General features: G+C 60.0%; 412 protein-coding genes, 2 tRNA genes and 12 pseudogenes (2 of these 426 only partly in view). 207 read left to right on the plus strand and 219 right to left on the minus strand.

Annotation, left to right across the window (positions count from 1 at the left end):
• A protein-coding gene (locus FXO12_RS03205; protein WP_057974826.1) for a DUF1853 family protein crosses the window boundary here: on the minus strand, positions 1-707 show its 5' portion. 241 nt of this gene lie to the left of the window's left edge; only the first 707 of its 948 coding nucleotides appear in the window; it begins with the start codon at positions 705-707; its stop codon lies beyond the left edge, outside the window.
• A 144-nt stretch (positions 708-851) separates the two neighbouring features.
• Between FXO12_RS03205 and FXO12_RS03210 the strand changes: the two genes are divergently transcribed.
• From FXO12_RS03210 to pepN, 6 genes are read left to right on the plus strand one after another with little or no spacing between them, the layout of a single operon-like run.
• On the plus strand, positions 852-1,742 hold the full coding sequence (locus FXO12_RS03210; protein ID WP_003217892.1) for an NAD(+) kinase: 891 nt from the start codon (positions 852-854) through the stop codon (positions 1,740-1,742).
• Positions 1,739-2,713, plus strand: coding sequence for a metallophosphoesterase (locus FXO12_RS03215; RefSeq protein ID WP_161793215.1), 975 nt, complete (start codon positions 1,739-1,741; stop codon positions 2,711-2,713). The genes FXO12_RS03210 and FXO12_RS03215 overlap by 4 nt, the downstream gene beginning before the upstream one ends.
• The gene (locus tag FXO12_RS03220; protein WP_057974825.1) at positions 2,710-3,579 is read left to right on the plus strand and encodes a rhomboid family intramembrane serine protease; all 870 of its coding nucleotides are present in this window, start codon (positions 2,710-2,712) and stop codon (positions 3,577-3,579) included. Before FXO12_RS03215 ends, FXO12_RS03220 begins: the two co-directional genes overlap by 4 nt.
• A 14-nt stretch (positions 3,580-3,593) precedes the next feature.
• Entirely contained in the window at positions 3,594-3,854 is a 261-nt protein-coding gene (locus FXO12_RS03225; protein ID WP_003190750.1) for a YeaC family protein, read from the plus strand.
• Complete coding sequence (locus FXO12_RS03230) at positions 3,851-4,681, plus strand: DUF2797 domain-containing protein (RefSeq protein WP_057974824.1); 831 nt, start codon at positions 3,851-3,853, stop codon at positions 4,679-4,681. Before FXO12_RS03225 ends, FXO12_RS03230 begins: the two co-directional genes overlap by 4 nt.
• 13 nt (positions 4,682-4,694) lie before the next feature.
• A complete protein-coding gene (gene pepN / locus FXO12_RS03235) occupies positions 4,695-7,352 on the plus strand; it encodes an aminopeptidase N (RefSeq protein ID WP_054920807.1) in 2,658 nt (885 codons plus the stop codon).
• A gap of 137 nt (positions 7,353-7,489) precedes the next feature.
• Here the strand turns inward: pepN and FXO12_RS03240 are convergent, their stop codons facing one another.
• Genes FXO12_RS03240 through FXO12_RS03250 form a run of 3 tightly spaced genes read right to left on the minus strand, consistent with a single transcriptional unit; the run spans position 7,490 to position 10,773 of the window.
• Positions 7,490-8,332: a metal-dependent hydrolase gene (locus FXO12_RS03240; RefSeq protein ID WP_034126050.1), complete on the minus strand. Its 843-nt coding sequence runs from the start codon at positions 8,330-8,332 to the stop codon at positions 7,490-7,492.
• Between the two features lie 15 nt (positions 8,333-8,347).
• Positions 8,348-9,238 (minus strand): SDR family oxidoreductase, encoded by an 891-nt coding sequence (locus tag FXO12_RS03245; RefSeq protein ID WP_057974823.1) that lies wholly within the window; start codon positions 9,236-9,238, stop codon positions 8,348-8,350.
• Entirely contained in the window at positions 9,235-10,773 is a 1,539-nt protein-coding gene (locus FXO12_RS03250; RefSeq protein WP_057974822.1) for an NAD(P)/FAD-dependent oxidoreductase, read from the minus strand. The genes FXO12_RS03245 and FXO12_RS03250 overlap by 4 nt, the downstream gene beginning before the upstream one ends.
• A gap of 287 nt (positions 10,774-11,060) precedes the next feature.
• Here FXO12_RS03250 and FXO12_RS03255 point away from each other — a divergent pair, with 287 nt between their 5' ends.
• The 10 genes from FXO12_RS03255 (at position 11,061) to FXO12_RS03300 (ending at position 24,679) form a co-directional block, all read left to right on the plus strand.
• Positions 11,061-12,059 carry an alpha/beta fold hydrolase gene (locus FXO12_RS03255; RefSeq protein WP_057974821.1) on the plus strand — a complete coding sequence of 333 codons (999 nt, stop codon included), beginning with the start codon at positions 11,061-11,063 and terminating at the stop codon, positions 12,057-12,059.
• A 307-nt stretch (positions 12,060-12,366) separates the two neighbouring features.
• The gene (locus FXO12_RS03260) at positions 12,367-13,647 is read left to right on the plus strand and encodes an alkane 1-monooxygenase (protein WP_057974820.1); all 1,281 of its coding nucleotides are present in this window, start codon (positions 12,367-12,369) and stop codon (positions 13,645-13,647) included.
• A gap of 125 nt (positions 13,648-13,772) precedes the next feature.
• Complete coding sequence (gene praA / locus FXO12_RS03265; RefSeq protein ID WP_057974819.1) at positions 13,773-14,267, plus strand: alkane oxidation protein activator PraA; 495 nt, start codon at positions 13,773-13,775, stop codon at positions 14,265-14,267.
• Positions 14,268-14,401: 134 nt separating this feature from the next.
• A complete protein-coding gene (gene praB / locus FXO12_RS03270) occupies positions 14,402-14,896 on the plus strand; it encodes an alkane oxidation protein activator PraB (protein WP_003190764.1) in 495 nt (164 codons plus the stop codon).
• A 132-nt stretch (positions 14,897-15,028) separates the two neighbouring features.
• The gene (locus FXO12_RS03275; RefSeq protein WP_003190765.1) at positions 15,029-16,486 is read left to right on the plus strand and encodes an outer membrane protein transport protein; all 1,458 of its coding nucleotides are present in this window, start codon (positions 15,029-15,031) and stop codon (positions 16,484-16,486) included.
• A 262-nt stretch (positions 16,487-16,748) separates the two neighbouring features.
• Positions 16,749-19,259 (plus strand): acyl-CoA dehydrogenase, encoded by a 2,511-nt coding sequence (locus FXO12_RS03280; RefSeq protein WP_057974818.1) that lies wholly within the window; start codon positions 16,749-16,751, stop codon positions 19,257-19,259.
• Positions 19,260-19,411: 152 nt separating this feature from the next.
• Positions 19,412-20,755: a 3-oxoacyl-ACP reductase gene (locus FXO12_RS03285; protein WP_057974817.1), complete on the plus strand. Its 1,344-nt coding sequence runs from the start codon at positions 19,412-19,414 to the stop codon at positions 20,753-20,755.
• A gap of 3 nt (positions 20,756-20,758) precedes the next feature.
• Complete coding sequence (locus FXO12_RS03290; protein WP_057974816.1) at positions 20,759-21,649, plus strand: MaoC/PaaZ C-terminal domain-containing protein; 891 nt, start codon at positions 20,759-20,761, stop codon at positions 21,647-21,649.
• Positions 21,646-22,944 carry an acetyl-CoA C-acetyltransferase gene (locus FXO12_RS03295; RefSeq protein ID WP_057974815.1) on the plus strand — a complete coding sequence of 433 codons (1,299 nt, stop codon included), beginning with the start codon at positions 21,646-21,648 and terminating at the stop codon, positions 22,942-22,944. The genes FXO12_RS03290 and FXO12_RS03295 overlap by 4 nt, the downstream gene beginning before the upstream one ends.
• A 31-nt stretch (positions 22,945-22,975) precedes the next feature.
• Entirely contained in the window at positions 22,976-24,679 is a 1,704-nt protein-coding gene (locus FXO12_RS03300; protein ID WP_054920791.1) for an AMP-binding protein, read from the plus strand.
• A 114-nt stretch (positions 24,680-24,793) separates the two neighbouring features.
• Here FXO12_RS03300 and FXO12_RS03305 read toward each other — a convergent pair whose 3' ends face one another.
• Positions 24,794-25,909, minus strand: a complete 1,116-nt coding sequence (locus FXO12_RS03305) for a Gfo/Idh/MocA family protein (protein ID WP_057974814.1) — start codon at positions 25,907-25,909, stop codon at positions 24,794-24,796.
• Between the two features lie 440 nt (positions 25,910-26,349).
• On the opposite strand from FXO12_RS03305, the gene FXO12_RS03310 reads away from it, so the two are divergent.
• The 5 genes from FXO12_RS03310 to FXO12_RS03330 all read left to right on the plus strand — a co-directional run bounded on the left by FXO12_RS03310 (position 26,350) and on the right by FXO12_RS03330 (position 32,058).
• Entirely contained in the window at positions 26,350-27,387 is a 1,038-nt protein-coding gene (locus tag FXO12_RS03310; protein WP_082430472.1) for a YCF48-related protein, read from the plus strand.
• Positions 27,388-27,405: 18 nt separating this feature from the next.
• Complete coding sequence (locus FXO12_RS03315) at positions 27,406-29,781, plus strand: RND family transporter (RefSeq protein ID WP_057974813.1); 2,376 nt, start codon at positions 27,406-27,408, stop codon at positions 29,779-29,781.
• Positions 29,782-30,272: 491 nt separating this feature from the next.
• Positions 30,273-30,560, plus strand: coding sequence for a DUF5629 family protein (locus tag FXO12_RS03320; protein ID WP_057974812.1), 288 nt, complete (start codon positions 30,273-30,275; stop codon positions 30,558-30,560).
• Entirely contained in the window at positions 30,550-31,722 is a 1,173-nt protein-coding gene (locus FXO12_RS03325; protein ID WP_057974811.1) for a lactonase family protein, read from the plus strand. Before FXO12_RS03320 ends, FXO12_RS03325 begins: the two co-directional genes overlap by 11 nt.
• A gap of 156 nt (positions 31,723-31,878) precedes the next feature.
• On the plus strand, positions 31,879-32,058 hold the full coding sequence (locus tag FXO12_RS03330; protein WP_034126032.1) for a hypothetical protein: 180 nt from the start codon (positions 31,879-31,881) through the stop codon (positions 32,056-32,058).
• Positions 32,059-32,115: 57 nt separating this feature from the next.
• On the opposite strand, the gene FXO12_RS03335 is transcribed toward FXO12_RS03330, so the two are convergent.
• Positions 32,116-33,675, minus strand: coding sequence for a hypothetical protein (locus FXO12_RS03335; protein WP_057974810.1), 1,560 nt, complete (start codon positions 33,673-33,675; stop codon positions 32,116-32,118).
• A 197-nt stretch (positions 33,676-33,872) separates the two neighbouring features.
• On the opposite strand from FXO12_RS03335, the gene FXO12_RS03340 reads away from it, so the two are divergent.
• Positions 33,873-38,396, plus strand: coding sequence for a hypothetical protein (locus FXO12_RS03340; RefSeq protein ID WP_060772648.1), 4,524 nt, complete (start codon positions 33,873-33,875; stop codon positions 38,394-38,396).
• Between the two features lie 181 nt (positions 38,397-38,577).
• On the opposite strand, the pseudogene FXO12_RS03345 reads toward FXO12_RS03340, so the two are convergent.
• The 13 genes and pseudogenes from FXO12_RS03345 to FXO12_RS03395 all read right to left on the minus strand — a co-directional run.
• Positions 38,578-38,913 (minus strand): annotated as a pseudogene (locus FXO12_RS03345) (alpha-E domain-containing protein); the annotation flags it as partial.
• Between the two features lie 184 nt (positions 38,914-39,097).
• Positions 39,098-39,691 (minus strand): glutathione S-transferase, encoded by a 594-nt coding sequence (locus FXO12_RS03350; protein ID WP_057975737.1) that lies wholly within the window; start codon positions 39,689-39,691, stop codon positions 39,098-39,100.
• The gene (locus FXO12_RS03355; RefSeq protein ID WP_057975738.1) at positions 39,688-43,326 is read right to left on the minus strand and encodes an AAA family ATPase; all 3,639 of its coding nucleotides are present in this window, start codon (positions 43,324-43,326) and stop codon (positions 39,688-39,690) included. Before FXO12_RS03355 ends, FXO12_RS03350 begins: the two co-directional genes overlap by 4 nt.
• Positions 43,323-44,564, minus strand: a complete 1,242-nt coding sequence (locus FXO12_RS03360) for an exonuclease SbcCD subunit D C-terminal domain-containing protein (protein ID WP_057975739.1) — start codon at positions 44,562-44,564, stop codon at positions 43,323-43,325. The genes FXO12_RS03355 and FXO12_RS03360 overlap by 4 nt, the downstream gene beginning before the upstream one ends.
• A gap of 1,006 nt (positions 44,565-45,570) precedes the next feature.
• Positions 45,571-45,693, minus strand: coding sequence for a hypothetical protein (locus FXO12_RS28875; protein ID WP_254914303.1), 123 nt, complete (start codon positions 45,691-45,693; stop codon positions 45,571-45,573).
• A 336-nt stretch (positions 45,694-46,029) separates the two neighbouring features.
• Positions 46,030-46,152, minus strand: coding sequence for a hypothetical protein (locus FXO12_RS28880; protein WP_254914303.1), 123 nt, complete (start codon positions 46,150-46,152; stop codon positions 46,030-46,032).
• Positions 46,153-46,485: 333 nt separating this feature from the next.
• Complete coding sequence (locus FXO12_RS03365) at positions 46,486-48,126, minus strand: BatD family protein (RefSeq protein WP_057975740.1); 1,641 nt, start codon at positions 48,124-48,126, stop codon at positions 46,486-46,488.
• On the minus strand, positions 48,123-49,862 hold the full coding sequence (locus FXO12_RS03370; RefSeq protein ID WP_057975741.1) for a tetratricopeptide repeat protein: 1,740 nt from the start codon (positions 49,860-49,862) through the stop codon (positions 48,123-48,125). The genes FXO12_RS03365 and FXO12_RS03370 overlap by 4 nt, the downstream gene beginning before the upstream one ends.
• Positions 49,859-50,947, minus strand: a complete 1,089-nt coding sequence (locus FXO12_RS03375) for a VWA domain-containing protein (RefSeq protein WP_054897968.1) — start codon at positions 50,945-50,947, stop codon at positions 49,859-49,861. Before FXO12_RS03375 ends, FXO12_RS03370 begins: the two co-directional genes overlap by 4 nt.
• Positions 50,940-51,434: a DUF4381 domain-containing protein gene (locus FXO12_RS03380; RefSeq protein WP_003190798.1), complete on the minus strand. Its 495-nt coding sequence runs from the start codon at positions 51,432-51,434 to the stop codon at positions 50,940-50,942. Before FXO12_RS03380 ends, FXO12_RS03375 begins: the two co-directional genes overlap by 8 nt.
• Positions 51,431-52,363: a DUF58 domain-containing protein gene (locus tag FXO12_RS03385; RefSeq protein WP_044273431.1), complete on the minus strand. Its 933-nt coding sequence runs from the start codon at positions 52,361-52,363 to the stop codon at positions 51,431-51,433. Before FXO12_RS03385 ends, FXO12_RS03380 begins: the two co-directional genes overlap by 4 nt.
• Positions 52,364-52,368: 5 nt before the next feature.
• A complete protein-coding gene (locus FXO12_RS03390) occupies positions 52,369-53,328 on the minus strand; it encodes a MoxR family ATPase (protein WP_020301524.1) in 960 nt (319 codons plus the stop codon).
• Between the two features lie 371 nt (positions 53,329-53,699).
• Entirely contained in the window at positions 53,700-54,053 is a 354-nt protein-coding gene (locus FXO12_RS03395; RefSeq protein ID WP_054897966.1) for a hypothetical protein, read from the minus strand.
• Positions 54,054-54,535: 482 nt separating this feature from the next.
• On the opposite strand from FXO12_RS03395, the gene FXO12_RS03400 reads away from it, so the two are divergent.
• Positions 54,536-59,404, plus strand: coding sequence for an NAD-glutamate dehydrogenase (locus tag FXO12_RS03400; RefSeq protein ID WP_054897965.1), 4,869 nt, complete (start codon positions 54,536-54,538; stop codon positions 59,402-59,404).
• Between the two features lie 247 nt (positions 59,405-59,651).
• Here FXO12_RS03400 and FXO12_RS03405 read toward each other — a convergent pair whose 3' ends face one another.
• The 3 genes from FXO12_RS03405 to FXO12_RS03415 form a co-directional block, all read right to left on the minus strand.
• Positions 59,652-60,338: a GntR family transcriptional regulator gene (locus FXO12_RS03405; RefSeq protein WP_034126017.1), complete on the minus strand. Its 687-nt coding sequence runs from the start codon at positions 60,336-60,338 to the stop codon at positions 59,652-59,654.
• A 16-nt stretch (positions 60,339-60,354) separates the two neighbouring features.
• Entirely contained in the window at positions 60,355-61,056 is a 702-nt protein-coding gene (locus FXO12_RS03410) for a FadR/GntR family transcriptional regulator (RefSeq protein WP_057975742.1), read from the minus strand.
• Positions 61,057-61,214: 158 nt separating this feature from the next.
• Positions 61,215-62,540, minus strand: coding sequence for a C4-dicarboxylate transporter DctA (locus FXO12_RS03415; protein WP_169855370.1), 1,326 nt, complete (start codon positions 62,538-62,540; stop codon positions 61,215-61,217).
• A 215-nt stretch (positions 62,541-62,755) separates the two neighbouring features.
• On the opposite strand from FXO12_RS03415, the gene FXO12_RS03420 reads away from it, so the two are divergent.
• Positions 62,756-63,385: a DNA-3-methyladenine glycosylase I gene (locus FXO12_RS03420; RefSeq protein WP_057975743.1), complete on the plus strand. Its 630-nt coding sequence runs from the start codon at positions 62,756-62,758 to the stop codon at positions 63,383-63,385.
• 66 nt (positions 63,386-63,451) lie between these two features.
• On the opposite strand, the gene FXO12_RS03425 is transcribed toward FXO12_RS03420, so the two are convergent.
• Both FXO12_RS03425 and FXO12_RS03430 read right to left on the minus strand, forming a co-directional pair.
• Positions 63,452-63,853 carry a cupin domain-containing protein gene (locus tag FXO12_RS03425; protein ID WP_019820196.1) on the minus strand — a complete coding sequence of 134 codons (402 nt, stop codon included), beginning with the start codon at positions 63,851-63,853 and terminating at the stop codon, positions 63,452-63,454.
• An 84-nt stretch (positions 63,854-63,937) separates the two neighbouring features.
• Complete coding sequence (locus FXO12_RS03430) at positions 63,938-65,371, minus strand: PLP-dependent aminotransferase family protein (protein WP_057975744.1); 1,434 nt, start codon at positions 65,369-65,371, stop codon at positions 63,938-63,940.
• A gap of 197 nt (positions 65,372-65,568) precedes the next feature.
• Between FXO12_RS03430 and FXO12_RS03435 the strand changes: the two genes are divergently transcribed.
• Together FXO12_RS03435 and FXO12_RS03440 are read left to right on the plus strand one after the other, a co-directional pair.
• Positions 65,569-68,937 (plus strand): calcium-binding protein, encoded by a 3,369-nt coding sequence (locus tag FXO12_RS03435; protein ID WP_160049520.1) that lies wholly within the window; start codon positions 65,569-65,571, stop codon positions 68,935-68,937.
• Positions 68,938-68,964: 27 nt separating this feature from the next.
• Positions 68,965-70,710, plus strand: coding sequence for a hypothetical protein (locus FXO12_RS03440; protein WP_173647469.1), 1,746 nt, complete (start codon positions 68,965-68,967; stop codon positions 70,708-70,710).
• A gap of 41 nt (positions 70,711-70,751) precedes the next feature.
• On the opposite strand, the gene FXO12_RS03445 is transcribed toward FXO12_RS03440, so the two are convergent.
• The 5 genes from FXO12_RS03445 to FXO12_RS03465 form a co-directional block, all read right to left on the minus strand.
• On the minus strand, positions 70,752-71,519 hold the full coding sequence (locus FXO12_RS03445) for an SDR family oxidoreductase (protein WP_034126013.1): 768 nt from the start codon (positions 71,517-71,519) through the stop codon (positions 70,752-70,754).
• A 21-nt stretch (positions 71,520-71,540) separates the two neighbouring features.
• The gene (locus FXO12_RS03450) at positions 71,541-72,608 is read right to left on the minus strand and encodes a phosphotransferase family protein (RefSeq protein ID WP_057975746.1); all 1,068 of its coding nucleotides are present in this window, start codon (positions 72,606-72,608) and stop codon (positions 71,541-71,543) included.
• Positions 72,609-72,737: 129 nt separating this feature from the next.
• Positions 72,738-73,691, minus strand: coding sequence for a 2-hydroxyacid dehydrogenase (locus FXO12_RS03455; RefSeq protein WP_057975747.1), 954 nt, complete (start codon positions 73,689-73,691; stop codon positions 72,738-72,740).
• Between the two features lie 144 nt (positions 73,692-73,835).
• A complete protein-coding gene (locus FXO12_RS03460; RefSeq protein ID WP_054921314.1) occupies positions 73,836-74,270 on the minus strand; it encodes a hypothetical protein in 435 nt (144 codons plus the stop codon).
• A gap of 54 nt (positions 74,271-74,324) precedes the next feature.
• Positions 74,325-74,825, minus strand: coding sequence for a DUF4822 domain-containing protein (locus FXO12_RS03465; protein WP_034126009.1), 501 nt, complete (start codon positions 74,823-74,825; stop codon positions 74,325-74,327).
• Between the two features lie 551 nt (positions 74,826-75,376).
• Between FXO12_RS03465 and FXO12_RS03470 the strand changes: the two genes are divergently transcribed.
• Positions 75,377-76,654: a serine/threonine transporter gene (locus FXO12_RS03470; RefSeq protein ID WP_057975748.1), complete on the plus strand. Its 1,278-nt coding sequence runs from the start codon at positions 75,377-75,379 to the stop codon at positions 76,652-76,654.
• A gap of 218 nt (positions 76,655-76,872) precedes the next feature.
• Here FXO12_RS03470 and acnB read toward each other — a convergent pair whose 3' ends face one another.
• Positions 76,873-79,482, minus strand: a complete 2,610-nt coding sequence (acnB, locus tag FXO12_RS03475) for a bifunctional aconitate hydratase 2/2-methylisocitrate dehydratase (protein WP_003190828.1) — start codon at positions 79,480-79,482, stop codon at positions 76,873-76,875.
• Positions 79,483-79,877: 395 nt separating this feature from the next.
• On the opposite strand from acnB, the gene FXO12_RS03480 reads away from it, so the two are divergent.
• Positions 79,878-80,348, plus strand: a complete 471-nt coding sequence (locus tag FXO12_RS03480) for a DUF1289 domain-containing protein (protein ID WP_032892118.1) — start codon at positions 79,878-79,880, stop codon at positions 80,346-80,348.
• 130 nt (positions 80,349-80,478) lie between these two features.
• Here the strand turns inward: FXO12_RS03480 and FXO12_RS03485 are convergent, their stop codons facing one another.
• The gene (locus FXO12_RS03485) at positions 80,479-81,342 is read right to left on the minus strand and encodes a universal stress protein (protein WP_034126007.1); all 864 of its coding nucleotides are present in this window, start codon (positions 81,340-81,342) and stop codon (positions 80,479-80,481) included.
• Positions 81,343-81,491: 149 nt separating this feature from the next.
• Between FXO12_RS03485 and FXO12_RS03490 the strand changes: the two genes are divergently transcribed.
• Positions 81,492-82,094, plus strand: a complete 603-nt coding sequence (locus FXO12_RS03490) for a tRNA-(ms[2]io[6]A)-hydroxylase (RefSeq protein ID WP_032892116.1) — start codon at positions 81,492-81,494, stop codon at positions 82,092-82,094.
• Here the strand turns inward: FXO12_RS03490 and FXO12_RS03495 are convergent.
• Positions 82,050-83,249 carry an MFS transporter gene (locus FXO12_RS03495; RefSeq protein ID WP_057975749.1) on the minus strand — a complete coding sequence of 400 codons (1,200 nt, stop codon included), beginning with the start codon at positions 83,247-83,249 and terminating at the stop codon, positions 82,050-82,052. The genes FXO12_RS03490 and FXO12_RS03495 overlap by 45 nt on opposite strands.
• Before the next feature lie 157 nt (positions 83,250-83,406).
• Between FXO12_RS03495 and FXO12_RS03500 the strand changes: the two genes are divergently transcribed.
• Both FXO12_RS03500 and FXO12_RS03505 read left to right on the plus strand, forming a co-directional pair.
• A complete protein-coding gene (locus tag FXO12_RS03500; RefSeq protein WP_014718339.1) occupies positions 83,407-84,114 on the plus strand; it encodes a response regulator in 708 nt (235 codons plus the stop codon).
• Entirely contained in the window at positions 84,115-85,392 is a 1,278-nt protein-coding gene (locus FXO12_RS03505; protein ID WP_054897953.1) for an ATP-binding protein, read from the plus strand.
• Between the two features lie 134 nt (positions 85,393-85,526).
• Here FXO12_RS03505 and FXO12_RS03510 read toward each other — a convergent pair whose 3' ends face one another.
• The 3 genes from FXO12_RS03510 to FXO12_RS03520 all read right to left on the minus strand — a co-directional run bounded on the left by FXO12_RS03510 (position 85,527) and on the right by FXO12_RS03520 (position 89,174).
• Positions 85,527-86,318, minus strand: coding sequence for a MipA/OmpV family protein (locus tag FXO12_RS03510; protein WP_057975750.1), 792 nt, complete (start codon positions 86,316-86,318; stop codon positions 85,527-85,529).
• A 16-nt stretch (positions 86,319-86,334) separates the two neighbouring features.
• The gene (locus FXO12_RS03515) at positions 86,335-88,158 is read right to left on the minus strand and encodes a serine hydrolase (RefSeq protein ID WP_160049521.1); all 1,824 of its coding nucleotides are present in this window, start codon (positions 88,156-88,158) and stop codon (positions 86,335-86,337) included.
• Positions 88,159-88,274: 116 nt separating this feature from the next.
• Positions 88,275-89,174, minus strand: coding sequence for a LysR family transcriptional regulator (locus FXO12_RS03520; RefSeq protein WP_034126002.1), 900 nt, complete (start codon positions 89,172-89,174; stop codon positions 88,275-88,277).
• Between the two features lie 246 nt (positions 89,175-89,420).
• Between FXO12_RS03520 and FXO12_RS03525 the strand changes: the two genes are divergently transcribed.
• From FXO12_RS03525 to dctM, 8 genes are all read left to right on the plus strand, one after another.
• On the plus strand, positions 89,421-90,239 hold the full coding sequence (locus FXO12_RS03525) for a MaoC family dehydratase N-terminal domain-containing protein (RefSeq protein ID WP_054921342.1): 819 nt from the start codon (positions 89,421-89,423) through the stop codon (positions 90,237-90,239).
• A gap of 28 nt (positions 90,240-90,267) precedes the next feature.
• Positions 90,268-91,431: an acyl-CoA dehydrogenase family protein gene (locus tag FXO12_RS03530; protein ID WP_057975753.1), complete on the plus strand. Its 1,164-nt coding sequence runs from the start codon at positions 90,268-90,270 to the stop codon at positions 91,429-91,431.
• Positions 91,432-91,442: 11 nt separating this feature from the next.
• Positions 91,443-92,792 (plus strand): MmgE/PrpD family protein, encoded by a 1,350-nt coding sequence (locus FXO12_RS03535; RefSeq protein ID WP_160049522.1) that lies wholly within the window; start codon positions 91,443-91,445, stop codon positions 92,790-92,792.
• A 10-nt stretch (positions 92,793-92,802) separates the two neighbouring features.
• Positions 92,803-93,996: a CaiB/BaiF CoA-transferase family protein gene (locus tag FXO12_RS03540; protein ID WP_057975755.1), complete on the plus strand. Its 1,194-nt coding sequence runs from the start codon at positions 92,803-92,805 to the stop codon at positions 93,994-93,996.
• Positions 93,997-94,010: 14 nt separating this feature from the next.
• Complete coding sequence (locus FXO12_RS03545; RefSeq protein ID WP_057975756.1) at positions 94,011-94,829, plus strand: CoA ester lyase; 819 nt, start codon at positions 94,011-94,013, stop codon at positions 94,827-94,829.
• Between the two features lie 214 nt (positions 94,830-95,043).
• Positions 95,044-96,027: a TRAP transporter substrate-binding protein gene (locus tag FXO12_RS03550; protein ID WP_057975757.1), complete on the plus strand. Its 984-nt coding sequence runs from the start codon at positions 95,044-95,046 to the stop codon at positions 96,025-96,027.
• Between the two features lie 201 nt (positions 96,028-96,228).
• The gene (locus FXO12_RS03555) at positions 96,229-96,861 is read left to right on the plus strand and encodes a TRAP transporter small permease (protein WP_034125996.1); all 633 of its coding nucleotides are present in this window, start codon (positions 96,229-96,231) and stop codon (positions 96,859-96,861) included.
• Positions 96,861-98,141, plus strand: a complete 1,281-nt coding sequence (gene dctM / locus FXO12_RS03560) for a C4-dicarboxylate TRAP transporter large permease protein DctM (RefSeq protein WP_014718351.1) — start codon at positions 96,861-96,863, stop codon at positions 98,139-98,141. The genes FXO12_RS03555 and dctM overlap by 1 nt, the downstream gene beginning before the upstream one ends.
• 193 nt (positions 98,142-98,334) lie before the next feature.
• Here dctM and ampC read toward each other — a convergent pair whose 3' ends face one another.
• Positions 98,335-99,477: a class C beta-lactamase gene (ampC, locus tag FXO12_RS03565; RefSeq protein ID WP_057975758.1), complete on the minus strand. Its 1,143-nt coding sequence runs from the start codon at positions 99,475-99,477 to the stop codon at positions 98,335-98,337.
• Between the two features lie 129 nt (positions 99,478-99,606).
• On the opposite strand from ampC, the gene FXO12_RS03570 reads away from it, so the two are divergent.
• Positions 99,607-100,479 (plus strand): LysR family transcriptional regulator, encoded by an 873-nt coding sequence (locus tag FXO12_RS03570; protein ID WP_054897338.1) that lies wholly within the window; start codon positions 99,607-99,609, stop codon positions 100,477-100,479.
• 121 nt (positions 100,480-100,600) lie between these two features.
• On the opposite strand, the gene yghX is transcribed toward FXO12_RS03570, so the two are convergent.
• The 3 genes from yghX to FXO12_RS03585 are packed head-to-tail and all read right to left on the minus strand — an operon-like array spanning position 100,601 to position 102,969.
• Positions 100,601-101,488, minus strand: coding sequence for a YghX family hydrolase (gene yghX / locus FXO12_RS03575; protein ID WP_034125993.1), 888 nt, complete (start codon positions 101,486-101,488; stop codon positions 100,601-100,603).
• 44 nt (positions 101,489-101,532) lie between these two features.
• The gene (locus tag FXO12_RS03580; protein ID WP_054897340.1) at positions 101,533-102,027 is read right to left on the minus strand and encodes a PaaI family thioesterase; all 495 of its coding nucleotides are present in this window, start codon (positions 102,025-102,027) and stop codon (positions 101,533-101,535) included.
• Positions 102,028-102,078: 51 nt separating this feature from the next.
• Positions 102,079-102,969: a DMT family transporter gene (locus tag FXO12_RS03585; protein WP_054921353.1), complete on the minus strand. Its 891-nt coding sequence runs from the start codon at positions 102,967-102,969 to the stop codon at positions 102,079-102,081.
• Between the two features lie 89 nt (positions 102,970-103,058).
• Between FXO12_RS03585 and FXO12_RS03590 the strand changes: the two genes are divergently transcribed.
• A complete protein-coding gene (locus FXO12_RS03590) occupies positions 103,059-104,384 on the plus strand; it encodes a PLP-dependent aminotransferase family protein (protein WP_057975759.1) in 1,326 nt (441 codons plus the stop codon).
• Between the two features lie 7 nt (positions 104,385-104,391).
• Here the strand turns inward: FXO12_RS03590 and FXO12_RS03595 are convergent, their stop codons facing one another.
• Positions 104,392-104,823 (minus strand): nuclear transport factor 2 family protein, encoded by a 432-nt coding sequence (locus FXO12_RS03595; RefSeq protein ID WP_034125989.1) that lies wholly within the window; start codon positions 104,821-104,823, stop codon positions 104,392-104,394.
• A gap of 153 nt (positions 104,824-104,976) precedes the next feature.
• Between FXO12_RS03595 and FXO12_RS03600 the strand changes: the two genes are divergently transcribed.
• Positions 104,977-105,210, plus strand: a complete 234-nt coding sequence (locus FXO12_RS03600; RefSeq protein WP_003190852.1) for a DUF6434 domain-containing protein — start codon at positions 104,977-104,979, stop codon at positions 105,208-105,210.
• A 161-nt stretch (positions 105,211-105,371) separates the two neighbouring features.
• On the opposite strand, the gene FXO12_RS03605 is transcribed toward FXO12_RS03600, so the two are convergent.
• Positions 105,372-107,081, minus strand: coding sequence for an amidase (locus FXO12_RS03605; RefSeq protein WP_057975760.1), 1,710 nt, complete (start codon positions 107,079-107,081; stop codon positions 105,372-105,374).
• Between the two features lie 192 nt (positions 107,082-107,273).
• Between FXO12_RS03605 and FXO12_RS03610 the strand changes: the two genes are divergently transcribed.
• On the plus strand, positions 107,274-107,588 hold the full coding sequence (locus tag FXO12_RS03610) for a DUF2834 domain-containing protein (protein WP_057975761.1): 315 nt from the start codon (positions 107,274-107,276) through the stop codon (positions 107,586-107,588).
• Between the two features lie 50 nt (positions 107,589-107,638).
• Here FXO12_RS03610 and FXO12_RS03615 read toward each other — a convergent pair whose 3' ends face one another.
• From FXO12_RS03615 to FXO12_RS03625, 3 genes are read right to left on the minus strand one after another with little or no spacing between them, the layout of a single operon-like run.
• Positions 107,639-108,562, minus strand: a complete 924-nt coding sequence (locus FXO12_RS03615; protein WP_057975762.1) for a sugar ABC transporter substrate-binding protein — start codon at positions 108,560-108,562, stop codon at positions 107,639-107,641.
• A 42-nt stretch (positions 108,563-108,604) separates the two neighbouring features.
• Positions 108,605-109,729 carry a phytanoyl-CoA dioxygenase family protein gene (locus FXO12_RS03620; protein WP_057975763.1) on the minus strand — a complete coding sequence of 375 codons (1,125 nt, stop codon included), beginning with the start codon at positions 109,727-109,729 and terminating at the stop codon, positions 108,605-108,607.
• Positions 109,729-110,574 (minus strand): SDR family oxidoreductase, encoded by an 846-nt coding sequence (locus FXO12_RS03625; RefSeq protein WP_057975764.1) that lies wholly within the window; start codon positions 110,572-110,574, stop codon positions 109,729-109,731. The genes FXO12_RS03620 and FXO12_RS03625 overlap by 1 nt, the downstream gene beginning before the upstream one ends.
• A gap of 124 nt (positions 110,575-110,698) precedes the next feature.
• Between FXO12_RS03625 and FXO12_RS03630 the strand changes: the two genes are divergently transcribed.
• Together FXO12_RS03630 and iolG are read left to right on the plus strand one after the other, a co-directional pair.
• Positions 110,699-111,724, plus strand: a complete 1,026-nt coding sequence (locus tag FXO12_RS03630) for a LacI family DNA-binding transcriptional regulator (RefSeq protein ID WP_057975765.1) — start codon at positions 110,699-110,701, stop codon at positions 111,722-111,724.
• A gap of 43 nt (positions 111,725-111,767) precedes the next feature.
• The gene (gene iolG, locus FXO12_RS03635) at positions 111,768-112,772 is read left to right on the plus strand and encodes an inositol 2-dehydrogenase (RefSeq protein ID WP_057975766.1); all 1,005 of its coding nucleotides are present in this window, start codon (positions 111,768-111,770) and stop codon (positions 112,770-112,772) included.
• A 183-nt stretch (positions 112,773-112,955) separates the two neighbouring features.
• Here iolG and FXO12_RS03640 read toward each other — a convergent pair whose 3' ends face one another.
• Positions 112,956-114,167: an MFS transporter gene (locus FXO12_RS03640; protein ID WP_003190861.1), complete on the minus strand. Its 1,212-nt coding sequence runs from the start codon at positions 114,165-114,167 to the stop codon at positions 112,956-112,958.
• A 102-nt stretch (positions 114,168-114,269) separates the two neighbouring features.
• On the opposite strand from FXO12_RS03640, the gene FXO12_RS03645 reads away from it, so the two are divergent.
• Positions 114,270-115,091: a helix-turn-helix domain-containing protein gene (locus tag FXO12_RS03645; RefSeq protein ID WP_014718649.1), complete on the plus strand. Its 822-nt coding sequence runs from the start codon at positions 114,270-114,272 to the stop codon at positions 115,089-115,091.
• Here FXO12_RS03645 and FXO12_RS03650 read toward each other — a convergent pair.
• The 18 genes from FXO12_RS03650 to FXO12_RS03735 form a co-directional block, all read right to left on the minus strand.
• Positions 115,084-116,274 carry an MFS transporter gene (locus FXO12_RS03650; RefSeq protein WP_057975767.1) on the minus strand — a complete coding sequence of 397 codons (1,191 nt, stop codon included), beginning with the start codon at positions 116,272-116,274 and terminating at the stop codon, positions 115,084-115,086. The two genes, FXO12_RS03645 and FXO12_RS03650, sit on opposite strands and share 8 nt — an antisense overlap.
• On the minus strand, positions 116,271-117,293 hold the full coding sequence (locus FXO12_RS03655; protein ID WP_057975768.1) for an alpha/beta hydrolase: 1,023 nt from the start codon (positions 117,291-117,293) through the stop codon (positions 116,271-116,273). Before FXO12_RS03655 ends, FXO12_RS03650 begins: the two co-directional genes overlap by 4 nt.
• 314 nt (positions 117,294-117,607) lie before the next feature.
• Positions 117,608-117,970, minus strand: a complete 363-nt coding sequence (locus FXO12_RS03660) for a Mor transcription activator family protein (RefSeq protein ID WP_160049523.1) — start codon at positions 117,968-117,970, stop codon at positions 117,608-117,610.
• Complete coding sequence (locus tag FXO12_RS03665; protein ID WP_160049524.1) at positions 117,967-118,419, minus strand: gp16 family protein; 453 nt, start codon at positions 118,417-118,419, stop codon at positions 117,967-117,969. Before FXO12_RS03665 ends, FXO12_RS03660 begins: the two co-directional genes overlap by 4 nt.
• A gap of 172 nt (positions 118,420-118,591) precedes the next feature.
• Positions 118,592-118,813, minus strand: coding sequence for a hypothetical protein (locus FXO12_RS03670; RefSeq protein WP_150073116.1), 222 nt, complete (start codon positions 118,811-118,813; stop codon positions 118,592-118,594).
• Positions 118,810-119,505 (minus strand): DUF2786 domain-containing protein, encoded by a 696-nt coding sequence (locus FXO12_RS03675; protein ID WP_160049525.1) that lies wholly within the window; start codon positions 119,503-119,505, stop codon positions 118,810-118,812. The genes FXO12_RS03670 and FXO12_RS03675 overlap by 4 nt, the downstream gene beginning before the upstream one ends.
• A 1-nt stretch (position 119,506) precedes the next feature.
• The gene (locus FXO12_RS03680; RefSeq protein WP_005789429.1) at positions 119,507-119,794 is read right to left on the minus strand and encodes a hypothetical protein; all 288 of its coding nucleotides are present in this window, start codon (positions 119,792-119,794) and stop codon (positions 119,507-119,509) included.
• A gap of 1 nt (position 119,795) precedes the next feature.
• Positions 119,796-120,245, minus strand: a complete 450-nt coding sequence (locus FXO12_RS03685) for a hypothetical protein (protein ID WP_160049526.1) — start codon at positions 120,243-120,245, stop codon at positions 119,796-119,798.
• Positions 120,246-120,442: 197 nt separating this feature from the next.
• Positions 120,443-121,060 carry a DUF3164 family protein gene (locus FXO12_RS03690; protein WP_160049527.1) on the minus strand — a complete coding sequence of 206 codons (618 nt, stop codon included), beginning with the start codon at positions 121,058-121,060 and terminating at the stop codon, positions 120,443-120,445.
• Positions 121,053-121,532, minus strand: a complete 480-nt coding sequence (locus FXO12_RS03695) for a hypothetical protein (RefSeq protein ID WP_160049528.1) — start codon at positions 121,530-121,532, stop codon at positions 121,053-121,055. Before FXO12_RS03695 ends, FXO12_RS03690 begins: the two co-directional genes overlap by 8 nt.
• Entirely contained in the window at positions 121,532-121,816 is a 285-nt protein-coding gene (locus tag FXO12_RS03700; RefSeq protein ID WP_256678913.1) for a hypothetical protein, read from the minus strand. The genes FXO12_RS03695 and FXO12_RS03700 overlap by 1 nt, the downstream gene beginning before the upstream one ends.
• On the minus strand, positions 121,813-122,004 hold the full coding sequence (locus FXO12_RS03705; protein ID WP_160049529.1) for a hypothetical protein: 192 nt from the start codon (positions 122,002-122,004) through the stop codon (positions 121,813-121,815). Before FXO12_RS03705 ends, FXO12_RS03700 begins: the two co-directional genes overlap by 4 nt.
• Positions 122,001-122,318: a hypothetical protein gene (locus FXO12_RS03710; protein ID WP_178119858.1), complete on the minus strand. Its 318-nt coding sequence runs from the start codon at positions 122,316-122,318 to the stop codon at positions 122,001-122,003. Before FXO12_RS03710 ends, FXO12_RS03705 begins: the two co-directional genes overlap by 4 nt.
• Before the next feature lies 1 nt (position 122,319).
• Positions 122,320-123,501 carry an ExeA family protein gene (locus FXO12_RS03715; protein ID WP_160049530.1) on the minus strand — a complete coding sequence of 394 codons (1,182 nt, stop codon included), beginning with the start codon at positions 123,499-123,501 and terminating at the stop codon, positions 122,320-122,322.
• Positions 123,501-125,276 (minus strand): DDE-type integrase/transposase/recombinase, encoded by a 1,776-nt coding sequence (locus FXO12_RS03720; protein ID WP_160049531.1) that lies wholly within the window; start codon positions 125,274-125,276, stop codon positions 123,501-123,503. The genes FXO12_RS03715 and FXO12_RS03720 overlap by 1 nt, the downstream gene beginning before the upstream one ends.
• Before the next feature lie 3 nt (positions 125,277-125,279).
• Positions 125,280-126,209 carry a hypothetical protein gene (locus tag FXO12_RS03725; RefSeq protein WP_160049532.1) on the minus strand — a complete coding sequence of 310 codons (930 nt, stop codon included), beginning with the start codon at positions 126,207-126,209 and terminating at the stop codon, positions 125,280-125,282.
• A 10-nt stretch (positions 126,210-126,219) separates the two neighbouring features.
• Positions 126,220-126,522 (minus strand): helix-turn-helix domain-containing protein, encoded by a 303-nt coding sequence (locus FXO12_RS03730; protein ID WP_160049533.1) that lies wholly within the window; start codon positions 126,520-126,522, stop codon positions 126,220-126,222.
• On the minus strand, positions 126,519-126,998 hold the full coding sequence (locus FXO12_RS03735) for a hypothetical protein (RefSeq protein ID WP_160049534.1): 480 nt from the start codon (positions 126,996-126,998) through the stop codon (positions 126,519-126,521). Before FXO12_RS03735 ends, FXO12_RS03730 begins: the two co-directional genes overlap by 4 nt.
• A 111-nt stretch (positions 126,999-127,109) precedes the next feature.
• Here FXO12_RS03735 and FXO12_RS03740 point away from each other — a divergent pair, with 111 nt between their 5' ends.
• Entirely contained in the window at positions 127,110-127,352 is a 243-nt protein-coding gene (locus FXO12_RS03740; protein ID WP_218580327.1) for a hypothetical protein, read from the plus strand.
• A 36-nt stretch (positions 127,353-127,388) separates the two neighbouring features.
• Here the strand turns inward: FXO12_RS03740 and FXO12_RS03745 are convergent, their stop codons facing one another.
• On the minus strand, positions 127,389-127,601 hold the full coding sequence (locus FXO12_RS03745; RefSeq protein ID WP_069672607.1) for a DNA-binding protein: 213 nt from the start codon (positions 127,599-127,601) through the stop codon (positions 127,389-127,391).
• A 24-nt stretch (positions 127,602-127,625) separates the two neighbouring features.
• On the opposite strand from FXO12_RS03745, the gene FXO12_RS03750 reads away from it, so the two are divergent.
• The 25 genes from FXO12_RS03750 to FXO12_RS03870 all read left to right on the plus strand — a co-directional run bounded on the left by FXO12_RS03750 (position 127,626) and on the right by FXO12_RS03870 (position 143,482).
• Positions 127,626-128,099 (plus strand): helix-turn-helix domain-containing protein, encoded by a 474-nt coding sequence (locus FXO12_RS03750; protein WP_218580328.1) that lies wholly within the window; start codon positions 127,626-127,628, stop codon positions 128,097-128,099.
• 17 nt (positions 128,100-128,116) lie between these two features.
• A complete protein-coding gene (locus tag FXO12_RS03755; protein ID WP_160049536.1) occupies positions 128,117-128,599 on the plus strand; it encodes a hypothetical protein in 483 nt (160 codons plus the stop codon).
• Positions 128,600-128,631: 32 nt separating this feature from the next.
• Complete coding sequence (locus FXO12_RS03760) at positions 128,632-129,186, plus strand: hypothetical protein (protein ID WP_160049537.1); 555 nt, start codon at positions 128,632-128,634, stop codon at positions 129,184-129,186.
• A 110-nt stretch (positions 129,187-129,296) separates the two neighbouring features.
• Entirely contained in the window at positions 129,297-129,806 is a 510-nt protein-coding gene (locus FXO12_RS03765; protein WP_160049538.1) for a structural protein, read from the plus strand.
• Entirely contained in the window at positions 129,803-130,030 is a 228-nt protein-coding gene (locus FXO12_RS03770; protein WP_160049539.1) for a hypothetical protein, read from the plus strand. The genes FXO12_RS03765 and FXO12_RS03770 overlap by 4 nt, the downstream gene beginning before the upstream one ends.
• Positions 130,031-130,225: 195 nt before the next feature.
• The gene (locus FXO12_RS03775; protein ID WP_160049540.1) at positions 130,226-130,840 is read left to right on the plus strand and encodes a lysis protein; all 615 of its coding nucleotides are present in this window, start codon (positions 130,226-130,228) and stop codon (positions 130,838-130,840) included.
• Between the two features lie 6 nt (positions 130,841-130,846).
• Positions 130,847-131,065 carry a TraR/DksA C4-type zinc finger protein gene (locus tag FXO12_RS03780; protein WP_032803620.1) on the plus strand — a complete coding sequence of 73 codons (219 nt, stop codon included), beginning with the start codon at positions 130,847-130,849 and terminating at the stop codon, positions 131,063-131,065.
• A complete protein-coding gene (locus FXO12_RS03785) occupies positions 131,062-131,367 on the plus strand; it encodes a DUF2730 domain-containing protein (RefSeq protein WP_160049541.1) in 306 nt (101 codons plus the stop codon). Before FXO12_RS03780 ends, FXO12_RS03785 begins: the two co-directional genes overlap by 4 nt.
• Complete coding sequence (locus tag FXO12_RS03790) at positions 131,364-131,657, plus strand: ArsR family transcriptional regulator (RefSeq protein WP_160049542.1); 294 nt, start codon at positions 131,364-131,366, stop codon at positions 131,655-131,657. The genes FXO12_RS03785 and FXO12_RS03790 overlap by 4 nt, the downstream gene beginning before the upstream one ends.
• 2 nt (positions 131,658-131,659) lie before the next feature.
• Entirely contained in the window at positions 131,660-132,211 is a 552-nt protein-coding gene (locus FXO12_RS03795; RefSeq protein ID WP_160049543.1) for a phage protein Gp27 family protein, read from the plus strand.
• Positions 132,208-133,812, plus strand: a complete 1,605-nt coding sequence (locus tag FXO12_RS03800) for a hypothetical protein (RefSeq protein ID WP_160049544.1) — start codon at positions 132,208-132,210, stop codon at positions 133,810-133,812. The genes FXO12_RS03795 and FXO12_RS03800 overlap by 4 nt, the downstream gene beginning before the upstream one ends.
• Positions 133,809-135,305, plus strand: coding sequence for a DUF935 domain-containing protein (locus FXO12_RS03805; RefSeq protein ID WP_160049545.1), 1,497 nt, complete (start codon positions 133,809-133,811; stop codon positions 135,303-135,305). Before FXO12_RS03800 ends, FXO12_RS03805 begins: the two co-directional genes overlap by 4 nt.
• Position 135,306: 1 nt before the next feature.
• A complete protein-coding gene (locus FXO12_RS03810; RefSeq protein ID WP_160049546.1) occupies positions 135,307-136,143 on the plus strand; it encodes a phage minor head protein in 837 nt (278 codons plus the stop codon).
• 1 nt (position 136,144) lies between these two features.
• Positions 136,145-136,621 carry a phage virion morphogenesis protein gene (locus FXO12_RS03815; RefSeq protein WP_160049547.1) on the plus strand — a complete coding sequence of 159 codons (477 nt, stop codon included), beginning with the start codon at positions 136,145-136,147 and terminating at the stop codon, positions 136,619-136,621.
• A 237-nt stretch (positions 136,622-136,858) separates the two neighbouring features.
• Positions 136,859-137,878, plus strand: a complete 1,020-nt coding sequence (locus FXO12_RS03820; RefSeq protein ID WP_160049548.1) for a peptidase — start codon at positions 136,859-136,861, stop codon at positions 137,876-137,878.
• A gap of 8 nt (positions 137,879-137,886) precedes the next feature.
• Positions 137,887-138,255 (plus strand): head decoration protein, encoded by a 369-nt coding sequence (locus FXO12_RS03825; protein WP_160049549.1) that lies wholly within the window; start codon positions 137,887-137,889, stop codon positions 138,253-138,255.
• Positions 138,256-138,268: 13 nt separating this feature from the next.
• Complete coding sequence (locus FXO12_RS03830; protein WP_160049550.1) at positions 138,269-139,249, plus strand: major capsid protein; 981 nt, start codon at positions 138,269-138,271, stop codon at positions 139,247-139,249.
• Between the two features lie 3 nt (positions 139,250-139,252).
• Entirely contained in the window at positions 139,253-139,687 is a 435-nt protein-coding gene (locus tag FXO12_RS03835; RefSeq protein ID WP_160049551.1) for a gp436 family protein, read from the plus strand.
• Positions 139,684-140,172 (plus strand): Gp37 family protein, encoded by a 489-nt coding sequence (locus FXO12_RS03840; RefSeq protein WP_160049552.1) that lies wholly within the window; start codon positions 139,684-139,686, stop codon positions 140,170-140,172. The genes FXO12_RS03835 and FXO12_RS03840 overlap by 4 nt, the downstream gene beginning before the upstream one ends.
• Positions 140,169-140,441, plus strand: a complete 273-nt coding sequence (locus FXO12_RS03845) for a hypothetical protein (protein WP_160049553.1) — start codon at positions 140,169-140,171, stop codon at positions 140,439-140,441. The genes FXO12_RS03840 and FXO12_RS03845 overlap by 4 nt, the downstream gene beginning before the upstream one ends.
• The gene (locus FXO12_RS03850; RefSeq protein ID WP_160049554.1) at positions 140,441-140,701 is read left to right on the plus strand and encodes a hypothetical protein; all 261 of its coding nucleotides are present in this window, start codon (positions 140,441-140,443) and stop codon (positions 140,699-140,701) included. Before FXO12_RS03845 ends, FXO12_RS03850 begins: the two co-directional genes overlap by 1 nt.
• Positions 140,698-142,122, plus strand: coding sequence for a phage tail sheath subtilisin-like domain-containing protein (locus FXO12_RS03855; protein ID WP_160049555.1), 1,425 nt, complete (start codon positions 140,698-140,700; stop codon positions 142,120-142,122). Before FXO12_RS03850 ends, FXO12_RS03855 begins: the two co-directional genes overlap by 4 nt.
• A complete protein-coding gene (locus FXO12_RS03860; protein WP_160049556.1) occupies positions 142,123-142,647 on the plus strand; it encodes a phage major tail tube protein in 525 nt (174 codons plus the stop codon).
• A 14-nt stretch (positions 142,648-142,661) separates the two neighbouring features.
• On the plus strand, positions 142,662-142,898 hold the full coding sequence (locus FXO12_RS03865; protein ID WP_178119859.1) for a hypothetical protein: 237 nt from the start codon (positions 142,662-142,664) through the stop codon (positions 142,896-142,898).
• A 173-nt stretch (positions 142,899-143,071) separates the two neighbouring features.
• On the plus strand, positions 143,072-143,482 hold the full coding sequence (locus FXO12_RS03870; protein WP_160049557.1) for a phage tail assembly protein: 411 nt from the start codon (positions 143,072-143,074) through the stop codon (positions 143,480-143,482).
• 59 nt (positions 143,483-143,541) lie between these two features.
• Here FXO12_RS03870 and FXO12_RS03875 read toward each other — a convergent pair whose 3' ends face one another.
• The gene (locus FXO12_RS03875; RefSeq protein ID WP_160049558.1) at positions 143,542-143,802 is read right to left on the minus strand and encodes a hypothetical protein; all 261 of its coding nucleotides are present in this window, start codon (positions 143,800-143,802) and stop codon (positions 143,542-143,544) included.
• A gap of 19 nt (positions 143,803-143,821) precedes the next feature.
• Between FXO12_RS03875 and FXO12_RS03880 the strand changes: the two genes are divergently transcribed.
• The 13 genes from FXO12_RS03880 (at position 143,822) to FXO12_RS03940 (ending at position 155,904) form a co-directional block, all read left to right on the plus strand.
• Complete coding sequence (locus FXO12_RS03880; RefSeq protein WP_160049559.1) at positions 143,822-146,629, plus strand: phage tail tape measure protein; 2,808 nt, start codon at positions 143,822-143,824, stop codon at positions 146,627-146,629.
• Positions 146,629-147,510, plus strand: a complete 882-nt coding sequence (locus FXO12_RS03885; RefSeq protein WP_160049560.1) for a phage tail protein — start codon at positions 146,629-146,631, stop codon at positions 147,508-147,510. Before FXO12_RS03880 ends, FXO12_RS03885 begins: the two co-directional genes overlap by 1 nt.
• On the plus strand, positions 147,510-147,716 hold the full coding sequence (locus FXO12_RS03890; RefSeq protein ID WP_160049561.1) for a tail protein X: 207 nt from the start codon (positions 147,510-147,512) through the stop codon (positions 147,714-147,716). Before FXO12_RS03885 ends, FXO12_RS03890 begins: the two co-directional genes overlap by 1 nt.
• Positions 147,704-148,813: a phage late control D family protein gene (locus FXO12_RS03895; RefSeq protein ID WP_160049562.1), complete on the plus strand. Its 1,110-nt coding sequence runs from the start codon at positions 147,704-147,706 to the stop codon at positions 148,811-148,813. Before FXO12_RS03890 ends, FXO12_RS03895 begins: the two co-directional genes overlap by 13 nt.
• A complete protein-coding gene (locus FXO12_RS03900) occupies positions 148,813-149,364 on the plus strand; it encodes a phage baseplate assembly protein V (RefSeq protein WP_160049563.1) in 552 nt (183 codons plus the stop codon). The genes FXO12_RS03895 and FXO12_RS03900 overlap by 1 nt, the downstream gene beginning before the upstream one ends.
• A gap of 96 nt (positions 149,365-149,460) precedes the next feature.
• Complete coding sequence (locus FXO12_RS03905; protein ID WP_160049564.1) at positions 149,461-149,838, plus strand: GPW/gp25 family protein; 378 nt, start codon at positions 149,461-149,463, stop codon at positions 149,836-149,838.
• Positions 149,822-150,943, plus strand: a complete 1,122-nt coding sequence (locus FXO12_RS03910) for a baseplate J/gp47 family protein (protein ID WP_160049565.1) — start codon at positions 149,822-149,824, stop codon at positions 150,941-150,943. The genes FXO12_RS03905 and FXO12_RS03910 overlap by 17 nt, the downstream gene beginning before the upstream one ends.
• Complete coding sequence (locus FXO12_RS03915; RefSeq protein ID WP_160049566.1) at positions 150,936-151,520, plus strand: phage tail protein; 585 nt, start codon at positions 150,936-150,938, stop codon at positions 151,518-151,520. The genes FXO12_RS03910 and FXO12_RS03915 overlap by 8 nt, the downstream gene beginning before the upstream one ends.
• On the plus strand, positions 151,520-153,190 hold the full coding sequence (locus tag FXO12_RS28885; RefSeq protein ID WP_160049567.1) for a phage tail protein: 1,671 nt from the start codon (positions 151,520-151,522) through the stop codon (positions 153,188-153,190). The genes FXO12_RS03915 and FXO12_RS28885 overlap by 1 nt, the downstream gene beginning before the upstream one ends.
• A gap of 8 nt (positions 153,191-153,198) precedes the next feature.
• Positions 153,199-153,795, plus strand: a complete 597-nt coding sequence (locus FXO12_RS03925) for a tail fiber assembly protein (protein WP_060765910.1) — start codon at positions 153,199-153,201, stop codon at positions 153,793-153,795.
• 136 nt (positions 153,796-153,931) lie between these two features.
• Positions 153,932-154,123: a Com family DNA-binding transcriptional regulator gene (locus FXO12_RS03930; RefSeq protein WP_082631497.1), complete on the plus strand. Its 192-nt coding sequence runs from the start codon at positions 153,932-153,934 to the stop codon at positions 154,121-154,123.
• Positions 154,093-154,887 carry a DNA adenine methylase gene (locus tag FXO12_RS03935; protein WP_160049568.1) on the plus strand — a complete coding sequence of 265 codons (795 nt, stop codon included), beginning with the start codon at positions 154,093-154,095 and terminating at the stop codon, positions 154,885-154,887. The genes FXO12_RS03930 and FXO12_RS03935 overlap by 31 nt, the downstream gene beginning before the upstream one ends.
• A gap of 93 nt (positions 154,888-154,980) precedes the next feature.
• Complete coding sequence (locus FXO12_RS03940) at positions 154,981-155,904, plus strand: AraC family transcriptional regulator (RefSeq protein WP_057975769.1); 924 nt, start codon at positions 154,981-154,983, stop codon at positions 155,902-155,904.
• On the opposite strand, the gene FXO12_RS03945 is transcribed toward FXO12_RS03940, so the two are convergent.
• The gene (locus FXO12_RS03945; protein ID WP_020302594.1) at positions 155,879-156,385 is read right to left on the minus strand and encodes a GAF domain-containing protein; all 507 of its coding nucleotides are present in this window, start codon (positions 156,383-156,385) and stop codon (positions 155,879-155,881) included. The genes FXO12_RS03940 and FXO12_RS03945 overlap by 26 nt on opposite strands.
• A gap of 53 nt (positions 156,386-156,438) precedes the next feature.
• Positions 156,439-157,941, minus strand: coding sequence for a glycine betaine/L-proline transporter ProP (gene proP / locus FXO12_RS03950; RefSeq protein ID WP_014718644.1), 1,503 nt, complete (start codon positions 157,939-157,941; stop codon positions 156,439-156,441).
• A 305-nt stretch (positions 157,942-158,246) separates the two neighbouring features.
• On the opposite strand from proP, the gene FXO12_RS03955 reads away from it, so the two are divergent.
• On the plus strand, positions 158,247-158,777 hold the full coding sequence (locus tag FXO12_RS03955) for a GNAT family N-acetyltransferase (protein WP_057975770.1): 531 nt from the start codon (positions 158,247-158,249) through the stop codon (positions 158,775-158,777).
• Between the two features lie 143 nt (positions 158,778-158,920).
• Complete coding sequence (locus FXO12_RS03960) at positions 158,921-160,324, plus strand: MFS transporter (RefSeq protein ID WP_054897349.1); 1,404 nt, start codon at positions 158,921-158,923, stop codon at positions 160,322-160,324.
• Here FXO12_RS03960 and FXO12_RS03965 read toward each other — a convergent pair.
• Together FXO12_RS03965 and FXO12_RS03970 are read right to left on the minus strand one after the other, a co-directional pair.
• Positions 160,311-161,156, minus strand: coding sequence for an alpha/beta fold hydrolase (locus FXO12_RS03965; RefSeq protein ID WP_057975771.1), 846 nt, complete (start codon positions 161,154-161,156; stop codon positions 160,311-160,313). The two genes, FXO12_RS03960 and FXO12_RS03965, sit on opposite strands and share 14 nt — an antisense overlap.
• A complete protein-coding gene (locus FXO12_RS03970; protein WP_057975772.1) occupies positions 161,153-162,136 on the minus strand; it encodes a DMT family transporter in 984 nt (327 codons plus the stop codon). The genes FXO12_RS03965 and FXO12_RS03970 overlap by 4 nt, the downstream gene beginning before the upstream one ends.
• A 92-nt stretch (positions 162,137-162,228) precedes the next feature.
• Here FXO12_RS03970 and FXO12_RS03975 point away from each other — a divergent pair, with 92 nt between their 5' ends.
• On the plus strand, positions 162,229-163,137 hold the full coding sequence (locus FXO12_RS03975) for a LysR substrate-binding domain-containing protein (protein WP_054921370.1): 909 nt from the start codon (positions 162,229-162,231) through the stop codon (positions 163,135-163,137).
• Positions 163,138-163,167: 30 nt separating this feature from the next.
• Here the strand turns inward: FXO12_RS03975 and FXO12_RS03980 are convergent, their stop codons facing one another.
• The 3 genes from FXO12_RS03980 to FXO12_RS03990 form a co-directional block, all read right to left on the minus strand.
• On the minus strand, positions 163,168-164,460 hold the full coding sequence (locus FXO12_RS03980) for a sorbosone dehydrogenase family protein (protein WP_014718638.1): 1,293 nt from the start codon (positions 164,458-164,460) through the stop codon (positions 163,168-163,170).
• On the minus strand, positions 164,457-164,882 hold the full coding sequence (locus FXO12_RS03985; protein WP_054921373.1) for a DUF2231 domain-containing protein: 426 nt from the start codon (positions 164,880-164,882) through the stop codon (positions 164,457-164,459). Before FXO12_RS03985 ends, FXO12_RS03980 begins: the two co-directional genes overlap by 4 nt.
• Before the next feature lie 88 nt (positions 164,883-164,970).
• Positions 164,971-165,294, minus strand: a complete 324-nt coding sequence (locus FXO12_RS03990) for a hypothetical protein (RefSeq protein WP_057975773.1) — start codon at positions 165,292-165,294, stop codon at positions 164,971-164,973.
• 223 nt (positions 165,295-165,517) lie between these two features.
• Here FXO12_RS03990 and FXO12_RS03995 point away from each other — a divergent pair, with 223 nt between their 5' ends.
• Genes FXO12_RS03995 through FXO12_RS04005 form a run of 3 tightly spaced genes read left to right on the plus strand, consistent with a single transcriptional unit; the run spans position 165,518 to position 167,233 of the window.
• Positions 165,518-165,997, plus strand: a complete 480-nt coding sequence (locus tag FXO12_RS03995; RefSeq protein ID WP_034127588.1) for an ATP-binding protein — start codon at positions 165,518-165,520, stop codon at positions 165,995-165,997.
• Positions 165,994-166,791 carry a nucleotidyltransferase domain-containing protein gene (locus FXO12_RS04000; protein ID WP_057975774.1) on the plus strand — a complete coding sequence of 266 codons (798 nt, stop codon included), beginning with the start codon at positions 165,994-165,996 and terminating at the stop codon, positions 166,789-166,791. Before FXO12_RS03995 ends, FXO12_RS04000 begins: the two co-directional genes overlap by 4 nt.
• Positions 166,784-167,233, plus strand: coding sequence for an NUDIX hydrolase (locus FXO12_RS04005; protein ID WP_057975775.1), 450 nt, complete (start codon positions 166,784-166,786; stop codon positions 167,231-167,233). The genes FXO12_RS04000 and FXO12_RS04005 overlap by 8 nt, the downstream gene beginning before the upstream one ends.
• Positions 167,234-167,342: 109 nt before the next feature.
• Here the strand turns inward: FXO12_RS04005 and FXO12_RS04010 are convergent, their stop codons facing one another.
• Positions 167,343-167,921, minus strand: coding sequence for a cysteine hydrolase family protein (locus tag FXO12_RS04010; protein WP_057975776.1), 579 nt, complete (start codon positions 167,919-167,921; stop codon positions 167,343-167,345).
• Between the two features lie 164 nt (positions 167,922-168,085).
• On the opposite strand from FXO12_RS04010, the gene FXO12_RS04015 reads away from it, so the two are divergent.
• Positions 168,086-170,284 (plus strand): OsmC domain/YcaO domain-containing protein, encoded by a 2,199-nt coding sequence (locus FXO12_RS04015; protein WP_057975777.1) that lies wholly within the window; start codon positions 168,086-168,088, stop codon positions 170,282-170,284.
• A gap of 123 nt (positions 170,285-170,407) precedes the next feature.
• Here the strand turns inward: FXO12_RS04015 and FXO12_RS04020 are convergent, their stop codons facing one another.
• From FXO12_RS04020 to FXO12_RS04035, 4 genes are all read right to left on the minus strand, one after another.
• Complete coding sequence (locus FXO12_RS04020; protein WP_019817159.1) at positions 170,408-171,574, minus strand: cystathionine gamma-synthase; 1,167 nt, start codon at positions 171,572-171,574, stop codon at positions 170,408-170,410.
• The gene (locus FXO12_RS04025; protein ID WP_057975778.1) at positions 171,571-172,947 is read right to left on the minus strand and encodes a cystathionine beta-synthase; all 1,377 of its coding nucleotides are present in this window, start codon (positions 172,945-172,947) and stop codon (positions 171,571-171,573) included. The genes FXO12_RS04020 and FXO12_RS04025 overlap by 4 nt, the downstream gene beginning before the upstream one ends.
• Before the next feature lie 686 nt (positions 172,948-173,633).
• Positions 173,634-174,116, minus strand: a complete 483-nt coding sequence (locus FXO12_RS04030; protein WP_057975779.1) for a VOC family protein — start codon at positions 174,114-174,116, stop codon at positions 173,634-173,636.
• 59 nt (positions 174,117-174,175) lie between these two features.
• Positions 174,176-175,360 (minus strand): MFS transporter, encoded by a 1,185-nt coding sequence (locus FXO12_RS04035; RefSeq protein WP_054897361.1) that lies wholly within the window; start codon positions 175,358-175,360, stop codon positions 174,176-174,178.
• 94 nt (positions 175,361-175,454) lie between these two features.
• On the opposite strand from FXO12_RS04035, the gene FXO12_RS04040 reads away from it, so the two are divergent.
• Positions 175,455-176,348 (plus strand): LysR family transcriptional regulator, encoded by an 894-nt coding sequence (locus FXO12_RS04040; protein ID WP_057975780.1) that lies wholly within the window; start codon positions 175,455-175,457, stop codon positions 176,346-176,348.
• A 269-nt stretch (positions 176,349-176,617) separates the two neighbouring features.
• Positions 176,618-178,216: a P-loop NTPase fold protein gene (locus FXO12_RS04045; RefSeq protein WP_057975781.1), complete on the plus strand. Its 1,599-nt coding sequence runs from the start codon at positions 176,618-176,620 to the stop codon at positions 178,214-178,216.
• A 178-nt stretch (positions 178,217-178,394) separates the two neighbouring features.
• Here FXO12_RS04045 and FXO12_RS04050 read toward each other — a convergent pair whose 3' ends face one another.
• Positions 178,395-179,090: a hypothetical protein gene (locus tag FXO12_RS04050; RefSeq protein WP_232458751.1), complete on the minus strand. Its 696-nt coding sequence runs from the start codon at positions 179,088-179,090 to the stop codon at positions 178,395-178,397.
• A gap of 144 nt (positions 179,091-179,234) precedes the next feature.
• A pseudogene (locus FXO12_RS28890) lies at positions 179,235-179,516 on the minus strand (hypothetical protein); the annotation flags it as partial.
• A 104-nt stretch (positions 179,517-179,620) separates the two neighbouring features.
• On the opposite strand from FXO12_RS28890, the gene FXO12_RS04055 reads away from it, so the two are divergent.
• Both FXO12_RS04055 and FXO12_RS04060 read left to right on the plus strand, forming a co-directional pair.
• Positions 179,621-180,835, plus strand: a complete 1,215-nt coding sequence (locus tag FXO12_RS04055) for an aldose 1-epimerase family protein (RefSeq protein ID WP_057975782.1) — start codon at positions 179,621-179,623, stop codon at positions 180,833-180,835.
• Between the two features lie 259 nt (positions 180,836-181,094).
• Positions 181,095-181,610, plus strand: coding sequence for a GNAT family N-acetyltransferase (locus FXO12_RS04060; protein ID WP_057975783.1), 516 nt, complete (start codon positions 181,095-181,097; stop codon positions 181,608-181,610).
• Between the two features lie 223 nt (positions 181,611-181,833).
• Here FXO12_RS04060 and FXO12_RS04065 read toward each other — a convergent pair whose 3' ends face one another.
• The 3 genes from FXO12_RS04065 to FXO12_RS04075 form a co-directional block, all read right to left on the minus strand.
• Positions 181,834-182,454 carry a LysE family translocator gene (locus FXO12_RS04065; RefSeq protein WP_057975784.1) on the minus strand — a complete coding sequence of 207 codons (621 nt, stop codon included), beginning with the start codon at positions 182,452-182,454 and terminating at the stop codon, positions 181,834-181,836.
• Positions 182,455-182,530: 76 nt separating this feature from the next.
• Complete coding sequence (locus FXO12_RS04070) at positions 182,531-182,779, minus strand: DUF6429 family protein (RefSeq protein WP_003191615.1); 249 nt, start codon at positions 182,777-182,779, stop codon at positions 182,531-182,533.
• 51 nt (positions 182,780-182,830) lie between these two features.
• On the minus strand, positions 182,831-183,184 hold the full coding sequence (locus FXO12_RS04075) for a VOC family protein (RefSeq protein WP_057975785.1): 354 nt from the start codon (positions 183,182-183,184) through the stop codon (positions 182,831-182,833).
• A 184-nt stretch (positions 183,185-183,368) separates the two neighbouring features.
• Between FXO12_RS04075 and FXO12_RS04080 the strand changes: the two genes are divergently transcribed.
• Positions 183,369-184,142 (plus strand): SDR family oxidoreductase, encoded by a 774-nt coding sequence (locus FXO12_RS04080; RefSeq protein WP_057975786.1) that lies wholly within the window; start codon positions 183,369-183,371, stop codon positions 184,140-184,142.
• Between the two features lie 68 nt (positions 184,143-184,210).
• Positions 184,211-185,116, plus strand: coding sequence for a LysR family transcriptional regulator (locus FXO12_RS04085; RefSeq protein ID WP_057975787.1), 906 nt, complete (start codon positions 184,211-184,213; stop codon positions 185,114-185,116).
• A 57-nt stretch (positions 185,117-185,173) separates the two neighbouring features.
• On the opposite strand, the gene FXO12_RS04090 is transcribed toward FXO12_RS04085, so the two are convergent.
• The 19 genes from FXO12_RS04090 to FXO12_RS04180 form a co-directional block, all read right to left on the minus strand.
• Complete coding sequence (locus FXO12_RS04090; RefSeq protein ID WP_057975788.1) at positions 185,174-186,661, minus strand: methyl-accepting chemotaxis protein; 1,488 nt, start codon at positions 186,659-186,661, stop codon at positions 185,174-185,176.
• A 184-nt stretch (positions 186,662-186,845) separates the two neighbouring features.
• On the minus strand, positions 186,846-188,999 hold the full coding sequence (locus FXO12_RS04095) for a TonB-dependent siderophore receptor (RefSeq protein ID WP_057975789.1): 2,154 nt from the start codon (positions 188,997-188,999) through the stop codon (positions 186,846-186,848).
• Positions 189,000-189,211: 212 nt separating this feature from the next.
• Positions 189,212-189,973, minus strand: a complete 762-nt coding sequence (locus tag FXO12_RS04100) for a PIG-L deacetylase family protein (RefSeq protein ID WP_057975790.1) — start codon at positions 189,971-189,973, stop codon at positions 189,212-189,214.
• A 288-nt stretch (positions 189,974-190,261) separates the two neighbouring features.
• Complete coding sequence (locus tag FXO12_RS04105; RefSeq protein ID WP_057975791.1) at positions 190,262-190,921, minus strand: glycosyltransferase family 2 protein; 660 nt, start codon at positions 190,919-190,921, stop codon at positions 190,262-190,264.
• Positions 190,918-191,517 carry an SAM-dependent methyltransferase gene (locus tag FXO12_RS04110; protein WP_057975792.1) on the minus strand — a complete coding sequence of 200 codons (600 nt, stop codon included), beginning with the start codon at positions 191,515-191,517 and terminating at the stop codon, positions 190,918-190,920. The genes FXO12_RS04105 and FXO12_RS04110 overlap by 4 nt, the downstream gene beginning before the upstream one ends.
• Entirely contained in the window at positions 191,514-192,272 is a 759-nt protein-coding gene (locus FXO12_RS04115) for a PIG-L deacetylase family protein (RefSeq protein WP_057975793.1), read from the minus strand. The genes FXO12_RS04110 and FXO12_RS04115 overlap by 4 nt, the downstream gene beginning before the upstream one ends.
• The gene (locus FXO12_RS04120) at positions 192,269-193,267 is read right to left on the minus strand and encodes an acyl-CoA dehydrogenase family protein (protein WP_057975794.1); all 999 of its coding nucleotides are present in this window, start codon (positions 193,265-193,267) and stop codon (positions 192,269-192,271) included. Before FXO12_RS04120 ends, FXO12_RS04115 begins: the two co-directional genes overlap by 4 nt.
• Position 193,268: 1 nt before the next feature.
• Positions 193,269-195,428 carry a glycogen debranching protein GlgX gene (gene glgX / locus FXO12_RS04125; RefSeq protein WP_054897376.1) on the minus strand — a complete coding sequence of 720 codons (2,160 nt, stop codon included), beginning with the start codon at positions 195,426-195,428 and terminating at the stop codon, positions 193,269-193,271.
• Between the two features lie 121 nt (positions 195,429-195,549).
• Positions 195,550-195,819, minus strand: a complete 270-nt coding sequence (locus FXO12_RS04130) for a DUF2934 domain-containing protein (RefSeq protein ID WP_057975795.1) — start codon at positions 195,817-195,819, stop codon at positions 195,550-195,552.
• A gap of 23 nt (positions 195,820-195,842) precedes the next feature.
• Complete coding sequence (locus FXO12_RS04135) at positions 195,843-198,593, minus strand: malto-oligosyltrehalose synthase (protein WP_060772955.1); 2,751 nt, start codon at positions 198,591-198,593, stop codon at positions 195,843-195,845.
• Positions 198,590-200,674 carry a 4-alpha-glucanotransferase gene (gene malQ / locus FXO12_RS04140; protein WP_057975796.1) on the minus strand — a complete coding sequence of 695 codons (2,085 nt, stop codon included), beginning with the start codon at positions 200,672-200,674 and terminating at the stop codon, positions 198,590-198,592. The genes FXO12_RS04135 and malQ overlap by 4 nt, the downstream gene beginning before the upstream one ends.
• A complete protein-coding gene (treZ, locus tag FXO12_RS04145; protein WP_057975797.1) occupies positions 200,671-202,416 on the minus strand; it encodes a malto-oligosyltrehalose trehalohydrolase in 1,746 nt (581 codons plus the stop codon). Before treZ ends, malQ begins: the two co-directional genes overlap by 4 nt.
• Before the next feature lie 31 nt (positions 202,417-202,447).
• Positions 202,448-204,004, minus strand: coding sequence for a glycogen synthase GlgA (gene glgA / locus FXO12_RS04150; RefSeq protein ID WP_072446413.1), 1,557 nt, complete (start codon positions 204,002-204,004; stop codon positions 202,448-202,450).
• Between the two features lie 455 nt (positions 204,005-204,459).
• Entirely contained in the window at positions 204,460-205,413 is a 954-nt protein-coding gene (locus FXO12_RS04155) for a D-2-hydroxyacid dehydrogenase family protein (protein ID WP_160049569.1), read from the minus strand.
• Between the two features lie 25 nt (positions 205,414-205,438).
• Entirely contained in the window at positions 205,439-206,440 is a 1,002-nt protein-coding gene (locus FXO12_RS04160) for an alpha/beta fold hydrolase (protein ID WP_057975799.1), read from the minus strand.
• A gap of 45 nt (positions 206,441-206,485) precedes the next feature.
• The gene (locus FXO12_RS04165) at positions 206,486-206,929 is read right to left on the minus strand and encodes a YqaA family protein (protein WP_054897382.1); all 444 of its coding nucleotides are present in this window, start codon (positions 206,927-206,929) and stop codon (positions 206,486-206,488) included.
• Between the two features lie 3 nt (positions 206,930-206,932).
• A complete protein-coding gene (locus tag FXO12_RS04170; protein ID WP_034127552.1) occupies positions 206,933-207,379 on the minus strand; it encodes a DUF411 domain-containing protein in 447 nt (148 codons plus the stop codon).
• 93 nt (positions 207,380-207,472) lie between these two features.
• The gene (locus FXO12_RS04175; RefSeq protein WP_034127551.1) at positions 207,473-207,931 is read right to left on the minus strand and encodes an SRPBCC family protein; all 459 of its coding nucleotides are present in this window, start codon (positions 207,929-207,931) and stop codon (positions 207,473-207,475) included.
• A 133-nt stretch (positions 207,932-208,064) separates the two neighbouring features.
• Positions 208,065-209,060 (minus strand): aldo/keto reductase, encoded by a 996-nt coding sequence (locus tag FXO12_RS04180; RefSeq protein ID WP_054919182.1) that lies wholly within the window; start codon positions 209,058-209,060, stop codon positions 208,065-208,067.
• Positions 209,061-209,176: 116 nt separating this feature from the next.
• Here FXO12_RS04180 and FXO12_RS04185 point away from each other — a divergent pair, with 116 nt between their 5' ends.
• Positions 209,177-210,088: a LysR family transcriptional regulator gene (locus tag FXO12_RS04185; RefSeq protein WP_060773076.1), complete on the plus strand. Its 912-nt coding sequence runs from the start codon at positions 209,177-209,179 to the stop codon at positions 210,086-210,088.
• Here FXO12_RS04185 and FXO12_RS04190 read toward each other — a convergent pair.
• The gene (locus FXO12_RS04190; protein ID WP_057975801.1) at positions 210,085-210,990 is read right to left on the minus strand and encodes an AraC family transcriptional regulator; all 906 of its coding nucleotides are present in this window, start codon (positions 210,988-210,990) and stop codon (positions 210,085-210,087) included. The genes FXO12_RS04185 and FXO12_RS04190 overlap by 4 nt on opposite strands.
• Positions 210,991-211,093: 103 nt before the next feature.
• Here FXO12_RS04190 and FXO12_RS04195 point away from each other — a divergent pair, with 103 nt between their 5' ends.
• From FXO12_RS04195 to FXO12_RS04215, 5 genes are read left to right on the plus strand one after another with little or no spacing between them, the layout of a single operon-like run.
• The gene (locus tag FXO12_RS04195; protein ID WP_054897387.1) at positions 211,094-211,654 is read left to right on the plus strand and encodes a carboxymuconolactone decarboxylase family protein; all 561 of its coding nucleotides are present in this window, start codon (positions 211,094-211,096) and stop codon (positions 211,652-211,654) included.
• Between the two features lie 39 nt (positions 211,655-211,693).
• On the plus strand, positions 211,694-212,755 hold the full coding sequence (locus FXO12_RS04200; RefSeq protein WP_034127547.1) for an acyl-CoA dehydrogenase family protein: 1,062 nt from the start codon (positions 211,694-211,696) through the stop codon (positions 212,753-212,755).
• Positions 212,752-213,555 carry an ABC transporter ATP-binding protein gene (locus FXO12_RS04205; RefSeq protein ID WP_057975802.1) on the plus strand — a complete coding sequence of 268 codons (804 nt, stop codon included), beginning with the start codon at positions 212,752-212,754 and terminating at the stop codon, positions 213,553-213,555. The genes FXO12_RS04200 and FXO12_RS04205 overlap by 4 nt, the downstream gene beginning before the upstream one ends.
• Positions 213,542-214,741 (plus strand): ABC transporter substrate-binding protein, encoded by a 1,200-nt coding sequence (locus tag FXO12_RS04210; RefSeq protein ID WP_034127545.1) that lies wholly within the window; start codon positions 213,542-213,544, stop codon positions 214,739-214,741. The genes FXO12_RS04205 and FXO12_RS04210 overlap by 14 nt, the downstream gene beginning before the upstream one ends.
• On the plus strand, positions 214,738-215,499 hold the full coding sequence (locus tag FXO12_RS04215) for an ABC transporter permease (RefSeq protein WP_054897391.1): 762 nt from the start codon (positions 214,738-214,740) through the stop codon (positions 215,497-215,499). Before FXO12_RS04210 ends, FXO12_RS04215 begins: the two co-directional genes overlap by 4 nt.
• A 122-nt stretch (positions 215,500-215,621) precedes the next feature.
• Here the strand turns inward: FXO12_RS04215 and FXO12_RS28895 are convergent, their stop codons facing one another.
• Entirely contained in the window at positions 215,622-215,753 is a 132-nt protein-coding gene (locus FXO12_RS28895; RefSeq protein ID WP_254914298.1) for a hypothetical protein, read from the minus strand.
• A 174-nt stretch (positions 215,754-215,927) separates the two neighbouring features.
• Between FXO12_RS28895 and FXO12_RS04220 the strand changes: the two genes are divergently transcribed.
• On the plus strand, positions 215,928-216,122 hold the full coding sequence (locus tag FXO12_RS04220) for a hypothetical protein (RefSeq protein ID WP_014718591.1): 195 nt from the start codon (positions 215,928-215,930) through the stop codon (positions 216,120-216,122).
• 10 nt (positions 216,123-216,132) lie between these two features.
• Here the strand turns inward: FXO12_RS04220 and FXO12_RS04225 are convergent, their stop codons facing one another.
• Positions 216,133-216,513 carry a hypothetical protein gene (locus tag FXO12_RS04225; protein ID WP_034127544.1) on the minus strand — a complete coding sequence of 127 codons (381 nt, stop codon included), beginning with the start codon at positions 216,511-216,513 and terminating at the stop codon, positions 216,133-216,135.
• A 238-nt stretch (positions 216,514-216,751) separates the two neighbouring features.
• Here FXO12_RS04225 and FXO12_RS04230 point away from each other — a divergent pair, with 238 nt between their 5' ends.
• From FXO12_RS04230 to FXO12_RS28700, 4 genes are all read left to right on the plus strand, one after another.
• Positions 216,752-219,031: an acylase gene (locus tag FXO12_RS04230; protein WP_057975803.1), complete on the plus strand. Its 2,280-nt coding sequence runs from the start codon at positions 216,752-216,754 to the stop codon at positions 219,029-219,031.
• A gap of 214 nt (positions 219,032-219,245) precedes the next feature.
• Positions 219,246-219,319, plus strand: a tRNA-Cys gene (locus FXO12_RS04235).
• Positions 219,320-219,669: 350 nt separating this feature from the next.
• Complete coding sequence (locus FXO12_RS04240) at positions 219,670-220,389, plus strand: META and DUF4377 domain-containing protein (RefSeq protein ID WP_232458794.1); 720 nt, start codon at positions 219,670-219,672, stop codon at positions 220,387-220,389.
• Positions 220,390-220,607: 218 nt separating this feature from the next.
• Complete coding sequence (locus FXO12_RS28700; protein ID WP_164919363.1) at positions 220,608-220,775, plus strand: hypothetical protein; 168 nt, start codon at positions 220,608-220,610, stop codon at positions 220,773-220,775.
• A gap of 50 nt (positions 220,776-220,825) precedes the next feature.
• On the opposite strand, the gene FXO12_RS04245 is transcribed toward FXO12_RS28700, so the two are convergent.
• Positions 220,826-221,767: an aromatic alcohol reductase gene (locus FXO12_RS04245; protein WP_057975805.1), complete on the minus strand. Its 942-nt coding sequence runs from the start codon at positions 221,765-221,767 to the stop codon at positions 220,826-220,828.
• Between the two features lie 96 nt (positions 221,768-221,863).
• Here FXO12_RS04245 and FXO12_RS04250 point away from each other — a divergent pair, with 96 nt between their 5' ends.
• The 4 genes from FXO12_RS04250 to FXO12_RS04265 all read left to right on the plus strand — a co-directional run bounded on the left by FXO12_RS04250 (position 221,864) and on the right by FXO12_RS04265 (position 226,030).
• Positions 221,864-222,313: a helix-turn-helix domain-containing protein gene (locus FXO12_RS04250; RefSeq protein WP_057975806.1), complete on the plus strand. Its 450-nt coding sequence runs from the start codon at positions 221,864-221,866 to the stop codon at positions 222,311-222,313.
• Positions 222,314-222,435: 122 nt separating this feature from the next.
• Positions 222,436-223,044: a LysE family translocator gene (locus tag FXO12_RS04255; protein WP_014718583.1), complete on the plus strand. Its 609-nt coding sequence runs from the start codon at positions 222,436-222,438 to the stop codon at positions 223,042-223,044.
• A gap of 1,050 nt (positions 223,045-224,094) precedes the next feature.
• Entirely contained in the window at positions 224,095-225,078 is a 984-nt protein-coding gene (locus FXO12_RS04260; protein ID WP_057975808.1) for a GlxA family transcriptional regulator, read from the plus strand.
• A gap of 37 nt (positions 225,079-225,115) precedes the next feature.
• Positions 225,116-226,030 carry an ADP-ribosylglycohydrolase family protein gene (locus tag FXO12_RS04265; protein WP_057975809.1) on the plus strand — a complete coding sequence of 305 codons (915 nt, stop codon included), beginning with the start codon at positions 225,116-225,118 and terminating at the stop codon, positions 226,028-226,030.
• A 3-nt stretch (positions 226,031-226,033) separates the two neighbouring features.
• Here FXO12_RS04265 and FXO12_RS04270 read toward each other — a convergent pair whose 3' ends face one another.
• The 5 genes from FXO12_RS04270 to FXO12_RS04290 all read right to left on the minus strand — a co-directional run bounded on the left by FXO12_RS04270 (position 226,034) and on the right by FXO12_RS04290 (position 232,567).
• Positions 226,034-227,281, minus strand: a complete 1,248-nt coding sequence (locus FXO12_RS04270) for an FAD-binding oxidoreductase (protein ID WP_060773079.1) — start codon at positions 227,279-227,281, stop codon at positions 226,034-226,036.
• A gap of 2 nt (positions 227,282-227,283) precedes the next feature.
• Complete coding sequence (locus FXO12_RS04275) at positions 227,284-228,855, minus strand: aldehyde dehydrogenase (NADP(+)) (RefSeq protein WP_060773080.1); 1,572 nt, start codon at positions 228,853-228,855, stop codon at positions 227,284-227,286.
• A 163-nt stretch (positions 228,856-229,018) separates the two neighbouring features.
• Complete coding sequence (locus FXO12_RS04280; RefSeq protein WP_057975812.1) at positions 229,019-229,966, minus strand: dihydrodipicolinate synthase family protein; 948 nt, start codon at positions 229,964-229,966, stop codon at positions 229,019-229,021.
• A gap of 37 nt (positions 229,967-230,003) precedes the next feature.
• Positions 230,004-230,930: a 4-hydroxyproline epimerase gene (locus FXO12_RS04285; RefSeq protein WP_057975813.1), complete on the minus strand. Its 927-nt coding sequence runs from the start codon at positions 230,928-230,930 to the stop codon at positions 230,004-230,006.
• Positions 230,931-230,941: 11 nt separating this feature from the next.
• A complete protein-coding gene (locus tag FXO12_RS04290) occupies positions 230,942-232,567 on the minus strand; it encodes an APC family permease (protein WP_057975814.1) in 1,626 nt (541 codons plus the stop codon).
• Positions 232,568-232,754: 187 nt separating this feature from the next.
• Here FXO12_RS04290 and FXO12_RS04295 point away from each other — a divergent pair, with 187 nt between their 5' ends.
• Positions 232,755-233,543: an AraC family transcriptional regulator gene (locus FXO12_RS04295; protein ID WP_057975815.1), complete on the plus strand. Its 789-nt coding sequence runs from the start codon at positions 232,755-232,757 to the stop codon at positions 233,541-233,543.
• A gap of 185 nt (positions 233,544-233,728) precedes the next feature.
• Positions 233,729-235,792, plus strand: a complete 2,064-nt coding sequence (gene treS, locus FXO12_RS04300) for a maltose alpha-D-glucosyltransferase (RefSeq protein WP_054898125.1) — start codon at positions 233,729-233,731, stop codon at positions 235,790-235,792.
• Between the two features lie 163 nt (positions 235,793-235,955).
• Here treS and FXO12_RS04305 read toward each other — a convergent pair whose 3' ends face one another.
• On the minus strand, positions 235,956-236,384 hold the full coding sequence (locus FXO12_RS04305; protein WP_054898126.1) for a glycine zipper domain-containing protein: 429 nt from the start codon (positions 236,382-236,384) through the stop codon (positions 235,956-235,958).
• Between the two features lie 227 nt (positions 236,385-236,611).
• Between FXO12_RS04305 and FXO12_RS04310 the strand changes: the two genes are divergently transcribed.
• Complete coding sequence (locus FXO12_RS04310) at positions 236,612-237,070, plus strand: Hsp20 family protein (protein ID WP_014718573.1); 459 nt, start codon at positions 236,612-236,614, stop codon at positions 237,068-237,070.
• Between the two features lie 65 nt (positions 237,071-237,135).
• On the opposite strand, the gene FXO12_RS04315 is transcribed toward FXO12_RS04310, so the two are convergent.
• Complete coding sequence (locus FXO12_RS04315; RefSeq protein WP_057975817.1) at positions 237,136-238,032, minus strand: LysR family transcriptional regulator; 897 nt, start codon at positions 238,030-238,032, stop codon at positions 237,136-237,138.
• Between the two features lie 339 nt (positions 238,033-238,371).
• Here FXO12_RS04315 and FXO12_RS04320 point away from each other — a divergent pair, with 339 nt between their 5' ends.
• From FXO12_RS04320 to FXO12_RS04360, 9 genes are all read left to right on the plus strand, one after another.
• Positions 238,372-239,058 (plus strand): isochorismatase family protein, encoded by a 687-nt coding sequence (locus tag FXO12_RS04320; protein ID WP_057975819.1) that lies wholly within the window; start codon positions 238,372-238,374, stop codon positions 239,056-239,058.
• Between the two features lie 66 nt (positions 239,059-239,124).
• On the plus strand, positions 239,125-239,751 hold the full coding sequence (gene ycaC, locus FXO12_RS04325; RefSeq protein ID WP_003191542.1) for an isochorismate family cysteine hydrolase YcaC: 627 nt from the start codon (positions 239,125-239,127) through the stop codon (positions 239,749-239,751).
• Between the two features lie 442 nt (positions 239,752-240,193).
• The gene (pstS, locus tag FXO12_RS04330) at positions 240,194-241,225 is read left to right on the plus strand and encodes a phosphate ABC transporter substrate-binding protein PstS (protein ID WP_054919120.1); all 1,032 of its coding nucleotides are present in this window, start codon (positions 240,194-240,196) and stop codon (positions 241,223-241,225) included.
• Positions 241,226-241,299: 74 nt separating this feature from the next.
• A complete protein-coding gene (gene pstC / locus FXO12_RS04335) occupies positions 241,300-242,265 on the plus strand; it encodes a phosphate ABC transporter permease subunit PstC (RefSeq protein ID WP_054919118.1) in 966 nt (321 codons plus the stop codon).
• A complete protein-coding gene (gene pstA / locus FXO12_RS04340) occupies positions 242,265-243,158 on the plus strand; it encodes a phosphate ABC transporter permease PstA (RefSeq protein ID WP_014718563.1) in 894 nt (297 codons plus the stop codon). The genes pstC and pstA overlap by 1 nt, the downstream gene beginning before the upstream one ends.
• Before the next feature lie 76 nt (positions 243,159-243,234).
• Positions 243,235-243,996: a phosphate ABC transporter ATP-binding protein PstB gene (gene pstB, locus FXO12_RS04345; RefSeq protein ID WP_019817112.1), complete on the plus strand. Its 762-nt coding sequence runs from the start codon at positions 243,235-243,237 to the stop codon at positions 243,994-243,996.
• A gap of 56 nt (positions 243,997-244,052) precedes the next feature.
• Positions 244,053-244,751 carry a hypothetical protein gene (locus FXO12_RS04350; RefSeq protein WP_057975821.1) on the plus strand — a complete coding sequence of 233 codons (699 nt, stop codon included), beginning with the start codon at positions 244,053-244,055 and terminating at the stop codon, positions 244,749-244,751.
• On the plus strand, positions 244,751-245,368 hold the full coding sequence (locus tag FXO12_RS04355; protein WP_057975823.1) for a hypothetical protein: 618 nt from the start codon (positions 244,751-244,753) through the stop codon (positions 245,366-245,368). Before FXO12_RS04350 ends, FXO12_RS04355 begins: the two co-directional genes overlap by 1 nt.
• Before the next feature lie 369 nt (positions 245,369-245,737).
• Positions 245,738-247,597 carry a calcium-binding protein gene (locus FXO12_RS04360; RefSeq protein ID WP_057975825.1) on the plus strand — a complete coding sequence of 620 codons (1,860 nt, stop codon included), beginning with the start codon at positions 245,738-245,740 and terminating at the stop codon, positions 247,595-247,597.
• Between the two features lie 154 nt (positions 247,598-247,751).
• Here the strand turns inward: FXO12_RS04360 and FXO12_RS04365 are convergent, their stop codons facing one another.
• The gene (locus FXO12_RS04365; protein ID WP_229999364.1) at positions 247,752-248,219 is read right to left on the minus strand and encodes a MerR family transcriptional regulator; all 468 of its coding nucleotides are present in this window, start codon (positions 248,217-248,219) and stop codon (positions 247,752-247,754) included.
• Positions 248,220-248,313: 94 nt separating this feature from the next.
• Between FXO12_RS04365 and FXO12_RS04370 the strand changes: the two genes are divergently transcribed.
• Complete coding sequence (locus tag FXO12_RS04370) at positions 248,314-248,952, plus strand: NAD(P)H-dependent oxidoreductase (protein WP_034127517.1); 639 nt, start codon at positions 248,314-248,316, stop codon at positions 248,950-248,952.
• A gap of 156 nt (positions 248,953-249,108) precedes the next feature.
• Here FXO12_RS04370 and FXO12_RS04375 read toward each other — a convergent pair.
• Positions 249,109-249,195, minus strand: a tRNA-Leu gene (locus FXO12_RS04375).
• 223 nt (positions 249,196-249,418) lie between these two features.
• On the opposite strand from FXO12_RS04375, the gene FXO12_RS04380 reads away from it, so the two are divergent.
• Positions 249,419-249,895 (plus strand): hypothetical protein, encoded by a 477-nt coding sequence (locus FXO12_RS04380; protein WP_057975827.1) that lies wholly within the window; start codon positions 249,419-249,421, stop codon positions 249,893-249,895.
• Positions 249,896-250,026: 131 nt separating this feature from the next.
• Here the strand turns inward: FXO12_RS04380 and FXO12_RS04385 are convergent, their stop codons facing one another.
• On the minus strand, positions 250,027-250,554 hold the full coding sequence (locus FXO12_RS04385) for a DinB family protein (RefSeq protein WP_054897299.1): 528 nt from the start codon (positions 250,552-250,554) through the stop codon (positions 250,027-250,029).
• Between the two features lie 124 nt (positions 250,555-250,678).
• Between FXO12_RS04385 and FXO12_RS04390 the strand changes: the two genes are divergently transcribed.
• Positions 250,679-251,377, plus strand: coding sequence for a tellurite resistance TerB family protein (locus FXO12_RS04390; protein ID WP_034127613.1), 699 nt, complete (start codon positions 250,679-250,681; stop codon positions 251,375-251,377).
• Here the strand turns inward: FXO12_RS04390 and FXO12_RS04395 are convergent.
• From FXO12_RS04395 to FXO12_RS04430, 8 genes are all read right to left on the minus strand, one after another.
• The gene (locus tag FXO12_RS04395) at positions 251,374-252,186 is read right to left on the minus strand and encodes a hypothetical protein (protein ID WP_054919102.1); all 813 of its coding nucleotides are present in this window, start codon (positions 252,184-252,186) and stop codon (positions 251,374-251,376) included. The genes FXO12_RS04390 and FXO12_RS04395 overlap by 4 nt on opposite strands.
• Before the next feature lie 18 nt (positions 252,187-252,204).
• The gene (locus FXO12_RS04400) at positions 252,205-252,552 is read right to left on the minus strand and encodes a DUF2493 domain-containing protein (RefSeq protein WP_003191350.1); all 348 of its coding nucleotides are present in this window, start codon (positions 252,550-252,552) and stop codon (positions 252,205-252,207) included.
• Between the two features lie 64 nt (positions 252,553-252,616).
• Entirely contained in the window at positions 252,617-255,331 is a 2,715-nt protein-coding gene (gene mgtA / locus FXO12_RS04405) for a magnesium-translocating P-type ATPase (protein ID WP_057975829.1), read from the minus strand.
• Positions 255,332-255,567: 236 nt separating this feature from the next.
• A complete protein-coding gene (locus FXO12_RS04410) occupies positions 255,568-255,861 on the minus strand; it encodes a hypothetical protein (protein WP_054919099.1) in 294 nt (97 codons plus the stop codon).
• Positions 255,862-256,179: 318 nt separating this feature from the next.
• Positions 256,180-256,791 (minus strand): LysE family transporter, encoded by a 612-nt coding sequence (locus FXO12_RS04415; RefSeq protein ID WP_054897296.1) that lies wholly within the window; start codon positions 256,789-256,791, stop codon positions 256,180-256,182.
• A 276-nt stretch (positions 256,792-257,067) separates the two neighbouring features.
• A complete protein-coding gene (locus FXO12_RS04420; RefSeq protein ID WP_057975831.1) occupies positions 257,068-257,550 on the minus strand; it encodes an arsenate reductase ArsC in 483 nt (160 codons plus the stop codon).
• An 11-nt stretch (positions 257,551-257,561) separates the two neighbouring features.
• Complete coding sequence (locus tag FXO12_RS04425) at positions 257,562-258,845, minus strand: arsenic transporter (RefSeq protein ID WP_057975833.1); 1,284 nt, start codon at positions 258,843-258,845, stop codon at positions 257,562-257,564.
• A 19-nt stretch (positions 258,846-258,864) separates the two neighbouring features.
• Entirely contained in the window at positions 258,865-259,221 is a 357-nt protein-coding gene (locus FXO12_RS04430) for a metalloregulator ArsR/SmtB family transcription factor (protein WP_034127507.1), read from the minus strand.
• A gap of 177 nt (positions 259,222-259,398) precedes the next feature.
• Between FXO12_RS04430 and FXO12_RS04435 the strand changes: the two genes are divergently transcribed.
• The 4 genes from FXO12_RS04435 (at position 259,399) to FXO12_RS04450 (ending at position 261,216) form a co-directional block, all read left to right on the plus strand.
• The gene (locus FXO12_RS04435; protein WP_003191339.1) at positions 259,399-259,614 is read left to right on the plus strand and encodes a hypothetical protein; all 216 of its coding nucleotides are present in this window, start codon (positions 259,399-259,401) and stop codon (positions 259,612-259,614) included.
• A 71-nt stretch (positions 259,615-259,685) separates the two neighbouring features.
• Positions 259,686-260,381 carry an AzlC family ABC transporter permease gene (locus tag FXO12_RS04440; RefSeq protein WP_054897293.1) on the plus strand — a complete coding sequence of 232 codons (696 nt, stop codon included), beginning with the start codon at positions 259,686-259,688 and terminating at the stop codon, positions 260,379-260,381.
• Positions 260,378-260,689: an AzlD domain-containing protein gene (locus tag FXO12_RS04445; protein WP_014718527.1), complete on the plus strand. Its 312-nt coding sequence runs from the start codon at positions 260,378-260,380 to the stop codon at positions 260,687-260,689. The genes FXO12_RS04440 and FXO12_RS04445 overlap by 4 nt, the downstream gene beginning before the upstream one ends.
• A gap of 173 nt (positions 260,690-260,862) precedes the next feature.
• The gene (locus FXO12_RS04450) at positions 260,863-261,216 is read left to right on the plus strand and encodes a hypothetical protein (protein ID WP_054897292.1); all 354 of its coding nucleotides are present in this window, start codon (positions 260,863-260,865) and stop codon (positions 261,214-261,216) included.
• 148 nt (positions 261,217-261,364) lie between these two features.
• Here the strand turns inward: FXO12_RS04450 and FXO12_RS04455 are convergent, their stop codons facing one another.
• From FXO12_RS04455 to FXO12_RS04500, 11 genes are all read right to left on the minus strand, one after another.
• Complete coding sequence (locus FXO12_RS04455; protein ID WP_057975835.1) at positions 261,365-262,069, minus strand: YoaK family protein; 705 nt, start codon at positions 262,067-262,069, stop codon at positions 261,365-261,367.
• 69 nt (positions 262,070-262,138) lie between these two features.
• Positions 262,139-263,773, minus strand: a complete 1,635-nt coding sequence (locus tag FXO12_RS04460) for an ABC-F family ATP-binding cassette domain-containing protein (RefSeq protein ID WP_054897336.1) — start codon at positions 263,771-263,773, stop codon at positions 262,139-262,141.
• 123 nt (positions 263,774-263,896) lie between these two features.
• The gene (locus FXO12_RS04465; RefSeq protein WP_057975837.1) at positions 263,897-264,946 is read right to left on the minus strand and encodes a DNA topoisomerase IB; all 1,050 of its coding nucleotides are present in this window, start codon (positions 264,944-264,946) and stop codon (positions 263,897-263,899) included.
• Positions 264,947-265,020: 74 nt separating this feature from the next.
• Entirely contained in the window at positions 265,021-266,100 is a 1,080-nt protein-coding gene (gene modC / locus FXO12_RS04470; protein ID WP_057975839.1) for a molybdenum ABC transporter ATP-binding protein, read from the minus strand.
• A gap of 5 nt (positions 266,101-266,105) precedes the next feature.
• Entirely contained in the window at positions 266,106-266,786 is a 681-nt protein-coding gene (modB, locus tag FXO12_RS04475) for a molybdate ABC transporter permease subunit (RefSeq protein WP_057975841.1), read from the minus strand.
• A complete protein-coding gene (modA, locus tag FXO12_RS04480; RefSeq protein WP_054898424.1) occupies positions 266,787-267,539 on the minus strand; it encodes a molybdate ABC transporter substrate-binding protein in 753 nt (250 codons plus the stop codon).
• Positions 267,540-267,651: 112 nt separating this feature from the next.
• Positions 267,652-268,716, minus strand: a complete 1,065-nt coding sequence (locus tag FXO12_RS04485; protein ID WP_057975843.1) for a nitronate monooxygenase family protein — start codon at positions 268,714-268,716, stop codon at positions 267,652-267,654.
• Between the two features lie 71 nt (positions 268,717-268,787).
• Entirely contained in the window at positions 268,788-269,861 is a 1,074-nt protein-coding gene (gene ada, locus FXO12_RS04490) for a bifunctional DNA-binding transcriptional regulator/O6-methylguanine-DNA methyltransferase Ada (protein WP_057975845.1), read from the minus strand.
• A gap of 75 nt (positions 269,862-269,936) precedes the next feature.
• On the minus strand, positions 269,937-270,602 hold the full coding sequence (gene alkB / locus FXO12_RS04495) for a DNA oxidative demethylase AlkB (RefSeq protein ID WP_057975847.1): 666 nt from the start codon (positions 270,600-270,602) through the stop codon (positions 269,937-269,939).
• Positions 270,603-270,605: 3 nt separating this feature from the next.
• Positions 270,606-270,773: a hypothetical protein gene (locus FXO12_RS28705; protein WP_087149541.1), complete on the minus strand. Its 168-nt coding sequence runs from the start codon at positions 270,771-270,773 to the stop codon at positions 270,606-270,608.
• Positions 270,774-270,799: 26 nt separating this feature from the next.
• Entirely contained in the window at positions 270,800-271,102 is a 303-nt protein-coding gene (locus FXO12_RS04500; protein WP_003191319.1) for a DUF1883 domain-containing protein, read from the minus strand.
• 213 nt (positions 271,103-271,315) lie between these two features.
• Here FXO12_RS04500 and FXO12_RS04505 point away from each other — a divergent pair, with 213 nt between their 5' ends.
• Positions 271,316-271,666, plus strand: coding sequence for a hypothetical protein (locus FXO12_RS04505; protein ID WP_003191317.1), 351 nt, complete (start codon positions 271,316-271,318; stop codon positions 271,664-271,666).
• 145 nt (positions 271,667-271,811) lie between these two features.
• Positions 271,812-272,042: a hypothetical protein gene (locus FXO12_RS04510; protein WP_034127497.1), complete on the plus strand. Its 231-nt coding sequence runs from the start codon at positions 271,812-271,814 to the stop codon at positions 272,040-272,042.
• Positions 272,043-272,047: 5 nt separating this feature from the next.
• On the opposite strand, the gene FXO12_RS04515 is transcribed toward FXO12_RS04510, so the two are convergent.
• Positions 272,048-272,329, minus strand: a complete 282-nt coding sequence (locus FXO12_RS04515; RefSeq protein WP_003191312.1) for a hypothetical protein — start codon at positions 272,327-272,329, stop codon at positions 272,048-272,050.
• A gap of 143 nt (positions 272,330-272,472) precedes the next feature.
• Complete coding sequence (locus FXO12_RS04520; RefSeq protein ID WP_034127495.1) at positions 272,473-272,658, minus strand: hypothetical protein; 186 nt, start codon at positions 272,656-272,658, stop codon at positions 272,473-272,475.
• 311 nt (positions 272,659-272,969) lie between these two features.
• Between FXO12_RS04520 and galU the strand changes: the two genes are divergently transcribed.
• On the plus strand, positions 272,970-273,809 hold the full coding sequence (galU, locus tag FXO12_RS04525) for a UTP--glucose-1-phosphate uridylyltransferase GalU (protein ID WP_003173830.1): 840 nt from the start codon (positions 272,970-272,972) through the stop codon (positions 273,807-273,809).
• 105 nt (positions 273,810-273,914) lie between these two features.
• A complete protein-coding gene (gene gorA / locus FXO12_RS04530; protein ID WP_054898428.1) occupies positions 273,915-275,273 on the plus strand; it encodes a glutathione-disulfide reductase in 1,359 nt (452 codons plus the stop codon).
• Here gorA and FXO12_RS04535 read toward each other — a convergent pair whose 3' ends face one another.
• Entirely contained in the window at positions 275,274-276,281 is a 1,008-nt protein-coding gene (locus tag FXO12_RS04535) for a DNA-binding protein (protein WP_054898429.1), read from the minus strand. It abuts the gene before it with no gap.
• A gap of 169 nt (positions 276,282-276,450) precedes the next feature.
• Here FXO12_RS04535 and FXO12_RS04540 point away from each other — a divergent pair, with 169 nt between their 5' ends.
• The 3 genes from FXO12_RS04540 (at position 276,451) to ahpF (ending at position 279,776) form a co-directional block, all read left to right on the plus strand.
• Complete coding sequence (locus FXO12_RS04540) at positions 276,451-277,383, plus strand: site-specific integrase (RefSeq protein WP_057975850.1); 933 nt, start codon at positions 276,451-276,453, stop codon at positions 277,381-277,383.
• A 133-nt stretch (positions 277,384-277,516) separates the two neighbouring features.
• Entirely contained in the window at positions 277,517-278,080 is a 564-nt protein-coding gene (ahpC, locus tag FXO12_RS04545) for an alkyl hydroperoxide reductase subunit C (RefSeq protein WP_003191303.1), read from the plus strand.
• A 130-nt stretch (positions 278,081-278,210) separates the two neighbouring features.
• Complete coding sequence (gene ahpF, locus FXO12_RS04550; RefSeq protein ID WP_057975852.1) at positions 278,211-279,776, plus strand: alkyl hydroperoxide reductase subunit F; 1,566 nt, start codon at positions 278,211-278,213, stop codon at positions 279,774-279,776.
• A 132-nt stretch (positions 279,777-279,908) separates the two neighbouring features.
• Here the strand turns inward: ahpF and gloA are convergent, their stop codons facing one another.
• A complete protein-coding gene (gene gloA, locus FXO12_RS04555; protein ID WP_054919070.1) occupies positions 279,909-280,430 on the minus strand; it encodes a lactoylglutathione lyase in 522 nt (173 codons plus the stop codon).
• A 178-nt stretch (positions 280,431-280,608) separates the two neighbouring features.
• Between gloA and FXO12_RS04560 the strand changes: the two genes are divergently transcribed.
• Positions 280,609-281,145, plus strand: coding sequence for a DUF4946 domain-containing protein (locus FXO12_RS04560; protein WP_057975854.1), 537 nt, complete (start codon positions 280,609-280,611; stop codon positions 281,143-281,145).
• Between the two features lie 111 nt (positions 281,146-281,256).
• Here FXO12_RS04560 and FXO12_RS04565 read toward each other — a convergent pair whose 3' ends face one another.
• Positions 281,257-281,622 carry a histone-like nucleoid-structuring protein, MvaT/MvaU family gene (locus FXO12_RS04565; protein ID WP_014718508.1) on the minus strand — a complete coding sequence of 122 codons (366 nt, stop codon included), beginning with the start codon at positions 281,620-281,622 and terminating at the stop codon, positions 281,257-281,259.
• 194 nt (positions 281,623-281,816) lie between these two features.
• Positions 281,817-283,361, minus strand: a complete 1,545-nt coding sequence (locus FXO12_RS04570; RefSeq protein WP_057975856.1) for an EAL domain-containing protein — start codon at positions 283,359-283,361, stop codon at positions 281,817-281,819.
• A gap of 295 nt (positions 283,362-283,656) precedes the next feature.
• On the opposite strand from FXO12_RS04570, the gene FXO12_RS04575 reads away from it, so the two are divergent.
• The 5 genes from FXO12_RS04575 to FXO12_RS04595 are packed head-to-tail and all read left to right on the plus strand — an operon-like array spanning position 283,657 to position 289,482.
• Positions 283,657-284,217, plus strand: a complete 561-nt coding sequence (locus tag FXO12_RS04575; RefSeq protein ID WP_054898434.1) for a fimbrial protein — start codon at positions 283,657-283,659, stop codon at positions 284,215-284,217.
• Positions 284,218-284,262: 45 nt separating this feature from the next.
• On the plus strand, positions 284,263-285,045 hold the full coding sequence (locus FXO12_RS04580) for a molecular chaperone (protein ID WP_034127487.1): 783 nt from the start codon (positions 284,263-284,265) through the stop codon (positions 285,043-285,045).
• A 2-nt stretch (positions 285,046-285,047) separates the two neighbouring features.
• A complete protein-coding gene (locus FXO12_RS04585; protein ID WP_057975858.1) occupies positions 285,048-287,669 on the plus strand; it encodes a fimbria/pilus outer membrane usher protein in 2,622 nt (873 codons plus the stop codon).
• The gene (locus FXO12_RS04590) at positions 287,669-288,418 is read left to right on the plus strand and encodes a molecular chaperone (RefSeq protein ID WP_054919065.1); all 750 of its coding nucleotides are present in this window, start codon (positions 287,669-287,671) and stop codon (positions 288,416-288,418) included. Before FXO12_RS04585 ends, FXO12_RS04590 begins: the two co-directional genes overlap by 1 nt.
• A 47-nt stretch (positions 288,419-288,465) precedes the next feature.
• The gene (locus FXO12_RS04595) at positions 288,466-289,482 is read left to right on the plus strand and encodes a fimbrial protein (protein ID WP_131672159.1); all 1,017 of its coding nucleotides are present in this window, start codon (positions 288,466-288,468) and stop codon (positions 289,480-289,482) included.
• On the opposite strand, the gene FXO12_RS04600 is transcribed toward FXO12_RS04595, so the two are convergent.
• Complete coding sequence (locus FXO12_RS04600) at positions 289,473-290,360, minus strand: LysR family transcriptional regulator (RefSeq protein WP_057975860.1); 888 nt, start codon at positions 290,358-290,360, stop codon at positions 289,473-289,475. The two genes, FXO12_RS04595 and FXO12_RS04600, sit on opposite strands and share 10 nt — an antisense overlap.
• Positions 290,361-290,437: 77 nt before the next feature.
• Between FXO12_RS04600 and FXO12_RS04605 the strand changes: the two genes are divergently transcribed.
• From FXO12_RS04605 to FXO12_RS04635, 7 genes are all read left to right on the plus strand, one after another.
• The gene (locus tag FXO12_RS04605) at positions 290,438-291,358 is read left to right on the plus strand and encodes a DMT family transporter (RefSeq protein WP_057975862.1); all 921 of its coding nucleotides are present in this window, start codon (positions 290,438-290,440) and stop codon (positions 291,356-291,358) included.
• 246 nt (positions 291,359-291,604) lie between these two features.
• Positions 291,605-292,681 carry a 4-hydroxyphenylpyruvate dioxygenase gene (gene hppD / locus FXO12_RS04610; protein ID WP_034127483.1) on the plus strand — a complete coding sequence of 359 codons (1,077 nt, stop codon included), beginning with the start codon at positions 291,605-291,607 and terminating at the stop codon, positions 292,679-292,681.
• Positions 292,682-292,914: 233 nt separating this feature from the next.
• Positions 292,915-293,478 carry a fimbrial protein gene (locus FXO12_RS04615; RefSeq protein WP_034127482.1) on the plus strand — a complete coding sequence of 188 codons (564 nt, stop codon included), beginning with the start codon at positions 292,915-292,917 and terminating at the stop codon, positions 293,476-293,478.
• A gap of 93 nt (positions 293,479-293,571) precedes the next feature.
• Positions 293,572-294,363: a molecular chaperone gene (locus tag FXO12_RS04620; RefSeq protein ID WP_229999370.1), complete on the plus strand. Its 792-nt coding sequence runs from the start codon at positions 293,572-293,574 to the stop codon at positions 294,361-294,363.
• A gap of 68 nt (positions 294,364-294,431) precedes the next feature.
• Entirely contained in the window at positions 294,432-297,104 is a 2,673-nt protein-coding gene (locus tag FXO12_RS04625; RefSeq protein ID WP_057975864.1) for a fimbria/pilus outer membrane usher protein, read from the plus strand.
• Between the two features lie 64 nt (positions 297,105-297,168).
• Positions 297,169-298,203, plus strand: coding sequence for a fimbrial protein (locus FXO12_RS04630; protein ID WP_080757688.1), 1,035 nt, complete (start codon positions 297,169-297,171; stop codon positions 298,201-298,203).
• Positions 298,200-298,982: a molecular chaperone gene (locus tag FXO12_RS04635; protein WP_052199965.1), complete on the plus strand. Its 783-nt coding sequence runs from the start codon at positions 298,200-298,202 to the stop codon at positions 298,980-298,982. Before FXO12_RS04630 ends, FXO12_RS04635 begins: the two co-directional genes overlap by 4 nt.
• Here FXO12_RS04635 and rarD read toward each other — a convergent pair.
• The 3 genes from rarD to FXO12_RS04650 all read right to left on the minus strand — a co-directional run bounded on the left by rarD (position 298,951) and on the right by FXO12_RS04650 (position 301,858).
• Positions 298,951-299,832, minus strand: a complete 882-nt coding sequence (rarD, locus tag FXO12_RS04640) for an EamA family transporter RarD (RefSeq protein ID WP_057975866.1) — start codon at positions 299,830-299,832, stop codon at positions 298,951-298,953. The genes FXO12_RS04635 and rarD overlap by 32 nt on opposite strands.
• A gap of 36 nt (positions 299,833-299,868) precedes the next feature.
• Positions 299,869-300,879: an aldo/keto reductase gene (locus FXO12_RS04645; RefSeq protein ID WP_057975868.1), complete on the minus strand. Its 1,011-nt coding sequence runs from the start codon at positions 300,877-300,879 to the stop codon at positions 299,869-299,871.
• A 76-nt stretch (positions 300,880-300,955) separates the two neighbouring features.
• A complete protein-coding gene (locus FXO12_RS04650) occupies positions 300,956-301,858 on the minus strand; it encodes a LysR family transcriptional regulator (protein WP_057975870.1) in 903 nt (300 codons plus the stop codon).
• A 101-nt stretch (positions 301,859-301,959) separates the two neighbouring features.
• On the opposite strand from FXO12_RS04650, the gene FXO12_RS04655 reads away from it, so the two are divergent.
• Positions 301,960-302,664 (plus strand): SDR family oxidoreductase, encoded by a 705-nt coding sequence (locus tag FXO12_RS04655; RefSeq protein ID WP_057975872.1) that lies wholly within the window; start codon positions 301,960-301,962, stop codon positions 302,662-302,664.
• Between the two features lie 48 nt (positions 302,665-302,712).
• On the opposite strand, the gene FXO12_RS04660 is transcribed toward FXO12_RS04655, so the two are convergent.
• Positions 302,713-304,023 carry an MFS transporter gene (locus FXO12_RS04660; RefSeq protein WP_057975874.1) on the minus strand — a complete coding sequence of 437 codons (1,311 nt, stop codon included), beginning with the start codon at positions 304,021-304,023 and terminating at the stop codon, positions 302,713-302,715.
• 157 nt (positions 304,024-304,180) lie between these two features.
• Between FXO12_RS04660 and FXO12_RS04665 the strand changes: the two genes are divergently transcribed.
• Positions 304,181-305,281, plus strand: coding sequence for a sugar diacid recognition domain-containing protein (locus FXO12_RS04665; protein WP_034127476.1), 1,101 nt, complete (start codon positions 304,181-304,183; stop codon positions 305,279-305,281).
• Between the two features lie 205 nt (positions 305,282-305,486).
• On the plus strand, positions 305,487-306,626 hold the full coding sequence (locus FXO12_RS04670) for a glycerate kinase (RefSeq protein ID WP_057975876.1): 1,140 nt from the start codon (positions 305,487-305,489) through the stop codon (positions 306,624-306,626).
• Here the strand turns inward: FXO12_RS04670 and FXO12_RS04675 are convergent.
• The 4 genes from FXO12_RS04675 to FXO12_RS04690 form a co-directional block, all read right to left on the minus strand.
• Positions 306,616-307,728 carry a class II histone deacetylase gene (locus FXO12_RS04675; protein WP_057975878.1) on the minus strand — a complete coding sequence of 371 codons (1,113 nt, stop codon included), beginning with the start codon at positions 307,726-307,728 and terminating at the stop codon, positions 306,616-306,618. The genes FXO12_RS04670 and FXO12_RS04675 overlap by 11 nt on opposite strands.
• Positions 307,725-308,879: an MFS transporter gene (locus FXO12_RS04680; protein WP_057975880.1), complete on the minus strand. Its 1,155-nt coding sequence runs from the start codon at positions 308,877-308,879 to the stop codon at positions 307,725-307,727. Before FXO12_RS04680 ends, FXO12_RS04675 begins: the two co-directional genes overlap by 4 nt.
• A 22-nt stretch (positions 308,880-308,901) precedes the next feature.
• Positions 308,902-309,774 carry a transporter gene (locus FXO12_RS04685; protein WP_054898449.1) on the minus strand — a complete coding sequence of 291 codons (873 nt, stop codon included), beginning with the start codon at positions 309,772-309,774 and terminating at the stop codon, positions 308,902-308,904.
• 99 nt (positions 309,775-309,873) lie between these two features.
• Positions 309,874-310,845 carry a helix-turn-helix transcriptional regulator gene (locus FXO12_RS04690; RefSeq protein WP_060773082.1) on the minus strand — a complete coding sequence of 324 codons (972 nt, stop codon included), beginning with the start codon at positions 310,843-310,845 and terminating at the stop codon, positions 309,874-309,876.
• 227 nt (positions 310,846-311,072) lie between these two features.
• Here FXO12_RS04690 and FXO12_RS04695 point away from each other — a divergent pair, with 227 nt between their 5' ends.
• Positions 311,073-311,585 (plus strand): GNAT family N-acetyltransferase, encoded by a 513-nt coding sequence (locus FXO12_RS04695; protein ID WP_057975884.1) that lies wholly within the window; start codon positions 311,073-311,075, stop codon positions 311,583-311,585.
• A 427-nt stretch (positions 311,586-312,012) separates the two neighbouring features.
• On the opposite strand, the gene FXO12_RS04700 is transcribed toward FXO12_RS04695, so the two are convergent.
• Entirely contained in the window at positions 312,013-312,705 is a 693-nt protein-coding gene (locus FXO12_RS04700; RefSeq protein WP_057975886.1) for an aspartate/glutamate racemase family protein, read from the minus strand.
• A gap of 352 nt (positions 312,706-313,057) precedes the next feature.
• Here FXO12_RS04700 and FXO12_RS04705 point away from each other — a divergent pair, with 352 nt between their 5' ends.
• From FXO12_RS04705 to FXO12_RS04725, 5 genes are all read left to right on the plus strand, one after another.
• Entirely contained in the window at positions 313,058-315,283 is a 2,226-nt protein-coding gene (locus FXO12_RS04705) for a cytochrome P450 (protein WP_057975888.1), read from the plus strand.
• Positions 315,280-316,077 carry a trans-aconitate 2-methyltransferase gene (locus tag FXO12_RS04710; RefSeq protein WP_054896525.1) on the plus strand — a complete coding sequence of 266 codons (798 nt, stop codon included), beginning with the start codon at positions 315,280-315,282 and terminating at the stop codon, positions 316,075-316,077. The genes FXO12_RS04705 and FXO12_RS04710 overlap by 4 nt, the downstream gene beginning before the upstream one ends.
• Positions 316,078-316,126: 49 nt before the next feature.
• Positions 316,127-316,696, plus strand: coding sequence for an isopentenyl-diphosphate Delta-isomerase (gene idi, locus FXO12_RS04715; RefSeq protein WP_054896524.1), 570 nt, complete (start codon positions 316,127-316,129; stop codon positions 316,694-316,696).
• A 126-nt stretch (positions 316,697-316,822) separates the two neighbouring features.
• Positions 316,823-318,181 carry a M10 family metallopeptidase C-terminal domain-containing protein gene (locus FXO12_RS04720; RefSeq protein WP_057975890.1) on the plus strand — a complete coding sequence of 453 codons (1,359 nt, stop codon included), beginning with the start codon at positions 316,823-316,825 and terminating at the stop codon, positions 318,179-318,181.
• A 114-nt stretch (positions 318,182-318,295) separates the two neighbouring features.
• A complete protein-coding gene (locus tag FXO12_RS04725) occupies positions 318,296-318,967 on the plus strand; it encodes a DUF3313 domain-containing protein (RefSeq protein ID WP_054919033.1) in 672 nt (223 codons plus the stop codon).
• A gap of 54 nt (positions 318,968-319,021) precedes the next feature.
• Here the strand turns inward: FXO12_RS04725 and FXO12_RS04730 are convergent, their stop codons facing one another.
• Together FXO12_RS04730 and FXO12_RS04735 are read right to left on the minus strand one after the other, a co-directional pair.
• Positions 319,022-320,422, minus strand: a complete 1,401-nt coding sequence (locus FXO12_RS04730; RefSeq protein ID WP_057975892.1) for a DUF1254 domain-containing protein — start codon at positions 320,420-320,422, stop codon at positions 319,022-319,024.
• Between the two features lie 114 nt (positions 320,423-320,536).
• Positions 320,537-320,890, minus strand: coding sequence for a response regulator (locus FXO12_RS04735; protein ID WP_060773084.1), 354 nt, complete (start codon positions 320,888-320,890; stop codon positions 320,537-320,539).
• 262 nt (positions 320,891-321,152) lie between these two features.
• Here FXO12_RS04735 and FXO12_RS04740 point away from each other — a divergent pair, with 262 nt between their 5' ends.
• The 5 genes from FXO12_RS04740 (at position 321,153) to FXO12_RS04760 (ending at position 327,720) form a co-directional block, all read left to right on the plus strand.
• On the plus strand, positions 321,153-324,650 hold the full coding sequence (locus FXO12_RS04740) for a response regulator (protein WP_060773085.1): 3,498 nt from the start codon (positions 321,153-321,155) through the stop codon (positions 324,648-324,650).
• The gene (locus FXO12_RS04745; RefSeq protein ID WP_019817062.1) at positions 324,651-325,481 is read left to right on the plus strand and encodes a protein-glutamate O-methyltransferase CheR; all 831 of its coding nucleotides are present in this window, start codon (positions 324,651-324,653) and stop codon (positions 325,479-325,481) included. It abuts the gene before it with no gap.
• Positions 325,478-326,077 (plus strand): chemotaxis protein CheB, encoded by a 600-nt coding sequence (locus FXO12_RS04750; RefSeq protein WP_054896518.1) that lies wholly within the window; start codon positions 325,478-325,480, stop codon positions 326,075-326,077. Before FXO12_RS04745 ends, FXO12_RS04750 begins: the two co-directional genes overlap by 4 nt.
• Positions 326,071-327,264 carry a hybrid sensor histidine kinase/response regulator gene (locus FXO12_RS04755; RefSeq protein ID WP_034127459.1) on the plus strand — a complete coding sequence of 398 codons (1,194 nt, stop codon included), beginning with the start codon at positions 326,071-326,073 and terminating at the stop codon, positions 327,262-327,264. The genes FXO12_RS04750 and FXO12_RS04755 overlap by 7 nt, the downstream gene beginning before the upstream one ends.
• A 78-nt stretch (positions 327,265-327,342) precedes the next feature.
• A complete protein-coding gene (locus FXO12_RS04760) occupies positions 327,343-327,720 on the plus strand; it encodes a response regulator (protein WP_032897270.1) in 378 nt (125 codons plus the stop codon).
• Between the two features lie 61 nt (positions 327,721-327,781).
• Here the strand turns inward: FXO12_RS04760 and FXO12_RS04765 are convergent, their stop codons facing one another.
• From FXO12_RS04765 to FXO12_RS04780, 4 genes and pseudogenes are all read right to left on the minus strand, one after another.
• Positions 327,782-329,452 (minus strand): ATP-binding protein, encoded by a 1,671-nt coding sequence (locus tag FXO12_RS04765; RefSeq protein ID WP_057975898.1) that lies wholly within the window; start codon positions 329,450-329,452, stop codon positions 327,782-327,784.
• Positions 329,452-330,951: pseudogene (locus tag FXO12_RS04770) on the minus strand (ATPase domain-containing protein). Before FXO12_RS04770 ends, FXO12_RS04765 begins: the two are co-directional and overlap by 1 nt.
• Positions 330,952-331,157: 206 nt before the next feature.
• A complete protein-coding gene (locus FXO12_RS04775; RefSeq protein ID WP_057975899.1) occupies positions 331,158-332,216 on the minus strand; it encodes a tetratricopeptide repeat protein in 1,059 nt (352 codons plus the stop codon).
• A 70-nt stretch (positions 332,217-332,286) separates the two neighbouring features.
• Positions 332,287-333,180 (minus strand): bestrophin family protein, encoded by an 894-nt coding sequence (locus FXO12_RS04780; RefSeq protein WP_054919016.1) that lies wholly within the window; start codon positions 333,178-333,180, stop codon positions 332,287-332,289.
• A 375-nt stretch (positions 333,181-333,555) separates the two neighbouring features.
• Between FXO12_RS04780 and FXO12_RS04785 the strand changes: the two genes are divergently transcribed.
• Genes FXO12_RS04785 through FXO12_RS04805 form a run of 5 tightly spaced genes read left to right on the plus strand, consistent with a single transcriptional unit; the run spans position 333,556 to position 339,113 of the window.
• Entirely contained in the window at positions 333,556-335,205 is a 1,650-nt protein-coding gene (locus FXO12_RS04785; RefSeq protein ID WP_057975901.1) for an AMP-binding protein, read from the plus strand.
• A 21-nt stretch (positions 335,206-335,226) separates the two neighbouring features.
• Complete coding sequence (locus FXO12_RS04790) at positions 335,227-335,994, plus strand: SDR family NAD(P)-dependent oxidoreductase (protein ID WP_057975903.1); 768 nt, start codon at positions 335,227-335,229, stop codon at positions 335,992-335,994.
• A 12-nt stretch (positions 335,995-336,006) separates the two neighbouring features.
• Positions 336,007-337,191, plus strand: coding sequence for an acetyl-CoA C-acyltransferase (locus FXO12_RS04795; protein WP_047710882.1), 1,185 nt, complete (start codon positions 336,007-336,009; stop codon positions 337,189-337,191).
• 9 nt (positions 337,192-337,200) lie between these two features.
• On the plus strand, positions 337,201-338,328 hold the full coding sequence (locus FXO12_RS04800; protein ID WP_034127453.1) for an acyl-CoA dehydrogenase: 1,128 nt from the start codon (positions 337,201-337,203) through the stop codon (positions 338,326-338,328).
• A gap of 11 nt (positions 338,329-338,339) precedes the next feature.
• On the plus strand, positions 338,340-339,113 hold the full coding sequence (locus FXO12_RS04805) for an enoyl-CoA hydratase (protein WP_057975905.1): 774 nt from the start codon (positions 338,340-338,342) through the stop codon (positions 339,111-339,113).
• A gap of 248 nt (positions 339,114-339,361) precedes the next feature.
• On the opposite strand, the gene FXO12_RS04810 is transcribed toward FXO12_RS04805, so the two are convergent.
• The 12 genes from FXO12_RS04810 to arnC all read right to left on the minus strand — a co-directional run bounded on the left by FXO12_RS04810 (position 339,362) and on the right by arnC (position 352,451).
• Entirely contained in the window at positions 339,362-340,513 is a 1,152-nt protein-coding gene (locus FXO12_RS04810; protein ID WP_057975908.1) for an acyl-CoA dehydrogenase family protein, read from the minus strand.
• Between the two features lie 3 nt (positions 340,514-340,516).
• Positions 340,517-341,620: an enoyl-CoA hydratase/isomerase family protein gene (locus tag FXO12_RS04815; protein WP_057975910.1), complete on the minus strand. Its 1,104-nt coding sequence runs from the start codon at positions 341,618-341,620 to the stop codon at positions 340,517-340,519.
• A gap of 130 nt (positions 341,621-341,750) precedes the next feature.
• Positions 341,751-342,461: an HPP family protein gene (locus FXO12_RS04820; RefSeq protein ID WP_057975912.1), complete on the minus strand. Its 711-nt coding sequence runs from the start codon at positions 342,459-342,461 to the stop codon at positions 341,751-341,753.
• Between the two features lie 166 nt (positions 342,462-342,627).
• On the minus strand, positions 342,628-342,804 hold the full coding sequence (locus FXO12_RS04825) for a hypothetical protein (protein WP_125919849.1): 177 nt from the start codon (positions 342,802-342,804) through the stop codon (positions 342,628-342,630).
• Positions 342,805-343,136: 332 nt separating this feature from the next.
• On the minus strand, positions 343,137-344,759 hold the full coding sequence (locus tag FXO12_RS04830) for a glycosyltransferase family 39 protein (RefSeq protein WP_057975914.1): 1,623 nt from the start codon (positions 344,757-344,759) through the stop codon (positions 343,137-343,139).
• Positions 344,760-346,142, minus strand: coding sequence for a UDP-glucose/GDP-mannose dehydrogenase family protein (locus FXO12_RS04835; RefSeq protein ID WP_054918996.1), 1,383 nt, complete (start codon positions 346,140-346,142; stop codon positions 344,760-344,762).
• Entirely contained in the window at positions 346,139-346,552 is a 414-nt protein-coding gene (arnF, locus tag FXO12_RS04840) for a 4-amino-4-deoxy-L-arabinose-phosphoundecaprenol flippase subunit ArnF (RefSeq protein WP_054896505.1), read from the minus strand. Before arnF ends, FXO12_RS04835 begins: the two co-directional genes overlap by 4 nt.
• Positions 346,549-346,896 carry a 4-amino-4-deoxy-L-arabinose-phosphoundecaprenol flippase subunit ArnE gene (arnE, locus tag FXO12_RS04845; protein WP_054896504.1) on the minus strand — a complete coding sequence of 116 codons (348 nt, stop codon included), beginning with the start codon at positions 346,894-346,896 and terminating at the stop codon, positions 346,549-346,551. The genes arnF and arnE overlap by 4 nt, the downstream gene beginning before the upstream one ends.
• Positions 346,893-348,548 carry a lipid IV(A) 4-amino-4-deoxy-L-arabinosyltransferase gene (gene arnT, locus FXO12_RS04850; protein ID WP_054896503.1) on the minus strand — a complete coding sequence of 552 codons (1,656 nt, stop codon included), beginning with the start codon at positions 348,546-348,548 and terminating at the stop codon, positions 346,893-346,895. Before arnT ends, arnE begins: the two co-directional genes overlap by 4 nt.
• Positions 348,545-349,429, minus strand: a complete 885-nt coding sequence (gene arnD / locus FXO12_RS04855; protein ID WP_054918989.1) for a 4-deoxy-4-formamido-L-arabinose-phosphoundecaprenol deformylase — start codon at positions 349,427-349,429, stop codon at positions 348,545-348,547. Before arnD ends, arnT begins: the two co-directional genes overlap by 4 nt.
• A complete protein-coding gene (gene arnA, locus FXO12_RS04860; protein WP_057975918.1) occupies positions 349,429-351,420 on the minus strand; it encodes a bifunctional UDP-4-amino-4-deoxy-L-arabinose formyltransferase/UDP-glucuronic acid oxidase ArnA in 1,992 nt (663 codons plus the stop codon). Before arnA ends, arnD begins: the two co-directional genes overlap by 1 nt.
• Positions 351,417-352,451 carry an undecaprenyl-phosphate 4-deoxy-4-formamido-L-arabinose transferase gene (gene arnC, locus FXO12_RS04865; protein ID WP_003191219.1) on the minus strand — a complete coding sequence of 345 codons (1,035 nt, stop codon included), beginning with the start codon at positions 352,449-352,451 and terminating at the stop codon, positions 351,417-351,419. Before arnC ends, arnA begins: the two co-directional genes overlap by 4 nt.
• A 411-nt stretch (positions 352,452-352,862) precedes the next feature.
• Here arnC and FXO12_RS04870 point away from each other — a divergent pair, with 411 nt between their 5' ends.
• Both FXO12_RS04870 and xerC read left to right on the plus strand, forming a co-directional pair.
• Complete coding sequence (locus FXO12_RS04870) at positions 352,863-353,675, plus strand: M949_RS01915 family surface polysaccharide biosynthesis protein (protein ID WP_054896499.1); 813 nt, start codon at positions 352,863-352,865, stop codon at positions 353,673-353,675.
• Positions 353,676-353,783: 108 nt separating this feature from the next.
• Entirely contained in the window at positions 353,784-354,698 is a 915-nt protein-coding gene (xerC, locus tag FXO12_RS04875; protein WP_034127441.1) for a tyrosine recombinase XerC, read from the plus strand.
• Between the two features lie 96 nt (positions 354,699-354,794).
• Here the strand turns inward: xerC and FXO12_RS04880 are convergent, their stop codons facing one another.
• The gene (locus FXO12_RS04880) at positions 354,795-356,006 is read right to left on the minus strand and encodes a multidrug effflux MFS transporter (RefSeq protein ID WP_057975920.1); all 1,212 of its coding nucleotides are present in this window, start codon (positions 356,004-356,006) and stop codon (positions 354,795-354,797) included.
• A gap of 217 nt (positions 356,007-356,223) precedes the next feature.
• Here FXO12_RS04880 and FXO12_RS29340 point away from each other — a divergent pair.
• Both FXO12_RS29340 and FXO12_RS29345 read left to right on the plus strand, forming a co-directional pair.
• Positions 356,224-356,871: pseudogene (locus FXO12_RS29340) on the plus strand (methyl-accepting chemotaxis protein); the annotation flags it as partial.
• Between the two features lie 309 nt (positions 356,872-357,180).
• Positions 357,181-357,777 (plus strand): annotated as a pseudogene (locus FXO12_RS29345) (methyl-accepting chemotaxis protein); the annotation flags it as partial.
• Between the two features lie 118 nt (positions 357,778-357,895).
• On the opposite strand, the gene FXO12_RS04890 reads toward FXO12_RS29345, so the two are convergent.
• Positions 357,896-358,234, minus strand: coding sequence for a hypothetical protein (locus FXO12_RS04890; RefSeq protein WP_057975923.1), 339 nt, complete (start codon positions 358,232-358,234; stop codon positions 357,896-357,898).
• A 369-nt stretch (positions 358,235-358,603) separates the two neighbouring features.
• On the opposite strand from FXO12_RS04890, the gene FXO12_RS04895 reads away from it, so the two are divergent.
• From FXO12_RS04895 to FXO12_RS04905, 3 genes are read left to right on the plus strand one after another with little or no spacing between them, the layout of a single operon-like run.
• On the plus strand, positions 358,604-359,857 hold the full coding sequence (locus FXO12_RS04895; protein ID WP_133633728.1) for a site-specific integrase: 1,254 nt from the start codon (positions 358,604-358,606) through the stop codon (positions 359,855-359,857).
• 11 nt (positions 359,858-359,868) lie between these two features.
• Positions 359,869-361,389 carry a site-specific recombinase gene (locus tag FXO12_RS04900; protein WP_160049570.1) on the plus strand — a complete coding sequence of 507 codons (1,521 nt, stop codon included), beginning with the start codon at positions 359,869-359,871 and terminating at the stop codon, positions 361,387-361,389.
• Positions 361,376-363,493 carry a hypothetical protein gene (locus FXO12_RS04905; protein ID WP_160049571.1) on the plus strand — a complete coding sequence of 706 codons (2,118 nt, stop codon included), beginning with the start codon at positions 361,376-361,378 and terminating at the stop codon, positions 363,491-363,493. The genes FXO12_RS04900 and FXO12_RS04905 overlap by 14 nt, the downstream gene beginning before the upstream one ends.
• Before the next feature lie 1,031 nt (positions 363,494-364,524).
• On the opposite strand, the gene FXO12_RS04910 is transcribed toward FXO12_RS04905, so the two are convergent.
• Positions 364,525-366,750, minus strand: coding sequence for a Mov34/MPN/PAD-1 family protein (locus tag FXO12_RS04910; RefSeq protein WP_160049572.1), 2,226 nt, complete (start codon positions 366,748-366,750; stop codon positions 364,525-364,527).
• A complete protein-coding gene (locus tag FXO12_RS04915; protein WP_160049573.1) occupies positions 366,747-367,937 on the minus strand; it encodes a metallohydrolase in 1,191 nt (396 codons plus the stop codon). The genes FXO12_RS04910 and FXO12_RS04915 overlap by 4 nt, the downstream gene beginning before the upstream one ends.
• A gap of 130 nt (positions 367,938-368,067) precedes the next feature.
• Between FXO12_RS04915 and FXO12_RS04920 the strand changes: the two genes are divergently transcribed.
• Both FXO12_RS04920 and FXO12_RS04925 read left to right on the plus strand, forming a co-directional pair.
• A complete protein-coding gene (locus tag FXO12_RS04920; protein ID WP_069076003.1) occupies positions 368,068-368,943 on the plus strand; it encodes a WYL domain-containing protein in 876 nt (291 codons plus the stop codon).
• The gene (locus FXO12_RS04925) at positions 368,936-369,475 is read left to right on the plus strand and encodes a hypothetical protein (protein ID WP_050572377.1); all 540 of its coding nucleotides are present in this window, start codon (positions 368,936-368,938) and stop codon (positions 369,473-369,475) included. Before FXO12_RS04920 ends, FXO12_RS04925 begins: the two co-directional genes overlap by 8 nt.
• Before the next feature lie 71 nt (positions 369,476-369,546).
• Here FXO12_RS04925 and FXO12_RS04930 read toward each other — a convergent pair whose 3' ends face one another.
• A complete protein-coding gene (locus FXO12_RS04930; protein ID WP_155766398.1) occupies positions 369,547-369,855 on the minus strand; it encodes a hypothetical protein in 309 nt (102 codons plus the stop codon).
• 1 nt (position 369,856) lies between these two features.
• Positions 369,857-370,588 (minus strand): hypothetical protein, encoded by a 732-nt coding sequence (locus FXO12_RS04935; protein WP_160049574.1) that lies wholly within the window; start codon positions 370,586-370,588, stop codon positions 369,857-369,859.
• Positions 370,589-371,022: 434 nt separating this feature from the next.
• On the opposite strand from FXO12_RS04935, the gene FXO12_RS28900 reads away from it, so the two are divergent.
• The 6 genes and pseudogenes from FXO12_RS28900 to FXO12_RS04960 all read left to right on the plus strand — a co-directional run.
• On the plus strand, positions 371,023-371,973 hold the full coding sequence (locus FXO12_RS28900; RefSeq protein ID WP_256678920.1) for a hypothetical protein: 951 nt from the start codon (positions 371,023-371,025) through the stop codon (positions 371,971-371,973).
• Positions 371,974-372,042: 69 nt separating this feature from the next.
• Positions 372,043-373,641 (plus strand): PD-(D/E)XK nuclease family protein, encoded by a 1,599-nt coding sequence (locus FXO12_RS28905; RefSeq protein ID WP_256678922.1) that lies wholly within the window; start codon positions 372,043-372,045, stop codon positions 373,639-373,641.
• Positions 373,641-374,738, plus strand: a pseudogene (locus tag FXO12_RS28910) (UvrD-helicase domain-containing protein); the annotation flags it as partial. The gene FXO12_RS28905 and the pseudogene FXO12_RS28910, both read left to right, overlap by 1 nt.
• Before the next feature lie 821 nt (positions 374,739-375,559).
• Positions 375,560-376,813, plus strand: coding sequence for a 3'-5' exonuclease (locus FXO12_RS04950; RefSeq protein ID WP_160049576.1), 1,254 nt, complete (start codon positions 375,560-375,562; stop codon positions 376,811-376,813).
• 123 nt (positions 376,814-376,936) lie between these two features.
• A pseudogene (locus FXO12_RS04955) lies at positions 376,937-377,179 on the plus strand (transposase); the annotation flags it as partial.
• Positions 377,180-377,191: 12 nt separating this feature from the next.
• A pseudogene (locus tag FXO12_RS04960) lies at positions 377,192-377,395 on the plus strand (integrase core domain-containing protein); the annotation flags it as partial.
• 430 nt (positions 377,396-377,825) lie between these two features.
• Here FXO12_RS04960 and FXO12_RS04965 read toward each other — a convergent pair.
• Together FXO12_RS04965 and FXO12_RS04970 are read right to left on the minus strand one after the other, a co-directional pair.
• Positions 377,826-379,130: an MBL fold metallo-hydrolase gene (locus FXO12_RS04965; protein WP_155766396.1), complete on the minus strand. Its 1,305-nt coding sequence runs from the start codon at positions 379,128-379,130 to the stop codon at positions 377,826-377,828.
• A 115-nt stretch (positions 379,131-379,245) separates the two neighbouring features.
• A complete protein-coding gene (locus tag FXO12_RS04970) occupies positions 379,246-379,614 on the minus strand; it encodes a hypothetical protein (RefSeq protein WP_155766395.1) in 369 nt (122 codons plus the stop codon).
• Between the two features lie 749 nt (positions 379,615-380,363).
• On the opposite strand from FXO12_RS04970, the gene FXO12_RS04975 reads away from it, so the two are divergent.
• Positions 380,364-381,716, plus strand: a complete 1,353-nt coding sequence (locus FXO12_RS04975; protein ID WP_160049577.1) for an AAA family ATPase — start codon at positions 380,364-380,366, stop codon at positions 381,714-381,716.
• Positions 381,713-382,420 carry an HNH endonuclease gene (locus FXO12_RS04980; protein WP_069075997.1) on the plus strand — a complete coding sequence of 236 codons (708 nt, stop codon included), beginning with the start codon at positions 381,713-381,715 and terminating at the stop codon, positions 382,418-382,420. The genes FXO12_RS04975 and FXO12_RS04980 overlap by 4 nt, the downstream gene beginning before the upstream one ends.
• 586 nt (positions 382,421-383,006) lie before the next feature.
• Here FXO12_RS04980 and FXO12_RS28710 read toward each other — a convergent pair.
• The 7 genes and pseudogenes from FXO12_RS28710 to FXO12_RS05010 all read right to left on the minus strand — a co-directional run.
• A pseudogene (locus FXO12_RS28710) lies at positions 383,007-384,002 on the minus strand (sensor histidine kinase); the annotation flags it as partial.
• Positions 383,994-385,070 (minus strand): annotated as a pseudogene (locus FXO12_RS28715) (epoxide hydrolase family protein); the annotation flags it as partial. The pseudogenes FXO12_RS28715 and FXO12_RS28710, both read right to left, overlap by 9 nt.
• A 490-nt stretch (positions 385,071-385,560) precedes the next feature.
• On the minus strand, positions 385,561-385,809 hold the full coding sequence (locus FXO12_RS04990) for a CsbD family protein (RefSeq protein ID WP_014718439.1): 249 nt from the start codon (positions 385,807-385,809) through the stop codon (positions 385,561-385,563).
• 112 nt (positions 385,810-385,921) lie between these two features.
• Positions 385,922-386,515: a hypothetical protein gene (locus FXO12_RS04995; RefSeq protein ID WP_057975927.1), complete on the minus strand. Its 594-nt coding sequence runs from the start codon at positions 386,513-386,515 to the stop codon at positions 385,922-385,924.
• Between the two features lie 6 nt (positions 386,516-386,521).
• A complete protein-coding gene (locus FXO12_RS05000) occupies positions 386,522-387,301 on the minus strand; it encodes a hypothetical protein (protein ID WP_082631522.1) in 780 nt (259 codons plus the stop codon).
• Between the two features lie 10 nt (positions 387,302-387,311).
• Positions 387,312-387,938, minus strand: a complete 627-nt coding sequence (locus FXO12_RS05005; RefSeq protein WP_057975931.1) for a dTMP kinase — start codon at positions 387,936-387,938, stop codon at positions 387,312-387,314.
• Between the two features lie 143 nt (positions 387,939-388,081).
• Positions 388,082-389,809 (minus strand): hydrogenase maturation protein, encoded by a 1,728-nt coding sequence (locus FXO12_RS05010; RefSeq protein WP_057975933.1) that lies wholly within the window; start codon positions 389,807-389,809, stop codon positions 388,082-388,084.
• A gap of 247 nt (positions 389,810-390,056) precedes the next feature.
• On the opposite strand from FXO12_RS05010, the gene FXO12_RS05015 reads away from it, so the two are divergent.
• From FXO12_RS05015 to FXO12_RS05025, 3 genes are all read left to right on the plus strand, one after another.
• The gene (locus FXO12_RS05015; protein ID WP_034127424.1) at positions 390,057-390,284 is read left to right on the plus strand and encodes a hypothetical protein; all 228 of its coding nucleotides are present in this window, start codon (positions 390,057-390,059) and stop codon (positions 390,282-390,284) included.
• A 56-nt stretch (positions 390,285-390,340) separates the two neighbouring features.
• A complete protein-coding gene (locus FXO12_RS05020) occupies positions 390,341-390,601 on the plus strand; it encodes a metallothionein (RefSeq protein ID WP_034127423.1) in 261 nt (86 codons plus the stop codon).
• 117 nt (positions 390,602-390,718) lie between these two features.
• Positions 390,719-391,624 carry a LysR family transcriptional regulator gene (locus FXO12_RS05025; protein ID WP_057975935.1) on the plus strand — a complete coding sequence of 302 codons (906 nt, stop codon included), beginning with the start codon at positions 390,719-390,721 and terminating at the stop codon, positions 391,622-391,624.
• Position 391,625: 1 nt separating this feature from the next.
• On the opposite strand, the gene FXO12_RS05030 is transcribed toward FXO12_RS05025, so the two are convergent.
• From FXO12_RS05030 to FXO12_RS05070, 9 genes are all read right to left on the minus strand, one after another.
• Entirely contained in the window at positions 391,626-392,558 is a 933-nt protein-coding gene (locus tag FXO12_RS05030; protein ID WP_057975937.1) for a cupin, read from the minus strand.
• Positions 392,559-392,689: 131 nt separating this feature from the next.
• A complete protein-coding gene (locus FXO12_RS05035) occupies positions 392,690-394,180 on the minus strand; it encodes an aldehyde dehydrogenase (protein WP_057975939.1) in 1,491 nt (496 codons plus the stop codon).
• 153 nt (positions 394,181-394,333) lie between these two features.
• Positions 394,334-395,713, minus strand: a complete 1,380-nt coding sequence (locus tag FXO12_RS05040; protein WP_057975941.1) for an APC family permease — start codon at positions 395,711-395,713, stop codon at positions 394,334-394,336.
• Between the two features lie 146 nt (positions 395,714-395,859).
• The gene (locus tag FXO12_RS05045) at positions 395,860-397,242 is read right to left on the minus strand and encodes an aspartate aminotransferase family protein (RefSeq protein ID WP_057975943.1); all 1,383 of its coding nucleotides are present in this window, start codon (positions 397,240-397,242) and stop codon (positions 395,860-395,862) included.
• Positions 397,243-397,278: 36 nt separating this feature from the next.
• Positions 397,279-398,118 (minus strand): helix-turn-helix transcriptional regulator, encoded by an 840-nt coding sequence (locus tag FXO12_RS05050; RefSeq protein WP_057975945.1) that lies wholly within the window; start codon positions 398,116-398,118, stop codon positions 397,279-397,281.
• A gap of 101 nt (positions 398,119-398,219) precedes the next feature.
• A complete protein-coding gene (locus tag FXO12_RS05055) occupies positions 398,220-399,551 on the minus strand; it encodes an LLM class flavin-dependent oxidoreductase (protein WP_057975947.1) in 1,332 nt (443 codons plus the stop codon).
• Positions 399,552-399,573: 22 nt separating this feature from the next.
• Positions 399,574-400,530, minus strand: coding sequence for an ABC transporter substrate-binding protein (locus FXO12_RS05060; protein WP_034127415.1), 957 nt, complete (start codon positions 400,528-400,530; stop codon positions 399,574-399,576).
• Positions 400,531-400,807: 277 nt separating this feature from the next.
• Entirely contained in the window at positions 400,808-402,136 is a 1,329-nt protein-coding gene (locus FXO12_RS05065; protein WP_034127414.1) for an ATP-binding protein, read from the minus strand.
• The gene (locus FXO12_RS05070; RefSeq protein WP_372241970.1) at positions 402,133-402,843 is read right to left on the minus strand and encodes a response regulator; all 711 of its coding nucleotides are present in this window, start codon (positions 402,841-402,843) and stop codon (positions 402,133-402,135) included. Before FXO12_RS05070 ends, FXO12_RS05065 begins: the two co-directional genes overlap by 4 nt.
• Before the next feature lie 165 nt (positions 402,844-403,008).
• On the opposite strand from FXO12_RS05070, the gene FXO12_RS05075 reads away from it, so the two are divergent.
• From FXO12_RS05075 to FXO12_RS05085, 3 genes are all read left to right on the plus strand, one after another.
• Entirely contained in the window at positions 403,009-403,320 is a 312-nt protein-coding gene (locus FXO12_RS05075) for a hypothetical protein (protein WP_057975950.1), read from the plus strand.
• Entirely contained in the window at positions 403,320-403,988 is a 669-nt protein-coding gene (locus FXO12_RS05080) for a DUF3313 domain-containing protein (protein WP_160049579.1), read from the plus strand. The genes FXO12_RS05075 and FXO12_RS05080 overlap by 1 nt, the downstream gene beginning before the upstream one ends.
• Before the next feature lie 110 nt (positions 403,989-404,098).
• Entirely contained in the window at positions 404,099-404,968 is an 870-nt protein-coding gene (locus FXO12_RS05085) for an oxaloacetate decarboxylase (protein WP_014718426.1), read from the plus strand.
• Here FXO12_RS05085 and FXO12_RS05090 read toward each other — a convergent pair whose 3' ends face one another.
• A complete protein-coding gene (locus FXO12_RS05090; protein WP_057975954.1) occupies positions 404,969-405,448 on the minus strand; it encodes a helix-turn-helix domain-containing protein in 480 nt (159 codons plus the stop codon).
• A 107-nt stretch (positions 405,449-405,555) separates the two neighbouring features.
• Between FXO12_RS05090 and fabF the strand changes: the two genes are divergently transcribed.
• From fabF to FXO12_RS05105, 3 genes are all read left to right on the plus strand, one after another.
• Positions 405,556-406,824, plus strand: a complete 1,269-nt coding sequence (gene fabF / locus FXO12_RS05095; protein ID WP_057975956.1) for a beta-ketoacyl-ACP synthase II — start codon at positions 405,556-405,558, stop codon at positions 406,822-406,824.
• Positions 406,825-406,895: 71 nt separating this feature from the next.
• Positions 406,896-407,276: a RidA family protein gene (locus FXO12_RS05100; protein ID WP_014718423.1), complete on the plus strand. Its 381-nt coding sequence runs from the start codon at positions 406,896-406,898 to the stop codon at positions 407,274-407,276.
• 781 nt (positions 407,277-408,057) lie between these two features.
• Positions 408,058-410,037, plus strand: coding sequence for a U32 family peptidase (locus FXO12_RS05105; RefSeq protein WP_019820074.1), 1,980 nt, complete (start codon positions 408,058-408,060; stop codon positions 410,035-410,037).
• A gap of 76 nt (positions 410,038-410,113) precedes the next feature.
• On the opposite strand, the gene FXO12_RS05110 is transcribed toward FXO12_RS05105, so the two are convergent.
• Positions 410,114-411,022, minus strand: coding sequence for a DMT family transporter (locus FXO12_RS05110; protein WP_034127661.1), 909 nt, complete (start codon positions 411,020-411,022; stop codon positions 410,114-410,116).
• Positions 411,023-411,130: 108 nt separating this feature from the next.
• On the opposite strand from FXO12_RS05110, the gene FXO12_RS05115 reads away from it, so the two are divergent.
• Positions 411,131-411,571 (plus strand): Lrp/AsnC family transcriptional regulator, encoded by a 441-nt coding sequence (locus FXO12_RS05115; protein ID WP_160049580.1) that lies wholly within the window; start codon positions 411,131-411,133, stop codon positions 411,569-411,571.
• 38 nt (positions 411,572-411,609) lie between these two features.
• On the opposite strand, the pseudogene FXO12_RS05120 reads toward FXO12_RS05115, so the two are convergent.
• Positions 411,610-412,785, minus strand: a pseudogene (locus FXO12_RS05120) (pyridoxal phosphate-dependent aminotransferase); the annotation flags it as partial.
• Positions 412,786-412,977: 192 nt separating this feature from the next.
• Between FXO12_RS05120 and FXO12_RS05125 the strand changes: the two are divergent.
• A complete protein-coding gene (locus FXO12_RS05125; protein ID WP_054899060.1) occupies positions 412,978-414,324 on the plus strand; it encodes a sodium:proton antiporter in 1,347 nt (448 codons plus the stop codon).
• Between the two features lie 55 nt (positions 414,325-414,379).
• On the plus strand, positions 414,380-414,727 hold the full coding sequence (locus tag FXO12_RS05130) for a helix-turn-helix domain-containing protein (protein ID WP_160049582.1): 348 nt from the start codon (positions 414,380-414,382) through the stop codon (positions 414,725-414,727).
• Here FXO12_RS05130 and FXO12_RS28915 read toward each other — a convergent pair.
• The 3 genes from FXO12_RS28915 to FXO12_RS05140 form a co-directional block, all read right to left on the minus strand.
• Positions 414,718-414,852 (minus strand): hypothetical protein, encoded by a 135-nt coding sequence (locus FXO12_RS28915; RefSeq protein WP_014718417.1) that lies wholly within the window; start codon positions 414,850-414,852, stop codon positions 414,718-414,720. The genes FXO12_RS05130 and FXO12_RS28915 overlap by 10 nt on opposite strands.
• Before the next feature lie 11 nt (positions 414,853-414,863).
• Positions 414,864-415,076: a hypothetical protein gene (locus tag FXO12_RS05135; protein ID WP_054918911.1), complete on the minus strand. Its 213-nt coding sequence runs from the start codon at positions 415,074-415,076 to the stop codon at positions 414,864-414,866.
• 85 nt (positions 415,077-415,161) lie between these two features.
• Positions 415,162-415,707: a hypothetical protein gene (locus tag FXO12_RS05140; RefSeq protein ID WP_057975968.1), complete on the minus strand. Its 546-nt coding sequence runs from the start codon at positions 415,705-415,707 to the stop codon at positions 415,162-415,164.
• A gap of 428 nt (positions 415,708-416,135) precedes the next feature.
• On the opposite strand from FXO12_RS05140, the gene FXO12_RS05145 reads away from it, so the two are divergent.
• The 3 genes and pseudogenes from FXO12_RS05145 to FXO12_RS05155 all read left to right on the plus strand — a co-directional run.
• On the plus strand, positions 416,136-417,545 hold the full coding sequence (locus FXO12_RS05145; RefSeq protein ID WP_057975960.1) for a circularly permuted type 2 ATP-grasp protein: 1,410 nt from the start codon (positions 416,136-416,138) through the stop codon (positions 417,543-417,545).
• A gap of 2 nt (positions 417,546-417,547) precedes the next feature.
• Positions 417,548-418,498: an alpha-E domain-containing protein gene (locus FXO12_RS05150; RefSeq protein ID WP_057975962.1), complete on the plus strand. Its 951-nt coding sequence runs from the start codon at positions 417,548-417,550 to the stop codon at positions 418,496-418,498.
• 125 nt (positions 418,499-418,623) lie between these two features.
• Positions 418,624-419,073, plus strand: a pseudogene (locus tag FXO12_RS05155) (glutathione S-transferase); the annotation flags it as partial.
• Positions 419,074-419,203: 130 nt separating this feature from the next.
• Here FXO12_RS05155 and FXO12_RS05160 read toward each other — a convergent pair.
• The 3 genes from FXO12_RS05160 to FXO12_RS05170 form a co-directional block, all read right to left on the minus strand.
• A complete protein-coding gene (locus FXO12_RS05160; protein ID WP_160049583.1) occupies positions 419,204-422,158 on the minus strand; it encodes a hypothetical protein in 2,955 nt (984 codons plus the stop codon).
• Between the two features lie 255 nt (positions 422,159-422,413).
• Positions 422,414-424,669, minus strand: coding sequence for an ATP-dependent DNA helicase (locus FXO12_RS05165; RefSeq protein WP_060773092.1), 2,256 nt, complete (start codon positions 424,667-424,669; stop codon positions 422,414-422,416).
• The gene (locus FXO12_RS05170) at positions 424,666-426,312 is read right to left on the minus strand and encodes a VRR-NUC domain-containing protein (RefSeq protein WP_057977350.1); all 1,647 of its coding nucleotides are present in this window, start codon (positions 426,310-426,312) and stop codon (positions 424,666-424,668) included. Before FXO12_RS05170 ends, FXO12_RS05165 begins: the two co-directional genes overlap by 4 nt.
• Positions 426,313-426,501: 189 nt before the next feature.
• Between FXO12_RS05170 and FXO12_RS05175 the strand changes: the two genes are divergently transcribed.
• Positions 426,502-426,726 (plus strand): YgdI/YgdR family lipoprotein, encoded by a 225-nt coding sequence (locus tag FXO12_RS05175; protein ID WP_003191162.1) that lies wholly within the window; start codon positions 426,502-426,504, stop codon positions 426,724-426,726.
• Positions 426,727-426,846: 120 nt separating this feature from the next.
• On the opposite strand, the gene FXO12_RS05180 is transcribed toward FXO12_RS05175, so the two are convergent.
• From FXO12_RS05180 to FXO12_RS05225, 10 genes are all read right to left on the minus strand, one after another.
• On the minus strand, positions 426,847-428,271 hold the full coding sequence (locus FXO12_RS05180) for a lipase (protein WP_057977348.1): 1,425 nt from the start codon (positions 428,269-428,271) through the stop codon (positions 426,847-426,849).
• Between the two features lie 192 nt (positions 428,272-428,463).
• Positions 428,464-431,613: an autotransporter serine protease gene (locus FXO12_RS05185; protein WP_057977346.1), complete on the minus strand. Its 3,150-nt coding sequence runs from the start codon at positions 431,611-431,613 to the stop codon at positions 428,464-428,466.
• A gap of 205 nt (positions 431,614-431,818) precedes the next feature.
• On the minus strand, positions 431,819-434,776 hold the full coding sequence (locus FXO12_RS05190) for an autotransporter serine protease (RefSeq protein ID WP_057977344.1): 2,958 nt from the start codon (positions 434,774-434,776) through the stop codon (positions 431,819-431,821).
• Between the two features lie 141 nt (positions 434,777-434,917).
• Positions 434,918-436,258: a TolC family outer membrane protein gene (locus FXO12_RS05195; protein ID WP_034127692.1), complete on the minus strand. Its 1,341-nt coding sequence runs from the start codon at positions 436,256-436,258 to the stop codon at positions 434,918-434,920.
• 2 nt (positions 436,259-436,260) lie between these two features.
• A complete protein-coding gene (locus FXO12_RS05200) occupies positions 436,261-437,574 on the minus strand; it encodes an HlyD family type I secretion periplasmic adaptor subunit (RefSeq protein WP_057977342.1) in 1,314 nt (437 codons plus the stop codon).
• Positions 437,571-439,322 (minus strand): type I secretion system permease/ATPase, encoded by a 1,752-nt coding sequence (locus tag FXO12_RS05205; RefSeq protein ID WP_057977340.1) that lies wholly within the window; start codon positions 439,320-439,322, stop codon positions 437,571-437,573. The genes FXO12_RS05200 and FXO12_RS05205 overlap by 4 nt, the downstream gene beginning before the upstream one ends.
• Positions 439,323-439,422: 100 nt before the next feature.
• The gene (locus FXO12_RS05210; protein ID WP_057977338.1) at positions 439,423-439,791 is read right to left on the minus strand and encodes an AprI/Inh family metalloprotease inhibitor; all 369 of its coding nucleotides are present in this window, start codon (positions 439,789-439,791) and stop codon (positions 439,423-439,425) included.
• A gap of 48 nt (positions 439,792-439,839) precedes the next feature.
• The gene (locus tag FXO12_RS05215; protein ID WP_060773090.1) at positions 439,840-441,273 is read right to left on the minus strand and encodes a serralysin family metalloprotease; all 1,434 of its coding nucleotides are present in this window, start codon (positions 441,271-441,273) and stop codon (positions 439,840-439,842) included.
• 369 nt (positions 441,274-441,642) lie between these two features.
• A complete protein-coding gene (locus FXO12_RS05220; protein ID WP_057977334.1) occupies positions 441,643-442,746 on the minus strand; it encodes a P1 family peptidase in 1,104 nt (367 codons plus the stop codon).
• A 9-nt stretch (positions 442,747-442,755) separates the two neighbouring features.
• Positions 442,756-444,120, minus strand: coding sequence for an APC family permease (locus tag FXO12_RS05225; RefSeq protein ID WP_034127698.1), 1,365 nt, complete (start codon positions 444,118-444,120; stop codon positions 442,756-442,758).
• A 199-nt stretch (positions 444,121-444,319) separates the two neighbouring features.
• Between FXO12_RS05225 and FXO12_RS05230 the strand changes: the two genes are divergently transcribed.
• Positions 444,320-445,105: a helix-turn-helix transcriptional regulator gene (locus FXO12_RS05230; RefSeq protein WP_054898104.1), complete on the plus strand. Its 786-nt coding sequence runs from the start codon at positions 444,320-444,322 to the stop codon at positions 445,103-445,105.
• 34 nt (positions 445,106-445,139) lie between these two features.
• Here the strand turns inward: FXO12_RS05230 and FXO12_RS05235 are convergent, their stop codons facing one another.
• Genes FXO12_RS05235 through FXO12_RS05250 form a run of 4 tightly spaced genes read right to left on the minus strand, consistent with a single transcriptional unit; the run spans position 445,140 to position 448,913 of the window.
• Entirely contained in the window at positions 445,140-446,219 is a 1,080-nt protein-coding gene (locus tag FXO12_RS05235; protein ID WP_034127700.1) for a polyamine ABC transporter substrate-binding protein, read from the minus strand.
• Between the two features lie 60 nt (positions 446,220-446,279).
• Positions 446,280-446,621: a cupin domain-containing protein gene (locus tag FXO12_RS05240; protein ID WP_057977332.1), complete on the minus strand. Its 342-nt coding sequence runs from the start codon at positions 446,619-446,621 to the stop codon at positions 446,280-446,282.
• Between the two features lie 26 nt (positions 446,622-446,647).
• Positions 446,648-448,054: an FAD-binding oxidoreductase gene (locus FXO12_RS05245; protein WP_057977330.1), complete on the minus strand. Its 1,407-nt coding sequence runs from the start codon at positions 448,052-448,054 to the stop codon at positions 446,648-446,650.
• 49 nt (positions 448,055-448,103) lie between these two features.
• Positions 448,104-448,913 carry an AraC family transcriptional regulator gene (locus FXO12_RS05250; protein ID WP_057977328.1) on the minus strand — a complete coding sequence of 270 codons (810 nt, stop codon included), beginning with the start codon at positions 448,911-448,913 and terminating at the stop codon, positions 448,104-448,106.
• A gap of 257 nt (positions 448,914-449,170) precedes the next feature.
• Here FXO12_RS05250 and FXO12_RS05255 point away from each other — a divergent pair, with 257 nt between their 5' ends.
• Positions 449,171-449,443: a DUF1652 domain-containing protein gene (locus FXO12_RS05255; protein ID WP_014718395.1), complete on the plus strand. Its 273-nt coding sequence runs from the start codon at positions 449,171-449,173 to the stop codon at positions 449,441-449,443.
• A 445-nt stretch (positions 449,444-449,888) separates the two neighbouring features.
• On the opposite strand, the gene FXO12_RS05260 is transcribed toward FXO12_RS05255, so the two are convergent.
• Positions 449,889-452,351 carry a UvrD-helicase domain-containing protein gene (locus FXO12_RS05260; protein ID WP_057977326.1) on the minus strand — a complete coding sequence of 821 codons (2,463 nt, stop codon included), beginning with the start codon at positions 452,349-452,351 and terminating at the stop codon, positions 449,889-449,891.
• Positions 452,352-452,568: 217 nt separating this feature from the next.
• On the opposite strand from FXO12_RS05260, the gene FXO12_RS05265 reads away from it, so the two are divergent.
• Positions 452,569-453,264, plus strand: a complete 696-nt coding sequence (locus tag FXO12_RS05265; RefSeq protein WP_057977324.1) for a pirin family protein — start codon at positions 452,569-452,571, stop codon at positions 453,262-453,264.
• A 114-nt stretch (positions 453,265-453,378) separates the two neighbouring features.
• Here FXO12_RS05265 and pgm read toward each other — a convergent pair whose 3' ends face one another.
• The 3 genes from pgm to FXO12_RS05280 all read right to left on the minus strand — a co-directional run.
• A complete protein-coding gene (pgm, locus tag FXO12_RS05270; RefSeq protein WP_054922183.1) occupies positions 453,379-455,022 on the minus strand; it encodes a phosphoglucomutase (alpha-D-glucose-1,6-bisphosphate-dependent) in 1,644 nt (547 codons plus the stop codon).
• A 260-nt stretch (positions 455,023-455,282) separates the two neighbouring features.
• Positions 455,283-456,686 carry a PLP-dependent aminotransferase family protein gene (locus FXO12_RS05275; RefSeq protein ID WP_057977321.1) on the minus strand — a complete coding sequence of 468 codons (1,404 nt, stop codon included), beginning with the start codon at positions 456,684-456,686 and terminating at the stop codon, positions 455,283-455,285.
• A gap of 36 nt (positions 456,687-456,722) precedes the next feature.
• Positions 456,723-458,098 carry the 3' portion of a hypothetical protein gene (locus FXO12_RS05280; protein WP_173647479.1) on the minus strand. It continues 49 nt past the right edge of the window, so 1,376 of the gene's 1,425 nt are visible here — the last part of the coding sequence; the start codon falls outside the window, past its right edge; the stop codon is at positions 456,723-456,725.

Genomic DNA, 458,098 nt, shown 5'->3' on the forward strand with positions numbered 1-458,098 from the left:
ACAAAGTCCGTCCAGTCGCGCTGATGCAACCAGCGCCCACGCAGATGCTGCGGGTGTGCGCCGAGGGGGGAGTGCGCCGCGCCGGGCCAGGGGTAGAGCAGATAGCCACCGAGCCACAAGTGCGCATCGAACGCTTGGATATCCAACGCCGCCAATGCCTCGCGGCTTTCTGCCCGCGCGGAGATTGGCAATTGATGCTCGGCCAGGTGCGCGAGTTTGCGGTCCAGCCGATCATGGCAGCCAGGCCCCAGCCATTGCGTAGCGTCCTGGCCGTTGCCGTCCTGCGGGCCGAGGTAGAGTTTGATCGCCAGTTCCAGGTGGTGCACCCCATCGCGGTCGCGCAGCAGCATGTCCAGTTCGCCCAGCGTGTGCCCGGCACGGCGGATCGGCAGGTTGGCGGCCAGCAACTCCACACCCGGCGCCTGCTGCACCGCAAATTGCCACAAGCGCTCGTAGTACAGGCCCAGGCGCCGGGTACGTGCCAGGCTCAACCACTGCTGCAACGCGCTGCTGTCCTGGTCCAGCTGGCGCAGCCAGGCTTCGAGTTGGTGAGGGGCTTGCACCCAGTCACTGCCCGCCAGCGGATGGCGCTGCGGCCAAGGCGTCTGCGCCAGCATCGGTGGTGCGAGCATCACCCACGCCAGGTCGCGCACCTCGGGGTGGCGCAGTTGGCGGGGCAGGGTGTGCAAGTCGGGGAATGGCGTCATGGTCCGAGCATAGCCTTTTCAGCGCGCAGAAGGTGCCTGAGAACCATTGTCATCAAGGCTTGGCGGCGACAAAGGATTTTGCCTGAGGCGGCCTTTCGCCCATAATCGCTCTTTTTGCCTCACCCCAGATCCCGCAGGAGCCCCATGGAGCAATTTCGCAATATCGGCATCATCGGTCGCCTGGGCAGTACCCAGGTGTTGGACACCGTCCGCCGGCTGAAGAAGTTTCTGCTCGAGCGCCACCTGCATGTGATCCTCGAAGACACCATCGCTGAAATCCTCCCTGGCCACGGCCTGCAAACCTCGTCGCGCAAGATGCTCGGCGAGGTGTGCGACATGGTCATCGTGGTCGGTGGCGATGGCAGCCTGCTCGGCGCTGCCCGGGCGCTGGCGCGGCATAACGTGCCGGTGCTGGGGATCAACCGCGGCAGCCTGGGGTTCCTCACCGACATCCGCCCCGATGAGCTGGAAGTCGAAGTGGCCAAGGTGCTCGACGGCCATTACCTGGTGGAGAACCGCTTCCTGCTGCAGGCCGAAGTGCGCCGCCATGGCGAGGCGATCGGCCAGGGCGATGCCCTTAACGACGTGGTGCTGCACCCCGGCAAATCCACGCGCATGATCGAGTTCGAGCTGTATATCGACGGCCAGTTCGTCTGCAGCCAGAAGGCCGACGGCCTGATCGTCGCCACGCCCACAGGTTCCACCGCCTACGCGCTGTCGGCCGGCGGCCCGATCATGCACCCCAAGCTCGATGCCATTGTGATCGTGCCGATGTACCCCCATATGTTGTCCAGTCGGCCAATTGTGGTCGATGGCAACAGTGAGCTGAAAATCGTGGTGTCCAAAGACATGCAAATCTACCCGCAAGTCTCCTGCGACGGGCAGAACCATTTCACCTGCGCCCCCGGTGACACCATCACCGTGAGCAAGAAGGCACAGAAGTTGCGCTTGATCCACCCGCTGGATCACAACTACTACGAAGTGTGCCGCACCAAGTTGGGCTGGGGCAGCCGCTTGGGAGGTGGAGGCGACTGATGCTCGATCCCGCGCGTAGCTACGACCTGATTGGTGACGTGCACGGTTGCGCTCATACCCTTGAGCACTTGCTCGACCAATTGGGTTACCACAAGCAGGGCGGCACTTGGCGCCATCCGTCACGCATGGCTGTGTTCCTGGGCGATATCATCGACCGTGGCCCACGCATCCGTGAGGCGCTGCATATCGTCCACGATATGACCGAGGCCGGCCAGGCGCTGTGCATCATGGGTAACCACGAGTTCAATGCGCTGGGCTGGACCACGCCGGCCCCGCCGGGCAGTGGCAAGCAGTTCGTGCGTGAGCACAACCCGCGCCACGCCCGCTTGATCCAAGAGACCCTGACCCAGTTCGAACACCACCCGGCCGACTGGCACGACTTCCTCGGCTGGTTCTACGACATGCCGCTGTTTGTCGACGCCGGGCGTTTTCGCGTAGTGCACGCGTGCTGGGATGACAGTTTTATCCAGCCGCTGCGCGCGACCTTCCCGGACGGCTGCATCGACCAACACTTCCTGCAAGCCGCCGCCGTACCGGGCAGTTTCGCCTGCAATGCATTCGATCGCCTGTTGCGCGGCACCGATATGCGCCTGCCCGATGGGCTCACCCTGACCGGTGGCGATGGCCTGACGCGTTCGTTCTTTCGCACCAAGTTCTGGGAAGACGACCCCAAGACCTACGGCGACATCGTGTTCCAGCCCGACGCCTTGCCGGAGCCGGTGGCACGCACGCCGTTGTCGTCCACACAAAAGAATTCTTTGCTGCGCTATGGCGTCGATGAACCGCTGTTGTTCGTCGGCCACTACTGGCGCAGCGGCAAACCCGCGCCGATCCGCCCGAACCTGGCCTGCCTGGACTACAGCGCGGTGCTGTACGGCAAGCTGGTGGCGTATCGACTGGACCAGGAAACCCAGCTGGATCCGCGTAAATTCGTATGGGTCGACGTTGAGCGACCAGAGGCCATTCCATGAGTACCGTAGCTGTATTGCGCTTGCCCCTGAGCGTCGACCTGGGTGGTTTCGTCAAGTTGCTGCACCGCATGCAGGTGCCGCACCGCGTCAGCGAGGAGGCCGGTGAACAGGTACTGTGGGTGCCCGAGGCCATCAGCGACGACGTGCGCGTGCTGTATCAACGTTTCCCCGCTGGCGACCCGGACCAGCAACTGGATATTCCCGAGCAGGCGCCGGTTGCGCGGCCGGGCTTTGTCCAGCAAGTGCGCCATAGCCCGGTCACCGCGCTGGTTTTGCTGGCCAGCCTCATCGTCGCGGCCGTGACGTTGCTCGGCGAAAACCTGCAAACCATGGCCTGGCTGACCTTCCTGCCGTTCCGGGTGCTGGGCGAGTACATCCAGTTCACGCCGTTGGCTGACACCCTGGCCTCGGGGCAGTGGTGGCGCCTGGTCACGCCGATGCTGATCCACTTCGGCATCCTGCATCTGGCGATGAACGGCATGTGGTACTGGGAGCTGGGTCGGCGCATTGAAGCGCGCCAGGGCAGCATCAACCTGCTGGGCCTGACCCTGTTGTTCAGCCTGGCCTCCAACTACGCGCAATACGCCTACGGTGGCCCCGGGTTGTTTGGCGGCTTGTCTGGCGTGTTGTACGGCCTGCTCGGGCACTGCTGGATCTTTCAATTATTGTCGCCCAACCCGGCCTATCGCCTGCCCCGTGGGGTGCTGGTGATGATGCTGGTGTGGTTGTTGCTCTGCCTGTCGGGGCTGGTCTCGATGATCGGTTTCGGCGAAATCGCCAACGCGGCCCATGTGGGCGGGTTGGTCATCGGTTGCTTGACGGGTTTGCTCGGCGGTTTGTACAACCGTCGCAAAGCGTCTCTTTGATAAGGAAGAGCCTTATGTCCTCTTTTGCTGAAATGATCGAAAACATCACCCCGGACATCTACGAGAGCCTCAAGCTCGCGGTAGAGATCGGCAAATGGTCCGATGGCCGCAAGCTCACCGCCGAGCAGCGCGAATTGTCGTTGCAAGCGATGATCGCCTGGGAGATCCAGAACCTGCCCGAAGAGCAGCGCACCGGCTATATGGGCCCGCAGGAGTGCGCGTCCAAATCCGCGCCAGTACCGAATATCCTGTTCAAGTCGGATGCGATCCATTGATTGAAATTGGTCGCGGTGCAGTCAGCAAAATGTCGGCGCAGCTCGGTGAGCCGACCGTTCAATACGCCTTTCGCCTGGGCGACACCGAGGTGCCGGTCAATCCGCTGATCGGTACCCATATCCGCCTGGAATACCTGGGCGCGATTCATTGCAGCCATTGCGGGCGCAAGACCAAGACCAGCTTCAGCCAGGGCTACTGCTACCCCTGCATGACCAAGCTGGCCCAGTGTGACCTGTGCATCATGAGCCCCGAGCGTTGCCATTACGACGCCGGTACCTGCCGCGATCCGGGCTGGGGCGAGACATTCTGCATGACCGATCACGTGGTGTACCTGGCCAACTCGTCGGGCATCAAGGTCGGCATTACGCGTGCTACACAGTTGCCCACCCGTTGGCTGGACCAGGGCGCCAGCCAGGCGCTGCCGATCATGCGCGTGGCGACGCGCCAGCAATCGGGCTTCGTCGAAGATCTGTTTCGCAGCCAGGTGGCCGACAAGACCAACTGGCGTGCCTTGCTCAAGGGCGATGCGCAAGCGGTGGACCTCAAGCAGGTGCGTGATGAGCTGTTCGCCTCTTGCGCCGAGGGCTTGCTGGGTTTGCAGGAACGCTTTGGCCTGCAAGCCATCCAAACCATTGCCGACATCGAGCCGATTGAAATCCGCTACCCGGTCGAGCAGTATCCGAACAAGATCGTCAGCTTCAACCTGGACAAGAACCCGATTGCCGAAGGCACGCTGCTGGGGATCAAGGGCCAATACCTGATCTTCGATACCGGCGTTATCAATATTCGTAAATACACGGCCTACCAGCTCGCCGTGCATCAGTAGAAGGATCCCAAGCATGCGCACCGAACAACCGAAGATGATTTACCTGAAGGACTATCAGGCGCCGGACTACCTGATCGACGAGACGCACCTGACCTTCGAGTTGTTCGAGGACCACAGCCTGGTCCACGCGCAGCTGGTGATGCGCCGCAATCCCGAGCGTGGCGCCGGTTTGCCACCATTGGTGCTCGACGGCCAGCAACTTGAGCTGTTGAGTGTCAACCTGGCCGACCAGCCGCTCACGGACGCTGACTACCAGCTGACCGACAGCCACCTGACCGTGCAGCCAAAGAGTGAGACCTTCACCCTCGACACTACCGTCAAGATTCATCCGGAAACCAACACTGCCCTGGAAGGTTTGTACAAATCCAGCGGCATGTTCTGCACCCAGTGCGAGGCCGAAGGTTTCCGCAAGATCACCTATTACCTCGACCGCCCGGACGTGATGAGTGTGTTCACCACCACGGTGATCGCCGAGCAGCACAGCTACCCGGTGCTGTTGTCCAACGGCAATCCGATTGCCAGCGGCCCTGGCGAAGACGGCCGGCATTGGGCGACCTGGGAAGATCCGTTCAAGAAGCCGGCGTACCTGTTTGCGCTGGTGGCCGGTGACCTGTGGTGCGTCGAAGACAGCTTCACCACCATGACCAACCGCGAAGTCGCGTTGCGCATCTACGTCGAGCCGGAAAACATCGACAAGTGCCAGCACGCCATGACCAGCCTGAAAAAATCCATGCGCTGGGACGAAGAAACTTATGGTCGCGAGTACGACCTCGACATCTTCATGATCGTGGCGGTCAACGATTTCAACATGGGCGCCATGGAGAACAAGGGCCTTAACATCTTCAACTCCAGTGCCGTGCTGGCCCGCGCCGAAACCGCTACAGACGCCGCTCACCAGCGCGTTGAAGCCATCGTCGCCCACGAATACTTCCATAACTGGTCGGGCAACCGCGTGACCTGCCGCGACTGGTTCCAACTGTCGCTCAAGGAAGGCTTCACCGTGTTCCGTGACTCGGGCTTCTCTGCCGACATGAACTCGGCCACGGTCAAACGCATCCAGGACGTGGCGTACCTGCGTACCCACCAGTTCGCTGAAGATGCCGGCCCCATGGCCCACGCCGTGCGCCCGGACAGCTTTATCGAGATCTCCAACTTCTACACCCTGACCGTGTATGAAAAGGGCTCGGAAGTGGTCGGCATGATCCACACCTTGCTCGGTGCCGAAGGCTTTCGCAAAGGCAGCGACCTGTATTTCGAACGCCATGACGGCCAGGCCGTGACCTGCGACGACTTCATCAAGGCCATGGAAGACGCCAATGGCGCCGACCTCAGCCAGTTCAAGCGCTGGTACAGCCAGGCAGGTACCCCGCGCCTGGCGGTAAGCGAGGCCTACGATGCGGCGGCCAAGACCTACAGCCTGACCTTCCGCCAGAGCTGCCCGCCGACTCCGGACAAGGTCGAGAAACTGCCCTTTGTGATCCCGGTGGAGCTGGGCTTGCTGGACGGGCAGGGCGCCGGCATTGCCTTGCGCCTGGCCGGTGAAGCGACAGCGGGCGACACTTCGCGGGTAGTCTCGGTGACCGAAGCGGAGCAGACGTTTACCTTCGTCGACATCGCTGAAAAACCCTTGCCTTCGTTGCTGCGTGGTTTCTCGGCGCCGGTGAAGCTCAGCTTCCCCTACAGCCGCGATCAACTGATGTTCCTGATGCAGCACGACAGCGACGGTTTCAACCGCTGGGATGCTGGCCAGCAGTTGGCTGTGCAGGTATTGCAGGAACTGATCGGCCAACACCAGGCTGGCCAGCCGCTGAAGCTTGATCAGCGCTTGATCGACGCGCTGCGCACGGTGTTGAGCGATGAAAGCCTGGACCAGGCCATGGTCGCCGAAATGCTCTCGCTGCCGAGCGAAGCCTATCTCACGGAAATCAGCGAAGTGGCGGATGTGGATGCCATCCACGCTGCCCGCGAGTTTGCCCGCAAGCAACTGGCCGACAACCTGTTCGAAGGCTTGTGGCTGCGCTACCAGGCCAACCGCGAGCTGTCCAAGCAAACGCCTTACGTGGCAGAGGCCGAGCACTTCGCCCGCCGTGCGCTGCAGAACATCGCGCTGTCTTACTTGATGCTCAGCGGCAAGCCAGAAGTATTGGCGGCCACCCTGGATCAGTTCGACACCAGCGATAACATGACCGAACGCCTGACGGCGTTGGCGGTGTTGGTGAACTCGCCGTTCGAAGCAGAGAAAGCCCAGGCCTTGGCGGTGTTTGCCGAAAACTTCAAGGACAACCCGCTGGTCATGGACCAATGGTTCAGCGTACAGGCCGGCAGCACCTTGCCGGGCGGGCTGGCACGGGTCAAGGCGTTGATGGAGCACCCGGCGTTCACCATCAAGAACCCCAACAAGGTGCGCGCACTGGTGGGCGCATTTGCCGGGCAGAACCTGATCAACTTCCATGCGGCGGATGGCTCGGGCTATCGCTTCCTGGCGGACCTGGTGATCCAGCTCAATACGTTGAACCCGCAGATCGCCTCGCGCCAACTGGCGCCGCTGACACGCTGGCGTAAATACGACAGCGCACGGCAGGCGCTGATGAAAGCGGAGCTGGAGCGCATCCTGGGTGCGGGTGAGCTGTCCAGCGATGTGTTTGAGGTGGTCAGCAAAAGCCTGGCGTAAACCTCATTGCTTTATGTAGGAGCGAGCTTGCTCGCGAGGAACTCACAGGCGCCGCGTTCATTCAGGAAGCACGCGTCATCGTTGACGTTTTTCGCGAGCAAGCTCGCTCCTACAGGCGTCAGGATTGATCCCTGGCACTAGGCCGATTCATAGCTGCGGCGCGTGCGCTCTATCTCTTCGACCAACCGGTCAATGCCCGCCAACCGTGCTCGGTTGTCATGATCCCAAGGATGAAAGCCCGGCTTGAAATAATGCAGCCACGGCCGGAACATCCGTGGAAACACTCCCTTGGGCCCATATAAGAACTTCACCATGCGCCACAAGCCCTTCAGCGTGCCGCCCGAAGTGCGGTCGGCAATCAACAGGCGCACGTGAAAATCCAGCACCACCACCCAGAACAGCACGCTGGTGGTCAGCATGGTCCCCGTGCGCAGCAGGTAACGTGCAGGCCCTGGTTTGATCACCCTGTTCCACACATCGAACGCCACGGCTTTATGTTCGGTTTCTTCCAGGGCGTGCCAATACCACATCTGCTGGTACCCCTTGAGTGAGTCGCCAAAGCGCGACGGGTCGCTCAGCAGGATTTCGGCGAGCATTGCGGTGTAGTGCTCCAGGGCGATGGTCACCGCCAGGTTGAACGATGGCGGCAGGTGTTTTTTCTGCAGGTCGAGGAAGAACTTCAAGCGTCGGTCAAGGGTGTGCGCCGGCAGGCCGGCCGCTTGCAGCAAGTCGTTATACGCCACGTGTTCACGGCTGTGCATGGCCTCCTGGCCGATAAACCCCTGGATCTCTTTTTTCAGTTCGGCATCATCGATCTGCCCACGGTAGTGGCGCACGCTGTCCATGAAGAACAGCTCGCCCTGGGGAAACAGCAACGACAGGGCATTGAAGAAATGGCTGACCACAGGCCCTTGTTCGTGCCAGTTCTTGATGCGCTCGGCAGGCAAGGCAAAACGGATATCGCGACGGATCGGCAACATGGTGCGTGCTCCTGTTCAGAGTCGGGGCTCGTCGTTGGTTTCAAACACTGGCGTGCGCGGCTTGGGCGCCATGCGCTTGCTGGCAAACACCACCAGGGCCTGATAGGCCGCCGGCAGGCAACGGGCGAGCAGGTCCAGGAAATAGGCATCGCGGCCAATCAGCACGCGGCGCTTGTTTTTGCGTACGCCTTGCAAGATCACTTTGGCGGCCTGGTCGGCGTCGGTGATGAAGAGTTTTTCGAAATCGGCGCGGGCTTGTTGCTCGCTGTGGATGAGAAAACCGGTCATGTTCGCGTCGATGCGGCTGCTGCGGCAGATATCGGTACGAATGCCGCCGGGGTGTACACAGGTGGCCGAGACGCCGCAGCGTTGCAGGTCGAGCTCCTGGCGCAAGGCTTCGGTGAAACCGCGCACGGCGAACTTGGTGGCGTTGTAGCCGCTCATGCCGGGCTGGGCGAACAGGCCGAACACGCTGGACGTATTGATGATATGCCCGTCGCCGCTGGCCTTGAGGTACGGCAGGAATGCCTTGGTGCCATGCACCACTCCCCAGAAGTTGATGCCGACGATCCATTCCAGGTCGGTGTAATCCACGCCTTCGACGGTGCTCGACAGCGCCACCCCGGCATTATTGAAGACCAGGTTGACCTGGCCGTGCTCGGCCGCGCAACGCGCTGCCCAATCGTGCATGGCCTGGCGGTCGGACACGTCCAGCACTTGGGTGGTGACAGTGACGGGCGACAAGGTCGAGGTGCGGATCAGCGCCAGGGTCTGTTCCAGGCCCTGGCTGTTTTTGTCTGCCAGCGCCAAGTGACACCCTTCCCGCGCCAGGGCCAGGGCCAATGAGCGGCCCATGCCGGACGCCGCGCCGGTGATCGCCGCAACGCGGCCGTTGAATGACTTCATGACAGGCTGCCTTCTGTGGTGGAGTGGGGCGTTGCAACCGCTCGCGGCAGGGCGGGCGCCGGCGCCTGGCTGACGCTGTAGTCTTTGAGGGCAAAATGCCGGGTGACCTGCTTGAAGTGCCAGGTCGAGCCGGGCCACAGCGTGGTGTTCTTGCCGGTGCGCGGGTCGAGGTACCAGCTCTGGCAGCCGCCGGTGTTCCAGATGGTGCGCTTGAGCTTGTCCTGCAACTGCTGGTTGTAGGCGTGCTCCACGGCGTGTTTGACCTCTACCGTGGTAAGGCGCTGGCGCTGCATGTGTTTCAGGGCGTCGAGAATGTACGCGACCTGAGCCTCGATCATCAGGATCATCGAGTTATGCCCCAGGCCGGTGTTGGGGCCCACGATCAGAAACAGGTTCGGGTAGCCCGGCACGGTGGTGCCTTTGTAGGCATGGGCGCCATCGCGCCAGGCATCCATCAGGTCGATGCCGTCACGGCCGATGATGCAGCCACGGGGCAACGGGTCGCTGGCCTGGAAACCCGTGCCGAAGATCAGGCAATCGGCGGGGTGCTTGATACCGTCGGCGGTGATCACGCCGTCGGCTTCGATGCGCAGCACGTTGTCGGTGACCACCTCGACATTGCTGCGCGAGAGTGCCGGGTAGTAATCGTTGGAAATCAGCACGCGCTTGCAGCCGATGGTGTAGTCCGGCGTCAGTGTTTTGCGCAGGGAAGGGCGGGCCACCTGTTTGCGCAGGTGACGCAGGGCGATTTTCTGCACCATTTTCATCAGGCGTGGATGCAGGGCAAAGCCCACCACGCGGCCTTCCAGTGCCCAGTAAAGCGCAGCACGCACCAGCTTCTGGGTGAGCGGTACATGCTTGAACAACCAGCGCTCGGCAGCGGAAATCGGCCGATCAGGTTTGGGCATGATCCACGGCGGTGTGCGCTGGAACAGGTCCAGGTGCGCTACCTGCGGGGCGATCTGTGGCACGAACTGGATGGCGCTGGCACCGGTGCCGATCACCGCCACGCGCTTGCCCTTCAAGGAGTACTCGTGATCCCACTGCTGGGAGTGGAAGCGCTTGCCCTTGAAACTGTCCAGCCCTGGGATATCCGGCATTGCCGGGCGCGACAAGCCCCCCATTCCCGACACCAGCACCCGTGCGCTGACGTGGCGGCCGTTACTGAAGGTCAGCTGCCAGCGCTGCTGCTGTTCATCAAACACCGCACGTTGCAGGCCCATGCCAAAGCGCAGGTAGGGCGCCAGTTCGAAGCGCCTGGCGCAGTCTTCCAGATAGGCGCGGATCTCGGGTTGCGCCGCGAACTGTCGCGTCCAGTTCGGATTGGGCGCAAAGGAAAACGAATACACATGGGACTGCACGTCGCAGGCGCAACCTGGGTAGTGGTTGTCGCGCCATGTACCGCCGAGGGTCTGGGCCTGTTCGGCGATAAAGAAGTCGGTGAGCCCGGCTTCCTTGAGTTTGATCGCCATGCACAGGCCCGCGAACCCGGAGCCAATGATGGCGATGTCGATTGAGTCACTGGGGGCATTCATAGGGCTGCCTCGTCAATAAAGCGCTTGGGCATCGGATGTGCTCCTGTTTTTGTTTTGTCTTTTAGATAGAACACCATTGCAAAGGAAAATTGAATTATTTATTTTAAAAAAGATTTTAAATAATCTACCTGAAAAATTCGCCTACGCTAGGGCCTTGTTGCGCATGAGCGATTTGTCCGACGGACGAACGTGGTATGCATGAAGTCTAGGTCCAGGGTGTGGACGATGGCTGGGGCCAGATCAATTCCGGTCGGGTCGCCAGCAGCAGGGAAGCAGAGGACCGAGCTATGGCTGTCGAATGGGTTGTCGCTGCGGGAGTGCTGGCAGGCGCCAGTGCTGCGTTGTGGGGCTTGAGTGCCTGGATGACGCGGCGCATTGAAGCGACTGTGCCGATCAACGGGCGCTTCGTCGAGGTGGATGGCGAGCGCTTTCATTATGTCGAAGAGGGCAAGGGCCCGCCGCTGGTGATGATTCACGGGCTGATGGGCAGTAGTCGCAACCTCACCTATGCCTTGTCCGGTCAGTTGCGTGAGCATTTTCGGGTCATCAGTCTCGACCGGCCGGGCTCAGGCTATTCCACCCGGCACAGCGGTACGCCGGCAGACTTGCCGGCCCAGGCGCGACAAATCGCGGCCTTCATCAATACGCTGGATCTGGGCAAACCGCTGGTACTGGGGCACTCCCTGGGCGGCGCGATTGCCCTGGCGCTGGCCCTTGACCATCCCCATGCCGTTTCCGGGCTGGTGCTGGTTGCGCCCTTGACTCACCCCCAACGCATGCTGCCGCTGGTGTTCCTGTCTCTGGCCGTGCGCCCGGCCTGGCTGCGGCGCTGGGTGGCGCACACCTTGACCCTGCCCATCGGCCTGCTGACCAAAGACTCGGTAGTGAAGGGCGTATTTGCCCCCGATCTTGCGCCACCAGACTTCGCCACCCGTGGCGGCGGTTTGCTGGGCATGCGCCCCGACAACTTCTACGCCGCGTCCACCGAGATCAACCGGGTCAACGACCACCTGCCGGAGATGGTCAAGCGCTACTCACGATTGACCCTGCCCATCGGCCTGATCTACGGGGCGCAGGACAAGGTGCTCGACTTCCAGAAACACGGCCAGGCCCTGGCCAGCAAGGTGCCAGGGCTGAAAATGCAGGTGATTGAAGGCCGTGGGCATATGTTGCCGATCACCGCCACCGAGCGCGTGGCGGCGCTGGTGGAGCAGGTGGCCAAGCGGGCTCGACCCGGCGAGAGCGTCCGGCCGATAAACCCACCTGTCGCCCTGGCGAGCCAGTAACAGCGCCACCTGACTGCGGCGCCTGGCGTTGACGCCTGCCCCTGAGTACCTGACCAAACGGCTGAAAAGAGACTGCTCGGTCACGGAAAAAAGGGCTGGAGAAACTAGTTGACGACCTAACGATTCCGCGCTATTTATTTAAAAAAATTATTTCAATGTGTAATTTGAAATTATTTTTGAAATGCCTAAGAGCGAATAAAATAATGAAAAAAACGCCTTTTATCGCATGGTTGATTTCCAGGAGCAGTCAACGCTCCGTATATCTGTCGTCTGCCTCGTTGCCCACCGAATGCGTTCGGAGGCTGCCATGAACCAGACTCTGGCAGCCCCGCATGTCTGGGCCGACGGCAAACGCCACCTGTGGTGGCTCGGCATCATGCCGCTGGCGACGCCCTTGCTCTCCGGCGCCCTTGCCATCACCACAGGCGTGCAACAACTGTGGTGGGTGGGCGTGCTGGTGATCTTCGGCTTGATCCCGCTGATTGACGGCCTGCTCGGCGAAGACGTCAGCAACCCGCCCGAATCTGCGGTCAGCCACCTTGAATCCCAACGCTACTACCGCTGGATCGTCTACACCGGCGTGCTGTTTGTGATTGCCTCGGTGGTCATCACCGGTTGGCTCGCTGCGGGCGGTATAGACTGGATCATCAACGGCGGCCTGTTGCACGCCACGGCCACCCTGGAACCCTCGAACTGGCTGGCCAGGACCGCCGCGTTCATCACCGCCCGCACTGAACTTCACGGTGCAGTCAGCTGGTTGACTTATGTGGGCATGGCCATGTCCACCGGTGCCGCCACCGGTATTGCTATCAATACCGCCCATGAACTAGGGCACAAACCCAAACCCCTGGAAGTGTTCCTGGCCAAGGTCACCCTGGCGCCGACCTTCTACGGCCACTTCTACACCGAACATAACCGTGGCCATCACGTACGGGTCGCCACTCCGGAAGACCCCGCCAGCTCGCGCCTCGGTGAAAGTTTCTGGGCATTCCTGCCGCGTTCGGTGTGGTTCAGCGCTGTGTCGGCCTGGAACCTGGAGCGCGAACGCCTGCGCAAACTCGGCCTGCCGGCCCTGCACTGGAAGAACGCGGTGCTCAGCGCCTGGATGTACAGCGTGGTGTTGTGGGGCGCAATGATTGCCTGGCTGGGGGCGGCGGTAATTCCGTTCCTGATTATCCAGGGCATCTACGGGTTCTCGTTGCTGGAAGTGGTGAACTACGTCGAGCATTACGGCCTCAAGCGTCAGAAGTTGCCCAATGGCCGTTATGAACGCTGCTCACCGCGTCACTCGTGGAACAGTAATCGAATTGTCACCAATATCTTTCTGTTCCAGTTGCAGCGCCACTCCGATCACCATGCCAACCCCACGCGTAGTTATCAGTCGCTGCGTCACTTTGATGAATCACCGCAACTTCCGTATGGCTACGCCAGCATGATTGTCTGGGCTTATGTGCCGTACTTGTGGCGGCGTCGCATGGACCATCGTGTACTGAATCACTATGCCGGCGATATCAACCTGACCAATCTTCAGCCGTCAAAGCGCTTGAAGTACCTGGAGAAGTACAGCGGCACTGCCAAGCCGTTTTGAGATGAAGTAAGCCTTCAGGGTGTACTCGGGATCTGTGTATCGCGCAGGTCCCTGTCGCCCGGCGTTTTGAGTGCAAGCACCTGGTTTGACCCTACAACAATAATTTCAAGGGAAGGACGTACACCATGCAAAGTTCTGCCAAGTTCACCGCCCACATCCTGTTGGCGGCCATGGGCCTGATTGCTTACCACCAGGCCCAGGCTGCGCGTATCGAACCCGCTGGCAGTGCCTTCACCGCCCAAGGACCTATCAGCTTTTCCAAAGGCAAGCTCATCAGTGCCGACTGCACCATCAAGGTAGCCGGCAAGGTTGCAGCCGATGGTTCATCGGTGAATGTCGACAAAGTCGAGTTCGACGGTGGCCTCAAGTGCAGCCGTGTCGAAGCCATCAACTTGCCCTGGGTGTTAATCGCCAAAGATACAAACAGCGGCTCCATGTCGAAGATCAGCGTGGACGTGCATGCCTTTGGCCTGGGCGGCAAGTGTGGGCCGTCGACGGTCGACGGAACTTGGGATAACGCCACCGGCAAGTTGGAAGCCGTTGATGTTGCGATTGGCGAAGACTGCAAGATCAAGACGGTGTCGATCAAGATGCCGCCCAACTTCAAAGTTGTCGAATAACACGTTCCGACAGTTGTAGCGGTAAATGCATTGAAATTTGGCTGGAAAGGGAAGTTCTGCAGTTTCACCGTGACCTCTCGATCATGGCCATTACCCCTGGCGAAATGAATCGCCATAACATGTGAGGAAAAACAATGAAAAGCTTGAAAACTCTCGTGTCGCTCTCTGCCTTGGCTGTTTGCATGGGTGCTGCTTCCATGGCCAATGCCTACAGCATCACGCCGGTTAATTCGAACTTTACGGCGCCTGGCACTATTTCGGTGAAGTCACCGTCGTCCTATCAGGCCACCGTTAACTGCACCGCCAACTTTACCGGCAACGTCGACGCCACTGGGGTGGCCAAGATCACCGGGGTGACGGTGAGCGGTAGCGGCCTTTGCGCATTGCCAAAAATCACTGGGTTGCCATGGACATTGACCGCCACCGGCCCAGCGGCAGGTTCGGTCGCCAATGTCGGCTATACCATCGCCTCTTCGGTCCTGTACCCAGCCTCTAACTGTGGCCCATCGACCATCACCGTGGGCTACAGCGGTGGGGTGCTGACGGCGGCCAACCAAGGGCTCAGCGGCAGCTGCACCGTGGTGAGCTTGAGCGTGACCCCAAGCCCAACCTTCACCATCGTGCCTTGATGGCCGGTCGGAACACTGGGTTGATCACCTGCTGAAAGACTGGCGCCTTTTCCAGGCGCCAGTTCAGGCAGTGCCGGGCAGCAAGACGAACGGGCGAGGCCGGTTCACAGGGATAACAAAAAGGAGTGCCGCATGAATAATAAGAAACAACACGTGCAGGTTTTGCTGGGGCTGGCGTTGATGGGAGGGGTAACCGCCTTCATCGCGCCTGCACAGGCTGGCGGTTTTTCAACCCCGACCTACGGCGCACCTGGTTGGGGCAGGGCATTTGCCGGCGGCTCGTTGTTCAAGAACGACCCTAGCTCGGCCTACAACAACCCGGCCGCCATGGCGTTTGTCGAACACAATGTTGCGCAATTCACGGTCGACTATGCGCGCATCAAGATCAAGTATAAGGGCAGTGCCTCGGATTACGCCGGCAACCCGATTTCCAGTACGCCGTTGGACGAGAACGGTTTTCCCGATGGCGCCGCAACCGCTGTCAATAACAACGACGGTGGCCAGGGCGGCTTCACGGCCTGGCTGCCCACCGGCTTCATGGTAATGCCCTTGGGCGACCGGTTTGCCTTCGGTTTGAGCCAAGTGGTACCTCAGGGCATGCGCTCTACCTGGAATGAAGACTCCAAACTGCGCGACTTTGCCGTGGATACCAAAATCGAAACCGTCGGGTTGACGGGCTCGCTGTCGTTTAAAGTCAACGACCAGTTCTCCGTGGGCGGCGGCATGATCGTGCAGCACAGCAAGGGCTTCGTCAGCCAGAACGTCGACCTGTTGTCCGCTGCGGCAGTGTCGGACTCCGAGCTGGGCGGGATCAACTTCCCCTCAGACGTGGGCCATGCGCTGATGCGGGTCAAGGTCGACAATATTTCTACTGGCTGGTTTGCCGGCGTGGTGTGGAAGCCCACCGAGCGCGACACCCTGGGCCTGAATTACCACGCCAAGATCAAAAACAAGATGACGGGTAAGTACAACCTGTACGCCGATCAGTTTTCCTACAACCTTATGACTCAGCCCAGCCCATTCGGGGGCACCGGTACGCTGGTCAACACCGCCTACCCCGGGCTGGAATTGGCCCCCAACGGTGCGCATGCCAAGGTTCAACTGGATATTCCTGCCACCGCGGGCCTGGATTGGGTGCATCAGTTCAACGATCGCCTGACCTTGGGTGCCAGCGTCACGTGGACCGAATGGTCGTCGTTCAAGGACCTGACCCTCGACTCCGGCGATATGCGCATTGTCTCCATTCCCTACAACTACAAAAACACCTGGATGTACTCCCTCGGCGGTGACTACCGTGCGACCGATGAACTGACCTTGCGTGCCGGCGTGGCTATCGACCAGACGCCTACACGTAACTCCACCCGCGATCCACGTATCCCCGATGGCGACCGTACGTTCCTTTCGCTGGGGGCTGGCTACGATGTGAAGGCGGTCAAGGGCTTGAGTCTGGATGTGGCCTATTCCCATCAGTTCGTGCAGAAGGTCAATCTCAAGACCAAAAACATCGACCGACTGGGCGGTGCAAGTCTGGATGGCAAGGCCGAGTCTTCCGGTGATGTGGTCAGTTTGTCAGCGACCTATGCGTTCTGACGGGGCCTGAGGACGATGGCGGAGGGCGGCAAGCGCATCTTGCAGCCTTCCTCCGAGCTGCGTCTTTCTACAGGGCGGTGATCTATGTCGGTGAGGACCGGTTGAGGCATTCAGCCGTGTTTTTTTTGGCTTAATTATTAAATAAAAATTTCAAAACAAAATTTGAATTTGCTCTTTAAAGTTTGTAGTGTGGTTTTCAGCCGCAGTTCATATCGAGTTGCCCACGCGTTTGCCACACCCTGAATCAAGTAGAGGTATCCCCATGCTTATCTGGTTATTGGTGGGTCTCGCCGCCGCGATTACCCTGGCGTATCGACAAGCCGCCGCTACCTTGTGGCTGGGCGCTGGCCTGGTCTGGTTGGTGGTGGGTTACCTGTTCAACGCAGTGGCCGTGCCGGGCATTGCCTTGGCGGCAGTGCTGGTGGTGCTGCCCGCCTTGGTGCTGGCGATCAAACCCCTGCGCCGCAAACTGTTGACCACCAAGGCTCTGGGCCTGTTTCGCACGATCATGCCGGCGATGTCCGATACCGAGCGTGCGGCTATCGAGTCCGGCACCGTGTGGTGGGATGCCGAGCTGTTCAGCGGCAAGCCCGACTGGCAGCGCCTGCTGCAAGCCGCGCCGGCCAGCCTGAGCGCGGAGGAGCAAGCCTTCCTCGACAATGAAGTCGAAACCCTGTGCGACATCGCCAACGACTGGGAAACCACGCAGGTCTGGCAGGACATGTCCCCAGAGGGCTGGCAGTACACCAAGGATGCCGGGTTCCTCGGCATGATCATTCCCAAGCAGTACGGCGGCAAAGGCTTCTCCCACTACGCCCATTCCCAGGTGGTGATGAAGCTGTCGACACGCTGCTCGGCGGCAGCGATTTCGGTGATGGTCCCCAATTCCCTGGGCCCGGCCGAGCTGCTGCTGCATTACGGCACCGACGCCCAGCGCAACTACTACCTGCCGCGCCTGGCACGCGGTGACGACATTCCGTGTTTCGCCCTGACCAGCCCCTATGCCGGCTCGGATGCAGGCGCGATCCCCGACCTGGGCATTGTCTGCAAAGGCATGCATGAGGGTGAGGAAGTACTGGGTTTCAAAGTGACCTGGGACAAGCGCTACATCACCCTCGGCCCGATTGCCACGGTGCTGGGCCTGGCGTTCCGTGCCGAAGACCCGCAGGGCTTGCTTGGCGCGCCAGGTTCCCTGGGCATTACCTGTGCGTTGATCCCCACCTCCCATCCAGGGGTAAACAGCGGCCGGCGTCACTGGCCGTTGAATGCGGTTTTCCAGAATGGCCCAACCACCGGCAAGGATGTGTTCATTCCCTTGGAATGGGTGATCGGCGGCCGCGAACAAATCGGCAACGGTTGGCGCATGTTGATGGAATGCCTGGCGGCAGGTCGGGCGATTTCCCTACCTTCGGCCAACGTCGGCCTGGGTAAAGTGGCGGTGCGCGGTACCACAGCCTATGCGGCGATGCGCAAGCAATTCGGCCTGCCCATCGGCAAGTTCGAAGGTGTACAGGCGCCGCTGGCGCGCATGGCCGGGCATCTGTATGCCTGTGATGCGGTGCGCAAGGTGTCGGTGGCATCCCTGGACGCCGGCGAGAAACCGTCGGTGATCTCGGCCATTGCCAAGTACCACGTCACAGAGCGGGCGCGCATCATCGTCAACGACGGCATGGACATCGTCGCCGGCAAAGGCATTTGCATGGGCCCCAATAACTTCCTCGCCCGTGCCTACCAGCAAAGTCCCATCGCCATTACGGTGGAGGGCGCGAACATCATGACCCGATGCCTGATCATCTTTGGCCAGGGCTTGATTCGTTGCCATCCCTACGTGTTCCGCGAGATGGAGGCGGCGCACAACCCCGACCGGCGCAAGGCCTTGGAAGACTTCGACAGCGCAATGTTTGGCCATGTGAGTTTTGTCGTGGCCAACACCGTACGCGCAGCGGTGCATGCCCTGACCGGCGGGCGCCTGATTGCGGCCCCGGCCAAGACCGACCCGGCGCTGGCTGCCTACTACCGCCAGGCCAATCGGCTGTCGGTGGTGCTGGCGCTGATCTCGGATATCTCCATGGGCGTGCTGGGCGGTGCCCTCAAGCGCAAGGAAAGTATTACCGGGCGCCTGGGGGATATTTTGTCGCAGCTGTACATCCTGTCTTGCGTGCTCAAGCGCTTCGAGGATGACGGTAGGCCCCAGGCGGACTTGCCGCTGGTGCACTGGGCGGCCCAGGACGCCTTGTTGCGCGCCCACGAAGCCTTGGCCGAAGTGCTCGACAACTACCCTTCAAAACCCGCAGCAGCAGTGGTGCGCACCTTGAGCTTTCCGTTTGGCATCCCGCTGCGCAAACCGTCGGACCGCCTGTTGGCGCAGGTGGCGGAGGTGGTGCAGACCCCTGGCGAGACCCGCGACCGTTTGCTGGCCAACTCCTACATCCCACGTGCGGAAGTCGACAAGCTGGCCTACGGCGAATTGGGTTTCCGTTTGCTGCCCCAAGTGGAGCTGATCGAGGCGCGGCTCAAGCCCGCCATCAAGCAAGGTCTGCTCGGCCCGCTGCCGATTTCTGCCACGGCCTTCACCGATTGGCGCGTGAAGGCGCGGGCGCTGGATTTGATCAGCGACGACGAAGACGCCTTGCTGGCGCGCTATGTGGAATACGCCGACCACGGTATCCAGGTGGACGACTTTCCCCAGGACTTTGGTTTGCTGGAGGCCCTGCAGCAGCGTAAGCAGGCGCTCGAACCGGTGGCCAAACGGCGCAGCGCTCCGGTCAATTAAGAGAACCCCGGTCCACCTGTGGGAGCTGGCTTGCCTGCGATGGCATCACCTCGGTTTGACTGATACACCGAGTCGTCGGCATCGCAGGCAAGCCAGCTCCCACATTCGATCGGGTTTACAAGACAGCCATTGTGTTGTGAGTGGAACCCTCTATGAGTGACAGTTACCTTTCGTTTGTTAATTCCCCCTGGGGCCGGCGTCTGGCCCAGGCGGTCGGCTTGCCGCAACCCTTGCCCCTGCAACGGCATCGCAGCGGCCAGGCCGGCCTGGCTAATCCTGTGATCATCGCCGGGGCAGGGCGCCTGGAGGCCTCGGTGCAGCGCGTGTTCAGCGCCACCGACACCGTCGCCGCGACCCCGGCGACGCTCAAGGCACCGTCCACGGTCAAGGTGCAAGGCGCGGTGTTCGATGCCAGCGGCGTGACCGACCTGCAGCAGCTGGATGAGCTCTACCTGTTCTTTCACAGCAACGCCAAGCGCCTCGGCCAGCATGGCCGGGTGGTGGTACTCGGTACGGCACCCGAGCATTGCGACGACTTGCCCCAGGCCATCGCCCAACGCGCCCTTGAAGGCTTGGTGCGTTCGCTGGCCAAGGAGCTGCGCCGCGCGATCACCGTGCAACTGCTGTACGTGGCGCCGGGCGCGGAAGACGCGCTGGACAGCAGCCTGGGGTTTTTCCTGTCGCGCCGCTCCGCCTATGTCTCGGGGCAAGTGGTGCGCCTGGAAAAACCGGTCGATGGCCATGCCGCCATCAACTGGGACAAACCCTTTGCCGGCAAACGCGCCCTGGTCACCGGCGCCTCCCGTGGCATCGGCCTGGCGATTGCCCAGGTGCTGGCGCGGGACGGTGCCCATGTGGTGTGTGTGGACGTGCCCCAGGCCCAGGAAGCCTTGCAGCAGGCGGCGACCAGCGTGGGCGGTTCGGCGTTGCCCCTGGATATCACCGCCGCCGACACCGCCGCGCTGTTGCAAACCCACGTCAGCCAATACGGCGCCTTTGATGTGGTGGTGCACAACGCCGGCATCACCCGCGACAAGACCATCGCCAAAATGACCGAGGGCGCCTGGCGCAGTGTGCTGGCGGTCAATCTCGAAGCGCCGTGGCAGCTCAGTGAGGCCTTGCTCGACAGCCAGGGTTTGAACCCTGGTGGGCGCATTGTGTGCGTGTCGTCGATTTCCGGTATCGCCGGCAACCTGGGGCAGAGCAACTACGCCACGTCCAAGGCCGGTGTGATAGGCCTGGTACAGGGCCTGGCACCGCGTGCGGCAGCCCGGCAGGTCACGGTGAACGCGGTGGCACCCGGCTTTATCGAGACCCAGATGACCGCGAAGATCCCGCTGATGATCCGCGAAGCGGGGCGGCGCATGAATTCGTTGTCCCAGGGCGGGCAACCCATCGACGTGGCCGAGACCATTGCCTGGCTGGCGCATCCGGCGTCGGGCGGCGTCAATGGCCAGGTGGTGCGGGTGTGCGGCCAAAGCCTGTTGGGAGCCTGACCGATGGACTACGTGACGCAGATTATCGACCCACCGCCGTCGCGCACGCAGTTATTGCTCGACGGCCTGCGCGCCTTGCGCAAACCCAAACTCGACGGTGCGCCGCCATTGCCTGCAGCACGCCTGGTGCGCAGCGCGGTGGAGCTTTCGTCGGCCGGTATCGCCGCTTACGCACGGGCGTGCGGTTTTCGTCGCGAGCAGGGCGTGCCATTGTCCTATCCCCATGTGCTGGCGTTCCCACTGCACCTCATGCTGCTGACTCGGCCAAGCTTCCCGTACCCGGCCAGTGGCATGGTGCACCTGGCCAATCGCATTTGTCAGCACCAACGCTTGCACGAGGGCCAGGCGGTGCGCCTGGAAGTGTATTGCGAGCGCTGGGTGGCCCATCCAAAAGGGCAGGCCTTGAGTATCGCCACCCGTGCCTACAGCCAGGAAACCCTGGTGTGGGAAAGCGACAGTCTGTATTTGCGCCGTGACGTCAGCAATCCGGTGGGTGAACCCTGGAATGACCCTCTGCCACTGCAGGAAGACGGTCTGTTACGCACCCAGCGCTGGGTACTGCCCGCCGACCTGGGGCGACGCTTTGCCAAGGTGTCGGGGGATTTCAATCCCATTCACACGTCGGTCATCGGTGCCAGGCTCTTCGGCTTTCGTCGCGCCATCGCCCATGGCATGTGGACCCTGGGCCGCGCATTGGCAGCGCAACAGCCGCCCGCTGGCCTGGACCAGGCCGAGGCCCATTGCGACTTCAAATTGCCGATCTTCCTGCCCGGCCAGGTAGCCCTGTGGGGCCACCCCGTAAGCGGGCCACGGCGCGAGTTCGAAGTGCGCAATTTCGCCGGGGACAAGCCCCATATGCGCGGGCTATTCATTTGGAAAGAGAGCCAGCAATGAGTGACTACAGTTTTACCCCAGCCCCGACCCGCCGCGTGGCGATTATCGGCGGCAACCGTATTCCATTTGCGCGCTCCAACACGGTGTATGCCCACGACAGTAACCAGGACCTGCTGGTCGCCGCCCTGCAAGGATTGGTGGAGCGCTACAACCTGCACGGCCAACGCCTGGGTGAGTTTGCCGCCGGAGCGGTGATCAAGCACTCACGGGATTTCAACCTGGCCCGCGAGGCGCTGTTGTCCACCACGTTGTCTGCGCAAACCCCTGCCTATGATGTGCAACAAGCCTGTGGCACAGGGCTTGAAGCTGCGCTGCTGGTGGCGAATAAAATCGCCCTCGGCCAGATCGAAGTGGGCGTTGCCGGTGGTGCCGACACCACCTCCGACGCGCCCATTGGCATCAACGAATCCTTGCGCCATACCTTGCTTGCGGCCAATCGCGCCAAAAGCCTGGGCGACAAGCTCAAGGCCTTGATGAACGTACGCCCATCGATGCTGTTCAAACCGTTGCTGCCGCGCAATGGCGAGCCGCGCACCGGCCTGTCCATGGGCGAGCACTGCGAAGAAATGGCCAAGCGCTGGCAGATCAAGCGCCTGGCCCAGGACGAGCTGACCCTCACCAGCCACCAGCGCCTGGATGCGGCTTATAAACGCGGCTTCTTCGACGACCTGATCAGCCCCCATCGCGGCTTGGCCCGTGACAACAACCTGCGTGCCGATATCAGCCTGGAAAAGCTCGCCGGCTTGTCGCCGGCCTTCGACCGCCAGAACGGCACGCTCACCGCCGGCAACTCCACGCCCCTGACCGATGGCGCCTCGGTGGTGCTGCTGGCCAGTGAAGAATGGGCCGCCGCCAATGGCTGGCCGGTGTTGGCCTACTTGCGCACCGGCGAAACGGCTGCGGTGAATTTTGTCGACGGCACCGAGGGCCTACTGATGGCGCCGGCTTACGCCGTGCCACGCATGCTTGCGCGGGAAGGCTTGAGGTTTGCCGACTTCGACTTCTTCGAGATCCACGAAGCGTTCGCCGCCCAGGTGTTGTGCACGCTCAAGGCGTGGGAAGACCCGCAGTATTGCCGCGAGCGACTCGGCCTTGACGCCCCCCTGGGCGCCATCGACCGGGCCAAGATGAACGTCAACGGCGGCTCATTGGGCTGCGGCCATCCGTTTGCGGCCACCGGTGGCCGGCAACTGGCGGCGCTGGCCAAGGCCATCCATGAACGCGGTGGCGGTCGCGGCCTGATTTCGATCTGCGCGGCGGGTGGGTTGGGCATCACCGCCATCGTCGAAAAGTAGCGCTATCAAAAACAACAATAAGGACACTGCGATGAACGCTATCAGCCTGGAACACACCGAACGTATTTGGTTGAACACTTACCTGCCCGGCGTGCCAGCGGACATTGACGCCGGGATCGAGGATTACCCGTCGCTGCGCGAAGTGTTCCTGGAGCATCTGGAGAAGTTCCGTGAACGGGTGGCCTACGTCAGCATCGGCACGCAAATGACCTATGCCGATTGGCGCACCCAGGGCATTGCCTTTGCCGCCTGGCTGCAGGACCAGGGCGTGAAGAAGGGCGACCGCGTGGCCCTGATGATGCCCAACTGCTTGCAGTACCCGATCTGCCTGCTGGGCACGATCCTGGCCGGGGCGGTGGTGGTCAACGTCAACCCGTTGTACACCGCCCACGAACTCAAGCACCTGCTCAAGGACAGTGGCGCCGAAACCGTGGTGATCTTCGAAAATTTCGCGCATACCCTGGAAAAAGCCATGGTGGGCAGCAGCGTCAAGCGAGTGGTGGTCGCGGCCATTGGCGACTTGCTGGGCACCTTCAAGGGCGCGGCAATGAACTTCATCCTGCGCAGCGTGCAGAAGCAGGTACCGGCCTTCAGGCTGCCCGGTTCGCTGCGTTTCAACCAGGTGCTCAAACAGGGCAGGGCCATGCACCATTTGCCGGTCAGCCTGCACCGCGATGAACTGGCCTTCCTGCAATACACCGGCGGCACCACCGGCGATGCCAAGGGCGTGATGCTCAGCCATCGCAATATCATTGCCAACCTGCTGCAAGCCAAGGCCTGGGTCGGTGACCAGTTAAACCTGCACAAGCAGGAAACCAACGTGACCTTGCTGCCGCTGTACCACATCTTCTCACTGACGGTGAACTGCCTGATGTTCATGTGCCTGGGCGGGCGCAATATCCTCATCGCCAACCCTCGGGACGTGAAGCGCGTGCAAATGATCCTGCGCAAGGAACGCTTCAATGGCATTGCCGGGGTGAACACGCTGTTCAACGGGTTGCTGGAGAACAAGGAATTTTGTGCACGGGACTTTTCCGACCTGCGCCTGGTGATTGCTGGCGGCATGGCCACCCACACCGCCGTGGCCAAGCGCTGGAAAGAGGTGACCGGGCTGCCGATCATCGAAGGCTACGGGCTGACCGAATGCTCGCCCGTGGTGAGCATCAGCCCTATTGATATTTCCCGCATGCGCGAGATGGAATTCACCGGCAGCATTGGCGTTCCATTGCCCTCTACCTGGGTGCGCTTCGTACGCGAAGACGGCGAACTGGCGGATATCGGCGAGCAGGGCGAGTTGCAAGTACGTGGCCCGCAAGTGATGCAGGGCTACTGGCAACGGCCGAAGGAAACCGCTGAGGTGCTGGATGCCGAGGGCTGGTTGTCCACCGGGGACATCGGCGTGATGGACGCACGCGGGTATATCCGCCTGGTGGACCGCAAGAAGGACATGATCCTGGTCTCGGGCTTCAACGTGTACCCCAATGAAATCGAGGACGTGGTGGCCATGCACCCTGGGGTTGCTGAAGTGGCGGCCATTGGGGTCGAAGACCCAGTGACCGGGGAGAAGGTCAAGATCATCGTCGTGCGCAAGGACCCGACCCTGACCCAGGAGCAGATTCTTGCGCACTGCCGGGAGTACCTGACGGGGTACAAGCTGCCAAAGTATGTGGAGTTTCGCACCACGGAACTGCCCAAGACCACGGTGGGCAAAGTGCTGCGTCGGGCCTTGCGCTGATTGAATGGTTCAGATGACCAAATGTGTGAGCGGGCTTGCTCGCGAATGCGGCGGTTCAGGCACTGAAGGTGCCGACTGACACAGCGTATTCGCGAGCAAGCCCGCTCCCACTTTTTAAACCGTGCCCACTTTTACCCAGCGTTCCTCAAGGGCGGCCACTCGAATCGCCGTCGCCAACCGCTCCACCTCCCACGCCGCTTCAAAGTCCGTCCCCTGATCCCCTTGGCCGGCCAGCGCCATGATCAACTCGTGCACTTCCAACGTCTTCAATTCGTTGTAACCCAACTGATGCCCCGCCGCCGGGCTGAACGCCGCATAGCCGGGCAGGGCGGGGCCAGCCAGCAGGCGCTGGAAGCCGTCCTGGCCGATGCGGTGCAGGCGCAGTTCATTCAAGCGCTCCTGGTCAAACGCCAGCGTGCCTTGGGTGCCGCTGATCTCGAAACTCAGATGGTTCTTGTAACCGTGCTTGAGCCAACTGCTGCTCACCGTGCCGCGTGCACCGTTGGCGAAGCGCAGCAGGGCGTGCACCTGGTCATCCACGGCAATGGCTTTTGAGGTTGGGCTGCCGGCAGTGGCGGGGCGTTGGTTATGCACGGTCTGGGTATCGGCACAGACATGGGTCACGTCGCCCACCAGGTAGCGGGCCATTGACAGCAAATGGCTGCCCAGGTCAGCCAGGGCGCCGCCAGCATGCTCCACTTCGCAGCGCCACGACCAAGGGGAGGCCGGGTCCGCCATGAAGTCTTCGCTGAACTCACCTTGGAAACTGATGATCTGGCCCAGTTCGCCCTGGGCAATCATCTGCCGGGCCAGCACGATCATGGGGTTGTGCTGGTAGTTATAGCCGACACGCGTCACCACCCCGGCGGTATGGGCTGCGCGGCGCATGGCGTCGGCTTGTTCGAGGCTGACGGCCAGGGGTTTCTCGCAATACACGGCTTTGCCGGCCGCAATCGCGGCCATGGCCATGGGGTAATGCAAATGGTTGGGGGTGGTGATGGCCACGACGTCGACCTTTGGGTCGTTGATCAGCGCTTGCCAGTCACCATGGGCCTGGGCAAACCCCCAGGCGCTGGCGCAACGCTGGGCGCGTTCGGTGTCGGCATCGGCCAGGGCGGCCAGCTTGAGCTGCACCGGCAGTTCAAATACCGCCCGGGCGTTGTTGAACGCCAGCGCGTGGGCGCGGCCCATGAAGCCTGTGCCGATCAAGCCGATTCCGAGTTCACGCATCGTCGTGGTCCTTTGGATTATTGTTTTCAGGAAAGCTATTAATGGAATAAAAATTCACTGAATTCAATAGATAGAATAAAAAATTCATTTTTCCTGATCGTTCCCACGCTCCGCGTGGGAATGCCGCCCGGGCGCTCTGCGCCCCGCTGTTTGCGCGGTGAGGACGCAGAGCGTCAGAGGATGCATTCCCACGCGGAGCGTGGGAACGATCACGTCGATCACGTGGGGCCATCATTTCAGCTGATATAGCTATATTCAGCACATGGCCAAACGCCGCCAGTTAACAAAAGATAACGTAGCGCCGATTGTCAGACGATTCCAAAGCCCGATAGGATGGCTCCTGCTTCCTCCAGGCGCTCTAGATTGCAGGTTTCAAGGTCCTGGCAGAGAAGACGACCTAACAATAATAAATGGGAGAAAGGTCTATGAGTGAGCCTGTCATGGGTTGGGTTGTTTGCCGCCCACGCGCCGCACGCAGGGTTGCGTTGCTGGCCACAGCGCTCTCGCTGCTTGCTGGCAGCGCATTGTCGCTGCCGGTTCTGGCCGCCAGCGATACCTCCGCCGCCGCAGTCTTTGCAATTGAATCCCCCAAGGCCGCCAAAGGCTTGATGATCGACGTGGTTCACGCGGGCAAGCGCCTGGTGGCGGTCGGTGATCGGGGGCATATCCTTTATTCCGATGACCAGGGCAACACCTGGGCCCAAGCCAAAGTACCCACCCGGCAACTGCTCACGGCGGTGTTTTTCGTTGATGATCAGCACGGTTGGGCCGTCGGCCACGATGCGCAGATTCTTGCCAGTACCGATGGCGGCGCCACGTGGACCCAGCAATATCAAGACCTCAAACGCGAAGCGCCGTTGCTCGATGTGTGGTTCAACGACGCCAACCACGGCCTGGCCGTGGGTGCCTACGGTGCGTTGATCGAAACCACCGACGCCGGCAAAACCTGGAACGATGTGAGCGAGCGTCTCGACAACGAAGACCAGTACCACCTCAACGCCATCGCCCAGGTCAAGGGCGCCGGCCTGTTTATCGTCGGTGAGCAAGGCAGCATGTTTCGCTCCAGCGACGACGGCCAGACCTGGGAAAAACTCGAAGGCCCCTACGAGGGTTCGCTGTTTGGCGTGATCAGCACCGCACAGCCGCAAACCCTGCTGGCGTATGGGTTGCGCGGCAACCTCTACCGCTCCACTGATTTCGGCAGCACTTGGGAACAGGTCCAATTGAACGCAGCGCGTGGCGCGTTGGAGTTTGGCCTGTCGGGGGCGACCTTGCTGGAGGACGGTTCCCTTGTTGTGGTCGGCAACGGCGGCAGCGTGGTGGTCAGCCACGACGACGGCCAGACCTTCAGTGTGTTCAATCGCCCGGACCGTATTTCACTCTCGGCGGTCACGGCGGCCGGCAATGGCAATTTGATCCTCGCGGGGCAGGGTGGCGTGCGGGTTGCCACATCGGCCGGCGCAGAGCTCTCACAATAATAAGAAGGCGGGGATTCAATGAGCAGTCATCACAACGATAAAGCGACCTTTCTTGAACGTCTGATCTTCAACAATCGCCCGGCGGTGATCGTCATCTGCCTGCTGGTGAGCCTCTTCCTGTTCTGGCAGGCGACCTTGATTCGCCCGTCCACCAGTTTTGAAAAGATGATCCCGCTCAAGCACCCCTTCATCGAAAAAATGATGGAGCACCGTAACGATTTGGCCAACCTGGGCAATACCGTGCGTATTTCGGTGGAAGCCAAGGACGGGGACATTTTCACCAAGGAGTACATGGAGACCCTGCGCCAGATCCACGACGAGGTGTTCTACATCTCCGGTGTGGACCGCTCGGGCCTCAAGTCGCTGTGGAGCCCCAGCGTGCGCTGGACCGAGGTGACCGAAGAAGGTTTTGCCGGCGGGGAGGTGATCCCGCAGAGCTACAACGGTTCGCCGCAGAGCCTCGACCAGTTGCGCAATAACGTGCTCAAGTCCGGCCAGGTCGGGCGGCTGGTCGCCAATGACTTCAAGTCGAGCATCGTTGATATCCCGCTGTTGGAGTCCTACCCGGACCCGCAAGACCAGGGCAAGTTGCTGGCCCTGGACTACCGCAAGTTCTCCCATGAACTCGAAGACAAGATCCGCGACAAGTTCGAAACCCAGAACCCCAACGTCAAGATTCATATTGTCGGCTTTGCCAAAAAGGTCGGCGACCTGATCGATGGCCTGGTGATGGTGGTGCTGTTCTTCGGCGTTGCGTTCGTCATCACCCTGATTCTGCTGCTGTGGTTCACCAACTGCCTGCGCAGCACCATTGCGGTGTTGAGCACGACATTGGTGGCGGTGGTCTGGCAACTGGGGTTGATGCACTTCTTCGGTTTCGGACTGGACCCGTATTCGATGCTGGTGCCGTTCCTGATCTTCGCCATCGGCATTTCCCATGGTGTGCAGAAGATCAACGGCATTGCCCTGCAATCCAGCGAGGCAGACAACGCCCTCACCGCCGCGCGGCGCACCTTCCGGCAACTGTTCCTGCCGGGGATGATCGCCATTCTGGCGGATGCGGTGGGCTTCATCACGCTGCTGATCATCGACATCGGCGTGATCCGCGAACTGGCTATCGGCGCGTCCATCGGCGTGGCGGTGATCGTGTTCACTAACCTGATCCTGCTGCCGGTCGCGATTTCCTACGTGGGCATCAGCAAGCGCGCCATCGCCAAGAGCAAGAAAGACGCGAACCGCGAACATAGCTTCTGGCGCCTGCTGTCCAAATTTGCCAGCCCGAAAGTCGCGCCGGTTTCGGTGTTCCTGGCGTTGATCGCCTTTGGTGGCGGCCTCTGGTACAGCCAGAACCTGAAGATTGGCGACCTGGACCAAGGCGCACCGGAACTGCGCCCGGATTCGCGCTACAACAAGGACAACAACTTCATCATCAGCAATTACTCCACCAGCTCCGACGTGCTGGTGGTGATGGTCAAGACCAAGGCCGAAGGCTGCTCGCGCTATGAAGCCATGGCGCCCATCGACCAGTTGATGTGGAAGATGCAGAACACCGAGGGCGTGCAGTCGGCGATCTCGTTGGTGACCGTGTCCAAGCAAATGATCAAGGGCATGAACGAGGGCAACCTGAAATGGGAAACCCTGTCGCGCAACCCGGATGTGCTGAACAACTCCATCGCCCGTGCCGATGGCTTGTACAACAACAATTGCTCCCTGGCGCCGGTGCTGGTGTTCCTCAACGACCACAAGGCCGAAACCCTCGACCGCGCGGTGCATGCGGTGCAGGACTTCGCCAAGGAAAACAACAAGGACGGCCTGGAGTTCATTCTCGCAGCGGGTAATGCCGGGATCGAAGCGGCCACCAACGAGGTGATCAAGGAGTCGGAACTGATCATCCTGATCCTGGTGTACCTGTGCGTGGCGACCATGTGCATGATCACCTTCCGCTCCTGGGCGGCGACCCTGTGCATCGTGTTGCCGCTGGTGCTGACCTCGGTACTGGGTAACGCACTGATGGCGTTCATGGGCATTGGCGTCAAGGTCGCAACCTTGCCGGTGGTAGCCCTGGGTGTGGGGATTGGCGTGGACTACGGCATCTACATCTACAGCCGTCTGGAAAGCTTCCTGCGCGCTGGCTTGCCGTTGCAAGAGGCGTATTACCAGACGTTGAAGTCCACCGGTAAGGCCGTGCTGTTCACCGGCTTGTGCCTGGCCATCGGGGTGTGCACCTGGATCTTCTCGGCCATCAAGTTCCAGGCCGACATGGGTTTGATGTTGACCTTCATGCTGCTGTGGAACATGTTCGGCGCGCTGTGGCTGTTGCCGGCGCTGGCACGATTCCTGATCAAGCCTGAAAAGCTGGCAGGGCAGAAGGGCAACTCGTTGTTCGCGCATTGATCCTGCTCCCAAAAGGCGGGAGCGGGCTTGCCTGCGATAGGCATAGGTATCTACACAACGTTGGCGCAAAGCTGGACCTGTGGCGAGGGAGCTTGCTCCCGTGACGGCCTGACAGCCGAAGCTGATCCAACTGACGCACCGTGCCAAGTGTGGGAGCTGGCTTGCCTGCGAAGACGGCCTGGCAGCCAACTGGGATGTTGGATCAGAGCGCCTACATGTCTGATACCGCAGGAATGGATATTTACCCGGTATAACTGCGTCGGCCGTCAGGCCGCCATCGCAGGCAAGCCAGTTCCCACAGTTTGATCGTGGGGGTGTCAGGTAGGCGGGCGTTGGCTGTCAGGCCGTCACGGGAGCAAGCTCCCTCGCCACAGGTTTAGCGTCGTACCGAAGTTGTAGATACCTATGCTGCGATAGCATCACCGCAGTGTTCAACCTCTAGGTTACAGCCTGGGCTATCATTGCGGCTTTCCCCAAAATGATTGACTGCCATGACTGCTGACACCCTGACCTGCGTCCTTGCCACCAGCGATATGCTGATCATCAATGGGCTGCACGCCTTTGACTTCGAGCTTGATCAGCAACTGCAGATCCAAAGCATGGATGGCCGGGAACTCAAGCGCTGGACCTTTAGTCCAGAACAGTTAGAGGCGGCTACCTTTGACGAGAGCTTGCAAAGCTGGTTGCTGATCAACGACGACGGTGAACACCGTCTGGTCTGCTTGAGCGCCATCCAGGGCGACAACAATAACGACGAGGACGAAGCAGATGATGCGTAAATTCTGGCCCCTGCTGATGGCAGGCAGTGTCGGTGCGATGTCGGTGCAGGCCGCACCGGCCGATATCCATGAACTGTTGGTCGGCAGCTATACGGCCGGCACCAGTGAAGGGATCTACCGCCTGCAATTCGACAGTAGCACCGGGCAGTTCAGCGGCGAGCCAGTGCTGGCGGCGAAAACCGCCAACCCTTCCTGGCTGACGATCTCCAAAGATCAGAAGCAGTTGTTTGTGGTCAATGAGAACGGCCCCGGCCAGGCAGACCCGGTGGGCCGTGTCAGCAGCTATAGCATCGACCCCCAGAACCACCAGTTGACCCTGATCAACCAGGTGCAGAGCCTGGGCAATGAGCCGACCCATTCCAGTGTGGCCGCCGATGGGCGCTACCTGTTCGTCGCCAACTATTCGGTGGTGGAAGACCCGGGTGGCAGCCTGGCGATCCTGCCGGTGGATGCCAGCGGCAAGCTGTCGGCACCGGTGCAATTGAGCGGGCACCCGGCCAGCCGTGTGAACCCGGAGCGCCAGGCGTCCAACCATGTGCATTCGGTCGTGTCGTCGCCGGACGGCAAGTATGTATTCGTGCAGGACCTGGGCGCGGACAAGGTGTTTGCCTACCGCTACGACCCCAAGGCCAATCACGAGCTGCCACTGACAGCGGCCGACCCGGCGTCGGTGCAGTTGCCACCCGGCAGCGGGCCGCGTCACTTGCTGTTCAGCGCGGACGGCAAACACGCCTGGCTGACCACTGAGATGAGCGCCCAGGTAGCCGTGTTCGATTACAACGACGGCAAGCTGACGCAAACCCAGTTGCTCGACTATGCCGCCGGCCAACCGGTGTCCGACAAGGCCGGTGCGGCGTTGCATGCGTCAAACGACGGCAAATTCCTGTACGTGAGCAACCGTGGCACGGCCAATCAGATGCTGGTGTTCAGCATCGACCCAGCCACTGCGCACCTCAAGGAAATTCAGCGGCGTTCTGTCGAAGGCGACCATCCGCGTGAGTTCAGCCTCGACCCTAGCGGAAAATTCCTGCTGATCGCCAACCAGAAAAGCAATGAAATTGTCGTCGTCGAACGCGACTCCAAGACCGGCCTGCTGGGTAAAACCGTGCAGAAATTGCCGATTGATGCCCCCAGTGACCTCAAGTTCCTGGTGCGTCAATAAGCCACAGGCCCCGCAATGCGGGGCCTGAGCCGTTGTATTAATCGCAGTGATAACGGCTACTGTTTCAAAGCATTTCTAAGGTTCAACCCTCGGGCGTAAGTTGGGTTCCAAGGCCTTCCCAGGCCACCCAACCAAACGAACACAAGGGTTACCGCCATGAACTTCAATCTCTTCTCGATCATCGCTGCTTCTGCTGTTTCCGCCACCGTGGCCTTGCCTGCCGCCGCCAGCGTGGAAGTCACCGGCAAAAAATCCAATGTCACGGCCTATACCCAGAAATACCTGCAACAGAGTGCCAACTTTTATGCGGCGCTGGATCACAAGATTCAAAACTGATTGTCGAGCGACTCAAACCCCAAGCCACTCGCGAGAGTGCCTTGGGGTTTGACGTATCTAGCTGATGGTCAATATCCGACGCAAGGATTCATTCAGGTCTATTGCGCGCGCGCGGGTGAAGCTGCTTGAGATCACGTAATAGAACTCGAAGCTGTAGCCTTTGAACTGGCGCAATTGTTCCCAGTAAAACACCTGCTTGACCGGCGCACCGACGGGCCAGGATTGGCCGACGACTTGTGTCTCGGTATGGAGGATCACCTCGTTCAACCCTTTTACAAGTCGAAAGATCCACAGAATCTCGTCGGTGGGTTGCCGCCAGGCATAGTAGGGGCAGCGTGCGATGACATGCGCCGGGTCGTTACCGATGTGATCGTCTGGGTAGCCCTCAAGGTCCGGTGGCTCCAGGCGAACCACTGAGCCTCTGACCTCGGCGCTGGTTTTCTTGGAGTACACCTCGTAGGGCGGGCCGGACTTTCTCAATACGAAGCTGGTCTCCACCCGGCCCTCAGCGGCCATCCGTATATCAAGGTAATCGATGAACACTGAATAGACCTGGCCACCTCGCCTGATCTCGACAAATTTGTGAATGATTTTGACGCCACCTTTAGGCGGGTAGATGCGGAACATCACATCATAAATATCACCCACCTGGCCCACGCTTGACGGCGTGCGAACCTGCATCTCCAGGGGGTTTTCCCCCACGACTTCAAGGTCGATATAGCCAGGTGGCCCGCCATTGACGATGACGGGGCCATCCGTCAGTTGCTGGCCCAGGTTCACCGAGACCTCCACGCTGGCCGAGCCGGGCGTCGAGACATTCCCCACCAGATCCCGCACCTCCAGCCAGACGTACAGACGATCACTGTCGCCGGCTTCAAGCAAATCCGCATAGGTCACCAGGATCACTGTGGGCTTGAGAGCCCCCGCAATGTTTTGCGTCTTGATCACCGATCCCCAGTGAAGATCGACTTCATCGGTTGGATTGGTGTTTGGGGGCGGCTGGAGCGTGATAGTGACGCCTTTGCTGGCGTTGCCTGGGACGATGACCGTCTCGGATACGCTGAATTTCAGTCCTGAATGCCCGGGTACTGTAGGGCCATCGTTGTCGTCACCGGCGGGAAGGTCGGTCTTGACCAGCGTCAGCAGCGGGTAAGACCTGTCGTAGTCCGTGCCGCCGGCATAGTGGACCACATACACCAGGGCATACGGGCCGTCGGGCAGGTCCTTCTGTTCGGCGGCGAAAAAGTAGGCGTTGTTCAGCTCCTCGCCAGGTTTGAGCTGCTTGGTGGCGAGTACCGACACAGTGCCGTCGTCGAGTAGTTTACCGACGGTGATGACATCGCCGGGGGCCGCGGCCCAGCCTTTGTCTACCTGAATCGTCATGCCCGACTCAAACAACCACTTCGGGACGCCAGCGTCGTAGCCTTTGACGTTCTCACTCATGCCGGGAATGTAAAGCCGGTCGAGGTACTTGGGCGCCTTCTTTTCCTCCAGCGTCATGATGGTGTGTGATGGGGCCGGAACCTTCTGTTTGGCAGAGGCTTTGGTTTTGGTCTTTCCCTCTGCCGCTGCTGGCTTGGTCGCAGGCGCGGATGTCTGGTTTTTTTTGGCTGGCATGGCTGTTCTCCTGTTCCTGCGAAGTGTGCTGTTGGCGCTATCAAACGCCTGAATCCGGGCATTGGCTACTGTCAGAATTAACAGGTACCGATCCAGGTGCATCCTGCACTACCTGTTAATTCTGACAGTAGGCACGCCGCGATTTCAGGCGTTTGATAGTGGTAAGCCAACAGCGCACGACCGTGAGGATTCTCGCCATGCCCAAGATCAAAACACTTGACCCCCTCTTGCCGCCCATCGTTGTTCCGCTGATGGAACCGGCCATTGATGGTGATATCGAAGGGGCGCATGGCGGTATCGGCCTGCGGCATACCGAGGTGCCGTTGGTGGTCTACCTGATCAACCCCAAAGATGGCGTCACTCCGGGCAGTGTTGCCTCACTGTTCTGGGGCAACCGTAATATTCCCGTGGCCTCTACGCCGATTCGCGAAGGCGAGCAAAACCTTGACCTGTTCCCGATGACTGTTCCCGCGCACCATATCGTCCCGTACTTGGTCGACGGTGTACGTGGCATGCTAAGGCGCAGCAGCGGCAATGAGTCATTCACCGAAGAAATCAAGTTACGGGTCAGCCTGACTCGCCCCGGTGGCGAAGACAAAGACAGTCTGCCCGGCCACCAGGGGCTGGCGTATGAGGTCCCACCGGAGGTTTTGCTGCATGGCGTCAACCAGCAGCAGGCACTGGCGGGTGTCAAGATCATCATTCGCTACTGGCTAAACATGCGCGCTTATGACCTGATCACTCTGGCCTGGGGCTCGCAAGTGGTTCAGCACCGGGTCCAACCCGGCGAAGTGGGCCGTGATATCACCTTGACCGTCGACTACGCCACTATCAGCGCCGCGGGCAATAACCGGCTTACGCGCGTGGCTTACCAGGTGCGGGACGCGGGCGGCAATCTGCCGGAGGAGCGGGCGCGCTGGTCGGCGGTGTCGTTGATTGATGTGCACCTCAATGAGGTGCGCCCCGAAGCGCCGTGGCTGCAGTTTCCAGACACCGGTACGAAAATCGACCTCGCGGAACTGGGCAGTTGGGATGTGGAAGTGGCCCTTTGGGTCCTCTCCCAGGAGGCTAGCGCCTATTCCCACGTGACGCTGATCTGGGCCGGTTTGGACAGTGAAGGCAATTCGATCCCTTATACGCACACCGAAGAACTCAGTAGAGCAGGCCTTTATACCTTTGAGGTTCCCAACGCGCTGGTGAGCGCGATTGCCGAAGGCAGCGCGAGCGTGCATGCCCTGTATCAGAATGGCTCGGTGCAACAGCCTTCCGAAAAACTCTATCTGGAGGTCGTGGGGCAAGTCGTCAGGTGGCCGGCGCCGACGATAGACGAGGACCAGGGTGGCCATATCGAGCCGGATGTCGACGCGACCGTACGCTTCCCCCTTCAAGGGAGCTGGCCGAAGGACGGTTATATCGAAGTCATCTTCCGGGTCAGCAGCGCCGATAACACCATCGAACATCGCATCGGCCGCGAGGTCGACGATATTCCGCCCACGGCCGGTGGGGATTTGTTGTTTACGGTATACCCCGACGAACTGCGGCGTTTCGACGGCCACCTGACCGACGTGTTTTACGCCCATACCCGGCCCGGCGGCCGCCCGCAGGAGTCCCTGCGGTTGCAGATCGTTGTGGGTCAGATCAAGCGTACGATGCCCAAGCCGATTGTCGACAAGGCGATCAGCGGCCAGTTGAATCCGGATGATGTAGGTGCCTACGCCACCGTGTTTGCACCGTTTGGCGAAACACTGCGCGGCGACTGGATCCGCATGTACTGGCTTGGCCGGGGCGCCCGCACCGAAGTGCCGGTGGAGGTGGCCGTGAATGGCGCCACCACCGCCCACGACATCGAAAAATACTACGTGGAGAACAACCTGGATGAGTCGGTGACGGTGTTCTATACGCTGACACGCGCTGATGAGGCGATGCCGCGTTACTCACAGATCACCGAGGTGCTGATCAGCCGTGGCGTGGGCGAACTGCCGTCGCCGACCTTGCTTGAAGCGCAAACCACCGGCCCCGACACCGCCGACCTGGAACCCCTTAAGGTGCAACAGGGCACCCAATTGGTGGTGAGCTACGTGGGCATGCGCAACGGTGACTCGATCAAAGCCAGCATGGTAGGCGCCGGCAATGGCGGTTCGCCAGATATCCCGGCCAAACCTGGGAATGAAGCCTTGCAGGAGGTGGCGTTCGATATTTCCAGGGCGGCGATTGCGGCGAACATTCGTGACCACGTCACCACGGTGAAATACCACTATGTGGTAACCCGTGCGGGAGTCTCGGTCACGTCGGCAATTTTGACGGTGACCGTGAGGCCGATACCGCAATCGGAGCTGGCCAAGACGGTCATCAGGCTCAACGAGGCCAATAGCGCGACAAAGGTGTTGGACCTGGATAGCTTCGTCGGCAACGCGATGGCGCATGTCGGCACCTGGCCGTTTATCACCGCCCCTTATCCGGTCTCGTTGAAGTTTTTTGGTAGAACAGCCGCTAATGTTGCTCATGACCTGACGCTGTTCAGTTTCAACAGCTCGTATGTCAATCCGAACTGGGTTGCCCAAGGCCGCTATGAATATCGCCTGTTGCGCACTTACCTCGATGGGTTGGGCCATGGCAAAAAATTGAGGATGGAATTCAAAGCCGCCGTCAGTCTTAGCAAGGTTGAAGCCGAGGCGATCAGCTTTCCGGTGGTGGAGTACACCGTCAACACACTCCCGGCAGAATTCCCTGTTCCCAAGTTGACCCAGGCCACGGGGACGGGTACCTCCGTTACCCTGGCGCCGTTGAATGCACAAAACGGTGGCACCGTGTCCGTGGAGTACACACCGATGTACACCACAGACAGCATCAAGGTGACGATGGTGGGGACAGCCGGTGCGGGTTCTCCGGTGATCCCGGCCAAGAATGGGGTAACGGCGGGCAAAGTCACGTTCGATATTACCAAGGCCGCGATTGCCGCCAACGTCGGCAATGCCAACAAGACGCTCACGCTTAAGTACGACGTAACCCGTAGCGGCAAGGTGGTTGCGTCCAAGGTGTTGACGGTGACGGTGACACCGATACCGACAACTGAGTTGGCAAAGACAGTGATCCGGATAAATGAAGCGGATGCTGCTACCAAAGTCCTGGATTTGAGTGGATCGGTTACCAATAAAACTCTACGCGTTGGGTCATGGCCGTTTATCGCGAGCTTCCAACCGGTAGCCATGTTATTGAGTGGCTTCAAGGCCGATGGATCGGTACATGAGCTGCAGGTATGGACTCTGGCGAGCAACGCGGTGACTGCTGGGTGGTTCAGCAATGGTTTCTATGATCAACGCGTCGCCGCCTCGTACTTCCTTGAACTGGGTCATGATACGAAACTGAAACTTCAGTTCAAGGCGACGCTTTCATCTAGTCAAGCCGAGGCTGACGCCATCATCTTCCCGATAGTGGAATACACTGTTAACACACTGCCGGCAGAATTCCCTGTTCCCAAGTTGACCCAGGCCACGGGGACGGGTACCTCAGTTACCCTGGCGCCGCTGAATGCACAAAACGGCGGCACGGTGTCGGTGGAGTACACACCGATGTACACCACAGACAGCATCAAGGTGACGATGGTGGGGACAGTCGGTGCGGGTTCTCCGGTGATCCCGGCCAAGAATGGGGTAACGGCGGGCAAAGTCACGTTCGACATTACCAAGGCCGCGATTGCCGCCAACGTCGGTAATGCCAACAAGACGTTCACCCTTAAGTACGACGTAACCCGTAGCGGCAAGGTGGTTGCGTCCAAGGTGTTGACGGTGACGGTGACGCCGATACCGGCTGCCAACCTACGACGGCCGTTGATTAATGGTGTTGCGCATACCGGAACTTTAGACGTTCCAAATTTGCCGGCGAACGCCAAACTCACGATTGCTCCATGGCCGCTGCAATACTCAGGCATGAAAATCTGGCTGCTTTATCGCTGTGCAGGCGCCAATCCTAACCCGCATGTCATTTGGACTGGCGCGCAACATCATTCGGCTGATGGGTTGGAATATGGAGCGCCATTGACTTGGCTGAAAACTTGCCCGAATGGCGCTACGGTCAGTGTTGAATTCAAGGTCGCCTATGACCCTAATACCGATGAAGCTGGTGCGGTAAGTTTCCCAATTACTCAATATACTGTGTTGAACGTGGATGAACTGATTGTTGACACAAGCCCAGTTTATCTCTCTAGGACGACCTACCTGATCCCCAGCCACCCCACGGTGCTACCGGTATTCATTTCGGGTAACTCTATTCGACGTTCGGTGAGCGGCGGCAAACCGCCTTATTATTTCAGTTCAAGTAAACCGTCTATTGCCCATGTCGATGAAACGGGGCGTGTCACCTCGCGAGGCAATGATTCGGCAATCATCACAGTGACTGACAGCTCTCAACCGCCACAGAGCAAAAGTTACAGTGTGACTGTCAGCAATGTCATTAACTGTCATGCATTAGCAGGCAAGGCGACGTGGTCGGCCACCGTATCCAACGCAAGCAGCCGTGGCCTGCGAGTGCCAGATATTTACGAGTTGCGCGCATTGAGCCGGGAGTACGGGAATCGATGGCCACTTGGAAATGATCTTTATTGGTCAAGCTCGCTATATGATCTTGTCACTTCTTACCAATACCTGAGAAATATCATTACTGGCGGGGAAATAGTGCTTAAGCCGGATATATCTACTCTCGCTCTTGGCGTGGGGTTCAACTAGAGAAAACAAGGGGCAGACTTGTCACTATGTTGATTAAGGAAATACGGAGCGAAATACCGAAATACGGGGCAGATTTATTTAAAAATTAAATCTGCCCGATCTGGCGCCCCTTCAACGATCAACACGGGCTGGCGTATTATTGTGCTGGTACCAAGGGATTGGTCACCCCACCCAGTATCAATCAAACGACTTCCAGATAAGAACTCTGCACCGCCCGCGCCAACTTCCGCACAGCCTCAATAAACTCCGTCAACCGACTATGCAACCCATCCTCCAGAATCTCATCAATCCCCGTATACCTCAGCCGCGCTTCAAATTCCGCCGCCAAGCGCTGCGCCGTGCGTCCATAGCTGCCAGGAAGGTCCGCGAGGATATGGCTCAACTCCCCGATACACGCATGCAGCGAGCGCGGCACGTCGCTGCGCAACAGCAGCAGTTCCGACACCGAGCGGGCATTCAAGGCATTGGGATACAGCTCGGTGTATGCCTCAAATGACGACAATTCGTGGAGCACGGACTGATTCAGAAGCGGGTCTGCCCCATACTTGATGCTAGATAACAAGACCCGGCACTGTACTGGAATTGAGCGACGGTCAAATGTGGGAGCTGGCTTGCCTGCGATGGCATCAACTCGGTGTTTCAGTTGCACCGAGTCGTCAGTATCGCAGGCAAGCCAGCTCCCACACTTGAGTGTATCGGCCTCAGGGCTTTGCCATCACGGCGGTAAACAGTGGGGACTCAAGGAACCGCTGTAACCAAATCTGCAAACGCTGATACGGCGTCCCCGCAAACCACTCCCGATCCACATGGGCAAACTGCCGCACAAACGGCGCCAGTGCCGCATCCGCCAGGCTCGGGTGTTCGGCGAGCAAGTACTCACGCTCCGCCAGCAAGCCTTCCAACTTTTGCAAGAACACCTCACCCTCGGCCCGATAATGCTCCATCGGCTGTTCCGGGTAGCGCTCGGCATACTTGTATCGATTCAAGTGATGCTTGAACACCTGATCATTCTCGGCAATCAACGCCAGCACCGCAGGGTCACCTTGCAGCAGCCAATCATCCGGATCGTGCTGCGCCAGCGCCCATTGCATGATCTCCAGGCTCTCCTCGATCACTCGACCTTCGACACTCAACACCGGCACCGTACCCTTGGGCGACAGCGCCAGCATCTCGGCTGGCTTGGCCTTGAGGCTCACCTCGATGATTCGCACAGCAACACCTGAGTAACGCAAGGCCAGCCGTGCCCGCATCGCATACGGGCAGCGTCGGAACGAGTACAGCAGCGCTGCGTTCACTTGACCTCCAGGGTACTCAAGCCATTGCCCTGGCGCTGGACCTGGATTTGCACCGGGATGCGCTCGTGCATTTCCTGTACGTGGGAGATCACCGCCACCTTGCGGCCCTGGGCCTGCAAGCCGTCCAGGGCGTCCATCGCCAATTGCAATGACTCCGGATCAAGGCTGCCAAAGCCTTCGTCGATAAACAGCGACTCGATCTTCAAGGTGCTCGACGCCATGGACGCCAGGCCCAAGGCCAACGCCAACGACACCAGGAAGGTTTCGCCACCGGACAGCGAATGCACCGAACGCAGTTCATCGCCCATCTCTGTGTCCATCACCAGCAGCCCGAGCATGCTGCCGCCGCGTTTAAGCCGGTAGCGGCGCACCAGTTGGCGCAGTTGCACGTTGGCATGGTGCACCAGCAAGTCGAGGTTGTAGGCCTGGGCGATCTTGCGGAAGGTGTCGCCGGTGGCCGAGCCGATCAGCGCATTCAGGCGTGCCCAGCGCTGCCACTGCTCGTAAGCCTTGGCGATCTGTTCGGCCAGGGCCTGGTTGGCATTCTGGCGGCGCTGGTCTTCGGCCTGGCGTGCGCGCAGCTCGGCGCAGTGTTTCTCACCCTCGAGCAGTTGCTGCTCAAGCGTTGCCAGGGTGGCGTCCAACTGCTCAGCCTCCAGGTTGCCGTTGTGCAGGGCCTGGTGTTCGGCCAGGCGCTGTTCGCGCTCGTGCAGCAGAACCTTGGCTTGCTCGACGGCCTTTTCGCTGCTGTGCAGGTGCTGACGCAACTGCGCGACCTGGGCTTCATCAAGGGCCAACAGGCGTGCCAGGCCCTGATCATCCAGGTCTGGGTGCAGGGTGCGCCATTCGCCGATGCGTGTCGCAAGGGCTTGCTGCTCCGCCTCCAATGCCTGCTGGTGGTGCTGTTGGGCCTTGAGGTCGGCGGCCAGCTGTACCTGGGCCGTGTGCACGGCGTGCAGTTCGTGGTTGGCGTCGGTCTCGCTTTGGCGCGACTGCGTGACGGCTTGCTCCAGCTGCTGTTGCCACTGCTCGGCGCTGGGGTGGTCCCCTAGCAAGGCGCGGAGTTTTTCCTGGACGGCGTGTTGCTGGTCGGCCAGCTCGGCGACTTGCAGATTCGAGGCGTCGAGTTGCTGCTGACGATGCTGTTGGTGGGTGTGTTGTTTCTCGATGGCCTGTTGGCGCTCCTGCTGCTCGGCCTGCTCATCGCGTTGATGGCCCAACTGCTCAAGGCGCTGGCTGACCTGCTGGTCGAGCTGCATGAAGGTCGCCGCAGGCGCGCTGCGCAAGCCTTCCAGCGTTTCGCTGGGCAACAGGCTGGCGAAGGCGCTGAGTTCCGCCTCCAGGCGTTCGCGGTCGCCGGCCAGTTGCCGTTGTTGGTCCACCAGCAATTGCCGGGCTTGCTGGCTGGCGTCCTGGGCCGCTTGCAATTGTTGCTGCAAGCGCCCGGCGTTCTGTTGCAGGTTGAGCAGGGCGCCTTGGCGTTGTTCGTCCTGGCTGATGCTTTGGGTCAATTGGGCCAGTTGCTGGGCCAGCCAAGGGCTGCGCTTAGCGGGGTCCTGATTGAACAGCGAGGCCGACAGTGGGTGGGCATGCAGGCTCGGTGCCAAACCCTGCTGCTGGGTGGCCAACTGTTCCTGCTGTTGCAGGAACTCTTTTTGCTGAGCGATCAGGCCGCCGACTTCACCGCGCAGTTCGGTGAGTTTTTCCTTGAGGCTGTCGACGGCTTTCTGCGCCGCCGCCTCTTCACTTTCATCATGGCGGCCCAGGCTTTGCAGCAGGGCTTCAGGCTGGTGATAGGGGTGTTCGTGGCTGCCGCACACCGGGCAGGGTTGGTCATCCTGCAACTGCTCGCGTAACTCCTCGACGCTGGCACTGCGGGCCAGGCGTTGGCGCTCAAGCAGTTGCTTGGTCACCGCCAGGGTTTGTTCGGCAACGGTGAGTTCGGCCTTGGTTTGCAGGCCGGTCTGGTTCAGTTGTTCGCGTTTTTGCGCGGCCTCGGCAAGCCTTTGCGTGAGCGCAGCGGCCTGTTGATCCAACTGTTGCTGGCTGTCCCACAAGCGGGCCAGGTCTTCGAAGGCGCGCTGTTGCTTGCGATTGTCTTGCAGCAGGCTGGCCAGCAATTGGATTTGTTCGGCCACCGCGTGCGGTTCGGCACCGGCCTCGTGGTAGAGCAGGTCCAGGGCTTCGCGCTGTTGGGTGAACTGTTCGCCGGCGGCGCTGGCGCGCTGTTCGAGTTGCCCCAGCTCGGCCTGGCCTTGGTTGAGGCGATTGCCGATCAGCACCAGTTGTTGCAGGCGGTCACGGTAGGCGTTCCAGGCATCGCTCAGCGGCGCGAGGGCGGCGCTATGCTCAAGTTCGGTGGCCAGGCGCTGCAGGCGCTCGGTGCCTTGGGCCTGGGTGTGTTGCAAGCCGCCGAGCAGGGCCTGGCCTTCGGTACAGGCGCTTTCGTGCTGGTGTTTTTCCTCGTTGCGCTTGGCCAGTTCGCGGCTCACATGGGCGAGGGTGTTTTGCTCTTCGATGGCCTGGCGCAGCAGGGGAGCGGCGTCGGCCTGGTGTTTCAGGGCCTCGGCCAGTGCAGCCTGGGCGGCCACTTGCTGGTGTTGCGCCTGTTCCTGGCGGGAATGCAGGGCGGTTTGTTGCTCGAGGTGCTGGGCAATCTGTGCCGCCAGGGGCGTCAGCAAGGTGCCGAGTTCTGCCTGGCGCAGGAAGTGATGGCGTTGCGGTGCCAACTGCTCCAGCAGGCGCAGATCCTGGCGTTGCTGGCCTTGGCTGGCCCAGGTTGCTTCGTCGCGTTGCAGTTGCTCCACTGCGTGTTGATGGCGCTCCTGCCATTCACGCAGTTCCTTGAGCCAGGTGTGCTGCAACTCCAGCTGCTTGAGCTGGGCTTGTTGGGTTTTGAGTTGCTGCTGGGCGTGGGCCAACTGTTGATCCAGCTCGGCGCGGGCTTCGGGTGCCAGGGGTACCACGCCGGTGGCTTGGTCCTGCAGCTGTTTGTGGGCGTCCTTGGCCTCTTTGGCCTTATCGAACGCACGGCGGCCGAGCTGGGTGTAGAGCGCGGTATCGGTGAGCTTTTCCAGCAGTTCGCTGCGCTCATTGTCATTGGCCTTGAGGAAGGCGCTGAACTCGCTTTGCGCCAGCAGCACCGCACGGGTGAACTGTTCGAAGTTCAGGCCCAGGGCCAATTCGAGCTGGGTCTTGTATTCGGTTTTCTGGCTGGCCAACAGTTGGTCGCTGTCCAGGTCGATCAGGCTTTGCCGGCTGTTCTGCAACTTGCCGCTGGCTTTGTCACGGGCGCGGTTGGCTTCCCAGCGCGCACGGTAGCGACGGCCACTGACACCGACAAAATCCACCTCGGCATAGCCACCACCGGTGCCGCGTCGAATCAGGGTGCGCGGGTCGCCGATGGAGATATCCGTGTCGGCGTCCGGCATCTTGGCCTGGCCGGTGTCACCCAGGCGCGGCACCGCGCCAAACAGCGCCAGGCACAGCGCATCGAGCAGGGTACTTTTACCCGCGCCGGTCGGCCCGGTGATGGCGAACAGACCCGCACTGGCCAGGGGCTCGGCGGTAAAGTCGATTTCGAACGGGCCCGCCAGGGAGGCGAGGTTTTTCAGGCGGATGGCGAGGATCTTCATGGCTGTTCGCCCTCCTGTTGCACTTCCTGGAGCAGCACGGCGAAGTCCTTCAAGGTCTGTTCATCCACTTCACTGCCGTAGCTGTCCTGCCAGGCGCGGCTGAACAGTTCCTGGGGCGTGAGCTGGTCGAGTTCGATCAGTTGCGCATCGTCTACCTCTGCGCTGTCGCGTGTGCCGGCATACTCGGCGGCGATACGCACCAGGCGCACGGCCTTGCCTTGCAGGGCGGTTTCGATCTGTTGGCGCAGGTCCGGTTGCGGCTCGTCGAGGCGCACGCGCACTTCCAGCCAGGGGTGGCGCTGGGTTTCGGCGAGCAGGTCGATGTCGGGCAGCTCACCGAGTTGCTTGAGGATATCGGCCAGGGGCGCGGCATCCAGGCGTTGCAGGTTGACGGAGCGGGGAATCAGGATCGGTTCGCAGCCCACCAGCCTTTCGCCCTGGAACGTCACGTCGAGAATCTGGTGCTTGTAGCCGATTTCGGAGAACGACAGGGGGATTGGCGAGCCGCTGTAGCGAATGCGCTCCTCGCCATTGACCTTTTGCGGTTTGTGCAAATGGCCGAGGGCCACATACGCCACGCTTCGGTCGAACAGTGTGGCAGGCAGCGCCTCGGCATTGCCGATGATCAGGCTGCGTTCGGAGTCTTCGGATACCGACCCACCGGCCATATGCGCATGGCTGATGGCTATCAGCGCCTGGCCTTTGTTGCGCTTGGCATTGGCGGCCGCGATCAGCCATTCATGCACTTGGCCGATGCCGCGCAAGTAATCATCGCCCAGCTGTGCGCCGGTGACTTCCGCCGGGCGCAGGAAGGGCAGCGCCAGGCACCAGGCGGCGATCTTGCCTTTGGCATTGGGCAGCGGGATCAGCAGCCGGTCGGCATCCAGTTGCCCGTCATCCAGCCACAGCACCCGGCCCAGGGCATGGGTGCGCAGGCGGCGCATCAGAGGCGCAGGCAGCTCAATGCGCGAACCGGAGTCATGGTTGCCGGCAATCATCACAATGGTCAGTGTCGGCTGTTGTTCGTGGGCGCTGATGATGAAGTCATACAAGCGCTCCTGGGCCTTGAGCGGCGGGTTGACCGTGTCGAAGATATCGCCGGCGATCAACAGCACGTCCGGGCGCTGGGCCTTGAGTTGGCCCAGCAGCCACTCAAGGAAACAAGCGTGTTCGAAGTCGCGTTCCTGGCCGTGGAGGTTTTGGCCCAAGTGCCAGTCGGAGGTATGAAACAGACGCAAGGCGAACTCCGTGGAGAAGATGAAAAGGAGGGGAGTTTACCTGTAAAAGTGCACGCGGACTCATGGCCGACGCGATCAACGGAGTGTGGGCCAGCCCTGATGGCTGATTGTAGGAGCGAGCTTGCTCGCGAAAAACGTCAACGATGACGCGTGTTTCCTGGATAAACGCGGCGCCTGTGAGTTCTTCGCGAGCAAGCTCGCTCCTACGGGGGCTATGGCGTGTCAGTGGGGTTGGGTTGCAGGCAATCGAGCGCACGGTCGGCGAGGGTGCGGGCCATGTCGATCAGGCGACGCAGATCCACTGTGGGAGCTGGCTTGCCTGCGATGGATGAGTATCAGCCAGCACATCTGCCGACTGTTACACCGCCATCGCGGGCAAGCCCACTCCCACAAGGTTTTGTGGTGTTGGTCGAGGCTGGGTTACTTGGGGTAGAGCGGCGGCAAACTGGTGGTGTCGGTGGCCGGGTCTTGTTCGCGTTCGGCCACGGGGATCGCCTTGATGGCACGCCATTGATTGTTCCCACGCAGAGCGTGGGAACGAGCAGGCTCGAGGGGTACTTGGGGTAGAGCGGCGGCAAACTGGTGGTGTTGGTGGCCGGGTCTTGTTCGCGTTCGGCCACGGGGATCGCCTTGATGGCACGCCATTGATCGTTCCCACGCTCTGCGTGGTAATGCATCCCGTGACGCTCTGCGTCACCGTTGCACAGGGCGTGAAGCCTGGACGCGGAGCGTCCGGGGCGGCATTCCCACGCAGAGCGTGGGAACGAGCAGGCTCGGGGGTTACTTGGGGTAGCGCGGCGGCAAGCTGGTGGTGTCGGTGGTCGGGTCTTGCTCGCGTTCGGCCACGGGGATCGCCTTGATGGCGCGCTATTGATCGTTCCCACGCTCTGCGTGGTAATGCATCCCGTGACGCTCTGCGTCACCATTGCACAGGGCGTGAAGCCTGGACGCGGAGCGTCCGGGGCGGCATTCCCACGCAGAGCGTGGGAACGAGCAGGCTCGGGGGTTACTTGGGGTAGCGCGGCGGCAAGCTGGTGGTGTCGGTGGCCGGGTCTTGCTCGCGTTCGGCCACGGGGATCGCCTTGATGGCACGCCATTGATCGTTCCCACGCTCTGCGTGGTAATGCATCCCGTGACGCTCTGCGTCACCATTGCACAGGGCGTGAAGCCTGGACGCGGAGCGTCCGGGGCGGCATTCCCACGCAGAGCGTGGGAACGATCAGGCTCGGGGGTTACTTGGGGTAGAGCGGCGGCAAGCTGGTGGTGTCGGTGACCGGGTCTTGCTCGCGTTCGGCCGCAGGAATGGCCTTGATGGCACGCCATTGATCGTTGATCGTTCCCACGCTCTGCGTGGTAATGCATCCCGTGACGCTCTGCGTCACCATTGCACAGGGCGTGAAGCCTGGACGCGGAGCGTCCGGGGCGGCATTCCCACGCAGAGCGTGGGAACGAGCAGGCTCGGGGGTTACTTGGGGTAGCGCGGCGGCAAGCTGGTGGTGTCGGTGGCCGGGTCTTGCTCGCGTTCGGCCACGGGGATCGCCTTGATGGCACGCCATTGATCGTTCCCACGCTCTGCGTGGTAATGCATCCCGTGACGCTCTGCGTCACCATTGCACAGGGCGTGAAGCCTGGACGCGGAGCGTCCGGGGCGGCATTCCCACGCAGAGCGTGGGAACGATCAGGCTCGGGGGTTACTTGGGGTAGAGCGGCGGCAAGCTGGTGGTGTCGGTGACCGGGTCTTGCTCGCGTTCGGCCACGGGGATCGCCTTGATCGCGCGCCACAGGTTGATCGTTCCCACGCTCTGCGTGGTAATGCATCCCGTGACGCTCTGCGTCACCATTGCACAGGGCGTGAAACCTGGACGCGGAGCGTCCGGGGCGGCATTCCCACGCAGAGCGTGGGAACGAGCAGGCTCGGGGGTTACTTGGGGTAGAGCGGCGGCAAGCTGGTGGTGTCGGTGGCCGGGTCTTGCTCGCGTTCGGCCACGGGGATCGCCTTGATGGCACGCCACAGGTCATCACCCAACCAGTATTGGCCGCTTTCGCTGTACAGCGCGCCATTCAACCCATCCAGGGCATCGGACAGCGGCACAAACCGCGCGGCCATGTCGGCCAGCGTTTCCGGCTGTTGCCGTGCCCAGGCGTCGAGGGCCTGGCGGGTAGCATGAGGGTCGTTGGCCTGGGTGGCGCGCTTGAGGTCGTCGAGCAGGGTGCGTGGGCTGGGACCGGTTTGCGCGGCGCGTTGTACCGCCGGTTGCCGGCGTGCGCGCCACCACAGGCCAAAGCCCAGCAGGGTGGTGCAGGCCAGTATCAGTGTGCTCAGTTGCCACAGCCACAGGCGGTCATCATCGGGGGCGGTGATGATGGTGGGTGTCGCCGGGGTGTCCACCACCAGGCTGGGGTTCACCGCCACGTGCACGGTGCGCGCCGGCAGGCTGGTGCGTTCCAGGTGATCTTCGTGGGTGTTCCACCACACCACTTCCACGGCGGGCAGTTCCAGCTCGCCGGCGCGGGTCGGCACCAGGGCTTCGCGGTCTTCACGGCTGCCGGTCAGGCCGCGGTCACTGGTACGGTTAGCCATCACTGGTTGGTCGGGGTAGCGGCGCAGGCCGTTGACCTCGGTGCCGGGCAGCGCCGGCAGCTGTGCGCTGGACAGGCCTTCGGCCTCCACGGTAAGGCTGCGGGTCAGGGAGTCGCCGACTTGCACGTGGTCCGGCGTGGGGTTCCAGCCTTCGCTCAAGGTCAGGCTGCGCGCGGGCAGCCAGGGGGCGTCGGCGGGGTAGGCGTCCGGTTTGGGTTTGACCGTCAAGGGCAGAGGCGCAGAGCTGACGTGAATCATCTTGCCCGGCTTGGTGCCCTGCAGGGTGTTTTCCTGGGGCGGTCGCGATTCCACCAGGGTGGCGCTGAAGGTCTGCGCCGGAATCACCACGGCGCCACTGTGTTGCGGGTAGAGGGCGTAGCGGGTTTCGATTACGCCATGGCGGATGCTGTTGATGACCTTTTCATAGGTGCGTGATTCGCCCAGTTGTTCGACACGTGCATCCGGTATCTGCAAGGGCGTGAGGCTGCTGTCGTCATACAGCGATACCGAGTGGTACACGCGCACGGTCAACAGGGCCTGGGCCTGCACGTACACGCTGGCCTGGTCGAGGCTGGCTTCGATGAACACCGGGGCCAGTTCGGCGCTGGTGTTCTGGCTGGCGCTTTCCACCACTTGCAGGGTGATCGGCTGGGTCTTGAGCGCGCCCACCTGCAGCGGCGGGATCACCACGTTGCCGTTCACCTTGGGCAGCAGGGTGATGATCCAACGGGTGGTGGCGTGGTTGTCGCCGTCCAGCGTGGTGAGTTGGTTGATCTGGCGGGTGCCGCTGACTTCGAACTGCGCGTCCAGGGGCGACAGGTCCGGTTTGCCAAACTGGGTCACATCACTGGATTGCACCGTCAGCTCCACCGTTTCCCCGGAGTTGAGGCGGCTGCGGTCTACGCTGGCGACCAGGTCCGCCGCCTGGGCGTGGCCTGCCGACAACGCGAGCAGGAGCAAAAGGGTGGTGCGGCGGCTCATCGAGTGGTGTCCTGATGTTGTTGCTGTTCGTACCAGAATTTGCGGCGCAACAGCTCGCCGGGGTTGTCCGGGATCTCCTGCAACCATTGCTCCAGTGCTTGGCGGCGCTCGCCTTCCAGGCGTGTGTCGGCGGGGCGCAGTGGCGGCGTGGTGGTCTGCTCGTCGCCCAGTTCGCTGCCAGGCACTTCATTACCGCCTGGCTGTGGCGCGGCGCCTGTCTGAGTCTCAGCGGTACCGGCTTCGCCCTGGCCGTGGGACGATTGCTCGCCGCCCTGGGCCGTTTGTGCGCTGGTGCCCGGTTGCGCAGTTTGGCCGGGTTGGGCGGTTTCGTCATCTGCGTTTTTTGCGGGCGGGTCCGGCTCGGGCTGCGCTTGCTCCTGCATCAGCGCTTCAACCAGGGCTTTGTTTTTCAGCGCGGGCTGCAAATCGGGCTGGGCTTCCAGGGCTTGTTCATACGCATCAAGGGCCGCTTCAAGTTCACCGGCCTTGGCCAGGGCATTGCCGCGGTTATAGTGGGAATAGGCGTCGCTGCCTTGGGCAAACCGCTTGATGGCCTCGGCGTAATTGCCGGCTTCATACAACGCAACGCCTTGCCATTGCGGGTCCTGGAAGTGTTCGGCGGCTTCGGCCGGGCGTTTGTGCTTGAGCAGGTACTGGCCTTGTTGGTCGGGGCGAAGCCACAGGTCCTGCAGCCCAAAGGCGTAGCTGGGTTGCGGCGCGCCCATCAGCAGCAAGGGCAGGCAGAACAGCCAGCCGCGACGCCCGGCGCACGCGGCCAGCAGCAACAACGGCAAGAGCAGCCAGTAACCCTGGTCGGCCCAGCTGTCCAGGCGCAGCCGTTGGCCGTCGTCGCGCAGGGCTTGGGCGCTGTCGAGCATACCGAGTTGGCGCAGGTCCTTGTCATCCAGGCGCGCCGCACGGTAGCGGCCACCCATTTCGCTGGCGAACGCCTTGAGGGTCGGGCTGTCGAGGCGCGGCACCAGGATCGCGCCCTGGTCGTCCTTGAGGAACTCGCCGCTCTCCTGAGTCACCGGCGTACCTTCGCGACTGCCGATGCCGAGGATCGACAACGTTGGAGCCTGGGCACTTTGCAGTTGCAGGCGGATGCCTTGGCGCTCTTGTTTGGACAGTGAGGAACCGATCAGCAGCAGGCGCCCCTGGCCCAGACCGCCTTGCTTGAGCAGGCCCAGGGCTTTTTCCACGGCAAGATCGGCACGATGGCCGGGCTCGGGCATGATCGACGGGCGCAGGGCTTCCAACAGGTTGCGGCTGGTGGCCAGGTCATCGGACAGCGGCACCAGGGTATGGGCGCTGCCGGCATACACGATGATGGCTGTTTGCGCATCGGTGCGCGCTTGCAGTAAGTCATACAGCTTGCGCCGTGCCTGTTCCAGGCGGTTGGGCGGGCTGTCGGTGGCGAGCATTTCCGGGGTCAGTTCCAGCAGCACCACCAAGGGGTCGGAAGGTTTCTGGCTGGCTTGTTCAACCCGTTGCCAACTGGGGCCCAATAGCGCGAGCACGGCCAACAGCCAGGCGATGCCGAGCACCACCCACGGCGATTTACTCTCGCGGCCATTGCCACCACTGAGCAACTCGGCATGGAACGCCGGCGGCAGGATCATCTGCCAGCGCCCGGCGCGCTTTTGCCGGTGCCACAACTGCCACAGCAACCAGCCAAGCAGGGGCAGCAACAACAGCCACCAGGGGCGCAACCAGTGCGGCCACAGCGCGATCATCGACGCCTCCGCAAACGCAGGCGCTGCAGACGCTGGCGCCATTCAGGGTGTTGCTGCAAAAAGATGCCCCTGCTCGATAGCCTATTGAAGGCTCGTTGCAAAGCGTTGTTCGGCCAGCGTTCCTGGATCACCAGCAACAGGCTCAACACCAACGCCAAGGCCAATGGGCCGCTGTACAGCGCCTGGGCCGGGCGGGCCTGGGTGGGTTGTTGTTCCACGGGCTCGAGGGTGTCGAGAGTGTCCTTGATCTTCAGCAGTTCCTCGCCGTCTCGGGCGCGGAAATACTGGCCACCGGTGGTCTCGGCCAGTGCCTTGAGCGCCGGTTCGTCGAGGTCCAGGCTCGGGTTTACGCCTAGGATGCCCAGGGAGCCGGTTTGCTCGGGGTCGGCGCCGATGCCGATGGGGTAGATTTTCACGCCTTCCTCGGCCGCCAGGCGCGCGGCGGTCAACGGGTCGATCTGCCCGGCGTTGTTGGCGCCGTCGGTGACCAGGATCAGCACACGGCTTTGCGCCGGGCGCTGGCGCAGGCGTTTTATGGCCAGGCCGATGGCGTCGCCGATGGCGGTGTTCTTGCCAGCAATACCGATGCGCGCTTCATCCAGCCAGGTGCGCACGGTGCGGCGGTCAAAGGTCAGGGGCGCTTGCAGGTAGGCTTGGCTGCCGAACAGGATCAGGCCCACGCGGTCACCTTCACGCTCCTCCAGAAAGTCTCCCAGCAGGTGCTTGACCAGGGCCAGGCGGCTGACGTCCTCGTCCTGCCAATGCATGTCGGGAAAATCCATGGAGCCGGAGACATCCACCGCCACCAGCAAATCCCGGCCGCTGGCAGCAATCGGCAAGGGTTCGCCCAGCCATTGCGGGCGGGCGGCGGCGGTCAACAGCAGCAACCACAGCACCACGAATGCGGCTTGCTGGCGCCAGCCGGGCAGGTTGACGCGGGCACGGCGGCGGGCCAGGCCTTCGAGGTCGCTGAGGTAGCTGACTTTCAGCGCCGGTTCGCCGCTGTCGGCCACGGGCAGCACCAGGCGCATGACCCAGGGCAGTGGCAACAGGGCGAAGATCCACGGCCAGGCGAACTCAAACATGTTTGCGAATCCAGGTGTCGACGGCTTGGGTGAGGCCGGCGATGGCTTTGTCGTCGAGCTTGCATTCGGGTTTGTAGGCGCCTTCCACCAACACCATCCAGCGCGTCAGGCCGGCTGCGGGGCAGCGGTTGTCCAGGAAGGCCAGCCATTTGCGCCCGTTGAGGGTATGGCTCTGGCTATAAGGGTAGTCGTTACGGCACAGGCGCTTGAGCAGGCCGTTGAGTTGCTGCAGCCAGGCGCCCGCAGGCGCTCCGTCGTAGGGCTTGGGCATCAACGCCAACTCGGCCAGGGCGGCGATACGCAACGGGTCCAGCGGTTGTTCGGCGCGGGCCACAGGACGGCGGGCCGGCAGGAAACGGCGCAGCCACCACAAGCCCCAACCGAGCAGTGGGATCACCAGCAGCAACAGCCACCAGCCCGGTGCCGGTGGCCAGAAGCCAATGGCGGGCGGGGCGATCAGCGGTTGCAGTTGGTCCAGGCTGCTCATGGTTTTTTAACCGGGCGTTGCGGGTTGAGATATTCGCGCAGTTGCTCGACCATTTCACTCTGGGTGCTCAAGGGCATCAACAACAGCCGCAGTTTCTGCGCGAGCAGTTCCCAGCGGGCGATACGCGCTTCGGCTTGAGCCTTGTAGGCCTGGCGCAGGTCGATATTCAGCGTGTCCAATTCCAGTTGCGCGCCCCTTTGCGCGAAACGCAGCAGCCCGGCGGCGGGCAGGGCGTGGTCCAACGGGTCAGAGATTGGCAACAACAGCAGGTCGCAATGGCGCGCCAACAGACTCAGCTGTTGCTCGGCGCCTTCGGTGAGGGCGCGCTCATCACAGATCACCACCACCAGGCTGCCCGGGCGCAGCACCTCGCGGCCACGGCGCAAGGCCATGCCCAGGGCATCCGCTTCCGGTTGACGCTCGGTGTTCAGGCTCTGGTTGACCCGCACCAGCCGGTTGAGCAGTTGCAACAGGCTCTGCTTGCTGCGCCGTGGCTTGATCTCGTAGTGCTCGCTGTCGCCGAACACCAGCCCGCCCACCCGGTCGTTATGGCCCAGGGCGGCCCAACCGATCAGGCTGGCGGCCTGGGCGGCAAGCACCGACTTGAACATTTGCCCCGAGCCGAAAAACAGCCGGCAACTTTGCTCGACCATGATGAAAATCGGTCGCTCGCGCTCTTCGTGGAACAGCTTGGTGTGCGGCTCCTGGGTACGCGCCGTCACGCGCCAGTCGATGGTGCGCACATCGTCGCCGGCCTGGTACACGCGCACCTGGTCGAAATCGACGCCACGCCCGCGCAGCTTGGAGTGATGAAGGCCCACCAGCGGGCTACGCTGGCCAGGCGTGGAGAACAACTGCACCTCACGCACGCGGTGGCGCATCTCAATCAATTCACTGAGGGTTACGCGGATGCCATCGCTTGCGTTCATCGACTTCAAGCGACGGCAACGACGTCGAGAATGCGTTGCACCACGCGGTCCTGGTCGACACCGGCGGCTTCGGCCTCGAACGACAGGATGATGCGGTGACGCAGCACGTCGAACAAGACCGCCTGGATATCTTCCGGGCTGACAAAATCGCGACCGGCCAGCCAGGCATGGGCGCGGGCGCAGCGGTCCAGGGCGATGGAACCACGCGGGCTGGCGCCATAGGCGATCCACTCGGCCATTTCCGGATCGAACTTCGCAGGGGTGCGCGTGGCCATCACCAGTTGCACCAGGTATTCCTCCACGGCATCGGCCATGTACAAGCCGAGGATTTCCTTGCGGGCGGCAAAGATCGCCTGTTGGCTGACGCGCCGCTCGGGCTTGGTTTCGCCATTCAATGCTTCGCCACGAGCTTGCTGCAGGATGCGGCGCTCGACGGCGGCGTCCGGGAAGCCGATCTTGACGTGCATCAGGAACCGGTCGAGCTGGGCTTCGGGCAGCGGGTAGGTGCCTTCCTGCTCGATGGGGTTTTGCGTGGCCATCACCAGGAACAGCGGTGACAGCTCGTAGGTGCTGCGGCCCACGCTGACCTGGCGCTCGGCCATGGCTTCGAGCAAGGCCGACTGCACCTTGGCCGGGGCACGGTTGATTTCGTCTGCGAGCACCAGGTTATGGAAGATCGGCCCCTGCTGGAATACGAAGCTGCCGGTTTCCGGACGATAGATCTCGGTGCCGGTGATATCGGCGGGCAACAGGTCGGGGGTGAACTGGATACGATGGAACTGCGCTTCGATCCCTTCGGCCAACTCCTTGATCGCCTTGGTCTTGGCCAGCCCCGGTGCGCCTTCGACCAGCATATGGCCGTCGGCGAGCAGGGCGATCAACAGGCGATCGATGAGTTTTTCCTGGCCGAGAATCTGCGTAGAAAGAAAGGTTCGCAGCGCAAGCAGCGCTTCACGATGTTCCATCGATGACGGTTCCTGGAAAGATGAGCCTGGGTGTCGTGACAGAACACCGGGCCTGGGGGGTTTACTTTAATGCATCGCGGGGTGCGGCGACTAACGGCTTGATGGGTATTTTTGGCGAAACTTACAGGATTGCGGTGTGAGAGGCATAACAGCTGGGTAGGTAGAGCACGGTCCCTGTGGGAGCTGGCTTGCCTGCGATCCAGTCAACTCGGTGATTCAGGCACACCGAGTCGATGCCTTCGCAGGCAAGCCAGCTCCCACATTTGGATCGCCGTGCCTCAGCCAGATCAGCGTCGGCTGTCAGGCCGTCACGGGAGCAAGCTCCCTCGCCACAGATTTTAGCGTCGTGACGAAGTTTCAAGTGACCGGTTTCAAGTCCGAATGAACGTGCCGGTGCCTGTGAGGATGTTCTGCAGGGTTTCCTGCACTTCGGCCATGTCTGACGCGGCGGTGCCGTGGGTGATCTCCAGCTGGTCCTTGCCGCCCAGGGCATCGGCATCGCCGGCCGCCAGTTCGATCAATAAGGTGGTCTCGCCCAACGTCACTTTCAGCCCATCCAGGGTCGAAGGCTCGTAGTCCCAGGTCAGCTCCACTTCGTCTTCATCCGGGTAACGGGTGAGCATGAACATTTCGCCGTTCTTGCCGTGACAGCAAAGCATGGCCATGTTGTCTTCTTCGTCGTCGCACGGGGTGGCCATCAGGGCGTCGGTTTTCAGCTGCAGCATGGGGCAATCCTGTGTAGGGGAGGGCAATTGTGCCACTGCGGCGAATTTTGTGCTTCATCCTGTGTCGGAAGTCAGGCATGACCTGACGGGCCGGATCGGTCATTTCTGGTACTGATGGTGTGCAAAGTAGCAAGATTTTCTACCGAAAATCCTGGGTTGCCCAAGTTGCAACCGACACCCTGCTTACCGATGACCGAATATGTCGCAGCGTTGCAAGCAGCGTTCTTCCTACACTCGTTAAGCTGCGCAACGGATGTGCCCTGTGCCAGGCGCCTGACCTGCCCGTCGTATCGTCATCTGGCCAACGGCATGCCGTATGGAAGTTGTATGTGACCTGACTGTCCTGTCCAGCTTCACCCACCTGTCACCCTGATTCGTTTATGGTGCTTGTCAGCACACCAGCGAACAGAGCTGACGGTCTCCCCGCAAGGGGATAACACGCGACGCTTTCATCAATAACAAGCCCAAGCGGAGTACCACAGATGGCGTTCTTCACCGCAGCCAGCAAGGCCGACTTCCAGCATCAACTGCAAGCGGCACTGGCGCAGCACCTCAGTGAACAGGCACTGCCACAAGTGGCGCTGTTCGCTGAACAATTCTTCGGCATCATTTCCCTGGACGAACTGACCCAGCGTCGCCTTTCCGACCTGGCCGGTTGCACCCTGTCTGCCTGGCGCCTGCTTGAGCGCTTTGATCACACCCAACCGCAAGTGCGGGTCTACAACCCCGATTACGAACGTCATGGCTGGCAATCGACCCACACTGCGGTCGAAGTGCTGCACCATGACCTGCCGTTTCTGGTCGACTCGGTACGCACCGAGCTGAATCGCCGCGGCTACAGCATCCATACCCTGCAAACCACCGTGCTCAGCGTGCGTCGTGGCAGCAAGGGCGAGCTGCTGGAAATCCTGCCCAAGGGCACCCAGGGCGAAGGCATCCTGCAAGAATCGCTGATGTACCTGGAGATCGACCGCTGCGCCAACGCCGCCGAACTGAACGTGCTGAGCAAAGAGCTTGAGCAGGTGCTGGGTGAAGTACGCGTGGCTGTGGCCGATTTCGAACCGATGAAAGCCAAGGTCCAGGACCTGCTGGCCGGTATCGACGCCAGCGCGTTCGCCATCGACGGCGAAGAAAAAGCCGAAATCAAGAACTTCCTCGAATGGCTGGTGGGCAACCATTTCACCTTCCTGGGCTACGAAGAGTTCGTGGTACGTGACGAGGCGGACGGCGGTCATATCGAATATGACGCAAGCTCTTTCCTCGGTCTGACCAAGCTGCTGCGCGCCGGCCTTACCGCCGAAGACCTGCGCATCGAAGACTACGCCGTGGCCTACCTGCGCGAGCCGACCGTACTGTCGTTCGCCAAGGCCGCCCACCCAAGCCGCGTGCACCGTCCGGCTTACCCGGACTACGTGTCGATCCGCGAGATCAGCGCCGACGGCAAGGTCATCAAGGAACACCGTTTCATGGGCCTGTACACCTCCTCGGTGTACGGCGAAAGCGTGCGGGTGATCCCTTACATCCGTCGCAAGGTCGCGGAAATCGAACGTCGTTCGGGTTTCCAGGCCAAGGCGCACCTGGGTAAAGAGCTTGCCCAGGTGGTGGAAGTACTGCCCCGTGACGACCTGTTCCAGACTCCGGTCGACGAGCTGTTCAGCACCGTGATGTCGATTGTGCAGATCCAGGAACGCAACAAGATCCGCGTGTTCCTGCGCAAAGACCCCTATGGTCGTTTCTGCTACTGCCTGGCGTACGTGCCACGCGACATCTACTCCACCGAAGTACGCCAGAAGATCCAGCAAGTGCTGATGGACCGCCTGAAGGCCTCGGACTGCGAGTTCTGGACCTTCTTCTCCGAGTCCGTGCTTGCCCGTGTACAACTGATTCTGCGGGTTGACCCGAAGAACCGCCTGGACATCGACCCGCTGCAACTGGAAAAAGAAGTGGTGCAGGCCTGCCGCAGCTGGCAGGACGACTACGCCAGCCTGGTAGTGGAAAGCTTCGGCGAAGCCCAGGGCACCAACGTGCTGGCGGATTTCCCCAAAGGCTTCCCGGCTGGCTACCGCGAGCGTTTCGCCGCGCATTCGGCTGTGGTCGACATGCAGCACCTCAACAGCCTGACCGAAGCCAACCCGCTGGTAATGAGCTTCTATCAGCCGCTGGGCCAGGTCTCCGGCCAGCGCGAGCTGCATTGCAAGCTGTATCACGCCGATACGCCGCTGGCGTTGTCCGACGTGCTGCCGATTCTGGAAAACCTCGGCCTGCGTGTGCTGGGCGAGTTCCCGTATCGCCTGCGCCATGCCAATGGCCGTGAGTTCTGGATCCATGACTTTGCGTTCATCGCCGCCGAAGGCGTGAACCTGGATATCCAGCAGCTCAACGACACCCTGCAGGATGCATTCGTGCACATCGTGCATGGCGATGCCGAGAACGATGCGTTCAACCGCCTGGTCCTCACTGCCGGCCTGCCATGGCGCGACGTGGCGCTGCTGCGTGCCTATGCCCGTTACCTGAAGCAGATTCGCCTGGGCTTCGACCTGGGTTACATCGCCAGCACCCTGAACAACCACACCGACATCGCCCGCGAGTTGACCCGGTTGTTCAAGACCCGCTTCTACCTGGCGCGCAAGCTCACTGCCGACGACCTGGAAGACAAGCAGCAACGCCTGGAGCAAGCGATCCTCAGCGCCCTGGACGACGTTCAGGTGCTCAACGAAGACCGCATCCTGCGTCGCTACCTGGACCTGATCAAGGCCACCCTGCGTACCAACTTCTACCAGACCGATGCCAACGGCCAGAACAAGTCGTACTTCAGCTTCAAGTTCGACCCGCGGGCTATCCCCGAGCTGCCCAAGCCAGTGCCGAAGTTTGAAATCTTCGTGTACTCGCCACGGGTCGAAGGCGTGCACCTGCGCTTTGGCAACGTGGCTCGTGGCGGCCTGCGCTGGTCCGACCGTGAAGAAGACTTCCGCACCGAAGTGCTTGGTCTGGTAAAAGCCCAGCAAGTGAAGAACTCGGTAATCGTGCCGGTGGGCGCCAAGGGCGGCTTCCTGCCGCGTCGCCTGCCATTGGGCGGCAGCCGGGACGAGATCGCGGCCGAAGGCATCGCCTGCTACCGCATCTTCATTTCCGGCCTGTTGGACATCACCGACAACCTGAAAGACGGCGCGCTGGTGCCGCCGGCCAACGTCGTGCGTCATGACGACGATGACCCGTACCTGGTGGTGGCGGCGGACAAGGGCACTGCGACCTTCTCCGACATCGCCAATGGCATTGCCATCGACTACGGCTTCTGGCTGGGCGATGCGTTCGCCTCCGGTGGTTCGGCTGGTTACGACCACAAGAAAATGGGCATCACCGCCAAGGGCGCGTGGGTAGGTGTACAGCGTCACTTCCGTGAACGCGGCATCAACGTGCAGGAAGACAGCATCACTGTGGTAGGCGTCGGCGATATGGCCGGTGACGTGTTCGGTAACGGCTTGTTGATGTCGGACAAACTGCAACTGGTCGCAGCCTTCAACCACCTGCATATCTTCGTCGACCCGAACCCGAACCCGGCCACCAGCTTCGTCGAGCGCAAGCGTTTGTTCGAACTGCCGCGTTCGGCCTGGACCGACTACGACACCAGCATCATGTCTGAAGGTGGCGGTATCTTCTCGCGCAGCGCGAAAAGCATTGCCATCTCGCCACAGATGAAAGAACGCTTCGACATCCAGGCCGACAAGCTGACCCCGACCGAACTGCTCAACGCCTTGCTCAAGGCGCCGGTGGACCTGTTGTGGAACGGCGGTATCGGTACCTACGTCAAGGCCAGCACCGAGAGCCATGCCGATGTGGGCGACAAGGCCAACGACGCACTGCGCGTCAACGGCAACGAGCTGCGCTGCAAGGTAGTGGGCGAGGGCGGTAACCTCGGCATGACCCAGCTGGGGCGTGTGGAATTCGGCCTCAATGGCGGCGGTTCCAACACCGACTTCATCGACAACGCCGGTGGCGTGGATTGCTCCGACCACGAAGTGAACATCAAGATCCTGCTCAACGAAGTGGTGCAGGCCGGTGACATGACCGACAAGCAGCGCAACCAACTGCTGGCGAGCATGACCGACGAAGTCGGCAACCTGGTGTTGGGCAACAACTACAAGCAGACCCAGGCCCTGTCCCTGGCCGCGCGCAAGGCTTACGAGCGTGCTGCCGAGTACAAGCGCCTGATGAGCGACCTGGAAGGCCGTGGCAAGCTGGACCGCGCCATCGAGTACCTGCCGACCGAGGAGCAGCTCACCGAGCGCGCCTCCAGCGGCAAGGGCCTGACCCGTCCGGAACTGTCGGTGCTGATCTCGTACAGCAAGATCGACCTCAAGGAAGCATTGCTCAAGTCGCTGGTACCGGATGACGAGTACCTGACCCGTGACATGGAGACCGCGTTCCCACCGAGCCTGGTGGCCAAGTTCGGCGAAGCCATGCGTCGCCATCGTCTGAAGCGCGAGATCGTCAGCACCCAGATCGCCAACGATCTGGTCAACCACATGGGCATCACCTTCGTTCAGCGACTCAAAGAGTCGACCGGCATGAGCCCGGCGAACGTCGCCGGTGCCTATGTGATCGTGCGGGACATCTTCCATCTCCCGCACTGGTTCCGTCAGATCGAAGCCCTGGACCACCAGGTTTCCGCTGACGTGCAACTGGAGCTGATGGACGAGTTGATGCGCCTGGGCCGTCGCGCTACGCGCTGGTTCCTGCGCAGCCGTCGCAACGAGCAAGACGCCGGGCGCGACACCGCGCACTTCGGTCCGCACCTGGCGGCGCTGGGTCTCAAGCTTGACGAACTGCTGGAAGGTCCGACCCGCGAAGGCTGGCAGAACCGCTACCAGGCCTACACCCAGGCCGGCGTACCGGAGTTGTTGGCGCGCATGGTTGCGGGTACTACCCACCTGTACACCTTGCTGCCGATCATCGAAGCCGCCGACGTGACCGGGCATGACGCCGCCGAAGTGGCCAAGGCTTACTTCGCCGTGGGCAGCGCCCTGGACCTGCCGTGGTACCTGCAGCAGATCAGTGATCTGCCAGTGGCCAACAACTGGCAGGCCCAGGCCCGCGAAGCCTTCCGCGATGACGTGGACTGGCAGCAACGGGCGATCACCATCTCGGTCCTGCAAATGGCCGATGCGCCACAAGACATGGAAGCCCGCGTGGCCCTGTGGCTTGAGCAGCATCAGGACATGGCGGATCGCTGGCGCGCCATGATGGTGGAAATTCGTGCCGCAGTGGGCACGGACTACGCCATGTACGCGGTGGCCAACCGTGAGTTGCTGGACCTGGCGCTGAGTGGCCAGTCGGTGTTGCAACCGGCTTGATGCCTCGCTAAACAAAAAGCCCCCGCATCGTGAGATGCGGGGGCTTTTTGTTTGATCTGGAATGCGATCAATGTGGGAGCTGGCTTGCCACCTTACTGTAGGAGCGAGCTTGCTCGCGAAAAACGTCAACGATAACGCGTGCTTGCTGAATGAATGCGGCGCCTGTGAGTTTTTCGCGAGCAAGCTCGCTCCTACAATGGCATTAAGGCAAGCCAGCTCCCACAGGTTGATCTTCATTCACTGGGGATCAGTGGTGTTTGAGTAGTCGGGTTTCCAGGTGATCCAGGTGCTGGGTCATCAGGGCGACAGCCGTGTGGGCGTCGCGCTGTTCCACAGCATCCACAATCGCCACATGCTCCTGCCATGCGCAATAGGTGCAGGCCTTTGTTTCAAATTGCGCAATGATCAACGACGTCAACGGCACCAGGCTGTTGAGAAACTGTGCCAGCGGCGCATTGCCTGCCATGTGCGCCAGTTGCAGATGAAACTCTCCCGAAAACCGGATCGCCGGCCCCCGCTGGTCACGCTCAATGGCGTTGCGCTCCTGTGCAATCAGCTCGCGCAGTTGGCGAATCTGCATCGCTGTGGCCTGGGCGCAGGCCAGTTGTACCACGGTCATTTCGGTCAGGCGCCGTGCTTCCAGAATCTGCCGTGTGTGCTGGGCATCCGGCGCGGCGACCTGGGCGCGCTGGTTGGGGCGCAAGATGACCACTTGCTGATGGGACAGCTTGGCGAGCACCCGGCGAATCACGCTGCGGCTCACGCCAAAGAGTTCGCCCAGGCCTTCTTCGGTGAAGCGGCTGGCGGGCGCAATGCGTTGCTCAAGAATGGCGTCGAACAAGCGTGGGTAGATATCGTCCACCGAGGGCTTTTTTTCGGGCGTCCAGCGTAGGGACGTGAGGGTGGAGTCGCGTTGCAGGGCGTGAGCGTTCATGGCCGGTCTCCGAAAATCAACTGCCCAGATGGTCGTCCGGGATATTCAAGCGAATGCCCATGCGCAGGCCTTCCTGCAGGATGTGCCGACGCATTTCGGCACTGGCCAGGGCGCTGTTCTTGTTGCGGATGGCGCGGACCACGGCTTCGTTCTCTTGCAAGCGTTCGGCCAGGTGTTCAGGGGAGTTGCGCAGTACCTGGGCGCTTTGTTTGAGCGCGGTGCTGGTTTGCTGCACCACGTTCTGGAAGATCGGGTTGGAGGTCAGGGCGAAGAGTTCTTCATGGAAGTCGATATAGGCGTTCATGCCGGCTTCGGCATCGCCGGCATCCAGGGCTTCGCGCATGTCCATCAGGGTCAGGCGCAGTTGGCCGATTTCCTTGCTGCTGATCGACTGGGCCACCAGGCCGACGATGAAGGGTTCGAGGGTGTAGCGCAGTTGCAGGATGTCCTCGAGGCTGGCATCGGCCACGGCGTCGCTCGATTGCGGCTCGCTGACGCAGGTTTCCAGCACGACCACGCCTTTGCCCGGCATGGAGCGCACCAGGCCGAGGGTCTCCAGCACGATCACCGCTTCACGCAGGCTCGGGCGGCTGATGCCCAGCTGTTCGGCCAGTTCGCGTTGACCGGGCAGCATTTCACCGCGGCGCCACTGGCCTCGCGCCAAGGCGGCGCGCAGTTTTTCTACCACTGAATTGACGACGGTTGAGGTGCTGATCACGTCGAAGGCTCCTTGATGTTGCTCATACAGTATTCAGTCTGGCGAAGGTCCAATGTGGGAGCTGGCTTGCCTGCGATAGCGGTGGGTCAGCACCCAATGTATCGCCTGACACTCAGTCATCGCAGGCAAGCCAGCTCCCACATTGGGTGGGTGTTGTCCTAGAACTCCTGATGTGCCGGTAATACCGGCTTCTTGGCCTGAAAGGCATAACCTTGCTGGCCGTCGAGCACTTTGTTGGCGCGCTGGATATCAATGTCTTTTTCCCAACGGGCAATCGCCACCGTGGCGACGCAGTTGCCGATCAGGTTGGTCAGCGCACGGCCGATGCCCATGAACCAGTCCACCGCCAGCACCAACACCAGGCCGACCACCGGAATCGCCGGGATTGCCGTGAGCGTTGCCGCCAGGATCACCAGCGCCGAGCCTGGAATGCCATGGGCGCCCTTGGAGGTGATCAACGATACCAGGAGGATGGTCAGCAAGTCGGTCATCGACAGCGGCGTGCCGGTGGCGTTGGCGATAAAGACGATGGCCAGGGTCAGGTAGATCGAGAAACCGTCGAGGTTGAACGAGTATCCGGTGGGGATTACCAAACCCACGGTGGAGCTGCCAATGCCCAAATGTTCCAGCTTGCGCATGATCTGCGGCAGTACAGCGTCGGACGAAGCGGTGCCCATCACGATCAGCAGTTCTTCGCGCAGGTACTTGAGCAGCGGCAACATGCGCAGGCCCGACAGGCGCATCACCAGCCCGAGGATCACCGCCACGAAGGCAAAGCAGGTCAGGTAGAAAAGCCCCACCAGGCTGCCCAGGTGTTGCAGTGAGTCCAGGCCATAGGTGCTGGTGGTGAAAGCGATGGCACCGAATACGCCAATCGGCGCCAGGCGCACGATCATGCCCATGATGCGGAAGATCACATGGCTCAATTCGTTGATCAGTCGCGAAATCCCGCTGGCCGCTTCGCCCACCAGGTTCAGCGCGCTGCCGAACAGTACCGAAAACAACAGCACTTGCAGCACGTTATTATCGGCAAAGGCGCCGACTACCGAGTTGGGGATCAACTCCATCAGAAACTGGCTGGTGCCGCGGATGTGCTGGCCCTTGTCGGCCAGTTCATTCAAACCGGCGGAAGAGAGTTGCTCCAGGTGAATATTGGCGCCGCTGCCGATGCCGGTGCTGAAGGCCATGATCAGGCCGAGCACCAGGGCGACGGTGGTCAGCATCTCAAAATAGATCACCGACTTGAGGCCGATGCGTCCGACCTTCTTCAAGTCGCCCGCGCCGGAAATACCGCTGACCACCACGCAGAATACGATCAGGCCGATCAGCATTTTGATCAGCTTGATAAAGCCGTCACCCAGGGGTTTGAGTTGCGAGGAGAATTCGGGAAGGGCCAGGCCGCAGGCGATGCCGAGCATCAGGCCAATCACGACTTGCAGGAAAATCGAACGCGAGCACCATCTGAGCATGGGAGGGATCTCTATTCGGTGCCCTGGTGGTTCCAGGGCTTAATTGTTGTGGTCTTACCGGTAAGTCCAGTGCGGGGCCAGTCTACGCTCGGTTTTTTTCAAATCACAAGTAAATATTTGGCGGTTGGCAGGTCCCGGTCTGACCAGTTGGTCGGTAAGTACGATGCTTGAGCGGTTGGCGGAGATTAATTTTTTTTGCGTATCATCTTCCTCGGCATACGAGGTGATGGATGGACCAATCAGGGCTGACAACCGACGAAGCAGGGCGCATGTACTGCGCCTGGCGCACTGCAGCGCCTGCTTACCTGCATTACCACGACCACGAATGGGGCGTGCCGGTGGCGGATGACATCGCGTTGTACGAGAAGATCTGCCTGGAGGGGTTTCAGGCGGGGATGGCGTGGATCACCATCCTGCGCAAGCGCGAAAACTTTCGGCAGGCGTTCGAGGGTTTTGATTTTCGCCGGGTGGCGCAGTACGGCGAGGCGGACATCGAGCGGTTGATGAGCGACCCGGGCATCGTGCGCAATCGCGCGAAGATCGTCTCGGCCATCAACAACGCGCGCCGGGCCTGTGAACTGGTGGAGGAGACCGGTTCGCTGGCGCGCTGGCTGTGGGCGTTCGAACCCGACGCGCAAGAGCGGCCGGCAGTGGTGGACATGGCTTACTGGACGGCCAATCCGACCTCAGCGGCTTCGGTGCGCTTGTCCAAGGCCCTGAAGAAACGCGGCTGGACCTTTGTCGGCCCGACCACGATGTATGCGCTGATGCAGGCGATGGGGATGGTCAATGATCATCTGGAGGGTTGTGAGTGCCGCCCGCGCATTGAACACCAGCGCAACCTGTTCAAACGTCCCTGAATCACTGGCAGAGCAGGTTAAAAACTGTGGGAGCCAGCTCCCACATGGGTTTTGTGGTGTTGCTGATTACTTGGGAAGTGGGGTAAGTACCTCAGCCTTGTCATCCAGCACCATCACCACCAGCAGCTTGGCCGGTTGGGTCTGGCTGGCATTGCTTGACTCAAAATGCCGCGAGCCGGCCGGTTCGTAGAACGATTGCCCGGCTTTGTAGGTGATCGCCTTTTCATCATTGACCCGCGAGGTGATCTCGCCTTCGAGCACATAAGCCACGGCGGTGCCGGTGTGGCTGTGGGGCACGGTGGCCTGGCCGGGGGCGTAGTCCACGGTGAGCATGATGGTTTTCTTGCCCGGCACGTTGGTCAAGGCGTGTTCTTGCAGCACCTTGAGCGTTTCCTTGTTGTAGACCGGGTCGTGGGCAAATGCACTGAGGGAGGCGAGCATCAGGGTAGCAGCGAACAAGCGTTTCATGATGAGGGTTCCATCGGGTGAAAGACCGCTTCACCCTACGCCGCCGAGGGCTTGCCACCAATGACCAATGCGCCGGAAAACCGCCTAGCCAATCTGCAGGAGGATATCCCGCACCTTGTCCAGCGCCGGGTCGATATCCAGGGTCTCGATGGCGCCGAACCCCAGAATCAGCCCCGAGCGCACCGGGCGGTCGTGAAAAAACACGTCCAAGGGATATAAACCCACCTCGACCTGACGCGCCCGTTCCATCAGCAATGGAATATTCACCGGCACCTTGCACAGGGCCGCCAGGTGAAAGCCCGCCACCGTCGGTACTGCCTCGAACCACGGCGACAGATCGCCCGCCAGACGCTGCAGGATGCGTTCGCGACGCCCCGCGTAGACGCCGTGACAGCGGCGAATATGTTTGAGCAGGTAGCCTTCGCTGATGAACTTGGCCAGTGCCCACTGCGGCAAGGTAGCGCTGTGCTGGTCGGTCAATTGCTTGGCCTTGAGCACCGCACCATAAATGGCCGGCGGCAGCACCGCATAGCCCAGGCGTAACTCCGGCGACAGGGTTTTGGAAAAGGTGCCGACGTAGGTGACCACGCCTCGGGTATCCATGCTTTGCAGGGAGTCGGTGGGGCGGCCTTCGTAGCGGAATTCGCTGTCGTAATCGTCTTCGATGATGATCGCGCCGAGCGCAATGGCGCGGTCCAGCAGGGCTTCGCGCCGCGCCTGGCTCATGGGCATGCCGAGGGGGAACTGGTGGGACGGCGTCACATAGATCAGACGGGTGCCATCCGGGATCTGGTCGACCTGCAGGCCCTGTTCGTCGACGGCAACACTGGCGACGCGGGCGCCCATCGCGACGAACAATTGGCGTGCGGGGCTGTAGCCGGGGTCTTCCATCGCGACCAGGCTGCCGGGTTCAAGCACCACGCGGGCAAGCAGGTCCAGCGCCTGCTGTGCCCCGTTGGTGACTACGATATCGCGGGCGCCGCATTTGACCCCGCGGGAAAATGCGATATGCCCGGCGATGGCTTCACGCAGGGCGGGCACGCCTTCTGGCTGGCTGTAAAAGCCACTGTTCTGGGCGATGCGACGCAACGCATCCTGGGTGCAACGCCGCCATTCATCCTGGGGGAATTGGTGGCGTGTCGTCGCGCCGCCGATAAATTCGTAGCGCAGGATCTCCTCGCGGGCGGGGTGGCCCATGGGTGAGGGCAGTGCGGCCCATTTGCCCAGGTTGGCGGCACACGCCAAGTCGGTGGCGGTTTGCACGCGGTCGGGCTGTGGCGCCCACGCATTGACGAAAGTGCCGCGGCCGATCTTGCCAACCAGCAGGCCATCGTAGGTCAATGTGGCGTAGGTGTCCGACACCGTCTTGCGCGAGATGCCCAGTTGTTCGGCGAGCAGTCGGCTGGGGGGCAGTTGTGCGCCTGCCGACAGCCGCCCGGTGGCGATGGCTTCGCGCAACTGCTGGTAGAGCTGTTCGGCCAGGTCCTTGCGGCCATTGATTACCACGTGCAGTTCCATGTTTCATCCCAAGGCTTCACTCCGCGCCAAGATTACTCGCTTGCGGTGCGGGCTCAAAATATCTGTGAGTCAGTCGCCCCTGCGTATAAGCATCTACCGTCGCCTGGCTATTACCGGCCGCCATGATTTCCCCTATTGCAGGCACCGATTGCCTGCCGCCCGCGTTATTCAACGTGATGGCATAGGGAGCCGGACTCATGACGACATCGACAACACATACTAAAAAGAGGCTTGAGACCTTGCTCGCCCTGGACCAGAGCCTGGGACCGCTGGTGGTTGGCGAGTTGACTGTCTCGCGTATAGACCTGGCCGCCATGGGTGCCCAGGTGGCGGGAAAACCGGTCAAGACCCATCGTCTGGCGGTACGCGAGGCAGATCAGACGCTGCTGGATTCAATCCGGTTCTCGGCATCCAGACTGCAGCGTTATCTTCGTGGGAGTAGTTCTGTCAGCGACAGCAGCGCCGCTGTGCTATTTGAGTTCGCGGCGTTGCGCTCTACACAAGCTGCGCCTTTACTGGTGGTCAAGCCGGGAGACGAAAATCCCGGTGCAGTGGGCAAGCTCGATAGGCTGTTACGTTCAGTGCAGAAAACCAATCTCAACCAAGCGGCGCAGTTGGAGGGAATGCCTGGTTGGGTCGAGCCGAAGAAAAGCCGAAGCTTGGCGGTAATGGGCGCGGGGCTGGAGGTTTACGGGTACTACAGTGCGATCAACGCGTTGGCCGAAGCGATCAAGACCGGCGATATCAATGAGGCGGTAGTCACAGGCGCAGAGTTGTTTGCCAACCTCACGGGCACGGCACTGGAGTTGGCGCTGGAGCACTTGGGCAGACGACTGCTGGAAAACGGGCATAAGGTGTTAGCAGGTTTCAGCGCCAGTTCTCTTGGCCAGGCCCTGCGACGGGGCGCCGGCCTGTTCGCTCTGGTGCTGACGTTGCCGTTTGACTATCACAATGCCAAGCAATCGCTGCATAAGGCGGCGAACAGCACTGGCAAGGAAGCGCTTGATCATTACGTCAACGCCGGCTTCAGTATCGTGAGCGCCAGCGTCAGTGTGGCCCTGGGGGTTGCAGCGTTGGCTGGATTCGGCGTGGCCGGCCCGCTGGGTATTGCCGCCGCCGCCGTATTGATGTTTGGCGCGCAACTCTATGCGGCGGTTCGTCAGGTGGATGAAATTGATGACTATATCGAGCTGAGTGTTTTCGAGCGGCTGCACACGGGCTGGTTGGCATTTCAGGGCAAGGAACCGGAGAAAGAAATACGTGAGCGGTTCGCCCTGGCCAGGATGGAAAATTGGTATGCGCAGCACCTGACCAATCAGGCCCAGACCTGGCTCAGGGGGGCGCTCAGAGGCACCGTACAGGCGGTAGTCAATGGTGGGTTTGAGGTGCGGCTGAGCCCGGTCCGGCATTGGAAGCATCGATGGAACGAAGCCGAGGGTGAGGATCCCTACATCGACACCACCGAGCCGATGCTCGTCGACCAGAATGATCAAATAGATGCTTCCAGCGCCTCGGTTGGCCGTCTGCCTGGTGTGGTGCTTGGTCAGGGTGATGCGAATTCCGCGGTGCTTTGGCGGCTGGGGGGCGGCAATGACGATGTCAAAGGCTTCGCTGAGATCCCCAATATTTTTCAGTTCGGTGAAGGCCAGAAGCAGCTGACCGGTGGCGCCAGGGACGACGTATTCAGCTATGACATGCCGACGGGCACACTGGACGAGGCCGACGCACATCGCCCGGCCAGTCAGCTGCGTGGCGAGGCAGGCAGCGATACGCTCTACCTGTCCAACTCGGCAATCTATGAGCACAACACGCAGGGCTATGCCATCGACCTGCAGGCGGGCACCGTCGTGCGGCGCAAAGATATCGACAAACCGTTGCCTCATCACTCGATCAGCCTCGACTCGATAGAAAATATCGCCACGCCAGCCGGGGTTGCCAGCCAAGTCAAGGGTTCGGAACAGGCCAATACGATAATCGCAAACGGCGATGGCGATCGGATCGAGGCCGCGCAGGGCAATGATACGGTGATCGTGCTGGGTTCCAACGCCTGGGTGGACGGCGGAGCGGGCAAGGACCGTTATGTTCTGGCCACCAACCGCGGCACGGTCTCGCTATACGAGCAGGACTGGGCCGAGGGTGCCGTGATCGAGATGCGCTGGCCTCTCTCGGCTATCGCCCATTGGGGCGTCCAGGGGTGTGCGTTGGTCATTGTGGTCTGGCGGGGCGTTAATGGCGAACTGACGCAGCACGTGATCAAGCTTGAGCAGCTCTATACGCAAGGTGATGACCGGCGCTGGTTGAACAAGCACAGCCTGCTGTTTCTCACGGAGGACGGCTACATGCTTGAGCCGATTCTCGAACCGACATTGGTTGGCAACGAGGACGCCGACGTGACCGTCGCCGTGAGAGCAGGTGGACAGGACGTCAGCCTGGACAGGGTGTTGAACGCCGGAACGTTCGTGGTGCCCCATGGGCGTTCGACCCGCTGTTTCATCGAACGTGGGCCACACAGAAAGGTGGTCGAAGTTCGTCTTAAAAGCGACGCGACTGCTTGCGTGTTGTACGTGGATTATTCGTCGCAGGAGATTCTCCAGGTATTGGCCGGTTACCGTGTGACCCTACGCAGGTTGGTTCACTTCGATTCGCTGACCTATAGCGACGTGAAATTAACCATCAGTTTCACCGACGGCAGTCAGTTGGTCCTCTGCGAATATGCCAGTGATCGATCCTCGATACGCACCAACGTGACGTCAAACATCATCGCGGTCAGCCTCAAACTGGACTGCCAGTTTGTACTGGTCATGAATGATGGCGTCTCATACCGGATACAGGCGGCCCAGCAAACCTATAGCCAGGACCGCGCCTCACCAGGTTTCAATACCTTCGATGGCAGCTCGGCATTGGTAAAAAGGCCCGGGATACACGGTTTTTTTCGACCGCATAGCGCCAAGGGGGTCTGGTTGCAATCGTCGCCGCAGAAAGTCGTTATTCCTGCCCCACCGCATTATCAAAAGTCTTACTCGTTGATGGGGCGGGCGTCGACCTATGAAGTGGTGCCCAGTACCGGCTCAACGATCTACCTGTCCACGCCGGACGCGCTGGCCAAAAAGTCGGACGCATCGTTCTGGCGGATCAACACGGCCAAGCTTGGTGAGCTGATTGAGCGGGCGCACATCGTCTTGAACGAAAACACGCTGACCCTCGGCAGCGTGAAGGTGCTGCTGCCACCCGTGACAGACCCTTCGGTGCCGCTGGAACAAGTCAGCGTACTCACCAAGCAGGGCGAGCAATACGACATCCGCCAGGACCTGGGGGGCATCTATCTCGCGCAACTGGATGCCTCCCCTTATCAGACTGTAGCCGAGGTCTGGGAAGCGTTGCGGCGTTCTCGCCAGTGGTCAACCTTGATGGCGCGTCAGCTGCGCGTTATCGGCTTGGAGCTGAGCGACGGCACGGTGTCAGGCGTTCATTACGATTCAGGCCGCGATTGCTGGGGGGCGGATGTTGATCCGCTGCGTACCGTAACGTCTGCGGACTTGCGGTTCAGCGGTGTTGACTCAGTCTGATTGATCATTAAAAGGGATTTTTAATTTATGCAGCAAAAACCGCAATCGCCCAGAACTGCCGGCCGACCCTCTGGGCGTGCCGGTGACGGTGCCGACACTGTCATGGTCAGGGACTATGGCCGCCCGACCAGTACCACTCAACCGGCGTATCAAGGCGCGCAGCGCACGCGATACCGCAATGGTGGTTTGCTTGGGGTCCCGCAAATAAGTGCTTTGGATCTGCCTGGGCCGCCACCGCCAACGGCTGTATGGGTGACAGGCGATACGCTTGGAGCCGTCAATGCCGAGGGTATGCATGATGTGAACGGCCGCAGTTACGTCAATCTGGATACCGGGCAAACGGTGCAAGTGGTCCATCAGCCGGCCAGTGGTACTTATCACCCGCGCTTGGCGCATCAACTGGCTGCCGGCTCCGCTGTGGTACAGAGGGTTGGGAATACTTCAACCTGGACAAACGTGACGACCGCAGCGCATTCCAGTGCTCCGATAGCCACGCCAGTGACGATGCCAGCACCCGGGCCGCGAGATCCGCAGTGGGATCTGCAGCTCTACGATGCGCGAGGTGCTGGTGCAGCGACGGGGACTCCTATCCCGGGGAAAAAACAGTACGTCATTGGCGGGCAAAACTACTACGGTGATGAACTGTTTTCGTTGGACCACTACAAGGCAGGCGATAACAGGCTCTACATGCAGAATGCGAATGGTGTGTTGCAGCCTCGCGGCTCCATCACCGAAGACGGGATGATTCAGCTCTCTGGTGACCCGGCCGTCGCCTATTTGGAGGTGGGGAGCGTGCTGGTTCGCGTCGAGCTTGATAGCACGAGAAATAAATACCAACTGATCCCGAATGGTTCCAACAGCGCGCCGGGTATTTACCTGGATACTGGCGGCAGCCGGGCATCGTGGGTGCCCGAAATGCGCTTGGACAGCATCGGCGCAATCATTAACGCCGCCCGCAAATCGCTGGGCTACACCGGTGTTACCAGTGATATGAGCCAGGGCTTGATGTCGACGGTGGACAAGCAGACGTACTGCTATATGCGCCAATATGCGCGGCAGATGATTGCATTCGATAACCCGCGTATCCGCAACGCGCCCGTGCAGCAGCGAGATCGCATGATTGATGCACACATCTGGACCCATGGCTACCCGTATGACCGCCTGTTGCTCGGGATGCACGCCAGGGCTGAGGGCGTCGCATTACCAGCGGGTGTTGTGCAGTTTGATGCGTTTCAAGGCATGGCCACCGTGGCGGCTCGTCGTGAGGGAACGTTCAATCTAGAGGCCGTTGCCGTCAATGATCAGCTTCATTATCCCTATCGCGGCAGGCGCGGGGATGAACAGGATTTTTTTGATCAATGGAGGGCGTTGGACATTAAGCAGACCAGGCAGCGTGGGGCGGCCAATGAGCAAATGTACCGTGAGTTACTTAAAAATGATGGCTATCGAATCATTCCCGGTGGGACCTACGGCGGCAGCCAGAATGGCTTCGACCTGGTATTCATGGGGCCGGCGGGCGATGTCTATGTGCTTGAAGTCAAACATGCCAAATCCGGCCACGTCAGCATGGCTAGGGTCAATCAGCACTTCCAGATGGAGGATGGCTGGGTCACACGGGTCCTGAGCAAACTGGACAGTCACGATCCAGGTGCCGGGCAGCAGGTTGCGGATGCACTGGCACGTCAACGGCTTTTCAAGGTCATTGGTGCGACCCTGCCAGATGGCAAACTGGTGCTATTTAAGATCGACATGAGCGCTGTACGTGCGCGGTGACAAACAGGCGAGCCCGTTCGCCACCGACAGTGCAGGCGGCTTCAGGACAAGAAGCCACCGTCCACGTTGAGAGAAACGCCCGTGGTGTAGCTCGATGCGTCACTGGCCAGGTACAACACCGCGCCAGCCATTTCGCTGGGGTCGGCCACGCGCTTGAGCGGGATCTGCGCCAGGGCAACTTTCAGGATCGAATCGTTCTTGACCAGTGCCGAGGCGAACTTGGTATCGGTCAGGCCCGGCAGCAACGCGTTGCAACGGATACCGAACGCCGCGCACTCCTTGGCGAATACCTTGGTCATGTTGATCACGGCGGCCTTGGTCACCGAGTAGATGCCCTGGAATACGCCCGGCGAGATGCCGTTGATCGAGGCTACGTTGATGATGCTGCCGCCGCCGTTCTCGCGCATCAGCTTGCCGGCTTCCACCGACATGAAGAAGTAACCACGGATATTGACGTCAACGGTCTTCTGGAATGCGCCCAGGTCGGTGTCCAGTACGTTGCAGAACTGCGGGTTGGTAGCGGCGTTGTTGACCAGGATATCCAGGCGGCCGAACTGTTCACGAATGCCGGCGAACACCTGGGTGATCTGCTCCATTTCTCCAATATGGCAGGCAATGGCCGTGGCTTTGCCGCCCTCGGCGATGATCGCATCGGCCACGTGCTGGCAACCCTCCAGCTTGCGGCTGGAGACGATCACATGGGCGCCTTGCTGGGCCAGCAACTTGGCGATGGCTTCACCGATGCCACGGCTGGCGCCGGAAACAAACGCAATCTTGCCATCGAGGTCGAACAGGTTGGTCTTGGACATGAGGGTTCCTTGTAGTTGCACTCAGAGCGCTGATTTGCCGATGACATTCAGGCTCATCTGCTCCAGCAGTTTGTTCATGTGGATGAACTGCGCGAAGCGTTTGTCCTGGGTCTGGCCATGGAAGAAGCGGTAGTAGATCTGCTGCACAATCCCGGCCAGACGGAACAGGCCGTAGGTGTAATAGAAATCGAAATTGTCGATCTGGATGCCGGAGCGCTCGGCGTAGTAGTCGACAAACTGGCGGCGGGTGAGCATGCCAGGGGCATTGCTCGGCTGGCGGCGCATCAGTTGCACCGGCGCCGGGTCCGCGGCTTCGATCCAGTAGGCGAGGGTGTTGCCCAGGTCCATCAACGGGTCGCCCAGGGTGGTCAGCTCCCAGTCCAGCACGCCGATGATCTGCATCGGGTTGTGCGGGTCGAGGATCACGTTGTCAAAGCGGTAGTCGTTGTGCACGATGCTGGAGGTGGAGTGGTCGGCAGGCATCTTGTCGTTGAGCCAGGCGCGTACCGCCTCCCATTTTGGCGCGTCGGGCGTCAGGGCTTTTTCATAGCGCTCGCCCCAGCCGCGAATCTGCCGCGCCACGTAGCCTTCAGGCTTGCCCAAGTCGGCCAGGCCGCAGGCGTGGTAGTCGACCTGGTGCAGTTCGACGAACTTGTCGATAAAGCTCTTGCACAAGGCTTCGGTGCGGGTAGCGTCCAGGCCCAGCTCAGCCGGCAGGTCGGAACGCAGGATGATGCCGTTGACGCGCTCCATCACATAGAACTCGGCGCCGATCACCGATTCATCGGTGCAGTGCACATACGCCTTGGGGCAGTACGGGAAGCCATCTTTGAGCTGGTTGAGAATGCGGTATTCGCGGCCCATGTCGTGGGCAGACTTGGCCTTGTGACCAAACGGCGGGCGACGCAGCACGAATTCCTGGTCGGGGTATTCCAGCAGGTAAGTCAGGTTCGACGCGCCACCAGGGAACTGGCTGATTCTGACGGTACCGCTCAGGCCCGGAATATGAGCTTTGAGGTAGGGATCGATCAGGCTGGCATCAAGTTCTTCGCCTGGGCGAATCTGGGTCGATTGGTCGTTCAGCGCCATGCTTATCCCTTCTGCTTATTCTAAAGGCCTTGGACTATTTCCTAATCTAATGCGCATAGCCGCCCAGCGACAAGGTCGGGGCGGTTTAATAGGTTAGCGTGTTGAAGGGTGATCAGCGTGCCTGATTGGTCATTTTGCGGGCGCTGGCAAGGCCACCGGTGTAAGCACGGGGCGGCCGGCAAAGTATTCCACCAGGTTATCAGCGACGCGCTGCACCGTGTCATGGGCCGCTTCCGGGGACAGGCCGGCCACGTGGGACGTCAGCACGGTATTGCTCAGGCGCTTGAGGGCATCGGGCACTGCAGGCTCATCGTCAAACACGTCCAGCGCGGCGCCGCCGATGCGGCGCTGCTCCAGCGCGGCGACCAGGTCGGCGGTCACCACTACGCTGCCGCGCCCGATGTTGACCAGAAAGCCGTGCGGCCCCAGGGCGTCCAGGGCGTGACGGTCGATCAGGTGACGGGTGCTGGCACCGCCGGGCGTAGCCAGCACCAGGAAATCCGAGGTACGCGCCAGCTCGACAGCCGTCGCACAGTAGGTGTAATCCACGTCATCGCGGGGTTGGCGGTTGTGATAACTCACCTCCATGCCGAACCCCAGGGCGGCGCGCCGGGCAATCTCCATCCCCACCGCACCCAGCCCGAGAATCCCCAGGTGTTTACCGCTCAGGGAAGGGCGCATCACTTTCGGCCATTCGCCACGCCGCACCGCTGCATCCGTCTGGGGAACGCCACGCACCAGCGACAGTAGCAGCGCCATGGCATGGTCGGCCACTGACGGCGCATTTACCCCTGCACCGTTGGTCACCACGATCCCACGATTGCTCGCGGCCTGCAGGTCCACGTGTTCGTAGCCGGCACCGATCACGCAGATGATTTCCAACAACGGCAGTGCCGCGATTTCATCGGCGTACAACCCCAGCGGGCCACGGGTCAGCACGGCCTTGATCTGCCCACCGTGCAACTTGATCGCCTGAGCGCGTTCGGCGGGCGTCGGCGCCAGAATCACATGAAAGTCATTGCTCTCGATGATTTGCAGGTACTCGTTGATGGTTTCAACCAGGACCAGAACGGTGGTGGGCATGGGGCAGCTCTCCGGTGAGTTCGATGCTCTGAGTATGCTGCATTTTTGTTGCGCGAAATGCCGAGGGCCCGAGAAAGCGCGACTGATTTTGCGAAAGGTGCCAGCGTCTCGGCGAGCGGGAGACGCTGTTTACACGCGGGCGAATTATTTAGCGGGTGCAGGCTTGCGCACCTTGCTCTGTTCGGCCGCTACGATGTCCATGTAATCGTAGGTAGGAAAGAACTCTGTCCTGAAGGGGCCCCATGCAGAGCGTTCGATGGCGAGATTGACCTCCCGCAGGCGCGAGGCGGGGAAGCGTAGAACGATGACGTGGCCGATCCCCATGGCGATGGTCCAACTGACGATCTCTACCCCTTCAGGAGGGAATACTTTAAAGAGTTCCTGTTCGGTGAGTTTTGTTCTTATTTCGTTCAAGTTGCGAGATTGGTCATGTTTGAGGAAAACGGTCAGCAGCACCGCATTGTCAGCGCTGATGGCGACAGGTTTTCCTGATGTGGAAGCCTGCGCATGAAGGCCGCCTGAAACAAGGGTAGAGAACAATAAAACAGACGCCAATAAAGGCTTTAATAGCGTTTTCATTGAGTGAGGCCTTTTATGAGTATTGTCGCTACTCGTGGGGGTGAGTGTTGAGGGTTAGTGGGTGGGGGTGGTTTTTACTGATCCGGTATAGGGCGCATGAACCACATGTATTCGAACAAGAGGGTTGGCGTCGATCATGTCGCGCGGCACTTCACGAGAGTAAGTGAATTCCTGATTGTTCAACGTCTCAAGTTTTCTGACGATGGTTCTCGTTGCACCTTTATCGGGTATCAGGATATGGTTTTTCCTGTCCCCTGTTACCATGAAGTAACCGCCGCCGCCGTTGTCATATTTTGATAGCCCGGTATCGGTGTAGAAAAATTCGTAGCGATTACGCTCAGGGTCCCACGCTGATATTCCAACGACACCTGGGTACTTGTCCTTTACATCGATCTCTGGGGCGCCCTCTATATAAACTTTTGTCGTCAGCCAGCGGGGGGATGTGCCCAGGGCACTTGCGTCGGAGTTTTCTACTGCCGGTTGTGCTTGGCTGGCCAATGGGCTGAGCATTCCGGTGGCAAGTATCAGGGAGAAAATAAGGTTGTGTTTTTTCATCAAGTCGCTCCTGGCGAGTGAGGTTTTTAATTCTGCTGTCGTGGGTTTAGAGGACTTTGTTTTTTGAGCTGAGCTGGAATATAGACGTGATAGGAGGGGCTCTCAATGCTTGGGAAAACCCTTGCAACAAAACCCGCAATAATTAAAGTTTCAGTCCAGATGCGCTGATTAACTGTCTGTAAGAACTTTCTTATATGTGAGGGTGCGTAACTTTAATTGATGTTGGGTTTCTGTCAGCGGCTTCCCACTGGAGAACTTTGAATGACTGGATTTGTTTAAACACAGCTTCGCCGGCCTTGCGTGATCGACCCTCCCAATGCCACGCCGGCAGGGAGGCTCGTGAGGTGGGTAAAGGCGGTGCGCATCTGGCGTTGAATCAACTGAGCTGCCCATGGACCGCCTTCCAGGCTTTGCACTGCAGTGCCGGTCCTCAGCTAAGTCTTTGCTTATTCACAAGAATCCCGGACAATCGCGCCCCTGTTAAGGTCAGGGCGCTGCCTGTCAGGTTTTTCTGACTCGTCCTGGCCGTGTGAATGCGGAGATCCGACCGGATGAATGATCAGGCCAATAGCGTCGACGAACGCTATGCAACGACACCTGCAACGCTCACAAGCTGGAGCCGCCAGGACACCACCTGGATGCTCGGGCTGTTCGGTACCGCCATTGGCGCCGGTACTTTGTTCTTGCCGATCAACGCGGGCCTGGGGGGCTTCTGGCCGCTGGTGATCCTGGCGCTGCTGGCCTTCCCGATGACGTTCTTTGCCCACCGTGGGCTGACCCGTTTCGTGCTGTCCGGCCGCGAAGGTTCCGACATCACCGACGTGGTGGAAGAGCATTTCGGTATTAAGGCCGGTGCACTGATCACCTTGCTGTACTTCTTCGCGATCTTCCCGATCCTGCTGATCTACAGCGTGGCGCTGACCAATACTGTCAGCAGCTTCATGGAGCACCAACTGCACATCCTGCCGCCGCCCCGGGCGATCCTGTCGTTTGTATTGATCCTCGGCCTGCTCGCCGTTGTGCGCTGCGGTGAACAGGTGATCGTCAAGGCCATGAGCCTGATGGTGTACCCGTTTATTGTGGCCTTGCTGTTCCTGGCGGTGTACCTGGTGCCGCACTGGACCGGCGGCATTCTCAGTACCGCCAGCGAAGTGCCGGCACCGTCGGCGTTGCTCAACACGCTGTGGCTGGCGATTCCGGTGATGGTGTTTTCGTTCAACCATTCGCCGATCATCTCGGCCTTTGCGGTGGACCAGAAGCGCCAGTATGGCGCTCACGCCGAGGAGCGCAGTTCGCAGATCCTGTCCCGCGCGCACTTGCTGATGGTGGCGATGGTGCTGTTCTTCGTGTTCAGTTGCGTGCTGACCCTGTCGCCCGCGCAGTTGGCGGAAGCGAAAGCGCAAAACCTGTCGATCCTGTCGTACCTGGCCAACCACTTCGATAACCCGACGATTGCCTTTGCCGCACCGTTGATTGCGTTCGTGGCGATTGCCAAGTCGTTCCTGGGCCACTACATCGGTGCAAGCGAGGGCCTCAAGGGCCTGGTGGTCAAGACTGGCCGCCGTCCGGCACCCAAGACTCTGGACCGCATGACCGCCGCCTTCATGCTGGTGGTGTGCTGGATCGTCGCCACGCTTAACCCGAGCATCCTTGGCATGATCGAGACCCTGGGTGGGCCGGTGATTGCGTCGATTCTGTTCCTGATGCCGATGTACGCCATCCGCAAGGTGCCGGCCATGGCCAAGTACCGTGGGCAGGCGTCGAATGTGTTTGTGACTGCAGTCGGCTTGGTTGCCATTACGGCGTTGGTGTATTCGCTGGTTGCTTGAGCCCTGATGCGGTCTGTCTGACTGCACAGCTCTAAAAGTGTGGGAGCTGGCTTGCCTGCGATAGCTATCTGTCAGTCATTACATTCATGACTGATACACCGCTATCGCAGGCAAGCCAGCTCCCACATTTGTTTTGCGGTGGTATTGACGTTGTATCCCAGGCATAAAAAAACGCCGCGTACCTTGCGATACGCGGCGTTCTTCACATCAACACACCGTTAAGCTTGAATCACCGGGATGTTGGCGCTTGCTGCGATCTTGCGGAACTCGGCGATCTGGTCGAAGTTCAGGTAGCGGTAGACGTCACTGGCCATGGTGTCCAGTTTCGCTGCGTAGCCCATGTACTCTTCGACTGTCGGCAGGCGACCCAGAGTGGAGGCGACTGCCGCCAGCTCAGCCGATGCCAGGTAGACGTTTGCACCATCACCCAGGCGGTTCGGGAAGTTACGGGTCGAGGTAGACACGACGGTGGAGTTCGGCTCAACGCGTGCCTGGTTACCCATGCACAGCGAGCAGCCTGGCATTTCCATGCGTGCGCCAGCCTTGCCGTAGATGCCGTAGTAGCCTTCTTCGGTCAGTTGGTGAGCGTCCATCTTGGTCGGCGGCGACAGCCACAGACGGGTAGGCAGCTGGCCCTTGACCTGCTCCAGCAGCTTACCGGCAGCGCGGAAGTGACCGATGTTGGTCATGCACGAACCGATGAACACTTCGTCGATCTTCTCGCCAGCGACGCTGGATAGCAGACGGGCGTCGTCCGGGTCGTTTGGCGCGCAGAGGATCGGCTCGTTGATTTCCGACAGGTCGATTTCGATGATTTCGGCGTATTCGGCGTCGGCATCGGCTTCCATCAGCTCCGGGTTGGCAACCCAGGCTTCCATCGCTTGGGCGCGACGTTCCAGGGTGCGTGCATCGCCGTAGCCTTCGCCGATCATCCAGCGCAGCAGGGTGATGTTGGAGTTCAGGTACTCGGTGACGGACTCTTTGGACAGCTTGATGGTGCAACCGGCAGCCGAACGTTCAGCCGAGGCGTCGGACAGCTCGAAAGCCTGTTCCAGCGTCAGGTCGTTCAGGCCTTCGATTTCCAGGATGCGGCCAGAGAAGGCGTTCTTCTTGCCTTTCTTTTCTACGGTCAGCAGGCCAGCCTGGATCGCGTAGTAAGGAATGGCATGAACCAGGTCACGCAGGGTGATGCCAGGCTTCATCTTGCCTTTGAAGCGCACCAGAATCGATTCCGGCATGTCCAGTGGCATTACGCCAGTGGCTGCAGCGAACGCGACCAGGCCAGAACCGGCCGGGAACGAGATGCCCATCGGGAAACGGGTGTGGGAGTCGCCACCGGTACCGACGGTGTCCGGCAGCAGCATGCGGTTCAGCCAGCTGTGGATGATGCCGTCGCCTGGACGCAGCGATACACCGCCACGGGTCATGATGAAGTCAGGCAGGGTGTGGTGGGTGGTCACGTCGATCGGCTTCGGGTAAGCCGCGGTGTGGCAGAAGGACTGCATCACCAGGTCGGTCGAGAAGCCCAGGCACGCCAAGTCTTTGAGTTCATCACGGGTCATTGGGCCGGTGGTGTCCTGGGACCCCACGGTGGTCATCTTCGGCTCGCAGTAGGTGCCTGGACGAACGCCTTTGCCTTCTGGCAGGCCACAGGCCTTGCCGACCATTTTCTGCGCCAGGGTGAAGCCTTTGCCGGTGTCGACAGGCGCTTCAGGCAGCTTGAACAGGTCAGTCGGGCCCAGGCCCAGCTCAGCGCGTGCCTTGTCGGTCAGGCCACGGCCGATGATCAGCGGGATACGGCCGCCGGCACGAACTTCGTCCAACAGCACTGGGGTCTTCATTTCGAAGGTGGTCAGGACTTCGTCGGTGCCGTGCTTGCAGACTTTGCCAGCATGCGGGTACAGGTCGATCACGTCGCCCATGTTCATGTTGGTGACGTCGAATTCGATTGGCAGTGCGCCGGCATCTTCCATGGTGTTGTAGAAGATCGGAGCGATCTTGCTGCCGAAGCAGAAACCGCCGGCACGCTTGTTCGGCACGTAAGGTACGTCGTCACCGAAGAACCACAGTACCGAGTTGGTCGCTGACTTACGCGACGAGCCGGTACCGACCACGTCACCCACGTAGGCGATCGGGAAGCCTTGGCCGCGCATTTCTTCGATCTGCTTCATCGGGCCGGTCTTGCCTTGCTCGTCCGGCACAATGCCTTCGCGAGCCATTTTCAGCATGGCCAGGGCGTGCAGCGGGATGTCAGGGCGGGACCAGGCGTCAGGCGCAGGCGACAGGTCGTCGGTGTTGGTTTCGCCGGTGACCTTGAAGACGCGCAGGCTGATCTTGTCGGCCAGGGTAGGGCGGTTGCGGAACCACTCGCCGTCAGCCCAGGACTGGATCACGCCTTTGGCGTGCTCGTTGCCGTTGCGGGCTTTTTCGGCGACGTCGTGGAACGCATCGAACATCAGCAGGGTGTGCTTGAGTTGGGCGGCTGCGACGGGCGCCAGTTCGGCGTCGTCCAGCAGCTCGACCAACGTCACGATGTTGTAGCCGCCTTGCATGGTGCCGAGCAGTTCAACAGCGCGTTTCTTGTCGATCAGGGGGGAAGTGGCTTCGCCCTTGGCCAGGGCAGACAGGAAACCGGCCTTGACGTAAGCGGCTTCGTCAACGCCTGGTGGAATACGGTTGGTGATCAGGTCAACGAGGAATTCTTCTTCGCCAGCCGGGGGATTTTTCAGCAGCTCGACCAGGCCTGCGGTTTGTTCGGCGTTAAGCGGCTGGGGAACGATACCCAGTGCTGCACGCTCTTCGATATGTTTGCGGTAGGCTTCAAGCACAGTTATTACCCTCATCAGTGGTCCCACGGGACGCTCATCCAGAAATGAACGGCACGCATGCGCTCGGGGGCTTTTTGGGCCGCAAAGCCAGCGCTGCCGGCATTCCTTACAGAAGCTGCTTTCAAAGTTTTACGCCTGCAGAACGGAGCTGATGAGGGTTGGCGCGGGCTCTGACCTACCGGGTCGAACCTGCGCCAACACCGTTCTGAAGGAACGACTGTGCTCGTGACGCTTTGAAAACAGCTTCCAGCGGATTATTGGCGCCTTACAAGGCCGGGTGATTCTACGGCAAAAAAAATCTAAAGGTAAGTTGCCTGCTCAAGTTTGCTGGGTGATCAACCTTAGACAAAGGGCTAACATGGCACACTGTTTCGCTGATTTGCGTGTTGCTGCTTATGCCCAACCAAACCATCAAGACCCCCTGCGTCGGCCTGTGCTCCACGGTCTACGGCGATCTCGTGTGCCGTGGATGCAAGCGCTTCCACCATGAAGTGATCCAGTGGAACGGCTATAACGAAGAAGAAAAACGCGCGGTCTGGCTCAGGCTTGAGCAGCTGTTGGTGCAGGTCATGGCCGGTAAAGTGGAGGTTTTCGACCCCAAGACCCTGCGCGGGCAGTTGGAGCAACGCAAGATTCGCTTTGTGCCGCACCAGTCCGAGTATTGCTGGGCCTACCAGTTGATCGCCCGTGGGGCCCGGGTGATCAATAACCTGGAGGCCTATGGCATGGTGCTGTTGCCGGAGTTTCGCGACTGGGCGCTGCCTGAACTGCGCGATGCCATTGATCGCGAGTTCTTTATCTTGTCCGAGGCGCATTACCAGCGCTATATCGCGCCGGGGTTCTTGAAAGATGCGCTGGGTAACTGACTGGCGAGGTCAATGTGGGAGCTGGCTTGCCAGCGATAGCGGTGTGTCAGGAGCAAATGCGCCCGCTTACCCACCGCTATCGCAGGCAAGCCAGCTCCCACATTTGATCCACATTGCCTGAAGGTCGGTGTCAGGGCTTGGTCGCCAGCTCTTCCAGATGGTCCATGAGCGTCTGCGGTTTGAGCACCAGCACATCGCTTTGCACCGCATCCAGCACCACTTCTGCGGTATTGCCGATCAACGCGCCGGAAATCCCCGTGCGCGCCACCGTGCCGATAATGGTCACCGCCGCCTGCAACCGATGGGCGATATGTGGGATCAGCACATCGGCCGGGCCTTCCTCGATATGCAGGTGCCTGTCGTCCACGTCGAACTCGGCCTGGAAGGCCTTGCATTGCTCGCGGTAGCGCGCCTCAATGGTTTCCTTGAGCTGAAAGGTCGGGTCTGCCGCCGACAGCATGGGCGAGGGGTGAGCGCTGATCACATGCAACTGCGCTTTGGCGAGGCTGGCGATATCAAAGCCATGGTCGATGATCGAATTGTGCAGCGAGCGGTGTTCGCCGTCGGCGTTGCCCACGTCGATGGCCGCCAGGATCACGCCGCCCGCCCAGGGGGTGGCGGTCTTGACCAGCAACACCGGCGTTGGGCAGTAGCGCAGCAACTTCCAGTCCGCCGGGGTCAGCAGGGCTTTTTTCAGTGGGTTGTCGGGGAAGTGCTGTTTGATCACAAGACCACAGCCTTCGGCTTGCTGCACATCGATGATGGTTTCATGCAGGCTGTCGTTCCAGGCCTGCTCGGTGGTGACGCTGTAGCCGTCTTCTTTCAAGCCTTCCTTGAGCAGGCTCAGCAGCGCCGAATGCTCGTGCTTCTTGTCACAGACCAGCAAGTGCAGGTGCGCGTCGGTGACTTTGGCAATCAGCTTGGCACGCTTGAGGGCCAGGCTTTCCGAATGCTCGGGCTCGATGACCACCAGGATGCTGCGGATGGCTTGCATGGTCGGGATCTCCAAAAGGGCGGGCGTTGGATAACTATAGTTGCTGCTACGCAGCCGTCATGTTGATACACATCAAGGCCGGTGGCTGGTGGTCTGCGGCGGGGTCGGTATAATCGGCGCCCTTTTGTGATCCTTTGCCCGTGAGCCCGATGAACCTGCCCGAAATCCATGAATTCCTCGGCTGCCGCACCCCCGATGCCTGGGTCCAGGCCGCGTTGGCCGATCAGGAAACCCTGCTGATCGACCACAAGAACTGCGAATTCAAAGCCGCCAGCACCGCCTTGAGCCTGATGGCCAAGTACTACGGCCACGTTGACCTGATCAACATGATGTCGCGCCTGGCCCGCGAAGAGTTGGTGCACCACGAGCAGGTCATGCGCCTGATGAAAAAGCGCAAGGTCGAACTGCGTCAACTGCACGCCGGCCGTTACGCCTCGGGTTTGCGCAAGGTGGTGCGCAGCCATGAGCCGGTCAAGCTGGTGGATACCCTGGTGGTGGGCGCCTTTATCGAAGCGCGCAGTTGCGAGCGCTTCGAAGCGCTGGTGCCGCATTTGGACGAAGAACTCGGCAAGTTCTATTTCGGCTTGCTCAAAAGCGAGGCGCGGCACTTCCAGGGCTACTTGAAGCTGGCATACCAGTACGGCGACGCCAAGGATATCGCCCAGGTGATCGAGCGGGTACGGGCCACCGAGCAGGACCTGATCGAATCACCCGACGTCGAGTTCCGCTTTCACAGTGGCGTGCCAGCCTGAGGCCACGGCCACACCGATCGAGGCGGTGATCCCGGTCAGCAGCAGGATCACCGTTGGCGTGCCCAAAGGCGCTGCCAACACGGCAATCATCAAGCCCGCCAAGGGCTGGGCCAGGTTGTTGAGCAAGGTCATCACGCCAACGGTCTTGCCGAAGTCCTGCACCGGAATCACCCGTTGGCGGGTGCTGCGCAGGTACACGTTGAACATCTTGTCGAAGCCGGTCAGCAGCAGGAAACCCACCGCGTAGGCCCACACGCCGGGGCTGAGCGCGGTGATCAGCGCGCCCACGGTGATCATCGAGTACGACAACCCGCCCAGTACCTTCAGCTTCAGTGATGAATGCGCCAGGTAGAACAGAATCGCGATGGTCACCAGCGCCCCGGCGGCTTGCAGCAGGGCATAGGCGTCTTTGCCCGCTGCGTAGTGGCCGGTGACCATGGCAGCCGAGGTAGCCAGCGTCACGCCGACCATCAGGTTCACACCGACCGCCAGGACGATGATGCGTTTCAACTCCACCCGGTTGAGGATGTGGCCAAAAGCGGTGCGCAGGGGTTGCAGCCAGTTACCCGGCTGTTGTTCATGGATGTGCAGGTCCACCGTGGTGTTGCGCTGCCAGATCAGCATCGCCAGGTCTGCCAGCACAAACAGCGCGGCGACGCCCAGCACTACCCATGGCCACGCCCAGACTTCCAGCACCAGCGCCGCCACCAATGGCCCGAGCACCAGTCCGCCCTGGTCGGCGATCTGCGAATAGGACAAGGTCTTGGCGTAGGTGTACTGCCCGAAGATATGCGGCATCACCACTTCCCGCGCCATGATGCCCTGGGTGGTCAACACGCCGCACGACGCGGACAGCATCACCAGCCAATGGATACCGTCGAACAGCCCATACAGCGCCATCGCCACCACGCAGGCCAGGGCCCGATACACCTGGCTTATATGCAGGATACGCACCGGTGAAAACCTGTCGCACAACGCGCCGCACACCGGAAACGCCAGGTAGCGCGGCAGTGACTCGACAAAAAATGCCAACCCCGCCCACGACACGCTTTGCGTGGTCTGGAACACGATCAGTGGCACGATAAACAGCAGAACCTGGTCGGCCAGCCGTGAAAGGAACAGCGAAATGAAGAACGCCAGGTAATCCTTGCGCATGGAACTCCCTGTCAATGGCGTTAAAAACTGCAGGCTATTTGTTAAAAACTCTTAAAAGCATGAAGCTTCTTCGCTGGGGACTGGTCAGCCACCTCTGTCGGCCAGCTTGCCACCTATAATGGCCCCATTTCAATCCGCGCATTCACACTGAGAACTTATGGAAAACCTGGGTCTGGGCAAGGTCCTGCTCGTTGAGGACGATGAAAAGCTGGCAGGGCTGGTCTCGCATTTTCTGTCGCAGCATGGTTTCGAGGTACGGGTGGTGTACCGGGGCGATGAAGCGCTGGCGGCGTTCCTGGATTTCAAGCCGAAGATCGTCGTGCTCGATCTGATGCTGCCGGGTCAGAGCGGGCTGCATGTCTGCCGCGAGATTCGCAACGTGTCGGACACGCCCATCGTGATCCTTACCGCCAAGGAAGATGACCTGGACCATATCCTTGGCCTTGAATCCGGTGCTGACGACTACGTGATCAAGCCGATCAAACCGCCGGTGTTGTTGGCGCGCCTGCGTGCGCTGCAGCGCCGCCAGGTACCCGAGCCCACCGTGCGCGGTGCCCTGGAATTTGGCCGCTTGTCGATTGATCGCAGTTGCCGGGTGGTCCGCCTGGGCGGCGAGACCATTGACCTCACCACCATGGAATTCGAGTTGCTGTGGTTGCTGGCCAGCAGCGCGGGCAAGATTCTCTCTCGCGACGACATCCTCAACCGCATGCGCGGCATTGCCTTTGACGGGCTGAACCGCAGCGTAGACGTGTACATCAGCAAACTGCGCGGCAAGCTCAATGACAACCCCCGCGAGCCGGTGTGCATCAAGACCATCTGGGGCAAGGGCTACCTGTTCAATCCGTTCGCGTGGGAGGTGTAGATGCTGCGCTTGTACCTGCGCCTCTATTTGATTCTCGCGCTCGGCCTGGCCGGGTCGATCTGGTTGGTCAACTTCGGCCTGGACGCTTACATGCCCGAGTCCAACGAAACCTATAACCGTGAAGCCCTGCGCGGCCCGGCCTGGGCCCTGGTGGAACAGTTGCGCCCCGTGCAGGCAGAGGCGCGCCAGGCACGCCTGGACGAACTGCAGCCGCATTACGGCTTGCGGCTCGAACTGGTGCAGCGCGACACCCAGGATTTGAGCGAACGGGAACAGAAACTCCTGGCGGCTGGCCAGGTGGTGGTGCGCGAAGACTTCATGAAATTTCTTGCGCCTATCGACGACGGCCCGCAACTGCTCGAAATCAGATTGCCGGAGGAACCCAAGTGGTTGTACCTCTGGGCCTACGCTTTCCTGGGCGTGAGCCTGGCCATCGTCCTGTATTTTTGGGTGCGTCCACACTGGCGCGACCTGGAGCACATCCGCCTGGCAGCGCAACGTTTCGGTGACAATGACCTGGGCTCGCGCATCTTGCTGCCGACTCGCTCCACCGTGCGTTCACTGGCCGGGCACTTCAACCAGATGGCCGAGCGCATCGAAGGTTTGATCGCCAACCAGCGCGAACTCACCAACGCGGTCTCCCACGAATTGCGTACGCCGATTGCGCGGCTGTCATTCGAGCTGGACCAGCTCAGGCAGCAGAGCGACCCACGGCAAAGCCGAGCGTTGATCAACGACATGTACGCCGACCTCGGTGAGCTGGAAGAAATGGTCTCCGAGCTGTTGACCTATGCCAGCCTTGAGCCAGGTGCTACCCAGGTCACCCGCGAGCATATCGAGGCCCACAGTTGGCTCGACAGTGTGATCGGCAGCGTGGCCCTGGAGGCCGAAGCGGAAGGGGTGCAGTTGTCGTTGCGCACCTGCGAGGTGGACGTTATCCAGATCGAACCACGCTTTATGGCGCGGGCCGTGATCAACCTGCTGCGCAACGCGATTCGTTATGCCGATCGTCGCGTGGAAGTGTCGCTGGTCAAGTTTGGCAGCGGTTACGAAGTGCGGGTCAACGACGATGGGCCGGGGGTACCGCTGGAGGGTCGCACCAAGATTTTCGAACCCTTCCTGCGCCTTGACGCCAGCCGCGACCGCCGCACAGGCGGATTTGGTCTGGGCCTGGCGCTGGTCAAGCGTGTCAGCCAGTGGCATGGCGGGCAGGTGGAAGTGCAGGATTCGGAGTGGGGCGGGGCGTCGTTTCGAATGACGTGGGCCTATGCAGAGTAAGGGGGCTTGCCCCAATGCCATCGTGGAGCGAGCTTGCTCGCGAAAAACCTCAACGATAACGCGTGTTTTCTGGATAAACGCCGCGCCTGCGAGTTTTTCGCGAGCAAGCTCGCTCCTACAGAGGGCAAGGTAGTTCAGAAGGTGTACTGCAGCTCCCCCAACACCGACGCTTGCAGCCGCTGCTCCACAATCGGGCTCTTGCCTGCTTCATCCGCCAGGTATTGCACATCCAGCAAGGTCGAGAACTGCGTGTGTTCGTTGATCGGCACGCTCCATGAGAGGTTGATGCCATTGCTGATATTGCCGGCCCTTGCCTTGTATTCCTTGAAGCGGCTGCGGGTGGCCTGGTCGGCAGTCACGCCGTACCAGGTTTGCAGGTAGTTGCGGTCACCGAAGTGGCTGTTGATGGCGGCATCGACGGAGCCGTAGCGGCCTTCATAGAGATGGGTACCCAGGCTCAACTCCAGGTGGGTAAAAGCCTTGCCGGTTTCCTTGTGTTTATCTTCTTCAAGCGCATGTTCCAGGGTGGCGCCGATGATCACACCGCCGAGGTTGTAGGCGGCACTCACCCCCAATTGCGGACGTGACTTGATCTCGCCCATGCCTTTGAGGCGTTTGGAGCCGGCATGCATGCTTTCATTTTTATCCTTGCGCGAATCGCTTGCGCCAACGTATGCGCTGAAGCTCAGGGCATTACCTTCGTAACCCCAGCCCAAGCCCGTATCAGTGTCGAGGAAGACGCCCCAGGGGCTGATGATTTTGCCACCGAGCACAGGCGCCGTCATACGTTCGTCGCTGCCACTGTAGCGGGGGGCATTGGCCATGCCGGCCTTGAGGCTGTATTGCCAGTCTTCGGCAAGCGCCGTATCGGCGGCGGCGAGCAGGCACAGTGAGGTCAATGACAGGCACAGGTTTTTTGAGTGCATCAGGGTGTTTTCCTGGTTAGAGGTTCAAGGGTGTGTGGGGTGAATGGGTGCGTTTGAACGAGTAGCCCGAAGCACTCAGGCCGTTGACCTGGCGGCTGACGGTATCGCCCAGGCCGTAGCCGTTGCCGGCCAGCACCGCATGGGCGTTGTCGATGGGCAGCAGGATGTAGTCGGTCAGCGGCTCGCCGTGCAATTGGCCGCGAATCACCAGGAAACCGTCCTCCTGGCGCACGCTGATGCCACTCAATGGCGCGTCGGGTTCATGGCTGCTGAGCACCTGGTAGGTGCCGACCGTGTTGGCCCACGCGGCGGACAAGGGCGGCGGCTCGATGCGCTCGCCGATGGCAATGCGTTGGCCGTGGCTGCGGGCGGTGAGCATTTGGCGGCCTTGTACTGTGAGCACATCCAACTGCACGCGGCCCAACTCGCCGAGGTCCTTGCGCCAGAAACCCAGTATCTTTTTCTGCGCCCGCAGCCAGCCTTGCTCATCACGCAATAGCTGGAAATCGTAGCCGGCCAGTTCACCGCTCAAGCGCGCATGCTCATCCCTGATGCGGAACACGCCCCAGGCGGTGGCGTAGAAGCCTGCCAGACGCTTGCGATCCACCGCCGCCGGTACATGGCGCAGCTTGAGGCCGTGGCTGGGGGCCTGGCAGTCATCGGCGCATACGGGCTTGCCGGTCTGAGCCTGGAGCATCAGGCGCAGGCTGTCGGTGGTCAGCGACACCACCATGTCTTCGGCGTTGCTGTCGTTGGCCATGATGACCACGGCCAGTTGCTGATCCGGCAGCAGGGTCAACTGGGCCACGAAGTCGTCGCCGCCACCGCTGTGCTGGTAGGTGCGCACACCGGGGCCGATGGGCTCGTCACCACAGGGCGCCAAGAACCAGCCCAAGCCCATCTGGCAGTCGAAATCCAAGGCATTGCCGGTGTTTTGCTGGGTAAACATGGCGTCGATATACGTGCTACCGAGGATCTGGCTGCCCTTGTAGGTGCCCTTGGCAAACAGCATGCGTACGTAGCGGCTGAGGTCTTTGGGGCTGGTCCACAGGCCGCCGGCGGCGAGGTCACGCACCTGTGGGTCGGTGCTGGCCTTGCCATCCTCGTAGCCGTGGGCGCGATAGCTCATTTGCGCACCGGTGCCCAGGAAACTGGACTGGTTCATTCTCAAGGGTGTGAGCAGGCTGCTTTGTAACTGGGCTTCGAAGCTTTTGCCGCTGCTGCGCTCAATGGCGGCGCCCACCAAGGCATAGCCAAGGTTGGAATACGCCACCTGGGAACCCGGCAGGCTGCTCAGCCACACACCCGACACACGCATCGGCATCTGCCCCATGGCATAGGTGCTGCGCAGGTCGCGCAGGTGCTCGCTGGGCAAGCCGGATTGATGGCTGAGCAAGCGCCGCAAGGTGATCGCTCGATCCGCCTCGGCCTGGTCGCTGTGAAAGCGGGAGCGTACGTAGAACTCACGCAGGGTCTGCTGGATCGGCGCATCCAGCGCCAGGTGTTGCTGCTCCACCAGTTGCAGCGCTGCCGTGGCGCTCAGCAGCTTGGAGATGCCACCTGCGCGAAACGCGGTATTGGGCGTGACCGGCACCCCCAGGTCTTTGTCAGCCAGGCCAAAGCCGCGGGCCCAGATCAGCTCCTGGCCATTGACCAGGGCAATCGACAATCCCGCCACATTGTCCCGCGCCATCTCCTGGGGAATGCGGGTTTGCAGGTAGCGGATGATTGCGCCGTAATCACCTTTTTGAATCGGCGGCGGGGCAGGCGGTTGCGAGTGGCAACCGATACTGCCCAACAGGCAACCCAATAGCGGAATACCGCGCAGTCTGCGAAACATCAAGAGCACCCGAATGATGATTTGGATGCTGGAATGCTAGGGCGGCGGGTACTGAGAATCTTTGAGTGCTTTGTCGGGAAACTGTCAAAGACTGTTAACGGCCGCTTATAAAAACATCAGGATTTGCCCAGGGGGGCAGGCATCAACGTGGCGATCAGGGCGCGTATGGTCCCCGGCAGCGCTTCCAGCTCGCGTACCAGGATGCTGCGCTCGCGAATCGCCCAGGGCTCGTCCAGTTTTACCGTCACCAGCTGCATGGTGCGGCTGTGACGCAGGGCGGCGGACTCTGGAATGATGCCAATGCCCACGCCGGCCTCGACCATCCGGCAGATCGCCTCGAAGCTCGAGACCTGGATACGCAGCGACAATTGCTTGCCCAGACGCTCGACGTGTTCGCGCAGGAAACTCAACAGCGTGCTGCCTTCATGCAGGCCGATATGCTGATACGCCAGGGTCTGCTCAAGGGTCACCGAAGGCTGGTCGGCCAACGGATGCCCGACGGGTACCATCAGCACCAGTTCGTCGGTGCTGAAATGCAACACTTGCAGGCCGGAGGCTTCCACGGGGCCGGCGATGATGCCCATGTCACTGGTGCCATCGAGCACCCCACGCACGATGTCCCGCGACAGGCGCTCCTGCAGGTCGACGGTGACGCCCGGGCGCTGTGACAGAAAGCCTGCCAAGACCTCCGGCAAAAACTCGGTGACCGCCGTGGTGTTGGCGAAGATACGGATATGCCCGGCCGAATCCACGCCGTATTGGGTGAACTCGCTTTTGAGGTAATCCACCTGGCGCATGATCAACCGCGCATGGTGTAACAGGCGCTCGCCTGCCGGGGTGATCTCCACGCCTCGGCTGTCGCGGTACAACAGGCGCGTGTCGAGCTGACCTTCCAGGGCCTTGATCCGCGCACTGGCGGCAGCCGGCGACAGGAAGGCGCGCTTGGCACCCTGGGTGAGGCTGGGGGATTCGGCGATATGGATAAACAGGCGCAGGTCGGCGAGATCGAAGTGCATGCAAAACTCCAGGCTTGTGATCACCCGTGGCGAGGGAGCTTGCTCCCGCTGGACTGCGAAGCAGGCCTGTTTTTTGGGGCCGCTTCGCGCCCCCACGGGAGCAAGCTCCCTCGCCACAGAGAGGTACGCATAGGAATGGTGCGTTCAGCTTAACCGAACGCTGGTTTATTGAAATGCAAATTCTCAGAACGGGCAGGCCCTTGCATGATCCACGGCAGACACCCACTGCCTGAGGACCTGCACCCGATGAGCGCCACTGATTGGATCGGCCGAAGTGAGACCGCCCACGACCACCTGAGCCATAACCTGCTCAAGCGCATCGCCGCGACGTTAGGTGAAGAGGTGCCTGCCGACGGCGACGCTGTGCCTGCGTTGTGGCAATGGTGCTTTTTCCAGGACCCGCTGCCGGAGGTGGCGTTGGGCGGCGACGGCCACCCGGCACGCGGCGGGTTCCTGCCACCGGCCGATAACCGCAATCGCATGTGGGCCGGTGGGCGTCTTGAATTTCTGCAGCCACTGCGGGCTGGCGAGGCGGCTACGCGCGTGTCGACCATCACCCAGGTCGAAGAAAAGACCGGGCGCACCGGCTCACTGCTATTTGTCACTGTGCGCCATGACTACTCCCAGGAAGGGCGGCTGGCCATCCGCGAGGAACAGGACATCGTCTACCGCGAACCCACGCCACCCAAGCCTGGCAGCGGCGACGCGCTGGCCCGGGGCGAATGGACAGAGGCCGTCGAGCCGACGCCGACCCTGTTGTTCCGCTACAGCGCCGTCACGTTCAACGGCCACCGCATCCACTACGACTACCCCTATGTCACCGGCACCGAAGGCTATGCCGGCCTGGTGGTGCATGGCCCGCTGATCGCCACTTTGAACCTGCGTGCGTTCTGCCGGGCGCACCCTGAGGCGACCCTGCGCCGCTTTGCCTATCGCGGCGTGCGCCCACTGATTGCGCCACAGCCTTTTGAGGTCGGCGGGCGCATCACCGCAACCGGCGTCGCAGAACTCTGGGCTGGCAACACTGAAGGCCTGGCACAGACCGCCCAAGTGCATTTCGAATAACCCGATAACAACAGGCGGAGAGCCGTTAATGAATGCCCATGACAACGAAGAACTCAAGGCCATCCGCGAAGGCGTGCGCGCCTTGTGCGCCGAGTTCGATGCCGCTTACTGGCGCAAGATCGATGAAGAAAAAGGCTTCCCCGAAGCCTTCGTCAAGGCCCTGACCGACGCCGGTTGGCTGTCGGCCATGATCCCCGAGGAATACGGCGGTTCCGGCCTGGGCCTGGCCGAAGCCTCGGTGATCCTTGAGGAAGTCAACCGCTGCGGCGGCAACTCGGGCACCGTACACGGCCAGATGTACAACATGTTCACCCTGCTGCGTCACGGCAGCGAAGCGCAAAAACGCTTCTACTTGCCCAAGCTGGCCAGCGGTGAATTGCGCCTGCAGTCGATGGCCGTCACCGAACCCACTACCGGCACCGACACCACCAAGATCAAGACCACGGCGATCAAGCGCGGCGACAAGTACGTGATCAACGGCCAGAAAGTCTGGATCTCTCGGGTACAGCATTCCGACCTGATGATCCTGCTGGCACGCACCACGCCCTTGGCCGACGTAAAGAAAAAATCCGAAGGCATGTCAATCTTCCTGGTAGACCTGCGCCACGCCATCGGCAACGGCCTGACCGTGCAGCCCATCGCCAATATGGTCAACCACGAGACCAACGAGCTGTTCTTCGACAACCTGGAGCTGCCCCTGGACAGCCTGATTGGCGAGGAGGGCAAGGGCTTCAAATACATCCTCGATGGCCTGAATGCCGAGCGCACGCTGATTGCCGCCGAGTGCATCGGTGACGGCCGCTGGTTCATCGAAAAGGCCAGCGCCTATGCCCGCGACCGTGTGGTGTTTGGCCGGCCCATCGGGCAAAACCAGGGCGTGCAGTTCCCGATTGCCGAGGCGCATATCGAGATCGAAGCGGCCGACCTGATGCGCTGGCGTGCCTGCGAGGAATACGACAGCGGCAAAAACGCCGGGGCCAGTGCCAACATGGCCAAGTACCTGGCGGCCAAGGCGTCCTGGGAAGCGGCCAACGCCTGCCTGCAAACCCACGGTGGCTTCGGCTTTGCCTGCGAGTACGACGTGGAGCGCAAATTCCGCGAGACCCGCCTGTACCAGGTGGCGCCGATCTCCACCAACCTGATCCTGTCCTACGTGGCCGAGCATTTGCTCGAATTGCCACGCAGCTTCTGAGGGCCTTGAGCATGCATCATACCCAAGCCCTGTGCCGGTTCCTGGCCGAGCTGACGTACTCACAATTGCCCGAGCCCGTGCTGGCGCGCACCGAAGAGCTGTACCTGGATTGGCTCGCATCAGCCTTGGCCAGCCAAGGCGCGCACCCGATCCCCTTGTTTGAACGCTACGCGCAGAAGATGGGCCCGAGCAGCGGCCCGGCCCAGGTGATCGTCAACGGCACCGGCACCAGCGCGTATTTCGCCGCACTGGTCAACGCCGCCTCCTCACACCTGGTGGAGCAGGATGACCTGCACAACAGTTCCGTGCTGCACCCGGCCACCGTGGTGTTTCCCGCCGCGTTGGCGGCTGCCCAGGACCTCGGCAAGTCTGGCCGTGAACTGTTGCTGGCCTCGGTGGCCGGCTACGAGGCGGGGATTCGCATCGGTGAGTTCATGGGCCGCTCGCACTACCGCATCTTCCACACCACGGCCACGGTCGGCACCCTGGCGGCGGCGGTCGCGGTGGGCAAGTTGCTCGATTTCAACGAAGAACAATTCATCAACCTGCTCGGCAGCGCCGGCACCCAGGCTGCCGGGCTGTGGGAGTTTCTGCGCGATGCCGCCGACTCCAAGCAACTGCACACGGCCAAGGCGGCGGCGGACGGCTTGCTGGCGGCTTACCTTACGGCCGATGGGCTGACCGGCGCGCGCAATATCCTTGAAGGTGAGCAAGGTTTGGCGGCCGGTATGTCCAGTGATGCCCAACCGGGCAAATTGTCTGCCGAGCTGGGCAGCCGTTGGGCGCTGGTGGAAACCTCGTTCAAATTCCACGCCTCCTGTCGCCACACCCATCCTGCTGCCGATGCGCTGCTGGACGTGATGCAGCGTGAAGGCCTGAGCGCTGCGCAGATTTCCCAGGTGCAAACCCACGTGCACCAAGGCGCCATTGACGTACTCGGCCGAGTGACGGTGCCGGCCACCGTGCACCAGGCCAAATTTTCCATGGGCACGGTGCTTGGGCTGATCGCTGTGCATGGCAAAGCCGGTTTGCCTGAATTCCATGAGCTGGCGTTGACCGATCCTGCGGTCGCGGCGTTTCGCGACAAGGTCTGCATGAGCCTGGACCCCGAAGTCGACAACGCCTACCCGCAACGCTGGCTGGGCCGCGTTACCGTCACCACCACCGATGGCCGCACGCTGCACGGTGCCATTTATGAACCCAAGGGCGACCCGGGCAACACCCTGAGCCGTGCCGAGCTGGCGGACAAGTTCCAGCGCCTGGCCGACTTCAGCGGCGCCCGCACCCCGGCCCAGGCCAACCGCCTGATCGAGCAGGTGTGGAACCTGCGAACTACCGCGTCCATGGCCCATTGGCTTTGAGGGATTTGTCATGACTGAACAACGACCGCTGGACGGCATCACCGTCGTCAGCCTGGAACACGCGATTGCCGCGCCATTTTGCACGCGCCAGCTGGCCGACCTCGGTGCCCGGGTCATCAAGGTAGAGCGCCCCGGCACCGGCGACTTCGCCCGTGGCTATGACGAGCGGGTGCGTGGCCTGGCGTCGCATTTCGTCTGGACCAACCGCTCCAAGGAAAGCCTGACCCTGGACCTCAAGCAGGACGAGGCGGGCGCTATTCTGGATGCGCTTTTGGCCGATGCCGATGTGTTGGTGCAGAACCTTGCCCCCGGCGCGGCAGCGCGCATGGGCTTATCGTTCGAGGCGCTGCACGTGCGCTTTCCACGCCTGATCGTCTGCGATATTTCCGGCTACGGCGAAGGCGGGCCCTACGAGAAAAAGAAAGCCTACGACCTGCTGATCCAGAGCGAGGGCGGCTTTCTCTCGGTGACCGGTGGCCCAGGTGAAGAGCAGATGGCCAAGGCCGGTTGCTCCATCGCGGATATCTCCGCCGGGATGTACGCCTACAGCGGCATTCTGTCGGCGCTGCTGCTGCGCGGCAAAACCGGCCAGGGCAGTCGCATCGATGTGAGCATGCTCGAAAGCCTGGTGGAGTGGATGGGCTACCCGATGTATTACGCCTTCGACGGCGCGCCGCCGCCACCGCGTGCGGGTGCCGCGCATTCGACGATTTACCCCTACGGGCCGTTTCCCACCGGGGGCGGCGGCACGGTGATGCTCGGCTTGCAGAACGAGCGCGAATGGGCGGCGTTCTGCGACAAAGTGCTGCTCACCCCGGCATTGGCGACGGACGAGCGCTTCAGCGCCAATTTCAAGCGCTCGGCCAACCGCGAGGTGCTGCGCCAGATCATTGTGGAGCGCTTTGCCCAACTGGACGTCGAGGCGGTGATCCAGCGCCTGGAGCATGCGCAAATTGCCAGTGCCCGGGTCAACGACATGCAAGGCGTGTGGGACCACCCGCAACTCAAGGCCCGCGACAGCTGGCGTGACGTCGACAGCCCGGCGGGGCCGTTGCCCTCGCTGCTGCCACCGGCCCGTAACGCCGCGTTTACCCCGCGCATGGACGGCGTTCCAGCGCTGGGGCAACACAGCCAAGGCATCCTCGACCAGTTGGGTTACTCCATTGAGGCCATTAACAGTCTGCGCGAGCGCGGCGTTATCTAATCAGGAATCACGTGATGCCAAAGCCATTAGTACGTTCTGCGCTGTTTGTGCCGGGCAGCCGCCCGGAGCGGTTTGCCAAGGCCCTGGCCAGCGGCGCCGACGCAGTGATTGTGGATTTTGAAGACGCGGTGGAAGAGCCGCTCAAACGTCAGGCCCGGGATAATCTGGATGCATTCCTGCGCGCCCATGCTGAAGCCCGGGTGTGGGTGCGCATCAACGCGCCGCAACATGCCGAGCATTTTGAGGACGTGGCGTTCTGCAAGGCCCATGCAAATGTCGCCGGGGTATTGCTGCCCAAGGTCGAAAGCGCGGCCCAGGTGGCTGTGGTGGCCGCGACCGGCAAGGCTATCTGGCCGATTATCGAAAGCGCACGCGGTTTGCTGGCACTGGCGCAGATTGCCCAGGCGCCCCAGGTGGAGCGCCTGTCGTTCGGTGGCTTGGACCTGGCGCTGGACCTGAACCTGAGCAGTCACTCCCGTGCCGCCGAATTGGCCCTCGACCAGGCGCGCCTGGCGTTGATCGTGCATTCGCGCGCCGCGGGCCTGGCGGCGCCGCTGGACGGCGTGCACCCGGCCATCGACGACCCAGAAGGCCTGCACCGTTCGATCCGGCACGCCTATGAGATGGGTTTTGCCGGGGCGTTGTGCATTCATCCCAAGCAAGTGGCGGTGATCCATGCCGCGCTAGCGCCGAGCGCCCAAGAGCTGGCCTGGGCCAGGCGAGTGGTGGAGGCGGGCGCCCATGGGGCAGGGGCTTATCAGATTGATGGGCAGATGGTGGATGCGCCGGTGTTGCTGCGCGCGCAACGGCTGCTCACTGCCAGCTCTGACTGACGGAACCTGGAGCCAAATGTGGGAGCTGGCTTGCCTGCGATAGCGGCAGAACAGTCAATGTCTGTGTTGCCTGACACACCGCTATCGCAGGCAAGCCAGCTCCCACACTGGACGCATTCGGCCAAGCCGAACGCAGGTATCTAAAATTCGAAATTCACGACACGCTTAACATCAGGCACCTTGCCTTAAACACAACAATAAGAAGGTGATTCCCATGCTCAAGCTTTCCCGGGCGCTGCTGTGCGCCGCCACCTTGTTTACCGCTGGCCTGGCCCAGGCGGCAGACCCGATTGTGATCAAGTTCGCCCACGTGGTTGCTGAAAACACCCCTAAAGGCCAAGGCGCGCTGCTTTTCAAAAAGCTTGCTGAAGAGCGCCTGCCCGGCAAGGTCAAGGTCGAGGTGTACCCGAACTCGTCGCTGTTTGGCGATGGCAAGGAAATGGAAGCATTGCTGCTGGGTGATGTGCAGATGCTGGCCCCGTCCCTGGCCAAATTCGAGCACTACACCAAGCAAGTGCAGATCTACGACTTGCCGTTCCTGTTCAGCGACCTGGCCGCCGTCGACCGTTTCCAGGCGGCCCAGGGCAAGCAACTGCTGACCTCGATGCAGGATAAAAACATCCTCGGCCTGGCCTATTGGCACAACGGCCTCAAACAACTCTCTGCCAACAAGGCCCTGCATGAACCCAAGGACGCCCGTGGCCTGAAGTTCCGCGTGCAGGCTTCCAGTGTGCTCGAAGAACAGTTCAAGGCGATCCGCGCCAACCCGCGCAAGATGAGCTTTGCCGAGGTTTACCAGGGCCTGCAGACCGGTACCGTGAATGGCACCGAGAACACTTGGTCGAACTATGAAAGCCAGAAGGTCAACGAAGTGCAGAAGTACTTCACCGAGTCCAACCACGGCCTGATCGACTACATGGTGATCACTAACGCGACATTCTGGAACGGCCTGGCGCCGGATGTGCGCAGCACCCTGGAGCAGATCATGGCCGAGGTCACCGTGGAGGTGAACAAGCAGGCCGAAGCGCTGAACCAGTCGGCCAAGCAGAAGATCATCGACGCCAAGACCAGCGAAATCATCGAACTGACCCCCGAGCAACGTGCGCTGTGGCGCGAAGCCATGCGCCCGGTGTGGCAGAAGTTCGAAGGCGAGATTGGGGCCGGCCTGATCAAGGCGGCGGACCAGTCCAATCAGTAATCCCCTGTGGGAGCGGGCTTGCCCGCGACTGATCGTTCCCACGCTCCGCGTGGTAATGCATCCCGTGACGCTCTGCGTCGCCTTACGCACGGCGTGATACAGGACGTGGAACGTCCGGGGCGGCATTACCACGCGGAGCGTGGGAACGATCTAGCAGGTTGACCTGGCTTTTTACCTATCTCTGCCTCGCGAGGTTTTGCCATGCAAACGCTAAGACGCGTCTGGGAGCACCTGGAGGAAGGCTTTATCGCTTTCCTGCTGGCCGCCATGACCCTGGTGACGTTCGTCTACGTCATGCTCAACAACGTCTACACCCTGTTCTTTACCCTGGCCGACAAATGGGCCTGGAGCAGCCCCTTCTTCAATGCCCTGGGCGACGGCAGCATGACGTGGGCCCAAGAGATGACCTGGAGTGTGGCGCTGACCAAGGCCATGTTCGGCTGGTTGATTTTCTTCGGCATTTCCTACGGCGTGCGCACTGCTGGCCACCTGGGTGTGGACGCGCTGGTGCGGCTGACCCGGCGCCCGGTGCAGCGTCTGCTCGGCATGCTCGCCTGCCTGTGCTGCCTGGCCTATGCCGGGCTGTTCATGGTGGCCAGCTACAAGTGGGTAAGTGCGGTGATGACCGCGCATATCGGCGCCGAAGACCTCGACCAGTTCGGCATCGATGTCGGCGACATCGTGGTGATCGTGCCCATTGGCTTTGCGTTGGTATTGATCCGCTACCTGGAAATTTTCTACCGCATCTTTACCCACCGCCAGGTCGGGTTGGGGTTGGCCGACGAGGCCGGTGAGGCCAGCAAGTTGGCCGGCAGCCATGAGGAGCGTCACTGATGGCCGTGCTCTGTCTGTTTTTGCTGTTGTTCGTGTTCATGTTCCTGGGCGTGCCGATTGCGATTGCCCTGGGGCTGTCCGGTGCGGTGTCGATCCTGATGTTCAGCCAGGACTCGGTGAGTTCCCTGGCGATCAAGCTGTTTGAAACCAGCGATGCCTACACCTTCCTGGCGATTCCGTTTTTCCTGTTGTCCGGTGCCTTCATGACCACCGGCGGCGTGGCCCAGCGGCTGATCGACTTTGCCAATGCCTGTGTCGGGCATATCCGCGGTGGCCTGGCGATTGCGGCGGTGCTGGCGTGCATGCTGTTTGCAGCGCTGTCCGGGTCGTCACCGGCCACGGTGGCAGCAGTGGGTTCGATTGCCGTGGCGGGCATGGTGCGCTCCGGTTATCCGAAGGAATTTGGTGCGGGCATCATCTGCAATGCCGGGACCTTGGGCATTCTGATCCCGCCGTCGATTGTGATGGTGGTGTATTCGGCGGCGACCGAAACCTCGGTGGGCAAGTTGTTCATGGCCGGGGTGATTCCGGGCTTGCTGCTGGGCCTGATGTTGATGGTCGCGATCTACATCGTCGCCCGCATCAAGAAGCTGCCGGCGCAACCCCGGGCGACATTCCGTGAATGGCTGAGCTGTGCACGCCGAGCGTTCTGGGGCCTGTTGCTACTGGTGATCATCCTCGGCGGCATTTACAGCGGCATGTTCACCCCGACCGAAGCGGCGGCAGTGGCGGCCGTGTATTCAGCATTCGTCGCGCTGTTCGTCTACAAGGACATGAAGCTGCGCGACTGCCCCAAGGTGCTGCTGGAGTCGGGGCGCTTGTCGATCATGCTGATGTTCATCATCGCCAACGCCATGCTGTTTGCCCACGTGCTGACCACCGAACAGATCCCCCAGCAAATCACCGCGTGGGTAATCTCGGAAGGGCTGACGCCGATTGGCTTTTTGATCATGGTCAACGTGGTGCTGCTGATTGCCGGCAGCTTTATGGAGCCTTCGGCCATTGTGCTGATCCTGGCGCCGATCTTTTTTCCGATTGCGATGAAGCTGGGCATTGACCCGATTCACCTGGGGATTGTGATGGTGGTGAACATGGAAATCGGCCTGGTGCACCCGCCGGTGGGGCTGAACCTGTTCGTGACTTCGGCGGTGACCGGGCTGACATTGGGGCAGACTATTCGCGCGGCGATGCCGTGGCTGATGATTTTGCTGGTGTTCCTGATCATGGTGACGTACTTGCCGTTCATTTCCCTGGCGCTGCCGCAGTGGCTCGGAATGTAGGGTGGGAGGCGGCTTGCCCCGATGGCGATGAGTCAGACACTCCCTCATCGGGGCATAGGTATCTACATAACTCAGGGACGACGCAGGCCCTGTGGCGAGGGCGCTTGCTCCCGTGACTACCCAACGGCGGACGCTGATCTAACTGACGCGCCGCGATCCAAATGTGGGAGCTGGCTTGCCTGCGATGGCGGCCTTATTGGTCCATCGCACTCAAGATCGCGTGCGCTACTTTCACCCGTTCGGCATTCGGATAGTTCCGGTTCGCCAGAATCACCACCCCCATGTCCTTGCTTGGCACGTACGCCACGTAAGCACCAAAGCCGCCAGTGGACCCGGTTTTGTTGTACAGCACGTTGGCCGGCTCGGCCTGGGCGGGTGTCAGCCAGGTGACCTTGTGCGGCTCCATCGCCATCGGTGTGGAGTTGCCGTCCAGTAACGCTTGCAGGCCGATGGGGTAGGGGTAGCGTTCCCAGCCCAGCCCCTGGGTCATGCCGTTGACGGTGTAGTAGCCGGCGTGAGTGGTGGCAATGGCCTGTTGCACCGGTTGTTCCAGGGTTTGCGGGTGCATGTTCGCGATCACGTAGCGGGCCAGGTCCTGGCTGCTGCTCTTGAGGCCATAGGCTTCGAAGTCCAGGGCGCCAGGGTTGACGCGTACCGGTTTCTGCTGGCTGTCATAGCCCTGGGCGTACTGGCCAGCCTTGTCGGCGGGGACGCGGGTATAGGTATTGGTCAAGCCCAGCTTGGGCAGCAGGGTTTTTTCCATGGCGACGGTGAAAGGCTGGCCCAGGCTTTTTGCGGTCACGTAACCGAACAGGCCAATGCTGGGGTTGGAGTAAAGGCGTTGTTCCCCCGGCGCATAAGTGGGTTTCCAATGCTGGAAGTAATCCATCATGGTGGTTGCACTGTCGGCGGCATCCGGAAACTGCAGCGTCAGGCCGCCGGCGGTATAAGTGGCCAGTTGCAGCAGGCTGATGCGATCGAACGCGCTGCCAGCCAGGACGGGCAGATGTTGGCTGGTCATGTCCGACAGCTTGAGCTTGCCGATGGCCTGGGCATACCCGCCGAGGGTGGCGTTGAAGGTTTTGCTCACTGAGCCGATTTCGAACAGGGTGTTTTCGGTGACGGGTGCCTGGGTGTCTTTGGCGGCGACGCCGTAGTTAAAGTATTGCACCTTGCCCTGTTGGACGACCGCGACCGTCAGGCCCGGGATGCCTTGCTGTTTCATCAGAGGGGTGACGTGGCTGTCCACGACCTGGCGCATGTCGGTGGCGGCCATGCAGCTGCCGGCGCCGAGCAACAAGGCTGAAACCGCATATTTTTTCAGGGTGTGTTTCATGGTTCGCTTCCATGTAAATAAGGCAATGACGATCGGAACCTGCGCAGGCGTGGCAAATGTAGGTGGATTTCCGGGCGCCGGCAAACGATGATATCTCGCACCTGCCATTAGAAAAATTTGGGTCAAGCCATGTTGCGTTCCCACCTGCCGCTCAATGCGTTGCGCGCTTTCGAAGCGTCGGCGCGCCATTTGAGCTTTACCCGTGCGGCCATTGAGCTGTGCGTGACCCAGGCGGCGGTCAGTCATCAGGTCAAAAGTCTCGAAGCGCAACTCAACGTCACGCTGTTCAGGCGCCTGCCACGGGGTTTGATGCTCACCAGCGAAGGCGAATCCCTGCTGCCCGTGCTGCGTGACGCCTTCGACCGAATTGCCCTGACCTTGGATCAGTTTGAAGGCGGGCATTACCGTGAAGTCCTGACGGTGGGGGCGGTCGGTACCTTTGCGGTGGGCTGGTTGTTGCCACGCCTGGCGGATTTTCACAGCCGCTACCCGTTGATCGACTTGCGCTTGTCCACCCACAACAATCGCGTGGATGTCGCCGCCGAGGGCCTGGATTATGCCATCCGCTTTGGCGCCGGCGCGTGGCACGGCACCGACGCCTGCCCCTTGCTTGAGGCACCGCTGACGGTGTTGTGCGTGCCGCAGATTGCCGAACAACTGCACAGCCCGGCTGACGTGCTGAAGCACACCTTGCTGCGTTCCTACCGTGCCGATGAGTGGAACCTGTGGTTCCAGGCCGCCGGTTTGCCCAGCGATACACGGATGCCGCGCAGCGTGGTGTTCGACTCTTCGCTGGCGATGATGGAGGCCGCGCTGCAAGGGACTGGCGTTGCACTGGCGCCAGCTCTGATGTTTTCACGGCAATTGGAGAACGATGTGATCCGCCAGCCGTTCGAGGTGGGGATCACCACCGGCAGCTATTGGTTGACGCGCTTGCAGTCGCGGGCTGAGACACCCGCGATGTTGGCGTTCAAAGGGTGGTTGCAGGCAAGTGTTGGATAACATTTGGGGAGGCAGGCCCTCATTTATGTAGGAGCGAGCTTGCTCGCGAAAAACTCCCAGGCGCCGCGTCTATCCAGGACGCCCGCGTTATCGTTGTCGTTTTTCGCGAGCAAGCTCGCTCCTACATCAGGTATTGGCGGAACCATCCCAGGGTGCGTTCCCAGGCAAGGTTCGCCGCTGCTTCGTCATAGCGCGGTGTCGAATCATTATGGAAACCGTGATTGGCGCCCTTGTAGATAAACGCCTCATACCTCGTCCCCGCGGCCTTCAATGCCTGTTCATACGCCGGCCAGCCTTCATTGATGCGCGTATCCAGCTCACCGAAATGCAACATGACCGGCGCCTTGATGCGCGGCACGTCCTTGGCGTCGGGTTGGCGCCCGTAGAACGACACTGCCGCGCCCAGTTCCGGGTAGGCCACCGCCGCTGCATTGGTCACGCCACCGCCATAACAGAACCCGGTGATGCCGACTTTGCCCGTGCTGCTGTCGTGCTGCATCAGCCACTCGATGGCGGCGAAGAAGTCGTTCATCAGTTTGGTCGGGTCGACGGTCTGCTGCAGGGCCACGCCTTTTTCATCATTGCCAGGGTAGCCGCCCACCGAGGTCAGGCCGTCCGGGGCCAAGGCGATAAAGCCGGCCTTGGCCAGGCGTCGGGCGACGTCTTCGATATAGGGGTTCAGGCCCCGGTTTTCATGCACCACCACCACGGCGGGCAGCTTGCCTGCCGCCTTGGCTGGGCGCACCAGATAGCCGCGCACGGTGCCGTTGCCTTTGGGCGAGGGGTAGGTGATGTAGTCGGCGACGATATCCGGGTCGGTGAATTTCACCTGCTCGGCCAGGGCGTAATTGGGGCTCAGGGCCGCGAGCAATGCCGAAGCGGTGAGGCCACCGAGGGTGAACAGCGCGGCGCGGTCGAGAAATTCGCGGCGGTTGATCTTGCCGTGGGCATAGCCGTCGTAGAGTTCCAGCAGTTCGGGAGCAAAGTCTTTCGCGGTCAGACGAGTCATCGGTGCAGTCCTCGATTAGCGGTTGCCGTCACTGTAGACCAGGATCAAACCTCGCGGCCATGGGCGGCGGCGGCCAGTTGCCCGGTGTCGACGCGCACGAACACCGAGTCGCCGACGGCGGTGAGCACGCTGCCTGCATACACTTCGCAGACCACCCGGCTTTTGCGACCGATTTCGCCTTCGACCCGCGCCCGCAGGACCAGGGGCACACCCATGGGCGTGGGCTTGATGAATTTGATCCCCAGGTTGCCGGTGACGCAGTCGATGCGCGGCAGGCTGCCGGGTTCACGCTGTTCGGCGCGGTAGTGGTAGGCCATGGCGGTCCAGTTGGAATGGCAGTCCACCAGCATGGCGATCAGGCCACCGTAGACCAGGTCTGGCCAGCCGCTGTATTTGGCCTCGGGTTGGTGCTCGGCAATGACGTGTACGCCATCGTCATCCCAGCGGCTCTTGATGTGCAGGCCATGAGGGTTGCTGCTGCCGCAGCCGTAGCAGATGCCTTCCGGCGCCGTGGTGTCCTGGAGAGAAGCGCTGTGCATGCAGAGTCCTTGTTGTTGTTTGGGCGACGCTTCTATTTAGCAGGCCAGGGGTTAGCGAGCAAACTTCTTCGCCCCGGCCACGCAGCCGATCACCGCCACCGTCACCAGCACCATGCCCAGGCTGACCTGTTCATGCAGTAAACCCGCTGCCAGCGCCAGGCCGAAGAACGGTTGCAGCAACTGCAACTGGCCGACCGCGGCAATCCCGCCCTGGGCCAGGCCGCGGTACCAGAATACAAAGCCGATCAACATGCTGAACACCGCCACGTAGCCCAGGCTCAACCAGGCCGGCAAGCTGATACCGCTGAGGGTAGACGGCGCCAACAACAGGCTCAAGGGCGCCACCACCGGCAGCGACACCACCAGCGCCCAGCAGATCACCTGCCAGCCGCCCAGGCTGCGCGACAGCTTGGCGCCTTCGGCATACCCCAGGCCGCATGCCAGCACGGCCAACAGCATCAACACATCGCCCGCGGGTGCGGCGCTCAAGCCTTGGGCAACGGCATATCCCATCACCAACAGGCTGCCCAGGATCGAAAACAACCAGAACACCGGCCTCGGCCGTTCACCGCCGCGCAGCACACCGAACACCGCCGTAGCCAGTGGCAGCAGGCCGATAAAGACGATGGAGTGGGCCGAGGTCACGTACTGCAGGGCCAGGGCCGTCAGCAGTGGAAAGCCGATCACCACGCCAAGCGCGACGATAACCAGCGGTGCCCATTGCTGGCGCGTGGGGCGTCTTTCCTTGAATACCCCCAATAGGCACAACCCCAGTAGCGCCGCGAGAGTGGCGCGGATCATGGTCAGGAACACCGGATCGAATTCCATGACCGCCAGGCGCGTGGCTGGCAGCGAGCCGCTGAAAATCACCACACCGATAAAACCGTTGATCCAACCCTGGGTGCTGCTGTCCAGAGTGCCGAGAGGAGAAGTGCGTTCCATGGGGGACCTGTCCGAAAATGGCAGTTGCGTGCTGGGCATCCTAGGATTGAAGATTAAGACAATCAAAAAATTGTCATGGATACAGCCCTATGCCCCGTGCTCGCTACAAGACGCTGGTCGATACCTTCGCCGAGGCCATCCGCAGCGGCCAATTGCAGCCCGGCACGCGGTTGCCTACCCATCGCCAATTGGCCGCCGAGCATGGCCTGGCACTGGTCACCGCCAGCCGGGTGTACAGCGAGCTGGAAGCCATGGGCCTGGTCAGTGGCGAAACCGGGCGCGGCACCTTCGTACGTGAGATTGCCTTGCCACCGGGGCAGGGCAGTGGGCAGATGACGGTTGCGGCGGGTTTGCTTGACCTGAATTTCAACTATCCGTCTTTGCCGGGCCAGGCCGAGCTGCTGCGCACGGCGTTGCGCCAACTCGCCCTGTCTGGCGACCTGGAGGCGTTGCTGCGTTACCAGCCCCATGCCGGACGTGTGCACGAGCGCGCCGCCGTGGCCCGGCACTTGTTGAACCGAGGGTTGACGGTGCAAGCCGAGCAGGTGCTGGTGGTCAGCGGCGCCCAGCATGGCCTGGCGGTGAGCATGATGACCTTGCTCAAGCCTGGGGATGTGGTCGCGGTGGATGCACTGACCTATTCGGGGTTCAAGGTGCTGGCCGAAACCCTGCACCTGGAACTGGTCGCCATCCCAGTCACGGCCAACGGCCCTGATCTTGACCACCTGCACAGCCTGTGTCGCCAGCGCCCGGTGCGAGCGGTGTACAGCATGCCGACCCTGCATAACCCGCTGGGCTGGGTGATGAGCCTGGCGCTGCGCGAGCGCTTGGTGGCAATCGCCCGGCAGCACAACCTGATGATCATCGAGGATGGCGCCTATGCGTTTCTCGCCGAAGAAGCGCCGCCACCCTTGGCGACCCTCGCACCGGAGCGCACGGTGTACATCGGCGGGCTGTCCAAGAGTGTCGCCACCGGTTTACGCGTGGGCTTTATCGCTGCGCCTATGGCTTGGGTGAGCGGCTTGGAGCGCACGATCATGGCCACCACCTGGAACGTGCCGGGGGTGATGAGCGCGATTGCGGTGGGCTGGCTCGAGGACGGCACGGTGGCGCAACTGGAGGCGCAAAAGCGTGCGGATGCCCAGGCTCGTCAAGCGTTGGCAGCACAGGTGCTGAGGGGCGTGAAGACCATCAGTCACCCGTCCTCCTACTTTCTGTGGCTACCGTTGGCGGAAGACGCCCGCGCCGATCAGGTCGCCATGACCTTGCAGCGCGCTGGCATCTCGGTTTCAACCGCCGAACCGTTCGCGGTCTCGGCCCAGGTGCCCCACGCGCTGCGCCTGGCCCTGGGTTCGGTGCCCATGGCGGCATTGCGTGAGGCGCTGGTGAAGGTGCGCAAGGTGGTGGCGTGGTGAGGTTTGCTCAGTACTTGTAAGCCTGGCGCCCAATCAGCAGCCATTGGCCGTGCTGTTTTTGCCAAACCTGAAAGTTGTCGATATCGGTTGGTGTGTCCACACCGCTGTTCACCGCCAGGGCATGGAAGTGGTTGCGCACCAGGGCGGTATCGCCGTTGAGGGTGATGGTCTGGTTTTGCATCTCCAAGGTTTTGAATGCGCTGGTATGGGTTTCCAGGTCGGCAATGAATTGCGCCTTGTTTTGCACCTTGCCGCTGGAGTGGCCGTAGGTCAGCTTGTCGGACGTCAGTGCATGAAGCTGCTTGAGGTCCAGATGCAGCATGGCTTGGGTCAATTGATCGACTGCCTGGGCTACATCCCTCTCGGCGGCGCCGGGCGCGGCGGCGACGTAGCCGGAGAAGAGGCACAGAAATCCGATCAGCACTTTGAAGTTGGACATGGGTGTTTCCTTATTGTTGTTAAGAAATACGACGAGGTATGTCGTCGTACAACCATGCAATATTCTCAAGGCGGAAGGAAAGTGAAATTTTGCAGGAGCTTGAGGTGAGTAGGCGCTAGAGTGTTCATCACATCCGCGCAGCCGAGGTACATCATGGATTTTGACTGGCACAGCGACGTCATCACCCGCGCTACACCCGTCACCCCTAGCTATAAAAACACCCAGAACGTGCGCCGCTTTATGCTTGAGCAGTGTGGCCCGGCGTTCAAGTTCAACCGTCCATTCATGGCGTGGATTCGTAACGGCGCACCCAAAACTTTGGGGGATGTGGTGGAGGAGTGGCAGCGTCGCAACGAGGTGCTTCGGTCCTCGCACCACGGTGTTTGAACTGAAATATGAACAAAAAGTGTGGGAGCGGGCTTGCTGTGGCGAGGGAGCTTGCTCCCGCTCGACAGCGCAGCTGGAGCCGGCTTTTTGGGGGCGCTACGCACCCCAGCGCAAGCAAGCTTGCTCGCCACAGCAAGCCCGCATTTGAGTGAGGAGCCCAGCTAGATAGCCGCCAGCGGTGGCGTACGCGGCGGGATCATCCGTTTGCTGCCGGTGGCTTCGAACGCCGAGGCAAAGCGCAACAGCGCCGAATCGTCATAGGCACGCCCGGCGAAGGTCAGCCCCACCGGCATGCCGATGTCTGCCATCACGCCCATCGGCACGGTGACGGTGGGCACGCCCAGGTGGCGGATGGCGAGGTTGCCGTTGGCCACCCACACGCCGTTGCTCCAGGCAATGTCGGCAGACGCTTCGTTCACATCGGCATCCGCCGGGCCTACGTCGGCCACGGTGGGGAACAGCACGGCGTCCAGCCCGAGGGTGTCCATCCAGTCTTCCAGGTCCAGGCGCCGGGTTTGCTCCAGGCCGCGCAGGCCATCGGGCACGGTGCTGATCTGGTCCCATGGCGTGATGCCGCGTTGGGCCATGCGCACGTATTCGTCCATGCCGGCGGCCAGGTCGTCTTCACGGTTGGGCAGGGTGCCGGGGTCGTGGGGGAAGATGCTCGGCCCGTCCACATCGGCCAGGCGGTTCAGGTGCGGGTCGCCGTTGGCACGCAGGAAATCATCGAAGGCCCATGCAGACAGCTCCCACAGCTCGTCGTGGAGGAACTCTTTAGAGACCAGGCCACGGGTAAACACCGTCGGCGCGCCGGGGCGGTCGCCTTCGCAGTTGGACACCAGCGGGAAATCCACTTCGATCACTTCGGCACCCGCCGCTTCCAATGCCTGGCGCGCGGCTTGCCACAGTTCGATCACCGTGGCGCGGGTGTGGATCTTTTGTCCGGTCGGGCCGCCGATACCCGGTTTTTCGCTGGTGCCAGCATCCGGGTCGGCGTTGATGTACATGCGCGGCACGCCAAAGCGCTTGCCGGCCAGGTTTTCGCTGTCGACTGCCAGCGCCGCGTAGGACACCGGGCGCACCGAGGTGACGCTGGGGATCGGCACCCAGGGTTGCAGGCGCCACAGGTCACCACGTGTGTCCGGGTCTTCGGCCACCACGACGTCGAGCACTTCCAGCAGGTCGGCCATGGTGCGTGCATAAGGCACCACCACGTCCATGGTCGGGGTCAGTGGCCAGTTGCCGCGCACCGAAATCACGCCACGGGACGGCGTGTAGGCACACAAGCCATTATTGGAGGCCGGGCCGCGACCGCTGGACCAGGTTTCTTCAGCTAGCCCGAACGCGGCAAAGCTGGCGGCGGTGGCGGTACCAGCGCCGTTGGAGGAACCCGACGCAAACGGCGCGGTGAGGTAGTCGGCGTTGTAGGGGCTTTCGGCGCGACCGTACACGCCGCGCTGCATACCGCCATTGGCCATCGGCGGCATGTTGGTCTTGCCCAGGCAGATAGCGCCACCGGCACGCAGACGCTCAATGGTGAAGGCATCGCGCTGGGCCACCAGCTTGGCAAACGCCGGGCTGCCGGATGCAGCCGTCAACCCCTTGACCAGGTAACTGTCCTTGGCGGTGTAAGGAATGCCATCCAGCGGCCCCAGGGTTTGCCCCTTGGCGCGGCGTGCATCAGACGCCTGGGCTTCTATGAGCGCATCGGGGTTGCGTACCACCACGGCGTTCAGTGCAGTGGCCGTCTGCGGGCCATCGTAGGCATCGATCCGCGCCAGGTACGCCTGCACCAGTTCAACTGCCGTGGTCTGGCCGGCTTCAAGCGCAGCGCGCAATTGGGCAATGGAGACTTCAGTAACTTGCATCACGTTTTTTTCGCCGCCTTCAAGTGGGGGTATGGCGGCAGTCTACGTACAGATATTTCACAAAACCAGCGCGGCATACTTCGTGTAGGCGGCGGGAACGACATCACCAAGCAAGGCGTCAGCAACATTGCGAGTGGCCGCCCTTTATCGCTAAGGTGGCCGCGTTGATTAACGTTGCACTTCAAGGAAGAGACCATGCACAGACCTTATATCGCCCTGGCTGCCTTGCTCGGGTTTACCCTCTATACGGTGGCGACCATGCTCACGGCAGAGCAGTCACTGCTGGCATTTGGATGGGAACTGATGTCCCGGCCCGATACGGCGCAGGTGGTGATTGACCTGTATCTGATGGCGGTGCTGGCGTGTGTGTGGATGTACCGGGATGCGCGTGGGCGAGGGCGGTCGATGGCCTCAGTGCTGCCGTATTTTTTACTGACGGCAGTGTTTGTGTCGGTAGGGCCGCTGCTCTATATCGTGGTTAATGGGTTTTCCCGGCGAACGCTCAACTAAGCCTGTATGGCAAGGGCGCAAGCTCCCTTGCCATGGGTAGTGCGCGGCCTTCAGGGATTAAGGAACGCTTGGTAGTTGTCCTTGGTGATCTGCTGATAAGGAATCGTCAGCTCCGCCGTGTACGGCTGCTGCTTGACCATCTTCACCGCCAGGTCGATGGAACCCACTGCCTGGCCCTTGTTGTCCTGGTACACCGTGACCAACAACTGGCCTTTTTTCACCGCGTCCAATCCCGCTGCGCCGCCGTCACTGCCGGCCACTAGGATGTCCTTACCCGGCTGCATGCCTGCCTGGCTGATAGCCATGGCCGCGCCAATCGCCATTTCATCGGCATTCGCGGCCACGGCATCGATTTTGCGCCCTGATACGATCCAGTTGTTCATCAGGTCAATCGCCTTGCCACGCTGCCATTCGGCGCTTTGCTCCTCGACGATCTTGATGTCGGGGTAGTCCTTCAGCACGCTCTTCACCCCCAGCGTGCGGTTATGGGTGGCGTTGTTGGACAGCAGCCCGAGCATGATCGCCAGGTTGCCCTTGCCGCCCATTTTCTCGGCCAGGTAGCGCATCTGGATTTCGCCGGCCTTGATCTCGTCCGAACCGACATAGCCCACGCCCGCTGGTACCTCCTTGAACTCCGGGCGGCGGTTGACGTACACCAGCGGGATCTTGGCCTGCTGGGCATTGAGCGTCATCTTCTGGGTGGCCGCTGTGTCCACCGCGTTGACGATAATCGCGTCCATGCCCTGGGCGGTGAAGTTTTGCACCTGATTGAGTTGTCGCACCACATCGCCCTGGGCGTCTTCAAACTGCAGGGTGACATCGGGCAGTTCCCTGGCGTGGGCGGCCATGTAGTCGCGCATTTGTGCGAGGAATACGTCGTCCACCTGGGCGATGCTCACGCCGATGCGAATGTCGGCCAGCGCCCAAGGGCTGAACGCCAGGACTAACAGTGCCGCAAGGAGTTGCTTCTTCATGGTTTTGCTCCGTTGTTTTTGTTGTTGTCAAAGCAGGGCGGTTTACGCTTGGCGTTTGGCCCGTAGCTGCACCACGGCGGCGGCGAAGTCCGAGCACGGCCAGCGTTCGTCGAGGGCTTGCAGCATCAGCTGTTGCCCGGTTTGTGGGGCCAGGCCCCTCAAGGGTGGGTCGGTGTCGAGGTTGGTGGGGAAGGAGTACCCGTCTGCGGTACAGGCGACCACGGCGTGGGCATCCAGGTTGGGGTTGGCGAGCAGCACCGGGTACACCGCCAGCATCATGCGGTCGCGGTCGATGGCTTCCATCGGCTTGCCGAACGCCGAGGAGATTTGCAGCAGGTTAGCCATGCGCTGGCGATCGGCCGTGCGGTTGGTGCCGGCGGCATGGAACAGCGCCGGGTTGAAGAACAGCAAGTCGCCCTTGTTCAGCGGCAATTGCACCGCGTGTTGCTGGAAGTAGTCGATAAACTCCGTGCGACGCCACGCCAGGTACCCCAAGGCGTACTGCTGGGAAAAGGGCAGCAGTTGGGTGGGGCCGGTTTCCAGCGGCATATCCGAGTGTGCGATAGCACCTTGCAACGTCAAATGTTGGGACAGCGCATGCAGCGGCAGCGGAAAACGTTCGACCACATCGTTGGTCTGAAAACCCAGGTGATAGTCACGGTGCGGCTGCTGCGCCTGGCCACCTGGATGCACCACATTGACTTGCGCCGTGACTTGAAAGCCCGGCCCCAACCAGGCTTCGGCAATCAACCCCAGCAGAGGGTTGGCGTAGTACTCGGCAAAAGACTCGGGGGACTGTAAGGCCGCCTTCTGCAACGCGTTCCAGATCCTGCCATTGCTACCGGCCTTGGCAAAGTGATCGGCAGCCACGCCTTGGGCGGCTTCATGGGCAAAGATCGCGTCGAAGACCTGGCTGTGGCGGTCCACCACTTCCAGGTCTTCATAGGCTTGGCGCACCACCATTACGCCGGGCCCGTCACGGAACAGGTAATGCAGCTCGTTCATGACGACCAGGCGGTCGCTGTTGCGCAAGGTGTGGGCCTGATAGATCGGCACACTGCCTTGTACCTCAAGGCACAGCGGGTAGTCGCTGGCGTTGGTGCGCTGCGCACAGATCCGGCTGAAGTCGGCCAGGCGCACCGCGTCGCCGTTTACGAAAGCCGACATCACACACCTCCTGGAAGGCTCAGGGCCTGGTGAGGTTGCGGGGTGCTGCTGTCGGTGCAGCCGACCACGCCCTGTTCCAGGTCGATGACCGCGCCGCTCATCATTCCCGACTCGGCGGACAGCAAAAATGCCACGCTGCGCGCCACCTCTTCGGGCTTGAGCAGGCGCCCAAACGGTTGGGCGCGTTCGGCTTCGGCCAGCCAGCCGTCCTGGGCGCCGTGGTACTGGCGCTGGATCTGATCCTCGTGGGGCGTGTCCATCCAGCCGATGTTCAGGCCATTCACGCGGATGCGGTTGCGCAAGGCACTGAACGCTACGTTCTTGGTCAGGATCGCCAGCGCGCCCTTGGACGCCGCGTAGGCACTCAAGAACGATTGCCCACCATGGCCGGTAACGCTCTGGATATTGACGACCGCACCTGCGACACCGTTGCTGATCATCAGCTTCAACGCTTCCTGCATGAGGAAAAACGGCGCCCGTACATTGACCGCAAACAAGCGCTCGAACAGCTCCGGCGAGGTGTCGAGAATGGTGCCGCGGTCAGACATGCCGGCGCAGTTCACCAAGCCGTGCAAGGTGCCGAAATGGACGCGCGCTGCTTCGATGATAGCGCGGCAGTCTTCGACCTTTTCCAGGTCGGCCTCGACAAAAAATGCCTGGCAATCCAACTGGGCCAGCTGGCGCACCTGCGCGTCGCCCTCGGTACGGCGACGCCCGCAAATGATCAGCCCGGCCGCACCACGGCGAGCCAGGGTATGGGCCACCGCCGCGCCGAGGCCCTGGGTGCTGCCGGTGACGACAAAGTATTGGCCGCTGAACGAGGTCGCAAGATCGGTGTGGGGCATTGGGGTTCTCCTGGAATTTTTGTTGTTTTGCTGGCCCGGCTCGACGCCGGGCAAAACTGAGACTAGCATTGCAAAACCTCAATAACGCCCAAAAAAGACCTCAAAAACACCTCAGGCGAAACCCATGCTCGAACGCGCAAAACACTTTTCCATCAAGCAACTCGCCACCCAGGCTGGCGTCAGCAAGGCCACGGTGGACCGCGTGTTGCACCAGCGCGGCAGCGTGCACGCCCAGACACGGCGGCGTATCGAGCAGGCATTGGAGGAGTTGGAATCCCAGGAAAAAAATGGCTTGGCCGTGGGGCGTACCTTCCATGTGGACGTGATCATGCACACGCCCCAGCGTTTCAGCGCGGCGGTGCAGGCGGCGATCGTTGGCCAATTGGCCAGCCTGGCACCGTTTCGCATCGCGCCACGTTTTCACCTGTTCGAGGAGATCGAGCCCCAGGCCATGCATGACCAACTGCTGCGCTGCCTCGACACGGGCAGCCAGGGCGTGGTGCTCAAGGCTGCGGATGAGCCGGCGGTGAACCTGGCCGTCAAGCAGCTGATTGCGGCCGGTATTCCGGTGGTGACCTTGGTCACCGACCTGCCCCAAAGCGAGCGCATCGGCTATGTGGGCATGGACAATCGCACGGCCGGCCAGACAGCGGCCTACCTGATGTCGCGCTGGCTGCCGACCGAGGCGCAGGACGTGGCGGTGGTTATCGGCAGCGAATTGTTCCGCGGCGAAGAAGAGCGCGAGATGGGTTTTCGTACCTGGCTGCGTGGCCGCGCCGAGTACCTGCGAGTACTGGATATCAGCGGCGGCTACGGCGTGTATGAGCGCACCTTTGAGCGAGTGACCCAAGCCTTGCTCCAGCACCCCGGGCTGAAGGCGGTGTACAGCGTCGGCGGTGGCAACCGCGCAATTGTCGACGCGTTTACCGCCCAGGACCGTCCATTGGAGGTGTTCATCGGCCACGACCTTGACGAAGAAAACCGCCAACTGCTGAGGGAAGAAAAAGTCGCGGCGATCATCGATCACAACCTGCAGATCGATGCCCGCCACGTATTCCTGCACATCCTGCACTACCACCGGCTCTGGAAGGCCGGGCCGATTGCGCCGTCACAGGTGCAGATCGTCACGCCGTTCAACCTGCCGGACTGAAGCGCTGAAATACCACATCCAATAACAATCCAGGAGTTCGACCATGCTACGTATCGCCGTTCTAGGTGCCGGGCGCATCGCCAAGATCCATGCCGCCAACGTTGCCGCCCATCCCAATGCCACGCTGGCGCTGGTGGCCGATCCCTGGCGCGCAGGTGTCGATGCCTTGAGCACCCAGTTGGGGTGTGAAGCCGCGTATGACTGCGCCGCCGTGCTGAGCCGCGAGGACATCGATGCGGTGGTGATCGGCACGCCCACCGACACCCACATCGACCTGTTGCTGGCTGCGGTGGCCCAGGGCAAGGCGGTGCTCTGCGAAAAACCCATCGACCTGGACATCGCCAAGGCGCGCAGCGCGGCGCAAACCGTGGAGCGCCAGGGCGGCAAGGTAATGCTCGGTTTCAACCGGCGCTTCGACCCAGACATGCTGCGCCTGCGCCAGGCGCTGGACGCCGGCCAGATCGGCGTCGTGCGCCAGGTGATCATCACCAGTCGCGACCCTGGCCTGGCACCGCGTGACTATCTGGAACACTCTGGCGGGATCCTGCGCGACATGACCATCCATGACTTTGACACCGCTCGCCATTTGCTCGGCGAGGAACCGGTAGAAGTCAGCGCCTTCGCCAGTCGCCTGGTGGACCCGACCCTGGAGCAGATCGACGACTACGACAGCGTCATGGTTTTGCTACGCACCGCTTCGGGCAAACAATGCCATATCAACTGCTGCCGCCAGGCGGTGTATGGCTATGACCAGCGCGTAGAAGTTTCCGGCGCCAGCGGCGTGCTGCTGACCGACAATCACCGGCCCAGCACCGTGCGCCATTGGAGCGCTGAGCACACCGAAGCGCTGGAGCCGTTGCAGCATTTTTTCCTTGAGCGTTACGCGGATGCGTATCGCAATGAGCTGACGCAGTTCATCGATGCGTTGAACGAGGGGCGCGAGTTGCCCACCAGTATGCGCGATGGCCTGTATGCGTTGCATCTGGCTGATTGTGCGTTGGAGTCGGTGAAGACCGGGCGCAGTGTGAGGGTCGGTCATGACCTGTAGCACGGCTGGGGGGTAGCTTACGTGGCCAGCGATGCGCTGTGGGTGCGGGCTTGCTCGCGAAGGCGGTGTGACAGTCAAGAACCTCATAGGTTGTGCCACCGTCTTCGCGAGCAAGCCCGCTCCCACATTTGGGGGGCGTGGAGTCAGTCAGGTACCCGTTGGCTTGCAGTCCAGCCCAACCAATCAGACCCCCTTGGTAGAAGGCAGCAGCACCGTCAGGATACCCACCAGCGGCAGGAACGAGCACAGCTTGTACACGTATTCGATGCCGTGATGGTCAGCGAGCATCCCGAGCAGCGCCGCGCCGATCCCGCTGAAGCCGAACATCAGGCCGAAGAATATCCCGGCGATCATGCCCACATTGCCCGGCACCAATTCCTGGGCAAACACCACGATGGCCGAGAACGCCGAGGCGATGATAAAGCCGATGACCACGCTGAGTACGGCGGTCCAGAACAGGTCGACGTAGGGCAGGGCCAGGGTGAACGGTGCGGCGCCGAGGATCGAGAACCAGATGACTTTCTTGCGGCCGATCTTGTCGCCGATCGGGCCGCCGGCGAAGGTGCCCACGGCCACTGCGCCGAGGAACAGGAACAGGTACATCTGCGAGCTGGCTACCGACAGCTGGAATTTCTCGATCAGGTAGAACGTGAAGTAACTGGTCAGGCTGGTCATGTACCAGTATTTGGAGAACACCAGCACAGCCAATACCACCAGGGCGAAGGTCACGCGGCCTTTGGACAAACCGTGGGTCGCCTGGCTGCCTTGCTTGAGCTTGAACAGGTTGAGGTGGTGGCGGTACCAGCGGCTCAAACCGTACAGCACCAGGATGGCGAACACCGCAAACAGGCCGAACCAGGCAATGTGGCTTTGGCCGTAGGGAATGATGATCGCCGCCGCCAGCAACGGGCCGAAAGCGCTGCCGGTGTTGCCGCCGACCTGGAAGGTCGATTGCGCCAAGCCGTAGCGCCCACCGGAAGCCAGGCGTGCGACGCGGGAGGTTTCCGGGTGGAAGGTCGATGAGCCCACACCCACCAGCGCCGCCGCGAGCAATATCGCCGGGAAGTTGCCGACAAAGGCCAGCATCAGGATGCCGATCAAGGTGCACACCATGCCCGCTGGTAATAACCAGGGTTTGGGGTGGCGGTCGGTGTGGTAGCCGATCCACGGTTGCAGCAGGGAGGCGGTCAACTGGAAGGTCAGGGTGATCAGGCCGACCTGGGTGAAGCTCAGGCCGTAGTTGGCCTTGAGCATCGGGTAGATCGATGGCAGCACAGCCTGGATCAAGTCATTGATCAGGTGCGCCAGGGCACAGGCGCCCAAGACGCGCATGACTAAGGGGCTTACTTGCGGGCTGGTCGAAGGTGCGGCGGGTGACGCTGTGACTGTGGACATGCGGGCATTCCGTACAAGGCAGCTGACAGGCGTGGAGGCGGGCGGCGGTGATGTGAACCGCCACTCCATCTGGACTCGGCGTTTATGCTAGATTCGGCGCCAATGCCTGTCTCGCGCAATTCGGGCAGAAACCATCGCAAAAAGGGCGAAATGATCAAATCACTGGATAAATTTCTGCGAGAAATCGATGAGGGCGACTGGGCCGTCATCAGCTCGGCCACTGATTACCCCGAAAACTGGGTGATCCCCGAACACAGCCACAACAAGCACCAACTGCTGTACGCCATTGGCGGTGTGATGGTGGTGTACTCGGCCCTGAGGCAATGGACGGTGCCGCCCAATCGTGGCTTCTGGATGCCTTGCGGTCAAGTTCACTCACTGCGTTGCGTGGGTACGCTGAAGATGCGCAGCGTGTTCGTGCGCCCGGACAGCTTCCCCAACCTGCCGGCCGAGCCCAAGACGGTGACGGTCTCGCCGTTGCTGAGTGAACTTATCAAGGCCTCGGTGAGCCTGAAACCGCCGTATGCCGAGGATTCACGCGACGCGAGGATCATGCACCTGATTCTTGATGAACTGGCTATCCTGCCGGCTTTGCCGCTGTCTTTGCCGCAGCCTGCGGACCCGCGCCTGAGCCCGATCTGCCTGGCGTTGCAGGATGAACCGAGTGATGCCTCCACCGTGGCCGACTGGAGTGCGCGGTTGGGATTGGACCAGACCACCATCCAGCGCCTGTTCCGTAAGGAAACCGGCATGACCTTCGGCCAATGGCGCCAGCAGGCGCGGTTGCTGCTGGCGCTGGAGCGCATTGCGGTGGGGGAGAAGATCATTGATGTGGCGTTTGAATTGGGCTACGAAAGCCCCAGCGCTTTTACCAGCATGTTCAAGAAACAGTTTGGCAAAACGCCGAGTCATTTTTTCAAATAGCGTCGCTCGCCATGCGCGCGTGAGCAGGGCGCCGGGATGCCAGGTAAGCCAGCAGTGTGGCGACTACCAGCAAGGCGGCGCTCAACTCGAAGGTGGCCTGATAACCGCTCAAGTCGAATGCCACACCACCGACGGTGGCACCGGCGGCAATCGCCAACTGGATGATGGCGACCATCAACCCCCCGCCGGCCTCAGCGTCGTCGGGCAAGGTGCGCGCCAGCCATGTCCACCAGCCAACCGGTGCAGCTGTCGCTACCAGGCCCCAGCAGCCCAACAGCAGAGTGGTGACAATCGCTGAACCGCCGAACCCCACCAGCGCAAGGGCAATGCCGGCCATGATCAACGGAATGGCAATCAGCGTCGGGTACAGGTGACGCTTGAGCAAATGCTCAATCAACACCGTACCCGCCAGGCCGGCCAGGCCGAGCACCAGCAGCATCAGCGACAGGGTGGACACCTCGACCCGGGTCACGCCTTCCAGGAATGGCCGCAAGTAAGTGAACAGCATGAATTGGCCCATGAAGAACAGGCTGACGGCGCACATGCCCACGGCCACCTTGGAGTTTTTCAGCAGGCGCAGCGCATTGCCGGTGTTCGCTGCGCCGCTGTGCTTGAGCGCAGGCAAGCTCAGCCACAGCCAGGCCAGCGCAATCACGGCGACCGGCACCACGCAAAAAAATGCGCCGCGCCAGCCAATCAGGCCGCCAAGAAAGCTGCCCAGCGGCGCCGCGATCACCGTCGCCAGGGCGTTGCCACCGTTGACGATGGCCAAGGCCCTTGGCACTTGGGCGGGCTCGACCAGGCGCATTGCCGTGGCCGCCGACAGCGACCAGAAACCGCCAATCGCCACCCCAATCAATGCGCGCCCGAACATGAACACCGCGTAATTCGGTGCGAACGCCACCACGCTGCCAGAGAGGATCATCAGCAGGGTCAGGGCCATCAGCAGGCGCTTGCGATCCATCCTCGCGGCAACCGCCGCGATCACCAGGCTGGTGAGCAAGGCAAACACCCCGGACACGGAAATGCCCTGGCCGGCCTGGCCTTCAGTGATGTGCAAGTCAGCGGCCAGCGGTGTGAGCAGGCTGACCGGCATGAACTCGGAGGCGACCAAGGCAAACGCCGCGAGCGACATCGCCAGCACCGCGCCCCAGCGTTGCGGTTGAGGGATAACGGAGCTCACTGCAAGTGGCTCTGGAAGAAGGTGGTGAGCGTGTCAAACGGGATCAGTTCGACGCGGTCGTACAGGTCTACATGGCCGGCGTTGGGGATGATCAGCAATTGCTTGGGCTCGGCGGCGCGTTGATAGGCGTCTTCACTGAATTCACGGGAGTGCGCGTTGGCCCCGGTAATCAGCAGCAGTGGGCGCGGCGAGATCGTCTCGATATCGTTGAAGGGGTAGAAGTTCATGAACTTGACGTTACTGGTCAGCGTCGGCCGGGTGGTGATCTGCGATGAGGCGCCTGCCGGGGTGACTTCGCCGCGGGGGGTGCGGTAGAAGTCGTAGAACTCGTCGCCGACCGGGTCGCCGGTAAGGCTCTGCGGCGTGCCACCGGTGTAGAGGGTCTCGCCGCCCTGGAACTCTACATAGCGCTGGTTGGCGGCCTGGCGCAGGATCTGCTGGCGCTGTTGCAAGGTCATGCCGTGCTTGAGGCCATTGCGGTTGGCCGCGCCCATGTCGTACATGCTGACGGTGGCGATTGCCTTGAGACGCGGATCGATCTTCGCAGCACTGATCACAAAACTGCCGCTGCCACAAATGCCGATGGCACCGATGCGTTCCCGGTCGACCTGTGGGCGAGTGCCGAGAAAGTCCACGGCGGCGCTGAAGTCTTCAACGTAGAGGTCGGGCAACACCGCGTTGCGTGGTGTGCCGGCGCTTTGGCCCCAGAACGACAGGTCCAGGGACAGGGTCACGAAGCCCTGTTCAGCCATTTTGGTGGCGTAGAGGTTGGCGCTTTGCTCTTTGACGGCGCCCATCGGGTGGCCGACGACCAGGGCTGCGTGCTTTGAGCCTGGGGCAAGGTGCCTGGGCATGAGCAGCGTGCCTGCGACCTGCATGCCGTATTGATTGTTGAAGGTGACAGGTTCGGCCGTCACTGTGTCGCTGCTGTAGAAGTTATCCGCACCGTTAGACATATCGGCTCCAAATGAAGAAAGAGAAGTCACCAACAAACCCAGGGCGAGCAAGAGGCGTTTCATAGGGGTGTTCCTCGTGAAGTGTTCGCACATTTTCCGGGTGACGGCAGGGCTTCTGTAGTGCATTTGAGTGGATTACTTGCCTGATCCTCTGAGTTTCAGGGCCAGGTGACGACGCCCGTGACTTGCGCGGGTAAAGTGCAATGAAGCATTGAAAGTGTTTAGGAGTGAGTTAAATGGAGGGGGGTGAGCGAGGTAATCATGGGACACTCCGGGAGAAACCGGGAGAAGGTGATCAGGAATTGCAATTCTATTACGGTGTGAGCAACTGACCTTTGAAGCCTGACCAGCCGGTTTGTCCCCGGCCAGCCCTCCCTTTATTCCTCGTCATCCGATGCAAATAGGTCCCCTTGATTACGGGCTATGACCGCCAGTCGCATCCTTTTTACCACTTTATAGACAAACTGCACCGAGAGATTGTGTTTCATGGCGATCTCGCGCTGGTTATGGCCTGTCCATTCATCAAAGATTTGCAGGTGCAACTTCGAAGCTTGCAGGTGGACGCCTTTCGGGATGTACAGCACCTGGCCTCCCCACACAGCCGCCATGTGCATCGCAACCTCATTGCCGTGCGCCTCGGCAACCTCTGGACTGAGGCTTAATGTTTGCCTGGCAGATTCAGCCACGTGGGCTGCCAGAGCTTGGAGTAGTTCGCCCGGAGCGCTGCAAGGGTCTTTCATATAGCCTCCTTGTCGGCTACGCGGTTATACCATTGCTTCAGATTTTCAATCACCCGGCTTCCCTGAGCAGTGGATAGCCATTGCAGTGCTGAGACGCGGGTCATGCTTTGTACAAACTTCGCCAACGCTGCCTCAGAAGGATCGCGCACGGCGCCCAGGCCATGTAGTTCCAACCACAATGAGCGAATCTTCTTTGATTGAGCGTCGTCAGCCATTGGACGTTTCTGTGCTTTGTTTGGCCGAACCTTGAAGCCACGCTGCTTGAGCTGTTCCAAAACCTTATGCAGGTTTGGAACGCTCAAGTCAGCGGTGGACGTAGCGCCGTCCAATCCCGTCATGCCAGCTAACAGGAGGCGATAGGTATCGTCATCCATGCGCAACTCGCGTCGAGCAACGTGGATCAGCTTGATCAGACGCAGGCGGTTCGGGTTGGACGGCGCGGCTTTCACTGGTCACCTCCTTTCATCGAGCGTGTGTTGCCGTTCTGCTGGTTACGAGCGGCATGAATCCGTTGCCGGATCTTGCTGCATTTGGCGTGATTACCAGTGTTACGGGGGCGCTGGCATTGATCGCAGATCGCCAGGAACTCCAGTACACCGGCTGAGAGTTTCCCCGTGCTGTTCATGCCCATTTTTGTCGCCTCATCAGCTCAATAGCGGCCTGCTGCGGATCTTCAATGTCGCCGTAAGACAATTCGCGGATGAAGTCCTCCATTTCGAGTTTGTCGTCCAGTGCATGACCCGAAGACCACGCGGCCACTCGCCCTTCGCCGATTGCCCGAGGCACTTCATTACCCAAGCCTTCAACTACTAGGGTGTCGTACTTCTTTTCTGCAGCGCTCATGTCAAACCCCCCATGGTCAAGCGTGCGCGAGGCTGATGGTTCACCGCCTGGTGCAGTTGGGCGGACTTGCCCGCTTCATAGCCCGCGTCACCGGCGCCCTCATTGCGCGCTTTGACCTTGCGCCGCTTGAGTTCAACGCTTTTTACGTCTGGATGATGTTTTTTCATGAAGGCGTCAATCGCTTCGGCGATGTTGTCTTCTACGCCCGCAAACGCCTGAATTTTGCTGTGAACTGCATCCAACCAACCATTGGCGAAGGCATCCCCTCTGGCGACCTTCGTAGAGCGTTTGCAACGCTTTTGTGTGTCCAAAAAGTCACGACGGGCCTTTTGTAGCTGACGAGCCAGCACTTGGTATGCGTAGCCGGACAGTTCCGGCGCGGCTGAACAGCCAATAAAGATGAAGCGAGCAGCACTCCACTGAGGGTTGGAAATAAGGATCATGGTGCCGAACGCATCTGCACAGACTTGCGCAAGACGCACACGCCAGACAGGAGGCGAACCCTCCGAGCCCGCAAGAATCGTGTGTTCGCTCGCCATGCTGGCAAGTACGTCACCCACTTCCAGGTTGTACATTTCCATCAGCTTGTGCGCTTGGCGCAGCGCGGTTTCAGCTTCGTGCGGATTGCTGGTTTTGGACTTGGCCATCTCCAGGCACTTCTTGATTTTCTCCAGAGTGCGGTTGTTGTCCATGTCACTTTTCCTCCGAATCTGTGTCGCGGCTGACGTTCTTCGTCACCGTCAGTGGGAACTTGCCAAACAGATCAAGGGCCGTGGCGCAGCCCGCCTTGAAGCCTTTGCGTTCATCGCCCACAAGCAGGACTTGCTGTCCATTTGCGCCGCGTAATACCAACTCGGTATCGGCTGGCGCCTGCACAATCATCTGCAGTTTCTGGACATGATTGGAATGCCACTGCTGAAGCCATTTGAGGATCTCTACGACCTCTGGGTCGCGGGTGGTTACAGTCACTTGATCGGCCATGTCACATACCCTCCAGAGGGGTGATACGCCACTTGCTATGCAGGCGCCCAACAGGTGTGCATGGCAGGCGTTCAACGCCAGCGGACACGCCTGGAAAGAGCTTTTCAGCCAGGCGCTTCACTGGGTATTCATAGTCATGGGTGCAAGACACACGCTTGCCCCGCACAGTGCCGGTAACGTAACCATCACCGTCCTGTCGTACCGAAACCTCTACCGGTACCAGCGGTTGTATCGAACGCACCGGGTACTTAATGCATTGGTCACGGGTATCCCCAGCGCGGAGAAACTCCACCAAACTGCCCACCTTAAGGCTTGCCAGGTTTACGACTCTTACTCCAGTCCACAGGCCGGAGTGGTAAGGCCAGCTTCCGGTGACGATGCCAGCCTCATCGACGGTCCACACCAGGAAGTCCTGGTGGTGATCCTGAAACTCAATCAGCGTCTGGCTCATATCAGATGCTCCTGTGCACGGGACTGGGTATGGCAAGTTCGATCTGTTCGACAGAGCAACCAAAATCACTCAGCGTCAGCACCAGTTCGAGCCCCTGGTTAAGGGCTAGGAGCGACCACCAGACGCAGAAACAGAACCAAACGCTTTTCGGTATTTTGTGCAAAGCGATAGTGGGACCATCTTTAGATATATGCATGTCACACCACCGCCAGGTCGAGAGGGATTGCTTTGTAGTTGTCCGAGTCGCCGATCCGCTCATACACGCGGATGTAAACGGCACTGCCCGAGACCATGATGGAGTCCTTCACGGCCTTCATAGCGGCCTTCCAGTTATCGTCATCTATCTCCAGGCGTAACAAGTCCAGGACATCGGAGGTTTTGATCTGCCCACTACGGTTGGGGCTGAACACCCGGTCGACGATAGCCATCAGATGAGTGTCTGCCCCCTTGCTCCAAGCTCGGATGCAGTCATAAACCAGCACCTTTGCCACTTCCATTTCCTCGGTGAACGTCAGCCGGTCGGCATATGAGCGCTGCACCTTGTATTGGCCGTCATACGTGGCGATGGTCACATTGCCCTTCTTGCCGCCCATCTGAACGCCGTAGCGCTCACCGGCAATGCTGATTAAGTCAGCCACGTCGCCGAGGGATTTTTTCTTGAAGTCCTTCAGCGCCAGGCTTAGCGCCTTGGCCGCTTCTGCAAGCTCGCGGGCCACCTGGTCGCGCAGCTTGTCTTGGTCGCGCACCTGGCCCTCAGGGACCAAGTGCCCCATGGCGTTACGCATATAGCCCTGCTGGATATCGGTATCAGACATGGTCGCTCTCCTTTGTAAGAGCTTGAAGATGCAAGGTGGCCCATTGGCAGGTTTCATCGGCGCTCACGCCTTGAGCCTGTACAACAACCCGCTCAACCCCACCAGTTTTGTCGTAAACGGTGATCATCCAGCCAACGACGCTGTTAAAGCCGATCTCCAGCCATAGGTCGGGGCGCAGACTCAGTGCGGCGTCAAAGGCCGTTACCAAACCGGCCAACTGGGTGACGTGTTCGCTGCACTCGGCGTGCAGGTGGCTGATAACCTGGTGCAGATGTTGAATAGCGTCCGAGAAGCGACCACCAGCAATGGCCGTATGGGCCGCTTCTAGCGACCGAGCTGAATCAGGCACCTGCTCGGCATGATCCAGCAGCACCACCAAATGCTTCATGGTTTCCTGCCAGAACAACGCTGGGGTTTCGGATTCAACAGCCGCTTTCAGGGCTTTAATCGAAATACCGAGGGCGTGATTCATCAGTGCACCGACCTTGCGGCCCGCGCCGCCTTCTGTTGCTGATAGTGGGCGGCGAGTCGTTGCAACTCGCTGTGGATTTCGCTGTAGCTACCCGCGACCTGCAACTGGGCCAACTTGACCAGGATGCGATCCAGTTTGTTGACGTACTCTTTCAGCTCAATGATCTGCAGGTCTTTCCTGAACAGTTCACCGGTAGCGTGTTTGAGTTCATCGCGTACCTGCTTGTCAGTGAGAAGATTCGGGTTACACAGGGTCGAGCAGGCGTGAACAATGACTTCGCTCATAGCTCTTGCTCCCGACCTTTATTCAGCACACGCATTTCATCGATACAGACGAAAGCATTGAGGGTGCAACCGCATGATTCGCAACTAACCACGATATCAATCAGGTTGTTGTCATGAGCTGCAGACTCTGTGGTTACTGTTAGTGGGACAGCACAGGTGTCACACTTGATATCGAGCTGGCTGTTCATTGGTCCTGCTCCTTAACCAAGCTGTACCAAGCCACATCAACGCCCCGTACCGTCACGGTGTTGCGCGTAAACCGACCTGCAGGCGAGTAACGCATCCCGCGCAGTTCATGACCAAACCGCCGCAGGAACAGCTCAACATCGCCCGGTTCGATAAAGATCTTGTTGTCCAGCAGCACCAGGTGCTTTATCCCAATACCGGCGTTTCGGATATCGCGGGTCAGTTCGTTGTAAGCCGAGAGCTTTACAGTGAAGTTTTCAGCCAAAACGCTGGTCCGCTCCTCCACTTGCACACCTACGAGGTATAAAGCGGCCATCTCACACCCCCTTCACAATGTCGGCGGTTACAAGGGGCGCGCCCAAACTCGCGGCCAGGTTCATCGCGGCGATCAGCAGGTTGCCGATTGCCAGCGGATACAACAGCGAGACCGCCGTGTCTCGGCTCCCATTGCGCCCAGGTAGCGAAAGACGGGTCGCAATAGCATCAATGCCTCCGGCATCGATCACCTCGGCCAGCGGCTTGCCTGCGCGCTCAAAGCGGAATTTCAGAAACTCCTCCAGCAGTGCGCCTTCGATTGGCGGCAGCATGATCCGCTCGCACCGCTGCACCACTTCACGTACATCTGCGTTGCGCTCGCTCAGTTTCACGCTCAGCTCCGGCTGGCCGATCATGATGATGCTGACCAGCTTGGTGAAACCGGACTCCAGCTCCAGGATGCGCTTGAGGTGCTTGAGCGTTGGAATCGGCAGGCTATGGGCCTCCTCGATCACCAGACAGTGGCGATAGCCTGCGGCGTGGGACTCTTTCAACACTTTGTGCAGCTGGGCAAAGCGTGCCTCGGGGCTGTTCTTGGGTTTGGTCAGGGGCGAGACCCGCGCCATCATTGCCTCGGCAATGTGAGTGCTTTTCAGCGATTTGCCTTTGGTGTCGTTATCTTCGGAGGCCAGCACATAGGGCTCAATGATCAACACCGGGTCATTGTTCTCAGCGATTCGGTTCACCAGGTCGCGGCGCAAAGTGCTTTTGCCCGCACCTGATTCCCCCTGAACTGCCAGGAAGCCACCGTGCTTTGCGGTCTGGTACATCACCTCGCGAACGTAGCGAATATCCGGGCTGATCCACATGTCCTTGGCGCAGGAAAGTTCATCAAAGGGGTCGCGGAACAGACTGAATGCCTTACGAGTAGTTGGCAGCAGGGTTTGTTTTGGCAGTAACATAGGTTCGTCCTCCCCGGACGGCTCTTCTTTAAGGGCCGGATCTGTCGTGTTGGCGCACGGCAGGTCCACTTCTTCAAAGGCGTTAGCGATATCGGCATCGTTGGCGCCGGACTCGGTCAAGAACACACGAATGCGCCCCTGCAGGTCGGCGCTGTCCAGGCTGCGCGGCCATTGGCCGTGGTTCAGCAACTGGGCAATAGAGGCCTCGCTGAGCTTCAGCGATTCGGCCAAGGCCGATTGAGATCGGCCCACCCCCTGTAAAACGTGTTTAAGTTTCAACATCACTCACCTCCAACCGCCGCCCGAACCAGGCTGAGCGGGTTGCGCATGACCTCTACAGGCCGTTTCAGCTCAGCCTCAATGGCATCAAGCTGGTCTTGGGCAATGCCCTCCGGGTAGTGCTGCTGCAGCCAGCTGAAGCTTTCGGCTGACCAAAGGTTTGCCATTCGTGGGCGCAGCAATTTCGCAGCCTCGACGTGCGACAGCAGTGCATGCTCGACAATCGGGGCGTTGACGTTCAGGGATGTGCCACGGCGTGGTAGGTACGCCGGTAGCACGGTGTCGGTGACATGTTTGTGTGGGTCGATCAGGCCACCGAAAGGCAAGGTTTTAGCCTTGCGGGCGGCTTCGGCATCAGCCTTGCTAGTGGTGCCGGTAGCAATTTGTTCCAGCAGATTGCGCGAGACTTGCGCCGGGGTATCTGCGTGACGCTTGTACTGCTCGCCGATGGTCGCCGAGGTCTGTGCGAAGCCGAACTGATCCATGCCGATCCGCTCGACTACGTGGTAATGCTCGCGGCCATCTGCGCCGGTCATAACGACAACCGCAGAATCTTTGTCGCGCCAGCAATTGCGGGTGATCAGCAGCTTTTCGCCAACCATAACTTCCGGCACCGAGCTGACGTCGAACTGGTCCCCGCGAAACGAAACGCGCAGCAGGTTGCTGACCTTGCGTTCCTCTGGCGTGCTGACCGCCAGCTCGCGGCAAACCTCAATGCCCGGCGCCAGACGCAGTTCGTCTTGCTTGATCAACTGCCACACGCCATAACGGCTGCGGCGTGTCCGGGTATGAATGGAGGTTGCATTGAAGTAACGCATCCACTCACCGGCCCAGCTATTAATCTGTTCAAGGCTGGTTGCAGCCTGGAACTTCAAGGCGCTTTCGAATTCGCGCTCAACGATGTTGTGGGCCTGCTCCACCTGCCCCTTGGCCCGTGCGTTGCCGACCTGGTTAATGATCAATTCGATGGACATGGCGCGGCACAGGTTGCGGAAGATACCGCTGGTCATGGCTGCGCCAGGGTCGGTCATCAGCATCCAGGGCACGCCGTGGAATGGGTCAGATTCGTGGCGCTTCTGCATGGCATTGATCAATACGGTGCACAGGTTCTCAGCCGACTCCGCGCCCAGTACGTACTCGACATACAGCGTGCCGCTAGTGTGGTCGGTGATCACGTAACGCCATAGGCGCTGACGCTCAATCTTCTTGAGGTTGCCCGGTTTGCCATCGTAGAACTCAGCCTGCTTCATCACCCGAGCGCCATCGTCTGCCAGATAGAACTGTGTCGAGATAGAGGCATCGACCTGCCAAACATGGTTGGGGTGCTTGCTGGCAAGCGATACGGCGGGTGCATCGTGCAGCAGCTGCTCGGGGTGCAGTTTGTACGCACGCAGAGCGCGGCTGATAGCGCTGTTAGTCAACGGGCGAAACTCACCCGAGCCTTCATCTATACGGCCAGCCAGAATCAGATTGTTACTGCGCAGACGCTCAACAGCGCGCTCAATGGTAGACAGCTGCTTGTTGTTGGCGCGGATGGACTCCAGCAATACCGACGAGATCATCCGTGCTTCATCCAAAGGCAAGGCGCTGTTACCTGCATCGCTGCGACGTTTACGGGGTTTGCTCACCGCTACCTCCCTCAGCTTGCGCTGCAGGGTTTGAAGGGAAACACCCAGCTCGGCTGCACCGGCCTTGTAAATGGCGGTGCGTTGACCGTGCGGGGCATTGGCTGCCCGTTGGGCGATCTGCGCCAGTTGCTGGGTCTGTACCGGATTCATGGGTTACGCCTCGGCCTTGGTCTGCCATACCGGCGTGTCGTTCTGGTGTTCGGGTAAGTGAAATTCGCTGCGAACAGTTGCCAGAGTGATTTCAAGCTGGTTGATCAAATCGGCCTGGTAGGCGCGGTGGTCCTGGCCGTGTTCGGCAGCGTGTTCAGCCATCTTGGCGAAGCCTTCGCGAAGCTCACCCAGGATCTTGGCTTCCACTTCAAAATGAAGAGCGACCACCTCGGTGCGCAGCTCTTTGATAACGTCGTCAGGCGTTGCGGTCTGGATGCGTTTACGGTGTTTCTCCAGCTCCTGCTTGGTGCTATCCAGCTCTTTAGTTTTCTTCGCCATAACTTCGCCCTGGGCGTCGTAGTCGGCGTTGACCTCGTCCAGGCGCTGGGCGAGTTCGGCTTTTTCTTTGGCGTGCTTGGCAATGATTTCTTCTGCCAGGTCAACGAAAGCGTCCTTGTCACCGGCCTTAGCGACTTCGATAAGGGCGGCTTGGGCGTCTTCAGGCAGGCGGCGGTATTGGCGCATTTCGCGATAACCGATGCCCATGCGGGACATGGACTCCAGCGCATCTTCACCAAGGGTTCGCAGGTTTGCTATGTCTTCGTCGACCTGCTGACGGGAGCGACCTAGCAAGGAACAGAACTCGTCCCAAGTGCCTGAAAACTGCTGACCGTCAGCATTTTTCTTTCCACTTAGCGCCCGGTACAGCTTGCTTTCCTTGACGTATGCCAGCTTAGAAGTGCTGACGGTCAGCGAAAATTTTGAGAATGACTCTGCCATCTGAGCTTGGCCGAGGAGCTGATTAAGCAGGTCGCGCTCGTCGGTATGTGATGCTATTGCCGTGGCCATAGAGTTTTGAGTGGCCATCAGTACTTCACCATTCAAAGCGGGCAAATCAATGGGATCGGTAGCTGGTGCTTTAGTGCGTGCCATTAAGGCCTCCTTAATTTATCGAGCCAGCGGCAATACGCTGATTGATTTCTTGCATCCGTTGGGTCAGGCGCGCCATGTGTTCGGCGTGGGCCTGGGCGATCTGCAACATTGCAACCGAGTGAGCAAAACGACCGTTATCCAGCTTCACTGCCAACCCTTCTTCAATCAGGGTTTGCATAGCACGGGTGATGTTGCTCGGGCTGTCCTTGGTCAGGTGAGCCAGCTCGGTATTGCTGAGGCCCGTTACGGTGTGGCCTTTCAGTGCTTTCAGCACGCCCAGCACACGGGCTGCTCCTGAGGCGGTGCGGCTCATGGCTGTCCCTCCAATTCAAGTTGTGGGTTTTGGGTTTGGCTGACATTGCCCCGATGCCAGGCAAGCCCTTCCATGGCTGCTTGTATTGCAGCCAGGGCGTCATCGGCTTCAATGTTGTTGGCGTAGAAAGCGAGCAGCTTTCCGGCTGCAGTTGTCAGCAGCTCCTGCAGCGCATGCATATCTTTGGCTGTGCAGTTCCGCCCAGTGGGTATGACGATGGTCAACCGTCCAGCACTGGCCGCGATCCAGCGTGTGACATAGTCGCAACCGCAAGCGCGCTCATACGGGCGAATCATGTTGGCGGGCATGCGTCCGGTCTGGAGCCACTTGTAAACCGTCCACTGATCGGTGACGCCCATTTCAACCGCGATACGCTCGACGCTCATGTTGTGTGCTTCTTTCGCGAAGTCTTTGCACAACTCCAGCCCATGCCGCAGCGAGGTTGGTTGAATGTTCTTCCAGCGACGGCGGTTCATTGGAATGCCTTCAATAGAGGGCTTTCCAAACAAACCGAACGTTTGCACCTAGGCAAAAGGATTTCTCCAGGTGCAATATTTTCGGGTACATTCGCTAACAGGAACATGGCTATGACCGACCGTATTGATAGACTTGAAGCGCAAGTGAATGCCCTGGCGCAGGGTTGGTTGCGTCTTGCTGCCGCTCTTGAAGTGGGAGGAGCTGCTGCTCCTGGTCAAATTGAGCGATCCCTGCGAACTGTTCGCTGGCCAGAACAGCCATTTGAGCTTGAGGCAGTGAAGACACTTGTATGGTTGTGCGATCAGCTAGCTGAGGCGAGAGGCGCTCGCCAATCGCTGGAGACGCGTGATTGAAGCCAAAGCAGTCGGTGAGCGGCTGTATGGTTGTCATCATGCGGCCATCGCTGCAGAAGGTTTAAGACCAAGCTTCACCGCAATATCGTGAGCCTTGCCGTAATGGGCCTTGGCTTGGCCATTGAGTACGCGGTACACCTCGTTACGGGTGTAGCCGTTCTCGATAGCCCATTCAGTGATGGTTTTGCCAACCCGACGGAAGTTCTCTTTCACCTGGTCGGCGGATAGGGCTTTGGCATGGGTGGCCATGGTGGTGGCTCCTGTGATGCAAAGATGATTGTTGTTTACGCAAACGATTATGAGAACTTAAGTTCTCATTTGCAAGGGGTCAATTTGTCATTTTCTTCGCTATCTGCAGCCCGGATGAAGGAGGAACGCGTCCGCCTCGGCTTAAAACAAGCCTCAGCGGCACAGCTTTGCGGTGTTTCTCGGGAGATTTGGGGGCGATATGAGCGTGGAGCCTCGGCCCCGGGAGGGGATGTATTGTTCTCTTTTGCTGCCGCAGGCGCTGACGTTCAGTTCATCTTGACCGGAAAGCGCCAAGACGAGGATTCGGCGCTTATTGACGTAGGTCGCTTGGAAAGGATCACCGAGATGCTTGAGGTTGCCGCAAACCAGGCAGGTAAACGATGGCCGGTAAAAAAGCTCACTGCCGTGGCGGCTGAAATTTACAACATACTCAGCACTGATAGAGTGCTTGATGAGCACCAAGTACATCGGGTGCTGAAGTTGGTAGTAAATCGCTGAAGTGGCAAAGGAGTCTTATGCGGAGCGATGAGGATTTGGTTGCGAAGCTATCAGCACGGCTTACCGAAGAGATAGGTAATCTACCCAATGATGGTAAGGATCATCAGCTGATAATTAAAATCAAAGGCGATCACGGAAATATAAATCTAGGCAACCAGACTTTTGACATTCGGTCAGGAAAGGAACCACCGCCACGTGGTAGCGACCGAGAGCGAGAGTGCCCGCAATGTGCTAAGCCAACCTGGCGCTATACCCAACTATGCATGCATTGCGACTATGATTTGTATCGGCATGATCAAGTTGAAGCAGAGGATCAGGCTAAGCGCCATAACGAGGCTGTCGGAGTCGTGATGTTGAAGGCGGTTGGCGTATGTGTTGTTGTCGCGGTGGGAAGCTTTTTAATTAAGGATCATCTACCTGATCCACTACAGAAATGGGCAATTGGCATAACGGTAGCTACGGGCTTTCTTGCTTTTGTTCTCTTGCAAGCACAGCGGTAACCAGTTATGCGCGTATGGCATGGGAAGCGAACATGATGAAAAGTAAAAGCAGGTCGTGGGCAGAAATGAGCGCTGGTGAACGTAAAGCTGTGCTGATAGGTTGGCTTGCGGTCCTAGCAATTGGTACGTACTTTTTTTGGCCGTCTGAATCGGTTGAGCCTTTGAACATTGCACCTCAACCGGAAAATCCGGTCCTAACGCCAGTGGTAGTGACCTTCAAAAGAGCGTCTCCAGAGGCATTGGTAGCTGCAAACCGATACTTTGCTGATGTTGAACAAGCAATGGAGCTTGGTCTGAATATTCTTAAGTCTAAAAACCTAAAATTGCTGGGTGAGCACAGCCGTCAATTCTCGGTCTTAGCAGACCAAGGAAAAGATTTATTCGGTGCGACTATTGCGGACCCGTTGGGGCGGTGCGGCATAGCAGGTAACTTCGCTCGTACGTGGTGGCGCGCTCAGGTAGGTGCTGTAATGAACGGTGGCGTTGAATCTACCCCGAATGAGATTAAGAGTGACTTCACCATTTATGAGTCAAGTCGTGTGGACTGTCTAAATACCATTTCCGAAGGCCTTCAAAGCAACTCTTGATTAGTACTCTTTAAACCCGATTAAAAGCCTTCCTGACACACGCCCCCCATCATGGCGGCGTGTGTATTTCTGGCGCCTGAAACCTGTGGCGCCATTACAGGAGGCGTCCCGTGCGACCCGAATTCCCTCGCGGCATCCGCAATTTCAATCCCGGCAACATCCGTCACGCCAAAGGTGTGCGCTGGCAAGGCATGGCCGACGCTCAAGGCGATAGTGAGTTCGTCCAATTCACCGCTCCACGTTGGGGCATCCGAGCCATCGCTCGTATCCTAATCACCTATCAAGACAAGCGCCTTGCTCCTGATGGCAGCCGCATCGACACCGTGCGCGAGATCATCGAACGCTGGGCGCCGCCATCCGAAAACAATACCAACGCCTATACCGCCAGCGTGGCCCGCGCCTTGGGGATCGGCCCGGATGAAGGCTTGGATGTCTACGACTTCGATGTCATGCGCACGCTGGTGCTGGCGATCATTCGCCACGAAAACGGCCCAGGCCCGCTGCCAGGTGGCCAATGGTACGGCGAGTCGATCATTGCCGAGGGGTTGACGCTTGCAGGCATCGAGCGCGGGGCCAGACACGGCGCCAAGCAGGCCGATACCGACTGGAGGCCAGCATGAAGGGAGTTAAGCCCATCTGCGACTGGCGCTGCTGCTACCGGCTCTACAGCGTGCAGATCACCGTCCTAATTGCGTTCCTTGGCCTCGCTCAGTTGGAGTTGCTGCCGATGTGGCAGGGCCAGCTCTCGCCCCGCGCTTACGCGGCGCTGAACAGCGGTCTTGCAGTAGTTCTATTTTTTGCCCGTTTGATCAAGCAACCACCTGACCAGGGGACGCCGCTATGAGGCTCAATGTCTTCGGTCGGTTGTTTTCCGTGCTGCTGGCCGGGTTTACCTGGGGAAATCGTTGGGCATCTCCTTGTGCCGCTGCCGGTACTTGGATCGGAGCAGCAGTGGTGCCTCCCTATCGACATGGCAAAACAGGTATCGCCGCAGCGAAGCGTCGTTCACGTAAATCACGTAACCGCCAGAGGCATTCCCGTGGGCGCGCTTGAGCAGTTGGTCTGGCCGTTGCCAGCGCGCCTGGCAGCGGTCGGATTCGCCTGCGCGCTCAGCGCTGCAGCAGCTGGTTCAATCGCTTATGGCTTCGGCTTTCGGTATGCCGAGTCGCTGGGCGCAACTGCTCTGGCAGATCTCAAGTCACAGCACTCCGAACAAGCTCGGACTGCTGAAAGCGCTAACCGCCTACAACTGCTCCAACAGGTCGCTAGAGCCAGCGAAAGCGAGTCTCTGCTGTTCAACCTGATGGACCAGTACGCCAAAGAAAAACAACTGCTCCAGGAGCGCATCCCTAATGTCACGACCCAATACCGGCCTGCGCCTGGCGCAGTTGCTCAGCCTATCCCTCGTTGCGTGTTCACTGCTGGCTGGCTGCGCGACTTCAACACCGCCCTCGGTGTGCCCGCCCCAGGATCAAGCACCACTTCCACCCAACCTGCGCAAGCGCCCTGGGCCGCCCCCGGAACTGACGCCGAACTATTGGAAAGCGGCGTCACTCCCGCAGACATTCTCGCCTACGCCCAGGACTACGGCCTGTGGGTTCGTAACAACCTCGCCCAACTCAACGGCTTGCTGGATCTACAGGAAAAGGACTGATGCCCTATGGATGTAGCCGAACACGCTACAGAGCAAGACGACGATGAGTCGGCAGCACGTATCTACAGCCACGGCCTGCAGCGGCGATCTGGTATTTCAGCCTATCGCTGCGAGGCTTGCGGCGATGCGATCCCCGAGGACCGCCGCCAAAACGAACCGGGTACCGAACACTGCAGCGACTGTGAAGGCGCTTTACAACACATGAACAGACGGGGTTTTCGATGAACCTGAACGAACTCAACTTTGGCTTCCAGACCGTGCAGTGGCTGATCTTGACGGTACTTGGCATCTACACCTGGATGACTAAGCGCCAGGCGGCGAGCGGTCAGGAACTTTTGGATTTGCGGGTCCGTATTGTTGCCTTGGAGGAGCAAATTCGACATCTGCCTGACCAGACAGCGGTCACCAATTTATTGGGCGATATGAAAGCCATGCGGGCCGAACTGTCGGGGGTCAAGGATGCACTTGCCCCTTTAGCCCGTTCGCTGGACCGGATTAATGATTACTTGTTGCGAGAAAAAACATGACTCAATTCGCTGCCTTTCTACGAGAAGACTATCGCCTGGTCATCCTGCGTTTGCTGGCCGAGACCACCGGCTACCGTGCCAATAGCTCTGTTCTGACTATGGCCCTGGACAGCTTCGGCCACACGCTGAGCCGTGACCAGGTCAAAACCGAAATGCAATGGCTGGCCGAGCAAGGCGCCCTGACGCTTGCCGATGTTGGCCCGGTGCTGGTGGCGACTCTCACCGAGCGCGGGCAGGACATCGCTGCAGGCCGTGCCCGCGTCCCAGGTATTAAAAGGCCGGGGGCGTAACCATGGCGGGCAAATCATCCGTTAGTCGCCTGCCGCCAGTGGTGAAGGCTTACCTCCAGAAACTTCTGCGTGAAGACCGCATGACCCTGGATGAGATGATCGCCGATATCCAAGCGCGGTTTCCCAATGAGAAGGTGCCCAGCCGCAGCGCGCTGGGCCGTTTCAAGGTGGGCTTTGAGCAACTGACTGAAAAAACCCGACAACACCGGGAGCAAGCCGAGGCTTTCGTCGGCGCATTTGGTGAAGACTCCAGCGACAAAACCGGGGCATTGCTGGTTGAGGCCATTTCTACCTTGGCCTATCAGGCCGCCATGGGCGCCCATGAAAAGGATGAGGTCACCACCAAAGAGGTGGCCGATCTGGCGCGTGCTGCAAAAAACACCATGCAGGCCCGCACCTTGAGCATGAAAGAACGCCAGGCCGCAGAACAGGCCGGGCGTGACCGCCTGCTGCGCGAGCAGTCCGCTGAATTGGAAAAGGCGGTCAAGTCCAAGGGTTTGTCTGAAGAGTCAGCTCAGTGGTGGCGCCAAAACTTCTTGGGTGTGAAGCAATGAAGGCATCGTCCAGCACCCTCCGAGTCATCGAGTGGGACGAATTGCCACCCAGCGTTCGGCAGATTCCAGAAGGTTGCAACCCGATTGCCGAAGGCATCCTGATGATTCACCAGGTGGACTGGTTGAAGATTCGGGCGCAAATCAAACTGTGCGAAAAGGGCCGTCGCACCGGCATTACGTTCGCTGAGGCACTGGACTCGGTCATTACCGCTGCATCGCAGAAGTCGGCGGGCGGCATGGACTGCTTTTACATTGGCGACACCAAGGAAAAGGGTCTGGAGTTCATTGGCTACTGTGCCAAATTCAGCCGGGTGATGGCCGAGGCTCAAGCCTCCGGCGTCAGCGAGATTGAAGAGTTTCTGTTTGAAGACCAGGACGAATCGGGCAACACACGCCAGATCAACGCTTACCGCATCCGATACGCCTCGGGCTTCAAAATCGTCGCACTGTCGAGCAACCCAGCCGGTATTCGTGGCTTGCAAGGCAAGGTCATCATCGACGAAGCCGCGTTTCACCGTGACGTATCCGCCGTGCTCGATGCCGCGACCGCGTTGCTGATCTGGGGCGGTCGAATCGTCATCATCAGCACCCATAACGGTAAAGCCAACCCGTTTAACCAGATGGTCAACGACATTCGGGACGAGCGCTATGGTGACAGTGCTGAGGTCTACACGGCCACGTTTGACGATGCCGTTGCTAACGGTCTGTACGAGCGCGTGTGCTACATGGCGGGTGAGCTTCCCACCGCTGAAGGCAAGGAAGCCTGGTACAAGAAAATTCGTAACGCCTACGGCCCGCGCAAGTCGCAGATGCGCGAAGAGCTGGATGCGATTCCCCGCGATGGCAACGGCGTCTCCATACCCGGCGTGTGGATTGACGAAGCCATGCGTCCCGGTCGCGAAGTACTCCGACTGGCTCTGGATGCAGACTTTGTCCACCAGGCGCTGTACCGCCGCGAAGCTTATGTAAATGACTGGATTGACCGCGAACTGGCGCCGGTAATGTCAGCGCTTGACCCTGAGCTTCGCCACTTTCTGGGTATGGACTATGCGCGGCACCGCGACTTTTCCATCATTTGCCCGATGTCGGTAGATATGTCCCGGCACCGTGACGTGCCTTTCGTGATGGAAATGCACAAGGTTCCGACCCGTCAGCAACAGCAGATTCTGTTTTACATCCTGCGTGGTCTGCCACGGTTTGTTGGTGCTGCCCTGGACGCCACGGGCAGCGGTGAAACCCTTGCCGAAGACACCGCCGACGAGTTCGGTCACAACCGCATTCACCAGGTGAAGATCAGCCGCGCCTGGTACGGCGCCTGGATGCCCAAGTTCGTGCAGTTGTATGAAGACGGCGCCATCACCATGCCGAAGGACGACAACCTGCACCAGGACGTGCGCGCCATCGAAACCGTGGAGGGCATTCCGATGATTGTCAAAGCCCGCTCACAAGACCTTAAAGACCCGGACCTGTACCGCCACGGTGACTTTGCCGGGGCCGGTGCGCTGGCTAACTTCGCCACGTTGGAAGTCGCATCGGGGCCGGTCGCTGCCAAATCACGCCGCCCTCGCCAGGGCCGACGAATCACCCAGGGGTACGCATGAACAACAAAGGCCTGTGGGTCAGCCCCACCGAATTCGTCAATTTCGCCGATGCCAAGCACGATAAGTTGCTCAGCCGACACATAGCCACCCGCGACCGCTCCAGCAGTGGCGCCTTTGGTAGCGCCAATCTGCCCAACCCTGACCCGATCCTCAAGGCCCAGGGCAAGGACATCACGGTCTACCGCGACCTGCGTAGCTCCGCACTGGTCGGCGGGAATATCCGTCGCCGCAAGGCGTCGGTGCTAGCCCTGGAACGCGGTATCAAGCGTGGTAACGCGCCGGTCAAGGTTGAGCGCTTTGTCCGCGACTGGATGCTCGATCTGGACCTTGACCGCATCATTCGCGAGCTGCTCGATGCGCCGCTGTTTGGGTATCAGCCCGTCGAGTTGATGTGGCAACCCGTTGGCGGCTACCTGATGCCCTCTGATCTACTCGGCAAGCCCGCCGAGTGGTTCTTCTATGACAAAGAAAACCAGCTGCGCTTTCGCTCTCAGGACGGTGGCCAGGAAGGTGAACTGTGCGACCCGCAGCGCTTCATCGTGGCGCGCCAGGATGCAACCTACGCCAACCCCTACGGCTTTCCCGATCTCAGTATGTGCTTCTGGCCCGCCATGTTCATGAAGGGCGGCTTGAAGTTTTGGGTGCAGTTCACCGAGAAATACGGCAGTCCTTGGGTTATAGGTAAACACCCTCGTGGCGCCACTGATGCCGAGACCGACTTGCTGCTCGATAGCCTGGAGGCCATGGTCCAGGACGCCGTAGCTGCGATCCCTGACGACTCCAGCATCGAAATCAAGGAAGCGTCCGGCAAAGCGGGCAGCGCCACGGTTTATCGTGAACTGCTGGAGTACTGCCGCAGCGAAATCAACGTAGCCATGCTCGGGCAAAACCAGACCACTGAAAAGGAAAGCAACCGCGCAAGTGCAGAAGCCGGTGCCGAGGTTACCAAAGACATTCGTGATGGTGACGCCGGGATCGTGGCCACAGCCATCAACGCAGTGATCCGCCGCATCGTCGATATCAACTTTGGCGAACATGTTGTGGCCCCCGTGTATGAGCTGTGGGAGCAGGAAGAGATTGATAAGGTCCTGGCCGAGCGGGACAAAAGCCTCAGTGAGTCGGGTGTGAAGTTCACACCGCAGTACTTCAAACGCACCTACAACCTGCAGGACGGTGACATTGTCGAAACCGCACCGGCTGATACCGGTCCTGCTTTTGCGGAGCCGACCCTAAAACCGATCCTTGACCAAGTAGCGCTTGATCAGGTCATTGATAGCCTGTCAGCCGAGCAGCTGCAGGAGCAGAGCGAAAAGCTTGTTGCCCCGGTGCTGGAGGCCCTGCAGCGTGGACGCTCTGATAGTGAGGCATTGGGTCTGTTGGCTGAGGTCTATCCGCAGATGGATGACCAGTCGCTGCAGCAGACCCTGGCTCGCTTGCTGTTCATTGCCGACACCTGGGGTCGCTTGAGTGCCAGCGCGGATCGGGAGGACTGATATGTCCACCGCCAAAACACCTAACCCCGCTGACCTCAAGGCTATTTTTGGGCTGGAGCCCGAGCAGGCCATCGCGTACCTAAAATCCAAGGGCTACGCGATTACCTGGAACTGGCAAGAGATGGTTGACCAGGCCCATGACATCTCCTTCACCGTCGCCAAAGCCATGCGCCTCGATCTGCTGTCTGATATTCGCGGCGCCCTGGAGACCGCCCTGCAGAATGGTCAAACGCTCAAGCAGTTCATTGCGGATCTGCAGCCCGTGCTGAAGTCTCAGGGCTGGTGGGGCAAACAAGTGATCGTCGACAGCCAGGGTGTTGGTGAGCTGGTCCAGCTGGGCAGCCCACGTCGACTGAAGACGATCTACCAGACCAACCTGCAGAGTGCGTACATGGCGGGCCGCAAGGCCAGCATGGAAGATACTGTCGATACCCATCCTTATTGGCGGTACGTGGCGATCCTTGACGGCAAGACCCGGCCCAGCCATCGCGCACTCAGCGGCAAGGTGTACCGTCATGATGATCTGGTGTGGTCGGCGATCTACCCGCCCAATGGCTTCAACTGTCGCTGCCGTGTGACGGCTTTGTCGCAATCAGCGGTGACCCGCAAGGGGCTGAGCATCGACAGCAGTGCGGGGCAAATGACCACCAGCACAGTCGAAACCGGTACCGACAAACGTACCGGCGAGATACGCACGGCCCAGGTCACTGCCGTGCGCACGACCGATAAAGCGGGCAAGGCCATCACTTTCCGAACAGACCCAGGCTTCAATCACGCACCAGGTACTGGCTTGGCTGATGCCTTGAAGCGAAAACAAGCCGCTGCTCAGGAGCTTTGAAATGATCACTATTGAGCTGGATCACGAACGTCTGCAGGGTGTCTTACGCCGAGTCGAGTGGGCTGTGGGAGATGTTGTACCACTGATGCGCGGCATCGCCGCCGAGCTGGCCAGCCAGACCGAGGAGAACTTTGAGGAGGAAGGTCGGCCAGACTGGGAGGATCTGTCGGAGACCACCACCGAGCGGCGGACGAAGACAGGTAACTGGCCTGGTCAGATACTGCAGATCAGCGCTGCCGGGCTCGCAGCCTCGATCACCAGTCACGCCGATGACAGCACTGCCCTGGTCGGCAGCAACAAACCCTACGCTGCCATGATGCACTTTGGCGGCAAGAAGTCGGACTTCCCCCACCTGTGGGGTGATATTCCAGCACGCCCTTTCCTGCCAATGGACGCGGAGGGTCAGTTGCAGCCCGATGCAGAAGAGGCAATCCTGGAACTGGCGATGCATCACCTCCAAAAAGCCGCTCGCCTGTAACGCCCTCAGAGCCCCCTAGGCAACAATGCGGCTGCGGTTCATCGAACTGTAGGGGTGAACAACGCTGTAAACGCTTTATAAAGCCGACTCGCCATATCCTTTGCCAGCGGCGCGGGTGCAGATTGCGCCCTCGTCGTTTCGGCCCCCCATTCGAAACTCTTTAAACTCGATTAAAAGCCTTGAGCCGTCCCTCGGTTCAATCTGTGCGCATCACCTTCAACGGCAGCGTACAGCCCCATGAAACCCATTCACATTTTCAAGTCCGGCAAACACATCGCCATGGGCGGGGGCAGTTTCGACTTTAGCGAGTCGGACCTGGTCGCTACGGTGAAAGCCTACGACCCAGCACTGCACGAAGCCCCTCTGGTAATCGGCCACCCAAAACACGATGCCCCGGCTGCTGGCTGGGTCAAGTCGTTGACGGCCACTTCTACGGGCCTGATCGCGGAGCCGCAGCAGGTAGATGTCCAGTTCGCCGAACAGGTAGCCAGCGGCAGCTACAAGAAGGTTTCGGCATCTTTTTATCACCCTGACGCCGCCAACAACCCAGTGCCTGGCGTGTATTACCTGCGCCATGTTGGCTTTCTCGGCGCCCAGCCACCGTCCGTCAAAGGCCTGCGCCCGATTGAGTTGGCCGAAGACGAAGCTGGTGTTGTCGAGTTTGGTGACTTCGGCGACAGCGTTTCGGCGGGCATCTTCCGTCGCCTGCGTGAATGGCTAATTGCCAAGTTCGATGTCGAAACCGCCGACCAAGTTGTTCCAGGTTGGGACGTCGACACCCTCCTTGCCGAGTCTCGCCGTGAAGACGGCCCAACGGCATTCAGTGAACCCGCCCCCAAACCCAATACCGAGGCAGCCGCCGTGACCGAAGACGAAAAGAACGCCATCACCACCGAAAATACCCAGCTCAAAGCCAGACTCGCCAAGCGGGAAAAAGCTGACCTGGAAGCAGCTCAAACTGCGCTGCACACGAAAAACGTCGAGTACGCCGAGCAGCTGGTTGCGGCGGGCATGAAGCCCGTCCATGTCCCCGCCATTGTTGCTGCTCTGGATTACGCCGAAGGCGGTACCAAGCCCCTGGAGTTCGGTGAAGACGACGAGCGTGAACCCTTGGCCGAAGGCCTGAAGAAAGTCTTCAGCGCCCTGACCGGTGCGGTCAGTTTCAGCGAGCAAGCCTCCAAGGAGCGTGCTGGTAAGCACTCCCCAAAATCCGAAAACCCATTGCTGGCTGAAGCTGAAGCCCGCACTCAAAAATAGGAGGCCCCATGGCCACTTCCACTCTGCCTAAAGACTTGGGCGACTTGCTACTGGTTGAAGTCAGCCCTGGCTGGACCAAACAGAAAGGCGTTCTGTTGGCGGGTACCAAATATCTGTTGGGCCAGGTGCTGGCTAAGGTCGAGGGCAAGTACCAGGTACTTGACCCCGCTGGTGCCGCTGCGGCCAAAAAAGCTGTCGCTGTGTTAGGCGAAGACGTAGATGCCACTGAAGGTGATCAACCAGGTGTGCTGATCGCTCGTGGGGCCGTTGTCGATCCGAATGAACTGGTGTGGCCTGCTGGTTTGCCCGACACCCAAAAAGCTACCGCCCTGGGTGAACTTGAAGCCCTGGGCATTGTTGCCCGTGCGGCCCTGTGATTAGGAGTACTCCATGAATTTGCAAGACATGTTCAGCATCGCCAACCTGACGGCAGCCGTTAACAAGCTCCCGGCCATTCCTGGCAAGGTCGGTGCCATGGGGCTCTTCGACGAAAAAGGTGTGAACAGCACCAGCGTCGTCATCGATGAGCGTGAGGGACGCCTGATCCTGGTGCCCAACACGTCGCGTAATGATGATCCGGCTCCGGTCAAGGGAAGCAAGCGTCAGCGCAAGACCTTTGAAACCTTGCACCTGCCAGTCAGTCGGTCTCTCCTGCCTAGCCAGATCCAGGGCATTGCAGCCTTCGGGCAAGAAAACGCGGCGGCGCCGGTGGCCACCGTCATCAACGACAACCTGCAGGAGCTGAAAAACAGCATTGAAGCCACTCGCGAGTTCCAGCGGGTTGGCGCTTTGCGCGGCAAGCTGCTCGATGCTGACGGCGCCGTCATCTCCGACCTCTATAAAGAGTTCGGCGTGGATCAGAAGAAAATCAACGTCGCCCTGGGCAATAAAGACACTAACGTGCGCAAGGCTTGCCTGGATGCCAAACGCTACTCCGAGTCGAAACTCGGCGGTGTAATGGTCACAGGGTTCCGTTCTCTGTGCGGACCGGGCTGGCTTGATGCTTTCGTTGAACATGAAAAAGTTAAGGCGGCATTCGCCAACTATCAAGAGGCCCAGGACCGTCTTGGTGGTGACGTACGTTCGGGCTTTACCTTCGGCGGCATTGAGTTCATCGAATATGACGTGACCGTCAGCGGCCAGCGTTTTATTCCTTTGGATGTCGCCCAGGTGTTCCCTGTCGCCAAAGGTGTATTCCGCATGTTCAACGCCCCGGCCAACTACAACGAAACCGTCAACACCTTGGGCCTGCCGTTCTACAGCAAAGCCGAGCCGCGCAGCCTGGGTAAAGGCTGGAACCTGGAAGCTCAAAGCAACCCATTGGCCTTGTGCTTGTTTCCCGAAGCCCTGGTCGAACTGAAGATAGGTTGACCCATGCGCTACTGCACCCGTGCTGATGTCGGCAGCGCCATTCCTGAGCGAACGTTGATCCAGCTGTCCAACGACGATCCTGCCGCGAGACAGCCCAACGAGGCCGTCATCGAGGATGGTGTGCGACAGGCTGAAGAGTTGGTCGACGGGTATTTACGTGGCCGCTACAACCTGCCTCTTGATCCGGTGCCGACTGTTCTGCGGGATGCGGCGGTGTACCTGGCGCGACATTGGTTGTATCAGCGCAGGCCCGAGGGTGTGTTACCGGATGCGGTTAAGGACAGTCGCAAAGACACCATTAAGCTCTTGGAGAGCATTCGCGACGGCGTGGTGACCTTGGGTATGCCAACTGGTAAGGCCGCGCCTGAGCCAGGGGAGATTAAGGTTCGCGCCCGCCGCCCACAGTTCAGCAATGACCAGTGGGAGCGCTACCAGTGATTGCTGACAGGCTAAAGACCCAAACCGAACAGCTGCTGGATGCTTTTGTCAGCAAGCTGCAGGGGGCGTTTGATCTTGAGCTGTCGGTTGAGCTGTTTCCAGAAAACCCAGGTGTCTATCGACTCAATCACGCCATCGGCGCGGTGTTGGTGGCTTATGGAAAATCCACCTTTGGCACGTCAGAAGCTGTTGATTCAGTGTTTCAAGCTCGCAACATGAGCTTTCAACTGACCCTGGTCTTTCGCCAGATCAATGGCACCGATGGTGCCACCAGCTATCTGGATCGGGTTCGTGAGTGTTTGACCGGTTGGAAACCACCGCATTGCGATATGGCTTGTCGCCCCACAGCTGAGTACTTCATTGGCCAGGTACAGGGAGTTTGGCAATACGGCCTGAGCGTCGCCACTCGCACCATTCAACTGCAAACCATGGGCCCTGAAGACGGCCCGCTATTGAAAGAAGCCCGCTTCGAGGAATACCCATGACACAGGACCTGACCCAATACCTTTATACCGGCCCACAGAGTTCCGCCTCACTGCGCGTAGGCGATGGCAAGCTACTCGATGTGCAGCTGCTGCCCGGAAAACCCGTCGAGCTGCCTGCTGATCACGAATACACCATCGTGCTGTTGGCGTTGAAGCACCTGATGCTGTTACCACCGAAGGTCGCATCTGAGGCCGTGCCAGCACCGTTGCCAGCTCCAGAGCCTACTGCGACTCCCACTCAGGCTGAGAAAAAGGGAGGTAAAGCCTGATGAATGCCGTCATTGACCGCGAGTACATCGCTCGGCAGCAGGTAATCCGTCAGGCCATTCTCGCGGTGCTTTATGAGAAGCGCAGATCCAATCAGTCCGGGTACTCGCGTGACTTGACGCATACCTTGGGGCACGCCCCGGAAGAGTGTTTGTTTGCACTCGAATTCCTGGTGGAGCTGGGATTGATCCGCCACAAATCCATTCACTGCCGGATCACCGCGCAGGGGATCAATCACTTTGAACGGGAGGGCGCAGCATGACTGCCAATTACTTACACGGCATTGAAACCACTGAGGTCGAGCGCGGCCCTCGGGCTATTCGCGTGGTCAAATCGGCGGTCATTGCGTTGGTCGGTACCGCACCCATTGGGCCGATCAACGAGCTGACGCTGTCACAAACCGAAGTGGACGACGCCAAGTTCGGCCCGGACCTGGAAGGCTTCAGCATTCCCGAGGCGCTCTCTGGCATTCACGACTTCGGCGCAGGTACCGTGCTGGTGGTCAATGTGCTGGACCCGACGATCCACCGCAGCAATGTCGAAGGCCAAGCGCGCCAGTTTGCAGGCAACGATCTGCTCCAGCTGCAGCACGGCGCGTTGCAGACCCTTGTGCTGAAATCCGAAGACGGTACCAACACGTATGTGGAGAACGCTGACTACACGGTGAATCTGTTGACAGGTCGTGTCACACGTCTTGTCTCGGGCTCTATCCTTGCAGCGGGCAAGGTCAAGGCAGACTACACACGTACCGATCCGAGCAAGGTCACACCCGCCGATATCATCGGTTCGGTCACTGCAGCTGGTCGGCGCACCGGACTGAAAGCATTCCCGGACAGCTACAACCTGTTTGGTTTCTTTCCCAAGATCTTCATTGCACCGCCTTTCAGCGCCCTGAACTCGGTAGGCGTGGCGCTAACAGCCTCTGCCGACGAAATGGACGGGATCACATACATCGACGCGCCAATCGGGACCACGCCGCAGCAAGCGATCGCTGGGCGCGGCCCGCTGGGCACCATCAATTTCAACACCAGCAGCGACCGGGTACGTTTGTGCTACCCACATGTAAAAATCTATGACGCACGCACCAATGGCGAGCGCCTGCAGCCGCTTTCGATCCGTGCGGCAGGCCTGCGGGCAAAAGTTGATAACGACAGGGGATACTGGGTCTCCAGCTCCAACCAGGAACTGGTAGGTGTCATCGGCCTGGAACGGCCATTGACGGCGCGGGTCGATGATCCCACCAGCGAAGTCAACCTGCTCAACGAAAACGGTATCACCACCGTGTTCAATTCGTTTGGTACCGGCTTGCGTCTTTGGGGCAATCGGACAGCCGCCTGGCCGACCGTGACCCACATGCGCAATTTCGAAAACGTACGCCGGACCAAGGATGTGGTCGACGAATCGATCCGTTACAGCTCTCTGCAGTTCGTTGATATGCCCATCACCAACTCGTTGATCGACAGCATCACGGAAAGCGTCAACCAGTTCCTGCGCAAGCTGATTGGGGACGAGGCACTACTCGGTGGTGAGTGCTGGTATGACCAAACGCGCAACCCGCAGACCGAGATCGAGGCCGGACATTTGCTGTTCAACTACAAATTGACTGTGCCTCTGCCATTTGAACGCGGCACCTTTGAAACCGAAATCACCGGGGAATACCTGGTCAACCTGGGAGCCGCATAAATGGCCGGTTTTAGCGCACATCGGATCGCCAACGCGGCGGTCTACCTGGACGGCAACAGTTTCTTCGCACGTTGCGAAGAAATCGAGCTGGGCACCGTAAAAGCGGTCATGTCTGACCACCTAGGGCTTGGCCTGGTGGGTCTGATCGAACTGCCTGACGGCATCGACAAGTTGGAGGGCAAGATCGTTTGGAACAGCCTTTACCTGGATGCCGCCAAGAAGGTGGCCACACCGTTCAAGAGCGTGCAGTTGCAGTGCCGCTCGAACGTCCAGGTGTTCAACAGTGCTGGTCTGGTCGACGAGATCCCCCTGGTCACCCTGATGACGGTGACCTTCAAGGAATATGCGCTGGGCAGCTACAAACCGCGTGACCCCAGCAAGTTTGAAACACCGTTCTCGGCCACGTACGTGCGCCAGTTGCTCAACGGTGAAGAGATCATATTGCTGGATTATCTGTCCAACATCTTCAAGGTAGGGGGTGAAGATCAGTTTTCCAAGTACCGGAAGAACATCGGACAGGCTTAACTTTGGAGGTATCTATGGATCACTCCACAGCAGAGCGGTCTGAATCAATCCAGGCATCGGAGGTGCTGATCAAAATCTTCGATAAGCAAATTCGTCGTGACATGGACTATGTCCGCGCCCGCGAATACTGGGGAAAACGCATCCAAGATCTGCCGATAGGGACGTTAGTAGAGGCACTGGCCAGGTTGTCCGAGGGTCGTTATCAAATGACACCGAGCGGTCGTTGCCACTGCTGCAGTCATCGTCACTGACGTAATACAGGACAAGCTCCAATGGACTGGAGTCGCTAGGAAGGCACCCGAAGCCCCGCCACCGTGCGGGGCTTCTTTCTTTAAACTCGGTTAAAAGCCAGCGCCACCGCCAGGCGCGATACTCAGGGCTCCTTTAGAGCAATCGATCAGTTGATCAACCTGGAGTAACAATCATGGCCGAAGTACTCAGCTTGCCCCTCAAATTCCCCTTCACTTCCGCAGCTGGCGTGCTGATCAGCTCTCTGCCGATCAAGCGCCTCAAGCGCAAGGATGTCAGTGCCGCACAGGGCGTCAGCGAAAATCAAAATGTCGTGGAGGACATGCTTGCCGCCAAGATGCTGGGGATTACCCTTGAAGACTTGGGGGAGTTCGATATTGCCGACGCAAAATCCGTCACGCGCCTGATGAGTGCAATGATGGACGGCAAAAGCCTTGCAGAGGTCGTAGTGGAAATTACTGCTGCTACTGGTGTCGCAAGCTCGGCGTCTATCGCCGAGGTCTTTCGGGAAAACGGGGATAACGAGCAGCCTGCTGCAAAGTTGGGACACGGCCCTGCTGCTGGTGCTGAGAATGCAACCGTCTGAGATCGACGAGCTGGACATGGAGCGGTATTGGTTTTGGGCGGACGCATGTCAGCAAGAAATCAATCGTCGGAACGAACTTTCCGAGCAAATGAACCGCTGATCAACGTCACCAGCCCTACCAACAAGCCCGCCAGCAATGCGCCGCCAGCTGCGACAGGGGCGGCGACCAGGGCCAGCAACGGCAGTCCCAGGCAGAACATCAGTACCGCCGCCCACAGGGGTAGGTTTGCGAGGCAAAGCCACGCAAGCCAGATCACACCGACGCCGATGGCCAGTGCATAGAGGGTTTTGGCGGTGAGCAAAGCGGCTTTTTCAAACATGCTTGCAGCGTAGCAAATTATGGCTAATGAAGTCCTGGTCGGATTAAAGATTGGTGCCATTGTATCGGGCAGCCTGAGTGCCGCGTTTGGTTCGGCCAGGTCGACGGTGCAGCAGCTTGGTCGCGCAACCGATAGCTTGACCACCAAGCAGAAATTGATGGGGACAGATCTGGCTGCGTCCATTGCCCGAGGCGGTAGTGGTGTCGAGCGCTTGCGCCGCCAGTACGACCAAGTCGGACGCACCATCGAACAGCTCAAGACCAAACAGGAAAGCCTCAATACCAGTATTGCCCGTGGCGAGACGCTAAAGAGCAAGCGTGCTGATCTGCGCGGGCAAGCGATGGAGACCATCGGCACTGGAGTCGCTATTGGCGCTCCGATAGTTCAGTCCGTGCGCACAGCTATCGAATTTCAAGATCAGACCCGTGATATCGCCATTACGGGTGGCTTCGATGAGGCCGAGGAAAAGCGCCTCAGTGATGTGATGCGCGCGTCCGCATTGAAGTGGAATCAAACCCAAACCGAAGTAGCGAATGGCACTGGAGTCTTGGTTGCAGGTGGTATTTCCAATGCAAAAGAGCTAGCTGCGTATGCGCCAGTGCTAGCTAAAACAGCAACAGCGACGCGGGCTAGCATGGACGATCTCGGTAAAGTTGCTCTGGCCCTAAATGATAACTTGGGTATCGGTGCGGCAGGCTTAGAGCGCTCCATGAATATGCTGGCCTATGCGGGAAAAGAAGGCCGCTTTGAACTGAAAGATATGGCCAAGTGGCTACCGCAACTCACCCCTCAGTTTGCTGCATTGGGTGTGACTGGCGAAAAAGCAGTAGCTGAGATTGGTGCGTCTTTGCAAGTTGCCATGAAAGGGGCTGGCAGTACGGACGAAGCCGCTAACAACTTCAAAAACTTTCTCACGAAAATCACCGCACCTGACACATTGAAATCTTTCAGCGACGCTGGCATTGATCTTAAAGAGTCGATCAAAAATCTAGTCAGTACTGGGCTGACTCCTACCCAGGCCATGCTGGAAACCATCACCAATTACATGGGGACGAAGAGTCCTAAAGCAGCATCTGAGTTTCAAAAAGCGATAGCCCTTACTGACGATACGGAGCGTGAAACAGCCCTAAATCGCCTCAACGAAGCGTATAAACTGGGAGAGCTATTCAGGGATATGCAGGTGCTGTCCTATCTTCGGCCAGCGCTCGCGAATCAGGCTGAACAGGCGCGTGTTCAGAAGGGAAGCATGGGCGCAGCGGATAAGGATGTCACTGGCCAGGATTGGGCCAAGCGCATGGGCAGTCCCAAGGAGCAATTGAAACTCCTGGGTGTAAACTTGTCTGACATCGGCATTTCAATTGGCAGTGCTCTTATACCTGCATTGGTGGACGTGACTCAGGCACTTGTACCTGTCATGGCTTCGTTCTCCGCCTGGGCAAGCGAAAATCCCGGAATCATCAAGGGGGTTGTTGGTCTGGTCGGCGGTTTGCTGGCGGGCAAACTCGCCTTTATTGGTCTTGCCTATGGTGCCAACCTGGTGATGTCGCCATTCGTGGCCATGTCCACCACCATCACTACAGTGTCGTCCAAGTGGACCCTGCTGCGTGGCATGTGGCAGATGGGTAAGTTCGCGCCCCTTGTCACCGGCCTGACTCGCATTGGAGGTGGTCTACTCACGGTGGCCAAGTACAGCGGCTTGTTCTTGCGCGGCGTGACCATGGCCCTCGGCGCACCTCTGATGATGGCGGCACGCGGTGGTTTGTTCCTGGGCAAGATTCTTGGCGGCACCTTACTGTACGGGCTGCAACTTGCTGGACAGGCTGTGCTTTGGCTCGGCAGGGCCTTGCTGATGAACCCCATCGGCTTGTTGATTACCGGCACTGCCCTGAGCGCGTATCTGATCTACCGCTATTGGGAGCCGATCAAGGGCTTCTTCAGTGGCTTATGGACAGAGGTCAAGGCGGGCTTCAATGGCGGGCTTTCAGGTATCACCGGTTTGATCCTGGACTTCTCCCCACTTGGCCTGTTCTACCGTGCATTCGCGGGTGTGATGAGCTACTTCGGGATTGAGCTACCCGGTAAGTTCAGCGAGTTCGGCGGATTGATCTTGGGCAAGCTGGCGGACGGCATTACCAACACCGCTATCTGGGGCCAGATTAGGGCGGGTTTTAGTGGTGGGATCTCAGGGATCGGCGAACTGATCCTCAACTTCTCCCCGCTCGGCCTGTTTTACCAGGCCTTTGCTGGAGTGATGAGCTACTTTGGGGTTGAGTTGCCAGGCAAGTTCAGCGAGTTCGGCGGGATGCTGGTGACGGGATTGATCAGCGGCATTAGCAACATGGCCGGTTCGCTCAAGGACAGCGTCGTTGGTATCGGCACATCCATCAAAGGTTGGTTTACAGGCGAAGTGCAAATTCGCTCACCCAGCCGTGTCTTTATGGGTTACGGCGCCAACATCAGCGAAGGGGCGGCCCTAGGCATCACTTCCCAATCCGACCTGGTGCGCAAGGCTGCACTAGGCATGGCAGCCCAATCGAAGGTCGACCTGGCTCCGGCCACTCATGCAGCGCCCAATCCGTCTGACGTGTCCAGGGCGAGCATGATGGGCGGTATGTCAGGGACCGGGCAGATCGGCACATCGAGTGCGCAGGCCGTACCTATTTTCCAATATTCTCCACAGATCAATGTGACCAGTGGCCCGGACGTGCGTGAGCAGCTCACTCAAGCGTTGCGAGCAGGCTATGCAGACTTTGAGAAAAATATGGATCGTTACCTGCGCGATAGGCGCCGCCGTAGCTACGGCCCGTCTGCTGAAGGATTTGCCTGATGTTCGCGATCCTGGGAGACATTGAGTTCACTGTCGCTGGCGGTATCACTGGCCTGGAGCAACGTGGTTCTGCCGACTGGGCAGAACATGCGCGCATCCAGGGCAAGCCACTGCTGGAGTGGATTGGCGAGGGCCTGGAAACCTGCAACCTGACGATGGAGCTTCACCCGATGCTGGGCGACCCCGAGGAGCGCCTGCGTGCGCTGCGGCAAGCCAAGAGCAAGCACGAGCCATTGGCGTTTGTTATGGGTAGCGGTGAATACCTGGGCGCGTATGTCATCACCGATATCAGCAACACGCTACGTAGAGCAACAGCTGTGGGGCAGATCGCTGCAGCTACGGTCCGGGTCAGTCTGAAGGAGTACACCGGAGCCTTTAATCGCAAGGTTATCCGGCAGGGGCTGCTCGATCCCGCTTTGAGTGGTACCTCAGCAGCTGGCATGGGTTCACCGGGGCTGATATCCAAGATGACGCCTCCAGCCAGCCCGACTCAGTTGGCGATTGGTCACGCAAAAACAGTTGGGAACGTATTGCGAGCGGCCAAAAACACGTACGACTCGGTAAAAAGTGGCAGTCCGTCGATGATCCTTGGCCAGGTACCGCAGCTATTGAGCATCACCGCACGCGCTATCGAGCCGCTACAGGGTTTCAAGCTCGCCGCTGAGCTGCTCGATGACGGAGCTGATCTGTCACGTCTAAGCGACAACGTGATGGGGAACGTAATGGGCTCCCGATCCAGCCTTGACCCGGTGGATCTAGGCAATGTCGTTGACCGTTTCGCCAGCTCACGTGAGTCGCTCGACCAGGCGGCAACCACCTTGAATAGTGCCGGTACTCGTCTGGCAGGGCTTGCGGCACAAGTCTTGACCCGGAGGGCCTGATGTTTATCACCCATATCACGACCGAGGGCGAGCGCTGGGATCAGTTGGCCTGGCGCTACTACGGTGACGCTCACCGCTATTTGCCAATCGTGGAAGCCAACGCCCACGTGCCCATCACCGCCGCACTGCCTGCTGGATTGACGCTGGCTATCCCGATGCTGGAACCCGTGACCTCGACAGAGGATCTTCCACCATGGATGCGTTGATTCCCGACCTGGTACCTGAAGCGCGCTTTGTGCTGACCTACCAGCAACGCAACATCACCCGCGATATCAGCAAGTACCTGTTGTCATTGAGCTACACAGACTTCTTGACTGGGCAGGCGGACAGCCTGGACATCGAACTGGAGGATACCGAGGGCAAGTGGCGCGACGCCTGGTACCCAGGGCATGGCGACACCTTGAAACTCTCTATCGGCTGGGAAGGCAAGCCCTTGCGAGTGGTGGGCAGCTTTGAGATTGATGAGGTAGAGCTGAACTGCCCACCCTCGACGATCAGCATTCGCGCCCTCGGTGCTGGGATTCAAACAGCCCTTAGGACTACCGAACACAAAGCTTACGAGAATACGACCCTGGATGCGGTGGCCAAGCAGATCGCGACACGCCAGGGACTTGAACTGATTGGGCGCATTGAGCCAATCAAACTCGACCGCCTGACTCAGCAGGAGTCGGATCTGACGTTTCTGCGCAACCTGGCGGGTGAGTATGACTACGCTTTCAAAGTAACCGGTAAGCGCATGGTGTTTCACGCCATCAGCTCCCTTGCCAAGGGCGTGCCTGTGGCGAACATCCTGTTGACCGATTTAAGCGGCGTGCGACTGCGTGACCAGATTACTATCGTGCCCAAGGCCATCGAGGTGAAACACAAAGACCCGGCTAAAAAGCAGTTGATCGCCTATACCATGGTCAACGGCGAAACCGTTGCGGTGCCCAGCAGTTCCAGCAAAGCCACCACCAGTGCGGACACCAAAAAGCAACGTAAGCGCAGCGCCTCGGCAGAGGTCGCCAAGGCAAAAGCCAAGGCAGACCTGGCTAAGTCAAACCGGGAGCGCACTACAGGTAGCTGGACCAGCATGGGGCGTCCTGATCTGTTCAGCGGCAATATCATCACCCTGGCTGCAGCTGGAAAACTGGGCGGCAACTACATGATCACCGCCTCGCGTCACCGTGCGAGCCGTTCCGGCTACACCGTAGACCAAGAGGTCTGCCGCATCAGCGCTCCATCTATCAATCTAACCATGACCAACGCCGAGCCCGACTTGGCGTTGTCGACCTATGGCATCCAACACGAGGTAGTGGCCTGATGGGAGTTAAGCTTGAATACGGTGAAATCAGCGCCGTGGACTACCCGAGCTGTCGCGTTCGGGTTCGCCTGGATGACCGTGACGGCGTTGTGAGCTATTGGCTCAACGTCCCTCAGATCAACACCCAGGGCACGAAGCGCCGACCATTGATGCCTGAGTTGGGCGAGCAAGGCGCAGTTATTCTCGATGCTGACGGCGTTGGTGGCGTGTACCTGGGTGGCATCTACTCAACAGCGGAGCCGCCGCCCGTTGTCGATGAAGACACCGACTATGTGCGTTTCAGAGATGGCACCTCCATCGCCTACGACTGCGAAGCAAGTGAAATGCAACTGGAGTGTGTTGGAGCTATCACGCTCAAGTGCGCAAGAAACCTGACTGTTGAATCCGGCGAACCCGTCTTGGTCAAGGCGCCTTCAGCGACGCTAGATATCCCGGACGTTGCCGTGAATGGCAACTTGAAGGTCAACGGCAACCTGGACGTGGGAGGCAACGTCGCCGCCGCTGGAACCATCATGGATGTCGGCGGCAACTCAAACCACCACACCCATTGATAATGCCTTCATCCTGCGGCGCTGGCCTTTGAGTTGGTAGAGTTTCTTTAAACTCGATTAAAAGCCAGCAGCGCTCTGCATATCCATGATGGGCGCATGACGACGCCCATTCCCTACATCAATATTACCGCCGCCCACTGGCAGCCCGCCCTCGGCACTTCCGGTGAAGTGGTCGAAGGCCTGCGCGACATTGACCAGGCTATCCGCATCATCCTGACCACACCAAAGGGCAGCGATGCCCACCGGCCAGAATTCGGCAGCGACCTGCATCTTTATATCGACTGGCCCACTAACCGGGTCACCCCGCACCTGGTGCGCGAATCGGTTGACGCCATTCGTCGCTGGGAAACCCGCGTTTCCGTTGTCCAGGTGCAAGTCAGTATCGACGACGAACACGTCATTGTGCGCGTGCAATGGCGTGTAGCCGATGGCGTCCCTCAACTGACCGAGGTGCCGTATGCGCGAGCTGCCTAAGCCTGAATTTGTCAAGATCGATCCTGCGGCCACAGAGGCCGAGATTATTGCCAGCTACGAGAAAGAGTCCGGCAAGTCGTTGTACCCTGCGCAGATCGAGCGCTTATTCCTCAACCAGGTGGCTTATTCAGAAACACGGATTAAGGCTGCAATCCAGAACGCTGGTGAGAAGCTCCTGGTGCGATACAGCAGCGGCCCAATCCTTGACTACCTGGGCGACATGGTTGGTACGCCACGCTTGTTATCCGTTGGTGCGGTTTGCACCGTCCAGTTCAATGTCGTCGGTGGGCAACCGCAAGACCGTTTGATCCCGGCGAATTCCCGCGTAACCACTCAAAATGGCGCCGTGGCGTTTCTTACCCGTCAGGATGCGGTCTTGAAGGCGGGAGCGCTTACTGTGCAGGTGCGGGCTGTCTGCGAGACCCCCGGTGTTATCGGCAACGGTTGGGCTATCGGTCAAATCAATACATTGGTCGGTGAGGGGTTTACCGGGTTATCGGCCAGTAATATCACCGTACCTGTCGACGGCGCAGAAGACGAGGTCGATCCTCATTATATAGAACGGATCATTCTTGCCCCCGAGGCTTACACCACAGCAGGCAGTGAGGGCGCCTACCGGTATCACGCGCTATCGGTCCACCAGTCCATCATTGATGTGGCCGTGCGCGGTCCCGAGGACGGATTGCCAGATGGCGAGGTGGCTATTCATCCGCTCACTGAAACGGGTATGCCTACGGCGAACCTCCTGGAGCAGATCGAGCGTTACCTGACCGGCCAAAAACTACGCCCTCTGTGTGACACAGTGCGAGCGCAGATGCCGGAACATATCGACTGGCGTATCAAGTCGCACATCACGCTGTACGCCTGGGCCGAAAGAGAGCCCACTCTGGCCGCAGTGCGTAATGCCGCCCAGGACTATGCCCAGGAGCTGCGCGCCAAGCTGGGTCTCGACATCGTACCCGAGCAGCTCAACGCGCGCCTGCAGGTCTCGGGCGTGTACCGCTCAGTCCTGGAGCTACCGGCTGTTCCCCTGACACTAGGGCGACACAGCTGGGCTGATTGCTCTGAGATCGACATCCTCTATGCGGGGGTGTCTGATGGCTGAGTTGACCCTGCCGCCAGCGCTGGCGGGTGACGAACGCTTTGCACGCCTGTGCAAGTTGCTTGAAGAACGGCATGCCGGCATTGATTTGACGCCGATGCTGGTCTATCTCCTCGACCTGGTGAAAGCGCCTCTGCTGCCCGTGCTGGCCGATCAGTTCAGCCTGCTCGATGAGGCCGCTTGGTTGTTGGCCGAGTCCGAAGACGCCCGCAGGAACCTACTCAAAAACGCAGTAGAGCTGCACCGATACAAGGGCACGCCCTGGGCGATCCGGGAAATTATCCGCCTGCTGGGCTTTGGCGAGGTCCAGCTGCAGGAGGGCCTCGGCGGTCGCACCTATGACGGCAGCATCAACTTCAACGGGCTTTACGTCTACGGCGCGCCCCGCGCCTGGGCAGCGTATCGCGTGATCTTCGCCGAGCCCATTACCAACGATCAGGCGGATCTAATCCGCCGCATGTTGTCCACCATCGCACCTAAAAGGTGCCGCCTTGCCTCGCTTGAGTATCAAGCCGTGGCCATTCGCTACAACGGCGCCGCTCGTTATGACGGGCTGTATAACCATGGGAGCAGTATTTGATGGCCACCTTGCCTGAAACAGAAGACTACGCAGATGGGACTTACCAAATTGAAACTTCGGATAGGGTATTAGGTGGCCCTGGTGGCATAGCGAACAAACAAGCTGAGCAGTTGGGCAATCGAACTGCGTGGCTGAAAGCCGCTATCGCAAAGATTGTTAACGGTAAAACCGCCGTTGGTTTGGCTACTCAGCTGGCAACAGCTCGCTTGTTGAAGTTCAAGGGCGCGGCCAGTGGCAGCGGTAACTTCGACGGGAGTGCGGATACGGAGATAACGTTAACGCTCGCTGATTCAGGCGTTTCGGCGGGAAGCTACACAAAAGTCACATTAAACGCGAAGGGCGTGGCTACCGCAGGTGAAAATCCCCGGACCTTAGAGGGTTACGGGATCAGCGACGCTATCGCTATCGGTGATTACGGGCTCGGCGGGAAAGTATCTCCACAAGGGCCTATTGACTCCAAAAATCTGCTCGGCGGCTTTTACTCGTTTAAGGAGGGATATACCACTTTTGCCAACTACGTAGGTTTGGTCAACATTCCGTATGGGGAAGCGGGTTTCGCTGGGCAGTTAGGCTTTGAGCTAGGCGGTGCAGAGCCTGTAGTTTATATCAGGAGCGTGAGCAACTCAGGAGAGTGGACGCCCACCCGGAAACTTTGGCATACAGGTAGCTTCGACCCCTCAACCAAGGCACCACTTGCGAGCCCTGTCTTTACTGGAACGCCAGAGGTGCCGAACGTGGCCGCTGGAGACAATTCGAAGCGTGTCGCGAACACTGCGTTCGTTCGGGCAGCTGTTTCTGCATTGGTGGGTTCTTCGCCCGATGCGCTTGACACCTTAAACGAGTTGGCCGCCGCGCTAGGAAACGATCCTAACTTCGCGTCCACAGTGACGAAAGCGCTGGCCGGTAAGGCTAACAAAGGCGTGAGCCTTGCGGATTACGGAATACTGGATGGGGTCAAAATTGGTCGCTTTGGTATCGGTGGCACGTCCACTGATGTAGCGCCCATCGAGACAATTGGTTTGCCCGGTGGTTTTTACGCGATGGATGGATCGCCAACAGCTTTCTTACAGTATTCATCCATCTTAAACCTTCCCTATTCCGACAAGTCGTGCGCTGGCCAGATTGCTGTAGGCCAGGGCCGTGATGATGTGATTATCTGTGTTCGCGGCGTGACGAACTCCGGTAAGTGGACGCCGAAACGGACCCTATGGCACGACGGAAATTTAGATGCAAATGCTCTTCTGCCGGTTGGGACTTCTATCGCTTTCGCGGGCGCCAGAGCGCCTGCTGGATTTCTGAAAGAAAATGGTGCTGCAGTTTCCAGAACCGTATACGCCAATCTCTTTGCAGTAATTGGTACGACCTACGGTGCGGGAGACGGGAGTACCACGTTCAACCTGCCCGAAAGTCGAGCAGAGTTCTTTCGGGGGCTTGATGACGGTCGCGGTGTTGATGTCGGTCGTAGTCTTGGAACTTATCAGGCCCCAATGCTTGAGGCTCACGATCACGCGCTGACCAGCGACGGCACTGGAGCCGCTGGAGCTGCTGGAGGGAATACGACAGCAGACTTTAAAGTTGACGGTAGCGTGAGCGTGGGGTCCACGGGTCGGACTGGTGGGGCCGAAACGCGCCCTCGAAACGTTGCACGACTGATGTGTATCAAATACTGAGGTGAACCATGACAGATTCCAATCCTCCGCGGATCTACTTAGCCCATCCGGTTACGGGGGAGTACATAGGTGAAGCATTTGCAGACCCCAACCCGCTTGACCCGGATAACTGGCTCATACCAGCCGGGGCCTTTGTCGAAGCGCCGCCGCCAAACAAAATAGGCTTTGCAGTAATCAATACTCCCGACAGCGATCGCACCTGGTCGTTGGTTCAGGACTGTCGAGGCATTGTCTATAGCAAAGTCGATGGGAAGGCTCGCCAGTGGCAAGAGCTTGGTCCGCTTCCGGATGATCTGACAGCTGAGGTCTGTCCTGGTCCGTTTTACGTATGGCGGAAAGATCGCTGGCAGTTAGACCAAGATGCTGAGCTGGAGGCGCTTTCCAGTCAGGCCCTAGCTGAGCGCGACCGATTGTTGGCGGCTGCAGCCACGCGAATAGCACCATTGCAAGATGCAGTGGATCTGGGCGACGCGTCGCCGGAAGAAGAGATAGAAATAGAGGAATGGAAGCGCTATCGCATAGGCTTGAACAGAATTCAGCGGCAGCCTGACTTTCCGAAAATTATTGATTGGCCAGCTTCACCCGCCAATCGCAATCAGCAATAAAAGAGGGCTGCCAGCTCAGATGTAGACGCATCTAAGCTGACCGCCAACCAGCAGAACTACCCTGCAAGCCAGCCAAGGCCCTCCCGCTCACGTGAGCGTTGGGAAGCCTACCAGAAGTGCAAAAGGTTTGCAGATGATGCAAGAGGTACGTTGTGGCCACTGTGGCCGAAAGCTAGCCGCCGTATGTGGTTTTACGGAATTACAGATCAAGTGCCCGCGCTGCCGGACGCTTAACCATTTGAAGGCCGAGAGCCTCCTGACATCGCCAGCGAGCGCCCCAAGCCTTCAGGAGGCATTATGTCCGCGCAACCGATCATCCCCTGGATAGGTGGCAAACGCCGTCTCGCCGACCGTATCTTCGCACTGTTTCCGGCTCACAGTTGTTATGTGGAGCCTTTCGCCGGAGGCGCCGCGCTGTTCTTTTTAAGACCGGTACCGGCAGAGGTCGAGGTGCTTAATGATGTCAACGGTGACTTGATCAACCTCTACCGGGTGGTGCAAAACCACTTGGAAGAGTTTGTCAGGCAATTCAAGTGGGCTTTGTCGAGCCGCCAGGTGTTTAAGTGGTTGCAGATGACGAGGCCGGAGACCCTTACCGATATCCAGCGGGCAGCCAGATTCTATTACCTGCAGCAGTCCGCGTTCGGTGGCCGTGTCGAGGGTCAGACCTACGGTACTGCGACTACGACACCACCTGGACTGAACCTGCTTCGCCTGGAGGAAGCGTTATCCGCCGCGCACCTGCGTCTGAGCAGCACCTATATAGAACACCTGGGCTGGCAAGAGGTGATGAAGAAGTACGACCGTGAACACACGCTGTTTTACTGTGACCCGCCGTATTGGCAGACGGAAGGCTACGGCGTTCCGTTTGGGCTGGAACAGTACGAAGCGATGGCCACAGTTTTAAGAGAAATTAAGGGCAAGGCTATCGTTAGCCTGAATGACCACCCTGACATCCGTAGGGTATTTGCTGAGTTCCACATAGAAACCACTGACATCAAATACACCGTTGGGGGCGGTAAAGGGAGTGATGCAAAGGAGGTGTTGATCTTCAGTTGGGACATTCAGGCCGAACCTGCCGGTCTGTTTTGATATTCTGTTGCGACAGCTGCAAAAAATTCTGAGGCCATTTATCTCAGATTAGAGCGCGAGTTTTTCGCGCTCGGCATCATGAAAGGGTCTGTCATGACGTCCACTCCCACCCCCCTGAACGCGCTGATCCAGTCGATTGGTTCGCGCACGCCGTCGCCCGGCGACTACGCCATGCCGATCCCCGGCCTGGGCTTTTATCGGCGTGAGCAACCCGCTGCGCCGGTGGTGTGCATGGTTGAGCCGTGCATCGTGCTGGTGGCCCAGGGCGAGAAGCAGTTGTGGGTCGGTGGCGAGGGCTATCCCTACGACACTTCCCGGTTCCTGGTGACGTCGCTGGACATTCCGGCCAATTCCGAGGTGCTGGCGGCCAGCCCTGAGCAACCGTGCCTGGGGCTGACGTTCAAGCTGGACCTGCGCATGCTCGCGGAGCTGATCGCCCAGGGTGGCTTGCCACCGGTGCGTGAGCGTGCGGTCATGAAGGGCGTGGGGATCGGCACGGTCACCGACGGCATGCTGGCCGCATTCGCGCGCCTGGTGGCGTTGCTGGATGAACCCGAGGCTATTCCGGTACTCGCGCCATTGATCCAGCGCGAGATTCATTACCGGCTATTGAAAAGCGACCAGGCCGGCCGACTGCGCCAGATCTGCTCGGTGGACGGACAGGGCTATCGAATTGCCAAGGCGATCGACTGGCTGAAGTTGAATTTCGACGCAGCCCTGCGTGTGGAAGAGCTGGCAGCGCGGGTGCAAATGAGCGCGGCGACCTTTCACCATCACTTCCGGCAACTGACCGCGATGAGCCCGCTGCAATACCAGAAATGGCTGCGTCTGAATGAAGCACGACGATTGATGTTGAACGAGCACCAGGATGTCTCCAGTGCCGCGTTCAAAGTCGGGTATGAGAGCCCGTCGCAATTCAGTCGTGAGTACAGCCGGCTGTTCGGGGTGCCGCCCAAGCGTGATATGGCAACACTGCGGGGCCGGGCGGGTGTCAGTGATCCGCCGGGGTCAGATTAGCGTAGAAGATGCAGCCAATCAGCCGTGCGAACAGGCTCAGGGTTTCCGGCAGGTTCGGGTCGTCGAACAGCATGGCCCGTGAGTCCAGCGCACACAGCGCCCCGAACAGGCGGCCATCGGGCAGGAAGATCGGCGCGCCGGCGTAGCTTTCGATGGCGTATTGCTTGACCACCGGGCGTGACGCGAAACGGCCGTTCTGGCTGATCTGGGGGATGAACAGGGTGTGTGGGTTGATGCAGAACTCACTGCACAGGGTGGTTTCAAGGTCGAGTACGTCGTCGACGTTGATGCCCATTTGCAGCGGGTCGTAGGCCGAACACACCACCCATTCCTGGTCGGTGAACTTGGCGATGCCGGCGAATCTCATCCCGGTCAGACGAGTGACCAGCTTGAGGATGTTGGTGGTTGCTTCAATTTCGGCAATGGCGGCGCGCTCGTCTGCGCTGAGTAACCTGTGTGCGGCGGTGACGCTTGAAACCATGCTGAACGCTCCAATGGCGTGGTCGCAGGCCGCGACCACGCACAGTCAGGTTATTAGTTGATGCGCGGGTGTTGCTGTACCAGGTTTTCCCGCTTGGTTTGCAGCGCGGCAATCTCGGCATCGATGTCTTCGATTTTCTGCTCGATATTGTCGTGATGCTCCTGCAGCAGCTCCTTGGCTTCTTCCATGTCGGAAGCCGCCGGGGCCGCGCCACGCAGGGGCTTGTTAGCGGTTTCCTTCATGGTCAGGCCCGTGATCAGTCCAACCACTGCAAACACCATCAGGTAATAGGCGGGCATGTACAGGTCGTTGGTGCTCTCCACCAGCCAGGCCACGGCGGTCGGCGTAACACCGGCGATCAGTACCGAGACGTTGAACGCACTGGCCAGGGCGCTGTAGCGCAGATGGGTGGGGAACATTGCTGGCAAGGTCGACGCCATCACGCCGATAAAGAAGTTCAGCACCACCGCCAGAATCAACAGGCCGCCGAAAATCAGGCCGGTCTTGCCACTGGTGATCAGCATGAAGGCCGGGATCGACAGGAACAGCAGGCCAATGCTGCCGGCGATGATGAAGGGCTTGCGGCCGATCTTGTCGCTGACAAAACCAATGAACGGCTGCACGAACAACATACCGACCATAATCGCGATGATGATCAGCACGCCGCTGTTTTCGGCATAGTGCAGGTTGTGGGACAGGTAGCTCGGCATGTAGGTGAGCAGCATGTAGTAGGTCACGTTGGTGGCCGCGACGATACCGATGCAGGTCAGCAGGCTACGCCAGTGCTTGGTGGCGATTTCCTTGAACGAGACTTTAGGGCCGTGGCTCAGGCCTTCGCGGTCACCCTGTTCGAGTTTGTCGACATGCTGTTGAAACGCCGGGGTCTCTTCCAGCGCGTGGCGCAGGTACAGGCCGATGATGCCCAGGGGCAGGGCGAGGAAGAACGGCAGGCGCCAGCCCCAGGCCTCGAATTCGGCTTCACCGAGCACGGTGGAGATCAACACCACCACACCCGCGCCGAGCACGAAACCGGCGATGGAGCCGAAGTCCAGCCAACTGCCAAGGAAGCCGCGCTTGCGGTCCGGGGCGTACTCAGCCACGAAAATCGACGCGCCGGTGTACTCGCCGCCCACCGAGAAACCCTGGGCCATTTTGCACAGCAGCAACAGGATCGGGGCCCAGATGCCAATGGAGGCATAGCCGGGGATCAAGCCGATGGCAAAGGTGCTCAAGGACATGATCACGATGGTGGCGGCCAGGACTTTTTGCCGCCCGTACTTATCGCCCAGTGCGCCGAAGAACAGGCCGCCCAGCGGGCGAATCAGGAAAGGTACGGAGAAGGTGGCCAGTGCTGCGATCATCTGCACGCTGGGGGAAGCGTCGGGGAAGAACACCTTGCCCAGCACATAGGCGACAAAGCCATAGACGCCAAAGTCGAACCATTCCATGGCATTGCCAAGTGCGGCGGCGGTGATCGCCTTGCGCATCTTGTTGTCGTCGACAATGGTGATGTCTTTCAATCCGATGGGTTTGACGCGTTTTTTACGTAGTTTCATGCGGGCCACTCAAAAGCTGAACAGGGGAGGTGCCATCGCTACGATGGCACCGCTCTGTCAGTTCAGATACAAGTGGACACGAAATAATTCACCGCTTTGTGTATTTTTTCTCGCATGGGTAAAAATGCCTGGTTCTGAAGGCCGATGCATAGCTACCGGCAAAACAGATCAAATGTGGGAGCTGGCTTGCCTGCGAAAGCGGTGGTTCAGTTAAAGATTCAGTGACTGGCACTCCGCTTTCGCGGGCAAGCCCGCTCCCACAAGGGGAGGCATTGTCAGTCAGGCAAAACAGGGAAGTCATTTAAATGCCAAGCAGTCATTCACGCCTTACCTACCGCCAACCACGACCCGCAGAAGTTCAGCGATTGTTCGCGATCTTCGGCGATCCACAGACCAACCTGTTCAATCCTGCCGGCCCGCTGCCCAACCTGAGGGCGGCACAACGGCTTTTGGATCACTGGCTGGAGCAATGGGCTTCCCAGGGCTACGGCTGGTGGGCGATTGCCCGCAAAGAGACCCCCGACCACATCATCGGGTTTGGCGGCATCGCGCCCCTTAATTACCTGACGCAGCGGCGCATCAACCTTGGCTATCGTCTGGCCGTGGAGGCCTGGGGGCAGGGGTATGCCACTGAGCTGGGTCGTGACGCCCTGGCGCTCGCGTTCGACACGCTATCGCTACCGGAAGTCTTCGGGTTAGTGCGGCCCGATCATGCTGCGTCGATCCGCGTATTGGAGAAGCTCGGCATGCAACGCTTTGGCCTGCTGGATGATGTCCCCGGTCAAGCGCCCAGCCTAGTGCTCAGGGTTTGTCGTCCTACAACTGCACAGCACTGACATTTTTCGAATTCACGTAATTCCTGGATAAGCGGCAATCTTTGCGATTGACACTGCGCGGGCGTCTCGCTATAAAACCCGCAGTTGTACGACGACATATGACGTTACATATGTCCTACCTAACAAAAATAAAAAGTGATGCCATGAATCTGAACGAGCCCATCAGTGCCCTTCGTGTCGGCCAGGCGGTCGGCAGCTATCGCTGGACGATCTGCGCGATGTTGTTTTTCGCGACCACGGTCAATTACCTCGACCGCCAGGTGCTCAGCCTCTTGGCACCGCAACTGTCAACGCAGTTTGGCTGGAGCAACACCGATTACGCCAACATCGCGGCGGTGTTCCAGTTTGTCTACGCCATTTCCATGCTGTTTGCCGGGCGCTTCGTCGACAGGATCGGCACCAAGGCCGCCTATGTGGTAGCCATTGGCATCTGGTCCACTGGCGCGATCATGCATGCGTTTTCGGTGCCGATGGGCGAGGGCATCGCGGCGGTCAGTGGTGCCATTGGCCTGGCGGTGATCCCGGTGTCCATTGCCGGTTTCATGCTCTCAAGGGCTGTGTTGGCGATTGGCGAAGCGGGTAACTTCCCGATCGCGATCAAGGCCACTGCCGAATATTTCCCCAAGAAAGAACGCTCCCTGGCCACCGGCATCTTCAATTCCGGCGCCAACGTCGGCGCGATTCTGGCGCCCATCTGTGTCCCCTTGATTGCTGGCATGTGGGGCTGGGAGGCGGCGTTTATGGTCATCGGTATGCTGGGTTTTGTCTGGGTTGCCGTGTGGGCCGCCGTGTATGAAAAACCGGAACAGCAAAAACGCCTGTCACCTGAGGAACTGGCCTACATCCGTAGCGACCAGACCGTACAACCATTTACCCCGGCACCGACGGGCACCGCAGGGAAGAAAGTCTCCTGGTTCAAACTATTGACCTACCGCCAGACCTGGGCGTTTGCCTTCGGCAAGTTCATGACCGACGGCGTGTGGTGGTTTTTCCTGTTCTGGTTGCCCACCTACCTGTCTGCCCAATACGGCATGAAAGGCGCCGATATCGTGATGCCGCTGGCGGTGCTGTACAGCATGACCATGGTCGGCAGTATTGGCGGCGGCTGGTTCCCCAGCTACTTCATGGCGCGCGGCGATGCCCCCTATGACGGGCGCATGAAAGCCATGCTGGTGATTGCGCTGTTCCCGCTGGTGGTGTTGCTGGCGCAGCCGTTGGGTTACCTCAGCTTCTGGGTGCCGGTGCTGCTGATCGGTGTGGGCGCTTCGGCACACCAGGCGTGGTCATGCAACATTTTCACCACCGTGTCCGATATGTTCCCGCAGAAAACCGTGGCCTCGGTGGTCGGCATTGGCGGCATGGCCGGTGGCCTGGGTGGCGTGCTCATGACCAAGATCGGTGGCTGGGTGTTCGACTATTACAAGTCCATCAACGACATCCATACCGGCTACATGATCATGTTTGCCATCTGCGCCCTGGCTTACCTGGTGGCCTGGAGCGTGATGAAGACGCTGGTGCCGCGCCACAAGGAAATCACTGATCTGTGACGCTAGCTAGAAAGGTCATCAAGGCAGCGACGATGACCTCGGGCGCGTCCTCTTGCACCAGATGCCCCGCACGCGGGACGCGCAGGTAGCGTGCACCTAATCTATCTGCGAGCGCGTCGCCTTGTGCCACGTTGATCCATTGGTCCTCCTCTCCCCAGAGCAATTGCACCGGGCAACGCAGCCCGGTGAGCCGGTCTTCAATCTGGTCGGTATAGCGCTGGTCCATTTGCGCAATCTGGCGATAGAAGGCGGGCTGGCCAATCTCACCTGTCCAGGGTGTGACGTAGGCGAGCAGCACCTCGGCAGGTAGCGGCGTGAAGGCGGCGCCCTGTAGATAGGCACGCACAATCGCCTCATGGATATAGGCCGGCGCGTCGCTGAAGGCCTGTTCATGGCGGCGCACATGCTGCACCAGCGGCGAACCCCAGGGCGCCATGGCGACGGGGTCGATCAAGGTCAGGCTGGCATAGTCGCAGCCATCGAGCAGATGCGCACGCAGCGCCGTGGCGCCGCCAAAATCATGGGCCAGCACATGAGGACGTTCCAGGCCCCAATGGTGTAGCAGGGCGGCGAGCAACAGGTTTTGCACGCCCAGGGACACGTCCTGGCCCGGCGCCTGTTCAGACTGGCCATAGCCAAGCAGGTCGTAATAGAACACGCGGTACTGCTGGGCGAACAAGGGCGCGATACGCCGCCACACATGGGAAGAGAACGGCGTGCCATGCACCATCACCAGCGCCGGCCCTTGGGTACCCAGCTGGCCCCAGCGCACGGTTTGATTGTGGAAGTCAAAGGTGTGGGGCAGTACCAGTGCGTCGTTTGAATGGGTCATGGTTGAGTCTCCCCTAAGGTCTGATGGGTTGTGGCGGGTTTTGCCTGAGCCAGAAGGATACGAACCGCCATGACCACGCCGACGAGCACGGCAGCCAGGCCCACGGCTTCCATTGGCGTCGGCCAGCGCCGGTGAAAGCCTAGACCGAGCAGGCTGGCGAAGAGTGATTCCAGGGCAATCAATTGGCCACTCAGTACCATGGGCAGGCGCTGCGTTGCCGCGTTCCAGGCCCAGGCGCCGACCACCGTGGACATCACGGCGATGCCCAGGCTCCAGGCATACAGCGGCCATGCCTGGTTCCAGCCCGCGCCAAGGGTCGGCAACCGGAACAAGCCGAGCGTGTATAGCCACGGCAGCAGGCACAGCGCCGCGCCGCCTGCGCCTACCAGCATCAAGGCGGTCCACAGGCCGGTTGCGCGGGCAGGCAGGCGCGCCAGTTGCTGTTGATTGATGACGCTGAAGCCCAGCCACAAGGCCACTGCGCCCAGGGAGAAGCACAAAGCCGCCAGCCAGGAACCGGTGCCGGAGGCGGGCAGTTGGAGGCTGCTGACCGTGGCCAGCAACAGCCCCATGGTGAGGCAGGACAACGGCATCACCAACTGGCGCCATTGCAGGGTCTTGTGACTGGCGTTGCCTATCAACGCCAGTAGCACCGGGACCATGCCGACAAACGCTGGCGTCAGCACCGGGCCGCCGAACTTCACGCCGGCAGCAATGCACGCGCCATAACCGAGGCAACCCAGTGCGCCCAGTGCTGCCGCCAGTACGCACTGGCCGGTGCTGAGTACACTCAATTGCGCCCTGCACACCATGATCCAGACGAGACCCAGCCCACCGGCCATCAGAAACCGTACGGCCATCAAGTCGTAGAGGCTGTAGACGCCGGTGACGTAGGGCGCAATGAAGTTCAGCGCCCAGCCAAGGGTGGCGACAACGGCAAATATCACACCGGTAAAGAGTGAGGTGCGGGCGCTGGTCATCAGGCTGATCCATGAAGTGAGAGATTCATGGTGCCCAGCGCGGCGGGTGTGCTACAAACGAGTTTTCAGCCTTGGATGCATAACCACAGATTATGAATGCACTTGGCAAAACCTTACCGCCTCTGGCCAGCCTCCTGCCGTTTGAAGCGGCGGCGCGCCTGGAGAGTTTCTCCAAGGCGGCCGATGAATTGCACATCACCCAGGCAGCGGTCAGTCGGCAGATCCGCGGGCTGGAGGACAACCTGGGGGTCAAGCTGTTTTGTCGGCGCAACCGTGGGGTGTTCCTGACGCAAGAAGGGCGTGAGCTGGGGCGGGTGGTCAGCCTGGCCTTGCACAGCATCAGTGAGGGCGCGGTCAGCCTGAGAACATCGCCCCAGCGAAATCGCGTGGTACTGCTATGCCAGCTATGCGAGGCGTTCTATTGGTTGATGCCGCGCCTGGCGACCTTCCACCAGCAATACCCGCAGATCGAGATCCAGGTGGTGACCTGCACGCGGCCGATCACCCAGTTCGACGGGCATTTCGATGTGGCCCTGCAAAGTACCCGGCGCGCCAGTGGCAGCCATACGCTGATGTTCACCGCCTCCGACGAGGTGTTCCCGGTGTGCAGCCCCAGCTACCTCTGCCCGGAACAACCGTTATCACTGGCTGAATTAAAGCCCTGCACATTTCTGCACCACAGCTCCGAGCCTCCGCATTTGATGGAGTGGGATGAGTGGCTGCAGATGTTCGGCCACACGCTGGCCAGGGATGCACGCAGTGCCACCTTCGACAGTTACCCGCTGATGTTGCAAGCCGCCGTGGAAGGGCACGGTATCGCCATGGGTTGGCGTCGTACCGCAAGCCGGCTGATTGAGAGTGGGGCGCTGGTGCGGCCCTGCGCAGAAAGCGTGTTTTTGCCCGAGGCTATTTCGGTTTACAGGCAGCAAGGGGCGGGCAGTCGGGAGGAGGTCACGGCGTTGTTGGCCTGGCTTGACGCACAATTGCAAAGTGACGGCTGACAGGGGCGTCGCTGCCCCTGTCATCTGCGGTTATTGGTTACGCGTGACGCGCCAAATCGTATTGGCCAGGTCGTCGGCAATGATCAGCGCGCCTTTGGGGTCCACCGTCACCCCCACTGGACGCCCACGGGTCTTGCCATCGTCGCCGCGGAAGCCGGTGGCAAAGTCGATGGGCTCGCCCGCCGGTTTGCCGTTGCTGAACGGTACGAAGATCACCTTGTAGCCCACTGGGTTGTCACGGTTCCAACTGCCGTGCTCGCCGACAAACGCGCCGTCAGCGAATTTTTCACCCATGGCAGGGATGGAGAAATCCACGCCCAGCGCGGCCACATGGGAGCCCAGGCTGTAATCGGGTTTGATCGCCGCAGCCACCTTGGCCGGGTTTTGCGGTTGTGCGCGAGGGTCGACGTTCTGGCCCCAGTAGCTGTAGGGCCAGCCGTAGAAGGCACCTTCACGCACCGACGTCAGGTAGTCTGGCACCAGGTCGGGGCCGAGTTCATCGCGCTCGTTGACCACGGTCCACAGTTGCCCTGAGCCCGGTTGGATGGTCAGCGCCGTCGGATTGCGCAGGCCCGTAGCGTAGGGCTTATGCGCGCCGGTGGCGGCATCGATCTGCCAGACCATTGCGCGGTCGATCTCCACTTCCATGCCGCGTTCGGTGATGTTGCTGTTGGAACCGATGCCCACGTACAGCTGACGCCCGTCGTCACTGACGGCCAATGACTTGGTCCAGTGATGGTTGATCTGCGCCGGCAGGTCGGTGACTTTGACGGGCGGGGCGCTGGCCTTGGTTTGGCCGTCGGCGTAGTCAAAGCGCACCAGTGCGTCCTGGTTGGCCACATACAGTTTGCCGTCGGCGAATGCCAGCCCGTAGGGAGCGTTGAGGTTGTCGGCGAATACCGTCTTGAGTTCATAGGTGCCGTCACCGTCGGCGTCACGCAGCAGCGTAATGCGGTTGCCGCCCTTGACCTTGGTGTTGCCCTGGGCCTTGATCACACTGGCGATCACGTCCTTGGGCTTGAGCTTGGCCGCACTGCCGCCACGGCCTTCGGCCACCAGGATATCGCCGTTGGGCAGCACCAGGGTCTGGCGCGGGATCGCAAGGTCGGTGGCGATGGCGGTGACGCTGTAGCCTTCGGGTACCTTGGGCTTTTGATCGCCCCACGGCGTGGGCTCGGCAATCTTCATGCTCGGCAACAGGCTGCTTTGTTGTTCGGGCAGCTTGGGGTCAGGGCCGCGCGCCTGGGTCTTGTCACCTTCGCCGCCACAGGCACTCAGCAACAGGGCGGCGCTGAGCAGGGTCAGTGTGTTGAGTGGTTTCATCGGGCAGCTCCTGAGCGCAGGTTGGTCAAGCCGATCCAGGTGGCGACAATCGCCAGCACGGTGACGATCGCCGACAGCACCAGGCCAGCAGGCATCATGGCGTAGGCATCCTTGGCATGTTGAAAGGCGTTCACCAGCCCCAGCACCCAAGTGCCCAGCAACAGCAGGAAGTACGCCACCGGGCGCCCGCCCTTGTGTTCGGCGCGCACCAGGTTGACCAGTGCAAACAGCAGGGCAAAACCACAGAACACCAGCGCCCCGGCGATCAGCCAGGAAGCAAAGTTGGCCCATTGGATCTGGTAGGTCTGGCCGTAGGCGATATCACTGAGCAAGGCCCCGAGAAACAACGGCACGGTGCCGGCAAGCAAAGTGCCATGCAACGGCCCAGGCCTGACGACGGGGTAAGTGGAGAGGGTAGTCATGTTGGTGGCGGCTCCTTATCGTTCTGCACCCTGGGCTCAGGGCGCGCTGACTTCGCATAGGAAAGGAGCATGGCACTTGTAAGAAAGTTCACTGGGATGGCGTGTCGAGGTGTTTCTCGAACCATGCCCAATAGGGCGTATTTTTGACCTGGCGGCGGTTGTAATCCGGGCTGCCATCGCCCCACCACACAGGGCCACGCTCGCCCAATGCCACCTTGGCACGCTGCACCCGTTGCCGGGCGGCGTTCAAGGCTTCGGGGTCGGCGCTGCCCTTGGCTGACTTGACCGCCCGGCGTGCATCCATCAATTCATTGACCCAGTATTGGCGCGTCGCTTCATCCAGCGCCGGATTGCTACAGCGCCACAGCTGCCCCTTGACCACAAAATAGCGACCGTCCGGGGTGCTAAGCATGGTGCCAGCGCAGCACTCGCAGCACACCCCATAGCATCGAAATCACAATCGCCATCCAACCGGCAAACAGACTGAAGAGTGTCATTGCAAGGTTCATCACCACCTCCAATTGCGTTGTCGTCTCCTGATAGGTGACCTCGCTCGGGAACGAGGATTCAACTGGATGTGTTTACGATAATGCCTGTATGACTCATCCTGTTGGGCTCCTCCAAGGAATCGTTTTATGCCAACCCTGCACCTGTTATGCGGCAAGATCGCCTCCGGCAAGTCCACACTCGCCAAGACCCTTGCCACCGAGCACGCAGCCATTGTGCTCAGCGAAGACCAGTGGCTGGCCAGTCTCTACCCTGGTCAGATCCAGAGCATTGCCGACTACCTGCGCTGTGCCCAGCAGGTTCGTGGAGTACTTGAGCCGCTGGTGATCGATCTGTTGGCGTGCGGCGTCAATGTGGTGCTGGATTTTCCGGCCAATACCCTCGCCAATCGTCAATGGTTACTCGGCCTGGCCCAGGCAGCCAAGGTACCGCACTGCCTGCATTACCTGGAGCTGGACGATGCCACCTGTCGTGCGCGCCTGCATGCGCGTAATGCCCGAGGTGAACATGATTTTGCCGCCACCGATGCCGAGTTTGACCTGATCACTCGCCATTTCAGTGTGCCGAGTGAAGAGGAAGGGTTGGTGATTGAGGTGCATCGCCCGTGACTACCCAAAAACCTGCTGGCATCGATGGCGACGGCTATATCCTCACCGTCGCTGATGGACCTATACAACCGGAGTTCCAGCCCCTGCTGGCGGACGTTTGCGCTACCTTGTCCCGGCCTGAGCTGGGGCTGCACGGGATCTACCTGTATGGCAGCATCGCACGGGGCGAAGGTGAGACCGGCATTTCTGATCTTGACCTTTCCCTGATACTGGTCGAACCACCGGATGCGCCTGTGCTTGAACAATTGGAGTCGGCCCGACTCGCTTTGGAGCAACGGCATCCCCATGTCACCAAGATCGACTTTGATATCGGTCACCGCGCCCAGGTGTTGGCGCCTGAAAACCTAAACAGTTGGGGCTTCTGGCTCAAACATCATTGCCGCTGTCTCTGGGGCGAAGACCTGTCACTGCACGTCGAACCGTTTCGCCCGTCCCGTGCCATCGCCCTGGCGGTCAATGGTGATTTTGAACAGGTGCTTACGGCGTACCTGTTGCGCATCGAACAGGCCAGCACTGAACACACACGGCTTGGCCTGCAGCGGGAAGCATCGCGGGCCTTGATCCGCGCTACCCACACCCTGCGAGCGGTAGATGCACAAAACTGGCCGCAAACCCTGGAAGACTACGTCGGGCTGTTCGTCCAGCATTACCCGACCATGCGCGTGCAAATCGCCTACTTCCTATTTGAAGCACGCAACCCGAGCGCCGAGGGCGAGGCATTTACGACACGCCTACGGGCGTTTCTAAGCTGGATGGTTTCGGCCCTCATAGAAAGGAATCAATCAGATGCGTGAACGCAAAGCCGCACGATTACTGGTCATCAACCCTGCACAGCAAGTGTTGCTGTTTCGCTTCGTGCATAAAGACGGCGCCCTGGCCGGCCAGGATTACTGGGCCACGCCCGGCGGTGGCGTGGAGTCAGGGGAGAGCTTCCACAGCGCTGCGATTCGTGAGTTGCGCGAAGAGACTGGTATCACCGTCAGCAGCGTTGGGGAATCCGTGGCAGAGCGTAGTTTCCCGTTGATTTTACCCAGCGGTGAAACCGTGTTGGCAGTAGAGCGGTACTTCGTTGTGCATGCATCCAGCGACGCGCTTTCCAGGGCCGAATGGACAGTAGAGGAGACCCAGGTGATGGCGGATCATCATTGGTGGTCGGCAGAGGCGCTGCTCGCGACGAGCGATACGGTATGGCCGCAGGCGTTGCCGCAAATGCTGGAGGATGCCGGGGTGTTTTAGCCGTTTTCCATGAACGATGGGGGCAGGCGAATCGGGGCGACATTTAGGTAAGCGGCGGCTTTAGGGCTGTCACGGGAGCAAGCTCCCTCGCCACAGGTGCAGCATTGCATCAAAAAGCGCATCGCGGGTTACATGGATCTAATATTTCCCCGGTATTGAACACCCTTGCATAGTCCATCGCCAAGTTACTGAGCGACAACGCATGCACATCCTCTGCGGCCCACAGCCGTCCCGACAAGTCGGTTTGATCGAAGGTAAAACACGCATCCGCCGCCACGATCACGTCGAACCCCAGGTTGCCGCCCGAGCGTGCGGTGGATTCCACTGAATTGTTGGTGATGACCCCGACGATCACCAACTGCTGGATCGAGCGCAGGTGCAGCCAGCGCTCCAGGCCCGTGGCGCTGAATGCATCCGGTACGTTTTTTTCCACCACATGCTCATGGGCCAGAGGGTGCAGCGCATCCTGGAACTCACAGCCGGGCTGGCCTGGCCGGAACACCGAAGCGCCAGAGCGGGAGATATGCCGCACATGAATGATCGGGCGTTGCGCCTGGCGCCAGGCATTGAGCAATTGCTGTATGTGCTGCTCAGCGTCTGGGTTGTTGCGGCGGCCAAGGGTGGGATCGGCCATGCCTTTTTGCATATCGATGATCAACAGTGCGGCGTTCGGCGCTATCGGTTCCATGGCCTGTCCTGGCAGTGGTGAGCATTATCTAACTGGAGCAACGCGCTCCCACAGGGCGGACGTTAGCACTGATCAGCAGCCCATACGCAAAACCCTGAGACTTCCCGGCGAAACGCTTCATAATGGCGGCCAATTTGTTTAGCTCGTTATTCTGGTGTGCCCGCATGGAAATTAAGGTCAACTTTCTCGACAACCTTCGGCTTGAAGCCAAGTTCGATGACTTCACGGTCATTGCCGACCAGCCCATCCGCTACAAGGGCGATGGTTCGGCACCGGGGCCATTCGACTACTTCCTGGCTTCGTCGGCGTTGTGTGCGGCGTACTTTGTGAAGTTGTACTGCCAGACGCGCAATATTCCCACCGAGAATATTCGCCTGTCGCAGAACAACATCGTCGACCCGGAAAACCGCTACAACCAGATTTTCAAGATCCAGGTCGAATTGCCCACAGATATCTCCGACAAGGACCGCCAAGGCATCCTGCGCTCCATCGACCGCTGCACCGTGAAGAAGGTGGTGCAGGCCGGGCCGGAATTCGTGATTGAGGAAGTCGACAACCTCGACGCCGATGCCCAGGCGCTGTTGATGCCCAACTCCACGTCCGCAGCAGGCACCTACATTGCCGGCAAGGACCTGCCGCTGGAGCAGACCATCGCCAACATGTCGGCGATTCTCGCGGGCCTGGGCATGAAGATCGAGATTGCCTCGTGGCGCAATATCGTGCCCAACGTGTGGTCGCTGCATATCCGCGACGCCCATTCACCGATGTGCTTTACCAACGGCAAAGGCGCGACCAAAGAGGGCGCGCTGGCGTCGGCGCTGGGTGAGTTCATCGAGCGTCTGAACTGCAACTTCTTCTACAACGACCAGTTCTGGGGCGAGGACCTGGCCAACGCGCCGTTCGTGCATTACCCGGACGAACGTTGGTTCCAGCCGGGCCCCAACGATGAGCTGCCGAGTGAAATCCTCGATGCCTACTGCCTGAAAGTCTACAACCGCGAGGGCGAGCTGCGTGGTTCACACCTGTTCGACACCAACTCCGGCAACGAAGCCCGTGGCATTGTCTCGCTGCCGTTCGTGCGTCAGTCCGATGGCGAGGTGGTGTATTTCCCGTCCAACCTGATCGAAAACCTCTACCTGAGCAACGGCATGAGCGCCGGCAACACCTTGGCCGAAGCCCAGGTGCAGTGCCTGTCGGAGATTTTCGAGCGAGCGGTGAAGCGCGAAATCATCGAAGGCGAATTTGCGCTGCCGGACGTACCCGCCGAAGTGCTGGCCAAGTACCCGGGCATCCTGGCGGGTATCGAAGGCCTGGAAGCCCAGGGCTTTCCGGTGCTGGTCAAGGACGCGTCCCTGGGCGGTGAGTTCCCGGTGATGTGCGTGACCTTGATGAACCCGCGTACCGGCGGCGTGTTCGCTTCGTTCGGCGCGCACCCCAACCTGGAAGTGGCGCTGGAACGCAGCCTCACCGAGCTGCTGCAAGGCCGTAGCTTCGAAGGCTTGAACGACCTGCCGCAGCCGACCTTCGAAGGCCAGGCGGTCACCGAGCCGAACAACTTCGTCGAGCACTTTATCGATTCCAGCGGCGTAGTGTCGTGGCGCTTCTTCAGTGCCCAGTCGGATTATGAATTCGTCGAGTGGGACTTCTCCGGCCAGGGCGAAGACTCCAATGCCCAGGAAGCCGCCACGCTGTTCGGCATCCTCGAAGGCATGGGCAAAGAGTCGTACATGGCGGTGTATGAGCACCTGGGCGCTACTGCCTGCCGCATCCTGGTGCCGGATTACTCGGAAATCTATCCGGTGGATGACCTGATCTGGGACAACACCAACAAGGCGCTGTTTTTCCGCGAAGACATCCTCAACCTGCATCGCCTCAGCGAGGAGGAGCTGCAGGCGTTGGTCGAGCGCCTGATAGAAAGTGAGCTGGACGACTACACCGATATCACTACGTTGATTGGCATTGAGTTCGACGACAACACCGCGTGGGGCCAGTTGACCATCCTGGAGCTGAAACTGCTGATCTTCCTGGCGCTGAAGCAGTATGAAGAGGCTAAGGAATGCGTAGAGATGTTCCTGCAGTACAACGACAACACCGTTGAGCGCGGCCTGTTTTACCAGGCGATGAACGCGGTGCTGGAGATGGAACTGGATGATGACCTCGAGCTGGCTGACTACGAGGCCAACTTCCGGCGCATGTTCGGTAATGAGCGCATGGACGCGGTGATCGGTTCGGTTGACGGCAGTGTGCGCTTTTATGGGCTGACGCCGACCAGCATGAAGCTGGAAGGCCTGGACCGGCATTTGCGCTTGATCGACAGCTACAAGAAGCTGCATGCGGCGCGGGCCAACATCACCCAAGGCTGATACACAATGATCGTTCCGACGCTCCGCGTGGGAATGCAGTCAGGGACGCTCTGCGTCCCCAAGCGTGACGCAGAGCGTCACCGGATGCGTTCCCACGCGGAGCGTGGGAACGATCAAATTGAGTTAGATGTGGGCCAAGGCTTGCGCCAGATCGGCGCGCAAATCCTCCACATCTTCAACCCCCACCGACAAGCGCACCAGCCCATCGCCAATCCCCAATTGCGCTCGCGTCGCCGCCGGGATGCTGGCATGGGTCATGATCGCCGGGTGCTCGATCAGGCTTTCCACGCCCCCCAGGCTCTCGGCCAGGGCGAAGATCTTCACGTTTTCCAGAAAGCGCGTCGCGCCGGCCAAGTCGCTGTTCAAGTCCACTGAAATCATCCCGCCAAAGCCGCGCATCTGCTGTTTCGCCAGGTCGTGCTGTGGGTGGGATTTGAGGCCCGGGTAGTGAACCCGTGACACTTGCGGCTGTTGCTCCAGCCAGGTGGCCAGGTCCAGGGCATTGCTGCAATGGCGCTCCATGCGCAGCGCCAGGGTTTTTACCCCGCGCAGGGTCAGGAAGGCATCGAACGGCCCGGCGATGGCGCCGATGGAGTTTTGCAGGAAACCCAGGCGTTCGGCCAGTTCAGCGTTGTCACCGACAACAGCGATACCACCGATCACATCAGAATGCCCATTGAGATATTTGGTGGTGGAGTGCACCACGATGTCGAAGCCCAACTCCAGCGGGCGCTGGATCCAGGGGCTGGCAAAGGTATTGTCGGCCACGCAGATAATCCCGCGGGCACGGCAGATGCGGGCGACGGCGCGCAGGTCGGTCAGGCTCAGCAGCGGGTTGCTTGGGGTTTCGACCCAGACCATGCGCGTGTCGTCCTGCAATGACGCTTCAAACGCCGACAAGTCGCTGAGGTCGACATAGCTGAAACGGTGCCCGGCACTGCGCTGGCGCACTTTGTCGAACAGCCGGAAAGTGCCGCCGTACAGGTCATTGCCCGAGACGATATGCGCGCCAGCATCCAGCAGTTCCAGCACGGTGGAGATCGCCGCCAGCCCCGAGGCAAACGCAAATGCCTGGCTGCCGCCTTCAAGGTCGGCCACGCAGCGTTCCAGGGCGAAACGCGTGGGGTTATGGGAGCGGCCATAGTCAAAACCCTTGTGTACGCCGGGGCTGTCTTGCAGGTAGGTGGAGTTGGCGTAGATCGGCGGCATCAGCGCGCCCGTGGTCGGGTCGGGTGACTGCCCGGCGTGGATCACACGGGTGGCAAACGCGCTTTTATCGGGCTGGCTCATGCAAGGGATCTCCGTAGGTGGTTAAGCAGGTCGACGCGGGTGATCAGGCCATGAAAGCCTGAAGCGTCGGCAATGATGGCGACCAGGCCGCGATCCAGTTCAGCCTGCAGTTCGGCCAGGCTGGCGTTGGGGGCCAGGGTGTGCAGGGTGTTGGTCATGGCGCTGGCGACGGTCATGGAAAAATCTGCGGCGTCGTGGTGCAGGCCCAGCAGGATGTCGGACTCGTCGATCACGCCCACCAGGGTCTGGCCATCGACCAGCACCGGCAGTTGCGACACGTCCGCCAGGCGCATGCGCTGGAAGGCGGTGAGCAGGGTGTCGTCGGGGCTTACGCTGATCACGCGGCCGTCTTCGAAGCGGCGCGCGATCAGGTCGCGCAGGTCACCGTAGTGCTTGTACTGCAAAAGGCCGGCGTCGTTCATCCACTGGTCGTTGTAAACCTTCGACAGGTAGCGCGTACCGGTGTCGCAGACGAAGGTGACCACGCGCTTGGGGTCGGTTTGCTCGCGGCAGTAGCGCAAGGCCGCGGCGAGCAGTGTGCCGGTGGATGAGCCGCCGAGTATGCCTTCGGCCTTGAGCAATTGGCGGGCGTGGTCGAAGCTGTCTGCATCACTGATGGAGTAGGCGTGGCGCACGCTGGACAGGTCGGCAATCGAAGGGATGAAGTCTTCGCCAATACCTTCCACGGCCCAGGAACCAGGGGTTTCCAGCTTGCCGCTGCGGCTGTATTCGGCCATCACCGAACCGACCGGGTCGGCCAGCACCATGGCCAGTTCGGGTTGCACGCGCTTGAAGAACCGCGTCAAACCGGTGAGGGTGCCGGCCGAGCCGACGCCCACCACAATGGCGTCCACGTCGTGCTGGGTCTGCGCCCAGATCTCCGGCGCGGTGCTGGTCTCGTGGGCCAAGGGGTTGGCCGGGTTATTGAACTGGTCGGCGAAGAACGAGCCTGGAATATCCTTGGCCAGCCGTGCCGCCACGTCTTGGTAATACTCGGGATGGCCCTTGCCCACATCGGAGCGGGTGATATGCACCTCGGCGCCCATGGCCTTGAGGTGCAGCACTTTTTCCGTGGACATCTTGTCGGGCACCACCAACACCACCCGGTAACCCTTGGCCCGGCCCACCAGCGCCAGGCCCAGGCCGGTATTGCCGGCGGTGGCTTCAATGATGGTACCGCCCGGGCGCAAGCGACCGTCGCGTTCAGCGGCGTCGATCATCGCCAGGCCGATGCGGTCCTTGATGGAACCGCCGGGGTTTTGCGATTCAAGCTTGAGAAACAGCGTGCAGGGGCCGGTATCGAAGCGGCTGACCTTGACCAGCGGGGTATTGCCGATCAGTTCGAGTACAGCGGGGCGTGAAGGGGTGGGCATGTCGTCTCCTGGTTACGGGATGGGCGCAGGGCGGGGGACAGCAAAAAAACAGCATGGCTTGGAACATAGGCCGGTATTGACGGTGTCGCAACCGGGCGTCCGTTGTATGACTTTTTTTGCCGCATGGGGGAGGGCGCGCAATCCAGAGGTAGGAGCTGGCTTGCCTGCGATGGTCATAGGTATCTACACAAATTTGGTGCGACGCTGAACCTGTGGCGAGCTAGCTTGCTCCCGTGACGGCCTGACAACCGGCGTCGATCTAACTAACGCGCCGCGATTCAAATGTGGGAGCTGGCTTGCCTGCGAAGGCGGTCTGCCAGCCGACCGGAATATTGGATTTGACCGAGTACATATCCATTATTAAGGTAACGGCCACCGATGGTTCCGCCCTGACGGCGGCTCACTTTGCAAAAGCCGGGATGCCGGCCCAGGCCAAAGTAAGCAAAACGCTCTTGCCCCACCACTCGGCACCTCGCCTAGGCTCGGTGTGCCCGTAATCCGCCAGCGCGGTTTAACGGGGCGCCTAAGATCAAGAGCGACTCGCTTCGCATCGTGGTTGCCGTCTGCTGTTACAACCCACAAAGTTGTGTAGATACCTATGCTGCGATGGCGGTGGTGCTGTTGGCATTTACGCTGCCTGACCCACCGCCATCGCGGCCTCGCCAAGGCTCGAGCGCTCCCACCGTTCAGTTTCCGGCAATGGCGGCTTCGATGGCAGCGATGTCGATTTTGGTCATGGTCATCATCGCTTCAAATGCGCGCTTGGCGACGGCAGGATCTTTACTGGTAACTGCATCGACCAACACCCGCGGCGAGATCTGCCACGACAGCCCCCACTTGTCCTTGCACCAACCGCAAGCGCTCGCCTGCCCACCGTTGTCGATGATGGCATGCCACAAACGGTCGGTTTCCTCCTGATCCTCGGTAGACACCTGAAAGGAAAACGCTTCACTGTGCTTGAACAGGGGGCCGCCATTGAGACCCACGCAGGGGATACCCAGCACGGTGAATTCCACGGTCAACTCATCGCCCTGCTTGCCAGCCGGGTAGTCGCCAGGCGCACGGTGTACGGCCTTTACTTCGCTGTCGGGGAAGGTGTTGGCGTAGAAGGTCGCTGCCTCCAGAGCATCGCCGTTGTACCAGAGGCAGATCGTATTTTTGTTGTTCATCGCAAGGCTCCTCGGGTTGAAAGGTGCATGAAGTCTAGACGAACAACCTGCAACACTACTCAGGCTTGCACCGCCTCCCGGCCAGCGCGTGAGTCGGCCCGCCGCGAACGCCAGCTCAGCCCCAATACCATCAGCAAGCCCAGGCCCGCCATCAGTGCGCCTGCCAGGGAAATGGCCGGGTAGCCGAGCCCGGCATTGATCACTGCACCTCCCAATGCCGCACCAATTGCATTCCCAAAATTGAATGCACCGATGTTCATCGCCGAAGCCAGGTTGGGCGCATCCTTTGCGGCCTCCATCACCCGCATCTGCAACGGCGGCACCAGGGCAAAACTGGCAGCGCCCCACAGCAGGATCGACAACGCGGCGGGCAGCGGCCATTGCATAAGCACCGAAAAGGCCAACAGCACAGCAATCAACACCACCAGCGAGATGATCAAGGTGCGGTCCACCGAGCGGTCCGCTGACTTGCCACCCCACACATTGCCCAGGGTGAGCCCGATTCCGAACAGCACCAGCATCCCCGTGACGAAGTTGGTCGAAGCGTGGGTGACATCGCGCAGAATCGGAGCGATGTAGGTAAATACCGTAAACATCGCACTCGAGCCCACCACGGTCAGGGCCAGCGCGGCCAGCACCGGCCCGCGCCCCAGCACACGGATTTCCGCCATCAGGCCGCCACCCTTGGGCGCGGGAGTATTGGGCAGGGCCCACCACAGCGCTGCCATGACCACCGCGCCAAGCCCGCTGATGCCCCAGAACGCGGTGCGCCAACCAAAGTTCTCGCCAAACCAGGTCGCCAGGGGCACGCCGCCAATGGTTGCGAGGGTCAGCCCCATGAACATCGCCGCCACGGCCCCCGCGCGTTTCTCGGGCGCCACCAGGCTTGCGGCCACGATCGAGCCAATCCCAAAGAACGCTCCGTGATTGAGCGACGTCACCAGCCTGGCGATCATCAATGTCTGGTAGTTGCTGGCCAACGCCGACAGCAAATTACCCAGGGTAAAAATCGCCATCAGCCCTATCAGCAGATAACGGCGGGGCACCCTGGCCGTCGCCAGGGTCATGATCGGCGCGCCAATCAACACGCCCATGGCGTAGGCGCTTACCAACAGCCCCGCAGCGGGAATGGAGACATCAAGATCAGCGGCGATACCGGGCAACATGCCCATAGGTGCAAACTCTGTGACCCCGATGCCAAAGGCACCGACGGACAATGCTACAAGGGGGGGATTGATACGCATGGGTGACTCCTCATCTGTGAGCCAAATGCTACAATCCTGCCTTTTGCAGCAGTAGCCCTTGGTTGGGAACTACAGCTTTGCGCAGGAGGCACAAATGGACATCGGCGGGCGTTCGGGAGAGATGGAAGTGTTCACCATGGTCGCCGAGCACGGCAGCCTGTCGGGCGCGGCCAGGGCCTTGGCGCTGACCCCATCGGCCATCAGCCGCATCATTACCCGCACCGAACAGCGCATCGGCACCCGTCTGCTACTGCGCACCACCCGCGCCATCACCTTCACCGCCGAAGGCGAAGCCTACCTGCGCGGCGCCCGACGCATCCTCGCCGACATGGCCGAAGTCGAAGATGCCATCACCGACCAGGGCGCCCCACGCGGACGCCTGCGCGTCAGCGCCGCATTTGCCCACGGCCGCATGACCATCGTCCCCCTGATCGCCGCCTTCAGCGCCCGCTATCCCGCCATCGTCGTCGACCTGATGCTCGGCGATGAAGTCGTGGATATTCTCGGCGGCCAAGCCGATGTCGCCATCCGCTTCGGACCCCTTGCTTACAGCCCCCTGACTGCTCGCCTTATCGGCTCTACCGGGCAGGTTATCGTTGCTTCACCGGAGTACCTGGCACGGCATGGCACCCCCGTGACGCCGCAGGATTTACTGCAACACAACTGCCTGCGCTTCAACTTCCGTAGAGCGGCGCCGGATTGGCCGTTTCGGGTGGAGGGGCGGGAGTTTTCGTTGAAGGTGGCGGGGACGATTGAGGGGAATAGTGGTGAGGCATTGGCGCAGTTGGCGAAGCTGGGGGCGGGGGTGGCGAGGATTGGGGCGTTTAGTGTGGTGGAGGAGGTGAGGCGGGGGGAGTTGGTGGTGTTGCTGGAGAAGTTTAATCCTGGGGATGTGGAGCCGATTCATGCGGTGTTTGTGGGGGGAGGGGCGATGCCGGCGCGGGTTAGGGCGTTTGTGGATTTTTTGGTGGAGAGGTGTGGTAGTTGAGGAGATGCGAGAGGAGGAGGAGCGGCGAATTCGGGCGTCAAAGCGGGCGTTCAACGGTCTATTAAGCAGGAGATGATTCGCATATGAATGCTATCAACCCACACCAGCTCTTCATTTGAGTCATCAGCAAACCCTCACGGGAGACCAAGAAGCTGGTGATAGGAGGGCGCAAGGACATCCGGCGATTGGCCAAATGATTGACAAAATGACTACCGATGTCGTAGAAGGCGTTTTGATATCATCTTGACTCTATCTGAATACTGGAAATTATGAAGACTTCGATCCAGACAGCAGCAGACGCACTTCAGAACGCGTTATCGAATCCGGCATATAAGGTTATAGCGCTTACCGGCAAGTGGGGAACAGGTAAAACCCATTTGTGGCAGACATTGAGCCCTAAAAGCAAAGATATTTTGGAAATTTCAGCATTTGGTGTGAAAAGCGTAGAAGATATCAAAATAAAATTATTTCAGGATAGCGTAAAGCTCATCAATGGTAAGACGAAGGATTTCGCGGCTAGTGCTATAAGCGTCCTTGAGGCTATCCCTAAAAAATTCCTTGGTTTGAGTATAAGTGATGCAGCGCTAACTCTTTTGCCCCAAATGGTGAAAGGGAAAACGATCGTCATTGATGATATTGAAAGAAAAAATAAATCCCTTGAAATAAGTGAAATTTTAGGTTTGATCAATGAATGTGCCGGGAAATACGGGGCAAAGTTCCTGTTAATACTGAATACGGATAGCATGGAGGATAAGCAGCTATGGCAAGGCCTTCATGAAAAAATAATTGATAAAGAAATCGCCTTGAATCCGTCACCGGAAGATAGCTTTAAAATAGCAGCGGACGGTCTCAATACTCCTTTGATTGCTATAGCGAAAGAGGTTTTCGCAGAGCACAAAATAAAAAACATAAGGATCATTAAGAAGACGCTACAGGCCCTGGTCGAGATCATGCCCAAGCAGAACTCACTGCCGGAAAGCCTATACAGGGCTTACATACCAACAGTGATATTTTTGGGTATCTGCTATTTTCGTGGCTTCAGTAATGGACTGACGCTGGACTATTTGGCCAATCACATTTTCATGCAGCCACAAGAGTCTGAAAATGAAGAGTGGAACGTAATGATTAACAAATTTTCCATACGGGCAAATAAATTTTCCGAGTTGGCAATCGACTACTTCAGGCTTGGCGTCACAGGGCATGAGGATATGGCTCTGTTTTTCAAGCCATTGAAAGAAAATGTCCAAAGAGCTGAATTCCAAAACAGACTTGAGGCCTTTACCACGGAACTTTACTGGAACCTTGAACAGACGGAAAGTCATGTTCAATCATTTTTGCAGTCTTTGAGGAAAGACATATATAGATTAGATGCGGGCCAAATTGTAAGGCTTTTCGATGATCTTCAACTACACGGGTATAGTAAAGAGGCGGAGAGCTCATTGTCCGCTTGGCTGAAGGAGGCTGAAGGTGATGCTGACGCTTACAAAAAACTTGAATATGTGTACCGAGAGCGAGTGCCGAAGAGACTGTGGGAACTAAAAGCCAAGCTGAACCCCCCAAAAGAAAATATTTTGTCTTTAAAAGACGCAGTCCAGAACTATTTATTGAAAAGTCAACTTACCCAAAAGGAAATTAACACTTTATCAAGCTCCACTTTTTTAGAATACGAGGCGACACTAATGTCACTAACAACCGCTGAACTCAAAGACTTCTTTGAATTGCACTTTCGTTTGGGAGAAAAGCGTGAGAGCTACTGGCGCTCCGCGCAGGAAAACTTTATCGCTGCTTGTAAAAATATTTCGACAACCGCCCCCGACACGAGACTAGGGAAAATCTTGTACCGAGAATTGAAACTGCGCAAAATTTAAAAAGCATAAATCGAACGATGTCGGACATCAGTTGGCTTGCGATGGTTTAGGACGAAAGTATACAAAAAGGGACAGGTCTATCGATATTTAAATAACGTTGTCCCCTTTTTGTCTTTGAATTGAACGCTGAGAAAACTTACTCAGCGTCTAATCAGCTTTATTTAATAACTAGCTCCAGCTAAATTCCATATGTGCTGCGGACATGGTCGTACATACATGGGAGGCCAAGTTTCTCAAAAAAAGTATCTGCAAACGCGACGGCGCTTGCTGTTGCCCAGCGAGCACAGCCCGCCCCGAGCACTTTGTCGGGGTAAAAGGGGTTTCCAAGTCCGGTCAGCCTATTAAGCTCAAACCGTCCGCGTAGTTTTTTCTCGAACTTATGCTCCTTATTTTCATTGCTATCGCTAAAGTTTAATATTGTCTCTGGCTCATAATGAACCAGCGCATTACGGAGATCGATTAGGAGCTTTACGTCCTGATACGGCTTGGCATCTCTCGGTATTCTCGGCTTTCCATTTAACTCAAGTACCAGTTCAAATTTCTCAAGCATTGTCGATCGTTTGAGCGACGACCTCCTCCATAAAGTTGCCATTACTCCGCTGTTCTCAAGCCCTTCTATTCGGACTGGATCAAAACCTTCACTGCAGTCAGCCCACAGCTCGTTGATCGCTGCCTCTAAGAACGCAACTGAAAGCATGATACTGGTAACCACGCATGCCGTGTGCTCGCGGAGCCCCTCATTCGAAGCAGAATCACCGAGAGTGAGTATTGGTTCAAGCGTGGCTGCCCGCTGGGAGAAGAGTGCAGCCGCTGATAGATGTGTTATTGATAGATAATGCCTTGAGGACATGCTGATAGATAATTTTATAGTCATGGGCTTCCCTACGTTAAGTGCACTTATTCTGAGATTTTTCCACCATGCCGTTATGGTTTATCGTTCTTCGAGATGATGGACTGATTCGAGCTTAACATCTTCAGTGTCTCTTGCTTTCTCAAGCATGACACTACATCCACATTATTAGTTGTGAAGAAAGAAAAGCAGTCCGCTTTTAGACGTTTGTGGCCCACAGAAGTACCCAGTTTTACCTCCAAAACCTTCCAGCAACTGTCGCCCAATAGCCTCCATCAAATCACACCCGTCCCGCAACAGTATCACCAGCAACCGGGCAAAAATCCGAAAGCACCACGCAGTCAGCCTCCACCTCACCCCGAAAAACGATGTTTTCCAATACTTGAGTCACGGTACGAATACGAGAGTCAGCCATATTGCTTGCAGCATCTCGAGCGGTGCTTGCGAGTCTCACCTCCTCCCTGGCATTTCCCCGCGCCGTCTCGCTTTTTAAGCTTGCTGAAACGTTTCATCGAGTTTATAAAACGCAAACAACTCCAATAAAGGCCACCGCCATGACCCCGCTCAAACTCCTCGTTGCCCTCAGCGCATTCTCTGCCGCCTCCCAAGCCCTAGCCTGGGATTACGTGCTGCTCGATACCGACAAAGCCGCCCAGAACTGGCAGGTCACCAGCCAGCAGCTCGGCATCCAAACCGACAAGCCCTTCAGCGTTACCCTGCGCACCCTGCACGGTGGTCGGCAGGAGGGTGTGAGCATCGTGGATATCGACAACGGCACGATGAAGCTCTCGGTAGTGCCGACTCGTGGCATGAACGTGTTGCAGGCGTCGGTCGGCGATGTGCGCATGGGCTGGGATTCGCCGGTCAAGGAAGTGGTAAATCCGTCCTTTATCGAGCTCAATGGCCGTGGTGGTCTGGGTTGGTTGGAAGGGTTCAATGAGCTGGTCACCCGTTGCGGCTACGAGTGGGTTGGGCATCCTGGCATCGACAACGGCGAACTGCTGACCCTGCACGGTCGGGCCGCCAATATTCCTGCGAATAAAGTCACCCTGCATATCGATGAAAAACCGCCGTACGCCATCACCCTGCGCGGCGAGCTGAAAGAGCAGGCGTTCAAGAAGGTCGATTTCTCCGTTGCGACCGAACTGGTCACCGAGCCTGGCAGTGTGGTGTTCGCCCTCAACGACATGCTGACCAACAATGGCGATTATCCGAAGGAATACCAGGCGCTGTATCACAGTAACTTCAGCACGCCGTTCCTGGAGCAGGGCGCGCGTTTCGTTGCGCCGGTGAAGCAGGTGTCGCCGTTCAACGACAAGGCCAAGGGCGAACTGGCCGACTGGCAAACCTACCGTGCGCCGACCAAGGACTATGACGAAACGGTTTACAACGTGGTGCCGTATGCCGATGCCAAGGGCGATACCTTGACCGTGCTGCATAACAAGGCCGGCAGCCTGGGGGTTTCGGTTGGCTTCAATACGCAGACACTGCCGGTGTTTTCCCTGTGGAAGAACACTGATACCCAAGGGCAGGGCTATGTCACGGGGTTGGAGCCGGGGACGAGTTTTTCGTACAACCGTCGTTATCAGCGGCCATTGAACCTGGTGCCTACGATCGGGGCGAAGGAACATAAGCAGTTCCGTATCAGCTACAGCTTGTTGGCGGATAAGGCGGCTGTTGAAAAGGCCTTGAAGCAGGTCAGCGAGATTCAGGGTGGGCGGGAGACTGAGGTGCGGCAGACGCCTTTGGTGGATCTGACCAAGGGGTGACATTGGCTGGAGCCTTCACGCGGGGCCCGGCGTTCTTCATCGACGCCGGAATCGCCCTGCAACTGTAGGAGCGAGCTTGCTCGCGAAAAAACCACAGGCGCCGCGTTCACTCAGGAAGCCCGCGTTATCGTTGAAGTTCTTCGCGAGCAAGCTCGCTCCTACATTGGGGTTGGCATTGATATTGGGCCCTGTTCAGCGCAGGGCTTTCTGTCATCGACGGGCATGCATACTGGAATAACCGTATTTCAGGAGCATCTCCATGATTCGCAGAGCATTACCCACCGACGCAAAAGCCATTGCCCAGGTGCATATCAGCAGTTGGCAAGACGCCTATCGTGACCTGATGCCTGCCCAGTTCTTGAGCGGATTGCAAGCAACGCTGGCTAGGCGCGAAGCCCATTGGGTACGCTCGATTGCCTCGGGTGAGTCAACGGTATGGGTCGCCGAGGTGGGCCAGCAGGTGGTTGGCTGGATAGCCGTGGGCGCCAGCCGTGACGAAGACGCCGTGCAGGCCATTGCAGGTGAGGTCATGGCCATCTACGTACTCGCCGAGTATTGGCACACCGGCGTCGGGCGGGCCTTGTGGAATGCCGGCTTGCAGGACCTGTTGGCGCAAGGCTATGAGCGTTTAACGCTGTGGGTCTTGGCCGGTAATGAAAGGGCGATTCGATTTTATCGCCGGGCGGGGTGTGTCGAGGAGGCCGGGACTGAGCGCCATCTGGAGAGGGGCGGTGTGGCGCTGGTGGAGGTGAGGTATGGTTTGCCGTTGAGATAGCCTAGGTATTTACGCAACTTGGGCATCAGTGGGATCGTTGTCGGCTGCCAGGCCGTCATCGCAGGCAAGCCAGCTCCCACATTTGGATCGCGGGGCATCAGTTATGTCAGCGTCGGCTGCCAGGTCGTCACGGGAGCAAGCGCCCTCGCCACAGGTGCAGCGTCTTACTGAAGGTAGGTGGATGTCGATGACGGTCAACTTCACAGGGGCATTCACACCTCACTCATGCCTTACGCGCAGTCAACAACACCGCCGCGGCCGCTGACAACAAACCCGCGCAGCAGCGATTGAACAGGCGCTTGCCCTTCGGCTCGGCAAACCAGCGGCGCATATGCAGGCCCATATAGGCGTAGGCGCTGATGGCGACCCATTCCAAGGCCAGGAACATCACACCCAGCAGGGCAAATTGCGCGGCGATGGGTTGGCCGGGCACCACGAATTGCGGGAGGAAGGCGGTGAAAATCAGGATCGCTTTGGGGTTGCCCGCGGCCACCAGAAATTCCTGCCGCGCCAAGGCCCACAGGCCTACCTTGCTCGTCGCGGTGTCCACCTGCTGCTGCGGGTCTGCGCGCCATAGCTGATATGCCAGGTAAAACAGATACGCCGCGCCGAGAATCTTGATCCCGTAGAACAACAACTCCGAGGTTTGCAGTACCACCGCCAAGCCAGCGGACGCGAGGGCGATCATGCCGGCGAAGGCCAGCAGACGGCCGAGACCGGCGAGGCAGGAGGTGCGGTAACCGTAGCGCGTAGCGTTGCTCACCGACAGCAGGTTGTTGGGGCCGGGCGCCATGTTCAGGGCGAAGCAGGCGGGGAGGAAGAGGGCGAGGGTGGCGAGGTCCATGGCGGCTCCGGGTTGGCAGGTCGGGGAGTCTTGAGGATAAACGCATGAAGCGCGGTTTAACACTCCGTGGCTGGGCTTATGGCCCCGCGAGCGCTTCAGGTGCCGCGCCAAACAACCGATCGGCAATTTGCCTGCCCCGTTCCAAGCCTTCCTGCGTCAACCAAATGGATTTGTTTTTGTTCACCGGATTACTGATAAAACCTTGCTCGTGGAGTCGGTTCATTATTTGAAAGTCGTGGCCTTTCCATGAGTTGCCGTTATCAAAGCTGAAGGTGGTCAGCAGGGCAAGTACGGCTTCCTCAATCAGTTTTTCGTCGTATTCCATATTGGGTACTCCGCTTGAGTGACACAGACCCTGTTGAGTTTACGCTCAACATCACGCAGCACTCCACACCGCTAACTCATACCCATCCGGATCGGTGAAGTGGAACCGGCTGCCACCAGGAAACGAAAATGTCTGGCGGGTTATCACCGCTCCCAGCTGTTGAAGCCGCTGCTGCACACTGTCCAAGTCATCTGCGTACACGATAACCAACGGGCCGCCCGGCCGCACAGGCTCGCCGGTGGTGAAACCACCCGTGAGCCGGCCATCGCTGAACTCGCTGTAGGTGGGGCCGTAATCGACGAAAGTCCAGCCGAATGCAGCGCCGTAGAAGGTTTTGCTGCGGGCAATGTCGCTTACGTTGAATTCGATATTGTCGATCTGTCGGTCTCTGCCACGAGTACTCATGGGGGCTTCCTTGGCCGGTGTGCAAGGCCGGAGTGTAGCGTACCTCACATCCTTTTCATTCATCGATAGGGCCTTTGTGATTAGCCAGTATCTCTGAACACTGCATCCAGCCAAGGTGTGCTTATCTTTGTCGAGGGTCACTCTAGAATGGCGGCGTACTTCTCCCAATTAAAGGAATGTTGTCATGCCTAATCATTCAATCAATGGCAAGGTTGCACTGATCGCAGGTGGCGCGAAGAACCTCGGCGGGTTGATCGCCCGCGATCTGGCCAAGCATGGCGCCAAGGCTGTGGTCGTGCACTACAACAGCGATTCCAGCCAGGCTGACGCGAACGCAACCGTCACCGCAATTGAGGCGCTAGGCGCGAAGGCTGTGGCCTTGCAAGCAGACTTGACCACGGCGGGAGCGATGGAAAAACTCTTCAACGATGCCGTCGCCGCAGTCGGCAGGCCGGACATCGCGATCAATACCGTGGGCAAGGTGCTGAAAAAGCCAATGGCTGAAATCACGGAGGCGGAGTACGACGAGATGATGGCCGTCAATTCCAAGACTGCGTTCTTTTTTATCAAGGAAGCCGGCAAGCACCTCAATGACAATGGCAAGATCTGCACTATTGTCACTTCACTGCTGGGCGCTTTCACGCCCTTTTACGCTGCATATGCCGGCAGCAAGGCGCCGGTAGAGCAATTTACGCGAGCGGCGGCGAAGGAGCTGGGCGTTCGGGGTATTTCGGTCACGGCAGTAGGGCCGGGGCCTATGGACACGCCGTTCTTCTACCCGGCCGAAGGTGAGGATGCGGTCAGTTACCACAAGACGGCTGCCGCGCTGTCGCCGTTCTCGCGCACGGGCCTGACAGATATCGAGGATGTGGTCCCGTTCATCCGTAACCTGGTGAGTGACGGCTGGTGGGTGACTGGCCAGACAATTTTGATCAATGGCGGCTACACCACCAAGTAAACGGTCAACGCGCAGGCGCAGACGTGGTGAGCGCCGATCGATCCGTGCCCCCCGAGCATTGAGAGCCCATGGATAGAATCGAACAGTACCGCGTCTTCGTTCAGGTCGCAGAGCTTGGCAGTTTCATACAAGCGGCACGGCTGATGAGGCTGCCACGCGCAAGCGTGTCGGCCGCCATTCAACAGCTGGAGGGCAATGCCGGCACTCGACTGCTGCACCGGACAACCCGCAAGGTCTCCCTGACCGCCGATGGCACCCAGTTACTGCTGAAGGCGCGCCAGGTCTTGCTGGACATCGATGATATCGACCAACTGTTTAACAGCCATCAGGAACAGGTCATGGGCCGTCTGGAAGTGGACGTGCCCAGCCGCATAGCGCGGCGCCTGGTGATGCCTGCGTTGGGCGAGTTTCTCCGCCGCTACCCTGGGCTCCAACTCGGCCTGGGCTCCACCGATCGCGCCATTGATCTGGTACAGGAAGGCGTGGACTGTGTCATTCGTTTTGGCACCCCGCAGAACAGCAGCCTGGTGGTGAAACCGTTGGGCAAGGTGTTGCTGGTCAATTGCGCGAGCCCCGCCTACTTGGCGGAATTCGGGGTGCCCACACAGCCTTGCGATCTGCAAAACCGGCATGTCTGTATCGGCTACAGCACGAGCGCAGGCGGCCAGGAAACGGCCTGGGAATATTGCGTCGATGGCACCGCGCAGGCTGTCATGATGCCCAGCCGTGTGGTGGTCAATAATGCCGAAAGCTATATCGCAGGATGCTGTGCAGGGCTTGGCTTGATTCAGGTGCCGTTGTTCGATGTTCAGCATTTATTGGACAGCGGCGAATTGGTGGAGGTGATGGCGGCCTATCGGCCGGCCCCCATGTGCGTTTCAGTCCTGTACCCGACTCGCCGCCAACGCTCTCGTCGCCTTGGCGCGTTCATCGATTGGTTTGCCGCCTTGATGGCTCCGCATCTGGAGCCTTGATGCACTCCAGCGGTATGCCCACCTGTTCTCTCTGACTCGCCATGTTCCGGGTCGGGCTCAAGGATGAAACCTGCGCCCCAACGCATCCAGCCGCACCGCGATCGGTGGCAGGCGTTCGCTGCTGCGGGCGAGCGTCTCGACGTCGTCGGCGGTGTTCTGGGCGATGCTCTGTACCGACTGCAAGCGCTCGACGATCTCCAGGTTTGCCGAGGTCTGCTCGCGGGTGGTGGTGACGATGTGGCCGTTGAGTTGGTCGATGTGCGCGATGTCCTCGCCCACAGCCCGTAGCATGTCCACGGCCACTTGGCTGTCTGCCACGCAGCGCTCTACGCCTTCGCGGCTGGCGTGCATGGCTTCGACGGCTTGTCGGCTGCCGTGTTGCAGGCCCTCGATGATGCTCTTGATTTCCTGGGTGGAGAGGGCGGTGCGCTGGGCCAGGCTGCGCACTTCATCGGCAACCACGGCAAAGCCACGGCCTTGCTCGCCGGCGCGGGCAGCCTCGATGGCGGCGTTGAGGGCCAGCAGGTTGGTCTGGTTGGCGATGCTGCTGATCACTTCCAGCACCGAGCCGATTTGCTCTGCCTGCACCGCCAGGGATTCCACGGTCGACTCCGTGCCGTTGATGCGCGAGGCCAATTGGCTGATTTCATGTTGGGCGCGGCCGACGCTTTCCTGGCCGCGCACAATCTGCTGGCTGGCCTGGCCTGCATGTGCCACTGCCTGTTCGACCTGCACCGTAATGTGGCCCATGGCGTCTTCCATGCGCTGCATCGAACCGGTCATTTCGCCGATCTGGGCCAGTTGATGCCGTGCGCCTTTTTCCAGGGTGCCGCTCGCGCTGGCCAGTTCCTGGCCGAGCTGGCCCAGGCCATGGGAGTCGCGGGCGACGCCGTCGATCAGGTGGGTGAGTTGCTGCAGGAAGTGGTCGAACCGCTTGGCGAGGGATACGTGGGCCTTGCCTTCACCTTGGGCGGTTTCCACCGTGAACTGCGAGGTAACGGCGAGCATCTTCTCCAGCATTTCCTGGCTCTCCACCGCTTCGGCCTGGCTATGGAAGGCCAGGTAGAGCAGGGCGACGGTCTCCATCACCACATAGAAGGCGTGGACGAACACCATCGTCCAGCCGCCGTGATGCTCCATCACAAACACAGGGAAACCCTGGTGCTGCAAGGCATGGAACACCACGTGATGCACCGCGATGGTCAGTGCCGCCACCAAAATCGGCAGCCAGTCACGGTAGAAGGTCAGCACCGCCAACAGCGCGAAAATGCCGAAGTGGGATTCGATCACTCCGTGCGCCTGGTTGATGTGCAACGCCGCCATCACCATCAAGCCGGCGCCCAGTGCACAGCGCATCACGCGGGTGCCGCCGATGACGCGATACAGCGCCGTGAGCACCACGCCGGTGCCCCCACCGACGATCACGGCCTGCATGAGGGTATCGTGCCAGAACGCCAGGCCGAGGGAGAACAGGCACATCAGCCAGATCAATGCCAGCATGATGCGGTCGGCCTTGCGATAGTGCTCTTGAAAACGAACGGGCATTCACTCTTACTCCATGAGAGGGGGGCGTCGAGGTCTAGCAAGCACGCGGTGTGCCACACAGGCGCGCCGCTGTGGAGTGAAGCAGATGTTCAGGATTGTTGCCGGTTACCCACGCGTTATCGGCATGTGGGCGTGGGACTTTAAGAACGGCTGCCCGAGCGGGCAGCCGAGGTGGGCAGGGGGCTCAGAAACTGTACTTGGCGGTCAGCATCATATTGCGGGGGCTGCCATAGGAGTCGCCACCATAGTCCACATCGTTGGAGATGGACTGGTAGTAGTGGCGGTCGAAAATGTTGTTGGCATTGAGCTGCAAGTCCAGGTGCTGATTGACCCGGTAGCCCGCCATCAAGTCGGTGACGGCGTAGCCGCCTTGCTGGAGCCGGTAGTTGCTGCCATCCGCTAGCTTGATGTCGTTGTACATGCGGCTCTGCCAGGAGATATTGCCGCCGACGCGGAGTTTTTCCAGCGGGCCCTGGAAGTTGTAGCGTGTGGTCACTTTGAACAGGTGCTCCGGGATGTCGGTATCGAACTGCTTGTTGACCTTCTGCGGGTTGGCGTCGTCCTTGATGGTGTGGGTGCGCGCATAGGTATAGCCGCCGCCGACCTGCCAGTTTTCGGTCAAGGCGCCTTGCAGTTCGAAGTCGATACCCTGGCTGCGGATTTCGCCCGAGGCTTCTGCACAGGACGCCTGCGGGCAGTTGGGCACCACCACGGCCACGGCGCGGTTTTCCTGGTCGACGCGGAACAGCGCCACGCTGGCATTCAGCGCGCCACCAAAATATTCGCCTTTGACGCCCACCTCATAATTTTTACCGACGATGGGTTTGAGCGGAGTGCCGGCTGTGCTCTTGTCTTTTTGCGGCGTGAAGATGTCGCTGTAGCTCACGTATACCGAATGCTGGTCGTCCAGATCGTAGATCAGGCCGGCGTAGCGGGTGAGGTTGCGGGTGACCTTGTAGTCGCCGGCGGCATCACGGTTGTCGTAGTCGTACCAGTCCAGGCGAGCGCCGAGGATCAGCTTCAGCGGGTCGGCCAGGCTCAGGCGGCTGGTCAGGTAGAAACCGTCCTGGGTGGTGACTTCGCGAACGTTGTTGGTGCGGGTGAAGTTCGGTTTGCCCGCATTGATCGGCCAGTTGAGGTCGTAGGGGCTGTAGTTGTGGGTGGTCATGTCGTAGATGCGCTTGCTGGCGCCCACCACCAGTTCATGGGTACGGCCGAACGCCTCGAACGGGCCGCTGGCAAAGGCGTCGAGCCCGGCCTGGTTTTCATCGTAGCTGGCCTGGTACACCGTGCGGGCGAGGGTGTCGTTGGTCCAGCGCGATTGGTAGGAGCCGGAGAACAAGGCGTTCTGTTCGGCATAGTTGGCGTTGACCTGCAGGCTCCAGTCGTTGGCCAGGCGCTGGCGCAGCTCAGCGAACACGGTGTTGATTTCCTGGTCCTTGTTCTCCCAATCGGTGCCTGGGTTATAGGAGCGCGACAGGCCCAAGTGGCGCCCATCCAGGCCGACCATCGAAGCGCCCCAGAAGTAGTTGGTCTTGTCCTTCTGGTTCGAGTAACCGAGGGTCAGGGTGGTGTCTTCGCTCAGGTCGGCTTCGGTGACGGCATAGAACAGGCCATGATCCTGCTCGGCCTTGTCGATAAAACTGTTGGCATCGCGGTAAGAGGTGACGACGCGGCCGCGCCAGGTGCCACTGTCATTGAGCGGGCTGGAGGCGTCGAGCTCGCCACGGTAATCGTCCCAGCTGCCGACGGCGCCGGTGAGGGTAACTTTCTGCTCATCCAGTGGCCGCTTGCGGATCAGGTTGATGGCGGCCGAAGGGTTGCCTGCGCCGGTTACCAGGCCGGTAGCGCCGCGCACCACTTCGACGCGGTCGAACATTGCCAGGTTCGGCTGGGCGCCTACCGACGCACCGTTGTAGCCGCTGGGGATACCGTCATACATGAGGTTGTCGATATCGAAACCGCGTGCGGTGAAGGCTTGTCGCCCAGGGCCGTTGGAATAATTGAGGAACAGCCCCGGCGTGGCGTTGACCACGTCGTTGATGCTGGTCATGGCCTGGTCATCCATGCGCTGGCGCGTGATCACGGTGACGGCCTGCGGGGTTTCGCGCAAGGTCAGCGGCAGTTTGGTCGCGGTCTTCATCGAGCCGGTGGTGTACGACTCGCTGCCTTCGGTGGTTGCGCCAAGCTGTTGGCCCGAGACCTGGGTAGCGCCCAGCTCGATGGTGGCCGGTGCTTCGGCGTCGGCGGCAATGGCCGCATTGGAGGTTGCTAGCGCGATAGTGATTGCCATCAGACTGGGTGTAAAAACGTTGCCGCCGCGTTGTTGCACAGACATGAAAGTAGGGCTCCCCAAGTGCCTTCCGTGGCGAATAGTAAATCTGTTGATAATTATTCGCATCAGTCTGACAGATTGAGTCTGTAGGGAAAAGTCCAAACTCTGTAGGAGCGAGCTTGCTCGCGAAAGACTCACAGGCGCCGCGTTGATTCCGGAAACCCGCGTTATCGTTGAGGTTTTTCGCGAGCAAGCTCGCTCCTACAGGGTGGTGTTCAGGTGAACAGGATTTCGTAGGGCTCGCGCATGCGCTCCAGCAATATCTGCGCGAGCATCGGCGGTAAGCCAATTTGTGGGTCACCCACCAATTGGCTGGCGTAGGCATGGGCGGCGTGCAACTTGCGCGCGACGGTCCAAGTGTCCAGGCGGACCTTGCGTGCACGTTGCCAGGGCATTACCGCGCTTTCCCGGGCCGGCCAATGCCAGGCCCAAATCGGCAGTTCATACAGTTGCGCACCTACCAGGCTGCACGCCTTGGCACTCGCGCGACCGACGGCGTCATGGTCGTCATTGCCGTCGTTGCGCCAGGTGGTAAACACCACGTCGCCAGGTTGCAGGTAGCGCGCGATGAATTGGCTCATGGGCTGTTCACGGGCCGCCAGTGCATCATCACAAAACCCGCCACGAATCCATTTCAGGCTGTGCAAAGGCATGCCCAATCGGCGCAGGGCCTCGGCGCTTTCCTGGGGGCGCACCACGCTCAAGCGGCTGGCCGGCCATACCTGAGAGCCGGGATGGCTGGCGCTACCGTCGGTGATGGAGATCAATTGCAGCGGATGCTCGCGGGTGCTGAGCAGTTGCAGCAAACCGCCGCACGCCAGCACTTCATCGCCAGGATGAGGTGCGATTACCACGACGCGAGCACCGGGTGGTACCAAGGTGTTCAGGGAGATGATGGGGGTTTGCGCCAACTGCGGCGCACTGTTCCAGATTTGCACGGGGCCGCGACGGCCTTCGCTTAAGGAGGCAGGCTTCATGGGGTGTCACATCCTTGTCGGTTGATACCGGGTCGTACCCCGTTGACGGGACGACGCTCTTGTCTTCACCGCAGGCTCCGCTGGGTGAGTGCGCGGCATGCCAATCAAGGAATGCCATGCAAGGCGTTAGGAGCATAGACAGGCATGGGTATCTGCACAACTTTGATGCGATGTTTGCTGGGCTGACGTCATCGCAGGCAAGCCAGCTCCCACAGGGGTCTATGTTGCCCACAATATCTGCGCCTGGCACGGATCCCTGTGGGAGCTGGCTTGCCTGCGATTTTGTTTTCACCCAGCCCGCATCAAGCTCTTCAAGTAATCACCAAACCCACCCTCAGCCCGGCAATCCAACCGCGCACTGGTCACCACCTGCGGTGCATGGCTCCAGGCAATGGAGGCGCCGCAACGCTCCAATTCACGTACCAGTTGTACATCCTCGTGGCATTCCAGCGGTTCAAACCCACCGGCCTCTACGTAGGCGCGGGCACTCACGCCCAGGTTGGCACCGTGGATATGCCGATGCCCATCGCGGGCGTGGTAGGCCTGCTGATAGCGAATCTGCGCGGCAGGGTCGAAGCCTTCGCTCCAGGTGTCCACGGTGACTGTTCCACACACCGCGTCGCAGCCTTGGGCCAGTTGGGCCACCAGCCAGTCAGGGGCGACACGGCTGTCGGCGTCGGTGCAGGAAATCCACCGCGCGCCTTGCTCCAGCAAGTACCCTGCACCCACGCCGCGGGCGTGGCCGACATTGCGGGCCTGCACGTGAAGGCAATGCACCTGGTGGGCCTGGGCAATCGCTGCACTGGCGTCGCTGCAACTGTCGAGTACTACCAGAATCTGTACCGCTTCACCCAGCAAGCCCGGGTGGTCGGCGGCGATCCGCGCAGCCCGCAGGCAATCATCCAACAGGGCTTCTTCGTTATGTGCCGGGATCAGAATACCGATCATCGTAAACCCTCATGGCGAGCGACCGAGGTGCCATCGAGGCTCCACAGGTCGAGCAGGAAATCCGGGTCCTGGTACTGCACCAACGGTGCTACACCCAGACGCTGTTGCAGCACGGCGTGCACCTGTTCGGCGGTTTGCGGGCAACCGTCAATGGGCACTCGCCAATGGCAGGCCAGGATTTGCCCGTCAGCGGTCAAGGCGGCGAGTGCGCAATCGATCAGACGATTAAAATCACCTGCATCGAGGTAATAACAAAGCTCACTCAATAAGATCAGCTCGAATTGCCCGCCGGGCCATTGTTCCGGCAGGCGACGCTGCTCCACCCGGGCATGAGGAAAACACTCCAGCCGCGCTTGTGCCAGCCGTACCGCCGCAGTTGCAGTGTCGCAACACAGCAGGCGTTCACAACGCGGGGCCAACTCGGCACTCAGTTCGCCGTTGGCACAACCCGGCTCGAATATCGACGCATAGCGCGGCCGCGTCAGCACGGCCAAGGTCAGGGCGCGCTTGCGTTGTTCGTACCAGCGCTGACGAAAAGCCCAAGGGTCGTCATTGCCGGCAAACAACTGGTCGAAGTAGGGGGTTGCCACACTCATACGAACACCATCTCAAAAGGTTGCAGCAAGCGCTCCACCACATAGGGCGCCAGCACCGGTGGCAGGCCGATTTGCGGGTCGCCCTCCAACTGGCTGGCGAAGGCGTGGATCGCATGGCGTTTGCGTGCCACTTGCTCAGCGGTCAGCGGAATCTTGCGCGCCCGATGCCAGGGCACCTTGTGGTCTTCGGCGGTGGCCCAGTGCCAGGTCCACACCGGTAGTTCACACAGCACTGCACCGACGGCCTTGGCTGCCTTGGCGCTGGCGCGGCCCACAGCTTCATGGTCGCAATGCCCATCCTCGCACCACGTGGCGAACACCACATCGTTAGGCTTGAGGTGGCGCTGGATAAATTCGCAGAGCTGGGTTTCGCGCTCGGCCACATGGCTGTCGGCAAACCCGCCGCGCAGCCATTTCAAACTGTGCAGCGGCAAGCCAAGACGGTGCAAGGCCTGGGCCGATTCCTGCGGACGCACCACACTCAGACGCTCCACCGGCCAGCGCCGGGAGCCAGGGTGGCTGGCGCTGCCATCGGTGACGGAGATCAACTGGATAGGGCGATCCAGCGCAGCCAGCCCTTGCAGCAGGCCACCACTGCCCAGCACCTCGTCATCCGGATGCGGGGCGATGATCACCGCTCGATGCCCAGGCGGCACCAACTGCGCCACACTGATCTGCGGCAACTCGGCCAATCGTGCGCTGTTTTGCCAGTGGCTCAACGGTGTGCCTTGGCCAACAATCGGATTGGGCCTCATAGCGCCCATCTCCCTGTGGGCTCGCCGGCGACCTGTTCACCGAGGGCGGCCAAGTCGCGTTCGGCATGACTTTGCCGCACGTACACCGGTAAATCAGCCATCAACTGGGCAAAGTGCGGATCCTTGCAATACGGCCCGGCGCCGACCGCACGGCCCACATGCTGGATCACTTGCTCGACGGTGTCCTCGATACAGGCGCGCGTCTGTTGCGCCAGTTGCCGCGCATCGGCGCGAGGCTCGCGGTCGATCTGCGCGGCGCTGGCGCGTAACACGCAGGCAGCGCTGTTCAGGGCACTGTCGACCGCGCCGAGGTGGGCCAACGCATGGGGCTCCGCACGCGTGGCACACTGGGCGCGCAACACTTCACCCAGGCGTTGTGCGGCGCCGTACCAGCACGCCGCGATGCCGATTCCGCCGTGCCAGAAGCCCGGGCGAGACAGATAGTCACCCGGGCCACCCACGGCAATTCCCCTGACGGCGCTGAACAGGATGTCGACGCTACCGGTCGCCGCCATGCCCACCGCTTTCCAACCCTCATCCGTCACCCTGATGCCCGGTTGATCCATCGCCACGGCCACCAATTGCTGGCGGTCCTCTTCGTCCCAGGCCGTCAGCAAACCATGGCTGACCACCGCCGCACCGGAACACCAGGCCTTGCGCCCCTCGACGAGCAGCCGCTGGCCGTCGCGACGCACACGCACCTTGGCAGTCGGCGGCTCGGCCGCCCACATGCCCCAGGTGCTGCCCAGCGGCGGCAAGGGGCTGTCGAGTTCGGCAATGATCGCCAGGGCATCGGTATGGCCTTCGAACAACTTGCACAGGCGCAAGTCATGCCCGGCCACCTGGGCCAGTTGGCTCAAGCGGGACAGGGTCTGGCCGCTGCCCGGCAACGGCAGTTGATCAAGGCCTTCTTCTTGAAGGGCCCTCAGGGCATTACCCAGGGCTTGCGTGTCGGCATAGCCCCGGTAGCCCTGGAGGAAACCGTGCAACGCCATTTCACACCTCGCCTTCGTGCTGCAGTTCAAACAGCAGCAGCGAGCGAGCGGTGACCGCGTACTCATGCTCGAAATCAAAGCGTTCCTGGCCACGCACAGCCGGGTCGTTGGTGTCGAGCAGGCATGTCCAGAACTCGCCCTCCGGCACCGGCGGCAGGCGGAAATTGACCAGGTCGTGATGGGCGTTGACCACCAGCAGCAACGTGGCGTCGGCCCCGGCACGGCGAATCCCGGTTTCCTGGGCGCGGCCATCCATCAACATGCCCAGGCAGCGGCCCTGGCTGTCTTCCCATTGCTCGGTAGTCATTTCGTTGCCATCCGGCGCGAGCCAGGTGACGTCCTTCACGCCGATGTCTTCGTTGTAGTCGCCCACCAGGAAGCGCCCACGCCGCAGGATCGGGTACGCCAGACGCAGCTTGATCAGGCGCTTGACGAACTTGAGCAGGGCCTTGCCGTCATCGTCCAGATCCCAGTTGACCCAGCCGATCTCGCTGTCCTGGCAATAGGCGTTGTTGTTGCCGTGCTGAGTGCGAGCGAACTCGTCCCCGGCGACGATCATTGGAGTGCCCTGGGCCAGCAGCAAAGTGGCGAAGAAGTTGCGCATCTGGCGCAGGCGCAGCGCGTTGATCTCCGGGTCGTCGGTAGGGCCTTCGACGCCGTGGTTCCAGGACAGGTTGTTATTGCTGCCGTCCTGGTTGTTCTCGTCGTTGGCTTCGTTGTGTTTGTCGTTGTACGACACCAGGTCGTGCAGGGTGAAGCCGTCGTGGGCGGTGATGAAGTTCACCGAGCTGTACGGTCTGCGCCCGCGGTGATTGAACATCTCGCCCGAGGCGGTCATGCGCCCGGCGAAGTCTGCGAGTTGGCCGTCGTCGCCTTTCCAGAAAGCACGCACGGTGTCGCGGAAGCGGTCGTTCCATTCCACCCAGCCTGGTGGGAAGTTGCCCACCTGGTAGCCACCGGGGCCGCAGTCCCAGGGTTCGGCGATGAGTTTCAACTGGCGCAGCACCGGGTCCTGGCGGCACGCCACGAGGAAACTGTGGCGCTCATCGAACCCGTCGCGGTAGCGCCCGAGGATGGTCGCCAGGTCGAAGCGGAAGCCGTCCACATGCATCTCGGTGGCCCAGTAGCGCAGGGAGTCGGTGACCATTTGCAGCACGCACGGGTGGCTCAGATCCAGGGTGTTGCCGGTGCCGGAATCGTTGATGTAGAAACGCTTGTCGTCGGGCATCAGCCGGTAGTAGGAGGCGTTGTCGATGCCACGCATGGACAGGGTCGGGCCGCGCTCGTTGCCTTCGGCGGTGTGGTTGTAGACCACGTCCAGAATCACTTCCAGCTTTTGCTCGTGCAGGTGCGCGACCATCTCCTTGAATTCGGCGATCTTGCCGCTGGCCAGGTAGCGTGGGTCGGGGGCAAAGAACGCAATGCTGTTGTAGCCCCAGTAGTTGGTCATGCCTTTTTCCAGCAGATGCTGGTCGTTGACGAAGGCGTGCACGGGCAACAGCTCGACCGAGGAAATGCCCAGTTGGCGAATATGCTTGAGCACGTCATCTTCCATCAGACCGGCGCAGGTGCCCCGCACCGACTCGCCGACCGAAGGATGACGCATGCTGATGCCGCGCAGGTGGGTTTCGTAGATGATCGTGCGGTCCCACGGCACCCGTACCGGTTGGTCGTTGCCCCAGGTGTGCGCCGGGTCGATGACCTTGCACTTGGGCACGAAGGGCGCACTGTCGCGTTCATCGAAACTGAGGTCGTCGTCCGGGTGGCCGATGGTGTAGCCAAACAGCGCTTCGGACCATTTGAGTTCGCCCACCAGTTGCTTGGCGTAGGGGTCGATCAGCAGCTTGTTGTGGTTGAAACGATGACCGTTGGCCGGGTCATAGGCACCGTATACGCGGTAGCCGTAAATCAGCCCGGGGTGAGCATCGGGCAGGTAGCCGTGGAAGATCTCGTCGGTGTATTCGGGCAGTTCGATGCGTTCCAGCTCGACCTCGCCGGTATCGTCAAACAAGCACAGCTCCACCTTGGTGGCGTTGGCGGAGAACAGCGCAAAATTAACACCCAGGCCATCCCAGGTGGCGCCGAGGGGGAAGGGCAAACCTTCACGGATCCGCGACGGCTCATGAACCGGCGTCGCTGTGGTGTTGTCGGGTTTGCTCATCGAGTTGCTCCTGCAAAAGGTCTTTTTTCGGGCCGAACGCCGCCGTACTGACGGTGCTTCAGCGCATGGCTTGGACGGAAAAGGGCCTGCAGCGCGCAATGCGTGCTGCAGGCCCGAGAAATCATGGGGCGGGCGGTTTGGGCTTCTTCGGGGCGGCGGGTTTCTTCGCCGCAGGTTTGGCGGCGGCAGGCGCAGCAGGTTTGGGCTTTGCCGCAGCCTTGGGCGCGGTTTTCGGCTTGGCGGCCGGTTTATGCTTGCTCGGCGTCAGCGCCTCGGCTTCCGCCAGCTTGCGCGCCATCTCCCAGTGGCGATCGTGGGCGCCATCGGGCTTGCCTTCAGACTCCCAGATCTGATGCGCCAGTTCGCGAATGCGTTTGTCTTCTTTACTCATCACAAACTCCTCACAGAAAATTTTCAGCTTTCTTGATTATCAGGATTGATAAAGACATTGACCGGGAGATCCCCCAGGGCAGCGCTGATCAACAGCTCCTTGTTGGGTGTGACTACGCCCGTTTGAAAAAGTCCCTTCCAGTTTTGTGCAGGGGCGGCGAACGGTAATTTCACCCGCGTATCGCCCCAAACCTGCGCATTGATCTGGGGAAACATCCCGTTTTCAAGCAACGGATAAGACCAACGCGGCACCACCACCAGTAACTGCTTGCCTTGATGTTCACGGTAGAACGCAACCACGCGCTCAGCGTGCTGGCCCACCACTTCCAAAGGCGTATAGCTGCCATGGCGCAGCAGCTCGGGGCAGGCTTTACGCAGGCCCAGTACCTGGGCGATCACTGCCTGTTTGATACGCCCGTCGCGCCAGTTGAACAACAGTTCGCCGATGTCCGGTGGTGCCTGCAATGCACGTTGCCGCGCAGCGAAGTCCACCGGGCGCCGGTTGTCCGGGTCGACCAGGCTGAAGTCCCAGAACTCATCGCCCTGGTAAATATCCGGCACACCCGGCACGGTCAGATGAAGCAAGGTTTGCGCCAGCCCATTCAGGGCGCCGGCGGGGGCGATGGCCTGCGCAGCGCTGTCCAACGCACTGCGCAGCGGCGCTCCGGCCTCACTGAGCAACAAGCGCTTGAGGAACGCTTCTACCGCCTGTTCGTAAGCCTCGTTGGGCGCGCTCCAACTGCTCTGCAACTTGGCCTCGCGCAAGGCTTTTTGCTGCCACTGCCACAGGCGTTGCTGGTACGCCTCCAGATCGGGGTTGGGCTCCAGCGGCCAACTGCCCAGCAGCACTTGATAGAGAATCAGCTCATCACCCGCCGAGGGGCTATCGGCGCTCTCGCGCAAGGGCTCGGCCAGACGACGCCAGTGCTCGACCTGTTCGGCATACCAGGGGGCGCACTCGCTGAGCACCGCCAGGCGCGCACGGGTGTCTTCGCCGCGTTTGTGGTCGTGGGTGGCGGTGGCCAGCAGGTTGCCGGGAAAGGTCTTCAGGCGCTGTTGATTGGCCGCATGGAAATCTGCCAACGGCGCACTGAATTGCTCGGTACTGAAGCCCACATCGTTGCGCGACAACAGCACCGCCGAACGGTAGAACGCGGTGTCTTCCACGGCCTTGGCGGCGGCAGGCGAGGTCAGTTGCTGGAAGCGCACGCAGGCATGCTTGAGCATCTTGCGCGCGCGGCCTACCGGGCGATTGCGCCAGGGCTGGCCACCCAACCATTGCTCCAGGTGGTCGAGCACCGGCCAATCGCCTTCGTTGAGGGTACTGCGTGCACCCTCCATGGCATGCTGGAACACCTTGTCGTCGGCCGCACTGCGGCCCTTGGCGCTGATATAGGTGCGGTACACCGGGAAATGCACGATCAGTTCCTGCAAGGCCCGGCGGATGGCGCCCAGGGTCAGGTCGCGGGTCATCACGTCATCGCGGGCCACTTGCAGCAGCGCCTGGGCCACGCTTTCGAAGTCGCCGCCCAACGAACCATTGAGGATCTGCTGGCGCGCCAGCCGCGCTTCCTCGCCGAAGGTTGAGGGCCGCTCGCTGTGACGCGTCCACATCTCGGCCAGCGGTGCAAAACCTTCGGGATGGTGTTGCAGCAATGACAACTGGTTCATGAACTCGTAGCCGGTGGTGCCATCCACCTGCCAGTCTTCACGCAGGGTTTCACCTTCGCCAAGGATCTTTTCGACAAAGATGGGCAAGTGGCGCTGGGGTGACAGCGCGTCTACGCGGCGGCGCAATTTGCGGCAATAGCCACGCGGGTCGGCCAGGCCATCGATATGGTCGATGCGCAGCCCGTCGACCAACCCCGCGCTGATCAGCTCGAAAATCTTGCCATGGGTGGCTTCGAACACCGCTGCGCGTTCGACCCGCAGGCCGCCGAGCTCATTGACGTCGAAAAAACGCCGCCAGTTGATGTCGTCTGCGGCTGTGCGCCAACTGGCCAGGCGATAGGTCTGTTGTTCGAGCAGGTGATGCAGGCGCTCGAAACCCTCGGGCTGGCGACTGTCGAATGCGGTCAGGCGTTGTTCAATAGCGGATAGCAGCCCGCTGGCGCGTTCGGCCAGGGCTTGTTTGAGCTCGGTGGCCTCGGCGTAGGCGTCGTGCTGATAGGCGAGGGCGGCGAAACGTTCGGCCAGCGATTTGAGTAACTCGTCGCTACCCAGAATCAAGCCGTAGTCCCTGGGGCAAATCGGAAAACGGTGTTCGTAATGCTCGACGTAGAAACTCCCCTGGGCGGCATCGAACTTGAGCGCCAGCGTGCCGTTCTGCAAGGCTTCGCCGTAATCGCTGCCGAGGAAGGGCATCAGCAACTGGCCCTTGAGCAGCGGATCGGGGGAGTGCCACTGGATGTCGAAGAACTCGCTATAGGGACTCATGCGGCCCCATTCCAGCAGGTCCAGCCACCAAGGGTTATCCGCGCCGCCCACGGCCATATGGTTGGAGACGATATCGAGGATCAAACCCATGTCGTGCTCACGCAGCGCGGCGACCAGGCGACGCAACGCCGCTTCGCCCCCCAGTTCCGGGTTGACGCGGGTCGGGTCGACCACATCGTAGCCGTGCATGGAGCCGGCGCGGGCGCTTAACAGTGGTGAAGCATACAGGTGGCTGATGCCCAGTTGGGCAAAGTACGGCACCAGTGGCACCGCGTCATCGAGGGTAAAATCTTTATGAAATTGCAGGCGCTGGGTGGCGCGCAGGGGCAGTGCGTTCATCGGTCACGCTCATAGGCTTGGTTGCGCGCCACGGCCAGCAGTTCGAGGCGACGCGCGGCGCTGTCATTGTCGAGCAGGCTGGCGGCTTCGCCGGGCAAGCGTCGGCGCCAATTGGGGTGGGTGTCGAGGGTGCCCGGCAGGTTGGCTTGCTCCTCGATGCCCAATGCATCTTCCAAGGGCAACAACACCAGTGGCGCACGGGTATGGCCCAGGTAGCGCACGCTGGCGTCGATCATATGGTCGGTATCGTTGCGGATCTCGTCGATGAAGTTCTGCGGGTCCTGGCTCAAGGCTTGGCGCAGTGCCTGGCGTTCGCGCAGGCGGTGTTCGCTCCATTGGTCTACGGTGGGCGCATCGATCAGGCCCAGCTGGATATTCCATTCGATATCGCGGCTGTGCCACCAGCCATTGAGGGTCGGCAAGTCGTGGGTACTGGTGGTGGCCAAGGCGTTGTCGGGCCAATCGAGGATGGGCTTGAACTGGCCGTCATGGTTCTGTTCGAACAGCAGCACACGCATGCCCAGGATCGAACGGGCGCTGAGCTTTTCGCGCAGGCCTTCGGGCACGGTGCCCAGGTCTTCACCGAGGACGATGGCCTGGTGGCGGTGCGATTCCAGGGCGAGCAAACGCAGCAGGTCGTCCACCGGGTAATACAAGTAGGCACCTTCGCGGGGGGACGCGCCCAGAGGGATCACCCACAGGCGTTGCAGGCCCATCACATGGTCGATGCGCAAGCCGCCGGCATGGGCGAAGTTGGCCCGCAGCATTTCGATAAAGGCGCGATAGCCATTGCGCTTGAGGCCCTCAGGGGAAAAGGCAGAGATGCCCCAGCCTTGGCCTGCGCGGTTGAGAATGTCCGGTGGCGCGCCGACGGTGAGGTCGGCCAGCAGTTCATCCTGGCGACTCCAGGCCTGGCTGCCGCCGCCGTCGGCGCCCACCGCCAGGTCGGCGATCAGGCCGATGCCCATGCCGCTGCCACGGGCGGCCTGTTGTGCGCGCTCAAGGCTGCGGGCAATCAGCCATTGGGTGAAGGCGAAATAGCCGATTTCGTCGCGGTTGTCCTCAGCGAACTGCGCCAGGGACGGGCTCTGTGGCGTACGCCAGGCTTCGGGCCATTGGCGCCAATCCAGGTCCTCACCCGCGGCGGCACGCTGGGCCTGTATGGCTTCGAAGCGGCAGTGGTTTTCCAGGGCTTCGCCGCCGGCCTGGCGGAAGCTTTGAAAGTCGGCATGCTGGGGATGCGCGCCGTGGCGGAAGTCTTCATACAGTGTGCGCAGCAGGCGTTGCTTGGCTTTGGCGGCGGCCGGCCAGTCGATTAGCGTGAGCTGTTCCAGGGCATGCAGCTCCTCGGCCAACCCGGCAGCTTCGATGGCGTTGCGCACCTCACGTTCACCGAGTATGCACGCCGGCGAAGCATACAGGCTGTTGAGAAACAGGCGGCTGGAGGGTGAATAGGGGCTGAAACGCTCAGTGTCGGCGCTGAACATCGCGTGCATCGGGCTGATTGCCACGGCGTCGGCGCCGCGCTCGGCGGCGGAACGCACCAGGTGCTCCAGGGCCAGGGTGTCGCCAAAACCGCCATCGCCCAGGCGGCGCAAGGCATAGAGTTGAGCGCTCAGGCCCCAGGCGCGAGCGGGTTGGCTGTCCACCGCGTCGGCCACGCTGTAGCAGTGGCTGGGCGCGACGGCCAGGGTGAAGGTTTGCCCGTCGATATGCACCTGGTGGTAGCCAAGGGCAATCACGCCGGGCAATACGGCCTCGCCATCCAGGCGCAGCTCCAGGGTTTCGCCGCCTTCCAGGCTGACGCGACACGGGGTGTCCGGGGCGAAGTAGCGTGCCAGGTCCAGGCCCGCACCGCTGTCGGTGGTCATCAAGGGCGGCAGGTGCCGGTCCTGCTGCGCCTGCTCAAGTTGCAGCAGGCTCGCGTCGATTTCGGCATCGCTGTCGGCCGGGTGCCCCAGCCCTTTGAGGACGGCGCGCAGGGCATCAGGCTTTACATGTTGCGGGCGACCGTTGGCATCGATCCAATCGACGGCCAGGCCCGCGCGGCTGGCGAGAATTTCCAGGTTCGCTTCGCTCAAAGAATGTCTCCAACAGGGGATAAGCAAACGCGTGCGCTCAAGGGCGGTAAGTGCGCACCTTGCGGGGCAGGCGTTTGGAAAATAATCGGGTGGGGTGCCGGATGATCCAGGGGCTGTTCACTCAGGTTCAGGTCGATCTGCAGCACACGGCCGTTGCCCAGGCGCCAGCGCGCGGTGACGGCATGGTCAGCCAGCACGTGCGCGCCCAGGGCGACGGTGCCGGGCAAGTGCGGCACCACATGCACGTGACGCAGGCTCAGCAGGTGGCGGTAGAGCTGGGTGTGGTCGTTCTCGACGAAGGAAGGCATCGACTGTAAAAAGGTTTGCAGCGCGTTGGGATCGGGGATGCGCTGGCGTTGCTCGGGGTCGTGAAACGCCGCGAAGTCGGCAAATTCATTGCGCCGCCCCTCACGCACCGCCTCGGCCAGTTCGCCATGATGGTCGGTGAAAAACAGGAACGGCTCGGCGGCATTCACCTCGTCGCCCATGAACAACATCGGGATCATGGGGCACAGCAACAGTAGGGCGGTCGCGGCGCTCAGTGCCTGGGGCGAACACAGCTGGTGCAGGCGTTCGCCGAGGGCCCGGTTGCCGACCTGGTCGTGGTTCTGCAGGAACGCGACGAAGGCGCTGGGGGGCAGATCCGCACTGGGTTCGCCGCGCGCATGGCCATGGCGTGTCGTCTCGCCCTGGTAGATGAACCCCTCGGCCAGGCAACGCGCCAGCTTGGCGGTAGGCTGCTCGGCAAAGTCGCTGTAGTAGGCGTCGGTTTCACCGGTGAGCAGCACATGCAGCACGTTATGAAAGTCGTCATTCCATTGGGCGTCGAAATCGTGCTGCAACAGGCTGGCCTGGTTCAGTTCGTTTTCCAGCATCAGCCACACGTGGCGCCCGCCGTCCACCTGCTGGCGTACCCGTTGTGCCAGTTCCTGCAGAAACCCAGGGTTGTCGATGGCGTGCACGGCATCCAGGCGCAGGCCGTCGAAGCGGTATTCGAGCAGCCACATCAAGGCGTTGTCGAGGAAGAAATCCCGCACTTCACGACGCTCGAAATCAATGCCGGCGCCCCAGGGTGTGTGCACGTCCTCCTGGAAGAAACCCTGGGCGTACTGGCCCAGGTAATTGCCGTCGGGGCCGAAGTGGTTGTAGACCACATCGAGGATCACGGCCAAACCGTGGCCGTGGGCACTGTCGATCAGCTGCTTGAGTTGCTCGGGAGTGCCGTAGGTAGCGTGGGGCGCATAGGGCAGCACGCCGTCATAGCCCCAATTGCGTTCGCCGGGAAATTGCGCCAAAGGCATCAATTCAATCGCGGTGACGCCTAGTTCGGCCAGGCGGGGCAGGTGTTTCTCGACAGCAGCGTAGCCGCCCATGGCGCCGACGTGGAGCTCGTAGATCACCGCCGTGTGCCACGGGCGACCCTGCCACTGGCTGTGGCGCCATTCATAGGCGAGGGGGTCGACTACTCGGCTCCACCCATGCACGTCCAGCGCCTGGGCCCTGGAGGCGGGGTCGGGCACTGTGTTTTCGCCATCGATGTTAAAACGGTAAAGCGTGCCGGCAGGGCACGCGATTTCGACTTCAAACCAACCACCGGCCTGGGGCAGCATGACGATGGTTTTACCCTGTTCCAATTCAACGCTGACATAAAATGCGTCTGGCGCCCATAACGCAAAGCGCGTGCGGTGCGCGTCCAGCATGATTGCGCCGTGGGGCCAGGTTTCCAGAGTCCTTGACGGCATCTATGAAGACCTCCCTTAGTTGTTCCAGTCGCTACTTGTTCGATTTCCCCAGGGCCTTGGCCACCAGTTGTTCGTAGAGTTCGGCGTAGGGTTCCACGGCCTGGCACCAGTTGAACGGCTGGGTCATGGCACGGCTGCGCATGGCATTGAGCAGACCGGGGAAGGCGAACACCTTGAAGGCGCGGCGCAGCGCCTCTTCGTAGCTTTGCACCGTGGATTCATTGAACAGGAACCCGGTGACCCCATCCTCAATGGTGTCCGCCAGCCCGCCGGTGTTACGCGCCACCGGCAACGAGCCGAAGCGTTGCGCGTACATCTGGCTCAGCCCGCAGGGCTCATAGCGTGACGGCATCAGCAGGAAATCGCTGCCGGCGAACATGCGGCGCGCATCGGTCTCGTTGAAGCCAATGCGTACGCCCACCTGGCCCGGGAAGCGCAGTGCCAATTCGCGCATGGCCTGCTCTTCTTCCGGCTCGCCACGGCCGATGATCGCAATCTGGCCGCCGTTTTCGACGATGAAACCGGCGACGGCTTCGGTGAGGTCCAGGCCTTTCTGGTAGACCAGGCGCGAGACCACAGCGAACAGCGGGCCACTGGATGGCTGCAGCTCAAACAACTCGCGCACATGGGCGGCGTTGATAGCCTTGCCTTCCCAGTCGCCGATATTGAAGTTGTGGATCAGATGCGTGTCGGTGGACGTCTCCCAGCTTTCGTCGATACCGTTGGGAATGCCGCTGAGCAGACCTTGCTGGGTCTTGCTGGCGAGGAAGCCATCCAGGCCGCAACCGAATTCCGGGGTGGTGATCTCCTGGGCGTAGGTGGCGCTCACGGTGGTGATATGGCTGGAATACGCCATGCCCGCCTTGAGAAACGACATCTTGCCGTAGAACTCCATGCCTTCCTGTTGCAGGGCGTGGGGCGGAATGCCCAGCTCGGGCGTCGAGGCCAGGCTGACCACGCCCTGGTAGGCCAGGTTATGAATGGTGAACAGGGTTGGCGTACGTGACCCACGCCAGTGCATATACGCGGGGGCCAGACCCGCAGGCCAGTCGTGGGCGTGCACCAGGTCTGGGCACCAGTGGATTTGTGCAAGGTTGGCGGCAATGTCCGCGGCAGCCAAGCCCAGGCGGGCAAAGCGAATATGGTTGTCCGGCCAGTCGCGGCCGTTGTTGGCGCCGTAGGGCGTGCCTTCGCGCTCATACAGTTCGGGGCAGATCAGCACATAGATGACCAGGCCGTCCGCAAGGTCCATGCGCCCGATCTTGCACGGGGGCAACGCGGCATGGCCACCCAGTTCACCGACGATATGAATCGGGTTATCGCTTTCCATCACTTGCGGGTAACCCGGAATCAGCACCCGCACGTCATGCAGGTGCGCCATGGCGCGGGGCAGGGCCGCGGAGACGTCGCCCAGGCCGCCGGTTTTCACCAGGTCCGCGAACTCGGAAGTGACAAACAAGACTTTCTTTCGATTCGGATTCTGACTCACGACCGGCCGCACAGTGTTGGGCAGGTCGGCCAAAGACTTTGGCCCTCCTGCCGGCTGACTAAAACGCTCTCCCTGAGTATCTACTGCGGCACTGATCATAATGCACTCCCATCTGTTGGTTGGCTAATGGCCCGCTGCCATCGGCTCCGAGTGACCGCATCCTGCGGCCAGGCACACAAGCGCTATACAAGCTGGCAAGGCGTATGCCAGTTGTAACGTCGGCTAAAAAAGATTGGATGAGCGGGCATTCGGCCTGAAGCGCGCGTGCTCGCCCTTACCTAAAACTTGACCAGCGGCAGGTTTCGAAAGTTTAGATTTTTTGCGGGGTTTTTGTTTTGGAACGGACCCATCGGTCATGAGTCTAGGACAGATCCCAGCGCCTGCTGGGTTTTCATGCAGATTTTGTAGGACAAAAAACTTTTAACGATATGCTCCTGTGGCGAGGGAGCTTGCTCCCGCTGGGGCGCGTAGCGGCCCCAAAATTTTGGGAGCGCTGCGCACTCCAGCGGGAGCAAGCTCCCTCGCCACAGGGGGGGGTGCACTTTAATGGTGCGTCAGGCGAGCCCGCGAAGGGGCACACCCTCGGCCCAGGCTTGGATATCTTCGATCATCTGCTGATAGAACTGCCGGTAATTCTGCTCGCTCACATACCCCACGTGTGGCGTTGCGAGCACATTGGGCAAGCGGCGAAACGGGTGGTCAGCCGGCAGCGGTTCCTCGGCAAACACATCCAGCGCCGCCCCGGCCAGGCGTCCGCTGCGCAATGCTTGCAGCAGTGCCTGCTCATCCACAATCGGCCCGCGTGCGGTATTTACCAGGCGCGCTGTGGGATTCATCCAGCCCAACGCTTGCGCATCCACCAGACCACGGCTGCGCTCGCTGAGCACCAGATGGATGGTCAGAATGTCCGCCTGCTCAAACAGCTCGCGCTTGCTGACCCAGGTCACCCCCGATTCAGCCGCGCGCTCCGGCGTGAGGTTTTCACTCCAGGCAATCACCCGCATGCCAAACACCTGGGCAAACCTTGCGACTTTCTGGCCAATGCTGCCCAGCCCCAGGACGCCCAATGTCTTGCCGTGCAGGTCGCCGCCCAGGCCGACCTGCCATCCGCCCCCGCGCAGCGAGTTGGCTTCGGCGAGCAGGTTACGTGTAGAGGCCATGATCAAGGCCCAGGTCAGTTCCGGTGCGGCGTGTTTATAGCTGTCGGTGCCGCACACCTGGATGCCCAGGGCCTTGGCTGCGGGAAGGTCGATGGCGGCATTGCGCATGCCGCCGGTCACCAGCAATTTGAGCTGGGGCAGCCCTTGCAGCAGGGCTTTGTCAAAGGTTGAGCGTTCGCGCATGAGGCAAATCACCTCGAATCCTTTCAAGCGCTCGATCATGGTGGCGGTATCGGCGGGGTAGTCGTGGAGAAAATGCACCTTGCCCACGCTGTCCAGCGCCGACCAATCCGCCACGTCGCTGGCCACGTTTTGCCAGTCATCCAACACTGCGATCTGTATCGACATGCACGCGGGCCTCGAAAAGTGGCAATTAAAGGGCGTTCAACCCGTGCAACAGGGCTTTATGAAACTGTTCCGGCTCTTCCATCTGGGGCGCATGGCCCAGGCCGGGGAACTCCACCAACGTGGCGCGGGGAATCAGCTTGGCCACCTGCTTGCCCAGTACCTCGTAATGACCAATTTTGGCCTTGACCGCCGCCGGCGCCACATCTTTGCCGATGGCGGTAGTGTCGCTGGTGCCGATCAGCAGCAGGGTGGGCACCTGCAAGTCTTGGAACTCGTAGTACACCGGTTGGGTGAAGATCATGTCGTAAATCAGCGCCGAGTTCCAGGCAACCTGAAGATGCCCCGGGCCTTGGTTCAGGCCGGCGAGCATGTCTACCCAGCGCTCGTACTCGGGTTTCCAGCGCCCAACGTAATAGGTGTTTCGCTCGTAATTGCGTACACCGTCGGCGCTCAGTTTCAGCTCGCGCTGGTACCACTGGTCGACGCTCTGGTAGGGCACGCCGAGGGCTTTCCAGTCTTCCAGGCCAATGGGGTTCACCAGCCCCAACTGTTCGGTTTGCTGGGGGTACATCAGCGCATAGCGTGTGGCGAGCATGCCGCCGGTGGAATGGCCGATCACCGTGGCCTTTTGAATGCCGAGCTTTTCCAGCAGTTGATGGGTGTTGGTCGCCAGTTGCTGGAAGCTGTACTGGTAGTGGTCGGGCTTGCTGGAGGTGCAAAAACCAATCTGGTCCGGGGCGATGACGCGGTAACCGGCGTCACTGAGCGCCTTGATCGAACCCTCCCAGGTAGCGCCGCAAAAATTCTTGCCGTGCATCAGCACCACGCTGCGGCCGTTTGGAGTGCCGGTGGCGGGGACGTCCATGTAGCCCATTTGCAGGGATTTGCCCTGGGATTGGAAGGCAAAATGATTCAAAGGGTAGGGGTATGCAAAGCCCTGCAACTCAGGGCCGTAGGTGTCAGCTAACACGGGCGCCGCGCTGACCGAAAACAAACCGGCTACGCATAATGTACGGATAAAAGGCATGGGTTTTGGCTCCGAGACAGATGCCCGGATGCTCTTTGCCCGCGATTAACGGGGGATTAACGCCCACTGCAACGTCAGCGCTGCGATTACGCCATAGCGCAGGCTTTTCGCCAGGGTTACCAGCAGTAGAAAACGCCACAACGGCTCACGCATCACCCCAGCCACCAACGTCAGCGGATCACCAATGACTGGCACCCAACTGAGCAACAACGTCCAGTGCCCCCAGCGTGCGTAATGGCTGCGAGCCTTGTCCAGCTGATTGGCGCTCACCGGGAACCAGCGTCGCTCTTTGAAGCGCTCGACCGAGCGCCCCAGCAGCCAATTGACCAGCGAGCCCAGCACATTACCCAGGGTGGCGATGCCCAGCAGCAGCCAAAGGTTGTAATGCCCGCTGAGCAGCAGGCCGACCAGCACAGCTTCCGACTGCAGGGGCAATAACGTCGCGGCGCCAAATGCCGCGCCGAACAGCCCCAGGTACCCCATCAACACCGGTCAGTGAGCCGGGTAGTCCGCTACCACCACGTCTTCGCCGTCGCGGGTCAGGCCAATGATTTGATACGCCTCGCTGCGTCCGTCTACTTCCATGCCTGGCGAGCCCAATGGCATGCCCGGTGCGGCAAGGCCCAGCAGGTCGTTGCGCTTGCGCAGAGCCAGGACCTGCTCGGCGGGTACGTGGCCTTCGACGAACTTGCCGTCGATCACCGCGGTGTGGCAGGAGCCAAGGCGTGGCGCCACGCCCAAGCGTTGTTTCACCGCGCTCATGTCGGCTTCAACGTGGTCGTTGACCTTGAAACCGTTGCTCTCCAAGTGGCTGATCCACTTCTTGCAGCAGCCGCAGTTGGCGTCGCGGTGTACATCGATGGGGATCAGTTCGGCGGCCTGGGCCAGCGTGGTGGTAAACAGGGCACTGAGCAGGGCCAGTCGCAATGGGGTTTTCATCGTGGGTCTCACTGAAGGCGCGGCAATAAGCCGGGCATTCTCCCTGCTTTTGCCGGCATGTTTGCAATGTGACGTCGTGGTAATGTTTCTAAATTATACGAACCCCGGATTGTCCAGCCGCTGCTTGAGCCGGTCCAACGCAATTGACGACAACGCGACCATGCGCTCATGCAAAGACGCCAGTTGCAGTTCAGTCTCGTAAGTCAGCACCCGTTTGAACAGGGTGCCGCCCTGATGAGCGCGCAAGCAGTAATGGATGCAACCGTCAACCGCCAGGGAGGTGAACACGGTCTTGAACTCGCTGGGGCGGCGGGCGATTTGTACGCGGTAACTCATGGGGACGCGTATGCCCAGCAGGTCGATGATTTCGGTAAAGCGCGTGCCGACCGGTAATGAGCCGGTGGTGCCGGTGTCGGCGCTGAGGGAGGTGGGGTGCCACTCGTGCCAGCGGTCGGGCTGGGTCACATAGTCATAAACCGCCTCGATCGGCGCCTGGATGAAGCGTTCCTGACTGATCTGCTCCAAGCGGACCGAATGCTCAGTCGCGTGCATGACACACCTCCTGTGTGGCGGTTTTTACACTAGGAGTTGTGAGAATAGTCTGACTCCCATGCTTTGCACGAGAGTCGGCAGACCGTTGATCAATCCCGCTGAGAACGGCCCCCACAAGGATTTCCAGCAAACGCTAGATATCCAGCATGGCCAGCACTTCCTTGGGGTAACGCAGGCCTGCGGTTGCATTGGCAGGGAAGATTGCGTCCAGCGCAGCCAGTTCGTCAGCGCTGAGAGAAATCGACAGCGCCTCCACATTCTCTTGCAGATAGGTGCGCCGCTTGGTGCCCGGAATCGGGATGATGTAATCGCCTTGGGCCAATACCCAGGCCAGCGCCAGTTGCCCGGCCGTGACACCTTTGTCTGCCGCCAGGCTCTTGACCTGTTCTACCAGCAGCAGGTTTTTCGCAAAGTTCTCACCCTGAAAGCGCGGGCTGAAGCGTCGGTAATCATCGGCGCCGAAATCATCCGGGCTCTTCAAGGCGCCGGTGAGAAAACCTCGGCCTAGCGGGCTGTACGGCACAAACGCGATGCCCAGGCGCTGGCAGGCGGCGAGGCAGCCGTTGTCTTGCTGGTCGCGGCTCCACAGCGAATATTCGCTTTGCAGGGCACTGATGGGATGGACCTTATGCGCCCGTTCCAGAGTAGCGGCGGACGCCTCGCTCAGGCCCAGATAGCGCACTTTGCCCTGTTTCACCAAGTCGGCCATGGCGCCGACCGTTTCTTCGATGGCCACGTCGGGGTCGATACGGTGCTGGTAGTACAGGTCCAGCGTATCCACCCCCAGGCGTTGCAAGGTGCCGTCGATGGCGTTGCGGATATACTCGGGCCGGCCATTCACCCCGCGCACTACGGGGTTGGCAGGGTCGCGCACAATCCCGAATTTACTGGCCAGGAACACTTGGTCGCGCTTGCCGGCAATAGCCTTGCCGATCAGTTGCTCATTGGTGTGCGGGCCGTACATGTCCGCGGTATCGAGAAAGTTGACGCCCAACTCCAGGGCGCGGTGCAATGTTGCGGTGGCTTCGGTGGTATCGGTGCCGGGCGTGTAGAAATCGGTCATGCCCATGCAGCCAAGGCCGATGGCGGACACATGCGGGCCGTTTTTACCGAGTTGTCGAGTGTGCATAGGGAAGCTCCTTGTGATGAGGGGCCCATTGTTACCCTTGAAAAAATGCAGATAAACCCGCTAAAAGTGCTATCACTGTTCGTAATATCTAAACAATTCCCCACGGGAGCATTTTATTGGATCGTTTTAACGCCATGCGCGTGTTCACTCGGATTGTTGAATTGGGCGGGTTTGCCAAGGCCGCCGACAGCCTGCAATTGCCACGCGCCTCCGTGACGATCCTGATCAAGCAACTAGAGGCCCATCTCGGCGTGCAACTGCTGCAGCGCACCACGCGCCACGTCAGCCCGACCCTGGATGGCGCGGCGTACTACCAACGTTGCGTGCAATTGCTGACTGATCTTGAGGAAACCGAGGCGGTGTTCTCCACGCGGCGCCAGAACCCCCGGGGCACATTGAGCATCGATATGCCTTCAGGCATTGGGAGCTTGATTGTGATTCCGGCCTTGCCAACGTTCACCGCGCTGTACCCACAGATCGAGTTGGAGATCGGCCTCAATGACCGGCCAGTGGATCTGATTCGCGAAGGCGTCGATTGCGTGTTGCGCGGTGGTCCGGCCCTGGATGAATCGCTGGTGGCGCGCCCCTTGGCGATGATGGAACAACTGACTCTGGCCAGCCCCGCGTACCTTGAGCTCATGGGCACGCCCACTTGCCTGGAGCAGTTGGCTGGACACCAAATGGTCGAGTACGTGTCCAGCGCCAGCGGTAAACGATTTGGCCTGGAATTTCTGCTGGGCAGCGAGTTGCATCCGATCAACCTGCCGAAAGTGGTTGCCGTGAACAGCTCTGCCGGTTACTTCGCTGCGTGCGAAGCCGGCTACGGGCTGATCCAGGCACCTCGTTATCACGCCCTGCGCCAACTGGCCGAGGGCGCGCTGGTGCAGGTGCTCCCTGATGTGGCAGTGCCGAAGATGGCGCTGACTGCGTTGTACCCGCCTCATCGGCAGTTGTCGCAGCGGGTGAGGGTGTTCGTCGATTGGCTGGTGCAGTTGTGCGCTCGGCCCGGCACCGGCTTACAAGGCTAGGCTTGCGCCCTTCGATAGGCACCAGGCTGTTGCCCGGTGACTTTATGGAAGGCTCGGGTAAACGCCGCCACCGATTGATACCCGGCCGCCAGCGAAACCTCGGCCACCGTCTGGTCCGCCTTGAGCAACCCACAGGCGTGGCGCATGCGGATCATCAGCAGCACTTGCCCGGGCGACTGCCCACACAGTTCGCTGAAGCGCTTGAAAAACGCCGAGCGCGACAACCCGGTACAGGCCGCCATGCTTTCCAGGCTCCAGGGCTCGGCGGGGCGGGCGATCAATTGCTCCAGCAAATGTGCGAACGCCGGTGCCCGGCCCAGCGCCGCAAGGCCGCCAAGCTCGGTGTTGTCGAGCACTTGCTGGCGCAGCACATACAGAAACAGCAGGTGGCACAGGCGCTCAAGCAGCGCGGAAGAGGGCGCTGGGGTGCGTGCGCATTCTTGCAGGATCAATTCGAACAGGTTGCGTGCAGCCATCAGCGACGGGTCGCCGGCGCGCAGGATGATCCAACTGGGCAGGGTGTCGACGATCAGCGTCGACAATCCGGATTGGAAGTGAAAGAAACCGCAGACTAGTCCTACGCCGTCCGTGGCCGTGCTATCGAGAGGCAGCATCGAGCGGCGTGGGCACTGCTGGGCGCCGGCCGCCGTGGCTTGGCCGGAAAGCCTGAAGGCAAAGTCACGCAGCAGGAACACCGCGTCACCATTGTTCAGGTGTTGGGGCGTTGGATCACCGTCGATATGCAGCCAGCATTCGCCTTGCACAATCAAGTGGAAGCTCGCCTGCGCCAGGCCATGGGTGCTCGCGTGCCAGTCACCACAATAACGGCCGACGTGAAACAGGCTGGTGTTGAGTTCGAGGCTATCTAATAACCAATCGACAAGTACATCGGACGAATTCATCTAATGGAAAGACTCAAGAGCAAGTAATCGCTACTTTAGCCTATTGAGCGCTTTTTTTAGAACCAACAGACTGGGGCATTCAAACCCAACAGGAGTCCACTTCATGTCCCGTGTACCGTTGCTCACGCCTGAAACCGCACCGGAAGCCGCCAAGCCCTTTCTGGAAAACGCGCTGAAAGGCTCGGGTTTTATCCCTAACCTACTGGGCGTACTGGCCAACGCACCGGCTGCGCTGGAAACCTACATCACCGTCTCCGGCTTGAATGCCAAGGCCGAGCTGAGCCTGGCCGACCGTGAAGTGGTGCAACTGATTGCTGCTACTACCCACGGTTGTGATTTCTGCGTCGCCGGCCACACGGCGGTTGCCCGCAACAAAGCCAAGTTGCCCGAGGAGGTGATCGAGGCCTTGCGCCGCCGGGGTGAGTTGCCTGACGCGCGCTATGAGACACTTGCCGCGTTTACCCGTGAAGTGATCGCCACCCGTGGGGATGTGAGTGACGCGGGCTTTGAGGCGTTCCGCGCCGCTGGCTACACCGACGGCCACGCGCTGGAAGTCATCCTGGGTGTCAGCCTGGCAACCCTGTGCAACTTCGCCAACGTGTTTGCCCGCACCCCGCTGAACCCGGAGCTGGCGCAATACCGTTGGGAAAAACCGGCCAACTGATTCGGCGTTGGCCCACCTGCTGTAAAAGGAGAGACATGAATGCTTGACCCAATCTTGAGCCGTTGGCTCGATGTTCAAGCGCAGGCCCTGGACGTGGGCAGTTGCGATCCACAGGAAGTGCTGCCACGGCTGGCAGAAGCCAATATTCTGAGAATCGGCGTGCCCACCCACCTGGGCGGCCTGGGCGGCGATGTGGCGGGTGCGGTCGAGGCCATCGCCAATGTGGCCAGCCATTCCCTGGCTGCGGCGTTTGTGTGCTGGGGCCAGCGCTCGTTTATCGAGTACCTGCTGCAGAGCCCCAATCAGCGCTTGCGCGAGCAGCTGATGCCAGACCTGCTCAGCGGCAAGTTGGCCGGCGCCACCGGGCTGTCGAATGCGATGAAGTTCCTGTCGGGTATCGAGACGTTGCAGATCAGCGCCGAGCCCAACGACCACGGTTGGATCCTCAACGGTCGCCTGCACTGGGTGACCAACTTGCGCAAGAATGGCTTTGTCGCTGCGGCGGCCATCGAGCATGCCGGGGGCGGCGCGCCATTTATCCTGGCCATTCCGGATTCGGTGGCCGGGTTGCAGCGCTCCCGTGACCTGGAGCTGCTCGGGCTGCAATCGAGCAACACCGCAGCGCTGGGCCTGGAAGGCGTGGAGCTGAGTCGCGAGTGGTTGTTGCACGAGGATGCGCGCAAGTTTTTACCGGCGGTACGCCCGGCGTTTCTAGGCTTGCAGTGCGGTATGTCGATTGGTTTGGCACGGCGTTCCCTGGCTGAAGTAGCCCACCATTTGGGCGCCAGTCGTACCGTGTTGCGCGACGAGCTGGAAGCCCTGCGCGCAACGCTGGATCATCTGGTCAGCGAGCTTAAAAAGGGGCTGTTGGCCGGGCGCTTTACCGCCGAGCCCATACCGCTGTTCAAACTGCGTATCGCCTTGGCCGAAACCGCCGCCAGCGCTGTACAGCTTGAACTGCAAGCCAGTGGCGGAAAGGCCTACCTCACCGCCCACGGCAGCGGTTTTGCGCGGCGCTGGCGCGAGTCGGCCTTTGTGCCGATTGTGACGCCTAGCCTGGTGCAACTGCGTACCGAGCTGCACCGCCAGGCCAGTCTATGAGCCAGGCGGTATTGACGGCCCAGGGCATTTGCCTGGGGTACGGCAGCGGGCCGGTGTTGCAAGGCTTCGACTTGCACTTGCAACCGGGTGAAGTGGTGTCGATCCTGGGCCCCAGCGGCGTGGGCAAATCCAGCCTGCTGCGGGTGCTGGCTGGCTTGCAGGTACCTCAATCTGGCCGTGTGCAGGTATTGGGCGAGCCATTGAGCGGCCCGCATCCGCGCGTGGTGGTGGCCTTTCAGGACCCGAGCCTGCTGCCTTGGTTGACCCTGGAAAAGAACGTCGCCTTTGGTCTGGATTTCGCCCGCCAACCGCACTTGAGTGGTGAAGAGCGCCGCCGGCGTGTTGACCACGCCATTGCAGCGGTAGGGCTGGAACCTGCGCGCCAGCAGTTCCCGGCGCAATTGTCCGGTGGCATGGCCCAGCGCACGGCATTGGCTCGCTGCCTGGCGCGTCAGCCGCAAGTGTTGCTGCTCGACGAACCCTTCGGCGCCCTGGACGAAGTGACCCGCGCCGACATGCAGCACCTGTTGCTCAAGGTCAATCGTGAGCAGGGCTCGGCGGCGGTATTGATCACCCATGACATCGACGAAGCGCTGCTGCTGTCGGACCGCATCCTGCTACTGGGTAACCGCCCGGCGCGGACGTTGGGCGAGTGGGCTATCGATTTGCCGCATCCACGGGAAGAACAGGTCGAGGCCATCGGCGCGCTGCGTATCGAAATTTTGAAAACCTTACGGCAGGCGAGCCGCCCTCAACCCAACCCCCTTGAACGACAGGAGTTTACTTATGTGTCTGGATGACCTGGCCCACTCGCGCCGTGACTTTCTCAAACTCTCCGCCGTGCTCAGTGCCGCCGGCGCCTTGCCTCTGCTGAGCAGCCTGCAGGCGCGTGCCGCCAACGAGCCCGACGCGCCGGTGCGTATTGGCTATCTACCTATCACTGACGCCACGCCACTGCTGGTGGCCCACAACAATGGCCTGTTCGAAGCCGAAGGTATCAAGGCCGAGCGCCCAGTGTTGTTGCGCAGTTGGGCCCAAGTGATCGAGGCGTTTATCTCCGGCCAGGTCAACGTGATACACCTGCTGTCGCCAATGACCGTATGGGCGCGCTACGGCAGTAAAGTGCCGGCCAAAGTCGTGGCGTGGAACCATGTGGGCGGTTCGGGCTTGACCGTATCCCCAGGTATTACCGACGTGAAGCAACTGGGTGGCAAGTCGGTGGCGATTCCGTTCTGGTACTCGATCCATAACGTGGTGGTGCAGCAACTGTTCCGCGATAACGGCCTCACGCCGGTCACCCGTGCCACCGGCAGTTCGATTGCTGCCAATGAGGTCAACCTGATCGTGTTGCCGCCCTCGGACATGCCTCCGGCCCTGGCCAGCAAACGCATCGACGGCTACATCGTCGCCGAACCGTTCAATGCCCTGGCAGAAAACCTCAAGGTCGGTCGCGTGCAGCGCTTCACGGGTGACGTGTGGCGCAACCACGCGTGCTGCGTGGTGTTCATGCACGAGCACGACCTGGCCAACCGTCCGGAGTGGTCGCAGAAGGTGGTGAACGCCATCGTCAAGGCCCAGGTGTGGACCCGCAACAACCGTGAAGAGGCGGTGAAGCTGCTGTCCAAGGATGGCCCGAACCGTTACACGCCCCATGCCGAACCGGTGTTGAGCAAAGTCCTGGCGCCGGCGGCCAGCGACCGCGCCTCCTACGTGGCCGACGGCGCGATCCAGCACGCCAACTGGGACGAGCATCGCATCGACTTCCAACCGTACCCGTTCCCCAGCTACACCGAAGAACTGGTGCGGCGCTTGAAGGACACCTTGATCGAAGGCGACAAAAAGTTTCTCACGGACCTGGACCCAGCCTTCGTGGCCAAGGACCTGGTGGACGACCGCTTCGTGCGCAACGCGATCGAAGCCGTGGGTGGCATGCAGACCTTCGGTTTGCCGGATGGTTATGAGCGGCACGAGGAGATCGGCGTTTGAACAACAGCAGAATCCCCGGCTGGTGGCTGGGGCTGAGTGGCTTGGCGGGTTTGTTGGTGCTGTGGTGGTTGGGCGTGAAAGTGTTCGGCGAGGCCGATGGCCTGTCGGCGCGCTTTTCCCTGGCGGCCACCGCCAGCAGCTTGTGGGAATTGCTCGGGCGGGGTGAGTTGTACCTGCATATCGCCGTGAGCCTGAAGCGTATTTTCGTCGGGCTGTTTATCGCGTTGTTGGTAGGCGTACCCCTCGGGCTGCTGGTGGGTAGTTCGCGTAACCTGGAGGCGGCGACCACGCCAGCGTTCCAGTTTCTGCGGATGATTTCGCCGCTGTCCTGGATGCCGATCGTGGTGATGCTGATGGGCGTGGGCGACCAGCCAATCTATTTCCTGCTGGCCTTTGCCGCTGTCTGGCCGATCATGCTCAACACCGCAGCGGGCGTGCGTCAGCTCGACCCGCGCTGGTTACAGTTGAGCAAGAGCTTGAGCGCCACGCGTTGGGAAACCTTGCGCCGGGTGGTCATTCCTGGCGTGGTAGGGCATGTGCTGACCGGCGTGCGCCTGGCCATCGGCATCCTGTGGATCGTGCTGGTGCCCTGCGAAATGCTCGGGGTCAGTGCGGGGCTGGGGTATTACATCCTCGACACCCGTGATCGGCTCGCGTATTCGGAGTTGATGGCGATGGTGGTGGTGATCGGGGTGCTGGGGTTCGCGCTGGATGCGTTTGCGCGTTGGTTGCATCGGCGGTGGGTGCATGGCGGCTAAGTGGTTGAAACCGGCGTCGAGGCTCCGAACCCGCCTGACGAGTAGGTAATGTCGATGCAGTAACGCGTGAAGCCCCCAGGCGTGCTGCACGCGTTGTGCACGAAGCGTTATCCGGATGCAGATCAGCGGCGCTGGTAACCGCCACCACCCTCATAGCGGTGATCATGCCAGCCCCCGCCGCGCGGGAAGAAGAAACAACCGCCCAGGCTCAGCATGATCATCAGTGGAACCAGCAGGATGAATCGTCGCAGCATTTCACAGTTCTCCAAGGGGTATTCGCAAGGCCTGTCAGGCGGAGGGCAAGCCAAAACTTTTCATCGCCTGTAACATAAGACCCTGCCGAAACCGCGCCATCCCCGTGACTGGGTATGTGCTTGGCATGCACGGCGATACACAGTGGATACATTCTTCAGGTTCAGGAACTCGTCATGACCCAAAAGCAACGCTTGAAATACTCGCTTCTGATTGCCCTGGCTGTACTGGGCGCGATGTTCGGCCTGTCTTATCTGCAGAACACAGGCGTGATCAGTGAAAAAACCTTCCAGTACCTGGCCATCGCGATTGCCGTGGTCGTCGTCGTGATCAACGGCATCATGCGCCGCAAGGTCAAGCCTAACTTCTGACGGGCGTCAGTCAGGCACGACCTTCGAGTACCTTGGCAGCCTCTTCATGGAGGCTGTAGCTCTTGTCAGCGTTGAGGGTGATCACGCCCTCGCTGCATAGACGCTTGAGTACCTCGCGCACGCTGAGAAACGACAACGGTATGCCCAGCTCCAGCAAATGGCTGTGCACGCCGCGTACCCCGAGGGTGCGCTGATTGTCGGCGGCAGTGAGGAGGGCGTCGATGACCTTCAGCCGGATCAGGCTGGTGCGCAAACCGAAACACTTGAGCAAATGGCGGATGCGCTGGTTGCCCTGCTGTTCGGGCGCGTTACCGAACGCCCGTGCGTCGTTGCCATAGTGGGTATCTGCGGCCTTTGAATGTCCATCCGTGGGCACTTGCGGGTTATACATGCAAAAACTCCTTTTCAGAGCCTGATCAGGAAAAAGATGGTGCTCTTGGGTAATAAGACGAACGAGTGACGCAAATCATGAAACGATGGATGTAGAAAATTTGTCGGTATCAGGTTTGTCACATCCCCTGCGCCGTCAATAGGCAACCTTGTGCGGTTAAATTTTGCCGGGCGATGTGCGTTCTTACGGTGGGGTAACCATCCCTCGTAAGGCTGTTCAATTTGACTGTGGAGTCGGCGTGATTATTTCCAAGGGGTTGTCCAGAGTTGGCACGGCAGGGCTGTTACTCGCCATGAGCCTGGCCGTATCGGCACGCGAGCAAGTGACGCAAACGTCGGCGGATATACGGCGTACCAGTTATGGCGTGCCGCATATTCGCGCCTCTGATGAGCGGGGCCTGGGGGTGGGTATGGGTTACGCCTATGCCCAGGACAACCTGTGCCTGCTGGCCAATGAAATAGTCACGGTCAATGGCGAGCGGGCGAGGTTTTTCGGGCCGGACCAGGCGACCCTGGAAGAGCGCAACAACCTTGCCAGCGATGTATTCTTCAACTGGCTGAATACACCCGAGGCCGTTGCGGCATTCTGGAAAGCCCAGACGCCCGAAATGCAACTGCGCATCGAAGGGTACGTGGCCGGCTACAACCGTTATCTCAAGGATAAGGGCGCACCCGCACAGTGCCAGGCCGCGTGGGTACGGCCCTTGGTAGTGCAAGACCTGGTGAAGTTGACCCGTAGGCTATTGGTGGAAGGGGGCATCGGCCAATTTGCCGAAGCCTTGGTCGGGGCAGCGCCGCCGCAGGCCACCGCGAGTGTGCAGCCCGGTGCCAAAGCCTTTGCCATGGCCGCTGCCAACCAGCAACGCTTCACGCTGGATCGAGGCAGCAATGCCGTTGCCGTGGGCCGTGACCGCTCATTCAATGGCCGTGGCATGCTGCTGGCCAACCCGCATTTCCCGTGGGTGGGCGGCATGCGTTTTTACGAGATGCACCTGACCATCCCGGGCCAGTTGGATGTGATGGGCGCCGCACTGCCAGGGCTGCCCGTGGTGAACATCGGTTTCAACCAGCATGTGGCGTGGACCCACACCGTGGACACGTCCAAACACTTCACCCTGTACCGCCTGACCCTCGACCCCAAGGACGCCACCCGTTACCTGCTGGACGGCAAGTCCATCCCCCTGGAGAAAACCGCCGTAACGGTACAGGTCAAGCAAGCCGACGGCAGCCTCAAGGCCGTGACCCACACCGTCTACAGTTCGCAGTTCGGCCCCGTGGTGCAATGGCCGGGCAAGCTCGACTGGGACAACCACTACGCCTTCAGCCTGCGCGACGCCAACCTGGGCAACGACCGGGTGCTGCAACAGTGGTACGCCATGAACCGCGCCGGTAGCCTCAAGGAGCTGCAAACCTCAGTGCATACCCTGCAAGGCATCCCCTGGGTCAACACCCTGGCCGCCGATGACCAGGGCCAAAGCCTGTACATGAACCTGTCGGTAGTGCCCAACGTCAGCGCCGCCAAGCTGGCAAAATGCAGCGACCCACGGGCCGGCCTGCAAATGATCATGCTCGACGGCGCCCACAGCGCCTGCACGTGGGACATCGACCCGCGCGCGGCCCAGCCGGGTATCTTCCCGGCCGACCAGTTGCCCCAGTTGCAACGCACCGACTACGTGCAACACTCCAACGATTCCGCCTGGATGGCCAACCCCAAGGCGCCGCTAAGTGGCTTTTCGCCGGTGATCAGCCAGGACAACATCGGCCTCGGCCCGCGTGCGCGCTTCGCGCTCCAGCGCCTGCAAACCCTCGAGCAGCAGCCGATCACCGTCACTGATCTGCAAGACATGGTCATGGACAACGAGGTGTACCTGGCGGGCCAAGTCATGCCCGACCTGCTGACGTTCTGCGCCAAACACCTGGGCGCTGACGCCGCTACGCTACAGCCGCTGTGCACCAGCCTGAAAAACTGGGACCAGCGCGCCAACCTCGACAGCGGCGTCGGCCTGGTGCACTTCATCAACCTGGTGCAGCACCTGCAGCAAATCCCTGACGCCTGGCGCGTGGCCTTCGACCCGGCCCATCCCCTGACCACCCCTAGCGGCCTCGCCATCGACCGCGCCCCGGTCGCCAAGGCCCTGCGCGCAGCCATGCTGGCCTCCAGCGCTGAGGTCAGCAAACTGGGGCAGACCCGCTGGGGCGATATCCAAGTCTCCGGCCAAACCCCCATCCACGGCGGCCCGCAAGAGCTGGGTATCTACAACGCCATGCAAACCGTGCCCCGCGCCGACGGCAAACGCGAAGTCGTCAGCGGCACCAGCTACCTGCAAATCGTCAGCTTCGACGACAAAGGCCCCAACGCAGTCGGCGTCCTGGCATTCTCCGAGTCCAGCAACCCGGCGTCCGCCTATTCAAAGGACCAGACCCAAGCCTTCTCCGAGAAAAAACTGCGCCCATTGCCCTTCACTGAGGCCCAGATCAAGGCCGACCCGCACTACCAAATCAACACGGTGAAGGAGTAGGGCAGAGGCGCAACCCCTTGATGCCAAGGCAGAATATTTTTTGAAATCAAGGGGTTGCAGGCATAGGCAAATGAGTACATAATGGCGCCCATCGAACGCAACGAAGCATTAAAAACTTCAATGTATTCAATGAGTTAGAGTAGAGGCAGGCTTCACGTAGCCCACTCAAGTTTGTATGCGGTGAATGTCAGCAACCAGGGCATTGATCGTTTGAGGCCGAGTAGCAAAATGGTTATGCAGCGGATTGCAAATCCGCCTACGCCGGTTCGATTCCGACCTCGGCCTCCACTCTTGAAAACCCCGTAGATTAGCGTCTACGGGGTTTTTTATTGCCTAAAATGCAGCAATACCGCCACCGCCCTGATTCCGTGAAACTGATCGAAGCGAATGATGTCCGATTGCTATCGGCCAAGGAAGAGGTCCGCCAAGCGCGCATTGGGTCTACGCTCAGTAAAGCCTCAAGCGACCTCCTCATGCCGGTTTAGCCGCGCGCTTATCCTGCCAGCGCAGGATAACTTCCGCACTCATCAAAGCTGACAGAGTGACCCATGAAACAAAAAATTCTTCTTGTAGCCGTGTGTGCTGCACTCATCCAAGGCTGTGCCGCCCCTTCCAAAAGCCATGAAGAATCACCTTCAATGCCTATTACCTCAGCAGCTGTAGCCCAGCCGACCTTATCCGCTTACGACTGGAACCTGGTCTCGGCAACGGATGCGTCGGGCAAGCCTCTTGTGGCGATGAACAAAGGCATCGAGCGCAAGTTGCGCGTTGCCTTCGGTGACAAGAACCTGAGCATCAGCGGTGGCTGCAATCGTCAGTTCGGCGGCTTTCACTATCAGGACGGAGTTCTGAAGGTTCAGCCACTGGCCTCTACGCTGATGGCCTGTGACAAGAGCCTGATGGACCTTGATGCCCAGGTAGGGCGGCTGTTCAAGGGTGATCTGCGCGCTGTGATCACCGGCGATAACGTGGCGCCGATGCTGCAACTGACGACAGCGGATGGCTCGGTGCTCAAGCTGCAAGGCGAGGCCACCCCGCAGACCCGCTACGGTAGCGAGGGTGAGGTCAAGTTTCTGGAAGTGGCGGCCAAGACGGTCAAGTGCAGCCATCCTTTGATCCCAGGTTATCAGTGCCTGCAAGTGCGCGAGCATCGCTATGACGACGCGGGCCTGCAACTGGCGACCCAAGACACCTGGCATCCGCTGTACCAGCCTATCGAAGGCTTTGTGCATCATGACGGCGTGCGCACTGTGCTGCGGGTCAAGCAGTACGAATGGAAGAATCCGCCAGCGGATGCGCCTTCGACGGTCTACGTGTTGGATATGGTGGTCGAGCAGGACGCTTCTGGCAGCAAGTAAGCGAATACAAACCCCGTAGATCAGCGTCTACGGGGTTTTTTATTGCCTGTGATTTATGCGTTTTTTCGACGAGTGACATGTCTAGGTCAAGGGTTCTGGGCCGATCAGGGGTTGTCACGTGCGGATTTGCCGACTACCCTGAAAATGTTTGAATTATTACAAACAATTTCGGTGTGGCTGTTTTTTAGGTCATACGGCTTCAGGACGAGGAACGAAAAATGTTTTCACATGAAGGTACTGCACTAGAGCTGTTGGTCTTGGTTTTTGGCGTCACTGGGTTATTGTTGATCGCCTGGTTTATTCACCATCAATACGAGCTAAAGTCGCGTAAGCATGTAAAAAAACAACGTGTTTCTGGCCAGCAGCGTGAAGCTCAGAGCCGCTGACTGTCCCTTCACCCGTGCCAGCCTTTACGGCTGGCTTCAGCATCCGGTTTTCAATGGACTGCAAGGTTTTCCCGAGCCCACTGCTCAGCAGTGGTGACAGGAATCGATTGTTGCTCGTTGAACGTGGCCGCCTTAGGCCAGGCCACACCTTTGCCTTGTGCGAATACAGCACGGTACTTCTTGATGTGGTGCGTGGGGTCTTTTTCCAGCGCCTGCATGAGATGGTCAACCGTCCACACGTTGCGTTTGAACGGGCGATCCAGAACGCGTTCCAGCATGCTCGCAACCTGCCCATACGTGACGGTGTCGCCGGCGAGATAGACAATCTGATTGCGCATGCGCGGTTCGAAGAACACGATTTGCGCTGTCAGCGTACCGATGTCGTCCGGTGTCGTGAGCGTCACGCTGTTCTCGAGGCTGCCCAGGGCGTTCACTGTGTTGTTGTCGAAGTCGACGACCTCGAACACCGGCTCGAACAGGAAGCTGGTGAACATGCCTGTCGAGATGATGACCCATTCAGTGTTGTCCTGGGCGCGCAGCAACTCACGCACATCCAGTTGGGCATCGAACAGATCCTGGGGGCTGCCCCGGCCAATCACTTCGAAATCCACGCCAAACTGCCAGGGGAAGTAGCGCTTCACGCCGGATTTGAGTGCGGCGGTTGCCAGCTTCATCGGGGTTTCTCGGCCCGCGACCATGCCCGCGCAGCCGATCACGGTATCGAAGCGTGCGAAGACCTTGGCAAGTTGATCGATTGAGTCGTTCACCAGATCTGCGGCGACCATCTGGATGCCCAGGCTGCGCAGCTCATCGATGTCTGCCTTTTTCTCGGGCGCTTGAGTGTTGATGGTCGATTCCCTGAGTAATACGCTGATGGTGGAACCGGGCGCGCGTTTGGCCTCTCGCGCCAGGTTGCGCAAAACCGGCAGGCCGAGTTCGCCGGCACCTAGAACGAGGATCGATTGAGGGGGAAGTGGGGTCATTTCAGGCATGATTTCTCCGCGGACCTGTTGGCGATAAGATGAGCCCATGCTGGCACGATTCGGCAGCGCTCATAAGAAGGCACACGTGTGATACCAGGGGTAGAAATGACCGATCAGGAAACGCTCAGCCAGGCAGAAGTTATCTGCCAGTCGCTCAGGGAGGAGGACGATGGCGTCAGGCGTGAAGTCCTTGCTCACGCTGGTAGCCGCTGGGCATTGGGCATCCTGCATGCCCTGGGTGTGTACGGTGCAATGCGTCATGCCGAGATAAAACGACAGATGACGGGTGTGACTCAGCGCATGTTGACCAAGACGCTTCGTGCCATGGAGCGCGATGGTTTGTTGGTTCGGCGCGAGTTCGGTGAAATTCCTCCCCGCGTCGAGTACGAGCTGACGCCGCTGGGCAGGGAGCTTTTGATTCGCATGTCGCCTATCTGGACCTGGGTGGTGGATAACGTGGAGGACTTTCGCAAGGCTCGGCGTATTTTCGACAGTCAGGAGGGCAAAAAACCGGCATGGCAGGTTCCCACACCGGTTCCCGATGCGCCTCGGTAAGCGCTACTTCTCGATGAAGGCTTTGCAAGTGTATGCCTCGATCCACCCCTAGCTGTACGGGGCGCAGCGCGCCATAACCCACTACTGTCGCAGGCACATCACCACCGCTTGGATGCCGCGCCATGTTCATGTCTACCAGCCTGTTATCAGCCTTCGTGCTGTTCGCTTTTGTCTCTTCGATCACCCCAGGGCCCAACAACACCATGTTGCTGGCCTCAGGCGTGAATTTCGGCTTTCGCCGTTCGATGCCCCATGCACTGGGGATAAGCATCGGCTTCATGCTGTTGGTGATTTGTGTGGGGCTTGGCTTGGGCGAGGTGTTCAAGCTGTTCCCGTGGGCCTATACGCTGTTGCGGTATGTCGGCGCCGCGTATTTGTTGTATCTGGCGTGGAAGATTGCCAATGCGGGCGGCATGTCTGATAACCCGGATGAACATGGCAAGCCGATGACCTTCCTCGGTGCGGCGGCCTTCCAGTGGGTCAACCCCAAGGCGTGGATCATGGCGCTGGGGGCGATCACTACGTACACGCCGGCCGAGGGTTATGTCACCAATGTGCTGGTGATTGCCTTGGTGTTTGCGGTGGTTAACCTGCCGAGTGTGTGCGTGTGGGTGGGGTGTGGCAGCGGCTTGCGCAACTTGCTACGTGAGCCGCGCTGGTTGCGGATGTTCAACTGGTCCATGGCCGGGCTGTTGGTGTTGTCGCTGTATCCGATGCTGTTTGTGGGCTGAGGTGGCGTAGGTAACGCGTTGACTGTCAGGCCGTCATCGCAGCATATAACTTCGGCACGACGCTAAATCTGTGGCGAGGGAGCTTGCTCCCGCGACGGCCTGGCAGCCGACACAGATATAACTGATGCGCCGCGATCCAATGTGGGAGCTGGCTTGCCTGCGATGACCATAGGTATCTACACAACTTTGCAAAGCACCCGTAGCAGCCGACGGTAACCACGATGCGAAGCGAGTCGCTCTTGATCTGCTTTTGATCTTAGGCGCCCCGTCAAACCACGCTGGCCGGAATTCGACAGGGATTTGGGAGGTAAACCGGCAGGGATGCCGGTTTAGCCGCCCCGCGCCATGGATGGCGCGTGGCGGCGGCCCCCCAAATCACTGGCGGATTACGGGCACACCGAGCCTAAGCGAGGTGCCGAGTGGTGGGGCAAGAGCCTTTTGCTTACTTTTGGCTGGGCCGGCATTCCGGCTCTTTTCAAAAGTGAGCCGCTGTAAAAGCGGAACCCTAAGTGGCCGCTACCGCAGGAATGGATATGTACACGGTCCAACTGAGTTGACCGTCAGGCCGTCTTCGCAGGCAAGCCAGCTCCCACATTTAGGTCTCGGGGCGTCAGGTAGATCACCGTCGGTTGGCAGGCCGTCACGGGAGCAAGCTCCCTCGCCACGATGCGGGATTAGACCGGCGAGATGGTCGCCAACATGCCGATGCCAATGGTCAATACCAAAAAGCCGAACAGGAAAATTGCCATCTTGGTCATAAGGCCTCCGAGGGGAAGGGGACGACAGGAGTGTCGGGATGGGGCTATTGTCCGCCTCAAGCGGTTTTCAATACAGGCGCAGATCGAAAAGAAAAAACCGTATCAGATCACCGCGCAGCGCCTGGGCCGTGGCTTTTCAAGCGAACAGTTTTTATCAAGATCAGTGCAATGGCCGCTGCCAGCCTCGAGCGTCACCTGAGACAGGCACTGCATTTGCCCCTAAGATAGCGCCCACTGCACAACAATAAGCGTGGGCCGACCCTCGATGGAAAGACGCCAGTTCAGCGGTGGCATGCAAGGCAAGAACCTGCGCTACCTCAGTGATAATCCCCAGCAATCGACGTCGGTCACCCGTGTCGGTTTTTTGCTGCTCGAACACTTCTCCTTGCCGGCCTTTACCCAGACCCTTGACACGCTGGTGACCGCCAACTTGTTGCGCCCCGATCTGTTCGCTACGCGCACCTTCGGCTGGGGTGAGGGCGAAGTGATCAGCGACCTGGGCCTGGTCATTCGCCCGGATGCGAACCTGACGCTGGCGAGCTTGCAGGACTTGGACCTGTTGGTGATCTGCGGTGGTTTTCGTACCGAACTCAAGGCCAGCGAGCCATTTATCCATTGGCTGCGCAGCGCGGGTGAGGCGGGCGTGCGACTCGCCGGTTTGTGGAACGGCTCGTGGTTCCTCGGGCGTGCGGGGCTGCTGCAGGGTTACCGTTGTGCCATCCATCCCGAACATCGCCCGGCATTGGCCGAAGTGTCCAAGGCGGCGCAGGTCACCAGCGAGCCCTACGTGATCGACCGCGACCGCCTCACCGCGTCCAGCCCCTCGGGGGCTTTCCATATGGCCTTGGACTGGATCAAGAGCCTGCATGGCAAAGCCTTGGTCGAAGGCATCGAAGATATCCTGGCGTTCGAAGAGTCGCGCTACCGCCGCATCAAACCCACCGAAAACATCTGTGTCAGCGCGCCGCTGCGCGAGGTGGTGAAGTTGATGGACGCCAACCTCGAAGAACCCCTGGAACTCGATCAACTCGCCGTCTACGCCGGCCGTTCCCGCCGTCAGCTGGAGCGCCTGTTCAAAGAACAGCTGGGCACCACGCCGCAGCGCTACTACATGGAACTGCGCGTCACTGAGGCGCGACGCCTGTTGCAGCACACCGAGTTATCCCAAGTGGATGTGCTGGTGGCGTGCGGGTTTGTCTCGCCGAGCCATTTCAGCAAATGCTACAGCGCGTATTTCGGCTATCGCCCCTCCAAGGAGAAGCGGTTGGTCAAGTAGCCTGGCGGGTGTAGCAAGATTTTCACGAGGAGTGGCAATGAATATCACGCTTTTGGATCGTTATCGCGGCAGCCTACTTGGGCTGGCGTGTGGCGATGCTGTAGGGACGACGGTTGAATTCATGCCCCGCGGCAGCTTTTCTCCCGTGACGGATATGCTAGGCGGCGGACCGTTTAGCCTCAAGCCTGGCCAATGGACTGACGATACGTCCATGGCACTGTGTCTGGCCGAAAGCCTGTTGCGCAAAGGCGGTTTTGACGCGATGGACCAGATGGGACGTTATCTGAATTGGTGGAAGTGGGGTTACTTGAGTTCTACCGGAGAGTGCTTTGATATCGGCATGACGGTTCGCGAAGCGCTGGAGCAATTTCAGCAAAGTGGCAACGCTTTTGCGGGCTCAACGCATCCGTATTCGGCCGGCAATGGTTCAATGATGCGTCTCGCACCTGTCGTGTTGTTTTACTTTCCAGATAGGGCGGACATCCACCTGTTTGCCGAGCAAAGCTCGCGAACTACGCATGCCGCGCATGAGGCTATCGAGTGCTGCCTGCTGCTGGCCGAGGCTATCAGCAATGCCCTGAGCGGCGCGCCAAAGAAACAGGTGCTGAGTTTTTCCCACACCGCGCTGTCGGCTCCTAAGGTCAAGGCTATCGCCTCTGGCGACTATCGCGATAAAACCTCTGCTCAAATCGTTGGCTCAGGTTATGCGGTGGCTTCGCTGGAGGCCGCATTCTGGTGTTTCGATCAGACCTCCAACTTTGCTGAAGCGATACTGGCCGCCGCCAACCTTGGGGATGACGCAGACACTACTGCCGCAATCGTTGGGCAACTGGCGGGGGCGTATTACGGCGTCCAGGCTATCCCCGCCGATTGGTTGAACAAGCTATGGATGCGCGATGAAATCCAAGAAACGGCTGATGCGTTATTCAGCACTTCGCGCTTACCACGGTAAGGTTCAGAAACGATCCAGCCGATAAGGCTGTAGTTCTGGCACCTGCTCACCCGCAGCAAGCTGCCCAACCCGCTCGGCCGTCACCGCCGCTTGTGTCAGCCCCAGGTGCTGGTGACCAAATGCAAGCAGCACTTTGCCGTCGCACACCCGGTCAATGATCGGCAGCGAGTCGGGCAGGGAAGGGCGAAACCCCATCCAGGGCGTGGCTTCGCTGTCGCTCAGTTCGTGTCGGAACAACCCTTTGCTCAACCGGTGCAACTGCCAGGCCCGTTGCATATTGGCCGGGCGGTCGAGGCCGGCGAATTCGACCGTGCCGGCCAGGCGCAGGCCACCGGTCATGGGCGTCATGATGAATTTGCGCTCCAGCGAAGTGACCGCGAAGGGCAGGCGCTGTTGTTCGTGGGGCAGCATCAGGTGGTAACCGCGTTCGGTGTCCAGCGGCACTTGTTTGCCGGTGAGAGCTGCGGTGAGTTTGGCCGAGTGGGCGCCGCAGGCGATCAGCACTTGCTGCGCTGTCAGTACGCCTTGGTCGGTCATCAGAGAAACGCCACTACCCTCCAGGCGTCCGTCCAGAACGCGCTGCTGAAGAAATTGCACCCCCTCAGCCTTGGCCGCGTTCACCAGTTCGCCAACCACCGTGTACGGGTCCAGAAAGTGTCCGGTAGCGGGGAAGAACAAACCGCCTTGTATGGCGTCGCTCAGTTGCGGCGCAGCCTTGCGCACCGCATCGCCGCCCCAGAAGTCCACGGCGACGCCTTGCTGCCGCATGCGTTGCTGCACTGCATCCAGTGCAGCGCGGGATTCGGCGCGCTCATACACCAATAGCGAACCGTCTTCACGCAGCAATTGCGTTTGACCCATCGATTGCAGCAAGCGTTGCCACGCGCCCAGGCTGCCTTCGTTCAGCGCGCGAAGGCCTGCCACGGTGCGCTGGTAACGCGCTGGCCGCAGGTTGAGCAACAGGCGGATAAACCAGGGCAGGGCGCGGGGCAGGTAGGTCCAGTCCAGGCGCAGCGGGCCCATGGGGTCCAGCAACATGGCGGGCAAGCGCTTGAGGATCGACAGGTCGGCGATGGGAAACACCTGTTCCGTCGCCAGGTGGCCGGCGTTGCCGTAGGAGGCACCCATGCCGGGTGCCTGCGGGTCGAGCACGACGACATGGCGGCCTTGGCGTGCCAGCTGCAAGGCGCAGGCGACGCCGATAATGCCGGCGCCGACTACTACGATGTCTGCTTGCTTGGGATCGGCCATGATTATGCTTCTCGCTGGCCGTCGAGCAGGCGCCGCAACCGCAGCGGGTTGTCGTGCTGCAGCGCGGTGGGAAGCAAGGTGTCCGGGAAGTCCTGGTAACACACCGGGCGCAAGAACCGCAGAATCGCCGCCGTGCCCACCGACGTACTGCGCGCATCCGAAGTCGCCGGAAAGGGCCCGCCATGCACCATGGCGTCGCACACTTCTACGCCGGTCGGCCAGCCGTTCACCAGCAGGCGCCCAGCCTTGCGCTCCAGCACCGGCAGCAATGCCCGCGCCTGTGGCAGGTCGTGGTCATCCATGTGCAGGGTTGCGGTGAGTTGACCTTCCAGGTGCTCGGACACCCGGCGCATTTGCTCGACATCACGGCACTGCACCACCAGCGAGGCGGCGCCGAATACTTCGGCTTGCAGGTGTTGATTGTTCAGGAACGCCTCGGCCTGGGTCACGAACAGATGGGCCTGGCCCTGGTTCGGCCCGGTCGCTGGCAAGCCCTTGGCGGCGATGTGAGCGTGCTGGGCCAGGGTCTTCAGGCCGGTTTCGTAAGCGCTGAAGATGCCCGGTGTGAGCATGGTCTGGGACGGGCAACGCGAGAGCCGCTCACTGGCAGACTGAATAAAACGGTCCAGAGCGGCGCCTTGCAGAGCGATCACCAGGCCAGGGTTGGTACAGAACTGGCCGGCGCCTTGGGTCAGCGACGCGATGAACCCTTCGGCCAAGGCTTCGCTCCGAGCTTCAAGCGCAGCAGGAAACAGGTACACCGGGTTGATCGAGCTCATTTCCGCATACACCGGGATCGGCTCCGGGCGTGCCTGCGCCGCTTGGCACAGGGCAATACCGCCACTGCGCGACCCCGTGAAGCCCACGGCCTTGATGCGCGGGTGGCGCACCAATGCGATACCCACCTCGTTACCCGCGCCGTAGAGCAGTGAAAACACACCCTCCGACAAGCCACACTCTTTAACCGCCTGGGCGATGGCGCGCCCCACCAGCTCGCTGGTGCCGGGGTGCGCGTTATGCGCCTTGACGATCACCGGGCAACCGGCGGCAAGGGCCGATGCGGTATCGCCGCCCGCCACGGAGAAGGCCAGAGGGAAGTTGCTGGCACCGAACACGGCTACCGGGCCCAGGGCGATATGGCGCTGGCGCAGGTCGGCACGGGGCAGGGGTTGGCGCTGGGGCTGTGCGGTATCGACGCGCACGTCGAGCCATTCGCCCAGGCGCACGGTGCGGGCAAAAGCGCGCAGTTGCCCGCAGGTACGGCCGCGTTCACCTTCAATGCGTGCGCGAGGCAACCCGGTTTCGGCGCAGGCGCGTTCGATCAACTCATCGCCCAAGGCGTCGATGTGGCTGGCGATGGTTTCAAGCAACGCGGCGCGATCTGCCAAGGTGGTTTCGCGGTAAGCGTCGAACGCGGCCCACGCCAGTGCGCAGGCCTGGTCGACGTGCTGCTCATCCCCGCCAGCGTAGGCGGGTTCCAGTGGGGTGTTGGTAGCGGGGTTGATGGCCCGGATCGCATCGCGATGGCCGCAAACCGATTGCTGACCGATCAGCATCTTGCCTGTCAGAGTCATGGGGACATCCTGGAAAACAAAAGAGGTGTTGTAGGAGCGAGCTTATGTGGCGAGCAAGCTTGCTTGCGCTGGGGTGCGAAGCGCCCCCAATAAAAGCCGGAGACTGCTGCGCAGTCAGCGGGAGCAAGCTCCCTCGCCACAGCAAGCTCGCTCCTACAGAAAATCAAACGACGTTCTGTTCGGCCGACCAGTTGGCATACCACTGGCGGAACAGCGCGTACTGCTGCTCGGCATACCGGCGCTGGGCAGCGCTGAGCTCGTCGGTTTCGTTGAAATGCAGGGCGTAACCCTGGTCGCCGTTGAGCACCATCAAATGCTTGTAATACAGCACCAGATCGCAACCCTCGTCGAACGATGACAACACCGCCAGCGCAGCTTCCAGCTCGCGGGCCTGGCGACGCGCCTTGGCATCGCCCTTGGCGGCCTTTTTGCTCAGGGCCACCAGTTGCAGCACCTCGCGGGGCAGTGCATTGCCGATGCCGGTGATAGCGCCGGTGGCGTTGCAGTTGACGAAGCCATGTACCACCTGGGTGTCGACGCCGACCATCAGGGTCACATCATCATCCTGGGAGGTGATGTTTTCGGCGGCGTAGCGCAGGTCGGCGGCGCCGCCGAACTCCTTGAAGCCGATCAGGTTCGGGTGTTCGCGGCGCAGTTCGAAGAACAGGTCGGCGCGGGTGGCGAAACCATAGTAGGGGCTGTTGTAGATCACCGCCGGCAGGTTGGGGGCGGCGTTGAGGATTGCTGCAAAGTGGGCCTTTTGCGCAGTGACCGAAGCCCCTCGGGACAGCACGCGGGGAATCACCATCAAACCATCGGCGCCGACTTTGGCGGCATGGGCTGCGTGGGATACGGCTTCACGGCTGTTCACCGCACCGGTGCCGACGATGGTCGGCACACCCGCAGCCACCAGGCGCGCCACGCCTTCCTGGCGCTGGGCCTCGGTGAGCAGCGGCCAGTCGCCCATGGAACCGCAATACACCACGGCACTCATGCCGATGTCGATCAGCTCGCGGCCCTTGGCCACCAGTGCGTCGAAGTCCGGTTGGCGCTCGGCGGTGCAAGGGGTCATCAGGGCGGGCATGCAGCCGGTGAAGATGTTGTCGCTCATGGTGCTAACTCCGGTTTCAGTTGAATGAATAATGGGCTCAGATGCCCCAGGCAAACGGGTCTTGTTCGTCGATCAGCAAGGTGCTGTCGGCGGTCATGTAGGCGCGGCCGGTGATGAATGGGCGTACGCGTTCGCCGTCCCATTCATAGCGGCCCAGGAACTGGCTGCCGGTGATGCTGGCTTGTACCCAGGGTTCTCCTGCGGCCAGTTTTGCGTCGGAGGCCAGGCAGGCGAGCTTGGCGCTGGTGCCGGTGCCGCAGGGGGAGCGGTCATAGGCTTTGCCGGGGCACATCACGAAGTTGCGGCTGTCGGCGTGGGCGTCGTCGGCGAACAGTTCGATATGGTCGATCAGCGCACCGTCTGCGCCACGGATGCCTTGGGCTTCGAGGGCGTTGAGCATGGCCCAGGTGTAGTCGGTCAGGGCCTCCACGTTGTCCATCTGCAACTCATGGCCGTGGTCCGACACCAGGAAGAACCAGTTGCCGCCCCAGGCGATGTCGCCCAGCACCACGCCATGCCCAGGCACTTCAACCGGCACCTGCTTGCGGTAGCGGTAAGCGGGTACATTGCGCAGGGTCACGCTGCCGTCGTCGTGCAAGGTGGCCGCGACCGGGCCAACCGGCGTGTCAAGGCTGTGCACGCCCGGTTGGATCAGCCCCAGGTGGTGCAGCGAGGCAACCAGGCCGATGGTGCCATGGCCGCACATGCCGAGGTAGCCGGCGTTGTTGAAGAAAATCACCCCGCAGGTCGCCCCCGGCGTGACTGGCGCACAGTACAGCGCGCCTACCAGTACATCGTTGCCCCGTGGCTCCAGCAGGCAGGCGCGGCGCCATTGATCGTGGTGGGTGCGCAGGTGCTCCAGTTGCTCGGCGATCGAGGCACCGACCAGTTCGGGAAAGCCGCTCATGACCAGGCGTGTAGGTTCACCGCCGGTGTGTGAGTCAATCACATGCAGCCGTTTCATAAGGCGCTCCATCAGTGGGTAGTCGGGGATAGTGGGGCGCTGTAGTGCGCGTCGCTGACGGCTTCGCTTTCGTCCTCTTCCTGCTCCAGGCGTACCCAGTGGGCGGGTACGCCGGTGGCGGCGCCCCAGTAGTAAATGCCCAGGGCGCAGGCCGCCACCACCAGGGTGTCAAACGGGTGGCTGATCACCCCGATACCGCCAAAGCTGCCGAGTTTGGAGAGCAGGATGGTCACGGCGTAGAAGCCGATCAGCCAGGCCGAGGAGCGTACTTGTTGCTTGAGGTTCAGGTGCGCGGTCGGCACCCAGCGTGCGCACAGCAGGTACACTGCAAACATCAGAATTTGCAGGCCCAGCAGCCAGGACACGGTGTTCCAGCCCGACCAGTACACGATCAACGCAGCGATGATGAATGACAGCGGGCCCAGCACCGCCATGCCCTTGACCCGAAACGGGCGCGCCATGTCGGGTGCATTGCGGCGCAGGGCGGCGACTGTCACCGGGGCCACGGCATAACTGAGGATCAGGGCGGCGGACACCACGTTGATCAGCGCTTCCCAAGACGGGAACGGCAAGGTCCAGAACACCGACAGGCCAAAGGTCAGCCACAGCGCCGGGCGCGGGATGCCGGACTTCTCATCGATGCGCGTGAAGATCTTGAAAAAGGTGCCGGTCTGCGCCCATCCATACACCACGCGCGGGGTGGCGTTCATGTAGATGTTGCCGCAGCCGCTGGGGGAGATCACTGCATCGGCCACCACCAGGTAGGCCAGCCAGCCCACGCCCAGCGCCAGGGCGATATCGCGATAGGGCAGGGCCAGTTCCTTGCTGATGCCGGCCCAGCCATTGGCGAGCATTTCGGTAGGCACGCCGCCGAGGAACGCGGTTTGCAGCAGCACATAGATGGCCGTAGACAACAATACCGAGAGGATCAAGGCGATGGGGATGGTGCGCTGTGGGTTTTTCACTTCGCTGGCCACCGAAATGATCGGCGTCAGGCCCAGGTAGGCAAAGATCACCCCGCCTGCCGACACGGCCATCTCGATGCCCGACAAGCCGAACGGTGCAAAGCCATGCACCTGGAAGTTCTCCGGCTTGAAGAAGGTGAACAGCACGCCGATCACCAGCAACGGCACGATGAACTTGAATACGCTCACCAGGTTATTGGCGATGGCAAAGGTCTTCACGCTGCGGTAATTGAGCACAAAGAACAGGCACAGCAAGGCAAATTGCACCAGCCAGCCCAGGGTGGTGGGGTCGCTGGAGCCGGCCTTGGTCAGCTCTGAAAACCAGGCTGCCGCATATTGACGCGAGGCGACCACTTCAATCGCCACCAGGCTGGAAAACGCGATCAGCGTGATAAAGCCCATCAGGTAGCCCAGCAGCGGGCCATGGGAATACACCGGGTAGCGCACCACGCCGCCAGCGCGGGGCAGGGCGGCGCCCAGTTCGCAGTAGACAATGCCCAGCAACAGCACGGCGAAACCGCCCAGCAACCAGGAAAAAATCCCCGCCGGGCCTGCGATGGCAGACACGTGACTGGCGGCGAACAACCAACCCGAACCGAAGATGGCTCCCAACCCGATAAAGGTGAGGTCCATCAGTGACAGCTGTTTCTTGAACTTGCCTTGGCCTGACATAGCGGCGCCTTCTTGTGAGTTATTGGATAGGCATGCAGTGGCGCTATCCTGAACCCATCAGGCAGGCTGACGATTGATGTTTTGCGCAGGGATGGATGACGAATTCAGCACAATTTGCCGCGCTCGACAGCGCTCGTTCCATGGCGCAATCTGCTGGCTGTCGACGAATAAAAGGGCAGATAAAGTCATGTTGCAGAGCGCGTTCGCGAGCCTTTTCCAGGGCAGCCGACCCCACAACATCGAGCAGCTATTGAGCGGGGTAGAGCAGTTGCTGCCGATGCTTGATGTACTGCCCAACGCCGCGATTTTCATCAAGGACATCGACGCTCGCTACGTGCTCGCCAACCGCACCCTGGTGCAACGCTGCGGCCTCAAGCACCTGCAACCGCTGCTGGGCAAGACTAGCGCCGAAGTGTTTCCCGCACAATTGGGCCCCGGCTATACCGAACAGGACCGTCGTGTGCTGAGGCAGGGCCTGGTGTTGGAAGATCAACTCGAATTGCACCTCTACGGCACCCGCGAACCCGGCTGGTGCCTGACCCACAAGTGGCCGCTGTACAACCAACTCGGCGCGATCATTGGCCTGGCCGGAATTTCGGTGGACTTGCAGTCTGCCAGCGAAACCCACCCGGCCTATCAGCGCCTGGCGGCGGTGGACGAACACATCCGCAGCCACTTCAACCGCCGCGTCACCCTGGGGGAATTGACCCGCATCGCCGGGATTTCCGTGGCGCAACTGGAGCGCTACTGCAAGCGCGTCTTTCACCTCACCCCCCGGCAAATGATCCAGAAAGTCCGGCTGGAACACGCCCGGCGGTTGTTGCATACCGAGCTGCCGATTACCGAGGTGGCGCTGCAATGCGGCTACACCGATCACAGCGCGTTTACCCGGCAGTTCAAATCTTCAACCGGGTTCACCCCGAGGCAGTACCGGCAAGCGACGCAAGGCAGCAGCGCAGGTGAATGTCTTCTGTAGGAGCGAGCTTGCTCGCGAAAAACTCACAGGCGCCGCGTTCATTCAGGAAGCACGCGTTATCGTTGACGTTTTTCGCGAGCAAGCTCGCTCCTACAGGGTAAGCGTTCTATTGCGATGCAACGAATGCCGCCCACGCCCCTCATATGCTTACACCGACCCTTTTCACCACGACAGGTACCGAGCTTATGACCGCGGCGAACAACGATCATGTGAACTGGCTGGTGCAACATTCCATGCTCCACGCAGCGCGGCAGCGGGCCAAGCTGTATTCGGGGCAAGGCCGCCTGTGGCAGCAGCCCTATGCACAGACGCGGCCGCGTGACGCTTCAGCCTTGTCGTCGGTGTGGTTCACGGCCTACCCCGCGTCGATTGTCACCCGCGAAGGCGGCACCGTGCTGGAGGCGCTGGGGGACGAAACCCTGTGGCATACCCTGTCGAAGATCGGCATCCAGGGCATTCACAACGGCCCGCTGAAGAAGTCCGGTGGTTTGTCTGGCACCGAGCACACCCCGACCATCGACGGCAATTTCGACCGCATCAGCTTCGACATCGACCCGCAACTGGGCACCGAGGCACAATTGCAGGCCTTGACGCGCATGGCTGCCGCGCACAATGCGGTGATCATCGACGATGTGATCCCGTCGCACACCGGCAAGGGCGCGGACTTTCGCCTGGCAGAAATGGCCTATGAGGACTATCCCGGCCTGTACCACATGGTCGAAATACGCGAGGAAGACTGGCCGTTGCTGCCCGACGTGGCTGCCGGACGCGATGCACAAAACCTCAGCCCCTCCCAGGTAGACGCACTGCGCGACAAGCACTACATCGTCGGCCAATTGCAGCGGGTGATTTTCTTCGAGCCCGGCGTCAAAGAAACCGACTGGAGCGCCACCCCGGTGGTGCTCGGCGTAGATGGCAAGCCGCGGCGCTGGGTGTACCTGCATTACTTCAAGGAAGGCCAGCCGTCGCTCAACTGGCTCGACCCTTCGTTTGCTGCGCAGCAGATGATCATCGGTGATGCGCTGCACGCCATTGATGTGATGGGCGCGAAAATCCTGCGCCTGGATGCCAATGGCTTTCTCGGCGTGGAGCGCAAGCTCGATGGCACGGCCTGGTCCGAAAGCCATCCGCTGTCGATCACCGGCAATCAGTTACTCGGCGGCGCCATTCGCAAGGCGGGCGGGTTCAGTTTTCAGGAACTCAACCTCACCGTGGACGACATCGCGTCCATGTCCCACGGCGGCGCTGACCTGTCTTATGACTTCATCACCCGGCCGGCCTACCAGCATGCATTGCTGATGGGCGACACCGAGTTCCTGCGTCTGATGCTGCGCCAGATGCACAGCCTCGGCATCGACCCCGGCTCGCTGATTCACGCGCTACAGAACCACGATGAACTGACCCTGGAGCTGGTGCACTTCTGGACGCTGCACGCCCATGACAGCTTCCTGTTCCAGGGCCAGACCTTCCCCGGCAACATCCTGCGCGAGCATATCCGCGAACAGATGTACGAACGCCTGACCGGTGAGCATGCGCCGTATAACCTCAAGTTCGTGACCAACGGCGTGTCCTGCACCACCGCCAGCATCATCACCGCAGCCCTGGGTATTCGTGACCTGGAGGCGATCACCCCGGCGGATATCCAGCAGATTCGCCAGATCCATTTGCTGCTGGTGATGTACAACGCCATGCAACCTGGGGTGTTTGCCTTGTCCGGCTGGGACCTGGTGGGCGCGCTGCCGTTGGCGGCCGAAGAGGTGGCGCATTTGATGGCCGATGGCGACACACGCTGGATTCACCGTGGCGCCTATGATCTGGTAGACCTGAACCCCGACGCCGAACTGTCAGCTGGGCAAATGCCGCGCTCCAAAAGCCTGTATGGCAGCCTGAACAGCCAACTGCAGGACCCGGAGTCCTTTGCCTCCCAACTGCAAAAAATCCTCGCCGTACGCCGCGCCTACGACATCGCCGCCAGCCGCCAGATCCTGGTGCCGGACGTCGAGCATCCAGGCTTGCTGATCATGGTGCACGAACTACCGGCGGGTAAGGGCACGCAAATCACTGCGCTGAACTTTGGCGCCACGCCGATCACCGAAACCCTGCACCTGCCCAACATCGCACCGGGGCCGGTGGTGGATATCATCAATGAGCGGGTGGAAGGCGATTTGACCGAGGAGGGCGCGTTCACGATTACGTTGGACGCGTATGAAGGGTTGGCGTTGCGGGTGGTGAGCAGCACGCCGATGTAAAGGCGACGAAACGGTAACTGTGGCGAGGGAGCTTGCTCCCGTTGGACTGCGTAGCAGTCCCAGCCTCTTTGAACAAAAGAGCGGGGCGGCTTCGCGCCCCAACGGGAGCAAGCTCCCTCGCCACAGGTCAGTGTTTGGTGGCTAACAGCGCCGTGTCACGCGATCAGTGGTGCTTGTTCTTGTGCTTATGTTTGTTGCCTTTGTGCTTGCCACCACCGGAACGATGACCGCTCTCGTCATCCGCCAGGTTGTTACCCAGCGCGCCACCGGCTGCGCCACCCACGCCGGCGCCGATGGTTGAACCGGTGGTACCGCCCAGGCGATTGCCAATCAGCGAACCGCCTGCCGAGCCCAAACCGCCGCCAATCGCCGCTTCGGTCTTGTTGCCCTTCTGCGCACCCACTGCACTCCCGGCTGCGCCCCCCACGCCGGCGCCTATGGCCGCACCTGTCGAGCCACCAAGCTGCTGGCCGACCACGTTGCCCAATACACCGCCGACACCGCCTCCCAGCGCCGCCGTACCATCTCCAGCGGCCAGGGCCCCTTGGGTGATCAGAATGCCCAATGCCAGGGCCGGGAATGTCATTTTCATTTTTTTGTACCTCAAGGGCTGTCTCAGGCGCTCACGGGGTAAAGCACGCCTGGCATTTTGATTAGAGCACACGCCATAACACTTGGGCTTGGGTGATCGCCCCTTGCGCAAGAAAAATTTTTTCCAGCCCTCTTGAATTCCTTTTGCGCGTCCATAAATTTTTGATCACGCGATGCCGAATCCGGGTCGTGTACTAAATCACTTGGAGAAACTCAGGAGATTTTAAAATGGCTACTACCCTGTCGTTGGCCCCACTGTTCCGTCAATCGGTGGGCTTTGATCGCTTCAATGACCTGTTCGAGTCGGCGCTGCGCAGCGAGGCTCCGAATTCCTATCCACCTCACAACGTGGAAAAGCACGGTGACGACGCGTACCGCATCGTGATCGCCGTGGCTGGCCTGACCGAGGAGGATCTGGATATCCAGGTCGAGAGGGGTGTATTGACGGTTTCCGGCGGAAAACGCGAAACCGACGATAAGGTCGCTTACCTGCACCAGGGCATTGCCCAACGTGCGTTCCGGTTGTCGTTCCGCTTGGCCGACCATATCGAAGTACGTGGCGCATCCCTGACTAACGGGTTGCTCAACATCGACCTGCTGCGTGAAGTGCCTGAAGAGGCCAAGCCAAAACGCATCATGATTGGTGGTGAGACCAAACCCGAGCTGCGTCAGGTCAGCTTGCAGTAAAACAATCGGCGGTAAAAAGGCGCTCTACGGAGCGCCTTTTTGTGCGCGCTGCAAACGCAGGCCGGCTAAGCCTGGGTATTGGGTGCAAACAACCGCCTGGCCTCGGCAAAACACTTCTCTGCGATGACCGAGCGCGGTTCGGTCTTGCGCATCACCATGCCCAGGGGCGCAAGGACACTGGCGTCTGGCAGGTGGATAAATGCCAGGTTTTCGATGGGGTTTTCCAGGCCGCTGTCCAACGGCATGATTGCGCAACAGAAGCCTTTGTGGATGGCCTGGAACAGTTGATAGGTGGAGTCGCTTTCCAGAATCGGCTGGGGATCGATACCGCGGCTGCGGAAACTCAAGTCGATGGATTTTCGGTAGTGCATGCCATTGCTGATCATCCCCAGGGGCAGTTGGGCGGCTTCTTCCCAGCTCATCTGTGTGCCTTCGAAGTGGAAGTGGCGGGTGTCGTACAGCAGGCCGACGCGGGTTTCGCCCAGCTCGAAAAACTCCAGGTAATTGGGGCTGACGTGGTCCAGGTAGCACACGCCCAGGTCCAGTTGGTTGGTGCCCAAGGCTTCGATGATTTTGTCCGAACTCATGGAGGTGAGGCTGAACTTGAGTTCCGGGAAGCTGTGGGACAAACCCTGGATAAAGCTGATCGGGTTGAAGCCGCTCAGGGGCACCAGGCCCAGGCGCAGGTTACCGACCAACTGGCCGCGACACGCAGCGGCTTCGGCGAACAGGCCGTCGTGTGCGGCGAGCAGGGTCCTGGCCCAGGCCAATACGCGTTCGCCGGCCTGGGTGAAACCTTCGAAGCGTTGGCCGCGGGTTACCAGCTCCAGGCCCAGTTCTTCCTCCAGGTTGCGCAGGCGCATCGACAGGGTGGGCTGGGTGATGTTGCAGCGCGCGGCGGCCTGACCGAAATGGCGGGTCTGCTCCAGCGCGATCAGGAATTTAAGCTGCTTGATGTCCATGAAGGCACCTGCCTGGAAATAAGTGAACGGTCATGATTGGCGCAAGTGCCTGAAACCCACGGGGTGGAGCCGATGATCGCATTGTAACGACCGCCACGTCCAAGTGCCCTTGCCACCGTGCGGCTGCATTGTTCCATTTTTGAGATGGAGCGGCCCGTTTCAGCCACTACCTAACCCTGAACGCGATGATTAAGGTGGTTCCACTGTTTTTTTGGGGTGGGCCTGCTGACACACGTCCAGGTCGTTGCCCAAGCGTATCTGTACAGGAAGTACAGGCACGGCCGGGCGCAGTTCCGGCGCACACGCCAGGGAGGTATCGCCAAGCAAGAGGAAATGCAAATGACTGCATCAGGTAACGCTGCAAACTTCAATGGGCAAAAGCCGACGATTGACCCCGCTGACACCGCCATGTTGCTGATTGACCACCAGAGTGGTCTGTTCCAGATCGTCAAGGACATTGATGTTCCTCAATTGCGCGCCAATGCCATCGCGCTGGCCAAGGCCGCGACCCTGCTTAAAATACCGGTCATCACCACCGCCTCGGTGCCGCAAGGCCCCAACGGCCCGTTGATCCCGGAAATCCACGAAGCCGCGCCGCACGCCCAGTACGTGGCCCGCCGTGGCGAAATCAACGCGTGGGACAACCCGCAGTTCCATGCCGCAGTCAAAGCCACCGGCAAAAAGACGTTGGTGATCGCCGGCACCCTGACCAGCGTGTGCCTGGCATTCCCGTCCATTGCGGCGGTGCATGAAGGCTACAAGGTGTTCGCGGTGGTCGATGCCTCGGGTAACCACTCCAGGTTGGCCACCGACCTGACCGTTGCACGCCTGGCCCAGGCCGGCGTAGTGCCGATCGACATCATGGGCACGCTGTCGGAGCTGCAAGGCTCCTGGAACCGCCCGGATGCCCAGGAGTGGGCCAACGTCTACACCCAGGCCATGCCGCACTACCAGCTTCTCATCGAGAGCTATGTCAAGGCTCAGGAAGTGGCAAACAACCACGAAGTACTAGACTCACAGCGCTAGTAAACACGCTGGGTTCTTTACGGGGCGCCCACTCGGGGCGTCACCTTCTTTATCAGGAGTACCACGATGTCTACACCTTACGTTCGCTTGGACAAAGACAACGCCGCTGTACTGTTGGTCGACCATCAGGCCGGCTTACTGTCATTGGTCCGCGACATTGACCCGGACAAATTCAAGAACAACGTGCTGGCCCTGGCTGACCTGGCCAAGTACTTCAAGTTGCCGACCATCCTGACCACCAGTTTCGAAACCGGCCCCAATGGCCCGCTGGTGCCCGAGCTCAAGGCCCTGTTCCCGGATGCGCCGTACATTGCGCGCCCGGGCCAGATCAATGCCTGGGACAACGAAGACTTCGTCAAGGCCATCAAGGCCACCGGCAAGAAGCAATTGATCATTGCCGGCGTCGTGACCGAAGTGTGCGTGGCGTTCCCGGCGCTGTCGGCCCTGGCCGAAGGCTTTGAAGTGTTTGTGGTCACCGACGCCTCCGGCACTTTCAACGAACTGACCCAACAGTCCGCCTGGGCCCGCATGTCGGCCAACGGCGCGCAACTGATGACCTGGTTTGGCCTGGCCTGTGAGCTGCACCGCGACTGGCGCAACGACATCGAGGGCTTGGGGACGTTGTTCTCCAACCACATTCCGGACTACCGCAACCTGTTCACCAGCTACAACGCGTTGACTGAAGGCAAGTAAGCCTGATGGAAGGCGGCCGCTAGCCGTGGGGGGAGCGGTAGAACGCCTATTTCCCTGACACCCCTAGGTCCAAATGTGGGAGCTGGCTTGCCTGCGATGGCGGCATTGCGCCTGGCACCTATTTATCTGACACCGCGCGATCCAGCTGTGGGTGTCAAGTAAATAGGCGTTGGCTGTCAGACCGTCATCGCAGGCAAGCCAGCTCCCACAGTTGGATGGCGCAGCTTCAATGGGATCAGCTTCGACCGTCACGGGAGCAAGATCAGTACCGCTAGAGGGATGACAACACTGTAGTCGTATTTTGTTACTAACCCATGCCCTAAAAATACAGCGCTGTGGCGGCAAAGCGGGACAAAACACCCCCTCGCCATTCAATTTTCATAAAAATGTAACAACCCTGCTTCACAGTTCGGGAGCCCGTCACCACAACGAGTTCCTTTTAATGAAAAGCTTGATGAAGTCCGCAGCACTCGCCGTTACGGTATCCCTGTGTGCCTCCTCCTTGACCTTCGCCGCCGAAAACGTGCGCCTCACCGGCTCCGGCGCCAGCTTCCCTGCACCGATCTACCTCACCTGGTTCAAGGATTTCAGCAAGAAGACCGCTGGCGTCACCGTGGATTACCAGTCCAAGGGCAGCGGCGCAGGTGTGCAGGACTTCCTGAATAAAACCGTCGACTTCGCCGCCAGTGACTCGGCCATGAAAGACGAAGACATCGCCAAGGTCGCCGAAGGCGTGCAGTTGCTGCCAATGACTGCCGGTGAAATCGTGCTGGCCTATAACCTGCCGGGCAATCCCAAGGGCCTCAAGCTGCCACGCGATGTTTACTCCAACATCTTCCTGGGCAAGATCACCAAGTGGAACGACCCACAGATCGTCGCCGCCAACCCGGACCTGAAACTCACCGACACGCCGATCACCGTGGTGGTACGCGCAGACTCCAGCGGCACCACGGCGGTATTCACCAAGCACCTGGCGACCATCAACCCTGAATTCAAAACGGCACTGGGGGAGGGCAACACCGTCAACTGGCCGGCCAGCGACAAATTCATCAAGTCGCCCAAGAACGATGGTGTGACCGCCACCGTACGCCAGACCCCAGGCGCGATTGGCTACATCGAGTACGGTTTCGCCAAACTGGCCAAGGTTGACTTCGCCCAGTTGCAGAACAAGGCCGGCCAGTACGTGGTGCCGAACGCCGAAAGCGGCGCCGAGGCCCTGGCCGCAGTTAAGATGCCGGAAAGCCTGGTGGCCTGGTTGCCTGACCCGGACGGTGCCAAGTCTTACCCGATCACCTCTTACACCTGGATGATTTTCCGCAAGGACAACGGCAACCCTGCCAAGGCCAAGGCCATGCGCGAAATGGTTGAGTACAGCCTGACCGAGGGGCAGAAAATCGCCGACTCCATGGGCTACATCCCGCTGCCGCCATCGGTGGTCGAGCAGGTTCGCAAGGCATCCGCCAACATTCAGTAACACCCGTGAGGCCGCTCTCGGTGTGGGCTGTTTGCCGCGCCGGGGGCGTTTCCCCCCTGTTCCGGAATTAGCCAATGAACAAACCTTTCGTCGTACCGGTTAACCGGGATTCTGCCTGCCAACCTCCCTCGTCCAAAGACTTTCTGGTCGATCGCACCTTCCGTGGGCTCGCGCGAATCGGGGTGGTACTGATTCTGGCGTTGGTCGCAGCCTTGGTATTCGAGGTGGGACGCAAGGCCTTGCCGGGCATGGAAAAGCACGGGTTCGATGTGCTTTTTGGCAGCGTCTGGGACGTTAACCAGGGCAAGTACGGGATCTTGCCGGCCATTTGGGGCACGCTCTACAGCGCTTTCATCGCGCTGCTGATTGCAGGCTTTTTCGGTGTCAGCATGGCGATTTTCCTGACTCAGGACTTTCTGCCGGCCAAACTGGCCGCTGTGTTTCGCACCATCGTTGAGCTGCTCGCGGCTATCCCCAGCGTGGTGTACGGCCTGTGGGGCATCTACGTGGTGATCCCGGCCATTCGGCCACTGACCACCTGGTTGAACAGCGAACTGGGTTGGATACCGTTTTTCGGCACGTCCCTGAGCGGGCCGGGGTTGCTGCCTGCGGCGCTGGTGTTGGCCATCATGATTCTGCCGACGATTGCCGCCGTATCCCAGGACGCGCTCACCAGCGTGCCGATGAAGACCAAGCAGGCCGCCTACGGCATGGGCACCACCCATTGGGAGGCGATTCTCAAGGTGATGGTGCCATCCGCCGCCACCGGTATTTTTGGCTCCCTGGTACTCGGCCTCGGCCGTGCGCTGGGCGAAACCATGGCGCTGGCGATGCTGGTGGGCAACGCCAACAACATTTCACTCTCGCTGTTCGCGCCGGCCAATACGTTGGCAGCCTTGTTGGCGCTGAACTTCCCCGAAGCCGGGCCCAACGAGGTGGAGGTATTGATGTACGCCGCTCTCGTCTTGATGTTCATCACGCTGCTGGTGAATGTCATCGGTTCCATGATCATGCTCTACGCCCAACGGGGTAACCGATGATGACGAATCTCACATCCCCTATCACCGCTGTGCCGAGCCTGCAGCGCAAGTTCGAAGGCCGCGCCTTGCGCAGTCTGGTGTTGACCACATTGGTATGGTTTGGCGCGCTGCTGGCCAGTGTGCCGCTGATTTCCGTGCTCTACATGCTGATCACCCGTGGCGGCGCACGCCTGAGCCTGGAGGTGTTCACCGAACTGCCGCCCACCGGCTTCGAAACAGGCGGCGGTTTCGGCAACGCCATGGCCGGCACCTTTGTGATGGTCGGTATCGCTGCGGCGATTGCGGTGCCGGTCGGCATCATGGCCGCGATCTTCCTGGCCGAACTGGGGCCGGACAGCAAATTGGCCAACGCTGCACGCTTTGCCGCCAAGATGCTCACCGGCTTGCCTTCGATCCTGGCCGGCGTGTTTGCCTATGCCTTGGTGGTGATGACCACCGGCACCTACTCGGCACCGGCCGGCGGCGTGGCCCTGGCGGTACTGATGCTGCCCATCGTGGTGCTGACGGCTGAAGAGTCGATGCGCATGGTGCCCAAGATCATGAAGGACGCCGCCTATGGCATGGGCTGCACCCGCTCCCAAGTGATCTGGAAGATCATCTTGCCGACCGGCCTGCCAGCGATCCTCACCGGCGTAATGCTTGCAGTGGCACGTGCCGCAGGCGAAACCGCGCCGTTGTTGTTCACCGCGCTGTTCAGCAACTACTGGATCTACCACGACGGCGACTTGGCGGTGATGAACCCCACGGCCTCCCTTGCAGTGTTGATCTACAACTTTTCCGGCATGCCCTTCGACAACCAGCTGGAGCTCGCCTGGGCGGCCTCGTTGGTGTTGGTGATGATCGTGCTGGTCGTGAATATTGTGAGCCGTATCTTCGGCAAGCCTAAGTATTAAGAACGGGAGCATCTGAATCTTGAACGTCTCAACTGCGCAAATAGCCGCTCCGTTTGTTACCCAATCGCCTGTGGTCATGGACTGCAAGCTGGACAGGATTTTCTACGGCAACTTCATGGCAGTGCGTGACAGCCATGTGCCGATCGAGAAAAACAAGATCACCGGTTTCATCGGCCCGTCCGGCTGCGGCAAAAGTACGGTACTGCGCAGCCTCAACCGCATGAACGACCTGGTGAAGGGCTTTCGCTTCGAGGGCCACGTGCATTTCCTGGGTCAGGACGTATATGGCAAGGGTGTAGACCCGGTGGTGGTGCGCCGTTACATCGGCATGGTGTTCCAGCAGCCGAACCCGTTTTCCATGAGCATCTTCGACAACGTCGCCTTCGGCCTGCGCTTGAACCGCTACAAAGGCGACCTGGGCGACCGCGTCAAGCACGCCCTGCAAGGCGCGGCGCTGTGGGATGAAGTCAAGGACAAGCTCAAGGTCAGCGGCCTGTCGCTTTCCGGTGGCCAGCAGCAACGGCTGTGTATTGCCCGCGCTATCGCCACCGAGCCGGAAGTGCTGTTGCTCGACGAGCCGTGCTCGGCACTCGACCCGATTGCGACTCGCCGGGTAGAGGAGCTGATGGTGGAACTGAAGAAGGATTACACCATCGCCCTGGTCACCCACAACATGCAGCAGGCCATCCGCGTGGCGGACACCACGGCGTTTTTCTCGGTGGATATTTCCCAGGGCACGCGTACCGGCTACCTGGTGGAAATGGGCCCGACCGCGCAGATTTTTGGCAGCCCGCGTGAACAGATGACCGAGGATTACATCAGCGGCAAATTCAGCTGAGTAACTCCATGTTCGATAGAAACCACACGTGCGCCACCGTCAGCCCAGGAACGCCAATGTCTGCAACGCATCGTCTTGATTTGTCAGCGATTGAACGCGCGCTCCGCAAAGTGCAGAGCCGCTTTGCCCAGCTCAGCACGCAATTTACCGAGCCGCGCGACCCCTTGACCGACGAAGTGCTGCACAACGTGCTTGAAGGCTATGCGCTGGTTGACGACTATGTCGCACGGGGCGTTGACCTGTTTGACCTTCATCATCTGGACCTGATGCTGGAGATCAACGCCACGGTGCTCTGCGGTAGCGACCCGGCGCGCCGCGTGGAATACGCGCAGCACCTGGCCGCCACCGAAGAGCACTTCTTCAACAACGTTGAAGGCGGTATCAAGGACTTGTTCAATTGGTACTGCGCGTATCGCAGTGAATCGGTGTGGAAGCGTGCGGCCGGTGTGTATGTGCGCATCCTCAGCAAGCCGCAGTTGTTCATCGAAGGCAACAACCGCAGTGGTTCGCTGATCGTCAGTTATCTGCTGATGCGGGCCGGGTTGCCACCGTTCGTGCTGACGCTGGAAAATGCCGAGGGCTATTTCAATCCTTCCTCGGTAATCCGCAACTCGGCCAAACATGGGGTCAAGGCGTTGTATGAATTGCCCAAAATCAAGAAAAAGTACGCCGCCTTCCTGGAGGAACAGGCCCCGGATCCCAAGGCGTTTTTCTTGAGCGACGTACCACAGCCTATTTATCAGGGAGGCCATTAATGCGCCGGTATCCGACACTCGCCAGCCGAGCCGTGCAAGCCATCCAGCAGGCGTTTCTCACGCGTGCCGCCAAGCGACCGCGTGTACGCATCTCCTTTGATATCGACGACACGCTGGCTTGCCAACTTGACCACGCTGATGTCGAGAGCAGTTGGCTGCCGGCCTGCGCTCATCGCTGGTGGGGAGAGCCGCTGCGTATCGGTACCCGTTCGCTGACGCGGGAGCTGCGACGCCAGGGTTGCAGTATCTGGGTCTACACCTCATCGGGCAGGGCGCCTTCCTACATCAGGCGTTGGCTGATGCTGTACGGCATTCGTGTCGACGGCGTAGTAAACAGCGTGCGGCATAACCACGCCCTCACGGTGCATGGGCTGTCGAACACCCCCTCGAAATTTCCGCCGGCCTTCGACATTGATTTGCACGTGGATGATTCCGAGGGTGTGCGCCTTGAAGGTAACGACCACGGCTTTCGCGTGGTGGTGGTCGATCCGCAGGATGAGCACTGGGCGCAACGAGTGCTTGAAGCCGTCGCGGGCGTGCAGGCGCAACTGGCCCGGCAGCAATTACCCAGGTTCAAGCAGCCTGTCTGCCAAGGTGCTGAGGTTTATTCTTCCTGAGTTCCAGAGAAACCTGAACTTCTTGAGCCCTTATTGCAGTTCACAACTTGCTATAAGGGTTTGATTTTCTTTGACTCGCCAGTCACGAACAACACAGAACTTCACCTCTTGTTCGACAAACAGCGCTTATGGCGCTTTTGTCGTCTATCTCCCCAAGTACATACCCTTGTCATCCGATAGTCGGTCACTTTAACGCGGCACTTCTAGGCTAGTGTTGACGAGCTTCCTTAATGGTCAACCTCGATATTAAGCAACGAAGCAGCCTGAACAGAATGCACAACAACAACTTCAATGCATATTGTTTAGCCCGACGCATCAGGTATTACCGTTGACTTTCGGTGTTGATCGCTGGGCTCAAGGAGTACTGACATGGCTATATTCGATTACAAGGGGCAAGATGCCCGCGTCCTGATTTCAGATGCCTGGACCCTCGCCACTTACACCAGTGGTGTCGCGACCGTCGGCGCGCTCTACAATATTCCGGGGCTTGTGCTGGGCGAGGGCAACACCTTCGCGCTGCCCAAGGGCTGGCGTGAGATCGGCGCGAGCGAACTGCAGGTTGATAGCAGCCACACCGACATCACTGGAAGTTTTACCGGCGACGGCGTCTTTGGTTCTCAAGCCAGAGTGTTTGGTCAATACGATGACAGCGGCCAATTAGTCAAAATGGGTTTTTCCATTGCCGGCACCAACTCGCCAATTGATCTGCTGGGTTGGCCGGCGATGATCGATAACTCTTATATCAACGGCTATGACTACCTGCTCAATTCAATCAAGGATTACGCCACCGACCATAACCTGAGCGGTAAAGATGTTCTGGTAACCGGCTACAGCCAAGGCGGCTCCGTTACCAACAGCATGTATATCGGCAAGGATACTTTGGCCGACGGGTTCTTCAAGGATTCGGATTACTTTGGCATGGAGTCGCCCAAGTCCAGCAACAGCGACGGAATCTTCAACTTCGGTTTTGAAAACGATGTGGTCCACCGTCTCACGGGGCAAGAGACCGACGTGGGTAGCGCAATCATCGACGCGCTTCAAGGCAGTGACGCCAGTTACACCTCGACCACCGATAACATCGTGCTGTTCGACACGATCTACGCGCTGCCTACCTGGCCCAATGGTCCGTTCTCGATTGCCAACCTGTCAGGATGGGCCGCGCACCTGGAAGGCATTTTCATCAACCCTATCCAGCGTATCGCCCAATCGACCTTCTACGATTACATCGAGCGCGACAGCACCATCATCATCAGCAACCTCGACGCCATCAGCCGCAGCTTTACCTGGGTCGGCGACAAACAGACCGCCACCTCCAACCACTACGGCACACCGGCTTTCCTGCTGGGCACCGACAGTTCGGACAAGCTGCAGGACGGCCGCAGCGATGACTTCCTCGACGGGTTCAAGGGTGACGACAGTTTCCGGGTGAGTACCGGTACCGATATCGTCGCCGGCGGCGAAGGCAACGATAAAGTCTTCCTCAAAGGCACCGCGTCTTCCTACGAAGCGGTGAAACTCAGCGATGGCACGTTGTTTCTGAACGACGGCAGCGGCCAATATGGCCTGAAGGAATTGCACGGCGTAGAGCATGTAGAGTTCGAAACCGGCCTGGCCAACAGCCTCGGCCATGTGCCCGTGCTCGGCGGGCTCTTCGGTGGTATTGGCGAGGTCCTCACGCCGGCCTATACGGTGACCAGTGGCAAACTCGACTTCGAAGGCCTGTTCGGCGCCGATAAGGCGTATGCCAAATCCATCGAAGGCAGCCAGCTGGCCGACACCCTCAAAGGCACCGCCGCTCGCGACCTGATATTCGGCCAGAACGGCAATGACCGGCTCGACGGTGGCGCCGGCAATGACCTGCTGCACGGCGGTGAGGGCAACGACACACTGCTGGGCGGCACCGGTAACGACGCGCTGTATGGCGCCAACGGCAATGACGTCTTGATCGGCGGGCAGGGTAATGACCAACTCAGCGGTGGCGTGGGCAGCGACCTGTTTGTTTTCGACCTGCGCGGGTTCGGCCACGACGTGATCAGTGACTTCAACATTCATCAGAATGGGAAAGACCTGCTGGTGTTCGCCAAGTCGCTGTTTGCCAGCGCCGATGCTGTGCTCGGTGCGACTACCCAGCACGGCAGTGACAGCGTGATTCTGGCGGGGGACAGCAGTGTCACCCTGGTGGGGTTCAATGCGGCGCAGTTGAGTGCAGAGATGATCAGCGTGGTTTGATGCCGGATCGGTAAAGCCGGTGATAAAACCTCACAGGATCGTTGATGCTGTGGGGTTTTTTCTTGCTTATCGCTTTATAGCAATCTGTCAGTGCGAGAGGCAGCATCAGGTTTGTATTTGGTTGAAATCCAGATCTCGCAGTATTGCGCTTTCTTTACTTGCTGGTAGCCATCATGTGTTTGCTTCGCATGACTACGGCTCGATCAGGTCGTAATCGCTCCACGCTGCTTGGGCAATCCAATCCAGGTGCGATGCCCGTACGAAGGCTTTCTTCGAGGACTTCTTGCAGCATCAACAACTCCTCACGCTGCACTTTTAGCGTGGCTTCGATGTGCTGTATCTCCTCCAGGCGTACATTGATCTGTTCCAGAGTGAGGGATTTGGAGCAGCTACCGTCATGAAGGAAGAGGCCACGAATGGTGTCGAGGGAAAACCCCAACCTTTGCGCATGGATCACGACTTCCAAGCGTTTAATGGTGGTTTCGCTGTAATAGCGATAGTTGTTCACGTCACGCGTGGGAGCGTCCAGCAGGCCTTGCTCCTCGTAGTAGCGTATTGCTGAAGCAGCAAGGCCTGTGCGTCGCGAAATCTCGCCGATCTTCATTTTTTGCTTGACCTTCAAGTTGACTTTAATCCGCAGTATAAGCCGGAGCGCAATCCTGAAGGTATTCGGATTGGGCTGGATAAAGACCGTTGACCTACGTGGAATATGAAGAATGAGCAAAATAACCGAGTTACTGAATTGGCGTTATGCGACGAAAAGTTATGACCCGTCCAAGACCGTGCCGGCTGAAAAGCTGGAGCGAATTCTGGAAGCGGTACGACTGACGGCGACCTCGAGCGGCCTCCAGCCATTTGAATTGCTGGTGGTGACTAATCCGCACATTCGCGAAAAGATTAAGGCGGTCAGCTGGAATCAGTCCCAGGTGACCGACTGCTCTCATTTACTGGTGTTCGCCGCCTGGGATGACATAACGCCTGAGCGCGTCAACATGATGTTCGACCTGACCAATACTGTACGAGCTACTGTCAACCAGGGGTGGGAAGATTACCGTCAAATGCTCCTCGGCATAGTCGCCGAGCGTGGGCAGGAGGCCAATTATCAAGCGGCTGCGCGCCAAGCCTATATTGGACTAGGCTCGGCTTTAATCGCCGCGGCGTCCGAGCAAGTCGACGCAACGCCCATGGAAGGCTTCGATCCCTCGGCTGTCGATGAGATTCTGGGACTGGGGGCCAGGCATCTGCGCAGTGTGGTGCTCCTGCCGTTGGGGTATCGGGCAGCAGAGTCTGACTGGCTGGTAAACCTGAAAAAAGTACGGCGGTCTCGCGAAAACTTCGTCACTGAAATCAACTAGGGAGACCGTGCAGCCGCCCCACATTGCGGCAGTAGTGGGGTGGCGCTTCATGCGCCGAACGGATTGGGTTCGGTCGGCAGGACGCCGCTGATGAGAATTGCGGAACAGAAAAGATAAGGGCCTGCCCAGGTTTCCCTGGCAAGCCCTTGATATCTATGGTGCCCGAACCCGGAATCGAACCGGGACGCCCTTACGAGCGGGGGATTTTAAGTCCCATGCGTCTACCAGTTTCGCCATTCGGGCGGTAGCGCGGTGTAACAGGGTTGGGAATATATAGATCCAGCCGCTTCAGCGCAACCTCCCAGCCGGTTTTCCCGCATAAAGATGCGCAGAAAAAAACGTGACAGATCAGTGATCTACATGGCCTTTGTACCAAGTCCTGATGAACGCTTGCAACCCAGGAACAAGCCCCATAAATGACAGTCATAGCGATATGCCATTTCGGCATTTCGCAGGGAGTCGTTTGATGCTCAGTATCCGTAAGCAGGCTTGGATCATGGCCGCAGGTGTAGCGGGGTTGTTGGGCACTGGCGCGTTCAGCTCGGCGCAGGCGGGGAGGGCGGTGCAGTGGGGCGAATTTAGTGCGTCGTCTTCAGACAAGTTGACGGCCGGCTCGATGGACGTGGGCGGTGCCTATGTGTTGAAGCCGTCGGGTGTTTCCGTGGGGGATGTCGAGGCGCTGCAAGCTGGGCAAAAACAGAGTCAAAGCGAACTGCAAAGCTTGAAAAGCAAAGTAGAGGGGCAGGAGCGTGCGTTTGATGAGTTCAAGCGCAAGGACGGTTCGAGTGCCAGTAGCAGTGACAGTCAGCTGTCGAGTCTCAAGCGTACGGTGGATGAGCAGAAGAGCACGATAGAGCGGCAGAAAAGCGAGCTCGACGGTCTCAAGCGCAGCCTGGATGATTTGAAGCGCAGCGTGGAGACCTTGAGCAGCAAGGTGAAGTGACAGCACTGATGCTTTGGGCAATATGGGGCAACTGTGGGAGCTGGCTTGCCTGCGATAGCGATGTGTCAGTCACAGGTATTGAACCTGTTACACCGCCATCGCAGGCAAGCCCCCACATTGACCGTCGGCCTTCAGTCAATCAGTGCCAGCAAGTCGGTGACCCCCACGTCCACACCCGCCTGGCTCAGCAGTGTCGTCACCTGGCCGCGGTGATGAGTCTGGTGGTTGAAAAAGTGCACCAGCAAACCGAAGAAGGGTTTCTCGGCGGCCACGCCGCGCATGTTGTGATAACGCAGGCGTTGGTCGAGGTGGGGCTCTTGCAGGCTGTGGGCCCAATCGATGATGAGTTGATCCAGCCAGGCGCGATGGGCCGCTAGTTCGGCAAGACTGGCGAAGGCCAGTTGCTTGAGGTCGCCGGGCGTGGCAACCCCGTTCAGCGGCGCCAAGGCCGCAAAGTTGGCCGGGTGTTCGGCGAAGCGCTTGAGCCAGACGGTGTCACCCAGCATCAGGTGGTTCAAGGTGCCGAAGATCGAACCGAAAAACGCTTGGCGGTCCAGGGTCAACTGCGCGTGCGTCAGGGCGGCGGCGGCGTCGTAGACCTTGCGGTTCATCCATTGGTTATAGGTGGCCATCAGCGCAATGTGCTCGATGCGGTTCACCGCGGTTCTCCCTTCTTGGCGTGATGGCGCCATCATAAAGCTTGCCCGCCCGACGGTCATGGTGTTCCATCGCGGGAGGACTATGTTTGATCAATGCCACTATTGCGCCCCGGAGGGCGACACCATGAATACCAGCGATCTACTGGAACAACTGTTGCGTGCAGGGCAGCAAGGCGGCGGGGCTTCGGGCGGCGGCCTGGGCGGGTTGCTTGGAGGGTTGTTGAAGGGCGCCGGCACCGGCAATGCGTCTGCGGCGGGTGGCGGTTTGGGTGGTTTATTAGGTGGCCTGGGCGGCTTGTTGGGCGGCGCTCCGGCAGGTGGTACTACCCAGACGCGCAGCGGCGGTGGGATGAACTACGCGGCGCTGGCGTCCCTGGGGATGGCGGCCTTCCAGGCGTATCAAGCCTGGCAACGCCAACAGGCTTCGGCACCGCAGCAAGCTATCCAGACCGTTGACCAGCTTGAAGGGCCTGAAGCCGAAGCCCATAGCCACGGCGTACTGCGTGCGTTGATCGCGGCGGCCAAGGCCGATGGCAAAATCGATGCGCAAGAGCAGCAGATGATTTCTGCCGAGATCGGCCGTCATACCGACGACCCACAACTGCAGCAGTGGCTCGACGCCGAAGTCGCCAAGCCCCTGGATGCCGCCGATTTTGCCGAGTATGCCAATGACCCCGCACTCGCTGCGGAGATTTACCTGGCGAGCGTGATGCTGGTCAATGATCAGCAGGACGCCGAGCGCAATTACCTCGACGACCTGGCCGGTCAGTTGCAAATCGATCCGCAATTGCAGCTGCATCTGGAGCAGCAGGCCAAAGCCTAGAACCTCAGCGTCGCCCCAGTGGTCAGCCACTGGGCGCGATCGCCAATCAGGCTGCGCCCGACCAGCAGGTCCACGTCAACAAATTCACCAATGTGCAAACGCGGCCCAGCCTGCCAGGCCTGTTCGCCGCCTTCCTGGCCATACCGCTCGCCAATCAGCGTGAGCTTCTCTGCCAACTGATATTCGAACCCCGTGCCCCAGGTCAGGCGATGTTGTTGATCACCGTCGTTGTAGGCGTGGCTCCAGCCGGCGTTCAGGTTCAGGCGCAATGCATCCAGGGGTTGCCATGTCAGGGGGATGTTCAGGTCTGCGCCGTCAAGCCCGTGATGGCGATCCAGCGCGACATGCGCCCCGACAGCAATCGCCAGTTCCAAGCCCACGTCTTGCCGTGACAGCACCTGCACCTTGGCTTGCGGGCTGATCTGCGTCTCGCCTTTGCCTGCATCCACGGCCCGTGACAACGCGGCGCCCCATTGCACGGCGGGCATGGCGCTGAACGTGCAGGCGGGCGACAAGGTGCCGTTATGGGTACTGCCCGCGTGCCGCTGGGCGCTGTACCAGGCGTCGACATTGCATTCACCCGGCGTGTTGATCGCGCCGTCGTCAACCACATAAGCGCCGCCTGCGGCTTGGGCTTTTGAAATCAACGCGGCCACCAGGACAAGGCCCAGGATCACGCCGATAAAGATCAGGTTGCGCTGCAATGCGCGGCGCTTTGCTGGCGGCAGTAACAGCAGGGTGTGGCGAGAGTGGCGTGCGCGATATTTGGCAAACCCGTCGCGGCGTGCCGGCGTGTGTTTTTTGTGCATGATGCACCTCGCTTGAGTTCAGCTTTCTACGGTCAGCACCGAAATGCCGCTGGCTTTGGCCTGGCAAACCAGCTCCGAGGTATCGTCACCGCCCGGCAGGGCAATGATCAGATCGGGGCGGCTGTCGGCCAGCATGAAGTGATTGCGCTGGCGTTCCGCCTGTTTGCCATGGCGCTGCCAATTGGGTGGATAACGCACCACGTCGATACCGATTTCCCGGGCCCATTCCTCGATCTCACTGCCCAGGAACTGGTTGCCGCCGTGGATCAGTACCTGCACCGGGCGCAGGCGGTGGTAAGCGTCCAGCACATGGCGGGACTTTTTGGTGTCGGCGTAATGACGACCTGCACAGATCAACACGCGCATGAGCAAATCCTTGTATTGCACGCAGGCGACCGGGCGGCCGCCTGCGTTTGAACGGCGGGGAGGGTCAGTACCACTGCTTGAAGCGGCGGATGTAGATCGTCTTCATCAGTTGGGCGACGCAGCAGTAAGCCAGCAAGGTGCCCACCAGCCATGGGAAGTACGCCAGCGGCAGCGGTTGCAGGCCCACCAGGGTGCCCAGCGGTGAGAACGGCACGTAGATGCCCAGGGCGATCACGATGCAGGTCATCATCAACACCGGCCAGGCGGCCGTGCTCTGGAAGAACGGGATCTTGCGGGTGCGCAGCATATGCACCACCAGGGTTTGCGAGAGCAGCCCTTCGATAAACCAGCCGGACTGGAACAGCGTCTGCATTTCCACACTGTTGGCCGAGAACACGTACCACATCAGCGCAAAGGTGGTGATGTCGAAGATCGACGAGGTCGGCCCGATCCAGATCATGAAGCGGCCGATGTTTTTCGCATCCCACTTGCGTGGCTTGGCCAGGTATTCCTTGTCCATCTTGTCCCAAGGCAGGGCCAGTTGGGAGATGTCGTACATCAGGTTCTGCAGCAGCAGATGGATCGCCAGCATCGGCATGAACGGGATGAACGCGCTGGCCACCAGCACCGAGAACACGTTGCCGAAGTTGGAGCTGGCAGTCATGTTCAGGTACTTCATGATATTGCCGAAGGTTTCGCGGCCCTTGAGCACGCCTTCTTCCAGCACCATCAGGCTCTTTTCCAGCAGGATGATGTCGGCCGATTCCTTGGCGATGTCGGTGCCGCTGTCCACCGAAATACCCACATCGGCATCCCGCAGCGCCGGTGCATCGTTGATACCGTCACCGAGGAAGCCGACGGTGTGCCCGTTGGTTTGCAGCGCCTTGAGCACGCGGGATTTTTGCAGCGGCGTGAGCTTGGCGAATACGGTGCGCTCTTCTACGCGGCGCAGCAGGGTCGCGTCGTCCATGGCTTCGATTTCCACGCCCAGCAGCGGCTGGCCGGGTTCCAGGCCAACCTGGCGGCAGATCTTGCTGGTGACCACGGCGTTGTCGCCGGTCAACACCTTGATCGCCACGCCAATCTGTTGCAGCGCCGCAATGGCCGGGCCTGCGGTTTCCTTCGGTGGGTCCAGGAAGGTCAGGAAGCCCTGGATCACCAGGTTGCGTTCGTCGCTGGTGGTGTACTGCTGGCGTGCCAGCGCTTTAGGAATATTGCGGGTCGCTACCACCAGCACGCGGAAACCGTCTTCGTTGTAATCATTGGCGAGCGCCAGTAGCGCTTCACGACGGCGGTCATCCAGGGGCAAGGCTTCGCCGGCCTCCATGACATGGGTAGAAATGCTCAGCATCTCTTCCACCGCGCCCTTGCATACCAGCAACTGATCACCGGCGGCATCCTTGACCACGATCGACAGGCGACGACGGACAAAGTCGAACGGCAATTCATCGACCTTGCTGTAGGCAAACGGCACCTGGAACTTGGGGTTCTGTTCCGAGAACTGCACCACCGCCTGGTCCATCAGGTTTTTCATGCCGCTCTGGTGAAAGCTGTTGAGCCACGCCAGGGACAGCACGGCGTCATCGCGCTGGCCAAAGGCATTGACGTGATGCTCGAGGATGATCTTGTCCTGGGTGAGGGTGCCGGTCTTGTCAGTGCACAGCACATCCATCGAGCCGAAGTTCTGGATCGCATTGAGGCGCTTGACCACCACTTTGCGCTTGGCCATGGCCGTAGCCCCCTTGGCCAGGTTGGCGCTGACGATCATCGGCAGCATTTCCGGGGTAAGGCCGACGGCTACCGCCAGGGCAAACAGGAAGGCATCGCCCCAATCGCCCTTGGAGAAGCCATTGAGGAAAAACACGATGGGTACCATCACCAGCATGAAGCGGATCAGCAGCCAGCTGACACTGTTCACGCCCCGGTCGAAGGCGGTTTGCACCCGCGAGCCGACAATCGCCTTGGCCAGGGAGCCAAAGTAAGTGCGCGGCCCTGTTGCCACCACCACTGCTTTGGCGCGGCCGCTGACCACGTTGGTGCCCATGAAGCAGATGTTCGGCAAGTCCAGCAGGTTGCCCTGGTCGGCGGCCAGGGTAGAGGCGGACTTTTGCGTGACATCGCCCAGGGTGTCGTACTTCTCCACCGGCAAGGCTTCGCCGGTCAGCACGGCCTGGCTGATAAACAGGTCGCGGGACTCGATCAGGCGGATATCCGCGGGGATCATGTCGCCGGCTGACAGCTGCACGATGTCGCCGGCCACCAGGTCGCGCATCGGCACTTCGCGCAAGACCGGCTGGGCGCCAACCTGCTCGCGGCGCAGCACGGTGGCGGTGGTGCGTACCATGGCCTTGAGGGCTTCTGCGGATTTGGCCGAGCGGTGTTCTTGCCAGAAACGCAGCAGGCTGCTGAGCAACACCATGGTCATGATGATGATGACTTTGGTCAGGTCAACTTCTTCACCTGCCTGAAGTGGCAACCAATAGTCGGTGACAAAGCTGATACCGCCCAGGGTCAACAGCACGTAGATGAAGGGGTTGTTCAGTGCCTGCAGGAACTGGACGATAGCGTGTGGCGGCTTGTCATGGGCCACTTCGTTATAGCCTTCGCGTTGCAGGCGCGCCGAGGCGTCCAGTTCGGTCAGGCCGTCCTGGGTGGCGCGTACATTGGCGAGGGTGGCCGCCAGGCCATTGTGGGCTTCGCGGGCGGCACGCATCGACAGCCTGGTGTCGGGGGCGGTGCCATTTTTCTTGTGCAGAGGCGTGTTTTTTACGGCGCTCATTGTCTGTACTCCTGTCGCCAATTCTCGACAAAACATACCCACTACTTACCTGCAGACAGGCGAGCGAAAGCATGCCGAGCCGCGGACTTCGCGATCGGTTCAAATAAAGTATTCACATAACTTCTGAAGGGCCCGCTAACAGCACGTTAGTTAACTAGCGTGCAGCAGGCTACTACTGGACGTGTTCATAAAGAACTCCAGGGTCATCAATAAGAAAGTTGCTGTTTCCAGCGAGGTCAGGCGGCGCGAGTACTCAGGTAGAAACCGAGCATCAAGCGCGCTTGCGCCAGGCAGGAAACCTGGGGTCTCTGCGGGTCTTGAGGGTCGGCATGATCCCAGTGCTGCACCAGGTGGCCGCTTTCAGGGCAGATACGCCAGTGCGCCAGCGGCGGGGCTGGGCGCACTTGAGGGGAGGGTGTGACAAAGGTCGAGCGGGTTGGCGAAAAGCCCGCCGGCGCTCGGCACAGCTTGGCGCGCAGGGCTGCGACCAGTGTGCGCGTATCAGGCAAAACAAGGAGTTGGAAGGTCATAACACACCTCGGGACCGGACGGGCGACCGGTGAGGCAGTTACGGTGGAGCATCAAGCTCTAGCGCAGCTTACCGGACCTGGAACGCGAGTCCTGTCATATTCTGGGTTTGGCGCCCGATGCCCGCAAAGGCGGTGCTCGGACAGCGACTAGATACTGTGTCCATTGGCTTCTTTTGTGAGGTTTAAAAAAGGCCCCAGTTGCGGGCACGGGCAATCTACTCAGGGCGTCAGTGAATGTCAACGTATGATTAATTAAATTAACCAGTGTTCAGAGTTTGTTCAGACAAGAGGCGCGCGTAAGTTGTGGGTTGAATAACTTCATACACCTTGCGCGGCGAGGAGTGCCAGATAGATCAATACTAAACCGCAGGCCGCATAACTCACACGCTGCCAAGTCGGTGATGCGTTCTTGCGTAGCAGGTTCACCAAGGCGGCGGTAAGAAAACACGAGAGTACCGACGCCAGCATGAAGCCGGCAAAAAACATCAGGGTCTGTCCGTGACTGGGGGTGGTGCCGACAATCCCCGACAGTGCGCTTCCCAAGGCGCCCCAGTAGACGATGTTTTTCGGATTAGCCAAGGAAATCGCCGCGCCCACCGCCAACGCATTTTTGCCTGAGCTGGCAGGGGCATTGTCCATTGCCGGTAACTGCCAGGCATCAATCAGGCTGCGAATGCCCAGCCAGGCCAGGTACAGCGCGCAGACGATTGTAAGTGGAACCCGCACTGCATCATGCTGGATCAGCAGTGCGATACCGGTGAGGCCAATCACGGCCCAGACGGCGTCGCCCACCAGTGAGCCGAACTGCACCAGCAACGCCGGCGTGAAGCCATGGAGCAAGCCGCGGCGCAGAGTCTCTGCCAGCACGGCGCCGGGGGAAAGGCAAAATACAAAACCGAATACCAGCGCATAGACAAAGATCGACAGCATGCTCAGTTCCTTTCGAGAAAGTGCCAGAGCATACGTCAGTCCGGGAGAGGGATACCACGCCCTCTGTAGGAACGCCCGCGATGGCGGCGCGTCAGCGACTGAATCTTCAACTGAACCACCGCTATCGCAGGCAAGCCAGCTCCCACACTGGCCGTGTATTGCCCACAGGATCAGCGCCCCCTGTAGGAGCGAGCTTGCTCGCGAAAAGCGTCAACGATAACGCGCGTTTCCTGAATGACCGCGGTGCCTATGAGTTTTTCGCGAGCAAGCTCGCTCCTACACAGTCTGCGGCGTTGAGGCAATGCGGTGGAGTTCAGCCTTCAATTCATCCGGCGATAGACGTGCAAAGGGCAGCGCAAAAAACGCCTCGCAGCGTGCGGTGATAATGTCGAGGGTGGCCTTGAATGCTGCCTCTACTTGCGCCTCGTCACCCTGCACTTCGGAAGGGTCCTCCAGGCCCCAATGCGTCTTCACCGCTGGGCCGAAATATACGGGGCACGCTTCACCGGCTGCTTTATCGCACACGGTGATGACCACATCAGGCGGGCTGTCTTGAAAGGCCTCATTGCCCTTGCTGTACAAACCTTCGATGCTGATGCCCGCCGCCTGCAGCGTGCTCAGGCTACGTGGCAACACCTGGCCCTTGGGAAAACTGCCGGCGCTGATCGCTTCAAAGCCCGGCGGCGCCAGGTGGTTGAACATCGCTTCGGACAAGATGCTGCGGCAACTGTTGGCGGTACACATGAACAGCACTTTCATTGCAGTCTCCTTTAGATGCTCAGGCGCAAGGCGAGGGCGGCGAGGGTGACCAGCAGGACGGGCAGGGTCAGCACGATCCCGACCTTGAAGTAGTAACCCCAGGTGATGGTGATGCCTTTGCGTGCCAGGATATGCAACCACAACAAGGTGGCCAGGCTGCCGATGGGGGTGATTTTCGGGCCCAGGTCGCTGCCGATCACATTGGCGTAGATCATCGCGTCCTTGACCACGCCCACGGCATGGCTGGACTCGATGGACAACGCGCCAATCAGCACGGTCGGCAGGTTATTCATGGCTGATGAGAGCAGCGCTGTCAGCACCCCGGTGCCCATGGCCGCGCCCCACACACCATAGGTGGCGAAGGTGTCAAGCCAGGTGGCCAGGTAGTCGGTCAGGCCGGCGTTACGCAGGCCATAGACCACCAGGTACATGCCCAGGGAAAAAATCACGATCTGCCACGGGGCTTCCTTGAGGACTTTACGCGTGGAAATTTGATGACCTTTGGCAGCAATCACCAGCAGCAGTACCGCACAGAACGCGGAGATCGCACTGATGGGAATGCCCAATGGTTCCAGAGCGAAACAGCCGACCAGCAAAATACCGAGTACCCACCAGCCGGCACGAAAGGTCGCACGGTCATGGATGGCACTGGCGGGATCTTCCAGGTCGGACGGGTTGTAGGTCTGCGGAATATCCCGGCGGAAAAACCACAGCAGCACCGCGAGCGTGGCGGCGACACTGACCAGGTTCACCGGCACCATCACCGCGGCGTATTCGTTGAAGCCAATCTTGAAATAGTCCGCCGAGACGATATTCACCAGGTTCGACACCACCAGCGGCAGGCTCGCCGTGTCGGCGATAAACCCTGCGCCCATGACGAAGGCCAGGGTCGCCGCCGGGGAAAAGCGCAAGGCCAGCAGCATCGACATCACGATAGGCGTCAGGATCAACGCCGCACCGTCGTTGGCAAACAGCGCCGATACCAGCGCACCCAGCAACACCATATAGGCAAACAACCGCCGGCCGCGGCCACGGCCCCAGCGCGCCACATGCAGCGCCGTCCAGGCGAAGAAACCGGCTTCGTCCAGCAACAGGCTGATGATGATCAGCGCGACGAAGGTGCCGGTGGCGTTCCAGATGATCTGCCACACCGCCGGGATGTCCGCCAGGCTGATCACCCCGCAGGCCAGCGCCAGGATCGCGCCCAGTGTGGCACTCCAGCCGACGCCCAGGCCCTTGGGTTGCCAGATGACCAGCACGATGGTGACGAGGAAAATCGCAATTGCGACAAGCATGAATAAACGCTCCGATGGCTCAGCAGCAGGTGCTGGCCCGTTGTGGTCTGTCGCCCATTGCATTCAGACGCAGTGCGTCATCCTGCAACCATGGCTGGTTGGCTTGCAGAGTGGTGTCCAGCACCTGAGTAACCCAGGCGGGCAGTGCCGGATTGATGCGGTAGTAGATCCATTGCCCTTGACGTCGGTCCACCAGTAGCCCGCAACTGCGCAATTGCGCGAGATGGCGGGAGATTTTTGGCTGGCTGTCGTCCAAGGCATGGATCAACTCACACACGCAAAGTTCGCCCTCGCGCAGGATCAGTAAGGTCACCCGTGCACGGGTGGCATCGGCCAGGCACTTGAACAGGGTGGGAGGAGAGAAGAGGTCTGACATGGTCAAGGACTTTTCAAGTAGAGATATTCGAATATACGTATTTGCATATATATAGGTCAAATCTTGTTTCAATTGATATGGATCAAAACCCTTTGAAAGCGCCACAACTGTTTGAAATTAAAATGAAACACAAATGTCCTAACGTGCCTGCCCATTGCTGATGAAGGAAGACCCCGCGTGACCCGAGCCACCCGCAACCTGCGCAAGACCCTGGATTCCGTCGCGGAAAATAACGAAACCGCGGCCTTTGACCTGATGCGCGCCGTGGAAAAACTCGGCGATGAAGTGCTGCGCCAGCGCCTGCTCAATACCATCCACCGGCTGAACCAGGATGCGTATGAATTGCGCGAAGCCCGGGATTCGGTGGAGCAGGTTTCGGTAAAGCTCGCCTGAGCAAGATCGTTCAAGACAAGCTTTCGTTCGCGCTGGCATGCTTGTCGACTGTCTGTCGATGAGCCGCTTCCATGCCCACTGCATTACCTCATTACGCCTTCACCCGCGGCGCCATCGCCGTCATTCCCTTATCCCTGGCCTGTGCGCCCTGGGGGTTGCTGGCCGGCTCCATGGCCATTGACGCGCAATTTACCCCGCTGCAAGCCCAAGGCTTGTCTGCCATTGTGTTTGCCGGTGCCGCACAACTGGTGGCCATCGGCATGGTCAAGAGCGGTGCCAGCCTGATTTCCATCGTGCTGACCACTTTGCTGCTCACATCCCAGCATCTGCTCTATGGCATGCACATGCGTCCTACGCTGTCTTCGCTCAACACCCGTTGGCGCATGAGCCTGGGGTTCTTGTTGACCGATGAATTCTTTGCCCTGGTCAACCACTACGACCGCGAGACCTTCAACCGCTGGTACGCCCTGGGCGTCGGCCTGACGTTTTACCTGGTCTGGAACCTCTTCACCCTTGCCGGCATTGTGCTGGGCAAAAGCATTCCCGGCCTTGATCAATTGGGGCTGGAGTTCTCGATTGCCGCGACCTTTATCGCCTTGATCACCCCTGTGGTGCGCGACGTGCCCACGGTGGTATGCGTTGCCGTGGCACTGCTGAGCTCGGTCTGGTTGAGTTATCTGCACTGGGAGTCGGCGGTGGTGGTCTCGGGTGTGTTGGGGATGAGCGCGGGGTTTGCCTGTAAACGGCTGGGAGTGGGGCAACGATGATTTACCTGATGATTGTGGCCATGGGCCTGGTGGTGTTCTTCAACCGTTACCTGTTTATCGAGCCGCGCTTGCCAGTACGGCTCAATCGCGGTGCGCGTGAATTTCTGGGCTTCGCCGTGCCGGGCATGCTCACCGCGATCTGCGGGCCGATTATTTTCCTGGCTGACCATCGGCTCAACCTGAGCCCGAGCAACCCTTATCTGCTGGCCGGCATCTGCGCCGTGGCGTTGATGTACTGGACGCGCAGCGTGTTGACCACGGTGCTATTGAGCATGGCGCTGTTCTATCTGTTCCGTTGGTGGTTTTGACACCCGGGCAAAAAAAAAGCCCGCGGGGTGGCGGGCAGAAGGGAGACTTCTAAAAAATGAGCCTGGCCACTATAGGCGGCGTGTTTGCCCTTCACAGTGAAACAAAGTTCATGGGCGCGTCAGTTGGCAGACGCACAGTGGTAGAGTCACGGTTTTTCCAAGGAAGCAATGGCATGCACAAAGTGGTAATGGGCGCATTGATACTGGCGGCACTGACCGGTTGCGCCGGTTCGAAGATGAAGGAAGCGCGCGCAGGCAGCCCCTACAAGACCCTGGCATCAGACAAGGCCACTCTGGTCGTTGCCCAGTGCATCCAGTTCGGCTGGCAGGATGAAAGCGTGTTCGGCGTCGATGCTGGCGGCTTCAAGGAAGCGACCGAGGCGGGTGGTTTTACGGTGTATACCACCGGTGGCGATTACTTTGTCGATGTACTCAGCACCGGCGCGGGTTCTACGGTCAACTACTATGCAGCACAGGACAATATGCCGGCCAAACGTCGCCTGGCAGCACTGGCCACTTGTCTGTAAGTCGGTTGCCTTAGCCATATTCCGAAATGCCTGGCGGGACAGCCGCTGGGCATTGGCCTATGATTCACTTGCTCGTTCGACGTGATGGCTCTTTACCGGTACACGGATGTCGAGGCTTAAACGTCGAACGAGCTCCTCCACCCCAACCTCACCGGGGCATGAAACCCAAGTGCCAGCGTCGCGGAATCAACAGTGTCGCCACCCCCAAGGCCGCAGCCAACGCACCACTGACCCACAATGCGCGCAGGCCCATCTGCTGTTCCAGCAGTGCACCGATCACAGCGCCAATGAACATCCCGCCCCACGGAATCAATTGCACGCGCCAGCCATTGCGGCGCTCCCCCAATAACCAACGGCCGAGCCCGCGACCAAAGCGTGACAGCGCTCCGGTGACGTAGGTCAGCCCCACCGGCAGCCCGTTCACTTCCTCGACGGCCGCGTTGAGCATGCCCATGGCAATGATAGCTGCGAGCAACGCGGGCAAGGTGTCGGTCGATGGCCACAACGCCGCAGCGCAGAGCAAGGCGCCGATGCACAGTAATAAGGGCAACGCATGGCGCTTGCTGAAACGGCTGACCAGCACGCCCAAGGCATTGCCGACCACGAAGGTGGTGACCAGCAATACCAGGCGCCCGGTGAGCCCCAGGTCGCCCGCACTGATGGCCACCGCCAGGCGCGTGGTGTTACCACTCATGAACGAGACGAAATCGCCGCTGGCCATAAAACCGATCGCATCGGTCATGCCCGCCAGCACCGACAGGCAGGCCACCAGCATCAAGCCCACGCGCCCGCGCCAGCGCTGACGACGGGCGAGCGTGGCATTGGTGTAAGGCTTGCGGGACGAAGGCAGCATGGGGCTGGTTTCCTCGGTGAGATTATCCGGCCACTACCGTAGGGCGCTTTGCCTGTCCGCGCAATGACCTCAGACACGCTCCAGTTGCCAGCCGGTGGCGTGCCACGTCAGATGGTGAGTCGGCTCGATCGCCTGCAAGAATGCCTCGTCGTGTGATACGGCCAGCAGCGCGCCGGTAAACCCCTTCAAAGCCTGCTCAAACGCTAGCACTGACTCCAGGTCCAGGTGATTGGTGGGTTCATCCAACAACAGTAATTGCGCCGGTGTATCACGCCACAAGGCCAGGGCCATCGCGGCTTTCAAGCGCTCGCCGCCGCTGAGTTGCCCTGCCGGCTGCGTAACCCGCAGCGCGTCCAGCTGCAAAAACGCCAGACGTGTGCGCAGTTCGGCTTCGGCCAGCGGCGTGTCGAGCAGGTTGAGTTGCTCGACAAGGCTGCGCCGGTCGTCCAGCAGCGCCAGGTGCTGATCAATGTACGCACTGGGCACCGCTACGCTGCACTTGCCACTGACCGCCTGCCAGTGGCCGGCCAGCAGTTTGAGCAAGGTCGATTTGCCGCAACCGTTCGGCCCACGCACGGCAACGCGAGCCGGACCTGTCAGGTTTAGCGTCAGGTAGCTGACGGGCGCCAGGGGATCGAGCCAGGGCAATTGCGCCTGCTCCAGCACCAGTACCTGGCGGCCATTGGGGACCGTCGAGCCTGATAATGCGAGCAGTGTGGGCGTCTCATCCGCCACGCGCTCGTAAGCCTGGCGCACCTGGGCGTCGAGTTGGTTTTTGCACGCATGATGGGCGCTACGCACGCTGCTGACGATCTCCTTTGCTGCGCTTTTCCAGCGCGCCTTGGTAAAACGGTCGACGTTGGCGGTCTCGGCCTGTTTACGTGCGCGTGCGGCATGGCGCTGCAGGTCGTCGTGGTCTTTTTGCAGACGCCGACGCTCACGGCTGCGGGCCAGACGCGCCTGTTCCCACGCAGCAATCGCGGCCTGCTGGTGAGTATCGCGTTGCTGGCGATAGGCGTCGTAGTTGCCGCCGTAGACCTGAATGCCAAGGGGCGAAAGCTCAATGATGCGACCCATGACGTTGAGCAACTGTCGATCATGGCTGACCACCACCAGGCCACCTCGCCAATCGCGCAACACACGCAACAGCCAATCGCGCCCGGCAGCATCAAGGTGGTTACTGGGCTCATCCAGAATCAGCAACTGCGGCGCAGCCAACAACGCCCCGATCAGCGCGACCCTGGCGAGTTGGCCACCGCTGAGTTGATCGGCCGGGGTACTGGCACTGAGGGTCTGCAAACCCGCTGCATCCAGTGCCTGGCGCAGGCGCTCGGCGAGGTCCCAGCGATCGTCGATCAGTTCCAGGTCACCGAGGCGTGCATCGCCCTGGGCCATACGTGCAAGGGCAGCCAAGGCTGCGGCAGTTGCGGTGATATCGGCGATGGTTTGCCCTGGTTGAGCCGTGATGGCCTGGGGCACATAGGCAACGTGGGCCGGTTTTTTCAACGTGCCGGAGGAGGGCAGCAGCACGCCGGCCATCAACTTGGCCAGGATACTTTTGCCCCGTCCATTGCGCCCGACGATACCGGTAGGCGTTTGATCAATGGACAGGTTCACGTCGGCCAGCAAGGTTTCGCCATTGGCGAACTGGAAAGACAGGTGTTGCAGGGAAACAAGAGCGGGCAGCCGTTTGACGTCAGTCATCAGCACCTCCAAAAAAATGTCGAACAGGCCAACAAGCGCGCCAGCGGCTCGTTGCAGATACATTTTGGAAGGCTTAGATGTTCACGTCGGCGGTCATCCCGTGAGTCAGAAGGGAGGCAGAGCCTAACCCACCTTAACTTTGTGCGGCAAGTCTTCGGCCAGTTTTTCCAGGAACATCGCCAGCGCGACTTCTTCGGCTTTCAAGCCTTTGCGCACCCGCGGCTTGGGCAACTTCGACAACTCGCCGAGGCTGAAATGCTCGAGCACCGCCGGATGGATATAACACTTGCGGCACACCGCCGGCGTATTGCCCAACTGCCGGGAGACATCCTTGACCATCGCCACCACATGCCGCTTGGCGTCGGATTCGGGCTGCCACGCCAACTCGCGCAACACTGCCAGCGCCATTGCTGTACCAGCCCAGGTGCGGTAGTCCTTGGCGGTAAAGTCTTCGCCGGTCAGGCTGTGCAGGTAGTCGTTGACGTCCTGGGAGCTGACGGTATGCCGCTCACCGTCTTCGTCCAGGTACTGGAACAGGTTTTGCCCTGGCAATTCCATGCAACGCTTGACCACCCGGGCCAGGCGCCGATCCTTGACGCTGACTTGGTGCTCCACGCCACTCTTGCCACGAAACTGGAACTGGATCTCACTGCCCTTGATGTCCACATGGCGGTTGCGCAAGGTGGTCAGCCCGTAGGATTTGTTTTCACGGGCATATTGGGTATTGCCGACGCGGATCAGCGTGGCGTCCAGCAACATCACCACCGTGGCCAACACCTTTTCGCGGGTAAACCCCGGCTCGGCGATTTGAGCTTCGAGCTGTTTGCGCAATTTGGGCAACGCGGCGCCAAAAGCCTGCAAGCGCGAGTACTTGTCGCTGTCGCGCACCTCGCGCCAGCGTGGGTGGTAACGGTATTGCTTGCGGCCACGGGCGTCGCGGCCGGTGGCTTGCAGGTGGCCGCGAGGGTCGGCACAGATCCACACGTCGGTGTAGGCGGGCGGCACCGCCAAGGCGTTCAGGCGTTTTATTTCGTCCGCGTCGATAATGCGCTCGCCCTTGGCGTTCAGATACTGGAACTTGCCTCGCACTTTTTTACGGCGGATGCCGGGCTGGGTGTCATCCACATAATGCAGGTCGCGGGGCAGGTCGGCGGGTAGCGAAGAGTCAGGCATGGGGCGGGTTCCTTGGCAACAAATCAGGCCGGTATGTCTGATTGACCGCAGCACCCTGCGGTCGTGCCAAATGGTTAAGCCAGCACCGCCACCGCCTTGATTTGCGCCCACAGTGTCTGGCCCGGATGCAGTTGCAACTGGTCGTGTGAGAAGCGCGTGATGCGTGCCAGCAAGGGCGTGCCGCCGGCGTCGAGGCGCACCAGCACGTGGGCGCTGTTGTCCGCGCCAATAGTCTGGGTGACGGTCACCGGCAAGCGGTTGAGGATGCTGCTGTGTTCCTGGGCCTGCAGGCTCAGGCTTACATCCCGTGCCTGTACCTTGACCCGCAGCGGGTTGCCCACCGCCAGCGGGACATGGGCCACGCGCATCTGCAACGGGCAATCGGGCAACTGCAGAGTGAGCAACTGATAGTGCGCGTCGTAGGCAACGACGCTGCCGGCGATCACCACGCCGGCATCGTCGCCCAGCGCCAGGGGCAGATCGAGGCGCGCCAGGGTCTCGCCGATCGGGCCGCTGGCCAGGGCCTTACCGTCGCTGAGCAAGACAATATGGTCGGCCAGTCGCGCCACTTCGTCCTGGGCATGGCTGACGTACAGCACCGGGATATCCAGCTCGTCGTGCAGGCGTTCCAGGTAAGGCAATATCTCGCTTTTGCGCTGGCTGTCCAGCGCCGCCAGTGGTTCATCCATCAACAACAACTTGGGGCTGGTGAGCAAGGCGCGGGCGATGCCGATGCGTTGGCGCTCGCCGCCGGACAAGTGTTGCGGGTGACGCTCAAGCAAGTGCCCGATGCCCAACAGTTCGGTGGCCTGGGCCAAGTCCACGCGCCGTTGCGGGCGCGGAATACGTTTGAGGCCGAACTCCAGATTGGCGCGCACCGACAGGTGCGCAAACAGGCTCGCCTCCTGGAACACATAGCCCAGAGCGCGTTTATGCGGCGGTACAAACATCCCTTTGCTGCTGTCTTGCCAGACCTCGCCGTTGACTTGTACAAAACCGTGTTCGGCGCGTTCCAATCCGGCGATGCAGCGCAGGCACGTGGTCTTGCCGGAGCCAGAATGCCCGTACAGCGCGCTCACGCCACGGCCGGGTAATTGCAGGTCAACATCCAGTGTGAAGGCGCAATACTTCAGGTGCAGGCGTATATCCATCATCGCGATCAGCTCCAGCCCATCTTGGTTTTACGGCTGGAATAGAGCGCCAGCAACACGAGGAAGGCGAACACCACCATGGCCCCGGCCAGCCAATGGGCCTGGGCATATTCCATGGCTTCGACGTGGTCGTAGATCTGCACCGAGACGACACGGGTCTTGTCCGGGATATTGCCGCCGATCATCAGCACCACGCCGAACTCACCGACGGTATGGGCAAAGCCCAGGATCGAGGCGGTGATAAACCCAGGGCGTGCCAGCGGCAGGATCACCGTGAAAAACGTGTCCCACGGGTTGGCGCGCAAGGTCGCGGCCACTTCCAGCGGGCGCGTGCCGATGGCAGAAAACGCGTTCTGCAACGGCTGCACCACGAAGGGCATGGAGTAGATCACCGAGCCAATCACCAGCCCGGCGAAACTGAAGGTGAGGGTGCCCACGCCCAGCCATTGGGTGAACTGGCCGACGTACCCGTTGGGCCCCATGCCCAACAGCAAGTAAAAGCCGATGACCGTTGGCGGCAACACCAACGGCAGTGCGACCACTGCGCCGATGGGGCCGCGCCACTTGGAACGGGTGCGCGACAGCCACAGGGCGATCGGTGTGCCGATGATCAATAGGATCAGGGTGGTCAGTGAGGCCAGTTTGAGGGTCAACCAGATCGCAGAAAAATCAGCACTCGTCAGGGGCATTTACAGCTCGTAACCGTAGGATTTGATAACGGCAGCCGCTTTCGGGCCTTTGAGGTAGTCCACCAGAGCCTTGGCGGCGGCGCTGTCCTTGCCCTTGTTGAGGATTACGGCGTCCTGTTTGATCGGGTCATGCAGGGACGCCGGAACAATCCACGCCGAACCGCCGGTGACTTTGCCGTCTTTGTAGATCTGCGACAAGGCCACAAAACCCAGCTCGGCGTTGCCGGTGGACACAAACTGATAAGCCTGGGTGATGTTCTGGCCCTCGACGAGCTTGTCCTTGACCTGGTCGCTCAAGCCTTCCCTGGCCAGCAATTGGGTGGCGGCCAGGCCGTAGGGCGCTGTTTTGGGGTTGGCGATGGACAAGTGCTTGAATTGGTTTTTCTTCAGCACATCACCCTTGGCATCCACATAGCCTTCTTTGGCCGACCACAGCGCCAGGGTGCCGACCGCGTAGGTGAAGCGTGAACCCTTGACCGTAGCGCCTTCGCTTTCGAGTTTTTGCGGGGTGGTGTCATCGGCGCTGAGGAACACCTCAAATGGCGCGCCGTTCTTGATCTGGGTGTAGAACTGCCCGGTGGCACCGTAAGCCGCGACCAGTTTATGGCCGGTGTCTTTCTCGAAATCGGCGGCAATCGCCTGGATCGGTGCGGTGAAGTTGGCGGCCACGGCCACCTGCACTTCATCGGCATGGGCCGTACCCAAGGCAAAGGCGGCAAGCAGGGGTGCCAGGCGCGAAACGCGGGTCATCATGAAGCAACTCCTTGAAGGTGTACGGCAGGTTGTAGGTAAAGAGGCTTACCGCTATGTATGGGAATATATAGCGGTAGGCTATTGCCGGTACAGCACCAAGTTGCTGCGCAGGTCAGTCGCGGGTGAATCGGGCTATCGCGTGCTCGGCCAATTCGCGGGTCAGGTCATAGGTGGACAGGTCTTTGCCCAGCCTCAGGGCCTGGCCTGCCCACAGGTTACTGAAACCGGCTTCATCCTTGGCCTTGAGTGGCATTAATGCGCCGCCGGCTTTGGGGAACGCCGGCGCCGCTGGATTGATTGCGCCGAGCTCACGCATCACCCGGTTGACGATGCCCCGCGCCGGGCGGCCGGTAAACAGGTTGGTCAGCGCGGTTTCGCTGGCTTGGGCATGGCGCAGCGCATGGTGATGGGAGGCGCTTACCGTAGCTTCGGGTGTGAACAGGTATGCCGTGCCGACCTGCACTGCCGAAGCGCCCAGCGCAAAGGCGGCGACGATGCCGCGCGCATCGCCGATTCCGCCCGCAGCAATCACCGGCACGCTGACCGCGTCGACAATCTGCGGTAGCAGCGCCATCAAGCCGATCTGGCTGTTGAGGTCATCGCTGAGAAACAGGCCACGATGCCCACCAGCTTCGATGCCCATGGCGATAATCGCGTCGCAGCCGTGCTGTTCCAGCCACACGGCTTCCTCGACAGTGGTGGCCGATGACAGCACCTTGGCACCGGTGGCTTTTACCCGGTCCAGCAAAGACTTCTCTGGCAGGCCAAAATGAAAGCTCACCACTTCTGGCCGAAACGCTTCTACTACCTGGCAGGCTGCGTCATTGAACGGCGCGCGGTTGGACACCGGGGTTGGCGCATCGAAGTCGGCGCCCAGCTCATAGTAGTAAGGTTGCAGCAAGGCCTTCCAAGCCTGGTCCCGCGCGTCATCGGCATCGGGGGGTTGATGGCAGAAGAAGTTGATGTTCAGCGGCGCATGACTGGCCTGGCGAATGAGATCCAAGGCATCGCGCAGTTGCTCCAGGCTCAGCGCCGCCGCAGGCATCGAGCCCAGGGCTCCGGCTTGCTGGGCGGCGATGACCATGGCGGTGGTCGTCGCGCCAGCCATCGGCGCCTGGATAATCGGCACCTCAATGCCCAACAGGTCAAGGATGCGGGTGTCTGGCCAGGTGCTCATGGGGTGCTTCTCCAGCGTTAGTAGGGCTTTTCGCTGTTTTAGCAGGGCAATCAGCACCCGGCCAGTCTGTTTTATTCACTGGACGGAAGCGGCGTTTTGTGGGGCTGGGTTTCGCGCTCGAGTAACTGGCGCTTACGCTCTACGCCCCAGCGGTAGCCCGACAGCTCGCCATTGCTGCGCACCACGCGATGACAGGGAATCGCCACCGCCAGGTGGTTGGCACCGCAAGCCTGGGCCACGGCGCGAAAGGAGGAGGGGGCACCGATACGCTGGGCAATCTGCGCATAGCTGGCGGTGCTGCCCGCAGGGATTTCGCGCAACGCCTGCCACACCCGCTCCTGAAAGGCTGTGCCGCGCAGGTCCAAGGGCAAATCCAGGCCCAAGGCAGGGGCCTCGACAAAGCCGACGACGTGGGCCACCAGTTGTTCGAAACCCTGATCCGCGCCGATCAACTCAGCCTTGGGAAACTGGTCTTGCAGGTCGCGCACCAGTTTGTCCGGATCATCACCCAATAAAATCGCACACACGCCACGTTGGCTTTGCGCCACCAGAATCGCCCCCAGCGAGCACTGGCCAACGGCAAAGCGGATGGTGTTATTGGCGCCGCCGCCTTTGTAGTCTCGAGGTCTCATGCCGAGCACTTGGTCGGCGGCTTCATAAAAGCGGCTATTGGAATTAAAGCCCGCGTCATACAGGGTGTCCGTCACCGAATGCTGGCCCTTGAGGCCGTCGCGCACTCTGCGCGAACGCAGGGCGCTGGCGTAACCCTTGGGGGTCAACCCGGTGTTGGCTTTGAATACGCGGTGGAAGTGAAAGGGACTCAGCCCGGCGCATCGGGCGAGCATGTCCAGGCTGGGCGGGGTTTCGGCCTGTTCGATTTGCCGGCAGGCCTCGGCCACCAATTGCCCATGGTGAGCGGCCAACTGGGTCTGGTCGCCGGCAGAGCGTTTACTGGGACGATAACCGGCGGCTTCGGCCTGCGCCGGCGTGTCGAAAAACTCGACATTCTCCGGGCGCGGCAAACGCGAAGCGCTGCTGGGGCGGCAATACACGCCGGTGGTTTTCACGCCGTAGACAAACAATGCGTCAGCCTTGGCATCACGGGCAATAATGGCAGCCCAGCGCGGATCGTGTTCGTTGTTCATGGCCTGCACTCTTGACGGTTCAGGAGCAGATTAAGCCTGCCGCTCGCAATCGACACTCCGAAGCTTGCGGTCAAATTAACCGGCGGTGCGAAAGGTCAGGTTGATGCGCTGCGGGCCCATGACCGGAAGCACGCCGTCCTTGATCGGCATCACGCCATGAAAGCGCAGGCGATCAACGCCGCCCCACACCACCACATCACCATGAAACAGCGAGACCTTTTGGGTTTTGTCGCTGCGCGCATGGCCACCGAACAGGAAAATCGCCGGCAGCCCCAGGGACACCGACACCACGGGCGCGCTGTAGCTGCGCTCGTTCTTATCCTGATGCAGGGACATCTTCGCCCCCGGTACGTAACGGTTGATCAAGCAGGCATCGGGTTGAAAACCGCCAAAGCCGGCCTCGGTAGCCGCAGCCACCGCCAGTTGGCGCAATGTGTCGGGCATGACGGGCCAAGGTTGCTGGCTGCGCGGGTCGAGTGGGCTATAGCGATAGCCATGGGCGTCGGTGGTCCAGCCCAGCTCGCCGCAACTGCTCAGCGCCGCAGACATGGTAAAGCCGCCGGGGGTGACCATCTGCCGAAACGGTGATTGAGCCAGGACACGCCGCAGTTCAGGCAATAACCGCTCGATCCAGGGCAGGGCATAGCCCCTTAGTACATAGGACTCTTCGCCAATTCGCTCGCGCCCGGCAGGCTGTTGCAGGGCCTCGTCGGCAAACAAATCGGCGGTAGGGCCAGGCATGGCTTACAGCGCCTTGCTCACGTTGATGTCGGTGATTTCGTCGCTGGCATCATGAATTTTTGCCAAGGCTTGCTTGGCTTCTTCGATGCTGTTGTTTTGCAACTGGGCAAATTCAAAGCGGCGTTCGCCGTTGAGCTTGTACTTGATGACGTATTTGGTTGTGGTGGTCACAGCTTTTTTCCTGTCAGGTGTTCAGGTCAGCTCAGCTTGCTGCTGGTACGACGAACGATACGGATCTTGTGGGACAACGCAGGTTTGCGGGTCACGCTGATGGCGCGACGGGTCACCACATCCAGGGTGATGTTCCAGAACCCGGTGCTGGGCGCGGTGATCTTGGCCGGGAATTTATCAAATGCGCCGCCGTGGTAGGTATGGCGGCCGCCATTTTTGAAGCTGCGAAAGTTCGCATCGCTCATCAGGCGAATATTGCAGGTCTGCGAGCATTCGATGACGACAATGTCTCCCTCGTTGAGGTGCTCACGCTGGTGGATGAATTTCATGGGGGTGTCTCCAGAAGGGCTTTTTCTGAAAAATCAGAACGATACGTAGGTTAAGATGGAGTTTATCAGCCCCAGCGCGTTTATTATCGGGCCGTCGTCGACGACTTCGACAATTTAAAACAGTTATTTACCGAGTTATCACAGATAAATCCTACGTTGGTGGGAGAAAATTACCATCCCCGCTGTCGTAGGGTCTTTATCGGAGGTTTTTGTATGAAGTGGAGTGTGTTGGTGCTGGCCTTGGCAATAGGTGGGTGTGCTTCGGTTGCAGATATCAAGCAGACCCCGCCAACATTGGTGGTCATCTCAGGGAAGAAACCGCAGGAATATGCGGCGTGTGTGGTACGCAAATTGGAGGCGACCCGTCGGCCGCCGCAGATCGAACCCCATAAAGACGGCATTCAGGTGATCGTGCCGCAGAAGTTCTCGGCAGACCCGTCGGCGATCTTTGAAATCGAAGACCGCTCCAGCGGTAGCAGCATCAAGCTTTATGAAAGCATGTCCAATGTGCCGATCCGCCCGGGCGACGTGAAGAAGGCGGGGGAAGAATGCATTTCCGGTTGAGCTCCAGACTCATCCCTCACACCCGATAAAAAAAGCCCTTACCCTGCAGGGACGGTATGCATCCGTTAAACTGTCGGGCATTCACTATAAAGATGCCGCTCAAACCCGGGGTTTGAGCGGCATTTGTTTTTCTGGAAAGCCGGTTATGAAACGAGAACACGTCAAAGCCCGCCATGCCGAAGGGCAGATCTCGGCCACCCATGTCATCCAGAACCCCGCCGATCTGGGCGAGTGGATCGTATTTTTCAAGAAGAGCGGCGGGCGCAGCTACTTCCTGGTGGACGAACAGGATGAGGTCGAATCATTTGCTCGCCTGGATGACTTGATCGAAATCCTGCGGGGCCTGGGGATCAAGTTCGCTGAAGTGCACTTGTAGCAACGTTACTTGCAGACCACCACCACGCTGCGGCCTTTGAAGTTGCCCACGTCCTGGCCCAGGGTCTTGTCGCTTTCCTTGAGTGCCGGCGTGCCATTGGTGCCGACGATGCGGTAACCGGTGCCCGCGCAGGAGGCGTCCGCCTTCTCGTAGCAACTGGCCCATGAATTGGCCTCGCCCGAGCAGTCGATGGTCAGGCCTTGCTCGCCATTTTTCAGCAGGGTGTCGGAGGCGGTGGTGCAGCCGGCGAGTGCCAGTACCGCGGTCAGTGCCAGGATTTTTTTCATAGAGGGGGTCGTCATCGAGGGTATTGGAAGGGCGCGCTGACACTGTCGTGGCGTTGTTGAAGATTATAGCGAACTGCCATCTAGGTACAGACAAACACAAAAAAGCCCCGTTTAACGGGGCTTTCAAAGCAGTGCAAAGAGGCTTACTTGGTTTTCGGCCGCTTGCTCGATGCATGGCCTGCCTCATCCACAAACACTTCGGCGACGGCGATCGCCATGCTTTCGGACTCGAATACGCCGGCAACGCTGTCACCGTGAAAATTGATCAAGTGCCAGCCGTCTGCTCGCTTAGTGATCAGGTAGCCGTTTACACCTTTTGGTTCTGACATCTGTTGGCAATCTCGTGGTCTTGGTTCAAGGCGCCCATGATAGCGCCAAATGCCGGGGCAGGGCGCAAGTTGTTGCGGGTCAGTGCCAGGGGTGCAAAAGCGTGCTAAAACCATTGCAGCCCTTTCAAACAAGGGGTCGACGCGAGTTCTGACCAACCGTTGGTGACACCCATTGCAGGATCAGCGGAACTTACGCCGACATTTTTTCTCTATGATGACATCGCAACGCCAGCAGAACCCCATTGTAAGGTGACTGCGGCCTGATTAGACTGCGCCGAATTCCGTACGCACAGCCCTTTGTAAGGACTCATATGATCAAGAAATGCTTGTTCCCAGCAGCCGGTTACGGCACTCGCTTCTTGCCAGCGACCAAAGCCATGCCCAAAGAAATGCTGCCAGTGGTGAACAAGCCACTGATTCAGTACGGTGTGGAAGAGGCTCTGGATGCCGGTTTGAACGAGATCTCCATCGTCACGGGTCGTGGCAAGCGCGCGCTGGAAGACCACTTCGACATCAGCTATGAGCTGGAAAACCAGATCAAGGGCACCGACAAGGAAAAATACCTGGTCGGTATCCGCAAGTTGCTCGACGAGTGCTCGTTCTCCTACACCCGTCAGACTCAGATGAAAGGTCTCGGCCACGCCATCCTTACCGGTCGCCCGCTGATTGGTGACGAACCCTTCGCCGTGGTCCTGGCGGACGACTTGTGCGTCAACCTGGAAGGCGACGGTGTGCTGACCCAGATGGTCAAGCTCTACCAGAAATACCGTTGCACCATCGTTGCGGTGATGGAAGTCAACCCAACCGAAACCAATAAGTACGGTGTTATCGCCGGTGACGATATTGGCGATGGCCTGATCCGCGTACGCGACATGGTCGAGAAACCAGCGCCGGAAGACGCGCCATCGAACCTGGCGATCATCGGTCGTTACATCCTCACGCCGGACATCTTCAAGCTGATCGAAGAAACCGAGCCAGGCAAGGGTGGCGAGATCCAGATCACCGACGCTCTGCTCAAGCAAGCCAAAGACGGCTGCGTGATTGCCTACAAGTTCAAGGGCCAGCGTTTCGACTGCGGCGGCGCTGAGGGCTACATCGAAGCGACCAACTTCTGCTACGAGCATTTCTACAAGACGGGCAAGGCTTACTGATTCACGCTTGCCGGTACGTTTTAAGCGAAAGCCACCTTCGGGTGGCTTTTTCGTTTTTCAGCCCCATGTAAGTCGGTATGCTGGTGTCCTGCCGAGGAGAGTGAAATGGCCTACGATTTTGACCTGTATGTAATTGGCGCCGGTTCCGGCGGTGTTCGTGCGGCGCGCTTTGCCGCGGGCTTTGGCGCCAAGGTGGCTGTGGCCGAGAGCCGCTACCTGGGTGGCACCTGTGTGAACGTCGGCTGCGTGCCAAAGAAGCTGTTGGTGTACGGCGCGCATTTTGCCGAAGATTTTGAGCAGGCCAGCGGCTTTGGCTGGTCCCTGGGCGAGGCGAACTTTGATTGGGCGACCTTGATCGCCAACAAGGATCGCGAGATCAACCGCCTCAACGGTATCTATCGCAACCTGCTGGTCAACAGCGGCGTGACCCTGCATGAAGGGCATGCACGCCTGGTCGATGCCCATCAGGTGGAGATCAACGGTGAGCGCTTCACTGCCAGGCACATCCTGATCGCCACCGGCGGCTGGCCGCAGATCCCTGAGATTCCAGGGCGCGAGCACGCCATTGGCTCGAACGAGGCGTTCTTCCTTAAAGAGCTGCCCAAGCGCGTGCTGGTAGTGGGTGGTGGTTATATCGCCGTTGAGTTCGCGGGCATCTTCCACGGCTTGGGCGCGCAAACCTCATTGCTGTATCGCGGTGACTTGTTCTTGCGCGGCTTTGACGGTTCGGTGCGCAAACACCTGCAAGAAGAGCTGACCAAGCGCGGCCTGGACTTGCAGTTCAATGCAGACATCGAGCGCATCGACAAACAGGCCGACGGCAGCCTCAAGGCCACTTTGAAGGATGGCCGCGTGCTGGAAGCCGATTGCGTGTTCTACGCCACTGGCCGCCGTCCAATGCTGGATAACCTGGGCCTGGAAAATACCGGGGTCAAACTGGACGAACGCGGTTTCGTCGCGGTGGATGATCTCTATCAGACCGCCGAGCCGTCGATCCTGGCGATTGGCGATGTGATTGGTCGTGTGCAACTGACGCCGGTGGCCCTGGCTGAAGGCATGGCCGTGGCGCGGCGGTTGTTCAAGCCCGAGCAATACCGCCCGGTGGATTACGCCAATATCGCGACGGCGGTATTCAGCCTGCCGAATATCGGCACAGTCGGCCTGACAGAAGAGGATGCACGCAAAAATGGCCACAACGTGCAGATCTTTGAAAGCCGGTTCCGGCCGATGAAGCTGACCCTGACCGATTGCCAGGAAAAGACCTTGATGAAGCTGGTGGTCGACGCCGACACCGACAAAGTACTGGGTTGCCACATGGTCGGCCCGGATGCGGGTGAGATCGTGCAAGGGCTGGCGATCGCGCTCAAGGCGGGCGCGACCAAGCAGCATTTCGATGAAACTATCGGCGTGCATCCTACGGCGGCGGAAGAATTCGTCACCATGCGCACGCCTGTAGCGGACTGATCAGGTTGGCTCTGCTGCCTCTGGCGCCGTTGCAACGACGGTCGCCAGGCGCAGGGCTTCGATGCTTGCCTGGGCCTTGACCAGGTCCAGCTCAAGCGCCTTGTTGTGCTGCTGATACTCCAGCAGTGATGCTTGGCGCGATTGGCTGTCCAGCACGGCAACCCGCAGGCGTTCCTGGAGCAGGGTGCGCTCGCTGTCGATCTGGCTGAGCTGCTCCTTGAGTTTCAGCTGTAGCGCCTGGTCCTGGCGAGCTTGCTCCTGCAGCGCTTTCAATTCCTTGGTTGTCACTCGCTGCTCACTCAGTAGGCGCTCGTTGTCGCGATGCAGTTGGGTGATTTCGTCCTGGCGCACCAGTGCGCTTTGCTGCGCCTGACGCAATTCGGCCTGTACCTGTTGCAACTGGCCCTCATGGCGACGCTGTTCCTGCTCGCGCTGCTCCTTGATGGCAGTGCGGTAATGCTCAAGCGCATCGCGGGCGTGCAGGTGTTTTTCTTCCAGTGAGCGAATCTGCTCGTCTTTGTCGTTGAGCCTCAGCTCGTAGTCGCTGCACGCCTGGCTCAACCCGGCGTTACGGGTTTGCTCGGTCTGCAGGCTGGTGCTGGCGGTTTGCAGCGCCGCGCTTTCTTCAGCGAGGGCAGCGGCCTGGATATCAAATTGCTGTTTGAGCTGGGTGTGCGCTTCTTCCAGGGTTTCTACCTGGGCGAGCAGGGCGGCTTTTTGTTGCTCGAATTGCGCCAGGGCCAGGTCGATCGGCTCTTGGGCCTTCTCTTTCAGGCGTTGGGACAGGCGTGCAACTAGCTCGCCCAGCTCATCATCAATCGGTGCTTGGGTGATGGTCTGGCGCGTCTCGCTTTCGTCCAGCTCTTTCAAATAGCGATGAATGGTGGTTTTCGAACCGGTATTGCCCATTTCGATACGCACCGCATCGATGCTGGGGTTTTCGCCACGGGCGAGGATCGCCAGGCGTGCCGTTTGCACTACTGCTTTGTTTATGCCGCCGCGAGCCATGGGGTCTCCGTCGATTTAGTACTGTGGTACGTGGTATGTATATTCATACTATATCATAATTGAAAACTCGTTGAAATTCATGATTTAACAGATGGGATATTGGCGTATTATCTCGTGTCATAAGCATTTTCATCAGCCATCCACCCTTCAGCAGTACGAAAAGACGCCTATGAGCGACCTCGACCGATATCTCAACGCCGCCACTCGCGACAACACGCGCCGCAGCTACCGCGCGGCGATCGAGCATTTCGAAGTCAGTTGGGGAGGGTTCCTGCCGGCCACCAGCGAGAGTGTGGCGCGCTACCTCGTGGCGCATGCCGGGGTATTGGCAGTCAACACCTTGAAATTGCGGCTCTCGGCCTTGGCGCAATGGCATACCAGCCAAGGGTTTGCCGACCCGACGAAGGCGCCGGTGGTACGCAAGGTGCTCAAGGGCATCCGCGCTGTGCACCCGGCGCGGGAGCGGCAGGCCGAGCCTTTGCAGCTCACGCAGTTGGAGCAAGTAATCGCTGCCCTGGACATTGAAGCCAAACAGGCCAGCGAGCGTCACGACCAGCCGCGCTTGCTGCGGGCCAAGCGCGACGCTGCGCTGATTCTGCTGGGCTTCTGGCGCGGCTTTCGCAGTGATGAGCTGTGCCGATTAAGCATTGAGCACGTGCAGGCCGTGCCAGGCGCAGGCATCAGCCTGTACTTGCCACGCAGCAAAAGTGATCGTGAAAACCTCGGCAAAACCTACCAGACCCCAGCGTTGCTGCGGCTGTGCCCGGTGCAGGCTTATAGCGAGTGGCTCAGCGCCTCGGCTTTGGTTCGCGGCCCGGTGTTTCGCGGCATTGACCGTTGGGGCAACCTGGGTGAGGAGGGCTTGCACCCCAACAGTGTGATCCCGTTATTGCGCCAGGCCCTTGAGCGCGCAGGCATCCCCGCCGATCAATACACCAGCCACTCCCTGCGTCGGGGTTTCGCCACTTGGGCGCATCGAAGTGGTTGGGATTTGAAGTCGCTGATGAGTTACGTCGGCTGGAACGACATGAAATCTGCGATGCGCTATGTTGAAGCGACGCCGTTTCTAGGCATGACCCTGGCAACCCAAGCGCTGATTTGAGATTTTTTCTATTAATAGCGTCGTCTGATAGAGAAACCCAATCGTCAGCATCAGGTTTGCCAATGAGCCATCGACCGAGAGAGCCGGTAGGATTCACCTCATCAACTTCTTAACCCCTGACGGAGAGTCAACGATGCCTATCATCAACAGCCAAGTAAAACCGTTTAAAGCCACCGCTTTCAAAAACGGCAGCTTCGTCGATGTGACCGACGCTGACCTGAAAGGCAAGTGGTCGGTTGTCTTCTTCTACCCAGCCGATTTCACCTTCGTCTGCCCGACCGAACTGGAAGACCTGGCTGACAACTACGCCGAATTCCAGAAGCTGGGCGTCGAAATCTACAGCGTTTCCACCGACACCCACTTCGCCCACGCTGCCTGGCACAACACTTCGCCAGCCATCGGCAAAATCCAGTACACCATGATCGGCGACCCAACCCTGACCATCTCCCGCAACTTCGACGTACTGATCGAAGAAGCTGGCCTGGCAGACCGCGGCACCTTCGTGATCAACCCAGAAGGTCAGATCAAGATCGTTGAACTGAACGACGGTGGTGTAGGCCGTGACGCTTCCGAGTTGCTGCGCAAGATCAAGGCTGCTCAGTACGTTGCCGCCCACCCGGGTGAAGTGTGCCCAGCCAAGTGGAAAGAAGGCGAGGCCACTCTGGCGCCGTCTCTGGACCTGGTCGGCAAGATCTAAGTCTGTGAACGCGTATCAAGGGCGGGTATCCGCACTTAAGTAAGCTGCATCCGCCCTCAAAACGCCCGGGCGAGATTCGCTCGGGCGTTTTTTTGTCTGCAATAAACCGAATGAACAGGAAATCGCCCGTATGTTGGACGCCAATCTTAAAGCTCAGTTGAAGTCATACCTGGAACGGGTCACCCAGCCGATCGAGATCGTCGCCTCCCTCGACGACGGTGCGAAATCCCAGGAAATGCTTGCTCTTTTGCAGGACGTAACCAGCCTATCCACGCTGATTACTCTGAACACCGATGGCAATGATGGGCGCAAGCCATCGTTCTCCATCAACCGCCCGGGTGCCGAGATCAGCCTGCGTTTCGCCGGTATCCCCATGGGCCATGAATTTACTTCGCTGGTGCTGGCCCTGCTGCAAGTCGGTGGCCACCCGTCGAAGGCCAGTGTCGAAGTGATTGAACAGATCCGCGCCCTCAAAGGCGAGTTCAGCTTCGAGACTTACTTCTCGCTGTCGTGCCAGAACTGCCCGGACGTGGTCCAGGCGCTGAACCTGATGGCCGTGCTGAACCCGAACATCCGCCACGTTGCGATTGATGGCGCGCTGTTCCAGGCTGAAGTCGATGAGCGCCAGATCATGGCGGTCCCGAGTGTCTACTTGAACGGGGTCAACTTTGGCCAAGGCCGTATGGGCCTTGAAGAAATCCTCGCCAAGCTCGACACCAGCGGTATCGAGAAAGCCGCGGAGAAAATCAGCGCCAAGGATGCCTTCGACGTCCTGGTAGTTGGCGGTGGCCCGGCCGGGTCTTCGGCTGCCATCTATGCGGCACGTAAAGGTATTCGTACCGGTGTGGCGGCTGAACGCTTTGGTGGCCAGGTGCTGGACACCATGTCCATCGAGAACTTTATCTCGGTACAGGAAACCGAAGGGCCGAAACTGGCCAGCGCACTGGAAGCCCATGTGCGTCAGTACGACGTGGACATCATGAACCTGCAACGCGCCAGTAGCTTGATTCCGGCAAAAAATGCCGGTGAGCTGCACGAAATTCGCTTCGAAAGCGGTGCGACCCTCAAGTCCAAGACCGTGATCTTGGCGACAGGCGCGCGCTGGAGAGAGATGGGTGTGCCCGGTGAGCAGGAATACAAGGCCAAGGGCGTGTGCTTCTGCCCGCATTGCGATGGCCCGCTGTTCAAGGGCAAGCGTGTGGCGGTGATCGGCGGCGGTAACTCCGGCGTGGAAGCGGCCATTGACCTGGCCGGTATCGTCAGCCATGTCACCTTGCTTGAATTCGACAGCAAGCTGCGCGCCGATGCCGTGTTGCAACGCAAGCTCTACAGCCTGCCGAACGTGGATGTGATCACCAGCGCGCTGACCAGTGAGGTCAAAGGCGATGGTCAGAAAGTCACCGGCCTTGCCTACAAGGACCGCGACACTGGTGAGTTCAAGACCATCGACCTGGAAGGCATCTTTGTGCAGATTGGCTTGCTGCCCAACACCGACTGGCTCAAAGGCAGCGTAGAGCTGTCGCCGCGTGGCGAGATCATTGTCGATGCCCGTGGCGAGACTTCACTGCCTGGCGTGTTCGCCGCCGGAGACGTAACGACTGTGCCCTACAAGCAGATCGTGATAGCAGTAGGCGAGGGCGCCAAGGCTTCGTTGAGCGCGTTCGATCACTTGATCCGCACCTCTGCTCCGGCGTAGTCCTGAGCTGCAAATAAAAAACCCCATGAGCGATCATGGGGTTTTTCTCGTTCCCACGCCCGGCGCGGGATTCTCGTTCCCACGCTCCGCATGGGAATGCATCCGGTGACGCTCCCCGTCACGCAGTGCTTATTACATCGGCGCCGGCTGGATGATCTCCACCCAATAAGCATCCGGGTCTTTGATGAACGCGAGGCTCTTCATACGGCCATCCGTCAGGCGTTTCTGGAAGTCGCAACCCAAGGCTTCGAAACGTTCGCACGCCGCGACAATGTCCGGCACCGAGATGCAGATATGACCAAAACCACGCGGGTCGGTGTTGCCGTTGTGGTAGGCAAAGTCGGCATCGTTTTCGGTGCCGTGGTTGTGGGTCAGTTCGAGAATGCCCGGAATCGACTTCATCCACTGAGTGCGCTCGGCCGCGTCGGCCGGGATCTGGGCCTTGTCCACCAGGGCCAGGAAGTACAGGCTGAATTCGGCTTCCGGGAAGTCACGTTTCTCGACCAGGGAGAAACCCAGGATGCGCGTGTAGAAGTCCAGCGACTTGGTGATGTCCTTGACCCGCAACATGGTGTGGTTGAACACAAAGTTCGCCGTGGCGCTGTCGGGTTGGGCAGTGACGCCCGGGAAGGTGTTCAATTCGTGCAGGCTCATGGGCCCTCCAGAAAAAATGTGAGATGAGCGGTCCATTGGCTTGCGGCCTGCGTCCATGCAGGCGGGCCATGATACGCAAGCCGCACCGGGTGCGCCAAATGAAAAAGCGCGCCCAACCCTTGCAGTCAGCGCGTGCCGGGCCGCACACTTTGCCGCTGGAACCTTGGGTGTTTTTGCAATGATCGAGTTTCGTAGGCCACTGTTGAGTGCTGTGTGCGTGTTGTTGGGCAGCCCGTTTGTGCTGGCCGCCGAGCCGGAAGTCCATTGGCCCAGCGGTTGGCAGGTCGAGGAAGTAGTGCCTGACGGCGAGCTCCTTGCCAAACCCCAAGCAGTGTCCCGGCAGCGAGCGATCAAGAATGATGAAAATGGCGCCACGTTGATGGTGATGGAGTTGACCGGAACGCCGATTGAGGCCGGCCATAAAGTTAATCTTCCCGGCGTGTTGCTGGAGATGCGCAAGTCGATCCAGAAAGACTTTGCCCGTGGCGGTTATCAAAGCGTGTGCAGCAAAATGCACCCCACGACATTGAGTCGTCTTGATGCGCTGGAAACTACCTGCGTGATTACCGAGAACGGTCGACACGTATTGTCGCAAACATTAGTCGGTGCGCTGGATATCGACAAAGCCTATGTTTTTTCATACGCAGGCCAGGCGCAAGCGTACGAGGCGAGCAAGGAGGAAGTCAGTCTGGTGCGCAACAGTCTGAAACTTTGACAGGTTCAAGCTGAGCGAATTTGAACAATACGAACCCTGAGTTAAGTTCGATTTCGAACCGTTAGAGCAAAAAAAGCCCCGCGTATGCGGGGCTATTTTTTAGTACATGTTTCAGCCGCGAAGCCAGGAGTCTACAGTGGCGGCGCCGTACTGCTCTTTCCAGGCTTTGAGGCCGCGGTGGTTGCCACCTTTGGTCTCGATCAGCTCGCCGGTGTGCGGGTTGTGGTAAACCTTGACCACCCGTGCGCGGCGCTGTTTTGGCGCCGCGGCGGCCGGTGCGCCGCCTTTGCGTGGCGCTGGATCGAGGATGGCGATCACATCGCGCAGGCTTTTGTCGTATTTGCCCATCAGCGTCTTGAGCTTTTCTTCGAATTCGATTTCTTTCTTCAGGCCAGCGTCGTTCTTCAAGGATTCCAGCTGGGCAAGCTGCTCTTGAAGGGCTTTTTCTGCTGCGCGAAATTCGGCGAGTCTGGACAAAATCTATACTCCAATAATGTAGTTGCTGATATCAACTGCAGACAAAGCTATAAGCCAAGAACGTTAAGCCACGTCAACGAAAAAGACCCTTCTGCGAGTTCTGCACAGGCAGAAAAAATTGTAGTAGTTAATTCATCTCGAGTAAATCATGTCTTTTAAAGAAAGACCAATCTTTCATGGTAGGTGGTACACGGCTATTCAACGATACCCAACGATTTAATGAATTCATCGCAGGGTAATGGTCGACCAAACAGGTAACCCTGTAGGAAATCCACGCCCTGGGCAACGAGGTATTCACACTGTTGGGCTGTTTCTACGCCTTCGGCAACAATGCCTAGATCCAGCTTGACCGATAACTCTATGATGCTGTCGAGAATATGCCGCGACAACGCATCCGCACCGATCATGGCGACAAAGCTTTGATCGATCTTCAAGTAGTCGACATTGAAATTGCGCAAATAGCCCAAGCTGGAGTGGCCGGTGCCGAAGTCATCAATGGCGATCATGACCCCCATTTGATGCAGCGCCTCGAACAGGCGGCGGGTGGTCTCGGTGGGTTCGATCAGTTCCCGCTCGGTCAACTCCAGCACCAGGGTGACCTGGCCGGGCGGGAACGTGGCGAGGAATTCTCGGCAGTCCTGCACCAGTGCCATGTCCTGGCAATGGCGCGCTGTGATGTTCACGCCGATATGAAAGCCAGGGCTGAAACGTGCAGCATGGGGCGCCAATTGCGCGGCGGTCTGGCGCAGCAGGGCACGGGTCATCGGCACGATCAGACCAGAGTCTTCGGCCAGGGGAATAAACAGGTCCGGGCGCACCAGGCCTTCTTTGGGATGCTTCCAGCGCATCAGAACCTCACAGCCGGCCCATTGGCGTGTGTCACCCCGTACCACCGGTTGGAAATACGGGATGAACTCATTGGCTCCCAAGGCGCGTTGTAACTCGTGGGTCGGCGCGGACGAGCGTTTTTGCAGCCAGTGAGCGAGCAGCCCCGCCAATATCCCGAAGAACACCACCAGGCTGAACAGCGCCGGATACCGCGCCTGCATGTAGCGCCAGACTTCACCCTCGGGCATCCCTGCCTCGACACTGTATTGATAGCGCTCGGAAGCCAGGCGTTGTGGCGCCACGGCAAATACCGGCAGCGCGCCTTGATGCACCTTGCCGTCGGCACCCAGCCAGTTCGGGCCGACGTGCAGTACCAAGTGCGCGTAACGGCTGATCAGGCGCAAGGCGTTGGTGAGGTGGTAACCGTCAACCGAGGCAAACGCGCCTTGATCGCCTTCCACCAGGCGATACACCAATAGCGCGGTATCGGGTGTAACGGGGTTGCCATTCATCAACCACAGGCGCCCATCGACATAGTCGTCCGGGTTGACGGGCGATTGGTAGCGACCGCCAAACAACGAACTGCAATAGATGTTTTTCTGCCAGGACAGCGTCGTGGCCCGCACAAACGGCCGGCGCGTGACTTGTTCACGTAGCGCCAACTTGGCGACGCTGTCACAAGGTTTACCGGCCAGCGGCAGCAAAGCCTGGGCAGCGATGGCGGTATTGTCCAGCATCAGGTCGAACTGGCGCACCGCTTCCTGAGCGGTTTGCGCTGTGCTTTGCTCGAGCGTGCGTTCGGCTTGCCAGTAAAGAATTACCACCCCCAACAGAATGGGCAGCAGCCCGCACAGGGTGCTGATGAAATAGCGTGCGGCTCGGCTTCGTGGGCCTTTGACGGTCAGGGGCATGGGAGCAGTCAATCGTGAAAAAGAGAGTGGGCTCTGCCGATGATAGATGGCATTGCACGGGGCTGCTCACTTGTTTAACGCCTACTGACCTAGCCGTTCGGTCAGTTGTGGCGGGCACTTCAACTTGGCAACATAAACTTCATTGCAAAACGTAAGAGACTCGGTAGCCCTTAATCCCTACAGCCTCTTTCATAGCCGCTCAGCCCAATTTTGGCGGGAGGGCCGCGTCTCGCCCTTCGATTGATGAGTCATGGCTTGCAACTCTTTCACTGACATTCACGAGGAAGTATCTGTAATGAAAACTATCGCATTGGCCGTTGTATTTCTGGCGGTCACCGGCGTTGCCGCTTTGCCTGTTGTCGCCGCAGACGGCAAGATCACCTTGACCGGTGAAATCACCGGCACCACTTGCAGCATCAGCGGTGGCACGGGCTCTGCGCCCGGCACCAGCCCGGACTTTTCGGTGCCACTCAACAAGGTCCAGGCCAGCGCGCTCAAGGCGCCCGGCCAGACTGCCGGGGCGAAACCCTATTACATCCATGTCGGTTCCTGCCCGAAGGATACGACCGTCGCCGTGATGTATGAGAGCAGCAGCCCCGCGATCAATCCGGCGACCGGTAACCTGGTCAACCAGGCACCCGCCAAGCCGACGCCTGCCACCCTCGTTGAGGTGCAACTTGTGGATGGCGTCACCCACCAGCCCATGGATTTGCGCCTGGGCCAGAACTCCAGCCCCGCGAAAGTCCCGGCAAGCGGCGAGGTGTCGCTGCCCTTTGCTGCCCAATACATTGCCACGGGCACTGCTACGCCAGGCCCGGTCAGTACGCAAGTGCTGTATTCGGTGACGTTCCCCTGATCGAGGCCCCGTTGCCTGGCCGTGCGCCAGGCAAGGACAGACGAAATGCTTGCCCGGACATTGCTAGTGACCCCCCTGCTGAGCGCACTGCTGACCAGTGTCGGGTTGCTGTCCGCCGCTCACGCCGGCGTAGTGATCGACGGCACGCGGCACATCTATCCGCAGCAGCGTCGAGAAATCACGCTGCGCCTGACCAATGACGATCAGCGAGCGCCGCGCCTGGTCCAAGTGTGGCTGGACCAAGGCGACCCGGCGCAAGACCCCACCGGCAGCGACGTGCCGTTCAGCCTGTCGCCACCTGTGTTTCGCATGGACGCGGGCAAAAGCCAGGTAGTGCGACTGGTGTATACCCAGGACCCACTGCCGGATGACCGCGAATCGTTGTTCTGGCTCAACGCCTTGGAGATACCGCCCAAGGTCAACGTGGCACCGGGCAGCCCGCAAGAGGCCCCTTCGAACCACCTGCAGTTCGCTTTTCGTATCCGCACCAAAGTGTTTTTCCGCCCGGCCCAATTGCCGGGCTCCGCGGACGAGGCGCCCACCCACTTACGCTGGACCCTGCACCGGAGTGCCCAGGGGCCGCTACTGGAAGTGCACAACCCATCGGCTTATCACGTGACCTTCAATGAGGTTGCCTTGGCCATGGGCTCGGGCCCGGGTGCTCGCCTGTTACCGGCGGGAGAGGGCATGGTGCCCCCCGGCGGCAGCCTGAAGCTGCCCGTCAAGGATGTCGCACAAGCAATACCCGCCGACGCCCAGGTGCATTTCAAATACATCAATGATTACGGCGCATTCTCCGTGCCGCAGCGTGCTCCCCTGAAGTTCTGATCATGTATGCCTTATTGCAAATACCCGTTCACCGCTTTACGGCCTGGCTGTTTGCCAACCCCAACTTACTGCTGTGGCTGGGCCTGCTCAGTACCTTATTGATGTCGGCAGAAGCCGCGCCACTGGTGTTTGACATCGAGGCGTTCGCCAGCGGCCTGTCCTCTTCGGCAGATATCTCACGCTTCAATACCAGCAACGTGTTGGCGCCAGGTGTTTACCGCGTAGATGTGATGCTCAACGGGCAATCGATGGGGCGCCGCGAGATCACCTTCGCCCCCCTTGCCGGACAGGACGACGCCCAGCCTTGCCTGAACGCTGCCGAGCTTGGCCAACTGGGGGTTTCTGTGCAGGCGCTGGCGGATAACACCGAGCATGCCTGCCGGGATTTTGCCGAGTGGATACCCATGGCCAGCAGCCGCGTCGATATCGAGACCCTGACCCTGGATGTCAGCATCCCGCAGATCTATATCAACCGTTCCGCGCGCGGCTACATTGACCCGTCTGAATGGGACAATGGCATTGACGCCGCGCTGCTCAACTACAACTTCAGTGCCGCGACGGCGACAGCGGGCGCCGGTGAGGATCGTGGCTACCTGGGCCTCAACGGCGGTCTCAACCTGGGCGACTGGCGACTGCGCCATCAGGGTGGGCAGGCGTGGGCATCCGGTAGCGGCCTGGCGCGTTATCAACACACCGCCACCTACCTGCAACGGTCCCTTGGCGCCTGGCGTTCACAACTGACCGTCGGCGACAGCTTCAGCAGTGGCCAGATCCTCGACGGTGTGCGTGTACGCGGCATCACCCTGGCCACCGATGACCGCATGCTTGCCCAGTCGCAACAAGGCTATGCGCCTCAGGTGCGAGGCATTGCCGACAGCAATGCAACGGTGACAGTGCGCCAGAACGGCTACACCCTCTACGAAACCACAGTGGCCCCGGGGCCGTTTGTCATCGATGACCTGTACCCCACCGGGTACGGCGGCGACCTGCACGTCAGCGTCACCGAGGTCGACGGCCGGCGCAGCAGCTTCGTGGTGCCTTACTCCGTGGTGCCTTACCTGCTGCGTGACGGTGCCAGCCACTACAGCGTGACCTTGGGGCAGTTGCAGCAATACGGCGTCAGCGATGCCAGCCCGCTGATCTTGCAGGGTACGCTGCAGCATGGCCTGGGCGATCGTCTGAGCGCCTATGGTGGCAGTACGCTTTCCCCAGGCTACGGCCAGGCCAAAGCCGGCCTGGCGATGAGTACTCCGATTGGCGCGTTCTCCCTCGACAACACCCACTCGCGCACTCAGGTTCGGGGGCTGGGCGTCGTCGGCGGGCAAAGCTGGGGCCTGGCCTATAACAAGAACCTGCCGTTCTCGGGAACGCACTTTGCGCTGGGCGCCTATCGTTTCTCCACGGACGGGTACCTGAACCTGCCTGATGCGCTCAATGTGCGGGAACTGGCCCGCCAAGGCGGGAGTATCAACAGTTACGCCAGGCAGAAAAGCCGCCTCGACCTGACAATCAGCCAGCAGTTGGGCGCAGGCTCGCTGAGCCTGTATGGCAGCTCCATCGACTACTGGGCGGGCCGCCAAGGGCGCCAGACATCCTTCACTCTCAGTTATGCGGCTAATTGGAAGTCACTCAACTGGAACCTTTCGGCGCAGCGCTCGCGTGTCAGTGAAACCCATCAATTGAACGATCACGAGCGCAGCGACGAAATCTTTTTTGGCCGGTCGGCGCAAGCCGGGCGCGTGGATAATCACCTGGTGCTGACACTGTCCATGCCATTGGGCGCAGGAACGCGTGCGCCAACCCTGAGCAGCAGCCTGTCGCACGATGCTGGCGATTCACGCGGCAGCCAGCATCAGGTGGGAATCAATGGTTTGCTGGGTGACACCGGTGAAGCCAGCTACGGGCTGACTGGCAGCCGTGGCACGGGCCACCAGCAAGGCTCCAGCTTCAATGCCTACGCGGGCTATCGCAGCCGGGCTGCGAGCCTGCGGGCCGGCTACGCCCAGGCCCGCGACAGTTCGCAACTATCCATGAGTGCCGATGGCGGGCTGATAGCCCACGAGGGTGGCGTGACCTTCGCGCAAAACCTCGGTGAAGCCTCGGCACTGGTGTATGCGCCGGATGCACAAGGTGCCCGGCTCGGCAGCAGCGGGGCGCGTATCGATAAGCAGGGTTATGCGGTGCTGCCAGCCCTCAGGGCTTATCAGCGCAATGAAGTAGATATCGATCCCGAGGGCATGCCCATGGATGTCGAACTCAAGGAATCGAGTCACGCCGTGGTGCCGACGCTGGGAGCCGTCTCACTGGTCAGGTTCGAGACCGTCAGTGGCCGTGCCGTGGTGATCAAGGCCACTCATATGGGTGGCAAGCCGTTGCCATTTGCCGCGCAAGTGTTTGACGAGCGCGGCGTCGAAATCGGCGTGATCGGCCAGGCTGGCAAGGCTTTTGTGCGCGGGGTTGCCGACCAGGGGCGGTTGACGGTGCGCTGGAATGCAGGGGCGGCTGACCAGTGCTTCATCCATTACCGTCTGCCGCCGCGCAGGCCCGAGCAACGCCAGGAAAGCGCGGACCAGTTGGTCAGTCAATGTGCCGACCATGGTGATGCGGACGAGGAGCGCAGTTGATGACTCATCGATTGCTCCGCGTGCTGCTTGGCCTGGCCCTGGCGGTGCAGACAGTATTGGCCCATGGGGAAATCGTCATTGACCGCACGCGCATCATTTACCCGGCCAGCGCCGCTGGGGTAACGGTCAACCTGCACAATGAGGCCGACGGCCCGCGATTGGCCCAGGTGTGGATCGATGCGGGGGACCCGCAGGTCGCGCCCGAGTCCAGTGATGTGCCCTTTACGGTGACCCCGCCGATCCTGCGCCTGGATGCCGGCAAGCACCGCGCATTGCGGGTGATGTACCACGCGACCCAAGACAAGGCCATGGCCGTGCCTCAGGAGTTGGTGTACTGGCTGAATGTGCTGGGGATCCGCCCGTCTGTCGACACCGGCAACCAGCTGCAATTTGCCTTTCGCACACGGATCAAGCTCTTCCTGCGCCCGGACGCGTTGCCAGGCCAAGCGCAGCAGGCGGTGGATACGTTGCAGTGGCGCCTGGCGGGCGACGGCCCGGTCCTGCAGGTGCGCAATCCCAGTGCCTTTCATGTGACGCTTTCCAGCGTATTGCTGACCGTGGATGGCGTCGAGTACCACAGTGAGGCCCCGCCGATGCTGTTGCCGCGCTCGGTTGCCCGCATCGTGCTGGAGGGCCCGGCGCCGTGGGGGCAGGGTACGGTCGCGCTGCGATTTACCACCCTGGATGACCATGGCATGACGCGTACGCACACAGTGTCTTTGGGGCACACGAAGGATTTGGCGATATGAACGGTGTCCGGCAATTTACGTTCAGGTTTTTACAGATTGGCGTGTGCTTGAGTATTTGCGCAGTCGCGATGGACGCACAGGCGCATTTCAATGCAGGCGTCTGTACCCCCCAAGCCCCGGTGACGCTGTTCGTCCCGCCCATCACCCTGCCTGACAACCTGCAGGTGGGCGAGGCGATTGGCTACCCAAGTGGCTATGACTTCGCCGGCAATGGCTTTGTCATGCGGTGCCGCTACACCGACTGGCCATTGTCGCAGCCGGTGTCGGCCAACCTCAGCGTGGTCAATTCGCCGGCGACCGGCATGACGTTCAACGCAAATGGGCTGACGTTGCCCGTCTATGCGACCAGCTACCCTGGCGTCGGGTTCGTCATGATGGCCGGGGATCCGTCCCAGCATTTGAAGGTCATCACCCACACCGGCGTCACGCTGTTGGACACCAAGCACAACAAACCCAATGGCTGGGGCCTGCAAGGGCGCGTGTATCTGGTGGCGACGGGCCCGATCACCTCGGGCACCATCCCTGGGAACACAGTCGCCAGGTATATGCTGACCAATGTCAATATCGAAAGCCCCGGCGCTGCCTCGGTCAACTTTGCCGATACGGTGATATTGCCGCCGCAAAAGCCAACTTGCCGGGTGACCACGCCGTCGCTTGCAATGCCGCTGGGGCAGGTGCCCAGCCGTGATTTCAAGGGAGTCGGCAGCAGCGCCGGCAGCGTTAGTCGCGACATAACCCTGGACTGTGCCGGCGGCACCGGCGGCATCCTGGATGTATGGATCACCGTGACTGACCAGACGGAACCCGGCAACCGCAGTAACCAGTTGTCCTTGACCCGCAACTCGCACGCCCGCGGCGTCGCCCTGCAATTGCTCAGTGGCGATCGGTTGGTAAGCTATGGGCCCGATTCCTCCGGCGTGGGCAACCCGAACCAATGGCAGGTCGCAAACACGGGCAACGGCGCCCTGACGATTCCCTTGACCGCCCGTTACGTTCAAACCGCGTCGACCATCAAGCCTGGTACCGCCAACGGCCTGGCCTCGTTTACCCTGAGTTACCGGTGAGCCCCGGGATCAGGGTACAGCGTTTGCGCCAGTGCGATAAACGCCAGGGTTGCGGGAGAGGCCTGGCGGCGATCCAGCACCGCCAGGCCTATGCGGCGCGGTACGCCCGGTGACAACGGGCGGGCAACGTAGCGCTGGTCGGCATCGGCCGGCAGTGAGCCCTGGGCCACGATACTCAGGCCGTCGCCGCGGCTTACAGCTTCCAGGGTAGTAAGTAGCTGAGTGCAGCGATAACGCACTTTAGGTTGCAACTGCGCTTCACCAAACAACCGCGTGACCAGCTCTGCTGAGCCTGCCTCGGTCAGGATGAACGGGTCATCGCACAACGCTTTCAAAGGTACCGCCATGCTTGCCGCCAAGGCATGGCCGACCGGTATCAGCGCCACCAGTTGGTCTTCGAGCAGGGCCACGGTGTCGAAGCGTTCCTGCTCCAGTACCACGAAGCCCACATCCACCCGGCGCTGATCCAGCCATTGAACGACCTGCCGGTCCGGCCCTTCGTCTATATGTACCTCGATACCCGGATAGTCCCTTCGAAAGTGGCTGAGAATGGTTGGTAGCAAACGGTTCGAAGCGGTGGGGCCGAACGACCCTATACGCAATGTACCGCGCTTCATCCCGCGGGCATCGGCGGCTTCCTGCTGCAAGGTGTTGGCCAGGCCCAGCATGCCCCGTGCGCGCCCAAGTAACTGCGCGCCGATATCGCTCAGTTCCACCAGGGTCTGGTGCCGGCGAAACAACTCTACCCCCAGTTCCTGCTCCAGGGCCTTGATCGCATGGGACACCGCCGATTGGCTGATGCCCAGGCGATGCGCCGCACTGGTGAAGCCTCGGAGTTCGGCGACCAGGGAGAAGATTTCCAGCTGGGTCAGGGTCATGAGTAAAGCCTTGTTTTACGATGAGAGATCATTAGTAAAAGAATAGTCCCATCCTTTCTCACGTTGAGCACATTCTTATGCATGCCCGCGAAGGCCTCACTTACCTGAAGCTGGCCGCTGTCACCATGATCTGGGGCGGGACCTTCGTCGCCGGGCGCTTTCTGGCCGATCACGTGGACCCGCTGCTCGCGGCCTGCCTGCGGTTTATCCTGGCCAGCCTCGCGTTGCTGCTGTTCCTGGCCTGCGCGCGCATCCCACTGGCGCGCCCAACTACAGGGCAAATGGCGCGGCTGGTACTGCTGGGCCTATGCGGCATCTTTTTCTACAACCTGTGTTTTTTCTATGGCCTTCACTACATCAATGCGTCGCGGGCGTCCTTGATCGTGGCATTGAACCCGGCAGTGATCGGCCTGGCGTCCTGGTTGTTGTTCAAGGAGCGCCTGGGCCGGGCCAAGTGGCTGGGTATCGGGCTGTGCCTGGTGGGGGCGGCTGTGGTGATCGTGAGCCGCAATCCCAACCTCATGCAGGGGGCCCGCAACGCTTGGCTCGGTGACCTGTTGATCCTGGGCTGCGTAATGGCCTGGGGGGCCTATTCGCTGCTGTCTCGGGAACTCAACCAGACGTTGGGGCCGGTGCAAACCGTCACTTGGTCGGTGCTGTGGGGTACGCTGATGTTGACCCTTGCCACCCTCGCCACCGGTCGGCTGACGCTGCAAGGTTTCAGCGCGCTGCAGCTGGCGCAGTGGTACAGCCTGCTGTACCTGGGTGTGCTGGGTTCGGCCCTGGCCTATATTGGTTACTACGACGGCATCCGGCGAATCGGCGCGACCCGCTCCGGGGTGTTCATCGCCCTCAACCCGCTGACAGCGGTGATATGTAGCGCGTTGCTGCTGGACGAAGCCTTGACGGTGCCGATGCTGGCGGGTGGCGCGGTCATCCTGTTGGGCATCTACCTGTGCAACAAACCCCTTGCGCGGGGCAGGGCAATGGGGATTTGATAAGAGTACGGACAAACCTGGTTACGCTGTGTAGAATCAGTTTACGCATACAAGAATATGGACTTGCGCTCACGCAAGCCTCGGCCGTCAGAGACTGATGACACCATGAAGCTACTTGGCTCCCCCCTCATCTTTGGTGACTTCCTCGCCCGCAGCGTGCGAGGCCTTTCTTGTGCGCCACCCTCCAGCCTCATCCTTGCTTGCAACTAAACAATTGCTACCCACAAGAATGATGAGGCACCGAACATGACCGACCAACTCGACAACCCAATGGGCCTGATGGGCTTTGAATTCATCGAATTTGCATCGCCCACCCCAGGCACCCTGGAGCCGATCTTCGAGATCATGGGTTTCACCAAAGTGGCGACCCACCGTTCCAAGAACGTGCACCTGTATCGCCAGGGCGAGATCAACCTGATCCTCAACAACGAACCCGATAGCCTCGCTTCTTACTTCGCGGCCGAGCATGGCCCGTCGGTGTGCGGCATGGCGTTCCGCGTCAAGGACTCGCAACAGGCCTACAAACGTGCCCTGGAGCTGGGCGCCCAGCCGATCCACATCGACACCGGCCCGATGGAGCTGAACCTGCCGGCGATCAAAGGCATTGGCGGTTCGCCGTTGTACCTGATCGACCGGTTCGGCGAAGGCAACTCGATCTACGACATCGACTTCGTCTACCTCGAAGGGGTTGATCGCAACCCGGTAGGCGCTGGCCTGAAGGTCATCGACCACCTGACCCACAACGTCTATCGCGGGCGCATGATCTATTGGGCCAACTTCTACGAGAAGCTGTTCAACTTCCGCGAAGCGCGTTATTTCGATATCAAGGGCGAGTACACCGGCCTGACCTCCAAGGCCATGAGCGCGCCGGACGGCAAGATCCGTATCCCGCTGAACGAGGAGTCGTCCAAGGGTGCCGGGCAGATCGAAGAGTTCCTGATGCAGTTCAACGGTGAGGGTATCCAGCACGTCGCGTTCCTCACTGACGACCTGGTCAAGACCTGGGATGCACTGAAGAAGATCGGCATGCGCTTCATGACGGCGCCGCCAGACACGTATTACGAAATGCTCGAAGGCCGCCTGCCGAACCACGGTGAACCAGTGGACCAGTTGCAATCGCGCGGCATCCTGCTGGACGGCTCGTCGATTGCCGGTGACAAGCGTCTTCTGTTGCAGATCTTCTCGGAAACCCTGATGGGCCCGGTGTTCTTCGAGTTCATCCAGCGCAAAGGCGACGATGGGTTTGGCGAGGGCAACTTCAAGGCACTGTTCGAGTCGATCGAGCGCGACCAGGTGCGTCGTGGCGTATTGACCGCCGACTGATCCATGTGAGGCCGGGCAGGCTGTTCCGGCGCTTCAAGCACAGGCTCCGTATCGAAAGGTACGGAGCCTTTTTTTGCCTGCCAAACAGGTCTGACCGATCTTGTAACAGACAAATCCTCGGGGCAGGGGAACGGCGTCGTCATGGCTTCCACTCAGGAGTGACGCAAGAGCTGATCTTCTCCTGTGTCGCAACCTTGCGTTTCGCGAACCCCAATTGTGAGGAAAGACTGATTATGACAAAACAAACTCTGGCGGCTGCAGTGCTCGCTTTGTGCGGCTTCGCTGCCAGCTCCGCGCATGCGGCAGACGGTACCATCACGATCACCGGCTCGGTCAGTGGCACCACCTGCACCATCAGCGGCGGTACCGGGGCCTCGCCAGGCTCAGGCGCTAACTTTCCGGTAGTGCTTGACCGCGTACAAACCTCGGCTCTCAAGGCAGCAGGCGATACGGCAGGCGCCAAGCGCTACTTTGTGTATGTGGGCGGCTCGGGCGGGTGCCCGGACGGTACCAAGGTCGCCGTACGTTATGAACCGACCAGCCCTGGCATCAACCCGGCAACCGGCAACCTGCGTAACACGGCAACGGCGACACCCGCCTCCCGGGTAGAGGTACAAATTCTCGATGGGGCTTCCAACACGCCAATGGACTTGCGCACAGGTAATAACTCGACCGTTGCCACCGTTACCAGTGGTCTGGCGACCTTGCCGTTTTACGCACGCTACATCGCCAACGGCGGAGCGGCAGGCGCGGGCAATGTCACCAGCAGCGTGCAGTACTCGGTCACCTTTCCTTGATGCAGCCAGGCTGATGACCACTGCGTTTGTTGCCTGAGATCCTCGCTCGACCCAGTGGTCGGGCGCAGGACAACCGTTTTCAAGGATTACCTGATGCAGGATTTACTGATGATCTTGAGTCGTCGTGTGGTGCGGGTCGCGCTGAGCCTGGCCTTGGGGATGGCATCGCACACGGTGCACGCGGGAGTGGTTATCGACGGTACGCGACAGATTTACCCCGAGCCGCGACGTGAGGTCACCGTGCGAGTAACCAATGATGACAAACACGCGCCCCGCCTGGTCCAGGCGTGGCTGGACGCGGGTGACGCGCAGGAAGCGCCGACACTGAGCGATGTGCCTTTCGTCCTGTCTCCTCCGGTATTTCGCCTGGACGCCGGCAAAAGTCAGTCCATGCGCCTGTCCTACACCAAGGCACCGCTGCCGACGGATAGAGAGTCGCTGTTCTGGTTGAACGTACTCGAAGTGCCTGGCGCTGCCAGTGAGTTTGACCCCACGCTTGAAGACAGCCAGCGGAATCACTTCAAGTTCGCGTTTCGTATCCGCACCAAAGTGTTTTTTCGTCCGGCGCAGTTACCTGGAACACCCGAGGAGGCGCCTGGGCTGTTGCGCTGGTCCGTGGAACGGGGCGCCCAAGGCAGCGTGATACAGGTGCATAACCCCTCGGCGTATCACGTCACCTTCAACGACATTGTCCTGCTCATGGGCTCTGGTCCCGAAGCGGAAAAACTGTCCCTGACGGAGGGCATGGTGGAGCCAGGAGGCACGTTGAAGGTGCCGGTGCCGAAAGCCGCGAAGGTAATACCCGCCGATGCGCGGGTGGATTTCACTTACATCAACGATTTCGGCGGCTTTTCATCCGCGCAGCCTGCTGTATTGCACCGCTGAAAGCGGCCCCTAAACGTTGCTGATGGCAAGCAAACGTACATTTCTCAGCGTCCACTGAAGTCATAACTATGCCTAGTCACATCCAAGTACGGGTGCATCGCTGCGCCCCGATTTTGCCATTCCAGCATCGCACGATAATGCTGGGCGGTTTGATGAGTGCGGCCGTGATCGCCAGCGATGTCGCGCTTGCGGCTGAGTTGAGCTTTGATCTGAACGCATTCTCCAGTGGCCTGGCGTCGTCGGTTGACACGTCACGGTTCAATACCAGCAACCAGATGAGCCCTGGCATATACCGCGTAGATATCGTAGTCAACGGCCAGACCCTGGGGCGCAGGGAGGTGGAGTTTGTTGCGGCCCATGCAAAGACCGGGGCGCAGCCGTGCTTGAGTCGTGAAGTATTGGAAAAAATCGGTATCGCGATGGATAAAGTCGATACTGATGCCCATGGGCGCGAACTCTCGAACCCTGCCGCCGCCGGCCAGTACTGCGGCGACCTGGGGCAGTGGATTCCGATGGCATCCAGCACGTTCGATCCGGGTGCACTCGAGTTGGCGGCCAGCGTGCCGCAGGCCTACATGAAGCGTTCCATGCGCGGCTACATTGACCCCGAGTTGTTGGATGAGGGCATTGCCGCCGGGCTGCTCAATTACAACTTCAGTACCAATACGGTCACCGCAGGTGAAGGTGACGGTCGTACTTACCTGGGCCTCAATGCCGGTATCAACCTGGGTGCATGGCGCTTGCGACATCAGGGCGCCCAGGCCTGGAGCAACCGCACTGGCTTTGAGACTTATCAGAACACGTCCACTTATGTACAGCGCAGCATCATCCCCTGGCAGTCACAACTGACCCTCGGAGACACCTTCAGCAACGGACAGATTGTCGACGGGGTGCGCGTGCGGGGCGTCACTCTGGCCACCGACGACCGGATACGCCCGCAGACGCAGCAAGGTTACGCACCGCAGGTTCGGGGGACGGCCGACAGTAATGCAACGGTCACGGTCAGCCAGAACGGCTACACCATTTATGAGACCACGGTGCCGCCCGGCCCCTTTGTTATCAGTGACCTGCATGCCACCGGCTACGGTGGTGATTTGATCGTCAGCGTGACCGAAGTCGACGGGCGTCGGAACACCTTCGTCGTGCCGTACTCGGTGGCCCCGCAGTTATTGCGCGCCGACGCGACAAAGTACAGCGCCACCTTGGGTAAGGTGCAGCAAAAGGGCGTTGATGCGAAGGGCGCCAACGTCTTTCAAGGCACTTTGCAGCACGGTTTGACCGATGATCTGACGGTCTACGGTGGCGGTAGCGTTTCCAAAGGCTATGAACAGGGAAAGCTCGGTATCGCGTTGAATACGTCCTTCGGTGCGTTCTCTCTGGACACTGCCACCTCCCATACCGAGGTGCCCGATCATGGGCGCCAGTCCGGGCAAAGCCTGGGGCTGGGTTACAACAAAAGCCTGCCGGCCTCGGGTACGCATTTTGCGCTGGGTGCGTATCGGTTCTCCACCGAGGGTTACCTGAACCTGCAGGATGCACTGAATGTGCGCGAAATCGCGAGCCGGGCAGGTGACATCAACAGCTATGCCCGGCAAAAAAGCCGGCTCGACATGACAGTCAGCCAGCAGTTGGGTATCGGCACCTTGAGCTTGTACGGCAGCTCCGTCGACTATTGGGGAGGACAGGAAGGGCGCCAGGTTTCATTCACCGCCAGCTATGGCTCGACCTGGAACAAGGTCAACTGGAACCTGTCGGCACAGCGTTCCAGGGTCCAGGACACGCGACAACTGACCCAAAGCGAGCTCAGCGACGATGTGTTTTTCGGGCGTATCGGCCAACCCGGGCGTATCGATAACCGCTACATGCTCACACTGTCGATGCCGCTGGGGGGCGAATCGCGAGCGCCGACGATCAATACTTCGTTCTCCCGGGACACCGGTGATACACGGGGCAGCCAGCAGCAGGTGGGCATCAACGGGTTCCTGGGCGAGGACACCGCGCTCAACTACGGTGTTTCAGCCAGCCGCGCAACCAGTGAAAGCACGCACACCGGCCAGTTCAACACCTATGCCGGCTATCGCACGGATGCCACCCAACTGCGTGCCGGATATAGCCAGAGCCGCGATAGCTCGCAGCTTTCGTTTGGCGCCGATGGTGGGGTGGTCGTTCATGCCGAAGGTATCGCGTTCTCGCAAAGCCTAGGCGAAGCCTCGGCGCTGGTGCATGTGCCAGGTGCAGAAGGGGCCAGGCTCGGGGGGAGCAGCGGTGCACGGGTCAACAGCAGCGGGTTCGCTGTCGTGCCCAATCTGACGGCGTTCCAGAATAATACGGTGGAAATCGATCCGGAAGGCATGTCGATGGATGTAGAGCTCCAGGAGTCGACGCGCAACGTCGTACCGACCTCGGGCGCAGTATCGCTGGTCAAGTTCGACACGCTCAGTGGTCGGGCGGTACTGGTCAAGGGCGTCCACGAGAATGGCAGCCCGCTGCCATTTGCAGCACAGGTATTTGATGCGCAAGGGCGTGAGGTAGGTGTGGTGGGGCAGGCCAGTAAAGCCTTCGTCCGAGACATCCCGCAGGAAGGTCGTCTGACCGTCAAGTGGGGCAGCAAAATCGCCGAGCAGTGCGATATCTACTACCACATGCCGCCAATCACCGAGGGCCAACGACAGGCCACTACCGATTACCTTCAGGGGGTGTGCGTGGCAAGCCAAGGGCGCCAGGTTGCGGGGCAGCTATGAGTGAGTGCCGATGGATGACTGTTGCGGCGCATGACTTATTCGATATGACAGAGGTGTTGTTTTCATGACTAGGTTTTCACTTGCCAGCGTGGTGCTGGGAGGATGGATGGTGGCGCTGGAAGCTCAAGCGATCACCTGTGCCCCCGGCCCGGCGGTGAATATTTCCATTCCCCCGATCACGGTTGCGGCCGGGCAGCAAATCGGGCAGGTGGTCGGGTCCGCCAATGGCTATCGCTTCGACAGTCCTCCATCGTCCGCGCTTCGGTGTACCACACGAATTGCTTTAGGGGCACAGGCCAGGCTGGCACTGGTCAATAGCACGCCGACGGGCCGGACATTTTTCGCTAGCGGGCTTTCAATGCCAGTGTATGCCACCAATGTGCCTGGGGTGGGGTTTGCCCTGATGGCGAGGGACCCGAACCGGCCGTTCATGGCCATCAACACGGCAGGTGTCACACTCATTGTTGGAGATGCCAGAGCAAGACCCATCGTCCTTGGGCTTGATACCCGAATTTATTTTGTCGCCACAGGCGCCATAACGGGTGGCACGATCACCGCCAGAAACATTGCAAGGTATACGATCACCGGCACGCCCATCACCGGCGCTGGCTATTACGCAGTGAACTTCTCCAACGTCACCATCAATGCGCCACGAAAACCCACCTGCAGGGTCTCAACACCTTCGGTCGCCATGCCTATGCCGGCCGTGGCTGCTCGTGATTTTCGCGGCGTGGGCAGTTTCGCCGGCAGCGTGACCCGCAATATCACACTGTCATGTGCGGGTGGCATCGGCGGGGCAACGCGTGACGTATTTGTGACGGTGACAGACCAGACCGTGCCGGCTAATCGCAGCGACGTACTGTCCTTGACCCGTACCTCTATGGCCAGTGGCGTTGCTCTGCAATTACTACGGGGGAACACGCTGGTGCGCTACGGGGCTGACTCCACGACGATTGGGAACCCTAATCAGTGGCTGGTCGGCAGTACTGGCAATGCGACTGTCCAGATCCCTTTGACCGCACGTTATATCCAGACCGCCTCCTCGATCCGTCCCGGCAGCGCGAACGGGTTGGCGTCATTCACAATGAGCTACCGATGAGCAGCGCGCTTTGGCGCGGGGGCCTGGGCGTGCTGATGAGCTTGCAGGCAATCGCCGTGCAGGGCGAAATCGTGATTGACCGCACGCGTGTCATCTACCCGGTTACCGCGCGCACGGTGGTGGTCAATCTGCACAATGAGGCTGACGGTCCGCGCCTAGTGCAAGCGTGGATCGATGATGGCGATGCGATGGCGGCACCCGAGAACAGTGATGTGCCGTTCACGATTACGCCACCCATCGCCCGTATGAACGCGGGTACCGGGCGCGCCTTGCGGATCATGCATGATCAAACGCCAAAACAGGTGGCAGACCGGGAGTCGGTGTACTGGCTGAACGTACTGGCAATCAGACCGAGCGTTGAGGCATCCGATGAAACCAACGCCCTGCAATTTGCCTTTCGTACGCGGATCAAGCTTTTCCTCCGGCCCGCCCAATTGCCGGGAAAGGTGCAGGACGTGGTTCATGCGCTTCAATGGTGCCTAAGCCGAGGGGACGACGTGGGGTTGGAGGTGCTCAACCCCACGGCGTATCACGTGACCTTGTCTGGTGTGGTTTTGACACTCGGTGGTGTGGAGCATCACAGCGAAGATCCGCCGATGGTTGCACCTTATGCTACTGCACGGGTTGCGATACCTGAGTTGCCTAGCGGCGACCTATCCGGCCCGCAATTACAGTTCACCACCTTGGATGATGATGGGGCTACTCAACATCATCAAGCACAGTTGCAGTTTGTCGACTGTTCGTCGGTCAAACCCTACGCTGCCGCACCAGATGCTTGAACCCTTCGAACACCAGCACCATGACCGCGATCCAGATCGGGATGTAGGTCAGCCATTGGCCTGCCTTGATCCCTTCACCCAGCAGCAGCGCCACCACCAGCAACAGCACTGGCTCGACATAACTGAGCAGCCCGAACAGGCTGAACGCAAGCAGCCGGCTGGCGATGATATAGCTCACCAACGCCGAAGCGCTGATCAGACCCAGTATCGGGATCAGCGCATACAAATTGGGGTGGGCATCCATCACTGCAAAGCCCTGTTCGCCGCTTTGCACAAACCACCATGCCACCGGCAGCATCAGCGCCATGTCCAGCCACAGGCCGCCCAGGTGGTCGGTCTTGAGGTATTTACGCACGATAAAGTACAGCGGGTAACCGATGATCACCACCAGCGTCGCCCAGGAGAACCCACCGGCCTGGTATAACTCGTTGAGTACCCCGAGCCCGGCAAAAAACACCGCGATCTTTTGCAGGTAGGAAAGCTGTTCGCCCCACGCCAGGCGCCCGGTGAGCACCATGGTCAGCGGCAGCAGGAAGTAACCGACCGACACATCCAGGCTGCGCCCGTTCAGTGGCGCCCACATGAACAACCACAGCTGCACGCCGAGCAAGGCCGACGACACCAGCACACCGCCGATCAGCCGTGGCTTGGCCGCGAGCATGCGCAGCAGTTCCCAGACCCGGCGCCACTCGCCGCTGACAAGCATGAACACCGTCATGCAGGGCACGGTGAGCAACATGCGCCAGCCGAAAATCTCCAGGCCACTCAAGGGCGTTAGCAGTGATGTGAAGTAATACATCACGGCAAACAACACCGAAGCCAAGACCGATAACACCACACCTTTAGACACGTTGTCCTCGCGAAAGCCAATTATTGCGCGGGTAGTCTACAGGCGTGCCAATCGACCGGATACAAAATGCCCGACATCGTTGAAGCCGGGCGAGGACGAATGCCCCGGCGTGACCAGCGAATCAATGAACGCCTCGTCTTCAGCGCTGATCTTCACCGCCAGCGCCCCGGTGTAGGCGTCCCACTGCGCCTCGGTCCGTGGCCCGACAATCGCCGAGCTTACCGCCGCATTGTTCAGCACCCAGGCGATTGCGAACTCGACGATCCCCACGCCACGCCCTTGGGTGTATTGCTGGATCTGCTGGGCAATGCGCAGTGATTCAATTCGCCACTCGGTTTCCAGGATGCGTTTATCCTGGCGCGCGGCACGGCTGCCGGGCTCGGGCGTGACATCCGGTGCGTACTTGCCGCTGAGGACCCCTCGGGCCAGTGGACTGTACGGCACCACTCCCAGGCCGTAGGCCGCTGCAGCGGTGATCTGCTCGACCTCGGCCTGGCGATTGACGATGTTATACAGCGGCTGACTGATGATGGGTTTATCGACGCCCAGGCGTTCGGCCACGCGAATCACTTCAGCGATGCGCCAACCCCGGTAATTGGACAGGCCCCAATAGCGGACCTTGCCCTGGCGGATCAGGTCACCCATGGCGGACACGGTGACCTCCAACGGCGTGTCGTGGTCTTCGCGGTGCAGGTAGTAGATGTCCAGGTAGTCGGTATCCAGGCGTGCCAGGCTGGCGTCCAGCGCGTTGAACAGACGCTTGCGGCTCAAACCGCTGCGGTTGGGCACGCCGTCGGTAGGGCCGAAGCCGACCTTGGAGGCCACCACCCAGTCCTGGCGGTTGCGTGCAATCGCCTCGCCGACGATTTCCTCGGAGCGCCCGCCTGTATACAGGTCCGCCGTGTCGATGAAATTGATGCCCTGGTCCCAGGCCTTGTCGATGATGCGCAGCGAATCTTCGGTGCTGGTCTGTTCGCCAAACATCATGGTGCCGAGGGTCAGAGCGCTGACCTTTAACCCGGACTGGCCCAATGTGTGGTAATTCATGCAAAGCTCCTCACGGAAATGTAAGTGATGCAATACCAGCCCCGAGCGCTCTGGAACAAGCCCTGGGGGCATTTCTTCATGTGCGTAGCAAAGTCAGGCAGCGGGCCTGTAAAAAACGGTGCAGCACTTTCACGCGTTCCGACACTTGCAGGCGGTGCGGGCACATCAGGTTGAACGGCGAGGGTTCGCCTTGCCAGTCGGGTAGCAAGGGTACCAACCGCCCAGCCTGGATATCACGGGCCACATCCAGGTTGGCCTTATAGGCAATGCCATGCCCCGCCAACGCCCAGCGGCGGACAATCTCGCCGTCATCGCTGAGGTAGTCACCGCTCACCTCGACTTCTTGAAGCAACGCCCCCTGGCGGAAATACCAGGTGCTATTGGCCTGGCCCCGGCGCATATAGCGCAGCGTGCTGTGGTGGGCCAAATCTTCGGGCGTATGCGGAGTACCGTGGCGCGCCAGGTAGTCGGGGCTGGCGCAGGCAATGCGATGGTGATCGGGTACCACCGGCAGGGCCACCAGGCTGGAGTCTCTAGGCACGCCAAAGCGCAAGGCGATGTCGACCGTGTCGCGAAACAAGTCGGCATTGCTGTCGTTGAGCAACAGTTGCAGACGGATGGTGGGGTGCTCCAGCTTGAACTCATCCAGCCAGCCCAGCAGCACATTGCGACCAAAGTCCGAGGGCGCGGCCAACTGCAATAAACCACTGAGGCTTTGGCCCTGTTGCTTGATGGCGTGCTCGCCGTCCGACAGCGCCTCCAGTGCCACCCGCACACTGTCCAGGTAACGCCGGCCTTCTTCGGTCAGGCGCATGCTGCGGGTGGAGCGGGCGAGCAGGCGGATGCCGAGGCGGGTTTCAAGGCGCTTGAGGGCAATGCTGGCCGCCGCCGGCGTGAGGCCAAGGCCACGGGCGGCGGCCGTCAGGCTGCCGGTGTCCGCGCTGCGCACGAAGACTTCAAGGTCGAGAATGGAGCTCATTGATAAAAATCCTTTAAAGATCTTGTCGTTTTACCCGGATTTTTCATCGATTACCAAGCTGGGAAGATGAACGCTCACTTTCTGACCCAGGTAGTTTTCTCATGACCTCTTCTCTGAGCGGTAAAACCATCATCGTCATCGGCGGCAGCAGCGGTATCGGCGCGGCAGTGGCCCAGGCAGCCTTGGCGCGAGGCGCGCATGTGATCGTGGCCGGGCGCCGCTTGGCGCCAGGTTCCGACAGCGGGCTGCGTAGCGAGCCGGTGGACGTCACCGACAGCGCCTCGTTAAAGCAACTGTTCGAAACCGTGGGGCGCTTTGACCATCTGGTCTACACCTCGGGGCCTTCGGTGCGGGCCAAGCCTTTGATCGAAACAGACCTGGATGAAGCCCGGGACAACTTCGATGTGAAGCTCTGGGGCGCACTACGCGCCATTCAACACGCGCTGCCCTTTTTGCACGAACAGGGCAGCATCACCCTGACCTCGGGCCAGCTGGGGCGCAAGTTGGCGACAGGGCAGTTCATCAAGACGGGCATTAACGCTGCGACCGAGGCCTTGGGCAAGCAACTGGCCAAAGAACTGGCGCCGCGTCGAGTCAATGTGATCAGCCCAGGGGTGATAGACACACCGGCCTATGCAGGGCTTGGCCAAGAGCAACGTTTGGCAATGTTTGCCAAGGCGGGCCAAGGGTTGCCGGTTGGGCGGGTGGGGCAGGCTGAAGAAGTGGCGGCGGGGTATGTACTGGCCATGGAAAATGGTTTTATGACCGGTGCGGTAGTTGATATCGACGGTGGCGGCCTGTTGTAAATACATGGCCCAAGTGGGAGGGAGCAGACCCCTCCCACGTTGAAGGCGTCAGGCCTTGAGCGTGCGCGTCATCCGCAATGCCAGAACACTGCCGCCCACAATCACCGCCGCCAGCAGGTACAACGCCACATCCGTAGACCCGGTGGCATCCTTCACAAAACCCACGATATACGGGCTGAGAAAACCCGCCATCTGCCCCATGGAGTTGATCAACGCCAAGCCACCCGCCGCCGCACCCGCGCTGAGCATGGCGGTGGGCACCGGCCAGAACATCGGCAGGCCGGTCAGGGCGCCCATGGTGGCGATGGTCAGGCCGAGAATGGCGATAGCGGGCGTAGTGGCGAAGTTAACGGCGATCACCAGGCCAATGGCGCCCATCAACATCGGTACCACCAAATGCCAGCGGCGCTCCTTGCGCAGGTCGGCGGAGCGGCCCACCAGCAACATGAACACCGCCGCCAATAGATACGGAATCGCGCTGAGCCAGCCAATCACCAGGTTGTCGCTGAAGCCCATGTTCTTGATGATCGACGGCAGCCAGAAGTTGATCGCATACACCCCACTCTGGATGCAGAAGTAGATCAGACCGAATGCCCAGATCGCCAGGTTCTTGAACACTTCGGCCAGGGAGTCGCTGGTGGTTTTCGGCTTGTTTGCCAGGTCTGTGGCCTGGTCCGCTTCCAGTACCGCACGCTCGTGGGGTTTGAGCCACTTGGCGTTGGCGAAGCTGTCACTGAGCAGGAAGTAGGCGAGGGCGCCGAGGATCACGGTCGGGATGCCTTGCAGCAGGAACATCCACTGCCAGCCCGCCAAGCCACCTTGGCCTGCGGCAAAGTGATTGAGAATCCAGCCGGAAAACGGGCTGCCGAGCAAACCGGACACCGGTATCGCCGACATGAACAGTGCCATGATTCGCCCACGGCGGAAGGTCGGGAACCACTGCGAAAGGTACAACACCACGCCGGGGAAGAAGCCCGCTTCAGCGGCACCGGTGAGCAGGCGCAGGGTGTAGAAATGCGTGGGCGTGGTCACAAACAGCAGGCATGTGGAGAGCGTACCCCACACGATCATCATCAATGCGATCCAGCGCCGCGGGCCAAAACGGGTCAGCGCCAGGTTGCTCGGCACGCCGCATAGCACGTAGCCGATAAAGAAAATCCCGGCTCCCAGGCCGTATACAGTTTCACTGAATTTCAACGCGTCGAGCATCTGCAGCTTGGCAAAGCCAACGTTTACCCGGTCGAGGTAATTGAACAGATAGCAGATAAAAATGAAGGGGATCAGGCGCAGGGTAATGCGCTTGTAGATGGCGTTTTTATCGTCATCGCTGGCCAGTGCGGCAGTGGCGCTCTGTGACATGGGATTCTCTCTTTATTATGATTTTTCGCGGTGCGAGGGTAACGTTGACCGCCCTGACAGTCTCGGTGACGTGAAGGGCAACTGTCTTTGTGCCGGCGCACAGTCAAGCCATCTTTGCGCTGTGCTGGTGAACAACCTTTTTCAGGAAATTAGCCCCATGTTCGAGCTGGATCATGCCCTGGCGCAGGAGATTGTCGATCGCACCATGGCAATCCTGCCCCATAACGTCAATGTCATGGACAGCCAGGGCTTGATCCTGGGCAGCGGCGAGCCGGAGCGTATCAATACCCGCCATGAAGGTGCCCAGCTAGTGTTGGCCAATGGGCGGGTGGTGGAAATCGACGGGCAGACCGCCAAGCATCTCAAGGGTGTGCAACCAGGAATCAATCTGCCGCTGCTGCATGATCAGCGCCTGATTGGCGTACTGGGTATCACCGGCGAGCCGGATGGGTTACGCACCTATGCCGAACTGGTGCGCATGACCGCTGAAATGCTGGTCAGCCAACGCCACCAGCAAGCCGAACAACAATGGCGGCGCCAGCGTTGCGATGATCTGCTGGCCCTGCTGTTGGCCGACAGCGGCGACTCCCCGCGCCTGGTGGACGAAGCCCAGCAACTGGGGCTCAAGCCACAACTGGCGCGCACGCCATACCTGTTTGAACTGGGCCCGGGCCAAACGGCGGAGGCCCTGAGCGCCTGGCTCGCCAGCCGCTACCCCGACAGTTGGTGCGTCAGCTCTGCGCAGTTTTCCTTGCTGTGGTGCCGACCTGCTGGGGTGCAGGTCGATAACCCCCGCTTGCTGGAAAAGCTCGACGGCCTGGGTTGGAACGTCCTGCGCGTGGCCATCGGCGGGCAAGCGGAGGGCTTGGCGGGACTGCGCCGCTGCTATCGGCGGGTGGGTGATCTGCTTGCTTATGGCCGCGATATCCTGCCGCAATCACGCCTGTTGACCCTCAACCGTTATCGCCTGCCGGTGATGCTGTGGCGTCATCGCAACGACGACGCCCTGGACGAATTGCTCAACCCGTTGCGCAAAGTGTTGGCCAAGGACAGCAACGGGCAACTGCTTGCCACGTTGCGCAGTTGGTGCGAGCACGATGGGCAAAGCCAGGCGTGTGCCGACGCCTTGGGCATTCACCGCAACAGCCTGCGCTACCGCATGGAGCGCATAGCCGAACTCAGCGGCGTAGACCCGCTGACGCTAGATGGGATGCTTGCCTTGTACCTGGGCGTCCAACTGCTGCCCCACCCCCTGTAGGAGCGAGCCTGCTCGCGAAAAACGTCAACGATAACGCAGGTTGCCGGATTCACCGCGGCGCGTTCCGGTCTTTCGCGAGCAAGCTCGCGCCTACAACGGGCATTGTAGAAATGAACAACAAACCCGCTCCACACTTGTGCATCGGCCCCGCGTCATTGCCCCAGCCAACTGGCAGCATGGGCGTTATAAAAACCGGAGAAAGCCCATGAAAATCGTGATCGCCCCCGACTCGTTCAAAGACAGCCTGAGTGCCGCAGGTGTCGCCCAGGCGATTGCCGAGGGGTGGGCCGAGGTCTGGCCGGATGCGCACGTGCTTCAATGCCCGATGGCCGATGGCGGTGAAGGCACGGTGGATGCGGTGCTCGCCGCGTGTAAGGGGCAATTGCGTCGGCAAACAGTCCGAGGCCCGCTGGGCGACAGCGTCGAAGCGCGTTGGGGATGGTTGGCGGACAGCCATACCGCGATGATCGAGATGGCCGAGGCCAGTGGTTTGCAACTCGTCGCGCCGGGGCAGCGCGACGCCTGTTCCAGTACCACCTATGGCACCGGCGAGTTGGTCCGCGCCGCGCTGGATGCCGGGGCGCAGCGCATCATCCTGGCGATTGGTGGCAGTGCTACCAACGATGGCGGCGCGGGGGCGATGCAGGCCCTTGGCGTGCAGCTATTGGATAGCGAACGCCAGCCACTGCCGGCGGGTGGGTTGGCGTTGGCGCGCCTGGCCCATATCAGCCTCGAACAACTGGACCCGCGCCTGGCACAGGTGCGTTTTGAAATCGCCGCCGACGTCAACAATCCCCTGTGCGGCCCCCACGGTGCCTCGTCGATTTTCGGCCCGCAAAAAGGCGCGAGCCCCGAGCAGGTGGCACAACTGGACGCGGCCCTTGGGCACTTCGCTGACCATTGCGCCCAGGTGCTGCCCAAGGATGTGCGCGACGAACCCGGCAGTGGTGCCGCCGGTGGACTGGGCTTTGCTGCCAAGGCGTTCCTCGCCGCCCAGTTTCGTCCAGGGGTCGAGGTGGTTGCTGAACTGGTTGGCCTGGATGAAGCGGTGCGTGGTGCCGACCTGGTGATTACCGGCGAGGGCCGCTTCGACGCCCAGACCCTGCGTGGCAAAACCCCGTTTGGCGTGGCTCGCATTGCCCAGCGACAGGGCGTGCCGGTGGTCGTCATTGCGGGGACATTGGGCGAGGGCTACGAGCAGATGTATGCCCAGGGTGTGGACGCAGCATTTGCTTTGCCATCGGGCCCGATGTCACTGGAACAGGCTTGTCACGAGGCGCCGCGCCTGTTGCGTGAGCGGGCCTCGGACGTTGCGCGGGTGTGGCGTTTGGCAGCTACTCGCTGACTCCGCGCGCCAACCGCTCCACCCACTGCGCTTGAAACCCCTGCAGCGCCGCACCGGGTTGCTGCAACTGCACAAACTCAAGCATCGGGTCTAGCACCGCTGTGCGCACGCCGCTCAATTCCTCCAGGGTCGCCAGGCCGCAGAACGGTACATAGGCTTCGCTGTAGCCGCCTTCGTGCACCAGCACCAGGCGGCCCTGACATAAACGATCGGCTGCCAGGCGCAGGGCGCGGGTCAGCAGACGGAACGATTCGCTGTGCAACAACATGCGCGCTAGCGGGTCGACGGCGTTGGCGTCATAACCGCAAGCAACGATGATCAACTCCGGCTCGAAGCGCTCCAGCGCGGGCACTACGATGCGTTCCATGGCGTGTAGATAGGTGGCGTGCCCACTGCCTGGGGGCAACGGAATATTGATGTTGGCCCCCACGCCGGCCCCGCGGCCTCGATCCTGCTCGCCGCTGTAGCCAGGCGGGTAGCAGCCGTCCTGATGCAGGGAAATCGTCAACACATCGGCCCGTTCTTCGAAGATCGACTGCGTGCCGTTGCCGTGGTGCACATCCCAGTCGATCACGGCGACTTTGCCCAGTCCGTTGCGGGCCTTGGCGGCCTCGATGGCAATGGCAATGTTGGCGAGAAAGCAAAAGCCCATGGCGCTGTCTGCCAGGCAGTGATGCCCCGGTGGCCGCGACAGCGAATAGGCATTGTGCGCCTGGCCCTTGAGCACCGCGTCCACGGCGGCCAGGGTCAGTCCGGCGGACAGTTGCGCAATCTCGTAGCTGCCCGGCCCGATCGGTGCCTGGGGGCCAAGCTCACCGCCGCCAGCATCGCTCAGGGCCTTGAAACGCTGCAGATAGGCACGGCTGTGGACGCGCAGCAGATCCTCTTCACTGGCTGGCGGCGCGCTGCGCAGTTGTAGTTGGCGGCTCAATCCGGAGACATCCAACAGGCTTTTCAAGCGGCGCTTGGTCTCCGGTGACTCGGCATGCCCGCTGCCGGCCGGCGGCTGCACCCAGCCGCCCACGGGCAGGGTCAGCGCATGGGCGCCGGCGCTGTGCCACAGGCTAATTTCGTCGAAGAAAAATGCGGTGGTTGGGTTCATACCGGTTCCAGTTCAGTGGGGGAGTGGGGACGGCTGGCGATGATCATCACCAGCGACAGCAAGGTGATAGCGGCTGCACCGAGCAGCAACAGGCTGAACCCGCCGCTGGCCTCGATCAGGCGGCCGGCGAGCGCTGGGCCGATGGCCAGGCCGCCGCCGATGACCAGGTTGGAGGCGTTCATCAGCTTGCCGCTGTGATCGAGGTCGGCCAGGCAGGCCAGGATCAGCGGCAGAATGAAGGTCCAGGTGAATTTGAACAGCAGCACCGCCAAGGCAAATCGCAGCAATGCGGGCTGGCCAAGCAACAAGAGCACCGCTGCCGCCATCAACAGGTAGCCCAGCAGCAACAGCACTCCACGCGGCAAGCGGGCCCCGATCAGTGAAGCGCTCGCTGCCCCGGCAATGCCCATCACGGTGGCGATGGCGAGGATTTCGCCGCCGTGCTGCGCCGAAATCCCGGCACTGGCGCCCAAGGCACCGATAAAGGTCCATACGCCCCCCAGGCTGATGTAAAAGGCCAGCACCGCGCCAACCCCCAGGGCGGCTTTCCAGCGTGAACCGGGCAAGACCGGGGCGCGGTTGGCGGGCAACGCAGGGCTACCGGCGGGAAACGCCCGCGCCAATGGCAGCAGCAGAGCCATCAACCCCGCCAGGATCAAGTAGCAGGCATTCAAGCCAAATCGTTCGAACAAACCAGGCAACACCACCAGGCCGACGGCACCGACGATCAACTGCCCCATCACCCACAAACCATAGACCCGGCTGGGGTTGGCGGTGGTGGCCGCACTGGCCAGGCAGAGGATCATCAACGAGCCGCCGGCCAGGGCGCTGGTAGCGCGCAACACCAGCAGTCCGGCGTAGGTGTCGGCCAGCATCGACAGCAGGTTGGCGGCCATGAACAGCAGCGCGGCGACCCGGGCGGCGGTGCGCCAGTCAACCCGCTTGAGCCACCACCAGGCGGGCAAGGTCGCCAGGCTCATGGCGCCCAGCTCCACGGAAAACAAGTCGCCAATACGCGCCGGGCTCAGTTGCCACTGGCTGGCCAACTGCGCGGCCACGGCGGGAGCTGTCATCAGGATGGTCGGGGTGATGGCGGCAAACAGCACGATCGCTGCCAGCCGTGCCGTTATCGCAGGGTTGGAAATGGGCATTTTCAAGCTCCAGGGAAAGGGGTCAGAACACATGCACCAGGCGCAACAGCGCTTCGGTGCCGGCATAGCCATTGGAAGCCGCAACGCTTTGCGAAAGGCTGACCATCAGTTGGTTCTGCCGGTCGAGCCAATGCCCGAGTTCGAAGCCGACTTGGGTGTAGCGCTTGTGGGTGTCGTCGAGGCGGCGGTTGTCGAGGCGCAGGGCGCCACCGTCGGCCTGGATCAGGCGCAGTGCACCGTAAGTGGCGGCGCTGAAGTCATACGAGGCAAAAGCCTGCAGGCGATACAGCGGGGCTTGCTTGAGTTCGCTGCCAAAGTAATCGTCATTGCGGCCATAGAGCTGGGCTTCCAGGTTGGCTTCCAGTACCCAGTTTTCGCCGATGCCGTGGGTGTAGTTGTAGACAAAGGTGGCGCCCCAGCGATTGGCACCGGGAGAGACGTCCGGGTTTTGACTGTGATACTCACCCACCGGCACGGTGATCAGGCTCAACAAGCCGCTGTAAGTGCGCGAAGCCGGGTCGTTGACGAAAAACAGCGTGCCGCCCACCTGTGGATCGCCCAGGCCGCGCTCGCGGCTGCGCTGGTTGGCGCCGGGCAGGCGTGCGCTGATGTCGGCAAAGGGCAGGATGAATTGCGGCGTGCACAACGTGCCGCAGGCGTCGGTGAAATACACCTGGCGGTAAGCCACGGCGTTGACCCTGAGGTCGGCCTTGCCGGTGCTGTCGGCGGGGCCATGGAAATCGCTGGCACGGGTGGCGGGCAGGTACAGCACACCCAGGCGGGTGCCCGGTGGGGCGGCGAAAAAGTCCCGGGCGTTGAGGTCGGCAGCCTGGCTGTCGAGGCTGAACAGGCTGGCGCACAGCACTGTCAGGTTACGTAGGCGCGTTGAAGTCATGGCGAAGCGTCTCGTGTCAGAGGAGGCCGGAAAATGGGCAACAGCAGCCCGTGACCGTAAAAAACGACCGTGGCAAAACCGTGGGAGAAGCGGGCAGGGTCAGTCGGGCGGGGCGTGCACCAGGTGCGCTATGCGCGCCTTGTCCTTGACGCCGAGCTTGGCGTAGATGGCGCGGATATGGTGACGCACGGTGTTGGGTGAGAGGCCAAGGTCGCGGGCCACTTCCTTGTAGGTCTTGCCCTCGCCAAACCCTTGGGCTACGTCGTTTTCCCGTGGGCTGAGCTGGGGCAGGGCGCGGTTGAGGCGCGCGGCCAACAGCAATTGGTCGCCCACCGGTGACGCCTGGATATGGATGCGCTTGCCGTCATGCCCGCGCTCATCCAGCAACACCGGCAGGGTGGGGCCACGCCATTGCGGCCATTCGCTGAGCAGCAGGTCGACAAAACCACGCTCGGCGCATTGCAACACACCCCGTGGGTCGCACACCGCCAGGGCCAGATTGCGCGGGCTGGCCAGGGTTTCACGCATGGCCACCAAGGTGCGGATCTGGTTTGCCGAGACCGCCGCCACCAGATGCAGCATCAGGTTATTGAGTAACTGGCAATCCTGCGCGTTGAACGTGGGCGCAGTGGGCTGGCGGTAGAGCGTCAGGTGGTGGCTGAGGTGGGTTTGCGGGTCGATATGGATCACACACAGCAATTCACCCAGGCCGTGGCGTTGCCCCAGCCAATTCAAGGCGCTGCCGTTGGCGGGGTCGCGCATATCGATAATCACTGCCTCGCCAGGCGAGGCATGCACCCGTGCAACGGTAACGTCCAGATGGCGGATCGACTGCCAGTCCGCCAGGTAGTCGGGTGGCAACTGATAGAGGTAGCTGTTGTGCTCTTGCGGCAGACCGTTGATGACAGCCGAGCGTCCCCACCAGGCACTGTCGAAGGCCAGCAATTGGCTGACGCGTGCCAGGGCATGGCGCTGGAAGTGTTCGATGTCCTGATGTTGGGCCAGCCGTTGCAGGTCCAGGGTCAGGGTGCTGAAGGCCTGTAACAGGCCCGAGTGATCAAGACGGCTCATGGGTGTTCCTCTGTGGGACTTTTTTTGTTGTTCTCGTCACAGGGTGAAGGCCGAAGCGTCGGGTTGACGGGGCAGGGCCTGGGCAGAGTATCGGCGCTGCGCATTTGGATCGCCATCGTTCAGATGCAGGATGGTGCTGGTCGGCCAGTGGGAAAACTCCCGGCTCGTCAGCCAGGCGCTTCGCCTCTACACTGGCCCGCCACTTGTCTTTCAAAGGATGAAATGCAATGCACCCACCTGAACCGTTTATCGTGATCCAGCGTTTTACCGAGGCCCACCTGGAGGGCGTCGCCGCGCTCTACAACGAACCGGCTGTTTGTCGTCAGGTGCTACAAATGCCTTTTCAGTCTGTTGAGATGTGGCGCAAGCGCCTGGTGATGGATAACGAGCGGCGCCTGCAACTGGTGGCGGTGCAGGGCGGTGAGGTGATTGGCCAACTGGGGCTTGAGCAATATCTGCGTGTACGCCAGAGCCACGTTGGCTCGTTGGGTATGGGCGTGGCGCCCGCCTGGCAGGGCAAGGGTGTCGGTTCGCGGCTGTTGGCGGCCGCGTTGGAGGTAGCCGACAACTGGATGAACCTGCACCGTGTGGAGCTGACTGTTTACGCGGACAACGAGCCTGCGCACAACCTGTACCGCAAGTTCGGCTTCGAAGTGGAAGGGCGGCTGCGCGATTACGCCCTGCGCGACGGTATGTTTGTCGACACCCTGAGCATGGCGCGCCTGCGCACGTCGGCTTGATCCTGTAAAACTGTGGGAGCTGGCTTGCCCCAATGCCAGTCAGTTAATACAGAATCGGTAACTGTGGCGAGGGAGCTTGCTCCCGCTGGGGCGCGAAGCGGCCCCAAAAATGGGACTGCTACGCAGTCCAGCGGGAGCAAGCTCCCTCGCCACAAGTCACTGGTTGTCTGCTCTAGCTCTTAACTGACTGGCATTAGGGCAAGCGCGCGAAGGCGGAGTGTCAGTCACTGAATCTACAACTGAACCACCGCTATCGCAGGCAAGCCAGCTCCCACACGGGTCATGCATTACCCACAGAATCAGCGTCTGGTACAGATCCCCTGTGGGAGCGGGCTTGCCCGCGAAAGCGGGCAAGCCCGCCAGGATGTTGGATCAGACCGAGTACATACCCGTTATTCAGGTAAGGACCACAAAGTTGTGTCGATACCTAAGCCTCTAAGGCAAACCCCACCGCGGCCTGCGCATGCAACGCGGTGGTGTCCAGCAGCGGCAGGGCGCTGTGTTCGGGCTGGACCAGCAGGCAGATTTCCGTACAGCCGAGGATGATCGCCTGGGCGCCTTGTGCAGCGAGTGCCTGGATCACCCGCTGATACACCTGGCGTGACGCGTCACTGATGATGCCCACGCACAGTTCTTCATAGATGATTCGGTGCACCTCCTGGCGTTCATCCGCGTCTGGCACCAGCACGGTAAGCCCCTGGGCGGCAAGGCGGGACTTCAGGAACTCCTGCTCCATGGTGAACGCGGTACCCAGCAAGCCCACCGTCAGGGTCCCGGCCTCCAGAGCCGCCGCCGCCGTGGCATCAGCAATATGCAGGAAGGGGATCGACACCGCCGCCTCAATACGCGGTGCCACCAAGTGCATGGTGTTGGTACACAGCACCACACAATCAGCGCCCCCGGCCTGCAAGCGCCGTGCGGCATCTTCCAGGATCAGCGCGGCATCGTCCCAACGCCCGGCATGCTGAGCCTGTTCCACCGGGCCGAAATCTACGCTGTACATCAACACTTGCGCCGAGCGCAGCGGGCCAAGACGGTCGCGCACGCGCTGGTTTATAAGGCGGTAATACTCGGCGCTGGACTCCCAGCTCATGCCGCCGATAAGGCCGATGGTGCGCATAGGGTGCTCCTGAAAAAGGATAAGCCTTCACCTTATCCACTCGAGGCTGATAAGTCATACGCAGTTGCCGACCCATTCACCGGAGCAGTTCAAGAAGCGTGGGTGATCCGTCATTGTTCGGTATTGGGCGACTCGTCCATACCTGTGAGAAATGACAGTATATTTTTCTGAAAACCCCCTATTTAATCAGCACGAACGACCGAGCAGCCCCTGAGCTGATGGCGACGCTCCGTTTTCCCCTACGCCGAAAGACCGCCATTGCCGGGTGACCTTCGGATACCTCTCACATCCTGTGTTTTTGATTTCAAATAAAGTCAGCCCTACTGAAAGTTTGATTCCAGAGGAGCTTTTCATGGCAGCGCAACACTGTGAAGGCGACACCGATACCCGCCACAACAGTCATTCGTCACCGGCGCCGCTCACTATTCCCGATATCCAGCTACCTTTCGCCGTTGCACCGCCGCGTGCCGACACTGAACGGTTGCGTACGCATGCGCTTGCTTGGGCGCAGCGATACGGTTTGATCGGCAGGCGTGGCGCGCATCGGTTGACCACCACGGCACTGCTCGACCTGGGAATAGCATTGTGCGGGCGGGCGCCCACGCACCGAGCGCAGACTCTGGTGTGCTGGTACCTGTGGGCGCTTACGCTCGATGACCGTATTGATGACGGACCCTGGGCGGAAAACGGCGCGCTGGAGCATTTCATCGCCGCCGTGCAGGCATTGACCGACAGCGGCGATGCTGTGCCGTCAGGTGAACGCGGCGGGTTCGAGGACCCGATGCTGGCTGTTCTGGTCGACGACTTGTGGCCCGAGACCCAGCGTTGGGGCAGCGGGCCTTGGCGGAAGAGGCTGGCGGGGCATTTGGTCCAGCATCTGCGCGCGCAGGCGGCGCAGGTACGCATGCGAGAAACCGATACGGCGCTCGCCTTGGCTGAGTATCTGCCGTTGCGCCGGGATTCCTTCGGCGCCCTGTTCTTTTTTGATCTGATCGATGGTGCCGAAGCCCTGGACCCGTACGAGCATCCTGCGCAGGTGGAAACGTGGAGCAGGTTGCGTAAGCACGCTGCCGATATCATCGCGTGGACGAACGATATCCACTCGGTTGCCAAAGATGTGGTGTGTGGCGAGCGCTTCAATCTGGTGTCGATACTCGCGCACACCGCCGGCCTGGACTGGCCTGGCGCGATAGAAGCAGCCCATCAGATGGTCAACACGGCAGTTGCTCAATTCACGGCAGCCGCTACCGAGCATGCCCATTATCCGCCGTGCGCTGCGACCGATCCGGACCGGTTGCGTCAGGTTGTCCGGGCGGCGGGGGACTGGCATCGCAGCGTTTCGCGCTATCACCTACAGGCCGATGGCTGCGCGGTACAGCACAGCCGACAAGTGGACCTGGCGCTGACTCCGCCGACCCTCAAGTCCCGCCAGTTCGAAATCGACCCGTACCCCTTGTATGAGCGTTTACGCACCACACTGCCGATCGCGTACGACGAGCCCACCGATGTTTGGCTGGTCAGTCGGCATGTGGATGTCAAAGCCGCGTTGACCCACCCAGGGGCAAGCAATCGCAACTACACCTGGCAGATTGGGCCGCTGCTGGGGCACACCATTGTGACCATGGACGGCTGCGAACACGCCCAGCACCGAGCATTGCTCACCCCGTCGTTTCGCAGCAAGGCGCTGGTGGCGCTCGAAGCGTCTGTCACCGCAGTGACCGCAGACTTGCTGGCGCGTATGCAGGGCCGGCCTCAGGTCGACCTGATTGCCGATTTCACCGCTGCGCTGCCGGTGCGAGTGATGGCTCATGCATTGGGCCTCCCGGCACACACACGAGAGGAGGTGGAGCGGCTCAAGCGTTGGTGTGCCATCGGCTTCGCGTACATGGGCAACTATCGTCAGGACCCAGCACTGTTGACCGGCGGGTTATCCAACCGAGACAGTTTTTACCACTTTATCCAGCCCTACATCGACGCTCGGCGTATAGAACCCAAGGACGACTTGATTTCACAACTCCTGGCGGCACGCATTGACGACCAGCCGTTGTCCGAGTCCTTTGTACGGTCCTATTGCGCGATCCTGATGACGGCAGGCAGCGAGACCAGTCACGGCGCCCTGGCGAATCTGATTGTCAACCTGTTGAGCGAACCTGGCGTGAAAGAGGCGGTGATCGCTGATCCAGCACTGATGGACAACGCCCTCACTGAAACCCTGCGACGCAACCCGCCATTGCAACTTGTGCTGCGGGAGGCGACTGAACCGCTGCAACTGCCCTCGGGAACAATTCCGGGTGGCGCAACCCTGGCCTGCCTGATCGGTTCAGCCAACCGTGATCCGGCCCGGTTCAGCGACCCGGACACCTTCAATATGTTGCGCGCCGAACAGGCGACCAGCCATTTCGCTTTCGGAGCGGGGCGCCACTTCTGCCTGGGCTCCATGCTCGCCCGGATGGAGATCACGATCGGTGCGCGCATGCTGCTGCAGACCTTTCCCAACCTGCGCTGGGCTCCGGGGTTCAAGCCCGAAGAGCGCGGGTTTCTCAATCGCTGCCCTGATCAATTGGAGGTCGTGCTTTGACCACATCTGTTTCCACCGAGCAACCCGGCTACACCCGCAGCTATCTCGCGGACCAACACGCAGGCCAATTGGCGAGGTTGCAAACCCTGGAGCGCGCCTTTGACCCGTTAAGCCATAAGGTTTTTGAACGATTGGATCTGCCGGACGCGCCCGCCATCCTTGATCTGGGCGCCGGTGCCGGATCGCTCGCCGGCTGGTTGAGCCAGCGATATCCCGACGCAACGGTTACCGCCACGGATATCGATACCCGCTTCCTGGTCGATATCCCCGGCATCAAGGTGATGACCCACAATGTCACGACCGATGATTTTCCTGCCGCATCGTTTGACGTGGTGCACGCCCGGGCGTTGCTGTGCCACCTCACTGACCGCGAGGAGATAGTGACGCGAGCCGCCACTTGGTTACGTCCCGGAGGCTGGTTGGTGATCGAAGATGTGAGCCTGCAACCGAGCCTCAGAACGACGAACCCGTTGTTGCGCAAAGTAGCCCAGGCCGGAATCACACTGTTGGAGCAGTCCATCGGGTCTGACATGTTCTGGGCCGATCGACTGCCTGATCGGCTACGTGACCGGGGGCTTGTCAACGTGGGGCATCGCACCCTCGAAGGCCGAATCGGCGACAACAGCCCGGCAGATGCCTTCTGGGCGGCAACCACCGCGCAGGCAGGGCCTGCATTGTTGGAACTTGGGTTACTCACCCAGGCAGAGCTGGATGCCATGGTCATGCTGCGTGCCGATCCAGCGTTCACCGACGCCGCGTTGACCTTGGTCAGTGCCTGGGGACAAATTCTTTAGCTCGATACTGTGTGGCGTGCGCGCCTCATTGCACAAAAGGAGATCCAGCATGATCCACGAGGTAGTGTTAGTCGACGCACAGGATGTACAGATTGGCGTGTGCGATAAACGCGATGCTCACCTGGGAGCTGGGCAGCTTCATCGCGCTTTTTCAGTGCACTTGATTGACAGCCGTGGGCGTCATCTGCTTCAGCGTCGGGCGGCGGATAAAATGCTCTGGGCAGGTTTCTGGTCGAATGCCTGCTGCAGTCATCCGGCACCTGGAGAGACTATTCTGGATGCCGCCTCTCGTCGTCTGCGTGAAGAGCTAGGCGTCTGGGCTTCGTGTCGAGCTCTCTATTACTTTGAGTATCATGCTTTGTTTGGCTCGATCGGCGCCGAGCATGAACTCTGTCATGTGCTGGTTGCTCAATCTGACGCTGAGGTCTCGCCCGTCCCAGAGGAAGTCAGCGATATCAAGTGGCTGACCCGCGCCGAAATAACGGCCCAGCTTGCAGAGCCCCGAGCGCCATTCACGCCCTGGTTTCGGATGCAGTGGCAGCGCCTTCTATCAGAGCATCCTTCGTTCGATGCGCCCAGGGCCGAGGCCACGCTCCCACCGCTGGGTCGCGGAGCATGAGGTAGATAGGCGTCGGCTGCCAGGTGAGTTTTTGGAACTGTTTTGCGTAGGAATACCACTGATACGCAGGTCGCCGGCCTGCCGTCAGGCGAGTAGACAAATGCCAAGTTCCCATAGGACTACCTCATGAATATTGATCCGAACATTGCGTTGGCAAGAGCATGCGCCACCAGCGTTGCACACAGGACTGTCGTTGAAATTGCTCATGCTGACGACCGCGGCGATAAGATTAAACATCGCCAAGTTTCATTGTCCATGGACCAAGTATTAAAAGGGTCAAAAGGTGCAGCCGGATTTGCCGGTTCACTGGGTTCCGGGGACCCTGCGGAGGTGACGTATGAGTTCGCCAATCGTCCCGAAACGGGGGGCACGACCAGCCAGTTCACAGAAGCACAAAAAGGCGTGATCCGTGAGACCCTGAATAATTTCAGCGATACTGCAAATATTCGGTTCAAAGAGTCTGTCAATGCACAATCCCATCATATGCAGATCAAGGTTGATGGCGGTAGCTTCAAGTGGCAGGCCCCCTGGTATACGCCCGTGTCCGATGACGAGCCCGGCAAGGTGCAGGTATCGCTGAACCAGCGCCATGCCGATGAGCTGGTAAAACCCAATAGTTTTGGGCGTCACATCATTGCAAAGGCTGTGGCCTTTAAATTAGGTCTTCCTGACCCAGCGTCTGCAGTATCGAGAAGCAACTACGCGGAAAATACGTCGGCTTACACGGTAAGGAGTCCTTTTCTGGAAAACCGCTCAGACCATCGCTTTAATAAGTTCCATGGTGATAAGACTCAGTATTCAAGTGCGCTGATGATGGATGATATTGCAGTCACGCAAGATAAATTTGGTGCGAACCTCCAAACGCGGACCGGGGATACGACGTATGGCTTTAACTCCAATGCTGATCGTGACGTATTCAAACTGCAGTCGAGCGACGACTTGCCGGTGTTTTGCGTGTGGGACGCCGATGGTAATGACACCTTCGATTTCTCCGCCTTCAGGCAAGATCAGGTTCTCAACTTGAAATCGGGCAGCTTCTCTAATGTTGGGGGAGGCCTAGGCAACGTTTCGATCGCCAATGGCGTCACCATCGAACGGGCTATTGGCGGTGCGGGCAATGACATTTTAATTGGCAATGACGTCGGTAACGAACTGGAGGGCGGCGAGGGCGATGACATTCTTTATGTCAAGGCGAACTCGGGTTTTAACCGGCTGACAGGCGGGCCGGGTAAAAATACCTTCGTTATCGGCGCGAACGACTCATCTGCCAGCTTCGCAAACACCGTAATAATGGATTTCGTCAGCGGCAAGGATAAATTGGATATTTCAGCCCTGCGCGCAGCCCACCCTCGACTCACCTTCACCCACGAATATTATCGCAGCCATAATCTCACCTTTTTGCGTTTCGATTTCGATGGCGACAAAAAAGAAGACTTCATGGTGAACATATATGGGCGAATCGCGGATTCCGATTTCCGCTTCTGACCTGAATGTTTAACGCATGTACTGGCTGGCGCCGAGCGAAATCAGGTGTGCTGCCCAAGTATTGGCTATACCTATAGCTCATTCTTACGATGATGGTCGCCAGGGAGTTCACTAATGAAGCTAAGGCTAATAATCGGCACAGTGTGCGTCGCCTCGCTCGGTTTGGTTGGTTGCGCCAGCAAAGTGGTGCAACCGAATGAATATTCAGGGTTCCTTTCCAACTACAGCCAGCTCAAGGAAGCCAAGTCACCGTCGGGGGCCGAGGTGATGCGCTGGGTTGATCCACAGCTGGACCTGAGCCACTACACCGCGGTCTACATCGAGCCTACCCAGTTTTACCCCAAGCCCCAGGCCACTTCCCGAATTCCCGAGAGCACGTTGCGGGGCATCAATGACTATTACAACCAGGCGCTCAAGCGCGAGCTGGGTCAGTCACTGCCCGTGGCCAATGCCCCAGGCCCAGGGGTAATTGTTGTGAGAGCGGCGATTACCGCCGTGAGCAGCAAGACCGAGAGTCTCAAGCCATATGAGTTTATTCCCGTCGCCCTGGTGGCCGCGGCAGTGAGCACGGGCACCGGCATTCGCGACCAGGAGACCACCCTGGGCACCGAGGCGCAGTTCCTCGATGGCGCCACTCATAAAGTGCTGGCCCAAGTGGTGCGCAAAGGTACCGGCAAGCCGCTGGCTAATGACTCCCAAGTGATGAAGGCCGACGATGTAAAAAGCGTCATCGACGGTTGGGCGTCAGACCTGCACCAGTCCTACGTGAAACTGAAAAAACACTGAGCCAAAAAAAAGCGCGGCGGGTGATCACCCGCCACGCTTTTTTATTTGCAGAGCTTATTTAAGCGGCGTCAACGCTGGTAGCTTCCACTGGCCGCTGGCAACTTCGGGCTTGGGCAGATAAATGCGCAAGACCGCGTAAAACGGGCCGGGTGGGGCCGGCAACCAGTTGCTCTGCTCAGCCTTGGGAGGTTCGTGGTGCTGCAGCGCCAGGGTCAAGCCACCATCGGCATCGAGCTTGAGGGTCGGCAGCATCTGCGAGTTGATCAGGTAGCGCTTCTTGTGGTTTGGCACCAGCAGTTTGGTCTTGGCGTCGTACATCGTCAGCGACCAGAACGCATCAGCCGGCGGCAACTGGTCCTTGGCAAAATGCACGGTGTAGCTGTGGCGTGCACCATTGGCCGGTTTGCCCTCGCTGTCGATGACGTAGCTCAAGTGCGCGGCTTCATCACTGGAGTTGCCAAACATCCCCAGCTCGGCACCGGCGTAGCGGTATAGGTAGTTGTTTTGCAGGTGGTCGCGGCTGCCGTACAAGTCTGCGCCGGTCACTTGGCGGGTGTCGACCTTGGCCTTCTTGAACGCGGCGAATTCAGCGCGGCCATCGGCGATGCCGTCTTCCAGAGCCTTGCGCTGCTCGGCGGTCAACTGGTTGACTTTGAACGGCGCGCCCGGGGCAATACCGATCCTGGCAAAGCGCGCCAGCAGATCTTTTTCATTGTCCTGGGGCGCGGCGAAGGCCAGCATGAAGTTCAGGTAGCGAAACAGCTGCGGGCCTTCGGTCATCGTCGCCATCGGCTTGGGCCATTGGATCTTCGGCACGTTGGCGGGGGCGGGTTGCTTCACATAACTGCTCAGCGCCTGCACCTTGTAGCCGCTCTGGATCTGCTTGACCTTGCTCAGGTCTTTGTCGTCAAACAGTTGAGTGCGGTAAAGGGCGTAGGCGATGTTGCTTTCGCTGTAGACCACACGGTCGATGTCCACCGGCTGCTGACCTTTCCAGTCTGGCCCGGCGATCATGTAGTGCCCGCCGTTATTGCCGGTACTGCGGGTGCCCAGGTAGGCGAAATTCTGCGTATAGAGGTCGATCAATTGCACCGAGTAATAGCGGTTGTCTTCAATCTTGGGCAGGGTCAGCACCAGCGGTTCTTTGCGCAAGTCCATCCACACGAACGAGTAGGGCGTGTCGACGTTCGGGGTGGTAACTGCGTTGTCCTTGGGGGTGAGCACCTGGGCGCTGTTTTCGATACGGTTGAACGGCGCCTTGAAGTGGGCACCGCCTTTATCAACGGCCTGGGTGTAGAGCGTCTTGTACATCTGCACCACCGGGAAGCCGTACAAGTAGGCTTCCTTGGCAATGGCCCTGGCTTCGCTGGGGCTTGCGGTGAAGTCAGCCCAGGCGCCGGAGCTCATGAGTATCGAGAGGCTCGCCAACAGCAGGCGCGTCGGTTTTCCAATCATGTTGTTGCGTCCTTCCTGAGTGCTATCTGAGAGCGTGGCGTGAAGGCGCTGAGTTTCCTGTTTTATTGGCCGGTCGTCACGTTAATCTCTGCAAAGGACCATGGGGAAGGGGCGTTAGAGCATGGATTTGACTTTGTCACGCAACTGATCGATCGAAAACGGCTTGCCAATCACCTCCATACCCTCGGGTACATCAATGTTTTCGGCATAGCCGCTGGCAAACAGGATAGGCAGGGTAGCGCGCAGTTCGCGGACCTTGGTTGCCAGTTGTTTGCCGTCCATGTCGGGCAGGCCAACGTCGGTCATCATCAGGTCGATGATCTGGTCGGTATTTTGCACCTGCGCCAGTGCTTCCCCAGCATCCGCGGCTTCGAGCACCTTGAACTCCAACTCTTCGAGGACATCGACGATCAGCATGCGCACGATGGCGTCGTCTTCGACTACAAGGATGGTGGAGGTGTGGGACATAGTGGACTTTCCTGAACAGTGAGAGCGCTGGGCTTAAAGGCAACTAGATTGTGAGTGATAACAATGCCAGCAAGTTCCGAAGCAATTGCTGGCATTGTGACCTTAGCGAGGCAAAAAGTCCCGTCAGCTTGCGTAATGACTCACAAAGGTACCGGCGCCATGCGCTTGACCGCATCCGCTGCCAATCAACGCACAAACATAGCGTTGAGCGACGTTATTCGGGCAAACTTGCGGTTTTCCCGCATTTGGCCAAGGCATGCCCATGACACCCGCGTCGTCCGTCGATGAAAAAAGCTTTCGTACCTTGCTGAGCCGTAACGTGGCCCTGCCCTTGGGCGTGGGCGTGCTCAGCGCGGTGTTTTTCGTCTGCCTGATTACCTATTTGCTCTCGGTGATCCAGTGGGTGGAGCACACCGACCGCGTCATTAACAACCTCAATGAGACGTCCAAACTGACGGTTGACCTGGAAACGGGTATGCGCGGGTTCCTGATCACCGGTGACGAGCACTTCCTTGATCCGTACGAAGTGGCCAAGCCGAGGATCATTGCCGACCTGCGCAATTTGCAGGATCTGGTGGCCGACAACCCGCAGCAGGTCGACCGACTCAAGCGCTTGGAAACCTTGCAAACCGAATGGAACAACTACGCACAGTCGATGATTGAGCTGCAGCGCAACAGCGGGGATTATCGTGGCGCGGTCAAGGCGGGCCGGGGCAAGCGGCTCACCGATGAAATTCGCAAGGAATATGAGGACGCGGTGGCGATGGAACAGCAGTTCCGTATCACCCGTAACGCAGAGGTGACCCGCACGACGGTGATCAGTGTCACGCTGTACCTGGCGTTTGTACTGGGGCTGAGTGGTTTTCTGGCCTACATTGGCAGGAAGAATTTAATTTCACTTTCAAAGAGTTACAGCGCAAACCTCGCGTCACAACAGAAGATTGCACGGCGTCTGGAGCAAACCGCCTGGCTACGCAATGGCCAGACCGAGCTGGCCGAGCAAGTGCTGGGCCAACTGACCCTGAACATGCTGGGACGCAATATCCTGCAATTCTTCGCCCAGTACATGGGCTCGGCCGTCGCGGCGCTGTACGTGCGCGAAGAACACGGCGGCCTCAAGCGTGTGGCCACGTATGGCTTCTCCCGCGAGCAGGAACAACAGGAACAGTCGATCTACAACGACGAAGGCATCGTCGGGCAGGCCGCCCAGCGCGATCGCCTGATTCGCCTGGACGATGTGCCGGTGGATTACTTCAAGGTCAGCTCGGGACTGGGCGAGGGCGCGACCCGTAGTGTGTTGGTGGTGCCCACCAGCGATGACGACCGCGTCAACGGTGTGGTCGAGCTGGGTTTCCTGCGCCCGCTGGATGAGCGTGATATCGAACTGCTGGAACTGATCGCCGGCAATATCGGCACCTCCATCGAAGCCGCGCGCTATCGCCAGCGCTTGCAGGAAGTGCTGGCCGAGACCCAGCAGCTCAACGAAGAACTGCAAGTGCAACAGGAAGAGCTCAAGACCGCCAACGAAGAGCTGGAAGAACAGTCGCGCATTCTCAAGGAATCCCAGGCCCACCTGGAAACCCAGCAGGCTGAGCTGGAGCAGACCAACGAGCAACTCGCCGAACAGACCCAGACCCTGGCCGAACAGCGCGACGCCATGGACCGCAAGAACATCGAGCTGAACCAGGCCCAACTGGAGCTGGAAGACCGCGCCGATGAGCTGCAGCGTTCCAGCAAGTACAAGTCCGAATTCCTTGCCAACATGTCTCACGAGCTGCGCACACCGCTGAACAGCTCGCTGATCCTGGCCAAACTGCTGGCAGATAACCCCCAGGAAAACCTCAGCGCCGAGCAGGTCAAGTTTGCCGAATCGATCTATTCAGCCGGCAACGACTTGCTCAACCTGATCAACGACATCCTGGATATTTCCAAGGTCGAAGCCGGCAAGCTGGAAGTGCGCCCGGAAAACGCTAGCGTCGAACGCCTGGTGGATGGCCTGCGTGGCATGTTCGAGCCGCTGGCAATGGACCGCAAACTGGGCTTCCAGGTGGACGTGCAGCAAGGCTCGCCAACCCTACTGTTTACTGATCGCCAACGCCTGGAGCAGATCCTCAAGAACCTGTTGTCCAACGCCATCAAGTTCACCGAACAGGGCGAGGTCAGCCTGTCGGTGTCCCGCGCGCCGGGGGAGGGCATTGCCTTTACCGTGCGCGATTCCGGCATAGGTATCGCCCCGGATCAGCAGGAAAGCATCTTCGAAGCCTTCCGCCAGGCCGACGGAACCACCAATCGCCGTTACGGCGGTACTGGCCTGGGCTTGTCGATTTCCCGTGACCTGGCCACCTTGCTGGGCGGCTATATCAGTGTGACCAGCGAACCGGGCAAAGGCAGTATTTTCACGCTTGTACTGCCTGAACAGTATGTCGAACGCGACGAGGACGCAGCGCCGATCGAGCCACCGCGCCAAGTGGTGGTCGCGCCGGCACCGGCGCCCGTCAAGGTGTCGCCATTGCCGGTGGCCGACGCCAAGCTGATCCCACGCTTTGCCGACGACCGCGAAAAAGCACCGTTCAGCACCCGCTGCATCCTGGTGGTGGAAGACGAGCCGAATTTTGCGCGAATCCTGTTCGACCTCGCTCACGAACTGGGTTACCACTGCCTGGTCGCCCACGGTGCCGACGAGGGCTATAGCCTTGCCGAGCAGTACATCCCCGACGCGATCCTGCTGGACATGCGCCTGCCAGACCATTCCGGGCTGACCGTGCTGCAACGCCTCAAGGAACACGCCAACACGCGCCATATCCCCGTGCATGTGATTTCCGTGGAAGACCGCGTCGAAGCCGCCATGCACATGGGCGCCATCGGTTATGCCGTCAAGCCCACTACCCGCGAAGAGCTCAAGGACGTGTTTGCGCGCCTGGAAGCCAAGTTGACCCAGAAGGTCAAGCGCATCCTGCTGGTGGAAGACGATGACCTGCAGCGCGACAGCATTGCCCGCCTGATCGGCGACGATGACATCGAGATCACCGCCGTAGGCTTTGCCCAGGAAGCCCTCGACCTGCTGCGCACCACTATCTACGACTGCATGATCATCGACCTCAAGCTGCCGGACATGCTCGGCAACGAGCTGCTCAAGCGCATGGCCACCGAGGACATCTGCTCGTTCCCGCCAGTAATCGTCTACACCGGGCGTAACCTGACCCGGGATGAAGAGGCCGAACTGCGCAAGTATTCACGCTCGATCATCATCAAAGGTGCGCGCTCGCCCGAGCGTCTACTGGATGAAGTCACGCTGTTTCTGCACAAAGTCGAATCCCAGTTGTCCCATGACCGTCAGAAGATGCTCAAGACTGCCCGCAGCCGCGATAAGGTCTTCGAGGGGCGCAAGATCCTGCTGGTGGACGACGACGTACGCAATATCTTCGCCCTGACCAGCGCCCTGGAGCACAAAGGCGCTGTGGTGGTGATCGGGCGTAACGGCCAGGAAGCCATCGACAAGCTCAATGAAGTGGACGATATCGACCTGGTGCTGATGGACGTGATGATGCCGGAGATGGACGGTTACGAGGCCACCGCCTTGATCCGCCAGGACCCACGCTGGAAAAAACTGCCAATCATTGCCGTGACGGCCAAGGCCATGAAGGACGATCAGGAACGTTGCCTGGCAGCAGGCTCAAACGATTACCTGGCCAAGCCGATTGACCTGGACCGCCTGTTCTCACTGATTCGCGTATGGCTACCGAAGATGGAACGCATTTAAGTGGAGCAGTGTTTCTTGGATAAGAGCAGCGATATTGAGCTGCGCCTGTTGATCGAGGCGATTTACCTCAAGTACAGCTATGACTTTCGCGACTACTCGGGCGCGTCGGTCAAACGCCGTGTGGCCCATGCCTTGCGTCAGTTCGACTGCGCGACCATTTCCGCACTGCAAGAGCGCGTGTTGCACGACCCGGCCGCGTTCATGCAGTTGCTGCAATTCTTGACCATTCCGGTGAGCGAGATGTTTCGCGACCCGTCGCACTTCCTCGCGATTCGCCAGGAAGTCGTGCCGCTGCTCAAGACCTACCCGTCGATCAAGATCTGGATTGCCGGCTGCAGCACGGGCGAGGAGGTGTACTCCATGGCCATCCTGCTTCGTGAAGAAGGCTTGCTGGAACGCACCATCATCTACGCCACGGACATCAACCCCGCGTCGCTGGACAAAGCCAAGCAGGGCATCTTTTCCCTGGAGAACGTGCGCGCCTACACCGCCAATTATCAGCAGGCCGGCGGGCAACGGTCATTTGCCGACTACTACACAGCGGCTTACGATTACGCGATCTTCGACAAGACATTGCGCGAGAACGTGACCTTTGCCGACCACAGCCTTGCGACCGACAGCGTATTCTCAGAAACTCAATTAATTTCATGTCGTAACGTATTGATTTATTTCAATAAAAAATTGCAAGATCGAGCGTTTGGCTTGTTTCATGAGTCGCTGTGTCATCGCGGCTTTTTGGTGCTGGGCAGCAAGGAAACCCTGGATTTTTCCGCCTACAGCAAGCAATTCGAGCCCTTGGTCAAGCAGGAACGGATTTACCGAAAATCATGAGCGACGCGCCAGACACCCCGATTTCGGGGATCGAAGCCATCGTCGTCGGCGCTTCCGCCGGCGGCGTAGAGGCGTTGCTGAGTATTTTCGGCCAGTTGCCGAGCACCTTCGCGCTGCCGATCATTGCCGTGCTGCACCTGCCGGACGAGCGCCGCAGCCAACTGGCAGAAGTCTTTGCCCGGCGCCTGAACATCCCGGTCAAGGAGGCCAGGGACAAAGAAGCGCTGGAGGCGGGCACCTTGTACTTTGCCGGGCCCGGTTATCACCTCTCGGTAGAGCAGGACCGCAGCCTGTCCCTGAGCCAGGAAGACCGGGTGCACCATTCCAGACCCGCCATCGACTACCTGTTTTCCTCGGCGGCCGATGTGTATGGGCCTCGCCTGCTCGCCATTTTGTTGACTGGCGCCAACCAGGACGGCGCAAGCGGGCTGGCCCACGTCAAGCAATCGGGTGGCATTACCATCGTGCAGGACCCACAAGAGGCACGCATTGCCGTCATGCCCCTGGCGGCCCTGGCCTTGCACACACCTGACCATATTCTTTCCTTGAGCCGAATCGGCTCATTGCTGGCTTCCCTGGAACCCTTCCCATGTTAAGTACTGTCCAGGCCAAACTGCTGATCGTCGACGATCTGCCGGAAAACCTGCTGGCCCTCGAGGCGCTGATCAAGCGTGAGGATCGCCAGGTCTTCAAGGCATTGAGTGCCGACGAGGCGTTGTCCCTGTTGCTGGAACATGAATTCGCCATGGCGATCCTCGACGTGCAGATGCCTGGCATGAACGGTTTCGAACTGGCCGAACTGATGCGCGGCACCGAAAAGACCAAGAACATCCCCATCGTGTTCGTCAGCGCCGCTGGCCGCGAACTCAACTACGCCTTCAAGGGATATGAAAGCGGCGCGGTGGACTTCCTGCACAAGCCGCTGGATATCCATGCGGTCAAGAGCAAGGTCAATGTGTTCGTCGACCTGTATCGGCAGAGCAAGGCGATGAAGCTGCAAGTTGAAGAACTGGAGCGCAGCCGCCGTGAGCAGGAGCTGTTGCTCACGCGCCTGCAGGCCACCCAGGCCGAGCTGGAACAGGCGGTGCGCATGCGTGACGACTTCATGTCGATTGTCGCCCACGAAGTGCGTACGCCCCTCAACGGGCTGATTCTGGAGACCCAACTGCGCAAGATGCACCTGGCCCGGGACAACGCCGCGGCGTTTACCCTGGACAAGATGCGCGCCATGGTTGACCGCGATGAGCGCCAGATCCAGAGCTTGATCCGCCTGATCGAGGACATGCTCGACGTGTCGCGTATCCGTACCGGCAAGCTGTCGATTCGCCCGGCACGCATCGACCTTGCGCAACTGGTACGCAACCTGGTGGATAACTTCGCGCCGCAAGTGGCAGCCGCCGAGTCGTCCATGCAATTGCAGGCCGAAAGCCCGGTGCAAGGCTGCTGGGATGAGTTCCGTATCGAGCAGGTGATCACCAACCTGCTGACCAACGCCCTGCGCTACGGAGCCAAGAGCCCGGTGCAGGTGCGGGTGTATACCGAGCATGGCGAAGCGCGGGTAGAGGTACGCGACCATGGCATTGGTATCAGCGAGGAGAACCAGAAGCGTATTTTCCAACAGTTCGAACGGGTTTCGGCCAACCATTCCGCAGCCGGCCTGGGCCTGGGCCTGTTTATTTCCGAGCAGATCGTGGCGGCCCATGGCGGCACGATTGAGGTCGAGAGTCAGATAGGTGAGGGCGCCCTGTTCCGGGTATGCCTGCCTTTGGAAGTGGCCGAGTGAAATCAATCGTCACCCCGACGCAACCTCTGCGTGACCCCATGGTCGTAACTGCAGCAATTGACCGGACAAAGGCTTCCCATGAGTGAAGATGCACAAGATGTCGTACTGATCGTCGAGGACGACGAATCCATTATGTTTGTGCTGGGCGAGTACCTGGCAGGCTTGGGCTACCGGGTCTTGAAGGCGATCGACGGGGAGCAGGCCTTCGAAATCCTTGCGACCAAACCGCACCTGGACTTGATGGTGACCGATTACCGCCTGCCGGGTGGGATCTCGGGCGTGCAAATTGCCGAGCCGGCAATCAAATTGCGTCCGGAGCTGAAGGTGATCTTTATCAGCGGGTACCCGCAGGAAATTCTGGACTGCCACAGCCCCATCACGCGCAATGCGCCGATCCTGGCAAAGCCGTTCGATCTGGATACGCTGCAGGAGCATATCCAGCGGTTATTGGCGTAATACCGCACAACTTGAGACTCTGCGCATCTCGACGCTCTTCTTTTTAGGTGGCGTGACCGCCCTAGGCCCTGATCATTTCTCGGACCTTGGCGGTCAACAAATCGAAGGTAAACGGCTTGGTGATCAACTGCATGCCAGGATCCAGGAACCCCCCTCGCACGGCGGCGTGCTCGGCATAGCCGGTGATGAACAATACCTTGAGTTGAGGACGAATCTGCCGGCCGATTTCCGCCAGTTGCCGGCCGTTCATACCGGGTAGGCCGACATCGCTGATCATCAGGTCGATGCGCTGTTCGGATTCAATGATCGGCACCGCCGTATTCGCATCCCCAGCCTCGATAAACCCATACCCCAGTTCTTTGAGCACAGCGCTGACCAGCACCCGAACCGCGGGGTCATCCTCGACAATCAACACCGTTTCCCCAGCATTGGCAAACGGCAGCAGTGTCGGGTTGAGCGGCGCCTGTGGCTGGGGCTCACCGATGAAGCGCGGCAGAAACAGGCTGACCGTCGTGCCTTGGTTGACTTCGCTGTGGATGGTCACATGCCCACGAGACTGACGAGCGAAGCCGTAGATCATCGACAACCCAAGACCGGTGCCTTGGCCGATGGGTTTGGTGGTAAAAAACGGATCGAACACGCGGCCCATCAGATGTTGCGGTATGCCGCAACCGTTGTCGCTGACACTCAGCTCTACGTAGTCGCCCGGGGTCAAGGTGCCGTAGGCGGCGGTAAAGACACTGTCGAGGTGGCGATTGGTGGTCTCCACGGTCAGCGTGCCACCCGTGGGCATGGCGTCGCGCGCGTTGATCACCAGGTTGAGCAAGGCGCTTTCGAGCTGGTTCGGGTCGGCTTCGGCGGTCCACAGGGCATCGCTCAGACGCATGTCCAGGCTGATGCTTTCGTTGATGCTGCGTTGCAGCAACTCGCCCATGGCTGCCACCAGTTGATTGATCTGCACGGGCTTGGAGTCAAGCGATTGTCGGCGCGAAAACGCCAGCAACCGGTGTGTGAGGCTGGCCGCGCGATTGGCGGAGGTCACACCCAGGTCGATCAGGCTGTCCAAGTCATCCAGCTTGCCTCGGGATACCCGCCTGCGCAGCAGTTCCAGGCTGCCGATAATGCCCGTGAGCATATTGTTGAAGTCATGGGCGATACCGCCGGTCAACTGGCCGACGGCTTCCATTTTCTGCGACTGGCGCAAAGCCTCTTCGTTATGGCGCAGTTGAGCCGTGCGTTCTTCCACTTGCTGTTCAAGCGTTTCCAGGGTGCGCTGCAGCCGCAGTTCACTCTCGCTCAAGTCAATCAACCGGTCCCGTGCTTCGTATTGGCGACGCCGACCGCGCAGCGCGGCGCTCACCAGGCTGATCAGGGTAATGGGGTGGAAAGGCCGCTCCAGAAACGTCACGTTGCCCAGCAAGCCACTGAGCCGGGTGGAGCCGTTCTGCTCTTTGCCGCCATGATGGGTCATCAGCACGATCGGCAGGTCGGACCACGCCGGCTGCTGGTGCAATTGCTCGAGCAGTGGTTCAAGGTCTACGCCACGCAGCGCCTCGGCGGCAATGATGAGCAGGCCGGCGCCTTGCGCCAGTTCTTCGCACACTTGACCCAGGTTGCTGGCGACGATCCCGCTGTAGCCGGCTTCGTTAAGCATCATCAGCGCCAATGAACCATCGCGGCCCATGGGCGCCAGCACGATGGCGCGCTCGGAGATGGGGGAGAGGGCCGGCACTAGCCCTCATCCTTGAGCAGAGGGGAGCCGGCGCCCATATAGGTTGGAATGCCGCGCAGCACACCCTGGAAGTTATCCAGGGGAACACCCACGGTCATGCCACGGCTGCCGATGCGATATTCGCGGATAGTCGACTCATGGGAGCCAGTCCTTTTCTTGATGATCGAAATGGCCCGGCGAACTTTGCCCAGAGCCTCGAAGTAACGCAGCAGGATCACGGTGTCAGCCAGGTAGGTGATGTCGACCGGGGTCTGCATGTCGCCCACCAGGCCGTGCTGGGCCACCGTCATGAAGGTCGCGGCACCGCGGCGGTTGAGGTACAGCAACAGCTCATGCATATGCAGGATCAACGCGTTTTCTTCAGGCATTGCGGCCTGGTAGCCGTTGATACTGTCGATGACCACCGTCTTGATGCCGCGTTCATCCACGCAGCGACGAACCCGGTGCGAAAATTCGCCGGGGGAGAGTTCAGCGGCGTCTACCTGTTCGATCAGCAGGTTGCCGGTGTCCCGTAGCGCGGCGAGATCAATGCCCATGTTTTTCATGCGCTCGAACAGCAGGCCCAGTTCTTCATCGAAGATAAACAGCGCAGCCTTTTCGCCTCGCGCCACGGCGGCGGCGGCGAAGATCATCGAGATCAGCGACTTGCCGGTGCCCGCCGGGCCGAGAATCAGGCTGCTGGAGCCGGTCTCGATACCACCGCCGAGCAAAGAGTCCAACTCCTCGATGCCACTGCTCAACGTTTGACGGTTATAACCACCGCGATGCTCGGCCGCTACCAGGCGCGGGAACACGTGAATGCCGTCGCCCATGATGGTGAAATCATGAAAGCCGCCACGGTATTTCTGGCCACGGTATTTCACTACGCGGATACGCCGACGCTCGGCACCGTAGGTGGGGGTCAGTTCTTCCAGGCGAATCACGCCGTGGGCCACGCTGTGCACGGTTTTATCCAGGGACTCGGTGGTCAGGTCGTCCAGCAGCAGTACGGTGGCGTCATAGCGTACGAAGTAGTGCTTGATCGCCAGGATCTGCCGGCGATAGCGCAAGGAGCTTTGCGCCAAAAGGCGGATCTAAGACAGGCTGTCGACCACCACGCGGGTCGGCTTGACCCGTTCTACCACTTCAAAGATCTGGCGGGTGGCTTCACCCAGTTCCAGGTCGGAGGAATACAGCAGACTTTGCTGGTGATCGGCGTTGAGCAGGCTTTCCGGTGGGGTCAGCTCGAAGATATGAATATGCTCATCCAAGTCCCAGCCGTGGGATTTGGCACCCTGGCGCAGTTCGTGCTCGGTTTCGGACAGGGTGATATATAAGCAACGTTCGCCGTTCTGCGCACCGGCCCGCAGAAAATGCAGGGCCACGGTGGTTTTACCGGTGCCGGGTTCGCCTTCGAGCAAAAACACGTGGCTTCGCGATAGCCCCCCGGCAAGAATGTCATCAAGACCTTCGACGCCGGTGGCCGCCTTTTCACTCAACAGCTGTTTGGATGTACTCAAGAAGTGCCCTCAGGTCACGTACAAGTAGAGGGGCACGCCGAATGGGACGCGCCATATTCACTTGACCGTAGTGGCACGTAGCGGTTCAACGTTTTGTAAGAAATGCAGCCGTGTAGGAGCGAGCTTGCTCGCGAAGATCTGAAGGGCGCCACGGTGAACCAGGCAGTCCGCGTTATCGTTAACGATCTTCGCGAGCAAGCTCGCTCCTACAGGCCCTGCTGTAGCGCCGGATCATCCGGGTTCTGTTGCTCCAGTTGAGCGAGCAGCACCTGGACGTTCTGCAACTGGCCGGTCTCTTTCCAGTAGGTGACCAGCAGCACGCGGGCTTTGCGGTTGGCGGGGTGACGCTGGACGATTTCTTCCAACTGGCGCTGGGCCGCCTCTACTTCGTCCTGGGCGTGCAGGGTCGTGGCCAGGTCGTAGCGATAATCCGGGTTGTCCGGCGCAAGCTCCACCGCCTTGGACAGGCCGAGCAGGGCGTAGGGCCGCTCGCCATGGTGCAGCAGCCACATGCCCAGAGCATGTTGCAGGTAGGCCGATTCGGGGTGCGCAGCCAATTGTCGGGCCAGCAGTTGACGCGACTCGTCAGTCTTTCCTTGTTTGTCCAGCAGTTCGATTTGCGATACCACCGCTTGCAGGTTGTCCGGCTGCAAGCGCATTGCCTGCTCCAGGGCGTTTTGCGCCTCCGGCAGCAGGGCGCTGTGGATGTACAGGCGCGCCAATTGAATCCAGCCTTCAGCCGTTTCGGGCTGGGCCTTCAGCGTTGTCACGAATTCGTCGAGCACCTGCTGCAGTGGGCCAAAGTACAAACCCAGGGTATCGGGCGACAGGCCGAGCAAGGCGTTGGCGGCCGCAAAGCGCACCGATTGTTCCGGATCGTCCAGCACCGGGCCGAGCAGTAAGGTGCGCTGGCCAGTGGGCACCAAGCCGACGATGCTGTGAATCGCGGCTTCGCGCACCAGCGCCGACTTATCGGCGAGGTCTTTATCGGCCAGTTTCAGCGCCTGGGGGCTGGGGTAATTGGGCAGCTCGGCGTGCAAGGCGGCGCGGCGCTCGGGCGACAGGTCCGGCCGGCCGAGCTGTTGGTACAACACACGTGCGGCGCCTGGCTCGCCATTATGCGCCTGCTTCAAGGCCTTGGAATAGCCATGGGCAGTGGCCGGGGGGACGGCCACTGCCGGGGTACGGGAGAAAAACCAGGTGATCAGTACGATCAGCAACAGGGCGCACAGGCCGATGATGGAGTAACGGCGAGACTTTGACATGCAGGCGTCCGAAAGCTTGGGCAGCAAAGTTCCAAGCTTCGGTCAGTGCGAGGCGAGTGTCAAACCCGCGTCAGGTCAGCACGTAGTCCGCTGGCTCCAACGCTGGCGGCAGGTTGACTTCACCCAAGGCGGAGAGGATCTCGCGCTCCAATGTCCGCAGGATAGCGTCACACGGCAAGTCGTTTTCGTCGAAGCCGAAGGGGTCTTCCAATTCATCGCCAATCGCATCCAGGCCAAAGAAGGTGTAGCTGACAATCGCGGTGAACACTGGCGTCAACCAGCCAAGAGGCTCGGCCATGGCGAATGGCAGCAAGATGCAGAACAGGTAGATGGTGCGGTGCAACAGCAGGGTGTAGGGAAAGGGCAGTGGTGTGGTCTTGATGCGCTCGCATGCCGCCTGCACCTGGCTCAGGCTGACCAGCCGGGCTTCCAGTTGGGTGTAGCGCCATTCGCTGATCACGCCCTGTTGTGCCAGGACCGAAAAGCGCGCACCGACTGCTTGCAGCACGCTGTCCGGCAGGTTGGGGTGGCTCGCTGGCACGCTGATCCACGGGTGTATCGCCCGGGCTTGATCTTCATGGCGCAAATGCGCGACCAAGCCATGGGCAAAACCGCACAGGCCGCGCAGCAGGCCAGCACGCTCGGCGGTGTCCCCCAGCACCTGGGTCTCGCGAATCAGCGAGCGCACGTCAATGACCATTTGCCCCAGTTGCTTGCGGCCCTCCCACCAACGGTCGTAGCAGGCGTTGTTGCGAAAACTCATGAAGATCGACAGTGACAGGCCCAACAAGGTGAAGGGCGTAGCGTTGACCTTGGAAAAATAGGCGGGGTGCAGGGTTTCCACCAGCACGATGACCGAGGCCAACAGCGTGACCAGCAGGCTGCGCCAGGCAATGCGCTTGGCAATGGAGCCTTTGAGGGAGAACAGGATACCCAGGACGTTGGGTTTAGGGCGAACGATCATGGAGGGCTTCTGTGGCGGAGCAGGCTGTCAGATTAGAAGCTGCTATGCATCGCGTCCAATCACTTGGATCGACCGTCTGATCAGTCGAATCAATGACTGACGTGGGAGCCGGCAGAACATAATCCTGTGGGAGCTGGCTTGCCTGCGAAAGCGGCGGTGCAGTGACAGTCGGGGTGACTGACCCACCGCCTTCGCGGGCAAGCCCGCTCCCACAGAAAAGCGAAAAAGCCCCCGCGTTTCGCTACGGACTGGCCAAACCAGTCAGCCAAGTTGAAGGCTTTGACCATTGCCGTTGCGCCGCTCTGGAGCGACTATTTCAGCGGTTTATCGAGTTGTAAACGTCCTGAAAATAAAAACACAGAAGGATAGGAAGCGATGCGTGAGTATTTGGCTGCCACCACCGAGTTTGATTACCAGCATACCGTCGACGCCGCACTGGCCGGCAATCTGCAGGCGCTCAATGCCTGTGTGGAATGCTGTGACCGTCACGCGCTGCCGGGGCGCATCGCGTTGTTCTGGGAAGGCAAGGACGGGCGCAGCGCCACCTCCACCTTTACCGAACTGCAGGAGCAGGCCGCACGTTTCGCCAACTTCCTGCTGGCCCAGGGCGTCAAGCGCGGTGACAAGGTGGCGGGCCTGTTGCCCCGCACTGGCGAATTGTTGGTGGTCGTGCTGGCGACGTGGCGCATCGGCGCGGTCTATCAGCCGCTGTTTACCGCGTTCGGACCCAAGGCGATTGAACATCGCTTGAACAGCTCTGGCGCAGCGCTGGTAGTCACCGATGCGGTGAACCGCCCCAAGCTGGGCGAAGTCGCCGACTGCCCGACCATCGTCACAGTCGCCGGGGCCAAAGGCGAAGGTATCGTGCGGGGCGACTACAGCTTCTGGGCCGAACTGCCCAATTACTCTTCTCACTGCGAGCCGGTGCTGCTGGGCGCAGAGGAGCCGTTTCTGCTGATGTTCACCTCCGGCACCACCGGCCCGTCCAAGGCGCTGTCGGTACCGCTCAAGGCCATCGTCGCGTTCCAGGGCTATATGCGCGACGCCGTGGATTTGCGCCCCGAGGACGCGTTCTGGAATGTTGCCGACCCTGGCTGGGCCTATGGCATCTATTTCGGCGTGACCGGGCCGTTGTCCATGGGGCACCCGATTACCTTCTACGATGGCCCGTTCACCCTGGAAAGCACCTGCCGGGTCATCAATAAATACGCGATCACCAACCTGACCGGTTCGCCCACGGCGTATCGGCTGTTGATTGCCGGTGGCGAACAGTTCGCCCGTTCGATCAAGGGCAAGCTGCGCATCGTCAGCAGCGCCGGCGAGCCATTGAACCCGGAGGTGATCCGCTGGTTCGCCGACAACCTTGGCGTGACCATCCACGACCATTACGGCCAGACCGAGCTGGGCATGGTGCTGTGCAATCACCATGGTTTGGCGCATCCGGTGCATGTCGGCTCGGCGGGTTTTGCCTCGCCAGGGCATCGCATCGTGGTGCTGGATGACAACCATCAGGAGCTGCCAGCCGGCCAACCCGGCATCCTTGCCATCGACCGCGAGCAATCGCCTATGTGCTGGTTTGCCGGGTACGACGGCGTGAAAACCAAGGCGTTCGTCGGCAAGTACTACCTCAGCGGCGACACCGTGGAGCTGAACCCGGACGGCAGCATCAGCTTTGTCGGGCGCAGCGACGACGTGATCACTACATCCGGCTACCGCGTGGGCCCTTTCGATGTGGAAAGCGCGTTGGTGGAACACCCTGCGGTGGTCGAGGCTGCCGTGGTCGGCAAGCCTTGCCCGGAGCGCACCGAGCTGGTCAAAGCCTTTGTGGTGATCAGTGAGCAATACCGTGCCACCCCGGAGCTGGCTGAAGAGTTGCGCCTGCATGTGCGTCAGCGCCTGGCCGCCCATGCGTACCCGCGGGAAATCGAATTTGTCAGCGACTTGCCCAAGACCCCGAGCGGCAAGCTGCAACGCTTTATTTTGCGCAATCAGGAAATAGCCAAGGCCCAGGCGGCCGTGGCGTGATCCCTTTAAAAGGAAACAACGATGCAGATTGAAAACAAGGTATTCCTGGTCAGCGGCGGCGCGTCGGGCCTCGGCGCGGCCACGGCTGAAATGCTGGTCGCCGCAGGTGCCAAGGTGATGCTGGTGGACATGAACGCTGACGCCGTGGCCGCCAAGGCCGAGCAACTGGGCGACAACGCCCGCAGTGCCGTAGCAGACATCAGCCAGGAAGCCGCTGCAGAAGCGGCGGTGAAGGCGGCGGTCGAGGCCTTTGGTGGCTTGCATGGCCTGGTCAACTGCGCGGGTGTGGTGCGCGGCGAGAAGATCCTCGGCAAGAATGGCCCGCACGGCCTGGCAAGCTTTGCCCAGGTGATCAACGTCAACCTGGTCGGCAGCTTCAATCTGCTGCGCCTGGCCGCTGCGGCTATCGCTGAAACCGAGGCGAATGCCGACGGCGAGCGCGGCGTTATCATCAATACCGCCTCGGTGGCGGCATTCGATGGGCAGATCGGCCAGGCTGCGTACGCCGCCTCCAAGGGCGCGATCGCCAGCCTCACCTTGCCCGCCGCACGAGAACTGGCGCGCTTTGGTATCCGTGTGATGACCATTGCACCGGGCATTTTCGAAACCCCGATGATGGCCGGCATGACCCCGGAGGTGCGCGACTCCCTGGCTGCCGGCGTGCCGTTCCCGCCACGCTTGGGCAAACCTGCTGAATATGCCGCGCTGGTACGCCACATCATTGAAAACAGCATGCTCAATGGCGAGGTGATCCGTCTCGACGGTGCCTTGCGCATGGCCGCCAAATAAGGAGCAATTGCCATGAACGACCCTATTGTTATTGTCAGCGCCGTGCGCACGCCCATGGGCGGTTTCCAGGGCGACCTCAAAAGCCTGACCGCACCGCAGCTGGGCGCAGCCGCCATTCGTGCGGCGGTCGAGCGTGCCGGTATCGCCACCGATGCCGTCGACGAAGTGCTGTTTGGCTGTGTGCTGCCCGCCGGGCTTGGACAGGCGCCTGCCCGCCAGGCTGCCCTGGGCGCCGGACTGGACAAGGGCACGCGCTGCACCACCCTCAACAAAATGTGCGGTTCCGGCATGGAAGCGACGATTCTGGCCCACGACTCGCTGCGCGCTGGCAGCGTGGATGTGGTGATCGCAGGCGGCATGGAAAGCATGTCCAACGCCCCGTACCTGCTGGATCGTGCGCGCAGCGGCTACCGCATGGGCCACGGCAAGGTGCTGGACCATATGTTCCTCGACGGCCTCGAAGATGCTTACGACAAGGGGCGCCTGATGGGCACCTTTGCCGAGGACTGCGCCGAGCACAATGGTTTTACCCGGGAAGCCCAGGACGCGTTTGCCATCGCTTCCCTGACCCGCGCACAAGAGGCCATCACCCACGGCAGCTTTGCCAGTGAAATCGTCCCGGTGCAGGTCACCGTGGGCAAGGAACAAAAAACCATCCTTCACGATGAGCAACCGCCGAAAGCCAAGCTGGACAAGATTGCCAGCCTGAAACCGGCGTTCCGTGACGGCGGTACAGTGACGGCAGCCAACTCCAGCTCGATCTCCGATGGCGCCGCGGCGTTGTTGCTGATGCGTGAGTCCGAGGCACTCAAGCGCGGCCTCAAGCCGTTGGCAGTGATCCACGGGCACGCCGCGTTTGCCGATGAGCCTGGGCTGTTTCCGGTGGCGCCGGTGGGGGCGATTCGCAAACTGATGAGCAAGACCGGCTGGAGCCTCGACGAGGTGGACCTGTTCGAAATCAACGAGGCCTTCGCCGTGGTCAGCCTGGTGACCATGAGCAAGCTGGAGATTCCCCACGACAAGGTCAACGTGCATGGTGGTGCCTGTGCATTGGGCCACCCCATTGGTGCCTCCGGCGCACGCATCCTGGTGACGTTGCTCGCGGCCCTGCGCCAGAAGGGCCTCAAGCGTGGCGTCGCCGCTATCTGCATTGGCGGCGGTGAAGCCACGGCCATGGCCGTTGAATGCCTGTATTGAGGATGACCTATGTTGCCCAATGACGAACAACTGCAAATCAGCGACGCCGCCCGGCAATTTGCCCAGGAGCGCTTGAAACCCTTCGCCGCCGAGTGGGACCGCGAGCATCGTTTTCCCAAGGAGGCCATTGGGGAAATGGCCGAACTGGGATTTTTCGGCATGCTGGTCCCGGAACAGTGGGGCGGTTGCGACACCGGCTACCTTGCCTACGCCATGGCCCTGGAAGAAATCGCCGCTGGCGACGGTGCCTGCTCCACGATCATGAGCGTGCACAACTCGGTGGGTTGCGTACCGATCCTCAAGTTTGGCAATGACCAGCAGAAAGAGCAGTTCCTCACGCCCCTGGCCAGCGGCGCCATGCTCGGTGCCTTCGCGCTGACCGAACCCCAGGCCGGCTCCGACGCCAGCAGCCTGAAAACCCGTGCGCGCCTTGAAGGCGACCACTATGTACTCAACGGCTGCAAACAGTTCATCACCTCCGGGCAAAACGCCGGGATCGTGATTGTGTTTGCGGTCACTGACCCCGCCGCAGGCAAGCGTGGAATCAGCGCGTTTATCGTGCCCACCGATTCGCCCGGTTATACCGTGGCACGGGTGGAAGACAAGCTGGGGCAGCATGCCTCGGACACTTGTCAGATCCTGTTTGAAGACGTGAAAGTACCGGTGGCCAACCGTCTGGGCGAGGAGGGCGAGGGCTACAAAATCGCCTTGGCCAACCTGGAAGGTGGCCGCGTGGGCATCGCCTCCCAGTCGGTGGGCATGGCCCGCGCCGCCTTCGAAGCGGCCCGCGACTATGCCCGTGAGCGTGAAAGCTTTGGCAAGCCGTTGATCGAACACCAGGCCGTGGCCTTTCGCCTGGCCGACATGGCCACCCAGATCGCCGTCGCCCGGCAGATGGTGCATTACGCCGCCGCCCTGCGTGACAGTGGCAAGCCGGCGCTGGTGGAAGCGTCCATGGCCAAGCTGTTTGCGTCCGAAATGGCCGAGAAAGTCTGCTCGGCCGCCTTGCAAACCTTGGGCGGTTACGGTTACCTGAACGACTTCCCTCTTGAGCGGATCTACCGCGACGTGCGGGTCTGCCAGATTTACGAAGGCACCAGCGATATTCAACGCATGGTCATCTCACGCAATCTTTAAGGAGCCGATACATGAGTTACGAAACCATCCTGCTTGACGTCCAGGGCCGTGTCGGGCTGATCACGCTCAACCGTCCCAGCGCACTGAACGCCTTGAATGCACAACTGGTCAGTGAGCTGAACCAGGCGCTGGACAGCCTGGAAGCCAACCCTGAAATTGGCTGCATCGTGCTGACTGGCTCGAAAAAAGCCTTCGCGGCCGGTGCCGACATCAAGGAAATGGCCGAGCTGACCTACCCGCAGATCTATATGGACGACTTGTTCAGCGACAGCGATCGCGTGGCCAATCGCCGCAAGCCGATCATCGCCGCCGTGAATGGCTTCGCCCTGGGCGGTGGCTGCGAACTGGCCCTGATGTGTGACTTTATCCTTGCCGGCGACACCGCCAAATTCGGTCAGCCGGAAATCAATCTGGGCGTGCTGCCGGGCATGGGCGGCACCCAGCGCCTGACCCGTGCAGTGGGCAAGGCCAAGGCCATGGAAATGTGCCTGACCGGGCGTTTTATTGACGCGGTAGAGGCCGAGCGCTGCGGCATTGTCGCGCGTATCGTACCCGCCGATGAACTGCTGGAAGAAGCGCTGAAAGTGGCCGCCCTGATCGCTGGTAAATCCGTACCGATCAGCATGATGGTCAAGGAAAGCGTGAACCGTGCGTTTGAAGTCAGCCTGTCCGAAGGCGTGCGCTTTGAGCGCCGGGTGTTTCATGCGGCGTTCGCGACCCAGGATCAGAAGGAAGGCATGGCCGCATTCGTGGCCAAGCGGACGCCGGAATTCAAGGATAAATAACCCTGCCAAACCCCGCATAGCAACGGTGGGAGCTGGCTTGCCTGCGATGGCATCGCCTCGGTTAGCTGATGGACCGAGGTGTCTGCATCGCAGGCAAGCCATAATGCCAGACGGTCAAGGCATTTTTGTAGGAGCGAGCTTGCTCGCGAGAAGCTCACAGACGCCGCGGTCAGTCAGCAAGCACGCGTTATCGTTGACGTTTTTCGCGAGCAAGCTCGCTCCTACAGAAGGCGATGGTGTCATGTCCGTTAGAGCTGGTAGTTTTTCAACTCCCTGGCAATCACCATCCGCTGAATCTCGCTGGTTCCTTCATAAATCTGCGTGATCCGTGCATCCCGGTAGTAACGCTCCACCGGGTAATCCTCCAGATACCCATACCCACCATGGATCTGCATCGCCTTGGAGCAGACCCGCTCAGCCATTTCCGAGGCGAACAGCTTGGCCTGGGAGGCTTCGGACAAGCACGGTTTGCCGGCAGTACGCAGGCGCGCAGCATGGAGGATCAGCAGGCGCGCAGCGTTGAGCTGGGTTTGCATGTCGGCCAGCAGGTTGGCCACGCTCTGGTGTTCGATGATTGCCTTGTCGAACTGCACCCGATCACGGGCGTAGGCCAGCGCGGCTTCAAACGCGGCGCGGGCGATGCCCAGGGCCTGGGCGGCGATACCAATGCGGCCGCCTTCCAGGTTGGAGAGGGCGATGGCCAGCCCCTTGCCGCGCTCACCCAACAAGCTGGCTTCAGGAACCTTGCATTGGTTGAGGGTGACGGCGCAGGTGTCTGACGCACGAATGCCCATCTTGTGCTCGGTGCGGTCGACCACGAAACCGGGGGTATCGGTGGGCACCAGGAACGCCGAAATACCTTTCTTGCCCAGGTCCGGATCGGTCACGGCGAACACGATGGCCAACTTGGCCCGCTTGCCGTTGCTGACAAACTGCTTGGCGCCATTGATGACCCATTGGCCATCACGCAGCTCGGCACGGGTGCGCAGGTTATGGGCTTCGGAACCGGCCTGGGGTTCGGTCAGGCAGAAGCAACCGATGGCCTGGCCACTGGCGAGTTCGGCCAGCCAGGTGTGTTTCTGTTCGGTTGTGCCGTAGTTGAGGATCGGCCCGCAACCCACTGAATTATGGATGCTCATCAACGCGCCCGTCGCAGCGTCACCGGCGGATATTTCCTCCACGGCCAGGGCATAGGCGACGTAATCGACATAGGTGCCACCCCATTCTTCCGGGACGACCATGCCTAGCAGGCCCAGCTCGCCCATCTTCGCCACCAGGGCGTCGTCGATCCAGCCGGCTTTTTCCCAGGCTTGGGCATGGGGGGCGATTTCGCCTCGGGCAAAATCCCGCGCCATGTCGCGGATCATCACTTGTTCTTCAGTGTATTCAAGATCTTGCATGGCTTATTTCCCAATCTGCACGAAGTCGCGGAAGAAGCTGTCCACATGGCTGGCATCCAGCGCATGGAGGGTGGGCGGGTTCCACTTCGGAGTCTTGTCCTTGTCGATGATCAGTGCGCGAACCCCTTCGATCAGGTCGCCGCGCTCGAACCATTGGCGATCCAGATGCAGTTCGAGGGCAAAGCACTGTTCCAGTGGCAAGTGGCGGCCACGGCGCAGCATATCCAGGGTCACGGCCATGGCCAGGGGCGAGCGGGTCTGCATGAGGTTGGCGGTGGTCAGCGCCCAGTCGTGACTATCGGCCACGGTTACTTGCTGCAGTTGCTCGACGATGCTGGGCACGTCCGGCAACCCGAAAAAGTGGTCAATGGCCGGGCGCAAGGCCGCCAAGGGGGCGTCGGGCAATTGCTGCACGGCGAGCTTGGCGAGTGCGCCTTGCAGGTCCTTGAGCGGCGAGTCGTGCCATTGCAGGCCGTCGAGTTTCTGATCCAGCTCAACCAACTTGGCGCTGTCGATGTACCAGTCTGCCAACCCGCAGTACAAGGCATCGGCCGCACGGATCTGCACGCCAGTCACCCCAAGGTAAGTACCCAGCTCACCCGGAATGCGTGAGAGGAAATAGCTGCCGCCGACATCCGGGAAGTACCCGATGGCCACTTCCGGCATCGCCAGGCGGCTGCGTTCGGTGACTACCCGCAGATCCACGCCTTGCACCAGGCCCATGCCACCGCCGAGGACGAAGCCATCCATCAACGCCAGTACGGGTTTGCGGTAGTGGTGAATGGCCAGGTCGAGGGCATATTCCTCGACGAAGAAGTCCTGGTGCAGGGTGTCGCCTTGCTTGAAGCTGTCGTACAGCGAACGGATGTCGCCGCCGGCGCAAAAGGCTTTCTCACCGGCGCCGCGCAGTACCACGGCGTAGACCTCGGCGTCGTCGGCCCAGGCCTGCAAATGCGCGGTTAACTGGCGGACCATGTCCAGGGTGATGGCGTTCAAGCCAGCGGGACGATTGAGGGTGAGGTGGCCGATATGGTTGCGCACGCTTGCCAGGACAGCGTCCTGCTGGACCTCGGCGCGGCTTGCTTGGGATGAAACCTGAGCAGTCATCTCTAACTCCCTGCTTTTATTGTCTTTATCAAGATGTTCGCGGGTGAACTCTCTCGTGATCGTACCAGTGCAAATTTGCCCAGTACAACCCGGAATCCTGCAGGTCGTTGTTGCATTTATGCAGTGCCGGTCAAACCACCCGGCTGGCCAGTACCTCACCGATACTGCGACGTCGGGCATGGCCCTCGGCGGCGTGGATCAGTTGCTCCAACTCTGTCGGTTCGACATCGTAGAACTGCTCCATCTCGGCCAACGCGAGCTTGAGGTCGGCTGCCGTGATGCTCGGCTCGCTCACGGCATTGGCAGTGCCCGGGATAACCGGGGCTGGCTCGGCAAGGCCCTTGGGATAACGCGTGCGCGTGGCATTGTTATAGGCCAGCGCGCAGGCGAGCAGGGCGCCGGCGCCGAGCATCACCGGCGCAAGCTCGTACCAGCCGAGGTTGACCGATGCCGGATCGGCCAGCACCAGGGTCATGGCCAGGCCGCCGGCCGGTGGGTGCAGGCAGCGCAGCCAGCAGATGAGAATCACGGTCATGCCCGCCGCCAGGCAGGCGCTGCCCAAGGTGCGCCCCAAGACGCGGGCGACCAACAACGCGACGATGCCTGCACACAGGTAACTGCCCATGATTGACCAGGGTTGGGCCAGCGCCCCCGACGACACGGCAAACAACAGTACGGCCGATGCGCCCAGAGGGCCGAGCAGGTGCAGGGCCACCTCCATGCCGAACACCTGGGCACAGGCCCAGACACTGAACATCGTGCCCAGGGCCATGCCGATGGCGGCACGGCTCCATTCGGCGGGACGGGTGTTGATTGCAGCGGGTAACCAGCGAGCGAGCATTGAGAGACGGTCCATAAACAGCGGGCGAAAAAAAAGGCCTGCCTGGTTTCCCGGAACAGCCCTTTGAAGGTTCCAACATTTGGGGGAAGGAACCTGTGCAGTGTGCAGTGCTTGATAACGCGGCGCCAATGCATATTAATGAGGGTTAAATGCAAAATAAATGCAGCTAAAAGGCCTCGCCGTAGGTAATCGGCCCGGAGTCTGCGGGTGTAGCCGGATTGATCTTGCCCAGCACGCGACTATGGGTTTCTTCATTGAACAGACGCGCTTGCAGGTTTTCGCGCAGCCTTGGATCGTCGGCCAGCGGCCCCTTCAACGCCACCAGTGCGTCACGCAACGCCATCAAGCGATCCAGCCTGGGTAAAGGGAGGGTTAACAGGTTTTCTCGCACGGCATTGTCCTCTCGATGAAGTAAGCCATCGCGCGCGGGCAGCCTACAACGTCCTTGTTGTCATGAAGTGCCCTGGCCCAAGCGTTTCAGGGCAGTCCTGGCGGTCGGGTGGTAGATAGTAAGTGCACGTGGCAGCGAGTCTACAGTTGGGCTCCGAGCACCGGAAGGGAAAGTGCACCAGCCATTACGCAAACAAATGTAGGTGTTTTCTTGGTACCTATGATGAAAGTCGCCCACTCGTGGAGGAGTGGGCGTTCTTTCTTACAGTGCAGCGGGCATAGCACTCAAGGCGTCGTGGCTTTTGCCAAGTGCAGCAACACATACGGATTTTTGTCGAACGCTGCGGTGAGCGTCGGCGTGATTGAACGCAAGCGCGGATCTTCCAGCGCCTGGAAATCAGCCTGGCTCATGACCAACCACGCCGGCGCCTGGACCGGTTTCAATTCGGCAGGCAGTTGGGTAAACAGCGGCACCTTGTCGCAATCGAAGTTGACCATGAACTTGATAGCTTTCGCGTCTTTGCCCAGTGCATGTAACACCAGCGGCGCTGGTTGCTGCTGAACGTGTGCCTTGACGGCAAGGCTGAAGGTGCGGGTGTCGTACACCTGACGTTCCAGGGGTTCAACCACCATGATGTAGGTGGTCCAGAGGGCGAGCACGGCGGCCAAGGCGGGGCCGTAGGTGCGCAGCCGCGAGCGGAGCAATGCCAGCAGGGCCAGCACCTGTAGCGTGCCGAGCACGACGAAGATCAGCTCAAGGTCGGCCAGCGGTTCCGGGTAGCGCCGCCGCGCCACCATCAAGCCAATGGCCAACAGCGTTGGCAACAGCGTCCAGATGCCCAGCATAAAGGCGCGTAGCCACGCAAACTGTCGCCCTTGCGTGACCGCGAAGGGGTACGCGGCAATGATCGCGGCCATCGGCAGCATCGGCAGGATGTAGCGCGCTTTCTTGGCTTGGGGTACCGACAGGCCCAGCATCACCAGCACAGCCGCTGCCGCGCAGTAGAGCACTAGCTTCAAGGCCGGGGCCGGTGCGCGTCGACCGTCCATCAGCACCGCCAGCAGCACTAACAATGCCAGTGGATAGGCCAGGGCGTAGTTGCCCAGGGAGCTGGTGAAGTAATACAGCACGCCGCCGGAGCCTTCGCTGCCATCCATGCGCCCCAGGAACTGCATGCGAATCACATCATGCATGAAGTCTTCGCCGCCGCTGAGCTTGGCCAGCAGCAACAACAGGCCGACGCACGCCGCCAGCAGCGCCAGTGCCAGCAGGCCGAAGCTGAACAGCTGGCGCCACTGGCGGTTGATCAGGTAGTAGCTGCACAACACGCCCGTAGGGATCACCAGGCCGATCGGGCCACGGATGGCAAACCCCAGCAGCAACAGCAAAAACATCCAATGCAGGCGCTTGGCGGCAGCGAAATGATCATGGGCATAGCCTAGGTAGAACACCGCCAACGCCACGGCGGCGAGCATCTGGTCGAGGGAGACTGCACGGGTTTCGCTGATGAACGTACTGCTGAGCAGCAGCATCGCAATACTCAGCAGGCCCCAACGTGGCGAGTAGGGCGCCGTGAGGCGATAGACCAGCACCACAATCAGCGCCGAAGCGACCGCCGTGGGCAGCCACGCCGTCAGGCTGGTGACCTGGCCCAGGGGCAACGACAGCAGCCACGTCAGCAGGGTCGAGGTCGCCAGGTAATCGGCATACGGCTGACCATAGGTGGTGGGAAAGAAACTCGGGCCATGGCGCAGCATTTCCTGGGCAAACAGCACAAAGCGCGAATCAAAGCCGATGATCGCCTGGTGCCAGTTGCCGACGATAAACAGCAGCAGCGCCAAGAGCCCAAGCCCCAGGGACTGGCGGCGGATCGTTGCACGCTGCCCGGACGGTAAGGCGATGTTCACTTAGCAAGCGTCCTTGACCTGTTCCACCCAGTTTTGCTGGGGGATCGGTAACTCGCAGGAGTCGCCGCGGCCGATTGGGAAGTACTTGAAGCCTTTGCGCGTCAGGCGCTCGCCGTCGTACAGGTTACGGCCGTCGAAGATCACCGGGGTTTTCAGGCGCTGGTGAATCAGGTCAAAGTCCGGCGCCTTGAATTGCTGCCATTCAGTGCACACGATCAACGCATCGGCGCCGCCCAAGGTGGATTCCGGGGTGCCCATCAGCATCAGGCGCGGGTCATCGCCGTAGATGCGTTGGGTTTCCTGCATGGCTTCAGGGTCAAAGGCGCGCACATTGGCCCCGGCAGCCCACAGGGCTTCCATCAGCACGCGGCTGGGGGCGTCACGCATGTCATCGGTGTTGGGCTTGAAGGCCAGGCCCCACAGGGCAAACGTCTTGCCCTTGAGGTTGCCCTGGAAGAACGCGTTGATGCGCTCGAACAGCTTGCTCTTCTGGCGCTGGTTGATGGCTTCCACGGCTTCGAGCAGGTCGCTGGAGCAGTTGGCCTGCTTGGCGCTGTGGATCAGGGCGCGCATGTCTTTGGGGAAGCACGAGCCGCCATAACCGCAGCCAGGGTAGATAAAGTGGTAGCCGATGCGTGAGTCGGCACCGATGCCCAGGCGCACCGACTCAATGTCGGCACCCAGGTGTTCAGCCAACTCGGCGATCTGGTTGATGAAGCTGATCTTGGTGGCCAGCATGCAGTTGGCGGCGTACTTGGTCAGTTCGGCGCTGCGCAGGTCCATGAAGATGATGCGATCGTGGTTGCGGTTGAAGGGCGCGTACAGGTCGCGCATCACGTCGCGCACCTCTTCACGCTCGCAGCCGATGATGATCCGGTCCGGGCGGCGGCAGTCGGCAACGGCTGAGCCTTCCTTGAGGAATTCCGGGTTGGAGACGATATCGAACTGCAGCTCACGGCCGGCGGCGCTCAGGTTGTTGAGGATGTGGTCGCGCAATGTGTCGCCAGTGCCGACCGGTACGGTGGATTTCTCCACCAGGATCACCGGCGCCACGCGATGGCGGGCGACCGCATCACCCACCGACAGCACGTATTTCAGGTCGGCAGAGCCGTCTTCATCCGACGGCGTGCCCACGGCAATAAACAACACTTCACCGTGCTCGACGGCGAGTTTTTCGTCGTGGGTAAAGCGCAGGCGCCCGCTTTCCAGGTTGTCCTTGACCATGGCTGCCAGGCCCGGCTCAAAGATAGTCACGTGACCTTTTTGCAGCGATTCGACCTTGTGCTTGTCAACGTCCATGCAAATGACATCGTGACCGACTTCGGCTAATACAGTGGCCTGGACCAGACCAACGTAACCACTACCAAATACACTGATTTTCATGGGGTATTCCTGGGACTTGAGGTGCTAGCACGACGAGAGTTGATAACCAGTACGCCGAGGATGACCAAGGCCACCCCCAAGGTTTTTGAAAGCGAAAAAGTTTCGTTGAACGCCGGCAGGCTGGCGGCCAGCAAATACACCAGCGCGTAACTGATGCTGAGCAGCGAATAAGCGCGGCCCAGGGGTAAGTGCTTCAGTGCGCCGAGCCAGCACAGCATCGACAGCGCATAGGCGATGGTCGCCAGGATCACCACGCCCAAGGCGCCCAGGTCGATGCTGTTATCCGTGAAGGCAGCCAGCCATTGCGTGGGAAGCGGCAGGCGCGTCATGCTCCAGCGCATGCCCAGTTGGGCACCACTCACCAGGCCGACACTGCCCAAAGCCAGGGCGAAACCCCGCACGCGACTCATACCTGGCGCCCCAGCAAGACCACGCCGGCAATCACCAGCCCCACGCCCAGCCAATGACGAGCATCAATGGGTTCATGAAACACAAAGCGCGCCATCAGCGTGACCAGCACAAAATTCAGGCTGAGCATGGGGTAGGCAATGCCGACTTCCAGGCGCTGCAACACCAGCAGCCACACCAGCAAGCCCAGGCCCAGGCACACCAGCGCCGACCACAACCACGGTGAGCGCAGTTTCGGTGCCCAGCCGTCCGGCACGTCGCGCCAGCTTTCCACGGCGAATTTTTGCGAGACTTGGCCCATGCAGGTCAGCAGGCAGGCCGTGAGCAGTAGCAGCAGGGTGATCATGGCGCGACCTGCGGGAAAATCAGGATCACGATCTTGCCTTGCGCATAACGCTTGCCGTCAGTGGGCAGCAGTGCGAGTTCTTCTTTTTCGCCGGTGCTATTGACGCGCATCACCACGCCCACCGCGCCGGTACGCCGGGTTTCGGCCATCCACGCCTGGATGCGGTTACGGTCGACCAGACGCGGGGCCGTATCCTCGTAAGCCAGGCCGTACTTGACCTCACCCGAGGTGTTGTACAGCGTGATATCGGGACGCTTGAGGCGCCAGGACAGCGCCGAGGCGGCGCCCAGGTCGTTGCTCAGCAGGGCAACGCTGGGTTGCAATTCGTCGATGTGATCAATGATGAACTGGTCCGGGGTCTTGTTGTAAACCACCGAATGAGGCAACGCCGCAGGCACCAGCAGCACCAGCAATCCACTGCCGATCAGCGGCGCGGCCCACAATGCCAAAGGGCGCGCCGCTTGCAGCAGATTGACCACGATCCAACCGAACAAAAAGATGAACACCAGCACCAGGCTGAGGGTTTCTTCTCCCGGTTCGTATACCGGCTTCTTCAACTGGAACCAGCTGAGGGCCAGCAAGACCAGCACGCCGATCACCAGGTTCAACCAGCCATTGATGCGCAGAACGCGGCCGTGGCCTTGAGCCAGTTTGTCGCTCAGGGCCGAGCCCATCAGCAAGGCGAGGGGGAGCATGCACGGCATAATGTAGGAGGGCAGCTTGCCTTTGGCCAAGCTGAAAAAGGCCAGGGGCATCAACAGCCACAGTAGCAGGAACGCGGTTTTCGGCACACGCCGTTGCAGCCAGGCCTGCTTGAACGCGGACGGCAATAGCGCAACCCACGGCAGTGCGAACCCTACCAGCAGCGGCAAGTAATACCAGAAAGGTTCGGCGTGCTGGGCGTCTTCACCGGCAAAGCGTTGGATGTGCTCGTGCCAGAAAAAGAAATGCCAGTAGTCCGGCTCTTGCAGGTGCACAGCCAGGGCCCACGGCACGCTGACCGCAATCGCCACCACCACGGCAACAGGGCCAAATTTGCACAACTCGCCAAAACGTTTTTGCCAGACGGCGTAGGGCAGGGCGACCAGCACCGGCAGCAACCAGGCCAGGAAGCCCTTGGTCATGAAGCCCATGCCGCACGCCAGGCCCAGCAAGGCCCAGGACCACAAGCGCGCACGCCGCGTGGTGCTGTCGAAGCAGAACCACAAGGCCACGCCGGTCAGGTTGACCCAAAAAGTGAACTGCGGGTCCAGGTTGGCATAGCCGCCCAGCGCAGCCACGCTGACGAAACTCATGTAGAGCAACGTGCTGACCAGGCTTTTTTGCGGATCATTCCACAACCGGCGAGAGACCAGATACACCAGCAGAATGCTCAAGCCGGTGCTCAACGCCGAGGCAAACCGTACGCCGAACAGGTTCTGGCCGAAGATCGCCTGGCCCAGCGCGATCATCCAGTAGCCGGCCGCAGGTTTTTCAAAGTAGCGAATCCCCATGAAGTGCGGCGAGGCCCACTTGCCGGTCATCAGCATTTCCTGGCTGATTTGTGCATAGCGGGTTTCATCGGGAATCCACAGGCCATGGGTGGCCAACGGCAGCAGGTAGAACACCGCAAACGCGAGCAGGAGCAGGGGCAAGGCCCAGCGGCGGATCATGCCTGCTGTACTCCAAGCCAGCCCTCGCGGCCGCTCAAGGCGCCGCGTACCAGCTGTTGCTGGGGCAGGGTGGTCACATCCGTGGGCAACAGTTCGCCCAAGGGTTTGAAATCAATGCCGCGCTGCCCTGCCTGGGCGAGCAACTGGCGAAAATCATTGGCCATCAGAATCCCTTCTACTTCTGCGTGGATCGTATAGACGTTCAGCTTCGACGCGCTGAACCTGTCGAGAATGAAACGGTTGAAATCGTTGGCAGCCACCACCGGCCCGACGACTTCGTCGAAGGTCGGCAGGTCTACCGGAATTTGTGGGGTGCCCGCACTGCCATCGGCCAAGGTTGGTCGAAACAGGCTGGTGCCCCGGCAATCGCTGTTGTAGCGAAAGTTGAAGCCTTGCTTGGCTTGCACCACGCGCTCATCGGCACGCCAGCCGGCGGCCGCTGAACAGTCGATGCGCTCGCCGAGGATGTCGCTCAAGGTGTCTACGCCGCGTCGAATCTGCTCGACCAGCTGTGCCTCGCTCCAACGCCCGGTGTTGGCCTGCCAGCCATGGTGGTCCCAGGCGTGCAGGCCGACTTCATGCCCGGCGGCCTTGGCCTGGCGCATCAAATGCCCCAGGTCGCGGCCAATCGGCTTGCCTGGCCAGGCGGTGCCGGCCAGCAAGATATCCCAGCCATACAGGCCGGCAGCGTTGGAACGCAGCATCTTCCACAAAAACTGCGGGCGGATCAGGCGCCACAAGTGGCGCCCCATGTTGTCTGGCCCGACACTGAAGAAGAACGTCGCTTTGACCCCAGCTTCGGCCAGGGAGTCGAGCAACCGTGGCACACCTTCACGGGTGCCGCGGTAGGTGTCGACGTCGATGCGAAGACCTGCCTGCATTACTTTTTATCCGCAATTTCAAGCATGGCTTCACGCAAGAAGAAATCGAGCGTGTTGCCGATGGTTTCGCTCATCTGCACGCTCGGCTCCCAGTTCAGCAGGCGCTTGGCGTTTTCGATGCTCGGCTTGCGGTGCGCCACGTCCTGGTAGCCTGTGCCGTAGAACGCCTTGCTCTCGACGTCGCGGAAACCGGCGAACGGCGGGAAGTTGTGGCGCAGTGGGTGAGCCTCGAACTGACGCAGCAGTTCTTCGCCCAGCTGGCGAATGCTGGCTTCGTTTTCGGGGTTGCCGATGTTGATGATCTGGCCGTCGCAGACGCCATTGTCGTTATCAATGATGCGCGCCAGGGCTTCGATGCCGTCGGCAATGTCGGTGAAGCAACGCTTCTGCTCACCACCGTCGAACAGACGGATCGGCGTGCCTTCCACCAGGTTCAGGATCAGCTGGGTAATGGCGCGGGAGCTGCCGATACGCGCCGAGTCCAGACGGTCCAGGCGCGGGCCCATCCAGTTGAATGGCCGGAACAGGGTGAACTTCAGGCCCTTGTCCCCGTAGGCCCAGATCACGCGGTCCAGCAGTTGCTTGGAGACGGAGTAGATCCAGCGTTGCTTGTTGACCGGGCCCACCACCAGGTTGGAGGTGTCTTCGTCGAAATACTGGTCTTGGCACATGCCATAGACTTCGGAGGTCGACGGGAAAATCACGCGCTTGTTGTACTTCACGCAGTAGCGCACCAGCTTGAGGTTTTCTTCGAAGTCCAGTTCGAACACGCGCAGCGGGTTACGGGTGTATTCGATCGGCGTGGCGATGGCCACCAGCGGCAGCACCACGTCGCATTTCTTGATGTGGTACTCGATCCACTCGGTGTGGATGCTGATGTCGCCTTCCACGTAATGGAAGTTCGGGTGGCTGCGCAGGCGCTCGATGGCGTCGGAGCCGATGTCCAGGCCATAGACTTCGTAGCGGTCGTCACGCAGCAGGCGCTCGGACAGGTGGTTACCGATAAAACCGTTCACGCCCAGGATCAGCACACGGGTACGGCGCGGCTTGCGGCCCGACTCGGCGCCGCGCAGCACGGAACCGTCTACCAGGCCCAGTTCATCGGCCAGGGACGGGCCGGCCAGGTACAGGCCGTTTTCGTTGCGCTGGCCGAACTTGACCACCAGGGAATCTTCACCGCAGGCAATGCGCAGCGGGTTGACGCTGATTACACGGCCAGGCGCCAAACCTTCGTTGCCCTTGACCACGTCGGCTTGCCACACGATCAGCTTGTGCTCGCCCACGGCGCAGAAGGCGCCGGGGTACGGCTGGGTCACTGCGCGTACCAGGTTGAACAGTTGCTCGGCAGGTTTTTTCCAGTCCAGCTTGCCATCGGCGGCGGTGCGACGACCGAAGTAGGTGGCTTTGCTCTCGTCCTGGGCGGTTTCGCTCAGCTTGCCCTGGGCCAGCTGTGGCAGGGCATCACGCAGCAGCGCCGTGGCCGCCTCACGCAGCTTGGCGTGCAGGCTCAGGCCGGTATAGCTGCGCTCGATGGTGACTTTTTGCTGGGCCAGGATGGCGCCGGCATCGGCACGCTTGACCATGCGATGCAGGGTCACGCCGGTTTCGGTTTCGCCGTTGACCAGCACCCAGTTGGCCGGGGCGCGGCCACGGTATTTAGGCAGCAACGAGCCGTGCAGGTTGAACGCGCCTTTGCGGGCGGTGGCCAACAGCGGCTCGCTCAGCAGGTTGCGGTAGTAGAACGAGAAGATGTACTCCGGGTTCAGCTTGGCGATGCGTTCGATCCACAGCGGGTGGTTGGCGTCTTCCGGTGCATGTACCGGGATGCCATTGCGGGCGCAAAGTTGGGCGACGGAACCGTAGAAGTTGTTTTCCTTGGGGTCATCGGCATGGGTGAACACGGCGGCGATGTCGTAACCGGCGCTGAGCAGCGCTTCAATGCCTGCGCAGCCAATATCGTGGTAGGCGAATACAACAGCTTTTGAACTCATGACTGGACCTGATCCGAAGAAGAAGTAGAAGTATGGGAAGACACCAGACCGTCGACCACGACGACTGGAGCCGGTGCTGCCGGTTGGTTGCGCAGCACTTTTTCAATAAAGAAGCGTGGGCGGGCGCGGACATCGCTGTACATGCGGCCCAGGTATTCGCCCAGCAGGCCCATGCCGATGAACTGGCCACCGGTGAACACAAACAACACCGCAAACAGCACGAACAGGCCATCACCGGCCCAGTCGGCGCCGAAGGCCAGGCGCATGACGATCAGGGCAAAGGCAAACAGCACGCCCAGCGCCGCCAGGCTGAAACCGACGATGGACAGCAGGCGCAAGGGCGTGGTGGTCATGCAGGTCAGCAGGTCGAACATCAGGCTGATCAGGCGCATGGCGCTGTATTTGGATTCGCCGTGCTCACGTTCGGCGTGGTGCACCAGGATTTCCGTGGTGTGCCGGGCGAAGCCGTTGGCCAGGATAGGAATGAACGTGCTGCGTTCACGGCAGGCGAGCATGGCGTCGACAATGGTGCGTCGGTAGGCGCGCAACATGCAGCCGTAGTCGGTCATGGCCACGCCGGTAGAGCGCTGCACGGCAAGGTTGATCAAGCGCGACGGCCAGCGGCGGAAGGCCGAGTCCTGGCGGTTATTACGCACGGTGGCGACCACGTCGTAGCCCAGGGCAGCTTGCTCGACTAGGCGCGGAATCTCTTCCGGCGGGTTCTGCAGGTCGGCGTCGAGGGTGATCACCACTTCGCCACGGCACTGTTCGAAGCCGGCCATGATCGCCGCATGCTGGCCGTAGTTGCGGTTAAGGATCACCGCTACCACATTGCTACCATCTTCCGCGGCGGCGTCTTCGAGCAATTGGGCCGAGTTGTCGCGGCTACCGTCATCCACCAGGATGATTTCGTATTCGTAGGCCAGCTGCTTGCAGGCTGCCGTGGTGCGACGCAGCAACTCAGGCAGGCTTTCTTGTTCGTTGTAGACCGGGATAACGATCGACACGCAATGAATAGGGTAGGGTTTCAAAGATTCATGACCTCGGGCTAAAGCGACTTCAAGCGTGAAAACAGCAGCGTTCATTGGGCGAAACTACAGCCCGCAGGTTACAAAACGGCGCTAAAGATGACGCGTTTTCAATAGGTTAGTCGATAATCCACGGATTGCTCTTAAGTGTTGCGTACAAGGTTAAGCGCAAAAATGTGCAACGAATATGAAAGGCGGATGAAAAACTCGTTTATTTGACAGGCAGACAGCTAGGGTTCAGCTAAGTAATCAAGGCGTTACATGTAGGTCTCACAGGGCGACATCGGAGCTTCGTACAAGACGCTTGGTTCAATCTGAGCGAGGCGATCAGCCCAATGCTCGCCCTTCAACAATCTTCTCTGCATTAGCGCTCAAGTGCCGGTAAAGTAAGCCCTCTCTTGCCAGGGTACTCGGATGAATAGCGTGCAGCTTTTACGCGGCCAGTTGCGGCCAGCGCTGATGGGATTGTTGATGACGGTGGCCTGTGTCACCAGCGTGCGGGCCGATCAAGGCGTCGCGCTGACCCCGCTGGACCAGGTGCCGGACGGGGTGGAAGTGCGCGGCAAGCAGGTCGCGGCTTATACCTGGGATGACCGCCAAGGCAAAAACCTGCTGGTACTCGCCGAGCAAGTCGGTGAGCGCGATGACGATGGTACCCAATCGGCCTTTGTCTACGCGGCGCAATACGTGCTGGGTGGCGAGCGCCCCAAGCGCGTGTGGATGCTGTACGACGATGTACAGCACTGCGAATTCGACGCAGGGCTGCGCTTTGACCGGGCTGCCACCAAGGTCACCGACCTGCTGGGCGACGGCAATACCCAGGCCACGGTCGGTTATTCGCGGGCCTGCACCAGTGATGTCAGCCCCAACGAATTCAAGTTGATCATGCATGCCGGCAAGTCCGAGAAGTATCGTCTGCGTGGCCTTGACCGCGTGGGCGCCAGTTGGTGGGACGAGGACGCTGGTGCCTTGCGCGGCATGCCCCTGCCCACCGACTGCAGCGTCGCGGCGCAGCAAGCGCTGGTCAGCCAATACAAGGAGCAGGGCACCGAACTGCCCCTGCCAGGCTGCTATGGCGACGAGAAGGACTTTGCCAAGGCGCCGGACAGTTACCTCGCTTTTATGCGCCAGCAGTGGTTCGCGCTGATGCAGCAACAGGACGCTGACTGGAGCCAATCCCAGGCCCAACCCCAGGCAGCCAGCGAAGACGACGAATCGGCCCCGTGATTTTGTGCCAGGGCCGGTCCTGGGTTAGACTCGGCCTTCGCCAATCCACTAAATACATCGACTAATCAAATAGTTGGTCGGTGTATTTAATCCAAAGGCTGATCTACCTTGACCGAGTCCATTTGCAACCCACTGACCCTATATCTCACCCGCCTGGCGCCTTCCAGCCAACTGACCATGCGCTACGTGCTGCAGGATGCCGCCGACCGCTTGGGTTTCGAAGACCTCAACCTCGAAGAGATTGACTGGCACCTGCTGCAGCCTGAACACGTCATCGCACTGGTGGCTGCCTTGCGCGAGGACGGCTTAGCGCCGAACACTTCGTCGCTGTATGTGAATGCGGTGCGCGGGGTCATGAATGAAGCGTGGCGCATGAGCTTGATCAGCCAGGACCACCTGTTGAAGATGCGCTCGGTCAAGGCCACACCTGGCACGCGCCTGAGCCAGGGCCGCAATCTGCGCCGCACCTTGATCCGCGAGATGCTCGACGTCTGCGCCGCCGACCCTCGGCCCCAGGGCCTGCGGGATGCAGCGGTGATCGGCCTGTTATATGGCTCGGGCATGCGCAAGTCGGAGTCGGTGAACCTGGACTTGGCACAGGTCAACTTTGACGAGCGCAGCTTGCGCGTGATCGGCAAGGGCAACAAAGAGTTGGTCAAGTACGCGCCGGACTGGGCGTTTGCCAAGCTGCAAGCCTGGCTGGCGTTTCGTCGCGAGCACCTCAAGGAAGGCGAGCAGGACGACAGCTTCCTGTTCAACCGCATCCGGCGAGGCAGCCATATCACCCGAGAGCGGATCACCAAGCATGCGATTTACTACATCGCGCGCCAGCGCGGCGATCAAGTGGGGGTCAAGATCATGCCCCATGATTTCCGTCGTTCGTTTATCACCCGGGTGATCGAGGAGCATGATTTGTCGATTGCGCAGAAACTGGCGCATCACACCAACATCCAGACCACTGCCAGCTATGACGTGCGTGACGACAATGAGCGCCGGCGGGCGGTGGACCGATTTGATTTGTAGGCTTGTGGATACGCCACGATTCAAATGTGGGAGCTGGGTTGCCTGCGAAGAGGGCCTCACAGGCAACCAGAATGTTGAATCTGCCTGCTCCTGTGCTCAAGAGGAAGGCGGGACGCTTGAGGTCAAGTGAGCCGGTAAGCGCCGCAACGTCCACAAGGTGGTCAGCATCGCGGCAAGCGCACACAGCGCAATACCGATCAACATCGGCGCCGGTGTATGGTCGGCAAAGATACCCACCAAGGTCATCGCCACAGCCGCTGTGACCATCTGGATCGCACCCAGCAGTGCAGACGCAGAACCTGCCACCGCACCATGATCCTCCAGCGACAGTACCCCGGCCGCCGGCAATAGCAGGCCAAGAAAGCCGAAACCGATAAACAACAGCCCCATCATCAAGCCCAGGCTGTCACCCCACAGTGTGGTGCCCGCCAGCAAGCTCATGACCGCCGCCACGCCCACCACCGACCAGCGAATCAACGGCGCCAGGCCAAAGCGGGCGCTGAGGCGGGCGGTCAATTGGCTCATGGCGAAAAACGAGGCCGCGTTGAGCGCAAAGCACAGGCTGAACTGGGTCGGTGTCAGGCCAAAAAACTCGATGTACACGAAGGGCGCGCTGCCGATGAACACGAAGAAGGTGGCCAGACCAAACCCGCACACCACCGACAAGCCCGTAAAGACCGGGTCGCGGAGGAGGGCGCCATAACTGCCGAACGCCTGGCCCAGTGTCTTGCCCAGGCGGCGCTCGGCTGGGTGGGTTTCTGGCAGTTGTACTGCGGTCATCACCAGGCACAGCACGGCCACCACCGCCAACACGGCAAACACTTCGCGCCAACTCCAGATCGAAATCACCAGGCTACCGGCCAGTGGCGCGAGGATCGGCGAAACACTCATCACCAGCATCAACAAAGCCATCAGACGCGCCGCTTCATGGCCGGTGTACAGGTCACGGACAATCGCCCGTGGGATCACCATCCCCGCACAGGCACCGAACGCCTGCACCGCACGAAAGCCAATCAACACTTCGATGGTCGGTGCCAGCGCGCAGCCGACACTGCCAATGGCAAAGATCACCAGGCCCGCATAAATCGGCGGTTTACGCCCGAACACATCGCTGAGGGGGCCGTAGAACAACTGGCACACGCCGATAATCATGAAGAACACCGTCAAACTCATCTGCACGGCCGCCGGCGAGGCCTGGAGGCTGGCGCCCAGGGTCGGCAGCGCCGGCAGATAGATGTCGATAGCAAACGGGCCGACGGCGGTGATCAAGCCCAGCAACAGGGCGAGACGGGCGATACGTTGAGGCATTTGGCAGATCCAGGTAGAGCAACGGACGGTCAGCTTAAGGGAACCGCGCAGATCCGCAAACTTAGGCTTCACTAACAAGCAACAGCTGCCGATACAGCTAGCAGCGACATTGAAACGGTTGGGTTCCCAACCGGCGTTCCTGGCACGGGGTACCACTATGACGATCAAATTACGATTGGTGCTGTTGATTGCGACCGGGTTGCTCACCGCTTTGATCATGAGCCTGGCTGGCTACCTGGGCAATACGCGGATGGCCGATGCGGTACAGGACAACGACGTCAGCATGACGGTACTGCGTAACCACATGGAAGCCGACATGATGCACGACGCCCTGCGTGCGGATGTACTGTCGGCGATGTTGGTCGGGCTGGGCAAAAGCACCAGTACGCCGGCCGAGGTCAACAGCTCGATCAAGGAGCATGCCGAGCACTTTCGCGAGGTGCTGGCGGACAATCTCAAGCTGCCGTTGGACGCCTCGATCAAGGCCAGCCTGGAAAAAATCAAACCCAGCCTGGACACCTACATCAGTGCCGGCGAGCGCATCGTCGCGCTGGCCCTGGACAATCCAGAGGCCGCACGAGGGGAACTGCAGACCTTCAATGCCGCGTTCAGCCAGTTGGAAGAACAAATGGCGGCGTTGAGCGAACTGATCGAAAACAATACCCAACTCACCAGCACCGGTACCCGGCAAACCATCAGTAACGCTAACTGGACCTTGATTATTGTATTGGGGGCGAGCCTGCTGTTGCTGCTGGCACAAGGACGTTGGGTGACCCTGAGCATCATGGGGCCGTTGCGCACCGCCAGCCGTATTGCCCAGAGCATTGCCCATGGCAACCTGAGCGAGCCGATTGCCGAACCCAAGAACCAGGACGAAGCCAGTGCACTGATTCGCAGCCTGGCGACGATGCAGCGGGATTTGCGCGGCATGATCGAAGTGGTTCGCAGCAATGCCCATGGCGTGAATGGCATGAGCGAGCGCCTCAGCCAGGGTTGCCATGAAGTGGCAGGCAGCAGCCAGCAACAAAGCGTCGCCGCCAGCACCATGGCCGCCGCCGCGAGTGAAATGACCGCCAGCATCGAAGAAATCACCCGTCACGCCCAACGTGCCCTGGACATGGCCAGCCAGGCTGAAACCCTGGCCAAGGACGGCGGCCGCGTCATCCACCAGGTGGTCAGCGACATGGACGGCATCGCCCGTTCTGCCCAACAGTCGGCGCAAGTGATCCGCACGCTGGACAAGGAGTCCGAGGCGATCTACAGCATTATCCAGGTGATCAAAGGGATTGCCGACCAGACCAACCTGCTGGCCCTGAACGCCGCCATCGAAGCCGCCCGCGCCGGTGAACAAGGGCGCGGTTTTGCGGTGGTCGCCGATGAAGTGCGCAGCCTGGCCGGACGCACCAGCGCCTCCACCCAGGAAATCGCCAGCATGGTCGGGAGTATCCAGCAGAACACCCGTGAAGCGGTGATCAGCATGGAGGAGGGCGTTGCCCAAGTGGACAAGGGCATGGCGGTGACTGCCGAAGTGGAACGTGCCATTCGCGAGATCCTCCAGGCCACGCTGAGCACCACTGAATTGGTCAACGATATTTCCCGCACTATTAGTGAACAAAGCCTGGCCAGTAATGAGATTGCTCATCAGGTGGAGAGGATTGCGGGAATGTCGGAAAGTAACAGTCGGGTGATTGGCGAGACGGCGTCGACGACGGATGAATTGTCGAGTTTGGCGGGGAAGCTTTCGCAGTCGGTGGATCGGTTTAGGCTTTGATGGATAACGATCAGATATAACTAAACTAAATAACTATTTAGTTTAGTTATAATGCATGTAAATCTATGGAGGCGGAGGGACCAGAATTCATGGTCCCTCCATCTAATTTACGCGTGTGTCACCAGGTTCGTTGGGTAACACGGCCCAGACTGTGGTCGAATTCGCCTTGGCTCACCGTAACCGGTGCACCAATGCTCAAATCATCCGAATCTCGCTGCCAAAGCCTGAAAATCGGTTTGCCGGCCAGCTCCAAAACTACTAGGTCATCCTGGGTGGGTGGACCGACAATACTGTATTCCTCAGTGATGCCTGGGTATCCAAAGCTAACTGAAGCTGTGCCTTGATCAAAATCAGCGATTCGTTTTGGCTCAACATGAGCATCGACTTCAAGTGTGAAAATGTCCTTTTCCATTGAGTCTAATTTGTTGGTGCGCGTGAAGGACAACTTGAATTTCATCCATGACCTCAATTATCGGTAGCTGTGGTTTGAGCGTGTAGATTCTCATGACGTGCTCGGATAAGCCAACCGTGACGGAGTTGTCGTCAGGTGTCGCGAGCCTGTTTGACTTACGCTTTACTGATATCCAGGTACGGGTTGCTGCCAAGTGATCGAAGCCTGTGCCAGGCTCGAAATCTGACCACCAGAGCCCCCCAGCTCCGCATAGGACGGTTCGCATAATGTATATTATGTTAAACGACAGGCCATGTTAGAAATGTTCATAAGCCACGTAAGTCACTGATTCGACCAATTCGTATTTGACGTCTACTCTCTCAACGGGCCATGTGTTTCGTGTTCATGGCGAGTCCTTGAATGAGGTAGCTGTCGATGAAACTGATTCAGTGCAGGTTCTCTTCAGGTCAACGACTACCGCTGCTTGTACAAGCTGGTGATGCGACGCCGTTGCCCATACTCATTCCGTTCATCTACGTCCAACTCAAACTCAGGCACCGGGCTTACAACACGGCTGCGGCGCACCTGCGCGCGATCCAGGCTTTCTACGCCTATGCCAAAAGCCGAGATCTGGATATCGATGAGGCCATCTTGGCCTGCCACTTTGAGGCGATTCTGGCTTTGCTGGACGGTTACGCTATTTGGCTCCAAAGTGGTCGTCATGCCGATAATCTGATCGCCCGAATCGGCAAAGCTGGCACTGTACTTTTTCAGCAGATCAGTTCACGAACACGTGACCAGTACCTGCGCCTGCTGAAGAAATACCTGTCTTGGTGCGTCACCCGTTACATCCCGCGCGCCCGTCAGAGTTCAGCCACACAGGCTGACATCAACGTGGTATTTGCCGATGTTGCCGACGTCATTGAGCGGCGCTTTGAGAGCCATATCATCAATGCTCGTCCCGATCGCACTCGTTACCGCAGCCTGACAGATACGCAACTACAGATCGTTCGCACACTGATTCGCCCTGGCGCTGCGGCGAATCCGTTCCCGGAACGTTTGCAACTGCGTAACTGGCTAATGATTGAATTGCTCTTGGAGACCGGCATCCGTCGCGGAGAGCTTCTGAAGCTCTACACCACGGATATCAATAAAGGTTCTCAGCACGCCTATGTCAGCATCAATGATCGCGAACATGATCCCCGCGACCCGCGCGTTGAAGAGCCTGCGCTCAAAACACATGGGCGGACCGTAGGCATCTCCGCACAGTTGTATGAGGTCTACGAGCGCTATATCCAGCGCGACCGGCGCCCTCTGCGTGACGGTAAACCGATGAAATTGCTGTATCGCTATTTGTTCATCTCGGATCGTGGCCGCCCGCTGTCGATCCGCGCGTTGTCTAACGTTCTTGATCGGCTGTTTCTGACCATTGAGCTGGCTCATCCAGGATTGTTGCCTACACTTTCTGCGCATGACTTTCGCCACACCTTTGCAGACCACTTTTTGGCTTACCTGGTCGAAAAGCGTGGGCATGACCTCGAGCGGGCCACGGACGAACTGCGGCGAGTCTGCGGTTGGTCTGAGACCTCGACTATGCCACGCCGTTACGCAGGTCGTTATCTAGCCGAGTCGGCCAACCTCCACAATGCCCAGCGCAGCTCGGCAGCCTGGAGTCGACTTGACAGTTAAGGAGGTTCGCCGTGACCAAATCAGCCGATCAAGAACACGCGTCACCGCCCTCCTCTTTGCCAGCTTACGTGTTCAGGGGGCCCGCTTACGTTGCAATTCGAACTCGTACTAATGACCAGCCACGCTACGTCGATACGCGGCTGAAGGTGTGGACATGGTACGACGGTGGACTTGCAATGAAAATCGATTGGACTGCGATCCAGTTGAATTCAGAGCTAATCGAAATAGGCAAAGGCTTTATGGCTTATGCACTTGAGAAATATGCACCTCGAACTGCGGCAATGTTCGCGGATACCCTTCGATTTTTACCTGGTACAAATCTCGCGGTCGGACTTCCTTGGGCCACACATGAACTAATCACTGCTCTCGAAGAAATCAAAAAAACGAGGACAGTACTGGTAGGATTTCGAGGGCTTTATCGTTGGGCAATGGATAGAGGAATCAATGGCTTCGATCCAATCACATATTTAAAAATCAAGGAGGTAAAGTCAGATCGTGTTGACCCGTATGCTCGAATTTTTCTCTCGCAGTCTGGTTTAGAGCTTGATGAGGAAATTCGATTACTCAAACGCATTGAGCGAGAACTCAAATCTGACTCTTGGGAGGATGTTCAGTTTAATATAGTGCTTCATTTGGGTTTCGAACTCGCACCTCGGTCGATTCAATTTCATTCGCTCGACATTGCTGATTTTGAATTTATTGAGAGCGCTGATCACGAGAAGTACTACACCCTGTGGTTACCCATGGCCAAAAAAGTCGGCCAGCGCAGACCTGAGCGGCGCCCCCGCAAGATAACCACCCGCCTGGGTGAGAAAATCTCACGCCACGTTTTAGAAATTCAACGCCGTTTTGGTAGCGACTGTGAACCATTATTTGTCAATCCTTGTGGAAGGCGTCTCTCGGTTATTGAAATCGGTACAGGCCTCAAATACGAGCTGCGTGAAGCTGGGATAGATAGGCCGAATCAGGTATCCATGTTGTTGCGTCATCACCTCGGGCAAGGCTTGGCGGATCAGGGTACTCCAGCAGACATGATTGCCGAACTGCTCGGTCACAACAGCACGGTTGCAGCGCGTGCTTACGTAACGGCCACCCCTAACATTGCCCGGATCAAAGAGAAAGCACTGGGTAAGAGCCCGGCCTATCAACGCATCATGCGCAGCTTATTAACTGGGAAAATCGTCCAACGCCGCGATGCGGCTCCTGAAGCAGCCGTCCGCGGCGTCATTGATACGCAATACATAGGCGATATTGGTGCCTGCGCCCTGCCCGTTCATACCCACTGTCCCTACAACCCTATATACGCGTGCTACACCTGCAAGAAGTTCCACCCCTTTGCTGACGGCCACCACGAGCAGGTAAAGGATGCGCTCCAGCGGGAGGCCCAACGGTTCATTGATATGGCAGAACGAGCCGGTGATCTGAGTCACAACCGGCCCCTCGCCCAGCATCAGACAACCATCCTGGCAGTAAGCGCTACGATCGAACGCTGCCGGCGGCACACGGAGGGTGCCGAAGATGACGCTGTCTAGGGCAAGGCTGAGCCTCGAAAGCTTTATTGCACAGGAGAAAGCGATTTTTCGGTCATTACCGATTTCAACACCATGGGCAGAATCATTCTGGGGTATCGGAAATTGGTTGCCGCAAAGGGATGTTAACAAACATGCACTTACGTTTGAGACGCACCGACAAACCCTGGAAAAGACAGGTTATCCTGCACCGCCGAAGGGCCCACTCCCCTTTGCTTTCCAAGACTTTAGCAAGGCTCTAATTGTGTATTTACAACGCACCAGAAGCCTGAAGTTTTCGATGGTGGCTGCATACAATATTGCTGTTCGACGGCTGTACAACACCCTGTTTGAGCGCGGCGTATCCGACCCCACACTCCTGACGCGAGGCGATTTCGACCGAGTCATAGGCTTTCTCCGTGAGAGCGGCTACAAGAATCTCTATGACGCGATCTCTCACCTCCAAGTAATAGCGAATACGATTGATAATCTGCAATTAACCGAGTTCGCCATCCACTTTGAGCATGATGCAAAACCAGAAAAACGCCGACACGATTACATTTCATTGCACGACCCTGATCTTGCGGTAAAACAGCGTAAATCTGATGATAGATTACCTTCTCGTGAGGCGATGGAGGCATATGCACTATGCTCGAACAACCCACTTAGTGACGGCGAAGAAATTTTGCTGCGAGTGATCGACTTATTGATAGCGACTGGGCAACGGGGTAACGAAGTAGCCGTAATACCCTATGATTGTTGGGTCGAAAGGCCGATCAAAGGGACGACAGGAGAAGTAGTTGTCGATGCCCATGGCAAGCCTCTGGTCGAATGCGGAATTAGGTACTTCGCGGAAAAGCAATTTCAATCCCGTGTTCATTGGCTGGCTGAAAGCGACATTCCTTTAGCCAGGCGCGCAGTAGAGCGATTAAAAACGCTAACCAATGAACAACGAGAAATTGCCGCCTGGCAAGAACTCCACCCAGGACGTATTTGGAGCTACCCCCCTCAGTCAGTGATCTCCGATGCAAAGGTCTTGGACTGGCTAGGTTTTAGCGAAGCAAGAAGCGCAAGCAGAAATCTATACCTTTTTCTCACACGCAACGGTGTCTATCCATTTGACGATGAACCGGATGAAAAGCGAGGAAGGTCGTTAAAGCGACGTTACGTCGCCGGGGAGATTGAGCGACTGATCGTCCCGAGGCTCCGTGGGCACGCGGCATTGACAGAAAATGTCGGGGGACAGGTTCGTATCGTACTTAGAACCAGCGAAACGCTTGCCATCGCTTTCGACGGCCAATTTCGTTTCGGTGGACGTGAGGCGAATGTGTTTCGTGCGGTACCGCGTCGGGTCACCCTCGGGGATATCAATCACGCATTAGGTGACGATGAAAAATATACGTCCATTTTTTCGCGTCGTTCATTAACCGAATCCGATGGAACTCCGATTAGGCTAACAAGCCACCAACCTAGACACTGGCGGAACACAATTTACCACTTGACCGGTATGAGCGATGTTCAGCAAGCGTTGGCTCTGGGGCGAAAACGCCTCGACCAGAATGTTTATTACCAACATACGAGCATTGAAGAAAACACTGCTGCCCATCATGAGTTTCTGGCGTTCAATAGCTATCACGAGCGCCTCGACTTTCTACATACAGCCATAAGAGATAAGCGCATTCATGGCGTTTTGACCGACAGTTACCATGCTTTGCTATCAGATAAAGGTACAACAACTGCAGAAGCATTCCTCACCGTACACGCCACGGCGCTGCATGTGACCCCTTTCGGAGGTTGTATCCACGATTTCTCCCAGGCCCCCTGCCCTAAGCATCTTCAATGCTGGAATGGCTGCTCGCATCTACATCTGATGGGCACTCCATCGGAGCGGGTCAACCTTGAAAAACAAGCCAAGAATCTGACGAAGGCAATATCCATCATGCGCGACGCAGGCACCGGGGAGGCAGGCAGCGATGTATGGCTAGCAGACCAGGAAAACAAGCTCAAGAATTTAAAATCTGTCCTTGCACGCGATACCAATGGAGGTGTGCAACGCGTGTTTCCAAACGGGCGTCCAATCACGGTTGTGGACTCGGACAAACGACACAGTTCGGTATCAGATGACTAGGGGCAACTATGGCACGACGACAGACATTGAGGGGCGGCACTCTTGACGAAGCAATAGACGCTCTCCTCGCCCAGATGATTAGCTCAGGAGTGGAGATCGCTCCCATTTCCCGACCGGAGGTGCAGCGCCGGTTGGGCCTGACAAGCCGAGCTACGCTAGGAGGTGACCGTGGAGACAGAATTGAGGCCGCTCGTGTTGTTCAAATGAGGGAAAGCGGGAGGGATCCGGATGGTGCCCGCCGGCGCAGGAGTCTCGAAGAGCGTATTGCAAGTCTTCAAGCGGAGAACGCTGCGTTGGCAATACAGCGAGACAAGCTTTTAGAGGCTCTGTCAGTGATAGCACACAACTGCCTCATGAACGGTCTGGACGTAGAGTCAGTTATGGCACCGTTGAGAAACACCCAATAGATAAGATTAGTAGTCTTCGTATCGACTACAGATTGCGGCATGGTAACCTGCCCACAGTGCTAGACAGGACTGTCTCAGCTCTGACGACTACACATTACGGTACACATATCCTAACTACTTCGACCTACACGCAGAGCGTTGACATGAGCGCCAACCGCTCGTAGAGTTTGGCTTGTAGCCCTTGAGGCACTTCAGCTTTACCTCCCCTTGAGGGATCTGCAAAGCCCGGTAACGACCGGGCTTTTGCCTTTCTGCTGTATTGCTCTGAACTCTCATAAGACGTTCCCTCGTATTCACCCTTTTATCGCCGTTGTGTTTTCAACCAGACGCGGCTTGCTGAGGGCTCCTCGTACTCGGCCTCAGTTTAGGGAAGCGAGGTATCTACAAAACGCAGGGCGATTCAGTCGCCGTCCGAGTTAGAAGGTCCTGCTGAGCGCTTGAAAGGGGTGATGAGAAAACCTGCTGGATCACGCCGTCAACGCATTCCCCCACCAGAGTTCGCCCGATAGAGAAAAATACGATTTCTACCCCGACGGCGGGAGGCATCATCCCACTGCCTCCTCTATTAGCCAAAAGGTTCATCTCATGGCTACTGACGAGCAGTGGGCCTGGGTGCTTGGTGAATCAACACACAAAGATCCCTACAGCACCTTTGGCAGCGATCACCATCAGCGCTGGCAATCCTTCAACGCTCATCTGCCTATGCAGGGTACTCAGCAAATTCTCGTCGAGCTCACTCGGGCGAGCCGGACAACCGTCGGGATGCGAATGCCATTCGCCCACATAATCCACCATGCCAGCAGTACGCTTGTGTACTACCTCCAGCGCTTCTGCCTGGCCCTCTTGCCCTCTAATGAAATGGCTCGGACTGGCCTCGCTGTCCGGCGGTGCCGGCAGAACGTCAACAATGACAATCGTCTTCGTTTTGAGATCCGTGACGCCGAGGATTGCGCCACCCGTTTCGTTCGGAAGGGCCTTCTGTCGAGCGGTGTACAATTTCTGAACCAGTGACTCGTCGTACTTCACCGTCCAGCCAGATGATTGCGCAGTATGCACTTGCGCGGTGTCGATCTCATGAGCGGTAACTGATCCGGATCGGTCATCTGATTCCCAGACACAAATCCTTGCCTGCGACTTGGCGACTGACTGCCGAAGCTGCCTGGAAAGAATTCCTGCATGACCATGAATAGATTCACCCGACATCCTTACCGAAATGTCACGACAGCCACCGCCCACCCAGCGATCCCCCAGAGGCTGGGCCAAGTGCTGATGACCCCACTCGCTTTCCAGTATCGCTCGGTAGTACTGTCCCTCCAGACCGTCAATGCGCCGAAGCCTGTCCTGATCTTCGAGAATCATCACACTTGAGAGACCTGAAGGTGTAACGAACAAGCTCACGGTGCGGGGAGCTTCCGGTCTACGGGCGAGCTCACGTGGTGCCTCCAACGTTGTCGTTACATCCACCAAGATTTGGGCAACGCTCAACGACGAGGCGATCTCCTCGGTATCCTCAAGTATGCTTTTGGCAATTGCCTTGGGTGGATCCCAGTTCGGAAAGATTTCTACAGCCAGATCCCTCACTACGTTGACCTTTGGCCGGCCAATGTATAAATCGAACGCCACATGGCGGCATAAATTGTGAGGCAGCACCCGATCAGGGTCTATGAACGTCCATCGCCCCCAGCCTTGGCGAATCCATAGATCAGCCAACACGCTACCTAACGCCCCCACCCCGGCCAGGACGCCTTGGATGTCACTGTTCTCCTCAGGGGTGCCCGATAGATCACGAGCGACTTTGGCTGTGAGAGCACTTCGAACTTCTACCGACATGAGCGGGATCAATCGCCAGGCAATACTGCCAGCTCCACCGAGGATCACGCTACGGTGACTCAGCCCTTTCGAATCAGGGGGGCCTAGCATATCTAGGGCCGTTGCTAGGTCAAACAGAGAGACGTCCAGCATGTACCCAGCTACGTCAAAGCGTTCAGCCTCGCCGTCGCGTACGCGCGGAATCCAGACAGTAATGAGTACACCTTGGCCTTGGGCGGGAGCAGCAGAAACACCGCCTTCAATGGCGTCGTAAACGGTCGCATGAAGCGACTGATAGAGGTCGCTGCCCCAGCTTACGAGTTGATCATGCAGATCACCCAAGGTCTCTGGATAGCGAGCCAACGTTGGGGATCCCACAGGATTGACCACCATTGAGACCATCCTGACCAGCTTCGACTGGTCGCCTGGCCGAGTGGGATCGGCCCTCAAGATGATCGAGTCACCTACATCCACTTTGCAAATGGTCAACGTGTTGCTACCCGATTTTGCGTAATCGGTATAGTTGGAAGGCAGGATAAGCTGGTAAGGGCTCATGTAAAAAAGCTGCTCAACCGGCTGATCACTCCGGTGCAGTTTCAACAGAGCAGACTCTCGCAACCACCAGAACATTCGAGCGATGAAACGCTCCGGCGTCCAGGTTCGCTCGACCGTCGACCAATTGCTGTCGTACAGACAAAGCACCCTAGCCCCGCCTATGGAAGGTGGATGCTGGTGCGACAGCACAGGGAAGTCTTTGCGCAGCGTGTAGACTACTACCGGCACGCGGAAGTCGGGGTTTACACCGACCGCCAATCGCTCGCGTCGCCTGACTCCTCCGAGATTACCCGAATCCACTGTACCGTCGCCGGCATCGATGACAATGTATTCGCTGATTATCGTCCCTGGTTTGTCCTTCCTGATTTCTCGAACATCGGTGTAGGGACAAGCACGTAAAGCTTTGAGGAGTGCCTGGGTATGGGGATAGAGGTGATCCTCATCTGCACAGTCCAAAACCTCACCGAGCTCGTAGTAATCGATCATTTGAACTTGCCAGCGCGTGGCGGAATCGACGCCGCTACGGAACTCGGTACAGCTCCAGCAAGCGCTGCAGCAACGGCCAGCAGTTTGACCTTACCATCCGACCGAACCTCGAAGTCCATGCAAGCCTTCTCACCGAGATCCCCAGTGCAAGAGAACCAACCATCAACTTCGTCCAGGATGCCCTGATACTCACGCTTCGCCCGGATGCAGGGTGGATCGCAATAATCGTCGAGAATCTCAACACTGCTGGAAACGATCGTTGCACCATTGCGTGCCTGGCTCAGGGCTTGACGGGCATCCCAACTTACCTTGGCGTTCTCGCCCTTGCCCGACCAGCTGTCCCACGAAAGCGTGTGCCAGGAACAGTGGTGCGGAGCTAGGAGCAGATCATATTCAAGCACCTCGGGCGTGGACTCGTAATGACTCCACATCCGCTCCCAGATCAATACCTCAGCGTCACCGCCAACAAGGAATTTGGTTTTGGTTTGCGAGTAAGCCGACGGCGAGATCTGAATATTCATGATCACGCTCGATTCGTTTTTTGTCAGGTCTTCTTCAAGATCCGCATCATCTTCATGCGGTGCCGGTGCGAGCAGGTGCGAGGTGAAAAACTGCGGAAGGTTTTCACCTGCGATCTGGCTGAAAGTCTGGCCGGCTTTAACCAGGATTGGGCCAAGATCGTCAGTCTTCCCCTGGTTGTCTTCGCCCATGATGCGAATGCGGTTCCCATCACCTGCAATGCGATAATTGCGCCAGTAGATCACTCGCCGCCGCGCTTCTTTATCGAAAGCTTTCGCGTCGTCACAGAGGATGTGGTTCTTCGAACTCCGACGGAATACCAGAGGCGACGACCACATTTCACGGATCAAAATCCGCCTCTCCCAACGATCCTTGCCGTCGTCAGGGTAGTCCGCAGGATCGCCAAGCCAGAAGTGATTTCTCAGGCCTGCACAGTGGTCTTGGTCAGGATGACTCAATAGGAAGGCGTTGACGAATGGGCGGTCTTTGACATCCCACTGCAGCCGCTCTCGCAATGCCCTGCCCACGTCAGGAGTGTCATCGTCTGGGTTGTCCGCAGCCTGGCGGATCCGCGAGTCAATCAGAATGGTGGTGACCAACGTATCGGCCAACCGGATCAACGTCATGTCACCGGTACCCACTTGAAAAAACGTCACCTTGGCAGCCATATATCCCTCCCCGGGCACTGGGCCATCTTTGAGAAATGCTACAGATACTGTAAGATACGTATAGAAACTCAACCCGTCTAGATACTATTCGAATATTTTTTATACCAATTACCTACCAGGCTGATTTCAGATGACTGCTACCGCTACTCGTACCGGACGCTGGGGCCAGGAACGCCGCCTTGAATTTATAGATTTTCGGCTGCTGTGGGAGCGAAAACTCAATCGCTCAGACCTGACCATTTTTTTTGGGATTTCTGTTCCTCAAGCGTCATTGGATTTCGCGACCTATCAAGAACTCGCTCCTGACAACATGGCCTATGACCGAACGCTGAAAGCGTACGTGGCAGGCCCTGACTTCAAACCCGTCTTGACCAACCCGGATCCAGCGCACTATCTAAATGAGCTACAGCAGCGTGGCATAGGCAATATCGCCCCAACGGATAGTTTCATCGGCTGGGCGCCCCCAGTGGCGAACCTACCTTCTCCCATGAGGCAGGTTGATCAACAGATCCTGATCAAGCTCATCAGGGCGCTCCAGGCAGGCGAGGCAGTGGACGTCGACTATCGATCAATGACCAATTTCGACGAGCCAGCTGTTCGGACTATCTTCCCCACATCGTTCGCCCATGACGGCTTTCGTTGGCACACCCGCGCCTTCTGCTTCAAGTCAGGGATATTCAAGGATTTCGTTTTAGGTCGCATCAACGCCCTGAAGACTTCGTTTGCCCCTCCTTCAGAGGTGCCAGAGGACGTTGAATGGGAGACCTTCATCGATGTGGTGATCGGCCCGAATCCGAGCTACCCGCCACAAAAGCAAAAAGCAATCGAGCACGATTACCAGATGGTGAATGGCGAAGCTCGGCTCAGAGCTCGCAAGCCACAGTTGTATTACCTAAACCGCCGGCTGAACCTGAATGTGAAGCCAGGCGACCCGGTCAGTGAGCATCAGCAGATTGTGATGCTTCGGATTGAGAATGCTCGCAAGGAGTCAGCAGAAGATGAGTGAAACCACTTCAGCCAAGCCAAAGACAGATCTGACGATCGTCATCATCATCTATCTGCTGGCACTTCTGGTCTTCGCGACCTACTCCATCGGTGCGATGGCTCTGGGTTGGCTTTCTGAGCCCTATAGGCCTCTGAGAGTGCCGTTGATGTGTGGCGCGATCGCCTACGTTGGCGGTGCCCTGTACTGCTTCCGTGCGATTTACCTCAACAAGTGCGTCCACAAGCGCTGGGATCCGGACTGGCACGTCTGGTATTTCATCCGCCCCATCACCAGCACAATCGCCGGTGCGGTGAGCTACCTCTTCTTGAAGGCAGGCTTGTTGGTACTGGAGTCGACCGCGAACGCCGGAGCAAGCGAAATTGGATTTTTCGCACTGGCCTTCATAGCCGGCTTCAACGTCGACAAGTTCGTGGCGAAAATTGAGGAGGTCGCGAAGGCGGTGTGGGGCATTGATAAAACCCGGAGTGGACAGACTCGGGCTGGTGAGGCGGAGCCGGTCAAACCGCCCACTCCAACCTCCCCTCAAGCCTGAATTAGGTTCTTGCTTGGGAGTTTGATGCGGCAGGCTCACTGCCTGCCGCTGAGACTTCGTCAGACAGCAACTCAAAGCAGATTCGGCAGGAGAATCTTCAGCTGTAGGAAGACAAACCACAAGAAGCAACCGCCACTGGCCAGGAACAGGCCAATGAGAGTGAGCCGGCATAACGGGCGCATCGTGTTTTGCCACTGCGCCACAATACGAGTGAATGTCAGCGCAGAAGCGTCGGTGCGGAACAGGTAGATGAAACCTTCCGCGTACGCCGACACCACCAAATTTCGAGGGGTTGGTAACCGCGATTGAAAATCCAGTGAGTTGTCGAACCAGCGCATTGCTTCCGCGGGCTGCAAACGCAGGCGGTTCACAGCAAGCAAGTTAACGAACCAGATCAATGTCCTTAGCGTATACGAAGCCTTCGGTGGTGGTGATTGGTACGTTGGACGGGCTGCAAAAAACGTCGTGTTTGCCAATGTTGTTTTCAGCGCGATAAGACCAATCGAGCTCCAGGATTACCTTCTTTTCGCGTAGCTCTGGGATTTCTCGGCATTTGTCTGCAATAGTATTCGTAATGTTGAAAACGAATTTGTACATATCAAATCCGAGTTCGTAGACCCTTCCGTCAAGCCTTAGGCTAGGCTTTTGGCAGAACATTTCGAGGTCTTTCGTGAGATTTGCGGCGTAGTCGAAGATCTCAGCGATATTACTCATTTCCCTTTGAATGAATCGCAATTTGGCTTTGTAATTTTTGTTTTTTTCGTCAGGTATCGTGTTATCGATAAATGATTTCACGCTTTTTGCGAGCACTTCTAGTGGTATTAGAAGGTGTTGCGAATGGCTAACGAGAACATTTTCCTCGACCTTGACACGGAGACGAATTTCGTCAACGTCGTCGACATGGTGAAAATAGTTTCTGATAAGCCGGAGTATTTTGAATTCTGGAGCAGTTTTGATGCTGCAGTTGAATAGCTCAAGCAGCTTATCAGCCGTAGAGTGGAGGTTATTCAGGTAGGTAAACAGCGTGTTGATGTCCCGCTCCTCAGAATGCCTGATGTCCAACAGTTCGCGCTGGCTGTGAAAATACCGATCAATAAACGTGTACTTCTCCATGTGGCTAGGCTCCACTCCCCGGCTGGTTTCACATCTTATTATAGTGAGGCGCAAGATTGTTCGAACTCATGCTCATTCAGCCCGCTCTGCGTACAGTCCAGGGCGAGGTAAGCCATGTGCTGGCAACTTGCACGCGTTCCAGTCTGCGCGAATAGGCCGTGCTATTTCCATTCTAGTGCGTAACCACCACAGCCAATGCTTGTAGGCGGTGATTCATCCAGAGCGAACGGCGCCCAGTGCGTGACGGAAAACCGATATTTCTTGCGAGGTTGCAGTAAATGGTTGCCAAGTGGTGGCGCTCCTTCAATCAGTCAAACAGAGGCCAATAACGGTACGCGAATGCTGACTTTCGGTTAGTCTTGTCGACTAGGAGCAGGGGAACAAGATGCAATAGGACACCTGCATTCGATTGCCGTCAAGGAAGTCAGCGCAGCATGCACATCACTTTTGGCCTTTTCTTGGATGCCCGTCAGGGACCGTCCCCAACGAACTTCTTCAATAGCCCGATAGTCGGTCGCCTCGGTTTTCTGTCACTGCTGGAGACCTACCTTGGTCTAAGCGCGCCAGAAGCCTCAGCGGCCAGACGCGTGACCATCTACTCTGGTCTGCTGCGGGCCAATGACAACGGCTCGCGCTTCTACAGTGAGTCCTTGAAAGTCGACAGTATCGGTACGGCCGCGCGCCTCCTTGCTTGGCGTGACGAGTGGCGGCTTGGCGGCTGGGACGGTTGCGCGAACCCGGAGCACCCACCGCGAATCCAGGACCTTGCAGCCGTCGAAAACGCCGCTCTCGCAGCTCTACCGCCAGGAGAGGCCGAACGCTTGCATCTGGTGATATACACTCTGAGTGCTTCCGGCCCTGGTCCCATCAAGTCAGTTCACCTGGTTGACCCGCCGGAGGACTTCCCGCGCCTCTGGCAACAGGTGTTGGATTACCTGCCCGAGGTTGAAGTTCGCCTTCCTGAACCACAGGGAGCAGGCCAACTTCGCGAGGTGCAGGAGCACGCCCTGACCGTACTGAACGGAGGCTCTGCGGGGAGTTTGGCCGTGCAGACCGACGGGAGCGTTTTGCTGGTACACACCCTCGCAGCCACTACTGCCGAACACTGGCTAAGCATGCAACACGCGCACATGCCCGAAGACCGAATGATCTTGGCCGAGGAGGCTGGAGACTCGTTGGACGTATCGCTGTCCGTGACTGGCAACGTCAACTGCGGGTTCGAACGCCCTAGTCAGCTCCGCCCAGCCCTTCAGGCTCTATCCCTTGCATTGGAGCTGTGCTGGGACCCAGTGGACATGAACCGATTGTTGGACTTCCTGACCCATCCGGTCGGCCCATTCAGTCGCGCTGCGAGAAGCAAGCTCGCACGCGCTGTCGCCAACTAACCCGGGATAGGCGGCGAAGCTTGGACGACGGTCAAGAACAGGATCGCTGCAGGTGACGATGCCCAGGAAGTGACAAATGAAATCACCTTCTGGCTGGAGTCAGAGCGCTGGTCACGCACAGTTGGCGTGCCGCTAGATGCACTGATTGCTCGTGTCGATCGGATGCAGGAGGCTATGCGGCGTCGCCTCTCAGGTGAGCCCGCTGACGCGGCAAGCTTTGTTGCGGCGCATAGCCAATGTGCGGCTGTTAAAGAAGCGTTAATCGAGCTGGCTCGGCAAGGTATGGCTACGCTATTGCCTCGAGAAGTTGAGCAGTTGGTTGCCCACGCCACACCCGCCGGAGCAACCGACCCCACTGCGGTTTCCCAAGTTGGTTGCATGCGCTCGACCAGTACGGCAGCCGCGTGCATCGAAGCAGCTGATGAAGTGATCTGGTGGATGCCGTCGACGCCTGCCCTGCCCTCGCCTCTACCTTGGTCTCCTGCCGAGGTGAACGCTCTGACTCAATCAGGTGTGCAGTTGCGAGACCCGGCGCGTGAACTCGTGTCGTTAGCACTGAAGTGGCTGCGGCCACTACTTGCCGCGAGAAAAAGATTCATCATCGTCTGCCCTCCTCCTGGTACAGAAATACATCCGATTCGCCAGCTTATTAAGAAGCTCGTACCGGATATCGAGTCCACTTCGCTTGACTTGGACACTGCACTCAACTCCACGCTTCTCGGGGTAACCGCCGAGGTGCTTGCACCTCAGGCGCTGCCCGCTATTCCACGACACATCCAACTCCCTCATCCCGTGCAGCTCGGCGACGCCTCACAGTCGTTTACTACGCTCAACGAGCTCTTCAATGACGCGGCTCTATTCGTTTTGAAACGAGTGGCGAAGCTAGATCCTACTTCAGTCCTGGGGGTTGATGAGGGCAACCGCCTGCTGGGCATCCTCGCTCATCGGGTGCTCGAGAAACTCTTCGCGCACAACAATGCCTTGAGTTGGTCAAACGCCGATGCCATTGCTTGGTTCCGCGCCGAAGCCGACTCGCTGTTGCTGACTGAAGGCGCTGTACTGCTTATGCAGGGTGCGGGGGTAACGCAGCAACACTTCCGGAAGGTTTGCGAACGAGCCATAGGGAGTCTCCTCGATCACCTCAGGCTCGCAGGTGCCATTCAGGTTCAGACTGAAGTGGAGTTCAGAGGAACCTTGGGAGCAGTTCCGCTGATCGGCAAAATTGATCTCTTGGTCACGCTTGGTGACAAGCGAACTGTCGCCTTGGACATAAAGTGGAGAGGCGATACCTACTACGCCGGGCTGCTTCGCTCTGGTGAGCACCTACAGTTGGCGCTCTACTCCAGCCTCATAGAGCAAACAAGCGGTGTCGCACCCGCCGCGCTTGGCTATTTCATCCTAGAAAGCGGCGGACTGTACATCACCGCTGCCGACATTTTCCCAAAAGCGCAAGTCAGAAGACCGCCCGACGGCGTAACCGTCTCCAACCTACTAGACCGTGCCCGCACCACGTGGGAGTGGCGCAAACAGCAGTTGGATGCGGGGACCATCGAAGTCGTTCCGGAAGATCCGAGTGACGAGTTCCAAGGCCCTGAGGGAACCCTTCCGGTCAACGGTCCAAACAAATGGGACCGAGACCACCTTATCTTGCTGGGAGGCTGGAAATGATGAACAGCATCGAATTCATCAGTGCAGGCGCCGGCAGTGGCAAGACCTACAAGCTGACCGAAACACTCGCTCAAGCTCTCGAATCGGGCACAGCGCGCCCTCACGCCATCTTGGCCACGACCTTCACCGTGAAGGCCGCTACCGAGCTGCGCGAACGCGCCCGCTCCTGGCTGCTTGAAAATGGACGTATAGACCTGGCCACAGCTATCGGCCAGGCCCGCTTGGGCACCGTCAATAGCGTTTGCGGCCAGATGCTCAAGCGTTTCTGCTTTGAGCTGGGCCTGTCTCCCGATCAGACTGTATTGGGCGAAGGTCAATCCAAGAGACTGCTCAAAGCTACACTTGCCGAGTCGATGGAAGCCGACGCTCAAACGGAGCTTGTTCGGCTCACAGAGCGGTTCGGCATTGAGCAGGCGGACTGGTCCAAGACTGTTGAGGCTGTCGTTAAGGCCGCGCTCGACAACGATATTGGACCGGAGGAGCTTCGAGTGATGGGTTCCCAGAACGCGGACGCGATGCTCACGAATTGGCCTGCTCCGGCTACTGGGCTGGACCCAACCGAAGCATTGGCGACTGCGCTGGCCGAAGCACACAAGGGGGTAGCGGCATACGTAGAACAGCAGCAAGCTGTCGGTGCCAAAGTTGCAGACAACCTATTAAAAGGCCTAGAGGGACTTCAGAAGCTAGATCGACTCTTCCGTGAAGGCCGCTGGTGCTGGCCCGACTGGATCGGCGCAGCCGGATTTGACGCCGGCGCCAAGGTCAGAGATATCGTGGCGCCAGTCAAATCCGCAGCGCAGGTCCACGAGTCTCACCCGGCCTTTCATGCCGAAGTCCGCCAGTACCTTGACCAGATATTCAACCTCGCCGCCGACGTTCTCAATGCCTACGAGCAGGCTAAGAAGGCGCTGGGTGCCGTCGACTTCAGCGACCAAGAGGTGTTGCTGCTACGTGCGTTGAGGACAAAGCCATCTGTCCGGGAAGTCTTGGCGGCAGAACTGGATCTCATCATGGTTGATGAGTTCCAGGACACCAGCCCTCTCCAGCTGGCGCTTTTCATCGAGCTGGCCAAGCTGGCTAAGAAGTCGGTGTGGGTCGGCGACCCCAAGCAGGCTATCTATGGCTTCCGCGGAACTGACGCAAGCCTCATTTCCGGCGTTCTCAACGCCATCAAGGGCTGGGGCGGAATCTTAGGGAAGGTCCTGGACACCTCCAGGCGCTCCAACGAAAGCCTGGTCTCGCTCACTAATGGTCTATTCATCTCTGCGTTCGAGCCCGAGCTGACGCCCGAACAGGTTCGGTTGCAGCCACTGCGCAAGGACATTCCGGACCAGCCCGCGCTGTTGAACTGGAACTTCGAGAGCAGCCGAAACGACTCGGATTACCTATGTCTTGGCCAGGCCATCCGCGAGCTGCTGGAGTCCGGGGCCAAGGTCGAAGACAAGGACACCAAGGAGCTCCGTCCGATTCAGTCCGGTGATATAGGAGTGCTTTGTCGCTACAACGACCAGGTCGAATTTGCCGTTACGTCGCTCACCCACTGGGGCATCCCGTCAGCCAGCCCACGCTCCGGCTTATTGGGAACTGCCGAAGCCATCTATGTCATGGCCTGCCTGAGGCGTATGAGCGACCCAACCGACACTGTCGCCACCGCGCTGGTTCTAACCCTGGCTGACAGCACTCCGATCGAAACCTGGCTTGCAGACAGGCTGCAGCATCTCGCAACGGACGAGGCCAAGCCATACGAGTGGCTCACGACGGGCGATAGCGCCCATAAACTAATTGCCCGATTGGAAACACTGCGTCCGACGCTAATGGCTTTGACGCCACTGGAAGTGCTGCGACTTGCTGCTGCCGAGTCCCAAGTAGCAAGACTGGTCGGTCAATGGTCCACTTCCCCCACGAGAGCCGCAACCGGATGTCCAACGTCGAGGCACTGGTCGAGCTCGGAAAGACTTTCGAGGACGAGTGCGTCGCCGCGAAGCGGCCAGCGACGGTTAGCGGCATGCTTCGTTGGCTGGACGAACTCGCTAGCCAAGAGGATGATAATCGGGCAACTTCAGCAGACAACGCAGTCTCGGTTCTCACTTATCACGGGGCAAAGGGACTGGAGTGGCCAGTCGTCGTGCTGACAAGCCTCGATGCGATAGCACGTACTTCGCTTTGGGGCGTGCGCGCGAGGACAGTTGGAGACTTCGACCCGCAGCAGCCACTCGCCAACCGCTTCGTCCACTGCTGGTTAAAGAGCTGGGGCAAGCGGTCCCAGCCCCAAGCCGCACTCAATGCCGAAGCCAGCGTAACTGGCCAAGCCATGCAGGCAGAGGCATTGGCGGAGAACAAGCGTCTTCTATATGTGGGCCTGACCCGTGCACGTGACATGAACGTCGCACTATCTTTCGTGCGCAGGTCAGGCCCAGGCCGCGCCTGGGTCGGCGAGATTAAAGGTGCAGCCGAGCTGTTGTTCGGTGACTCAGAAATAATAACGACTTCCGAAGGCAAACAGCTTTCCAGGCTATCTAAGTCCTGGAACAAGGATGAGTGCTCAACGGAGCCACCTGCCAAAGCCCCGGAGGCTTGCCACTGGTTTACAACTCGTCCGCGCGTGCAGGCCGAACCTTTGTGGCACCGACCGAGCTCTGCTTCGGGCGGTGCATTCACGGTTGTCGAGACCGACGCCGTCGGAGTTCGGCTAAGCCTGGCAGGCAAGCCCGACATGGCATCGCTGGGCACGGCGCTTCATCTATGTATCGCACGCGCAGGCGTGCTTGGCGGTATTTCTCCCCCTGACGTCGAGGGCATTCTGAAGACCTGGGCCGTGGCTGGTTCTGTAGATAAGGATGCCGTGTGCACCCAGACCTCAGCGTTCCAAGCTTGGATAGCCAAGCGCTGGCCCGACTGTCCCGTTTACGTCGAGGTACCCATCGAAGCAGATGGCCCGAACGGCACTCGTATCCGGGGCCGCATCGATTTGCTGGTGGAGTTGCCAGACGGCTGGATTCTGGTGGACCACAAGTCGAACCCCGTGGGGTCAGCCAGAGACGACGACCTGATAGCCTTGCATGGGCCACAGCTAGAATCCTATGGCCATGCCCTTCTCAGCGCAACCGGCAAGCCCGTGAGCCAGCGATGGCTCTATTTTCCGGTTGCTGCACGAGCCGTCCGCCTGTCCTGACGCTCTCAGAAGTGCGCCGAGTTTAGATCAATAGAAAAAGGTGGTGTAGATATGGATGTAAAGTTCCTCTCGGTTTCGCAAACACAGACGGCGCTCATTGTAGTGGTCTAATGAAACCGGACATCCTCGGGTAAAACGGTGAGACATCGTTTAAACAGAGGTGGGAATCGGTCTGCGAACAACGCCCTATGGACCATTGCGATGGTACGCATGCGAGGTGATCCCAAAACCCAAAGCTACGTCGCCCGTCGTAGTGCTGAAGGTTTGTCTTCCAAAGAAATCCAGCGCTGTTTAAAGCGCTATATCGTCAGGGAGCTATACCCTTTGATCCTGGCAGATTTAGCCGATTCAGCTCGATCTTGTTGACATAGGAGCGTCAACGCGCCGATGGAGCGGGTGTTCAGGAGCCTGAAAACCGAGTGGATACCGACCATGGGCTACACGACGGTCCAACAAGCTCAGCGGGATATCAGCCATTTTTTGATGCACCGATACAACTGGATTCGACCGCACCAATTTAATGGTGGGCTGCCACCGGCTCAGGCCGAGAAAAAACTTAACGTCGTGTCCGGGATTAGTTGACCACTACAAACTCGGCTTGCGATCAATCTCGTAAGAGAGAAAGTTCGACGGTGACATCATGTGCGGACGCTAGGCTTGAATTTGCACTGCGCAAGACAGGCTGGTTACGACGCGACTAGCTCGCGGGATGAGCGTGAGGTACAGATTCAGATCAAGGGCCGTTGCGTTATTAATCTGAGAAAGCTCAACGGGCGGGTGGGGGCTGTTGATACGGATAAAACGTTCGATTCCTGCTGTTGGTGTTGTTGAATTTCGATTTCAATGCATTATCGATGTATGAAGCTTGTCGGGATTCGGTGATGCCAGCTTTTTGTTGAAGCTTGGTTCGAAAGCACGTAACGAATACTGTTCATGGGGATTAGGTTGTTCGTAGTGAGAAAAAAGCGCTCAGGGAGTCCGGTGATCACCCCGTGAGCGCCTTTCACCATATTCAAACTGAAAAAGATACCTTTAATGTAAAACCGCTTTCAGGATTCTCCGAAACATGCCAAAGGCTGCTTTCGTAACTGCGCAGCCGACCCAGCAACAAATTGTGGGGGTGTTTTTCACGACCGGCTGCTGCGCAAACAATCATCTCTGAGTTATTTAGTTTCTTGATAACCTCATCGTGAATGCTATCGTTGCTGCCATGGTGGGGCAAAATAAAAACATCTACATTCTTTAGGAGCTTGCCGAACCTCTTAAGCCACGCCGATCTCGTACCGCGCTGGTTTAAATTTGCATCACCCGTACAAATCCACGCACCACCGTTTTTTCTTATAAGTGTATCTTCCGAGTGAATTATTTGATAAGGCTTAGGGAATGGCCAATCGAAGTTTTTATTGGTTCGAGAGATTTTCAAGTTGTTTTTGTGAGCTTGAGGCCCTGAATACAGACTCAGTGAGATTTTATTGTGATCTCTTGATATGATGGAGTAGCAAGCTTTCAATTCTTCGCAGCTTGCCTTGTCACTTAACAACTGGATCAGTTTTTTAGTAAAGGCTTTTGATGCCAGTGAACGCCCCGCGAATGTATGAGGAAACTGTTTTCCTACAGCTCTTCTAAAGCTCGCGATAGCTTCTTTGGGAAATGGATGCACATAAGGGACGAGCAGCCATGAAGGAATTGATTTACCCTTTACCTCCACAGAGATCGATGTATGTTCCCCGAGTGTTCGGACAGTACCGGCACCTGAACGAACAGATTTAGCTTCCTCTACCATTTCTGATCTGATTGTGTATGGGCGACTCGGGTCACCGCCTTCGGGCACGGGCACTATAATGCTATCGGGTTGCCCTTCTGGATCAGGCTCATAAGGAATTACATTAAGTGTATCGTCTGCGCGCTGTACTTGAATGATTTCCTTGACCCCCCGATCGACTAACCATCCAAAGGGGTCTGTCAAAAACGACTGAGTCGACAATCGAAGTGTAGAGTTTCCTGCTGCTTCACATGCGATCATTGTGAGGTGAAGAGCGTCCAGACAGGGAAGAACGACCATGTCAATCTGCACCTGTGCTGCCAGTGCATCAATTCCACTTACATGGTCCACATCTAAATGTGATACAAATAGTATGTCAATTTTTTGAAGCGAACACATCTTCAGCCCTTGTTCGAAGTGCTCTCGATTGATCGAGCCGCAATCGAAAGCGTAGGTGAAAATTCGTGAATGTTCATCCTCTATTTGGCCTATGAGGAATCCACCCTGGCCAACAGGAATCTGTTTGATCGTCGTAATAAATTTTTTTGCGGTCAAGAAACTCTCCTTGTAGTATTCGCATCTACCATCAATGCACACGATGAAAAAATTACGTAAATTCTGAAAAAAATCAAACCTTGCCCACGAGGTTTGATTGATTCGGAGTGAAAAACTAGACTACGCTTGGCACGTTGAATACGGTTGAATCTGTAATTTTTACTAAATGAACTTTATCTCCGCTTTGATTCCATACAGGGCTATTCAAACCCCAATACAGATAGCTGGCGGGCTCCTTCGTATTAGTTTGCCCTTTTTTGTTTAAGCCAGGCTTGGTGGTTAGAAAAATGTACTCATTTTTTTCAACTGTCCAGTCAGGGAACTTAAATACGTGGCGATGTTTATTGCTCGCGACTCCATCAGTGTCGTAGGTGTTATCAAGAATCATATAAGGCTTTAAATTGCATTTATCTAATGCTTGAAGCACAATGTATTCTTTTTTCTCATCGCCTTGATGTAAAACGGTAACTATTTTTATATCCAATTTAATTTTCTCGACGATCTATCTCTGAGGATGGCATGGAGCCATTACTGATGCAGATTAGCCCGAAGTCGGTTTTAATTGAAAGATATTTTGGATCCAAGGATTGCTCGGCCGAATCTCGACGAGGACGGCCTAGTGGCCTGCACCTGTAGGTGATGTGCGCCCCCCCTGGGGCGATTCAACCGCGCGCTCTTAAATGGCGATACCAGCTTGCTGACGCGGTCTTAAAATACAGGCTATGGCCAGTCGATTGGGCAAAAGATCTTGGGGTACCTCGAGAGTAGTGGCCACCTGCCAAGTCAACACGATGTCGGATCATGTTGGTCCAATTACCCTCTTTGATAAGATCAATCTGATGGCCTGCCAGGGCTAGAAAAAGCGTATGCACTACAGGATTATTCAGGCAGGGTTCGAGGGATGGCTGGGTTTGTGCTGTGGTTGACCCATTGCTCCTGAGCACCTACTACAAAGGTGTTGGCCTCAATCGGGCGCGTAGCTACATCGTTGTTATTGCTCGCTTGCGAAGCTGAGTTCAGAGCGAGTAGCCGTGTGACCATACCTCGTTAGCAACCCGTTTCGAATTGAGGCTTAAGGCGCTGTATCTTGCTATCATCGACTCATCGACGTGACTCAACATTCCCGCTTGCAGATCCTACGTGTGAGGCCGGGCCGCAGAGATTTTAGAGCGGCAGCACCTTCCTAGAACTCAAGCTGGCCCTGAAGTTCGTACTCACCCAGTTTGGTAACTCATGAAAATCACTGAATTAGTGCTGCACAACTTCCGAAAGTACGACGAAGCCTATCTCCAGTTCAATCCCCAGTTCAACGTCCTGATTGGTAACAATGGTAAGGGCAAAACGACCATACTCGACGCACTGGCGATGCTGCTCAACACTTACTTTCAGGGCGGCAAACTGACGACTGGTGGCGGCACGATCAAGGACTCGGATGCGCGAGCTGTTTTTCAAGAGGTCGAAGGTCAGGTGTTCCGTGAGGCATTTACGGAGGTCTGGCTGGAGGCTGTCTGTCAAACGAACGAAGAACCGCCCATTCGCTGGCGGCGAGATCTGGGTGACCGTGGTAAGAAGGCTAAGGATTTCGTCAGGGTTGGTGCAGAAGCGCGTGAGCGCGTTATACATCAGCCTCATGTGAATCTTCCGCTGCTGCTTTACTACGGCGCGGGGCGACTATGGGATAAGCATGATGATGTAGTGGCGGACAGCCCGTCTTCCCGCCTAACGGGCTACCGTTATTGCCTCGATCCGAAATCGGATCACAAAGCGTTTGAGAAATGGTTCAAACGCTTATCTATGGCAAAGATACAAAAAGGGAAAGACATACCTGCACTGGATGCGGTGACCAATGCGGTGACCTCTTGTATTCCTGGTGCGCAAAATTTCTATTTCGACGCGGGTTACGATCACCTGATGATTGCGTTGGATCATGAAGGCTTAATGCCGTTTGATGATCTCAGTGATGGGTATCGCAATATGGTTGGCATCATTGCGGACATCGCGCACCGTGCCTCACGCTTAAACCCGCATTTAGGTGTGGATGCAGCTATCAAAACTCAAGGGATCGTGTTGATCGATGAAATTGATTTGCATCTGCACCCTAAGTGGCAGCGTCGTGTGGTTTCGGACCTGAAAAATGCATTTCCGCTTCTGCAGTTTGTTGTCTCCTCTCATTCCCCTTTCATCTTGCAGTCTCTAGAGCCGGGGGAAGTTATAGACCTGGAGCGGGGGTTAAAACCCGCTCAAGCGAACTCGATTCCTGATGGTATTGCCGCTCCCGCTTCGGAGGCAAAATACGCTAATCGATCTATTGAGGACATCACCGAAGAGGTCATGAAGATTCCGGTGCCGCAGCGTGGGGAGCGTTACCAGAAAATGCATGAGGCGGCCATTGAATACTTCCGGCTGCTCAATGATGCTGCTGGAGATGTGAGTGATGAGCAGAAGGAAGCTATTAAAGCAGACCTTGACGCACTGTCCGATCCATTTAGTGACAACGTTGCCTATCACGCCTTTTTGACAATGAAGCGATTGGTTTCGGGTATCGATGGTGCTCCTGAGGGAAACCCTAAGGCGGATGATGAATGAGACCAGTCATTCGCGGGGCCTGCCCCACTGGAGCAGATGGAAGGGTTGTCGTATTTAAAGCTTACGCAATGGCTCGGGGTAAGCTTATCGAGCGACTCGGCGAATGTTGTTCCTATTGTGAAGTGCATCTTGATACTAGTTTGGCCATCGAGCATGTCCAGCCGAAGAAACCGCCGGGCGCCATCGCGAATGACCTGGTTCGCGAGCTAAGTTGGGACAACTTTTTACTTGCGTGTACAAATTGCAATAGCACGAAGGACAATAAGGACGTTGTGCTCGATGACTACATGTGGCCGGATCGGGACAACACCTTTCTTGCCTTAATCTACAAGCAAGGTGGGTTGGTCGAAGCCGCACCAGGGCATGACAATGTTCGAGCCACTCGCACGATCCGCCTTGTTGGTCTACACAAAGTTCCTAGCGTTAATGATCAGGAAAATGAAGCATCCGACCGTCGTTGGAACAACCGGCGCGAGGCATGGGACATCGCGCTGGAATCGAAGCAGAACCTTTTTGAGTTGGATCACCCAAAGATGCGCGATCAAATTGTGTTGCAGATCCAAGGTTTCTGGTCCATTTGGATGACGGTTTTCAAAGACGATCCAGATATGCTCAGGCGCATACTGGATCGTATTCCAGGTACAGCGAAACACTGCTTCGATGTTGCCAGTGGATATCAGGCGATTACTCGGGTTCTTCCTTAAGCTATCCGCAGCACAGCTCGGGTAACAGATCGGTAGCATCCGCCTGACTTGGAATGATTTATCGAAATGCTCTTTAGTCAGACGGCCGCTTTCAATAGCGGCCTTTTTTTGGCCTATCAAGCGGTTCCAGGATTCCTGTTGTACTGAATCGCCTCGGATTCTCTAGACGCCACGCAAGCGTAACCCGTGCCACCATCGAACATACCTCCAGCAACACTGGAAGGACGAATAAAGCTCGGGTTGACGAGGCTAATGACGGGGAAAGCTGGGTCTATGAACATCAATCGGTGAACAGTTGCGTTCATTTCAAGGGTATTGAGCTAGTATTCTTGGGCTGTTGACCTGCTTATGAACATCTAACATCGCCCACTTGTTAAATGAAGTGTTATGCCTTATAGGTTCATGAGCTACGTAAGTCACTGATTCGACGAATTCGTTTTTACGCCTACTCTCACAACGGGCCATGTCCATAATGCCGTTTCTCTTCAGGTCAACGACTACCGCTGAGCGCTTGATGAAACTCGCGTTGATCAACTCTTCCACATCCAGATTCAAAGCACAGTTGACTAGCGACGCTTCGCTCCTCCTACGATGAGCGCGTCGGTAATCTCAGTTCAGCGCACAGTCCGCCGCCTTCGCGATTTCTCAAGGTCAGGGTGCCGCCGAGTGCTTGTGCCAGTTGCTGGGCGATAGCCAGGCCCAGGCCCGTGCCGCCGGTGCTGCGGTTGCGCGAATTTTCCACGCGGTAAAATGGCTCAATCACACGGGCCAGCTCCTCTTCGGCAATGCCGGGACCACGATCCATCACGGTCACCGAGAGGCTGTCGCCCTCCTTCGGCTCCACCCGCAGTTGCGCTGCACCGGCGAATTTGAGCGCGTTATCCGTGAGGTTTACTAGCACTCGGCGCAGCGCGTGGGGCCGCGTGTGAATCAGTGCGTTGCTTTTGCCGCTGAGCTGCACGTCCTTGCCCATGTCCTGGTAGTCGAACACGAGGCTGTCGAGGAATGAATCAAGATCGGTACGGCGGCTTTCCTCGGTGGCGCCATGCACGCTGCGGGCATAGGCAACGCCTTCACGCACCAGATGTTCCATCTCGCCGAGGTCATTCCACAATTTGTCTTTGTCACCGCAGTCGTCCATCAACTCGGCACGCAGCTTCATGCGCGTGATCGGGGTTTGCAGGTCGTGGGAAATCGCCGCCAGCAGTTGCATGCGTTCTTTCAGATAGGCCGCAATGCGCGCCTGCATGGCATTGAAGGCGATGGCAGCGTGTGCGACTTCGGTCGGGCCTTGTTCATCCAGATGCACCGGGTGAGTGTTGGGATCAAGGTTTTCCACGGCCTGGGCCAGGCGGGTCAGCGGGCGTATGGCAATACGCACAGCCAGCCACGTGCATAGAATCATCAAGGCCAACTGGCCCAGCAAAACCACCGGCAGCCACGGCGACAACGGCACCATCGAGGGGCGCACGTCGATGGTCACCGGGCTGCCGTCGGCCAGTTTCAGATGGACCTGGAAATGTTTGATCGGCCCGGGAATGTCTGTCACGGTCATCGGGTAATCCTTGCCGATGGCCTCCTTGTTCGTCAGCCAGTACAGGCTGATATCGTCCAGCATCTCGTCACGGGTCAATACCCGTTCAGGCTGGCCATCACTGTCCGTCCACGCGGCGATTTTTTCGTACATCCACGCGGCAGTTCCGGTAGGCGAATCGGCCAGCAGGTAACCGATAGTCTGCGGGCGCGTAACCATCATCGCGCCGTATGCTGCATTGCGGCCGAAGAAGGTGCTCAAGGAATCAAACGCCTTGCGTTCAGGCTCTGTGAGCCCGACAGGGGCCGGGTCACCACTATTGATCGGCTTGACCAATTCGGGCGGGATGGTGGCCGGCATGTTCAAGTGAATGCCCAACAGCCCCGGCGGACTCAGGCGGCCCAATGCATCCGATATGACCGAACCGTGATCTCCGCCCTGGGAAACATAGTGGGTATAACCCAGACGCTTGATGAGCACATCCCAAGCCTTCGCGACCCGATCCGGCCCCCAGCCCAATTCAGTTGGCTTACCGGAAAAACCGTGTCCCGGAATCGATGGAATGATCACGTCGAACGAATCTTCAACCTTACCGCCGTAAGCAACGGGATCCGTCAGAGGGCCGATCGTCTTCAGGAACTCAAACTGTGAGCCAGGCCATCCGTGTGTCAGAAGCAGCGGCATCGCGTTGGGGTTTGGCGAGCGAACATGGATGAATTGAATATCCACGCCGTCGATAGTCGTGATGAATTCAGGCAGCGCATTGAGCTTCGCTTCGGCCTTGCGCCAGTCATAGCCGCTGCCCCAATACTTCACCAGCGCCTGGACCTGGGCCAGCTGCACGCCTTGGGAAACGTCACTGACGGTCTCTTTGTCCGGCCAGCGGGTCGCCGCAATGCGCTTTTTCAGATCGGTCAATTGCGCTTCATCGACGTGAATTCGATAAGGTCTAATCGATTCGGGATTGGTCGAGGCCGAGGCAATTGACGCATCGGCGGCCGGGCCAGCAGCCCAGGCACCACCGCTGCCGGCTATCAGGGCCAACCCCAAAGCGCCCATTCTCACGGAAGAAGCCAGACAATGGCGCCAGGTGAAACCGAACGTAGCTGCAGGCATTTTGAATTTCCTATAAGTCATTGGTCGACAACGTCGCGAAACGCGCAGAGATAGCCGCGAGTTAAATGAGTCATCCATTGAAGAAGGTTTGCGCCTTCTCGTTGGGTTCATTTAGAGCCCCGCAGGTATCCCGTATGTGTCATCAACCGACTTAAAGGAATCGCTGTGTATCTATCCAAAGCGCAGATACAAAACGATACAAACCGACCACTCGCTCATAAAAAAACCAATGCCCCGACTTGTCGGGGCATTGGCTTTTCTGGGACCTGGAAAACATAAGGGCTTTTCAGCCGATCAAGCTCGGCAAAGGGCATAGAGACCGCGTCGATTGCCAGGCAGCATGACTTGGCTACCCAAGGAACAGGCAGATACCCCGCTCCACTTCACGCCCTTCCACGCCTGCAAGAAACTCCAGAAATTTGCCCCTGATTCTGGTTAGCGTTCACCATCGTCTCTACCGTGCCAGCAATCTTATTGAAGCTACTGCTGTTCAGCGACCAAGCAATCTTTTCAGCACCAGTAGAGCAACAGCCCCGATTGCCAGTGCAGCAACCGGTTTTTCTTTGACGAATGTAGAAACGCTGTCCAGTGCGTCACCATAGGTTTGCGTCAGTTGACCCGCAGCCTGGCGTCCAGCGCCCTCAGCTTCCAACTTCGAATCACCAAAAAGCTTCCCGACTGCGCTCTGCGCTTTGCCAGCAACCTTTTCTACAACGCCTTCTACCTGTTCGCTCTTCATGATTAACCAAACCTTCGTGTGTGATTGGGTAACCCAGGAAAACCCCGGGCTTGAGGCAACGTGCAAAGCGTTAGGTGGACAGGCTTAGTGATTAGTTCAAAGTTGATGAAGCTCACTTGGTCCAGATCAACCGATAAGTCTTCTTCCCTGTAGCGGCATCGTGATAGGGATTTTCGCCCGGGACCTCTCGCGTGCGCACGCACGGGCGTCCCTCGCAGTCAATAATGGCAGCGTCACCACCCTGGCGTTTCAACGCTTCTATGTTTTGCTCAAGCACCGCTAACTCTCGTTGCCTTTGCGCAATCTCATCGGTGCTGGGGACCGCAAAGAAAAACAGCAACGCCAGAGGCAATACCACACCTAGATGAATGGCGAAGATGCTGAGCCAGAATCGACGCTTAAGGCTGTCACTGGCGGCCTGGTACTTTTGCGCCGCATCAAGCGCAGCGGCATCGGCCTGTCTGAACTTGCCAATCAACTGCTCGGCCGCCTTTGAAGCCACTGAATCTGCGATCTGCGCCGCTGAAGCGCCCAGTATCGTCGGAATCTGTTGCAGGCTCTGCTCAACACGTTTTTCCAGATAGCCAAGACGCGCAATCGCCTGCTCAGCGGCTTTTCTGTCATTTTCCGCTGCGCTCATGATGCCCTTGGCAGCAACGGCCATGGCCCGCAGGCTGAGGTCATTCTCGTTCACGTGTTCGTCCATGGGTCATTACCTTCCATATTCGGGGCCGTCGCGGTGTTTGGGACGCTTCATGCCTCGCTCCAATGCAGGCACAGATCGCTCCAGCTGCGGACCGCTCATTTCCAGCTCCAGCCATTGCCTGTGCGGCATACTCAAATCACAGACGTCTCGCAGTTGAACAAAATGCATTGCTCCACCTGCGCCCATGACCAGAAGCACACCACCTGCGCCCACCGGGTCGTCAGCTTGAATATTGCGTAAAAATCGCAGGTATATCTCTGAACGCTCGCGCATCATCGGGTCCAGGCCGCGAACAGCTTCGCGCGCGGTTTGCTCCACGAGTCGTTCAAGGCTTCCCGCGGACAACGCCAAGTGTTCTTCGTCGAAGGCGTCCAGATAAGGCACGGCTCGCGAAACCAGAGGCGTGTCGGTGTCATTGGCGCCCACCTCCACATACCAGTGCAGGCTTCTGGACGTTTCGACCAATACCTGATTTTCACCTGCCAGGCCGGCCATGAGTAAACGATGTCGCAGTCGTTCTTTTTTCAGGCTGGCGCCCTTCATCTTGAATTCGATCAAGCGCACGACACCTGGAAAGCTCAGCAGTACGTCAGCCAGCTCTTTGTCTGCAGGCGTCTGCTGTAGCAGGTTGACCACGCTTGGGATCGAGGTGTTTGCGTCTAGACATGACCGCACGGCGAATCCGAGACCGTACAGGAAGTTTCCTATCACGACGTTTTCATAGAGTTTCTTCGTTCGGTGACGTTTGTTCTGATGACCAACATCATCCTGATCTTGCTGGTTCAACGGCACTCCGTTACTCCTGATGCTTGGGATGAAGGACCTTATATATCTGCAAAACCACCCGCCTCACCGCCTCTTCAATCGTCCCTTCATTGCGACACATGACCCACCCCTGCTCCACAGCCGCTCGCTCAAACGCCTCGGTACACGCAACTTGCTCCTCCAGCTTAGACATCACCGTACTGCTCAACCCCCGCCGTCGTGCTGCCGCCCGCGCCCAGGATATTTGCGCCGCGGTGACAACCCCCACGTGCAGATCCGGCACTTGCACCTGCCGATTAATGTTCAGCTCAAGAATGTCTGCAAAGGGTATCAACCGACGAAACGCGGCATCAGACGGGTACCAGCGATCCATCAGGATGATGCTGTCAGGTGGCTGTGCGGCCAGTACGTGCTGGGTAATCCAGCTGCGGCTGTCAGCAAAGCGCTCACACACCTCAAGTTCCAGATCCCGGCTGGGATCTCGGGCGAACGTGTTAACCAGAGCCATCGTTTGCGCTCGACAGGGATCGCTCTTGCGCTCGCACAGTCGCACGACCTTTAGGTTGTCGGCCCTCAACGCTGTCGTAACGGCCTCCAACAGCGTGGTTTTACCGGTGCCTTTGGGGCCATCCATCGAGATAAACAGCGCACGAGTCATACGGGCGCTGCATCATCGTTCAGGTTGTGCAGTTCCATGGGGCCTCGGGGTCTGAGCGTTTGGGCGAGTTGGCCTCCATTATGGGCAACCCTATTGCCCAATGCGAGGCTGGACTGGCCGACGCGCCCTCCCCGCGTCGACGGTCAGTCATTCAGCATCCGGCTTTCCGGCACACCAGCCTCATACCTCAACGCCCATGGCGCAATCAACCGCTGCGGGGTCTGGCAGGCTTTGCGTTTAAACACGAAGTTGCGGCATTTCTCGGCAAACTGCTGGCGGTTTTCCACCATGTCCAGTCGCATCTGTGCCAGCTCCTGCTCGCGACAGCGTTCAACTTGCTGAGTATCCAGCATGGCTTTTCGCGTGCGTGCGTGAAGGTACTTATCATCGGTCAACGCACGGTCAGCCTCTTGCAAAAGCCACAGGCCGAATGCCTGCAGACAGCGGGGCCCGATGCCCTGGACCATGCCGTACTGCTGGGCCTGGATGGCGCTGATGGGCAGGCATTCTTCGGTGAGCTTATGCGCGATTTCGCTGCCCACCGCCCGTGGCAGGCTATAGGTCCAGTATTCGGAGCCGTAGAGTCCCATGGTCTTGTAGTGCGGGTTGAGCACCACACCTTCGCGGGCCAATACAAGGTCGGCGGCCAGCGCCAGCATCACGCCGCCTGCGCCCGCGCTGCCAGTCAGGCCGCTGATCACCAGTTGCCTGGCGGTGAGCAGCTCCAGGCACACATCGTCGATGGCTTGAATGTTGGCCCAGGCTTCCAGCCCTGGCACTTCGGCGGCCTGGATGACGTTGAGGTGAACGCCATTGGAAAAGCTGCCACGTCCGCCCTTGATCAGCAACACCTGGGTATCTCGCGCCTTGGCCCAGCGCAACGCTGCGACCAGCCGCTGGCATTGTTCGGTGCTCATGGCGCCGTTGTAGAACTCGAACGTCAGTTCGCCGATATGGCCGAACTCTTGGTAGCGAATGGGTTGATAGACCCGCTCTTTGAACGCCTGACGGGCTATTGAGCTGTCCAGCACCGGAACGCCGGCCAGCCTTTGCGCCAGTACGTGCCGTGCCGGCAGCTTGAAGGTCTCTGGGCCTTTGGGTTTGAGCGAGCCGATCCACAGGCTGTGATCTCCGGCCGCCACCAGCACAGCGTCGTCCTGTACCGCGAGGATTTCTCCGGGAGTGCCCTGGCGGGCGTCCAAGTGCGCGTCGTAGAGGTAATATTGCCCGCCCAACAGGCTGGCCAACACGCCGGGCTGGCCATCGGCAGCGTCGATGCTGCGTTTGATAAAGGCTGCGCAATCGAACCAACTGAAGGTGCGGTCGGCCTGGGTCATGTTCGGCTGCAAGCGCCCGGTGACGTTGGGTTGGGTGTAATCGAGCGGTGTGGGGACGAAGCCCTTGGCGAATTTCGCCACGACGTCACGAATGCAAACCATCGCGGCATCGCTTACCAGGCCGTTGTACAGCTCGGATTTGCGCACCTGGTCGGGCATGTCGAACTCACAGGTGGACCATATCGGCCCTGCGTCCATTTCCTCCACCGCTTGCAAGGCGGTGACGCCCCAACGGCGAGCCTGCTGGGTGATAGCCCAATCCAGCGCACTGGCACCGCGGTCACCAACGATGCCCGGATGGATGATCACCACCGGGCGCTGCGGATGGCTCCATAGTTGGTGCGGCACACGGTCCTTGAGAAATGGGCAGATCACCAGGTCGGCACCTGACGCCTCGACCTGCTGGCACACCGTGGCTTGATCGGTGAACACCACAACGCTGGGGTCGTGACCCGCCTGGCGCAGATCCAGCCAGGCTCGTTGGGTCAAACCGTTGAATGCCGATGATAACAACAGGATCTTGAGTGATCGCATGGCTGACTCTTCCTTGAGAATGTGCGACCAGAGCTGCTCGTTGAGCCGTCCCTGGCCATCGATAAGCGCCCAAGGTTATAGAGCGGGCCAGCACGGCCACCTGATCGAGATCAATAGTCGGGTTCTGTTGTTCTCAAGGTTCGGCCGGTGAAAGCGGCTTATATTTTCTGAATCACTGCGCAGCCCACTCATCAAATGAACATGCCCTGCTCGGGTACGCCTTGTTAACCGTAACGGAGCCACGTTCATGTTCGAGAAAGCGCATTACCTCATCAGTTTCATCCTCGACAACCAGCCACAAAGCCGCACGCTTGAGCACGATGCAGACACGCTGGACCCGCAATGGGCCGAGTCCCTGCTCAGGCAGCGCTTCGCAGAGCTCAAGGACGCGAAATTGAGCGACGTCCAGGTGCAAAAGCGCAACAAGCCGGCCGATGAAGGCCATGACATCCCAGGGCATTACCAGCAGCCCTGATTTACGTATCAGAAAACCGCTGCCCGTTTATCAATCACTGAATATTCGGAGGACCTATGAACCCGACAACTCAAGGTTGGACCTGCGCCTGCCCAGGCTGCACCTGCCAGGTGACCCATGACACGCGTCACCAGCGCAACGGCAAAGCCTACTGCAGCCAGGCATGCGCCGACTTGCACCCCCAGGGTCAAGCGTGCCCCAGTGCCGATTGCCATTGCGAGTCGAATGTGAAGGTGCAAGACCGCGCTGTCAGCGATAGCCAGCTCGACGAGGCGATCGAAGAAACCTTTCCTGCGAGCGATCCCATATCGCCTTGATCATTCAGACCCATTAGGAAAACGGGGGCTGCATCGTGGCTCTAGGGTCTAGCAGTTGACAGCCCCCGGCAAAACTCAACAACCTGCACGTCTCACCGCCCTGCCCTGAGGCTGCCCTTGGACTATTTCACCGCGCTCACCGCCTTCATCGAAGCCGCTGAAGGCAACAATTTCTCGCGTGCCGCCGAGCGCCTGGGAATCAAGGCCTCAACGGTTTCACGCTATGTGAAGGACCTCGAGCAAGACCTGGGCATCGCGCTGTTCAACCGCTCCACACGCACGCTGCATCTGACCGAAGGCGGTCAGACCTTCCTGATACACGCACGCAGGGTATTGGATGAACTGGAACACGCCAAAGCCGCCACGTCTGCGCTGAACCAGCATCCCCGGGGAGTGTTGAAACTCAACCTGCCGCCGGCGTTTGCTCGGCATCACATCCTGCCGGCGTTGAATGACTTTCTGGTGCGCTACCCGCAGATCAGTGTGGAGCTGGTGCTGGATAACACCCAGGTCAATTTGATTCATGCCGGCGTCGACTTAGCCATACGCATTGGCGAGCTGGCCGATTCGACCCTCAAGGCACGCAAGCTCAGCGACGGCCACTACCGCTTGGTGGTCAGCCCGGCGTTTGGCATGCAGCACCCTCCTCCTTCCACGCCCACCGACCTGGCCGGTTTGCCTGCGGTGCTGGGCACGGCGACCACCGGCGATATCAGTTTTGTATCCGCCGGCCGCGCGCTCCCGTTGCAGCATGACGGCGTTATTCGAATCAATGACCTGGACGCGCAACTCATCGCCGTGCGCCAAGGCCTGGGCTTTGCGCTGCTGCCCGAATGGCTGGTGGCGCGAAGTATCGAGGCCGGCGACTTGGCAGTGTGGCTGCCCGAATGGCATATCCAGGGCGTGGAGCGGGCGTTTGCGGTGTGGTTTGTGTACCCGCCCAAGCGCATCGTATCGTCCAAGGTCCGGTGTTTTATCGACTTTATCGTTGAACGACTGGGCGAAACACCGGACTGGAAGTGACTCAACTGAAGCGGATATCCAGCGCACGCAAGTAGGTTTGCAGCCCCGCATCCTGAATCGGGATCAGGAACGCCTCGCTATCCGATTCATTAAAATGCGCATGCCAGTAACCCGGTGGCGTGACAAACGCCAGGCCGGGAGACCAGTCGACCCGCTGCGGGTTACGAATTTGCCCATCCGCGTCCAGCTCGGTGCCCACCAATGAATAACAGCCCGTGGGGCAATCGATAATGAAGTCCAGTGCAATCGACTGATGCCGATGGGGTTTCTGCACCGATCCCGCCGGCAGAATCCCGTACATGGCCCACAACACGTGGGTCACCGTGCGCGTCTGCGGGAAATGACGGTTGCCCAGCAGGATGCTGATGCGGCTGCGGTCCTGTGCCCTGGGATCATCGGCCGCTTCACGCAACTTCGCGTTGGCCAGTGCTGCTGGGTACAGGGTCGGCGCAAAGCGATCGGCGCGGGGTGTCACCCCCAGGTAACGCAGCAACGGCTCATCGTGCACATAGTAAAGACGTGCATCCTCGCGGGCCCTGAAGTGCACTTGCTGTAATCCCGGCAGGGCGATAAAGCAGCCCTTGGACCATTGAATCTCATACTCCCCCTGAACCACGCTGCCCTCCCCGGCAATCACGTAGAACACCTGGGAAGTGGCGTTGGGTTGCAGGGTCAGCGTGTCGCCACGGTTAAGGCGCATGAAGTTCGCGCATAGCCCGGGGCCTGTCGCAGGGCCTTCGCAGCCCAAGGCGTCGCTGAGGTCCAGCGGTACTACGCGGGAGGGGCCACTGTCATACAGCGAGGCCGGAAAGCTGTGGTAGGGAATACGGGAAATCAGGTTGGCACTGATGGGATTTGCCGCCTTGCTGTACTCGAAGTACTCGGCGTCCACTTGGTTGATATCCGTCAGTGCGGGGTCGAATTCACGGTTCATCAGGCTCACCTCAGTCTTGGGCTGGATCGCGCAGCACGGTTGAAGCGCTGCACGGGCTAAGTGGACTATAGGCATTGCCCATTGGCGGATGAATGCCTGTAACGGCACAGCAGTTATGCGAAACGGGGCAGTTAACGCAATTGGAACCAGGTGGTTTTCAACTGGGTGTACTTATCAAACGAATGCAGCGACAAATCGCGCCCGAACCCCGACTGTTTGCCGCCGCCAAACGGCACGGTCACGTCCAGGGCGTCAATGGTGTTGACCGACACGGTACCAGCATTCAGGGCACGCGCCACGCGATGCGCACGGTTCAGGTCATCACTCCACACCGATGCCGCCAGGCCGTAGACGCTGTCGTTGGCTTGCTGTATCGCCTGTTCTTCGGTATCGAAGGCACTCACCGCCAGCACGGGGCCAAACACCTCATCACGGGACAGGCGCATGTCAGCGGTGACGTTGGCAAATATCGTCGGCTGGATGAAGTTTGAACAACCCTCGATGTTCAACTGTTGGCCACCGCTCAACAGCGTGGCGCCTTCTGCGCGAGCCTGCCCGATGGCTTGCATGATGCGTGCGGTTTGCCCGCTGTCGACAATTGCACCGGCGGCGCTGGCGGGGTTCAGTGGGTTGCCGGGCATCCAGGCGTGGGATTTATCGATCAGGCGCTCGATGAACTCGTCGTGGATGCAGCGTTGCACATAGAGGCGCGAATTCGCCGAACACACCTCGCCCTGGTTGAAGAATATCCCGAAGGCCGCCTTCTCCGCCGCCAGGTCCAGGTCCTGACAGTCTGCAAACACCAGGTTCGAGCTCTTGCCTCCACACTCCAGCCACACCTGCTTGAGGTTGGACTGCGCGGAGTACTGCATGAAGTACTTGCCCACTTGGGTCGAACCGGTAAATACCAGGCAATCGACGTCCGGGTGCAACCCCAGTGCCTTGCCGGCGCCCTCGCCCATGCCTGGCACCACGTTCAGCACGCCCTCGGGGACGCCCGCCTCGAGCGCCAGTTGGGCCAGGCGCAGGGCGGAAAACGGCGATTGCTCAGCGGGCTTGAGTACCACGCTATTGCCTGCCGCCAAGGCGGGTGCCAATTTCCAGGCGGCCATGTCCAGCGGAAAATTCCACGGCACCACCGCTGCAATCACGCCCAATGCTTCGCGGGTAATGGTCGCCAACGCGTTGTGGGCCGTCGGCGCGACCTGGTCGTAGAGCTTGTCCAGGGCTTCACCGTACCAGGCGAAAACATGGGCCGCGCCGGGTACGTCGACGTTATAGGCGTCCATTACCGGCTTGCCCATGTTCAGGGAGTCCAGCAGTGCGAGTTCTTCGCGGTGGGTCATCAACAGGTCGGCGAGTTTGATCAGGACTTTTTTGCGTTCGCCTGGAGCCATGCGCCGCCAGGGGCCGTTGTCAAAGGCGCGGCGTGCGGAGCGCACTGCCAGGTCGACCTCCGCTGCACCGCAGGCGGCGACCTGCGCAAGCAAGCGGTTGGTCGCCGGGTTGATGGTGTCGAAGGTCGCCCCGGAAAGTGCACCTACGGGCTGGCCGTCGATCAGGGCGGTGCTGATGAAGGTTTGACGGGCAGCGCGTTGCTGCCAATAGTCGAGGTTGAACATGCTGTACTCCTGAATTGGGCCGTAAGGCTTTTGTAGGAGCGAGCTTGCTCGCGAAAAACTCACAGGCGCCGCGTTCATCCAGAAAGAACGCGTTATCGTTGACGTTTTTCGCGAGCAAGCTCGCTCCTACGGATGAACCGAGGTGGGGCCTGTTCATTCGGCCATTTGCAGTTCCGGCATGCGTACCCGGAACCCACGCGTGACGCAGAACAAACACAGCAGCCCCAGGGCCATCCAGCACAGGCCGATGGTGAACGACAGGCCGGACAGGCTCGTCCACAACCACAGCGTGCTGAGAAACCCCAGGCCCGGCAGTGCGGCGTACAGCAGATAGTTGCGTGTACCGCGCAGCTTCTGGTCGCCCAAGTAATGTTTGATCACGGCCAGGTTCACCGCCGAAAACGCGAACAGCGCGCCAAAGCTGATCATGTTGGCCACGGTGTCCAGGCTGATGAACAGCGCAATCAGCGAAAACAGGCTGACCAGCATGATCGCGTTGGCCGGCACGCGTTTTTTCGTCACCAGCTTGCCGAATACCCTGGGCAACGCGCCGTCGCGGCCCATGGCGAACAGCACGCGGGACACGCTGGCCTGGGAGACCATCGCGGAGGCGAAACAGCCCGCCACATAGGTGGCGGTAAACGCACTCACCAGTAGCTCGCCGCCGACCCGGCGCATCACATCGACCGAAGCCGAGTCGGGATCGGCAAAACTATTCCATTCCGGGAAGACCATCTGGGCGCAATACGACACCACCAGAAACAGCAACCCACCGATCAGCGACACCGCCATTATCGCCTGCGGAATGGTACGACGCGGGTCAGGTGTCTCCTCAGCCATGGTCGACACGGCATCAAACCCCAGGAACGACAAGCACAGCACCGCCGCGCCGGTCATGATCAGCGGCACGCTGAAACCTTCATGGTGAAACGGCTTGAGCAGCGACACCGGCTCGGCTTGCCCGCTGAGGTTGTGGATCGACAACCCCACGAACATCACGATGAACACCAGTTGGGCCACGATCAGCACCCAATTGACCCGGGTAATCGACTCGATACCCACCAGATTGAGCGCCGTCACCAGGGCAATGGAGCCCAATACCCATACGGCGGTGGGCACGGTAGGAAAGTATTCGGACAAGTAGATGCCGATCAGCAAATAGCTGAGCAGCGGCAGGAAGATGTAGTCCAGCAGCAAGGTCCAGCCGGCGATAAAGCCGAAGGAGGCGCCAAACGCCTTGCGCGTATAGGTGTAGACCGAGCCCGAATACGGGTGCGCCTTGACCATGCACCCATAGCTGTAGGCCGTCAGCAGCATGGCAGCCAGGGTCAACAGGTAGGCGGTGGGCAGGTGCCCCTTGGTCATTTGGGTCACCAGACCGTAGGTGGTGAACACCGCCAGCGGCACCATATACGCCAGCCCGAACAGTACCAGCCCGACAAGGCCCAGGGGTTGTCGAAAGCGGCGCGATGAGGTTGGTTGGGTTGGGGTTTGATGGACGGGAGTATCGGCTACGTTTGTTATTGTATTCATTGCTGACTCCTGGAAAGTGGAATGCAGGGCGCCGCGGCGTTCGATCAAATCGACACCTTTGATGAGTCATCCATTGGGAGCGGTGGGCAGGCCGCTATGGGCCGCCCACTCTGTTCAACCGAAGCGGCATGCGGGGGCTCAGCCCTTCACAGTTTTCCCGCGATCCGTGCGGTGCGGTCCACCGCAATGCGGGTCTTGTCGACCAGTTCATCGAGCTCCACGCGGCTGGCTACCAGGGCCGGCGCCATGATCATGCGGCCCAGGGTCGAGCGAATGATCACGCCTTCTTCAAAGCCAAAAGTGCGGCATTGCCAGGCCAGGTCGTTTTCATTGGCAAAGCGTTTGCGCGTGCCTTTGTCCTCGACAAACTGCAAGGCTGCCAGCAGGCCGGTGCCCTGGATCTCGCCGATCAGCGGGTGGTTGCCAAAGACTTCGTGCAGGAGCTTGTGCAAATACGGCCCGGTGTCGTCCTTTACCTGGCGCACGATCCCTTCGTCACGCAAGGCCTTGAGGTTGGCCAGGGCCACCGCCGCCGCAACCGGGTGCCCGGAATACGTCAGACCATGGGCAAACACCCCGCCCCGCTCCACCAGGGCTTCGGCCATGCGCTTGCTCAATACCAAACCGCCCATGGGCTGGTAACCTGAGGTCAGGCCCTTGGCGATCGACAACGTGTCGGGTTCGAAGCCGAAATACTGATGGGCAAACCACTCACCTGTACGACCGAAACCGCCAATCACTTCATCAGCGCACAGCAGCACATCGTATTGGCGACAGATACGCTGGATCTCCGGCCAGTAGCTTTCTGGCGGAAAAATCATGCCGCCGGCGCCCTGGAAAGGTTCAGCGATAAAACCGGCGACGTTTTGCGCGCCCAACTCCAGAATCTTTTCTTCCAGTTGCAGGGCGCAGCGCCGCCCGAACTCGGCCGGGGTCAAGTCACCACCCTGGGCGTACCAATAAGGCTCGTCAATGTGCGCGACGTCCGGGATCAAGCCGCCCATTTCATGCATGAATTTCATGCCGCCCAGGGCAGACGCCGCCAGGGTGGAGCCGTGATAGCCGTTCCAGCGACCGATCATGATCTTCTTCTGCGGCTTGCCGAGCACTTGCCAGTAGCGGCGTACGGTGCGGATCAGCACCTCATTGGCTTCGGAACCGGAGTTGGTGTAGATCACATGGCTGTAGTGCCCTGGCAACAGGCTGAACAGCAACTCGGACAGCTCGATCACCGCCGGATGGGTGGTGTGAAAGAACATGTTGTAGTACGCCAGCTGATCCATCTGCGCAGCCGCCGCAGCGGTCAGGTCCTTGCGGCCATAACCCAGCTGCGTACACCACAGGCCCGACATCCCGTCCAGGTAACGCTTACCCTCGCTGTCCCACAGGTACAGGCCCTCACCGCGGACCATTACGCGCGGGCCTTCGGCATTCAGCGCCTTTTGATCCACAAAGGCATGGATATGGTGGGCCGCGTCCGAGGCTTGGTAGTCCTGGGTCTGGCGTTGCGGTTCAAAGGGTAGGTTCATGGCTTTTTCTCTTGTTGTGGGTAGTCATGCAGCCGGTCAACGGCCTTTGCTCATGTAGCGTTCGAGGGGGTCTTTGCTCAGCCCGCCCTGGGCTTCGGCCAACGAGTCGATAAACAGGGAAAACAGTTCCGATTGCGTGCCGATGTCGAGCTTGCTGTAGATGTGCTTGCGGTGGGACTTGATGGTGTCTTCGGAGACCCCGAGGCGCTCGGCCAGCGAACGTGTGGAGTGGCCGCGCAGGATCAACTGGGTGATCCGGCATTCGCGTTCGGTGAGCAGCGAGGAGCCGAAGTTGTTGAGTGCCGAGTGAATACGCTGTTCCAACAGGCTTTCGAAACGCGCGCCCTGAGTCTCCAGGCCGACGAAGTGCTTGCCCAGCACCGCCAGTACCCAAGGTGCTATGCGCTTGAATTGCTCGGTGGTGTCCGCGTCGAGCTTCTGCGTAAAGGCCAGCGACACCGCCAGGCTCAAGCCGTTGCTCGCCTGCAGGATGTAGTTGAGCTCATCCTCCAGGTGCGAATGCCGGTAAAACGACTGGTAGTACTCGCTGTGCTCAAAGTGGTCGGGGGCCACATCGGCGAGGTCGTAGCAGCCGGAAGTGGCGCCCTCCACGCAGGCGCCGTAGAACGGGTCGAGCAAGTAAAAACCGGAGAGGTACTGGCGCACATTGCCCTGGGGCAGCCATGGCCCGTCCAGTTCGAACAATGCGCTGGGCATGCCGTCGTGGGGGTACAGGTACAAGGTCGTGGCCTGAATGGGGCGGATACACCCGAGGGCATCGAACAACGTGGCGGCAAACCCCGCGTGCCCGATGCTCTCGGTCACCCTGGCTATCTGTTCGAACCACTGGGCTGAAGACAGTCGATCATTATCCACTTCGAAGACTCGCCGTCATAACGGTTGGGTGCGACACCAGGTCACTGGCGCCGGGGACTGAAGTGATAGTCCCACACCCGCAAAGTCATCGAAATCACCCCTTAGGGTGAGGGGGTGCGCTGGAACCTCGGAATCGCCAAGCCCAGGCTTTCGCGCAAGGTCGAGCCCTCGTAGGCCGTGCGATAAACACCGCGCTCTTGCAGCAAAGGGATCACCTCCTGAGTAAAGCGATCAAATTGCCCAGGGTGCCCGATGTAGATATTGAACCCGTCCACCGCCCGTGCCTCGAACCAATCCGCCATTTTCTGCGCCACCGTGGCCGCGCTGCCCACGAACGCGCCTGGGCGCAATTGCCGGCCAAATTCGACGGCCTGGCGCAGGCTGAAGCCCTGCTCCCGCGCCTGGTCGGCAATGCGTTTGGCAGCGGTGAAAAAACTGCTGCGCGCGGCCTCCAGGCTCTCTTGCGGGAACGGCGCATCCAGGTCGTATTGGCTGAAATCATGCCAGCCAAAATTGCGCCCGAACTCCTTGAGTGCCAGCGCAAAACTGTGGTCGAGCTGATGATAGTGCTGCTCGATTTCCCGAGCATGGGCATCGGTGTCGCCCACATAAATTTCCGCACCGGGCATGATCAGTACCTGTTCCGGATCGCGCCCCCGTTGTGCCGCCCTGCCCTTGATATCCCGGTAAAACGCCTGGCCCTGCTCGATACTGGCCGCGTGGGTGAAGATCACATCGGCGGTGGCGGCGCCCAGGTCGCGGCCTTGCTCCGAGTCGCCGGCCTGGAAAATCACCGGCTGGCCTTGGGGCGAGCGCTGGATATTCAGCGGGCCCACCACCGAGAAGTGTTCGCCCTGGTGATTCAGGCTGTGCAGCTTGCTCGGGTCGAGAAACTGCCCAGTGGCACGGTTGCGCACAAACGCATCGTCTTCGTAAGAATTCCACAGCCCCTGCACCACCTGAACGTGTTCGGCGGCACGCCCGTAGCGGGTGGCATAGTCGTAATGTTCGTCGCGGCTGTAATTGCCGGCGGTACCGGCATCGCCACTGGTCACCACGTTCCAGCCGGCGCGGCCTTTGCTGATCAGGTCCAGGGAGGCGAGGCGCCGGGCGACGTTATAGGGCGAGTTATACGAGGTAGTCAGCGTACCGACCAGGCCGATATGCCGCGTGCTCACGGCCAGTGCCGACAGCAAGGTCAGCGGCTCCAGGCGATTGAGGTAATGGGAAGGCGAGCCTTCGGTGATGAACTGGCTGTCGACGATGAACAGCAGGTCGAACAGCGCCGCCTCGGCCTGGCGCGCTATCTCGATGTACCAATCGACGTTGACGCTGGCATCGGCCGGCAATTGCGGATCAAGCCACAGGTTATGGCGGCCCGGCCCACCGCAGCCCATGGTCAGGGCGCCCAGTTTGAGCTGTCTTTTAGTCATTGCGCAGTAGTCCTTCAAGCGGTCAGGGCTGGGTGGTGGCGACGGCGGGCTGCAAGGCGGCTGCAAATGAAGGGTCGAACAACGTGGCGGCCGAGTAAGACTTGACCAGGCCCAGGCCGGCAAAAAAGTCCACGGTCTTTTGCGCCTCGATGGGCGCCTGAGGCGTCAGCGGCTCGACGGTGGTGCGTGCGCGGGCAAACCAGACGCGAGCGATGTCGGCATCAGCGCGGGTGCGCTTGGCCCAGGCATCGGCATACGCGTTGGCGTTGGCCGGGCTTTGGCGGGCCCAGTCGCGGGCTTTTTTCAGGCGCTGGAGGAAGTCGCTGATGGGTTCACGCTTGGCCTCGACAGCACTGGCGTTGGCGGCAATGAAACTCTGGGCCGGGATCAAGTCTTCAGCGGTTGCCAGCACCCGCGCACCTTGGCGTTCCTGTTGCGTGACGTAGGGTTCCCAGGTGGCGATCACGTCAACTGCACCGCCTTCCAGCGCGTGGGAGGCATCCAGGGCGCTGAGGTAGCGCCATTGCAGCGAATCCCGCGCAACCCCGGCCTTGTCCAGTGCGGTCAGCAACAGTTGCTGGCTCCAGGAACCTTTCCAGATCGCAGCGCGCTTGCCTGCCAGATCGGCCAGGCTGTGGATCGACGAGTCTTTTTTTACCAGGATGGCTACGCCGTCGAGATTTTGCCGGCTGACGGCAATCACCTTGATCGGTGCACCCAAGGCGCCCAGGAACAACACCGGGGCATCCCCGAGCAGGCCCAGGTCCAGGCTGCCGACGTTGAGCGCTTCGGCCACCGGCGACCCGGCCGTGAACTGCTTCCAGTCCAGCGTGTAAGGCAGGTCATCGAGCACCCCCGCCGCTTCCATCACGGCCTGCGCATTGTAGCTCTGGTCGCCGACCACCAGGGTTTGCGCCTGCGCCGTCAGGCACAGCAAAGAGGCGGCCAACCCGGCCGCCAGGGTTTTGAGGTAACGCACGTTCGTCTCCAGATGCCTTGTGGGGCATTCAAATCGATCCGCACGCACGGTCTCGGTTTTAAAAAGCTTTTATCTGTGGCGATTGAGCTTGCTCCCGCTGGGCTGCGTAGCGGCCCCATGCTCCTGACAAGAGCAGGGCCGCTTCGCAGCCCAGCGGGAGCAAGCTCAATCGCCACAGATTTTTGGTTTCCGGGCTATTTTCGTGGTGTTGAAGGCGAGATGTAAAATACTGATAACGCATAACCTAATTCATTAATAATGCGCATATCGCATCACGCTAGCGCGGCAATTCAACCCGAGCCACCAACCCCGACCCACGTCGATTGCTCAGGCTCAGCTCACCGCCCTGCTCGCGCACAATGGCCCGCGCTGCCGAGAGCCCAAGCCCTACCCCACCGGTATTGCGGTTGCGTGAGGTCTCGAGACGAAAGAAAGGGTCGAACACACGCTCCAGGTCCGCTTCGGGAATCCCCGGGCCCTCGTCGCTGACCTCGATGCGTACCCGCTGATCGTCAACACTCAGAGCAATGCTGGGGTGCCGGGCGTACTTGGCGGCATTTTCCAGCAGGTTGACCACCACCCGTTTAAGCGCCAATGGCCGGCCGTGATAGACCAGATGGGGCGGCCCCCGGAAGTCGACCGCCAACTGCTGGTCGCGATAGTCGTCGATGATGGTTTGCAGCAATTCAGACAAATCGAATGCCGTGCTGTGCTCCAGTACCGTATCGTCGCGGAAAAACGCCAGCGCGGCGTTGATCATCGACTGCATTTCCTCGACATCGCGAATCAGCTTGTGCTGATGGTCCAGATCCTCCATGAACTCACAGCGCAGGCGTATCCGCGTCAAAGGCGCGCGCAAGTCATGGGAAATGGCTGCCAGCATCTGGGTGCGTTCGCCGATGAAGTGCTGGATCTGCGCCTGCATGGTGTTGAAGGCGATAGTGGCCTGGCGTATTTCGTCGGGGCCTTCGATGTCGATGGGCGGTGCGCGCAGATCGCCGCCGAAGCGTCTGGCGGCACTGGCGAAACGCTGCAACGGCTTGGCCAATTGCCGGGTGGCCACCCAGGCGACCAGCAAGGTGGCGATCAACCCCAGGATGATGATCACCGCAATCCGCGTGGGTGCGCTCAGGCCCCAACTGCGTTCGGGTGGGATGAAGGACAACCAGCTGCCATCAAGTAACTGCACCAGCGCGACATAATGCGCGTCGGGGCTGCCACGGGGCCAATCGTCCGGGCTGTACACCTGAATGATGCGCCCCGTGCCAAACAACGCCTGTATCCCAGGGACTTCGCCCGCCTGTAGCACGTTGCCGCCGCTGGGCAGGCCGAAATCCACGGGGTCGGTATGCCACGTCACCTGCAACCGCGCATCGCTGGCCGCTGCAGCCAGATGCGAGCGCAACGGCGCAGGCGCCGCCTCGATCACTTTCAACGTCGCGGCCATTTGTTCCAGCAACCCCGTGCGGTCGATGGGCGGACGCGCCCACACCCCGGCCACCTGCACGAACAAGGCATTGAGGGCCAGTGAGGCGAGCATCGCGGCGAGAATGGTCAGGGCGATCCGCCGATTCAGGGTGTCGCGGCGCAGCAGGCGGCGAATCATGCGCGGGTCACCGGGGCAGTGAACAGATAGCCGCCATTGCGCACGGTGCGGATCAGGTCCGGGCGCTTGCAATCGGGCTCGATCTTGCGCCGCAGCCGGCTGACCTGCACGTCGATGCTGCGGTCGAAGGCGTCGTGGCCCTGGCCGTGGGTCAGGTCGATCAACTGGTCGCGGGTGAGAATGCGCTGGGGGTGTTCGAGAAACACTACCAGCAGGTCGAACTCGCCACCGGACAACGGGATCATGACGCCCTCCGGCGAACGCAGCTCGCGACAGGTGATATCCAGATGCCAACCGGCGAAGGCAATCACCGGGCGTGAGCGCTCGTCGGCCGCGATGACCGGCTGTCCCGCACGCCGTTGCACAGCGCGCAGGCGGGCCAGCAATTCGCGCGGGGCGAAGGGTTTGGTCAGGTAGTCGTCGGCGCCCAGTTCCAGGCCAACAATGCGGTCGCTCAGCTCGCCCATGGCCGTGAGCATGATGATAGGGATGCCGACCTGCGCCTGCACTTTCTGGCAGAGGCTGAGGCCGCCTTCGCCGGGCAACATGAGGTCGAGGATGATCGTGTCCGGCCGCTGTTGTGCGATGGCCGCCCACATGGCCTCGCCGTCGGCGGCCACGTCGACTTCATAGGCGTGCTGGACGAAGAATTTCTTCAGCAATGCCAGCACTTCCACGTCGTCATCGACGATCAGCAGTCTGCTCACGTTCACAGATTCCCAGGCCAAAAAAAGAACGACATCTAAAACCATTCCGGCGCCGGGGTCATTTATTTCAATCGAGCAACATTCCTTCGCCACGGACACAACCCGGACATCTTTGGGCAAAACCTGTCGGGCATTCTGCACATCTCCCACTCACGAAAGACGCCTATGAAAGTTTCGAGCAGCAGGTACACCGAGCAAGCAGCAGGCGATGCGCGGCCACTGGTACTGAGCCAGCGCACCTCTTCCCCGGCTCAGGACAGCCCGATGCTGTTCCAGGAATCCTGCCTGGGGCTGAACGCGGACCGGGACCGTATCGTGCTGCGTCGCTACTTCGAACACTACAGCCCCGACGCCGGGCGCTGGGTCGAGTACGCCCACTCCATTCCCATCGCCGAGCTTGTTCACTGGATCATGACCAATGGCCAGTTGCATATCGAATCGTCACACGACACTCCAAACGAACAGGCAACCCATTGATGGCCCGTAAATGCTCACTCCTGCTACTGATGGCGGCCACCCTCAGCCTGATGGCTTGCAGCAGCAACAAGGTCGAACCCGAGCGATATACAGGCTTTCTTCATGACTACAGCCTGCTTAAAGAACAACAGAGCCCGTCGGGCCAGACCGTACTGAGTTGGATCAGCCCGGCCTTGAAGCGCGGCCGCTACAAGCAGGTCTACCTGGCGCCCAGCCAGTTTTTTCCGGCTGTTGAACCCAGCGCCCAGATCCCCCAAAGCACGCTCTCCCACGTCACCGGCTACTACGACCTGGTACTGCGTTCGGAACTTGGCAAATACGTTTACCTGGCCTCAAAACCTGGCCCTGACACCCTCACAGTACGCCCTGCCATCACCCGCATCGCCACCAGCCCCCAGGGACTGCGGTTGTATGAGTGGCTGCCGATCACCCTGGTCGCAGCGGGCGTGAGCGCCGCCACAGGCATACGCGATCGAGACAGTGAAATCGCCACGGAGCTGTCATTGGAAGATGGTTCGACCGGCGATGTCGTGGCGGCCATGGTGCGTAAAGGCACCGGTGCCCCCCTGGCCAATGACAAGCAAGTCATGACCGCCGACAACTTCAAGGACGTGCTCGACGGCTGGGCCCGCGACCTGGGTACGTCGTACAGTGCAGTCGCTCGATAACCCTCGCCGCGCTCAAACGTCATAATCACAGGGGCATCTGCGTGGTAATCTCCCGGCACCACGAATAGACATTGATCGTCACTTGACGATGACCAAAGCCAGGAAAGACCATGCCCAAGATTTCTCACTCAGCGCTACGCCGTAACTTCCGTGACCTGCTGGCAACGCCCCTGTGCGTTGAAACCGCCTCCGTATTCGACCCCATGTCTGCCCGCATCGCGGCCGACCTGGGGTTTGAAGTGGGAATCCTGGGCGGCTCCGTCGCCTCCCTGCAGGTGCTGGCGGCCCCCGATTTTGCGTTGATTACCCTGAGTGAGTTCGTCGAGCAAGCCACCCGCATCGGCCGTGTGGCCCAGTTGCCCTTCATCGCCGATGCCGACCATGGCTACGGCAACGCCCTGAATGTAATGCGCACCGTGGAAGAGCTGGAACGCGCCGGCGTCGCGGCGCTGACCATCGAAGACACCCTCTTGCCTGCGCAATTCGGGCGTAAATCCACGGACCTGATTTCCGTCGAAGAAGGCATCGGCAAGGTCAAGGCCGCGCTGGAGGCGCGTGTCGACCCGGCGCTGTCGATCATTGCGCGCACCAACGCCGGCGTGCTGCCCACCAGCGACGTGATTGCGCGGACCAAGGCCTACGAAAAGGCCGGTGCTGACGGCATCTGCATGGTCGGCGTCAAGGACTTCGACCACCTGGAGCAAATCGCGGAGAACCTCAGCGTTCCGCTGATGCTGGTGACCTACGGCAACCCACAACTGCACGACAGCGAGCGCCTGGCCAGCCTGGGCGTACGCATCGTGGTGGCCGGGCATGGCGCCTACTTCGCCGCGATCAAGGCCACTTACGACAGCCTGCGTGCCCAGCGTCAGCTGACCCACAGCACCTCGAACCTCAGTGCGACGGAATTGACCCACACCTACACCTTGCCTGAGAGCTATGTGGCGTGGGCCGAAGAGTTCATGGATGTAAAAGAGTAATCAATCACTACGGCTCAGCCGTTGGCGCATCCCTGCGCTGGCGGCCGGGCCGGGCTGTACCACGCACTGATCCATCGCCACCCACGCACCTTCCTCCGTCGCCATCATCGGCTGCACCGGCCGGCCCGTCTCGCGTTCCACCACCTCGACACTGATGCCCTCCTCGGCGTAATGCCGATTGCCCCACGCCACCAACGCCATCAGCACCATACGAAAGTCTTCGCCTCTGGCCGTCGGCACGTATTCGTACCGTGGCGGCCGCTCGCTGTAGGCGCGGCGCTCCAGCATCCCCGCTTCTACCAAGCCATTAAGGCGGCGCGTCAGCATGTTGGGCGCGATGCCCAGGCTGCGCGAGAACTCGTCAAAACGGCGCAAGCCGTGCAAGGCGTCGCGCATGATCAGCATGCTCCACCACTCCCCTACCCGTTCAAGGCTACGGGCGATGGGGCATTCGGCACTGATGAGGGATTTGCGCTGCATAAGTATTCCTGTGTGCGAGTACAAACTTGTATGACGCCATGTTACTTTCATGATGATAGTGACGTCCATACGCTGTGTATCCTTCAAGCAACAGGAGTCGATTGAGCATGAGTAAACGTATCGTCGTGACGGGCATGGGCGCGCTGACGCCGCTGGGGTCGAGCGTGGAATCCACTTGGCAGCGCTTGCTGGACGGACAGTCGGGCATCCGCCGCTTGCCGCAAGAGTTGATCGGTGATCTCGCGGTCAGCATCGGCGGCCAGGTGCAGAGTGTGTTGCAAGACCCCGAAGCCGGTTTTGATCCTGATCGACTGTTGGCAGCCAAGGAACAGCGCAAGATGGACCGCTTTATCCTGTTTGCCCTGGCGGCGGCGGATGAAGCCCTGAAGCAGGCCAATTGGGCCCCCAGAACACCCGAGGAGCAGGAACGCACGGCAACCATCATCGCCTCCGGCGTCGGCGGTTTCCCGGCCATTGCCGATGCGGTGCGCACCACCGACAGCAAGGGCCCGCGTCGTTTGTCGCCCTTCACCATTCCATCGTTTCTGAGCAACATGGCCGCCGGGCATGTGTCGATCAACTATGGCTTGAAAGGCCCGCTGGGTGCGCCAGTAACCGCGTGTGCCGCCGGGGTTCAGGCTATCGGCGACGCAGCGCGAATGATTCGCGCCGGGGACGTCGACGTCGCGGTATGCGGCGGTGCCGAAGCGGCGATTCATCGCGTCAGCCTTGCCGGATTCGCCGCAGCGCGAGCGCTGTCCAGCGATTTCAATGCCACCCCGCAGCGCGCTTCGCGACCCTTCGATCAGGCGCGCGACGGCTTTGTGATGGGCGAAGGCGCCGGCATTCTGGTAATTGAAGAACTCGAACATGCCCTGGCGCGGGGCGCGCAGCCGATTGCCGAACTGGTGGGCTATGGCACCAGTGCAGACGCCTATCACATGACCGCAGGGCCTGAAGACGGTGACGGTGCGCGCCGGGCAATGACTCAAGCGTTGCGCCAGGCGGGCATCGAGGCGTCGCAGGTGCAGTACCTGAATGCCCATGCGACCTCCACACCTGTGGGCGACAAAGGCGAGCTGGCGGCAATCAGGACGCTATTCGGTACTGGCGGTAGCCCGGCGATCAGCTCGACAAAATCCGCCACCGGCCACTTGCTCGGTGCTGCGGGGGGCATCGAAGCCGTTTTCACCGTGCTTGCTTTGCGTGACCAGATCGCGCCAATGACACTCAACCTGGAAAACCCGGACGCCCTCGCCGACGGCCTGGACATGGTGCGCGATGAGGCGCGTCCCATGCCGATTGAATATGCGCTGTCCAATGGCTTCGGCTTTGGCGGCGTGAACGCCAGCGTGCTGTTCCGACGCTGGATATAAGCCGGGGTTTGCCCCTGGAGTGAATTTCACCGACCATGGCGCCTTTCTGTTCCTGCCAACACGAGGTGCCCATGGCCAACCACGACCTGTCCTATACCCCTGACCCGGACGCCGATTCCATCTCCTCCGACGTAATCGGCTTCAACGGCATCCTGGTCTCCACCCAGATTCCCACCCATGCCGATGGCAGCCTGGAACTGGGCGATATCACCCTGCAAAGCGAGTGCACCCTGCAAGCGCTGAAAGTCGCGCTGGAAAAAGCCGGCAGTTCCATGGACCGGGTCATGCACCTGACCATCTACCTCACCGACATGGCCGACCGTGCTGCGTTCAACGAGGTCTACAAGCGCTTTTTCGCCAAGCCCTGGCCAGTGCGGGCGGCAGTGGGCGTTGCCGCCTTGGCGGTGGAAGGTATGCGGGTGGAAGTGACGGCGATGGCTGCCAAGGCTTGAATCTGTGACGCCGTTAACGCCGATCTGATCGGAATGTCGAACGCGGTCAAAGAGGTGGGCTTGCCTGCGATAGCGGTGGTGAATGTTCCATCGCCATCGCAGCATAGGTATCTACACAACTTTGTGGGCTGTACCCGCCAACGGTAACTACGATGCGAAGCGAGCCGCTCTTGATCTGCTTTTGATCTTAGGCGCCCCGTCAAACCACGCTGGCCGGAATTCGACAGGGATTTGGGGGGTAAACCGGCAGGGATGCCGGTTTAGCCGCCCCGCGCCATGGATGGCGCGTGGCGGCGGCCCCCCAAATCACTGGCGGATTACGGGCACACCGAGCCTAGGCGAGGTGCCGAGTGGTGGGGCAAGAGCCCTTTGGTTACTTTGGGGCTCTTTTCCAAATTGACCCGCCGTCAGGCGGAACCCTAAGTGGCAGTTACCGCAGGAATGGATATGTACACGGTCCAACTGGGTTGACTGTCAGGCCGTCTTCGCAGGCAAGCCAGCTCCCACATTTGGACAGCGGCGCGTCAGTTAGAACAGCGCTGGCTGTCAGGCCGTCACGGGAGCAAGCTCCCTCGCCACAGGTTCAGCGTCGCACCAAAATTGTGTAGATACCTATGGCCATCGCAGGCAAGCCAGCTCCCACATTGGGTCTTCGTTGCGTTGAGTAATGCGTTCGCTTAACGGGCTTGCATTAGGGCCGACAGCCCTGCGGTAGATGCCGCCCAGGCATTTCACGGCTACAATGCGCGCCTCGACCGTGACAAGCCTGACTAAAAAAACTATGTCCTTGCCCAAGCATCACCTGGAATTGCTCAGCCCTGCCCGCGATGTCGCCATTGCGCGCGAGGCTATCCTGCACGGCGCCGACGCCGTTTATATCGGCGGGCCGAGCTTTGGCGCCCGCCACAATGCGTGTAACGAGGTGAGCGATATCGCTCAACTGGTGGAATTCGCCCGCCGTTACCACGCCCGCGTCTTCACCACCATCAACACCATCCTGCATGACAACGAGCTGGAACCTGCGCGCAAGCTGATCCATCAGCTCTACGATGCCGGTGTGGATGCGTTAATCGTGCAAGACCTCGGCGTGATGGAGCTGGATATTCCGCCGATCGAGCTGCACGCCAGCACCCAGACCGACATCCGCACCCTGGGCCGGGCCAGGTTTCTCGACCAGGCCGGTTTCTCGCAGTTGGTACTGGCCCGCGAGTTGAACCTGCAAGAGATCCGCGCCATTGCCGACGAGACCGATGCCGCCATCGAGTTCTTTATCCACGGCGCCCTGTGCGTGGCGTTCTCCGGGCAGTGCAATATCTCCCACGCGCAAAATGGCCGCAGCGCCAACCGTGGCGACTGCTCCCAGGCCTGCCGCCTGCCCTACACCCTGAAAGATGACCAGGGCCGCGTGGTGGCCTTTGAAAAGCATCTGCTGTCGATGAAAGACAACAACCAGAGCGCCAACCTGCGTGCCCTGGTCGAAGCGGGCGTGCGTTCGTTCAAGATCGAAGGCCGCTACAAGGACATGGGTTATGTGAAGAACATCACTGCCTACTACCGCCAGCGCCTCGATGAGATCCTCGAAGACCGCCCGGACCTGGCCCGCGCTTCCAGCGGCCGTACCGCGCACTTCTTCTTGCCCGACCCGGAAAAAACCTTCCACCGTGGCAGCACCGACTACTTTGTCAGCGACCGCAAGATCGACATCGGTGCCTTTGACACCCCGACCTTTACCGGCCTGCCCGTGGGCACCGTGGAAAAAGCCGGCAAGCGCGACTTGCAGGTGGTCACCCATGAGCCACTGTCCAACGGCGACGGCCTCAATGTGCTGATCAAGCGTGAAGTGGTGGGTTTTCGCGCCAACATCGCCGAGCCCAAGGGTGAGTTCGAGGAAGACGGTGAGAAGCGCTACCGCTACCGCGTCGAGCCCAACGAAATGCCGGCTGGCCTGCATCAACTGCGTCCGCATCACCCGCTCAATCGCAACCTGGACCACAACTGGCAACAGGCCCTGCTCAAGACCTCGGCCGAGCGCCGTATCGGTTTGTCATGGGTCGCGCGCCTGCGTGAAGAGCAGCTGCAAATCACCGCGACCAGCGAAGAAGGCATCAGCGCCAGCGTCACCCTGCCCGGCCCGTTTGGCGTGGCCAATAAGCCGGAACAGGCACTGGACACCCTGCGCGACTTGCTCGGCCAGCTCGGCACCACCGAATACCACGCCACCCGCATTGAGCTGGATGCGCCGCAGGCGTTCTTCATCCCCAACTCGCAGCTCAAGGCGTTGCGCCGTGAAGTGATCGAAGCACTGACCGCCGCACGCGTCGCCGCACATCCGCGGGGTGGGCGCAAGGCTGAAACTTCGCCGCCGCCGGTGTATCCCGAGGCGCACCTGTCGTTCCTGGCCAACGTCTACAACCAGAAGGCCCGGGACTTCTACCACCGTCACGGCGTGAAGCTGATCGACGCGGCCTTCGAAGCTCACGAAGAAACCGGCGAAGTGCCGGTGATGATCACCAAGCACTGCCTGCGTTTCTCGTTCAACCTGTGCCCTAAACAGGCCAAGGGTGTGACCGGGGTGAAGACCAAGGTGGCACCCATGCAATTGATCCACGGTGACGAAGTGCTGACCTTGAAGTTCGACTGCAAACCCTGCGAAATGCATGTGGTGGGCAAGATCAAGGGGCATATCCTCGGTCTGCCGCAGCCTGGCAGTGCGGTGGAGCATTTCAACCCGGAAAACCTTATCTACCAGGGCACGCACTAACCCTCACCTGTAGGAGCGAGCTTGCTCGCGAAGAACGAGAGAACGCCGCGTTTCAACCCGATGCGCTGCGTCATCGTTAACCTTCTTCGCGAGCAAGCTCGCGCCTACCGAGGTTGCGGGGCCACCACCAGCCCCGCTGCAACCCTGCCGCTGCCAACAGAATCGCCGCCACGCCCAGCCATTGCAGCCACCCCAGGCGATGCCCGAACGCAATCCAATCCACAAAGATCGCCGCAATCGGGTAGATGAACGACAGTGCGCCGGTAATGGCCGTCGGCAGTTTCTGGATCGCGCCATACAGCAGTACATACATCAAACCTGTGTGCACCACCCCCAAGGTGACCAAGGCCGCCCACGTCGTGGTGGATGCTGGCAGGCCATTCCAGGGCACCAGTGGCGCCAGCAATAGCGCGCCAGTCGTCACCTGGATCAATGCCATCAAATGCGGCGGTACTTCCTTGAGGCGCTTGATGATCAACGCCGCGACCGCATACAAAAATGCCGCACCCAGGGCCAGCGCGATGCCAACCAGGTAATCTCCTCCACCCGTTTGCTCGCCATGGGCGGTGACAATCGCCAACATGCCCAGGAACGCCACGCTCAACCATGCCAATTTCTGCACGGTGATTTTTTCACCGAGAAACACCGCCGCCAGCATCACCAGGATAAACGGCTGCACGTTGTACACCGCGGTGCTGATAGCGATGGAGGCACGGGAATAGGATTCGAACAGCAGCAACCAGTTGCCGACAATGGCCACGCCGCTGAGCACGGCCAGCCCCAGTTTTGCCCAACTGAGCAGGTCCAGGCGCAGGTAACCCAGCCAGGCGCACACCAGTACCAGCGTCAGCGCACCGATCACGCAGCGCCAGAACACCACCTCGATCACCGACACGCCAGACACCAGCACAAACCAGCCAATGCTGCCCGAGATCAGCATGGCGGCGACCATTTCCCACGACCCACGACGGATGGATGAATCCATGATTGAGGCTCCTCAAGTGAGGCTCCAGTATGGCAATCTGTTGGCGACGGCTACAGCGACTAAAAAAGGCAAAAGCCCGAAATCACCTTTTCTTATTAGGCACAGACCATGATCGACACCATCGACCAGCAACTGATCGCCGCCTTGATGGACGACTCACGCCTGTCCCTCAAGACTCTGGCAGGCATCACCGGGCTGTCGTCACCCAGCGTCAGCGAACGCCTGCGCCGCCTGGAAGAACGCGGCGTGCTGACCCACTACACCGTCGACATCGACCCCAAACACTTCGGCTACCTGCTGCAAGCCATCGTGCGCATCCGCGCCCTGCCCGGCAAATTGCAGGAAGTGGAGCGCCAGATCCAGGCGATCCCCGAGTTCACAGAGTGCGACAAGGTTACCGGGGACGACTGCTTTATCGCACGCCTGCATGTACGCACCATGGAACACCTCGACACGCTGCTGGACCGGCTGAATACCTATGCCGAAACCAACACCGCTATCGTCAAGAAAACCCCGGTGAAACGGCGTTTGCCGCCGTTGGCTGACTAAATAAGTTGTTCAGGTACTCATGCCCAGTGCACGGCGCGCTCACTGGTCAGCTTTTCCACAAACCCCACAATCCGCCGACAGGCTTGCGCCAGGCGCTCCTCGCCCAGGGTAAAGGACAGTCGAACGAACCCCTGGGCCGACTCGCCGAAGGCTGCTGCGTCCAGCACCGACACGCCCGCTTCGCGAAACAGGCGCCAGGCAAAATCCAGCGACCCCAGCCCCGTACCGCGCACATCCACCAGCACGAACATGCCCGCTTGCGGCGCCAGCACCCGGATGCCTGGGCAGGTGCTCAAGGCGGTCACTACCAGGTCACGTCGGCGTCGGTAGGTCTCCCGCATACCTTCAGTGACTTCATCGTGGGCCAAAACCGCGGCGGTCGCCGCCTCCATCACGAAGCCAGGCAAGCCGTACATCATGCTCAACAGCAGGGTTTCGGCGTGCTGCACCATTTGCACTGGAGCGATGAGCCAGCCGATACGCCAGCCGGTCATGGCGTGGGACTTGGACAAGCTGCCGATCACAATGCAGCGCTGCGCCATGCCCGGTAATGCCGCGAGGCTGTGGTATTGACCGTCGAACACCAGGCTTTCGTAGACCTCATCCACCACCACCCACAGGTCATGGGCGATGGCCAGGTCAGCAATGGCTTGCAACTCCTGCAGGTCAAGCACCACGCCAGTGGGGTTGTTCGGATTGGAAAAGAATATCGCCCGGGTACGCGGGGTGATCGCGGCGGCGAGCAAGGACGGATTCAGGCGAAAGCCGGCCTCAGCACTGCAGGGCACCCGCACCAGAGTGGCGCCGCTGGCCTTGAGCGTGGCTTCGTAGGTGACATACATCGGGTCGAGCACCAGCACTTCGTCGCCGGCCTGCAACAGGCACAGCGAACTGATGAACAGCGCGTTCTGCGCACCGGGCACGATGATCACGTTGTCGGCGGCCAACGGCCGGGCAAGGGTTCGGCTGTAACGGGCGGCGATCGCCTCGCGCAGTGCCGGGCGACCGGCGATCTCGGTGTAGTGAGAATCTCCCGCGTGCAAGGCATTGACGGCGGCGTCGGTGATAAAGGGCGGCGTGGCGAAATCCGGGTCGCCGACGCTGAGGATGATGACGTCTTCGCCCTGGCTGGCGGCGTCGAACGCGGCGTGGTGGATGTCCCAGGCGGCAACGCCCTGCCCTGCAATGCGCTCAACGAAGGGAGAAAACTTCATGCCAGAGCCTCTGGTGAAAGAAGAAAGACGCAGATCCGTAGATGCGCGAGCGACAAGCGGCCAACTTAGTGCATGGCAAACCTTCGTTCAATGGCTAAATAGGGCCTTGTCCCCATTACAGGCAATCACATTGAACCCCCTTCCGGTCGCCGTTCTCAAAGCTGCATAGACCACGGCCCTGGAATACGCACAATGACTTTCATTCTATGGTTGGCCGTATTGGGCGCCGTACTGCTTACCCTGGCCCTCACCTCCTCATACTTGCGCTGGATGCCGGTCACCACCTCGGCGGTGTGCCTGTTGCTGGGTATCGCCATCGGCCCTCTGGGTGTGGACCTGCTGCATCTGGACATCAAGGGCTCGGCGCGCTGGATGGAGCACCTGACCGAAGTGGCAGTGCTGTTTTCGCTGTTTGTCAGCGGCCTGAAATTGCGCCTGCCGCTCAAGCATCGCACCTGGCGCATCGCCTTCGGCCTGGCCGGCCCGGTCATGCTGTTGACCATCCTCGGCACCGGGCTGTTGCTGCATTACCTGCTTGATCTGTCGTGGGGGGTGTCTCTGCTGGTGGGCGCGATCCTGGCGCCGACCGACCCGGTGCTGGCGGGCCTGGTTCAGGTCAACAATGCCCAGGACTACGACGCGCTGCGCTTCGGTCTGTCAGGCGAAGCGGGGCTGAACGATGGCAGCGCCTTCCCGTTTGTGATCTTCGGCCTGCTGTTCATGCAACACGGCGGCTTCGATGGCGACTGGGTCGGCGGTTGGGTGCTGAAAAACCTGGTATGGGCGGTGCCGGTCGGGCTATTGATCGGCTACTGGATGGGCCGAGGTATTGGCCGGGTGACGTTGCGCCTGCGCCTGATCAATGCCGACAGCACCCTCTCGCCCAATGATTACCTGACACTGGCATTGATCGCCCTTGCCTATGTGACCGCCGAAGCCGTGGGCGGCTATGGCTTCCTGTCGGTATTCGCGGCGGGCCTGGGGTTGCGCCAGGCCGAGGTGAAGTCCACCGGCAACGCCCAGACACCCGCCGAGCACCTGGCGCAACCGGTGGTGGGCCACCTTGAAATCGAGCCCGAGCAAGCCTTGCATGGTGACGTCAGCCAGTTGAAGGACACCCAGATCGCGGCAGGCGTGATGATGGGCGACATGCTGGCCTTCGGCAGCCTGGTGGAGCGGGCCATGGAGGTGTTCCTGGTGACAGTCTTGGGCATCGTGCTGGTCAGCCACTGGGAGTGGGCCGCGTTGGCGGTGGCACCGTTGCTGTTTTGTGTGATTCGCCCCGCCAGTGTATTCGCCATGCCTTGGGGCCGCCTGTTGGACCGGCGGCAACGCAGCCTGGTCAGTTGGTTCGGCATTCGTGGGATCGGCAGCATTTACTACCTGTTCTATGCGCTCAACCACGGGCTGGTGGGCACCAGCAGTGCGGTGGCGGTCAACCTGACGTTGTCGGTCATCGCGTTGAGCATCCTGGCCCACGGGTTGAGTACCCAGCCCATGCTGGCGTGGTATGAGCGTCAGGCTGCGCAAAAAAATTGAATCCTGCACCGCGCCGGGGTTTCAAACAGTCAGGACCCACAGTGCGAGTCAACTAATGAAAAACATCGCCCAACGATTGCTTGAGGAACGCCAACGCCTGGGATATTCGCAGCAATACCTGGCGCAGGCAGGCGGCGTGACCACACTCGAGCAACGTCAATATGAACTGGGCGAAGACCTGCCCCATGCCAACTACCTGGCAGCTTTGGCCGAGCATGGGGTGGATGTGGTGTATGTGATCACTGGCAAGCGCAGCACAGTGGTCAATATCAGCCGCGATCAGGCGCAGACGCTGATCGATAACCGCGTGGTGGGCCAGGAGGTGTCGCTGGACGGCGGGGCCGAGGAAGACGTCTACTTCAAGCTCAGCAATCCCTCGGGCCCGCCGCCGGATCAGTCCTGATTTTCAGTGTTGCCAACGTCCGCCGCTTCATCCAGGTCGTTCAGCGGTACCTCGGCATCGTCCATCAGCGAACCCGGGTCTTCGTTGCCCGGGTCGTTGAGTTCATCGTCCAGTTCTTTTGACATGTGCGTCTCCTCTAACCGCCTTGGGTATCGATATCGGCATCGGTTTCAGGCTTGTGCTCACGCTCGGGCCTGAAGTCTGGACTGTAGTCGTTTTCCTTGGCCTTTGGGTCGCTCGCAGGCGTTGGATCCTTGGGCGCATCGGCGGCAGTGCCAGGGGCCGGCTCGCCGCCGTCGATGGCGGGGTCGTTGCGATTGTTAGTCTGTGGATCGTTAGATTGGGTCATGAGGCACCTCTCTGCAGGCCGGTGAAAAATCTGTACCGCATAGAGCTAAGGCGTCACGGCCACGGCTGAAGTTCCGTCCGCGTGGTCAGCGCAGTGGATTGTCCACCTGGATATAAAACGCATAGATGCCCAACACCAGCCAGAACACCATGAACAACCACGGCGCGCGCATAGAAAACAGCAACGACTTGCGATAGCCCTTGTGGCTCGACTCCATCTCGGAAAACAGTGGCGACTCATCGTAGGCCATGCCCATCACCGGCTCGCTGCGCAGCAATTCGCTTTGCTTGTAGTGCCAGTGGTCGATGATTTCATACGCCGCACGGATACCGGGCCAGGCATTCAGCGAGCTGAGAATACCCAGCGAGACCAGGAAGATCGGCACCACCAGCGTGAACAGCTTGCCCCATTCCGGGTTGAGGTTGCCCATGCCGGAGACAAAGGCAATCACCAGGAAGGATTGCGCGGTCAGGTAGGCGTCGGTGCGGTTGGCCAGGATGCTGGTTTCGTACTGGATCTCGCGCCGGTAAAAGTCGAGGCGGTCCTTGGGCGAGCCGAAAATCTTTGCGTTGTGTTCGCTGTGGTCGTTCAGGGCCGCTTCCGGAGTGTGGGGTGAGATGATTCTGGACACGACGGTGCTCCACAAGGTGACGAAACTCCTTAGAAGAATCGGGGCTCGGTGAAGTTCAAGTGGGTTGGCGCACCAATCTGAAACACGCCGCGCCCCATTGTGGTGAGCCCCCTCCTGTGGCGAGCGAGCTTGCTCGCGCTGGAGTGCGCAGCGCTCCCGCTTTTATTGGGGCCGCTGCGCAGCCCGGCGCGAGCAAGCTCGCTCGCCACAGGTTATTGATGCCTAGTTCGCATTCCGGCACAGGCATTGCTTTATCCATTCACCACCCGGAAAACAGGAGCATGCGTTACCCCCCGACCCAGAGCCGCCCCCATAAGAAAGTAAGGACCAGGCCTGTTGGCACCTTCAGCCACGGGCTCATAAAAACATGCGTTTTTTTAAGCGGCAGTGCCATCCAAAGCCACACTGGGCACTGACAAGGTACTGGAATGGCTCGATCTTTCTTTGATGAAATGAATGACGCAAACGGCGTATGCCGTGCGCACTATCAGGACTTCTCTCGCTGGCTGGCCAATACGCCGCCAGAACTGCTGGCCCAGCGTCGCCGTGAAGCGGACTTGCTGTTCCATCGCGCCGGGATCACCTTCACCCTGTATGGCGACGAACAAGACACCGAACGCCTGATTCCCTTCGACATCATTCCCCGCAGCATCCCCGCCAGTGAATGGAGCCTGATCGAGCGTGGCTGCATCCAGCGGGTCAATGCACTGAACATGTTTCTCGCCGACATCTACCACGACCAACGCATCATCAAGGCCGGGATCATTCCGGCAGAACAGGTGCTGGGCAACGAGGGCTATCAGAAGGCGATGGTCGGCCTGGACCTGCACCGCGACATTTACTCGCACATCTCCGGTGTCGACCTAGTGCGCGACGGTGACGGCACTTACTACGTGCTCGAAGACAACCTGCGCACCCCCAGCGGCGTGAGCTACATGCTCGAAGACCGCAAGATGATGATGCGGCTGTTCCCGGAAGTATTCGCCAAGCAGCGCATTGCGCCGGTGGATCATTACCCTAACCTGCTGCTCAAGACCTTGAAGAGTTCCAGCCGCCTGGACAATCCCAACGTGGTCGTCCTGACTCCAGGGCGCTTCAACAGCGCCTTCTTCGAACACGCGTTCCTTGCCCGGGAAATGGGCGTAGAGCTGGTGGAAGGTGCCGATCTGTTTGTGCATGATCTCAAGGTGTTCATGCGCACCACCGACGGCCCCAAGCCCGTGGACGTGATCTACCGGCGCATTGACGACGCCTTCCTCGACCCCCAGGCGTTCAACCCCGAGTCGATGCTCGGCGTGCCGGGGTTGGTGGCGGCTTACTGCGCCGGCAATGTGGTACTGGCCAACGCCATCGGCACCGGGGTGGCTGACGACAAGTCGATCTATCCGTATGTACCGGCGATGATCCGCTTCTACCTGGACGAGGAACCGATCCTGCAAAACGTGCCGACCTTCCAATGCCGCAAGCCCGATGAACTGTCCCATGTGCTGGCCAACCTCGAGCAGTTGGTGGTCAAGGAAACCCAGGGCTCCGGCGGCTACGGCATGCTGGTGGGCCCGGCGTCGACGGCCGCCGAGATCGAAGAATTCCGCCAGCGCATCAAGGCGCGTCCCCATGCCTACATCGCCCAACCGACCCTGAGCCTGTCCACCTGCCCGACCTTCGTCGAAAACGGCATTGCGCCCCGGCATATCGACCTGCGCCCATTCGTACTCTCGGGCAAGGAAACCCGCCTGGTGCCCGGCGGCTTGACCCGCGTGGCGCTGAAGGAAGGCTCGCTGGTCGTGAACTCGTCGCAGGGCGGCGGAACCAAGGACACCTGGGTGGTGGAGGGCTGACTATGTTGAGTAGAACCGCTGCAGATCTGTATTGGATGTCCCGCTACCTGGAGCGCGCCGAGAACCTGGCACGCATGCTGGAAGTCAGTTATTCGCTGTCCTTGATGCCCCAGGCCGGGCGCAGCGATGGTCTGGATGAGTTGGCGATGTCGTTGCTCAGCAGCGGCACTCTGGACAGCTACCTGGAACGCCACCACACCCTGGATGCCGAGCGCATGCTGCACTTCTTCGCCCTCGACGAAGAAAACCCGGCGAGCATCTACAACTGCCTGCGCGCCGCCCGGGGCAATGCCCACGCCGTGCGCGGACGCATCACCGCCGACATGTGGGAAAACCTCAATGCCACCTGGCTGGAAATGCGCAGCATTGCCGCCGGCGGCCTGGCGCGACACGGCATCAGCCACTTCTGCGACTGGGTCAAACAACGCTCGCACCTGTTCCGTGGCGCCACCTCCGGGACGATCATGCGCAATGACGCCTACCGCTTCATCCGCCTCGGCACCTTTGTCGAGCGCGCCGACAACACCCTGCGCCTGCTGGATGCACGCTACGAGATGTTCGGCGAAGAGTCCGAAGAAGTCAGCGACCTGTCGGCCCGCGGCTATTACCAGTGGAGCGCCCTGCTCCGCGCGTTGTCGTCATTCGAGGCGTATACCGAGCTGTATCCCAATGCCTTGAATGCCCGCTCGGTGTCGGAACTGCTGCTGTTGCGCAGTGACGTGCCGCGCTCGCTGCATGCGTGTATCGAGGAGTTGAGCCATATTCTCGCGGATCTGCCGGGTAGTTATGGGCGCACGGCGCAGCGCTTGGCTGCCGAGTTTGAAGCGCGGCTGCGGTATACGGGGATTGATGAGATTCTGGAGGATGGGTTGCATAGGCGGTTGACGGAGTTTATTGAGGGCGTGCGGGAGTTGGCGGGGGCGGTGCAGAGCTCTTATCTGGAAGTCGTTTGATTGATACTGGGTGGCAGTGACCTATCTCTTGGTACCAGCACAGTATTACGCCGGCCCGTATTGATCGTTGAAAGAGCGCCAGATCGGGCAGATTTACTATTTAAATAAATCTGCCCCGTATTTCCAAAGGTACGGTGCCGGTGTTGAGTGTCGAAGGTCGAGTGATCGAGGAGAGCCTGGAGATCATGCAATGGGCTCTGGCGCAGCACGACCCGGATGATTGGCTGCTGCAAGGTGCCCCTGCGGTGCTGGCGTTGATTGCCGAGAATGATCAGGTGTTCAAGCATCACTTGAATCGATACAAGTATGCCGAGCGCTACCCGGAACAGCCGATGGAGCATTATCGGGCCGAGGGTGAGGTGTTCTTGCAAAAGTTGGAAGGCTTGCTGGCGGAGCGTGAGTACTTGCTCGCCGAACACCTGAGCCTGGCGGATGTGGCGCTGGCGCCGTTTGTGCGCCAGTTTGCCCATGTGGATCGGGAGTGGTTTGCGGGTACAGAGTATGACCGGTTACAGGCGTGGCTCCAGCGGTTCCTGGAGTCGCCTCTGTTTATTGCCGTGATGGCAAAGCACTGACGACACTCAGTGTTGGATTAAAGAATAGGTTTCTTTTCATACTTCAGCCTTAGACAAATCCGTCCATACTCTCCCACGCCGAGAGAGTATGGGCCAGACTCACTTCTAAATAAATTTCCTTCGTACCGTCCTATCTGGGCCCAAATCTAATATTGTCTACATGGACAGGATCTTTAACATCTTCTGGATCGAAACCCAGAAAAATATAAATAGCTACGTCACCGGGCTGTGTTATAGGAACAAAATCGAGCGAGACAGTATGCCAACCCTCCCCCGACCAGTAATAGTCTCTAAGAATTAGATAACCGGCCACGTTGAGACCAACACGAGTTCTCATACGAGGACTACTTAACGATATATCAAACGACATTCGATATGTTCTACCAACCTGCACATCACGATATAACTTATATATACCAATCAATGCACTACCATCCAAATAAGTGTAAGGACGCCCAATCGCGTAATAGTTTCCATCTGATAAATTAACGTCAACTGAACCGCGGCTGGCAGCCCAACCATTCTTGTTATAATTATCAAATGTCGTCAGGTCATCAAATTTTCCAGAATCAGAAACAACCGTGTACTCCACTATCGGAAAGCTGATCGCCTCGGCTTCAACCTTGCTAAGACTGACGGCGGCTTTGAATTCCATCCTCAATTTTTTGCCATGGCCCAACCCATCGAGGTAAGTGCGCAACAGGCGATATTCATAGCGGCCTTGGGCAACCCAGTTCGGATTGACATACGAGCTGTTGAAACTGAACAGCGTCAGGTCATGAGCAACATTAGCGGCTGTTCTACCAAAAAACTTCAACGAGACCGGATAAGGGGCGGTGATAAACGGCCAGGTGCCGACATGCGCCATCGCGTTGCCGACGAAGCTATCCAGGTCCAACACCTTTGTCGCGCTATTGGCCTCGTTGAGCCTGATGACCGTCTTGGCCAGCTCCGATTGCGGTATCGGCCTCACGGTCACCGTCAAAATTGCCGACGTGACCGAGACTCCCGCACGGGTTACCACATAGTGGTATTTCACCGTGGTGACGTGGTCACGAATGTTCGCCGCAATCGCCGCCCTGGAAATATCGAACGCCACCTCCTGCAAGGCTTCATTCCCAGGTTTGGCCGGGATATCTGGCGCACCGCCATTGCCGGCACCGTTCATGGTGACTTTGATCGAGTCGCTGTTGCGCATCCCCACATAGCTCACCACCAGTTGGGTACCCTGTTGCACCCTGAGCGGCTCCAGTTCGGCGGTGTCGGGGCCGGTCGTCTGGGCTTCGCGCAAGGTCGGCGACGGCAACTCGCCCACGCCACGGCTGATCAGCACCTCGGTGATCTCAGAATACCGCGGCATCGCCTCATCACTACGTGTCAACGTGTAGAACACCGTCACCGACTCATCCAGGTTGTTCTCCACGTAGTATTTTTCGATGTCGTGGGCGGTGGTGGCGCCATTCACGGCCACCTCCACCGGCACTTCGGTGCGGGCGCCCCGGCCAAGCCAGTACATGCGGATCCAGTCGCCGCGCAGTGTTTCGCCAAACGGTGCAAACACGGTGGCGTAGGCACCTACATCATCCGGATTCAACTGGCCGCTGATCGCCTTGTCGACAATCGGCTTGGGCATCGTACGCTTGATCTGACCCACCACGATCTGCAACCGCAGGGACTCCTGCGGGCGGCCGCCGGGCCGGGTATGGGCGTAAAACACGTCGGTCAGGTGGCCGTCGAAACGCCGCAGTTCGTCGGGGTATACCGTAAACAACAAATCCCCACCGGCCGTGGGCGGAATATCGTCGACCTCGCGGCCGATGCGATGTTCGATGGTGTTATCGGCGCTGCTGACCCGGAAGATGACTTCGATATAACCGTCCTTCGGCCAGCTCCCTTGAAGGGGGAAGCGTACGGTCGCGTCGACATCCGGCTCGATATGGCCACCCTGGTCCTCGTCTATCGTCGGCGCCGGCCACCTGACGACTTGCCCCACGACGTCCAGATAGAGTTTTTCGGAAGGCTGTTGCACCGCGCCATTCTGATACAGGGCATGCACACTCGCGCTGCCTTCGGCAATCGCGCTCACCAGCGCGTTGGGAATCTCAAAGGTATAAAGGCCTGCTCTACTGAGTTCTTCGGTGTGCGTATAAGGGATCGAATTGCCTTCACTGTCCAAACCGGCCCAGATCAGCGTCACGTGGGAATAGGCGCTAGCCTCCTGGGAGAGGACCCAAATGGCCACCTCCACATCCCAACTGCCCAGTTCCGCGAGGTCGATTTTCGTACCGGTGTCTGGAAACTGCAGCCACGGCGCTTCGGGGCGCACCTCATTGAGGTGCACATCAATCAACGACACCGCCGACCAGCGCGCCCGCTCCTCCGGCAGATTGCCGCCCGCGTCCCGCACCTGGTAAGCCACGCGCGTAAGCCGGTTATTGCCCGCGGCGCTGATAGTGGCGTAGTCGACGGTCAAGGTGATGTCACGGCCCACTTCGCCGGGTTGGACCCGGTGCTGAACCACTTGCGAGCCCCAGGCCAGAGTGATCAGGTCATAAGCGCGCATGTTTAGCCAGTAGCGAATGATGATCTTGACACCCGCCAGTGCCTGCTGCTGGTTGACGCCATGCAGCACAACATCCGGTGGGACCTCATACGCCAGCCCCTGGTGGCCGGGCAGACAGTCTCTGTCTTCGCCACCGGGGCGAGTCAGGCTGACCCGTAACTTGATTTCTTCGGTGAATGACTCATTGCCGCTTCTGCGCCTTAGCATGGCACATACCGGGTAGACCAAGAACGGGACGATATGGTGCGCGGGAACAGTCAGCGGGATCAGGTCAAGGTTTTCCTCGCCTTCGCGAATCGGCGTAGAGGCCACGGGAATATTACGGTTGCCCCAGAACAGTGAGGCAACACTGCCCGGAGTGACGCCATCTTTGGGGTTGATCAGGTAGACCACCAACGGCACCTCGGTATGCCGCAGGCCGATACCGCCATGCGCCCCTTCGATATCACCATCAATGGCCGGTTCCATCAGCGGAACAACGATGGGCGGCAAGAGGGGGTCAAGTGTTTTGATCTTGGGCATGGCGAGAATCCTCACGGTCGTGCGCTGTTGGCTTACCACTATCAAACGCCTGAAATCGCGGCGTGCCTACTGTCAGAATTAACAGGTAATGCAGGATGCCCCTGGATCGGTACCTGTTAATTCTGACAGTAGCCAGTGCCCGGTTTCAGGCGTTTGATAGCGCCAACAGCACACTTCGTAATTACGTGATTTCGACCAGTTTCACTCGGGCGGGCGCCGTAGACTTGAATGAGTGATTGCGCAGGGTGTGAACCATCATTTAAGTGTCCACCATTTGGGCAACAACTGCCGCACCCGCTGCTCCCCAAACCGGTCATCAATCAACATCACCACCCCTCGATCCTGTTGGCTGCGAATCACCCTCCCCGCCGCCTGCACGACTTTTTGAATACCCGGGTACAGATACGTGTAGTCGTACCCCGCGCCGAAAATCGCGCCCATGCGCAGTTTCATCTGCTCGTTCACCGGGTTGAGCTGGGGCAAGCCCAGGGTGGCGATAAACGCGCCGATCAAGCGCGCGCCGGGCAAGTCAATGCCTTCGCCGAACGCTCCGCCCAGTACCGCAAAGCCGATGCCCTGGCTGTGTGGGGTGAACTGGTCGAGAAAGGCCTGGCGCTCGGCCTCGGCCATACCTCGGGATTGCAGCCACAGCGCAATCTGTGGGTGTCGCTCAGCCAGTAGCTGCGCGACCTGTTGCAGGTAATCGAAGCTGGAGAAAAACGCCAGATAGTTACCCGGTTGCGCGGCGAACTGCTGGGCGATCAATGCCACGATGGGTTCCAGCGATGCCTGGCGATGCACGAACCGCGTGGAGATCCGCTCAACGATGCTCACCTGCAACTGCTCGGCCTTGAACGGTGATTCAACGTCGACCCAGGCGGTGTCCGCTGGCAGGCCTAGCAAATCGGCGTAATAGTGCCGTGGGCTCAAGGTCGCGGAAAACAACACGCTGCTGCGCGCAGCGGTCAGCCTGGGCCGGATGAACTCGGCCGGTACCACGTTGCGCAGGCACAGGGTCGAGCTGCTGCGCTTGGCGGTGAACGAGCGCTTAGTGATATCGAAAATAAAGTGCTCGTTAAACAGCTCCGCCACTTTGGCCCATTGCAGCGCGTCGAAGTAGAAGGCTTGCAGGTCACCGGTGAGGGCATCGGGGTGATCGTTGAAGTAATCGCCCATGGCGCTGGTGCACAGACTCAGGGCCTGGAGCAGTTTGTCGGGTTTGGCGGCGTAGGCCTGATAAGGCGCCAGTTGATCCTTGTGCAACGCGTTCCACTCACGGTTGAGGCGCTGCAAGGGTTTTTTCAGCGCCTCGGGTGCGCTGTCGCGCACGGTCTTGAGGCTGTATTGATCCAGGCTGGCGCTGTACATCGAGCGGGCTCGCTCGACCAGGTTGTGGGCTTCATCCACCAGCACCGAGACCTGCCATTGGTTGAGCTGGGCGAGGCCGAACAACATCGCGCCAAAGTCGAAGTAATAGTTGTAGTCGGCGACGATCAGGTCGCTCCAGCGCGCCATTTCCTGGCTCAAATAGTACGGGCAAACCTGATGAGCCAGCGCCACGTTGCGCAGGCTGCGTTGATCGAGCAGGCGCACCTGGGACGCGGCCTGGCGGGCGGCAGGCAGGCGGTCGTAAAAGCCCTTGGCCAACGGGCAGGAATCACCGTGGCAGGCTTTGTCCAGGTGTTCGCACGCCTTGTCCCGGGCCACCAGTTCAAGCACACGCAGTGGCAGATCGGGACTGCTGTCGTACAACACCTGCGCAGCATCCAGGGCCAGCTTGCGCCCGGGCGTCTTGGCGGTGAGGAAGAACACCTTGTCCAGTTGCTGCGGCGCCAAGGCCTTGAGCTGCGGGAAGATAGTGCCGATGGTCTTGCCAATGCCGGTGGGCGCCTGGGCCATCAGGCACCGGCCGGTACACACCGCTTTGTAGACCGACTCGGCCAAGGTGCGCTGCCCGGTACGGAAGTCGGCATGGGGAAATGCCAGGCTCTGCGCGCCAGCGTTGCGTGCCGCGCGGTGCTGCATCTCCTGCCGGGCCCAGTCCAGGAACAGCGCGCATTGTTGCTTGAAGAACTGCTCAAGGTCTGGCGCATCGAATCGCTGGTTGAGCACGGTTTCGCCTTCGCCGACGATATCGAAGTACACCAGCGCCAGGTCGATCTCACTGAGCCCGAGCTTCTGGCACATCAGCCAGCCATACACTTTGACCTGGGCCCAGTGCAGTTGCCGATGGTTGGCGGGCTGGGCAGCGAGGTCGCCGCGGTAGGTCTTCACCTCTTCGAGGCGGTTGCTGTCCGGGTCATAGCCGTCCGCCCTGCCCCGTACTTTGAGTTGCTGGTACTCGCCTTCAAGCGCCACTTCATTCTGGTAGTGCGCATTGCGCCGTGACGCTACCGTGCGATGGCCGACGATGCCTTCCTGGGCGCTGGGCGACGGCGTAAAGCGCAGGTCGAGGTCACCGACCTTGGCCGTGAACTCACACAATGCCCGCACGGCCACGCTGTAACTCAAGCGGGTTGCTCCGCCCAGCGCACGTAGCAGACGGTGACCGGCATCTGGTGCTCGCCGCAGAATTGCAGCCAACGCAACTGGTTGTCTTGCAGGCGGTCGCCGGGGCCTTTGACCTCGATCATGCGATAGGTATTTTGTGCGGGCCAGAACTGGATAAGGTCCGGCATCCCGGCACGGTTGGCACGGATATCCTGCAACAGGCGCGTAAACCAATGGCGCAAGTGTTCGGCGGGCAGGCAGGCCAGGGCTTGCTCGAGCAGTTCTTCGTTGAGCAGGTTCCAGAACACAAAAGGCGACTGAATGCCCCATTTCTCTACATAGCGTTGGCGGATGCTGGCCTTGTAGCGACCATCCTCCAGTTGTGCAAAGCACGCGGCAAACAAAGCTTCTCGACGTTGATAAAAGTCCTCGCTGTGCAAATCCGCCGGCCCACGCTGGAACGGGTGGAAGAACGCCCCCGGCAGCGGGGCGAAAATCGCCTCCCAGCACAGCAAGCCAAACAGCGAATTGATTAGGCCATTCTCGACGTAATGCACGGGCGCATCCGGTTCGCTCAGGTGCGCCAGCACACTGGATTCCACCGACAGCAGCGGTTCCTGCACCAGTGCCAGGTCCAGGCGCGCCACCGCTTGGGGCTTGGCCCTGGGCAGCGCCGGCCCGCCAAGTTTGCGCCGCAGGCGCGGCACTACCCTTAGCAGCTGTTGGTGTTCGGCGGCGCTGTGTGGGGCCTGTTGTGCCTCGGTCGCCAGGGCCATGGCTTGGGCGTAATCCTCCTGGCGCTCCAGTACGCGAATCAGCCGCGCCCGGGCACCGGGGTGCGTGCAACCGCGGTAAATCTGTTCGGCCAGCGCCAGCTCGGCGCAGCGTTCGCAATACTGGCCGATCTGGAACAACAGCTTGGCGCGGCGCTTTTCCAGCCAGGGGTTGTCGGTACACAACGTGGCGACCTGAGCCAACACCGTATCCAGCGCGTCACCGGCTTCAAAGGCTTGCTGGCACTGGTGCAGGAACAGGAACCCATGCACGTCGTCCCGGCTGCGCAAACCGCGCGACTCGGCGCAGAACTCGACTTTTTCATAGGTGTAGATGCCCAGGTCTGCCAGCACGAATTCCGACCAGTCCTGGTGCAGATTGCCGAAGAACATCAGGCGCAGGCGATCACACAACTCCATTACCGTCAGGCTGTAGAGCGCGTCGTCCACGTCGGGGCACCACTGGGCAAAGCTGCGCGGCTCGGTAAATTGCGCGGCCAAGGGTTCAAGCCAGTCGGCCTTGTTACCCTTGGGTTGGTCGATCCAAGGCTTGAAGGCACCGAGCAATTCACTCTTTTGCAGCAGCGCGAACAGGGTGGCAAACGGCAGCGGGCTTTGATCCTCCACCCATCCCAGCTCACGCAATGGCCCCGCCGCCGCATGGGGGCAACCGATTTCCTGGTAATGGAGTTTAGTGGCGCGAAAATGCACGCCCTTGCGCATCACCATGCGCACCAACAACGCCTGGGAGGCCTGGGGCAACCTGTCAAATTGCTGAATGAATTGCTGTTCGTGCGCATTGAGCAAATCGGCGTAGCGTTGCCCCAACCAAACCAGCACTTGGCGGAAGTTATGCAGGTAATACAAGGGGTCTTCGAGGGGGTTGGCCATGGTGCAATGCAATCAAATACTGGTTATGCATACAGAGTGCCGGGGCAAAGCCGTTGTTGCAATCAGTAATAGATAAATGGCGCCTGCAACTTTTTGCAAAAAAACAATCTGATGAGTGGGTTGATCGCGTAATATTTATGGCCCTGCAAGCAGACGCTGCGGGACTTTTCAGGGTTAAAGGTAAGGGTTATGAACATGAAGAATTTGGGTCTGCCACTGGTTGCACTCACTTTTCTGGTATTGGCCGGTTGCTCCACGCAAACCGTGGTGACCTTGCAGAACGGCACGCAGTATTTGACCAAGGACACGCCCAACGCCAAGACCGCCGACGGCTTCTACGAGTTCACCGATATTGCCGGCAAGCGTATTCGTATCAAGGCCGATGATGTGGCCACGGTGCGTAAGGAAAAATGATCATCTAGCAAAACCCATCAAATGTGGGAGCTGGCTTGCCTGCGATAGCGATTTGTCAGTCACCGCATGGCTGTCTCGACCGCCGCCATCGCAGGCAAGCCAGCTCCCACACCGAATACGTTAGCTGATGACTATCCCCTCCCCCGACAAACTGCTCACACCCACCAGCGTCACCGAATCCGTCCCAAAGCCAATGACGGTATCCCCGCCCACCACCTTGATGTGATCGCGGTAATCATTGCTGCCCGCCACGTCGTTGAACACCAGCTTGTCCGTCGCCTGGTAGCCGATCACCCGGTCATTGCCAAACTGCCCGCTGAACAAAAACGTGTTGTGCCCACTGCTGTCGCGGATGGTGTCATTGCCCTTGCCACCTTCGATAAAGTCCGCGCCCCTGCCGCCTTTGATCAAGTCGTCGCCGTCGCTGCCGATGATGAAGGTATTGCCCTTGTGCGCCTCGGCATTGCGGTTGAGGTCTTGCACCCAGGTGGTGGCCCGTGCCGGGTCGGACAGGTTGGCGACGATCACCGTGGAGTCGCGGGTCATCTGTTCGTAGAACCCCGAGTCGAGGATACGGGTCATGCCGTCACCGTAACCGGTGGGCAAGTGCGAAACCCAAGTGGGCAGGTTGAGGATGGAAAACGGCAGCACGTTCCACAGGGATGAGGCGTAGTGATCGTTGAAACTGACAATGTTGTCGGTGCTCGATTCGTGGGCCTTGTCGTGCACGCCCAGGGACGACAGGTTGAATGACGAGCCATCCAGGGCTCGGAATACTGGATCGTTTTCATAACCGACGTTAAGCACCTTGTCGCCGGCGCTCTGGGTCGGCGATGCGTAGGCCACGTAATTGGCGTCTTTATAAAAACCCGACCAGGTACTGTCGCTCAAGTCGGCCATGCTGTTGACCGCCATGCCACCGAGGCTGTGGCCGCTGACCACTACGTCATTGCCGCCCAGGCCCTGGGCAGTGGCGTAGTCCGCCACGTTCTTGAGCAACCCGCCAAAAGCCTCCCCCGCGTAGTTCTTGGCATAATCCTTGGGCCCGAAGGCGGCGAGCAGGTCGTTGATCACATCGCCGATGGAGTCGGTGATCACACTTTCCCGAGGCCCTGAAGTGCCGCGGAAACTGATGCCGATTTCCAGCAGCTTGCCAGCGTCATCGTACTTGCCCAGCACTTCGGCCTGAGCCGTGCCGTAGCCGAATTTTTCGCCAAAGTAGGTGCCGCGTGCATCGACCTTGCCGCTATAGCCCAGGGTACTGGCGCTTATGGGCGTCCAGCCGGCTGCTTGCACCGCCTCAAGGGCGGCTTTTTCCGAGTCGGGGTTCCAGGGGATCCCGGGGATGACCCCTTGGGCATTGCTGCCGCCAATCAGCGCGCTGACCAGGGTGGCCGGTAACCCCAGCCCGAGGCCATTGTTCTGGTAGCCGACGGCAAAGCCGTTATCCAGGTTGTGGTAGGAATACAGCGTGATCGCCATGGCATCGGCGAACAACGCCTTGGAGTCCTCGGTACCGAGGTTTTTATAGTCAAAGATACCCATTGGTAGTGCCTCTCTGTTGTTGGATTTGTAGAGAAAGCCAAAACACCTGTTATCCGTTACCACCTGTAGGAGCGAGCTTGTGTGGCGAGGGAGCTTGCTCCCGCTGGGCTGCGCAGCGGCCCCAAAAACTTGCGGGCGCTGCGCACCCGAGCGGGAGCAAGCTCCCTCGCCACAACCAACTGCACCTGGCCTTTAGAACGCCCAGTCCAGGCTCAAGCCGACGCCGTGCACCTTCTCCTTGCTGGCCAGCAGGCCGTTGTAATCGAAGTTCACCCGCGCATCCTTGCTCAATGCCAGGCTGACCCGAGCGCCGACCAACGCCGCATCGCGCACCATTGGCGCACTTTCCACCGTGAACGAAGGGCCGCCCGAGGCAAACGCCAGGTGTTGCTCCGAATCGGTGCTGCTCAGGTTGTGCTGCCAGCCCAGCGTGCCGGAGACTTCCAGTTGCTGATGGTCGTTGATATTGAAGGTCTTCAAGGCCCGCATACCCAGGGTGCTGAGCACCAGGTCACGGCTGTCGTCGCCACTTTTCAGCGCGGCGGCGTCGCCCTTCTCTTTGAAGCTGTCAGTTGCCAGGTGCACGTAGGCCAGGTTGGCGAACGGCTCCAGGGCCAGTGGTTGCAGGTTGATGCGGTACGCCGCTTCCGTGAACACCTGGGTACTGTGGGCATCGACCTTGGCTTTTTGCTTGCCGCTGACGTCGCCGTATTGCAGGTCGCGTTTGACATCGGCGCGGTGCCAGCTGTAGGTCGCGCCGCCACTCAGGCGCCAGGCGCCGATTTCATGCCCGGCATAGGCGCCGAAATGGTAGCTGTCGACCGAGGCGCGGCTGTGGGTGCCGCTGCCCATGTTCAACGACGTGTCGCTGTAACCGGCCACCAGGCCAATGCGTGTGGCCTCATCGACGGCGCCGTCCACACCGGCGAGCATGCCGCCGATAGAGGTGGTGTAGCCCGCCGTGTCGTTGCGGCTGTCGGTCTTGCCCCATGCGCCCAATGCCTTGACCCACACGTTGCCACGGCTGTCGATGGCTTGGCTGGTAGCGCCCATCTCGCCATTGCGCAGACGCTCGCCCACCGCTTCGCGTACGTAGCGGCTGTCATTGACCAGTGCGGTTTCCAGCGCCGGGTAGACTTCCCCACTCAGTTGCTGAAACGCGCCCTGGGCCGAAGCGGCCGTGGGTGCCAGCAGCAGGCTTTCATACACACCGTTGCCCGCGCCCAATTGCTCGACGGCTGCGGCCACGGCGCGCTGGTTCGGCGTGGCGGCCACACTGGCGAAGCTGTTGGTGCGTGCCACATCCAGCTGCACGCCGTTGGCGGCATAGTTCAAGGTACCGCCGACAAACAGGTAGTTGGGAACCACTGCCGCGAAGCTGCCGGTGACGCCACCTGCCGCTTGCAGGATGTTGTATTGGCGGCCGATTAGGCTTTGGGCCTGGGGCGCGCTCAACAAGGTCGGGCTGTTTTCCAGGGCCAGGGTCACGGTGCCGCCGTTGAGGGTGGCCGTGCCGCCCGCGACGATACGATCGCTGCTGGTGGGCGACAGTTCTACCGCATAGGTCGAGCCCGGTTCAAAGTTGACGTTGCCCGCCACGTTCAAGGTGCCAATGGAATTGCCCGGTGCCACAGTACCGCCGCTTTTCGCGCTCAGCGAACCGATACGCCCCGAACCACCGACCACGCCGCTCTGGCTCACGGTGACGTCGGAGGTGACCGAACCGTTGATCGCCAGCAAGCCCTGGTTGACCAGCGTCGGCCCGCTGTAGGTGTTGGCGCCGGTGAGCACCAAGGTACCGATGCCCTGCTTGGTCAGGCCGCCATGGCCCGAGATGTCGTTGCTCCACACATCGCGCCCGCAGTGCAGGTCATCGCACACACGCTGGGTGGGTTTGCCGGCATCCACCACCGCGCCGACGCCCGGCAGGTCCGCCACGAACTGGCCGCTGCCGTAGGCGCCGTCGATACGGAACTCGGCCGGGATATCCTCGGCGGTGATAAACATCCCTGGGCCGTTGACCGCCTTGCCCAGGTTGATCATGCCCCAGCCATAGAGGGAGTCGATGCCCGGCGCGCCGAGGTCGGTGGCGGTGGTCTTGAGCACGGTGGAGATCTGGTCGCCGCTCATGTACTGGAAGCGTTCCATCAGCACCGCTGCGCTGCCGGCTACGTGAGGCGCGGCCATGGATGTGCCGTTGAAGTTGGCGTAGTCGTTGGTGAGGTTGTCCAGGTTGGTGCCGTTGATGATCGAGCTGTAGATCTTGGTGCCGGGCGCCGATACGCAAAAGCTTGCCGCATAGCCACAGCGCGACGAGAAGGTGCTGATCACATAGGGGTTGGCACTTGCGGTGTCCGGGTTTTGCTGCAACGCGGCCACCGACAGCCAGTTCGGGGCAATCTCCGGCACAAAGTACGCCAGTCCGGAAATGGCATCCGGGTTGTTACGGTTGTAGTCATTACCCGCGGCGAAGATGGTCAGCACACCGCTGCGGGCCGCATCGATGGCGCCTTGATAAGCCCCCCCTGCGATTGTGCCGAGGATCGGTCGAATGGTATTGAATTGCGCCTGGGCTTCGTTGACGGTGAAATTGGGAAACGCCGGATCGCGCCCGCCCTTGGCGTACTGATCACCGATGCCAATACCCCAGCTGTTGTTGATGATGCGAGCGCCGCTGGCAACCAGCGCATCCCAACCGGCTTTGTACACCGCGCCATCGTTGCCCAGGATAATTCCGTCTTCCGGGCCCGGGTCACCGTTTTCGGCACTGATGATTTGCGCATTGAACGCCACGCCATGCATCGGCCCGCCATCGCGGTTACCCGCAGCAATCCCGCCGACATGCGTGCCGTGGTTGCCCAGCTTGCCATTGGAGCCCAGGGACGGAGTGCCGTCGTAACGGAAAGCATCTCCGGCCTTCACCGGGATATACGGGTCGGTGTATTGGCGGATGCCCTCGGTGACAATGGTCACCACTTTGTTGGGGCTGGCGAATTCCGGATGTGGCGCATACACCGGCTGGTCGAAGATCCCCAGCTTGACGCCCTTGCCGGTATAGCCGGCCGCATAGGCGGTGTCGGCGTGCACGGCACCCAGGCCCCAGTCGGCCTTGAACTCATTGCTGCGCCAGCTGGCGGCGTCGCCCAGTTTGCCGGTTTCCACATAGGGTGCAGCCTGGGCGTCGCCCAGTTTGCCGGTTTCCACATAGGGTGCAGCCTGGGCGGTCCCCAGGCTTGCCAGGCAACACAGCAACGCGCCGTATGGCACGCAGCTCAGCGCCTTGAGCGGATAGCCCGGGCGTGTGTGGATGGCGGTAGTTAACCCTGACTTGCGTTTTTTCACGGTGACCTTCCTTAGTTTTCTTATTGCACGTGTGTAAATCACTTTCTCCAGAACACCGCCGCTGATCGTTCCCATGCTCCGCGTGGGAATGCGGCCCCGGACGCTCTGCGTCCCAAAGCGTGACGCGGAGCGTTACAAGAGGCGTTACCACGCGGAGCGTGGGAACGATCAGCGGAGCGTGGGAACGATCAGGCTCGCGGTGTCTTCAGAACTGCCAGTTCAGGCTCAAGCCCACGCCCTGGGTTTTCGCGCGCCCACCCAGTTGGCCGTTGTAGTCCAGGTTGACCCGTGTCGATGCATTCAGCGCCAGGCTGGCCTGCACGCCCACCAGGGCGGCATCGCGCAGCAACGGTGCACTGCGCACCGCAAATGAAGGCCCGCCGGCGACAAACGCCAGGTGCTCCTCTGACTCCACCGCCGTCAGGCTGTGTTGCCAGCCCAACGAACCGGACAGGTCCAGTTGCTGGTGGTCATTGAGGGCCAGGGTTTTCAGGGCACGCACGCCAAGGGTGCTGAGCACTGCATCACGCCGGTCGCTGCCGCGTTCCAGGGCAGCGGCGTCGCCTTTTTCGTGGAAGGACTCGCTGTTCAGATGCACATAGGCCAGGTTGGCGAACGGCTCCAGGGCCACCGCTTGCAGGCGGATGCGGTACGCGGCTTCGGAGAAGATTTGCGCCGTGGTCGCGTCCAGCTTGGTTTTTTGCTTGCCGCTGACATCACCCCATTGCAGGTCGCGCTTCACGTCGCCGCGATGCCAGCTGTAGGCACCGCCGACGCTCAGGCGCCAGTCACCCAGCTCGCGCCCGGCGTACGCGCCAAAGTGGTAGCTGTCGATGGACGCCGATGAATGGGTACCGCTGCCCATATTCAGCGAGCTGTCGCTGTAGCCGGCGACCACACCCACGCGGGTCTGCTCATCCAGCGCGCCATCCACGCCGGCCAACAGGCCATCGATAGAGGTGGTGGAACCCGCCGTTTCAGTGCGGCTGTCGGTCTTGCCCCAGGCGCCCAGCGCCTTGAGCCACAGGTTGCTTTCACCGGTCACTGGCACATGGCGCAGGCGCTCGCCCACGGCATTACGCAGTTGCAGGCTGTCGTTGATCAGCATCGCACCCACGGCGGGGTAGATTTCCCCGGACAGTTGCTGCAAACCCTGCTGGGCGGTGGCGGCTGACTGCGACTGCAGCAGGCTTTCATACACTGGGTTGCCAGCGCCCAATTGCTCGGCCGCCGCCGCAACGTTGCGCTGGTTGCGGGTGGCGCCGACGCTGGCGAAGCTGGCGCCATTGCGCCCAACATTCAGTTGCACGGCATTGGCGGCGTAGTCGAGGGTGCCACCGAGGAACAGGTAGTTGGGCAGCACTTGCCCGAACTGGCCCTGGATACCGCCCGCCGCCTCGAGAATCGAGTACTGCCGGCCAATCAGGCTTTGGGCCTGGCTCTGGCTGAGCAACGTGGGGCTGTTTTCCAGCGCCAAGGTGACGGTGCCGCCGCCCAAGACCGCCTTGCCGCCCGCGACAATACGGTCGCTGCTGGTAGGCGTCAGTTCCACTGCATAGGTCGAGCCCGCGCCGAGGTTCACATCTCCCGCTACCTGCAAGGTGCCCACGGAATTGCCCGGGGCCACACGGCCGCCGTTGTTTACCGACAACGCGGCGATACGCCCGGAACCGCCGAGGGTGCCGCTGTCATTCACCGTCACTGCCGAAGCCAGCGAGCCATTGACGGCCAACAGACCGCCGTTCACGAGGGTCGCACCGCGATAGGTGCTGTCGCCGCTGAGCACCAGGCTGCCGGCACCGGCCTTGATCAGGCTGCCCTCGTACACGCGGTTGGCAGCGGCCTGGTCGCGGGCGCTGCCAATGGCGTAATCGGTCTGGTCCTGCTGGCTGGCAGTGGCGCCCACACCGTTTTGCCAGCCCTTGTCGATCAGGGTTTGCTGCCAGGCAGTGTGTTCGGCGCGGTCCTCGGCCTGGCGCTGAAGCAGCGCCTGGTCGGAGATGCCATTGCTCCAAACATCGCCCTGCCCGGCGGCCAGGTTCACCTCCATAGGCCCGAGCAATTGCCCCGGGCCATGCATCGCCCGGCCCAGGTCAGGCACACCCCAGCCGACAATCGCATTGGGCGCCTGGGTGATCGAGCCGTCGAGCTGCGTGGCGGTGGTCAGCAGCACCTGCAAGGCTTGCTCGTTGGTCATGTAGGGATAACGTTCCATCACCAGCGCCAACGCGCCGGTGGCATGGGGCGCTGCCATCGAGGTGCCGGACTTGACCCCGTAACCACCGTCAGGAATGGTGCTGTTGATCAGCGCGCCGGGGGTAGAAATACACCAGTACTTGGCAATGCCGCACTTGTTGTATTTCTGGTTATTGGCCTTGTCCAGCCCAGACACGGCAAGCCAGTGGCCTTCCAGTTCCGGCTGGAAATACGGCAAGGCCGAGCGCACGCTCGCGTTGGCATAGCCGCTGTTGCCGGCGCTGAACACATTGATCACGCCAGCCTTGGCCACGTCCGCTGCCGCGTCCAGCCAGGTGCCACGGTTGTAATGCTGGGCATACGCCGCGTGCATGTTGTCCAGGGTCTGGTAGCTGACGTCCTTGGGCTGGCTGCCCCAGCTGTTGTTGATGGCGCGCACGCCGGAGTCCACCAAAGCGGTGTACACGGTCTTGAAGTATTTGGGGTCAGGGGTGGGGCCGAACAGGAAGCTGTCGTTGGCGTTGGTGTTGCCCACAAAAACTTGCGCGTTGTAGGCCACGCCATGCATGCCCACGCCGTCGCGGGCGGCGCCCATGGTGCCGGTGACGTGGGTGCCGTGGGAATCATTGTTCGGGTTGAGCGCGCCCGTGGTGGTGAAGGCGCTGCCATCGACATAGGTGCCAGTGGCAGTGACCGGGTGGAAACGGTCTTTGGAGGCTTCGGGGTGATTGGCATCGAACCCTGAGTCCAGCGCGCCGATTTTCACGCCTTGGCCGCTGATCCCGGCGGCGTAGGCTTCATCGGCTTTCATGCGGCCCAGGCCCCAGTCGCTCTGGTACTCGGCCGAGCGCCAACTGGCGGGGTTACCCGGCTGGCCGGTCTCGGTGTATTGCGCCTGTGCCGCAACGGACAGCAAGAGCAAGGAACCTGCGGTGAAGGGTTTGAAACGCGGTGAATCGGTGATCATGTGCACACTCCCTATTATTGTTATTCCCTGCCCTGTGGCGAGGGAGCTTGCTCCGCTGGAGTGCGAAGCGCTCCCTAAAAAAGCCGGCTCCAGCTTCGCTGTCGAGCGGGAGCAAGCGCCCTCGCCACAAAACACGCGCTCCTACAGTTTTCCATCCGGGCCGAAGGCTTCGTCCACTTTGGCCAAGTCGGTATCGCGCAAGTTGCCCGCGTAGTAGTGCAATTTGGTCCAGGCCATCAAGTAGTCATAACGTGCCTGGGCCAGGTCGCGGCGGGTGCTGTACAACTGCTGTTCGGCGTTCAGTGCGTCGAGGTTGACGCGCTCGCCGCCGAGAATGCTTTGCTTGGTCGACACCACCAGCGCCTCCGCGGATGCCAGCGCTTTCTGATAGGCGCGCAACTTGCTCACGCCTGACAAGCACGCGCTGAACTGGCGACGCAGTTCGATCAGGGTTTCGCGGGTCTTGCCCTCCAGCTCGTACTCGGCCTGCTCCATCGCGCGGCTGGCCTGGCGGGTGGAAGCCGAGATACCGCCACCGGCATACAGCGGCATGCTCACTTCGACGCCGATGGTGTTGGTGTCGTAGCGTTGGTTATAGGTGTTGCCGCTGTCGGACTCCTGTTTGCGCGAGGTGGCATACGCGGTGATTCGCGGCAAATGCCCGGCGCGGTTGCGTTCCACTTCATAGCGCGCCACTTCCAGGGACTGGCGCTGCGAAGCCAGCACCGGGTTGTTGGTGAGTGCCAACTCATGCCAGGTGTCGTAGTTGGCCGGGGTCAGGGTGAACGCGGCGAAGCTCTGGTTCAGGGGGGCCAGGTCGCTGATGTTGACGCTTTGCACGCCGATCAACGCGCCCAGTTCCCGGAGCGAGGCGTCCTGCTCATCCAGGGCCTGGATCTCTTCGGCGGTGGCCAGCTCATAGCGCGACTCGGCTTCCAGGATATCGGTGCGAGTGCCCTCGCCTTGCTGGAACAGATGCCGGTTCTGCTGGAACTGTTGTTCGAACGCCTTCTTCTTGGCCCTGGCGATGTCGATCTGGTCCTGGGCAAAGAGCGCCTGGGTGTAATAGCTCAACACCCGCACCAGCAACGCCTGGCTCTTGTCGCGAAAGCTTTCATCGGCAAACAGCGCCTGGGCTACGCCCTTGCGGTAGTTGGCATAGGCTTCGTAGTCGAACAGCGGCTGTTGCAGGCTGAAGGTCGAGCCGTAGCTGTTGTAGTTGCGGTCGTCGCGGTAACTGCCGCCGCGCCCGTCAGGCAGGTGCGCTTCGGAGTTGTTGCGGCCCTTGTTGTAGTTGTAGGACAACCGCGGCAGCAAGCCGGCGCGGCCAATGGTACGGTTTTCCAGGCCGGCGTCGCGCTCCTTGATGGCGCCCAGGAACACCGGGTCGTTGCGCAGCGCCTGCTCGTATACATCGAAGGGCCCCATCGCGGCCTGGGCACTGCCACACACCAGCAACAGCGAAATGAACACTGGCTTCATGCTCATTCCTCGGTCAACGCGGAGCCGGCGCGATCCAGCAGCGGCTTGAACAGATAGTTGAGCAGCGAACGCTCGCCAGTGCGCACGAACATCTCGGCGGGCATGCCGGGCTTGATCACCAGGCCGTTGAGTTTTTCCATCGCCGCTTCGCTGACGCTGGTGCGCAGCACGTAATACGGCGCCCCGGTTTTTTCATCGAGCATCTGGTCGGCGGAGATCAGGCTGACTTCACCCGGCACCCGTGGCGTGCGGCTCTGGTTGAAGGCGGTGAAGAGGATGTCGACCGGCAAGTGTGTGCCGACCTTGTCCACCAGGTGCACGGGCAAATGCCCTTCCACTTCCAGACGTGTGCCCTGGGGCACGATCTCCAGCAGGGTTTCACCGGCACGCACCACGGCGCCTTCGGTATGCACGCTGAGGTTGACCGCAATGCCATCGGCCGGCGCGTTGATTTCGCTATGCTGCAGATTGAAGCCGGCGGAGGTCAGTTGTTGCTCAAGGGTCAGGGCGCGCAGTTGCGCGTCGGCCAGTTGGCTGCGCACTTCCTTCTGATACTCCTCGCCGTGTTGCTGCAACTTGAGCCGCGACTCGACAATGCCCTGCTCTATCCGGCCGCTTTCCCCGGCGTTTTGCGCCAGGTCCTGCTGCACCTGGGACAACTGGCGCTGATAGTCCATCAGCCGGTTGCGCGGGATATAGCCGTTGTCGGCCAAAGGTTGCAGGTTGCTCAGTTGCGCGCGCAGGGATTGGGCCTGGGCGGTCAAGTCACTGCGGGCACGGCGCATACCGCTCAACTGTGACGTGGCGCCTTCGATGCTGGCGCGGATCCCGGCTTGTTCACGGGCAAACGCGTCGCGGCGGCTGCTGAACAACTGGCGCTGACCTTCCAGAACCAGCATCAGGGCCGAATCGGGATTGGCGCTCAGCTCAGCAGGAAAGGTAATACCGGGCAGGTTGTCACGCTCGCTCTGCCAGCGCGCCACGCTGGCCCAGGCCATGCGGTACTGGGCTTGCAGCGATTGCACATCGGCCTGGTTCTGGGTCTGGTCAAGACGGAACAGCGGCTGGCCTTGCTTGACCATTTCGCCCTCTTTTACCAGGATGCGGCTGACCACACCGGGGCTGAAGGTTTGTACCGCCTTACGCTTGCCCGACACCACCACGGTGCCTTGTACCGGGATGCCCTGGTCCAACGGTGCAAGGCTGGCCCAGAGGAAAAACCCACCGGCACCAACAATGGTGATCACCCAGCCCATTTTTACGAAAAAGCCGGCATCGCGTTCTTTGATTTGAGGTTCAACGGTAAGGCTGCTCATGCGCCTGGATTCCTTCCGGCCTGGTACTGACGACTGAAACTGACACCGGTTTTTTCTTTCGGAGCTTCCTGCTGCCCGGACAACGCCCGCAGCACCTCTTGGCTGGGCCCGAACGCTTGCAGTTGGCCTTCGCCGAGCACCAGCAATTTGTCGGCCTGGGCCAATGCCGAGGAGCGATGGGTGACCAGCACCACGCTGCTGCCCTGGGCTTTCATCTGCATGATGGCGCTGGCCAATGCGGCTTCGCCGACGGTGTCGAGGTTGGAGTTGGGTTCGTCCAGCACGATCAGCCGCGGCCCGCCGTACAGGGCGCGGGCCAGGGCGACCCGTTGTTTCTGGCCGCCGGACAAGCCACCGCCGTTGTCGCCCAGCACGGTGTCGTAGCCCCGGGGCAGGCGCAGGATCAGTTCATGCACACCGGCCTGTTGCGCGGCCTTGACCACCAGCTCCGGGTCGGCCTCGCGAAAGCGCGCGATGTTGTCGGCGATGCTGCCGCTGAACAGCTCAATGTCCTGGGGCAAATAGCCGATATGCGGGCCGAGGTCGTCGCGGTTCCAACGGTGAATATCCGCGCCGTCCAGGCGCACGGTACCGGCCAGGGTCGGCCATACGCCCACCAGCACGCGAGCCAGGGTGGACTTGCCGGAGCCCGACGCACCCAGCACGCCCAGCACTTCACCGGCAGCCAGGTTGAAGCTGACCTGATGCAGGGTCGCCATGCGTCGCCCCGGCGGGCCGGCGCTGACCTGCTCGAAACTGACCTGGCCGTGGGGCGCAGGCAAAGCCATGTGCTCGACCTCTGGCGGGAATTCGCGCAGCAGTTCGTCGAGGCGCTGGTAGGCCAGCTTGGCCGAGCTCCATTGCTTCCACACTGCAATCAATTGGTCGATGGGGCTGAGTACGCGGCCCATCAAGATGGAGCCTGCGATCATCATCCCGGCGGTCATGTCGCCCTTGATCACCAGGTAGGCGCCCAGGCCCAGCACCAAGGATTGCAGGCACAGGCGCAGGGATTTGCTCAACGAGGTGATGATCGAACCGGTGTCGCTAGCCTTGTTCTGCAACCCCAAGAACTGCGAATGCACGCCAAACCAGCGTTGGCGCAGCGCACCAAGCATGCCCATGGCCTGGATGCTTTCGGCGTTGTGCAAATGGCTGGTGGCCAGTTGGGTCGACTGCTGCGAAAAACCGCTGGCCTCGCCCAATGGCTTTTTGGTCAGGTATTCGTTAAGGCACGCCAGGCCAATCAACAGTACCGCGCCGGCCGTGGCCAGCACGCCGAGCCACACGTTGAACAGGAAAATCACGAACAGGTAGATCGGGAACCATGGCGCATCAAAGAATGCGAACAGCGCAGGCCCCGTGATGAATTGGCGCAAAGCGGTCAGGTCGCCCAAGGATTGCCCGGCATGCCCCTGGCCACGCTGCAAGTTGCGCTCGAAGGCGGCCTTGTACACGCGCAAGTTGAAACGTCGCTCCAACTGGCTGCCAATGCGGATCACGATGAAGCTGCGCACCACTTCCAGCAGGCCGATAAACGCAAAGAAGCCCACGACCATCAGCGTCAACATCACCAGGGTGGTTTCATTCTGGGAGGACAGCACACGGTCATACACTTGCAGCATGTAAATCGAGGGCACCAGCATTAACAGGTTAATCAATGCCGTGAAACAGCCAACGCTGATCAAAATACTCTTGTATTCACCCAGCGCCCTGAATAAGGGCGCCACCCCATGGGACTTCGCCATATTAATTGTTTTTCCTTGCAGCGAATTACGCAAAAGGGTCTCCCCTACCAAGTAGGGTACGGCCGCCTAACAAATCGAGTTATATGCTTATAACTTTTAATTAAGGTTTACGTTGCAGCGTTACAACTTCGCCAGCTTTAGTGCGGGCTTGATAGTCGCCCTCTTTCTGGCGATTCAAATGGGTGATCCCTGAGCCATCAGCGTTAAACAGCCAGATACCATCCGGGGTGGGCGACCACGTCAGCGGCTTGTCGCCCAGCCATTGCTCGGCACAGGCGATATCGCCTTCCAAGACGTTGGCTTGCTCCACTAACTTGAGCGCGCACACCTGATCCTGCTGCTTCAGTTCCCACTGCCCGGCAAGCTGCGCGGAAGTGGGTAATACAAGACTGCTAGCCATTGCGTGGGCTCCTGCCGACACGAACAACACCTGCACAACACAGGCGATCAAAGGGGAAAAACGTGGCATATCCAACTCCAGCCTGGAGCGCGGCGCCGAAGCGCCGCGCGCTTTACATCAGGCTACGATGTCACTGGCAGCCGCTTGGCCAACGGTGGTGACGAGGAAATCCGCCACGCCGTGCCCGGAGAAGTCCACCGCCAAGGTGCCCAGATTGGTACCTGAGGCATAGGTCAGTACAGCATCGCCGGCATGCCCGGTAAATGCGTTGACAAAGGTCACGCCCGCACCCTTGGTGATACCGGACAGGTCGATCTTGTCCGAACCGGAGGTGAAGTCGAAGATCTTGTCCGCAGCCCCTGGCTTGGAGTCGGAACTGGCACCGTACACGAAAGTGTCGCTGCCAGCGCCGCCCCATAGCTGGTCTGCACCGCCGCCGCCGTAGATGAGGTCGTTGCCGGCCCCGCCCTTGATGGTGTTGGCAACCTGGTTACCAATGATCAGGTCGTTACCCGAACCGCCGAACGCGTTCTCGATGGTGACGCCCTTGGCGATGGACACGTTGCCCACCAGGCCGCCCACATCAGAGAACGAGGTGGCAGTGAGGTTGATCTTCTGGTTCTGGGTGAAACCGGAGAAGTCCAGGGTGTCGTTGCCGCCACCGTCCCATACCGAAAACACCAGCTTGTCAGCATTGGAGCTGGCGCTGAGGAAATCACGCCCGGTGTTGGAGTTGAACCCGTAGGTGGTGTCGGTGGCGCGGGTGTTGAGGTTGGCACCGTAGAGCTTCTGGATCGCGGCGATATCGTCGATCAGCGGGCCGGAAGCGTAAGCCTCGACGCCGCCCTTGCTGAAGTTCTGGTTGGTGTTGCTCTCGCTCCAGTAACTCATGAGGCTATAGCCACGCGTGTCCTGTCCATAGGTTGCGTCGTTATAGGTCGGGTTGCCGTTCCCGGCGTTGTAGTCGCCAGGGTGAGCCAGGCCCAGGGTGTGGCCGATTTCGTGGGTCAGGGTCTGCCGGCCATAGTTGTTCAGGTCCGGGGTCTTGTTCGGCGTGTAGCTATTGTTGGTCAGGTACCACGAAGTGCCGTCGTAGCCTGCACCGGTACCGGGCAGGTAAGCGAAGGCCGCGGCGCCGTCCTGGCCGCTGCTGTAGTTGCCGAAGGTCATGTGGCCGTCACCGCCGGAAGCCTTTTCGGTAAAGGTCACGTTGGCAACATCCGCCCAGGATTGCATGGCCAGTGCGGCCTGTGCTTTCTGCTGGGTGTTGAATTGGCTGAACCCGGAGATGCCATGTTTGTTCATGGTGCTCTGGGTAGCCGAGGTGAGGAAGGTGTAGGTCAGATCGATCTTGCCGTTACCATCAAAGTCCCGGTACGCAGCACCATCCCGCAGCAGCTGGGTCGCTGCCTGGTCCACGGTGTAGGACGGTTTGCCATTGACCGTGAGGTTACCGCCACGGTCATACAAATGGCTGAAGCTATCGATTTGCGAGTAAGCAGTGCTGGCTTGCGCGGCAGATACAATAGCCTTGTCTTTTACTTTTGACATAAACGTACTTCCTTGTTTGCAAGTGCATCAGTCTTTGTTCGATAGGAACCTCGCGGGCGAGGATAGTCCTATCACTCACCTCTTTTGAAGGCGTAAGAAAACTGACACAACTTGAAATCTTTCGTCTACATCTATTTCCATCGCACAATTGTGACGCAGGTTCAAGTTGCAGAAGTCCCACGCAGTGTTTATTGGGGGCCGTTGCGTTTATGTGGCCGAATCGGCGCACACCACTATTTAAATATTAAATACAAGTAAAGCCGCTCTAAGCGAACGGCTCACTTGATTAATGGATCCAATATATTGTCACGGTGTCATTAGCAACATTAAAGAGCCACTATTCGCACTATTAAAGTGCGCTGTCCCCCATTACCGGGACATACTCCAGCCACACTGTTGCAGGGCTGCCAAGAGGGTTTCGCCAGCCAGGCCCGGCACCTCGACACCGTCTTGGGTGGTCATGTCTTCACCTGCCAGAATGGCGTTGATGATCGCCTCCTCCACCGCCTCTGCCGCCGCGCTGAACAGCGGCGAAATATGGTCGTTGTTGACCATCTGCAACCCGGTGCTGAGGGGCAGGTCCTTGCGACCATAGTCGGCCGGTGGCAAATCACGGTTACCGGTGGCAAACGCCAGGAACAGGTCGCCGCTGGAATCCTCGGTACCGCCACCGGTGCGCGCAATGCCGATGGACGCGCGCTGCGCCAGGCGCTGGCATTGGTGGGGCAGCAAGGGAGCGTCCGTGGCGATGATCACCACGATGGAGCCCATGCCAGGGGTGCCTCGCTCGGCAAAGGGCGAAGCAATGCCCATCAAGTGACGGCCCACCGGGTAGCTATCGACCCGCAGCTCCTGGCGCTTGCCATGGTTGGCCTGCACCAGTACGCCGACAGTCCAGCCGCCCTGCTCTGCTGGCAACCGCCGTGACGCCGTGCCGATGCCGCCCTTGAACTCGTGGCAAATCATGCCGGTACCACCGCCCACCGCGCCTTCCTGCACCGGGCCGCTTTCGGCCTGGTCCAGAGCCTGGCGCACATGCTCTGGGCGCACGTGCTGGCCCCAGATATCGTTGAGCAGGCCATCGTAGGTTTCCATGACCACCGGCATGCACCAGTACACCGCAGGGTCCGCCAGGCGCTCGCGCTCCAGGGCGATCAGGCTGTCGCGCACCACCCCGATACTGTGGGTGTTGGTGATGGCCATCGGCGTGGTCAACAGCCCCGCCTCGCTGATCCACTCAAGGCCCGTGGCGTCGCCGTTACCGTTGAGCACGTGGTAGCCGGCAAAACACGGTTGCTGCCGCGCTTCCCCGGCTCGCGGCTGGACCAGCGTGACGCCGGTGCGCACCTGCTTACCGTCCACACAGGCCTTGATCGTCGAGTGACCGACGCGAACCCCGGGAACATCGGTGATGGCATTCAATTCGCCGGGCATGCCCAACCCCAACGTAATGCCCAATTGACGTGCACGCATACCCACTCCTTACAGTTTCTGGAACGCCGGACTCAACCGGCCACTGATGCAATACAAGATCACCGACAGGGCCAGCAAGCCGATGATAATCATGATGTCGCGTACCGAGGCCTCCAGGATCAAGGTGACCAGCAGGTAACCCGCACCCAGTACCGCCAGCAATGCCGGCAGCGGCCATAACGGCATGCGATAGGGATGCTCGCGATCACGCAGCAGCACCCGGCTCATCAGCGCGCTCAGCGCCACCACCAGGTACACCAGCATAATCAGCAGCACGCTGAACGAGGTCAGGTCGGCCAGGTTAGAACTGAAGCTCAACAGCGCCGAGGGTATCGCCAGGAACAGCGTCGCCAGCCACGGCGAGTCCCAGCGCGGGTGAATACGCGTGAACAGCTTGTTGATGCTCGGCGTCCACAGCGCATCGCGACCGCTGCTGAACACCACGCGGCCAATCTGGATCACGATGGCAACGATGGCGTTGAACACCGACAGGAAAATCCCGGCACTCACCAGCCGCGACAAGGTTTCATTGCCATGACTGGTCAACAGATAGCCGATCGGGTCGGGGCTGCTGATCATTGCGCTCAGGGACGGCGCGCCGATCAACAGCGCAGTGATCGGCACCAACTCGATGACCACCACCAACCCCAACGACCATAGCACCGCCTTGTGCACGCCCTTGCCGCCGCACTTCATGTCTTCGGCCAGCAACACCGCCGGGCCGTAGCCGTTGAACGAGAACAGGCCGATGCCGACGGCGCCGATCACCAAGGCCCAGGGCGCCAGGTGCAACACGCCGTTTTCGACGATCTGCGGCTGCAACAACACACTGGCCGGTTGCACCGGGTTACCGAAGCCGATCACCACAATCACCAGCAACGCCGCCACTTCCAATAGCAGGCAGGTGCCGGTGATCCAGGCGTTGAGCTTGATGTTGAGGATGCCCAGGGCGTAGCTGCACACCACGATCACCAGGGCGACGGTTTGCGAATCGAATGTCGTGCCGAGGGCGTTATTCAGGTAAGTCGCCGCACCGGTCGCCAATACCGGCGGGATAAACAGCAACATCACCAACACCGTCAGGAAGGTGGCGTAACCGGCCATGCCACCAAACACGCGCTTGGCATACACATACTCGCCGCCGGCGCTGTTATGGGCGCGGCCGAGTTCGGCGTAACAGAAGGCGAACATCAACGCGAGCAACGCCGCCATCACAAACGCCAGGAACACGCCACTGCCCGCCTGCTGGATGGCAAACGGGGCGATCACGAAGACGGAACTGGCCGGCGTTACCGCTGAAACGGTAATTGCCACGACATCAAAGACGCTCAGGGTGGGCTTGAGCACGCCATCGGGCGCGGGGGTGGCACTCATATCGTTATCCTCTGTCGTTGTTTTTGGTGTGAGGCAGAAACGAAAAATGATTGTTCCTCGGGATATGCTTCCCGTTGGACAGTGTCGACGTTATCGGCTGGTGGGGCTGCCGGCCAATTCCCCTATTGGCGTACTCCCCTTGACGGTGCCCTGCAGAAGCCTAACCCTTGGCCGATCATTTGAGGGTGGGGATGTTGAGATGAGCCTGTTCCGGGAAATCGGTATGCATGCGGGGTTGGGCCGCACCCTGTCACAGATCGGCACCGAGCGGTTCTGGAAGCAACTGGTGCTGTTATTGCACCAGTGCCTGCCCTTCGATAATGCCCTGGCGATTTTCTACCCGCTGGATGGCCCGCCCCAGGCCCTGGAGGAGTACGACGCCCAACCCAGCAGCAAGCCGGCGTCGATGCTGGTGTACCTCAACGGCCTGTACCTGCTCGACCCGTTTTACCAGGCTTGCCGCGAAAACTATGCCAGCGGCGTATACCGCCTGGAGGAAGTGGCGCCGGACCATTTTCGCCAGAGTGAGTACTTCCTCAATTACTTCCACGACAATGTGCTGGAAGACGAAGTGCAAGTGATCCTGCAACTGCCCGGCGTGGGCACGCTGTCGCTGTCGCTGGGCATGCAGCGGCGCTTCAGCTTCGAAGAAACCGGGCTGTTGACCACGCTGTCGGCGTGGGTGTTGCCGCTCATGCACCAGCATTGGCAGCAAAGCACCCAGCGGGCACCGGCCATGGACAGCCAGATTCGCGATGCCCTGAGTCATTTCGGCAGCGGTGTGCTGTCGGACCGCGAGCTGGAAATCGCCCGGCTGGTGTTGCGAGGGTTCTCCTCCAAGGCCATGGCCGAACGCTTGAAGATCTCGCCGGACACCGTAAAAGTGCACCGCAGGCATCTGTACGCCAAGCTGGACATTTCGTCGCAGCCCGAGTTGTTTTCACTATTCATCCAGTCATTGGGGCATGACCTGGAGAACCCATAAACCTCATTCGAGCTGAAAGCGTGGTTGGCGCCTGTCAACGCCCCGTCCGTATGGTATTCCATACCCGAGTACGCACCCGGTCGATATTCAACGGCATGGCTTGCAGTGCAAACAGCTTGCCCATCATCTCCGGGCTCGGATACACCTTGGTGTCGGCCTTGATCGCCGGGTCTACCAGGCTGTCGGCCGCCGCGTTGCCGTTAGCGTAGTGCACGTAGTTGGTGACACTCGCCATCACGTCGGGGCGCAGCAGATAGTTCATGAAGGCATAGCCGGCTTTCTCATCCGGCGCGTCGGCGGGCATGGCGACCATGTCAAACCAGATCGCCGCGCCTTCCTTGGGAATGTTGTAGCCGATATTCACGCCGTTCCTGGCTTCCTTGGCGCGGCTTTCGGCCTGCAGGATGTCGCCGGAGAAACCGACGGCTACACAGATATCGCCATTGGCCAGGTCGGCGGTGTATTTCGAGGAATGAAAATACGCCACGTAAGGCCGCACTTGCATCAGCAGGGCTTCGGCCTTCTTGTAGTCCTCGGCTTTTTTGCTGTGGTGCGGCAAGCCCAGGTAATTGAGCGCGGCCGGCAGCAATTCGGGGCCGTTGTCGAGGATGGCGACCCCGCACTTTTGCAGCTTGGCCATGTTTTCCGGCTTGAAGATCAAGTCCCAGGAGTCCACCGGGGCGTTGTCGCCGAGTACCGCCTTGACCTTGTCGATGTTGTAGCCAATGCCGGTGCTGCCCCACAGGTACGGAAAGCCGTGAGCATTGCCAGGGTCGTTGTTTTCTACGGCCTTGAGCAGCACCGGGTTGAGATTTTTCCAGTTGGGCAGCTGGCTCTTGTCGAGCTTTTTAAGGGCGCCGCCCTGGATCTGCCGAGCCATGAAATGGTTGGAGGGAAACACCACGTCGTAACCCGATTTACCGGTCATCAGCTTGCCATCGAGGGTTTCGTTGCTGTCGTACAGGTCATAGGTGAAACCGATGCCGGTGTCTTTCTGGAAATTCCTGGTGGTGTCCGGTGCGATGTAGTCCGACCAGTTATAGATCTTCACGGTCTCGGCAGCCTGGCTGATAGTAGCCAGCAACATCAAGGGCAACAGGGCAATGGCTTTCATGGTTCGATTTCCTGGCGGTTTTAGGGCTGTTTTTATGGCAGGCGATCAAGGATCAAAGCGTTACAGAATCAGGACGTAGGTCTTGCGCACGGTTTCCTGGATGTCCCAGATACCGGTGCTATTGGCTGGCAACATCAGTGCGTCACCGGCTTGTATGTGCAGGGTTTCCCCGTTGTCGGGCGTGAAGGTGCAGCGCCCCTGGATGAAATGGCAAAACTCCTGGGACGTGATCTGCCGACGCCAGCGCCCCGGGGTGCAGGTCCAGATGCCGGTCTCGACCCCGTCGTTGCGCTCCACGCTCAGGGTCGAGGCCACGGCGATGGGCGCGCCCAGGGGCACCGCCACCGGTGATGAATCTGGCAGAGCGGTGTTCAGCGTGTCTTTGAATTGCGTGATGCTCATGGGTTTTCCCCTGTGGGTGGAACGAGTCAGTGCATGAAGCCTTCCATGAAACCGGCAACGCCGGTTGCCAGCTTGCGGCGCCAGGGCGGGGTGTTGGGGTTGGCCAACACCTGGTCTTCATGGACAAAACTGCGAATGATCGCGTTGTAACCCAGCCAGCGGCACGGCTCGGGCTCCCAGGCCTTGAGCGCCTGGAGTCCGCCTTCGCGAATCACCCAGAGTTGTCGGGTCAACGGGGTGTCGCGGCCCAGGATCAAGTCGGCCAGGGTACGGCCGCCGAGGTTGGTGGCGCCCACGCCCTCCCCGCCATAACCGCCGGACAGTGCGATGCCAGTGGCGTGGTCACAGAGCATGTGCGGACGAAAACGGCGCGACATGCCCAGGTTGCCGCCCCAGGAGTGGGTAATCCTGGCCTTTTTCAACTGTGGGAAGAGTTCACCAAACAGGTAGCGACGCAACTCTACTTCGCTGTCCGTCAGGTCGAAGTTGTGCCGTAACTTGCCGGCAAATTGATAGCCACCACGGGCGCCGAACACCAGGCGATTGTCGGCCGTGCGCTGGCCGTAGGTGACTTGTCGGCTGCTCTCGCCAAAAGCCTGGCCCTGGCTGAGCCCGATGCCCTCCCAGGTGCTGGCCGGCAGCGGTTCGGTGGCGACGATCAAGCTCTGCACCGGTAACTGGTAGCGGCCCAACGGCGGCAAGGTATTGGCGTAACCCTCGACAGCAGGCACCACCCAGGCGGCGCGCACGCAGGCCTTGGCGGTGCGCAGGCCGCCGGACTGCCAATGGGTCACGGGGCTGTTTTCGTAAATGGTCACGCCCAGGTTCTCAACCGCCCGCGCCAGGCCACGCACCAGCTTTGCCGGGTTGATCGTCGCGACGTGGGGGGCATAGATGCCGCCATAAGGCTTGGCAATGCGGACCTGCTCGGCCAATTGCTGCGGGCTGAGCCAGCGGTAGTCGTCTTCGGTGAGGCCCTGGGCGTACAGCTTGTCCAGATAGCGGCGCAGGCTGACTTCCTGCTCGGGGTAGCGTGCGGCGCAATACAAGGCGCCGCCTTTGCGGTAGTCGCAGTCAATACCTTCGCGGGCCAGCACCTGAGCCACTTCATCAGGAATGCCATGCAAGAGGTCAAACGAAGCGCGACGCTGCTGGGGGGCAAGCTCAGCCAGCAGACGGTCTTCTCCCAAGAGGTTGCCCATCAACCAGCCACCATTGCGCCCGGATGCGCCGAAACCGGCCGTTTGCGCCTCGATGATTGCAATTTTCAGCTCAGGGGCCTGGCGCTTCAGGTAATAGGCGGTCCACAGGCCGGTATAGCCGGCGCCGATAATCGCCACATTGACGTCCAGGTCGTGCTCCAGCGACGGGCGCGCTACCAGCGGGTCGTCCAACTGGTCCATCCATAAACTGATACTGCGCCATGCCGGCATGCCAGGTTCCCCTACCTCGGTTCGATAGGGCCGATCCTAGAGTGCAGCGTCAGGGGCTGTCTTGCGCGCGTGCACGCACAGAAATTTGTTTGAGGTACGCCTTGGGCGATTGCCCGGTGTGCTGGCGAAAAGCGCTGTAGAACGCCGAGAGTGAATTGAAACCGGCGGCAAAGGCCAGCTCATCGACTTTGACCGGCGCGGTGGCGTGATCCAGCGCGGCCAGTACATGCTGGAGTCGCGCCTGGTTGACGTAGCGATAGAAGCTCTGCCCCAGCACCTGGTTCAGCAGGTAGGACATCTGGTTGCGACTGTAGCCACAGGCCTTGGCGACCCGCTGCAGGTCCAGCTCCGGGTCCAGGTACGGCTGCTGACGCTCGAAATATTGCTGCAGGTCATTGGCCATATAACCCAACTGCTGGGGCGACAAACCCAGGCGGCTGACCGTGGGACGCAGCGCCTGGGTCGGTTGTTCATGCACCAGAGATGCATATTCATTCACCCGCCAGATCAAACCGTCGCGCACTGTAATGGCCTCACTGGTACGAAACGACACCAGGCCCTGGCCGCCACGCAAGGTAATGCGGTACTGGATAAACGCGGTATCGCCATCGGCGCGGATGCGATCAGTGTGCTCAATCGCTTCATCTGCCTCACGGGGCATGCTGGCCTGCAAGTACTCGCGCAACTCGGCATAGCCCACCACACGGTTCTGGAAAAAATCGTGGTACAGGATCTCGGGGTGGTAGTAAGCCATCACCCCGTCCAGATCGCGATGTCGCCAGCACAGGTGATGGCGCAGCACCAGCGCGCCGGTAGCGTGGGAATTGTGACACTCATCGTCTGGAGCGATGTCGGACATATCGGGCTCTACGGCGGAGAAAATGCTCGAGAATGCCGAACTTTACCCTTCCCTTCAATGGTCAGATCGAGCGTCTGAATAATGGCCTTTTGCCTATTCCTTTGTAGGACATGATCTATATCAAAACCAGGCGAAAGAACCGCCGAACGGGCCGAAAAAAGTCACCTTGCAGTTGCGAACGAATGCTATTTTTAAGCTCTTAGCTGTCATGACCAGTGAAGGTCCTGGCCCCTGCCGCGAGCTAAAGGAAGCGCTCAATGAACAAGGTGGGCAACATGAACAAAGTGACATTTCCCAACGCCTGCCAGCTGATGCGCTGGCATTTTCACCCGATGGGCTTCGAGGGCAGCATGGACGCCCCCGGCAGCATGATCGCCCGCCTGTTCGACCGGGCCAGCGGCGAGACATTGATCGCCATCGCGGGGATCCCGTGCGCTACGGTGATGAACGCTGCTGATGTGGAGCGCATCATCGAGGCCGTGGAGGATGAATTGGAGAGTTTCGTGCCGCCGGTTTCGTTGCGGGCGTGAGGCGGCAATAGCGTAATAACGCCCACTTTGACGGTAACCACGATGCGAAGCGAGCCGCTCTTGATCTTGATCTCAGGCACCCCGTTAAACCACGCTGGCCGAACGCAGGCTTGAATTCGTGGGTAACCCGGCAGGACGCCGGGTTAGCCGCCCCGCGCCATGGATGGCGCGTGGCGGCGGCCCACGGATTCAAGCCTGCGTTCGGGCACACCGAGCCTAGGCGAGGTGCCGAGTGGTGGGGCGAAGGCCTTTTGGTTACTTTTGGGCCTTTCCAAAAGTGACCCGCTGTTGAGCGGAACCCTAAGTGGCCGTTACCGCAGGAATGGATATGTACACAATCCAATTGTGCTGACTGTCAGGCCGCAATCGCAGGCAAGCCAGCTCCCACATGTTCGACCCCGTGTTGTCAGGTAGAGACGCGTCGGCGTCGGGCCTTCATCGAAGGTCAGCCAGCCCCCTTCACTGCACGCTGATCATCAAAAAACACCTTCCTGCCATCCACCCGCTCAGACGCCCTGGGCACATTCACACCCTGGCCTTCCGGCTTTTCCACATACCAATAACAATGGCTGACCGCTCGAGTAATCCCCACATAGGCCAGTCGCAACACTTCGTCTCTCTGGGCATTGTCATAAGGCTCACTGTCGCCATCCTTACCCAAGCCCGCCATGCGATACACCTGGTTCTTGTACGGCGAGCTGGTGACATGCTGACAATCGCCCAGCAAAAATACCGCGTCCGCCTGCAGCCCCTTGGCACTGTGATACGTCAGCTGTTTCAACCTGCGCGCCTGAGGCGCCAAGCTAGAATCCACATTAACTACAGACTGAATATGCTCGCCAATCAATAACTTATCGCTACTTCTTCGATAAAGCATCAGGATTGAATCGCCCCGCTGATAATGCTCCAGCAACCGCTGCGCCAGTGCCGCGTCGTCACGTTCCAACACCGTTACGGGCACCAGCGCCTTGGGCTCGCCACTGGCCCTGGCCTTTTTGCCGGGGATGGCCGGCGCGCTACGGACGATATGTTCGGCAGCGTCGATGATGTGCTGGTGGCTGCGGTAGTTCTCCCCCAGCATCACGCGGGTGGTGCTGGGCGAAACGAACTCCTTGTTGAACTCCATGAAGTACTTGGGCGAACTGCCACGCCAGCCGTAGATGGATTGCCAGTCGTCCCCCACGCACAGCAACGATGAGCGTTGCGCACCGCGCCCGACGTGCATGGCCGGCCCACGGCTGCGAATTTCCCGCAGGCTGGCGCGGATCCAGGACACGATCTGCGGCGATACGTCCTGGAATTCATCGATCATCAGGTGCGACATCGGCCGCAGCAACGGATCACTCGGCAGCTTGAGGTTCTCAGGGGTGTTTTCACCAAACAGGGAAAACATCCGGTTGTAGGTCATGATCGGCGGCGATTGTTCCAGCAGGTGATCTTCCAGGGCCTTCCAGAAAATGCTCAGGGCCTCGAAGAACAGCCGGTCCGGGTCGTCCTTGGCGAAGCTCATCTGGCCAACCGCCGTAGGCACATCCAGGCCGAGGTTCTCGATAAACCCGGCCGCCATGACAAAACTGTCCAACAGGGGGGCTGAAGCGAGTTCACCTTTGACCTTGTAATCAAAGCCCGGCCCGGCCGTGGCATCGCCGCCCAGGCTGCTCAAAAGGCGCTTTGAAGATTCGTAATTATCCAGCCATATCAGTGGCTTATTACAGAAAGCTTGAAACAGAGTTCGTTTCACTGCCCATTCAGCGCGCACCGAGAGTTTCGAGTTCGGCCGACTGATCTGAGGGTTTTCGCGCCCATCGAACCCCAGCACCACCCAGGCATCCAGCTCCCGGATGTAGCCGTGGCAATGAAATTGCGCGCCGTTGATTTCAAAGGTTTGGCGGCTGGGTTCGATGCCCTTGATCGGCCAGGCACCGGCGCGAAACCATAGGTCTTCGATCACATCACAGAGTTCTTCATCGCGCTTGGCCGCCAATTCAGTCACGGCCATGCGCTTTTGCACGTCCGGATGATCGCGTTCTAGCTCTTTGAGCTGGAGACCGTGACGGGCCAAGGGTGCAATCAACTCGCGAAAACGCTGATGGCGACCATACAAGCGGTGATAACAAGCGTTCATCTGCTGCCGCTGGGCGTCACTGATACGCAGGTCGAAGGCGTTGCTGTCGGCGTCTTCAAAACCACCGCTGAGGTTCTCAAAGGCCTGCAGCCGTTCAAAGCCCGGCAGGCTGCGCACCATGGGCAGGATGCGCGAGTGAAAGGTGCGCACCACCGCCTGGGCTTCCTTGCTGCCAAGGGGTTGGCCCCACAGGCTGAGAATTTCCATGAGTTTGTTGATGAAGTCCTTGCGCGACTCGCGGGTGAACGTCACCACCGTCATCGAACTCAGTTCAAAGCCCAGGTAATGGCTGAGCAGCAGGATGCGCAGCACCAAGGACGTCGACTTGCCGGCGCCGGCACCCGCAATCACTGAGGTCGAGGGGGTGTCGCTGAAGATCATCTTCCATTGCGCCGCGCTTGGCTGCGCATGGGCTGGCAGCAGGCGCGCGACATCGGCCTTCATGCGCTTCTTCACCTCTGCAGTGAGCGGCAATCGCCAGTCGTCGAACAGGCTGTCATCTATGCCTGGTGCGCTGTGCTCATCAGGGCGAAAGTCACGAATCAGCAGGACTTGCCGGCCTTCCTCGATGCCATCAGCCTTACCCTCGCGGTAACCGTATTCAACGCCCGCCTCATGCCCACTGCGAAAACCGTCGGCCTGGCCATGTAACCAGGAAAACCTGTGCTGCGCGCGCAAACGGGTGAGGCCATGGCCGAACAGGCGTGCGGCTAGCCGTTTCAGCAGCGGCATTTCAGCCAAGGGGCGCAGTTCGGGGGGCAGATCAGGCTGTTGTTGCGACACGCGGACTCCTGCGGTGAGCTTGTTTTGACCAAGGCGCCATGGTCGCCGGAAACGCCGCTCAGTTCCAGCCAATTGCTTTGCTGTCATGCAGTTAGGCGATGAAGTGAAAGTGAACACCGGGAATAATCATCGAAAAAACGGATCATAAACCGGCATTTTTTACGCTTTTTATCGATCATGCGCTGCGGGATGATGGGCTCATCAACAGGAGACGATCATGCTTGAACTTCGACCTTTCACCAGCCTGGGCGGCGCCCACCATGGCTGGCTTGACGCTCATCACCACTTTTCCTTTGCCGAATACCACGACCCCCAGCGCATGCACTGGGGCAACCTGCGGGTGTGGAACGACGACATCATCGCCCCCGGCAGCGGCTTTCCCCAGCACTCACACCGCGACATGGAAATCATCACTTATGTGCGCGAAGGCGCCATCAGCCATGCCGACAACCTGGGCAACAAAGGCCGCACCGAAGCCGGAGATGTGCAGGTAATGAGCGCGGGCACCGGCATTGCCCACAGCGAATACAACCTGGAGGCCACGCCAACCAAAATCTTCCAGATCTGGATCATCCCCAATGAAGCCGGCTTGCCACCGTCCTGGGGCGCCAAACCGTTTCCGCAAGGCAACCGCGAGGGCTTTGTGACGCTGGCCAGCGGCAAGGCTGGCGACACTGAAAGCTTGCGGATTCGTGCCGATGCACGCTTGGTGGCCGCGAACCTGAAGGCCGGGGAAAGCGCGGAGTACCGGCTGGACAGCGGCCGCCGGGCATACCTGGTGCCCGCCACGGGCGTGATTAACGTCAATGGTGTGCGGGCACGGGCGCGGGACGGCGTGGCGGTTGAGGATGAACAAGTGTTGCGGGTGACCGCAATCGAGGACAGCGAAATCGTGCTGGTGGACCTGGCCTGATAATGTAGGAGCGAGCTTGCTCGCGAAGAACTCACCGGCACCGCGTTCACTCAGGAAGCACGCTTTATCGTTGACGTTTTTCGCGAGCAAGCTCGCTCCTACATACAGTGTCAGTTATTGGCTGATTGCGCCGTCTACCAACACCTGCGCTTCTTCCACCAGTTGCTTGAGGTGTTCTTCGCCGATAAAGCTCTCGGCGTAGATCTTGTAGATGTCCTCAGTGCCCGAAGGCCGTGCGGCAAACCAGCCGTTTTCGGTCATGACTTTCAAACCGCCAATCGCCTGGTTGTTGCCCGGCGCATGGCTGAGGATCTGTTGAATGCTCTCCCCGGCCAATTGCGTGGACGTGACCTGCTCCGGTGACAGTTTGCCAAGCAGGGCTTTTTGCGCGGGAGTGGCCTTGGCATCCACGCGAATGGCGAAGGGCTCACCCAGGGCATCGGTCAAGCCACGGTAGATCTGGCTCGGGTCCTGGCCTTTGCGCGAGGTCATTTCCGCGGCCAGCAAGGCCGGGATCAGGCCGTCCTTGTCGGTGCTCCACACGCTGCCGTCCTTGCGCAGGAACGAGGCACCGGCGCTTTCTTCGCCGCCAAACCCCAACGAACCTTCAAACAAGCCATCGGCAAACCATTTGAAGCCCACCGGCACTTCGTACAGGCGACGGCCGATGCGCGCCGCGACGCGGTCGATAAGGCCGCTGCTGACCACGGTCTTGCCCACGGCCGCATCGGCACGCCAGTCCGGGCGGTTCTGGAACAGATAGTCGATGGACACCGCCAGGTAGTTGTTGGGCGCCAGCAAACCACCGGAAGGCGTGACGATGCCGTGGCGGTCGTGGTCCGGGTCGCAGGCGAAGGCAACGTCGAAACGCTCCTTGAGACCGATCAGGCTTTGCATGGCATAGCTGGAGGACGGGTCCATGCGAATCTGGCCGTCCCAGTCGACGCTCATGAAGCGAAAGGTGGCGTCGACCTCGGTATTCACCACCTCCAGGTTCAAACGGTAGTGCTCGGCAATCGCCGACCAGTAGCGCACCCCTGCTCCGCCCAGCGGATCCACGCCCAAGCGCAGGTCGGCGCTGCGGATCGCGTCCATGTCGATCACATTGATCAGGTCGGCCACATAGCTGTTGAGGTAGTCATGGCGATGGGTGGTGTCGGCCTTGAGCGCCTGGCCGTGAGTGATGCGCTTGACCCCGGCCAGCTTGTTGGCGAGCAGTTCGTTGGCCTTGGCTTCGATCCACTTGGTGACGTGAGTATCGGCTGGGCCACCGTTAGGCGGGTTGTACTTGTAGCCGCCACTTTGCGGCGGGTTGTGAGACGGTGTAATCACAATGCCGTCCGCCAGGCCGCTGGTACGGCCCCGGTTATAGCAGATGATGGCGTGGGAAATCGCCGGCGTCGGCGTGTACTCGTCGCCCTCGGCCAGCATGACGTGCACGCCGTTGGCCGCCAGTACTTCCAAGGCGCTGGCACCGGCTGGCGTCGACAATGCATGGGTATCCAGGCCGACAAACAAAGGGCCGGTAATGCCCTGAGCTTCGCGGTACAGGCAAATGGCCTGGCTGATAGCCAGCACATGCCACTCGTTGAAACTCAGTTCGAACGAACTGCCACGGTGCCCGGAGGTACCAAAAGCCACGCGCTGAGTGGAGATCGCTGCATCAGGCTGGCCGGTGTAATAGGCCGTGACCAGTCGCGGGATATCCACCAGCAACTGGGCTGGTGCCGGCTTGCCCGCAAAAGGACTGATAGTCATGCATAAACCTCGCAAAGAAGGATTCGGAAAAAATGACAGTTTACTGGGACTTGGACTACTGCGCGACGGTATCGATCCGACGGTCTGAAGAGAAATTTCATACGCTACATCCTGATCGGCTGTCAGGCCGCTATCGCAGGCAAGCCGGCTCACACATTGGATAGTTGTAGGAGCGAGCTTGCTCGCGAAAAACTCACAGGCGCCGCGTTTATTCAGGCAGCGCGCGTTATCGTTGACGTTTTTCGCGAGCAAGCTCGCTCCTACTCGGTCTGCGCCTGCAGGAGCGTCTGCGCCAGCGTATCCAGGGCGATGTCCAGGTTGGGATGGCCGCTGAAGGTATGGCTCAAGCGCATATGCTGGTGATGCAAACCACTGAGGCTGAACAGTTCGCCTGGGGCAATCACCACCTGCTGGGCGAGCATGCGCTGAAACACCAGGCGCATATCCACCGGCGCCGTCGACTGCAACCAAAAACTCGCCCCGGCCATGGGCATGCGGTAATGCACACACCCTTGCATACGCGCATCCAAGCGGTGACTCATGGCGTGCGCCTGCTCATGCAGGCGCTGGCGCAGCGTGTGAAGGTGCTGGTCGAACCGACCGCTTTCGTACAGCCGCGCAATGGCGCGTTGACGAATGGCGGACAGTCGAAACGAACGCAGCAAGAACTGGCGTTGCAATTCATTGCTCATCTGCCGCGCCAGCAGGTAACCAAAGGGCGCTTCCGGGCCCAAAACCTTTTCGAACGAAGAAAACACGATCAGCCGCTCTGGGTTGACCAGGCTGCGCAAGGCCGATCCGGGCGGCGCAAAGCTCAGGTCACCAAAGGTATCGTTCTCCAGCAACCAGCAGCCGTGCTGGTCGAGCAGACGCGCTACGTGCAGCCGCTCGGGGTCGGTCATGGCGTTACCCGAAGGCATGCTGACCACGGATGAGAGCAGCACGAGGTGCACTGGTTCATGACGCAGCAGGTGCTCCAATGTGGTCAAGTCCGGGCGGCCGTCGGCACGCCAGGGCCATTCAATGACCCGCACGCCAGCGGCCTGTAGCAGGCGCAAGACCAGGTAATCGCACGGCGATTCAACTACCACCACCGTGCCTTTAAGGTCCAGGGCATCAACGAGAATTTCCAGAACGCCCTGAAGGTCGGCACCGATATACACCTCATCAGCTTGCCAACAATGGGTGGGCGACGCGGTATAACGTGCTGCCAATGCAGCACGCAACTCCCACACGCCACAAGGTTGCGACGGTTGCAGATGATGGGGATACCGGCGCACCAGTTGGCGCTCCAGCGCCAGCAACGCGCCATCGAGGGACCCCAACAGCGCCGGTTCATCATTGCTGAGCACAACCATCGCCGGGCGCCGGGCGGCTGTATACAAGCGCTCGAGCAAGTCCGTACCCGCCATGATGGGCATGGTTGCGGCCACGGGCCAGGCGAAGTAGCCGGACTTGGCCACCGAGTACACTCGCCCTTCTTTTTCCAACAGCGAGTAAGCGTACTGAATCGTCGAGATTGACACGTTCAACCGCGTCGCCAACTGGCGCAGGGACGGTAGCTTGACCGGTGCTTCCCGGCTGACTTCATTGATCAGGTTGATCATGTAGCGATACACCGCCTGATAGGCAAAGTCTGCCTGTCGCTCTCCCCTCAGGTTCATCGCTGATCACCAGTTTCCATAGGTGAATACACGCGACTAGCGTCCCGACATTTGAGTGATACGAGCCTTGGACCGCTTGAAACGAGGTTCACATACACGCGCACTGCGTTTGCCCGGCAGCGGGCATTTGCGGTACAGATGCTGCAACAACGGCAGCGACAACCCGCTGATATCCATCAGCCACTGGTGCAGCATGTCCGCGACGGGCTTGCCCTGCAGGGCCTTGTGGAGCTCGGGGAGCGCTACCAGCATGCCGGGATGGCATTGACGCAAGTAACCCTCCAGACGTTCGCCATGCTGGACGAACGGCGCGAACACCAGGCAGGTCAATTGGCTTTCGTCCAGGCCAGAGAACTCCTGAGCACAAGCTGTAGACAACAGTTGGCCCTGCAGAGCACACGCTTCGGTGATCAACGCAACAGGTACCTGTCTTCGATGCAGGTAGTCCGCCGCCTGACGCAAGAACCCCTCGACGCCATGTTCGTAGGAGAGTTCGCGCAGGCACTGGGCCTGCAACCCATGCATATGCGCCATGAGTAAAGGGTTGGGGTAAGCAGGATGGCTGAAGTGGAACTCGAATGGGTCCCGCTTGTGGGCGAGGAATTGAGTGAGCAGTGGCGCTTGGGCAACGTCCACGTCGTCAAGCAGGTCGGCAATGCCGATATATGCCACATGACGGTGCCCGCCCCGGCCAGGACTCTCAGCGCCTGCGTAGTGCTCGCCATACAGGTGGCGGTAGCAACCGACACTCCATTCCTCCATGCGTGCAAACCATGCACTGAGCGACGACGGGTTAGCGGGTGCGAATGTCAGGCCGGTTGCCAAGGCGCTTTTTTTCAGCCACGCGATATATTGGCTTTGCTTGCGCACCGAGTCGCCGCTGACCAGAGCATGCACGCCGCCATTCCAGGTGGCGACCCGCTGGTAGAAATCGCCGAGGGCCAAAAAAGTGTCGTTGCACAGGGTGGCACGAATGTCGCCGGACGTCAGGTGCCCGATCATCAGCTTGTTGCGCCGGCTCACTTCACGCCCGGCACTGGCCGCAGGCCGTTGATGATTGAAGGGCAGCACTTCGTGGTTTTCCACCATCAACAGTTCCACCCGTGGGTCATCGTGGAAAAATAGCGCGCCGTAGCCGTGGTGCAGCGAATCGAGCGTGGCCTGAGTCATACCCGCGTGCCGCAACGTGGCCACACGCAAATGAAAAGTCTTGGGCGCGCGCCCAGCGATGGTCAGTTGCGCAGCGCGCAGCATCGCCAAGGTGTAGCTGCTGACTGCGCCGCCGCCGTGCCCGATCAGTACTTTGTAATTCCCCACTTGCTCCATGCCACCGGCGGCCACCACGATTCGCTGGATCAGCAATTGAAGCACCGTACGTTCAGCACGGGTAAAGTGCCCCACTAAACGTTGCA

Origin of the sequence: Pseudomonas sp. J380 (assembly GCF_009827115.1) — a bacterium.
Lineage (GTDB): Bacteria > Pseudomonadota > Gammaproteobacteria > Pseudomonadales > Pseudomonadaceae > Aquipseudomonas > Aquipseudomonas paracarnis.

Excerpts from the sequence above, each read along its gene's own strand:
- FXO12_RS03260 (WP_057974820.1), top strand. The coding sequence starts at position 12,367 with ATGAACCAGACTCTGGCAGCCCCGCATGTCTGGGCCGACGGCAAACGC.
- FXO12_RS04285 (WP_057975813.1), bottom strand. The coding sequence starts at position 230,930 with ATGAAACGGCTGCATGTGATTGACTCACACACCGGCGGTGAACCTACA.
- FXO12_RS03830 (WP_160049550.1), top strand. The coding sequence starts at position 138,269 with ATGAATTTGCAAGACATGTTCAGCATCGCCAACCTGACGGCAGCCGTT.
- FXO12_RS03340 (WP_060772648.1), top strand. The coding sequence starts at position 33,873 with ATGCCCAAGATCAAAACACTTGACCCCCTCTTGCCGCCCATCGTTGTT.
- FXO12_RS03705 (WP_160049529.1), bottom strand. The coding sequence starts at position 122,004 with ATGAACAGCCAGCTCGATATCAAGTGTGACACCTGTGCTGTCCCACTA.
- FXO12_RS04440 (WP_054897293.1), top strand. The coding sequence starts at position 259,686 with ATGCCCACTGCATTACCTCATTACGCCTTCACCCGCGGCGCCATCGCC.
- FXO12_RS05110 (WP_034127661.1), bottom strand. The coding sequence starts at position 411,022 with ATGGATTCATCCATCCGTCGTGGGTCGTGGGAAATGGTCGCCGCCATG.
- FXO12_RS04880 (WP_057975920.1), bottom strand. The coding sequence starts at position 356,006 with ATGCCTCAACGTATCGCCCGTCTCGCCCTGTTGCTGGGCTTGATCACC.
- FXO12_RS03600 (WP_003190852.1), top strand. The coding sequence starts at position 104,977 with ATGGATTTTGACTGGCACAGCGACGTCATCACCCGCGCTACACCCGTC.
- FXO12_RS28885 (WP_160049567.1), top strand. The coding sequence starts at position 151,520 with ATGGCCACCTTGCCTGAAACAGAAGACTACGCAGATGGGACTTACCAA.
- FXO12_RS04720 (WP_057975890.1), top strand. The coding sequence starts at position 316,823 with ATGAATATTGATCCGAACATTGCGTTGGCAAGAGCATGCGCCACCAGC.
- FXO12_RS04655 (WP_057975872.1), top strand. The coding sequence starts at position 301,960 with ATGACCTCTTCTCTGAGCGGTAAAACCATCATCGTCATCGGCGGCAGC.
- FXO12_RS05085 (WP_014718426.1), top strand. The coding sequence starts at position 404,099 with ATGCCCAAGATTTCTCACTCAGCGCTACGCCGTAACTTCCGTGACCTG.
- FXO12_RS03395 (WP_054897966.1), bottom strand. The coding sequence starts at position 54,053 with ATGCTGCAGCTGAAAACCGACGCCCTGATGGCCACCCCGTGCGACGAC.
- FXO12_RS03860 (WP_160049556.1), top strand. The coding sequence starts at position 142,123 with ATGGCCGGTTTTAGCGCACATCGGATCGCCAACGCGGCGGTCTACCTG.
- hppD (WP_034127483.1), top strand. The coding sequence starts at position 291,605 with ATGACCGACCAACTCGACAACCCAATGGGCCTGATGGGCTTTGAATTC.
- FXO12_RS04560 (WP_057975854.1), top strand. The coding sequence starts at position 280,609 with ATGATCGAGTTTCGTAGGCCACTGTTGAGTGCTGTGTGCGTGTTGTTG.
- FXO12_RS05130 (WP_160049582.1), top strand. The coding sequence starts at position 414,380 with ATGAAAAACATCGCCCAACGATTGCTTGAGGAACGCCAACGCCTGGGA.
- FXO12_RS03970 (WP_057975772.1), bottom strand. The coding sequence starts at position 162,136 with ATGACCAGCGCCCGCACCTCACTCTTTACCGGTGTGATATTTGCCGTT.
- FXO12_RS03425 (WP_019820196.1), bottom strand. The coding sequence starts at position 63,853 with ATGAAACGCTTGTTCGCTGCTACCCTGATGCTCGCCTCCCTCAGTGCA.
- FXO12_RS03455 (WP_057975747.1), bottom strand. The coding sequence starts at position 73,691 with ATGCCCACCACCGTTCTGGTCCTGGTTGAAACCATCAACGAGTACCTG.
- FXO12_RS03690 (WP_160049527.1), bottom strand. The coding sequence starts at position 121,060 with ATGTCTGATACCGATATCCAGCAGGGCTATATGCGTAACGCCATGGGG.
- FXO12_RS04280 (WP_057975812.1), bottom strand. The coding sequence starts at position 229,966 with ATGAGCGACAACATCTTCACCGGCTGCATGCCCGCCCTGATGACCCCT.
- FXO12_RS04695 (WP_057975884.1), top strand. The coding sequence starts at position 311,073 with ATGCACCCACCTGAACCGTTTATCGTGATCCAGCGTTTTACCGAGGCC.
- FXO12_RS05105 (WP_019820074.1), top strand. The coding sequence starts at position 408,058 with ATGTCCTTGCCCAAGCATCACCTGGAATTGCTCAGCCCTGCCCGCGAT.
- FXO12_RS03370 (WP_057975741.1), bottom strand. The coding sequence starts at position 49,862 with ATGATCGCGCTGTGGCCGCACTGGTTGCGCCCCTGGTGGCTGTTGTTG.
- FXO12_RS05195 (WP_034127692.1), bottom strand. The coding sequence starts at position 436,258 with ATGAAGCCAGTGTTCATTTCGCTGTTGCTGGTGTGTGGCAGTGCCCAG.
- FXO12_RS03320 (WP_057974812.1), top strand. The coding sequence starts at position 30,273 with ATGACTGCTGACACCCTGACCTGCGTCCTTGCCACCAGCGATATGCTG.
- FXO12_RS04395 (WP_054919102.1), bottom strand. The coding sequence starts at position 252,186 with ATGCACAAAAAACACACGCCGGCACGCCGCGACGGGTTTGCCAAATAT.
- FXO12_RS04115 (WP_057975793.1), bottom strand. The coding sequence starts at position 192,272 with ATGAGGCCCAATCCGATTGTTGGCCAAGGCACACCGTTGAGCCACTGG.
- FXO12_RS04535 (WP_054898429.1), bottom strand. The coding sequence starts at position 276,281 with ATGGCTCGCGGCGGCATAAACAAAGCAGTAGTGCAAACGGCACGCCTG.
- pstS (WP_054919120.1), top strand. The coding sequence starts at position 240,194 with ATGAAAAGCTTGATGAAGTCCGCAGCACTCGCCGTTACGGTATCCCTG.
- FXO12_RS03325 (WP_057974811.1), top strand. The coding sequence starts at position 30,550 with ATGATGCGTAAATTCTGGCCCCTGCTGATGGCAGGCAGTGTCGGTGCG.
- FXO12_RS03645 (WP_014718649.1), top strand. The coding sequence starts at position 114,270 with ATGCCTGTCTCGCGCAATTCGGGCAGAAACCATCGCAAAAAGGGCGAA.
- FXO12_RS03245 (WP_057974823.1), bottom strand. The coding sequence starts at position 9,238 with ATGAAGTCATTCAACGGCCGCGTTGCGGCGATCACCGGCGCGGCGTCC.
- FXO12_RS03990 (WP_057975773.1), bottom strand. The coding sequence starts at position 165,294 with ATGCTTAGCACCCCGGACGGTCGCTATTTTGTGGTCAAGGGGCAGCTG.
- FXO12_RS04180 (WP_054919182.1), bottom strand. The coding sequence starts at position 209,060 with ATGCACACTCGACAACTCGGTAAAAACGGCCCGCATGTGTCCGCCATC.
- FXO12_RS28915 (WP_014718417.1), bottom strand. The coding sequence starts at position 414,852 with ATGTCAAAAGAACTGGACGATGAACTCAACGACCCGGGCAACGAAGAC.
- FXO12_RS03715 (WP_160049530.1), bottom strand. The coding sequence starts at position 123,501 with ATGTTGAAACTTAAACACGTTTTACAGGGGGTGGGCCGATCTCAATCG.
- FXO12_RS05115 (WP_160049580.1), top strand. The coding sequence starts at position 411,131 with ATGATCGACACCATCGACCAGCAACTGATCGCCGCCTTGATGGACGAC.
- FXO12_RS04460 (WP_054897336.1), bottom strand. The coding sequence starts at position 263,773 with ATGACTGACGTCAAACGGCTGCCCGCTCTTGTTTCCCTGCAACACCTG.
- FXO12_RS04660 (WP_057975874.1), bottom strand. The coding sequence starts at position 304,023 with ATGTCACAGAGCGCCACTGCCGCACTGGCCAGCGATGACGATAAAAAC.
- FXO12_RS04820 (WP_057975912.1), bottom strand. The coding sequence starts at position 342,461 with ATGCTCGCTCGCTGGTTACCCGCTGCAATCAACACCCGTCCCGCCGAA.
- FXO12_RS04730 (WP_057975892.1), bottom strand. The coding sequence starts at position 320,422 with ATGATTGGAAAACCGACGCGCCTGCTGTTGGCGAGCCTCTCGATACTC.
- FXO12_RS04355 (WP_057975823.1), top strand. The coding sequence starts at position 244,751 with ATGCGCCGGTATCCGACACTCGCCAGCCGAGCCGTGCAAGCCATCCAG.
- FXO12_RS03485 (WP_034126007.1), bottom strand. The coding sequence starts at position 81,342 with ATGCAAGCCATCCGCAGCATCCTGGTGGTCATCGAGCCCGAGCATTCG.
- FXO12_RS03955 (WP_057975770.1), top strand. The coding sequence starts at position 158,247 with ATGCCAAGCAGTCATTCACGCCTTACCTACCGCCAACCACGACCCGCA.
- FXO12_RS04725 (WP_054919033.1), top strand. The coding sequence starts at position 318,296 with ATGAAGCTAAGGCTAATAATCGGCACAGTGTGCGTCGCCTCGCTCGGT.
- FXO12_RS04650 (WP_057975870.1), bottom strand. The coding sequence starts at position 301,858 with ATGAGCTCCATTCTCGACCTTGAAGTCTTCGTGCGCAGCGCGGACACC.
- mgtA (WP_057975829.1), bottom strand. The coding sequence starts at position 255,331 with ATGAGCGCCGTAAAAAACACGCCTCTGCACAAGAAAAATGGCACCGCC.
- FXO12_RS03745 (WP_069672607.1), bottom strand. The coding sequence starts at position 127,601 with ATGGCCACCCATGCCAAAGCCCTATCCGCCGACCAGGTGAAAGAGAAC.
- FXO12_RS03290 (WP_057974816.1), top strand. The coding sequence starts at position 20,759 with ATGGACTACGTGACGCAGATTATCGACCCACCGCCGTCGCGCACGCAG.
- FXO12_RS03790 (WP_160049542.1), top strand. The coding sequence starts at position 131,364 with ATGACTCAATTCGCTGCCTTTCTACGAGAAGACTATCGCCTGGTCATC.
- FXO12_RS03440 (WP_173647469.1), top strand. The coding sequence starts at position 68,965 with ATGCAGCAAAAACCGCAATCGCCCAGAACTGCCGGCCGACCCTCTGGG.
- FXO12_RS03675 (WP_160049525.1), bottom strand. The coding sequence starts at position 119,505 with ATGGACAACAACCGCACTCTGGAGAAAATCAAGAAGTGCCTGGAGATG.
- FXO12_RS03915 (WP_160049566.1), top strand. The coding sequence starts at position 150,936 with ATGGCTGAGTTGACCCTGCCGCCAGCGCTGGCGGGTGACGAACGCTTT.
- FXO12_RS05045 (WP_057975943.1), bottom strand. The coding sequence starts at position 397,242 with ATGAACCTACCCTTTGAACCGCAACGCCAGACCCAGGACTACCAAGCC.
- FXO12_RS05080 (WP_160049579.1), top strand. The coding sequence starts at position 403,320 with ATGGCCCGTAAATGCTCACTCCTGCTACTGATGGCGGCCACCCTCAGC.
- FXO12_RS03985 (WP_054921373.1), bottom strand. The coding sequence starts at position 164,882 with ATGACTACCCTCTCCACTTACCCCGTCGTCAGGCCTGGGCCGTTGCAT.
- FXO12_RS04085 (WP_057975787.1), top strand. The coding sequence starts at position 184,211 with ATGGATAGAATCGAACAGTACCGCGTCTTCGTTCAGGTCGCAGAGCTT.
- FXO12_RS04520 (WP_034127495.1), bottom strand. The coding sequence starts at position 272,658 with ATGTCAGAACCAAAAGGTGTAAACGGCTACCTGATCACTAAGCGAGCA.
- FXO12_RS04290 (WP_057975814.1), bottom strand. The coding sequence starts at position 232,567 with ATGTCAGGCCAAGGCAAGTTCAAGAAACAGCTGTCACTGATGGACCTC.
- FXO12_RS04425 (WP_057975833.1), bottom strand. The coding sequence starts at position 258,845 with ATGCTTGTCGCAATTGCGATTTTCCTCGTCACCATCGTGCTGGTCATC.
- FXO12_RS04485 (WP_057975843.1), bottom strand. The coding sequence starts at position 268,716 with ATGAGCACCTGGCCAGACACCCGCATCCTTGACCTGTTGGGCATTGAG.
- FXO12_RS04760 (WP_032897270.1), top strand. The coding sequence starts at position 327,343 with ATGAGTGAAGATGCACAAGATGTCGTACTGATCGTCGAGGACGACGAA.
- praB (WP_003190764.1), top strand. The coding sequence starts at position 14,402 with ATGAAAAGCTTGAAAACTCTCGTGTCGCTCTCTGCCTTGGCTGTTTGC.
- arnF (WP_054896505.1), bottom strand. The coding sequence starts at position 346,552 with ATGAGTCGCGTGCGGGGTTTCGCCCTGGCTTTGGGCAGTGTCGGCCTG.
- FXO12_RS04870 (WP_054896499.1), top strand. The coding sequence starts at position 352,863 with ATGAATAGCGTGCAGCTTTTACGCGGCCAGTTGCGGCCAGCGCTGATG.
- FXO12_RS04890 (WP_057975923.1), bottom strand. The coding sequence starts at position 358,234 with ATGAAATTCAAGTTGTCCTTCACGCGCACCAACAAATTAGACTCAATG.
- ahpF (WP_057975852.1), top strand. The coding sequence starts at position 278,211 with ATGTTGGACGCCAATCTTAAAGCTCAGTTGAAGTCATACCTGGAACGG.
- FXO12_RS04005 (WP_057975775.1), top strand. The coding sequence starts at position 166,784 with ATGCGTGAACGCAAAGCCGCACGATTACTGGTCATCAACCCTGCACAG.
- FXO12_RS03255 (WP_057974821.1), top strand. The coding sequence starts at position 11,061 with ATGGCTGTCGAATGGGTTGTCGCTGCGGGAGTGCTGGCAGGCGCCAGT.
- FXO12_RS03785 (WP_160049541.1), top strand. The coding sequence starts at position 131,062 with ATGAACCTGAACGAACTCAACTTTGGCTTCCAGACCGTGCAGTGGCTG.
- FXO12_RS03995 (WP_034127588.1), top strand. The coding sequence starts at position 165,518 with ATGCCAACCCTGCACCTGTTATGCGGCAAGATCGCCTCCGGCAAGTCC.
- FXO12_RS04815 (WP_057975910.1), bottom strand. The coding sequence starts at position 341,620 with ATGACTGCTCAGGTTTCATCCCAAGCAAGCCGCGCCGAGGTCCAGCAG.
- FXO12_RS03275 (WP_003190765.1), top strand. The coding sequence starts at position 15,029 with ATGAATAATAAGAAACAACACGTGCAGGTTTTGCTGGGGCTGGCGTTG.
- FXO12_RS05010 (WP_057975933.1), bottom strand. The coding sequence starts at position 389,809 with ATGCGATCACTCAAGATCCTGTTGTTATCATCGGCATTCAACGGTTTG.
- FXO12_RS03875 (WP_160049558.1), bottom strand. The coding sequence starts at position 143,802 with ATGTTTGAAAAAGCCGCTTTGCTCACCGCCAAAACCCTCTATGCACTG.
- FXO12_RS04190 (WP_057975801.1), bottom strand. The coding sequence starts at position 210,990 with ATGAATTCGTCCGATGTACTTGTCGATTGGTTATTAGATAGCCTCGAA.
- glgA (WP_072446413.1), bottom strand. The coding sequence starts at position 204,004 with ATGATCAGTGCCGCAGTAGATACTCAGGGAGAGCGTTTTAGTCAGCCG.
- FXO12_RS04665 (WP_034127476.1), top strand. The coding sequence starts at position 304,181 with ATGTTCGAGCTGGATCATGCCCTGGCGCAGGAGATTGTCGATCGCACC.
- FXO12_RS04095 (WP_057975789.1), bottom strand. The coding sequence starts at position 188,999 with ATGTCTGTGCAACAACGCGGCGGCAACGTTTTTACACCCAGTCTGATG.
- FXO12_RS03695 (WP_160049528.1), bottom strand. The coding sequence starts at position 121,532 with ATGAATCACGCCCTCGGTATTTCGATTAAAGCCCTGAAAGCGGCTGTT.
- FXO12_RS04580 (WP_034127487.1), top strand. The coding sequence starts at position 284,263 with ATGCTTGCCCGGACATTGCTAGTGACCCCCCTGCTGAGCGCACTGCTG.
- FXO12_RS04080 (WP_057975786.1), top strand. The coding sequence starts at position 183,369 with ATGCCTAATCATTCAATCAATGGCAAGGTTGCACTGATCGCAGGTGGC.
- FXO12_RS04315 (WP_057975817.1), bottom strand. The coding sequence starts at position 238,032 with ATGGACATCAAGCAGCTTAAATTCCTGATCGCGCTGGAGCAGACCCGC.
- FXO12_RS03355 (WP_057975738.1), bottom strand. The coding sequence starts at position 43,326 with ATGAAGATCCTCGCCATCCGCCTGAAAAACCTCGCCTCCCTGGCGGGC.
- pstB (WP_019817112.1), top strand. The coding sequence starts at position 243,235 with ATGGACTGCAAGCTGGACAGGATTTTCTACGGCAACTTCATGGCAGTG.
- FXO12_RS05265 (WP_057977324.1), top strand. The coding sequence starts at position 452,569 with ATGCTTGAACTTCGACCTTTCACCAGCCTGGGCGGCGCCCACCATGGC.
- pepN (WP_054920807.1), top strand. The coding sequence starts at position 4,695 with ATGCGCACCGAACAACCGAAGATGATTTACCTGAAGGACTATCAGGCG.
- FXO12_RS05220 (WP_057977334.1), bottom strand. The coding sequence starts at position 442,746 with ATGCGTGCACGTCAATTGGGCATTACGTTGGGGTTGGGCATGCCCGGC.
- FXO12_RS04905 (WP_160049571.1), top strand. The coding sequence starts at position 361,376 with ATGACGCTGTCTAGGGCAAGGCTGAGCCTCGAAAGCTTTATTGCACAG.
- FXO12_RS04305 (WP_054898126.1), bottom strand. The coding sequence starts at position 236,384 with ATGAAAATGACATTCCCGGCCCTGGCATTGGGCATTCTGATCACCCAA.
- FXO12_RS03965 (WP_057975771.1), bottom strand. The coding sequence starts at position 161,156 with ATGACCCATTCAAACGACGCACTGGTACTGCCCCACACCTTTGACTTC.
- FXO12_RS03285 (WP_057974817.1), top strand. The coding sequence starts at position 19,412 with ATGAGTGACAGTTACCTTTCGTTTGTTAATTCCCCCTGGGGCCGGCGT.
- FXO12_RS03615 (WP_057975762.1), bottom strand. The coding sequence starts at position 108,562 with ATGAAGAAGCAACTCCTTGCGGCACTGTTAGTCCTGGCGTTCAGCCCT.
- FXO12_RS03815 (WP_160049547.1), top strand. The coding sequence starts at position 136,145 with ATGATCACTATTGAGCTGGATCACGAACGTCTGCAGGGTGTCTTACGC.
- FXO12_RS03855 (WP_160049555.1), top strand. The coding sequence starts at position 140,698 with ATGACTGCCAATTACTTACACGGCATTGAAACCACTGAGGTCGAGCGC.
- FXO12_RS03940 (WP_057975769.1), top strand. The coding sequence starts at position 154,981 with ATGACGTCCACTCCCACCCCCCTGAACGCGCTGATCCAGTCGATTGGT.
- FXO12_RS04780 (WP_054919016.1), bottom strand. The coding sequence starts at position 333,180 with ATGATCGTTCGCCCTAAACCCAACGTCCTGGGTATCCTGTTCTCCCTC.
- FXO12_RS04585 (WP_057975858.1), top strand. The coding sequence starts at position 285,048 with ATGTATGCCTTATTGCAAATACCCGTTCACCGCTTTACGGCCTGGCTG.
- ada (WP_057975845.1), bottom strand. The coding sequence starts at position 269,861 with ATGAACAACGAACACGATCCGCGCTGGGCTGCCATTATTGCCCGTGAT.
- FXO12_RS04675 (WP_057975878.1), bottom strand. The coding sequence starts at position 307,728 with ATGAACCCAACCACCGCATTTTTCTTCGACGAAATTAGCCTGTGGCAC.
- FXO12_RS03910 (WP_160049565.1), top strand. The coding sequence starts at position 149,822 with ATGCGCGAGCTGCCTAAGCCTGAATTTGTCAAGATCGATCCTGCGGCC.
- FXO12_RS05210 (WP_057977338.1), bottom strand. The coding sequence starts at position 439,791 with ATGCCACGTTTTTCCCCTTTGATCGCCTGTGTTGTGCAGGTGTTGTTC.
- FXO12_RS04755 (WP_034127459.1), top strand. The coding sequence starts at position 326,071 with ATGTTAAGTACTGTCCAGGCCAAACTGCTGATCGTCGACGATCTGCCG.
- arnD (WP_054918989.1), bottom strand. The coding sequence starts at position 349,429 with ATGCAGGCAGGTCTTCGCATCGACGTCGACACCTACCGCGGCACCCGT.
- FXO12_RS04505 (WP_003191317.1), top strand. The coding sequence starts at position 271,316 with ATGAAGTGGAGTGTGTTGGTGCTGGCCTTGGCAATAGGTGGGTGTGCT.
- FXO12_RS04400 (WP_003191350.1), bottom strand. The coding sequence starts at position 252,552 with ATGCGCGTGTTGATCTGTGCAGGTCGTCATTACGCCGACACCAAAAAG.
- FXO12_RS03710 (WP_178119858.1), bottom strand. The coding sequence starts at position 122,318 with ATGGCCGCTTTATACCTCGTAGGTGTGCAAGTGGAGGAGCGGACCAGC.
- FXO12_RS04795 (WP_047710882.1), top strand. The coding sequence starts at position 336,007 with ATGAACGACCCTATTGTTATTGTCAGCGCCGTGCGCACGCCCATGGGC.
- iolG (WP_057975766.1), top strand. The coding sequence starts at position 111,768 with ATGCTACGTATCGCCGTTCTAGGTGCCGGGCGCATCGCCAAGATCCAT.
- FXO12_RS04130 (WP_057975795.1), bottom strand. The coding sequence starts at position 195,819 with ATGAGTAAAGAAGACAAACGCATTCGCGAACTGGCGCATCAGATCTGG.
- treZ (WP_057975797.1), bottom strand. The coding sequence starts at position 202,416 with ATGCCGTCAAGGACTCTGGAAACCTGGCCCCACGGCGCAATCATGCTG.
- FXO12_RS04915 (WP_160049573.1), bottom strand. The coding sequence starts at position 367,937 with ATGGCTGCCAAGGTGACGTTTTTTCAAGTGGGTACCGGTGACATGACG.
- FXO12_RS05055 (WP_057975947.1), bottom strand. The coding sequence starts at position 399,551 with ATGACTAAAAGACAGCTCAAACTGGGCGCCCTGACCATGGGCTGCGGT.
- FXO12_RS03330 (WP_034126032.1), top strand. The coding sequence starts at position 31,879 with ATGAACTTCAATCTCTTCTCGATCATCGCTGCTTCTGCTGTTTCCGCC.
- FXO12_RS04925 (WP_050572377.1), top strand. The coding sequence starts at position 368,936 with ATGAGTGAAACCACTTCAGCCAAGCCAAAGACAGATCTGACGATCGTC.
- FXO12_RS04360 (WP_057975825.1), top strand. The coding sequence starts at position 245,738 with ATGGCTATATTCGATTACAAGGGGCAAGATGCCCGCGTCCTGATTTCA.
- FXO12_RS04825 (WP_125919849.1), bottom strand. The coding sequence starts at position 342,804 with ATGGCGTTGCGTGACGCACTGGTGGCGTTGAAGGGGCCGCTGGCCGAC.
- FXO12_RS04950 (WP_160049576.1), top strand. The coding sequence starts at position 375,560 with ATGTCCAACGTCGAGGCACTGGTCGAGCTCGGAAAGACTTTCGAGGAC.
- FXO12_RS04510 (WP_034127497.1), top strand. The coding sequence starts at position 271,812 with ATGAAACGAGAACACGTCAAAGCCCGCCATGCCGAAGGGCAGATCTCG.
- FXO12_RS04705 (WP_057975888.1), top strand. The coding sequence starts at position 313,058 with ATGGCAGCGCAACACTGTGAAGGCGACACCGATACCCGCCACAACAGT.
- FXO12_RS04990 (WP_014718439.1), bottom strand. The coding sequence starts at position 385,809 with ATGAAGAGCGAACAGGTAGAAGGCGTTGTAGAAAAGGTTGCTGGCAAA.
- FXO12_RS03655 (WP_057975768.1), bottom strand. The coding sequence starts at position 117,293 with ATGAAACGCCTCTTGCTCGCCCTGGGTTTGTTGGTGACTTCTCTTTCT.
- FXO12_RS28880 (WP_254914303.1), bottom strand. The coding sequence starts at position 46,152 with ATGCATTACCACGCAGAGCGTGGGAACGATCAATGGCGTGCCATCAAG.
- FXO12_RS05230 (WP_054898104.1), top strand. The coding sequence starts at position 444,320 with ATGAGCCTGTTCCGGGAAATCGGTATGCATGCGGGGTTGGGCCGCACC.
- arnE (WP_054896504.1), bottom strand. The coding sequence starts at position 346,896 with ATGATCACCCTGCTGCTACTGCTCACGGCCTGCCTGCTGACCTGCATG.
- FXO12_RS04075 (WP_057975785.1), bottom strand. The coding sequence starts at position 183,184 with ATGAGTACTCGTGGCAGAGACCGACAGATCGACAATATCGAATTCAAC.
- pstC (WP_054919118.1), top strand. The coding sequence starts at position 241,300 with ATGAACAAACCTTTCGTCGTACCGGTTAACCGGGATTCTGCCTGCCAA.
- FXO12_RS04690 (WP_060773082.1), bottom strand. The coding sequence starts at position 310,845 with ATGAGCCGTCTTGATCACTCGGGCCTGTTACAGGCCTTCAGCACCCTG.
- gorA (WP_054898428.1), top strand. The coding sequence starts at position 273,915 with ATGGCCTACGATTTTGACCTGTATGTAATTGGCGCCGGTTCCGGCGGT.
- FXO12_RS04250 (WP_057975806.1), top strand. The coding sequence starts at position 221,864 with ATGACCGATCAGGAAACGCTCAGCCAGGCAGAAGTTATCTGCCAGTCG.
- FXO12_RS04055 (WP_057975782.1), top strand. The coding sequence starts at position 179,621 with ATGACCCCGCTCAAACTCCTCGTTGCCCTCAGCGCATTCTCTGCCGCC.
- pstA (WP_014718563.1), top strand. The coding sequence starts at position 242,265 with ATGACGAATCTCACATCCCCTATCACCGCTGTGCCGAGCCTGCAGCGC.
- FXO12_RS05160 (WP_160049583.1), bottom strand. The coding sequence starts at position 422,158 with ATGCCCAAGATCAAAACACTTGACCCCCTCTTGCCGCCCATCGTTGTT.
- FXO12_RS03805 (WP_160049545.1), top strand. The coding sequence starts at position 133,809 with ATGAACAACAAAGGCCTGTGGGTCAGCCCCACCGAATTCGTCAATTTC.
- FXO12_RS05255 (WP_014718395.1), top strand. The coding sequence starts at position 449,171 with ATGAACAAGGTGGGCAACATGAACAAAGTGACATTTCCCAACGCCTGC.
- FXO12_RS03445 (WP_034126013.1), bottom strand. The coding sequence starts at position 71,519 with ATGTCCAAGACCAACCTGTTCGACCTCGATGGCAAGATTGCGTTTGTT.
- ampC (WP_057975758.1), bottom strand. The coding sequence starts at position 99,477 with ATGAAACACACCCTGAAAAAATATGCGGTTTCAGCCTTGTTGCTCGGC.
- pgm (WP_054922183.1), bottom strand. The coding sequence starts at position 455,022 with ATGACTATCAGTCCTTTTGCGGGCAAGCCGGCACCAGCCCAGTTGCTG.
- FXO12_RS03680 (WP_005789429.1), bottom strand. The coding sequence starts at position 119,794 with ATGGCCGATCAAGTGACTGTAACCACCCGCGACCCAGAGGTCGTAGAG.
- yghX (WP_034125993.1), bottom strand. The coding sequence starts at position 101,488 with ATGACTCGTCTGACCGCGAAAGACTTTGCTCCCGAACTGCTGGAACTC.
- FXO12_RS03630 (WP_057975765.1), top strand. The coding sequence starts at position 110,699 with ATGCTCGAACGCGCAAAACACTTTTCCATCAAGCAACTCGCCACCCAG.
- FXO12_RS03505 (WP_054897953.1), top strand. The coding sequence starts at position 84,115 with ATGCTGCGCTTGTACCTGCGCCTCTATTTGATTCTCGCGCTCGGCCTG.
- FXO12_RS28700 (WP_164919363.1), top strand. The coding sequence starts at position 220,608 with ATGTTTTCACATGAAGGTACTGCACTAGAGCTGTTGGTCTTGGTTTTT.
- FXO12_RS28875 (WP_254914303.1), bottom strand. The coding sequence starts at position 45,693 with ATGCATTACCACGCAGAGCGTGGGAACGATCAATGGCGTGCCATCAAG.
- FXO12_RS03510 (WP_057975750.1), bottom strand. The coding sequence starts at position 86,318 with ATGCACTCAAAAAACCTGTGCCTGTCATTGACCTCACTGTGCCTGCTC.
- modA (WP_054898424.1), bottom strand. The coding sequence starts at position 267,539 with ATGATGACCCGCGTTTCGCGCCTGGCACCCCTGCTTGCCGCCTTTGCC.
- FXO12_RS04625 (WP_057975864.1), top strand. The coding sequence starts at position 294,432 with ATGCCTAGTCACATCCAAGTACGGGTGCATCGCTGCGCCCCGATTTTG.
- FXO12_RS04935 (WP_160049574.1), bottom strand. The coding sequence starts at position 370,588 with ATGGAGAAGTACACGTTTATTGATCGGTATTTTCACAGCCAGCGCGAA.
- FXO12_RS04090 (WP_057975788.1), bottom strand. The coding sequence starts at position 186,661 with ATGCCCGTTCGTTTTCAAGAGCACTATCGCAAGGCCGACCGCATCATG.
- galU (WP_003173830.1), top strand. The coding sequence starts at position 272,970 with ATGATCAAGAAATGCTTGTTCCCAGCAGCCGGTTACGGCACTCGCTTC.
- FXO12_RS05175 (WP_003191162.1), top strand. The coding sequence starts at position 426,502 with ATGAACATGAAGAATTTGGGTCTGCCACTGGTTGCACTCACTTTTCTG.
- FXO12_RS05020 (WP_034127423.1), top strand. The coding sequence starts at position 390,341 with ATGAACCCGACAACTCAAGGTTGGACCTGCGCCTGCCCAGGCTGCACC.
- FXO12_RS03740 (WP_218580327.1), top strand. The coding sequence starts at position 127,110 with ATGACCGACCGTATTGATAGACTTGAAGCGCAAGTGAATGCCCTGGCG.
- FXO12_RS03490 (WP_032892116.1), top strand. The coding sequence starts at position 81,492 with ATGAACCTGCCCGAAATCCATGAATTCCTCGGCTGCCGCACCCCCGAT.
- FXO12_RS05235 (WP_034127700.1), bottom strand. The coding sequence starts at position 446,219 with ATGAAAGCCATTGCCCTGTTGCCCTTGATGTTGCTGGCTACTATCAGC.
- proP (WP_014718644.1), bottom strand. The coding sequence starts at position 157,941 with ATGAAACTACGTAAAAAACGCGTCAAACCCATCGGATTGAAAGACATC.
- FXO12_RS03310 (WP_082430472.1), top strand. The coding sequence starts at position 26,350 with ATGGGTTGGGTTGTTTGCCGCCCACGCGCCGCACGCAGGGTTGCGTTG.
- FXO12_RS03865 (WP_178119859.1), top strand. The coding sequence starts at position 142,662 with ATGGATCACTCCACAGCAGAGCGGTCTGAATCAATCCAGGCATCGGAG.
- FXO12_RS03375 (WP_054897968.1), bottom strand. The coding sequence starts at position 50,947 with ATGTTTGAGTTCGCCTGGCCGTGGATCTTCGCCCTGTTGCCACTGCCC.
- FXO12_RS04785 (WP_057975901.1), top strand. The coding sequence starts at position 333,556 with ATGCGTGAGTATTTGGCTGCCACCACCGAGTTTGATTACCAGCATACC.
- FXO12_RS03585 (WP_054921353.1), bottom strand. The coding sequence starts at position 102,969 with ATGGAACGCACTTCTCCTCTCGGCACTCTGGACAGCAGCACCCAGGGT.
- FXO12_RS04980 (WP_069075997.1), top strand. The coding sequence starts at position 381,713 with ATGAGACCAGTCATTCGCGGGGCCTGCCCCACTGGAGCAGATGGAAGG.
- FXO12_RS03420 (WP_057975743.1), top strand. The coding sequence starts at position 62,756 with ATGGACCAATCAGGGCTGACAACCGACGAAGCAGGGCGCATGTACTGC.
- FXO12_RS05200 (WP_057977342.1), bottom strand. The coding sequence starts at position 437,574 with ATGAGCAGCCTTACCGTTGAACCTCAAATCAAAGAACGCGATGCCGGC.
- FXO12_RS04680 (WP_057975880.1), bottom strand. The coding sequence starts at position 308,879 with ATGCCCATTTCCAACCCTGCGATAACGGCACGGCTGGCAGCGATCGTG.
- FXO12_RS03945 (WP_020302594.1), bottom strand. The coding sequence starts at position 156,385 with ATGGTTTCAAGCGTCACCGCCGCACACAGGTTACTCAGCGCAGACGAG.
- FXO12_RS04805 (WP_057975905.1), top strand. The coding sequence starts at position 338,340 with ATGAGTTACGAAACCATCCTGCTTGACGTCCAGGGCCGTGTCGGGCTG.
- FXO12_RS03980 (WP_014718638.1), bottom strand. The coding sequence starts at position 164,460 with ATGAAACCACTCAACACACTGACCCTGCTCAGCGCCGCCCTGTTGCTG.
- FXO12_RS03730 (WP_160049533.1), bottom strand. The coding sequence starts at position 126,522 with ATGAGCCGCACCGCCTCAGGAGCAGCCCGTGTGCTGGGCGTGCTGAAA.
- FXO12_RS04310 (WP_014718573.1), top strand. The coding sequence starts at position 236,612 with ATGGCTACTACCCTGTCGTTGGCCCCACTGTTCCGTCAATCGGTGGGC.
- ycaC (WP_003191542.1), top strand. The coding sequence starts at position 239,125 with ATGTCTACACCTTACGTTCGCTTGGACAAAGACAACGCCGCTGTACTG.
- FXO12_RS04740 (WP_060773085.1), top strand. The coding sequence starts at position 321,153 with ATGACACCCGCGTCGTCCGTCGATGAAAAAAGCTTTCGTACCTTGCTG.
- FXO12_RS05215 (WP_060773090.1), bottom strand. The coding sequence starts at position 441,273 with ATGTCAAAAGTAAAAGACAAGGCTATTGTATCTGCCGCGCAAGCCAGC.
- FXO12_RS05075 (WP_057975950.1), top strand. The coding sequence starts at position 403,009 with ATGAAAGTTTCGAGCAGCAGGTACACCGAGCAAGCAGCAGGCGATGCG.
- FXO12_RS04630 (WP_080757688.1), top strand. The coding sequence starts at position 297,169 with ATGACTAGGTTTTCACTTGCCAGCGTGGTGCTGGGAGGATGGATGGTG.
- FXO12_RS03530 (WP_057975753.1), top strand. The coding sequence starts at position 90,268 with ATGAATGCCCATGACAACGAAGAACTCAAGGCCATCCGCGAAGGCGTG.
- FXO12_RS03430 (WP_057975744.1), bottom strand. The coding sequence starts at position 65,371 with ATGGAACTGCACGTGGTAATCAATGGCCGCAAGGACCTGGCCGAACAG.
- FXO12_RS05015 (WP_034127424.1), top strand. The coding sequence starts at position 390,057 with ATGTTCGAGAAAGCGCATTACCTCATCAGTTTCATCCTCGACAACCAG.
- FXO12_RS03835 (WP_160049551.1), top strand. The coding sequence starts at position 139,253 with ATGCGCTACTGCACCCGTGCTGATGTCGGCAGCGCCATTCCTGAGCGA.
- FXO12_RS03305 (WP_057974814.1), bottom strand. The coding sequence starts at position 25,909 with ATGCGTGAACTCGGAATCGGCTTGATCGGCACAGGCTTCATGGGCCGC.
- FXO12_RS03465 (WP_034126009.1), bottom strand. The coding sequence starts at position 74,825 with ATGAAAAAACACAACCTTATTTTCTCCCTGATACTTGCCACCGGAATG.
- FXO12_RS03700 (WP_256678913.1), bottom strand. The coding sequence starts at position 121,816 with ATGAGCGAAGTCATTGTTCACGCCTGCTCGACCCTGTGTAACCCGAAT.
- FXO12_RS03295 (WP_057974815.1), top strand. The coding sequence starts at position 21,646 with ATGAGTGACTACAGTTTTACCCCAGCCCCGACCCGCCGCGTGGCGATT.
- FXO12_RS04590 (WP_054919065.1), top strand. The coding sequence starts at position 287,669 with ATGACTCATCGATTGCTCCGCGTGCTGCTTGGCCTGGCCCTGGCGGTG.
- FXO12_RS04835 (WP_054918996.1), bottom strand. The coding sequence starts at position 346,142 with ATGAAAATCAGTGTATTTGGTAGTGGTTACGTTGGTCTGGTCCAGGCC.
- FXO12_RS03800 (WP_160049544.1), top strand. The coding sequence starts at position 132,208 with ATGAAGGCATCGTCCAGCACCCTCCGAGTCATCGAGTGGGACGAATTG.
- FXO12_RS04670 (WP_057975876.1), top strand. The coding sequence starts at position 305,487 with ATGAAAATCGTGATCGCCCCCGACTCGTTCAAAGACAGCCTGAGTGCC.
- FXO12_RS04920 (WP_069076003.1), top strand. The coding sequence starts at position 368,068 with ATGACTGCTACCGCTACTCGTACCGGACGCTGGGGCCAGGAACGCCGC.
- FXO12_RS04160 (WP_057975799.1), bottom strand. The coding sequence starts at position 206,440 with ATGCCTTTTATCCGTACATTATGCGTAGCCGGTTTGTTTTCGGTCAGC.
- FXO12_RS04540 (WP_057975850.1), top strand. The coding sequence starts at position 276,451 with ATGAGCGACCTCGACCGATATCTCAACGCCGCCACTCGCGACAACACG.
- FXO12_RS04800 (WP_034127453.1), top strand. The coding sequence starts at position 337,201 with ATGTTGCCCAATGACGAACAACTGCAAATCAGCGACGCCGCCCGGCAA.
- glgX (WP_054897376.1), bottom strand. The coding sequence starts at position 195,428 with ATGAGCAAACCCGACAACACCACAGCGACGCCGGTTCATGAGCCGTCG.
- FXO12_RS04350 (WP_057975821.1), top strand. The coding sequence starts at position 244,053 with ATGTCTGCAACGCATCGTCTTGATTTGTCAGCGATTGAACGCGCGCTC.
- FXO12_RS28900 (WP_256678920.1), top strand. The coding sequence starts at position 371,023 with ATGCACATCACTTTTGGCCTTTTCTTGGATGCCCGTCAGGGACCGTCC.
- FXO12_RS04320 (WP_057975819.1), top strand. The coding sequence starts at position 238,372 with ATGACTGCATCAGGTAACGCTGCAAACTTCAATGGGCAAAAGCCGACG.
- treS (WP_054898125.1), top strand. The coding sequence starts at position 233,729 with ATGACCGCGGCGAACAACGATCATGTGAACTGGCTGGTGCAACATTCC.
- FXO12_RS04370 (WP_034127517.1), top strand. The coding sequence starts at position 248,314 with ATGAGCAAAATAACCGAGTTACTGAATTGGCGTTATGCGACGAAAAGT.
- FXO12_RS04240 (WP_232458794.1), top strand. The coding sequence starts at position 219,670 with ATGCCTATTACCTCAGCAGCTGTAGCCCAGCCGACCTTATCCGCTTAC.
- FXO12_RS04295 (WP_057975815.1), top strand. The coding sequence starts at position 232,755 with ATGTTGCAGAGCGCGTTCGCGAGCCTTTTCCAGGGCAGCCGACCCCAC.
- FXO12_RS05170 (WP_057977350.1), bottom strand. The coding sequence starts at position 426,312 with ATGGCCAACCCCCTCGAAGACCCCTTGTATTACCTGCATAACTTCCGC.
- FXO12_RS04210 (WP_034127545.1), top strand. The coding sequence starts at position 213,542 with ATGTGTCTGGATGACCTGGCCCACTCGCGCCGTGACTTTCTCAAACTC.
- FXO12_RS03400 (WP_054897965.1), top strand. The coding sequence starts at position 54,536 with ATGGCGTTCTTCACCGCAGCCAGCAAGGCCGACTTCCAGCATCAACTG.
- FXO12_RS04195 (WP_054897387.1), top strand. The coding sequence starts at position 211,094 with ATGTCCCGTGTACCGTTGCTCACGCCTGAAACCGCACCGGAAGCCGCC.
- FXO12_RS04910 (WP_160049572.1), bottom strand. The coding sequence starts at position 366,750 with ATGATCGATTACTACGAGCTCGGTGAGGTTTTGGACTGTGCAGATGAG.
- FXO12_RS03845 (WP_160049553.1), top strand. The coding sequence starts at position 140,169 with ATGACACAGGACCTGACCCAATACCTTTATACCGGCCCACAGAGTTCC.
- praA (WP_057974819.1), top strand. The coding sequence starts at position 13,773 with ATGCAAAGTTCTGCCAAGTTCACCGCCCACATCCTGTTGGCGGCCATG.
- FXO12_RS04105 (WP_057975791.1), bottom strand. The coding sequence starts at position 190,921 with ATGATCGGTATTCTGATCCCGGCACATAACGAAGAAGCCCTGTTGGAT.
- FXO12_RS03515 (WP_160049521.1), bottom strand. The coding sequence starts at position 88,158 with ATGTTTCGCAGACTGCGCGGTATTCCGCTATTGGGTTGCCTGTTGGGC.
- FXO12_RS04645 (WP_057975868.1), bottom strand. The coding sequence starts at position 300,879 with ATGAATTACCACACATTGGGCCAGTCCGGGTTAAAGGTCAGCGCTCTG.
- FXO12_RS05040 (WP_057975941.1), bottom strand. The coding sequence starts at position 395,713 with ATGAATACAATAACAAACGTAGCCGATACTCCCGTCCATCAAACCCCA.
- FXO12_RS04605 (WP_057975862.1), top strand. The coding sequence starts at position 290,438 with ATGCATGCCCGCGAAGGCCTCACTTACCTGAAGCTGGCCGCTGTCACC.
- FXO12_RS04445 (WP_014718527.1), top strand. The coding sequence starts at position 260,378 with ATGATTTACCTGATGATTGTGGCCATGGGCCTGGTGGTGTTCTTCAAC.
- FXO12_RS05005 (WP_057975931.1), bottom strand. The coding sequence starts at position 387,938 with ATGACTCGTGCGCTGTTTATCTCGATGGATGGCCCCAAAGGCACCGGT.
- FXO12_RS03540 (WP_057975755.1), top strand. The coding sequence starts at position 92,803 with ATGACTGAACAACGACCGCTGGACGGCATCACCGTCGTCAGCCTGGAA.
- FXO12_RS04010 (WP_057975776.1), bottom strand. The coding sequence starts at position 167,921 with ATGGAACCGATAGCGCCGAACGCCGCACTGTTGATCATCGATATGCAA.
- FXO12_RS03450 (WP_057975746.1), bottom strand. The coding sequence starts at position 72,608 with ATGGCGCTGAACGACCAATCGACCCAGATTCGCCCAGGCGAAGAACTT.
- FXO12_RS03240 (WP_034126050.1), bottom strand. The coding sequence starts at position 8,332 with ATGTTGCCGATCCGTCGCGATATCCGTTTTGCCTTGCCTGCCGAGCGC.
- FXO12_RS03770 (WP_160049539.1), top strand. The coding sequence starts at position 129,803 with ATGAAGGGAGTTAAGCCCATCTGCGACTGGCGCTGCTGCTACCGGCTC.
- FXO12_RS04685 (WP_054898449.1), bottom strand. The coding sequence starts at position 309,774 with ATGACTTCAACGCGCCTACGTAACCTGACAGTGCTGTGCGCCAGCCTG.
- FXO12_RS04810 (WP_057975908.1), bottom strand. The coding sequence starts at position 340,513 with ATGCAAGATCTTGAATACACTGAAGAACAAGTGATGATCCGCGACATG.
- ahpC (WP_003191303.1), top strand. The coding sequence starts at position 277,517 with ATGCCTATCATCAACAGCCAAGTAAAACCGTTTAAAGCCACCGCTTTC.
- FXO12_RS03595 (WP_034125989.1), bottom strand. The coding sequence starts at position 104,823 with ATGTCCAACTTCAAAGTGCTGATCGGATTTCTGTGCCTCTTCTCCGGC.
- FXO12_RS03555 (WP_034125996.1), top strand. The coding sequence starts at position 96,229 with ATGCAAACGCTAAGACGCGTCTGGGAGCACCTGGAGGAAGGCTTTATC.
- FXO12_RS03365 (WP_057975740.1), bottom strand. The coding sequence starts at position 48,126 with ATGAGCCGCCGCACCACCCTTTTGCTCCTGCTCGCGTTGTCGGCAGGC.
- idi (WP_054896524.1), top strand. The coding sequence starts at position 316,127 with ATGATCCACGAGGTAGTGTTAGTCGACGCACAGGATGTACAGATTGGC.
- FXO12_RS03750 (WP_218580328.1), top strand. The coding sequence starts at position 127,626 with ATGATTGTTGTTTACGCAAACGATTATGAGAACTTAAGTTCTCATTTG.
- FXO12_RS05225 (WP_034127698.1), bottom strand. The coding sequence starts at position 444,120 with ATGAGTGCCACCCCCGCGCCCGATGGCGTGCTCAAGCCCACCCTGAGC.
- FXO12_RS03780 (WP_032803620.1), top strand. The coding sequence starts at position 130,847 with ATGGATGTAGCCGAACACGCTACAGAGCAAGACGACGATGAGTCGGCA.
- FXO12_RS04050 (WP_232458751.1), bottom strand. The coding sequence starts at position 179,090 with ATGACTATAAAATTATCTATCAGCATGTCCTCAAGGCATTATCTATCA.
- FXO12_RS04575 (WP_054898434.1), top strand. The coding sequence starts at position 283,657 with ATGAAAACTATCGCATTGGCCGTTGTATTTCTGGCGGTCACCGGCGTT.
- FXO12_RS03335 (WP_057974810.1), bottom strand. The coding sequence starts at position 33,675 with ATGCCAGCCAAAAAAAACCAGACATCCGCGCCTGCGACCAAGCCAGCA.
- FXO12_RS03470 (WP_057975748.1), top strand. The coding sequence starts at position 75,377 with ATGAATGATCAGGCCAATAGCGTCGACGAACGCTATGCAACGACACCT.
- FXO12_RS03525 (WP_054921342.1), top strand. The coding sequence starts at position 89,421 with ATGAGCGCCACTGATTGGATCGGCCGAAGTGAGACCGCCCACGACCAC.
- FXO12_RS03810 (WP_160049546.1), top strand. The coding sequence starts at position 135,307 with ATGTCCACCGCCAAAACACCTAACCCCGCTGACCTCAAGGCTATTTTT.
- FXO12_RS03225 (WP_003190750.1), top strand. The coding sequence starts at position 3,594 with ATGTCCTCTTTTGCTGAAATGATCGAAAACATCACCCCGGACATCTAC.
- FXO12_RS04995 (WP_057975927.1), bottom strand. The coding sequence starts at position 386,515 with ATGGACGAACACGTGAACGAGAATGACCTCAGCCTGCGGGCCATGGCC.
- FXO12_RS03580 (WP_054897340.1), bottom strand. The coding sequence starts at position 102,027 with ATGCACAGCGCTTCTCTCCAGGACACCACGGCGCCGGAAGGCATCTGC.
- FXO12_RS04390 (WP_034127613.1), top strand. The coding sequence starts at position 250,679 with ATGAATACCAGCGATCTACTGGAACAACTGTTGCGTGCAGGGCAGCAA.
- FXO12_RS03210 (WP_003217892.1), top strand. The coding sequence starts at position 852 with ATGGAGCAATTTCGCAATATCGGCATCATCGGTCGCCTGGGCAGTACC.
- modC (WP_057975839.1), bottom strand. The coding sequence starts at position 266,100 with ATGATGGATATACGCCTGCACCTGAAGTATTGCGCCTTCACACTGGAT.
- FXO12_RS03535 (WP_160049522.1), top strand. The coding sequence starts at position 91,443 with ATGCATCATACCCAAGCCCTGTGCCGGTTCCTGGCCGAGCTGACGTAC.
- FXO12_RS05145 (WP_057975960.1), top strand. The coding sequence starts at position 416,136 with ATGGCTCGATCTTTCTTTGATGAAATGAATGACGCAAACGGCGTATGC.
- FXO12_RS05090 (WP_057975954.1), bottom strand. The coding sequence starts at position 405,448 with ATGCAGCGCAAATCCCTCATCAGTGCCGAATGCCCCATCGCCCGTAGC.
- FXO12_RS03725 (WP_160049532.1), bottom strand. The coding sequence starts at position 126,209 with ATGGCACGCACTAAAGCACCAGCTACCGATCCCATTGATTTGCCCGCT.
- FXO12_RS04500 (WP_003191319.1), bottom strand. The coding sequence starts at position 271,102 with ATGAAATTCATCCACCAGCGTGAGCACCTCAACGAGGGAGACATTGTC.
- FXO12_RS04255 (WP_014718583.1), top strand. The coding sequence starts at position 222,436 with ATGTTCATGTCTACCAGCCTGTTATCAGCCTTCGTGCTGTTCGCTTTT.
- FXO12_RS04200 (WP_034127547.1), top strand. The coding sequence starts at position 211,694 with ATGCTTGACCCAATCTTGAGCCGTTGGCTCGATGTTCAAGCGCAGGCC.
- dctM (WP_014718351.1), top strand. The coding sequence starts at position 96,861 with ATGGCCGTGCTCTGTCTGTTTTTGCTGTTGTTCGTGTTCATGTTCCTG.
- FXO12_RS03935 (WP_160049568.1), top strand. The coding sequence starts at position 154,093 with ATGTCCGCGCAACCGATCATCCCCTGGATAGGTGGCAAACGCCGTCTC.
- FXO12_RS04225 (WP_034127544.1), bottom strand. The coding sequence starts at position 216,513 with ATGTATAACCCGCAAGTGCCCACGGATGGACATTCAAAGGCCGCAGAT.
- FXO12_RS03820 (WP_160049548.1), top strand. The coding sequence starts at position 136,859 with ATGAAACCCATTCACATTTTCAAGTCCGGCAAACACATCGCCATGGGC.
- FXO12_RS04035 (WP_054897361.1), bottom strand. The coding sequence starts at position 175,360 with ATGCGTATCAATCCCCCCCTTGTAGCATTGTCCGTCGGTGCCTTTGGC.
- FXO12_RS04600 (WP_057975860.1), bottom strand. The coding sequence starts at position 290,360 with ATGACCCTGACCCAGCTGGAAATCTTCTCCCTGGTCGCCGAACTCCGA.
- FXO12_RS05135 (WP_054918911.1), bottom strand. The coding sequence starts at position 415,076 with ATGACCCAATCTAACGATCCACAGACTAACAATCGCAACGACCCCGCC.
- FXO12_RS03625 (WP_057975764.1), bottom strand. The coding sequence starts at position 110,574 with ATGCCCCACACCGATCTTGCGACCTCGTTCAGCGGCCAATACTTTGTC.
- FXO12_RS03495 (WP_057975749.1), bottom strand. The coding sequence starts at position 83,249 with ATGCGCAAGGATTACCTGGCGTTCTTCATTTCGCTGTTCCTTTCACGG.
- FXO12_RS04415 (WP_054897296.1), bottom strand. The coding sequence starts at position 256,791 with ATGCTGTCGATCTTTGTCTATGCGCTGGTATTCGGTTTTGTATTTTGC.
- FXO12_RS04070 (WP_003191615.1), bottom strand. The coding sequence starts at position 182,779 with ATGGAATACGACGAAAAACTGATTGAGGAAGCCGTACTTGCCCTGCTG.
- FXO12_RS03960 (WP_054897349.1), top strand. The coding sequence starts at position 158,921 with ATGAATCTGAACGAGCCCATCAGTGCCCTTCGTGTCGGCCAGGCGGTC.
- FXO12_RS04430 (WP_034127507.1), bottom strand. The coding sequence starts at position 259,221 with ATGTCAGACCTCTTCTCTCCTCCCACCCTGTTCAAGTGCCTGGCCGAT.
- FXO12_RS04265 (WP_057975809.1), top strand. The coding sequence starts at position 225,116 with ATGAATATCACGCTTTTGGATCGTTATCGCGGCAGCCTACTTGGGCTG.
- FXO12_RS03720 (WP_160049531.1), bottom strand. The coding sequence starts at position 125,276 with ATGAATCCGGTACAGACCCAGCAACTGGCGCAGATCGCCCAACGGGCA.
- FXO12_RS04120 (WP_057975794.1), bottom strand. The coding sequence starts at position 193,267 with ATGGCGTTGCACGGTTTCCTCCAGGGCTACCGGGGCTATGCCGACACG.
- FXO12_RS05205 (WP_057977340.1), bottom strand. The coding sequence starts at position 439,322 with ATGGCGAAGTCCCATGGGGTGGCGCCCTTATTCAGGGCGCTGGGTGAA.
- FXO12_RS04030 (WP_057975779.1), bottom strand. The coding sequence starts at position 174,116 with ATGAACAACAAAAATACGATCTGCCTCTGGTACAACGGCGATGCTCTG.
- FXO12_RS03480 (WP_032892118.1), top strand. The coding sequence starts at position 79,878 with ATGCCCAACCAAACCATCAAGACCCCCTGCGTCGGCCTGTGCTCCACG.
- FXO12_RS03280 (WP_057974818.1), top strand. The coding sequence starts at position 16,749 with ATGCTTATCTGGTTATTGGTGGGTCTCGCCGCCGCGATTACCCTGGCG.
- FXO12_RS04065 (WP_057975784.1), bottom strand. The coding sequence starts at position 182,454 with ATGGACCTCGCCACCCTCGCCCTCTTCCTCCCCGCCTGCTTCGCCCTG.
- FXO12_RS05190 (WP_057977344.1), bottom strand. The coding sequence starts at position 434,776 with ATGATCACCGATTCACCGCGTTTCAAACCCTTCACCGCAGGTTCCTTG.
- FXO12_RS04450 (WP_054897292.1), top strand. The coding sequence starts at position 260,863 with ATGCACAAAGTGGTAATGGGCGCATTGATACTGGCGGCACTGACCGGT.
- FXO12_RS03545 (WP_057975756.1), top strand. The coding sequence starts at position 94,011 with ATGCCAAAGCCATTAGTACGTTCTGCGCTGTTTGTGCCGGGCAGCCGC.
- FXO12_RS03685 (WP_160049526.1), bottom strand. The coding sequence starts at position 120,245 with ATGAGCCAGACGCTGATTGAGTTTCAGGATCACCACCAGGACTTCCTG.
- FXO12_RS04045 (WP_057975781.1), top strand. The coding sequence starts at position 176,618 with ATGAAGACTTCGATCCAGACAGCAGCAGACGCACTTCAGAACGCGTTA.
- FXO12_RS04975 (WP_160049577.1), top strand. The coding sequence starts at position 380,364 with ATGAAAATCACTGAATTAGTGCTGCACAACTTCCGAAAGTACGACGAA.
- FXO12_RS04220 (WP_014718591.1), top strand. The coding sequence starts at position 215,928 with ATGACCCAAAAGCAACGCTTGAAATACTCGCTTCTGATTGCCCTGGCT.
- modB (WP_057975841.1), bottom strand. The coding sequence starts at position 266,786 with ATGCCCCTGACGAGTGCTGATTTTTCTGCGATCTGGTTGACCCTCAAA.
- FXO12_RS03735 (WP_160049534.1), bottom strand. The coding sequence starts at position 126,998 with ATGAACCGCCGTCGCTGGAAGAACATTCAACCAACCTCGCTGCGGCAT.
- FXO12_RS05245 (WP_057977330.1), bottom strand. The coding sequence starts at position 448,054 with ATGCCGGCATGGCGCAGTATCAGTTTATGGATGGACCAGTTGGACGAC.
- FXO12_RS05100 (WP_014718423.1), top strand. The coding sequence starts at position 406,896 with ATGGCCAACCACGACCTGTCCTATACCCCTGACCCGGACGCCGATTCC.
- FXO12_RS04380 (WP_057975827.1), top strand. The coding sequence starts at position 249,419 with ATGCTCAGTATCCGTAAGCAGGCTTGGATCATGGCCGCAGGTGTAGCG.
- FXO12_RS04735 (WP_060773084.1), bottom strand. The coding sequence starts at position 320,890 with ATGTCCCACACCTCCACCATCCTTGTAGTCGAAGACGACGCCATCGTG.
- FXO12_RS04410 (WP_054919099.1), bottom strand. The coding sequence starts at position 255,861 with ATGACCTTCCAACTCCTTGTTTTGCCTGATACGCGCACACTGGTCGCA.
- FXO12_RS05275 (WP_057977321.1), bottom strand. The coding sequence starts at position 456,686 with ATGAACCTGAGGGGAGAGCGACAGGCAGACTTTGCCTATCAGGCGGTG.
- FXO12_RS04455 (WP_057975835.1), bottom strand. The coding sequence starts at position 262,069 with ATGCTGCCTTCGTCCCGCAAGCCTTACACCAATGCCACGCTCGCCCGT.
- FXO12_RS03590 (WP_057975759.1), top strand. The coding sequence starts at position 103,059 with ATGCCCCGTGCTCGCTACAAGACGCTGGTCGATACCTTCGCCGAGGCC.
- FXO12_RS03315 (WP_057974813.1), top strand. The coding sequence starts at position 27,406 with ATGAGCAGTCATCACAACGATAAAGCGACCTTTCTTGAACGTCTGATC.
- FXO12_RS04635 (WP_052199965.1), top strand. The coding sequence starts at position 298,200 with ATGAGCAGCGCGCTTTGGCGCGGGGGCCTGGGCGTGCTGATGAGCTTG.
- FXO12_RS05150 (WP_057975962.1), top strand. The coding sequence starts at position 417,548 with ATGTTGAGTAGAACCGCTGCAGATCTGTATTGGATGTCCCGCTACCTG.
- FXO12_RS05125 (WP_054899060.1), top strand. The coding sequence starts at position 412,978 with ATGACTTTCATTCTATGGTTGGCCGTATTGGGCGCCGTACTGCTTACC.
- FXO12_RS04615 (WP_034127482.1), top strand. The coding sequence starts at position 292,915 with ATGACAAAACAAACTCTGGCGGCTGCAGTGCTCGCTTTGTGCGGCTTC.
- FXO12_RS03520 (WP_034126002.1), bottom strand. The coding sequence starts at position 89,174 with ATGCACTTCGATCTCGCCGACCTGCGCCTGTTTATCCATATCGCCGAA.
- FXO12_RS03550 (WP_057975757.1), top strand. The coding sequence starts at position 95,044 with ATGCTCAAGCTTTCCCGGGCGCTGCTGTGCGCCGCCACCTTGTTTACC.
- arnA (WP_057975918.1), bottom strand. The coding sequence starts at position 351,420 with ATGAGTTCAAAAGCTGTTGTATTCGCCTACCACGATATTGGCTGCGCA.
- FXO12_RS03405 (WP_034126017.1), bottom strand. The coding sequence starts at position 60,338 with ATGAACGCTCACGCCCTGCAACGCGACTCCACCCTCACGTCCCTACGC.
- FXO12_RS04775 (WP_057975899.1), bottom strand. The coding sequence starts at position 332,216 with ATGTCAAAGTCTCGCCGTTACTCCATCATCGGCCTGTGCGCCCTGTTG.
- FXO12_RS03925 (WP_060765910.1), top strand. The coding sequence starts at position 153,199 with ATGACAGATTCCAATCCTCCGCGGATCTACTTAGCCCATCCGGTTACG.
- FXO12_RS04275 (WP_060773080.1), bottom strand. The coding sequence starts at position 228,855 with ATGACTCTGACAGGCAAGATGCTGATCGGTCAGCAATCGGTTTGCGGC.
- FXO12_RS03890 (WP_160049561.1), top strand. The coding sequence starts at position 147,510 with ATGTTTATCACCCATATCACGACCGAGGGCGAGCGCTGGGATCAGTTG.
- FXO12_RS03620 (WP_057975763.1), bottom strand. The coding sequence starts at position 109,729 with ATGTCGGCTTTCGTAAACGGCGACGCGGTGCGCCTGGCCGACTTCAGC.
- FXO12_RS03300 (WP_054920791.1), top strand. The coding sequence starts at position 22,976 with ATGAACGCTATCAGCCTGGAACACACCGAACGTATTTGGTTGAACACT.
- alkB (WP_057975847.1), bottom strand. The coding sequence starts at position 270,602 with ATGCCTGGCCCTACCGCCGATTTGTTTGCCGACGAGGCCCTGCAACAG.
- FXO12_RS03500 (WP_014718339.1), top strand. The coding sequence starts at position 83,407 with ATGGAAAACCTGGGTCTGGGCAAGGTCCTGCTCGTTGAGGACGATGAA.
- FXO12_RS03220 (WP_057974825.1), top strand. The coding sequence starts at position 2,710 with ATGAGTACCGTAGCTGTATTGCGCTTGCCCCTGAGCGTCGACCTGGGT.
- FXO12_RS03660 (WP_160049523.1), bottom strand. The coding sequence starts at position 117,970 with ATGAAAGACCCTTGCAGCGCTCCGGGCGAACTACTCCAAGCTCTGGCA.
- FXO12_RS05250 (WP_057977328.1), bottom strand. The coding sequence starts at position 448,913 with ATGTCCGACATCGCTCCAGACGATGAGTGTCACAATTCCCACGCTACC.
- FXO12_RS04020 (WP_019817159.1), bottom strand. The coding sequence starts at position 171,574 with ATGAGCCAGCCCGATAAAAGCGCGTTTGCCACCCGTGTGATCCACGCC.
- FXO12_RS03880 (WP_160049559.1), top strand. The coding sequence starts at position 143,822 with ATGGCTAATGAAGTCCTGGTCGGATTAAAGATTGGTGCCATTGTATCG.
- FXO12_RS04170 (WP_034127552.1), bottom strand. The coding sequence starts at position 207,379 with ATGAAAACCCCATTGCGACTGGCCCTGCTCAGTGCCCTGTTTACCACC.
- FXO12_RS04205 (WP_057975802.1), top strand. The coding sequence starts at position 212,752 with ATGAGCCAGGCGGTATTGACGGCCCAGGGCATTTGCCTGGGGTACGGC.
- FXO12_RS03895 (WP_160049562.1), top strand. The coding sequence starts at position 147,704 with ATGGATGCGTTGATTCCCGACCTGGTACCTGAAGCGCGCTTTGTGCTG.
- FXO12_RS03795 (WP_160049543.1), top strand. The coding sequence starts at position 131,660 with ATGGCGGGCAAATCATCCGTTAGTCGCCTGCCGCCAGTGGTGAAGGCT.
- FXO12_RS04100 (WP_057975790.1), bottom strand. The coding sequence starts at position 189,973 with ATGAAGCCTGCCTCCTTAAGCGAAGGCCGTCGCGGCCCCGTGCAAATC.
- FXO12_RS04155 (WP_160049569.1), bottom strand. The coding sequence starts at position 205,413 with ATGTCGATACAGATCGCAGTGTTGGATGACTGGCAAAACGTGGCCAGC.
- FXO12_RS04895 (WP_133633728.1), top strand. The coding sequence starts at position 358,604 with ATGAAACTGATTCAGTGCAGGTTCTCTTCAGGTCAACGACTACCGCTG.
- FXO12_RS04175 (WP_034127551.1), bottom strand. The coding sequence starts at position 207,931 with ATGCACGCGACTGAGCATTCGGTCCGCTTGGAGCAGATCAGTCAGGAA.
- FXO12_RS03900 (WP_160049563.1), top strand. The coding sequence starts at position 148,813 with ATGGGAGTTAAGCTTGAATACGGTGAAATCAGCGCCGTGGACTACCCG.
- FXO12_RS03610 (WP_057975761.1), top strand. The coding sequence starts at position 107,274 with ATGCACAGACCTTATATCGCCCTGGCTGCCTTGCTCGGGTTTACCCTC.
- FXO12_RS03640 (WP_003190861.1), bottom strand. The coding sequence starts at position 114,167 with ATGTCCACAGTCACAGCGTCACCCGCCGCACCTTCGACCAGCCCGCAA.
- FXO12_RS03930 (WP_082631497.1), top strand. The coding sequence starts at position 153,932 with ATGCAAGAGGTACGTTGTGGCCACTGTGGCCGAAAGCTAGCCGCCGTA.
- FXO12_RS04015 (WP_057975777.1), top strand. The coding sequence starts at position 168,086 with ATGGAAATTAAGGTCAACTTTCTCGACAACCTTCGGCTTGAAGCCAAG.
- FXO12_RS04040 (WP_057975780.1), top strand. The coding sequence starts at position 175,455 with ATGGACATCGGCGGGCGTTCGGGAGAGATGGAAGTGTTCACCATGGTC.
- FXO12_RS04420 (WP_057975831.1), bottom strand. The coding sequence starts at position 257,550 with ATGAAAGTGCTGTTCATGTGTACCGCCAACAGTTGCCGCAGCATCTTG.
- FXO12_RS04620 (WP_229999370.1), top strand. The coding sequence starts at position 293,572 with ATGCAGGATTTACTGATGATCTTGAGTCGTCGTGTGGTGCGGGTCGCG.
- FXO12_RS04570 (WP_057975856.1), bottom strand. The coding sequence starts at position 283,361 with ATGCCCCTGACCGTCAAAGGCCCACGAAGCCGAGCCGCACGCTATTTC.
- FXO12_RS04700 (WP_057975886.1), bottom strand. The coding sequence starts at position 312,705 with ATGCGCACCATCGGCCTTATCGGCGGCATGAGCTGGGAGTCCAGCGCC.
- FXO12_RS04515 (WP_003191312.1), bottom strand. The coding sequence starts at position 272,329 with ATGAAAAAAATCCTGGCACTGACCGCGGTACTGGCACTCGCCGGCTGC.
- FXO12_RS03755 (WP_160049536.1), top strand. The coding sequence starts at position 128,117 with ATGCGGAGCGATGAGGATTTGGTTGCGAAGCTATCAGCACGGCTTACC.
- arnT (WP_054896503.1), bottom strand. The coding sequence starts at position 348,548 with ATGATCCGCCGCTGGGCCTTGCCCCTGCTCCTGCTCGCGTTTGCGGTG.
- FXO12_RS05180 (WP_057977348.1), bottom strand. The coding sequence starts at position 428,271 with ATGGGTATCTTTGACTATAAAAACCTCGGTACCGAGGACTCCAAGGCG.
- FXO12_RS04260 (WP_057975808.1), top strand. The coding sequence starts at position 224,095 with ATGCAAGGCAAGAACCTGCGCTACCTCAGTGATAATCCCCAGCAATCG.
- FXO12_RS03385 (WP_044273431.1), bottom strand. The coding sequence starts at position 52,363 with ATGAACGCAAGCGATGGCATCCGCGTAACCCTCAGTGAATTGATTGAG.
- FXO12_RS04025 (WP_057975778.1), bottom strand. The coding sequence starts at position 172,947 with ATGCCCACCCCTTCACGCCCCGCTGTACTCGAACTGATCGGCAATACC.
- FXO12_RS03905 (WP_160049564.1), top strand. The coding sequence starts at position 149,461 with ATGACGACGCCCATTCCCTACATCAATATTACCGCCGCCCACTGGCAG.
- FXO12_RS03570 (WP_054897338.1), top strand. The coding sequence starts at position 99,607 with ATGTTGCGTTCCCACCTGCCGCTCAATGCGTTGCGCGCTTTCGAAGCG.
- FXO12_RS04465 (WP_057975837.1), bottom strand. The coding sequence starts at position 264,946 with ATGCCTGACTCTTCGCTACCCGCCGACCTGCCCCGCGACCTGCATTAT.
- FXO12_RS04060 (WP_057975783.1), top strand. The coding sequence starts at position 181,095 with ATGATTCGCAGAGCATTACCCACCGACGCAAAAGCCATTGCCCAGGTG.
- FXO12_RS04750 (WP_054896518.1), top strand. The coding sequence starts at position 325,478 with ATGAGCGACGCGCCAGACACCCCGATTTCGGGGATCGAAGCCATCGTC.
- FXO12_RS03870 (WP_160049557.1), top strand. The coding sequence starts at position 143,072 with ATGGCCGAAGTACTCAGCTTGCCCCTCAAATTCCCCTTCACTTCCGCA.
- FXO12_RS03390 (WP_020301524.1), bottom strand. The coding sequence starts at position 53,328 with ATGGAACATCGTGAAGCGCTGCTTGCGCTGCGAACCTTTCTTTCTACG.
- FXO12_RS04245 (WP_057975805.1), bottom strand. The coding sequence starts at position 221,767 with ATGCCTGAAATGACCCCACTTCCCCCTCAATCGATCCTCGTTCTAGGT.
- fabF (WP_057975956.1), top strand. The coding sequence starts at position 405,556 with ATGAGTAAACGTATCGTCGTGACGGGCATGGGCGCGCTGACGCCGCTG.
- gloA (WP_054919070.1), bottom strand. The coding sequence starts at position 280,430 with ATGAGCCTGCACGAATTGAACACCTTCCCGGGCGTCACTGCCCAACCC.
- FXO12_RS03670 (WP_150073116.1), bottom strand. The coding sequence starts at position 118,813 with ATGAGCGCTGCAGAAAAGAAGTACGACACCCTAGTAGTTGAAGGCTTG.
- FXO12_RS03825 (WP_160049549.1), top strand. The coding sequence starts at position 137,887 with ATGGCCACTTCCACTCTGCCTAAAGACTTGGGCGACTTGCTACTGGTT.
- FXO12_RS28895 (WP_254914298.1), bottom strand. The coding sequence starts at position 215,753 with ATGCTGCGACGATTCATCCTGCTGGTTCCACTGATGATCATGCTGAGC.
- FXO12_RS03850 (WP_160049554.1), top strand. The coding sequence starts at position 140,441 with ATGAATGCCGTCATTGACCGCGAGTACATCGCTCGGCAGCAGGTAATC.
- FXO12_RS04270 (WP_060773079.1), bottom strand. The coding sequence starts at position 227,281 with ATGGCCGATCCCAAGCAAGCAGACATCGTAGTAGTCGGCGCCGGCATT.
- FXO12_RS03435 (WP_160049520.1), top strand. The coding sequence starts at position 65,569 with ATGACGACATCGACAACACATACTAAAAAGAGGCTTGAGACCTTGCTC.
- FXO12_RS05030 (WP_057975937.1), bottom strand. The coding sequence starts at position 392,558 with ATGAACCGTGAATTCGACCCCGCACTGACGGATATCAACCAAGTGGAC.
- FXO12_RS04110 (WP_057975792.1), bottom strand. The coding sequence starts at position 191,517 with ATGAGTGTGGCAACCCCCTACTTCGACCAGTTGTTTGCCGGCAATGAC.
- FXO12_RS03250 (WP_057974822.1), bottom strand. The coding sequence starts at position 10,773 with ATGAATGCCCCCAGTGACTCAATCGACATCGCCATCATTGGCTCCGGG.
- FXO12_RS04135 (WP_060772955.1), bottom strand. The coding sequence starts at position 198,593 with ATGAACGCACTGCCCCTGCGCGCCACCCAGCGCCTGCAATTTCATAAA.
- FXO12_RS03975 (WP_054921370.1), top strand. The coding sequence starts at position 162,229 with ATGAATGCACTTGGCAAAACCTTACCGCCTCTGGCCAGCCTCCTGCCG.
- FXO12_RS05240 (WP_057977332.1), bottom strand. The coding sequence starts at position 446,621 with ATGAGCATCACGCAATTCAAAGACACGCTGAACACCGCTCTGCCAGAT.
- FXO12_RS03760 (WP_160049537.1), top strand. The coding sequence starts at position 128,632 with ATGATGAAAAGTAAAAGCAGGTCGTGGGCAGAAATGAGCGCTGGTGAA.
- FXO12_RS03885 (WP_160049560.1), top strand. The coding sequence starts at position 146,629 with ATGTTCGCGATCCTGGGAGACATTGAGTTCACTGTCGCTGGCGGTATC.
- FXO12_RS05065 (WP_034127414.1), bottom strand. The coding sequence starts at position 402,136 with ATGATTCGCCGCCTGCTGCGCCGCGACACCCTGAATCGGCGGATCGCC.
- FXO12_RS03380 (WP_003190798.1), bottom strand. The coding sequence starts at position 51,434 with ATGAGCAGCCTGGACCAACTGCAACCGCTGATCGCCCCGCCCGCCATT.
- FXO12_RS04790 (WP_057975903.1), top strand. The coding sequence starts at position 335,227 with ATGCAGATTGAAAACAAGGTATTCCTGGTCAGCGGCGGCGCGTCGGGC.
- FXO12_RS03460 (WP_054921314.1), bottom strand. The coding sequence starts at position 74,270 with ATGAAAACGCTATTAAAGCCTTTATTGGCGTCTGTTTTATTGTTCTCT.
- FXO12_RS05035 (WP_057975939.1), bottom strand. The coding sequence starts at position 394,180 with ATGTTCAACCTCGACTATTGGCAGCAACGCGCTGCCCGTCAAACCTTC.